392 protein-coding genes, 14 tRNA genes, 9 pseudogenes, 2 CRISPR repeat arrays, 1 riboswitch and 1 other annotated feature (2 of these 419 running past the window's edge) are annotated in these 452,255 nt (G+C 66.3%); of the genes and pseudogenes, 261 read left to right on the plus strand and 154 right to left on the minus strand.

The window, feature by feature from the left end:
* The 26 genes from NFH66_RS00805 to bluB form a co-directional block, all read left to right on the plus strand.
* Positions 1–835 carry the 3' portion of a nitrate reductase subunit alpha gene (locus NFH66_RS00805; RefSeq protein WP_349607556.1) on the plus strand. Its footprint begins 2,921 nt before the window's first position, so only the last 835 of its 3,756 coding nucleotides appear in the window; its start codon lies off the left edge, out of view; the stop codon is at positions 833–835.
* Positions 832–2,394, plus strand: a complete 1,563-nt coding sequence (gene narH / locus NFH66_RS00810) for a nitrate reductase subunit beta (RefSeq protein ID WP_349607558.1) — start codon at positions 832–834, stop codon at positions 2,392–2,394. Before NFH66_RS00805 ends, narH begins: the two co-directional genes overlap by 4 nt.
* Positions 2,387–3,169: a nitrate reductase molybdenum cofactor assembly chaperone gene (gene narJ, locus NFH66_RS00815; RefSeq protein ID WP_349607560.1), complete on the plus strand. Its 783-nt coding sequence runs from the start codon at positions 2,387–2,389 to the stop codon at positions 3,167–3,169. Before narH ends, narJ begins: the two co-directional genes overlap by 8 nt.
* Positions 3,170–3,181: 12 nt before the next feature.
* Positions 3,182–3,865, plus strand: a complete 684-nt coding sequence (gene narI / locus NFH66_RS00820) for a respiratory nitrate reductase subunit gamma (protein ID WP_023007072.1) — start codon at positions 3,182–3,184, stop codon at positions 3,863–3,865.
* 12 nt (positions 3,866–3,877) lie between these two features.
* Positions 3,878–4,696 carry a peptidylprolyl isomerase gene (locus tag NFH66_RS00825; RefSeq protein ID WP_349607562.1) on the plus strand — a complete coding sequence of 273 codons (819 nt, stop codon included), beginning with the start codon at positions 3,878–3,880 and terminating at the stop codon, positions 4,694–4,696.
* A gap of 104 nt (positions 4,697–4,800) precedes the next feature.
* The gene (moaB, locus tag NFH66_RS00830) at positions 4,801–5,394 is read left to right on the plus strand and encodes a molybdenum cofactor biosynthesis protein B (RefSeq protein WP_349607564.1); all 594 of its coding nucleotides are present in this window, start codon (positions 4,801–4,803) and stop codon (positions 5,392–5,394) included.
* On the plus strand, positions 5,391–6,641 hold the full coding sequence (locus tag NFH66_RS00835; RefSeq protein ID WP_349607566.1) for a molybdopterin molybdotransferase MoeA: 1,251 nt from the start codon (positions 5,391–5,393) through the stop codon (positions 6,639–6,641). The genes moaB and NFH66_RS00835 overlap by 4 nt, the downstream gene beginning before the upstream one ends.
* Positions 6,601–7,344, plus strand: coding sequence for a Crp/Fnr family transcriptional regulator (locus tag NFH66_RS00840; RefSeq protein ID WP_349607568.1), 744 nt, complete (start codon positions 6,601–6,603; stop codon positions 7,342–7,344). The genes NFH66_RS00835 and NFH66_RS00840 overlap by 41 nt, the downstream gene beginning before the upstream one ends.
* Positions 7,345–7,731: 387 nt before the next feature.
* A complete protein-coding gene (gene cobT / locus NFH66_RS00845) occupies positions 7,732–8,802 on the plus strand; it encodes a nicotinate-nucleotide--dimethylbenzimidazole phosphoribosyltransferase (RefSeq protein ID WP_349607570.1) in 1,071 nt (356 codons plus the stop codon).
* A 16-nt stretch (positions 8,803–8,818) separates the two neighbouring features.
* Positions 8,819–9,517, plus strand: a complete 699-nt coding sequence (locus NFH66_RS00850; RefSeq protein WP_349607572.1) for an adenosylcobinamide amidohydrolase — start codon at positions 8,819–8,821, stop codon at positions 9,515–9,517.
* Positions 9,514–10,623 carry a threonine-phosphate decarboxylase CobD gene (gene cobD, locus NFH66_RS00855; protein WP_349607574.1) on the plus strand — a complete coding sequence of 370 codons (1,110 nt, stop codon included), beginning with the start codon at positions 9,514–9,516 and terminating at the stop codon, positions 10,621–10,623. Before NFH66_RS00850 ends, cobD begins: the two co-directional genes overlap by 4 nt.
* Positions 10,620–11,177 (plus strand): bifunctional adenosylcobinamide kinase/adenosylcobinamide-phosphate guanylyltransferase, encoded by a 558-nt coding sequence (locus NFH66_RS00860; protein WP_349607576.1) that lies wholly within the window; start codon positions 10,620–10,622, stop codon positions 11,175–11,177. Before cobD ends, NFH66_RS00860 begins: the two co-directional genes overlap by 4 nt.
* Positions 11,174–11,932, plus strand: a complete 759-nt coding sequence (gene cobS / locus NFH66_RS00865) for an adenosylcobinamide-GDP ribazoletransferase (protein ID WP_349607578.1) — start codon at positions 11,174–11,176, stop codon at positions 11,930–11,932. The genes NFH66_RS00860 and cobS overlap by 4 nt, the downstream gene beginning before the upstream one ends.
* On the plus strand, positions 11,884–12,525 hold the full coding sequence (locus tag NFH66_RS00870; RefSeq protein ID WP_349607580.1) for a histidine phosphatase family protein: 642 nt from the start codon (positions 11,884–11,886) through the stop codon (positions 12,523–12,525). Before cobS ends, NFH66_RS00870 begins: the two co-directional genes overlap by 49 nt.
* The gene (locus NFH66_RS00875) at positions 12,477–12,902 is read left to right on the plus strand and encodes a bifunctional adenosylcobinamide kinase/adenosylcobinamide-phosphate guanylyltransferase (RefSeq protein WP_349607582.1); all 426 of its coding nucleotides are present in this window, start codon (positions 12,477–12,479) and stop codon (positions 12,900–12,902) included. The genes NFH66_RS00870 and NFH66_RS00875 overlap by 49 nt, the downstream gene beginning before the upstream one ends.
* Before the next feature lie 57 nt (positions 12,903–12,959).
* Positions 12,960–13,192: riboswitch (cobalamin riboswitch) on the plus strand.
* Positions 13,193–13,346: 154 nt separating this feature from the next.
* Entirely contained in the window at positions 13,347–15,170 is a 1,824-nt protein-coding gene (locus NFH66_RS00880) for a TonB-dependent receptor domain-containing protein (protein ID WP_349607584.1), read from the plus strand.
* Positions 15,171–15,184: 14 nt separating this feature from the next.
* Positions 15,185–19,570, plus strand: a complete 4,386-nt coding sequence (locus tag NFH66_RS00885) for a cobaltochelatase subunit CobN (RefSeq protein ID WP_349607586.1) — start codon at positions 15,185–15,187, stop codon at positions 19,568–19,570.
* Entirely contained in the window at positions 19,567–20,019 is a 453-nt protein-coding gene (locus NFH66_RS00890) for a MotA/TolQ/ExbB proton channel family protein (protein ID WP_349607588.1), read from the plus strand. Before NFH66_RS00885 ends, NFH66_RS00890 begins: the two co-directional genes overlap by 4 nt.
* Positions 20,016–20,312 (plus strand): hypothetical protein, encoded by a 297-nt coding sequence (locus NFH66_RS00895; protein ID WP_349607590.1) that lies wholly within the window; start codon positions 20,016–20,018, stop codon positions 20,310–20,312. The genes NFH66_RS00890 and NFH66_RS00895 overlap by 4 nt, the downstream gene beginning before the upstream one ends.
* Before the next feature lie 14 nt (positions 20,313–20,326).
* A complete protein-coding gene (locus NFH66_RS00900; protein WP_349607592.1) occupies positions 20,327–21,223 on the plus strand; it encodes a cobalamin-binding protein in 897 nt (298 codons plus the stop codon).
* Positions 21,210–22,214: a FecCD family ABC transporter permease gene (locus tag NFH66_RS00905; RefSeq protein WP_349607594.1), complete on the plus strand. Its 1,005-nt coding sequence runs from the start codon at positions 21,210–21,212 to the stop codon at positions 22,212–22,214. The genes NFH66_RS00900 and NFH66_RS00905 overlap by 14 nt, the downstream gene beginning before the upstream one ends.
* Before the next feature lie 100 nt (positions 22,215–22,314).
* Complete coding sequence (locus NFH66_RS00910; protein ID WP_349607596.1) at positions 22,315–23,082, plus strand: ABC transporter ATP-binding protein; 768 nt, start codon at positions 22,315–22,317, stop codon at positions 23,080–23,082.
* Position 23,083: 1 nt separating this feature from the next.
* Complete coding sequence (locus NFH66_RS00915) at positions 23,084–23,305, plus strand: hypothetical protein (RefSeq protein ID WP_349607598.1); 222 nt, start codon at positions 23,084–23,086, stop codon at positions 23,303–23,305.
* Positions 23,306–23,326: 21 nt separating this feature from the next.
* The gene (cobO, locus tag NFH66_RS00920) at positions 23,327–23,938 is read left to right on the plus strand and encodes a cob(I)yrinic acid a,c-diamide adenosyltransferase (protein WP_349607600.1); all 612 of its coding nucleotides are present in this window, start codon (positions 23,327–23,329) and stop codon (positions 23,936–23,938) included.
* A gap of 3 nt (positions 23,939–23,941) precedes the next feature.
* On the plus strand, positions 23,942–25,405 hold the full coding sequence (locus tag NFH66_RS00925) for a cobyric acid synthase (protein ID WP_349607602.1): 1,464 nt from the start codon (positions 23,942–23,944) through the stop codon (positions 25,403–25,405).
* 70 nt (positions 25,406–25,475) lie between these two features.
* The gene (gene bluB, locus NFH66_RS00930) at positions 25,476–26,027 is read left to right on the plus strand and encodes a 5,6-dimethylbenzimidazole synthase (RefSeq protein ID WP_349607604.1); all 552 of its coding nucleotides are present in this window, start codon (positions 25,476–25,478) and stop codon (positions 26,025–26,027) included.
* On the opposite strand, the pseudogene NFH66_RS00935 reads toward bluB, so the two are convergent.
* A pseudogene (locus tag NFH66_RS00935) lies at positions 26,024–26,647 on the minus strand (transposase); the annotation flags it as partial. The gene bluB and the pseudogene NFH66_RS00935 sit on opposite strands and share 4 nt — an antisense overlap.
* An 89-nt stretch (positions 26,648–26,736) precedes the next feature.
* Here NFH66_RS00935 and NFH66_RS00940 point away from each other — a divergent pair.
* The 4 genes from NFH66_RS00940 (at position 26,737) to NFH66_RS00955 (ending at position 32,980) form a co-directional block, all read left to right on the plus strand.
* Positions 26,737–27,828 (plus strand): IS5 family transposase, encoded by a 1,092-nt coding sequence (locus tag NFH66_RS00940; RefSeq protein ID WP_349607606.1) that lies wholly within the window; start codon positions 26,737–26,739, stop codon positions 27,826–27,828.
* Positions 27,829–28,105: 277 nt separating this feature from the next.
* The gene (locus tag NFH66_RS00945) at positions 28,106–29,824 is read left to right on the plus strand and encodes an NADH-ubiquinone oxidoreductase-F iron-sulfur binding region domain-containing protein (protein WP_349607608.1); all 1,719 of its coding nucleotides are present in this window, start codon (positions 28,106–28,108) and stop codon (positions 29,822–29,824) included.
* An 11-nt stretch (positions 29,825–29,835) separates the two neighbouring features.
* Positions 29,836–32,715, plus strand: coding sequence for a formate dehydrogenase subunit alpha (gene fdhF, locus NFH66_RS00950; RefSeq protein WP_349607610.1), 2,880 nt, complete (start codon positions 29,836–29,838; stop codon positions 32,713–32,715).
* A 4-nt stretch (positions 32,716–32,719) separates the two neighbouring features.
* A complete protein-coding gene (locus NFH66_RS00955; protein WP_349607612.1) occupies positions 32,720–32,980 on the plus strand; it encodes a hypothetical protein in 261 nt (86 codons plus the stop codon).
* A gap of 55 nt (positions 32,981–33,035) precedes the next feature.
* Here the strand turns inward: NFH66_RS00955 and gbca are convergent, their stop codons facing one another.
* Positions 33,036–34,322: a glycine betaine monooxygenase oxygenase subunit gene (gene gbca, locus NFH66_RS00960; protein ID WP_349607614.1), complete on the minus strand. Its 1,287-nt coding sequence runs from the start codon at positions 34,320–34,322 to the stop codon at positions 33,036–33,038.
* 327 nt (positions 34,323–34,649) lie between these two features.
* Between gbca and NFH66_RS00965 the strand changes: the two genes are divergently transcribed.
* From NFH66_RS00965 to NFH66_RS01010, 10 genes and pseudogenes are all read left to right on the plus strand, one after another.
* A protein-coding gene (locus NFH66_RS00965) for an IS3 family transposase (protein WP_502878658.1) occupies positions 34,650–35,881 on the plus strand; the annotation gives its coding sequence in 2 pieces (ribosomal slippage) (positions 34,650–34,917 and positions 34,917–35,881; 1,233 coding nt in all).
* Positions 35,882–35,953: 72 nt separating this feature from the next.
* Positions 35,954–36,850, plus strand: a pseudogene (gbcB, locus tag NFH66_RS00970) (glycine betaine monooxygenase reductase subunit); the annotation flags it as partial.
* A gap of 78 nt (positions 36,851–36,928) precedes the next feature.
* On the plus strand, positions 36,929–38,236 hold the full coding sequence (gene istA / locus NFH66_RS00975) for an IS21 family transposase (RefSeq protein WP_349607616.1): 1,308 nt from the start codon (positions 36,929–36,931) through the stop codon (positions 38,234–38,236).
* Complete coding sequence (gene istB, locus NFH66_RS00980) at positions 38,236–39,033, plus strand: IS21-like element helper ATPase IstB (protein ID WP_349607618.1); 798 nt, start codon at positions 38,236–38,238, stop codon at positions 39,031–39,033. The genes istA (NFH66_RS00975) and istB (NFH66_RS00980) overlap by 1 nt, the downstream gene beginning before the upstream one ends.
* 55 nt (positions 39,034–39,088) lie before the next feature.
* Positions 39,089–39,301: pseudogene (locus tag NFH66_RS00985) on the plus strand (2Fe-2S iron-sulfur cluster-binding protein); the annotation flags it as partial.
* Between the two features lie 349 nt (positions 39,302–39,650).
* Positions 39,651–40,538: a DMT family transporter gene (locus tag NFH66_RS00990; RefSeq protein WP_349607620.1), complete on the plus strand. Its 888-nt coding sequence runs from the start codon at positions 39,651–39,653 to the stop codon at positions 40,536–40,538.
* Between the two features lie 102 nt (positions 40,539–40,640).
* Positions 40,641–40,868 (plus strand): helix-turn-helix domain-containing protein, encoded by a 228-nt coding sequence (locus tag NFH66_RS00995; RefSeq protein ID WP_349607622.1) that lies wholly within the window; start codon positions 40,641–40,643, stop codon positions 40,866–40,868.
* Positions 40,869–41,101: 233 nt separating this feature from the next.
* Positions 41,102–42,310, plus strand: a complete 1,209-nt coding sequence (locus NFH66_RS01000; protein WP_349607624.1) for a M24 family metallopeptidase — start codon at positions 41,102–41,104, stop codon at positions 42,308–42,310.
* Between the two features lie 65 nt (positions 42,311–42,375).
* On the plus strand, positions 42,376–43,134 hold the full coding sequence (locus tag NFH66_RS01005) for a creatininase (protein ID WP_349607626.1): 759 nt from the start codon (positions 42,376–42,378) through the stop codon (positions 43,132–43,134).
* An 83-nt stretch (positions 43,135–43,217) separates the two neighbouring features.
* On the plus strand, positions 43,218–44,906 hold the full coding sequence (locus NFH66_RS01010; RefSeq protein WP_349607628.1) for a BCCT family transporter: 1,689 nt from the start codon (positions 43,218–43,220) through the stop codon (positions 44,904–44,906).
* Between the two features lie 136 nt (positions 44,907–45,042).
* Here NFH66_RS01010 and NFH66_RS01015 read toward each other — a convergent pair whose 3' ends face one another.
* Positions 45,043–45,906: a LysR family transcriptional regulator gene (locus tag NFH66_RS01015; RefSeq protein ID WP_349607630.1), complete on the minus strand. Its 864-nt coding sequence runs from the start codon at positions 45,904–45,906 to the stop codon at positions 45,043–45,045.
* 262 nt (positions 45,907–46,168) lie between these two features.
* On the opposite strand from NFH66_RS01015, the gene NFH66_RS01020 reads away from it, so the two are divergent.
* From NFH66_RS01020 to NFH66_RS01070, 11 genes are all read left to right on the plus strand, one after another.
* The gene (locus tag NFH66_RS01020) at positions 46,169–47,629 is read left to right on the plus strand and encodes a sodium:solute symporter family protein (protein WP_349607632.1); all 1,461 of its coding nucleotides are present in this window, start codon (positions 46,169–46,171) and stop codon (positions 47,627–47,629) included.
* 388 nt (positions 47,630–48,017) lie between these two features.
* On the plus strand, positions 48,018–49,532 hold the full coding sequence (nhaC, locus tag NFH66_RS01025) for a Na+/H+ antiporter NhaC (RefSeq protein WP_349607634.1): 1,515 nt from the start codon (positions 48,018–48,020) through the stop codon (positions 49,530–49,532).
* Between the two features lie 92 nt (positions 49,533–49,624).
* A complete protein-coding gene (locus NFH66_RS01030; RefSeq protein ID WP_349607636.1) occupies positions 49,625–50,668 on the plus strand; it encodes a GlxA family transcriptional regulator in 1,044 nt (347 codons plus the stop codon).
* A gap of 285 nt (positions 50,669–50,953) precedes the next feature.
* Positions 50,954–52,255, plus strand: coding sequence for a serine hydroxymethyltransferase (gene glyA, locus NFH66_RS01035; protein WP_349607638.1), 1,302 nt, complete (start codon positions 50,954–50,956; stop codon positions 52,253–52,255).
* Between the two features lie 50 nt (positions 52,256–52,305).
* Complete coding sequence (locus NFH66_RS01040) at positions 52,306–53,556, plus strand: sarcosine oxidase subunit beta family protein (protein WP_349607639.1); 1,251 nt, start codon at positions 52,306–52,308, stop codon at positions 53,554–53,556.
* Between the two features lie 12 nt (positions 53,557–53,568).
* Positions 53,569–53,943, plus strand: a complete 375-nt coding sequence (locus tag NFH66_RS01045; protein ID WP_349607641.1) for a sarcosine oxidase subunit delta — start codon at positions 53,569–53,571, stop codon at positions 53,941–53,943.
* Complete coding sequence (locus NFH66_RS01050) at positions 53,940–56,978, plus strand: sarcosine oxidase subunit alpha family protein (RefSeq protein WP_349607642.1); 3,039 nt, start codon at positions 53,940–53,942, stop codon at positions 56,976–56,978. Before NFH66_RS01045 ends, NFH66_RS01050 begins: the two co-directional genes overlap by 4 nt.
* On the plus strand, positions 56,971–57,621 hold the full coding sequence (locus tag NFH66_RS01055; RefSeq protein WP_349607644.1) for a sarcosine oxidase subunit gamma: 651 nt from the start codon (positions 56,971–56,973) through the stop codon (positions 57,619–57,621). Before NFH66_RS01050 ends, NFH66_RS01055 begins: the two co-directional genes overlap by 8 nt.
* 164 nt (positions 57,622–57,785) lie before the next feature.
* Positions 57,786–58,130, plus strand: a complete 345-nt coding sequence (locus NFH66_RS01060) for a cupin domain-containing protein (protein WP_349607645.1) — start codon at positions 57,786–57,788, stop codon at positions 58,128–58,130.
* Between the two features lie 65 nt (positions 58,131–58,195).
* Complete coding sequence (gene purU / locus NFH66_RS01065) at positions 58,196–59,062, plus strand: formyltetrahydrofolate deformylase (protein WP_349607647.1); 867 nt, start codon at positions 58,196–58,198, stop codon at positions 59,060–59,062.
* 99 nt (positions 59,063–59,161) lie between these two features.
* The gene (locus NFH66_RS01070; protein ID WP_349607648.1) at positions 59,162–60,541 is read left to right on the plus strand and encodes an L-serine ammonia-lyase; all 1,380 of its coding nucleotides are present in this window, start codon (positions 59,162–59,164) and stop codon (positions 60,539–60,541) included.
* Between the two features lie 33 nt (positions 60,542–60,574).
* Here the strand turns inward: NFH66_RS01070 and hglS are convergent, their stop codons facing one another.
* Positions 60,575–61,936: a 2-oxoadipate dioxygenase/decarboxylase HglS gene (hglS, locus tag NFH66_RS01075; RefSeq protein ID WP_349607650.1), complete on the minus strand. Its 1,362-nt coding sequence runs from the start codon at positions 61,934–61,936 to the stop codon at positions 60,575–60,577.
* A gap of 165 nt (positions 61,937–62,101) precedes the next feature.
* Positions 62,102–62,998 (minus strand): LysR family transcriptional regulator, encoded by an 897-nt coding sequence (locus tag NFH66_RS01080; protein WP_502878621.1) that lies wholly within the window; start codon positions 62,996–62,998, stop codon positions 62,102–62,104.
* Positions 62,999–63,241: 243 nt separating this feature from the next.
* On the opposite strand from NFH66_RS01080, the gene aptA reads away from it, so the two are divergent.
* Entirely contained in the window at positions 63,242–64,585 is a 1,344-nt protein-coding gene (gene aptA / locus NFH66_RS01085; RefSeq protein ID WP_349607653.1) for an omega-aminotransferase AptA, read from the plus strand.
* A 97-nt stretch (positions 64,586–64,682) separates the two neighbouring features.
* Here the strand turns inward: aptA and istB (NFH66_RS01090) are convergent, their stop codons facing one another.
* The 8 genes and pseudogenes from istB (NFH66_RS01090) to NFH66_RS01125 form a co-directional block, all read right to left on the minus strand.
* A complete protein-coding gene (gene istB / locus NFH66_RS01090) occupies positions 64,683–65,456 on the minus strand; it encodes an IS21-like element helper ATPase IstB (protein ID WP_349607654.1) in 774 nt (257 codons plus the stop codon).
* Complete coding sequence (locus tag NFH66_RS01095; protein WP_349607655.1) at positions 65,449–66,174, minus strand: Mu transposase domain-containing protein; 726 nt, start codon at positions 66,172–66,174, stop codon at positions 65,449–65,451. Before NFH66_RS01095 ends, istB (NFH66_RS01090) begins: the two co-directional genes overlap by 8 nt.
* Positions 66,175–66,926 (minus strand): IS5 family transposase gene (locus NFH66_RS01100; RefSeq protein WP_371317400.1). Its coding sequence is split into 2 segments (ribosomal slippage): positions 66,175–66,600 and positions 66,603–66,926, totalling 750 coding nucleotides; the frame shifts between segments, so codons are not numbered across the junction.
* 60 nt (positions 66,927–66,986) lie between these two features.
* A pseudogene (gene istA, locus NFH66_RS01105) lies at positions 66,987–67,805 on the minus strand (IS21 family transposase); the annotation flags it as partial.
* A 200-nt stretch (positions 67,806–68,005) separates the two neighbouring features.
* Positions 68,006–68,260: pseudogene (locus tag NFH66_RS01110) on the minus strand (phytanoyl-CoA dioxygenase family protein); the annotation flags it as partial.
* Positions 68,261–68,588: 328 nt separating this feature from the next.
* Positions 68,589–69,551: a 5-oxoprolinase subunit C family protein gene (locus tag NFH66_RS01115; RefSeq protein WP_349607658.1), complete on the minus strand. Its 963-nt coding sequence runs from the start codon at positions 69,549–69,551 to the stop codon at positions 68,589–68,591.
* Positions 69,548–70,273: a 5-oxoprolinase subunit PxpB gene (gene pxpB, locus NFH66_RS01120; protein ID WP_349607660.1), complete on the minus strand. Its 726-nt coding sequence runs from the start codon at positions 70,271–70,273 to the stop codon at positions 69,548–69,550. The genes NFH66_RS01115 and pxpB overlap by 4 nt, the downstream gene beginning before the upstream one ends.
* Positions 70,270–71,025 carry a 5-oxoprolinase subunit PxpA gene (locus NFH66_RS01125; protein ID WP_349607661.1) on the minus strand — a complete coding sequence of 252 codons (756 nt, stop codon included), beginning with the start codon at positions 71,023–71,025 and terminating at the stop codon, positions 70,270–70,272. The genes pxpB and NFH66_RS01125 overlap by 4 nt, the downstream gene beginning before the upstream one ends.
* Positions 71,026–71,350: 325 nt before the next feature.
* Here NFH66_RS01125 and NFH66_RS01130 point away from each other — a divergent pair, with 325 nt between their 5' ends.
* The 4 genes from NFH66_RS01130 to NFH66_RS01145 all read left to right on the plus strand — a co-directional run bounded on the left by NFH66_RS01130 (position 71,351) and on the right by NFH66_RS01145 (position 74,731).
* Complete coding sequence (locus NFH66_RS01130) at positions 71,351–72,250, plus strand: TRAP transporter substrate-binding protein (RefSeq protein WP_349607663.1); 900 nt, start codon at positions 71,351–71,353, stop codon at positions 72,248–72,250.
* 78 nt (positions 72,251–72,328) lie between these two features.
* Entirely contained in the window at positions 72,329–72,880 is a 552-nt protein-coding gene (locus NFH66_RS01135) for a TRAP transporter small permease (protein ID WP_349607665.1), read from the plus strand.
* Positions 72,881–72,896: 16 nt separating this feature from the next.
* The gene (locus NFH66_RS01140; RefSeq protein WP_349607667.1) at positions 72,897–74,192 is read left to right on the plus strand and encodes a TRAP transporter large permease; all 1,296 of its coding nucleotides are present in this window, start codon (positions 72,897–72,899) and stop codon (positions 74,190–74,192) included.
* A gap of 2 nt (positions 74,193–74,194) precedes the next feature.
* Entirely contained in the window at positions 74,195–74,731 is a 537-nt protein-coding gene (locus NFH66_RS01145) for a winged helix DNA-binding protein (RefSeq protein WP_349607669.1), read from the plus strand.
* Positions 74,732–74,923: 192 nt separating this feature from the next.
* On the opposite strand, the pseudogene NFH66_RS01150 reads toward NFH66_RS01145, so the two are convergent.
* From NFH66_RS01150 to NFH66_RS01185, 7 genes and pseudogenes are all read right to left on the minus strand, one after another.
* Positions 74,924–76,623: pseudogene (locus NFH66_RS01150) on the minus strand (L-lactate permease).
* Between the two features lie 113 nt (positions 76,624–76,736).
* Positions 76,737–78,848, minus strand: coding sequence for a dihydrolipoyl dehydrogenase (gene lpdA / locus NFH66_RS01155; protein WP_349607671.1), 2,112 nt, complete (start codon positions 78,846–78,848; stop codon positions 76,737–76,739).
* 12 nt (positions 78,849–78,860) lie between these two features.
* Entirely contained in the window at positions 78,861–80,147 is a 1,287-nt protein-coding gene (gene aceF / locus NFH66_RS01160; RefSeq protein ID WP_349607673.1) for a dihydrolipoyllysine-residue acetyltransferase, read from the minus strand.
* Between the two features lie 17 nt (positions 80,148–80,164).
* The gene (gene aceE, locus NFH66_RS01165; protein WP_349607675.1) at positions 80,165–82,828 is read right to left on the minus strand and encodes a pyruvate dehydrogenase (acetyl-transferring), homodimeric type; all 2,664 of its coding nucleotides are present in this window, start codon (positions 82,826–82,828) and stop codon (positions 80,165–80,167) included.
* A 221-nt stretch (positions 82,829–83,049) separates the two neighbouring features.
* Positions 83,050–83,730 carry a LutC/YkgG family protein gene (locus tag NFH66_RS01175; protein ID WP_349607677.1) on the minus strand — a complete coding sequence of 227 codons (681 nt, stop codon included), beginning with the start codon at positions 83,728–83,730 and terminating at the stop codon, positions 83,050–83,052.
* Entirely contained in the window at positions 83,730–85,181 is a 1,452-nt protein-coding gene (locus NFH66_RS01180; protein WP_349607679.1) for a LutB/LldF family L-lactate oxidation iron-sulfur protein, read from the minus strand. The genes NFH66_RS01175 and NFH66_RS01180 overlap by 1 nt, the downstream gene beginning before the upstream one ends.
* A complete protein-coding gene (locus tag NFH66_RS01185) occupies positions 85,178–85,933 on the minus strand; it encodes a (Fe-S)-binding protein (protein ID WP_349607681.1) in 756 nt (251 codons plus the stop codon). The genes NFH66_RS01180 and NFH66_RS01185 overlap by 4 nt, the downstream gene beginning before the upstream one ends.
* A gap of 310 nt (positions 85,934–86,243) precedes the next feature.
* Between NFH66_RS01185 and NFH66_RS01190 the strand changes: the two genes are divergently transcribed.
* Entirely contained in the window at positions 86,244–87,017 is a 774-nt protein-coding gene (locus NFH66_RS01190) for a GntR family transcriptional regulator (protein WP_349607683.1), read from the plus strand.
* A gap of 110 nt (positions 87,018–87,127) precedes the next feature.
* On the opposite strand, the gene sstT is transcribed toward NFH66_RS01190, so the two are convergent.
* The gene (sstT, locus tag NFH66_RS01195) at positions 87,128–88,351 is read right to left on the minus strand and encodes a serine/threonine transporter SstT (protein WP_349607685.1); all 1,224 of its coding nucleotides are present in this window, start codon (positions 88,349–88,351) and stop codon (positions 87,128–87,130) included.
* A gap of 123 nt (positions 88,352–88,474) precedes the next feature.
* Between sstT and NFH66_RS01200 the strand changes: the two genes are divergently transcribed.
* A complete protein-coding gene (locus tag NFH66_RS01200; RefSeq protein ID WP_349607687.1) occupies positions 88,475–89,794 on the plus strand; it encodes an IS1380 family transposase in 1,320 nt (439 codons plus the stop codon).
* Positions 89,795–89,869: 75 nt separating this feature from the next.
* On the opposite strand, the gene NFH66_RS01205 is transcribed toward NFH66_RS01200, so the two are convergent.
* The 6 genes from NFH66_RS01205 to NFH66_RS01230 all read right to left on the minus strand — a co-directional run bounded on the left by NFH66_RS01205 (position 89,870) and on the right by NFH66_RS01230 (position 95,818).
* Positions 89,870–90,334 carry a formate dehydrogenase subunit delta gene (locus NFH66_RS01205; protein WP_349607689.1) on the minus strand — a complete coding sequence of 155 codons (465 nt, stop codon included), beginning with the start codon at positions 90,332–90,334 and terminating at the stop codon, positions 89,870–89,872.
* Positions 90,328–91,689: an IS1380 family transposase gene (locus NFH66_RS01210; protein WP_349607691.1), complete on the minus strand. Its 1,362-nt coding sequence runs from the start codon at positions 91,687–91,689 to the stop codon at positions 90,328–90,330. The genes NFH66_RS01205 and NFH66_RS01210 overlap by 7 nt, the downstream gene beginning before the upstream one ends.
* A gap of 551 nt (positions 91,690–92,240) precedes the next feature.
* On the minus strand, positions 92,241–93,539 hold the full coding sequence (locus NFH66_RS01215) for a TRAP transporter large permease (RefSeq protein ID WP_349607693.1): 1,299 nt from the start codon (positions 93,537–93,539) through the stop codon (positions 92,241–92,243).
* A complete protein-coding gene (locus NFH66_RS01220) occupies positions 93,539–94,066 on the minus strand; it encodes a TRAP transporter small permease (protein ID WP_349607695.1) in 528 nt (175 codons plus the stop codon). Before NFH66_RS01220 ends, NFH66_RS01215 begins: the two co-directional genes overlap by 1 nt.
* A 68-nt stretch (positions 94,067–94,134) precedes the next feature.
* Positions 94,135–95,148 (minus strand): TRAP transporter substrate-binding protein DctP, encoded by a 1,014-nt coding sequence (gene dctP / locus NFH66_RS01225; RefSeq protein ID WP_349607697.1) that lies wholly within the window; start codon positions 95,146–95,148, stop codon positions 94,135–94,137.
* Between the two features lie 274 nt (positions 95,149–95,422).
* Positions 95,423–95,818, minus strand: coding sequence for a type 1 glutamine amidotransferase family protein (locus tag NFH66_RS01230; RefSeq protein WP_349607699.1), 396 nt, complete (start codon positions 95,816–95,818; stop codon positions 95,423–95,425).
* A 102-nt stretch (positions 95,819–95,920) separates the two neighbouring features.
* Here NFH66_RS01230 and istA (NFH66_RS01235) point away from each other — a divergent pair, with 102 nt between their 5' ends.
* Together istA (NFH66_RS01235) and istB (NFH66_RS01240) are read left to right on the plus strand one after the other, a co-directional pair.
* Entirely contained in the window at positions 95,921–97,444 is a 1,524-nt protein-coding gene (gene istA / locus NFH66_RS01235; RefSeq protein WP_502878622.1) for an IS21 family transposase, read from the plus strand.
* Complete coding sequence (istB, locus tag NFH66_RS01240; RefSeq protein WP_133483961.1) at positions 97,437–98,210, plus strand: IS21-like element helper ATPase IstB; 774 nt, start codon at positions 97,437–97,439, stop codon at positions 98,208–98,210. Before istA (NFH66_RS01235) ends, istB (NFH66_RS01240) begins: the two co-directional genes overlap by 8 nt.
* A gap of 37 nt (positions 98,211–98,247) precedes the next feature.
* On the opposite strand, the gene NFH66_RS01245 is transcribed toward istB (NFH66_RS01240), so the two are convergent.
* On the minus strand, positions 98,248–99,450 hold the full coding sequence (locus tag NFH66_RS01245) for an ISL3 family transposase (protein WP_349607353.1): 1,203 nt from the start codon (positions 99,448–99,450) through the stop codon (positions 98,248–98,250).
* Between the two features lie 187 nt (positions 99,451–99,637).
* On the opposite strand from NFH66_RS01245, the gene NFH66_RS01250 reads away from it, so the two are divergent.
* A complete protein-coding gene (locus tag NFH66_RS01250; protein ID WP_349607702.1) occupies positions 99,638–100,303 on the plus strand; it encodes a fumarylacetoacetate hydrolase family protein in 666 nt (221 codons plus the stop codon).
* Positions 100,304–100,370: 67 nt separating this feature from the next.
* On the opposite strand, the gene speA is transcribed toward NFH66_RS01250, so the two are convergent.
* From speA to NFH66_RS01265, 3 genes are all read right to left on the minus strand, one after another.
* The gene (gene speA, locus NFH66_RS01255) at positions 100,371–102,293 is read right to left on the minus strand and encodes a biosynthetic arginine decarboxylase (RefSeq protein WP_349607704.1); all 1,923 of its coding nucleotides are present in this window, start codon (positions 102,291–102,293) and stop codon (positions 100,371–100,373) included.
* Entirely contained in the window at positions 102,290–103,249 is a 960-nt protein-coding gene (locus NFH66_RS01260; protein WP_349607706.1) for a homoserine kinase, read from the minus strand. Before NFH66_RS01260 ends, speA begins: the two co-directional genes overlap by 4 nt.
* A gap of 75 nt (positions 103,250–103,324) precedes the next feature.
* Complete coding sequence (locus NFH66_RS01265; protein ID WP_349607708.1) at positions 103,325–103,618, minus strand: DUF2782 domain-containing protein; 294 nt, start codon at positions 103,616–103,618, stop codon at positions 103,325–103,327.
* A 157-nt stretch (positions 103,619–103,775) separates the two neighbouring features.
* On the opposite strand from NFH66_RS01265, the gene polA reads away from it, so the two are divergent.
* Positions 103,776–106,547 (plus strand): DNA polymerase I, encoded by a 2,772-nt coding sequence (gene polA / locus NFH66_RS01270; RefSeq protein ID WP_349607710.1) that lies wholly within the window; start codon positions 103,776–103,778, stop codon positions 106,545–106,547.
* Between the two features lie 62 nt (positions 106,548–106,609).
* On the opposite strand, the gene NFH66_RS01275 is transcribed toward polA, so the two are convergent.
* Positions 106,610–107,638, minus strand: coding sequence for a Fe(3+) ABC transporter substrate-binding protein (locus NFH66_RS01275; RefSeq protein ID WP_349611619.1), 1,029 nt, complete (start codon positions 107,636–107,638; stop codon positions 106,610–106,612).
* A 215-nt stretch (positions 107,639–107,853) separates the two neighbouring features.
* On the opposite strand from NFH66_RS01275, the gene NFH66_RS01280 reads away from it, so the two are divergent.
* Entirely contained in the window at positions 107,854–109,026 is a 1,173-nt protein-coding gene (locus NFH66_RS01280) for an ABC transporter ATP-binding protein (protein ID WP_349607712.1), read from the plus strand.
* On the opposite strand, the gene NFH66_RS01285 is transcribed toward NFH66_RS01280, so the two are convergent.
* The 4 genes from NFH66_RS01285 to dctP (NFH66_RS01300) form a co-directional block, all read right to left on the minus strand.
* Entirely contained in the window at positions 108,943–110,520 is a 1,578-nt protein-coding gene (locus NFH66_RS01285) for an ABC transporter permease (protein ID WP_349611621.1), read from the minus strand. The two genes, NFH66_RS01280 and NFH66_RS01285, sit on opposite strands and share 84 nt — an antisense overlap.
* A gap of 271 nt (positions 110,521–110,791) precedes the next feature.
* Positions 110,792–112,120, minus strand: a complete 1,329-nt coding sequence (locus tag NFH66_RS01290; RefSeq protein ID WP_349607714.1) for a TRAP transporter large permease — start codon at positions 112,118–112,120, stop codon at positions 110,792–110,794.
* Positions 112,117–112,620: a TRAP transporter small permease subunit gene (locus NFH66_RS01295; RefSeq protein ID WP_349607716.1), complete on the minus strand. Its 504-nt coding sequence runs from the start codon at positions 112,618–112,620 to the stop codon at positions 112,117–112,119. The genes NFH66_RS01290 and NFH66_RS01295 overlap by 4 nt, the downstream gene beginning before the upstream one ends.
* A 93-nt stretch (positions 112,621–112,713) precedes the next feature.
* Positions 112,714–113,823, minus strand: a complete 1,110-nt coding sequence (gene dctP, locus NFH66_RS01300; protein ID WP_349607718.1) for a TRAP transporter substrate-binding protein DctP — start codon at positions 113,821–113,823, stop codon at positions 112,714–112,716.
* Between the two features lie 360 nt (positions 113,824–114,183).
* Here dctP (NFH66_RS01300) and NFH66_RS01305 point away from each other — a divergent pair, with 360 nt between their 5' ends.
* Together NFH66_RS01305 and NFH66_RS01310 are read left to right on the plus strand one after the other, a co-directional pair.
* Positions 114,184–116,364, plus strand: coding sequence for a tRNA(Met) cytidine acetyltransferase TmcA (locus NFH66_RS01305; RefSeq protein WP_349607720.1), 2,181 nt, complete (start codon positions 114,184–114,186; stop codon positions 116,362–116,364).
* Positions 116,365–116,475: 111 nt separating this feature from the next.
* Positions 116,476–117,945 carry an aminoacyl-histidine dipeptidase gene (locus NFH66_RS01310; protein ID WP_349607722.1) on the plus strand — a complete coding sequence of 490 codons (1,470 nt, stop codon included), beginning with the start codon at positions 116,476–116,478 and terminating at the stop codon, positions 117,943–117,945.
* Between the two features lie 70 nt (positions 117,946–118,015).
* Here NFH66_RS01310 and NFH66_RS01315 read toward each other — a convergent pair whose 3' ends face one another.
* Positions 118,016–118,489 carry a Dps family protein gene (locus NFH66_RS01315; protein WP_349607724.1) on the minus strand — a complete coding sequence of 158 codons (474 nt, stop codon included), beginning with the start codon at positions 118,487–118,489 and terminating at the stop codon, positions 118,016–118,018.
* A gap of 190 nt (positions 118,490–118,679) precedes the next feature.
* Complete coding sequence (locus NFH66_RS01320; protein ID WP_349607726.1) at positions 118,680–119,162, minus strand: HIT family protein; 483 nt, start codon at positions 119,160–119,162, stop codon at positions 118,680–118,682.
* Positions 119,163–119,342: 180 nt separating this feature from the next.
* On the opposite strand from NFH66_RS01320, the gene NFH66_RS01325 reads away from it, so the two are divergent.
* The 3 genes from NFH66_RS01325 (at position 119,343) to NFH66_RS01335 (ending at position 120,709) form a co-directional block, all read left to right on the plus strand.
* Positions 119,343–120,089 (plus strand): sulfite exporter TauE/SafE family protein, encoded by a 747-nt coding sequence (locus NFH66_RS01325; RefSeq protein ID WP_349607728.1) that lies wholly within the window; start codon positions 119,343–119,345, stop codon positions 120,087–120,089.
* 67 nt (positions 120,090–120,156) lie between these two features.
* Positions 120,157–120,288: an entericidin A/B family lipoprotein gene (locus tag NFH66_RS01330; protein ID WP_349607730.1), complete on the plus strand. Its 132-nt coding sequence runs from the start codon at positions 120,157–120,159 to the stop codon at positions 120,286–120,288.
* 88 nt (positions 120,289–120,376) lie between these two features.
* Complete coding sequence (locus NFH66_RS01335) at positions 120,377–120,709, plus strand: I78 family peptidase inhibitor (protein WP_349607732.1); 333 nt, start codon at positions 120,377–120,379, stop codon at positions 120,707–120,709.
* On the opposite strand, the gene NFH66_RS01340 is transcribed toward NFH66_RS01335, so the two are convergent.
* The 7 genes from NFH66_RS01340 to NFH66_RS01370 all read right to left on the minus strand — a co-directional run bounded on the left by NFH66_RS01340 (position 120,706) and on the right by NFH66_RS01370 (position 127,847).
* On the minus strand, positions 120,706–121,215 hold the full coding sequence (locus NFH66_RS01340) for an acyl-CoA thioesterase (RefSeq protein ID WP_349607734.1): 510 nt from the start codon (positions 121,213–121,215) through the stop codon (positions 120,706–120,708). The two genes, NFH66_RS01335 and NFH66_RS01340, sit on opposite strands and share 4 nt — an antisense overlap.
* Before the next feature lie 84 nt (positions 121,216–121,299).
* Entirely contained in the window at positions 121,300–122,610 is a 1,311-nt protein-coding gene (locus NFH66_RS01345) for a short-chain fatty acid transporter (RefSeq protein ID WP_349607736.1), read from the minus strand.
* A gap of 71 nt (positions 122,611–122,681) precedes the next feature.
* Positions 122,682–124,052, minus strand: coding sequence for an MATE family efflux transporter (locus tag NFH66_RS01350; RefSeq protein ID WP_349607738.1), 1,371 nt, complete (start codon positions 124,050–124,052; stop codon positions 122,682–122,684).
* A gap of 116 nt (positions 124,053–124,168) precedes the next feature.
* Complete coding sequence (locus tag NFH66_RS01355) at positions 124,169–124,417, minus strand: YfhL family 4Fe-4S dicluster ferredoxin (RefSeq protein WP_349607740.1); 249 nt, start codon at positions 124,415–124,417, stop codon at positions 124,169–124,171.
* A 69-nt stretch (positions 124,418–124,486) separates the two neighbouring features.
* Positions 124,487–124,966: a pantetheine-phosphate adenylyltransferase gene (gene coaD / locus NFH66_RS01360; protein ID WP_349607742.1), complete on the minus strand. Its 480-nt coding sequence runs from the start codon at positions 124,964–124,966 to the stop codon at positions 124,487–124,489.
* Positions 124,967–124,971: 5 nt separating this feature from the next.
* Positions 124,972–126,852: a beta-ketoacyl synthase gene (locus NFH66_RS01365; protein ID WP_349611622.1), complete on the minus strand. Its 1,881-nt coding sequence runs from the start codon at positions 126,850–126,852 to the stop codon at positions 124,972–124,974.
* 137 nt (positions 126,853–126,989) lie between these two features.
* Positions 126,990–127,847, minus strand: a complete 858-nt coding sequence (locus NFH66_RS01370; RefSeq protein WP_349607744.1) for a Tim44 domain-containing protein — start codon at positions 127,845–127,847, stop codon at positions 126,990–126,992.
* A gap of 102 nt (positions 127,848–127,949) precedes the next feature.
* Between NFH66_RS01370 and NFH66_RS01375 the strand changes: the two genes are divergently transcribed.
* Positions 127,950–128,525, plus strand: coding sequence for an isochorismatase family protein (locus NFH66_RS01375; protein WP_349607746.1), 576 nt, complete (start codon positions 127,950–127,952; stop codon positions 128,523–128,525).
* Between the two features lie 63 nt (positions 128,526–128,588).
* Here the strand turns inward: NFH66_RS01375 and yaaA are convergent, their stop codons facing one another.
* Complete coding sequence (gene yaaA / locus NFH66_RS01380; RefSeq protein WP_349607748.1) at positions 128,589–129,368, minus strand: peroxide stress protein YaaA; 780 nt, start codon at positions 129,366–129,368, stop codon at positions 128,589–128,591.
* Positions 129,369–129,647: 279 nt separating this feature from the next.
* On the opposite strand from yaaA, the gene NFH66_RS01385 reads away from it, so the two are divergent.
* Complete coding sequence (locus NFH66_RS01385; protein WP_349607750.1) at positions 129,648–130,163, plus strand: tetratricopeptide repeat protein; 516 nt, start codon at positions 129,648–129,650, stop codon at positions 130,161–130,163.
* A gap of 63 nt (positions 130,164–130,226) precedes the next feature.
* Positions 130,227–130,727: a 3'-5' exonuclease gene (locus tag NFH66_RS01390; RefSeq protein WP_349607752.1), complete on the plus strand. Its 501-nt coding sequence runs from the start codon at positions 130,227–130,229 to the stop codon at positions 130,725–130,727.
* Between the two features lies 1 nt (position 130,728).
* Here NFH66_RS01390 and NFH66_RS01395 read toward each other — a convergent pair whose 3' ends face one another.
* The 8 genes from NFH66_RS01395 to NFH66_RS01430 form a co-directional block, all read right to left on the minus strand.
* Positions 130,729–131,277 carry an LOG family protein gene (locus NFH66_RS01395; protein WP_349607754.1) on the minus strand — a complete coding sequence of 183 codons (549 nt, stop codon included), beginning with the start codon at positions 131,275–131,277 and terminating at the stop codon, positions 130,729–130,731.
* Between the two features lie 114 nt (positions 131,278–131,391).
* On the minus strand, positions 131,392–131,514 hold the full coding sequence (locus tag NFH66_RS01400; RefSeq protein WP_349607756.1) for a hypothetical protein: 123 nt from the start codon (positions 131,512–131,514) through the stop codon (positions 131,392–131,394).
* Between the two features lie 57 nt (positions 131,515–131,571).
* A complete protein-coding gene (locus NFH66_RS01405; RefSeq protein WP_349607758.1) occupies positions 131,572–132,093 on the minus strand; it encodes a DUF501 domain-containing protein in 522 nt (173 codons plus the stop codon).
* Positions 132,074–132,391 (minus strand): hypothetical protein, encoded by a 318-nt coding sequence (locus NFH66_RS01410; RefSeq protein WP_349607760.1) that lies wholly within the window; start codon positions 132,389–132,391, stop codon positions 132,074–132,076. The genes NFH66_RS01405 and NFH66_RS01410 overlap by 20 nt, the downstream gene beginning before the upstream one ends.
* A 42-nt stretch (positions 132,392–132,433) precedes the next feature.
* Positions 132,434–132,919, minus strand: a complete 486-nt coding sequence (gene ybaK, locus NFH66_RS01415) for a Cys-tRNA(Pro) deacylase (RefSeq protein ID WP_349607762.1) — start codon at positions 132,917–132,919, stop codon at positions 132,434–132,436.
* Positions 132,916–133,323, minus strand: a complete 408-nt coding sequence (locus tag NFH66_RS01420; RefSeq protein ID WP_349607764.1) for an acyl-CoA thioesterase — start codon at positions 133,321–133,323, stop codon at positions 132,916–132,918. The genes ybaK and NFH66_RS01420 overlap by 4 nt, the downstream gene beginning before the upstream one ends.
* A 61-nt stretch (positions 133,324–133,384) precedes the next feature.
* Positions 133,385–134,224, minus strand: a complete 840-nt coding sequence (locus NFH66_RS01425) for a hypothetical protein (RefSeq protein WP_349607766.1) — start codon at positions 134,222–134,224, stop codon at positions 133,385–133,387.
* Positions 134,225–134,313: 89 nt separating this feature from the next.
* Positions 134,314–134,748, minus strand: coding sequence for a hypothetical protein (locus NFH66_RS01430; protein WP_349611624.1), 435 nt, complete (start codon positions 134,746–134,748; stop codon positions 134,314–134,316).
* 47 nt (positions 134,749–134,795) lie between these two features.
* Here NFH66_RS01430 and NFH66_RS01435 point away from each other — a divergent pair, with 47 nt between their 5' ends.
* Positions 134,796–135,959 (plus strand): MalY/PatB family protein, encoded by a 1,164-nt coding sequence (locus tag NFH66_RS01435; RefSeq protein WP_349607768.1) that lies wholly within the window; start codon positions 134,796–134,798, stop codon positions 135,957–135,959.
* A 139-nt stretch (positions 135,960–136,098) separates the two neighbouring features.
* On the opposite strand, the gene NFH66_RS01440 is transcribed toward NFH66_RS01435, so the two are convergent.
* On the minus strand, positions 136,099–137,046 hold the full coding sequence (locus NFH66_RS01440) for a tetratricopeptide repeat protein (RefSeq protein ID WP_349607770.1): 948 nt from the start codon (positions 137,044–137,046) through the stop codon (positions 136,099–136,101).
* A gap of 305 nt (positions 137,047–137,351) precedes the next feature.
* Here NFH66_RS01440 and cas1f point away from each other — a divergent pair, with 305 nt between their 5' ends.
* The 6 genes from cas1f (at position 137,352) to cas6f (ending at position 145,770) form a co-directional block, all read left to right on the plus strand.
* On the plus strand, positions 137,352–138,329 hold the full coding sequence (gene cas1f, locus NFH66_RS01445; RefSeq protein ID WP_349607772.1) for a type I-F CRISPR-associated endonuclease Cas1f: 978 nt from the start codon (positions 137,352–137,354) through the stop codon (positions 138,327–138,329).
* The gene (gene cas3f / locus NFH66_RS01450; protein ID WP_349607774.1) at positions 138,326–141,724 is read left to right on the plus strand and encodes a type I-F CRISPR-associated helicase Cas3f; all 3,399 of its coding nucleotides are present in this window, start codon (positions 138,326–138,328) and stop codon (positions 141,722–141,724) included. The genes cas1f and cas3f overlap by 4 nt, the downstream gene beginning before the upstream one ends.
* Before the next feature lie 170 nt (positions 141,725–141,894).
* Positions 141,895–143,187, plus strand: coding sequence for a type I-F CRISPR-associated protein Csy1 (gene csy1 / locus NFH66_RS01455; RefSeq protein WP_349607776.1), 1,293 nt, complete (start codon positions 141,895–141,897; stop codon positions 143,185–143,187).
* Positions 143,180–144,136 carry a type I-F CRISPR-associated protein Csy2 gene (gene csy2, locus NFH66_RS01460; RefSeq protein ID WP_349607778.1) on the plus strand — a complete coding sequence of 319 codons (957 nt, stop codon included), beginning with the start codon at positions 143,180–143,182 and terminating at the stop codon, positions 144,134–144,136. Before csy1 ends, csy2 begins: the two co-directional genes overlap by 8 nt.
* 26 nt (positions 144,137–144,162) lie before the next feature.
* Positions 144,163–145,197: a type I-F CRISPR-associated protein Csy3 gene (csy3, locus tag NFH66_RS01465; protein WP_349607780.1), complete on the plus strand. Its 1,035-nt coding sequence runs from the start codon at positions 144,163–144,165 to the stop codon at positions 145,195–145,197.
* A gap of 3 nt (positions 145,198–145,200) precedes the next feature.
* The gene (gene cas6f / locus NFH66_RS01470) at positions 145,201–145,770 is read left to right on the plus strand and encodes a type I-F CRISPR-associated endoribonuclease Cas6/Csy4 (protein ID WP_349607782.1); all 570 of its coding nucleotides are present in this window, start codon (positions 145,201–145,203) and stop codon (positions 145,768–145,770) included.
* 129 nt (positions 145,771–145,899) lie between these two features.
* A CRISPR array of direct repeats spans positions 145,900–150,069; the repeat unit is 28 nt; unit sequence GTTCGCTGCCGCCCAGGCAGCTCAGAAA.
* Between the two features lie 68 nt (positions 150,070–150,137).
* Here the strand turns inward: cas6f and istB (NFH66_RS01475) are convergent.
* The 4 genes from istB (NFH66_RS01475) to soxR all read right to left on the minus strand — a co-directional run bounded on the left by istB (NFH66_RS01475) (position 150,138) and on the right by soxR (position 155,520).
* Entirely contained in the window at positions 150,138–150,878 is a 741-nt protein-coding gene (gene istB / locus NFH66_RS01475) for an IS21-like element helper ATPase IstB (protein ID WP_349607784.1), read from the minus strand.
* Complete coding sequence (istA, locus tag NFH66_RS01480) at positions 150,865–152,388, minus strand: IS21 family transposase (protein ID WP_349607786.1); 1,524 nt, start codon at positions 152,386–152,388, stop codon at positions 150,865–150,867. The genes istB (NFH66_RS01475) and istA (NFH66_RS01480) overlap by 14 nt, the downstream gene beginning before the upstream one ends.
* Before the next feature lie 162 nt (positions 152,389–152,550).
* Positions 152,551–153,958: direct repeats of the CRISPR family, unit length 28 nt; unit sequence GTTCGCTGCCGCCCAGGCAGCTCAGAAA.
* A 284-nt stretch (positions 153,959–154,242) separates the two neighbouring features.
* Positions 154,243–154,994, minus strand: a protein-coding gene (locus NFH66_RS01485) for an IS5 family transposase (protein WP_371317400.1) whose coding sequence is annotated in 2 segments (ribosomal slippage) — positions 154,243–154,668 and positions 154,671–154,994 — 750 coding nt in all. Because the reading frame shifts where the segments join, the coding sequence is not laid out codon by codon here.
* A 64-nt stretch (positions 154,995–155,058) separates the two neighbouring features.
* Positions 155,059–155,520: a redox-sensitive transcriptional activator SoxR gene (soxR, locus tag NFH66_RS01490; RefSeq protein WP_349607788.1), complete on the minus strand. Its 462-nt coding sequence runs from the start codon at positions 155,518–155,520 to the stop codon at positions 155,059–155,061.
* Between the two features lie 196 nt (positions 155,521–155,716).
* Here soxR and NFH66_RS01495 point away from each other — a divergent pair, with 196 nt between their 5' ends.
* Positions 155,717–156,460 carry an SDR family NAD(P)-dependent oxidoreductase gene (locus tag NFH66_RS01495; protein ID WP_349607790.1) on the plus strand — a complete coding sequence of 248 codons (744 nt, stop codon included), beginning with the start codon at positions 155,717–155,719 and terminating at the stop codon, positions 156,458–156,460.
* 145 nt (positions 156,461–156,605) lie between these two features.
* Here the strand turns inward: NFH66_RS01495 and NFH66_RS01500 are convergent.
* Positions 156,606–156,682 (minus strand) — tRNA-Met (locus tag NFH66_RS01500).
* Between the two features lie 186 nt (positions 156,683–156,868).
* On the opposite strand from NFH66_RS01500, the gene phbB reads away from it, so the two are divergent.
* Positions 156,869–157,615 carry an acetoacetyl-CoA reductase gene (phbB, locus tag NFH66_RS01505; protein WP_349607792.1) on the plus strand — a complete coding sequence of 249 codons (747 nt, stop codon included), beginning with the start codon at positions 156,869–156,871 and terminating at the stop codon, positions 157,613–157,615.
* 75 nt (positions 157,616–157,690) lie between these two features.
* Here the strand turns inward: phbB and NFH66_RS01510 are convergent, their stop codons facing one another.
* Entirely contained in the window at positions 157,691–160,474 is a 2,784-nt protein-coding gene (locus tag NFH66_RS01510; RefSeq protein ID WP_349607794.1) for a DUF349 domain-containing protein, read from the minus strand.
* A 245-nt stretch (positions 160,475–160,719) separates the two neighbouring features.
* Between NFH66_RS01510 and minC the strand changes: the two genes are divergently transcribed.
* The 4 genes from minC (at position 160,720) to sbcB (ending at position 164,182) form a co-directional block, all read left to right on the plus strand.
* Positions 160,720–161,481, plus strand: a complete 762-nt coding sequence (minC, locus tag NFH66_RS01515) for a septum site-determining protein MinC (protein ID WP_349607796.1) — start codon at positions 160,720–160,722, stop codon at positions 161,479–161,481.
* Positions 161,482–161,536: 55 nt separating this feature from the next.
* Positions 161,537–162,355: a septum site-determining protein MinD gene (gene minD, locus NFH66_RS01520; protein ID WP_349607798.1), complete on the plus strand. Its 819-nt coding sequence runs from the start codon at positions 161,537–161,539 to the stop codon at positions 162,353–162,355.
* Positions 162,352–162,612, plus strand: a complete 261-nt coding sequence (gene minE / locus NFH66_RS01525) for a cell division topological specificity factor MinE (protein WP_349607800.1) — start codon at positions 162,352–162,354, stop codon at positions 162,610–162,612. Before minD ends, minE begins: the two co-directional genes overlap by 4 nt.
* A gap of 76 nt (positions 162,613–162,688) precedes the next feature.
* Positions 162,689–164,182: an exodeoxyribonuclease I gene (gene sbcB, locus NFH66_RS01530; RefSeq protein WP_349607802.1), complete on the plus strand. Its 1,494-nt coding sequence runs from the start codon at positions 162,689–162,691 to the stop codon at positions 164,180–164,182.
* A gap of 358 nt (positions 164,183–164,540) precedes the next feature.
* Here the strand turns inward: sbcB and NFH66_RS01535 are convergent, their stop codons facing one another.
* Positions 164,541–167,393: an insulinase family protein gene (locus NFH66_RS01535; protein WP_349607804.1), complete on the minus strand. Its 2,853-nt coding sequence runs from the start codon at positions 167,391–167,393 to the stop codon at positions 164,541–164,543.
* Complete coding sequence (locus tag NFH66_RS01540; RefSeq protein ID WP_349607806.1) at positions 167,390–168,079, minus strand: SOS response-associated peptidase; 690 nt, start codon at positions 168,077–168,079, stop codon at positions 167,390–167,392. Before NFH66_RS01540 ends, NFH66_RS01535 begins: the two co-directional genes overlap by 4 nt.
* A gap of 114 nt (positions 168,080–168,193) precedes the next feature.
* Here NFH66_RS01540 and NFH66_RS01545 point away from each other — a divergent pair, with 114 nt between their 5' ends.
* Positions 168,194–168,799: a TetR/AcrR family transcriptional regulator gene (locus NFH66_RS01545; protein WP_349607808.1), complete on the plus strand. Its 606-nt coding sequence runs from the start codon at positions 168,194–168,196 to the stop codon at positions 168,797–168,799.
* Positions 168,800–168,807: 8 nt separating this feature from the next.
* Positions 168,808–169,530 carry a 1-acyl-sn-glycerol-3-phosphate acyltransferase gene (locus NFH66_RS01550; protein WP_349607810.1) on the plus strand — a complete coding sequence of 241 codons (723 nt, stop codon included), beginning with the start codon at positions 168,808–168,810 and terminating at the stop codon, positions 169,528–169,530.
* Between the two features lie 23 nt (positions 169,531–169,553).
* Here NFH66_RS01550 and NFH66_RS01555 read toward each other — a convergent pair whose 3' ends face one another.
* Both NFH66_RS01555 and NFH66_RS01560 read right to left on the minus strand, forming a co-directional pair.
* Positions 169,554–170,825, minus strand: coding sequence for an HlyC/CorC family transporter (locus NFH66_RS01555; RefSeq protein ID WP_349607812.1), 1,272 nt, complete (start codon positions 170,823–170,825; stop codon positions 169,554–169,556).
* Between the two features lie 78 nt (positions 170,826–170,903).
* Positions 170,904–171,704, minus strand: a complete 801-nt coding sequence (locus NFH66_RS01560; protein WP_349607814.1) for a cytochrome C assembly family protein — start codon at positions 171,702–171,704, stop codon at positions 170,904–170,906.
* Positions 171,705–171,906: 202 nt separating this feature from the next.
* Between NFH66_RS01560 and ffh the strand changes: the two genes are divergently transcribed.
* From ffh to NFH66_RS01620, 12 genes are all read left to right on the plus strand, one after another.
* Entirely contained in the window at positions 171,907–173,313 is a 1,407-nt protein-coding gene (gene ffh / locus NFH66_RS01565; protein WP_349607816.1) for a signal recognition particle protein, read from the plus strand.
* Positions 173,314–173,435: 122 nt separating this feature from the next.
* Positions 173,436–173,684 (plus strand): 30S ribosomal protein S16, encoded by a 249-nt coding sequence (gene rpsP, locus NFH66_RS01570; protein WP_349607817.1) that lies wholly within the window; start codon positions 173,436–173,438, stop codon positions 173,682–173,684.
* Between the two features lie 37 nt (positions 173,685–173,721).
* Complete coding sequence (gene rimM / locus NFH66_RS01575) at positions 173,722–174,273, plus strand: ribosome maturation factor RimM (RefSeq protein WP_349607819.1); 552 nt, start codon at positions 173,722–173,724, stop codon at positions 174,271–174,273.
* A gap of 53 nt (positions 174,274–174,326) precedes the next feature.
* Positions 174,327–175,088, plus strand: a complete 762-nt coding sequence (gene trmD / locus NFH66_RS01580; RefSeq protein WP_349611625.1) for a tRNA (guanosine(37)-N1)-methyltransferase TrmD — start codon at positions 174,327–174,329, stop codon at positions 175,086–175,088.
* 153 nt (positions 175,089–175,241) lie between these two features.
* Positions 175,242–175,598: a 50S ribosomal protein L19 gene (rplS, locus tag NFH66_RS01585; RefSeq protein WP_349607821.1), complete on the plus strand. Its 357-nt coding sequence runs from the start codon at positions 175,242–175,244 to the stop codon at positions 175,596–175,598.
* A gap of 118 nt (positions 175,599–175,716) precedes the next feature.
* On the plus strand, positions 175,717–176,616 hold the full coding sequence (xerD, locus tag NFH66_RS01590; protein WP_349607822.1) for a site-specific tyrosine recombinase XerD: 900 nt from the start codon (positions 175,717–175,719) through the stop codon (positions 176,614–176,616).
* A gap of 3 nt (positions 176,617–176,619) precedes the next feature.
* Positions 176,620–177,369, plus strand: a complete 750-nt coding sequence (locus tag NFH66_RS01595; RefSeq protein ID WP_349607823.1) for a DsbC family protein — start codon at positions 176,620–176,622, stop codon at positions 177,367–177,369.
* Positions 177,370–177,417: 48 nt separating this feature from the next.
* Complete coding sequence (locus NFH66_RS01600; RefSeq protein WP_349607824.1) at positions 177,418–178,734, plus strand: homoserine dehydrogenase; 1,317 nt, start codon at positions 177,418–177,420, stop codon at positions 178,732–178,734.
* Positions 178,735–178,846: 112 nt separating this feature from the next.
* Positions 178,847–180,202, plus strand: coding sequence for an IS1182 family transposase (locus NFH66_RS01605; protein ID WP_349607825.1), 1,356 nt, complete (start codon positions 178,847–178,849; stop codon positions 180,200–180,202).
* Positions 180,203–180,529: 327 nt separating this feature from the next.
* On the plus strand, positions 180,530–181,918 hold the full coding sequence (gene thrC, locus NFH66_RS01610) for a threonine synthase (RefSeq protein WP_349607826.1): 1,389 nt from the start codon (positions 180,530–180,532) through the stop codon (positions 181,916–181,918).
* Between the two features lie 205 nt (positions 181,919–182,123).
* Positions 182,124–183,929: a single-stranded-DNA-specific exonuclease RecJ gene (locus tag NFH66_RS01615; RefSeq protein ID WP_349607827.1), complete on the plus strand. Its 1,806-nt coding sequence runs from the start codon at positions 182,124–182,126 to the stop codon at positions 183,927–183,929.
* A 66-nt stretch (positions 183,930–183,995) separates the two neighbouring features.
* On the plus strand, positions 183,996–184,613 hold the full coding sequence (locus NFH66_RS01620) for a YitT family protein (protein ID WP_349607828.1): 618 nt from the start codon (positions 183,996–183,998) through the stop codon (positions 184,611–184,613).
* Between the two features lie 83 nt (positions 184,614–184,696).
* Here the strand turns inward: NFH66_RS01620 and NFH66_RS01625 are convergent, their stop codons facing one another.
* Positions 184,697–187,447 carry a heavy metal translocating P-type ATPase gene (locus NFH66_RS01625; RefSeq protein WP_349607829.1) on the minus strand — a complete coding sequence of 917 codons (2,751 nt, stop codon included), beginning with the start codon at positions 187,445–187,447 and terminating at the stop codon, positions 184,697–184,699.
* The gene (locus NFH66_RS01630; RefSeq protein WP_349607830.1) at positions 187,444–187,884 is read right to left on the minus strand and encodes a MerR family transcriptional regulator; all 441 of its coding nucleotides are present in this window, start codon (positions 187,882–187,884) and stop codon (positions 187,444–187,446) included. The genes NFH66_RS01625 and NFH66_RS01630 overlap by 4 nt, the downstream gene beginning before the upstream one ends.
* A gap of 299 nt (positions 187,885–188,183) precedes the next feature.
* On the opposite strand from NFH66_RS01630, the gene NFH66_RS01635 reads away from it, so the two are divergent.
* The 4 genes from NFH66_RS01635 (at position 188,184) to NFH66_RS01650 (ending at position 193,165) form a co-directional block, all read left to right on the plus strand.
* Complete coding sequence (locus NFH66_RS01635) at positions 188,184–189,536, plus strand: OmpP1/FadL family transporter (protein ID WP_349607832.1); 1,353 nt, start codon at positions 188,184–188,186, stop codon at positions 189,534–189,536.
* Between the two features lie 200 nt (positions 189,537–189,736).
* Positions 189,737–190,835, plus strand: a protein-coding gene (gene prfB / locus NFH66_RS01640; protein ID WP_349607833.1) for a peptide chain release factor 2 whose coding sequence is annotated in 2 segments (ribosomal slippage) — positions 189,737–189,811 and positions 189,813–190,835 — 1,098 coding nt in all. Because the reading frame shifts where the segments join, the coding sequence is not laid out codon by codon here.
* Positions 190,836–190,994: 159 nt separating this feature from the next.
* Entirely contained in the window at positions 190,995–192,545 is a 1,551-nt protein-coding gene (lysS, locus tag NFH66_RS01645; RefSeq protein WP_349607834.1) for a lysine--tRNA ligase, read from the plus strand.
* Positions 192,546–192,778: 233 nt separating this feature from the next.
* The gene (locus NFH66_RS01650; RefSeq protein ID WP_349607835.1) at positions 192,779–193,165 is read left to right on the plus strand and encodes a hypothetical protein; all 387 of its coding nucleotides are present in this window, start codon (positions 192,779–192,781) and stop codon (positions 193,163–193,165) included.
* Between the two features lie 42 nt (positions 193,166–193,207).
* Here NFH66_RS01650 and NFH66_RS01655 read toward each other — a convergent pair whose 3' ends face one another.
* Positions 193,208–194,002 (minus strand): class I SAM-dependent methyltransferase, encoded by a 795-nt coding sequence (locus tag NFH66_RS01655; protein WP_349607837.1) that lies wholly within the window; start codon positions 194,000–194,002, stop codon positions 193,208–193,210.
* Between the two features lie 105 nt (positions 194,003–194,107).
* Here NFH66_RS01655 and NFH66_RS01660 point away from each other — a divergent pair, with 105 nt between their 5' ends.
* The 4 genes from NFH66_RS01660 to NFH66_RS01675 all read left to right on the plus strand — a co-directional run bounded on the left by NFH66_RS01660 (position 194,108) and on the right by NFH66_RS01675 (position 197,235).
* On the plus strand, positions 194,108–195,487 hold the full coding sequence (locus NFH66_RS01660; RefSeq protein WP_349607838.1) for an MFS transporter: 1,380 nt from the start codon (positions 194,108–194,110) through the stop codon (positions 195,485–195,487).
* Positions 195,488–195,573: 86 nt separating this feature from the next.
* Entirely contained in the window at positions 195,574–195,882 is a 309-nt protein-coding gene (locus tag NFH66_RS01665; protein ID WP_349607839.1) for a BolA family protein, read from the plus strand.
* The gene (locus tag NFH66_RS01670; RefSeq protein WP_349607841.1) at positions 195,879–196,700 is read left to right on the plus strand and encodes a hypothetical protein; all 822 of its coding nucleotides are present in this window, start codon (positions 195,879–195,881) and stop codon (positions 196,698–196,700) included. Before NFH66_RS01665 ends, NFH66_RS01670 begins: the two co-directional genes overlap by 4 nt.
* On the plus strand, positions 196,690–197,235 hold the full coding sequence (locus NFH66_RS01675) for a GNAT family N-acetyltransferase (RefSeq protein ID WP_349607842.1): 546 nt from the start codon (positions 196,690–196,692) through the stop codon (positions 197,233–197,235). Before NFH66_RS01670 ends, NFH66_RS01675 begins: the two co-directional genes overlap by 11 nt.
* Before the next feature lie 14 nt (positions 197,236–197,249).
* Here NFH66_RS01675 and NFH66_RS01680 read toward each other — a convergent pair whose 3' ends face one another.
* Positions 197,250–197,444, minus strand: a complete 195-nt coding sequence (locus NFH66_RS01680; protein ID WP_349607843.1) for a cell division protein ZapB — start codon at positions 197,442–197,444, stop codon at positions 197,250–197,252.
* 320 nt (positions 197,445–197,764) lie between these two features.
* Positions 197,765–198,415, minus strand: a complete 651-nt coding sequence (gene rsmD / locus NFH66_RS01685; RefSeq protein WP_349607844.1) for a 16S rRNA (guanine(966)-N(2))-methyltransferase RsmD — start codon at positions 198,413–198,415, stop codon at positions 197,765–197,767.
* Between the two features lie 90 nt (positions 198,416–198,505).
* Between rsmD and ftsY the strand changes: the two genes are divergently transcribed.
* The 4 genes from ftsY (at position 198,506) to rpoH (ending at position 202,486) form a co-directional block, all read left to right on the plus strand.
* Positions 198,506–199,870, plus strand: coding sequence for a signal recognition particle-docking protein FtsY (gene ftsY / locus NFH66_RS01690; protein WP_349607845.1), 1,365 nt, complete (start codon positions 198,506–198,508; stop codon positions 199,868–199,870).
* Complete coding sequence (ftsE, locus tag NFH66_RS01695) at positions 199,867–200,535, plus strand: cell division ATP-binding protein FtsE (RefSeq protein WP_349607846.1); 669 nt, start codon at positions 199,867–199,869, stop codon at positions 200,533–200,535. Before ftsY ends, ftsE begins: the two co-directional genes overlap by 4 nt.
* The gene (gene ftsX, locus NFH66_RS01700; protein ID WP_349607847.1) at positions 200,532–201,506 is read left to right on the plus strand and encodes a permease-like cell division protein FtsX; all 975 of its coding nucleotides are present in this window, start codon (positions 200,532–200,534) and stop codon (positions 201,504–201,506) included. The genes ftsE and ftsX overlap by 4 nt, the downstream gene beginning before the upstream one ends.
* Positions 201,507–201,619: 113 nt before the next feature.
* Positions 201,620–202,486, plus strand: a complete 867-nt coding sequence (rpoH, locus tag NFH66_RS01705) for an RNA polymerase sigma factor RpoH (protein WP_349607848.1) — start codon at positions 201,620–201,622, stop codon at positions 202,484–202,486.
* A 215-nt stretch (positions 202,487–202,701) separates the two neighbouring features.
* On the opposite strand, the gene slmA is transcribed toward rpoH, so the two are convergent.
* The 5 genes from slmA to coaBC form a co-directional block, all read right to left on the minus strand.
* On the minus strand, positions 202,702–203,313 hold the full coding sequence (gene slmA, locus NFH66_RS01710) for a nucleoid occlusion factor SlmA (protein ID WP_349607850.1): 612 nt from the start codon (positions 203,311–203,313) through the stop codon (positions 202,702–202,704).
* Positions 203,314–203,320: 7 nt separating this feature from the next.
* Positions 203,321–204,220 carry an acetylglutamate kinase gene (gene argB / locus NFH66_RS01715; protein ID WP_349607851.1) on the minus strand — a complete coding sequence of 300 codons (900 nt, stop codon included), beginning with the start codon at positions 204,218–204,220 and terminating at the stop codon, positions 203,321–203,323.
* Positions 204,221–204,416: 196 nt separating this feature from the next.
* Positions 204,417–205,808, minus strand: a complete 1,392-nt coding sequence (locus NFH66_RS01720) for a phosphomannomutase/phosphoglucomutase (protein ID WP_349607852.1) — start codon at positions 205,806–205,808, stop codon at positions 204,417–204,419.
* Between the two features lie 40 nt (positions 205,809–205,848).
* The gene (gene dut / locus NFH66_RS01725; protein WP_349607853.1) at positions 205,849–206,328 is read right to left on the minus strand and encodes a dUTP diphosphatase; all 480 of its coding nucleotides are present in this window, start codon (positions 206,326–206,328) and stop codon (positions 205,849–205,851) included.
* 42 nt (positions 206,329–206,370) lie between these two features.
* The gene (gene coaBC, locus NFH66_RS01730; protein WP_349607854.1) at positions 206,371–207,624 is read right to left on the minus strand and encodes a bifunctional phosphopantothenoylcysteine decarboxylase/phosphopantothenate--cysteine ligase CoaBC; all 1,254 of its coding nucleotides are present in this window, start codon (positions 207,622–207,624) and stop codon (positions 206,371–206,373) included.
* Between the two features lie 135 nt (positions 207,625–207,759).
* Between coaBC and radC the strand changes: the two genes are divergently transcribed.
* The 9 genes from radC (at position 207,760) to NFH66_RS01775 (ending at position 215,133) form a co-directional block, all read left to right on the plus strand.
* On the plus strand, positions 207,760–208,434 hold the full coding sequence (radC, locus tag NFH66_RS01735; RefSeq protein ID WP_349607856.1) for a RadC family protein: 675 nt from the start codon (positions 207,760–207,762) through the stop codon (positions 208,432–208,434).
* 295 nt (positions 208,435–208,729) lie between these two features.
* Entirely contained in the window at positions 208,730–208,966 is a 237-nt protein-coding gene (rpmB, locus tag NFH66_RS01740; protein ID WP_089683940.1) for a 50S ribosomal protein L28, read from the plus strand.
* 43 nt (positions 208,967–209,009) lie between these two features.
* Complete coding sequence (gene rpmG / locus NFH66_RS01745; protein ID WP_021819788.1) at positions 209,010–209,165, plus strand: 50S ribosomal protein L33; 156 nt, start codon at positions 209,010–209,012, stop codon at positions 209,163–209,165.
* A 103-nt stretch (positions 209,166–209,268) separates the two neighbouring features.
* Positions 209,269–210,099 carry a bifunctional DNA-formamidopyrimidine glycosylase/DNA-(apurinic or apyrimidinic site) lyase gene (gene mutM, locus NFH66_RS01750; RefSeq protein ID WP_349607857.1) on the plus strand — a complete coding sequence of 277 codons (831 nt, stop codon included), beginning with the start codon at positions 209,269–209,271 and terminating at the stop codon, positions 210,097–210,099.
* Between the two features lie 16 nt (positions 210,100–210,115).
* Positions 210,116–211,309, plus strand: coding sequence for a class I SAM-dependent rRNA methyltransferase (locus NFH66_RS01755; protein ID WP_349607858.1), 1,194 nt, complete (start codon positions 210,116–210,118; stop codon positions 211,307–211,309).
* A gap of 1 nt (position 211,310) precedes the next feature.
* Positions 211,311–211,631, plus strand: coding sequence for a putative signal transducing protein (locus NFH66_RS01760; protein WP_349607859.1), 321 nt, complete (start codon positions 211,311–211,313; stop codon positions 211,629–211,631).
* Positions 211,632–211,707: 76 nt separating this feature from the next.
* A complete protein-coding gene (trpS, locus tag NFH66_RS01765) occupies positions 211,708–212,733 on the plus strand; it encodes a tryptophan--tRNA ligase (RefSeq protein WP_349607861.1) in 1,026 nt (341 codons plus the stop codon).
* 242 nt (positions 212,734–212,975) lie between these two features.
* Positions 212,976–213,305: a hypothetical protein gene (locus NFH66_RS01770; protein ID WP_349607862.1), complete on the plus strand. Its 330-nt coding sequence runs from the start codon at positions 212,976–212,978 to the stop codon at positions 213,303–213,305.
* Between the two features lie 148 nt (positions 213,306–213,453).
* The gene (locus tag NFH66_RS01775; protein ID WP_349607863.1) at positions 213,454–215,133 is read left to right on the plus strand and encodes an NAD-dependent malic enzyme; all 1,680 of its coding nucleotides are present in this window, start codon (positions 213,454–213,456) and stop codon (positions 215,131–215,133) included.
* Positions 215,134–215,227: 94 nt separating this feature from the next.
* On the opposite strand, the gene acnA is transcribed toward NFH66_RS01775, so the two are convergent.
* Positions 215,228–217,999, minus strand: coding sequence for an aconitate hydratase AcnA (gene acnA, locus NFH66_RS01780; protein ID WP_349607865.1), 2,772 nt, complete (start codon positions 217,997–217,999; stop codon positions 215,228–215,230).
* A 185-nt stretch (positions 218,000–218,184) separates the two neighbouring features.
* Here acnA and NFH66_RS01785 point away from each other — a divergent pair, with 185 nt between their 5' ends.
* Positions 218,185–218,394, plus strand: coding sequence for a zinc ribbon domain-containing protein (locus NFH66_RS01785; RefSeq protein ID WP_349607867.1), 210 nt, complete (start codon positions 218,185–218,187; stop codon positions 218,392–218,394).
* A gap of 74 nt (positions 218,395–218,468) precedes the next feature.
* Positions 218,469–219,419 carry a thioredoxin-disulfide reductase gene (gene trxB / locus NFH66_RS01790; RefSeq protein WP_349607868.1) on the plus strand — a complete coding sequence of 317 codons (951 nt, stop codon included), beginning with the start codon at positions 218,469–218,471 and terminating at the stop codon, positions 219,417–219,419.
* A gap of 305 nt (positions 219,420–219,724) precedes the next feature.
* Here trxB and NFH66_RS01795 read toward each other — a convergent pair whose 3' ends face one another.
* Positions 219,725–219,970 (minus strand): SlyX family protein, encoded by a 246-nt coding sequence (locus NFH66_RS01795; protein ID WP_349607869.1) that lies wholly within the window; start codon positions 219,968–219,970, stop codon positions 219,725–219,727.
* 94 nt (positions 219,971–220,064) lie between these two features.
* Here NFH66_RS01795 and NFH66_RS01800 point away from each other — a divergent pair, with 94 nt between their 5' ends.
* Positions 220,065–220,535: a cold-shock protein gene (locus tag NFH66_RS01800; RefSeq protein WP_349607870.1), complete on the plus strand. Its 471-nt coding sequence runs from the start codon at positions 220,065–220,067 to the stop codon at positions 220,533–220,535.
* Between the two features lie 109 nt (positions 220,536–220,644).
* On the opposite strand, the gene NFH66_RS01805 is transcribed toward NFH66_RS01800, so the two are convergent.
* From NFH66_RS01805 to map, 7 genes are all read right to left on the minus strand, one after another.
* Positions 220,645–221,046: a hypothetical protein gene (locus NFH66_RS01805; protein ID WP_349607871.1), complete on the minus strand. Its 402-nt coding sequence runs from the start codon at positions 221,044–221,046 to the stop codon at positions 220,645–220,647.
* 7 nt (positions 221,047–221,053) lie between these two features.
* Complete coding sequence (gene dapE / locus NFH66_RS01810) at positions 221,054–222,226, minus strand: succinyl-diaminopimelate desuccinylase (RefSeq protein ID WP_349607872.1); 1,173 nt, start codon at positions 222,224–222,226, stop codon at positions 221,054–221,056.
* On the minus strand, positions 222,213–223,238 hold the full coding sequence (dapD, locus tag NFH66_RS01815; RefSeq protein ID WP_349607873.1) for a 2,3,4,5-tetrahydropyridine-2,6-dicarboxylate N-succinyltransferase: 1,026 nt from the start codon (positions 223,236–223,238) through the stop codon (positions 222,213–222,215). Before dapD ends, dapE begins: the two co-directional genes overlap by 14 nt.
* A gap of 45 nt (positions 223,239–223,283) precedes the next feature.
* On the minus strand, positions 223,284–223,628 hold the full coding sequence (locus tag NFH66_RS01820; RefSeq protein ID WP_349607875.1) for an arsenate reductase: 345 nt from the start codon (positions 223,626–223,628) through the stop codon (positions 223,284–223,286).
* On the minus strand, positions 223,628–224,908 hold the full coding sequence (dapC, locus tag NFH66_RS01825) for a succinyldiaminopimelate transaminase (RefSeq protein WP_349607877.1): 1,281 nt from the start codon (positions 224,906–224,908) through the stop codon (positions 223,628–223,630). The genes NFH66_RS01820 and dapC overlap by 1 nt, the downstream gene beginning before the upstream one ends.
* A 129-nt stretch (positions 224,909–225,037) precedes the next feature.
* A complete protein-coding gene (locus NFH66_RS01830; protein WP_349607879.1) occupies positions 225,038–227,719 on the minus strand; it encodes a [protein-PII] uridylyltransferase in 2,682 nt (893 codons plus the stop codon).
* 4 nt (positions 227,720–227,723) lie between these two features.
* Positions 227,724–228,515 (minus strand): type I methionyl aminopeptidase, encoded by a 792-nt coding sequence (map, locus tag NFH66_RS01835; RefSeq protein WP_349607881.1) that lies wholly within the window; start codon positions 228,513–228,515, stop codon positions 227,724–227,726.
* A gap of 317 nt (positions 228,516–228,832) precedes the next feature.
* Between map and rpsB the strand changes: the two genes are divergently transcribed.
* The 19 genes from rpsB to tilS all read left to right on the plus strand — a co-directional run bounded on the left by rpsB (position 228,833) and on the right by tilS (position 251,177).
* Positions 228,833–229,582 (plus strand): 30S ribosomal protein S2, encoded by a 750-nt coding sequence (gene rpsB, locus NFH66_RS01840; protein ID WP_349607882.1) that lies wholly within the window; start codon positions 228,833–228,835, stop codon positions 229,580–229,582.
* 162 nt (positions 229,583–229,744) lie between these two features.
* Entirely contained in the window at positions 229,745–230,614 is an 870-nt protein-coding gene (gene tsf, locus NFH66_RS01845; RefSeq protein ID WP_349607884.1) for a translation elongation factor Ts, read from the plus strand.
* A 113-nt stretch (positions 230,615–230,727) separates the two neighbouring features.
* On the plus strand, positions 230,728–231,489 hold the full coding sequence (pyrH, locus tag NFH66_RS01850; protein WP_349607886.1) for a UMP kinase: 762 nt from the start codon (positions 230,728–230,730) through the stop codon (positions 231,487–231,489).
* Positions 231,490–231,493: 4 nt separating this feature from the next.
* Positions 231,494–232,051: a ribosome recycling factor gene (gene frr / locus NFH66_RS01855; RefSeq protein ID WP_349607888.1), complete on the plus strand. Its 558-nt coding sequence runs from the start codon at positions 231,494–231,496 to the stop codon at positions 232,049–232,051.
* A gap of 59 nt (positions 232,052–232,110) precedes the next feature.
* The gene (gene uppS, locus NFH66_RS01860) at positions 232,111–232,899 is read left to right on the plus strand and encodes a polyprenyl diphosphate synthase (RefSeq protein ID WP_349607890.1); all 789 of its coding nucleotides are present in this window, start codon (positions 232,111–232,113) and stop codon (positions 232,897–232,899) included.
* Complete coding sequence (locus tag NFH66_RS01865) at positions 232,892–233,692, plus strand: phosphatidate cytidylyltransferase (RefSeq protein WP_349607892.1); 801 nt, start codon at positions 232,892–232,894, stop codon at positions 233,690–233,692. Before uppS ends, NFH66_RS01865 begins: the two co-directional genes overlap by 8 nt.
* Position 233,693: 1 nt before the next feature.
* Entirely contained in the window at positions 233,694–234,893 is a 1,200-nt protein-coding gene (gene ispC / locus NFH66_RS01870; protein WP_349607894.1) for a 1-deoxy-D-xylulose-5-phosphate reductoisomerase, read from the plus strand.
* A 51-nt stretch (positions 234,894–234,944) separates the two neighbouring features.
* Positions 234,945–236,303 carry an RIP metalloprotease RseP gene (gene rseP / locus NFH66_RS01875; protein ID WP_349607896.1) on the plus strand — a complete coding sequence of 453 codons (1,359 nt, stop codon included), beginning with the start codon at positions 234,945–234,947 and terminating at the stop codon, positions 236,301–236,303.
* Positions 236,304–236,392: 89 nt separating this feature from the next.
* Positions 236,393–238,741: an outer membrane protein assembly factor BamA gene (gene bamA / locus NFH66_RS01880; RefSeq protein ID WP_349607898.1), complete on the plus strand. Its 2,349-nt coding sequence runs from the start codon at positions 236,393–236,395 to the stop codon at positions 238,739–238,741.
* Positions 238,742–238,803: 62 nt separating this feature from the next.
* Complete coding sequence (locus NFH66_RS01885; protein ID WP_349607900.1) at positions 238,804–239,286, plus strand: OmpH/Skp family outer membrane protein; 483 nt, start codon at positions 238,804–238,806, stop codon at positions 239,284–239,286.
* 18 nt (positions 239,287–239,304) lie between these two features.
* Positions 239,305–240,342: a UDP-3-O-(3-hydroxymyristoyl)glucosamine N-acyltransferase gene (lpxD, locus tag NFH66_RS01890; RefSeq protein WP_349607902.1), complete on the plus strand. Its 1,038-nt coding sequence runs from the start codon at positions 239,305–239,307 to the stop codon at positions 240,340–240,342.
* A gap of 101 nt (positions 240,343–240,443) precedes the next feature.
* Positions 240,444–240,887 carry a 3-hydroxyacyl-ACP dehydratase FabZ gene (gene fabZ, locus NFH66_RS01895; protein ID WP_305797026.1) on the plus strand — a complete coding sequence of 148 codons (444 nt, stop codon included), beginning with the start codon at positions 240,444–240,446 and terminating at the stop codon, positions 240,885–240,887.
* Complete coding sequence (gene lpxA / locus NFH66_RS01900; protein WP_349607904.1) at positions 240,884–241,651, plus strand: acyl-ACP--UDP-N-acetylglucosamine O-acyltransferase; 768 nt, start codon at positions 240,884–240,886, stop codon at positions 241,649–241,651. Before fabZ ends, lpxA begins: the two co-directional genes overlap by 4 nt.
* Before the next feature lie 2 nt (positions 241,652–241,653).
* On the plus strand, positions 241,654–242,880 hold the full coding sequence (lpxB, locus tag NFH66_RS01905) for a lipid-A-disaccharide synthase (protein ID WP_502878623.1): 1,227 nt from the start codon (positions 241,654–241,656) through the stop codon (positions 242,878–242,880).
* Positions 242,877–243,503 (plus strand): ribonuclease HII, encoded by a 627-nt coding sequence (gene rnhB / locus NFH66_RS01910; protein WP_349607908.1) that lies wholly within the window; start codon positions 242,877–242,879, stop codon positions 243,501–243,503. The genes lpxB and rnhB overlap by 4 nt, the downstream gene beginning before the upstream one ends.
* 171 nt (positions 243,504–243,674) lie before the next feature.
* Positions 243,675–244,715: an IS110 family RNA-guided transposase gene (locus tag NFH66_RS01915; protein ID WP_023006782.1), complete on the plus strand. Its 1,041-nt coding sequence runs from the start codon at positions 243,675–243,677 to the stop codon at positions 244,713–244,715.
* A gap of 376 nt (positions 244,716–245,091) precedes the next feature.
* A complete protein-coding gene (dnaE, locus tag NFH66_RS01920) occupies positions 245,092–248,595 on the plus strand; it encodes a DNA polymerase III subunit alpha (RefSeq protein WP_349607911.1) in 3,504 nt (1,167 codons plus the stop codon).
* 189 nt (positions 248,596–248,784) lie between these two features.
* Entirely contained in the window at positions 248,785–249,738 is a 954-nt protein-coding gene (gene accA, locus NFH66_RS01925; protein WP_349607913.1) for an acetyl-CoA carboxylase carboxyl transferase subunit alpha, read from the plus strand.
* A 143-nt stretch (positions 249,739–249,881) separates the two neighbouring features.
* Entirely contained in the window at positions 249,882–251,177 is a 1,296-nt protein-coding gene (gene tilS / locus NFH66_RS01930; RefSeq protein ID WP_349607915.1) for a tRNA lysidine(34) synthetase TilS, read from the plus strand.
* 64 nt (positions 251,178–251,241) lie between these two features.
* Here tilS and ppx read toward each other — a convergent pair whose 3' ends face one another.
* Complete coding sequence (gene ppx / locus NFH66_RS01935; RefSeq protein ID WP_349607917.1) at positions 251,242–252,768, minus strand: exopolyphosphatase; 1,527 nt, start codon at positions 252,766–252,768, stop codon at positions 251,242–251,244.
* Positions 252,769–253,214: 446 nt separating this feature from the next.
* Here ppx and rho point away from each other — a divergent pair, with 446 nt between their 5' ends.
* The 9 genes from rho to NFH66_RS01980 all read left to right on the plus strand — a co-directional run bounded on the left by rho (position 253,215) and on the right by NFH66_RS01980 (position 262,376).
* A complete protein-coding gene (gene rho / locus NFH66_RS01940; protein WP_349607919.1) occupies positions 253,215–254,474 on the plus strand; it encodes a transcription termination factor Rho in 1,260 nt (419 codons plus the stop codon).
* Between the two features lie 109 nt (positions 254,475–254,583).
* A complete protein-coding gene (ubiD, locus tag NFH66_RS01945; protein WP_349607921.1) occupies positions 254,584–256,071 on the plus strand; it encodes a 4-hydroxy-3-polyprenylbenzoate decarboxylase in 1,488 nt (495 codons plus the stop codon).
* A gap of 33 nt (positions 256,072–256,104) precedes the next feature.
* The gene (locus tag NFH66_RS01950) at positions 256,105–256,884 is read left to right on the plus strand and encodes an NAD(P)H-flavin reductase (protein WP_349607923.1); all 780 of its coding nucleotides are present in this window, start codon (positions 256,105–256,107) and stop codon (positions 256,882–256,884) included.
* Positions 256,881–257,594 (plus strand): dihydromonapterin reductase, encoded by a 714-nt coding sequence (gene folM / locus NFH66_RS01955; RefSeq protein ID WP_349607925.1) that lies wholly within the window; start codon positions 256,881–256,883, stop codon positions 257,592–257,594. Before NFH66_RS01950 ends, folM begins: the two co-directional genes overlap by 4 nt.
* Positions 257,595–257,693: 99 nt before the next feature.
* The gene (locus tag NFH66_RS01960) at positions 257,694–257,822 is read left to right on the plus strand and encodes a hypothetical protein (RefSeq protein ID WP_349607927.1); all 129 of its coding nucleotides are present in this window, start codon (positions 257,694–257,696) and stop codon (positions 257,820–257,822) included.
* A gap of 68 nt (positions 257,823–257,890) precedes the next feature.
* The gene (locus NFH66_RS01965) at positions 257,891–258,019 is read left to right on the plus strand and encodes a hypothetical protein (RefSeq protein WP_349607929.1); all 129 of its coding nucleotides are present in this window, start codon (positions 257,891–257,893) and stop codon (positions 258,017–258,019) included.
* Positions 258,020–258,317: 298 nt separating this feature from the next.
* On the plus strand, positions 258,318–259,418 hold the full coding sequence (locus tag NFH66_RS01970) for a 3-deoxy-7-phosphoheptulonate synthase (RefSeq protein WP_349607931.1): 1,101 nt from the start codon (positions 258,318–258,320) through the stop codon (positions 259,416–259,418).
* 216 nt (positions 259,419–259,634) lie between these two features.
* Positions 259,635–260,147, plus strand: coding sequence for a DUF3087 family protein (locus NFH66_RS01975; protein ID WP_349607933.1), 513 nt, complete (start codon positions 259,635–259,637; stop codon positions 260,145–260,147).
* A gap of 114 nt (positions 260,148–260,261) precedes the next feature.
* Positions 260,262–262,376 (plus strand): PhoX family protein, encoded by a 2,115-nt coding sequence (locus NFH66_RS01980; RefSeq protein WP_349607935.1) that lies wholly within the window; start codon positions 260,262–260,264, stop codon positions 262,374–262,376.
* Positions 262,377–262,496: 120 nt separating this feature from the next.
* Here NFH66_RS01980 and ppk1 read toward each other — a convergent pair whose 3' ends face one another.
* A complete protein-coding gene (gene ppk1, locus NFH66_RS01985) occupies positions 262,497–264,710 on the minus strand; it encodes a polyphosphate kinase 1 (protein WP_349607937.1) in 2,214 nt (737 codons plus the stop codon).
* 45 nt (positions 264,711–264,755) lie between these two features.
* Complete coding sequence (gene hemB / locus NFH66_RS01990) at positions 264,756–265,763, minus strand: porphobilinogen synthase (protein ID WP_349607939.1); 1,008 nt, start codon at positions 265,761–265,763, stop codon at positions 264,756–264,758.
* A gap of 208 nt (positions 265,764–265,971) precedes the next feature.
* On the opposite strand from hemB, the gene elbB reads away from it, so the two are divergent.
* Positions 265,972–266,634: an isoprenoid biosynthesis glyoxalase ElbB gene (gene elbB / locus NFH66_RS01995; protein ID WP_349607941.1), complete on the plus strand. Its 663-nt coding sequence runs from the start codon at positions 265,972–265,974 to the stop codon at positions 266,632–266,634.
* 99 nt (positions 266,635–266,733) lie between these two features.
* Here the strand turns inward: elbB and tatC are convergent, their stop codons facing one another.
* The 13 genes from tatC to NFH66_RS02060 all read right to left on the minus strand — a co-directional run bounded on the left by tatC (position 266,734) and on the right by NFH66_RS02060 (position 279,404).
* The gene (gene tatC, locus NFH66_RS02000; RefSeq protein WP_349607943.1) at positions 266,734–267,501 is read right to left on the minus strand and encodes a twin-arginine translocase subunit TatC; all 768 of its coding nucleotides are present in this window, start codon (positions 267,499–267,501) and stop codon (positions 266,734–266,736) included.
* Positions 267,498–267,923 (minus strand): Sec-independent protein translocase protein TatB, encoded by a 426-nt coding sequence (gene tatB, locus NFH66_RS02005; protein ID WP_349607945.1) that lies wholly within the window; start codon positions 267,921–267,923, stop codon positions 267,498–267,500. The genes tatC and tatB overlap by 4 nt, the downstream gene beginning before the upstream one ends.
* 6 nt (positions 267,924–267,929) lie before the next feature.
* Positions 267,930–268,202, minus strand: a complete 273-nt coding sequence (tatA, locus tag NFH66_RS02010) for a Sec-independent protein translocase subunit TatA (protein ID WP_349607947.1) — start codon at positions 268,200–268,202, stop codon at positions 267,930–267,932.
* Between the two features lie 64 nt (positions 268,203–268,266).
* Positions 268,267–268,602 (minus strand): phosphoribosyl-ATP diphosphatase, encoded by a 336-nt coding sequence (locus NFH66_RS02015; protein WP_349607949.1) that lies wholly within the window; start codon positions 268,600–268,602, stop codon positions 268,267–268,269.
* A gap of 39 nt (positions 268,603–268,641) precedes the next feature.
* Complete coding sequence (gene ubiB, locus NFH66_RS02020) at positions 268,642–270,264, minus strand: ubiquinone biosynthesis regulatory protein kinase UbiB (protein ID WP_349611626.1); 1,623 nt, start codon at positions 270,262–270,264, stop codon at positions 268,642–268,644.
* On the minus strand, positions 270,264–270,902 hold the full coding sequence (locus tag NFH66_RS02025; protein ID WP_349607951.1) for a ubiquinone biosynthesis accessory factor UbiJ: 639 nt from the start codon (positions 270,900–270,902) through the stop codon (positions 270,264–270,266). The genes ubiB and NFH66_RS02025 overlap by 1 nt, the downstream gene beginning before the upstream one ends.
* A gap of 7 nt (positions 270,903–270,909) precedes the next feature.
* The gene (ubiE, locus tag NFH66_RS02030; RefSeq protein ID WP_161430083.1) at positions 270,910–271,677 is read right to left on the minus strand and encodes a bifunctional demethylmenaquinone methyltransferase/2-methoxy-6-polyprenyl-1,4-benzoquinol methylase UbiE; all 768 of its coding nucleotides are present in this window, start codon (positions 271,675–271,677) and stop codon (positions 270,910–270,912) included.
* Positions 271,678–271,770: 93 nt separating this feature from the next.
* Positions 271,771–272,154, minus strand: a complete 384-nt coding sequence (locus tag NFH66_RS02035; RefSeq protein WP_349607953.1) for a gamma-butyrobetaine hydroxylase family protein — start codon at positions 272,152–272,154, stop codon at positions 271,771–271,773.
* A 266-nt stretch (positions 272,155–272,420) separates the two neighbouring features.
* On the minus strand, positions 272,421–273,743 hold the full coding sequence (gene hslU, locus NFH66_RS02040; RefSeq protein WP_349607954.1) for an ATP-dependent protease ATPase subunit HslU: 1,323 nt from the start codon (positions 273,741–273,743) through the stop codon (positions 272,421–272,423).
* A 10-nt stretch (positions 273,744–273,753) separates the two neighbouring features.
* Positions 273,754–274,287, minus strand: a complete 534-nt coding sequence (gene hslV / locus NFH66_RS02045) for an ATP-dependent protease subunit HslV (protein WP_349607956.1) — start codon at positions 274,285–274,287, stop codon at positions 273,754–273,756.
* Between the two features lie 155 nt (positions 274,288–274,442).
* Positions 274,443–275,165, minus strand: coding sequence for an SPOR domain-containing protein (locus NFH66_RS02050; protein ID WP_349607958.1), 723 nt, complete (start codon positions 275,163–275,165; stop codon positions 274,443–274,445).
* Positions 275,166–275,168: 3 nt separating this feature from the next.
* On the minus strand, positions 275,169–276,854 hold the full coding sequence (gene argS, locus NFH66_RS02055) for an arginine--tRNA ligase (RefSeq protein ID WP_349607960.1): 1,686 nt from the start codon (positions 276,852–276,854) through the stop codon (positions 275,169–275,171).
* 150 nt (positions 276,855–277,004) lie between these two features.
* A complete protein-coding gene (locus tag NFH66_RS02060) occupies positions 277,005–279,404 on the minus strand; it encodes a primosomal protein N' (RefSeq protein WP_349607962.1) in 2,400 nt (799 codons plus the stop codon).
* A gap of 20 nt (positions 279,405–279,424) precedes the next feature.
* Here NFH66_RS02060 and rpmE point away from each other — a divergent pair, with 20 nt between their 5' ends.
* On the plus strand, positions 279,425–279,637 hold the full coding sequence (gene rpmE, locus NFH66_RS02065; protein ID WP_349607964.1) for a 50S ribosomal protein L31: 213 nt from the start codon (positions 279,425–279,427) through the stop codon (positions 279,635–279,637).
* Positions 279,638–279,823: 186 nt separating this feature from the next.
* The gene (locus NFH66_RS02070) at positions 279,824–281,092 is read left to right on the plus strand and encodes a malic enzyme-like NAD(P)-binding protein (protein ID WP_349607966.1); all 1,269 of its coding nucleotides are present in this window, start codon (positions 279,824–279,826) and stop codon (positions 281,090–281,092) included.
* A 90-nt stretch (positions 281,093–281,182) separates the two neighbouring features.
* Here the strand turns inward: NFH66_RS02070 and NFH66_RS02075 are convergent, their stop codons facing one another.
* A complete protein-coding gene (locus NFH66_RS02075) occupies positions 281,183–283,699 on the minus strand; it encodes a penicillin-binding protein 1A (protein WP_349607968.1) in 2,517 nt (838 codons plus the stop codon).
* A 260-nt stretch (positions 283,700–283,959) separates the two neighbouring features.
* On the opposite strand from NFH66_RS02075, the gene pilM reads away from it, so the two are divergent.
* The 12 genes from pilM (at position 283,960) to eno (ending at position 301,435) form a co-directional block, all read left to right on the plus strand.
* Complete coding sequence (gene pilM / locus NFH66_RS02080; RefSeq protein ID WP_349607970.1) at positions 283,960–285,021, plus strand: type IV pilus assembly protein PilM; 1,062 nt, start codon at positions 283,960–283,962, stop codon at positions 285,019–285,021.
* Positions 285,018–285,593: a PilN domain-containing protein gene (locus NFH66_RS02085; protein WP_349607972.1), complete on the plus strand. Its 576-nt coding sequence runs from the start codon at positions 285,018–285,020 to the stop codon at positions 285,591–285,593. Before pilM ends, NFH66_RS02085 begins: the two co-directional genes overlap by 4 nt.
* A gap of 41 nt (positions 285,594–285,634) precedes the next feature.
* Positions 285,635–286,252: a type IV pilus inner membrane component PilO gene (locus tag NFH66_RS02090; protein WP_349607974.1), complete on the plus strand. Its 618-nt coding sequence runs from the start codon at positions 285,635–285,637 to the stop codon at positions 286,250–286,252.
* Positions 286,253–286,254: 2 nt separating this feature from the next.
* Complete coding sequence (locus NFH66_RS02095; RefSeq protein ID WP_349607976.1) at positions 286,255–286,779, plus strand: pilus assembly protein PilP; 525 nt, start codon at positions 286,255–286,257, stop codon at positions 286,777–286,779.
* A gap of 50 nt (positions 286,780–286,829) precedes the next feature.
* Positions 286,830–288,998, plus strand: coding sequence for a type IV pilus secretin PilQ (locus tag NFH66_RS02100; RefSeq protein ID WP_349607978.1), 2,169 nt, complete (start codon positions 286,830–286,832; stop codon positions 288,996–288,998).
* Positions 288,998–289,540 (plus strand): shikimate kinase AroK, encoded by a 543-nt coding sequence (gene aroK / locus NFH66_RS02105; protein WP_349607980.1) that lies wholly within the window; start codon positions 288,998–289,000, stop codon positions 289,538–289,540. Before NFH66_RS02100 ends, aroK begins: the two co-directional genes overlap by 1 nt.
* A 3-nt stretch (positions 289,541–289,543) precedes the next feature.
* Positions 289,544–290,650 (plus strand): 3-dehydroquinate synthase, encoded by a 1,107-nt coding sequence (gene aroB, locus NFH66_RS02110; RefSeq protein ID WP_349607982.1) that lies wholly within the window; start codon positions 289,544–289,546, stop codon positions 290,648–290,650.
* A gap of 638 nt (positions 290,651–291,288) precedes the next feature.
* Positions 291,289–295,740 carry a glutamate synthase large subunit gene (gene gltB, locus NFH66_RS02115; RefSeq protein ID WP_349607984.1) on the plus strand — a complete coding sequence of 1,484 codons (4,452 nt, stop codon included), beginning with the start codon at positions 291,289–291,291 and terminating at the stop codon, positions 295,738–295,740.
* 95 nt (positions 295,741–295,835) lie between these two features.
* Entirely contained in the window at positions 295,836–297,254 is a 1,419-nt protein-coding gene (locus NFH66_RS02120) for a glutamate synthase small subunit GltD family protein (protein ID WP_023004832.1), read from the plus strand.
* Between the two features lie 284 nt (positions 297,255–297,538).
* The gene (pyrG, locus tag NFH66_RS02125) at positions 297,539–299,194 is read left to right on the plus strand and encodes a CTP synthase (protein ID WP_349607987.1); all 1,656 of its coding nucleotides are present in this window, start codon (positions 297,539–297,541) and stop codon (positions 299,192–299,194) included.
* 5 nt (positions 299,195–299,199) lie between these two features.
* Positions 299,200–300,051, plus strand: a complete 852-nt coding sequence (gene kdsA, locus NFH66_RS02130) for a 3-deoxy-8-phosphooctulonate synthase (protein ID WP_300270941.1) — start codon at positions 299,200–299,202, stop codon at positions 300,049–300,051.
* Positions 300,052–300,142: 91 nt separating this feature from the next.
* On the plus strand, positions 300,143–301,435 hold the full coding sequence (gene eno, locus NFH66_RS02135; RefSeq protein WP_300270939.1) for a phosphopyruvate hydratase: 1,293 nt from the start codon (positions 300,143–300,145) through the stop codon (positions 301,433–301,435).
* A 472-nt stretch (positions 301,436–301,907) separates the two neighbouring features.
* Here eno and fdxA read toward each other — a convergent pair whose 3' ends face one another.
* The gene (gene fdxA / locus NFH66_RS02140; protein ID WP_023007499.1) at positions 301,908–302,231 is read right to left on the minus strand and encodes a ferredoxin FdxA; all 324 of its coding nucleotides are present in this window, start codon (positions 302,229–302,231) and stop codon (positions 301,908–301,910) included.
* A 162-nt stretch (positions 302,232–302,393) separates the two neighbouring features.
* A complete protein-coding gene (gene mutS, locus NFH66_RS02145; RefSeq protein ID WP_349607990.1) occupies positions 302,394–304,973 on the minus strand; it encodes a DNA mismatch repair protein MutS in 2,580 nt (859 codons plus the stop codon).
* A 190-nt stretch (positions 304,974–305,163) separates the two neighbouring features.
* Between mutS and NFH66_RS02150 the strand changes: the two genes are divergently transcribed.
* From NFH66_RS02150 to NFH66_RS02190, 9 genes are all read left to right on the plus strand, one after another.
* Positions 305,164–305,676, plus strand: coding sequence for a CinA family protein (locus NFH66_RS02150; protein ID WP_349607992.1), 513 nt, complete (start codon positions 305,164–305,166; stop codon positions 305,674–305,676).
* Positions 305,677–305,783: 107 nt separating this feature from the next.
* Positions 305,784–306,851 (plus strand): recombinase RecA, encoded by a 1,068-nt coding sequence (gene recA, locus NFH66_RS02155; protein WP_349607994.1) that lies wholly within the window; start codon positions 305,784–305,786, stop codon positions 306,849–306,851.
* 3 nt (positions 306,852–306,854) lie between these two features.
* Complete coding sequence (locus NFH66_RS02160; RefSeq protein ID WP_349607996.1) at positions 306,855–307,343, plus strand: regulatory protein RecX; 489 nt, start codon at positions 306,855–306,857, stop codon at positions 307,341–307,343.
* Between the two features lie 223 nt (positions 307,344–307,566).
* Complete coding sequence (alaS, locus tag NFH66_RS02165; RefSeq protein ID WP_349607998.1) at positions 307,567–310,176, plus strand: alanine--tRNA ligase; 2,610 nt, start codon at positions 307,567–307,569, stop codon at positions 310,174–310,176.
* A 105-nt stretch (positions 310,177–310,281) separates the two neighbouring features.
* The gene (locus tag NFH66_RS02170) at positions 310,282–311,535 is read left to right on the plus strand and encodes an aspartate kinase (protein WP_161430109.1); all 1,254 of its coding nucleotides are present in this window, start codon (positions 310,282–310,284) and stop codon (positions 311,533–311,535) included.
* A gap of 206 nt (positions 311,536–311,741) precedes the next feature.
* On the plus strand, positions 311,742–311,939 hold the full coding sequence (gene csrA, locus NFH66_RS02175) for a carbon storage regulator CsrA (RefSeq protein ID WP_161430110.1): 198 nt from the start codon (positions 311,742–311,744) through the stop codon (positions 311,937–311,939).
* Between the two features lie 82 nt (positions 311,940–312,021).
* Positions 312,022–312,114, plus strand: a tRNA-Ser gene (locus NFH66_RS02180).
* A gap of 21 nt (positions 312,115–312,135) precedes the next feature.
* A tRNA-Arg gene (locus tag NFH66_RS02185) sits at positions 312,136–312,212 on the plus strand.
* A gap of 68 nt (positions 312,213–312,280) precedes the next feature.
* Positions 312,281–312,357: transfer RNA gene (locus tag NFH66_RS02190), tRNA-Arg, on the plus strand.
* 141 nt (positions 312,358–312,498) lie between these two features.
* Here the strand turns inward: NFH66_RS02190 and NFH66_RS02195 are convergent.
* The gene (locus tag NFH66_RS02195) at positions 312,499–313,476 is read right to left on the minus strand and encodes a tRNA dihydrouridine synthase (protein ID WP_349608000.1); all 978 of its coding nucleotides are present in this window, start codon (positions 313,474–313,476) and stop codon (positions 312,499–312,501) included.
* Positions 313,477–313,658: 182 nt separating this feature from the next.
* On the opposite strand from NFH66_RS02195, the gene NFH66_RS02200 reads away from it, so the two are divergent.
* Genes NFH66_RS02200 through NFH66_RS02210 form a run of 3 tightly spaced genes read left to right on the plus strand, consistent with a single transcriptional unit; the run spans position 313,659 to position 317,099 of the window.
* Positions 313,659–313,907: an OadG family protein gene (locus tag NFH66_RS02200; RefSeq protein WP_349608003.1), complete on the plus strand. Its 249-nt coding sequence runs from the start codon at positions 313,659–313,661 to the stop codon at positions 313,905–313,907.
* A 50-nt stretch (positions 313,908–313,957) separates the two neighbouring features.
* On the plus strand, positions 313,958–315,766 hold the full coding sequence (gene oadA, locus NFH66_RS02205; RefSeq protein WP_349608005.1) for a sodium-extruding oxaloacetate decarboxylase subunit alpha: 1,809 nt from the start codon (positions 313,958–313,960) through the stop codon (positions 315,764–315,766).
* Between the two features lie 10 nt (positions 315,767–315,776).
* A complete protein-coding gene (locus tag NFH66_RS02210; protein WP_349608007.1) occupies positions 315,777–317,099 on the plus strand; it encodes a sodium ion-translocating decarboxylase subunit beta in 1,323 nt (440 codons plus the stop codon).
* A gap of 73 nt (positions 317,100–317,172) precedes the next feature.
* Here the strand turns inward: NFH66_RS02210 and NFH66_RS02215 are convergent, their stop codons facing one another.
* Together NFH66_RS02215 and lexA are read right to left on the minus strand one after the other, a co-directional pair.
* On the minus strand, positions 317,173–317,793 hold the full coding sequence (locus tag NFH66_RS02215; RefSeq protein WP_349608009.1) for an IMPACT family protein: 621 nt from the start codon (positions 317,791–317,793) through the stop codon (positions 317,173–317,175).
* On the minus strand, positions 317,793–318,275 hold the full coding sequence (gene lexA, locus NFH66_RS02220) for a transcriptional repressor LexA (RefSeq protein WP_349608010.1): 483 nt from the start codon (positions 318,273–318,275) through the stop codon (positions 317,793–317,795). Before lexA ends, NFH66_RS02215 begins: the two co-directional genes overlap by 1 nt.
* Before the next feature lie 189 nt (positions 318,276–318,464).
* Between lexA and ccmA the strand changes: the two genes are divergently transcribed.
* From ccmA to NFH66_RS02290, 15 genes and pseudogenes are all read left to right on the plus strand, one after another.
* Complete coding sequence (gene ccmA / locus NFH66_RS02225; RefSeq protein ID WP_349608012.1) at positions 318,465–319,109, plus strand: cytochrome c biogenesis heme-transporting ATPase CcmA; 645 nt, start codon at positions 318,465–318,467, stop codon at positions 319,107–319,109.
* A gap of 7 nt (positions 319,110–319,116) precedes the next feature.
* Positions 319,117–319,845, plus strand: coding sequence for a heme exporter protein CcmB (gene ccmB / locus NFH66_RS02230; protein ID WP_349611627.1), 729 nt, complete (start codon positions 319,117–319,119; stop codon positions 319,843–319,845).
* 29 nt (positions 319,846–319,874) lie between these two features.
* Positions 319,875–320,615, plus strand: coding sequence for a heme ABC transporter permease (locus tag NFH66_RS02235; protein WP_349611628.1), 741 nt, complete (start codon positions 319,875–319,877; stop codon positions 320,613–320,615).
* Complete coding sequence (ccmD, locus tag NFH66_RS02240; protein WP_349608014.1) at positions 320,615–320,833, plus strand: heme exporter protein CcmD; 219 nt, start codon at positions 320,615–320,617, stop codon at positions 320,831–320,833. Before NFH66_RS02235 ends, ccmD begins: the two co-directional genes overlap by 1 nt.
* Positions 320,823–321,326: a cytochrome c maturation protein CcmE gene (gene ccmE / locus NFH66_RS02245; RefSeq protein ID WP_349608016.1), complete on the plus strand. Its 504-nt coding sequence runs from the start codon at positions 320,823–320,825 to the stop codon at positions 321,324–321,326. Before ccmD ends, ccmE begins: the two co-directional genes overlap by 11 nt.
* Before the next feature lie 14 nt (positions 321,327–321,340).
* The gene (locus tag NFH66_RS02250; protein WP_349608018.1) at positions 321,341–323,347 is read left to right on the plus strand and encodes a heme lyase CcmF/NrfE family subunit; all 2,007 of its coding nucleotides are present in this window, start codon (positions 321,341–321,343) and stop codon (positions 323,345–323,347) included.
* Complete coding sequence (locus NFH66_RS02255) at positions 323,344–323,877, plus strand: DsbE family thiol:disulfide interchange protein (RefSeq protein WP_349608020.1); 534 nt, start codon at positions 323,344–323,346, stop codon at positions 323,875–323,877. The genes NFH66_RS02250 and NFH66_RS02255 overlap by 4 nt, the downstream gene beginning before the upstream one ends.
* On the plus strand, positions 323,868–324,350 hold the full coding sequence (locus tag NFH66_RS02260; protein WP_349608022.1) for a cytochrome c-type biogenesis protein: 483 nt from the start codon (positions 323,868–323,870) through the stop codon (positions 324,348–324,350). The genes NFH66_RS02255 and NFH66_RS02260 overlap by 10 nt, the downstream gene beginning before the upstream one ends.
* Positions 324,347–325,588, plus strand: coding sequence for a c-type cytochrome biogenesis protein CcmI (ccmI, locus tag NFH66_RS02265; RefSeq protein WP_349608024.1), 1,242 nt, complete (start codon positions 324,347–324,349; stop codon positions 325,586–325,588). The genes NFH66_RS02260 and ccmI overlap by 4 nt, the downstream gene beginning before the upstream one ends.
* Positions 325,589–325,604: 16 nt before the next feature.
* Entirely contained in the window at positions 325,605–329,096 is a 3,492-nt protein-coding gene (gene smc, locus NFH66_RS02270) for a chromosome segregation protein SMC (protein ID WP_349608026.1), read from the plus strand.
* Positions 329,097–329,321: 225 nt separating this feature from the next.
* A complete protein-coding gene (gene zipA / locus NFH66_RS02275; protein ID WP_349608028.1) occupies positions 329,322–330,803 on the plus strand; it encodes a cell division protein ZipA in 1,482 nt (493 codons plus the stop codon).
* 81 nt (positions 330,804–330,884) lie between these two features.
* Positions 330,885–333,242 carry an NAD-dependent DNA ligase LigA gene (gene ligA / locus NFH66_RS02280; protein ID WP_349608030.1) on the plus strand — a complete coding sequence of 786 codons (2,358 nt, stop codon included), beginning with the start codon at positions 330,885–330,887 and terminating at the stop codon, positions 333,240–333,242.
* A gap of 19 nt (positions 333,243–333,261) precedes the next feature.
* Positions 333,262–333,372, plus strand: a pseudogene (locus NFH66_RS17705) (SWIM zinc finger family protein); the annotation flags it as partial.
* A 210-nt stretch (positions 333,373–333,582) separates the two neighbouring features.
* Positions 333,583–333,840: pseudogene (locus NFH66_RS02285) on the plus strand (BRCT domain-containing protein); the annotation flags it as partial.
* A complete protein-coding gene (locus NFH66_RS02290) occupies positions 333,837–334,106 on the plus strand; it encodes a YheU family protein (RefSeq protein ID WP_349608032.1) in 270 nt (89 codons plus the stop codon). The pseudogene NFH66_RS02285 and the gene NFH66_RS02290, both read left to right, overlap by 4 nt.
* Before the next feature lie 50 nt (positions 334,107–334,156).
* Here NFH66_RS02290 and mnmC read toward each other — a convergent pair whose 3' ends face one another.
* Positions 334,157–336,172: a bifunctional tRNA (5-methylaminomethyl-2-thiouridine)(34)-methyltransferase MnmC2/FAD-dependent 5-carboxymethylaminomethyl-2-thiouridine(34) oxidoreductase MnmC1 gene (gene mnmC / locus NFH66_RS02295; RefSeq protein ID WP_349608034.1), complete on the minus strand. Its 2,016-nt coding sequence runs from the start codon at positions 336,170–336,172 to the stop codon at positions 334,157–334,159.
* Positions 336,173–336,312: 140 nt separating this feature from the next.
* On the minus strand, positions 336,313–336,612 hold the full coding sequence (locus NFH66_RS02300; protein ID WP_349608036.1) for a YciI family protein: 300 nt from the start codon (positions 336,610–336,612) through the stop codon (positions 336,313–336,315).
* Positions 336,613–336,720: 108 nt separating this feature from the next.
* Here NFH66_RS02300 and NFH66_RS02305 point away from each other — a divergent pair, with 108 nt between their 5' ends.
* Together NFH66_RS02305 and NFH66_RS02310 are read left to right on the plus strand one after the other, a co-directional pair.
* The gene (locus NFH66_RS02305; RefSeq protein ID WP_349608038.1) at positions 336,721–337,626 is read left to right on the plus strand and encodes a PHP domain-containing protein; all 906 of its coding nucleotides are present in this window, start codon (positions 336,721–336,723) and stop codon (positions 337,624–337,626) included.
* A gap of 2 nt (positions 337,627–337,628) precedes the next feature.
* Positions 337,629–338,252, plus strand: coding sequence for an L-threonylcarbamoyladenylate synthase (locus NFH66_RS02310; RefSeq protein WP_349608040.1), 624 nt, complete (start codon positions 337,629–337,631; stop codon positions 338,250–338,252).
* A 17-nt stretch (positions 338,253–338,269) separates the two neighbouring features.
* Here the strand turns inward: NFH66_RS02310 and NFH66_RS02315 are convergent, their stop codons facing one another.
* Both NFH66_RS02315 and NFH66_RS02320 read right to left on the minus strand, forming a co-directional pair.
* Positions 338,270–339,181 (minus strand): ion transporter, encoded by a 912-nt coding sequence (locus NFH66_RS02315; protein ID WP_349608042.1) that lies wholly within the window; start codon positions 339,179–339,181, stop codon positions 338,270–338,272.
* Positions 339,178–340,080, minus strand: coding sequence for a CYTH domain-containing protein (locus NFH66_RS02320; protein ID WP_349608044.1), 903 nt, complete (start codon positions 340,078–340,080; stop codon positions 339,178–339,180). The genes NFH66_RS02315 and NFH66_RS02320 overlap by 4 nt, the downstream gene beginning before the upstream one ends.
* A gap of 113 nt (positions 340,081–340,193) precedes the next feature.
* Here NFH66_RS02320 and NFH66_RS02325 point away from each other — a divergent pair, with 113 nt between their 5' ends.
* From NFH66_RS02325 to glrR, 6 genes are all read left to right on the plus strand, one after another.
* Positions 340,194–340,874, plus strand: coding sequence for a TIGR00153 family protein (locus tag NFH66_RS02325; protein ID WP_349608046.1), 681 nt, complete (start codon positions 340,194–340,196; stop codon positions 340,872–340,874).
* 74 nt (positions 340,875–340,948) lie between these two features.
* Positions 340,949–342,214 (plus strand): inorganic phosphate transporter, encoded by a 1,266-nt coding sequence (locus tag NFH66_RS02330; RefSeq protein WP_349608048.1) that lies wholly within the window; start codon positions 340,949–340,951, stop codon positions 342,212–342,214.
* 257 nt (positions 342,215–342,471) lie between these two features.
* Positions 342,472–343,785: an amino-acid N-acetyltransferase gene (gene argA, locus NFH66_RS02335; protein ID WP_349608050.1), complete on the plus strand. Its 1,314-nt coding sequence runs from the start codon at positions 342,472–342,474 to the stop codon at positions 343,783–343,785.
* Between the two features lie 842 nt (positions 343,786–344,627).
* Positions 344,628–346,118, plus strand: coding sequence for a sensor histidine kinase (locus NFH66_RS02340; RefSeq protein ID WP_349608052.1), 1,491 nt, complete (start codon positions 344,628–344,630; stop codon positions 346,116–346,118).
* Between the two features lie 4 nt (positions 346,119–346,122).
* The gene (locus NFH66_RS02345; protein WP_349608054.1) at positions 346,123–346,698 is read left to right on the plus strand and encodes a hypothetical protein; all 576 of its coding nucleotides are present in this window, start codon (positions 346,123–346,125) and stop codon (positions 346,696–346,698) included.
* Positions 346,699–346,756: 58 nt separating this feature from the next.
* Positions 346,757–348,127 (plus strand): two-component system response regulator GlrR, encoded by a 1,371-nt coding sequence (glrR, locus tag NFH66_RS02350; protein WP_349611629.1) that lies wholly within the window; start codon positions 346,757–346,759, stop codon positions 348,125–348,127.
* A gap of 54 nt (positions 348,128–348,181) precedes the next feature.
* Here the strand turns inward: glrR and NFH66_RS02355 are convergent, their stop codons facing one another.
* The gene (locus NFH66_RS02355) at positions 348,182–348,838 is read right to left on the minus strand and encodes a peroxiredoxin (protein ID WP_349608056.1); all 657 of its coding nucleotides are present in this window, start codon (positions 348,836–348,838) and stop codon (positions 348,182–348,184) included.
* 121 nt (positions 348,839–348,959) lie between these two features.
* Positions 348,960–350,327 carry an exodeoxyribonuclease VII large subunit gene (gene xseA / locus NFH66_RS02360; RefSeq protein WP_349608059.1) on the minus strand — a complete coding sequence of 456 codons (1,368 nt, stop codon included), beginning with the start codon at positions 350,325–350,327 and terminating at the stop codon, positions 348,960–348,962.
* 137 nt (positions 350,328–350,464) lie between these two features.
* Between xseA and guaB the strand changes: the two genes are divergently transcribed.
* The 4 genes from guaB to NFH66_RS02380 all read left to right on the plus strand — a co-directional run bounded on the left by guaB (position 350,465) and on the right by NFH66_RS02380 (position 354,588).
* The gene (gene guaB, locus NFH66_RS02365) at positions 350,465–351,934 is read left to right on the plus strand and encodes an IMP dehydrogenase (RefSeq protein ID WP_349608061.1); all 1,470 of its coding nucleotides are present in this window, start codon (positions 350,465–350,467) and stop codon (positions 351,932–351,934) included.
* Positions 351,935–352,016: 82 nt separating this feature from the next.
* Positions 352,017–353,594 (plus strand): glutamine-hydrolyzing GMP synthase, encoded by a 1,578-nt coding sequence (gene guaA / locus NFH66_RS02370; RefSeq protein ID WP_349608063.1) that lies wholly within the window; start codon positions 352,017–352,019, stop codon positions 353,592–353,594.
* Between the two features lie 104 nt (positions 353,595–353,698).
* Positions 353,699–354,436: a zeta toxin family protein gene (locus tag NFH66_RS02375; protein ID WP_349608065.1), complete on the plus strand. Its 738-nt coding sequence runs from the start codon at positions 353,699–353,701 to the stop codon at positions 354,434–354,436.
* Positions 354,437–354,438: 2 nt separating this feature from the next.
* A complete protein-coding gene (locus tag NFH66_RS02380) occupies positions 354,439–354,588 on the plus strand; it encodes a hypothetical protein (RefSeq protein ID WP_349608067.1) in 150 nt (49 codons plus the stop codon).
* 289 nt (positions 354,589–354,877) lie between these two features.
* Here NFH66_RS02380 and NFH66_RS02385 read toward each other — a convergent pair whose 3' ends face one another.
* The gene (locus tag NFH66_RS02385; protein ID WP_349608069.1) at positions 354,878–355,381 is read right to left on the minus strand and encodes a dihydrofolate reductase family protein; all 504 of its coding nucleotides are present in this window, start codon (positions 355,379–355,381) and stop codon (positions 354,878–354,880) included.
* 104 nt (positions 355,382–355,485) lie between these two features.
* Here NFH66_RS02385 and istA (NFH66_RS02390) point away from each other — a divergent pair, with 104 nt between their 5' ends.
* Positions 355,486–356,793, plus strand: coding sequence for an IS21 family transposase (istA, locus tag NFH66_RS02390; protein WP_502878624.1), 1,308 nt, complete (start codon positions 355,486–355,488; stop codon positions 356,791–356,793).
* The gene (gene istB / locus NFH66_RS02395; protein WP_349607618.1) at positions 356,793–357,590 is read left to right on the plus strand and encodes an IS21-like element helper ATPase IstB; all 798 of its coding nucleotides are present in this window, start codon (positions 356,793–356,795) and stop codon (positions 357,588–357,590) included. The genes istA (NFH66_RS02390) and istB (NFH66_RS02395) overlap by 1 nt, the downstream gene beginning before the upstream one ends.
* A gap of 12 nt (positions 357,591–357,602) precedes the next feature.
* On the opposite strand, the gene NFH66_RS02400 is transcribed toward istB (NFH66_RS02395), so the two are convergent.
* The 3 genes from NFH66_RS02400 to istA (NFH66_RS02410) form a co-directional block, all read right to left on the minus strand.
* Positions 357,603–357,788, minus strand: a complete 186-nt coding sequence (locus NFH66_RS02400) for a hypothetical protein (RefSeq protein ID WP_349608071.1) — start codon at positions 357,786–357,788, stop codon at positions 357,603–357,605.
* A 101-nt stretch (positions 357,789–357,889) separates the two neighbouring features.
* A complete protein-coding gene (istB, locus tag NFH66_RS02405; protein WP_349608073.1) occupies positions 357,890–358,645 on the minus strand; it encodes an IS21-like element helper ATPase IstB in 756 nt (251 codons plus the stop codon).
* A gap of 16 nt (positions 358,646–358,661) precedes the next feature.
* Complete coding sequence (gene istA / locus NFH66_RS02410; protein WP_349608075.1) at positions 358,662–360,179, minus strand: IS21 family transposase; 1,518 nt, start codon at positions 360,177–360,179, stop codon at positions 358,662–358,664.
* 113 nt (positions 360,180–360,292) lie between these two features.
* On the opposite strand from istA (NFH66_RS02410), the gene NFH66_RS02415 reads away from it, so the two are divergent.
* A complete protein-coding gene (locus NFH66_RS02415; protein WP_349608077.1) occupies positions 360,293–361,411 on the plus strand; it encodes an ISAs1 family transposase in 1,119 nt (372 codons plus the stop codon).
* 365 nt (positions 361,412–361,776) lie between these two features.
* Here NFH66_RS02415 and NFH66_RS02420 read toward each other — a convergent pair whose 3' ends face one another.
* Genes NFH66_RS02420 through NFH66_RS02430 form a run of 3 tightly spaced genes read right to left on the minus strand, consistent with a single transcriptional unit; the run spans position 361,777 to position 363,830 of the window.
* The gene (locus tag NFH66_RS02420) at positions 361,777–363,159 is read right to left on the minus strand and encodes an MFS transporter (RefSeq protein WP_349608079.1); all 1,383 of its coding nucleotides are present in this window, start codon (positions 363,157–363,159) and stop codon (positions 361,777–361,779) included.
* Between the two features lie 5 nt (positions 363,160–363,164).
* Positions 363,165–363,566, minus strand: coding sequence for a (R)-mandelonitrile lyase (locus NFH66_RS02425; RefSeq protein ID WP_349608081.1), 402 nt, complete (start codon positions 363,564–363,566; stop codon positions 363,165–363,167).
* Between the two features lie 24 nt (positions 363,567–363,590).
* Positions 363,591–363,830 (minus strand): SDR family oxidoreductase, encoded by a 240-nt coding sequence (locus tag NFH66_RS02430; RefSeq protein WP_349608083.1) that lies wholly within the window; start codon positions 363,828–363,830, stop codon positions 363,591–363,593.
* Positions 363,831–364,053: 223 nt separating this feature from the next.
* Between NFH66_RS02430 and NFH66_RS02435 the strand changes: the two genes are divergently transcribed.
* A complete protein-coding gene (locus tag NFH66_RS02435; protein ID WP_349608085.1) occupies positions 364,054–365,373 on the plus strand; it encodes an IS1380 family transposase in 1,320 nt (439 codons plus the stop codon).
* A 335-nt stretch (positions 365,374–365,708) separates the two neighbouring features.
* Here the strand turns inward: NFH66_RS02435 and NFH66_RS02440 are convergent, their stop codons facing one another.
* The 3 genes and pseudogenes from NFH66_RS02440 to NFH66_RS02450 form a co-directional block, all read right to left on the minus strand.
* Entirely contained in the window at positions 365,709–366,746 is a 1,038-nt protein-coding gene (locus tag NFH66_RS02440) for an IS110 family RNA-guided transposase (protein ID WP_349608087.1), read from the minus strand.
* Between the two features lie 102 nt (positions 366,747–366,848).
* Positions 366,849–367,654, minus strand: a pseudogene (locus NFH66_RS02445) (IS3 family transposase); the annotation flags it as partial.
* Positions 367,260–367,376: a sequence feature (AL1L pseudoknot), on the minus strand. It overlaps the preceding pseudogene by 117 nt.
* Positions 367,655–367,771: 117 nt before the next feature.
* Entirely contained in the window at positions 367,772–368,605 is an 834-nt protein-coding gene (locus NFH66_RS02450; RefSeq protein ID WP_349608089.1) for an AraC family transcriptional regulator, read from the minus strand.
* A 107-nt stretch (positions 368,606–368,712) separates the two neighbouring features.
* On the opposite strand from NFH66_RS02450, the gene NFH66_RS02455 reads away from it, so the two are divergent.
* Positions 368,713–369,525: a sulfite exporter TauE/SafE family protein gene (locus tag NFH66_RS02455; protein ID WP_349611632.1), complete on the plus strand. Its 813-nt coding sequence runs from the start codon at positions 368,713–368,715 to the stop codon at positions 369,523–369,525.
* Positions 369,526–369,578: 53 nt separating this feature from the next.
* On the opposite strand, the gene istB (NFH66_RS02460) is transcribed toward NFH66_RS02455, so the two are convergent.
* Both istB (NFH66_RS02460) and NFH66_RS02465 read right to left on the minus strand, forming a co-directional pair.
* Positions 369,579–370,403: an IS21-like element helper ATPase IstB gene (istB, locus tag NFH66_RS02460; protein WP_349608091.1), complete on the minus strand. Its 825-nt coding sequence runs from the start codon at positions 370,401–370,403 to the stop codon at positions 369,579–369,581.
* A 215-nt stretch (positions 370,404–370,618) separates the two neighbouring features.
* Positions 370,619–371,452 (minus strand): AraC family transcriptional regulator, encoded by an 834-nt coding sequence (locus NFH66_RS02465; RefSeq protein ID WP_349608093.1) that lies wholly within the window; start codon positions 371,450–371,452, stop codon positions 370,619–370,621.
* A gap of 100 nt (positions 371,453–371,552) precedes the next feature.
* Here NFH66_RS02465 and NFH66_RS02470 point away from each other — a divergent pair, with 100 nt between their 5' ends.
* The 4 genes from NFH66_RS02470 (at position 371,553) to NFH66_RS02485 (ending at position 375,011) form a co-directional block, all read left to right on the plus strand.
* Complete coding sequence (locus NFH66_RS02470) at positions 371,553–372,104, plus strand: cytochrome P460 family protein (protein WP_349608095.1); 552 nt, start codon at positions 371,553–371,555, stop codon at positions 372,102–372,104.
* A 218-nt stretch (positions 372,105–372,322) separates the two neighbouring features.
* Positions 372,323–373,606, plus strand: a complete 1,284-nt coding sequence (locus NFH66_RS02475) for a dicarboxylate/amino acid:cation symporter (RefSeq protein WP_349608097.1) — start codon at positions 372,323–372,325, stop codon at positions 373,604–373,606.
* Complete coding sequence (locus NFH66_RS02480) at positions 373,603–374,511, plus strand: putative RNA methyltransferase (RefSeq protein ID WP_349608099.1); 909 nt, start codon at positions 373,603–373,605, stop codon at positions 374,509–374,511. The genes NFH66_RS02475 and NFH66_RS02480 overlap by 4 nt, the downstream gene beginning before the upstream one ends.
* Positions 374,508–375,011 carry a YchJ family protein gene (locus NFH66_RS02485; RefSeq protein WP_349608101.1) on the plus strand — a complete coding sequence of 168 codons (504 nt, stop codon included), beginning with the start codon at positions 374,508–374,510 and terminating at the stop codon, positions 375,009–375,011. Before NFH66_RS02480 ends, NFH66_RS02485 begins: the two co-directional genes overlap by 4 nt.
* Before the next feature lie 177 nt (positions 375,012–375,188).
* Here the strand turns inward: NFH66_RS02485 and NFH66_RS02490 are convergent, their stop codons facing one another.
* Positions 375,189–375,392 (minus strand): cold-shock protein, encoded by a 204-nt coding sequence (locus NFH66_RS02490; RefSeq protein ID WP_349608103.1) that lies wholly within the window; start codon positions 375,390–375,392, stop codon positions 375,189–375,191.
* Positions 375,393–375,695: 303 nt separating this feature from the next.
* On the opposite strand from NFH66_RS02490, the gene NFH66_RS02495 reads away from it, so the two are divergent.
* The 6 genes from NFH66_RS02495 to nadA all read left to right on the plus strand — a co-directional run bounded on the left by NFH66_RS02495 (position 375,696) and on the right by nadA (position 379,885).
* Complete coding sequence (locus tag NFH66_RS02495; RefSeq protein WP_502878625.1) at positions 375,696–376,619, plus strand: segregation and condensation protein A; 924 nt, start codon at positions 375,696–375,698, stop codon at positions 376,617–376,619.
* Positions 376,616–377,497, plus strand: a complete 882-nt coding sequence (gene scpB / locus NFH66_RS02500) for an SMC-Scp complex subunit ScpB (RefSeq protein ID WP_349608105.1) — start codon at positions 376,616–376,618, stop codon at positions 377,495–377,497. The genes NFH66_RS02495 and scpB overlap by 4 nt, the downstream gene beginning before the upstream one ends.
* Positions 377,494–378,345, plus strand: a complete 852-nt coding sequence (gene rluB, locus NFH66_RS02505; protein WP_349608107.1) for a 23S rRNA pseudouridine(2605) synthase RluB — start codon at positions 377,494–377,496, stop codon at positions 378,343–378,345. The genes scpB and rluB overlap by 4 nt, the downstream gene beginning before the upstream one ends.
* 76 nt (positions 378,346–378,421) lie before the next feature.
* Positions 378,422–378,497 (plus strand) — tRNA-Lys (locus NFH66_RS02510).
* A gap of 28 nt (positions 378,498–378,525) precedes the next feature.
* A tRNA-Lys gene (locus NFH66_RS02515) sits at positions 378,526–378,601 on the plus strand.
* A gap of 255 nt (positions 378,602–378,856) precedes the next feature.
* Complete coding sequence (gene nadA / locus NFH66_RS02520; RefSeq protein ID WP_502878626.1) at positions 378,857–379,885, plus strand: quinolinate synthase NadA; 1,029 nt, start codon at positions 378,857–378,859, stop codon at positions 379,883–379,885.
* Between the two features lie 174 nt (positions 379,886–380,059).
* Here nadA and NFH66_RS02525 read toward each other — a convergent pair whose 3' ends face one another.
* A complete protein-coding gene (locus NFH66_RS02525) occupies positions 380,060–381,526 on the minus strand; it encodes a M48 family metalloprotease (protein WP_349608112.1) in 1,467 nt (488 codons plus the stop codon).
* 132 nt (positions 381,527–381,658) lie between these two features.
* Between NFH66_RS02525 and NFH66_RS02530 the strand changes: the two genes are divergently transcribed.
* Together NFH66_RS02530 and NFH66_RS02535 are read left to right on the plus strand one after the other, a co-directional pair.
* Positions 381,659–381,907, plus strand: a complete 249-nt coding sequence (locus NFH66_RS02530) for a sulfurtransferase TusA family protein (protein WP_349608114.1) — start codon at positions 381,659–381,661, stop codon at positions 381,905–381,907.
* On the plus strand, positions 381,904–383,004 hold the full coding sequence (locus tag NFH66_RS02535; protein WP_349608116.1) for an AI-2E family transporter: 1,101 nt from the start codon (positions 381,904–381,906) through the stop codon (positions 383,002–383,004). Before NFH66_RS02530 ends, NFH66_RS02535 begins: the two co-directional genes overlap by 4 nt.
* 28 nt (positions 383,005–383,032) lie before the next feature.
* Here NFH66_RS02535 and NFH66_RS02540 read toward each other — a convergent pair whose 3' ends face one another.
* Positions 383,033–383,521 (minus strand): peroxiredoxin, encoded by a 489-nt coding sequence (locus tag NFH66_RS02540; RefSeq protein ID WP_349608118.1) that lies wholly within the window; start codon positions 383,519–383,521, stop codon positions 383,033–383,035.
* A gap of 220 nt (positions 383,522–383,741) precedes the next feature.
* On the opposite strand from NFH66_RS02540, the gene dapA reads away from it, so the two are divergent.
* Genes dapA through purC form a run of 4 tightly spaced genes read left to right on the plus strand, consistent with a single transcriptional unit; the run spans position 383,742 to position 387,197 of the window.
* Positions 383,742–384,626 (plus strand): 4-hydroxy-tetrahydrodipicolinate synthase, encoded by an 885-nt coding sequence (gene dapA, locus NFH66_RS02545; protein WP_349608120.1) that lies wholly within the window; start codon positions 383,742–383,744, stop codon positions 384,624–384,626.
* Between the two features lie 45 nt (positions 384,627–384,671).
* Positions 384,672–385,637, plus strand: coding sequence for a lipoprotein, NlpB (locus NFH66_RS02550; protein ID WP_349608122.1), 966 nt, complete (start codon positions 384,672–384,674; stop codon positions 385,635–385,637).
* Positions 385,637–386,443 carry an MBL fold metallo-hydrolase gene (locus tag NFH66_RS02555; RefSeq protein ID WP_349608124.1) on the plus strand — a complete coding sequence of 269 codons (807 nt, stop codon included), beginning with the start codon at positions 385,637–385,639 and terminating at the stop codon, positions 386,441–386,443. Before NFH66_RS02550 ends, NFH66_RS02555 begins: the two co-directional genes overlap by 1 nt.
* Before the next feature lie 40 nt (positions 386,444–386,483).
* A complete protein-coding gene (gene purC / locus NFH66_RS02560; RefSeq protein WP_349608126.1) occupies positions 386,484–387,197 on the plus strand; it encodes a phosphoribosylaminoimidazolesuccinocarboxamide synthase in 714 nt (237 codons plus the stop codon).
* Positions 387,198–387,230: 33 nt separating this feature from the next.
* Here the strand turns inward: purC and tsaA are convergent, their stop codons facing one another.
* A complete protein-coding gene (gene tsaA / locus NFH66_RS02565; protein ID WP_349608128.1) occupies positions 387,231–387,995 on the minus strand; it encodes a tRNA (N6-threonylcarbamoyladenosine(37)-N6)-methyltransferase TrmO in 765 nt (254 codons plus the stop codon).
* Positions 387,996–388,096: 101 nt separating this feature from the next.
* Here tsaA and NFH66_RS02570 point away from each other — a divergent pair, with 101 nt between their 5' ends.
* The gene (locus NFH66_RS02570) at positions 388,097–388,636 is read left to right on the plus strand and encodes a GNAT family N-acetyltransferase (protein ID WP_349608130.1); all 540 of its coding nucleotides are present in this window, start codon (positions 388,097–388,099) and stop codon (positions 388,634–388,636) included.
* Between the two features lie 20 nt (positions 388,637–388,656).
* Here the strand turns inward: NFH66_RS02570 and nadC are convergent, their stop codons facing one another.
* Complete coding sequence (gene nadC, locus NFH66_RS02575) at positions 388,657–389,517, minus strand: carboxylating nicotinate-nucleotide diphosphorylase (protein WP_349611635.1); 861 nt, start codon at positions 389,515–389,517, stop codon at positions 388,657–388,659.
* Between the two features lie 91 nt (positions 389,518–389,608).
* Here nadC and ampD point away from each other — a divergent pair, with 91 nt between their 5' ends.
* The 6 genes from ampD to NFH66_RS02605 all read left to right on the plus strand — a co-directional run bounded on the left by ampD (position 389,609) and on the right by NFH66_RS02605 (position 397,715).
* On the plus strand, positions 389,609–390,178 hold the full coding sequence (gene ampD / locus NFH66_RS02580) for a 1,6-anhydro-N-acetylmuramyl-L-alanine amidase AmpD (RefSeq protein WP_349608133.1): 570 nt from the start codon (positions 389,609–389,611) through the stop codon (positions 390,176–390,178).
* A gap of 348 nt (positions 390,179–390,526) precedes the next feature.
* Complete coding sequence (aceE, locus tag NFH66_RS02585; RefSeq protein WP_349608135.1) at positions 390,527–393,205, plus strand: pyruvate dehydrogenase (acetyl-transferring), homodimeric type; 2,679 nt, start codon at positions 390,527–390,529, stop codon at positions 393,203–393,205.
* A gap of 58 nt (positions 393,206–393,263) precedes the next feature.
* The gene (gene aceF, locus NFH66_RS02590; protein WP_349608137.1) at positions 393,264–395,228 is read left to right on the plus strand and encodes a pyruvate dehydrogenase complex dihydrolipoyllysine-residue acetyltransferase; all 1,965 of its coding nucleotides are present in this window, start codon (positions 393,264–393,266) and stop codon (positions 395,226–395,228) included.
* Between the two features lie 239 nt (positions 395,229–395,467).
* The gene (gene adk, locus NFH66_RS02595) at positions 395,468–396,124 is read left to right on the plus strand and encodes an adenylate kinase (protein ID WP_349608139.1); all 657 of its coding nucleotides are present in this window, start codon (positions 395,468–395,470) and stop codon (positions 396,122–396,124) included.
* 131 nt (positions 396,125–396,255) lie between these two features.
* A complete protein-coding gene (gene tsaB, locus NFH66_RS02600; protein WP_349608141.1) occupies positions 396,256–396,960 on the plus strand; it encodes a tRNA (adenosine(37)-N6)-threonylcarbamoyltransferase complex dimerization subunit type 1 TsaB in 705 nt (234 codons plus the stop codon).
* On the plus strand, positions 396,957–397,715 hold the full coding sequence (locus NFH66_RS02605) for a class I SAM-dependent methyltransferase (RefSeq protein ID WP_349611636.1): 759 nt from the start codon (positions 396,957–396,959) through the stop codon (positions 397,713–397,715). Before tsaB ends, NFH66_RS02605 begins: the two co-directional genes overlap by 4 nt.
* On the opposite strand, the gene plsB is transcribed toward NFH66_RS02605, so the two are convergent.
* Entirely contained in the window at positions 397,716–400,169 is a 2,454-nt protein-coding gene (gene plsB / locus NFH66_RS02610) for a glycerol-3-phosphate 1-O-acyltransferase PlsB (protein ID WP_502878627.1), read from the minus strand.
* Positions 400,170–400,285: 116 nt separating this feature from the next.
* Between plsB and NFH66_RS02615 the strand changes: the two genes are divergently transcribed.
* Complete coding sequence (locus NFH66_RS02615) at positions 400,286–401,407, plus strand: phospholipase D-like domain-containing protein (protein ID WP_349608145.1); 1,122 nt, start codon at positions 400,286–400,288, stop codon at positions 401,405–401,407.
* A gap of 134 nt (positions 401,408–401,541) precedes the next feature.
* Here the strand turns inward: NFH66_RS02615 and NFH66_RS02620 are convergent, their stop codons facing one another.
* Positions 401,542–402,189, minus strand: coding sequence for a YecA/YgfB family protein (locus NFH66_RS02620; RefSeq protein WP_349608147.1), 648 nt, complete (start codon positions 402,187–402,189; stop codon positions 401,542–401,544).
* 82 nt (positions 402,190–402,271) lie between these two features.
* On the opposite strand from NFH66_RS02620, the gene NFH66_RS02625 reads away from it, so the two are divergent.
* The 3 genes from NFH66_RS02625 to NFH66_RS02635 all read left to right on the plus strand — a co-directional run bounded on the left by NFH66_RS02625 (position 402,272) and on the right by NFH66_RS02635 (position 405,817).
* Positions 402,272–402,832 (plus strand): SprT family zinc-dependent metalloprotease, encoded by a 561-nt coding sequence (locus tag NFH66_RS02625; RefSeq protein ID WP_349608150.1) that lies wholly within the window; start codon positions 402,272–402,274, stop codon positions 402,830–402,832.
* A 162-nt stretch (positions 402,833–402,994) separates the two neighbouring features.
* Positions 402,995–404,947 (plus strand): acetate--CoA ligase, encoded by a 1,953-nt coding sequence (gene acs / locus NFH66_RS02630; protein ID WP_349608152.1) that lies wholly within the window; start codon positions 402,995–402,997, stop codon positions 404,945–404,947.
* A 207-nt stretch (positions 404,948–405,154) separates the two neighbouring features.
* On the plus strand, positions 405,155–405,817 hold the full coding sequence (locus tag NFH66_RS02635; protein WP_349608154.1) for a LuxR C-terminal-related transcriptional regulator: 663 nt from the start codon (positions 405,155–405,157) through the stop codon (positions 405,815–405,817).
* Positions 405,818–405,918: 101 nt separating this feature from the next.
* Here NFH66_RS02635 and NFH66_RS02640 read toward each other — a convergent pair whose 3' ends face one another.
* From NFH66_RS02640 to NFH66_RS02655, 4 genes are all read right to left on the minus strand, one after another.
* Complete coding sequence (locus NFH66_RS02640) at positions 405,919–409,863, minus strand: hybrid sensor histidine kinase/response regulator (protein ID WP_349608156.1); 3,945 nt, start codon at positions 409,861–409,863, stop codon at positions 405,919–405,921.
* Positions 409,864–409,929: 66 nt separating this feature from the next.
* Entirely contained in the window at positions 409,930–410,448 is a 519-nt protein-coding gene (locus NFH66_RS02645; protein ID WP_349608158.1) for a hypothetical protein, read from the minus strand.
* A gap of 113 nt (positions 410,449–410,561) precedes the next feature.
* Positions 410,562–412,358 (minus strand): sodium:solute symporter family protein, encoded by a 1,797-nt coding sequence (locus tag NFH66_RS02650; RefSeq protein WP_349608160.1) that lies wholly within the window; start codon positions 412,356–412,358, stop codon positions 410,562–410,564.
* 6 nt (positions 412,359–412,364) lie between these two features.
* Complete coding sequence (locus NFH66_RS02655) at positions 412,365–412,625, minus strand: DUF4212 domain-containing protein (protein WP_349608162.1); 261 nt, start codon at positions 412,623–412,625, stop codon at positions 412,365–412,367.
* Positions 412,626–413,161: 536 nt separating this feature from the next.
* On the opposite strand from NFH66_RS02655, the gene NFH66_RS02660 reads away from it, so the two are divergent.
* The 3 genes from NFH66_RS02660 (at position 413,162) to ttcA (ending at position 416,657) form a co-directional block, all read left to right on the plus strand.
* Positions 413,162–414,982, plus strand: coding sequence for a putative nucleotidyltransferase substrate binding domain-containing protein (locus NFH66_RS02660; RefSeq protein WP_349608164.1), 1,821 nt, complete (start codon positions 413,162–413,164; stop codon positions 414,980–414,982).
* Positions 414,983–415,016: 34 nt separating this feature from the next.
* Positions 415,017–415,643 (plus strand): 3'-5' exonuclease, encoded by a 627-nt coding sequence (locus NFH66_RS02665; RefSeq protein WP_349608166.1) that lies wholly within the window; start codon positions 415,017–415,019, stop codon positions 415,641–415,643.
* Positions 415,644–415,727: 84 nt separating this feature from the next.
* Positions 415,728–416,657, plus strand: coding sequence for a tRNA 2-thiocytidine(32) synthetase TtcA (ttcA, locus tag NFH66_RS02670; RefSeq protein ID WP_349608168.1), 930 nt, complete (start codon positions 415,728–415,730; stop codon positions 416,655–416,657).
* 227 nt (positions 416,658–416,884) lie between these two features.
* On the opposite strand, the gene fnr is transcribed toward ttcA, so the two are convergent.
* The 11 genes from fnr to ccoN form a co-directional block, all read right to left on the minus strand.
* Complete coding sequence (gene fnr / locus NFH66_RS02675) at positions 416,885–417,628, minus strand: fumarate/nitrate reduction transcriptional regulator Fnr (protein WP_349608170.1); 744 nt, start codon at positions 417,626–417,628, stop codon at positions 416,885–416,887.
* A 112-nt stretch (positions 417,629–417,740) separates the two neighbouring features.
* Entirely contained in the window at positions 417,741–419,081 is a 1,341-nt protein-coding gene (locus NFH66_RS02680; protein ID WP_349608172.1) for a radical SAM protein, read from the minus strand.
* A gap of 90 nt (positions 419,082–419,171) precedes the next feature.
* Positions 419,172–419,876: a sulfite exporter TauE/SafE family protein gene (locus NFH66_RS02685; protein WP_349608173.1), complete on the minus strand. Its 705-nt coding sequence runs from the start codon at positions 419,874–419,876 to the stop codon at positions 419,172–419,174.
* Complete coding sequence (gene ccoS, locus NFH66_RS02690; protein WP_349608174.1) at positions 419,876–420,103, minus strand: cbb3-type cytochrome oxidase assembly protein CcoS; 228 nt, start codon at positions 420,101–420,103, stop codon at positions 419,876–419,878. Before ccoS ends, NFH66_RS02685 begins: the two co-directional genes overlap by 1 nt.
* Positions 420,100–422,592 (minus strand): heavy metal translocating P-type ATPase, encoded by a 2,493-nt coding sequence (locus tag NFH66_RS02695; RefSeq protein ID WP_349608175.1) that lies wholly within the window; start codon positions 422,590–422,592, stop codon positions 420,100–420,102. Before NFH66_RS02695 ends, ccoS begins: the two co-directional genes overlap by 4 nt.
* Before the next feature lie 15 nt (positions 422,593–422,607).
* Positions 422,608–423,111 carry a FixH family protein gene (locus NFH66_RS02700; protein ID WP_349608177.1) on the minus strand — a complete coding sequence of 168 codons (504 nt, stop codon included), beginning with the start codon at positions 423,109–423,111 and terminating at the stop codon, positions 422,608–422,610.
* Position 423,112: 1 nt separating this feature from the next.
* A complete protein-coding gene (ccoG, locus tag NFH66_RS02705; RefSeq protein ID WP_349608179.1) occupies positions 423,113–424,552 on the minus strand; it encodes a cytochrome c oxidase accessory protein CcoG in 1,440 nt (479 codons plus the stop codon).
* 134 nt (positions 424,553–424,686) lie between these two features.
* Positions 424,687–425,616 carry a cytochrome-c oxidase, cbb3-type subunit III gene (gene ccoP / locus NFH66_RS02710; protein WP_349608181.1) on the minus strand — a complete coding sequence of 310 codons (930 nt, stop codon included), beginning with the start codon at positions 425,614–425,616 and terminating at the stop codon, positions 424,687–424,689.
* Positions 425,613–425,843 (minus strand): cbb3-type cytochrome oxidase subunit 3, encoded by a 231-nt coding sequence (locus tag NFH66_RS02715; protein WP_349608182.1) that lies wholly within the window; start codon positions 425,841–425,843, stop codon positions 425,613–425,615. The genes ccoP and NFH66_RS02715 overlap by 4 nt, the downstream gene beginning before the upstream one ends.
* A gap of 1 nt (position 425,844) precedes the next feature.
* Positions 425,845–426,450, minus strand: a complete 606-nt coding sequence (ccoO, locus tag NFH66_RS02720) for a cytochrome-c oxidase, cbb3-type subunit II (RefSeq protein ID WP_349608184.1) — start codon at positions 426,448–426,450, stop codon at positions 425,845–425,847.
* Positions 426,451–426,473: 23 nt separating this feature from the next.
* Entirely contained in the window at positions 426,474–427,898 is a 1,425-nt protein-coding gene (gene ccoN, locus NFH66_RS02725) for a cytochrome-c oxidase, cbb3-type subunit I (RefSeq protein WP_349608186.1), read from the minus strand.
* A gap of 165 nt (positions 427,899–428,063) precedes the next feature.
* Between ccoN and NFH66_RS02730 the strand changes: the two genes are divergently transcribed.
* From NFH66_RS02730 to NFH66_RS02775, 10 genes are all read left to right on the plus strand, one after another.
* Positions 428,064–428,807 carry an alpha/beta family hydrolase gene (locus tag NFH66_RS02730; RefSeq protein WP_349608188.1) on the plus strand — a complete coding sequence of 248 codons (744 nt, stop codon included), beginning with the start codon at positions 428,064–428,066 and terminating at the stop codon, positions 428,805–428,807.
* A gap of 89 nt (positions 428,808–428,896) precedes the next feature.
* Positions 428,897–428,972: transfer RNA gene (locus NFH66_RS02735), tRNA-Val, on the plus strand.
* A gap of 38 nt (positions 428,973–429,010) precedes the next feature.
* Positions 429,011–429,087, plus strand: a tRNA-Asp gene (locus tag NFH66_RS02740).
* Positions 429,088–429,116: 29 nt separating this feature from the next.
* Positions 429,117–429,193, plus strand: a tRNA-Asp gene (locus tag NFH66_RS02745).
* A 53-nt stretch (positions 429,194–429,246) separates the two neighbouring features.
* Positions 429,247–429,323, plus strand: a tRNA-Val gene (locus tag NFH66_RS02750).
* Between the two features lie 3 nt (positions 429,324–429,326).
* Positions 429,327–429,403: transfer RNA gene (locus NFH66_RS02755), tRNA-Asp, on the plus strand.
* A gap of 229 nt (positions 429,404–429,632) precedes the next feature.
* Positions 429,633–431,645 carry an oxidoreductase gene (locus NFH66_RS02760; protein WP_349608190.1) on the plus strand — a complete coding sequence of 671 codons (2,013 nt, stop codon included), beginning with the start codon at positions 429,633–429,635 and terminating at the stop codon, positions 431,643–431,645.
* Between the two features lie 235 nt (positions 431,646–431,880).
* On the plus strand, positions 431,881–433,803 hold the full coding sequence (locus tag NFH66_RS02765) for a PrkA family serine protein kinase (RefSeq protein WP_349608192.1): 1,923 nt from the start codon (positions 431,881–431,883) through the stop codon (positions 433,801–433,803).
* 50 nt (positions 433,804–433,853) lie between these two features.
* Positions 433,854–435,137, plus strand: a complete 1,284-nt coding sequence (locus NFH66_RS02770) for a YeaH/YhbH family protein (RefSeq protein ID WP_349608194.1) — start codon at positions 433,854–433,856, stop codon at positions 435,135–435,137.
* Between the two features lie 27 nt (positions 435,138–435,164).
* Complete coding sequence (locus tag NFH66_RS02775; protein WP_349608195.1) at positions 435,165–436,721, plus strand: SpoVR family protein; 1,557 nt, start codon at positions 435,165–435,167, stop codon at positions 436,719–436,721.
* Positions 436,722–436,810: 89 nt separating this feature from the next.
* Here the strand turns inward: NFH66_RS02775 and NFH66_RS02780 are convergent, their stop codons facing one another.
* Positions 436,811–437,125 carry a high-potential iron-sulfur protein gene (locus NFH66_RS02780; protein WP_349608196.1) on the minus strand — a complete coding sequence of 105 codons (315 nt, stop codon included), beginning with the start codon at positions 437,123–437,125 and terminating at the stop codon, positions 436,811–436,813.
* A 328-nt stretch (positions 437,126–437,453) separates the two neighbouring features.
* On the opposite strand from NFH66_RS02780, the gene NFH66_RS02785 reads away from it, so the two are divergent.
* Together NFH66_RS02785 and NFH66_RS02790 are read left to right on the plus strand one after the other, a co-directional pair.
* Positions 437,454–437,729, plus strand: a complete 276-nt coding sequence (locus NFH66_RS02785) for an Lrp/AsnC family transcriptional regulator (protein WP_349608197.1) — start codon at positions 437,454–437,456, stop codon at positions 437,727–437,729.
* A gap of 61 nt (positions 437,730–437,790) precedes the next feature.
* Positions 437,791–438,657, plus strand: coding sequence for a DNA/RNA non-specific endonuclease (locus tag NFH66_RS02790; RefSeq protein ID WP_349608198.1), 867 nt, complete (start codon positions 437,791–437,793; stop codon positions 438,655–438,657).
* An 88-nt stretch (positions 438,658–438,745) separates the two neighbouring features.
* Here the strand turns inward: NFH66_RS02790 and NFH66_RS02795 are convergent.
* The 3 genes from NFH66_RS02795 to NFH66_RS02805 form a co-directional block, all read right to left on the minus strand.
* Positions 438,746–438,832, minus strand: a tRNA-Leu gene (locus NFH66_RS02795).
* A 39-nt stretch (positions 438,833–438,871) separates the two neighbouring features.
* Positions 438,872–438,958, minus strand: a tRNA-Leu gene (locus NFH66_RS02800).
* 33 nt (positions 438,959–438,991) lie between these two features.
* Positions 438,992–439,078 (minus strand) — tRNA-Leu (locus NFH66_RS02805).
* A 222-nt stretch (positions 439,079–439,300) separates the two neighbouring features.
* On the opposite strand from NFH66_RS02805, the gene rnr reads away from it, so the two are divergent.
* From rnr to hemH, 10 genes are all read left to right on the plus strand, one after another.
* A complete protein-coding gene (gene rnr / locus NFH66_RS02810) occupies positions 439,301–441,745 on the plus strand; it encodes a ribonuclease R (RefSeq protein ID WP_349608199.1) in 2,445 nt (814 codons plus the stop codon).
* A gap of 53 nt (positions 441,746–441,798) precedes the next feature.
* Positions 441,799–442,623, plus strand: coding sequence for a 23S rRNA (guanosine(2251)-2'-O)-methyltransferase RlmB (rlmB, locus tag NFH66_RS02815; protein ID WP_349608201.1), 825 nt, complete (start codon positions 441,799–441,801; stop codon positions 442,621–442,623).
* Positions 442,624–442,793: 170 nt separating this feature from the next.
* Positions 442,794–443,177 (plus strand): 30S ribosomal protein S6, encoded by a 384-nt coding sequence (rpsF, locus tag NFH66_RS02820; RefSeq protein ID WP_349608202.1) that lies wholly within the window; start codon positions 442,794–442,796, stop codon positions 443,175–443,177.
* 33 nt (positions 443,178–443,210) lie between these two features.
* The gene (gene rpsR / locus NFH66_RS02825) at positions 443,211–443,438 is read left to right on the plus strand and encodes a 30S ribosomal protein S18 (protein ID WP_009097135.1); all 228 of its coding nucleotides are present in this window, start codon (positions 443,211–443,213) and stop codon (positions 443,436–443,438) included.
* A 12-nt stretch (positions 443,439–443,450) separates the two neighbouring features.
* Complete coding sequence (locus tag NFH66_RS02830) at positions 443,451–444,302, plus strand: hypothetical protein (protein ID WP_349608203.1); 852 nt, start codon at positions 443,451–443,453, stop codon at positions 444,300–444,302.
* Positions 444,303–444,317: 15 nt separating this feature from the next.
* Positions 444,318–444,764 carry a 50S ribosomal protein L9 gene (rplI, locus tag NFH66_RS02835; RefSeq protein ID WP_349608204.1) on the plus strand — a complete coding sequence of 149 codons (447 nt, stop codon included), beginning with the start codon at positions 444,318–444,320 and terminating at the stop codon, positions 444,762–444,764.
* Between the two features lie 131 nt (positions 444,765–444,895).
* On the plus strand, positions 444,896–447,529 hold the full coding sequence (locus NFH66_RS02840; protein ID WP_349611637.1) for a replicative DNA helicase: 2,634 nt from the start codon (positions 444,896–444,898) through the stop codon (positions 447,527–447,529).
* Positions 447,530–447,608: 79 nt separating this feature from the next.
* On the plus strand, positions 447,609–447,902 hold the full coding sequence (locus NFH66_RS02845) for a hypothetical protein (RefSeq protein WP_305795472.1): 294 nt from the start codon (positions 447,609–447,611) through the stop codon (positions 447,900–447,902).
* Positions 447,903–448,021: 119 nt separating this feature from the next.
* On the plus strand, positions 448,022–448,324 hold the full coding sequence (locus tag NFH66_RS02850) for a DUF6482 family protein (RefSeq protein WP_161431263.1): 303 nt from the start codon (positions 448,022–448,024) through the stop codon (positions 448,322–448,324).
* A gap of 389 nt (positions 448,325–448,713) precedes the next feature.
* Positions 448,714–449,802: a ferrochelatase gene (gene hemH / locus NFH66_RS02855; RefSeq protein WP_349608206.1), complete on the plus strand. Its 1,089-nt coding sequence runs from the start codon at positions 448,714–448,716 to the stop codon at positions 449,800–449,802.
* A gap of 56 nt (positions 449,803–449,858) precedes the next feature.
* Here hemH and NFH66_RS02860 read toward each other — a convergent pair whose 3' ends face one another.
* The 4 genes in view from NFH66_RS02860 to NFH66_RS02875 are tightly spaced (at most 11 nt apart) and all read right to left on the minus strand, a layout consistent with a single transcriptional unit that may run on beyond the window.
* Positions 449,859–450,248 carry a Na+/H+ antiporter subunit G gene (locus NFH66_RS02860; protein ID WP_349608207.1) on the minus strand — a complete coding sequence of 130 codons (390 nt, stop codon included), beginning with the start codon at positions 450,246–450,248 and terminating at the stop codon, positions 449,859–449,861.
* A gap of 11 nt (positions 450,249–450,259) precedes the next feature.
* Positions 450,260–450,529, minus strand: a complete 270-nt coding sequence (locus NFH66_RS02865) for a K+/H+ antiporter subunit F (RefSeq protein WP_349608209.1) — start codon at positions 450,527–450,529, stop codon at positions 450,260–450,262.
* Positions 450,523–451,020 (minus strand): Na+/H+ antiporter subunit E, encoded by a 498-nt coding sequence (locus NFH66_RS02870; protein ID WP_349608211.1) that lies wholly within the window; start codon positions 451,018–451,020, stop codon positions 450,523–450,525. The genes NFH66_RS02865 and NFH66_RS02870 overlap by 7 nt, the downstream gene beginning before the upstream one ends.
* Positions 451,017–452,255, minus strand: partial view of a monovalent cation/H+ antiporter subunit D gene (locus NFH66_RS02875; protein ID WP_349608213.1) — the 3' portion only. 270 nt of this gene lie beyond the right edge of the window; 1,239 of the gene's 1,509 nt are visible here — the last part of the coding sequence; its start codon lies off the right edge, out of view — the gene reads right to left on this strand; its stop codon occupies positions 451,017–451,019. Before NFH66_RS02875 ends, NFH66_RS02870 begins: the two co-directional genes overlap by 4 nt.

Below are 452,255 nucleotides of genomic sequence, written 5' to 3' on the forward strand. Positions count from 1 at the left end.
GGCGTGGGGCGCGCTCTCCAAGATCACCGGGCGCGACCATACCCACCTGGCGCACCCCAAGGAGGAGGAGAAGATCCGCTTCCGCGACATCGTCGCCCAGCCGCGCAAGATCATCTCCAGCCCCACCTGGTCCGGCCTCGAGGACGAGCATGTCTCCTACAACGCCGGCTACACCAACGTGCATGAGCTGATCCCGTGGCGCACCGTCAGCGGCCGCCAGCAGTTCTACCAGGACCACCCCTGGATGCGCGCCTTCGGCGAGAGCCTGCTTGTCTACCGTCCGCCCATTGATACCAAGGCGGCGGTGAGCGTGGCCGAGCCCAAGGGTAACGGTAACCCGGAGATCGCCCTGAACTGGATCACCCCGCACCAGAAGTGGGGCATCCACTCCACCTACTCGGACAACCTGCTGATGCAGACCCTGTCCCGTGGCGGACCGATCGTGTGGATGTCCGAAGACGATGCGAAGTCCATCGGCGTCGAGGACAACGACTGGATCGAGCTCTACAACGCCAACGGCGCCATCGCGGCGCGGGCGGTGGTCAGCCAGCGGGTCAAGAACGGCATGGCGATGATGTACCACGCCCAGGAGCGCATCCTGAACATGCCGGGCTCCGAGATGACCGGGACCCGCGGCGGCATCCACAACTCGGTGACGCGCGTCTGCCCCAAGCCGACCCACATGATCGGCGGCTACGCGCAGCTCTCCTACAGCTTCAACTACTACGGCACCGTCGGCTCCAACCGCGATGAGTTCGTCATCGTGCGCAAGATGAAGAAGATCGACTGGCTGGATGGCGAAGGCAACGACTACGAGCAGGAGGCCGTGAAATGAAGATTCGTTCCCAGGTAGGCATGGTCCTCAACCTCGACAAGTGCATCGGCTGCCACACCTGCTCGGTGACCTGCAAGAACGTCTGGACCAGCCGCGAGGGCGTCGAGTACGCCTGGTTCAACAACGTCGAGACCAAGCCCGGCATCGGCTATCCCAAGGAGTGGGAGAACCAGTCCAAGTGGAAGGGCGGCTGGATGCGTCGCAAGGATGGCAAGATCGAGCCGCGCATCGGCGGCAAGTGGCGGGTGCTGGCGAACATCTTCGCCAACCCCGACCTGCCGGAGATCGACGACTACTACGAGCCGTTCACCTTCGATTACGAGCACCTGCACAGCGCCAAGCAGGGCGAGCACCAGCCCACCGCGCGGCCGCGTTCGCTGATCTCCGGCGAGCGCATGAAAAAGATCGAATGGGGCCCGAACTGGGAGGAGATCCTCGGCACCGAGTTCGCCAAGCGTCGCAAGGACATGAACTTCGAGAAGGTGCAGGCCGACATCTACGGCCAGTTCGAGAACACCTTCATGATGTACCTGCCGCGCCTGTGCGAGCACTGCCTCAACCCGACCTGCGTGGCGAGCTGTCCCTCCGGCGCCATCTACAAGCGCGAGGAGGACGGCATCGTCCTGATCGACCAGGACAAGTGCCGCGGCTGGCGGATGTGCATCTCCGGCTGCCCCTACAAGAAGATCTACTACAACTGGAAGACCGGGAAGTCCGAGAAGTGCATTTTCTGCTATCCGCGCATCGAGGCCGGCCAGCCCACCGTCTGCTCCGAGACCTGCGTGGGCCGCATCCGCTACCTCGGCGTGTTGCTGTATGACGCCGACCGCATCGAGGAGGTGGCCAGCTCCCCGGACGTGCGCGACCTCTACCATCGTCAGCGCGAGATCTTCCTGGATCCGCACGACCCGGAGGTGATCGCCCAGGCGAAGAAGGACGGCATCACCGACAACGTGCTCAAGGCCGCCCAGGAGAGCCCGGTCTACAAGCTGGCCATGGACTGGGGGCTGGCGCTGCCGCTGCACCCCGAGTACCGCACCCTGCCGATGGTCTGGTACGTGCCGCCGCTGTCGCCGATCCAGTCCGCCGCCGAGGCCGGCAAGGTCGAGTTCGACGGCGTGATGCCCAAGATCGAGTCGCTGCGCATCCCGGTGAAGTACCTGGCCAACATGCTCACCGCCGGCGAGGAGGCGCCCGTGGTGCTGGCGCTCAAGCGCCTGATGGCGATGCGCCTCTACATGCGCGGCAAGCATGTGGAAGGCCAGGCCGACGCCTCGGTGCTGGAGGGCGTCGAGCTCACCGAGCAGCAGGTGGAGGACATGTACCGCTACCTGGCCATCGCCAACTACGAGGATCGCTTCGTGATCCCGACGAGCCACCGCGAGATGGCCACCGAGGCCTTCCCCGAGCGCGGCGGCTGCGGCTTCACCTTCGGTGACGGCTGCCACGGTGACAGCAGCCAGAGCCTGTTCGGCGGTCGCAAGACCACCACCACCCTGGTCAAGCCGGTGGAGACCTTCGACCCGCAGGCCCAGAGCGAGGAGGCCCGTCATGGCTGATGCCGCACAACAGTTGGAACCGGACGTCGGCATGCGCAGCCTGCGCGTGCTGGCCCGGCTGCTGGACTACCCCAGCGAGGCGCTCCAGGCCGCCGCCCCGGAGATGATCGAGATCCTCGACGCGGAGCGCCGCCTCTCGGCGGCGGTGCGCGGCGCCCTGATGGAGTGGTGCCAGCGGATCCTGGAGGCCGACATCATGGACCTGCAGGCGGAGTACGTGGCGCTCTTCGACCGCGGCCGCAACACCTCGCTGCTGCTCTTCGAGCACGTCCACGGCGAGTCCCGCGACCGCGGCCAGGCGATGGTCGACCTGATGGCCGAGTATCGCGCCGCGGGCTTCGAGCTGGATGCCCACGAGCTGCCGGACTACCTGCCGCTGTTCCTGGAGTACCTCTCCACCCGCGACGAGGCCGACATCGGCCGCTGGCTGGGCGAGATCCGCCACATCCTGGCGCTGCTCACCGCACGCCTCGAGGAGCGCGAGGCGGACCACGCCCTGGTGCCGCTGGCGTTGCTGGCGCTGATCGGCGCCGAGGAGGACGTCGCCCCCCTTCGCCAGACGGCGAAGGAGGAGGCACCCGACTACACCGCCGAGGCCCTGGACGAGGTGTGGGAGGAGGAGGCGGTGCGCTTCACCGCCGAGTCCGACCAGGACTGCGCCCTGCAGTCCGCCGAGGGGCGGCGGCTGGCCGAGCGCAAGCAGGCCGTGCCCAGCGACCCCGTCAAGATCATGCCCGGCAGCGGCCCGACCGACCGCACCGTGACCGATCGCTAAAGGAGACCCGTCATGTTTAGCGAATACCTGCAACACCTGATCTACGGCTACTACCCGTATCTTGCCGGCACGGTGTTCCTGGTCGGCAGCCTGCTGCGCTACGACCATGGCCAGTACACCTGGAAGACCGGCTCGAGCCAGATGCTCTCCTCGAAGAACATGCGCCTGGCCAGCAACCTCTTCCATATCGGCATCCTGGTGATCTTCTTCGGCCACCTGTTCGGCATGCTGACGCCGCACTGGGTCTACGCGCCCTTCCTGCATGCCGGCACCAAGCAGCTGCTGGCCATCGTGGTGGGCGGCATCGCCGGTGTCCTGTGCGTGATCGGCGGCGCCATGCTGCTGCATCGCCGCATCACCAACCCGCGGGTGCGCGCCTCCTCCAGCCTGATGGACACCGTGATCCTGGGCCTGATCGTCTTCCAGGCGGCGCTGGGCCTGGTCACCGTCATCTTCTCCCTGGGCCACCTGGACGGCGAGATGATGCTGACGCTCTCCAGCTGGGCGCAGTCCATCGTCTTCTTCAGCGGCGGCGCGGCGGACTACATGGCGGAGGTCTCCTGGATCTACAAGATCCATATCTTCGTCGGTCTGACCATCATCCTGCTGTTCCCCTTCTCGCGCCTGGTCCACGTGTGGAGCGTGCCCTTCGGCTACATCACGCGGCGCTACCAGGTCGTCCGCAAGCGGGGCTGAGGAGTCATCACCATGCAGAAAATCGATATCGAGATGATCCCGGGGGGCGCGAGCCCCCCTCCCATCCGGGTCGGCGAGGCCACGATCCCCGAGGCCGACATCGCCCAGGAGATGCAGTACCACCCGGCGGACAGCGCCGGCAGCGCCCAGCTCAAGGCCGCCCGTGCCCTGGTGGTGCGCGAGCTGCTGCGCCAGCGCGCCGCCGCCCTGGGCCTGGCGGAGGCGGGCGCCGACCTCGACGAGGATGACGCCGCCATCGCCACCCTGCTGGAGCAGGAGCTGGACGTGCCCGAGCCCTCCGAGGAGGACTGCCGGCGCTTCCACGCCGCCCATGCCGAGCGCTTCAGCGAGCCGACCCGCCTCAAGGTGCGCCATATCCTGCTGCCTGCGGCGCCGGACGACGCCGAGGCCCGGGACGCCGGCTACCGCCTGGGCGAGAAGCTCATCAAGCAGCTCGGCGAACACCCCGAGCGCTTCACCGAGTTCGCCCAGCGCCACTCCGCCTGCCCCTCCAAGGACGAGGGCGGCGAGCTCGGCTGGCTGGCCCCGGGGCAGACCGTGGCCGAGCTCGACGGCGCCCTGCAGCACCTCCCCGAGGGGCTGCACGACCGCCCGCTCGCCTCCCGCTACGGCTGGCACGTGGTCAGCATCGACGCCCGCCAGGAGGGGCGCGAGCTGCCCTACGAGCAGGTCGCCGAGCATGTCCGCCACAGCCTGCGCGAGCAGTCGACCCGCCGCTCCCTGCGCCACTACCTGCTGGCACTGCAGGCCGAGATTGGCGTCGAGGGGATCAGTCTCGACGACGAAAGTGGCAGCGCCCTGATGCAGTAGCCGGATGAAGGGGGCCGCCTGGCCCCCTTTTCGGTGTTCTCGCCTTTTCCTTTCCTCGCCATTCATGCACCGCTCGCCCGCCGGCGGGCGGTGAGGAGGACCCCATGGCTCACGTTCACGCCCATACCCCCTTCGCGCCCCTCGGTATCGCCGTGCTGACCGTCTCCGACACCCGCGGTTTCGACGAGGACGGCAGCGGCGACCTGCTCTCCGCGCGTCTCACCGAGGCCGGCCATGCCCTGGTCGAGCGACGCATCGTCCCCGACGACGTCTACCGCATCCGTGCGGTGGTCTCGAAGTGGGTCGTGCGCGACGACATCCAAGTGGTACTGGTCAACGGCGGCACCGGCTTCACCCTCCGCGATACCACCCCGGAGGCGCTGGCGCCGCTGTTCGACAAGGCCATCGACGGCTACGGCGAGTTGTTCCGCCAGCTCTCTTACCAGAGTATCGGCACCTCCACCGTGCAGTCCCGCGCCGTGGCCGGGTTGATCGACCGCACCCTGGTGTTCGCCATGCCCGGCTCGCCCAAGGCCTGCGCCACCGCCTGGGACGGCATCCTGGCCGAGCAGCTCGACGCCCGCACCCGCCCCTGCAACTTCGTGGCCATGGTGCTGCCCCAGGGCGCGCGCTGCGCCAGCCGCCAGCCCGCGACCTCGCCGCGCGAGGCGCAGGCCGGTGAGGAGGTCGACGCATGAACTGCGGCTGCGCGGAGGTCGTCACCCCCGGCCTGATCGACCTGTTCGCGGCGCGCGAGCGCATGGTCATGGCCGGCCGGCCGGTGGCAGGGTGCGAGCGGGTGGCGCTGGGCGACGGCGAGGGTCGGGTGCTGGCGGAGGCGGTCGAGGCCGCCCTGGACCTGCCCGGCGTCGACAACAGCGCCATGGACGGCTATGCCCTGCGCGTCGACGGGCTCGGCCCCGAGGGGCTGCCGGTGGTGCAGCGCATCCCCGCCGGTGCCGGCGTGCTGCACCTGCCGGAGGGCGGCTGCGCGCGCATCTTCACGGGTGCTCCGGTGCCGCTGGGCGCCGACGCCGTGGTGCCCCAGGAGAAGGTGCGCCTCGACGCCACGGGCCGTGTTCACGTCGACGGCGAGCTGCCGCGTGGCGCCAACATCCGCCGCCGGGGCGAGGAGAGCCGCGCCGGCACGCCGTTGCTGCCCGCCGGCACGCGCCTCGAGGCCGCCGCCATCGCACTGCTGGCCAGCCACGGCATCGCCGAGGTGACGGTGCACCGCCGGGTCCGGGTGGCGCTGTTCTCCACCGGCGACGAGCTGATCGAGCCGGGCGCGACCCGCGCGCCGGGCCAAGTCTTCGACAGCAACCGCGCCATGCTCAAGGCGCTGATGGGCCAGCCGGGCGTCGAGGTGCTGGACCTGGGGGTGGTTCTCGACGATCCCCTTGATCTGCATCAGGCCCTTGGCCGGGCCCGCGACGAGGCCGATCTGGTAGTCTGTAGCGGCGGCGTGTCGGTGGGCGAGGAGGATCACGTGCGCCCCGCCATCGAGCGGCTGGGCGGCATCGCCTTCCATGGCGTGGGCATCAAGCCCGGCAAGCCCTTCGCGCTGGGCTACCTGGGCGACTCGCTTGCCACCGGCATCCCGCTGATCGCCCTGCCCGGCAACCCGGTGGCCTCGCTGGTGGGCTGGCAGTTCCTGGCCCTGCCGCTGCTGCAGGGTCGCCAGGGCATGGTGCCCGCGGCACTCGAGCGCTTTGCGGTCACCGCCGGCTTCTCCCGGCGCGGCCCGCGCGGGCGCCGCGAGCTGCTGCGGGTGGTGATCGACTGGCAAACGGGCGAGCCGGTGGCGCGGCTGGCCGGCGGCCAGGGGTCGCACATGCTGAGTGCCGCCAGCCAGGCCCATGGCTACCTGCTGGTGGATGCCGATACCGATGTGGAGGAAGGCCATGTCTATGGATACTGCCCAGCCGCCCAGTTCGGCCGCTGACCTGCTGTTCAAGCCCCGCCAGCTGCGCGAGCTGGTGCGCGGGGTGCCTTGGCTGGGCGCGCTCTCCGACGACGAGGTCGAGGCGCTGCTGGAGGACTGCGAGCCGCGCACCCTGGCCAGCCGCGAGTGGCTGTTCCGCCAGGACACCCCGGCGCGCTGGCTGCATATCGTCATCAGCGGCGCGGTGCGCCTGGTGCGCAGCGCCGGCGACGGCCGCCTGGCCACCATCCGCTGCGTGGAGCGCGGCGGCACCCTGGGCGAGCTGAGCATGGTCTCCCGGGAGGGCATCTACCTCTACTCCTCCGAGGCGCTGCGCCGCACCCATGTGCTGTCGATCCCCGCCGAGCGCTGCCGCGAGGCCATGGACCGCCACCCCGAGTGCCGCGCCGAGTTCATGAGCCGCCTGGCCCTGGAGCTCACTGACCGCCTCGAGGATCTCGCCCTGCTCACCCAGGGGGATGCCATGTCGCGGCTGGTCAGCTACATCCTGCGCCAGCTGCCCGCCGGGCGCGGCAAGGAGCCCCGGGTAGTGCGCCTGACCATTCCCAAGCGTTGGCTGGCCGCCCAGCTGGCGATGACCCCGGAGACCCTCTCGCGGCTGCTGGCCAGGCTCCGCGACAGCGGCGCCATCAACATCGATCGCCAGCGGCTGGTGGTGCTCGATGAGCAGAAGATGCGCGACCTGATGATGACCGATGACTGATGGAACAGTGGCAGCTAGCTTATAAGATTTATGGTTCCGAGTGAGTTGTCCCCGTCGCCAATATTGGCGAGATCAGGGAGGGCGTTGCATGGTTGTCTTGCTACGCCAGGCGTGTGGCTGTTATCGAAATAAGTGTGCGTGTTTAGTGGCGCCTGGTGAGTTTTCGCAAGATGCCATCCTGTGTCTTTACGCGCCGATTCGGAAGTTGATTATACGCTGGCGGCCGGGGTGCTCCGTGTCCAACGTCCGAAGGAGGTCGAGGATGGCAGTCACGAATCTATCGGTCGCGTACGTATACGTCGGTAGCGCCCCAGTGACATTGATGTGCCGATAGCCTGTTATCATGGGCAGGAATTCGCCTGCCCATGCCCAGCTGGAAGCCCCGATATGCTCAATGAAGTCCTCGCCGCCTTGTGTCCGGCCGATCGCTCCATCGCCGCGACCGTTACCGCTCGCCTGGACAGCCTTACCAAGCCGGTGGGTAGCCTCGGCCGCCTGGAGTCCCTCGCCGTGACGCTGGCCACACAGACCGGCGAGGCTTTTCCGAGCGTGTCGCCGCCCGGCGTGCTGGTGTTCGCCGCCGACCACGGTGTGGTCGCCGAGGGGGTCTCCGCCTTTCCCCAGGATGTCACCGCACAAATGGTGGCAAACTTCGTGACCGGCGGCGCCGGCATCAATGTCTTCGCTCGTCAGATCGATGCCCGTCTCGAGGTGATCGACGTGGGGGTGGCAGCCGAGCTTGGTGGCGAAGGGGTGGTGGACGAGAAGGTGCGGCTGGGCACCGCCAACATGGCCGAGGCGGACGCCATGAGCCGCGCTGAGGCCGTGGCGGCCCTCGAGGCGGGCATGCGTGCCGCCGAGCGAGCCATTGACGCCGGATGTCGCTGTCTGATCGTAGGCGAGATGGGCATCGCCAATACTACCGCGAGCAGTGCACTGCTCGCGGCCTTCACCGATGTTCCGGTGGCCAGCCTGATCGGGCGGGGTGCCGGCATTGCCGAGAGCCGCCTGGCCCATAAGCAGGCGGTCATCGAGCGTGCCCTGATGGCGCGCGCCCCGGATCGCGATGATCCCCTCGACGTGCTCGCCAAGCTGGGAGGCCTGGAGATCGCGGCCATGGCCGGCGCCTACCTGGGCGGGGCGGCGCGCCGCGTGCCGCTGTTGGTCGATGGCTTCATCGCCACGGTGGCGGCGCTCGCTGCCTGCCGGCTCAGCCCCGCCGCGCGGGACTACCTGATCTTTGCTCACCTCTCTCACGAACCGGGGCATGTGCATGCGCTCGCCGCGCTCGATGCCCAGCCGCTGCTCGACCTGGGGCTGTGCCTGGGTGAGGGTACGGGGGCAGCGCTTGCCTTCCCGCTGCTGGAATCGGCCACGCGCATGCTCGCCGAGATGGCGACCTTCGACAGCGCCGGTATCACCGCCGGCAATGTCGGCAATGTCGATAGCGTCGGCTGAGAGTATGGCGCAGGCGATGACCGCAGCGAGGCGGCAAGGGCCCTACCTGGGCGAGCGTATCGTCCTCGAGGGCGATGCGCGGTGCCTGCATTTCCGCTCGGCGCGGCCGCTGCGCACGGTGAGCAGCGCCTTGGTCGGCGGCGGACTCGGTTGGGCGCGCCACTTCTGCAATTTCCACGTCAGCAAGGACTATGCCGGCCATGACCCCGTGGCAGACCTGCATGCCTGGCTGGCAGCGCGTGAGTTGGCTCCGGGGGAGAGCGTGGCCATGATGACCGCGGTGCGCCTGGCGGAGCTCACGGTGGTGGAGGCGCGTGTCTCCGGCATCTCGCTGACGGTGGCGGTGACCGCCGGGGTGGGCAATGCGGTGGACATCACCGCGCCGCTTGCCGGCGACCCGCGTCCGGTCGTTGGCACCATCAACACCCTGGTCTTCCTCGACGCCCATCTGACCGACGGTGCCCTGGTCAATGCCTGCCTCTCGGTGAGCGAAGCCAAGGTGCGTGCCCTGGCCGAGTGCGGCGTGCGCGACCCCCATACCGCCAGCCCGGCGACCGGCACCTCCACCGACTGCCTGGCCATAGCCGCCACCCAGCGAGGGGTGGCCACTCCCTATGCCGGCTCCGCCACGGGGCTGGGACGCGCCCTGGGCCGAGCGGTGTTCGAGGCGACCTGCCAGGCACTCGGGCCGGCGGGCCAAGAGGGATTGACATGACGCACGAGGCCGCCTGGCCCTCGCACGGTGGCCAGGGGGCGCCACTGTTGGCGCGCTTTGGCCTGCCGCCCGACCATCCGTTGCTCGACTTCAGCGCCAACTTGAATCCCCTGGGGCCGCCGGCCTGGGTGGCGGCCCGGCTGGCCGTCGCGGCCGAGGGCCTCGCCCGCTATCCCGCCCCCGACTACCGCCCGGCGCGTGAGGCGATCGCCCGTGAGGCGGGGGTGACCGCCGAGCAGGTGCTGCTGACCAACGGCGGCGCCGAGGCGATCTTCCTCACCGCCGCCGGGCATGCCGGCGGGCGGGCGGTGATCGTCCAGCCCACCTTTACGGAGTACGCCCGGGCCTGCCGCGCCTTCGGCCTGGCCGTCGCTAACCGCGTGCTCGCGGCGCCCGAATTCCGGCTCGACCCGGAGCGCCTGGCGGCGGCCTTGTCGCCCGGCTCGCTGCTGTTCCTGTGCCGACCCAACAACCCCACCGCCTCCCTGGTGCCGCGCGCGGCCATCGAACGCCTGCTGACCCTGGCGGCGTTGCGCGGCAGCCGGGTGGTGGTCGACGAGGCCTTCATCGACTTCGTCACGCCGCCCGAGGAGAGCCTGGCCCCGCTGCTGGCGCGTTTCGACAACCTCATCCTGCTGCGCTCCCTGACCAAGCTCTATGCGCTGCCGGGGCTGCGGGTGGGGTACCTGCTGGCGAGCGAACCCGTGGTGCGCCAACTGCAGGCGTGCCAGCCTCCCTGGAGCGTCAACCACCTGGCCGCCGACCTGGTGGCGCCGCTGCTGGCCGACGGCGCCTTCCTGGCTCGCACCCAGCAGTGGCTATCCAGCGAGCACCCACGGCTGCAGAGTGGCCTTGTCGCTGCGGGCCTCGAGGTGGTCCCGAGCCGCGCCAACTTCTTTCTGGTGCGGCCCGCCCTGGAGCCCCGGGCGGCGTCGGGGCAAGGGCATGGCGCGGCCCTCTTCGAGCGGTTGCTGCGCTCGGGTATCCTGGCCCGCCATACCCACGGCTTTCGCGGCCTCGATGGTGACTGGCTGCGCGTGGCGCTGCGCGATCGCGCCGCCAACGACCGCCTGCTCGCCGTCTTGAGCGAGGAGGATGCGCCGTGATCGTCTTCGTCAGTGGCGGGGCGCGCTCCGGCAAGAGTGGCGTCGCCGAGCGCCTGGCCCGGGAGTGCCGCCAGGCGCGTGGCGGGGCGCTCTACTACCTGGCCACGGCGACTGTTTCGGACGCCGAGATGGCGGCGCGTATCGCTCGCCACCGCCGCGACCGGGGAGACCAGTGGTTAACGCGGCAAGCGCCACTGGCGCTGGGCAGCGCGCTCGACGACATCGAGCCGGGGAGCAGCGTGCTGCTCGACTGCCTGACGATATGGGCCGGGCGGGCGCTTTTCGAGGCGCGCTATGACAACACCGCAGGCTTGGCCCAGCTCGAGTCGCTGCTGGCCGCGGCGCGGGCGTGGCCGCTGGACCTGGTGGTGGTCTCCAACGACGTGAACGAGGATGTCCCGCCCCAGGACGCCATGACCTGGCGCTACCTCGCCTTCCTGCAGCGCCTGCACCGCGTGTTGGCCCAGGAGGCCGATCGGGTCATCGAGGTGGTGGCCGGCGTAGCCATCGACTGGTCGGATGAAAGAACCTTGAAGAAGGAAGCAAGGCGATGAAGGAGGCGGGTTATGGCCTACTGCTGGCCTTCCAGTTCCTGACGCGGCTGCCGGTACCGGTGACCTGCCCCTGGTCACCGGCCACCAGTCGCTGGGCGTTGCGCGCTTACCCCTTGGTGGGGCTCGTGGTCGGCGTGCTGCTGGCCGGAACCGCCTCCCTGCTGGAAAGCCTGCTGCCGCCACCGCTGTTGGCGCTCGCGCTGCTCAGCCTGTGGGTGGCACTCTCCGGAGGATTGCACCTGGACGGCCTGATGGACGTGGCCGATGCCCTGGGCAGCAATGCGCCCCTGGCCCGGCGCTGGGAGATCATGAAGGACCCGCAGGTGGGCAGCTTCGGTATCCTGGCGCTGGTTTTCCTGCTGGCCTGGAAGGGCCTGATGCTGTGGGCGTTGCTCACCGCCGGGGCACCCCTGGGCGTGCTGGTGGCGGTGCCGGCGCTGGCCCGCTTCGGTGCCGTGGGACTGCTGCGCCTGGCGCCCTGCGCCCGCCGCGAGGGGTTGGCGTGGAGGTGGCGCCAGCATCTCGGTCCGTGCGATCTACCGCTGGCCCTGCTGGCACTGGTCCCGCTGTTCTGGCCCCTGGCCGGTTGGCCGTGGCTGCTCGTCGGCCTGCTGCCCTTTCTGTTCGGCTATGAGCGGGTCATGACGCGCAGCTTCAACGGCATCAATGGCGATATCGTGGGGGCTGCCATCGAGGGAGGAGAACTATGGCTGTTGCTGATCGCCTGGAGCTGGTGGTCGTTCGTCACGGGCTGACGGCCTGGAATATCGAGCGCCGCTACCAGGGGCAGCGTGACATTCCCCTGCTGCTGCCCGAGGGGCAGCCCGGCCTGGATCGGCTACGCGAGGCGCTACACGGCGAGTGCTTCGATGCCGTTTACGCCAGCGACCTGATGCGCTGCCGCCAGACCCTGGCGCATGCCTATCCGGGGCGGCACGCCGCGCCGATAGCGCGCTTTGACGCACGGCTTCGCGAGCTCGACTTTGGCGAGTACGAGGGCAAGCGCTACGCGGAGCTCCAGGCGTTGCCCGCCTACCGTGCCTGGATCGACAGCGTGGGCGAGCAGGCGCCTCCCGGCGGAGAATCCGCCCGTGCCCTGCGTCAGCGCCTGGGCGAGTGGCTGGGCGAGCTGTTCACCGACGTGGAGTCGCAGGCGCTCCAGCGGGTGCTGATCGTCACCCATGGCGGCGTGATCCGCGAGCTGCGCCGACGCTTCGAGGCGATCGATTTCTGGGAGGGCAGCGTGGGACAGGCCGAGGGCCGCCGGCTGACCTTCATGCAACGGGAGGGGAGGTGGCAATGCAGCTCTTCATCGGCGGTGCCTGCGCCGGCAAGCACGAGGCGGTAACCGAGCGTTTCCCTACCGCCTGTTGGCACCGGCTGGCGCCCGGCGCTCCGCTGGAGAGTTGGCGTGCGTCGATCACCGCTGCTCCCTTGGTGCTGACGGGGTGGACCACCTGGCTCGAGGGCGCCTTGGGCGCTGAGCCTGATGACGACCGGCTGCGTGAGCGGCTCGTCGCCACGCTCGATGCGCTGGTGGCGGTCGAACGCCGGGGTGGTCCGGTGGTGGTGCTGGTCCTGTCCGAAATAGGTCGCGGCATCGTGCCAATGGCGGCGTCGACGCGGCGCCTGCGCGACCTTGCCGGCTGGCTGGCGCAGGATGCCGCCGCGCGCGCCGAGAGCGTCTGCTACGTTCGTCATGGACTCGTCAAGCGATTGAAATAACAGGGCATGTCGTGTTCCGGTACGTCGGCGTCGTTGATCTTATGGGTTCGGATTGCTAGTTTATCGCCACTCTCAGGTGCCCTAGGCGCGCGCAGACGCGCCAGGGTGAAACGGGAAGTCGGTGCGCGGTGCTCTTGCCGAGAGTCCGCCAGTCCGACGCTGCCCCCGCAACGGTGATCGAGTTTAGGAACGCCCTATACCACTGTGCCGCTTGGCACGGGAAGGTGGCTTTCCGGGACGCTTTGCGTCCGCTCGTCAGCCCGGAGACCGGCCCGAGAGCGTAGGAAACATGGAACCCCGTGTTTCCCTTCATGCCGGGTTACGGTGGGTGACCACGAAGCGGGGTTGACGCTGTTGCTGTCGTTTTCCCTCCCTCGTTCCTTGCCGTCTCGGTGAATGCAGTACCAATGCTGTGCGGGTAGGCACGGCGAGCAAGGGACATTCATGAACACCACACGCAACGCTCCGCGGGGCCTGGCCGCCTTCGGCCTGGCGCTTATCCCCCTGGCCATCCAGGCTCAGGCCGAGACCGACAGCCGCGACACCGCCGTCGACCTCAACCCCCTGGTCATCACCGCCGCGCTGGCGCCGCGCACCGCCGACGAGACGCTCTCTTCCGTCACCCTGCTCGATGAGGCGACCCTGCGTCGCCAGGATCCCACCAGCCTGACCGACCTCTTCCGCGGTCAGCCGGGCGTGGATGTCATCTCCAATGGCAGCTTCGGCAAGAGCAGTAGCGTCTATATCCGCGGTACCGACAATAAATCAACGACGTTATTGATCGACGGTATCCGTCTGCGCTCGGCGACCGCGGGTGGTGCGGCGTGGTCATCCCTGGATCCGCGCATGTTCGAGCGCGCCGAGATCGTGCGCGGCCCGCGTGGCAGTCTCTATGGCGCCGATGCGATGGGCGGGGTGGTGCAGCTGTTTACGCCGGAAGGCGAGGGTGAGCCCGCACCGCGCATTTCCCTTGGCGGTGGCTCCTTCGATACCCAGCGTTATAGTGCCAGCCTTTCCGGTGCCGAGGGTGGCACGCGCTACCATTTCGCCGCCAGCCGCTTCGATACCGACGGCGAGCCGATACGCCGTGGCGGAGACGATATGGGCTACGACAACACCACGGCGCTGGCGCGCATGTCGCATACGTGGGATACCGGCGCGGAAGTCGGGTTACTGGCGTTGCGCGCGCGCGGCAGCAATGAATACGACGGTGGCGAGAATGACTTTGTCCAGCAGGTGACGGGCATCTATGGCGAACTGCCAATTAGCGGATACTGGCGTAGCCGCGTGACACTCAGCGAGGCGCGTGACGAATACGAGAGCATTGATGATTTTGGCTTCTCGATCATCGATACCCGTACCCAGGCCGCGCGCTGGCAGAATACCTTCGCCTTCGGCGCCCACGAACTGGTGGCCGGGGCGGAGTACAGCGAAGACAAGGTGTCCAGCACCAACGACTACGAGGTTGATAGCCGCGACAACGTTGCCGTCTTCGCGCAGGGCCTGTTCGATTTCTCTCCTTTCGCCTTGCAGACCAGCCTGCGCTATGACGACAACGAGGCCTATGGTGATGAGGTAACCGGCAGCTTGGCACTGGGCTATGACCTGGATACTCACCACACTCTGCGGGCAAGTTATGGCACTGCCTTTAGGGCGCCCACCTTCAATGATCTCTATTGGCCTGGCAGTGGCAACTCCGATCTCGATGCTGAAACCTCCGAAACGTTCGAGGTCGGCGCTCGTGGCCAGTACCGTGCCTGGTTCTGGGATGCGGCGCTTTATCAGACCGATATCGATGACATGATCGACTGGGCGCCGACAGAGAGCGGCCTGTGGGCTCCACAGAATATCAATGAGACGCGCCTCCGTGGTGCGGAGCTCGCGGCCGGTGCGGAGCTGGGCGACTGGACCCTGCAGGCCGCGCTCACCTATCTCGACCCGGAGGATCGCGGTGAGGGAGAGAGCCGCGGCAACGACCTGCCGCGCCGCGCCACTCAGAGCCTGCGCCTGGACGTTGATCGTGAGCTCGGCGACTGGTCCATGGGCGGCTCCTGGGTCGTCCAGAACCATCGCTACAATGACGCCGCCAACCAGGAGCGCCTGGCCGGCTTCGGCCTGCTCAACCTGCGCGCCGGCTGGGACTTCGCACCGCACTGGTCGGCGCGACTGACGGTCGACAACGCGCTCGACAAGGAGTACGAGACCGCTCGCGACTATATCAATGCCGGTCGCGCTGCCTTCCTCAGCGTGCACTTCGGGGCCCTGTGATGGCGCGGGGGGCGATGGCGCTGCTGCTCGCCCTGCTGCCGGTGCTGGCCTCGGCGGGCACGCTGGTCGGCGTCGTTTCGGAGCGCTCGGCCGCCGAGCTCGCCGCCGGTGCGGCGCGCTTCCTCGATGCTCACCCCGGGCATGAGGTGGTCCTGCGCACGCCGGAGCAGCTGGCCGAGGCGGACGATGCCGAGCTCGCCGCGCTCTTCGACGGCGCCGATGCGCTGCTGCTGGCGGCGGTGTTCGGCGACCAGGTGGGGCGCCTGGCGCGGCTGGTCGACAGCGCCGCCGCCCGGCGCGACTTCCCCATCCTCGCCATCAACGGCGACAGGCGCCTGACGCGCCTGTCGCGGCTGGGCGGTGTGCGCCTGCTGGCCGGGCTCGACGCCGCGACACTCGGCGAGCTGGTGGCAGGCCCTGCCCCCGACGTGGCGGCAGCCGAGCACCTGACGGCACAACTCGAGCGCTTCCCCACCCAGGCTGGGTGGCTGACCGGGCGTGCCTACTACCAGGGGCGTAGCCCCGAGCACCTCGATGGCCTGCTGCGCTGGCTGCTCGCCGCGGCCGGCCATGAGCTGGACGTGCCCGAGCCATCGCCGCGAGCGGCGATTCGCTACTATCGGCCATGGCTCCACGCCCGCCCGGGGGGCGGCGATGATGCGCCCACTACCGACCCCACCAGCCTGGGGCTGGGGGCCGGGCCGGTCGTGGCGATCCTCGACCTCGACAGCGGCGACCGCCCCGGCGACCGTGAGCTGCTCGAGGGTGCCTGTGAGGCACTCGAGGCGCACGCCATCCAGTGCGTGGCGGTGCTGGCGCGCTGGGGTGGGGCGACCCTGGCGGCGCTCGAGCGCCTGCCCGAGACGCTCGGCGAGGCGAGCCTGGCCGGGATCCTCAGCCTGCAGGACTTCACCCTGGGCGGGGGCGCGGGGCGGCGCGCGGCCAGTGAAGTGCTTGGCCAGCTCGACGTGCCGGTGATCAAGGGGGTGCGCCTGGCCGAGCGCAGCGAGGCACAGTGGCGACTCTCGCACGATGGCCTGCCGCGCGAGTCGGTGCACTACCAGCTGGCGATGCCGGAGCTGCAGGGCATCAGCCAGCCGATGGTCCTGGCGGTGGCCGCGCCGCGCGAGATCGATGAGCGCACCGGGGTGGCGTTGACGCTGTCGCGGCCACTCGAATCGCGCCTCGGCGCCGTCGCCGAGCGCTTCGCCCGCTGGCAGCGCCTGCGGGCGCTGGACAACGCCGACAAGAAGGTGGCGCTGATCTACTACAACCACCCGCCCGGACGGCAGAATGTCGGCGCCGACAACCTCGACGTACCGGCCTCGCTCTACGCGATGCTCACCCGGCTGCGCGAGGCCGGCTACCACACCGGCGAGCTGCCGGAGAGCCCGGAGGCACTGCACGCGATGATCCAGGCGCGCGGGGTCAATCTGCCGGAGGACCGCGGCGCCCTGGAGGGCATGGTCGGGCAGGTGCCGTCGCTGACCGCAGAGGCGTACCGCCGCTACTTCGCGACGCTGCCGGCGACCATCCGCGGCGAACTCGTGCAGGGCCCGCTGGGTTATCTGCACGCCCGCCTCGAGCGGGCCGATGCGCTGGGCGAACCGGAGCTGGTTCACGAGGTGCTGGAGCGCGTCGCCAAGGATCTGCTCCACCTCATCGAGCAGCATGACCACCCGGCCCGGGCCCGGGCGCTGGACCTGCTGGAGCAGTACGTCACGGGCTGGGAGAAGCACCTCGCCCATGCGGAGGAGAGCGAACTCGACACGCTCGAGGCGCTGCGCGATGGCCTGGTGGCCACCGGCATTCCCGGGCTCTCCGGCTGGGGCGAGCCGCCGGGGCGCTCGATGGTTATCGATGACGAGATGCTCTTCCCGGGGCTGCAGTTCGGCAACGTCTTCATCGGGCCGCAGCCGCCACGCGGCTGGGAGCTGGACGAGGAACTGCTGCACGCCAATACCACCTTCCCCCCGACCCACCAGTACCTGGGCTTCTACCACTGGCTGCGCGATCACTTCGCCGCCGATGCCCTGGTCTACGTGGGGCGTCACTCCACGCGCGAGTTCCTGCCGCGACGCCGGGCGGGACTGGCCGAGGACGACTATCCGGAGCTGCTAGGCGGCAACCTGCCGTTGATCTACCCGTACATCGTCGATGGCGTGGGCGAGGGCATCCAGGCCAAGCGACGTGCCCTGGGGGTGATGATCGGCCACCTGACCCCGCCGCTGGCTGCCACCGAGCTCTACGACGACCTGCTCGAGCTGCGCCAGCTGGTCGAGACCTTCGAGGTGGCGACCGACCCCGATGGCCCCACGCGGCGCCGCGCCGTGGTGATGTTGCGCGAACAGATCGAGGGCCTCGAGCTGACCGAGGCGTTCGAGCGCGAGATCGCCTCCGACCTGGGCTTGGCCGCCGAGGAGGTGAGCCTGGATGAGGTCGCCGCGGAGCTGCTGGTGCACGAAGCGGGGCACTACGTCACCGACATGCAGGAGCGCTTCATGCCGCTGGGGCTGCATGTGTTCGGCCGCGACTGGGACGCCGAGGCCGTCGATACCCTGCTCGACTCGATGGGAGGCGAGGGCGACGAGCGCGAGCGCCGGCGCGAGTGGGTCGAGGCCTCGCCGCGTCACGAGCGGGAGAGCCTCCTGGGCGCCCTGGAGGGGCGCTTCGTTCCCCCGGGGCCGGGCAACGACCCGCTGCGCACGCCGGAGGTGCTGCCCACCGGGCGCAACTTCCATGCGCTCTCCAGCGACCTGGTGCCGACCCGGGTGGCCTGGTCGCTGGGCAGCGAGATGGCGGCCACCGCCCGTGGGCGTGACGCCGAGGCGACGGAGGGGAGCGAGGCGCTGGTGCTGTGGGCCTCGGACACGGTGCGCGATGAGGGGGTGATGATCGCCTTCGGCCTCGACATGCTGGGCGTCAAGCCGCGCTGGAACTCGCGTGGCATCGTCCGGGGGCTCGAGCGCCTGTCGCTGGGGGAACCTGGCGATGCGGCTGATACGCCACGCACGGCGCGGCGCGATGTGCTGTTCACCACCTCGGGGCTGTTCCGCGATCTCTACGAGGACCAGCTGGTGTGGCTCGACCTCGCCGTGCGCCTGGCCCTCGATGGGGCGAGCGAGACCATCCGCAGCGCGCATCCGCAGCTCGCCGGGGCGCTGGCGGCGGCGCTCGCCCCGCTGCCCGAGGAGATGCGTGACCCGGGCGCCGAGGCGCTCGCCGACAACCGCGTCGCGGCGCGCTGGGTGGCCGATACCCGGGAGCTGCTAGCCCGCGGCGAGGCGGCCGCTGCGGCCGGGGAGCAGGCGGCGTGGCGGGTGTTCGGCACCGCCCCGGGCGCCTACGGCGCCGGCGTCAATCGCCTGGCGTCGCGCTCCAGTGCCTGGGAGGCGCGTGACCAGTTGGGCAGTGCATATCGCCGGCGCATGGGACATGTCTACGGCAAGGAGCAGGGCGGCGAGTCGGCTCACGCGGCCTTCGATGCCAACCTCGCCCGGGTCGGGCGCACCTACCTGGGGCGCGCCAGCCACCTCTACGGGCTGCTCGACAACGACGACGGCTTCGACTTCCAGGGTGGGCTCTCCAATGCCGTGGAGCAGTTGACCGGCACCCCGCCGGCCAACCGCGTGCTCACCCACGCCGACCCCGACAACCCGCGCGTCGAGAGCCTGGAGCGCGCGCTGCTCGGCGAGCTGCGCGCGCGCAACCTCAACCCCCAGTGGCTGCGCCCGCTGATGGAGCACGGCTACGCCGGGGCCCGCACCATGGGCAGCGACTTCCTCGACAACCTGTGGGGCTGGCAGGTGACGAGCCCGCAGGTGGTGCGCTCCTGGGTGTGGGACGAGGTCGATGCCGTCTACTTCCAGGACCGCCACGGCCTGGGGCTGGACGACTTCCTGGCCGCGGGGCACAACGTCCATGTCAAGACGCACATGCAGGCCACGGCGCTGCTCGCCGCCAAGCGCGGCTACTGGCAGGCCGATGCGGCGACCCTGGAACGGCTCACTGGCGAGTTCGCGGAGGCGGTGATCGAGCACGGCCTGCCGGGCAGCGGCCACGCCCACCCCGACCATCCGCTGCTGCCGTGGCTCGCCGAGCGCCTGGACGACGAGCGGCGCGAAGCCTTCACGGCGGTGATCGAGGCGGCGCGGCTCGCGAGACGCGAGCCCCAGGCCGCGCCGACCACCATCCGCGAGGTCACACCCCAGGCCGCACTGGCCGAGCAGCCGCCACCGGCGCCAGTGGCGCCAGTGGCGCCAGTGGTCGGTGCCGAGGCGGCGGAGGAGGAACTGGCGGCCGCCGCCGAGGGGGGCACGCCGTTACTGCCCTGGCTGCTCGCTCTCGCGGCGCTGCTGCTGCTGATGGGCGGCTTCGCTTACGGGAGACGCGCACGATGAACTTGGACCTGACCCACGCCACGCTGGACGTCATGGGCACCCTGGTGGAGTGGCTGCTGACGCCGGTCATCCTGGTGCTGCTGGCCCTGGTGGCGCTGTCGCTGTGGGAGGCGGGGCTCGCCATCGGCGAGCGCAGCGGCGGCATCCGGCGCCTGGTGGCGGCACGCCGTGGCGATCGGCTCGCGGCGCGAGCCCGTCGCGCCATCGACCGCGCCGACCTGCTGGCGCGCATCGGCCCCATGCTGGGCCTGATGGGCACCCTGATCCCGCTGGGGCCGGGGCTCGCCGCCTTGGGCAATGGCCAGCTCGACGTGTTGGCCCAGGCCGTCACCGTGGCCTTCAATACCACGGTGATGGGGCTGTTGATCGGCATCCTCGGCTTCCTGCTGGGACGGCTGCGGCGACGCTGGTACGACGCCGCCATGGCGCAACTGGAGGCAGCCCCATGAGCATTCCCGAGTATCGACGCAGCCGCTTCGACAATGCCGACGAGGAGCCCATGGGGCCGCTCGCCAACCTGGCCGACATCATGCTGGTGTTCGCCGTGGGGCTGATGGTGGCGTTGGCCGCCTCGCGTGACACGGGGTCGCGCGGCGGCGTGGAGCTCGAGGCCGGACGCGAGCTGCCCGAGCTGCCGGCGGGAATGGGGACATCCGGCAGCGGTTATGAAAGCGTGGGGCGCGTCTACCGCGACCCGCAGAGCGGCAAGCTGATCCTGGTCGACGAGCCGGGGCGCAGCTGATGGGGGAGAGCGGGATGACCTTCAGGGGGATGCGAGGTGCACTGGTGGTGGGGGCCGGGCTGCTGCTCGCCGGCGCCGAGCCGGCCCACGCGGAGGTGTGTGCCGTCGACGACCTCGACCGCGAGGTGTGCCTGGCGTCGCCGGCCGAGCGGATCGCCGTGCTCTCGCCGGGGGCGACCGAACTCGTCTATGCCGCCGGTGCCGGCGAGGCAGTCGTGGCGGTGGTCGACTACAGTGACTACCCCCCCGAGGCGCGCGAGGTGCCGTCGCTGGGTAGCCATACGCGCATCGACATGGAGCGCCTCGTCGCCCTGCGCCCGGAGCTGGTGATCGGCTGGGTGACCGGCAACCCCCCCGAGCAACTGGAAACGATCGAGACGCTCGGGGTGCCGGTGTTCTACCTCGAGCCGCATACCTTCGACGGCGTGGCCAGTGCCATCGAACGCTTGGGCACGCTGGCCGGCACCGCCGAGGTGGCGAGTCGCGAGGCCAGGCGCTTTCGTGACGGCATGGCCGAGATCCGCGAGCGCCATGCCGACAGGGCGCCGGTGCGCGTCTTCTACCAGGTGTGGGACGAACCGCTGATGACCATCAATGATGCGCACCTGATCGGCAAGGTGTTGACCGTCTGCGGTGGGATCAACGTCTTCGGCGACCTCGAGCGCCGGGTGCCGCGCATCGGCGATGCCTCGGTGCTCGATGCCGACCCCGAGGCGATCCTCGCCGGTGGCATGGGTGAGGCAAACCGCGGTTGGCTCACTCACTGGGAGCAGTACCCCAGCCTGACCGCCGTGGCGCGCGACAACCTGTTCTTCGTGCCGCGGTCACTGATCCAGCGCCCCACGCCGCGCCTGCTCGAGGGCAGCCGGCTGTTCTGCGAGAGACTGGAGGACGCCCGTGCACGCCGCTAGACACTCCTTGGCCGACGCCGGGAGGCGTGGGCGGGTTTTCCCGCTGGGCCTGCTGGCGCTGGCGGCGTTGGCCGCCCTGGCGCTGTCGCTGGCGGTGGGCAGCGTTACCGTCACTCCCGCCGAGCTCTGGGAGGTGGTGCTGGGCGGGGGCGATGCCCTGCCGCGCACCCTGGTGCTCGAGCTGCGCGTGCCGCGCACGCTCTCGGCCTTCGCCACCGGTGGCCTGCTGGCCCTGGCCGGGGCGCTGATGCAGGTGCTGCTGCGCAACCCCCTGGCGGACCCCTACGTGCTGGGGCTCTCCGGCGGGGCCGCGGTGGGGGCGCTGGCGGCCATGCTGGCCGGGTTGGGCGGCATGGTGATCTCGGGTTCGGCCTTCGCCGGGGCGCTGATCTCGACGCTGCTGGTCTTCGGCCTGGCCCACAGCACTGGCAGTTGGACGCCGGCGCGCCTGCTGCTCACCGGCGTGGTGGTGGCGGCCGGCTGGGGCGCGGTGGTCACGCTGATGCTGGCGGTGAGCCCCGCCGAGCGCCTGCCCGGCATGCTCTACTGGCTGATGGGCGATCTCTCCTACGCCCGCACGCCCGGCGTTCCGCTCGCCCTGCTGCTGGGGGTGTGCCTGCTTGCCATGCCGCTGGGGCGCAGCCTCAACGTGCTGGCCCGTGGGGCGCTGCAGGCCGCGGCCCTGGGGGTGGCGGTGCGTCCGCTGGAGTGGACGATCTACATTACGGCGAGCGGGCTCACCGCCATGGCGGTGACCACCGCCGGCAGCATCGGCTTCGTCGGCCTGGTGGTGCCGCACATGCTGCGCCTGGTGCTGGGCAACGACCAGCGCCTGATCCTGCCCGCCTGTGCCCTGGCCGGTGGCACCCTGCTGGTACTCGCCGACACCCTGGCGCGCACCATCATCGCCCCGGAGCAGCTGCCGGTGGGGGTGATCACCGCACTGCTCGGCGTGCCGACCTTCCTCTATCTGCTCTACCGGAGCCGCTGATGAACCGACTGTCGCTCCCGAACCCGAACCCGAGCCCGAAACAGTTGCCCGTCGGCGCTCCGCGCCTCTTGCCATGCTGCCAGTGCCGTGGGAGCCGCCGATGAGCCGACTCGAGGCGCGTGAGCTGGTGATCGAGGTGCCGGGTCGCCGCGACGGTCGGGCGCTGAACCTGGAGCTGGAGCCCGGGCAGGTGTGGGGCGTGCTGGGTCCCAACGGGGCCGGCAAGACCACCCTGCTGCATACCCTGACCGGGCTGCGCGTGCCGCGTCGCGGTGAGGTGCGCCTCGATGGGCGGCCGCTGGGCACGCTGCGTCGTCGCGAGGTGGCGAGACGCCTGGGTCTAGTGTTCCAGGAGCGCCATGATGGCTTCCCCGCCACGGTGCGCGAGACGGCGCTGATCGGCCGCCACCCCTGGCTCTCGCCATGGCAGATGGAGGGCGGCGAGGACCTGCGGCTGGCCGAGGCGGCGCTGGAGCGCCTGGATGTCGCCCACCTCGCCGAGCGGCTGGTGAACACGCTCTCCGGCGGCGAGCGCCAGCGCCTGGCCATCGCCACGCTGCTCACCCAGGCGCCGGCGATCTGGCTCGCCGACGAGCCCACCAACCATCTCGACCTGCACCACCAGACCGCGGTGATGGCGCTGCTCGCCGAGCAGGCCCGGGCCGGCAGTGCCGTGATGCTGTGCCTGCACGACCTCAACCTGGCCGCGCGCTGGTGCGACCAGGTGCTACTGCTCTATCCCGACGGCGAGGCGTGCTGGGGGCCGCGCGACACCATGCTGGTGCCGGATGCCCTGGAGCGCCTCTACGGCCAGCGCCTGGCCACCGCCGAGGTCGACGGTGCCCCCGTCTTCGTTCCCGTGAGGTGACATGCACGCTACCCCGATTCGCGGCGAGACCCCCGCCGCCAGACTGGCTGCCAACGCGTCGCTGCTGGACTCGCTTCGTGTCCACCCCGCCGCCGGCCAGCCGGTGCTGGCAGAGCCGGCTGGCCGCGACGGTGCGTGCGTGGCCTGCCACTTTCCCGGCCACTTCCCCGCGGCCCCCGCCCTGGTGGCCGCGCTCTTCCACGGTCGGACGCCGTGGCCCTGATAGCCTTCCTGGAGAAGCGACATGCGTGACAACGCCAAGACCCCCGAACGCCATGCCCAGCGCATGGCTGCCAAGCAGAAGATCATGCAGGAGCGGATCGCCCGCGCCGATCGCGAGCAGGGCGTGCTGCTGGTACTCACCGGCCCCGGCAAGGGCAAGAGCAGTTCCGGCTTCGGCATGCTGGCGCGCGCCCTTGGCCACGGCATGAAAGTGGGCGTCGTGCAGTTCATCAAGGGCAAGTTCGCCACCGGCGAGGAGGCCTTCTTCCGCCAGCAGCCGAACGTCGATTACCACGTGATGGGCGAGGGTTATACCTGGGACACCCAGGATCGCGACAAGGACGTTGCCAGCGCCGAAGCCGCCTGGGCCGTAGCGCGCCGCATGCTGGCCGACGAGAGCCTTGATCTGGTACTGCTCGATGAGCTCAATATCGCCCTTCGCTACGACTACCTGGACCTGGACAGCGTGCTCGACGACCTGCAGGCGCGTCCGGCGATGCAGCACGTGGTGGTGACCGGGCGCTATGCGCCGCGCGAGCTGATCGAGCTGGCCGATACCGTCACCGAGATGAAGGTGGTCAAGCACGCCTTCAAGGAGCAGGGGATCAAGGCGCAGAAGGGCGTGGAGCTCTAGGCCGTGGCGACGCTGATGGTGCAGGGCACCACCTCGGATGCCGGCAAGAGCACGGTGGTGGCGGCGCTGTGCCGCGCGCTGCACCGCCGTGGCGTGGCGGTGGCGCCGTTCAAGCCGCAGAACATGGCGCTCAACAGCGCGGTGACGGTGGATGGTGGCGAGATCGGCCGCTCCACGGCGCTGCAGGCGCTGGCGGCGGGTGTCGAGCCCCACAGCGACATGAACCCGATACTGCTCAAGCCGGAGAGCGACCGCGGCGCCCAGGTGATCCTGCGCGGGCAGGTGCACGGCCACATGGACGCGCTGGACTACCACGCCTACAAGCGCGAGGCGCGCGCCAGCGTGCTGGCCGCCTGGGAGGCGCTGTCGCGCCGTTACGATGTGATCATCGCCGAGGGGGCGGGCAGCCCGGCGGAGATCAACCTGCGCGAGAATGATATCGCCAATATGGGCTTCGCCGAGATGGTCGATTGTCCGGTGCTGCTGGTGGGCGACATCGACCGCGGCGGGGTCTTCGCCCAACTGGTCGGCACCCTGGCTCTGCTCAGCGACAGCGAGCGCTCGCGTACGCAGGGCTTCATCATCAACCGCTTCCGCGGCGACCTGGCCCTGCTCGAGCCGGGGCTCGAGTGGCTCGCCGCCCATACCGGCAAGCCGGTGCTCGGCACGCTGCCCTACCTGCATGGCCTGCTGCTCGACGCCGAGGACAGCATCGGCCGCGAGGGGCGAGAGGAGGGCGAGCCGGCACTGCGCGTCGTGGTACCGGCGCTGCCGCGCATCAGCAACCATAACGACCTCGATCCGCTGCGCCTGCATCCGCGCGTGGCGCTCACCTTCGTCGGCCCCAACCAGCCCATCCCGCCGGCCGACCTGATCGTCCTGCCGGGCAGCAAGAGCACCCGCGCCGACCTCGCCTGGTTGCGCAGCCAGGGCTGGGAGGCCGCCATTCGGCGCCACCTGCGCTACGGCGGTCGGGTGCTGGGCATCTGTGGCGGCTTCCAGATGCTCGGTACCACGGTTGACGACCCTGACGGCCTGGAGGGGCCGGCCGGCAGCACGCCGGGGCTGGGGCTGCTCGATCTCGAGACCCGCATGGTCGCGGGCAAGCAGCTGCGAAATGTCAGCGGCCGGCTGCTGCCGGAGGCAGTGCCCATCACCGGGTACGAGATCCACAACGGCGTGAGTGAGGGGGCGGCGCTGGCGCGCCCACTGGTCGCGCTCGACGGCGCTAACGGAGAGCGCCTGGATGGCGCCGTCAGCGACGATGGCCTGGTCATGGGCACCTACCTGCACGGCCTGTTCGATCGCCCCGAGGCTTGCACGGCGCTGCTGGCGCGCTGCGGCCTGGTCGGCGAGGCGAGTGCCGTGAACTATGCCGACCACCGGCAGAGGGAGCTCGACCGCCTGGCCGACACCCTCGAGGCGCACCTGGACACCAACCTATTGTGGCGGCTGGTCGGGAGCTGAGCCTTCTCACTCTGACTGGCGCGGCGACGTTTCACCCAAGGCTCCCAACCGGGAATCACGAGGTCCTACAATGAACAACACTGCTCAGCCGGGAATGCAGCAGAACCCCGATTTCAGTGTCGACGAGCGCGAGGCCGTCTACCGGGCGATCTTCACGCGCCGCGACGTGCGCGGTGAATTCCTTCCCGACCCGGTGCCCGACGAGGTCCTGGCACGGGTGCTGACGGCGGCCCATCACGCCCCGTCGGTGGGCTTCATGCAGCCCTGGGACTTCCTGGTGATCCGCTCTCCAGCGGTAAAGGCCCGGGTGCAGGCGCTCTACCGCCAGGCGAACGAGGAGGCGGCACAGATGTTCGAGGGCGAGAAGCAGTCGACCTATCGTCGCCTCAAGCTGGAGGGTATCGTCGAGGCGCCGGTCAACCTGTGCATCACCTGCGACCGCAAGCGTAACGGGCCGGTGGTGGTGGGACGCACCCATATCAAGACGATGGATATCTTCAGTGTCGTGTGTGCCGTGCAGAACCTGTGGTTGGCCGCGCGCGCAGAAGGGCTCGGCGTTGGCTGGGTCAGCATCTTCCACCCGGTAGTTGTCAAGGAATATGTCGCCTCTGAGGTCATTTAGGCTACCTGTTTTTCCGGTTCGACAACGGTGACCTGAAGCTCCCGCTCGGGGTTGAGCGACACGGTACCGATGGGCGTCCAGTTGCGCGTCTTACCGCTCCAACGGGCGGGGTTGGCCTCCCGGGCCGCCTGATTGATGGCATGGCGCTTGGCCAGCACCTCGGTATCCTCCCCAGCATGTCGTTGTGCCGGTGTCACCAGGCGGATCCCGCTGTGGCGATGCTCGTGGTTGTACCACTGCACGAAGCCGGCCACCCACTGGCGGGCGTCGTCGACGGTAGCGAACCCATCAACGGGGTAGCAAGGGCGGTACTTGCAGGTGCGAAACAGCGCCTCCGAGTAGGGGTTTTCATTGGAGACCCGCGGCCGACTGAACGATGGCGTGATGCCCAGCTCATGCAGCTTCTCCAGCAGCGTCGCGCCCTTGAAGGGGCTGCCGTTGTCCGCATGCAGCACCAACGGCCGATCGATGATCTGCTCGGCCAGCACCGCCCGCTCCAGCACGCTGCGAGAGTGATGGGCTGACTCGGCCAGGAACACCTCCCAGCCGGTGATCTTGCGGCTGAAGATGTCGATCATCATCACCAGGTAGTAGTACTGCCCCTTGATCGGGCCGCCTAGCAGCCTGTTGAAATTCGCCTACGGCCTGTCTGACTTTGCCGTGTAAGGTTTACGATATCGGCTCCAATCTGCCGGGAACCCCGATTTCCATGCGTGGCGCCGATATCACTCAGGAATCCTTGTTCACTGTCGCCAAGCTCGATGACTTCGTGCCAGCGACTCACCCCCTGCGCGCCATCCGCAAGCTGGCAGACACCGCTCAGCAGCGGATGAGCGCCCTGTTTGACACCTTGTATGCCGACACCGGTCGCGCCTCGATCGCCCCCGAGAAGCTGATGCGGGCGCAGTTGCTGCAGTTGTTCTACTCGCTGCGCAGCGAGCGGATGCTCATGGAGCAACTGGGCTACAACCTGCTGTTCCGCTGGTTCGTCGGCTTGGCCATCGATGATCCGGTGTGGGATCACTCGGTCTTCTCGAAGAACCGTGACCGTCTCAATGCCCAGGCCGTGGCCACCGAATTTCTGAGCGAGGTGGTGCGCCTGGCAGAGAAGCAGGGGCTGATCTCGGATGAGTACTTCTCGGTCGACGGCACATTGCTGCAAGCCTGGGCCTCTCAGAAGAGTTTCCGGCCCAAGGACGACTCTCCAGACGATCAAGGCCCCGGACCACGCAATGCCCCGCCGGACTTCAAGGGGCACAAGCGCAGCAACGACACCCACGCCTCGACCAGCGATCCGGATGCCCGGCTGTACCGAAAGAGCCACAACACCGGCGCGCAGCTGAGTTACATGGGGCATGTGCTGATGGAACACCGCAGTGGCCTGGTGCGCAGTGCTCATGTGACTCTGGCCGGTGGCCGTGGCGAACGCGAAGCCGCGCTGGCGATGCTGAGCAAGCTGGGTGGTCGCCGTCGCCGCACCTTGGCTGCGGACAAGGCCTACGACACGGCAGACTTCGTGGCCGCCTGTCGTGCCCTCGGCGTGACACCGCATGTGGCGCAGAACACCAATGGTCGGCGCAGCGCCATCGATGGCCGTACCACGCGCCACGCCGGCTATGGTCTGAGCCTGAAGATTCGCGCCTGGATCGAAACCCACTTCGGCTGGCTCAAGGCGGCGGCAGGCCTGCGCCAGGTGAAGCAACGCGGACTTGAGCGTGTCGACGCGCTGTTCCAGCTGGCCATGGCGGCAAGCAACCTGGTGCGCCTGCCGAAGCTGCTGGCTACAGGCTCAATGGCATGAGCGCGTTGACGGGGAAGGTGCGCCTGGAGCACGCCAAATCGGGCTATTTCCATCGATTGGCGCCCTAAACGGGAAGTAAACGAGCGCGACCGCTGCTGCCAGAAGCAGTGGACGTAATCATCGCGGCGAATTTCAACAGGCTGTTAAGGCCCCTCTTAGCCGATTGCGACATCGGCATGCCAGTGGCGGTACCGGTAGCGCCCCCCGACGTTGTCAGCCTCGGAGGGTGGTGCCAACATGCGATCAGCAGGCCGATGAAGAACTCAATGGGTGACCCATGACCGTCCAGACCGTGACCCCCAAGCGCCGCTTTCGCGGCAAGCCCCGAGGCCGTGAGCTCGACCCCGCCACGCTCGACTCGCTGCGGCGCCTGTTGGGTGACGAGCGCGAGGAACCCGAGCGCCGCCGGCGCGACTTGCTGATCGAGCATCTGCATGTCATCCAGGACGCCCGCGGGCACCTTTCGCTGGGCGACCTGCGCGCGCTGGCCGCCTACATGAACCTGCCCATGGCGGCGGTCTACGAGACTGCCACCTTCTATGCCCACTTCGACGTGGTCCACGACGACCAGGCCCCGCCGCCGGCGATCACCGTGCGCGTCTGCGACTCGCTGTCCTGCCAGTTGGCCGGCGCCGCCAGCCTCCAGGGCGCCCTCGAGGCCGGCGCCGACCCGTCGCGGGTCCGTGTGCTGCGAGCGCCCTGCATGGGCCGCTGCGACATGGCCCCGGTGGTCGAGGTGGGCCATCGCCATGTCAGCCGTGCCACCCAGGAGGCGGTGGAGGCGGTGGTGGATACCGGCCACTTCCACCCCGAGGCGATTCTCTGGCAGAAGCTCGAGGCCTACCGGGAAGCCGGCGGCTATCGCCTGCTGGCCGACTGCCGGGCCGGCAAGGTGAGCGTGGAGCGCCTGATGCAGACCCTGGAGGCCGCCAACCTGCGCGGCCTGGGCGGCGCCGGCTTCCCGACCTTCAAGAAGTGGGAGGTCGTGCGCGCCGAGGCGGGGCCGCGCTACTGCGCGATCAATGCCGACGAGGGCGAGCCCGGTACCTTCAAGGACCGCCACTACCTGGAGCGCGAGCCCCATCGCTTCCTGGAGGGCGCCCTGGTCAGCGCCTGGGCCGTGGAGGCCTGCGCGCTCTATATCTACCTGCGCGACGAGTATCCCGGCCTGCACCGGGTGCTCCACGAGGCGATCGCCGAACTGGAGGCCACCGGCCTGGTCGCGCCGGGCTATATCGTGATGCGGCGTGGCGCCGGGGCCTACATCTGTGGCGAGGAGTCGGCGATGATCGAATCGCTGGAGGGCAAGCCGGGCAAGCCCCGCCATCGCCCGCCCTTCGTTGCCCAGCGCGGGCTCTTCGACCGCCCGACCCTGGTCAACAACGTCGAGACCGTCACCTGGATCTCGACGATCTGGGCCCGTGGCGCGGCCTGGTTCGCCGACCAGGGGCGTCATGGGCGCAAGGGGCTGCGCAGCTTCTCGGTCTCCGGTCGCGTCAATCGGCCCGGCGTCCACCTGGCCCCGGCGGGCATCACCCTGAGCGAGCTGATCGAGGAGTACTGCGGCGGCATGGCCGACGGCCACCGCCTGGCGGCCTACCTGCCCGGCGGCGCCTCCGGCGGTATCCTGCCGGCCTCCAAGGCGGATATTCCCCTCGACTTCGATACGCTGCAGGCCGAGGGCTGTTTCATCGGCTCGGCGGCCATCATCGTGCTCTCCGACCAGGACGACCTGCGCGCCGTCGCCACCAACCTGCTGGCCTTCTTCGCCGACGAGTCCTGCGGCCAGTGCACGCCCTGCCGGGTGGGCACCGAGAAGATGCTGACCCTGCTCGAGGGTGACACCTGGCAGGCCGCAGACCTCGAGCGACTCTCGCGGGTGATGATGGACGCCTCCATCTGCGGCCTCGGCCAGGCCGCACCGAACCCGGTGCTGGGGCTGCTTCGAGACTTCCGCGACGAGCTCGCCGCACAGAACGTGATCGTGAAAGGGTAGGGAGAGACACCATGACGACCCACGCAGGCGTTAACGACGACTTTACCCTGACCCTGGATGGCGTGGACGTCAGCGCCCGGCCCGGGGAAACCCTCTGGCAGGTGGCCAAGCGGGCCGGCGAGACCATCCCGCACCTCTGCTTCAAGGACGCCCCCGGCTACCGGGCCGACGGCAATTGCCGGGCCTGCATGGTGGAGATCGAGGGCGAGCGCACCCTGGCCGCCAGCTGCCTGCGCGAGGCGCGTCCCGGCATGGTGGTCAAGAGCGCCTCCTCGGAGCGGGCCCGCACCGCCCGGGAGGGCGTGCTGGAGCTGCTGGTCGCCGACCAGCCGGACCGCGAGGCCGGCCCCGACCGCTCGAGCCACTTCTGGGACATGGCCGAGGCGCTTGCCATCGACGCCGACGCCGTGCGCCAGTGGCTGCCGCGGCGCGCGGAGCGCGAGGCGCCTACCGTCCATCATGTCCCCGAGCGGGCCGGCTCGCCGGTGCATGATCGCTCCCACTCGGCGATGGCCGTCAACCTCGACGCCTGCATCGAGTGCAACCTCTGCGTGCGGGCCTGCCGCGAGGTCCAGGTCAACGACGTCATCGGCCTGGCGCACCGTGGGGCGGCGTCGAAGATCGTCTTCGATTTCGACGACCCCATGGGCGACAGCACCTGTGTGGCCTGCGGCGAGTGTGTCCAGGCCTGTCCCACCGGGGCACTGATGCCGGCGACCCTGGTTGATGCGCAGGGTCGCGGCGACTCCGCCGTCGCCGACCGGCAGGTAGACTCCGTCTGCCCCTACTGCGGCGTGGGCTGCCAGCTCACCTATCACGTGAAGGATGACCGCATCCTCTTCGTCGAGGGCAAGGACGGTCCGGCCAATCAGGGGCGGCTATGCGTCAAGGGGCGCTTCGGGTTCGACTACCCCAACCATGCGGCGCGCCTGACCGTCCCGTTGATTCGCCGCGAGGGTGTCGCCAAGGGGCTCGACCCGGAATTCGATCCGGCCCAGCCGCTGACCCATTTTCGCGAGGCGAGCTGGGACGAGGCGCTGGACCTGGCCGCCCAGGGGCTCATCGACCTCAAGGCCGCTCATGGGCCCCAGGCGCTGGCCGGCTTTGGCAGCGCCAAGTGCTCCAATGAGGAGGCCTGGCTGTTCCAGAAGCTGGTGCGCACCGGCTTCGGCTCCAACAACGTCGACCACTGCACCCGGTTGTGTCACGCCAGCTCGGTGGCGGCGCTGATGGAGTGCATCGGCTCCGGCGCCGTGACCGCCTCGTTCATGCAGGCGGCCAACGCCGAGGTGGTGATCCTCACCGGCTGCAACCCGGCGGTGAACCATCCGGTGGCGGCGACCTTCTTCAAGCAGGCCGCCAAGCGCGGTACCAAGTTCCTGATTCTCGACCCGCGTGGCCAGGCGCTGGATGCCTATGCGCATCTCAGTGTGCGCTTCACGCCGGGGGCTGACGTCTCGCTGTTCAACGCGTTGCTCAACGTCATCATCAGTGAGGGCCTCTACGACGAGGCTTATATCGCCGAGCATACCGAAGGCTTCGCGGCGCTCAAGGCGCACGTCGCCGGGATGACCCCGGAGGCGATGGCCCCGGCCTGCGGCGTTGAGCCGGCCACCATCCGCGAGGTGGCCCGCCTCTATGCCACTGCCGAGCGGGCGATGATCTTCTGGGGCATGGGGATCTCCCAGCACACCCATGGCACCGACAACGCTCGCTGTCTGATCTCGCTGGCGCTGGCCTGTGGCCACACCGGCCGCCCCGGTACCGGCCTGCATCCGCTGCGCGGCCAGAACAACGTACAGGGCGCCTCCGACGCCGGCCTGATCCCCATGGTGCTGCCGGACTACCAGCCGGTGGGCGATAGCCAGCTGCGTGCCGCTTTCGAGGAGTTGTGGAACACGCCGCTCGACGACCAGCCGGGCCTGACCGTGGTGGAAATCGTGCACGCCATCCACGATGGCATCATCCGCGGCATGTATATCCAGGGCGAGAATCCGGCGATGTCCGACCCCGACCTGGAGCATGCCCGGGCGGCCCTGGGCAAGCTCGAGCACCTGGTGGTGCAGGACCTCTTCGTCACCGAGACGGCGCAGTTCGCCGACGTCATACTGCCGGCTTCCGCCTGGTCGGAGAAGGAGGGTAGCGTCACCAATACCAACCGCCAGGTGCAGCTGGGCCGCCAGGCCGTACCGCTGCCGGGCCAGGCCCGGCCCGACTGGTGGATCATCCAGGAGATCGCCCGGCGCTTCGGCCTGGCCTGGGACTATGGCCATCCCCGGGAGGTGTTCGCCGAGATGGCCCGCGGCATGCCCTCGCTCGATCACATCACCTGGGAGCGTCTCGAGCACGAACACTCGGTGACCTACCCTTGCCCATCGGACGACGCCCCGGGGGCGGACATCGTATTCAGCGAGTCCTTCCCCACCGCCAGCGGCCGGGCAACGTTCTCACCGACCCTGCCGCTACCGCCGGACGAGCCGGTCGACGCGGAGTATCCCACCGTGTTGACTACCGGTCGCCAGCTCGAGCACTGGCACACCGGCTCCATGACCCGCCGCACCCGCGTGCTCGACGCTCTCGAGCCGGGCGCGGTGGCGAGCCTCGCCCCCTCGGAGCTGCGTCGGCTGGGCGTGGCCCCTGGTGATCCAATCACCATCACCACGCGGCGCGGCAGCATCACCCTGGCGGCACGCGTCGACCCGGCGATGCAGGAAGGCATGGTCTTCGTGCCCTTCTGCTATGCCGAAGCGGCCGCCAATGTACTGACCAACCCGGCGCTGGACCCCTTCGGCAAGATCCCCGAGTTCAAGTATGCGGCGGCCCGGCTGTCACGAGCGGAGCCTGTCGACTCATCAGCGGCCGTCGATGGCGCTGAATCAGAGGGAGGGTAGAAAGATGATGATTGCGGATCTATTTGATAGTGAAGACTTCCGTCAGCGGCTGGTGGCGCTGGGAGTACGGATTCCTGACAACGCCTGTCCCGAGACCTGCGCGCGCATGGCGCGGCTGATGCACGAGCAGGTCGGCGTCGAGGGGCTGGCGGCGCTGGTGGCCGAGCTCGAAGGCCGGCGCGAGGTGATGCTGCCTTCCGTGCGCAACGCCCTGGAGCAGTTCCTTTGCCCCGTGGTCGATACCGGTGGCAGCGGGCGTCAGTGATTGCAGGTGAGGCGCGCAAAAGCACCCCTCGTCGCCACGGCGACGAGGGGGCTGTTCAGCCCTGCACCATCTGCAACGGCGGGGCGTTCTCCTTGAGGTTCTCCTGCAGCCGCTCGCTGTACCAGTCGATGAAGTCGATCACGCCGAACTCATAGGTCCCGGAGTAGGGGCCGGGCTCATAGGCTTTGGAGTTGATGCCGCGCTGGTTCTCCTCGGCGAGACGGCGATCCTGGTTATTGGTGGCATCCCACACCTTGCGCATCTGCTCGGGGTCGTAGTCCACGCCCTCCACGGCGTCCTTGTGCACCAGCCATTTGGTGGTGACCACGCTCTGCTGCGGGCCGAGCGGCATGACGCGAAACACCACGGCATGATCGCCCATGAAGTGGTTCCACGAGTTAGGCAGGTGCAGGATGCGTAGCGACCCCATGTCGGGACTCTCGAGACGCCCCATCAGCTTCTGGCAGGCGGCCTTGCCGTCTAGTGTCATGGACACGGTACCCTCACGCAGCGGGGTCCGCGTCAGACGATTCTGCTTGCCGAAGCGCTTGAGCTGCCAGGGCACCCGCTGGACCTCCCAATCGGCCTGCTTGTTGGCGACGAGGGCCTTGTAAGCCGGTGTGGCGCGCGGATCGTCGGTATCGTCGAACTCCTGCAGAGCGTTGAGCAACTCCGGGTGGGCGCCGTTGCAGTGGTAGCACTCGCGGTTGTTCTCGATGACCAGCTTCCAGTTGGCCTGCTCGACGATGGAGGACTCCACGGCCACCTTGACGTTGGCCATGTCGTAGGGCTCCAGGTAGTGCTCCAGGGTGGCCAGGAAGTCATCGATGGCAGGGGGAGCATCGGAGAGGCTGATGAAGATATAGCCGCCGGCGCTCTTCACCTGGATCGGCTTAAGGCCGTAGGCGGCGAGGTCGAAGTTCTCGCCCATGTCGCTGCCGGCAAACAGCAGACGGCCGTCGAGCTCATAGGTCCACTGATGGTAGGGGCAGACCAGCTTGGCGACCTTGCCCTTCTCGTGCAGGCACAGCCGTGAGCCGCGGTGGCGGCACACGTTATGGAAGCCGTGCACGGCGCCGTCGTTGCCGCGCACCAGGATCACCGGGTTGTCGCCCACGTCCAGGGTCATGTAGTTGCCCTTGGCGGGGATCTCGCAGGTCATGCCGGCGAACAGCCACTCCTTCTCGAAGATCTCCTGCATGTCCACTGCGAAGACCCGGGCGTCGTTGTAGAACGGCTGTGGCAGCGAGAAGTTGGGCCGTCGCTGGCGCAAGCTCTCGGCCACTTCGTGGCGCGCGGCGGCCAGTGGGTCGTCATGTGGAGCAGGGCAGAAGTTGGTCATGTCGGGGGTTCCTTATTGTTGGGTCGGTATGGTGCCGGCGGGAGCCAGACTATGGACGCATGCGGAGTGTGCGCCAGGCCGAATGGATGTCCATACCTGCGAGCGACACGCAATGGTGCCAATACGACGCCGCCGGAGAAGGGGATACAGGCCCTTGGCTCCAATGGATATCCTGATGTCGCAGATAGAACAGTCGGGCCTGCGGAAGAAGACGCAGAATGCCCATAGGCGGCGCTGGTAGCGATCGCCGACGCGCTATCTATAGTGGACCCTGAAAACAAGACACTGGTTTAAGATATGCCGAGGCCGATTTCGAAGGGACCAGAGATGTCGAAGCAGAAACGTAACACCCACTCGCCGGAGCTGAAGGCCAAGGTCGCCTTGGAGGCGGTCCGTGGCTTGAAGACGGCCAACGAAATCGCGCAGGAATTCGGGGTCCACCCTGTCCAGGTCGGCCAGTGGAAGAAGGCGCTGCTGGCTGACTCGGCCACCTTGTTCGACAAGAAGCGGGGTCCCAAGCCCAAGCCTGAATATCAGACCGACGAGAAGCTCTACGGGGAGATCGGCCGCCTGAAGATGGAGCTCGACTGGCTGAAAAAAAAGTCCGGGATCAACCTGCCATGATCCGCCGCAGCTGGATCGATGCGACCGACCAGGTGCCCCTGGCTCGACAGTGCGCGTTGGCAGACGTCGCCAGATCAACGGTTTATGCTCAGCGACAGCCGAAGGTGCCAGCGGATCTGAATATCGAGCTATGCCACGCGCTCGATGAGATCTACACGCGCTGGCCGTTCTATGGCAGCCGTCGGATGGTGGTGGAGCTGGGGCGGCGTGGCTTTCGGGTCAACCGCAAGCGTGTTCAGCGTCTAATGCGCCACATGGGGCTGGCAGGCATGGCGCCAGGCCCTATGACCAGCCAATCGCACCCAGACCACAAGGTCTATCCGTACCTGCTACGCGGCGTATCGGTCACACGCCCGAATCAGGTGTGGAGCACCGATGTCACATACATTCGGCTGGCACATGGCTTCGTGTATCTGGTGGCGATCATCGACTGGTACAGCCGCAAGGTGTTGAGCTGGCGGCTGAGCAATACCATGGACGCCGGCTTCTGCGTCGATGCTCTGGAAAGCGCTCTGCGGCTGCATGGCGCGCCGGAGATCTTCAACAGCGACCAGGGCTCTCAATTCACGAGCCAGGCCTTCACGGGAGTGCTCAAGGACGCGGGCGTCACCATCAGCATGGACGGCCGTGGCCGGGCGTTCGACAACATCTTCGTCGAGCGGCTATGGCGGACGGTCAAGTATGAAGACGTGTACCTGAAGGGCTATGCGAGCCTCGGCGAGCTGACCCTCGGTCTATCCGACTACTTCGCGTTCTACAACGTCCAGCGCCCTCACCAGTCGCTGGAGAACCAGACCCCGGACGACGTTTATCAGTCGGGCCTCGGGGGCGGCGCTTCCATTCCTGACCACTTCGGTCGTCAGAAGGATGCCGCACAGAACCAAAACACAGGGCAGCGCTGTGCAGCTGCAACCATGGCTGAGACGATAACTTAAACCCGTTCGTTTTCTGTCTTGACGATGGGGTCCACTTTAATCAGCCTTGCTCAACCCCCTGGCGAGACGACGATGACAATGAACTTCCTCAATCCGGTGACGACCCAGACCTGGACCAACGGCCGCCATCTGGTGCGCTGCGTCAAGGTGATTCAGGAGACCTGGGATGTGTGTACCTTCTGTTTCATGGCCGAACAGCCGGTGCTCTTCTTCTTCAAGCCGGGACAGTTCGTGACTCTGGAGCTGGAGATAGACGGTGAGCCGATCATGCGCTCCTACACGATCTCGAGCTCCCCTTCGGTGCCCTACAGCTTCTCGATCACTGTCAAGCGGGTGCCGGGCGGCAAGGTATCCAACTGGCTACACGACAACCTTTCCGTCGGTGACGAACTGGCGGTGCATGGCCCGGTGGGTAACTTCAACTCGATCGACTACCCGGCCGATAAAGTGCTGTTCCTTTCCGGGGGCGTGGGTATCACGCCGCTGATGTCGATGACTCGCTGGTTCTTCGACACCAATGCCAACGTCGACGTCGAGTTTATCCACAGTGCGCGCGCTCCCCGCGATGTCATCTACCATCGTGAGCTGGTGCACATGTTCTGCCGGATTCCCGAGTTCAAGCTGCATATCGTCTGCGAGAAGAAGGACGATGTGGGTGAGGCCTGGGCCGGCTATCGCGGGTATCTGACCCAGCCGATGCTGGAGCTCATGGCCCCTGACTTCCTCGAGCGCGAGATCTTCTGCTGCGGCCCCACGCCCTACATGAACGCGGTCAAGCGCATCCTGCGTGATAACGGCTTCGACATGAACCACTACCACGAGGAGTCTTTCGGCGCCACGCCGCTGGATGTGCGCGAGGAAGTGCTGGAGCTGGTCGAGCAAGCCGAGGCAGAAGCCGAGGAGCTCGACTATGCCGATATGCTCAGCGTCGAGTTCGCCAGTTCGGGCAAGAGCGTGCGTATCCAGCCTGTCAGGCGACACGTAAAACTGACCCCCAGGCGACACGGAAAATTGACCCCTCCGTGAGCTCATCAGGAGGGTCCGCCCATGAAGAAATCCGGATATAACGTTCCCCACACTCAGGTACGAGGGGAACCGATGCAGAGCCCAGAGGATGTCGCCGCCATGCTGCGCCTGAAGGCCTGTGGCTGGGGCACCAAGCGCATCGCCGACGAGCTCGGCATCAGCAGGAACACCGTCAAACGCTACCTGCGCCAGGGCGGCTGGGCACCCTACGCGAGCCCGCAGCGCAGCAAGTCGCTGGAAGGGCTGGAGGAATGGCTGAAGGCGCGCTTCCTGCAGCATGCCGGCAACGCCGCCGTGGTCCTGCAGGACCTGCAGCTAGAGCACGGCATCACGGTCAGCCTGCGCACGGTGGAACGCGCCTGCGCGCCGTTCCGCCAGGCACTGGCCGCCGAAGCCAAGGCCACGGTGAGGTTCGAGACGCCGCCCGGGAAGCAGCTGCAGATCGACTTTGGCAGCCGCCACATCACCATCAATGGGGAGTCGGTCAAGGTCTTCCTGTTTGTCGCCACCCTGGGCTACTCCCGCCGCCTCTACGTCCGTGCCTTCCGGCACGAGCGGCAGTCGGCGTGGTTCGCCGGCCTGGAGGGCGCCTTCCGCCACTTTGGCGGGGTGCCAGAGCAGGTGCTGCTGGATAACGCCCGGGCGCTGGTCGACCACCACAACGCGGCGACCCGCGAGGTCGTGTTCAACGAGCGGCTGGCAGCCTTTGCCCGTTACTGGGGGTTCCGGCCGGTGGCCTGTGCGCCGTACCGCGCCCGTACCAAGGGCAAGGACGAGCGAGGCGTTGGCTACGTGAAGCGTAATGCTATCGCCGGCCGGACCTTCGCCGCCTGGGCGGCGATGGAGACCCACCTGAGCTGGTGGATGCGCGAGATCGCCGACCAGCGGGTCCACGGCACCACCGGAGAGCTGCCGGCGGTGCGCTTCATCGCCGAACAGGCCAGCCTGCAGCCGCTCAAAGACAGGGCGCCCTTCGAGCAGGCCCGTGAACTGAGCCGCCGGGTACAGCGCGACGCCACCGTGGAGGTCGACACCAACCGCTACAGCGTGCCCTGGCGCCTGATCGGCGAACCCGTTCAGGTCAGCGTGACCGACGGCGAACTGCGGGTACATCACGCTGGCCGCGAGGTAGCCCGCCACCCGGAGCTGGGCGGGCGCCGCCAGGTGCGCTGCCTGTCGGAGCACCTGCAAGGCATCGTCGGCTACCGATCACCCAAGGCGGACACCGAGGAGGTCGTGGCGCCCAGCGAGATCGTGGCCACCTTGCCGCCGGCTGCGCTGCAGCGCGACCTGACCGAGTACGAAGCCGTGGTGGGAGGTGGCTGGTGATGACGACGCCGGAGACTGAGCGCCTGGACGCCATGCTGACGCGTCTCAAGCTGACCGCCATCCGCGAGCGGCTCGACACGCTGCTCGACGAAGCCGCACGCCGGGAACTGACCCTGCGCGAGACGCTGGCCTACCTGTGCGAGCAGGAGGTGGCCCACAAGGAGCAGCGGCGCATCCAGATGGGGCTGAGCATCGCCCGCTTCCCGTTCCTGCGCACTCTGGAAGGGTTCGATTTCAGCGCTCAGCCTGCCGTCGATCCCGGTCAGATCCGTGAGCTGGCCTGCGGACGCTGGATCGCCAACGGCGACGCCCTGCTGCTGCTCGGCCCGCCGGGCGTGGGCAAGAGCCACCTCGCCGTGGCACTGGGCCGGGAAGCGGTCAAGGCCGGCTACTCGGTGCTGTTCACCACCGCCACGGCACTGATCACCCAACTGGTCCAGGCCTATGCCAATGGCGCCCTGGAGGAGCGGCTGAGGCACTTCGCCAAGCCCAAGCTATTGATCATCGACGAGCTGGGCTACCTGCCGCTGGAACCCGGGGCGGCCAACCTGTTCTTCCAGTTGGTCACCCGGCGCTATGAACGCGGCAGTCTGCTGGTCACCAGCAACCGGGCGGTCAGCGAGTGGGGTGAGGTGTTCGGTGACGCCGTGGTCGCCACAGCGATCCTCGACCGGCTGCTTCATCACAGTCACGTCATCACCATCCGCGGTGACAGTTACCGACTGCGCGCCAAGCGCAAGGCCGGGCTGATCAAGCCCGATTCCATCCACCATGACGAGCAGGTCGTCAGAGGGTAAGGGGGTCAGATTTCACTGTCGCCAGGGGGTCACTTTCTGATGTCGCTTGACACAGCCGGGCGAGACGGTGCATGCCGCGGCGGCCAAGCTGGGGCTCCACATTCCCAAGGCGTGCGGTATGGGTATCTGCGGCACGTGCCGGGTTGGGCTCAAGTCGGGCGAAGTGGACATGGACCACAATGGCGGCATTACAGAGGAGGATCTTGCCGACGGCTATATCCTGTCTTGCTGTAGCAAGCCATTGGGCGATGTCGTGGTGGAGTACTGAGGCTTGTCTGGCCGGCCACCCGGGCCTCGTGCCCTGGTGGCCATTGCCGCGTCACCGAGGCCGCGTTCCACCACCCGCCGGGCCCTTCCGACAGGATCGCGTCGTCAGAGGCTTGGCCGCTGGCGGTCGGCTTCCTCCTCCAGCACCACTTTTTCCTGATCTCCTGCACCGCCTTCAGTTCCCGAAGGAGGTGGTTGCGAAACCTGCGTGCGTTTAGCGCGACCCAAGAATAAAACGGCCGGTGTTCCCGGGTTGCCTGGATTAGTTCGTGAGCTGCATGTGGAATGTCAAATAATGCATCTTCCAATACGCCAAATACTGGAGAGCTATCCAATAGCTTTGTCATGAGATGAATAATATCAATAGTCATGGTTACGGACTGCTTCTTTCGGCTGTCGGCGTGATTGTTCTGAGTCTGGACAGTCTGTTGGTGCGCCTGGTTGATGGCAGCGGCTGGGACGTCATCTTTTGGCGTGGAGCCCTTATGGGGTTATCGTTCGGCCTGTTGTGTTGTTATGGTAAACGACTAGAAACGCTGCGTGGAAAACTCGGTGTCTCACTGGTTTCTGGCATATTGCTGGGGTTGATATCCATTTTCTTCGTGCTTGCTGTCGTTCATACCAAGGTGGCGAACGTTGTTGTGATCCTCAGTGCGGCGCCTCTATTCTCTGCTATTTTCACGCGGTGCTTCCTGAAGGAGTCCGTGCCATTGCGCACATGGATCGTCATCATGTTTGCCATGCTCGGAATCGTGTGGGTATTTTATGGTTCACTGGAGGCGTGGGATGTGGCCGGAAATATCTACGCGCTTGCCTCGGCGGCATGCGTAGGGGGAAACCTGACCTTGCTCAGGCATCATCCGAAGCTGGATCGAATACCCCTCATTGCCCTAGGGGGAGGGCTATCGGCGCTGGTCGCTTTTCCAATGGCATCACCACTGGCGCTGGATCTGAAAAGCTATGGTGTTTTGGCAATGATGGGGCTCGTGCAAATGCCATTGGCCACAGTGCTGATCAATAATGCAACACGTTATCTGCCGTCGGCAGAAGTGGCGCTTTTCTATCTGCTGGAAGCCCTGCTAGGAACGCTTTGGGGGTGGTGGTTACTGAAGGAGTCCCCCCCGAGCGCTACGCTCTTCGGTGGTGGCGTTATTATCATAACGTTGTTGATCAACTCTTTTCTGGGGATGAATCGCTCGGTTGGAGTAGGCAGCCCTAGCCAAGTTAGAGCGGGATAGTCAATTGGCGAGGCCTCCCCAGTTGGCATTTTGCTGGCGAGGCCTTCTGTCTGGGCCACCTTGATAATGACTCCCTTGGATTCTGTACACCCTACGTGACAAATGCCAGGTGTGCTCGGGGCGTCGAGGCGCCACCTCGACACCACTCCGCGGAGCTGGTACCTCGGCCAGTGTCTGGAGCGTGCCCGGCACCTACTGATCGAGACCGACATGGAGGTACTCGCCATTGGTCTGGCCAGTGGCTTCTCCTCCGCATCCAGCTTTTCGCGGGCCTTCAGCGAGCGCTATGGCCACTCCCCGCGGGAGGCACGCCGGCAGGGCTCTCAATAGCAGTTCCTTGAAGCCTTTTCTTTTGTCAACCATCTGAATATAAAGCGTATTTCGCTCGCCAATGGGGGCATTTGCACTAGTCATTGGTGCAACGGAAGGTGTTTGGCCATAGTCATTCGTACCAGCAGTAACCCGTACAACATGGCAAGCGAGGGGCGTCCCGATACCGGCATCTGAGGCCGGAAACGCCTGGCTGGTATGACGATTCCGTTGACACGAGAGGAGATAACAACATGCAACTGCCGTCACTTATCGAGATTCCCAACGGCGAGAAAGTGGTACCGACGTTCTCCGATAACGAGATGAAGGGGCGCCTCGCTCGCCTGCGCGACTACATGGCGAAGAACGAGGTCGACGCTGTTGTGTTGACCTCCTATCACAACATCAACTACTTCAGTGACTTCGTCTACTGCAAGTTCGGCCGCGACTACGGCCTGGTGGTGACCCAGGACAGCTTCACCACCGTGACCGCCAACATCGACGGCGGTCAGCCTTATCGCCGCAATCGTCTGGGCGACAACATCGTCTACACCGACTGGCAGAAGGACAACTTCTTCAAGGCCGTCAAGCAGCTCTGCGAAGGCAAGCGTCGCGTTGGCGTCGAGTACGACCACATGACGCTGCAGAACAAGCAGAAGCTCCTCGATGCGCTGGGTGATGTCGAGCTGGTCGACGCCGGCGTGCCCACCATGCAGATGCGCATGGTCAAGTCCGACGAGGAGATCGCGCTGATTCGCCAGGGCGCTCGCATCGCCGACGTGGGCGGCGTTGCCGTGCGGGATGCCATCTACGCCGGCGTGCCGGAGTACGAGGTGTCGCTGGCCGGTCAGGCCGCCATGGTGCGCGAGATCGCCAAGACCTACCCCAACAGCGAGCTGATGGATACCTGGGTGTGGTTCCAGTCCGGTATCAACACCGACGGTGCCCACAACCCGGTGACCAGCCGCCGCGTGCAGCCCGGCGATATCCTCAGCCTGAACACCTTCCCGATGATCTCCGGCTACTACACCGCCCTGGAGCGCACCATGTTCCTCGGCCATGCCTCCGACGAGCACCTGCGTCTGTGGGAGGTGAACTGCGAGGTGCACCGCCGCGGTCAGGAGCTGATCAAGCCCGGCGTGCGTTGCTGTGACATCGCCCATGAGCTCAACGAGATCTTCGCCAAGCACGACCTGCTCAAGTACCGCACCTTCGGTTACGGCCACTCCTTCGGCACCCTGAGCCACTACTACGGCCGCGAGGCGGGCCTGGAGCTGCGTGAGGACATCGAGACAGTGATCGAGCCCAACATGGTGGTCTCCATGGAGCCGATGATCACCGTGCCGGAGGGCCTGCCGGGTGCCGGTGGCTACCGCGAGCACGATATCCTGGTGGTCAACGAGCATGGAGCCGACAATATCACCGGTTTCCCGTATGGCCCGGAGCACAATATCATCAAGTAATGTTTTAACGACAAAGGGGGAGCTCTGCTCCCCCTTCTTGACGATAGCGTGCGGGGAGAAATGAGATGAGCAGTGTCAAGATAGAGAACCTTGACTGGGTAACCTACAAGTCGCTGACGGAAAGTGGTCAGTGCAGAATCATCCTCCCGGTGGGGGCCATCGAGCAGCATGGGCCTCATATGTCGCTTAATCCCGATGTGCTGATTCCCAGCCATATTGGCGAGAAGGTGGCGGAAAGAAGCAAAAATATGCTGGTAGCGCCCGCCATCAGCTATGGATATAAGTCACAGGTAAAATCCGGGGGAGGCAACTTCTTTCCCGGCACAACCTGCGTGTCGGGCGCCTCGCTTGAGAACTATGTATTCGATGTGTTGCAGGCCTATGTCAACCATGGCAATCGCGAATTCATCCTGATCAATGGCCACTTCGAGAACTCCATGCACCTCTGTGAGGCCGCCGACAGGCTGGTCAACAAGTGCAAGGGCGAAGGCATTTCGATCAAGATCTATCTGCTCTCCTACTGGGACTTCATCAGCGAGGAGACCATCGAGAAGGTGTTCCCCGACGGCTTCACAGGCTGGGCCGTTGAGCATGGCGGTGTGCTGGAGACGTCGATCATGCTCAAGCTTCACCCTGAGCTCGTCGACATGTCGAAGGCTGTCGACGTGGAGCCGGCTACCTTCCCTCCCTACGATGTCTTTCCCCCCGACCCTTCCTGGGTAGCACCGTCCGGGACCCTGTCTTCTCCGCTCAATTCGACACCGGAGAAGGGAGAAATGATCCTCGAGGAGTGTATATCGGGAATCGTGTCGCACTTGAACTGATTCACTGTCATGGGCTCCGAATCACCCTCGGGGCCCTGAGATGTCAGGGATGATGCCAAGTACAATAATAGCGAGGTATCAAGATGTCAGATAAAGAACCGGTCACGGTCCCACGGTTCACGGGACGAGACCTCCCCCCCTTCGGGCGACTGGTCATCCAGTTTGCCCCGCCCATCGCCATCATTGCCCTGATCGTGATGGTGCTTCGCAATCCCGATGGCGTCGCCTCGGTCATCTTCGACCTGAGGACCTACGTCACGGGTGGTTTCACCTGGCTGTTCATCCTCTACTCACTGTTCGCCGTAGCGGTCTGCGGCTGGCTGGCGTTCAGCAAGGTGGGAAGCCGCGTCCGTCTGGGGGGGCCCAAGGCGAAGCCCGAATACAGCAACTTCGCCTGGTACTCGATGCTCTTCGCCTGTGGCCAGGGCATCGGCCTGATCTTCTGGTCGGTGGCCGAGCCGATCATGCTGCGTGACGAGAGCCCGGTCTTCCAGGCGATGGAAGGCAACGTGGCCGGCGGTGGCATCGTCTGGGCCTATTTCCACTGGGGCTTTACCGCCTGGGCCATGTACTGCGTCGTCGCGGTGTGTCTCGCCTACTCCCACCACAACCTGGGCAAGACCCTGACCTTCCGCGAGGCGACGGTGGACCTGCTGCCGCGCTGGGCGCGTGGTGGTGCCGGCGTGGTGGTGGAACTACTGGCGATCATGGCCACCATCCTGGGGCTCTCCACCTCCTTCGCCTTTGCCGCCATGCAGTTCACCGCGGGTCTCACCTCATTCACCGGCGTGACCTCTGGGCCGACCATCTGGCTGTTCGTCATCGTGGGCCTGGGTACCGCCGCGGCGATCTCGGCGTTCTTCGGCATCAGCAAGGGGATGCGCCTGATCAGCGAGACGAACTCCATCCTCAGCGTCGTGCTGGTGGTGGCCGCCTTCATCTTCGGCCCGACGCTGTTTATCATCTCCAACGTCACCCAGACCTTCGGCTCCTACTTCGCCAACTTCGTGCCCATGAGCTTCTGGACCGATGCGCCGAGCACGGCAGAGCCGCTGACCTCCTGGCAGCAGAGCTGGAACGGCTGGTGGACGGTGTTCATCTGGTGCTGGGTGATCGCCTTCTCGCCCTTCGTGGCCGGCTTTATCGCCCGCATCTCCCGAGGACGCACGCTGCGTGAATTCGTCATCGGCGTCACCGTGATCCCTTCCCTGATCGTCATGCTGTGGATCGGCGTTCTCGGCTCCGCGGCCATCTACTACGACGACAAGAGCGGGCGGGGCATCACCGATGCGGTGAATGCGGATGTCGCCAGCGGTCTCTTCGCGATGCTGGAATCCATCCCGGTGGTGGGCAGCCTGCTGCTGGTGGTGGCGACGGTGCTGGTGGCGACCTACTACGTGACATCCCTGGATGCCGGCACCTACGCCCTGGCGGACTTCGTTTCCGCACCGAAGCGTGCAGGCGCCTGGTTCCGCGTGGTCCTGGTGCTCAGCATCGGCGCGGTGGCGACGGTACTGCTCACCCTGGGGGGCAGCGGGGTGGTCGATACGGTTCAGACCGGAACCATCATCGGCGCCTTCCCCTTCTCCATCGTGATTATCCTGATGATCGTGAACACCATACGTCGCCTGCGCAGTCGCGACAGGGCGACCAGGGAGCTGGAGATGGTGGTCAACGACCCCGACCCCAATGTGGAACTCAAGGTCAGCGAGGAGGGGGATGTCCGAACGGTATCCGCCGGCAAAATGAAACCTGGGGCGTCGAGATCCTGACACCCGACTACCCATCACGCCTTTGAATAAGCTCGCTTGGCGATGGGGTGGTGGGTAGCCATTAGAGAAGGCAGGTGGCCCGATAGGCGATCGTTATCGCTGTCGGGCCATCTGTCTTCGACGGTTCTGGGGTGGGCTAGATATTGGCGATTCCCGTCCTCAGGAAATCGAGTACATGGCGGGACGCCACATTCAACTCCGGCTCCTTGTAGTAAAGGCCGATGCAGACGCGCTCCAGGTCCGGGAGCGAATCCGTGTTGACGGCATGCTTGAGGTGGTCGGGAATGACGGAACCAGCCATCGCGGTGATGCCAAGCCCCTCCTCCACGGCCGAGAAGATGCCCAGCAGACTGGTGCTGGTATACATGAAGCGATAGGGGTGTGCCTGCCTCTGTAGCGCCTCCTCCATGATCGAGCGATAGACACACCCCTGAGGGTAGGCAATCAGCGGGAGCGGACTATCGGCGCCGCTGACAAGATGATCCTCCCTGAAGACCCACTCGAGTTTTTCCAGGCGATAGTCGCGAGAATTCCTGCCTTCATTCTCCTTCTCTCGCTCCATGGCCATGGCGATATCGTAGTGTCCCTTCTGGTAGCGCTGGAGGATGACCTTGCTGATCTCGCAGTCGACCTCGACGATGATATTGGGATAGACGCGGGATAGTTTTCGTAGCGCCTTCGGCAGGAAGGCCAGTTCGAAGTCGTTGGGAATACCCAGGCGTACCTTGCCCGAGATATTTTCGCCTCTTACCCTGGCGATGACCCGGTCATTGATCTCCAGTATCTGCCTGGCTGCCTTGTAGAGATACTCCCCATCCTCGGTGAGCTCCAGGCTGGAACCTCTGAGAAAAATCTTGGTGCCAAGAATCTCCTCCAATTTCTTGATCTGAAGGCTGATCGCGGGTTGTGATCGACCCAGTAGCTCGCCGGCGCTGGTAAAGCCACCGAGATCCTTGATGGTGACGAAGGTCCTCAGCAGGTCGGTGGGTATATTAGTCATTGTTGGCCCATTTCGATATCTGATGTGTGTATTGAGTATACAAATTGGCGCCTTCCATGTACGGAAAATACCTTGAAGGTGCAAAAGCGAAAACACCACAACGCTGCTGCCACACCAACAACAAGAGGTACAAGCATATGGATTCCTGGGTGTTGACCACCTTCCTGATACTGACACTCTATATGCTGGTCCATGCCGGCGCCGCCTATCTGCGGAGAGAGCTGAAAAGAAAGTCCACCAATGGATCGGCGAGGCGGTAATCATGGATTCCTACAAGCTGTTCAACTGGGGACTTCTGTTTCTCACCTTCGGCCTGATGATCTACCTGGGCTTCCTCTCCTCCAGGATGATGAAGAAGGGCGATGAAGGAGGCTTTCTCGTCGCTGGACGTTCGCTGGGGGCCTTCGTCGGCGCCAGTACCATCGTTGCCACCGGCTTCAGCGGCTGGGGCTTCATGGGCTCACCAGGCGTCACCTATCAGTTTGGCGCCATCGAGGTACTGGGCAATTTCTTCTTTGCTCCAGCGATGATGATCGCCGTGCTGTATTTCGCGAGCTTCCTGCAGCGCAAGGCCATCGATATGGGCAGCAACACGATTCCCGAGTATATCGCCCAGATTCATGGTGGTGGCAATATGGGCCGGCTCGTACAAGGGGTTGCGGCGCTTATTACCATCCTGCTGCTGCTGGTGTTCCTGACCAGCCAGATCAAGGCCGTCGGCCTGCTGGGGGCGAGCTGGCTGGGCATCGACCTGACCCAGAGTGCCCTGCTGATGGTCGGCGTCATCATCCTCTACACCATGCTCGGCGGCCTTGCCGCGGTGGCCTGGACCGATACCGTGATGGTCTGCGGCATGTCGGTTGCCGCCGTCATCATCATCGTGCAGATCTTCACGTCGATAGATCTGGGCACCTGGGAGGCGTCCCTCAATGCCATCGACCCGGAGCTTCTGAATCCTACCACCGGGGCCCACTATGGCGACAGCCCGGCGACGGTGTTCCTGGTGTTGCCTTATGCCTTCCTGTTTGCCGCGGTCCTGCCGTTCATGGCGATACGCTTCCTGGCCTTCAAGCCGGACGTCAAGTTGCACAAGGCGGGCGTGTACGTGGCTATCCTGGGGGCCCTGCTGAGTCTGGTGCCACTCGTCGGCCTCTACGTGAGGGTGCAGATGCCGGATCTGGCCGATCCGGACAATGCCATGCCGATCTATCTCGAACACTTCATGCATCCGGCACTGCAGGGCTTTATCACCCTGTTTATCCTGTTTGCCATGAAGTCCACCGCGAACTCGCTACTACATACCGTGGCCTCGGCGACCTCCCATGACCTGCGGCTTGCCCTGTTCAAGGACCTTGTCCATAGCCAGCGGCTGGTGCTGTGGGTCAATCGCTTGGCCGTCGTGGCTCTGGGTGTCGTCGCCCTGCTGATGATGCTCTACGCGCCGCCCTTCATGCTCTCCTGGCTGGGGATCCTCGGTACCGGCACCCTGCTGGCCAGCATGATCGGACCGGTATTCATCTCCACCTTCTGGCAGGGCTCTGCCTGGGGCGCCCTGGTCGCTATGCTGGCTGGCTTCGGTACCAGCGGCTACATGATGCTGTTCGCCGATGTGGGCTGGCTGATCGGGCCGCTGACGGGCTGCGTGGTCTCCTCGATCTGCTACGTGGGGGTATCGCTGGTGACGCCCCGTATCCGGCTGAGTGGTTCGGCGGCTCGCGCCTAAGCCCGCCTGTCCCATGTCATGGCGGCGCCCGCAGATTCTGCGGGCCCCTCTGCCTGCAATGTCGATCTGCCCATTTCTCGCGCTATTTGCGCACTATCTTCGGCGTTATATCGTCGGAAATATGCAAATATGCCTTGAAGCCAGGCAGTGACCGGGTCGCCCCATTTTTGCATATAGACGAACTATAAAGCCCATAGTATTCTGCTACTAAAGGTTAACAAGATTGCTCAATGTCTTCTTCCGTAGAGGAGGTGACGGCTTCGTTATTGATTTGTGTCGCATATGTTCAATTAACTTGTCATTGCTTTGGATATTAATGAGTAGCGCGGCAGCCGTAGTAAGGCCTGATGCTGGCTGCCAACAAGAATAACCATCCGGAGAAGGCGAGATGCTAGACACAACCAAGCCCCGCATCGGGCTGCCATGGGCTCTTCTGCCCATTCTTTTGACCTTTATCGTGCTGGGTATCCAGCTATTTGTTTTTGATACCTTCACGCCGCATGTCCCCTTGATCCTGGGCATCGGGTTTGCTGCCCTGGTGGGCCGCTGGAACGGCTCTTCATGGAAGGATATGCAAGAGGGCATGCTGCACGTGGTCAGCGTGGGCCTTCCGGCCATAGGTATATTGATCCTTGTCGGGATGCTGACCGGCGTGTGGATCGCCAGCGGTACGGTGCCCACCCTTATCTACTTTGGTCTCGAGCTGATCAGCCCGCAGCTCTTCCTTGCGGCAGCGGCGTTGCTTTGTGCCGTCGTGTCGGTATCCCTCGGTACCTCCTGGGGTACCGTCGGCACTGTGGGTCTGGCGCTGATGGGGATCGGTGCGGGGTTTGAGATTCCGGTTTACTGGACCGCGGGTGCCGTGGTGTCGGGCGCCTTCTTCGGCGACAAGGTATCCCCCCTCTCGGATACCACCAACCTCGCACCTGCCGTCACCGGTGTGAATCTCTTCGATCATATTCGCAACCTGGTTCCAACCACCTTGCCCGCCATGTTGATCGCCCTGGTGATCTATCTTCTGGCAGGCTTCAGCTTGGTAGGTGACGAGTCGGCCTCTCTCGCCAGGATCGCTTCCATCAACAGCGGTTTGACTGAAAACTTCGTACTCTCCTGGTGGACGGTGCTGCCCGTCGTGCTGGTCATCAGCCTCGCCGTCATGCGTATGCCGGCGATACCGGTGCTGTTTACCGGTGTCTTGCTGGGTGGCCTGACGGCATGGGTTTTCCAGGATGCCGCGCTGAAGCAGCTCTTCGCCTATGCCTTTTCCGGCTATGAGATTGCCACAGGGGTCGCGGAGATAGATGGCCTGCTCAACCGCGGTGGTATTCAGTCCATGACCTGGGTGATCACCCTTTTGCTGATCGCGCTTTCCTTCGGCGGTGTTCTTGAGAGCACGGGGTCGATGCGGGCGATTCTTGATGCAGTCGTCAAGCGCATCAACAGCTTTGGCTCACTGCAAAGCTCGGCAATTGGCAGTTCCATGGTGACGAACGTCGTCGCCGGTGACCCCTACCTCTCAATTGCGCTTACAGGCCGCATGTTCGGACCGGCCTATCGCGGCATGGGCTATTCGATGCTCAATCTATCTCGTGCCACCGAAGAGGGCGGCACCCTGGTCTCCCCTCTGATACCGTGGAATGCTGGTGGTGCCGTGGTTATCACCTCGCTGGGGCTTGGCGTCTATAGCGGTAATCCCGTCGACCTTCTTTATATCCCTCTGGCTTTCGCATGCTGGCTCTCTCCGCTTATCGGCGTGCTCTATGGATGGACTGGATGGTTCTCGCCTCTGGCAAGTGATCAAGAGAAGCAGGCCTGGAGAGAGCAAGGCGAGGAGGTCATGGAGTTCGATACCTGGGGCGAAGATAGCGCGCGCTTTAATGCGGATGTTTATCGAGTCAACTAAGATCATTTCTGTGATAGCGAGGCCCGAGCTTCGATAGGGTATGCTGACAAGAAGGAATCGAATTCTCGGGCTATCGCACGGTGTCGCCAGACATGACCCTCAACCCCGCAACTCAAGGTGTTCCCCTCACCATCGGCTTCGTCCTGCTTCACCGTTTCACCCTGATGCCCTTCGCCGCCTTCGTCGACTGCCTTCGCCTGGCCGCCGACGAGGGCGACCGTAGTCGGCAGCTGCGCTGTCGCTGGACCTTCATGGCCAGCAACAGCGAGGCGGTGCTCTCCAGCAGCGGTGCGGCCATTTCGCCCTGTGAGCCTTTCAGCGACCCGAGAGAGTTCGACTATATCGTGGTCGTGGGGGGCGTTCAGGCGGAGGGCGACCGGCAGGATAGTGCTGCCCTGGCCTACCTGCGTGAGGCGGCCGGTGCCGGCGTTCCGTTGGTGGGGCTGTGTACCGGGGTGTTCGCGCTGATCCAGGCTGGCCTCATGAAGGGGCGGCGCTGCTGCGTCAGCTGGTATCACCATCGCGACATGGTCCAACGTTTTCCGGCCATCGAGCCGGTGGCCGACCGACTGTTCATCGATGACGGTGACCGGTTCACCTGCGCCGGCGGTGCCGCCGCGGCCGACCTGGCCGCCTATCTGATTGAGCGCCACCTAGGCAAGGCCTGGGCCATGAAGAGCCTGAATATCATGCTCCTCGACGAGGCCCGGGCCGGTACCCATCCTCAGCCTCAGCCGGTGGTGTTCGGCAAGATCGAGGACCGTCTGGTTCGCCGCGCCATCGCGGTGCTCGAACAGCATCTGGGGGAGGCGCTGTCGATGGAGGCGCTGGCCGAGCGGGTGGGCACCTCGCGCCGTAACCTGGAGCGGCGGTTTCGCGATACGCTTGGCGTCAGTCCGCTCAAGTTCTCCCGGGACCTGCGTCTGCGTTACGGCCTCTGGCTGCTGCACTACACCGGCAAGAGCATCACCGAAATCGGCGAGCGCTGCGGCTTTGCCGATACCGCCCACTTCTCGCGCCACTTCCGCACCGCCTTCGACGCGACGCCGTCGGAGATGCGCAAACGTGCCGTTGAGCCGGGCGGTGACCGGGTCGACCCCTTCTTTCTGCATATCGACGGCCGGCCCGTGCCTTGAGTCCTCGGCCACCCTCCAGGTTTTTCGCCTCCTCACGCTTTCAGTAAGCACGCCGCAGCCTGCCGTTTCCCGCCGCTCTAGTGGTGGCCAGCCTGCCTCGGCGTTCAGAAATCCTGTCGCATCCGTTCAATCCCTCCCCGTCGCAGTCGTCTTTAATCGAGTGGTATGCCAGACGCGCAGCGTGGTGGTTATCCACGCATAAGGATTTCAAATTTTTCCTTCTGATGGGTAGGCGATAGATTCGAGGTACACCCTGCCCGACATCGACAACAACAGGAGCAACTCATGAACCACGCCTCTCTCACCAGCTACGATTCCCAGATCGCCGCTGCCGTCGCCGACGAGGTGGCCCGCCAGGAGGCCCATGTCGAACTGATCGCCTCCGAGAACTATGCCAGCCGCGCGGTGATGGAGGCTCAGGGCTCCCAGCTGACCAACAAGTACGCCGAGGGGTATCCCGGCAAACGCTACTACGGCGGCTGCGAGCACGTCGACGTGGTGGAGCAGCTGGCCATCGACCGCGCCTGTGACCTGTTCGGGGCCGACTACGCCAACGTCCAGCCGCACTCCGGTGCCCAGGCCAATGCCGCGGCCTTCATGGCGATGGTCAATCCGGGCGACACCGTGCTGGGCATGAGCCTGGCCCACGGTGGCCACCTGACCCACGGGGCCGCGCCGAACTTCTCGGGCAAGCACTACCACGCCGTGCAGTACGGCCTGAACCCGGAGACCGGTGAGATCGACTACGAAGAGGTCGAGCGCCTGGCCAGGAGCCATAAGCCGAAGATGATCATCGCCGGCTTCTCGGCCTATGCGCGTGTCGTCGACTGGCGCCGCTTCCGCGCCATCGCCGACGAGGTGGGAGCCTGGCTGATGGTCGACATGGCCCACGTGGCCGGCCTGGTCGCCGCCGGCCACTACCCGAGCCCGATTCCCCACGCCCACGTGGTCACCACCACCACCCACAAGACCCTGCGCGGCCCGCGTGGTGGCCTGATCCTCTCTGCCTGCGGCGACGAGGCGCTCTACAAGAAGCTCAACGGTGCGGTCTTCCCGGGCCAGCAGGGCGGCCCGCTGATGCATGTCATCGCCGCCAAGGCGGTGGCCTTCAAGGAGGCCATGAGTCAGGAGTTCGTGCAGTACCAGCGGCGCGTCATCGACAATGCCCGCGCCATGGCCGGTGTGTTCCTGGAGCGCGGCTATGACGTCGTCTCCGGCGGTACCGACGACCACCTCTTCCTGGTCTCGCTGATCAAGCAGGGGGTCACCGGCAAGGACGCCGACGCAGCGCTGGGCCGTGCTCATATCACCGTCAACAAGAACGCCGTGCCCAATGACCCGCAGAGCCCCTTCGTCACCTCCGGCCTGCGCATCGGCACCCCGGCGGTCACCACCCGGGGCTTCGACGAGGCGGAGTGCAGCGACCTGGCAGGCTGGATCTGCGACATCCTCGATGTGCTGGCCGAGCAGGGCAACACCGACGCCGTGGAGGCCGAGGTGCGCGAGAAGGTCGCCGCGCTGTGCGCACGCCACCCGGTCTATGGCGACGCCGCCTCCGACGCTGTACGCGAAACCGCTACCGCCTGAACCCGTAAAGGATCGGCCCCGCTCGGCGGGGCCGGCCGAGGAGGAAGAACATGCAACGTTATTCAGGCTTTGGACTGGCCAAGCACGCGCTCAGCCACCACGAGAACTGGCAGCGCCAATGGCGTAACCCGACGCCCAAGAAACAGTACGACGTCATCGTCGTCGGCGGCGGCGGCCATGGCCTGGCCACCGCCTACTACCTGGCCAAGAACCACGGCATCACCAACGTGGCAGTGCTGGAGAAGGGCTGGCTGGGGGGCGGCAATACGGCGCGTAATACGACGATCGTGCGCTCCAACTATCTGTGGGACGAGGCGGCACGCCTCTATGATCACTCGCTGGATCTGTGGAAGGGGCTGTCCCAGGACCTCAACTACAACGTGATGTTCTCCCAGCGTGGCGTGATGAACCTGGGGCACACCCTGCAGGACATGCGTGACATCCAGCGCCGGGTGCATGCCAACCGGTTGAACGGTATCGATAGCGAAGTGATCTCCCCCGAGCAGATCAAGGAGATCGTGCCGATCATCGACACTTCCAAGCGCGCCCGCTACCCGATCCTCGGCGCCTCCTGGCAGAAGACCGCCGGTGTCGCACGTCACGATGCGGTGGCCTGGGGTTTCGCCCGGGCGGCGGATGCCCTGGGGGTGGATATCCTGCAGAACACCGAGGTCACCGGTTTCAAGATTCGCGATGGCCAGGTGTATGGCGTGCATACCAACCGCGGCGATATCGAATCCAAGACCATCGGCTGCGTCACGGCGGGCAACTCTGGCGTGGTGGCCAAGATGGCCGGCCTCACGCTGCCGCTGGAGTCTCATCCGCTGCAGGCGCTGGTCTCCGAGCCGCTCAAGCCGGTGCTCGACACCGTGGTGATGTCCAATCATGTGCATGGCTATATCAGCCAGTCCGACAAGGGTGACCTGGTCATCGGCGCCGGTATCAACGGCTACCTTGGCTACGGTCAGCGCGGCAGTTACACCACCGTGGAGCACACCCTGCAGGCCATCGTCGAGATGTTCCCGATCTTCTCGCGGGTGCGCATGAACCGTCAGTGGGGCGGCATCGTCGACACCTGTGCGGATGCCTGTCCGATCCTCTCCAAGACCAAGGTCAAGGGGCTGTTCTTCAACTGCGGCTGGGGCACCGGTGGTTTCAAGGCGACACCCGGCTCCGGGCATGTGTTCGCGGCGAGCCTCGCCAAGGGCGAGATGCACCCCATCGCCGCGCCGTTCTCCATCGATCGCTTCAATACCGGTGCCCTGATCGACGAACATGGCGCCGCCGGCGTCGCGCACTAAGGAGATAACAACATGTTCTATATCCATTGCCCTTATTGCGACGAATACCGCGACGAAGAGGAGTTCGCCCCCAAGGGCCAGGCGCATATCGCCCGTCCCGAGGACCCCGAGTCCTGCACCGACGAGCAGTGGGGGGCTTACCTGTTCTTCCGTGACAACCCGCGCGGCATCCACCACGAGCTGTGGGTGCACGCGATCGGCTGCCGCAAGTTCTTCAACATCACACGTAACTCGGCGAGCTACGAGATCCTCGAGACCTATCGAATGGGTGAGCAGCCTCGCTTCAGCGCCGAGCATCCCGAGGGCAAGTCCGCCGAAACAGTGGCGGCCGAAAAGGTTGCCGCCGAGGCGGGAATGGTCGCAGGTCAGGAAGGAGTCAAGGCATGAATCAGCCGAATCGTCTTCGCCAGGGTGGACGCATCGATCGTTCTCGCCGGCTGAGCTTCACCTTCAACGGCAAGCGCTATCAGGGCCATGCCGGTGACACCCTGGCCTCGGCACTGCTGGCCAATGGGGTGGATCTCGTCAACCGCAGCTTCAAGTACTCGCGTCCGCGCGGCATCGTCGCCGCCGGTGCCGAGGAGCCCAATGCGCTGGTCCAGTTGGGCAGCACCGAGGCGGCCCAGGTGCCCAACGTGCGGGCCACCCAGCAGGCGCTCTTCAACGGCTTGGTGGCGCGCAGCACCAACGGCTGGCCCAATGTCCAGCGCGACGCCATGAGCCTGGTCGGCAAGCTGGGCGGCCGCTTCATGCCACCTGGCTTCTACTACAAGACCTTCATGGCTCCGGCCTCCATGTGGATGACCTACGAGAAATATATCCGCAAGGGCGCGGGCCTGGGTCGCAGTCCGATGGAGAACGACCCCGACAGCTACGACCACCTCAACCAGCACTGCGACCTGCTGGTGGTCGGTGCCGGCCCCGCGGGCCTCGCCGCCGCACTGACCGCGGCGCGTGCCGGTGCTCGCGTGATCCTGTGCGATGAGCAGGAGGAGATGGGCGGCTCGCTGCTCGCCAGCCGCGAACTGCTCGACGACCAGCCTGCCGCCCAGTGGGCCGAGCGGGTGATCGGCGAGCTGGCCGAGAACGACAACGTCACCCTGCTGGCCCGCACCACGGCCAATGGCTACCATGACCACCACTTCGTGACCCTGCACGAGCGGCGTACCGAGCACCTCGGTGAGACCGCGCCGACGGTCGACGGCTACCGGCCCTCGCGCTCACGCATGCATCGGGTGCGGGCCGGCCAGGTGCTGCTCGCTACTGGCGCTCATGAGCGGCCGTTGGTCTATGGCAACAATGATGTGCCGGGCAACCTGGTGGCCGGCGCGGTCTCCACCTATATCCGCCGCTACGGCGTGGTGCCGGGCAACCGGCTGGTGCTCTCCGTCAGCAACGACCACGCCTACCGCGCCGCCCTGGACTGGAATGAGGCCGGCCGCGAGGTGGTGGCCATCGTCGACGCGCGCCGCAACCCGGACGGCGAGCTGGTCGAGCAGGCCCGGGCCCGCGGCATCCGCATCATCGAAGGCGCGGCCGTGATCGAGGCCCAGGGCGACAAGCGCGTCAGCGGTGCCCGTGTGGCGACCATCGATGCCGCGGCCTTCAAGGTCACCGGCCGGGCCGAGCTCCTGGCCTGCGACACCATCGCCAGCTCCGGCGGCTACAGCCCGGTGATCCACCTGGCCTCCCACACCGGTGCGCGGCCCACCTGGGACGACCAGATTCTCGGTTTCGTGCCCAGCCTGGTGAAGGGCGTGCACGCCGCCGGCAGCGCCCGTGGCGTGCATGACCTGGCCGAGGGCCTGGCCGATGGCGCGGCCAAGGCGTGCGAGGCGCTTGCCGCGCTGGGCAAGGCCGCCAGCGCCATCGAGCCGCCCCGGGTTGATGCCATCCGCGAAGGCCAGGCCTGTGCCCTCTATCAGGTGCCTCACGAGAAGCCGACCCTGCGGGCGCCCAAGCAGTTCGTCGACATGCAGAACGACGTCACCGCGGCGGGCATCGAGCTGGCCACCCGCGAGGGCTTCGAGTCCATCGAGCACGTCAAGCGCTACACCGCCATGGGCTTCGGCACCGACCAGGGCAAGCTGGGCAACATCAACGGCATGGCCATCGCCGCGCGCTGTCTCGGCAGGTCGATTCCCGAGGTGGGCACCACGGTGTTCCGGCCCAACTACACACCGGTCACCTTCGGCGCCATCGTCGGGCGTCACTGCCGTGAGCTGTTCGACCCCGAGCGCTACACCGCCCTGCATCAGTGGCATGTGGAGCATGGCGCCGAGTTCGAGGACGTCGGCCAGTGGAAGCGCCCCTGGTACTTCCCACGCAAGGTCAACGGCAAGCTCGAGACCATGGATGAAGCCGTGGCCCGCGAGAGCCTGGCGGTGCGTACCGGCGTCGGCATCCTTGATGCCTCCACCCTGGGCAAGATCGATATCCAGGGGCCGGATGCCCGGGAGTTCCTCGGTCGCGTCTATACCAACAAGTGGGCCAAGCTGGCACCGGGCCGGGTGCGCTACGGCCTGATGTGCAAGGACGACGGCATGCTGATGGACGACGGTACCACCAGCTGCCTGGGCGAGAACCACTTCCTGATGACCACCACCACCGGCGGCGCCGCCGGCGTGATGGAGTGGCTGGAGCTGTGGCACCAGACCGAGTGGCCGGAACTGCAGGTCTATTTCACCTCGGTCACCGACCACTGGGCGACCATGACCGTGACCGGCCCGGACGCACGCAAGCTGCTGTCCGAAGTGACCGACATAGATTTGGACAAGGAAAGTTTCAAGTTTATGGACTGGTGCAGCGGCAAGGTGGCCGATGTTCCGGCACGGGTGTTCCGCATCTCCTTCACCGGGGAGCTGGCCTACGAGATCAACGTGCAGGCCAACTACGCCATGCACGTCTGGAAGACCCTGTTCGAGCACGGCAAGAAGTACAACCTGACGCCCTATGGCACCGAGACCATGCACGTGCTGCGTGCCGAGAAGGGACTGATCATTGCCGGTCAGGATACCGACGGCTCGGTGACCCCCGAAGACCTGGGCATGGACTGGGCGATCGGCTACGACAAGCCGTTCTCCTGGATCGGCAAGCGCGCCCTGACGCGTCCGGACACGGCGCGCAAGGACCGCAAGCAGTTCGTGGGGCTCAAGCCCGTCGACCCGAAGGTGGTGCTGGAAGAGGGCGCTCATATCGTCGTCGACAAGGACCAGCCCATTCCCATGGACATGCTGGGTCATGTGACCTCGAGCTATTACAGCCCGAACCTGGAGAGCGGTTTTGCTCTGGCAGTGATCAAGGGCGGTCGGGACCGCATGGGCGAGAAGCTCTATGTGCCGATGCCGGACGGTCAGGCCCATGAGGTCGAGGTCGTCAGCCCCGTATTCATCGATCCCAAGGGAGAGCGTCAGCATGTCTGATATCACTTACGGCAAGGTTGCGACCTTCAATACCCATCCGGACGCCTCGATTCCCAAGGAGTCGCCGCTGTCCGTGGCATTCAACATGGGCAGCGTGCCCGCCGCGACATCCGCCAGCCGGATCCTGCTCAAGGAGCAGGCCTTCCTGGGCCATCTGATCCTGCGCGGTGGTGCCATCGTCCTCGATGAAGCCGTACGCCAGGTGCTGGGCATCAGCCTGCCCGGCCAGCCCCTGGGGTTGGCGCTGGATGCCAGCGGCGAGCGCTCGATCCAGTGGCTGTCGCCGGATGAGTGGCTGGTGATCGTGCCCGGTGGCGAGGAGCTCGACGTCGAGCAGCGGCTGCGCGACGCCCTGGGCGATGCCCACTATGCCATCGTCGATGTCAGTGGCGGCCAGACCCTGGTCTCCCTGGAGGGGGAAAAGGCCCGCGAGCTGCTGATGAAGTCGACCAACTACGATGTCCACCCGAGCAACTTCCCGGTGGGCAAGGCGGTCAGCGTGGTGTTCGGCAAGTCGAGCCTGATCCTGCGCCGTCCCAGCGAGGAGCGCTATGAGCTGGTGCTGCGCAGAAGCTTCGCCGACTACCTCTATCGCTGGATCCTGGACGCCGGCGCCGAGTATGGCATTGGTGTGCAGCGTTAGGAGCCGTGTGGTGAGCAAGGCCGCTTCTCGTTTGTTCTGCAGGGAGGCTCGTTCTGCAGGGAGGCTCGTTGTTCAAGCATGCTGCATCACGAGCCGAGGAGCGGCATAAGGGCATGTCTCCATGATGTGCAACAAGATCAACAATATCGCTTAAAGGAAGAACAATGACTGACAAGATCAAGGTACTGCGTGACGCACAGCCGGACGTGCTGCTGGATGCCAGCTCCTGGGAAAAGCTCTCTGGCGATCCTCATACCGTCAACCTCAACGCCTACGCGTCAGAGGACGGGACCAAGACCATGGGCACCTGGATCTGTACCCCGGGAAGATGGGCAGTGAACTACAACAAGTGGGAATACTGTGACTTCCGTGAAGGGTACTGCATCCTCACCCCGGAAAATGGCGAGCCGATTCACCTGAAGGCGGGTGACATCTTTATCGTCGAGCCCGGTTTCAAAGGCACCTGGGAAGTCGTCGAGACCGTTCGCAAGTATTTCGTGTTTGCCTGATCGCATGAGCGGCAATTGTCGCGCCGAGCCAGGCGCTCGGCGCGATAAACAGAGGAGAGAGGATGATGGGGCCCAAGAAAAGCAACTGGATTCTGGTGGCTCAATGTCCGAGCCGACTCGGCACCGTGGACGTGGTCACCCGCTTCCTCAAGGAGCGTCGCTGCTACATTACCGAGCAACACTCCTTCGATGATCGGCTGAGCGGATGCTTCTTTATCCGCACGGAGTTCAGGCCGGAGGAAGAAGAGTTTGAGGCCGCGAGCTTCGAGTCCGGCTTCGCCGAGCGTGCCGCCGAGTTTGGCATGACGTTCGAGCTGACACCGCCAGGCCGGCGGATGCCGGTGGTGATCATGGTCTCCAAGGCCGATCACTGCCTCAACGACCTGCTCTACCGCTACCGTATCGGCCAACTGCCCATCGATATTCGCGCCATCGTCTCCAACCATCCGGACCTGGCCCCTCTGGCGGAGTGGCACGGCATCCCCTACCACCACTTCCCGATCACGCCGGATACCAAGCCCGAGCAGGAGGCCCAGGTGTGGCGGGTGGTCGAGGAGACGGGGGCGGAACTGGTGATCCTCGCCCGCTACATGCAGGTGCTCTCGAGCGACATGTGCGAGAAGCTCAGCGGCCGCGCCATCAACATCCACCACTCACTGCTGCCCGGCTTCAAGGGCGCCAGACCCTATCACCAGGCCTATGAAAAGGGCGTCAAGCTGGTCGGAGCCACCGCTCACTACATCAACGACGACCTGGACGAGGGCCCGATCATCACCCAGGGCGTGGAGCCGGTGAGCCACGCCGACTACCCGGAAGACCTGGTGGCCAAGGGGCGCGACGTCGAGTGCCTGACCCTGGCCCACGCCGTGGCCCTGCATGTGGAGCGCCGTGTCTTCCTGCATGCCAGGCGCACCGTGGTCTTCGACCGCTAGGTATTTCTGCGAGTGCGTATTGCGTGGGAGGCCGGCTTTGCCGGGCGAATGGCGCCGTCAGGCGCCCATCGATGAATCCAATAACAAGGTCATTACATCATGCCAATCAGCGTCTTCGATCTGTTCAAGGTCGGCGTCGGGCCGTCCAGCTCGCACACCGTGGGCCCGATGCAGGCCGCCTGCAACTTTGTCGCCGAACTCGAGGCCAGGGAGCTGGTTGAGCACACCCGGCGCCTCGAGGTCGAGCTCTATGGTTCGCTCTCCGCCACCGGCATCGGCCATGGCACCGACCATGCGGTGATCATGGGCCTGATGGGCGAGCGACCCGACCAGATCGACCCGGATGTCATCGCCCCGCGGATCGAGGCCCTCAAGTCCTCGGGTACCCTGCATCTGGCCAGCCGCCATGATGTCGCCTTCGACTGGCAGCGCGACATGCGGCTGCTCGAGGAGAGCCTGCCCCAGCACCCCAACGCCATGCGGCTGCTCGCCTATGGCGACGGGGGCGAGCTCTACCGCAATACCTACTACTCGGTGGGTGGCGGCTTCGTCATCGATGAGGCCCAGTCTGCCGAGGGGGTGCTGGATACCGACCACACCGAGATCCCCTATGACTTCCAGACCGGCGACGAGCTGCTGCGCATGTGTCGCGACAGCGGCCTGCGCATCAGCGAGCTGATGCTGGAAAACGAGAAGGCGTGGCGCAGCGAGGCGGAGATCCGTGAGGGTCTGCTGACCATCTGGACGGCGATGCAGGCGTGCATCGAGAAGGGCATGGAAGCCGAGGGCGTGCTGCCCGGCGGGCTCAACGTCAAGCGTCGCGCCAGGAACCTGCACCAGCGGATGCTGGCCAGCAAGGACGACCACTCGCTGATCGCCTCCACCATGTCGGCCATGGACTGGGTCAACCTCTATGCGCTGGCGGTCAACGAGGAGAACGCCGCCGGCGGGCGCATGGTCACCGCGCCCACCAACGGCGCGGCGGGCATCATCCCGGCGGTGCTCCAGTACTACATGCAGTTCCGCCAGGGCGCCAATGAGCGCGACGTGGTGGACTTTCTGCTGGCCGCCGCCGCCGTGGGCATCCTGTGCAAGAAGAACGCCTCCATCTCAGGCGCCGAGGTGGGCTGCCAGGGCGAGGTGGGCTCGGCCTGCGCCATGGCTGCCGCCGGCCTCACCGAATTGATGGGTGGCAGCGTCGACCAGGTGGAGAACGCCGCCGAGATCGGCCTGGAACACAACCTGGGACTGACCTGCGACCCGGTGGGGGGCCTGGTGCAGGTGCCCTGCATCGAGCGCAACGCCATCGCCTCGGTGAAGGCGATCAACGCCGCCCAGATGGCCCTGCGCGGCGATGGTGAGCACTTCATCTCGCTGGACAAGGTGATCCGCACCATGCGCGATACCGGTGCGGATATGCAGGAGAAGTACAAGGAGACCTCGAAGGGTGGGCTCGCCGTCAGCGCCATCGAGTGCTGACTCTCCCACCGCCGTGCTGCCGGTGGGCCTGACTCAGGAGGCCAGCGCCTGCAGCACGGCGTCGCGGCTGGCGCGTTCCCGCTCGGCGTAGAGCGCCAGCTCGTCGGCCACCGGGGCGCCCAGTGCCGCCTCGAAGGCCGCGCGGTTGGCATTGCCGGCGTAGGCACCGTTATCCCCGCCACCCAGGTTGGACTGGAAGATGCCCGCCGCGCTGACCGGCAGGAAGTCCTCGTAGGTGATCGGCCGTGCGCTGACCAGTCCACGTTCGATCAGCGTCTCGAGGTCCGGTTCGGCGACCTTGTCCGCGGCACGACCGGCGTCGGTCAGGCGGTATTCGAAGAACGCCAGCCCCTGGCGGCGCAGCGCGCTCTCGTTGTCGGGGAAGTCGGCGAACACCTCCGCCAGTCGCTGCTGGTGAGTCGCGTTGTCGCCGCCGGTACTCCGCTCGCGGCTATGGGTCAGCAGGCGGTCGTAAAGCTCGCGGCCACGAGGCGTAAGCGCCACACCGCGCTGCTCGATCTCACCGAAGCGGGCGGTGTGCGTACCGGCCTGCTCCCCGGCGAAGCGAATCGTCTCCTCCAGCGCGGTAAAGCTGGTCTGACGCAGCAGGATCGGGCAGTCGCGGCGCGGCGGGCCCTCGATCACTGCCTTGGGGTTCATGCCGGCAGCCGGCATGCGCCGCTGGACCTCGTCGATATCCAGGGTGCGCGGCGTCAGGTGGTTGATATGTGGCCCGCGGAAGCAGACCACGTCGGCGATCAGTCGATGCTCGGCGTGCAGGGCCTCATAGGTGGCGAGATCCACGGTGGCATCGCGGTGCCAGCGGAAGGTCTCCAACGCCTCGGCGACAAAGCGCTCGGCCTGCTCGTCGCTGAGCCCGCCCTGGGCCTCGCTGAGGGCGATCAGCTCCCGTGCGCCGGGGGTGAAGATGTCACGTTCGGCCAGGATGGCCGCCGCTCGCTCGCGCAGCGCCTGACTCTCGATCAGCTCCAGGCGCAGCAGCGAGGTGAAGATGCGAAACGGGTTGCGCGAAAGGGCCGCATCATCGACCGGGCGAAAGGCCGTGGAGTGTACCGGCACCCCGGCCTCGGAGAGGTCGTAGTAGCCCACCGGGTGCATGCCCATCACCGCGAACAGGCGGCGTAGCATGCCAAGCTCCTCGGCGCTGCCGACACGGATGGCGCCGTGACGCTCGACATCGAGGCGCGCCAGCTCATCGGCCTCGGTCAGTCGTTCGGCCAGCGCCGGGTTCGCCTCCAGCGTCTCGCGGTTCACCTGCTCCACCAGCTCCAGCAGGGTGGTGTACTGCGGCACCTCGTCTTGATACATGGCCGACATGGCGGCGGCGAAGCGGTGACGGATCTCATCGGGGGAAATCAGGGATGCCTGGGTCATGGAGTCTGTCTCTCGGGTTGTGGATCAGGGGAGTCGGGCTGTGCGAGGTGTCTAGGGTAAGTGTCCATTCTTGCACTGGAAACGGAGGCTTTGAAGGTTCGCCATTTAAAGCCGACTACCACGTTCTTATCTGCCTGGACCCTGTGTTCAGCCACCCCAGCCCGGTTATCTCTGCACCAGCCTGATCAGCTCCTCGAGATAGCTCTCCAGCACGAGATTGGGCGGTGCGCCCTTGCGCGTAATGGCGCTGTAGTGGGTGCAGTAGCGCCACCTCTCGGGGCACAGGGCGCGCATGCGCCCCTCGCGGACCCAACCTTCCGCGTAATGGGTCGGCAGGTAGCCGATAAAGCGGCCGGAGAGGATCAGGAAGGCGATGCCTTCGCGGTCGCTGGCCGAGGCTGCCTCCTTCAGCGGCTCATGAACTTCCTTGATCTCGGGAGTCTGGGCGTAGGCGGGGACCACGGCATCGTGGTCGGCCAGAGCCGCCTCGTCGATACCTTCCACATCGAACAGTGCATGCTCATTGGAGCAGTAGAGACGCGACTCCTCGGCGTAGAGCGAAAGATAGTGAAGCCCCGGGAGCACCTTGAGATCGGGAATCACCCCGGTGTGGAGTCGGCCGTCGAGCACCGCGAGCTCGATATCGCTGGGGGGAATCATGCGGATATTGATGCGTACCTCGGGGCCGCGCTCCTTGAGTGCACTGAGCGCATCGGTGATATGCATCTCGGGCATTGTCACCAGGTTGTCGGTGATGCCGATGTTGAGCTCGCCCTTGAGCTGGGCATGCAGGCCGTTGACTCGGGTGCGAAAGCCTTCCACGGCGGCGAGCAACTGCAGGGTCGATTCATAGACCTCGGCGCCTTCGTCTGTCAGGGCGAAGCCACTGCGCCCGCGTTGGCAGAGACGCAGGCCTAGCCGTGTCTCCAGGTCGTTCATCGCCATGCTGATGGCGGCGCGGCTGATACCCAGTGCCACTTCGGCGGCAGAAAACCCTCCGCACTCCACCACCTTGCGGTAGATCCGCAGCAGGCGTAGATCGGTGTCTCCGAGCTGGCCCATGGGGGTATTCCTGCGCTGGGTCATCGCGCTCATCCTCTGGTGGTCGTGCTTCCGCGGCCGTGCGGTGGTGGTCATGCGGCTGGTGGAGTGTAAGTTAACCAATCGCTTGCATGAGATTAAATACCTTATAGTTTAACTAATGCAAACAGAGGGCTAGCTTGAACCCTGTACCTAGGTCGATGCCGGCCGCGACATCGCTCTCGATATCTGCCGCCGATACCTACAATAAGGGAGGCTAACGCCATGACCGCACAGCAGTTTCGCCACGCCGCCGGCTTGAGCGCCGAGCAACTGGATGCCTACTGGATGCCCTACACCGGCAACCGTCAGTTCAAGCGCGACCCGCGGATCATCGTCGGCGCCGAGGGTAGCTACCTGATCGATGCCGATGGCCGTCGGGTCTTCGATAGCCTTTCCGGACTATGGACCAGCGGTGCCGGTCACTCTCGCCCCGAGATTGCCGATGCCGTCAGCCGGCAGCTGCGCGAGCTGGACTACGCCCCGGCCTTCCAGTTTGGCCACCCCAAGGCCTTCGAGCTGGCCCATCGCCTGCGTGAGTTGACCCCGGCCGGGCTGGACCACGCCTTCTTTACCGGCTCCGGCTCCGAGAGCGCCGATACTTCCCTGAAGATCGCCCGTGCCTACTGGCGCAAGAAGGGCAAGCCCACCAAGACCAAGCTGATCGGCCGGGCCAAGGGCTATCACGGCGTCAACTTTGGAGGCATCAGCCTGGGCGGCATCGGCGCCAACCGCGCCCTGTTTGGCCAAGGCGTAGAGGCCGACCATCTGCCGCATACCCTGATGGCCGAGAACGCCTTTACCCGCGGCATGCCCGAGCGCGGTGCCGAGAAGGCGGAGGAGTTGCTGGAGCTGATCGCCCTGCATGATGCCTCCAATATCGCCGCGGTTATCGTCGAGCCGCTGGCCGGCTCCGCCGGGGTGCTTCCGCCGCCCAAGGGCTACCTGCAGCGCCTGCGTGAGATCTGCGATGCCAACGATATCCTGTTGATCTTCGACGAGGTGATCACCGGCTTCGGGCGCATGGGCGCCATGACCGGTGCCGACGCCTTCGGGGTGGTACCCGACATGATGAACTTCGCCAAGCAGCTCACCAATGGCGCGGTACCCATGGGCGGTGTAATGGTCACCGGCGAGATCTACAACACCTTCATGGAGCAGGGTGGCCCCGACTATATGCTCGAGCTGCCCCATGGCTACACCTACTCCGGCCATCCGGTGGCCTGCGCCGCGGCCATGGCCTCCCTGGATATTCTGGAACAGGAGAATCTTATCGAGCGGGTACGCCAGATGAGTCCTGTCTTCGAGGACGCCCTGCATAGCCTCAAGGGGACTCGCTATATCAGCGATATTCGCAATTACGGCCTCGCCGGTGCCCTGCAGATCGAGCACTACCCCGGCGAGCCGGCCCGCCGCCCCTTCGAGATCGCCATGAAGTGCTGGGAGAAGGGCTTCTATGTGCGTTATGGCGCCGACACGATTCAGCTGGGCCTGCCCTTTATCGTCGAGAAAGAGGAGATCGATCGGGTCGTCAATGTGCTTGGCGAGGTCATCGGCGAGCTGGATTGAGCCTTTTCCGCGACGGAATCTTTCCCACATATGCGACGTCAACTACTTTGGCCGCTTGGCGACAATTAAAATGGCCGGTTGGGTGGGGTAGTTGTCGTCAGTCCGACGACCCAGTTTTTCCTCCTTGTAATTGTCGTTGATAAGCACGCTTACGGTAGCTCTCCCCGCTCAGCTCCATCAGCGTGGCGTGGTGCACCAACCGGTCGATGGCGGCCACTGCCATCATGCTGTCGGGGAAGATACTGTCCCAGGCGCTGAACGGCTGGTTGGCGGTGATGATCAGGCTGGCCGACTCGTAGCGATGGGCGATCAGCTCGAACAGCACTGACGTCTCGGCCTCGCTGCGTTGGACGTAGCCGATATCGTCGATCACCAGCACGGCGTACTTGTCGAGCTTGATCAGGGCGTCGCTCAGGCGCAGTGCCTGCTTGGCAGCCTGGAGCTCCTGGACCAGGCTTGAGGCGGTGGCGTAGCGCACCCGGTAACCCTGGTCGACCAGCGTATGCCCGAGCCCGGCCGCCACGTGGCTCTTGCCGACGCCGGAGGGCCCAAACAGCAGCAGGTTGTGAGCCTGGTCGACCCACTGCGTGTCGCCGGCCAAGGCGCTCAGTTGCCGGCGCTGCTCGGCCGCGATGGCGTCGAACTCGAAGGACTCCAGCGTCTTGCCCACCGGCAGCCGGGCCTCCTTGAGGTGCCGGGCCAGCCGGCGTCGCTCACGCTCGGCCAGCTCGTGCTCGCATAGGGCGGCCAGTGTTTGTGGCAGGCTCCAGTTTTCGGCTCGGGCGCGGGTTTCCAGCTGGGGCCAGCAGGCGGCCATGGTGGGCAGGCGGAGCTGTCGCAGTAGCAGCGGCAGCGTCTGGGCATCAGGCATGGCAGCACACCTCTGTGGTCGGCACGCTGGGCACCAGATGGTTGTAGCTGGCGATGTCATGCTGAGTCACCTGGGGGAAAACCAGCGTGGCGCTCGGCGTGGCGGCGAAGCGGGCCTGGAGCTCGGCCAGCGTCGGGCTCTTCCCGCGCGCCAGGGCGCCCAGCCAGTAACTGGCGATCGCCTCGGCCTGGTCCTGCTCGGCGGCCAACGCCAGAGCGCCAACGATGCGCTTGCAGGCCTCGGCGACCGGCAAGGCGGCGGTCAGCCGGGCGTACAGCTCGCGCCAGTCCGCGCTCGGCAACAGTTCGTCGCGGAACGTCAGCCCCGCCAGCGCCCGGGGCTTGCGGACCAGCCAGCCGATCACATGGCGGTAGTCGATGACCCGCAGCCGGCCGCTTTCCGGCGTGGCATGCAGCCGCCTCAGCGTCAGCAACTCCTGCTGCGCGTGGTGCAGCACCAAGCGATCGTCGTAGAGGTGTACACGCAGCCGCTCGCCGATCAACCGGGACGGCACCGAGTAGAGCACCTTGCGCACCTGGATAGTGCTGGAGGTGGTGACGCGCACCGTCACCTCGCTGTAGTCGGTACCGGGCCGGCTGGGCAGTGGCTGCAGCGCGCCACGCTCGACGGTGATGCGGGCCGCGTTGCGGCGGTTGATCGCGGCGGCCACCTCATCGAGGAACGCCTGATAGTCATCGAGGCTAGGGAGCGTTAACAATTAGGCCAGCCATATGACGGCGGATACAAGGTTGAGTAGCGACTGGTAGTTTCTCGCCAGTCGCTCATAGCGTGTTGCCAGCCGCCTGAACTGCTTGATTTTCTGGAAGAACCTTTCTACCAGATTGCGATCCTTGTAACAGTGCCAATCTATCTCGGGGCATTCCAAGCGATTCTTTCTCGGCGGAATCACCGGCTCGGCGCCCACCGCTCGAATGATGTCCCTCAAAGCGGTGGAATCATACCCCTTGTCGCCAAGCACCGCCGCTGGAGAAAAGCCCGCCAGTAACGCTGGGGCGGCTCCGTACTCAGACGCTTGGCCCGGTGTGAGGATTAGCCGTACCGGGTTGCCGAGGGCATCGACCGCCGCGTGGATCTTGGTGCTCAATCCCCCACGCGATTTCCCCATGGCTTCGGTGCTCTGAGCCGTTTTTTTGCCGCCCCATGCTGATGAACTTTGACGATACTGCCATCTATCATCAGCTGCTCCATGTCGGGATCATCGGCTAATGTGTCGATAACCTGCTGCCAGACCCCCTTCTTAGACCACCGGTTATAGCGCATGTAGACAGTGTGCCAGCGACCGAAGGCGTCGGGCAGATCACGCCAGGGAGCGCCTGTCCGGGCGATCCACAGGACGGCTTCCACGAACAAGCGATTGTCCTTGGCCGTCACCCCGCGATCTGAAGCTTTGCCGGGGAGCATGTGCTCGATGCGCTCCCATTGGTCATCACGTAGCATTAGCCGAGGCATAGATCACCGAAAAATGCTGATATTCTAAATCAGCCCGATCTCCATCAGCAATTGTTAACGCAGCCTAGCGAAGTCCTGGGAGCCGCGCAGCGCCAGGCGCTGTTGCAGGCGCCGCTTGAAGTGGCCATGTGGCGACTCGATGCTGGCGTTTTCATGGCCGCGCCCTGGGTTATTACGGGTGGCCGTCATGCCGTAGTGAGCGCACAGGGCAGCATAACGCTCGGTGAGGTCGGCTTCCGCCTCCCGGCCGAGGTTGCGGAAGGCCGCCGACAAGCTGTCGGTGCGGTGCTCCGCGGGGACACCGCCAAGCCGCTCCAGCGCACGGGTCAGGCCTTCAGCCAGCGCCGGGTAGCTCTCGCCACCGAGCACCACCCGGACATAACACCAGCCGCTGTAGGCCAGGCGGAAGTGGTAGAGCCGGTGATCAAGCAGCTCCCCTGCCACGGTAATGACAATCCCCTTGAGCTCGGTGAAGTCGGAGAGGCCGCGCAGCCCGGGGCCATGGGTTTGCGGGAACATTACCTCTTTCTCCGGGCCGTGCGCGGCTCGCCAGCCCTTGACCCGGCGCTGCAGGGTTCGCAGCAGGCTGTCCGGGTACTGGCCGGGGTGCTGCTCCTGCAACCACTCCAGCAGGGTCAGTGCCTGCAAGCCCGGGGCGGCGGCCAGCTGGGGGACGAGCGTGGTCTCCCACACATCGGCGAAGGGGTCGGGCCGGGTTCGCCAGTGCCGTGATGCCGGCGGCTCGGAGGACTCGGCCCGGCGTTCGAGGCGGCGAGCGGTTCTGACGGAGAGGCCGGCCTTGGCGGCGGCGACCTCCTGAGTCTGGCCTTGTTGACGTTGCGACATATAGAGCGTGACCTGTTGGCTGGTGACCGCCATACCGGCTCCCTGGTGGGTCGGGACAAGCGGTCAAGCTTAGGGCAACCGGTCACAGTAGTTGTCGTCGGCCGGCCAGAGTAATTGTCGCTCTATATCTGGGTGTGCCGCGAGCGCGACAGGCGCACAGTTTAGCGCAGACGGCGACACACACCACACCGGAGCCGGCAGAGCGGCAGTACTATCGCAGATGGCGGCACCGCTCAAGGCTGTTCCGGTGACCACACCTCGTCGGGCTCATGGGCCAGGAAGCCGGGTCGACGCCGGCGCGCTGCGAAGGGCGCCACGCAGCGGTTGTCGCGGCGGTTGTAGACGAAAAAGGCGTTGCTGCGCGGGTCCGGCGACATGTTGGCGTTGGAGCCGTGCAGCACGTTGCAGTCGAACAGCAGCAGGCCGCCGGCGGCCCCGGTGGGCGCCTCGATACCGTGGCGCTCGACCAGGGCGGCCAACGCCTCGCGGCAGTTGAGCCAGGGCATGTCGAGGGGCTCCGCCAGGCGCGTGGGATAGGGGTCATCGCCCGGGCGCGGCGCACTCTTCATGCGGCTCTGCGGGTCCGGCGAATCGACAACGCCATGCTGGTAAACGCTCTCTTGCAGGGTACGCTCAGACGTCTTGACTGACATCCAATCACCTCCTGTGTATCCGTGATCAGTCTCAGCAAAACTCGTGATCCGACGGCAAGACAGCCGTGGGCGACCCCGGGAAGGAGCCGCATGGCATCATCTGGGGATGCCCCGGAAGTATTCAAGGGTCAGATCGCGATCGCGGTTCGCGGCCAGGAGCCGCTCAGTTACCCGAGGCGATCGCATCACCGACTGCTGCGCGAAAGCCTCGATAGGCAACCAAGGCACGTTCGTGAGTCGTGGTTGCCAGGCGCACCTCCTGCCCCGGCAGACACTGGGCCAAGCGCGAGGCTGCAAGCGGTGTCAGCGCCCCCAGCCGCGGATAACCTCCGATCGTCTGGCGATCATTGAGTAGCGCAATGGGCTGACCATCTGGTGGCACCTGTACGGCCCCAAGCCCGATACCCTCGGAGATAAGCGAGTCGATCCGGCATGTCAGCTTCGGCCCGGTGAGGCGCACCCCCATACGATCGGCACGATCATCGATTCGCCACGGCCGGTTGAAGGCGGCAAACAGGCTGTCACCAGTGAAATCCGCCACCTGGGCACCCGGCAGCAGCGCCAGGGTTGCCGATTGACTGTAGTCGGGCTTTTCCGGCTCGGGAGTCGCCCTCCCCTCGACTCGCCGGCTGGCATCGATGGTCACCGCCAGGCGATCACCCTCGGCGAGCTTGCCGCCGCGTCCATCGAAGCCGCCCAGCCCCTCACGCACCACACAGCTGACGCTGCCCAGCACCGGCTCGGCTTGAAAGCCACCGGCGACCGCCAAATAGGCACGCAAACCATTGCGCGGTGCGCCAAATACCAGGGTCTGACCTTCGCGCAGACTCACCGGCTGCCACAGCGGCAAGGGGCTTCCCTCAAGCGTGGCTCCCAGATCGGCACCGGCCACCGCGATTGTCAGGTCACGCTCGGCCACCAGCTTGAGACCGCCGAAGGTGATCTCAAGCACCGGGGTGCCCCAGACGTTACCCACCAGACGGTTGGCCCAGGCCCAGCCGTGCAGGTCGGCCGGCCCACCCTGGGTCACGCCAAGGCGGCGCACGCCGAACCGGCCGGCATCCTGCAGGAGGGCCAAGGGGCCAGCACGTTGGACACGCAACCCGATAACACGCTCATGACTCATTGGGACGCCTCCACGGGGGTAACATCACCGCCCTGTTGCTCGAAAGTTGCCCGATCCACCGGCACGAAACGCACGCGATCCCCCACTTTGAGCAGACTGAAGCCCTCACGATCTCTGTCGAAAAGGCGGGACGAGGTACGCCCCAACAGGTTCCAGCCGCCAGGCGTTACCGCCGGATATGCTGCTGTCTGCCGGCCGGCGATGGCCACGCTATTGACAGGCACCCTCTTACGCGGCGTATCCAGGCGTGGCACCTCGAGGCGCTCATCGAGCAGCCCCATGAAGGCGAAGCCCGGCGCGAAGCCCAGCGCGAAGACGCGATACTCCCGGCCGGCGTGGCAGTCAATCACCTCCTCCACGCTCATGCCGGCGTGTCGAGCGACCCGCTCGAGGTCAGGCCCGACGCTGGGGTCATACCAGGTGGGCAGCTCGTGAACCTCACCCGCGGCGGCCTCCTCCTCGGGCTCCAGATCCATCAGCAACCTCTCCAGCCTCTGCCGCGCCACCAGCGGAGAGAGCTTCAGCGGATCGAACACCACCAGCAGCGTGGTATAGGACGGCACCAGGTCAATCAACGCATCGCCGAAGTCGGCCTCGCAGCACCGCACCAGCGCGTCAAGCCAAACCAGGTTGGTTTCGTCGATACGATCGAAGAGCCTCACCATCCAGCCATCGAGGCCGGCAGACTCAATCCGCGGCAATCTATGGCAGCTATGGCTCATGAGTCACCTCCCAGGTTGCCAAGTGCCTGTCGTATCGCCCTCACCGCGGCGATCGATTCCGGATTGTCCCCATGGACACAGAGCGTGTCGGCGGCCAGTACCAGCTCACTGCCATCACTGGCGATTAGCGGCCTCCCCGTGGCAATACGCACCGCCTGGTCGACGATCACCTCAGGGTCATGGTGTACCGCACCCACCTCGCGGCGCGAGACAAGCCTACCCTCACCGTCGTAAGCGCGGTCGGCGAAGGCCTCGAACCACAGGGTGACGCCTTGCTCGGCGGCCAGCTCTCTTACCGCACCGGTATCCCGGATCGCCATGGTCATCAGCGGCAACGTTGGATCGAAGGCCAGAATTGCTTTCATCACCGCGGTCATGATCTCGGGATCGCGCGCCATGTCGTTGTAGAGGGCGCCGTGGGGCTTCACGTAGCTCACCGTGAGGCCCTCGGCGCGACACATCCCCGCCATGGCCCCCAGCTGGTAGAGCACCAGGTTCTCCACCTCTTCCGCCGAACAGGCCAGGGAGCGGCGGCCGAAGCCCACCATGTCCGGATAGGCAGGATGCGCGCCCACCCGGACCCCATGCTTGGCCGCCAGCCGCACGGTCATGCGGATCACGTCGGGATCCGAGGCATGAAAGCCACAGGCGACGTTGGCGAGGTCCACGTGGGGCATCACCTCGTGATCCATGCCCATCACCCAAGGGCCGAAGCTCTCCCCCATGTCGGCATTGAGCAGCAGTCGATTCATATTCTCACCTCAACCACAAAGATAAGTTATCAACAAATTACCAGCGTTTTAGAAACAAGACATCATACATTAGTCTATATTCCGTTGACTTAGTCTCTCGACCAGACCTAACCTCCTCTCGGAATCAACGCTACTATCACTTTAGGCAAAGGCTTCTCAGCCCACCTGCCGCCCCTCGTGGGAAGACTCAACGACAACTCTCAATCGACGAGGCACCTCAATGATCAACCGAATTTCTCTTAGCTCCGTTCCTCTTGCTGCCGCCACACTTGGTGCCAGCCTCGCGACGTTGAGCACTGGCGCCACCGCCGCCACCGAGTGGGACATGCCGACACCCTACGGCGACCGCACCTTCCACACCGTGAACATCCGCGAGTTCGCCGACGACGTGCGCGAGGCCACCGATGGTGAGCTGGACATCACCGTGCATTCCAACGGTTCGCTGATCGGCCACGCCGAGATCAAGAACTCGGTGCGCCGGGGCATCGTGCCCATGGGCGAGCTGATCATGTCGCGCCTGGCCAACGAGAATCCGATCTTCGAGGTGGACTCGGTGCCCTACCTGGCCGCCAGCTACGAGGAGGCCTGGGAGCTATGGGAGGCCTCGCGGGAGATCATCGCCGAGGAGCTCGAGCGGCAGGGCCTGCGCCTGCTGTTCGCCGTGCCGTGGCCACCCCAGGGCATCTACACCAACCAGGCGATCGAAAGCGGCGATGACCTCAGGAATCTGAGCATGCGCGCCTACAACACCGCCAGCGAGCGCATCGCCCAACTGGTCGGCGCGGTGCCCACCCAGGTCGAGGTCCCCGACATCCCCACCGCCTTCAGTACCGGGCGCGTCGACGCAATGATCACCTCGCCGGCCACCGGCGCCGATACCAAGGCGTGGGACTACCTGAGCCACTTCAACCACGCCCAGCTGTGGCTGCCCAAGAACATGATCATCGTCAGCGAGAAAGCCTTCTCACGTCTGGATGAGACCACCCAGGAGGCACTCCTCGACGCCGCCGCCGAGGCCGAGACCCGCGGCTGGGAGATGAGTCGCCAGGAGACCGACGACGCCATCGCGGTGCTCAAGGAGAACGGCATCGAGGTCAGCGAACCGAGCGAGGCACTGGCCGAGACGCTCCGTGAGGTGGGCGAGACCATGACCCAGGAGTGGGTCGAGCGTGCCGGTGAACAGGGTCAGGAGATCCTCGAGGCCTACCAAAGCGCGCGGGAGTAACCCCGACCCGACCGCCCCGGCCACTGGCCGGGGCGATCCCGAGCTTTCCACGGCCGAACTCCCCACGGGATGCCATCCATGACCTATCGACTACGCCCACTGTATAACCTAGGCGGCTATCTGGCCGCCGCCTGCCTGACCCTGATCTGCCTGTTGATTACCGCTCAGATCGTGGGCCGCATCATCGACCAGATCGCCACGGCCATCGGCGGCGAACGCATTGGCCTGGCGATTCCAGGGCTTTCCGATATCTCCGGTTTCTTGCTGGTCGGCGCCAGCTTCCTGGGCCTGGCCTACACCTTCGTGCATGGCGGCCATATCCGCGTGACCCTGCTGATCGGGCGGCTGGCCCCGGCGGCACGCGCCTGGGTCGAGGTCTTCTGCCTCGCCATTGCCCTGTCCCTGTGCCTCTACCTGGCCTGGAACCTCTACTGGCTGCTGGCCGACAGCATCGCCTTCAACGAGACCTCCTACGGCCTGGTCAGTATCCCGCTATGGATCCCTCAGTCGGCCATGATCACCGGCGTGGTGCTGTTCTGCCTGGTGCTGATCGAAAGCCTACTTCAAACGTTGATTGCTGCCGTGCGTGCGCCACACGCCTTCACCATCGACGACAGCGGCCACGAGTAAGCCTCGGAGAACCTCTATGCTTATTATGATGATTGTCCTCTTCGGGGCCCTTCTGCTGCTGCTCGGCAGCGGCGTCTGGGTAGGCTTCTCGCTACTCGCCCTGGGCTGGCTGGGCCTTTCCCAGTTCACCTCGATCCCCACCGGCGATGTCATGGCCTCGGATATCTGGGGCTCCAGCTACAGCTGGGAGCTGACCGCCCTGCCGATGTTCATCTGGATGGGCGAGATCCTGTTCCGCTCGCGCCTGGCCGATGACATGTTCACCGGCCTGTCGCCCTGGATGCAGCGCATCCCCGGCCGCCTGCTGCATACCAACGTGGTGGGCTGCGGACTGTTCGCCGCGGTCTCCGGCTCCTCGGCGGCCACCTGCGCCACCATGGGCAAGATGACCATTCCCGAACTGACCCGCCGCGGCTACGACGAGAGCCTGATCATCGGCACCCTGGCCGGCTCCGCCACCCTGGGGCTGCTGATTCCGCCGTCGATCATCCTGATCGTGTTCGGCGTGGCCACCGACCAGTCCATCTCGCGCCTGTTCATGGCCGGTATCCTGCCTGGCCTGATGCTGATCTCGCTGTTCGGCCTCTACCTGATGCTGTGGTCCTGGCGCTATCCGGATCGCGTCCCGCCCGCCGAGGAGAGCCTGCCACTGGCCGAGAAGCTGCGCCGCGCACGCCGCCTGATTCCCATGCTGGCGCTGATCGTCGGCGTCATCGGCTCCATCTACACCGGCCTGGCCTCCCCCACCGAGGCGGCCGCCGTGGGTGTCGTACTCTCGCTGATCCTGGCCCGCGTACAGGGCAACATGAACTGCACCACCTTCCGCGATGCCCTGCTCGGCGCGGTGCGTACCTCAACCATGATCGCCTTCATCCTGGCCGGTGCCTCCTTCCTCACTGCCGCCATGGGCTTCACCGGGCTGCCCAGCGATCTGGCCGCCTGGATTGCGACCCTCAACCTCTCGCCCTGGATGCTACTGGTGGCATTGACGATCTTCTTTATCCTGCTGGGCTGCTTCCTGGATGGCATCTCGGTGGTGGTACTGACCACCTCGATCATGTTGCCCATGGTGGAGGCGGCGGGCATCGACCTGATATGGTTCGGTATCTTCCTAGTAATCGTGGTGGAGATGTCGCAGATCACCCCGCCGGTAGGCTTCAATCTCTTCGTGCTGCAGGGCATGACGGGGCGCAACATCCTCTCCATCGCCTGGGCCGCCCTGCCCTTCTTCTTCCTGATGATGCTCGGCGTGGTGCTGATCAGCCTGTTCCCTGCGATCGTCACCTATCTACCCAGTGCCATGAGTAACTAGTGATGACAGCATCCACTACCGCATCTTCCAAGGGCCGCACCAGCGGCCCCATCGTTTCATCGGAGCACCTTTCCCATCAGGCACAAGAGCAGTCGGAGTTCGAATTCGGGCTGATCATTGCCTCTCATGCCTTCACGCGCTGGATGGTGCGCTGTATGACAGCGGCGGGCTATCCGGAGCTCGGACCTCTGGACGTGCTGGTGCTGCATAGCGTGAACCATCGCAAGCGTGCCAAGCGGCTTTCGGACATCTGCCTGGTCCTCAACGTCGAGGACAGCCATACCGTGACCTATGCACTCAAGAAGCTCACCAAGCTTCAGCTCGTCCAGGGCGAAAAGCATGGCAAGGAGACCTTCTTCAAGACCACCGCGGAAGGGCGCAGCACCTGCCAACGCTACGCCGAGATCCGCGAAGATTGTCTGATTGAGTCGCTATCCTCGTTGGGAATCGAGCATGAGGAAACCAGCCGTCTGGCCGGCATGCTGCGGGCGATGTCGGGGATCTACGACCAAGCCGCCCGGGCTGCCGCCTCGCTGTAGCAAGCTAGCTCCCCCACTACCTGGTTGCCAAAGTGCCGCCCATGACAGCCACATACCTCCTGGCCGAGCGGGTACCAACGGGTCACCAACGTACTTATTTCATGAGCCTATCAGCTCAGGAAAGCCGATCGAGAACGACACAGCCCCCACGGGCTGGCCGTGGGGGCTGTTTTGTCGCTCCAGTGGCTGCGATCAGCCCAAGCGCAGCAGCGGGTCGCTGATGCCCAGCACATAGAAGGCAACCAGCGCGATGCCCCCGCTGAAGATGAGGTAGTAGATCGTCGGCAGGATCGTCTTGCGGATGGTTTCGCCCTCGCGGCCGAGCAGGCCCACGGTGGCCGAGGCCGCCACCACGTTGTGGATGGCGATCATGTTGCCGGCGGCGGCCCCCACGGCCTGCAGCGCCACCATGAAGGCGGTGGAGATGCCGAGTTGCTGGGCGACGTTGAACTGGAAGTCGGCCAGCATCAGGTTGGAGACGGTATTGGAGCCGGCGATGAAGGCGCCGAGGGCACCCACGGCCGGGGCGAAGAACGGGTAGACATCGCCCACGCTGTTGGCCACCAGCTGTGCCATGGCCACCGGCATGGAGACCAGGTCGGCGGCGTTGACGCCGGAGTTGATCAGGATCCGCACCATGGGGATGGTGAAGATCAGCACGAAGCCGGCGCCGAAGATGGTGCGGGTGGATTCGCCGAAGGCGGCCTTGAGCTCACCCAGGCGCATGCGGTGGAGCAGGGCGGTAAGCAGCACCACCATCAGCAGGATGCCGCCGGGCAGGTAAAGCGGCTGGATGCTGCCGGAGACTCCTGCCTCGCCGAGGATATTGCTCCAGCCGAAGGCGAATGAGGTCAGCGCATTCTTGAACGGTTCGATGGTACGCGAGGCGACCAGGATCACGGCCAGCAACACGTAGGGGAGCCAGCCCATCAGGGTAGAGATCGGTGCCTTGCCGGTGACGTCGTCCAGCTTGATCTCGAGCTTGCCGATCCACTGGTCGGGCCAGGCGGAGGACTCGGGGAAGTCCCAGGTATCCTTGGGAATCAGGAAACCGCGGCGGGCCGCCGGCACGACGATGGCCAGGCCGACCATGGCGCCGATCATCGACGGGAATTCCGGTCCCAACAGCACGCGGCCAGCATGTAGGGGACCACGAAGCTGATGCCGGCGAAAATCGCGAAGGGCGCGATGGAGAGGCCTTCCTTCCAGGAGCGGTTGGTGCCGAAGAAGCGCACCATGATCACCACCATGATCAGCGGCATCAGGATGCCGACGATGCCGTGGATGACGGCCACCTCACCGGCGATCAGGCGGAAGTACTCCATCCAGGTGGCGCCGCCGGCCTCCAGGGTCTCGGTGATGCCAGCGCGGTCCAGGCCGCCGGAGACACCGACCACGATGGGGGTGCCGACCGCACCGAAGGAGACCGGGGTGGACTGGATCATCATGCCCACCACCACGGCGGCCAGCGCCGGGAAGCCCAGCGCCACCATCAGCGGTGCGGCGACGGCGGCGGGGGTGCCGAAGCCCGAGGCGCCCTCGATGAAGCAGCCGAACAGCCAGGCAACGATGATCGCCTGCACGCGGCGGTCAGGGCTGATGCCGGAGAAGCCGTTGCGGATCGCCTTGATGCCGCCGGAGTGCTTCAGGGTGTTGAGCAGCAGGATGGCACCGAAGATGATCCACAGGATCGAGACCGTGAGGATCAGGCCCTGCAGGGTGGAGGCCAGCACGCGGGTGGCGCTCATCTCCCAGGCGAACAGGCCGATGATGACGGTGACCACGAACACGATGGGCATGGCGGTCTTGGCCGCCATGCGCAGACCGATCAGCAGTACACCGGCAAGCACCAGGGGCACGAAGGCCAGCAGCGCGAGTATCGTATCATTCATAGAATGACCCTCTCGTTGTTAAGGGTGGATTGTTGGTGAGGAAACGTCTGGTGATGGCTAAGATTGGATAGCCGCACCCGCTAGAGCGGGGCGGCAGCCCAATACAAGTCACCCTAGCGCTTCTTCTGAGGTGGCAGATCGGTACAGACCCCTTCGAACAGTTCGGCGGCCATGCCGACCGATTCGCCCAGCGTCGGGTGGGGATGGATGGTCTTGCCGATGTCGATTGGGTCGCAGCCCATCTCGATGGCCAGGCACAGTTCGCCGATCAGGTCCCCCGCCTGGGTGCCGACGATGGCCCCGCCGATGATGCGGTGGGTGTCCTCGTCGAACAGCAGCTTGGTGAAACCCTCGTCGCGGCCGTTGGCGATGGCCCGACCGCTGGCCGCCCAGGGGAATACCGCCTTGCCGTACTTGATGCCTTCGGCCTTGCATTCGGTCTCGGTCTTGCCGGCCCAGGCGACTTCCGGGTCGGTATAGGCCACGGAGGGGATCTGGCGGGCGTCGAAGACGCTCTTCTGTCCGGCGGCGGCCTCGGCGGCGACATGCCCCTCGTGCACCGCCTTGTGGGCCAGCATCGGCTGGCCGATGATGTCGCCGATGGCGAAGATGTGCCCGACGTTGGTGCGCAACTGCTTGTCGACATTGATGAAGCCGCGCTCGTCGACCACCACGCCGGCGTTTTCGGCACCGATCTTGTTGCCGTTGGGGCTGCGCCCGACCGATTGCAGGATCATGTCGTAGACCTGCGGCTCGGCCGGGGCATTGTCGCCCTCGAAGCTGACCTTGAGGCCGCTCTTCTGGGCTTTCACGGCGGTGGTCCTGGTCTTGAGCATCACCTTGTCGAAGCGTGGCGTGTTGACCTTCTCCCAGACCTTGACCAGATCGCGGTCGGCGCCGGTCATCAGCCCGTCGAGCATCTCGACCACGTCGATGCGGGTGCCCAGGGTGGAGTAGACCGTGGCCATCTCCAGGCCGATGATGCCGCCGCCGATGACCAGCATGCGCTTGGGGATGGAGGTCAGTGCCAAGGCGCCGGTGGAATCGACCACCCGGGGGTCGTCGGGAATGAAGGGCAGTTTCACCGACTGCGAACCGGCGGCGATGATGCACTTGTCGAACTTCACCACCTGCTTCACGCCGGTCTGCTCCTGGCCGTCGCCGCTGGTCAGGGCGACTTCCAGGTGATGCGGGTCGAGGAATTTGCCGACCCCCCGCACCGTCTGTACCTTGCGTGCCTTGGCCATGCCGGCCAGCCCGCCGGTGAGCTTGCCGACGACCTTTTCCTTCCAGCCGCGCAGCTTGTCGAGATCGATCTTCGGCTTGCCGAAGGCGATGCCGTGATCGGCCATGCCATTGGCCGCGTCGGTGACCGCCGCGACATGCAGCAGCGCCTTGGAGGGGATGCAGCCGACGTTCAGGCACACCCCGCCGAGGCTGGCATAGCGCTCCACCAGCACGGTCTTCATCCCCAGGTCGGCGGCCCGGAAGGCGGCCGAGTAGCCGCCCGGCCCGGCGCCAAGCACCAGCATCTCGCATTCGAGGTCGGCCCCGCCGGTATGGGTGGCCGCCGCAGGCGCGGGCGTAGCCGCTTTCTTTTCGCCGGTTCCCCCGGCGGCTGAGGGTGGGGCGGCGGGGGACTTGCCTTCCGCTTCCAGCATCAGAATCACCGCTCCCTCCGAAACCTTGTCGCCGACCGCCACCAGCACGTCGGTGACCTTGCCGGCCTTGGGCGCGGGCACGTCCATCGAGGCCTTGTCGGACTCCACGGTGATCAGCGGGTCCTCGGCACGGATCGTATCGCCCGCGCGTACCAGCACTTCGATGATCGGCACATCGCTGAAATCGCCGATGTCCGGTACCCGAACCTCTTCCAGGCTGCCCCCGCCATAACCCCCGCCGGCATCGCCGGGCGCCGCCGAGCCCACCCCTGTTTCATGGACCGCCGGATGCGGGTCGTGGTCCGCCACCCGGGACCCGGTTTCGGCCGGTTCCAGCATCAGGATGGTCGAGCCCTCGGAGACCTTGTCCCCCTCCTTGACCTTGAGTTCTCCGACCGTACCCGACATCGGGGACGGCACGTCCATGGAGGCCTTGTCGGTCTCCAGGGTGATCAGCGGGGCTTCGATGTCGATCGCATCGCCCGGCTTGACCAGCACCTCGATGATCTCGACGTCCTTGAAGTCCCCGATGTCGGGCACCTTGACTTCGATTGCATTGGCCATGTCGTGGGCTCCTCACATGATGATGCGCCGCATGTCGGCGAGCAGGTTGGCGAAATGGACGTTGAAACGGGCTGCGGCGGCGCCGTCGATCACCCGGTGATCCCAGGAGAGCGACAGGGGCAGCACGAACCGCCACTCCGACTGCTTGCCGTCCGGTGAGACCTGCTTCCAGTAGGAGCGACACACGCCCATGATGGCCACTTCGGGGGCGTTGATGATCGGCGTGAAATAGAGCCCGCCGATCCCGCCCAGCGAGGAGATGGTGAAGCAGCCGCCCTGCATCTGATCGGGCTTGAGCTTGCCGTCGCGGGCCAGCTTGGCCAGCGCCCCCATTTCCTGGGCGATCTCGGCGACGCCCTTCTGGTCCGCATCGCGGATCACCGGCACCACCAGGCCGTTGGGCGTGTCGGCGGCAAAGCCGATGTGGTAGTACTGCTTGAGGATCAGGTTGTCGCCGTCCAGCGAGGCGTTGAACTCGGGGAACTGCTTCAAGGAGGCGACCGCGGCCTTGATCATGAACGCCAGCATGCTGACCTTGATGCCGGCTTTCTCGTTGGCCTTGTTGAACTGCACCCGGAAGGCTTCCAGGTCGGTGATGTCGGCCTCGTCGTGGTTGGTGACGTGGGGAATCTGCACCCAGTTGCGATGCAGGTTGGCACCGGAGATCTTCTTGATCCGCGACAGCGGCTGGGTCTCCACCGGGCCGAACTTGGTGAAGTCGACCTTGGGCCAGGGCAGCAGGTCCAGGCCTCCGCCGGCGGCTGGAGCGCCAGTTGAAGCGCTAGCCGCCGCCGGGGCGCCACCCTTGGCGAAGCTGCGTATGTCCTCCTGGGTGACCCGGCCCTTGAGGCCGGTCGGCGGCACTCGGGTCAGGTCCACCTCCAGTTCGCGGGCCAGGCGGCGAGCCGAGGGACTGGCGTGAACCCGGCTGAAATCCACGATCTGCCCGGTTGAGGGTGCGGCGGAAGGTGCGGCAGCGGGTGCGGCCGAGGGGGCTGGCGCCGCTTGCGGTGTCTTCGCTTCTTCCTCGGCGGGAGCGGGGGCAGGGGACGCCGATTCGCCTTCCGTCTCCAGCATCAGAATCGTCGACCCCTCTGAGACCGAGTCACCGAGCTTGACCTTGACCTCCTTGACGGTGCCGGCCTTGGGGGCGGGCACGTCCATGGAGGCCTTGTCGGACTCCACGGTGATCAGCGGGTCCTCGACCTGGATCTTGTCGCCGGCCTGGACGTGGATTTCGATGATCGGCACATCGGTGAAGTCGCCGATGTCGGGTACCTTGATGTCTTGTATAGCCACTTTTGTTTTCCTCCGACTCAGGCGTACAGGGGGTTGGGCTTTTCGGGGTCGATGCCGTATTTGGCGATGGCGTCCCGGACCTTGCCGCTCTTGAGCTTGCCCTCGTCGACCAGGGCTTGCAGCGCGGCCACGGTGACGTAATGACGATCCACCTCGAAGTGGCGGCGCAGGGCCTGGCGGCTGTCGGAGCGGCCGAAGCCGTCGGTGCCCAGCACCTCGTAACGCCGCGGCACGAAGGGTCGAATCTGTTCGGCGAACAGCCGGATGTAGTCGGTGGAGGCGATGACCGGTCCTTCGGTGCCTTCCAGGCACTGTTCGACATAGCTCTTGCGCGGTCTGTCCCCGGGATGCAGCCGGTTCCAGCGCTTGACGGCGTGGCCGTCGCGGGCCAGTTCATTGAAGCTCGGGCAACTCCAGACGTCGGCCGCCACGCCCCAGTCGTCGCGTAGCAGGTCCACCGCCGCAATCACTTCGTTGAGGATGCTGCCACAGCCCAGCAGCTGTACCCGCGGCCCCTTGCCCGCGGCCTTGCTGAAGGGGTACATGCCCTTGATGATGCCCTCTTCGGCGCCATCGGGAAGCGCTGGATGATGGTAATTCTCATTCAGTGTAGTGATGTAGTAGAAGACGTTCTCCTGGTCCTCGTACATGCGCTTGAGGCCGTCGCGCACGATCACCGCCACCTCGTAGTGGAAGGTGGGGTCATAGGCCATGCAGTTGGGGATGAACTGGGCGAACAGCTGGCTATGCCCGTCCTGGTGCTGCAAGCCCTCGCCATTCAGGGTGGTGCGCCCCGAGGTGCCGCCGATCAAAAAACCCCGCGCCAGCATGTCGCCGGCCGCCCAGGCCAGGTCGCCGATGCGCTGGAAGCCGAACATGGAGTAGTAGACGTAGAACGGGATCATGGTGACCCCGTGGTTGCTGTATGACGTGGCCGCCGCGATCCACGACGACATGGCCCCGTCCTCGTTGATGCCTTCCTGCAGGATCTGGCCTTTCTGGTCCTCCCGGTAGGGCATGATCTCCTCGGCGTCCATGGGCACGTACTTCTGCCCTTCGGGAGCGTAGATACCGATCTGCCGGAACATGCCTTCCATGCCGAAGGTGCGCGACTCGTCGGCGACGATCGGGGTCAGCCGCGGCCCCAGGGTCTTGTCCCGGGCCAGGGAGACCATGATGCGCACCAGGGCCATGGTGGTGGACATGGTGCGCTCGCCGGTGTCTGCCAGCACCTGCTTGAACATGTCCAGGGGCGGCGCCTCGAGCAGATCGCCGTTGCGTTGGCGCTGGGGGAGGTAGCCCCCCAGCGCCTTGCGCTGCTCGTGCAGGAACTGCATTTCGGCGCTGTCCTCCGGGGGCTTGAAGAACGCCGCCTGGGTGACCTGTTCGTCGCTGAGGGGCAGGTCGAAGCGCTGGTGGAAGTACCTGAGGTGATCCTCGCCCAGTTTCTTCTTCTGGTGAGTGATGTTCTGGCCCTCGCCGCCCTCGCCCATGCCGTAGCCCTTGACGGTCTTCATCAGCAGCACCGAGGGCTTGTCCGTGGTGTTGACCGCGGCGTGATAGGCCGCATAGACCTTCTGCGGGTCGTGGCCACCGCGGACCAGCTTGTAGTAGATGTCGTCGTCCGACAGGTGGGCGACCATTTCCTTGAGCTCCGGGTACTTGCCGAAGAAGTGCTCACGGATGTAGCCGCCGCCCTTGACCTTGAAGTTCTGATACTCGCCGTCGACGCACTCCTCCATGCGCTTGCGCAACAGCCCCTTGGCGTCCTTGGCCAGCAGTTCGTCCCAGCCCGACCCCCACAGGCACTTGATGACGTTCCATCCCGCGCCCCGGAAGTTGCCTTCCAGTTCCTGGACGATCTTGCTGTTGCCCCGCACCGGGCCGTCCAGACGCTGCAGATTGCAGTTGATCACGAAGATCAGATTGTCCAGCTTCTCCCGGTTGGCCAGGGCGATGGCACCCTGGGACTGGGGCTCGTCCATCTCGCCGTCGCCCAGAAACGCCCAGACCTTTCGACCTTCGGTGTCGGCAAGCCCCCGGTGCTGGAGATACTTCATGAAGCGTGCCTGATAGATGGCCATGATCGGCGCCAGACCCATGGAGACGGTGGAGACCTGCCAGAAGTCCGGCATCAGATAGGGGTGGGGATAGGAGGAGAGCCCCTTGCCGTCCACCTCCAGGCGGAAGTTCTCCAGCTGCTCCTCGGAGAGCCGTCCCTCCAGAAATGCCCGCGCGTAGATACCCGGCGCGCAATGGCCCTGTACGTAGATGATGTCACCCCCGTGGCTGTCGCTGGGGGCATGCCAGAAATGGTTGAAGCCCACCTCGTACATCACCGCCGAAGACGCGTAGCTGGCGATATGTCCCCCGGGTTCGGCGGGTTTCTTGTTGGCGCGCACCACCATGGCCATGGCGTTCCAGCGCAGATAGGCGGTCAGCCGCTGGAGCAACTCCGCGTCGCCGGGCAGCTTGGCCTCCTTGTGGGGCGGGATGGTGTTCACATAGGGCGTGCGGGTGGTGTCCGGCGGCTCGGCGCCGGCCCCGTAGGCTTCTTCCACCGCCTTGTGCAGCAGGTAGGTGGCCCGCTCGGGGCCCACCCGTTCCACCACCACGTCGACGGCTTCCTGCCACTCCCGGGTTTCTTGAGGATCGAAGTCGTTGTAGTTGTCGAAGGCCATGGAGCGTCTCCCTTGGTTGGGTCGGACTTGTTTTCTTCAGTATCCAGCGCATGTGTACGGCTCTCGGCGTCGCACGCAGCGGCTACGACGCCTGGCGACAGCGTGGCGGTGAGCCACCTCCGAGGCACCGCCAGCAAGCCGTCACCGACCAGCGTGTGGCTCAGTGAGGTGCCGGCGGCGCGGGCGATGATCGGAAAGCGCCGAGCCCGGCTCTGTCAGGCTCAGCGCGTGGCTTTAGGTGGTTCTCCGGCATGGCGTACGATGACCACCAGTTCGCGGGGGCCGTGCACGCCGTAGGCCAGGGTCTGCTCGATGTTGGCGGTCTTGCTGGGGCCGGAGATCAGCAGGGCGTTGGTGGGCATGCCGCCGGCCCAAGCGTGAGCCTCGACCACGTCGAAGAGAGTGTCCTCGACAGTGTCGGCGTCGAGCACCGCGATATGCAGCGGCGGCACCAGGCTGATCAGCCGAGGCTCGTCCGGCGTGGGCCACAGCCACAGGCTGCCGGTCTCGGCGATGGCGCCACGGGTCGAGGTCAGGCCGGCCTCCACGCGCTCGAACTGCTCGCGCTGCCACTGTTCGATATCGCGATCCACGCCGACCAGTTCCACGTCGACATCGGCCAGGGCGCTGCGCGCCTCGACAGCCACCGGGTGCTGCTTGCCCAGCGCCAGCCGACGCACGCCCTTGTCGGCGAGCACCCCGGCCAGCGCCTCGGTCCAGCGAGCCTGGTCGACATGGACCACCTCGCCGTGCACCGAGGTGATCCAGCGCTCAAAACGCGCCAGGCGCTCTTCCTGGCTCCAGCCACGGTTCGTCACCACGGCGAAGTCACACTCGGGGGCGGTCAGCGGACCGTCGGCCCGCTCGCGTAGGCGCTTGAGAATGGTGTCACGGGCACTCATCAGCGCTCCTCCTGGTGGGTCTTGCTCGACTGATGACGCTTGACCAGCGCATGCAGGGTGGTGCCGGCCGGCTTCGGTGCGGTGCGATAGTCGGTCCAGGGGCCGAGCCGCGCAGGCGTCAGCGCCCTGAGCTTGCCCGCCACCGAGGTGCCGGAACGCCAGACGGCGGGGTGGGTGGCCAGCCACTGGAAGCCCTTCCAGGCGGCGACCTCCTTGCGAGTGCGCTTGATGCCGGCGCCGGGCACGTTACCGCGCCCCTCGCCCACCGACTCCTTGCGCAGCCGCACCAGCAGGTCGGGGATCGGAATCTTCACCGGGCAGACCTCGCCACAGGCGCCGCACAGGCTGGAGGCGGTGGGCAGGTCCTTGGTCTCCTCCAGGCCCATCAGGTGGGGCGAGAGGATGCTGCCGATCGGGCCGGGGTAGGTGGTGCCGTAGGTGTGGCCGCCCACCCGGGTATAGACGGGGCAGTGGTTCATGCAGGCGCCGCAACGGATGCAGCGCAGGGTGTCGAGCAGCTCGTCGTCCTGGTAGATGTTCGACCGGCCATTGTCGACCAGCACCAGGTGGACCTCCTTCGGCCCGTCGTGCTCGCCTTCCTTGCGCGGCGAGCTGATCATGTTGAAGTAGGTGGTGACGTGCTGGCCGGTGGCGGAGCGGGTCAGCAGGGCGTAGAGGGGCGGCACGTCGCGCAGCTGTTCGACCACCTTCTCGATGCCGGTCACGGCGACGTGCACCGGCGGCACCGTGGTGGTCATGCGGCCGTTGCCCTCGTTCTCCACCAGGCAGAGGGTGCCGGTCTCGGCCACCGCGAAGTTGACCCCCGAGACCCCCACATCGGCAGCCATGAAGCGCTCGCGCAGCTGCTGCCGGGCCGCCGCGGTCATGTAGTCGACGTCGCGGGTGCGCTCGGTGCCGGTCTTGTCGTGCAGGATCTCGGAGATCTCATCGGTGTTGAGATGGATCGCCGGCATGATGATGTGCGAGGGAGTCTGCTGGTTGAGCTGCACCAGGTATTCGCCGAGATCGGACTCCAGTGCCTCGATGCCCGCCTCCTCCAGATGGGCGTTGAGGTGCATCTCCTCGGAGACCATCGACTTGCCCTTGATCACCGAGCGCGCCCCGTGGGACTCGCAGATCTCGCGGACGATACGGCACGCCTCTTCGCCATCCTCGGCCCAGTGCACGCGAATGCCGTTGGCCTCGCAGTTGGCCTCCAGCTGCTCGAGCAGGTCGGGCAGCCTGGCGAGCGCCCGCAGGCGGATATTGGCGCCCAGTTCGCGCAGGGTCTCGAGGTCCCAGTCATCGAAGCTGTCACGCCGCTTGGACATCAGGCCATCCATCGCCTTGCGGAAGTTGGCGCGGATCTGCGGATTGCCCAGGGCATCGTGGGCCTGACGATGGAATTCGCGCGGGGTGTAGGTCTCCACGCCGGGAGGCTGTCCGCTCATGAGGTCCTCCGCCACAGGTAACTGGCGATATGCTCGCCCTGGATCGGCTTGTTCAGCTTCTCGAAACGCCCGCCGATGTTCATCATGCAGCCGCAGTCGGAGGTCACGAAGCGCTTCGCCCCGCTGGCCTCGATGGCCTGGGTCTTGTCCTCCACCATGGCGGCGGAGACCTCGGGGTGACGCACCGCGAAGGTGCCACCGAAGCCGCAGCACTCGGCGGCCCGCGCCTGCTCTACCAGCTCGACCTGACCGAGCTTCGCCAGCAGCGCCGGCCCGGTCTCGGCAAGCCCCATCTCGCGGCGCGCACTGCAGGAGGTGTGCATGGCCACCTTCTCGGGCTCGCCGCGATCCTCCAGGTCCAGGTGGCAGACATGGATCAGGAACTCGGTCAGCTCGAAGACGCGCCCGGCCACCTCCTCGGCCTTCGCCTCGAGGTCGGTGTCGGCGAAGAGCTGGGGGTAGTGGGTGCGCATCATGCCGCCGCAGGAGCCCGAGGGCACCACGATCGGCCAGGGGTCGGGAAAGAGATCCAACTGGGCCGCCGCCACGGCACGCGCCTCCAGCTGATAGCCCGACGTGTAGGCCGGCTGGCCGCAACAGGTCTGGTCCTCGGGGAACAGCACCTCGATGCCCTCGCGCTCGAGCAGCCGGATGGCATCCATTCCGGCCTCGGGATAGAGGAGGTCGATCAGGCAGGTGCCGAAGAAGTAGACCTTGTCTGGTCTCGGCGGATAGAGCTTGACTGCGGTCATCGGCGATTCCTTCAACATCTGGCATATGTTGGCATCCTGGTAAAATGGTAAAACCAATTTACCCATTGGAGTTGGCGAACCTTAAGGAGGCCACGGCTACAGTGTCAAACGAGAGGCGGGTTTTTTCTCGCCATATTGCGCTAGACTTTGGTCTATCGACCGGCAAGGTCATTGCAAGCGCCTGAATTACTGGGGGTAATCGCATTCTCTCCGGAGTGGATTCGGAACAGGATATTGGTAATACCAATATCCTGGCGTAAGATAGCGCCACATAGACCCTCGATTCCCCAAGCACCGCCGGAGCCTCGCCATGGCCTACCCGCCCCTGCGCCAGCCTCGCCTGGCCGACGTGATCACTGAGCGTCTCGAAGCGATGATCCTCGAAGGCAGCCTCCAGCCCGGCCAGAAACTGCCCCCCGAGCGCGAGCTTGCCGAGCGCTTCAACGTCTCGCGCCCCTCGCTGCGCGAAGCCATCCAGAAACTCTCTGCCCGGGGCCTGCTGACCAGCCGCCAGGGGGGTGGCACCTATATCAGCGAAGAGCTCAACAGCGGCTACAGCGACCCGCTGCTGGAGATGCTCTCGCGCCACGGCGAATTCCACCTGGACCTGCTGGAGTTTCGCGATGCCATGGAGGGCATCTCGGCCTACTACGCCGCATTGCGCTCCACCCCCACCGACAAGGCACTCCTGATCAAGCGCTTCGAGGAACTTGAGGCGCGCTTCAAGGGCTGCGACCCGGTCGAAGAGGCCAAGGCAGATGCCGCCTTTCACCTGGCCATTGCCGAATCGGCTCACAATGTCCTGCTACTACACACTATCCGCGGTATTTTCCACCTACTGGAGAAGAGTATTGTCGACAGCCTGGCCCATTTGTTTGAGAAGCCCAAGTCACGTCCTTTGCTGATGCAACAGCACCGTGCTCTGCTCGATGCCATCCTTGATGGTCGGGCCGAGGATGCCCGCGCCCGATCTCACGAGCATCTGGTCTTTGTTGAGGAGAGCCTGCTTGAAGTCGAACGCGCCGAGACTCGAGCCCAGCGAGCCTTGCGCCGAGCACAAGTCATGCCCGCGACCACCCGCTGAGGCCCGCCATATCAATGCTTTCCCGCTGTTGGGGCTACCCCTGCTCTGGCTGATGGCACTCGTCGAAATTCAGGATTGTCAGGATACCCGCTGTCAGAGTGACCATTGCGTCAATTCTGACGGCTTTCCGCAGCGCGGCAAGCTGCTGCGGTGAACAGCACGTCGGTGGAGGAGTTGAGCGCCGTCTCGGTGGAGTCCTGGACCACGCTGATCACGAAGCCGATCGCCACCACCTGCATCGCCACGTCGGTGGAGATGCCGAACAGGCTGGCGGCCATGGGGATCAGCAGCAGCGAGCCGCCGGCCACGCCGGAGACCCCGCAGGCGGCCAGCGCCGAGACCACGCACAGCAGCAGCGCGGTGGGGAAGTCCACCGGGATGCCCAGGGTGTGGGCCGCGGCCAGGGTGATCACCGAGATGGTGATCGCCGCGCCCGCCATGTTGATGGTGGCGCCCAGCGGGATGGAGATGGCGTAGGTGTCGGGGTCGAGATCGAGCCTCTCGCACAGCGCCATGTTGACCGGGATATTGGCCGCCGAGCTGCGCGTGAAGAAGGCGGTGATGGCACTGCCACGCAGGCAGGTGAAGACCAGCGGGTAGGGGTTGCGGCGGGTCTGCCAGAAGACGATCAGCGGATTGGTGACCAGCGCCACGAACAGCATGCAGCCGACGATCACGCCCAGCAGCTGGCCATACTCGAGCAGCGCTCCCAGGCCGGCCTGGGCCAGGGTATTGGCGACCAGGCCGAAGATGCCCAGCGGGGCGAAGCGTATCACCACGCGCACGATGCCGGAGATGGCCTCGGAGAGGTCGTTGAGCGTGTCGCGGGTGGCCTCGCCGGCGTGGCGCAGCATCAGGCCTAGGCCGATGGCCCAGGCCAGGATGGCGATGAAGTTGGCCTCCATCAGCGCGGTAACCGGGTTGGCAACGGCATTGAGCAGCAGGTTGCGCAGGATCTCGATGATGCCGCCCGGCGGGTTGCCACTGACCTCGGGCATGTCCAGCGTCAGGGTGGTGGGGAAGGTGAAGCTGGCCAGCACGGCGACCAGTGCCGCCACCAGGGTGCCGACCACATAGAGAAGCAGCACGCCGCGAATATGAGTGGGCTGTCCCTTGCGATGCCCGGCGATGGCTGCCGCCACCAGCACGAACACCAGGATCGGGGCCACGGCCTTGAGGGCAGAGACGAACAGCTCGCCGAGCAGCGAGAACGAGGCGGCGAGGTCGGGCGACACGACGGCGAGCAGGATACCGCAGACGATGCCGATGGCGATCTGGGTGATCAGGCCCAGGCGCAGCAGCGGACGAAGCGGTGATAATAGGTAGGATTTCATTGTAAATCTCATTTTTTGAGTATTAGACAGCCCTAACCCGGATATTGCACCGGAAATGAAAAAGGCGGCTGAAAATCGGTTATAATTCAAGCTCCTACACAAGAACCAACCGCTTCAGCCGCCATGACAAAATGTACCACGCCCACCGCCACCTTTCCACGCTGCAAAGGCCGTCAGATCACCGCCAGCTTCGATGGCGGCGAGGTCACCTCTGACGGTGGCATCCTGCTGCTGCGGCAGCTCGACCGCGAGATGGGCCTGACCCGCGCTATCGCTCGCCGGCTGAGTGATGACCGCGATCCTCAACGCTGCCTGCATCGCACCGAAACCCTGGTCCGGCAGCGCGTTTTCGGCCTGGCGCTGGGCTATGAGGACTTCAATGACCACCAGGCCCTGCGTCACGACATCGCCTTGCAGACCGCCGTCGATACCGATGGCGTGCTGGCCAGCCAGTCCACCTTGTGTCGCTTCGAGCAGCAGGCCGATCGGGACTGGGCGGCTACCATCCACGAGGAGATGATCGAGCAGTTCATCCGCTCGTTCCGGCGGCCACCCAAGAAGCCGCTCTACCTCGACTTCGATGCCACCGACGATCGGGTGCATGGCCAGCAGCTCGGGCGGCACTTCAACGGCTACTACAACCACTACATCTTCCTGCCGCTGTTCGTGTTCTGTGGCGACCAGCTGCTGGTCAGCTACCTGCGTCCGGCCTCGCTGGATGCCGCTCACCACGCCGGTGCCATCCTCGCCCTGTTGGTCCGGCGGCTGCGCCAGGCGTGGCATGAGGTGAAGATTGTCTTCCGAGGCGACAGCGGCTTCTGCCGTCCACTGATCCTCAACTGGTGTGACCGCCACGGCGTCGATTACATCATCGGCCTCGCCGGCAACAAGCGCTTGGCCAAGCTGGCTCTGGACATCGACTACACGTCGGCTATCCGCTTCGAGAAGAGTTGGGAGAAGGAGCGTGTCTTCGGCTTCATCGAGTACGCTGCCAAGAGCTGGAAGGAGCGTCGACGAAAGGTCATCGTCAAGTCCGAGACCAGCCGGCGTGGCTTCAACACCCGCTATGTGGTCACCAGCCTGCGCGGCTGCAGCGCCGAGTGGCTCTATGACCACCGCTACTGTGCCCGGGGCGAGATGGAGAACCGCATCAAGGAGCAGCAGTTCCTGTTCTCCGACCGCACCAGCTGCCACGAATGGTGGCCCAACCAGTACCGACTGCTGCTGTCGGGGTTGGCCTACCTGCTGCTGGAGCGGCTACGCCGGATTTACCTCAGGCGCACCGCCTTCGCCCAGGCCCAGGTCAACACCCTCCGCCTGAAGCTGCTGAAGATCGGCGCTGTCATCACCCGCAACACGCGCACGATTCGGCTGATGTTGAGCAGCCAGTACCCGGAGCAGGACCTCTTCCTGAAGCTGGCCAACAAGCTGGTGCCCGGATAGCGCCGCGGCGTGCTGTCCCCGGCACAGAAAAGACATGGGGGTGGGGGGAGGTGCGCCCTGAGCACAGGAACTTGATCAAAAAGCAGCCAAACTCCACCTCAGATCCCTTTTATCCCCACCGAGCCTGGCATCTGGGGACTTCTGACTGACCCGGTGCAACATCCGGGCTAACTCGGTGCTGTCATTGCCCTGGCAGGCGATCAGGCTCTGCTTCATCGGCCGGGCCCAGAAGGCCTCCAGATGGTGGCGGATGGCCTCCACGGCTTGGGCCTCGTCACGACCACTATAGTGGACCCTGAAATCAACCTGATTCCGTAAAGCCAGCGCCGACACTTCCCCCATCACCGCCAGCGAGCATTTTTTGACCGCCGATTCCGTCTCAACCGCTGAACGCATCCCGGGGAGGACCAACCATGGCGACGCTGACCGACGAGAGCAGCCCATTTTGACAGGCATTTCTACCCGCCGGACACGGTGATACTGGCTGCCGGTGACCGTCAGCTCTCTGCGTGGTGCCTTTGTCCGACAGACGATCAGCATGGCGTGCCTCGGGGATAGCGCAGGCGGCTTCGCAAGGTGTTCAATACCGTCATGCGTCCGATGTCCTGCCCGAAGTCGAGGATGATCTGCCGCGCCTTGTGAATCACGAGCGCCGCACGATGCACCAGCTCTTGTAGCACGGTGCGGATCCGGCGCCGCTTGGCGGGATGGCGCACCGGGCTCAGCTCGCCGGTCATGCCCAGCTGCCCCATCAGCCGCAGGATGTTGTAGGCCAGCTGGGCGAGGTGCAGGATCAGATCGTTGGTGGCGAACTTGCCCGACGGCAGCCGCTCCAGGTCGAGATCGGTCTTGATCTCACTGTGGAATTGCTCGTGGGTGGCATGCGCCTGGTAGCGTTTGATCACCGCCTCCGGCGCCTCGTCCAGGCTGGTCCACCAGCCTTCCAACTCATAGTCCGGTTCGAGCAGCAACTGGCCATCGCGATCGGCGGTGCGCTCTACCAGGCGCATCACGCGTTGGACGACGTATTCGGTCTTGTTGTCGTCGTGGATCGAGACGGTCTGCGTCCACAGCGCCTGGCGCTTGCCAGGACGCAGCTCTTCCCAGTAGTCCGCCGCCACAGCCAACCAGGTATCCTGATCCGCCGTGGCCGAGCCGCGCGGGTTCCATTTGACGACATAGTCGAGCCGGCGCCCCTCGTCGGCAAAGACCTGGCGCTGCTGTTCGAGAAGCGCCAGGTGCGCCTGGCTGTCGAAGCCGCTGTCCTCGCGTAACAGGATCGGTTGCTTGGTCAGGCCTTGGGCGCGAGGCAGTACCCGCTCCAGGAAGGCGTTGCTCTCCTTCATGGTGTGCTGCTGGCCAGGCCGCAGTTCCAGACCCAGGCACCACCCTTCGTTGCCCAGATAGGCGGCGATCGGGGTGTAGCCATCGACCTTCTGGTAGGTCCGCGAGACGCCTTCCTTCTTCGAGTTGCTGTTGTCCATGACGAAGGTGTCGATGTCCAGGCAGACGTGCGTCGTCTCGGCGGTGATCGGTGCTTCGATCAGTGACAGCAGGGTCGTGGACCAGGTGGCGGTGTGCGCCTGCAGGTCGTTGGCGGCAAGTTTCTCCAGCCGCTGTCGCAGCGTCGCCGCGCTCGGCACCTTCTGCAGGGTCAGCAGTTGTTGGAGGGGCTTGTCGCGGCGGAAGTTCTCGACAGCGTCATAGTCGCTCATGCCCAGACACAGCAGGCCCAGGTAGCTCTTGACCACATCGCTGGTGCGCATGCCCAGCGTGGTGGGGAAGCGCCCGTCGATGCTGTCGACGCCAGCGATCTCGAAGCATTGCCCGATGATGGACAGCCCGGCGTGGCTGGTGAGGGTGCGGCGACTGGCGCGGAACTTGACGTTGGGCATGGCACTGTCTGGGTGAATGGCGATATTCGCTATATTGCCATGCAGTTCAGTAGGTTAGAAGCATTCTTGGGGGCCGGTCTCACGGGTTCAGGATCAAGACACTGGTTTAAGATATGCCGAGGCCGATTTCGAAGGGACCAGAGATGTCGAAACAGAAACGTAACACCCACTCACCGGAGCTGAAGGCCAAGGGCCATGGCCGCTTCCGGGGCAGTGGGCGATGATAGAGGCGGCAAAGGTGCTGCCAGGCTATACCCCCGGTCGCCGCGGGAAGGTCTCGGCGCCGTGAGGGGCACCCCAATGTCGGGATGAGTGTCGTTGCCTCTGATGCCCGGCTCTCATGAACTTACGATCACTTCATAAGCGGCACATGAGTTGAAGTTCATTCATCCGTTACATCATCGTTCACAGACTGAAGGATGTTAGTGCTGGCCCTCTCCGCCTTGACCGCTAAAAAACTTACGGCATAGCTATCGTAACGAGAGCTCCTTTACCCACCCGCTTTGGCTCCCCGGTCATGTAGGTTGTGTGAGGAGCTCCAAGTATCTTTTTTAGTTAATAAAACCAAGCTGACGCGGCAGAAAGAGAGAAAGCTCCGGCACGAAGGTGGTAATCAGCATCACCGGGATACCCACGAAGGCGATCAACTGCAGCGCCGGCGAGAAGGCCTTATGGATCGACACCCGTCCGATTCGGCAGGCCATGTAGAGGATTGGCGCCACCGGTGGGCTGTTGGCCCCGATCACCACCGAGCAGGCGACGATGGCGCCGAAGTGCACCGGGTGGACGCCGGTATCGACCATCAGCGGCAGGAACAGAGGCGCGACCACAACGGTGACAGAGACATCGTCGAGTAGGGCACCCGCCAGCACCAGGAACACGTTCACCGCAATCAGAATCAGCAGCGGGTTCTGGATCAGGGTGGTGATCAACTGGGTAAGGTCCTGCGGCACACGCTCGAAGGCCAGGATGCGGCCGATCATGAAGGAAAAGAGCAGGATCAGGATGATAGAGCCGGTGGTCTCCGCGGCGGCGATGATGCTTCGTGTGAAGTGCTGGAAGGACTGGTCGCGGTAGACCAGGAAGCCGATGACGATGGCCGCGAAGGCCGCCACGGCCGCCGCCTCGGTGGGTGTGAATACACCGCCGTAGATCCCACCAAGGATAATGAAGGGCAGGCTCAGTGCGGGCAACGCCCGCCAGGTGGCTCGGGCCTTGGAGGGCGCCTGGCCAGGCGGATGTGCCGTGCCGGCCACTTCCTGGAAGAGTCGGCCCGCCGCCAGGCGGTTGACCAGGATCAGTCCCAGGATCAGCAGCAGTGCTGGACCCACCGTGGCCGCGAACAGCGCCGCCACCGATTGTCGGGTCACCACGGCGAAGAGGATCATGGTGATCGATGGTGGAATCAGGATGCCCAGCAGAGACGAGATGCCGAGCAGTGCCGAGGAGTAGCCGCGAGGATAGCCACGTTGCTCCAGCGGGCCAATCATGATGGTACCGATGGAAGCCACCGCGGCGGTAGCGGTGCCAGCGATGGCACCGAACACACCGGATGCCAGGACCATGGAAGCGCCCATACCCCCACGCCGCTTGCCGACCAGTGTCTCGATGAAGGTCACCAGGCGGCTGGCGATGCCGCCACTCTGCATAAGGTAGCCGGTGAGCACGAACAGTGGCAGGGCGATCAGGATCACCGAATCCACCGAACGAAAGCCTTGCATCATCAGGGTATCGAGGTTGGCATCATAGGCCATGGCCAGGTAGGCCAGCACGCCGGCGAAGGACCAGGCGATGGGCACGCCAAGTCCCATGAGCACCAGCAGCAGCAGGATGGCGAATAAGCCTTCCATCAGGATTCCTCCCTGGTCAATCCATAGCTGTCGCGGGCGACTCGCAGATCGACGATTCCTACCCAGAGGTCGCGTATCGCGTAACAGCAACAACCCACGCTAGCAAGCATGATGGCCGCCTGGGAGATCCATAGCGGAATCGACAGTTCAGGAGTGTGCTGGGGGCGCTGCACGCCCCAGGCGAGCATGCGCTGGGACCAGTAGACGAAGCAGGCGCTGATAACCACGACGATCAGCGCCACCAGCACCCGGTGCAGTGCCTTGACTCGAGCGTCGCGCAGCTGCAGTTCAAGGAAGTCCACCACCAGGTGCTCATGGCGACGGCTCGCGATCATGGCCCCGGTCATGTAGAGCCACATGCCGGCCAACATAACCAGCTCAAGGGTGCCGACCAGTGACCAGCCAAAGACGTAGCGCGCCAGGATCAAGAAGAGCATTAGTCCCACGACAAGCAGACTCGTCACGACGGCAATGGCGTTGAGCAGCCAACCGATCTTCTCGTCCAGGGCCTTGAGGAAGGGTTGCATGGAAGGGCCCTCACAACAGGGGCGCCGGCACGTGAAGTGGGCCGGCGCAGGGGTTCAGGTACGCAGCATCACAGCGGCGTGGCGTTGGTTCGAATGGTGTCCATGATCTCGCTGCCCAGTTCCTCTTCCATGAGTGGCCAGACCTGCTCGCGGGCACGACGAGCAAAGTCCCGGAGGGTCTCCTCGGGCAGGGTGTGGTACTCCATGCCGTCTTCCTGAGCCTTGGCGATGTAGTACTCGTCACGCTCACGGGCGTCGACGAACTGCTGCTTCATAACCATCTGGGCCGCCTCGCTGACCACCTGCTGATGTGCTTCGCTCAGGCGCTCATAGCTGTCCATGTTCATGGTCAGGATGCCGGTCATGAAGAAGTGCTTGGTGTGGACGTAGTGATCCAAGGTGTCGCGGAAGTATTCATAGGGCCAGTAAATGACATTGCCCGCTTCGCCGTCGACCACACCGGTCTGGAGGGCGGTGTAGACCTCCCCCCAGTCGATGGCGGCGGTCTGGTAGCCTAGGGCTTGCATGGTCTGCGGCGCCGGGAAGACGGTCATGGTACGCACCGCCAGCCCCTCGGCACTCTCGATATCGAGCGCATACTGGCCGCGCGAAGCCACGCCGTTGAATCCCTCGGGCCAGGGGCCGAAGAACTTCAGGCCGATATCGGCGAAGACGTCGCCAAGCAATTCGTTGACCCAGCCTCCAGGGCTATAGGCCTCGATGGCCTCGTCCCAGGATAGTGTCATGTAGGGGGTATAGATGACGCCGATGCGCTTGTCGTAGGAGGTCATCGGCCAGCTGAGCATCATGTCGATGCCGCCGGCAACCAGGAGGTCGAAGACCTCCTGTTGCCCGCCCAGCTCGTTCTGGTAGTAGACCTCGACCGCGAGCTCGCCGTTCGACTTCTCTTCGATCAGCCGGCTCCATTCATCAAGGGTGTCGCCGGCTGGGGATCCTTGTGTGCCCGAGTCGGTGACCAGGCGAAGGGTCGCAGCTTCGGCTGCGAGCGAGGCGCCGGCGAGGAAGAGAGCGCCGGACATGGCGGTGATGGTGGCGAAAGCTCTCAGATACTTAGCTGTCATGACACGATCTCACGTTGTTTGTTTTATAGTGGGCAGAATTGGTTTACCTGCTCACAGGGCGCTCGGTCAAACCAGGACACAACCCTATCGCATCAAAAGAATTAATAAAAAATAGCGTTATTTTGATAAAAAAATCTATTCATATAAGTATAGCCAGTGAATAACACTGCATATTTACCAAAGCCTAGGGTGCCGGCGACTGCCATCTATCTGACATGGTGTCGCCGTTGCGCTCGTGGATGTCGCTTCAAGGACCTGAACTCAAGCCATAAGCTCAACGTCGACGGCATCCAGGGTTCCTGAGTATTTCCCCCGGAACACCTGCGCCAATGCCTGATAGTCGAGCCATGTCCCAGGCGGTCATCCTGCTTCCTGGCAACCTTGCACAGATGTCATACCCCCTGAATTTCAGCACGCCTCCGACGACCACCAGATAGTCGAACTCGGCGGGATCCCGGAACCGCTCGCAGGGAGAGATGGCGGCACCGCTGCTGGAAAGCACCGACTCGCTGGCGCTGCTCATGAAGGTCCAGTGGCAGCGCACCTGACGGCTACGATCCCCCACATCGGCCGCCAGGCGCAGGCAGTCGACGAAGGCGGCGAAGGGGAGTAGCGTGAAGCGGTGCAACAGCACGAAACCGACCGAGAGGGGCTCTTCGGTCCGACACACGCTCCTGGTATAGAGCGACAATTACTCTGGCCGGCCGACGACAACTACTGTGACCGGTTGCCCTAAGCTTGACCGCTTGTCCCGACCCACCAGGGAGCCGGTATGGCGGTCACCAGCCAACAGGTCACGCTCTATATGTCGCAACGTCAACAAGGCCAGACCCAGGAGGTCGCCGCCGCCAAGGCCGGCCTCTCCGTTAGAACCGCTCGCCGCCTCGAACGCCGGGCCGAGTCCTCCGAGCCGCAGGCATCACGACACTGGCGAACCCGGCCCGACCCCTTCGCTGAGGTGTGGGAGACCGCACTCGTCCCCCAGCTGGCCGCCACCCCGGGCTTGCAAGCACTGACCCTGCTGGAGTGGTTGCAGGAGCAGCACCCCGGCCAGTACCCGGACAGCCTGCTGCGAACCCTGCAGCGCCGGGTCAAGGGCTGGCGAGCCGCGCACGGCCCGGAGAAAGAGGTAATGTTCCCGCAAACCCATGGCCCCGGGCTGCGCGGCCTCTCCGACTTCACCGAACTCAAGGGGATTGTCATTACCGTGGCAGGGGAGCTGCTTGATCACCGGCTCTACCACTTCCGCCTGGCCTACAGCGGCTGGTGTTATGTCCGGGTGGTGCTCGGTGGCGAGAGCTACCCGGCGCTGGCTGAAGGCCTGACCCGTGCGCTGGAGCGCCTTGGCGGTGTCCCCGCGGAGCACCGCACCGACAGCTTGTCGGCGGCCTTCCGCAACCTCGGCCGGGAGGCGGAAGCCGACCTCACCGAGCGTTATGCTGCCCTGTGCGCTCACTACGGCATGACGGCCACCCGCAACAACCCGGGGCGCGGCCATGAAAACGCCAGCATCGAGTCGCCGCATGGTCACTTCAAGCGGCGCCTGCAGCAGCGCCTGGCGCTGCGTGGCTCCCAGGACTTCGCCAGCCTCGATGACTATCAGGCGTTCCTCGATGAGGTGGCCGCCGCGATCAACCGCCGCAACGCGGCCCGCATCACCGTCGAGCGTGGCGCGCTGCAGCCACTGCCCAGCCGGCCCGGTACCGACTACAGCGAGGTGACGGTGCGCGTCACCACCTCCAGCACTATCCAGGTGCGCAAGGTGCTCTACTCGGTGCCGTCCCGGCTGATCGGCGAGAACCTGCGGGTGCACCTTTACGATGATCGCTTGGTGCTGCATCACGCACAGCAAGCATTGCTGACGCTGAGGCGGCTGCATGCCACGCCGGAAAGCGGCCGGTTGCGGGTCATCGATTACCGCCATGTGATCGGCTGGCTGGTCCGCAAGCCCCGGGCGCTGGCGGGGCTGACGTTCCGCGACGACCTGTTGCCGAGTGCGGAGTGGCGCGAGCTGTACGCCCGGCTGACCGCCGCCTTGCCGGTCGCCGAGGCCTGCAAGCGCATCGTTGGCGCTCTGGCGTTGGCCGCCGAGCAGGACCAGGCCGAGGCGATCGCCAGTTACTGGCTGGGCGCCCTGGCGCGCGGGAAGAGCCCGACGCTGGCCGAGCTCCAGGCCCGCTTCGCCGCCACGCCGAGCGCCACGCTGGTTTTCCCCCAGGTGACTCAGCATGACATCGCCAGCTACAACCATCTGGTGCCCAGCGTGCCGACCACAGAGGTGGGCTGCCATGCCTGATGCCCAGACGCTGCCGCTGCTACTGCGACAGCTCCGCCTGCCCACCATGGCCGCCTGCTGGCCCCAGCTGGAAACCCGCGCCCGAGCCGAAAACTGGAGCCTGCCACAAACACTGGCCGCCCTATGCGAGCACGAGCTGGCCGAGCGTGAGCGACGCCGGCTGGCCCGGCACCTCAAGGAGGCCCGGCTGCCGGTGGGCAAGACGCTGGAGTCCTTCGAGTTCGACGCCATCGCGGCCGAGCAGCGCCGGCAACTGAGCGCCTTGGCCGGCGACACGCAGTGGGTCGACCAGGCTCACAACCTGCTGCTGTTTGGGCCCTCCGGCGTCGGCAAGAGCCACGTGGCGGCCGGGCTCGGGCATACGCTGGTCGACCAGGGTTACCGGGTGCGCTACGCCACCGCCTCAAGCCTGGTCCAGGAGCTCCAGGCTGCCAAGCAGGCACTGCGCCTGAGCGACGCCCTGATCAAGCTCGACAAGTACGCCGTGCTGGTGATCGACGATATCGGCTACGTCCAACGCAGCGAGGCCGAGACGTCAGTGCTGTTCGAGCTGATCGCCCATCGCTACGAGTCGGCCAGCCTGATCATCACCGCCAACCAGCCGTTCAGCGCCTGGGACAGTATCTTCCCCGACAGCATGATGGCCGTGGCCGCCATCGACCGGTTGGTGCACCACGCCACGCTGATGGAGCTGAGCGGGGAAAGCTACCGTAAGCGTGCTTATCAACGTCAATTACAAGGAGGAAAAGCTGGGTCGTCGGACTGACGACAACTACCCCACCCAACCGGCCATTTTAATTGGTTCATCGCATTTTGCCGGGAAACGCGGCACGGATCTTCAGGAAGAAGTACGCCGTGTCGCGGTACCCGTAGGCCATCCGCTTGATGACCTTGATTCGGTTGTTCATACCTTCCAGCACGCTGGTGTTTAGCCGGTGGCGAGCACTGGATACGATGCCATCCAAGTAGGGCTCCAGCTTCTTGGTGAAGCGCACCAAGGCGTCGATACCGCTGCTCAACGCCATACCGGCCCACTCTTGCCAACCGCTGCGTGCCGTCGCCTCGTCCTCGGCAAACCACAGTGTCTTGAGCTGGTCTTTGAGCAGATACACCTTGGTCAGTGAGGCATTGGCGGCCAGCAGTTCCTCCAGCTTCACCGCTTGCTCAGGCTTGAGGTTGTCTTGATTGCGCAGCAGCAGCCAGCGGCTGCCCTTGATCACCTTGCGGGCCGCCTTGTCGTCGCGCAGCTGATTGGCCTGATCGACGCGCACCCGGTCCATCACTTCACGCCCGTACTTGGCCACGACATGGAAGCGGTCGTAGACCACCTCGGCGTTAGGGCACTGGTCCTTCACTTCGAGATCGAAAGACGCGTTCATGTCCATGGCGACGGCCTCGATCTGCTGTCGCGCATCACCCAACCATTCGAAGAACGGGCGGATCGCCTCCCGGGAGCGACCTTCGCCGATCCACACCACCTGCTGGGTGTCGGCACACGCAATCACCGTGGCGTAGCGGTGCCCCTTGTGGAGGGCGAACTCGTCCATCATCAGGCGACGCAGCCGCGTCGGGTCCGGCGCCGGCAGGTCACGCTGTAGGCGCTGCTTATCGATGGCCTTGACGGTATGCCAGTGCAGGCCGACCAAGTCGGCGACATGCCGGATCGGCAGCAACTCGACCAGACGCTCCACCCACTGGCGCAGCGTGGTGGTCACCGGTGAACGACCCGGCAACCAGTCAATGCGCTCGCGTGTCGGGCCGCAGACGGGGCAGCGCAGGCGACGTACCGGCACCTCCAGCTCCACCCGGTAGATCAGCAACGGCGCCTCTCGGACGCGACGGTGATGCACGTCATGGACGAGAAAGCAGGCATGGTCACAGCCGCTGCAGACTGGCGGGATCAGGTCATCAGGCGCCAACTGGAGCCGTAGTGTTTGCTCATCCAGGAATTCGTGATGGGCGACGGTGAAACCTTTCCAGAACAGGCAGAGCGGGGTAGCATCCATGGCAACGGCGGTATCCGTAGGCTGGGGTTTGTGGTGAACATCAGTTTACTCGGATTTACCGCCGTTTCTCTATCCCGCCTCTGCCTAAGGTTGCTTCGCTTTCACGCCAGTCTGCGAAGAACCTTTTAATTGTCGCCAAGCGGCCAAAGTAGTTGACGTCGCATACCCAGATAAGGAGAAAATTTCCATGCGCTTTGTCCCACGCTTCACCGACGGCCAGGCCTATCCCGAGCGGCTCGGCAAGATCGTCTGCGTCGGCCGCAACTACGCCGACCATGCCCGAGAGCTCGACAATCCGGTGCCCAGCGAGCCGCTGCTGTTCATCAAGCCGGCGACCGCTGCCGTGATGCTGGAGGCGCCGGTCGAAGCGCCCTTCGACCGGGGCGAGGTGCACTACGAGACCGAGCTGGCGCTGCTGATCGGAGAGGAGCTTACCTACGTCACCGCCGACGAGGCGGAGCGTGCGGTGGTGGGCATCGGGTTGGCCCTGGACCTGACCCTGCGTGATGTCCAGTCACGGCTCAAGGAGAAGGGGCACCCCTGGGAGATCGCCAAGGCCTTTGATGGCGCCTGCCCGTTGTCGAACTTCCTGCCGCTCTCCCAGGTGCCCAACTGGAGCGCGCTCTCCTTTACCCTGGAGGTGGACGGCGAGAGGCGCCAGCATGGTGAAGGCGCCGACATGCTCTTTCCCGTGCCGACCCTGCTGGCCGAGATGAGTCGCCACTTCACCCTGCAGCCGGGCGATGTGGTGCTTACCGGCACGCCCGCAGGGGTCGGCCCGCTGGAGCGCGGCAGCGAGCTGCGCTTCACCCTGACCGGCGGCCTGGAGGTGACCACCCGCGTGGTGGAGTAGTGTTAGTCAGTAGGCCCCCCTCTTCGATCTGTCCCCGGCGCCTTCTCGCTCTGCTCTTTTGGCGCAGTCACTCGAGGTAGGTATAGCCCGCCAGGCCCTCGGAGAGGTCGTCAAGGAAGCGCTCCTGCTCGGCCAATTCCAGGCCGCTGGCGGCGAGCTGCTCGGCCAGGTGGCGGCGCAGCACCTCGGCGTCGAAGTTGACGTAGCTCAGCACGTCGGCCACTCGGTCGCCCTGCTGGATATGGCTCAGGGTCCAGCTGCCGTCGTCGTTGAGGGTGGCGTCCACCGAGTCGGTATCGCCGAACAGGTTGTGCAGGTCGCCGAGGATCTCCTGATAGGCGCCCACCATGAAGAAGCCCAGCAGCTTCTCGTCGCCTTCTTGCCACTCCGGCAGGGGTAGGGTGGTCTCCACGCCCTGGCCGTCCACGTAGCCATCGATGCGGCCATCGCTGTCGCAGGTGATGTCCTGGATGACGCCGCGGCGTACCGGCTCCTGGTCGAGGCCGGAGAGCGGCATCACCGGGAAGATCTGCTGGATGCCCCAGACGTCGGGCACCGACTGGAACAGCGAGAAGTTGACGAATAGCTTGTCGGCGAGCTTCTCGGCCAGTTCGTCGTTGATCTCGCGATGCACCCGGTTACGGGTGTCGAGCCGGGCACGCAGCCGGGCGCAGGCGGCGAAATAGACGGCCTCGCCCTCGGCGCGAGCGGTGATATTGGTCAGCCCCATCACGAAGCGCTCATGCAGGTCGCCCATGGCCTGCACCAGGTCGTGCCAGGCCTCCACCAGGCCGCGCTGGTCGGGTGAGGCGCCGAGCAGGTCGTGGACCCGCCACAACTCGTCCAACTGGGGGTCGCCCTCGACCCGGCGCGCAGGAGCGGCTTCGCTGACCCGCTCCTCCCCGATCACATTACTGATCAGGACCGCATGGTGCGCGGTCAGCGCCCGGCCCGACTCGCTGATCAGGTGCGGTTGCGGCAGACCGTGCTCCTGGCAGGCCAGGCGGAAGGCGTAGACCACGTTACGGGCGTACTCGAGCATCGAGTAGTTGGCCGAGCAGAAGCTGCGCGAACGGGTCCCCTCGTAGTCGACCCCCAGTCCCCCGCCCACGTCCACAGTGTCCACCGGAGCGCCCAGCTCGATCAGGCTTTGATAGAAACGCGCGCACTCGCGCAGGCCGCGCTGGATGTCACGGATATTGGCGATCTGGGAGCCCAGGTGGAAGTGCACCAACTGCAGGCTGGCCAGGGCATCGGCCTCGCGCAGCTGCTCCACCACCGCCAGGATCTGGCTGGCGGTGAGGCCGAACTTGGATTTCTCGCCGCCGGTGTTCTGCCAGCGCCCGCGGCCCACGCTGGCCAGGCGGGCACGCAGGCCGATGCGCGGCGTGACGCCGAGCGCGGCGGCCTCCTCGAGGATCAGCGGCAGCTCGGAGAGCTTCTCCACCACCAGGTAGACGCGGTGGCCGAGCTTCTCGCCCATCAGCGCCAGGCGCACGTATTCGCGATCCTTGTAGCCGTTGCAGACGATCAGCGAGGGGCCGTCGCCGGAGAGTGCCAGCACGGCGAGCAGTTCGGGCTTGCTGCCGGCTTCCAGGCCCACCCGGTCGCGACCGCGTTCGGGGGTGGCAAGGATCTCTTCCACCACCCGGCGCTGCTGGTTGACCTTGATGGGGTAGACCGCGGTGTAGCCACCGCCGAAGTTCTCTTCGGCCATGGCGGTGTCGAAGGCGTGACAGAGCTGCTCGACCCGATCGTGGAGGATGTCGATGAAGCGCACCAGCACCGGCAGGCGCAGGCCGGCGGCCTTGAGCTCGACCACCAGGTCATCCAGCGGCAGGGCGGGGCCCTCGGTCTCGCTGCCCAGGGGGCGTACCAGGGCGTGGCCGGAGTCATCCACGTCGAAGTAACCGCTGCCCCACTGGTCGATATTCCAGACGCGTCGCGCGCGCCGCGCCGGGCTTCCGGTACTGGCCATGGGTCGACTCATGAATCTGCCTCCGGCAGGGGCAGCGCAGCGTGATCGATGCGCGCCTTGAGGATGGTGCGGAACCGCTCGGGGTCATGGGGGGTGAGGTCGTGGGCCGGTGGGTCCACGTAGATCACCAGCAGGCGTGAGAGCCAGTAGCGCAGCGCGGTCATGCGCAGCATCATCGGCCAGACGTCGCGCTCGGCGGCGGTCAGCGGGCGGTGTGCCTGGTAGGCGGCGAGGATGGCGTCGTGGCGTTCGGCGTTCAGGCGGCCGTCGGCATCGCTGGCCCAGTCGTTGATGACGATGGCCAGGTCGAACAGCAGGTCGCCGGTGCAGCCGTTGTAGAAATCGATGATGCCGCCCAGGCGCTCGCCCTCGAACAGGGTATTGTCGCGGAACAGATCGCCGTGTAACGCGCCTTGTGGCAGCTCGACAACGTTGTTGAAGATATCCTCATAGGTCTCCACCTCATCCTTCATCAGCGTCTGGTCAGCCGCGGAGAGATAGCCATGTACCTTGGGGTGAAGAGCCACCAGCCAATGGAGATCGCGAGGATTGGGACGATGGCCGGTGAAGTGTTGCGAGATGGCGTGCAGGCGTCCCAGTACGCTACCCAGCTCATGGCACTGGGCCAGATTCGGTTCGAGCGGGTGCTTGCCGGGCAGCCTCGGGAACAGCAGTGCCGGCTTGCCAGCCAGGTTATGCAGGGCCACGCCCTCACGGTCGTGCAGGGGGCCGGGCACCGGCAGGCGATGCTCGTCGAGATAGTCGAGCAGGTCGACGAAGAACGGCAGCTCCTCGTGTTCCCCCTGCTCGAACAGGGTCAGCACCAGCTCGCGCTGGTCAGTGGTGACGAAGAAGGTGCTGTTCTCGGTGCCGGCGGGAACGCCCTCCAGGGAGACCAGTGAGCCGGCGTCGAAGCGGCTCAGGAAGGCCTCGACCTGGGACTCGGTCAGCGGTGTGAATACGGCCATGTGTCTCTCACCCGGGAATGCCAAGCCGCCTATTGTAGCGACTTGCGAGTGTGATGCACGCGTCGTCTACTTTGTTCAGAAGGTCTTCAGCACCCATTCGGGCACGGCGATGCGGTCACCCTCCTGGCGTTCGAAGTTGCCGTCGCCGTCGTGGTCGACAAGGTAGTAGGAGGGGCCGGCAGAGGGGCGGATCTCGATGGCGTAGAGCTCGCCGTTGACGCGGTACTCGTGGATGGTGCGCTCCTCCTCCTGGCGGATGGTGATGTCCGGGGCCAGCGCCTCGTCGGACTGAGCCAGGGCCGGCAGGGCGGCAGTGAGGGAGAGCCCCACGGCCAGCAGCAGGGCGGTAAGCGAGCGAAGGACGTTCATGGTGACCTCCATGCCGCCAGGGGCGGTGAGATGATGTGCCTGTCCCCCAGTGTAAGGTGTCGTCGCCTTCGCGCCCACTGGTCGCGGCAAAACGGCCGCGCTATGCGTATCATGGTTGACCAGAATCACTCTCCGCTCAGCTTCAATGGATGCCTCCATGGCCGATACTCCCATCGTTCTCGTCGACGGTTCCTCCTACCTGTACCGCGCCTTCCACGCCCTGCCGCCGCTGACCACCTCCGAGGGCCTGCCCACCGGGGCGATCAAGGGCGTGCTCAACATGCTCAAGCGGTTGATCAAGGACTACCCCGACAGCCCAATGGCGGTGGTCTTCGATGCGCCGGGCAAGACCTTTCGCGACGAGCTGTTCGAGGAGTACAAGTCCCACCGGCCGCCGATGCCGGATGACCTGCGTGACCAGGTGCAGCCGCTGCACGACTGCGTAAGGGCGCTGGGCCTGCCGCTGCTGTGCATCGCGGGGGTCGAGGCCGATGACGTGATCGGCACCCTGGCCCGCCAGGCGACCGAGGCGGGCCGCGATGCGGTGATCTCCACCGGTGACAAGGACATGGCCCAGCTGGTCAATGCGCATATCACGCTGGTCAACACCATGAAGGACGAGACCCTCGACGTGGAGGGGGTGAAGGAGAAGTTCGGGCTGCCGCCCGAGATGATCATCGATTTCCTGGCGTTGATGGGAGACAAGGTGGACAACATCCCCGGGGTGCCGGGGGTGGGCGAGAAGACGGCGCTCGGCCTGTTGCAGGGCATGGCGGGCGGGCTCGATGCCATCTATGCTGACCTGGAGAGGGTCAAGGCGCTGGGATTCCGTGGCGCCAAGACGCTGCCCAAGAAGCTCGAGGAGCACCGCGACCAGGCCTTCCTCTCCTACCAGCTGGCCACGATCAAGACCGACTGCGAGCTGCCGGTGGGGCTCGACGACCTGGATATCGCCCATCCCGACCGCGAGGCGCTGCTCGAGCTCTATCGCCGGCTGGAGTTCCGGGCCTGGCTCGCCGAGCTGCTCGAGGGCAGGGACGAGGGGGGTGATGACGTCGCCGGTGGCGGCGCGGTTGCGGATGCGGATGCCGCCGAGGCGAGGGCGCCCGCCGGTGCCGCCGCCCGGGAGGATCATGTGATCCTGGAGCAGGCCGAGCTGGACGGCTGGCTCGAGCGACTGAAGGCGAGCGATGCCTTCTGCTTCGACCTGGAGACCACCAGCCTGAACTACATGGAGGCGCAGATCGTCGGCGTGGGGCTGGCGCTGGCGGCGGGGGAAGCCGCCTATATCCCGTTGGCCCACGACTACCTGGACGCCCCTGGGCAGCTCGACCGCGACGCCGTGCTCGCCGCCCTCAAGCCGCTGTTCGAGGACGCGACCAAGACCAAGATCGGCCAGAACCTCAAGTACGATATCTCGGTGCTGGCCGGCGCCGGCATCCGGGTCGCCGGTCCGCTTCAGGACACCATGCTGGAGTCCTATGTGCTCGACTCCACCGCCACCCGCCACGACATGGACTCACTGGCGCTGAAGTACCTGGGCGAGAGGACCACCTCCTTCGAGGAGGTCGCCGGCAAGGGGGCCAAGCAGCTCACCTTCAACCAGGTGGCCCTGGAGCAGGCCGTGCCCTACGCCTGCGAGGATGTCGATATCACCCTGCGCCTGCACCGCGAACTGCGCCCACGGCTGGATAAGGAGGGACGCCTGGCCGAGGTGCTGGAGGAGATCGAACTGCCGCTGATCCCGGTGCTCTCGCGGATGGAGCTGACCGGTGTGGCCCTGGACCCGCAGCGCCTGCACGAGCAGAGCCGAGAACTCGAGGTGAGGATCAACGAGCTGCAGGCGCGCGCCCACGAGCTGGCCGGCCGCGAGTTCAACCTGGGCTCGCCCAAGCAGCTCGGCCAGATCCTGTTCGAGGAGCAGCAGATCCCGGTGATCAAGAAGACCCCCAAGGGGGCGCCCTCCACCGCCGAGGCGGTGCTCGAGGAGCTGGCGCTGGACTACCCGCTGCCCAAGGTGATCATGGAGCACCGCGGCCTGGCCAAGCTCAAGTCCACCTATACCGACAAGCTGCCGCGGCTGGTCAACAAGGCAACTGGCAGGCTGCACACCAGCTATCACCAGGCGGTCACGGCGACCGGGCGGCTCTCCTCCAGCGACCCCAACCTGCAGAATATCCCCATCCGCACGGAAGAGGGCCGCAAGATCCGCCAGGCCTTCATCGCCCGGCCCGGCTATCGCATCGTCGCCGCCGACTACTCCCAGATCGAGCTGCGCATCATGGCCCACCTCTCCGAGGACAAGGGGCTGCTCGAGGCCTTCGCCGAGGGGCGCGACATCCACGCCGCCACCGCGGCCGAGGTGTTCGGGGTGGCGCTCGACAAGGTCTCGGGGGACCAGCGGCGCAGCGCCAAGGCGATCAACTTCGGCCTGATCTACGGCATGAGCGCCTGGGGGCTGTCGCGGCAGCTGCATATCGAGCGCAACCAGGCCCAGACTTGGATCGAGCGCTATTTCGATCGTTATCCTGGGGTGGCTCGCTATATGGAGCGCATCCGTACCCAGGCCGCCGAGGATGGCTTCGTCGAGACGGTATTCGGCCGGCGCCTCTACCTGCCGGAGATCCGCTCCCAGAACCGTGCCCGCCGCCAAGGCGCCGAGCGCACCGCCATCAACGCCCCCATGCAGGGCACCGCCGCGGACATCATCAAGCGCGCCATGATCGAGGTGGCCGCCTGGCTGGAAGAGGGCGAGATGGATGCCTGGATGGTGATGCAGGTCCACGACGAGTTGGTGTTCGAGGTGGCGGAAGGGCAGGTGGAGCGGTTCATCGAGCAGGTCAAGGCGCGCATGCAGGGCGCCGCCGAGCTCGAGGTGCCGCTGATCGTCGAGGCCGAGTCGGGGGCCAACTGGGACGAGGCCCACTGACCATCAAAAAAACGCCACCGCGGCTGCGGTGGCGTTTCGGGTTGAGGCGAGGGCCGAAAGGCTTAGCGCCAGCCGACGCGATCGAAGATCTTGATGGCCTCGGGGTTGTTCTCGCCCAGCTTGCTGATGTTCAGGCTGTCCTTCTTGAAGTTGCCCCAGGACTCCAGCACCGGGTTCTTCTTCACGCCCGCCACCACCGGGAACTCGTAGTTGCCGTTGGCGAAGATCTCCTGGGCGGTGTCGGAGGCCAGGAACTCGAGGAAGCGCACGGCATTCTCGTGGTTGGGAGCCCCTTCGACCACACCGGCGCCGCCGACGTTGATATGGGTGCCGCCATCGTCCTGGTTGGGGAAGATCACGCCGACCCGGCGGGCGGCCTCGCGGTCCGCTTCATCGTCGGAGTGCAGCAGGCGCACGTAGTAGTAGTGGTTGGCCACCGCCAGGTCGCACTCGCCGTTGGCCACGGCCTTGATCTGGTCGGTGTCGCCACCCGCGGGGTCGCGGGCCATGTTGGCCACCACGCCCTGGGCCCACTCCTCGGCACCCTCGGCGCCGTGATGCTCGATCAGCGAGGCGAGCAGCGACTGGTTGTAGATATTGTTCGAGGAGCGGATGCACACCTCACCCTCGAATCTCGGGTCGGCGAGTTCCTTGTAGCTGCCGATCTGGCTCGGGTCGAAGCTCTCGCGGTCGTAGAAGATGGCGCGGGCACGCTGGCTGAAGCCGAACCACAACCCCTCGGGATGACGCATGGCCTCCGGCAGGCGCTCGTTGAGCACCGCGGAGTCGACAGCCTGGAAGATGCCCTCCTGCTCGGCGCGCCACAGGCGGCCGGCGTCCACCGTGATCATCACGTCGGCGGGGCTGGCCACGCCCTCACGGGTGATGCGCTCGATCAGCTGATCCGAGTCGCCTTCCAGCAGGTTGACCTCGATGCCGGTCTCCTCGGTGAAGGCCTGGTAGAGCGCCGCGTCGGAGTCGTAGTGGCGCGCCGAGTAGATGTTCAACTCATCGGCGGAGGCGATGCTGGCGAAGGCGGAGCCGGCCAGCGCGACGGCGATGGGAGCGGCGAGACGAGCGTGCTTGATCATCATGACTTCGATGGCTCCTGATGGAGTGGAATGATAATACGTTGCATTACTGGTGCGCCTATTGAAGCCCCGCATATCGGCGACGTCAAGTGCTCAGGGGGAGATTTCTTGCGCTGAAGCAGGTAATTCGTTGAATGCGAGTCGCTTTCAAACGCATTAGCGCTCACGATCGGTTATGATGAGGGCAACTCCACCGACACGACGTCGAGGGCCCCATGAACCAGAAACTCCAGCAACCGCTCTCCTCCGCTGCACCGGCACTATCGATGCAGGGCATCCACCATGCCTTCGGCAGGCACGAGGTGGTGAAGGGCATCGACCTTGAAGTGCTGCCGGGCGAGGTCGTCTGCCTGCTGGGCCCCTCGGGCTGTGGCAAGACCACCCTGCTGCGCATCGCCGCAGGCCTCGAGACCCTGCAGCAGGGGCGAGTGGCCCTCGAAGGCAAGGAGGTGGCACGCTGCGGTGGGCATCATCTGCCGCCCGAAAAGCGCAGCGTCGGCCTGGCCTTTCAGGACTCCGCGCTCTTCCCGCACCTCTCGGTGCTGGAAAATGTCACCTTCGGGCTCAAGCACCTGCCGGTGGCGGCGCGCCGCCAGCGCGCCCTGGCACTGCTCGAACAACTGGGCATGGCGGCCCACGCCGAGAGCTATCCGCACATGCTCTCCGGCGGGCAGCAGCAACGTGTGGCCCTGGCCCGAGCCCTGGCGCCCGAGCCGGACCTGATGCTGCTCGACGAGCCCTTCTCCAGTCTCGATGCGCGACTGCGCGACCAGATCCGTGATGACACCCTGCACGTGCTCAAGAAGGTCGGGGCCGCCACCCTGCTGGTGACCCACGACCCGGAAGAGGCGATGTTCATGGCCGACCGCATCGCTCTGATGCGTGACGGTCATATCGTTCAGGTCGGTACGCCACGGGAGCTTTACTGCAACCCCAGCGATCCCTTCGTGGTGACCTTCTTCGGGGAGGTGAACGAACTCTCTGGAGTGGTGCGCGACGGCAAGGTACTGACGCCGGTGGGTATCGTGGATGCCGGCTGGCTGGCCGAGGGCACCACTGCACGGGTACTGGTGCGGCCGGAGGCGCTGCAGGTGGCGCGGTTGGACGCGCCGGCCGAAGCGCACAGTCACAGCCATATCGTCATGGCCAAGCTGCTGGGGCGCAGCAGCCTGCTGCATATCTGTGCTCATGACTCTGACGGCGATGAAGCCCATATCCATGCGCGGGTGCCGGGTGTCTTCCTGCCCGCCGAGGGCCAGCCCGTCACCCTGCGGCTGGACCCCTCCCAGGTATTTGTCTTTCCCTCACTTCCCGCCGGGGCGCGAGCGGCGCATGGCCAGGCTGAGCAGAATCACCGGGACTATGCCTACCACCACGATGGCCAGTGAGGCCGTCGAGGCCTCGGCGAGTCGCTCGTCGGCCGCCAGGCTGTGAGCGCGTACCGCCAGGGTATCGAAGTTGAAGGGGCGCAGGATGATGGTTGCCGGCAGCTCCTTCATCACATCCACGAAGACCAGAATGCAGGCCGCCAGCAGGCTGCCACGCATGATCGGGGTGTGCACCCGCTTGAGGGTACCGGTCGCGGTCTGACCCAGGGTGCGTGAGGCGGCGTCCATGCTCGGGGTCACCTTGCCCAGGCTCGCCTCCACGGCATTGAACGACACCGCCAGGAAACGCACCACGTAGGCGTAGATCAGGATGAATGCCGAGCCACTGAAGATCAGCCCGATCACCTCGCCACGCTGCTCGAGCAACCAGGTGTTGATGGTGTTGTCCAGCCAGGCGAAGGGGATCAGGATGCCCACCGCCACCACCGAGCCCGGAATCGCATAACCCATGGCCGAGATCCGCGTGGCGGTGCGCGTCAGCCGCGTATCGTTGAGGCGCACCCCGTAGCTGAGCACCATCGCCAGGGTTACCGCGATCAGTGCGGCGATGGTTGCCAGCACCAGGCTGTTGCGGGCATAGCCGATGAAGGCGGTGCCGAACAGCGAATCGCCCTGTGCGATGGCCAGCGCGGCGAGGATGCCGCTGGGAATCAGGAACCCCCCCAGGATCGGCAGCAGGCAGGCCAGGAAGGCGCCCGCCGAGGCCCAGCCACCGAGCCGGTACTCCGGCAACTGCTGATAGCGGCTGGAGGTGTGGAAGTAGCGCCGCTTGCCCCGCGACCAGCGTTCCAGCAGCACCAGGGCGATCACGAAGGCCAGCAGGCAGGCGGCCAGCTGGGCGGCGGCGACCTGCTCGCCGAGGCCGAACCAGGTGCGGTAGATGCCGGTGGTGAAGGTGTCCACGCCGAAGTACTGCACCGCACCGAATTCGTTCAGGGTCTCCATTAGTACCAGCGATACGCCGCCCACCAGGGCAGGGCGCGACAGCGGTATGGCCACGCTGCAAAACAGCTGCCAAGGCCCTCGCCCCAGGGTGCGTCCCACATCCAGCATGCACACCGACTGCTCCATGAAGGAGGCGCGGGCCAGCAGGTAGACATAAGGGTAGAGCACCAGGGAGATCAGCGTCGCCGCCCCGCCCAGCGAACGGACCTCGGGAAACCAGTAGTCGCCGAAGCGCCAGCCGAACAGCTCGCGCAGCCACCCCTGCAGGGGGCCCGAGAACTGCAGGAAGTCGGTGTAGGCGTAGGCGATCACGTAGGTGGGCACGGCCAGTGGCAGCAGCAGCGCCCACTCGAACAGCCGCCTGCCCGGGAAGCGGCACATCACCACCAGCCAGGCGGTGCCGGTGCCGATCACCAGGGTGCCGAGCCCCACTGTGACCACCAGGAACAGGGTGTTGATCAGGTAGCGCGGCAGCACCGTGCTGGCCAGATGCTGCCAGACGCCACCGGAGGGCATCAGGATGTGCGCCAGCACCGCCAGTACCGGCATTGCCACGATCAGGGCGACCCAGAGCAGCAGAGCGGTCCAGGGGGTGAAAGAGGGAATCGCCCGGCGCGACAGGGCGGGCAGGTCACCGCTGGAGGGTCGAGACAAGGGAAGGCTCCTGGCAGGCGCGGAAAGGCAAATGCGAGACGTTGACGACGGCAAATGGTATCAGTTGCGCCCGGTCGCTGCAGCCAACTTCGGCTGACCGGTGTCAACACGACGACGCCCGCCGTCATATGGCGGCGGGCGTCGAGTCGCGGACTGCTCGGAGGGGTCAGTAGCCGAGCAGCATCGCCGGCAGGCCGGTGATCAGCACCGGGAAGAAGGCCATCAGCACGCAGGCCAGCACGATCAGCGCCACGAAGGGAATGACCGCACGATAGAGGTCGATGATCTCCACCCCGGGCGGCGCCACCCCCTTGAGGTAGAAGAGTGCATAGCCGAACGGCGGTGTCAGGAAGGAGGTCTGCAGTACCACGGCGACCATCACCACGAACCACAGCATGTCCACGCCCATGCTGTCGACGATGGGCAGCATGATCGGGAAGCTGAGCAGCACGATGCCGGTCCAGTCCAGGAACATGCCCAGGATGAACACCAGGAACAGCATCAGGATCAGCGCCCCGACGGTGCCGCCGGGCATCGCCGTCACCACCTCATGGATCACGTCCATGCCGCCGCCGATGGAGAACACGCCGGTGAAGGCGGTCGCCCCCACCACCACCAGCATCACCATGGTGGTGGTCTTGCTGGCCTCGATCAGGGTGCGATAGCAGGTCGAGGCCTTGCGGTCGCCGAAGATCAGGAACAGCAGGAAGGCGATGAAGACCCCGATGGCCGAGGCCTCGGTGGCGGTGGCGATGCCCAGGAACAGCGAGCCCAGCACGCCGAGGATCAGCGACATGGGCGGCAGCACATACTTGCCGAGCATGATCAGCAGCTCGCCGGTCGAGGTCTCGGCGCGCTCCGCGGCCGGCACGGCGGGGCCATAGCTGGGCTTGATGAAGCAGATGATCAGCACGTAGAGCGCGTACATGGTGCCCAGCATCACCCCTGGCACCAAGGCACCGGCGAACAGCGCGCCCACCGAGACCGGCGAGTAACTGGCCATCAGGATCAACATGATGCTGGGCGGGATCAGGATGCCCAGGCAGCCGCTGGCCATGATCACCCCGGTGCTCAGCTCCTTGTTGTAGGAGTACTTGAGCATCGGCACCAGGGCGATCATGCCCATCACCGCGATGGAGGCACCGACGATGCCGGTGGTGGCGGCCAGCAGCACCGATACGATGACCACGGTGAGCGCCAGGCCGCCGCGCAGGTTGGCCAGCAGCAGGCGCATGGTGTCGAACATCTTCTCGGTGACACCGGAGTCATTGAGAAAGCGTGCCATCAGCACGAACAGGGGGATGGCCACCAGGACATAGTTGTCCATGGAATTGCCGTAGATGTTGTTGATCAGGATGCCGAGGGTCTTGGCGCCGGGACCGAGCCAGGCGCCGAGCACGGCGACGCCGCCCAGCACGAAGGCCAGCGGATGGCCCATGAACAGGCCGACCAACAGGCCGCTGAACATGAACAGGGTGAGCATCTCGGGGCTCATGCGGCGGCCTCCTTGCGCAGTTCGCCGAAGGCGCGGATGACGATGGCGATGGCCTGCAGCAGCAGCAGCACGGCGGCCACCACGATCACGCCCTTCACCGGGTAGACCGGGATGGACATCATGCCGTAGGTGGTCTCGCCGCGGCTGAAGGAGCGCTCGAAGAAGGCCCAGCCGAAGGTCAGCAGCATCCAGATGAAGGGCACGAAGAAGAGCAGGTAGCCGAGCAGTTCCAGGGTGGCCTGCTTGCGGCGGGAGAGCAGGCGCTTGAGGACGTCGACCTCGACGTGGGCATGATGGCGCAGGCCGAAGGCGGCCATCAGCATGAAATGGGCGCCGAACAGCATCTTGGTGACATCGAAGGCCCAGTCGCTGGGGCGGCCGATGAAGAAGCGGGCGGCGATATCATAGATCACGATCAGCGTGATCACGGCAAGCAGCGGGGCGATCAGGCGGCCGAACCCCTCGTTGAGGGCATCGATGGCCCTGGCAATGGCGTTCATGGTGAGGCTCTCGGAAACAGGCAAGTCAGACGAAAGGCGGCGCCAGGGGCGCCGCAGGGAAGCCGGGTCCCGAGGGCCCGGCGGTTTTCCCGGTTACTGGTTCATGCAGGCCTCGAGCTCTTCCAGGGACGGCAGGTTGTCCATGGTGCGGCTCATGTTGAAGGGCACGGTCACGTCACGCCAGTTGGCGTAGTGCTCCAGGTAGCTGACCATGGAGTGGTAGACCTTGGCGTGCATCGGATCCTCGCAGGCACCCTGCAGGATGACCTCGTTGGTGACCTCCTGGATGCGTGCCAGGTCCTCATCGGACAGATGGTTGATCGTCATGCCTTCGTCCTTGAACTTGACGGTGGCATCGGTGGAGCCTCGCTCGGACCAGGCCAGCGACCAGGCCATGGTGGCCTCGGCGGCGATCTTCAGCTTCTCCTGGGTCTCCTCCGAGAGGGCGTCCCAGGCGTCCTTGTTGATCATCACGCCGAACACGCTGGCGGACTGGTGCCAGCCCGGGGTGGACCAGTAGTCGGCGACCTCGCCGAAACCGGCCTTGTAGTCGACCCCCGGGGTGGAGAACTCACCGGCGTCGATCACGCCGCGCTCGATGGCCTGGTAGACCTCGCCGCCGGCCAGGGTGACCTGGGAACCACCGAGCTTCTCGAGCACGCGGCCCTGGTCGCGGCCGGAGAGACGCAGACGCTTGCCCTCGAGGTCGGCGATGCTCTCGATGGGGGTGCCGCCCATGAAGCCGGACTCGTTGTTGGTGATCCCGTAGGGCAGGTAGACCATGTCGTATTCGCCATAGACTTCCTGATACAGCTCGAAGCCTCCCCACTGGTTGATCCAGTTGAGGTAGTCGACACCGTTGAACAGGCTGGTGGTGGTGGCCAGCGGCGAGAATGCCGGGCTCAGGCCTGCCCAGTAGCCGGGCCAGTCGGCGGCGGCCTCGATGGCGCCGGTCTGGGTCGCGTCGAATACTTCACTGCCGGGCATCAGGGTGCCACCGGCGCGGAAATCGATGGTCAACTCGTCGCCAGCTAGCTTGTTGACCAGCTCTACCCAGTGGCGGTCCATCTGGATCAGGTCCAGGTTGTCCGGCCAGGTGGAGGTCATGGTCCACTCTTCCTGGGCTTGGGCAGTGGTGCTCAGCGTGGCCAGGGCCACGCCGGCGGCCAGGCCAGTGAGTGTGAAGGTGCGTAGTGCTTTCATGTTCTTCTCCCTTCGGTTCTGAGCAGGCGGCGGCGCTGATCGGTGCCCGCCGAATAATGTCGGGTTGCGGCAGCCGTTGCATGTCGCATTGGCAGATCCGCAACTACGGCCCCAAGCTAGCATGCTATTGACGCGCGCGACGATCGCGTTGCCATGACGGCGCCGGCTCCCGGCGGTAGGGTGACGATACCGGTGACAGGGTCGTGCGGGCGCGCGGAATTGAAGAAAAAGTGCTTTCTTATCAGCTAATTGAATTAGGTTTACGTTTACGTCAAGGTTGCGTTGCGGGTGATTTTCAGCGTTGAATGCCGCATCGTCATAAGACCAAAGTGCTAGCGGCGCGATGCCAGGAGTGGGGCGATGACCCGCACAGGGGGAGCAGTAGCGAGGGGGCGGAGCGAGGCGGTACGCGCGCTGCTGGCCCATGCCAGGCGACTCGGTCGCCGTCGCTGGCGGGGGCTTGTGTGGCTGCAGGGGACGCCGCAGGCGTGTCGCGGGGCCGCCGGCGCGCTGTGGCTGGCCGGCGCCTGGCGCTCCCCCCTCTGGGTAGCGCCCGAGGCGCCTGGGCAGGTCGAGTGCGCGCACTGGCTGGCGCCCGCCCGGGCTCGCACCCGCCTGGGGGGCGAGCATGATCTGCTGGTGGTCGACGCCGTCTCCTGCGGGGCTGGCCTCGATCCCGACGCGGTCGCCGCCCTGGCCGGCACACTGCGTGCTGGGGGCCTGCTGGTGCTGATGACCCCGCCCGACTGGGGCGCGCGCCCCGACGCCGACTACGCCCGCCTGGCCGAGCACCCCTGGCGCCCCGAGGCGCTCACCAGCCGCTACCTGGCCAGGCTGGCGCGGCTGCTCTCGGCCGCCGGCGAGGTGATTCGCTGGCGCACCGGGCAGCTGCCACGCCTGCCCAGGCTGCCCGTCCGCGAGGCGGCCCCCGGGGGAGCGGTGGCCGACAGTGACTGCCTGACCGACGACCAGGCCCGGGCGGTGGCGCGGCTGGGCCGCCTGCGTCGCCGTCGCCCCCTGGTGATCACCGCCGACCGCGGCCGCGGCAAGAGCGCCGCCCTGGGGATCGCCTGCGCCCGCTGGCTCGCCGCCGGCGAGCCCGAGGTGCTGGTCACCGCCCCGCGCCCGGCGGCAGTGGAGCGCCTCTTCGAGCGGCTGGCGGCGCTCTGTCCCCACGGCGAACGGCGGGGTGGTGCCTTCGTCACCGGGCGCGGCACGGTACGCTTCGTGGCACCCGATGCACTGGCCGAACTCACCCGGACCGGCGATGCTGGCGGTGCCGGCCGGCTGCTGCTGGTGGACGAGGCGGCGGCGATCCCCGCCGGGTTGCTCGGCGAGTGGCTCGATGCCTTCCCGCGGATTGCCTTCGCGACCACCGTGCACGGCTACGAGGGCTCCGGCCGCGGCTTCGCTTTGCGCTTTCGCGAGCGCCTCGAGCGCGTCACCCCGGAGTGGCGCGGCCTGCACCTGGCCGCCCCGATCCGCTGGGCGGCCGATGACCCACTGGAACCGCTGCTCCATCGCCTGCTGATGCTGGATGCCGAACCACCGGCGCCCTCGGTTCGGGCCAGTGGCGACCCGCGGCGGCTGTCCCGGGAGGCCCTGGCCGCCGATGAGCCACGCCTGCGCGCCCTGTTTGGCCTGCTGGTGCAGGCCCACTACCGCACTACGCCGAGCGACCTGCGCCTGCTGTTGGACGGTCCGGGCCTCTCGATAACGGCCCTGGAGGCGGGGGGGGCGCCCCTGTCGGTGGCACTCACCACCGACGAGGGGGGCTTCGATGCGGCACTCGCCGAGCGCGTGGCCCGCGGCGAGCGCCGCCCGCGTGGTCACCTGATGGCCCAGTCCCTGGCTGCCCACGCCGGCGCCAGGGAGGCGCTGACCGGTCGCCTGCGCCGGGTGGTGCGCATCGCCGTGGCCCCCGAGTTCCGTCGCGAGGGGCTGGGCCAGGCGTTGATCGAGGCGGAGCTTGCCCGGGCGCACGCCGACGGCTGCGACCTGCTTGGCGCCAGTTTCGGTGCCGAGCCGGGGCTGGTCGCCTTCTGGCGGCGCCTGGGGTTTCGCGTGGTGCGCCTGGGCCTGAGCCGGGAGACCGCCACCGGCGAGCACGCCCTGATGGTGGCGCGGGCCACCGGCGAGGACGGCGAGCGCCTGCTGACGGCGCTGACCGCCCGCTTCCAGCGCGCGCTGCCGGGCCTGCTCGCCTTCGAGCTGCGCGACCTGGCGCCGGAAGTCGCCGCCGCACTGCTGGCGGAGGGCGATGCCCCGGCCCCGGCCGACGACGATCGCCGCGATGCCGAGGATGTGGCCGCCGGCCACCGCGAGCCGGGGCTGGCGCGGCCGGCGCTGCAGGCGCTGGTGCGTCACGCCCTGGCCCGCGGCGTGCTTCCCGACGATGCCGACCTGGCGCTGCTGGTGGCCTGGAGCTTCCAGGGCCTCGCCAGCGAGGCCCTGGCTCGGCGCCTCGGCGTATCGGGTCGACGCCAGGCCACCGCTCGGCTGCGCCAGGCGGTAGGGGGGCTGTTGCAGGAGTTGGCATGACTCTCAGCGAAGGTCTGCCGGCGGAAAAGCTCTGAGCACTCGAAACTGGCCACCGCTTCCCCTGCCGCAGCGGGCTGAGTAAGGTAGACCGGTCAATCAGGAAGGATCCCCATGAACGAACATCTCGACCGGCTCGCGCCGCAGCCGCTGTGGCGCCACTTCCGCACCCTCTGCGAGACCCCGCGTCCCTCCGGCCACGAGGCCGCCCTGGCGGCTCGCCTCGAAGCCTGGGCCGACGCCCAGGGGCTGGCGCATGCGCGTGATGCCTTCGGCAACCTGCTGATCCGCAAGCCCGCGACCCCGGGCCGCGAGGACGCCCCGGGGGTGATCTTCCAGGGCCACCTCGACATGGTGCCCCAGGCCAACAGTGATCACCCCCACGACTTCACCCGCGACCCCATCGAGACCCGCCTCGGCGACGACGGCTGGCTGCGCGCCAGCGGTACCACCCTGGGCGCCGACAACGGCCTCGGCGTGGCCGCCGCCCTGGCGATCCTCGAGGCCGACGATCTCGAACACGGCCCGCTGGAGGCGCTCTTCACCCTGGAGGAGGAGTCCGGCATGGGCGGGGCGCTCAACCTCGACGAGGAGTGGCTCACCGGGCGCTACCTGCTCAACCTCGACTCCGAGGATCGCGGTGAGGTGTTCATCGGCTGCGCCGGCGGCACCGACGTGGTGGTGGAGGCTCAGTTGCCGACCGCGGCCATGGCCGACGGCGAGGTAGCACTGCGCCTCTCGTTGACCGGCCTGCGCGGCGGCCACTCGGGGATCGATATCCACAAGGGACTAGGCAACGCCAACCGCTTGCTGGTCCGCGCCCTGCGTGCCCTGGAGCGCTTCGATGCGCGCCTGGCGAGCTATCAGGGTGGCACCCTGCGCAATGCGCTGACGCGGGAGGCCTTCGCCGTGGTGGCGCTGCCCGAAGAGGAGCGCGAGGCCGCCGTGGCCGAAGTGGTGGCCCTCGAGGCCACCCTGCGCGACGAGTTGGCCGGTGTCGATGACGCCCTGGCCCTGACCCTGGATGCCTGCGAGGTACCCGCCGACGAGCCACTCACCGCCCAGGCGACCCACCTGCTGCTGGCGGCCCTGCACGCCGCGCCCTGCGGCGTGGAGCGCATGAGTCAGGAGGTGCCCGGTGTGGTGGAGACCTCCAACAACCTCGGCGTGGTCAGCCTCGCCCGGGGGCGCTTCCAGCTCGGCGCGCTGGTGCGTTCGCTGCGCGACAGCGCCACCCGGGACCTGGCCGACCGCCTGCGCGCCCTGTTCGAGCTGATCGGCGCCCGGGTGCGCATCGAGAACGGCTACCCGGGCTGGACCCCACAGCCGGGCAGCGAGCTGCTGTCGCGTTTCCAGCGCGTGCATCGCGAGCGGTTGGGCAGCGACCCGGCGGTCAAGGTGATCCATGCCGGGCTGGAGTGCGGGATTCTCGGCGGCAAGTATCCTGAACTGGAGATGATCTCCTTCGGGCCGCTGATTCGCGGCGCTCACTCGCCGGACGAGCGGGTCGAGGTCGCCTCGGTGGAGGAGTTCTGGACGCTGCTGTGCGCCCTGGTGGAGGACCTGGCCCGCCCCGCGGCCTGAATGCCGGGCGCCAGAAACGACGCCGCCGGGCTTAGGGCCCGGCGGCGTCATGAGAGTAGTCCGTTTCGGATCAGGCCAGGTAGCTGGCCAGCATCCATACGGTCTTCTCCTGCTCGCGGATATAGTCGCCCGCCTGGGCGGCGGTGCCCTCGTCGTCGGCATCCGAGGCCAGCGAGAGGATCTCGCGCTGCAGCTCGATCAACACCTGGTAGCCCGCCAGCACGCCCTCGACACAGGCCTTGCCGTCCGAGACGCTCTTGTCCTCCTTGATACGCGAGATCTCCACGTAGTCGCTGTAGGCGTGCAGGGGCTGGTGACCCAGGGTGAGGATGCGCTCGGCGACCTCGTCGACCTTGGTCAGCAGGTCGGTATAGAGCTCCTCGAACTTCTCGTGCAGCTGGAAGAACTGCGGACCCTTCACATTCCAGTGGTAGCCGCGCACGTTCATGTAGAAGACCTGGTAGTTGGCCAGCAGCTCGTTGAGCCTCTCGGCCAGCTGGCTGGTGCTGCCCGTGTGCAGGCCGATACGGTTGGTGTCGCTCATGCGAATGTCTCCTTGGTCGCGTGGGTATCCATGTTGACCGTGCCGCCACCCGGCGGCCAGCGAAATCTGGCCATCGGGATCATAGCCGTGCTGCATGACATCTTGGCGCGCGAGGCCGATTTCAAGTGCCTGGCATCCCCGCTGGCGCCGGATAGCCCCGCTGGCGCTGGATAGCCCCGCTGGCGTGCGATCAGCGGCCGGCTTGCGGGGCCGAAAGCGGCTGGGTAGACGCCGCTTCGGGGGCCGCCTCGGCGCGCAGGTCCAGTCCCTCGAGCATCGCCAGCACGCGGTCACGCATGGCGGCCAGGGCGTCGAGATCGTAGGGCGTCGCCTCGCCCTGGCCCCACACCGGTCCCGGCCAGGCCGCATCCCCCTCGCGGCGCAGCACCAGGTGCAGGTGCAGCTGGGGCACCATGTTGCCCAGGCTCGCCACGTTGAGCTTGTTGGCCCCCATCAGCGTCTTGAAGGCGCGGCCGATCCGGCCCGCCTCCCGCCACAGCTGCTGCTGCTGTGCCTCACTCAGCTCGAAGAGCTCGCTGACCCCGTGTTGCCGGGGGATCAGCAGCAGCCAGGGGAAGCGGGTATCGTTCATCAACCGCAGCTGGCACAGCGGCAGTTCGGTGACCGGGTAGCTGTCTTCCACCAGGCGGGGGTCAGGCTCGAAGTGGTCCATCAGGGCTCTCCGGGGTAATCAACGACGGTATCGCCTGCCTGGCATCATGCCACAGAAGCGCTGGCATAGAACTGCTGGCATAGAACTGCTGGCATAGAACCGCTGGCTAGAGCCGCCGGGAGTTTTCCCCGGCTGCCCGGGCGGCTAAGCTGTGCAGCCCGACCCCGAAAGGATGCTCCCATGACCCTGCTCGAGGCGCTGGCCCTGCTGCTGATCGGTACGCTGGCCGGCTTCATCAACGTGCTCTCCGCTGGCGGCTCCATGCTCACCTTGCCGCTGCTGATGTTCCTGGGGCTGCCGCCCCAGGAGGCCAACGGCACCAACCGCGTCTCCATCGCGTTGCAGAGCGTCTCGGCGGTCTACAACTTCTTCCGCGCAGGGGCGCGCCATGTGGGCCTCTCGCTGCGCCTCTCGGTGCCGGCAGTGGTGGGCTCGCTGGTCGGGGCCTGGATGGCCCTGCGCACTGGCGATGCCCTGTTCGAGGCGATCCTGATCGTGGTGATGGCGGGCTCGGCGTTGCTGATGCTGCTGCCCCAGCCGCGCCTGGACACCCGCCCGCTGACCCCCGAGCGGCTGACGCCGGCGGTCTACCTGGCGATGTTCGCCATCGGCCTCTATGGCGGCTTCATCCAGGTAGGGGTGGGCATCCTGTTCATCGTGGTGCTGTATCGCATGCTGAAGATTGACCTGGCCCAGGTAAATGTCTTCAAGGTGCTGATTGTGCTGGTCTATACTCTGCCGGCGCTGGCGCTCTTCCTGGTCAACGACCAGGTGCGCTGGGGCTATGGCCTGCTGCTGGCGGCGGGCAGCATGACCGGGGCCTGGCTGGCGGTGAAGGTCAACGTCAGCCCGCGCGGGGCCTTCGTGGTCAAGTGGCTCACCGTGGCGGTGATCGCGGCGATCATCCTGCGCTTGCTGCTCGGATAGGGCAGCGCTTGCCGGTAGCTGCTAAATTACCTCGTGCAACACTCCCAACCCGCAAGGAGGTAGCCCCATGAAACGAACACTGGCGATGCTGATGGCGACCCTGTTCGCCGTTTCGCTGCTCTCCGGCTGCAACACCATCCGTGGTGCCGGCCAGGATATCGAGCGGGGCGGCGAAGCGGTCCAGGACGCCGCGTCCTGAGCCGGATAGCGGCAGGGCGAGCGCCAGTGCGGCCAGGCCGCGCCGGCGCTGCCTTTCTTTCATTTCGTGATGACAGGGAGCACAAGGCATGAGGGAGAGATGCTGGTACCCGTTGGGGCTCGGCCTGGCGCTGCTGCTGGCGGGCTGCGCTGGGCCGAACACGGCGCCGGGCCCGGAGCCTGAGCGGGCCCCGCCGCCGCCTCGGGTGGCGGACGGTGACGCCTGCGGTGCCGAGCGCGTCCAGGACCACATCGGGCGTGCCCATGACGCGGCGCTGGGCGAGGCCATCCGCGCCGAGAGCGGGGCGGCGAGCATGCGCGTGGTGCGCCCCGGTGAGGCGGTGACTCTCGACTACCGGGCGGATCGCCTCAACGTGCGTCTCGACGCGGATGGCATCATCGCCGAGATCGTCTGCGGCTAAGGCTCCTCGGCGCCGTGCTCGGCCTGGGTGCGGCGCTCCTCCTCCTCGGCCTGCTTGCGCAGCTTCTTGCGCAACGCGGCCTTCTCGAAGCGCAGCTTCTGCATTTTTGTCTCCAGCGCCAGCGGCGGTACCGGGGCCGGCTTGCCGTCGCCGTCTACCGCCACCATGGTCAGGTAGCAGCTGTTGGTGTGGCGGATCAGCTTGTGCTGGATGTCCTCGGCCACCACCTTGATGCCGATCTCCATGGAGGAGCGTCCGACATGGTTGACGCAGGCCAGGAAGGTGACCAGTTCGCCGACGTGGATCGGCTGCTTGAACAGTACCTGGTCCACCGAGAGGGTGACCACGTAGTGTCCCGAGTAGCGGCTAGCGCAGGCGTAGGCGACCTCGTCGAGCTTCTTGAGGATGGCGCCGCCGTGCACCTTGCCGCTGAAGTTGGCCATGTCCGGGGTCATCAGCACGGTCATCGAGAGCTCATGCTGGCCGGGCAGGGGGTGGGCGTCCATGGGTGGTCTCCTCGTAGGTTATCCACAGCATAACGCCTTGCCCCAGCCTGGGGACAAGGCGTTTCACCTGGGGGGGAACGGGCGTCAGAACCAGGTCAGGCCGATCGAGATCAGCACCCCGGTGATGAACAGCTGGATCAGGCAGAAGCCCATGATGTCCTTGGCCTTGAGGCCGGCGATACCCAACACCGGCAGCGCCCAGAAGGGCTGCAGCAGGTTGGTCCAGGCGTCACCCCAGGCCACGGCCATGGCCACCCGCGGGATCTCCACGCCGAGCGCTTGGGCGGCGGGCAGCATCACCGGTGCCTGCACCGCCCACTGGCCGCCGCCGGAGGGCACGAACAGGTTGACGATGCCGGCGCTGATGAAGGTCCAGAAGGGCAGGGTCGTTTCGGTAGCGAAGGAGACCAGCGCGCCCGACATGGTTGCCGCCAGGCCCGACTGGATCATGATCGCCATGATCCCGGCGTAGAAGGGGAACTGGATGACGATGCCGGCGCCGCCCTTGATCGCCTCCTGCAGGCTGGTCAGCAGGCTGCGCGGGGTGCGGTGCAGCACGATGGCCAGGAACAGGAACAGGAAGTTGACCACGTTGAGGTTCAGCCCGCCGCCGCGCAGGAAGAAGTGGTCGACCAGGAAGATCAGGCCGGGGATGCCCACCAGCCAGGCCAGCACCACGCTGTTCTCCATGCGCTCGGCGGGGCGGGTGATGCGCACCTGCTGCTCCTCGTCATCGCCCAGCAGCTTGGGGTCGACGAAGACGCTCTCGTTCTCGTCGGGGAGCATCATGCGGTTGACCAGCGGCACGGCGATGAACAGCATCACCACGATGGCCAGGTTGAAGAAGGCGAAGATGGTGGAGCCGGTGCCGATCACGCCGATCTGGTCGGCGCTGAAGTGGCCGTCGGTGGCGATGGTCAGCGGCACCGAGCCGGCCAGGCCGCCGTGCCAGACGATAAAGCCGGAGTAGGCGCTGGCCACCAGCAGGCGGTAGTCGACGCGCACCAGGCGAGCCAGCTCCTTGGCGAACAGCGCGCCCACTACCAGGCCGAAGCCCCAGTTGATCCAGCTGGCCGCGAGTGACACATAGGTGACCAGCAGGATGGCACCGCCGGGCCCCTTGGCCAGGGCGGCCAGGCGCTGCAGCAGCTTCTTGACGGGCGGGGAGCTGGCCAGCATGAAGCCGGTGACCAGCACCAGCAGCATCTGCATCGAGAAGGTCAGCAGGTTCCAGAAACCGTCGCCCCACATGCGCATCACCGCCAGCGGCGTCTGGCGTTCCACGGCGATGGCGGCCACTGCGGCGATGATGGTCAGCAGCAGCACGAAGATGTAGGGGTCGGGCAGATAGCGATCGACCAGCTTCACCGCTGGTCTCGAGAGAGCCTTGAGCATGGCGTTCCCTTTATGTTGTGAGTGTTATGGGTAGTTCAGTATAGAAACTAGCGCAGCGTCAGTATCTTGCGTCATATCGCTGCCAACGGTCCAGGCCTGTCACACCAGTCGCTGCGGCGCCGCTGGCGGTAGTAGGCGATCAGCGTCACCGAGCGCACCAGGGTGAAGAGGGTGAAGGCCAGCCACAGCCCGTGGTTGGTGAGTGAATCCGGCAGTAGCGCCTGGCCGAGCCACCAGGCGGGCAGGTAGGCGGCGAGCCCGGCGAAGATGCTGTTGCGCATCTCGCGGATCGCCGTGGCGCCGATGAAGACGCCGTCCAGCAGATAGCTCCACACCGCGATCAGCGGCATGGCGATCATCCACGGCAGGTAACTGGCGGCGGTGTCACGCACTTCCGGCAGGCCGGTGAGCAGGGCGATCAGCGCCTCGCCGCCCAGGGCGAAGGCCAGGGAGGCGAGGCCGGCGGTGGCCAGCGAGAACCAGGCCGCGCCACGCACCGTCTGGGCGAACTCCGCCCAGCGCCTGGCGCCTACCGAGCGTCCGGTAAGGGCCTCGGTGGCATGGGCGAAGCCGTCCAGGGCGTAGCTGGTGAGCATGATGAACTGCAGCAGCACGGCATTGGCCGCGAGCACGGTGTCGCCCTGGGCGGCGCCCCGGGAGGTGAAGAAGGCCATCACGAAGAGCAGCCCCAGGGTGCGCACGAAGAGGTTGGCGTTGACCGAGAAGAGCTCGGCGTAGGCGGCCAGTGCCAGCAGCCGATGGCGCAGGAAACGGCCCGCCAGGAGCCTGAACTGGCGAGAGACCAGCCACAGGCCGAAGGCGAGGGCGGTGTAGTCGGCGATCACCGTGGCCCAGGCCACGCCGTCGCTGGTCATGCCCAGTCCGACCACGAACAGCAGGTCGAGGGCGATATTGACGCCATTGGTGAGCACCAGGATCGCCAGGGTCACCCGCGCGTTCTGCTGGCCCAGGAACCAGCCCAGGATGGCGTAGTTGGCGAGCACCGCCGGCGCCGAGAGGATGCGGATCTCGGCATACTCGGCGGCCAGCGCCGTGGCCACCTCGCTGCCGTCGAGCAGCCACAGCCCCAGCGCGATCAGCGGCCGCGACAGCAGGATCAGCGCCGCACCGATGCCCGCCGCCAGCAGCAGCGACTGGCCGAGCAGGTTGCGCACATCCGTGTCGCTCTCGCGCCCCACCGCCTGGGAGGTGAGCCCGGTGGTGCCCATGCGCAGGAAGCCGAAGCCCCAGTAGAGGAAGCTGAACAGGGTGGCGCCCAGGGTCACCGCGGCCAGGTAGCGGGAGTCCGGCAGGTGGCCGACCACGGCGGTATCCACCAGCCCCAGCAGCGGCACGGTGATATTGGAGAGGATGATCGGCCAGGCCAGCGTCAGGATGCGCCGGCGCACGGACGCAGGGGACGAGGAATCCGAGCGGCTCACGAGGGTCTCCCGAGGCATGCGAGCCGCGCAGCATGGCCGGCGGCGGGGCATAACGCAACCGCCCCGCTTCAAGAAGCGGGGCGGCGTGGCGTGCTGGCGAGCCGATCAGCCGGCCGTCAGGCGGCGGTGATGCGCTGGTACTTGGCCATCAGCTCCTCGCGGCTCTCCTCGCGCTGCGGATCGAGGGGGATGCAGTCCACCGGGCAGACCTGCTGGCACTGCGGCTCGTCGTAGTGGCCGACGCATTCGGTGCACAGCTCCGGGTCGATGACATAGATCTCCTCCCCAGGCGAGATGGCGCCGTTGGGGCATTCGGGTTCGCATACATCGCAGTTGATGCACTCGTCGGTGATCATCAGGGCCATGGGGGTACCTCGCGGAAGTCGCTGGCCGCGGTCATCGGGATCTGCTCGGTGCAATCCCGAGCCTTGCGCTCAGGTATTGTAAAGGCTCTTCAGCGTTGCGGCGACCCTGGGATGGACATGTTGCGATACATCGCCGCCCAGCTTGGCGATCTCGCGAACCAGGGTGGAGGAGATATAGGAGTTCTCCACCGCCGGGGTGAGGAAGACGGTCTCGAGCTCCGGCATCTGGGCGCGATTCATATTGGCCAGCTGCAGCTCGTACTCGAAGTCGGAGACGGCACGCAGGCCGCGCAGCAGGACGCGCGCGCCCTGCTGCTGCATGAATTCGGTCATCAGCCCCGAGAAGCCGACCACCTCGATGTTGTCGAGCCCGGCGGTGACCTCCCGAGCCAGGGCGATGCGCGTATCGATATCCAGTGCGGGGCCCTTGCCGGGGCTCGTGGCGATGGCCACCACCACCTTGTCGAAGAGTCGCGAGGCGCGCTCGATCAGGTCGAAGTGGCCATTGGTGATGGGGTCGAAAGTGCCGGGGTATACCGCGGTGTTCATCGCCGTCACTCCTCGAGTCGCCCGAAGGGGTTGTTCACTGCCAGGGAGACCGGGCGGGCATAGCCGGGGATCTGGAGCTCGGTATCGCTGAGCGTGAGCTCAGGGCCTTCCAGCACACCTTCGCCGAAGCGGTAACGGGGCGCGAAGCGCCCCTGGTCGGCCTGCTGGCGGTAGGCGGCGGCGGCCTCGCGGGTCGCCTCGCGACGCACCTGCCAGGCGGCCACGGCAGCCTCGCCGTGGCGCTGCACCAGCAGGCGCTCGGTGACGTCCGGGGAGAGCAGCACGCCGGTGGCGTTGTTGCCGCCGAAGCCCTTGGCGTTGATGAAGGCGGCGTCCGCGGCGAAGGGCATGGCGTCGCGTGAGAGCCGCAACCGCTCGGCGTGGACGTCGTCGGCCACGGCGTCCAGGGTGGGGATGCCGGGCAGCAGGCCGTGGGCGAAGCTGCCCAGGGCGCTGGTCAGCTGGTCGCCGGCGGCGCTGCCCTGGGAGTGGCCGACGAAGGACTTCACCGCCACCACCGGCCACGCCTCGATGCCGTAGGCCCGCGCCACCAGGTCGAAGACGTGGGATTCGGTCACCCGGTTCTTGGGCGTGCTGGTGCCGTGGGCCTGGACGAAGGTGCGCCGGCGCAGGGCCTGCTCGCCGAGCATCTCGCGCACCAGCGATGCGGCCTTGCCCAGGGTGATGTAGTTGCCGATTCCCGGCGCGGAGATCGAACGCTTCCAGCCATCGGCATTGACGAACACGTCCGGCACGCTGCCCAGGATCTCGGCGCCCACCTCCAGGGCCAGGGCGTCATCCATCAGCATCACGAACTGGCTGGACTCGGCGATGGTGAAGCCGCAGTTGCGGGCGAAGGGGCGGCAGGCGCGCTGATAGTCGGCGTCGGTCAACAGCTGCAGCGCATCCAGGGCGCGCAGGCTATCGTCGTCGGCGAGTGCCCCCATGGTGCGGAAGCCTTCGATGATCTCCGGGGTGACCGGGGCATCGGCGGTGCCCACCATCACCACGCGGCGGCGTCCGGCGCGGAGGTCGTCGACCCCCAGGCGCAGGTTGTAGAGGAAACTGGCGCAGGCGCCCATCGCCGCGCCGGTGCCGCCCACGCTGCCCAGCACGTAGGCGTTGAGGAAGTCGGCGGGCATCTGGCCGTAGCCCAGCGGCATCTGCTTGGAGGTGGCGCGCTTGCCGGAGACGAAGCTCTTGAGCAGGCCGCCCCAGCCTTCGTCATCGAGCTGGCCGATGGAGTTGCCGGCGTAGACGGCGACCTCGTCGGGGTCGAGACGGTCGCGCAGAGCGTCCCAGTCGAGACCGCTGTCACCCAGGCAATCGCTGGCGGCGAAGATGGCCATGGAGAGCCCGCGCGGGTGGTGTACGCTGCGGTAGAGCTGGCTGGGCTCGAAGCCACTGGGCAGTTGGCCGGCGGCACGCACTTGGGCGGGGCGGTGCTCGGGGAGCATCACGTCCATCTCCCCGGCGGGCACCGTCACCTCGAGCAGCTTGCGATCGAGTTCGCGCACTTGCCAGGTGGCCGGCAGGTCCTGGGGCAGCTGGCGACGCTGGATGCGGAAGGTCAGGGGAGCGTCCAGCGCCAGGCTGGCCCGACGATTGGCAGGCAGGCCCTCGGCGTTGAAGCGCGGGTCCTCGATGCGGCGGATCAGGGTATGGTCGAGGACTTGCTGGCGGGTCTGCTCGACGATGGCGTCGGGGTCCAGGGTATGCCCCTCGGCGTTCTGCCAGCTGCCGTCCTCCTGGCCGCTGGCCAGGCGCATCATGGCGGCCAGGCCGAGCAGGGTGCGGGCCTGGTCCTCCGTGGGCAGGGCGTCGAGCACGGTGCGGCGAAATGCCTGGTGGCCCGAGGTTCTGCCGGCAGGGTTCACGCCGCCCATGCCTACGATCACCGGTAAGTGTGACAAGCCGGATTCCTCGTTGTGCTGTTGGTGTCTACGAGTACGTTATTGAGCGTGGATCATAGCACCCGGCCAGCAGCGGCGTCATGCGGCCGCCCGGGTTGGGCGGCCTGGTGTCAGCCGTTCTGTTCGATGCCCTGCACGTACCAGGGGGCGCCATCGCGCAGCTCGCGCATCAGGTGCCAGGTCTCGTTGAACTCGTTGTGCTCGCCGTTCTCGTCGAGGATGCCGTGGAAGACCACCGTGGCCTCGGCCTGCTGGCCCACTTCCTGGACCATCCCCAGTTCGGCGAACAGGCGCACCACCTCGGTGCGGTTGTTCGCCGGGTGACGGGCACGCTCCTCGCGCAGCAAGTTGTAGAGCTCCGGGGTGACGTACTCCTGGATACCGGCGAAGTCGTTGTTGTCCCAGGCGCGCTGCAGGGTCATGAAGTGCTCCTTGGCACCGGCCAGGAAGCGTTCCCGGTCGAACCACTCGGGCTCGCCGGCGAAGGCGCCACCGGCTGGAGCAGCACTGGCTGGAGCAGCGCTGGCCTGGAAGGGCTGGGCCGTGGCTCCGCCGCGCGTCTCCTCGGCGCCTGGTGCGGGGCCTCCCGCCACCGCCGGCCGCCGGCGCGCCAGTAGCCGGAAGAGCAGGAAGGCGATGCCGGCCACCACCAGGATATCCATCAGCCTCAGTTCATCGAAGGCGCCGCCGAAGAACAGTGCGGCAAGCAGCCCGCCGGCGAGCAGGCCGCCCAGCATGCCGGGCATGCGCGAGCCGGCGCGGCCCTGGGTGGCGCGGGTGCCGGTGGCCTGATTCTGGGTTGCGGCAGGCTGTTGCTGCACGCTGCGTGATTGGGTGCCGAAGCTCTTGCCGCCACCCAGGCGGCGCGCCTCGGCGTCCTGCAGGGCAGGGCCCAGGGTGAAGAGGCCGGCTACCAGCATGATCATGAGGTGGCGCAGCAGGGAGGTGTGAGCGAATCGTGAGGTCATGGGGGTGTCGTCACCTTGTAGGAGATGAGAGTCGAGTCAGACCATTCTAGCGGCTATTCTTGGGGCTTCCATGATAAACGCACAACAAGGGGAGCGAGCGCCATGCGCTTGACACGAGAAGAGAGCCTGCTGCTGATCGTCGACCTGCAGGCGGGCCTGCTGCCGGTGATCGAGCACGGCGACCAGGCGGTCAACGAGGCGGCCTGGCTGGGCGGCCTGGCCGAGTCCATCGAGGTGCCGGTCTGGATCACCGAGCAGTATCCCGAGGGACTGGGGGGCAGCGAGCCGCGGCTGCTCGAGGCGCTGCCGGGGCACCGGCGATGGCAGAAGCTGACCTTCGACGCCTGCGCCAACGCCGAGTTCGCCGCGGCCCTGGCGGAGAGCGGCCGGCGCCAGGTGGTGCTGTGCGGCAGCGAGGCGCATATCTGCGTGATGCAGACCGGCCTCGGCCTGTTGGCGGCGGGCTACGAGGTCTACTGGCTGACCGAGGCCTGCGCCAGCCGCCGCGCCGGCGAGGCGCGCCTGGCCCGGGAGCGCATGGTCCAGGCCGGCGCGGTGGCGGTGAGTGCCGACATGGTGGCCTACGAGTGGCTGCATCGCTGCGACGACGAGCGCTTCAAGCAGGCCCACCGCCGCTTCCTCAAGGCACGCGCCTCGCGGCCGCTGGTGTTTGTGTAGTCTGGGAAAGCGTGTTGTCAGCGACTTGGTGAGAGGCGCCGGGACAGCCTCGATTGGGCCAGCTCAGGCGGCACCTTCGGAGCGGGTAAACACCAGGGTGTCGCCCTCGCTCATGGCGGCGTTGTAGGCGTAGCCGGCCACGTCGAAGTCCTTGAGGCCCTCGGGGTCGTCCAGGCGCTGGCGGATCATCCAGGCCGCCATCAGGCCACGGGCCTTCTTGGCGTAGAAGCTGATGATCTTGAGCTTGCCGTTCTTCTCGTCCTTGAACACCGGGGTGATCACGCGTGCCGTGAGCGCCTTCGCATCGATCGCCTTGAAGTATTCGTTGGAGGCGAGGTTGACCAGCACCGGGCTGCCGCTCTGCGCCACGGCGCGGTCGAGTTCGGCGGTGAGAGTCGCGCGCCAGAAGGCGTAGAGGTCCTTGCCCGCGGGGTTCTCGAGCCGGGTGCCCATCTCGAGGCGGTAGGGCTGGATCAGGTCCAGCGGGCGCAGCAGGCCGTAGAGGCCGGAGAGTATGCGCAGGTGCGCCTGGGCGAAGGCGTTGTCATCGTCGCCGAAGGTGTCGGCCGCAAGCCCCACGTAGACGTCGCCCTGGAAGGCCTGGACGGCGGGCTTGGCGTTCTCCGGGGTGAAGGGCGTGTGCCACTCGCCGTAGCGGGCGGCATTGAGGGCCGCGAGCTTGTCGCTGATGCCCATCAGGTCGCTGAGCCGCTGGGGTGAATAGTCGCGCAGGATCTCGATCAGTTCGCGGCTACGCTCGAGGAAGTCCGGCTGGGTGTAGTGGGCCGTGGTGGCCGGGGTCTCGAAGTCCAGCGTCTTGGCGGGCGAGATCACGCTCAGCATGGGGCGCTCCTGAATCCGGTGGGGGTCGGGTCGAGTATACCAAGGGCGCCCCGCCTGAGGGGCTATCGAGGCGATAGCCGGTGGGCGCGGCGAGGGCGCTCAGGGGGCCGGGTTGGTGTCGCGGCGATACCGCTCCTTCCGGGGTTGAGTCCCCGCGGGGGCGGGCGTATGCTGGCCGGCCGTTATGCCCCGTGGACCGGGGTGGGCCAGATGACAGACGCCGCGCACAGGGTGGTGCCGGCTGTCTTTTTCTTGCGATACAGGATTCGGTGGAAGGCCATGACACAGGCATCATCACTGTTCACCCGGCTCGAGTACCGCCTGGCGGAGCAGCTCTTCCATACCCGCTGGCTGCCTCGCTCGCCGCGCACCCAGCGTTTGACCATGCACCTCTTTCAGCGCTGTGCCGACGCCGGTCATCCGGCGGCGCTCTCCACCTATGGGCATATGCTGTTCCATCGTGGCCTGTCGCCCCAGGACAAGGCCCGCGGCGCCCGTTACGTGCTCGAGGCGGCCCATGCCGGCGACTCCCGTGCCCAGTACCAGGCCGGGCAGATCTACGAGAATGGCTGTGCCCTCTATCCGCGTCGTGACGACCGCGCCGTGACCTGGTATGCCCGCGCCGGCGAGGCGGGCCACCCGCTGGCCGCCCAGCGCCTGGCGCGGGCCTACCGCGAAGGCCAGCTGGGCCTCGCGGTGGACGCCGAGCGCGCCGCCCACTGGCAGTGCCTGGCCGACCGTGCCGCTGGATTCGGCGAGCCGCTGGACAGCGTGGAAGACGAGACGCGACACTAGCCTGCGAGGCGCCGTTCCGACGGCGCCCTTCCTTTCGTGGCTGCCTCGAGGATCCTGCCCGCCGTGACGCTACCGACCCTGCTCGATATCGAAGCGTCTGGATTCGGGCGCGGCAGCTATCCCATCGAAGTGGGGCTGGCCCGCGCCGATGGCAGCAGCTGCGCCTTCCTGATCCAGCCCCTGCCCGAGTGGACCCACTGGGATCCCAAGGCCGAGCTGCTCCACGGGATCAGCCGGGCCCGCCTTCGGCGTGAAGGGCGCCCGGTGCGCCAGGTGGCGCAGTGGCTCAACGACGAGCTCGGCGAAGTGAAGATCTGCTACAGCGACAGCTGGGGTTACGACAACACCTGGCTGTCGCTGCTCTTCCATCACGCCGGCATGCTGCCGGCCTTCCGCCTGGAGGCCTTGCGCAAGCTGCTCGGCGAGGGGCAGCTGGCGCTGTGGACGCCTACCAAGGAGGCGCTGATCGAGGAGCTGGGTATCCACCGGCATCGCGCCGGCGAGGATGCCCGGCTGCTGCAGCTTACCTACCAGCGTACCCGCGAGCTGGCCGGCGAGGCGTGACTCAGCGCGCCAGCCGGGCTTCCAGCATATCCAGCAGCTCGAGGGGAGTGCTGGCGTCGAACAGCTCGGCGCGGGTGCGGGCATTGAGGAAGCCCTGTTCCACGGTGTTGTCGAGGAAGGCCAGCAGGGGCGAGTAGAAGCCCACGCTGTCGAGCACGCCGATGGGCTTGTCGTGGAGCCCGAGATAGTGCCAGGTCCAGGCCTCGAAGAACTCCTCCAGGGTGCCGATCCCCCCGGGCAGCATGATGAAGGCGTCGGCATGGGCTGCCATGCTGGCCTTGCGCTCGTGCATGTTGCGCACATGGATCAGTTGGGTCAGGCCGCGGTGGGCCTGCTCACGCTCCACCAGGTGATCGGGCATCACTCCGATCACCTCGCCGCCGGCCTCCAGGACGGCATCGGCCAGGGCCCCCATCATCCCGATGCGTGCGCCCCCATAGACCAGGGTATGGCCGCGGCGCGCCAGCGCCTCGCCCAGCCTTCGGGCGTCGGCCAGGTACTGCGGGTCACGGCCCTCCCGTGAACCCAGGAAGATGCAGAATCTCGGCATGCTCTTCTCCTTGGCAAGAGTATCCATCCTGGCGCGCCCTGCGTGGCGTCGCCAGCGTGAACCATAACGCCGAGGGGCGCCACCAGGCGCCCCTCCAGATCGCGTAGCCGTGCCTCAGCGGGCGGCGTCGGCGTCGCGCTTCATGGCCTCGCGCAGCAGCTTGACGCCGACCACGAAGATGCCAAGCATGCTGATGATCAGGGCGAGGCTGGCAATGACATGAGTATCGACGTACATCGGGGGGCTCCTTGTTGAGCATCTTATGGTCAGGGGGTAGAGGGTGCGCGGGGTGCTTCAGGGCAGACAGTCGGCGACGCCGTACTCGGCGTCCATCCAGCGGCCGATGACGTTGTTGCCGCATAGATGGTGGGCGTACTGGGTGTGCAGGCAGCGCACCTGGTCCCAGTTGGCGATGCCACCGATGCCGCGCTCGGTGAGCACGCCATCATAGCCGAGCCGGATTACCTCAGCCTTTTGTGTCTCGCTCATGTGTCCCCAACGCGCGGCGACATAGTCACGGTGGCTGGCATGGTAGGCGGCGAGCCACTCGGGCTCCTCCTGCAGGCGGGTCTCGAGCCGCTTGATGGCGCCGTCGGCTTCGATGCGCGAGATCACCACCTTGAGCCGCTCGGAGCTCAGCCAGTAGAGGGTCGGGAAGGGCTTGCCAGCGACGATCGGCGCCATGCGCAGCACCAGCGGGGTGCCCTCGCCATCGGTGGCGGCCACGGCCTCTATGCCGCGGGGCGCGCGGCCGAGCTGCTCGGTGATGATCGCCAGCTGGCGGGGATCAGGCGGGTTATCGGTCTGGATCACCATCGTCGGGGCCCTGTAGAAACTTGTTTGACTCGCCGACGGCCAGGAAGAAGGCGCGATTGAGCTGGTCGGGGGTGGGCACGTAGTACCACTCCCGCTCGCAGTATTCCGCGGCCCGCGCTATCAGCACGTCATGGAGTCGATTGAACGGCGCATCATAATCGTAGGGGTCGGCGCCGAACAAGCGGATATGGGGGTAGTCCGCGAAGCGCTCGACGAAATAGCGCAGCAGTTGCGCCTCCATGGCGCGGTGGCGCTCGGTATCCTCCGGATCCAGCCACAGGGTGTAGCGGATGGCCATGGTGGGCTCCTGTGCAGGGTTATCTCTGTTGGCGGACCTCCTCTACGACCAGTCCCCGGCGCCTCTGGACAGTGTAGCCAGGCGTCCGCCGGTGAGCCTGAGCAGGTCGGCAGGTGCCAGGCGGATCTCGAGGCCGCGGCGTCCGCCGCTGACATGGATCGTCGGTTGACCCTCGGCACTGGCGTCGAGGAAGGTGGCCAGGCGGCGCTTCTGGCCCAACGGGCTGATGCCCCCCACCACGTAGCCGGTGGCGCGCTGGGCCTCGTCGGCCTCGGCCATATGGGCCTTGCGGGCGCCGGCGGCACGCGCCAGGGCCTTGAGGTCGAGCTTGCGCGATACTGGCACGATGGCCACCACCAGGCGGTCGTCATCGAGCCGGGCCAGCAGCGTCTTGAACACCTCATCGGCGGAGAGCCCCAGTACCCGGGCGGCCTCCTCGCCGTAGGCGGGGCTGCGCGGGTCATGGTCATACTCGGCCAGGGCGAAGTCGACCCCGGCCTTCTCCAACTGCTTGACGGCGGGGGTCATGCGTCGACGGGCTCCTCCTGGAGATGGGATTCCAGCGCCTCGCGCAGCTCGCCCACGATGGGGATGGCCTGCTTGGCGTCGTGGTCGAAGTGCACCATCACGGTGTGGCCCAGGTTGGTGAGCTTGCCGCCCTGGCGTGCCTCCTGGCTGACGGTGAAGGAGCTGTTGCCGAGCCGCGAGACATAGGTGCGGATCTCGATCTCCTCGCCATACTGCAGCTCGGCGCGATAGTCGACCTCCATGCGGGCCATGATCAGCCGCCACTTGCGTGGGTCCAGGTCCGGGGTGAAGAGCCGGAAGAGGTCGTTGCGGGCCAGCTCGAACCAGGCCGGCAGGCGGGTGTTGTTGACGTGGCCCAGGGCGTCGGTGTCGTAAAAGGCGGGCTCGACGGTGCGAACGAACATCTGGCGTTTCCTTGTGGTTATCGCTCTAGGATGACTAGCTTTGCCCCGAGCAAGCGTTCGGTCAAGTATCGCGGGAAGGTCTGCCTCTGCCCCGGTGTTCCGCGCGTCGGTTGCCCAGCCAGGCCTGGAGGCGGGTCCAGGCGACGAGCCACAGGGTGGCCACGGCGAACCCGGCCAGGGTGCCCAGTGCCAGGCCCAGGGTGGGGTAGGCGAAGGAGACGCACAGCGCATAGCTGAGCAGCGAGCCGAGCCCCATCGGGTAGTGCTTGATCACCGTGGCCACCGGATCGGGACCGTGGGTCAGGTGCAGGATCACCAGGAAGGGATACATGGTGACCGGGAAGGCGGCCATCACCCCGGCCCAGGCCGCCGGCAGCACATGGGCCAGGCCGGTGATCACGAAGATGATCACGGCGGCAAGCAGGGCGCGTACGACCAGGGCGGCCCAGGAGAAGCGTCCGGTGGGGCGGGCTATGCTCTCCGGCACGCGGCGGTAGAGCCAGGTGAACAGTGCAATGGCGGCCAGGGTGGTGAGGGTGCCGGTGAGGCGGTCGAACTCCACCCGGGTCAGCACCAGGCTGACCGCCAGGAAGGCGGCCAGCCCGGCGGCGGTGCCGGCCACTACGCCGGGCAGCCCCGGGCGGCGCCCGGCCAGCAGGTAGCCGCCGCCCAGCGCCAGGGTGGCGGTGAAACCGGCCAGGGTATGTACGGCGCTCGTGGCGGCGAAGCCCGGCGAGAGCTCCAGGCCGATGAAGAACAGGGCGATGGCGGTGCCCAGCGGATAGCCCGCCAGCAGCCCCGCCATCCGCGGGCTGACACGCACGGCGATGGCACCGAGGCCCAGCACCATGCCGATCGATACCGCAAGCTTGGCCAACTGCCAGCTCAGGGGAACTTCCATTCTGTTTTCCTTAGCCTTATTTGGCGGTAGTTGTCATGGAGTGTGTCGCGCCATTCGTCGAAGGCTGGGCCACCAAGCCCGGTGGGCTCCTAGATCAGGCGCAGCCCCTGGCGGTCGCGCCAGGCGGCGGGCAGGGCGTCTGCCAGGGACTCGCACAGATGGGGTGGCAGCGCCGACCGGGCCGTCTCCAGGGAATCGAAGTCACGGTTGCGTAGCCAGCAGTAAGCCCAGGCGCAGGCCTCGTCGGCATCGCGGGGGCATGGCCGGGCCGGCATCTGCACCAGCAGGAAGGTGGCGGTCCGCGCGGCCCACAGCGGGATCTCGTCGCCGTTCAGCGCCTCGCTCCAGGCCGTCAGGGTAGCGGCATCGGGAGTGGCGTCCGGCTGGCCGATCCGTACCACCCGGGCGGTCTCGGCGAGCAGCAGGGCCAGATGCTGCGGGGTATCCTGGCCCAGGTCGCGCCACTGGGCCAGCAGTCGCGGCATGCCGCGGCGTACCTTGGCATAGAAGTCGTCCTGGGGCATGGTCGAGGTCATGGGTTTTCCTGGCCGTCGATAAAAGGAGTGAGCGCATGGTGTTCGATTTTGCCACGCCAGTGGAGCGTCGGCACCCGTCCGGTAGCTGGCCATCGCAGAAGTGGCATCACTACGGCGACAAGGTACTGCCGCTCTGGGTGGCCGACATGGATTTCGTATCGCCGCCGGCGGTGCTGGAGGCGCTGCATGCCCGGGTCGAGCACGGCGTCTTCGGCTACGGCCTGGTGCCCGACTCGCTGCGCGAGACAGTGTGCGCCTGGAGTGCGCAACACTATGGTTGGGCCATCGAGCCGGAGTGGCAGCAGTGGCTGCCCGGGGTGGTGCCGGCGCTGCACCTGGCCAGCATGGCGCTGACCGAGCCGGGCGACGGGGTGCTGACGGTGACGCCCATCTATCCGCCCTTCCTCAAGGTGGCCGAACGTACTGGGCGCACGCCTCAGCAGGCGTGTATGCGCGAGCCTGCGGCGCCGGGCGAGACCTGGTGCCTCGATCTCGAGGCGCTGGAGGCGGCGATCACCCCGCGCACCCGGTTGCTGCTGTGGTGTCATCCCCACAATCCCACCGGGCGGGTCTGGGAGCGCGACGAACTGGCCGGCCTGGCCGAGCTGGTGGAGCGCCATGACCTCTACGTGGTCTCCGATGAACTGCACTGCGACCTGCTGCTGGAGGAGGGCGCCAGTCACGTGCCGCTGGCGGCGGCCTTCCCGGCGCTGGCCGAGCGCACCATCACGCTGTGGGCGCCCTCCAAGACCTTCAATCTGGCCGGGCTGACCACCGCCTGTGCGGTGATCCCCGACCCCGAGCTGCGACGGCGCTTCGCGGCGGCGGCCAAGGGGCTGGTGCCGGACGGCAACGTGCTGGGGCTGGCGGCGGCCGAGGCCGCCTACGGACAGGGGGAAGCCTGGCGGCAGGCACTGCTCGAGGTGCTGCGCGACCACCGCCGCCGCCTGGTGGAACGGGTGGCACACTGGCCGGGAGTCGGCATGGCGCCGCCGCAGTCCACCTACCTGGCCTGGCTCGACCTGCGTAAAGCGGGGCTTGGCGAGTCACCTCAGCGAGCATTGCTGGAGCGCGCCGGGGTGGCGCTCTCCGATGGCGCCGACTTCGGCCACCCGGGCTTTGTTCGGCTCAACTTCGGTACCACCGCCACCCAACTGGACGCGGCCCTCGCCCGGCTGGATAAGGTCTTGAAAGCGTGAAGAGCGTCGCTTCGCTCCTGGAAGCTTGAAGCTGGAAGTAACTTCAACCCCGATCTCATAAGTTGAGTAGCGGCATTTCTTCCAGCTTATGGCTTACAGCTCCGGGCGAAGCCCGGTTGGAAGCCGGGCCTCAGTAAACTCAGTAAAGCATCGTAAACAGCTTGCGACGGTAGCTGACCGTGAGCGGGTGGTCGGCGCCCAGGGCATCGAAGACCCGCAGCAGTGTCTTGCGTGCGGCATCGTCGCCATAGGCACGGTCGGCCTTCATCAGCGCCAAGAGCCCCTCGAGGCCCGGTTCATAGTCGCCGTCGGCCACCCGGCGCAGGGCCCGCAGGTATTGCGCTTCGCTGTCGTCGCGCTCGCCCAGGGCGGCCAGCTCCTCGGCGGAGGGGGCCTCCTCGCCGAACTCGATGCTGGCACGCACCCCGCGGGCCGGGGCGGCATCACGCTCCTCCGGCGGCAGGTTGTCGAGCACGCTGCGGGCTTCCTCGCCGCGCCCCTCGGCCACCAGGGTGCGGGCCAGCTCCACCTGATAGGCGATGTGGTCCGGGTATTGTTGCACCAGCTCCTGGTAGATGGCGCGGGCACCGGCGGCATCCCCGGCGGCGAGTGCCTCGGCGGCCTGCTCCTCGGGGCTCGCCGGGACATTTTCCGGCGCCGGGAAGTAACGTCCCAGCCACTCGCGGATCTCCTTCTCGGGCAGCGCGCCCTGAAAGTGGTCGACCAGGCCGCCCTGGCTGACCAGCTTGACATCGGGTACCGAGCGCACGCCCAACTGGGCGGCGATCTCCTGGTTCTCGTCGATGTTGAGCTTGGCCAGGAGGAAGGCGCCCTGGTATTCGCGGGCCAGCTTCTCCAGCACCGGCATCAGGTTCTTGCAGGGGCCGCACCAGGGGGCCCAGCAATCGAGCAGGACCGGCACCTGCATGGAGAGCTCCAGCACCTGCTGGATGTTGCTGGCGTCGACGTCGATGATGACCTCGGGGGCCTCGCCCGCCTCCGGCTGGGAAGGTTGCTGCTGGGCTTCCTGCGGGACGCTGGTATCGGCGGTGAGCGGCTCACCGGTACGCGGATCGACGATAGACATGGTTGGGCTTCCCGAAAACGAATGGATTTACCCACGAGATGCGGGTGAAGGCAGGCGGATTCAAGGGGCGGTGGCGGGCAAGACGCGCCGACTCCCCCTGCCGGCTACGCGGCCCGACGCCGATGATGCCCCGACCCGAGCCTAGATGACCCGTCAGGAGGGGCGAAGGGTGGGGTGCAGTTCAAGGTCCAGCATGACGGAAATCAGCACCGGGATGAAGAGTATGCTGGATCGATGCCCAGTAGGTGGCAAAGCGAGCTTAGGGGTGCTTAGCTGTAATCGCCAACTGGGTAAAAGGGGCTGTCATGGACGATCTCTCTCCGTCTGACCTCAAGACGATTCTGCACTCCAAGCGGGCCAACCTTTACTACCTTCAGCACTGTCGGGTGCTCGTCAACGGCGGCCGGGTCGAGTACGTCACCGATGAGGGACGCCAGTCGAAGTACTGGAACATCCCCATCGCCAATACCACGTCTATTTTGTTGGGCACTGGTACCTCCATTACTCAGGCGGCGATGCGCGAACTCGCCAAGGCCGGGGTGCTGGTCGGCTTCTGCGGCGGGGGCGGTACGCCGCTGTTCGCCGCCAACGAAGTCGATGTGGACGTCGCCTGGCTCACGCCCCAGAGCGAATACCGTCCCACCGAGTACCTGCAGCACTGGGTACGCTTCTGGTTCGATGACGAAAAGCGCCTGGAGGCCGCGCGGCGCTTTCAGCAGGCGCGGTTGTCACGTATCCAGCGGCAGTGGCTCGATAGCCGTCCCTTGAAGGACGCCGGCTTTGTGATCTCACCGGATCGCCTGACCGCCGTGCTGGCGCAGCACGATCAGGCCATCGCCCAGGCGCCTAGTACCGTGGACCTCTTGACCATGGAAGCTCGGCTGACCAAGACGCTGTTCAAGCTAGCCGCCCAGGCTGTGGGCTATGGCGACTTTACCCGCGCCAAGCGCGCCACTGGCACCGATCCGGCCAACCGCTTTCTCGATCACGGCAACTACCTGGCCTATGGTCTCGGCGCCACGGCGACCTGGGTGCTGGGTATTCCGCACGGCCTGGCGGTACTGCATGGCAAGACGCGGCGTGGTGGACTGGTCTTCGATGTGGCCGACCTGGTCAAGGACGCGGTGATTTTGCCCCAGGCGTTTCTCTCCGCCATGCACGGTGACGAGGAGCAAGCGTTCCGCCAGGCCTGCATTGAACAGCTGACCCGTACCGAAGCCCTCGACTTCATGATCGACACCCTGAAAGCGGTCGCTACCGAGCTGGGGGGCGACGCACCATGAACGTGCTGATCGTCTCCCAGTGCAACAAGAATGCCCTCAAGGAAACCCGTCGGATTCTCGACCAGTTCGCCGAGCGGCGCGGCGAGCGTACCTGGCAGACCTCGATCACCCAGGCGGGGCTGGACACCCTGCGCAGGCTGCTGAGAAAAACCGCACGCAAGAACAGCGCCGTGGCCTGTCACTGGATCCGTGGCCACGACCATAGTGAGCTGATGTGGATCGTCGGCGATGCCAGCCGCTTCAACCTGCAGGGTGCCACGCCCACCAACACGACGCGGCGCAATATCCTGCGTACCGAGGACGAGGATGACTGGCATAGCGGCGAGGACATCAAGCTGCTGGCGAGCCTGGCGGCTTTGCTGCACGACCTGGGCAAGGCCTCCAAAGCGTTTCAACAGCGGCTGATCGGTAAGCGTCAGGGCCGTAATCTCTATCGCCACGAGTGGCTATCGCTGCGGCTGTTCCAGGCGTTTGTCGGCGGCGACGATGATGCCGGCTGGCTCCGGCGTCTGATCGAGCCCCCGGCGGACTTCGTTGCCAGTTGGACGCGCCACCTGCAGTGCGACGGACTCGGTGCCGAGAGTGCCATGCCCTTCCAGCGGCTTCCACCACTGGCCCAGGCGGTTGGCTGGCTGCTGCTTAGCCACCACCGCTTGCCATTGAAGCCCGGTGATAACCCCGAACGGCTGGGTGGCCGGCTGAGCGGGCTGACTGCTGAAGCGCTGAATGATCTTCCCGGTCTGCTGACCCATCAGTGGAACGAAGCGTGTCTGGAAGCTGACCCCACGCAGCTGAAGCCCTACTGGCGGCTGGCCGGGGAGCTGCCGGTGGCCACAGCCAAGTGGCGGCGGCAGGCAGCGCAAGTGGCGGAAGGGCTTCTCAAGCGCTTGCCACACTACGACGAGCCGCTGCTGGACAACGGCTATGTGATGCATCTGGCGCGGCTGTGCCTAATGCTGGCAGATCACTATTACTCCAGTCTCCATGACTCAACGCACGCGGACTGGGTGCAGGGTGATGCGAGTTACCCGCTATTCGCCAATACTCAACGCAAAACCGGCATGCCCAGTCAGAAGCTCGATGCCCATCTGCTGGGTGTGGCGCGATTTGCCAAGGAAAATGCCCGCCACCTCGCCACCCTGAACGACCAACTGCCCCGACTGGCGCGCCACAAGGGCTTTCGCAAGCGCAGTGAAAGCCAGCGTTTTCGCTGGCAGGACCGCGCTTTCGACTTGGCGGAAGGGCTGCGGGCCGCCTCTCGAAAGCAAGGGTTCTTCGGCATTAATATGGCTTCCACCGGCTGCGGCAAGACGCTGGCCAACGGCCGTATTCTCTATGCCCTGGCCGACCCCGAGAAGGGGGCGCGTTTTTCGATCGCTCTTGGGCTGCGCACCCTGACCCTGCAGACTGGGCGCGACTATCGCCACCAGATGCACCTGGGCGAGGATGAGCTAGCGATTCGCGTCGGTGGCAGTGCTAGCCGTGCGTTATTTGAGCACCATGAGGCACAGGCAGAGCGGACCGGTTCGGCGTCAACTCAGGATCTGCTTTCCGATGACTCTCATGTGCTGTTCGAGGGCAACTTCTCCGAGCACCCCATCCTCCGGCGTGTGGCGCACGATCCCGCGGTCAAGAGTCTGCTTGCCGCGCCCATTCTCACTTGCACCGTGGATCATCTAATGCCCGCCACCGAAAGTACCCGGGGCGGTGGGCAGATCGCGCCCATGCTGCGGCTGATGACGTCCGACCTGGTGCTCGACGAAATCGACGATTTCGATATCAGCGACTTGCCGGCACTCACGCGGCTGGTGAACTGGGCGGGACTGCTGGGATCGCGGGTGTTGCTCTCTTCCGCCACGCTGCCCCCGGCGTTGGTGGCAGGGCTGTTCGAGGCCTACCAGGCAGGGCGTACCGTCTACCAGCGCAATCGAGGGGAGGTCGGCCAGCGAGCCCCGGCGGTGTGCTGCGCCTGGTTCGATGAAAATGCCACGCTCGACGCGTCGTGCAGCGAGCGCGCCGATTTTGAAGCCGCGCACCGCCAGTTTGTGCTCAAGCGACACCAGAGACTGGCCAAGGACGCAGTGCGTCGCCGGGCCAGAGTGGCAGAGTGGAAGCCTCAATCTCGGCAGTCGGACGCCCTTCACCAAGAGCTGGCGGAGCATTTGCGCGGCTACGCACTGGAACTGCACTGTCAAAACGGCACTGCGCTGGAGAGTGGCAAGCGGGTTTCCTTCGGCCTGATTCGTATGGCCAATATAGATCCCCTGGTGGCGGTCGCCCAGGTGCTCTACCGGCTGGGTGCCCCGGAAAACGTCCAGATTCACCTGTGCGTGTATCACTCTCAGTATCCGCTACTGATGCGCTCGGCCATCGAGCGTCAGCTGGACCGTGTTCTGCAGCGCAAGTCGCCAGCAGCCATATTTTCGCTGCCGGAGGTTCGGCGATGCCTGGAGGTCTCTGACGCGAAGGAGCAACTGTTTATCGTCCTGGGCTCACCGGTCACCGAAGTGGGGCGCGACCATGACTACGACTGGGCGATCGTTGAGCCGTCATCCATGCGCTCACTGATTCAACTGGCCGGCCGGGTGCGTCGCCACCGCCCAGATCCTTGGGAAACTCCCAATATCCTGCTGCTCAACCGCAACCTGAAAGCCCTCGAACACCCCGATGGCCGCCGACCGGTGTTTACCCGACCCGGCTTCGAGACCGACGCGTACCGGCTGCAAAGCCATGCGCTAATAGACGTGCTGATGCCGGAGCAGCGCGATGTGATCGACGCCCGCCCACGTATCCTTCCCCGCGAGCCGCTGGCGCCTCACCACAACCTGGTCGATCTGGAGCATGCACGCCTTGAGGCAACGATGGTCGTGCCCGACGTGGCCGATACTCAGGCCATGCCGGTGCTGGGCGAGGATGAGTTGGCGAAGCTTTCCAAGCGCAAGCGCCAGCAATATCTGGCGGCCAGGGAGGCACCCGCGCCGGCTCCCAAACTGGGGGCCTATAGCTGGTTCGTGATGCCCCGCCTGACGCTGACCGGGGTGATGAGCCAGTGGCGGCCGTTTCGTGACAGCACGGGCCAAGAAGATGAACTGGTGCTGTTACCGGACGAAAGTGGTGAGCAGACCTGCCTGCATCGCGTTCACAAGGAGCGCCCCCGAGACCCGGAGCTGCTGGTGCCCTGCGAGACCAGCCTGCAGCGCATCGAGCTGCAGTATGGCCCGCGCATTCAAACCTGGGGGCCAACGGACTATCTCACGACGCTGGCCGGACTGGCCGAAGCCCAGGGTATAGAGCTGGAGCGCTGTGCCCGGAAGTTTGGTCGGCTGACGTTGCGCGAGTTGGACGACGATGAGCAGTGGAAGTTTCACCCGGCGCTTGGGTTTTCGCGATTGTAAAGCCGACCCTAGTGGGCCGGCTCCCTGCCTGTCCGGCAGCACGTTGTTCCCAAAACAGGAAACGATAATTTTCTGAGCTGCCTGGCGGCAGAGCTACAGGTTAGCTATCTTACAGCTTAAGCGCGATAAAATCCCTAAAACCCTAAACATAAAACTATAATGGTGAAGAAATGCATGAGGCACTAAGCAGGGACGAAATTCATCAGACAATACAGGCGTTTATAGCGGAGCGATTGGCCGGGAAGCTGGAAAAGCTGGCGACAGACGATCCTAAGCGCGAATCGCTTACCGAGCAGTTTACGTTCGAAAACTGGGTTGGCGATGCTGCCCGCCGGGTCAGTCAGCTGCAGGTGGTTACCCATGCACTGAAGGCCACACACCCAGATGCCAAGGGCTCCAGTCGCTATGTGGAGCCCGCCACGTTGCCTGAGATTCCTCTGGTTGGCAGCCATTTGCTGTCCAGTGACTTCAGCGGCGATGTGGTGGGCAACGCCGCCGCACTGGATGTGTATAAGTTTCTCAAGCTCCAGCATCAAGGCAAGTCGCTGCTAGAGCTAGCGCTTGAGAGGGATGGCTCATTCAGCGCGGCACTGAGCAATAATCCCGAGCAGGCCAAGGAGTGGGTCGAGGCCTTTGCCAGTATTACTCAGCCTAAGGGAAACGAAGCCTCGCACTCATTGGCCAAGCAGCTGTACTGGGTGGTTGGAGATGACCCCACTGATGATGCGGACTTTCATCTGCTGGCACCGCTTTACGCTACTTCGCTTGCACATCAGGTATTCCAGCGCATCAACGCTGATCGCTTCGGTGAGGCTGCCAAGGAAGCTCGCCAGGCGCGACGTAACAGCAAGCCGTCTGATAAGGGATACCGCGACTATCCCAACCTGGCTGTGCAGAAACTGGGGGGCACAAAGCCGCAGAATATTTCCCAGCTCAACAGTGAGCGAGGTGGCAACAACTACTTGTTGGCTTCCCTGCCACCCAAGTGGAAAAGCCAGGGCATCAAGCCGCCTTTGCACACCGAGACCATCTTCAAGCGCTTTGGTCGCCGGCGCGAGGCGCGCTGGCTGGCCAGCGATCTACTTCGGTTTCTTCAAACCAATCCGCCCGACAATCGTTATACCCGTGACCAGGTGGATGGCTATGTCGCCGCGTTGATTGATGAGCTGGTGTTGTTCGCCAGCGAGTTCCAGGTACTGGAGCCGGGCTGGTCGGCGGACTCGGCATGTCGACTGCCGCTGGAGCAGCAGCTATGGCTCGACCCCTGGCGCGGCGAAGAAGACGCTGAGTTTGCCCAACAACGTGAGCAGGGCGAATGGCCCGGGGCCATTCGTGCGGCCTTCGCCCGCTGGCTCAATGCCTGGTTGAAACCGCTGGGCGTAGGCGATGACGAGCACCGCGAGTGGCAGGCACGCTTGCGGCGTCAGCTGGATATTCTGCAAGAGGAGTTGCTTCATGGGTAATGCTGAGCCAAAGGCGTTGCTGGTGTTGCCGCACCTGCACATCCAGAACGCCAATGCGATTTCCAGCCCACTGACCTGGGGATTTCCCGCCATGAGCGCCTTTGTCGGCTTTATGCACGCACTGGAGCGCCGGCTACCTGAATCCCTGGACTTGCAGTTCAACGCTATGGGTGTGATCTGCCACGACTACGAGACCCAGACCCAGCCGGGCTATGTAAAGTCCTTTCACTTGACCCGCAACCCGGTGGGTAAGGATGGCAAAACCGCCGCCATTGTCGAGGAAGGGCGCATGCATCTTGACGTGTCCCTGGTGCTCGGTGTGGACGGCAAGAGCATTAACGATGTCGATGCCGCGCAGGCCGTGATGGACATCGTCGCCGGTATGCGTATTGCCGGCGGCAGCATAATGCCGTCGTTGCCCGGACGGCGGCGCTATCAGCCGGAGTTAAAGGTGCTGGGTGATGATCCTGATGATAGGCAGAAAGCGTTTCGCCAGCTCAAGCGCCGCTGGTTGCCGGGCTTCGCTTTGGTGCTGCGTGACGACCTGCTGCAGGAGCACCACCAGGAACGGCAACATGCCCAGCCGGACACCACCTTACTGGATAGCTGGCTGGACCTGTCGCGCCTGAACTGGGAGTGCCACCAGACCATCACCGAGGATGAAAACGGCAAGGAGGCGACCGAGGTCGAGTGGCGGGTGCGCAAAAAGCCAGGCTGGCTGGTACCGCTACCCGTGGGCTACGGTGCGCTGACTGACGTTTTCGAGGCGGGAGAGGTCGCCAGTGCTCGAGATGACAGCACGCCCTTTTGCTTCGTCGAAAGCCTGTACTCCATCGGGCAGTGGCGTAGCCCGCATCACCTGAAGGCACCCCGCGACCTGCTCTGGTACGTAGACAACAACCTGAAACAAGGCCTGTATCGCCTGAATAACGACTATCAAGCGCACTGAGCGCGCCTAACGCAAGGAGCTTTGTCATGGCCAAGAACGAGTCACTCAAAACTGCCTCCGTCCTCGCCTTCGAGCGCAAGCTCGACCCGTCCGACGCGCTGATGTATGCCGTTGACTGGGAGCAGCGCGGCAGTGCTGAGGCACAACCCATTGCTATCCGTGAAAAGTCGGTGCGCGGCACGATCTCCAATCGATTGAAGGCCAAGGACCAAGATCCCGCCAAGCTGGATGCTGCTATCGAAAATCCCAATCTGCAGACCGTGGACGTCGCCACGCTGCCGCATGATGCCGACACGCTAATGACACGCTTTACCCTGCGTGTGCTGGGTGGTGCCGGTAAGCCATCGGCCTGCAATAACGCCGATTATCAGGCCAAGCTCAGTGCCACGGTGAAAGGCTATATCGCTTCCCATGGCTTTACTGAGTTGGCAAAGCGCTATGCGCACAATCTGGCCAACGGGCGCTTTCTCTGGCGCAACCGCATGGGTGCCGAGGCGGTTGAGGTGCATATCCGGCTGCTCGAGAAGGGAAGTGCCGTCAGCGAGTGGACCTTTGATGCCCTGGCGCTTTCCCTGCGCGATCTAACGCCGACCGGTGCTGCCAAGGCTGATCTGGAAGCGCTGGCCGGCCATATCAGCAATGGCCTAAGCGGTGAGCGCTATGTGCTGCTTGAGGTGGTGGCGTATGCCCGGGTCGGTGCCGGTCAGGAAATCTTTCCGTCGCAGGAGCTGATTCTGGATCGTGGCCGTGGTGACAAAAGCAAGACGCTCTATCAAGTCGATGGGGTTGCCGGCATCCACTCCCAGAAGCTGGGTAACGCCATTCGAACCATCGATACCTGGTATCTGCAGGAAGAAGAGGGTGACCTTGGCCCGATCGCGGTCGAGCCCTATGGTTCAGTGACCACTGAGGGTAAGGCCTATCGTCAGCCGAAACAGAAGATGGACTTCTACAACTTGCTCGATAACTGGTTGCTCAAGGATCAGGAGCCTGCTGTCGAACAACAGCACTTCGTCATGGCGACCCTGATTCGCGGTGGCGTCTTTGGCGATGCGGGGTGAGTCATGGATCACTATCTCGACATTCATTTACGACCCGACCCGGATTTCTCGCCTGCGTTGTTGATGGGAGCGCTCTACAGCAAGCTGCACCGGGCCCTTGTTGATTTAGAAGCCGATGATATCGGCGTTAGTTTTCCAGATCACAAGCTGGGCGTGCGCGCCCGCTCACCGGGCGACCGGCTGCGGCTGCATGGTCGGGGGACTCGGCTTGAGCAGCTGATGGCGAATGCGTGGCTCACCGGCATGCGTGACCATGTGGTGCAGCAGACCATTCAAGATGTGCCGGCTGAAACTCGTTACCGAGTGGTTCGACGCCGACAGTTCAACACAGGGAGTCCTAGTAGGGCGAAGCGCTATGCCCAGCGGCACGGCATAGCAATCGAGGAGGCGCAGCGTCTGATGCAGGCACCGGCCGAGCGGCAGATCACCTTGCCGTTCGTGCAGGTCAGCAGCCGCTCCAGCGGACAGCGCTTCGCGTTATTCATCGAGCATGGGCAACCACAGTCGCAGCCCGTCGCTGGTCGGTTCAACCACTACGGGCTCAGCAGTGAAGCCACAGTGCCCTGGTTTTGACCCTTTTTTTGACTCTTAATAAAGGGTCTTGAAAATCAATTGATTAACAACGCCTCCCCAAAAAGGGAGGCGTTCCTCTATCAGACCGTTGCTCTTTAACAATCAATCGCTTACTTTGGATTTGCTGTAGTTCGCTGCCGCCCAGGCAGCTCAGAAAATCAGCGTGTGCTCGCGCCGCTTGCGCTTGAGGTTCGCTGCCGCCCAGGCAGCTCAGAAACTGCCCCGCTTGCAGGTAGCGGTCGGCGTATTGGTTCGCTGCCGCCCAGGCAGCTCAGAAAGATGGCCTCCAGCGCCTGGCCGACCTGGCGGAGTTCGCTGCCGCCCAGGCAGCTCAGAAAAGTCCAGAAAGTCGGCCCTGGCCACTTCGAATGTTCGCTGCCGCCCAGGCAGCTCAGAAAACTATTCCATGCCTCGCGATGCGGGGCTTTTTGTTCGCTGCCGCCCAGGCAGCTCAGAAATATGTGGATCGCTTTGATGACCGTCTGGAGCAGTTCGCTGCCGCCCAGGCAGCTCAGAAAACACCCAGCGCGGCCACGAGCTGGAACCCATGGTTCGCTGCCGCCCAGGCAGCTCAGAAAACCACCGATGACCTCGCCGCAGTCTGGAAGGAGTTCGCTGCCGCCCAGGCAGCTCAGAAAACAGCGAGGCCACCTTCAAGCGGCTGGTTGCCGTTCGCTGCCGCCCAGGCAGCTCAGAAAAGTTCGCCGGCGCCATGGCGGACCAGATGGATGTTCGCTGCCGCCCAGGCAGCTCAGAAAGACCCGCGCCGGCCACCGCCGTAGCGCCCCCAGTTCGCTGCCGCCCAGGCAGCTCAGAAAAGATGCGCCTTGCAGGCCGCCAGGCCCTGGGTGTTCGCTGCCGCCCAGGCAGCTCAGAAAAACCTGCAGGCGCTGTTCAAGGCCTACAACGCGTTCGCTGCCGCCCAGGCAGCTCAGAAAAAGCTGCTGACCCGCACCGGCGTCATGGTGGGGTTCGCTGCCGCCCAGGCAGCTCAGAAATTCGTGTTGCGCGTGGTAGGCGACTCCATGCTGTTCGCTGCCGCCCAGGCAGCTCAGAAAAGGCAACGAACCGATCCAGACCCGCAGGGGCAGTTCGCTGCCGCCCAGGCAGCTCAGAAAAGGACCAGCTGAAGCAGCGCCAGCCGGACATCGTTCGCTGCCGCCCAGGCAGCTCAGAAAATGCTGACCGGCATGGGGGCGCGGGACCAGCCGTTCGCTGCCGCCCAGGCAGCTCAGAAAAGCCCACGCTCCCAGCAGGCCCGCTGCCAGGTGTTCGCTGCCGCCCAGGCAGCTCAGAAAATGGGTCAGCTCCCACCAGCCCACCGCCTGGCGTTCGCTGCCGCCCAGGCAGCTCAGAAAAGGCCTACCAGGTACGCCTCGCCGGTGTCGGCGTTCGCTGCCGCCCAGGCAGCTCAGAAAATCATGGGCCGCAAGCTGCTCGCCGATAAGTAGTTCGCTGCCGCCCAGGCAGCTCAGAAAAGTAGAGGTGGCGCGCGGTGATGCGCGGCGAGGTTCGCTGCCGCCCAGGCAGCTCAGAAATCGACGAGTACTTCTGGATCCACCGCTTCCAGGTTCGCTGCCGCCCAGGCAGCTCAGAAAATCGTTCGCCAGCAGGCGCTCGACCGCATCATGTTCGCTGCCGCCCAGGCAGCTCAGAAAAGCCTCGATGCCCGCGGCTACGAGTGCGTCTCGTTCGCTGCCGCCCAGGCAGCTCAGAAAATCAGGTAGGCGCGAAAGGTGTTGCGGGCGCGGTTCGCTGCCGCCCAGGCAGCTCAGAAAAGTACTTCGAACCGCTGGGCCTCACCTCGAGGGTTCGCTGCCGCCCAGGCAGCTCAGAAAATCGCCGCACAGGCCACCACCCTGGCGGCCAAGTTCGCTGCCGCCCAGGCAGCTCAGAAAATCGAGCCGACACTATTGCACGCCCACCAATGGTTCGCTGCCGCCCAGGCAGCTCAGAAAAGCCACTCGAGCAGGCGGTCGACGCTGGCGCCGTTCGCTGCCGCCCAGGCAGCTCAGAAAACTCCCAGAACGAAGGCGCCCCGGCCATCCATGTTCGCTGCCGCCCAGGCAGCTCAGAAAACCCCTTGCGAACTACGCCGTTGGTTTCAAGCGTTCGCTGCCGCCCAGGCAGCTCAGAAAAGAAAACCGTTGATGGCATCCTCTTTGCGCAGGTTCGCTGCCGCCCAGGCAGCTCAGAAATGCGCGAAGCCGAGCAAGAGCCCGTAGACCTTGTTCGCTGCCGCCCAGGCAGCTCAGAAATCGACGAACATGCGAATCAGCTCACCGCGAAAGTTCGCTGCCGCCCAGGCAGCTCAGAAAATTCCATGCGCGCGCGCTTCACGGCCTGCTGCGTTCGCTGCCGCCCAGGCAGCTCAGAAATCCGCTTGCCACCTTGCTTTCACCCACGGGCTGTTCGCTGCCGCCCAGGCAGCTCAGAAAAACAGCCAGAGCAAGGAGTCCCACGCGGATCGGTTCGCTGCCGCCCAGGCAGCTCAGAAAGACGAGAAAGCCCTCAGCATCAGAATAGGCATGTTCGCTGCCGCCCAGGCAGCTCAGAAAAACAGCCAGAGCAAGGAGTCCCACGCGGATCGGTTCGCTGCCGCCCAGGCAGCTCAGAAAGACGAGAAAGCCCTCAGCATCAGAATAGGCATGTTCGCTGCCGCCCAGGCAGCTCAGAAAAGTCATTGGGGACTGGAGAACTGGGGTCAGCAGTTCGCTGCCGCCCAGGCAGCTCAGAAAGGTTGTTGATGACGCGGTTGAGGGCACCCTTGGTTCGCTGCCGCCCAGGCAGCTCAGAAACAGACCCAGGCCGCCCGCGTCGGCACCGCCCAGTTCGCTGCCGCCCAGGCAGCTCAGAAAACCGTCACCGCACAGGCAGCCGAGCGCATGATGTTCGCTGCCGCCCAGGCAGCTCAGAAAATGCGGCTATTTCGACGGACTGTTGTGGGGGCGTTCGCTGCCGCCCAGGCAGCTCAGAAATTGGAGTTATCGTGAAGCGCTCCAGTGAGCTTGTTCGCTGCCGCCCAGGCAGCTCAGAAACAGCCACGCCAGCCCCAGCGGTGCAACTCGACGTTCGCTGCCGCCCAGGCAGCTCAGAAATGATCGAAGATGGATTGGCCGGCGACCATGCCGTTCGCTGCCGCCCAGGCAGCTCAGAAAATCAAGCTGCTGCGTGCCGTGGCGCGCCGTGAAGTTCGCTGCCGCCCAGGCAGCTCAGAAAACTTCCACGCGCAGCTCGCGGGCCCACTTCTTGTTCGCTGCCGCCCAGGCAGCTCAGAAAAGTTCAAGGTCACCGGCAACAAGACCGACGTGGTTCGCTGCCGCCCAGGCAGCTCAGAAATCACGGACGACATCATCGTCAAGGAGGCCCTGGTTCGCTGCCGCCCAGGCAGCTCAGAAATGGATGATCTCAGGCGTGATGATCGGGTTGCCGTTCGCTGCCGCCCAGGCAGCTCAGAAAACGCGCGGCACCGTCTTGAAGTCGATACCCATGTTCGCTGCCGCCCAGGCAGCTCAGAAAAGGGCATGAGCCGCGAGGCCATCGATTCCATCGTTCGCTGCCGCCCAGGCAGCTCAGAAAGAGAGCCTGATGCAGTTCGTGCAGGCGGTGCCGTTCGCTGCCGCCCAGGCAGCTCAGAAATATCAGGCAATTATGTGGGGCCAGCATAATGCGTTCGCTGCCGCCCAGGCAGCTCAGAAAACTGCGATCACGCTCACAGCATAACGCATCGTGTTCGCTGCCGCCCAGGCAGCTCAGAAACGGTGCGGAACTTCCTGCATGGCCTGCCGGCCGTTCGCTGCCGCCCAGGCAGCTCAGAAATGCAGGTGCTGCTCGAGCACCCGCTGGCACGCGTTCGCTGCCGCCCAGGCAGCTCAGAAAACCAGGCCTGACCACCACCACGACGAGGAGCAGTTCGCTGCCGCCCAGGCAGCTCAGAAATCGAGGCCGTGCGCATGGCGTTCGGCGCCCCGGTTCGCTGCCGCCCAGGCAGCTCAGAAAAGGCCGCGCCGCTGCTCAACCTCGGCCGCAACGTTCGCTGCCGCCCAGGCAGCTCAGAAAACACTTCAGCATCCACGGCGCCTCGGCGGCGAGTTCGCTGCCGCCCAGGCAGCTCAGAAAATGTCGGCCACCGGGCCGATGATGTTCTCGACGTTCGCTGCCGCCCAGGCAGCTCAGAAATGGACGATCTCGAAGCGCTCCAGGTCGGAAAGGTTCGCTGCCGCCCAGGCAGCTCAGAAAATGCTGCAGAAGCTGGGTCAGCAGCATGGCCTGTTCGCTGCCGCCCAGGCAGCTCAGAAATTCACCAGTGTCAATGGCCATCAGAAGTGACCCACCAGTGGCCAACAAAATTGACCCACCCGTGATCGTCAACTGAGCGTCTTCTGCTTCAGCCGGTAGCTCTCCCCGCCGAGCAGGTAGAGGTGCGAGTGGTGGATGATCCGGTCGACGATCGGCACCGCCACGTTGTCGTCGTGGAAGAACTCGCCCCAGCTGGTGAAGTCCTTGTTGGTGGTGATGATCAGTGACCGGTGCTCGTAGAACCGGTTGATCAGCTGGAACAGCGCGTAGCGCGCCTGCCGGCTCATCGGCAGGTAGCCCAGCTCGTCGATCACCAGGGCGTCGACCTTGGCGAGCTTATGCAGCGTCTTCTTCAGCTCGCCCTTCATCTCCGCTAGCTCCAGCTCCTCGACCAGGTCCAGGGCGTTGCGGAACAGCACCCGGTAGCCGGCCTCGATGGCCTTCTGGCCGATACCGATGCTTAGATGAGTCTTGCCCACCCCTGGCGGGCCGATGAACACCAGATTCTCGCGGTTATCGAGGAAGGCGAAGTCCAGCAGGGCGTTGATCTGGCGCTTGGTGATGGTGGTCTGGTGCCGGTAGTCGAACCCCTCCAGCCGCTTGTCGCTGGGGAAGCCGGCTTGGCGCCGGTAGAGGTCAATGCGCTTCGCCTCGCGGGTCTGGCGCTCGTGCTCGACCAGCATGTCGGCAAAGGCCAGGTAGGAGACCTCGTTAGCCTCGGCCTGGGCCAGCAGCGCGGTGAGGCCGCCGGCGATGGCGCCCAGGCGCAGGCTGCGGTAGCGCCCGACGGTCAGCTCAAGCTGCCCCATGGGTCACCTCCTGCTGGCCGCTGGAGTGGCCAAGCCGGCCGTACTGAGCCAGCTCCGCCGGCGTCGTGTGAGGTCCGGCGGGGGCGTCACCGTCGTGATCCCAGCCGCGCGCCTTGGCGAGTCGGGCCGCCGCCAACCGTTCCTTGAGGCCAACGGCCGTGAGGCGTTCCCGGGTGACCCAGTCGGCGATCAGCGTCAGGTCCAGCTCAGGCTCGGCCTCCAGCACCTGCCGGGCACCACGCAACTGGTCCTTGTAGTGATACGGCACACTCTGGCGCAGCTTGTCACACAACTGACGACCCAGCGTTCTGCCGAGGTGGCGGGCAATGGCCTGCTCCAGGTCGGCCTCCTGCTGGCGGTGATCGCGGTAGTGGTTCTCGTTGCGCGAGGTGTGCCCTTTGCCCAGATGCAGGGCATGGATAGCGATCTCCTCGCCGCTCTCCAGGTCGTGGATCGCCAGGCGGTCGTCCGTTTCCCGGACCCCGACGCGGCCCTGCTGGTAGGCCATCGGCACCGAGTACTTGTTGGCCTTCCAGGCGACCAGCCCGGTCTTGTCGACTCGGCGCGGGGCCAGGCCGTCGTCTTCGCGGCCCACGCAGGCTGGCGTCAGGTAGGGGCGCAGATGGCGCCGCTCCTCGGCGTCGCACAGCGCTCTCGGCTGCTGGCCGGTGGTGCCGTGAGTGCGCACGTTGGCGACGTCGTCGAGCCACTGCCGCACGTAAGCGCGCAGGTCGGCCTCGTCGCGGAACACCTCGCCATAGAAGGCATCCTGCTTGGTGTACTTCACCCCGGCCTCGACCTTGCCCTTGCTCTCCGGATCGTAGCCGCAGCAGGCGCGGATCCGGAAGCCGGCGGTGGTGGCGTACTCGTGGAAGCGCTGGTTCACCTCCAGCTCGCGGAACTGCTCGCTGATCACCACCATCTTGGTCTGGTCGTAGACACACTCCTCGGGCAGGCCACCAAAGTAGCGAAACGCCTCGTCATGCAGGCGGATGAAGGTGACGGTATCGAGCGGCGACAGGCTGACGCCGACATAGGTCAGACGCGAGTAGGAGAGCACGAACACCACGAAGTACAGGGGGCGCGGCTCGCCGCCGATCATCACCTCGCGCAGCTCGCCCGGATCCACCTGGCACTGCACCCCCGGCACCATGTCGAGCACTGGCTCGTAGTAGCGCCGCTGCCGGCTGGCCACCGTGCTCTTCACCTGCTGCACGTAGCGCCGCAGGGTGCGCTCCGAGACCGCCAGCTCGCCGACCTTCTCGCGCAACTTGCGGGCGACCTTGACGCTGCTCAGCCGGGGGAAGGTGCGCAGCAGGTAGACGATGTAGTCGCGGTGGGCGTCGAGCTTCTTCTCGCGCTCGCGGTTCGACTGCGCCGCCTCGATGGTGGCCTCGTCCTGACGCAGGTACTTGCGGACGGTGTTGCGGGAGATGCCCAGCTCCTGGCCGATGGCACGGATCGACAGGCCCTGTCCGTCATCATGTAACGCTTTGATCTTGTGAATCATTCCCCAGTCCTTCACATCTCCGTCCCGACCCTTGGCTGAGCCGACACGGTAGGTGGATGGTGGCAGCGCTGCCACCTCGGGGGTGGGTCAGAAGCGTTGGCCGGTACTGGGTCACTTTACTTGGCCATTAACAACCAGCCGCCGCAAGTGCGGCTGGAGCTAGTTCGCTGCCGCCCAGGCAGCTCAGAAACGAGTTTGCTGGCGATGACCGGATACGACACGGTTCGCTGCCGCCCAGGCAGCTCAGAAATGTTCCGCCTGGAGCTGGCGCTGCGCGCCGAGGTTCGCTGCCGCCCAGGCAGCTCAGAAAGCCCGGGGCGGAGGAGCTGACCCTGGGCCTACGTTCGCTGCCGCCCAGGCAGCTCAGAAAAGGATGAAGACGGCGACAGCCTGTTCGTGGCCGTTCGCTGCCGCCCAGGCAGCTCAGAAATCGAGGCGCTTGACCGGCTGGAGCGTGATGATGTTCGCTGCCGCCCAGGCAGCTCAGAAATGACGGGCAAGACCTCACCGACGAAGCCCTGCGTTCGCTGCCGCCCAGGCAGCTCAGAAATCGTCCAGCCCTGTGAGCTGGTCAGCGTGCTCGTTCGCTGCCGCCCAGGCAGCTCAGAAAGCAGCGACAATGACGACAAGCGCTCATTCCCTGTTCGCTGCCGCCCAGGCAGCTCAGAAATGTTGCCGATCAGCTCCACCCAGGTGGAGACCGTTCGCTGCCGCCCAGGCAGCTCAGAAAGACGAGAACCGCTACCACCCGGTGCGGAACTTGTTCGCTGCCGCCCAGGCAGCTCAGAAATTCAAACGCTCCTGGTTGCAGCGCCAGGGGGTGTTCGCTGCCGCCCAGGCAGCTCAGAAATCCATGACGAGGCCGACCAGGGCGATCGGCACGTTCGCTGCCGCCCAGGCAGCTCAGAAAATCAGCGCCGCCGCTTTGCCATTGCCGTTGGAGTTCGCTGCCGCCCAGGCAGCTCAGAAAAGCAGCGCCGTGGCCAAGATGATGCGTATCATGTTCGCTGCCGCCCAGGCAGCTCAGAAATGAGCCACGGCTCGGGCTTGATCCACTGTGTAGTTCGCTGCCGCCCAGGCAGCTCAGAAAATTTATGGCCGGTATCCGACACCTTGCGGATCGTTCGCTGCCGCCCAGGCAGCTCAGAAAAGACCCTGGCGCTTGATGGCTATCGCCACCGCGTTCGCTGCCGCCCAGGCAGCTCAGAAATTTCTCGTCTACGAGCCCAAGCGCCGGGAGATGTTCGCTGCCGCCCAGGCAGCTCAGAAAAGGGAGGAGGGGGTGTCCTATCACCGCCTGCTGTTCGCTGCCGCCCAGGCAGCTCAGAAAATCAGCGCCCGCATCGGCGGCACGGTCAAGGCGTTCGCTGCCGCCCAGGCAGCTCAGAAATCCAGCCAGGCGAGATCCCCGTGCAGGCGGTCGTTCGCTGCCGCCCAGGCAGCTCAGAAATTTCCGGCAGTGGCGGTAACCTTCGGCGAAGCGTTCGCTGCCGCCCAGGCAGCTCAGAAAAGCGTCCAAAATCGCTCACGATGCGCCGGAACGTTCGCTGCCGCCCAGGCAGCTCAGAAATTCGCCAGCGCCTGGCGCTGCGCATCGGCGGTGGCGAGTGGAGCGCCCTGGCGGCCAGCACGACCTCGAAGGTTATCATCGCCATGATCCTGCTGGTGGTGCTGATGCCGCTGATCTCCCGCGTCCTGCGCCTGAAGAAGGACAAGGCCTCGGCCGCATGATCCCCGGCCGGTGATGGCCCGACACGACAAGACAAGAGAGCGCGGCGACCATGGTCCTGCGCTCTTTTTTGGTGCCCTCTGATCGCCCTTTTGTCCGTTGCCCCTGCTAGGGAGCGTTAACAATTAGGCCAGCCATATGACGGCGGATACAAGGTTGAGTAGCGACTGGTAGTTTCTCGCCAGTCGCTCATAGCGTGTTGCCAGCCGCCTGAACTGCTTGATTTTCTGGAAGAACCTTTCTACCAGATTGCGATCCTTGTAACAGTGCCAATCTATCTCGGGGCATTCCAAGCGATTCTTTCTCGGCGGAATCACCGGCTCGGCGCCCACCGCTCGAATGATGTCCCTCAAAGCGGTGGAATCATACCCCTTGTCGCCAAGCACCGCCGCTGGAGAAAAGCCCGCCAGTAACGCTGGGGCGGCTCCGTACTCAGACGCTTGGCCCGGTGTGAGGATTAGCCGTACCGGGTTGCCGAGGGCATCGACCGCCGCGTGGATCTTGGTGCTCAATCCCCCACGCGATTTCCCCATGGCTTCGGTGCTCTGAGCCGTTTTTTTGCCGCCCCATGCTGATGAACTTTGACGATACTGCCATCTATCATCAGCTGCTCCATGTCGGGATCATCGGCTAATGTGTCGATAACCTGCTGCCAGACCCCCTTCTTAGACCACCGGTTATAGCGCATGTAGACAGTGTGCCAGCGACCGAAGGCGTCGGGCAGATCACGCCAGGGAGCGCCTGTCCGGGCGATCCACAGGACGGCTTCCACGAACAAGCGATTGTCCTTGGCCGTCACCCCGCGATCTGAAGCTTTGCCGGGGAGCATGTGCTCGATGCGCTCCCATTGGTCATCACGTAGCATTAGCCGAGGCATAGATCACCGAAAAATGCTGATATTCTAAATCAGCCCGATCTCCATCAGCAATTGTTAACGCAGCCTAGTCCCGCGTAAGGATCCGCGGGCCCGCGCCTTGCTGGCCGAGGGTATCGTCGGGATTGCGCAGCGGGCAGTCGGTCAGCGACAGGCAGCCGCAGCCGATGCAGCGGTCCAGCTCGTCGCGCAACCGCGTCAGGGTCTGGATGCGCTCGTTGAGGCTCTCCTTCCAGTGCGTCGAGATGGTCTGCCACTCATCCGCGGTGAGTTTCGATCCCGACTGGACGCCGTTCAGCGTTTCGCCGATCTCCTCCAGCGACATGCCCACGCTCTGCGCCACGCGAATGATGGCCACGTAGCGCAGCACGGTGGCGGGATACTGGCGGTGGTTGCCGGCGCTGCGGGTGGAGCGGATGAGCCCCTTGGTCTCGTAGAAGTGCAGCGTGGAGACCGGCACGCCGCTGCGCCTGGCCACCTGGCCGACGCTCAGTACCCGGCTGCCGTCGCTGGGCTTGTCCATCGCCATGTCATCATCCTCGAGTCGACTTGAGGTGTCATGGTAAGGCCTACGGTGCGCCGGGCAAGCCGCCCCCTCTTGACCTCAACTCAGCTTGAGGAATTACAGTCATCCGGCATCGACGCGCTCGCCGCAGGAGGTTCCGCGGCGAGCCTTCATCTCAGCGAGGCAATCAGGAGGCAGAATGAAGACAACAGGAGGCAGCATGGCCAGACGCAATGCACTGATCACCGGCGGTGCCAGGGGCATCGGCGCGGCATCCGCCAGGGCCCTGGCGGCCGACGGCTACCGGGTCTTCATCAACTACGTGAACAGCGCCGACGCCGCCGAGCGGCTGGCCGAGACCATCCGCGAGGGCGGCGGCGAGGCGCACGCGCTGCAGGCCGACGTGCGCGACGACGCCCAGCTTGAGGCCATGTTCGGGGAGATCACGCAGCACCATGGCGGTGTCGACGTGCTGGTTTCGAACGCCAACATGAGCTTCGTGCCCAAGCCTTTCATGGAGCAGAGCTGGGAGGAGTTCTCGCAGAAGCTCAACGACGAGATGCACGCCGCCTACCAGTCGGCCCGGCTCGCGGCCGAGAGCATGAGGGCCAAGGGCTTCGGCCGCCTGGTGTTCATCTCCAGCACCCTCTCCGAGGCCCCTGCGCCCCGCTTTATCGCCCACGGCAGCGCCAAGGGCGCGCTGGACAGCTTCACTAAATACCTGGCGCAGGAGCTCGGCCCCTACGGCATCACCGCCAACATAGTCGCGCCGGGCCTGGTGGACACCGACGCCACCAAGGACGCGCCCTCCGAGTTCAAGGAGATGATCCGCACCCACACGCCGATGCAGAAGATCGCCACCCCGGACGACGTGGCCAATACCGTACGCTACCTGGCAAGCGAAGCCAGTGGCCACATCACCGGCACTTACAACCCGGTGTGCGGCGGCGCCTATATGAGCTGAGCGATACGCTGGTGACGGGACACAAAAGCGACAACGGGGTCCGTGCGGGCCCCGGTTTTTCTGGTGCGCCATGCTTGCGCGCCCAAGAAAACGCGTCAAAGAAAAGAGGCCGATCAGTCATTAACTGATCGGCCTCTCTAGATATTGGTAGCGGGGACCGGATTTGAACCGATGACCTTCGGGTTATGAGCCCGACGAGCTACCAGACTGCTCCACCCCGCATCAACGTGAGGCGCATTTTACACGGGATTCACCTTTAGTCAAGGTTTGCCTCAAACGCTCGTCCATCACGCCCCCCTGGGCCATACTGACCTTGGCTTGTCATCAAGATGACAGCTTGTTCAAGAACAATGTGCCGTTCGGCCGGTAGGGCCGGAGCACAGTGTCATCATCATCAGGGAGGTATACATGGCCAATTCATCACGCGTCGCTTGGGTCACGGGTGGTACTGGCGGCATCGGTAGTGCAATCTGCCGCGCACTGGCCGCTGAGGGCTACAAGGTCGTGGCTGGCTATCACAACCCGGAGAAGGCCAAGGCTTGGCTCGAGGAGCAGAAGGCGGCCGGCTTCGACAATATCGATATTGCCGGGGTCGACCTGGTCGATTACGACGCCTGCGTCAATGGCGTCAAGGAGATCGAGGAGAAGCACGGACCGATCGCCGTGTTGGTCAACTGTGCCGGTATCACCCGTGATGGCACCATGAAGAAGATGAGCCCCGCGCAGTGGCACGAGGTCATCGATACCAACCTGAACAGCGTTTTCAACGCCTGTCGCAGCGTGATCGAGAGCATGCTCGATCAGCAGTATGGCCGGATCATCAACATATCGTCGATCAATGGCCGCAAGGGTCAGTTCGGTCAGGTGAACTACGCCGCCGCCAAGGCGGGGATGCACGGCCTGACCATGTCCCTGGCCCAGGAAACTGCTTCCAAGAGCATTACCGTCAACACCGTGTCGCCGGGCTATATCGCCACCGACATGATCATGAAGATTCCCGAGAAGGTGCGCGAGTCGATCCGTGAAACCATCCCGGTGAAGCGCTACGGCAAACCCGAGGAGATCGGTCGCCTGGTGGCTTACCTGGCCGACGAGGAGTCCGGCTTCATCACCGGCGCCAATATCGATATCAACGGCGGCCAGTTCATGGGCTGACGCGGGTTGTCTCCTGCCTTGCGGCAGGTCGACGCCACACAGGAGCGCGAGGGAAACCTCGCGCTCCTGCGTCGTTCAGGGGGGGGGCAGGCGCGACAGCCGCTCCAGCATATGGTCCAGTTCTCCGACTTCGCGCTCCCAGAGCGCCGGTGGCACGGGGCCGATGGCCAGCAGTTCGGCGAGCACGCCGCGTACCTCCTCGGCCCGGGACGGCACGCGCCCCAGGTTGTCGTTGAGGCGTTCGACCTGTATCGCCAGGCGCAGTGGTTCGTCGCGTTGACTGACGCTGCCCACGGCCAGTAACGAGAGGTGCACCCTCACGCGAGCGAGGCGCTCCTCGACGGTGTCGGTCGAGATGCTCTCCTGGCGGGCGGCATTGCGCCGAGCGTGGGCGCGGCCCATGTCGTCACCCAGGGTGAGTGTCTTCGGCAGTGCCACCACCCGCGCCTCGTCGCCCTCGAGTCGTGCGGCGTCTGCCGCAAGGTGTTCCTCGAGCAGTGGGCGCACGGCCTGCCACTTTTCCACCTGTTCGGCCACTGCCAGGCGCTCCAGTCGCTCACGGCGGGCTCGCACGATGCCGGACCAGCGCCGCCGCATGCCCTCGCTGCGGCGTCCACCGGGAAGCGGCTCCAGCGCGGCGGCCTCGTCGATGGCCCTGGCCAGCAGCGCCGCATCGGCCGGCCGGGTGGGTTGCCAGCCATCCAGGCGATCGATGAGCGCCTGCATGGCGTCCGTTCGCTCCCTGGCGCGGCGAGCGTGGTCGTCCCGAATCGCTTCGCGGCTGGCGAAGATGGTGTCGCACAGGCTGCGGAACTCGCGCCATAGTGCCTGCTCCTCGCCCTTGGGGGCGCGGCCCAGTTCTCGCCAGCGACGCTGCAGTGCCTTGGCCTGCTCGGCGCGCTTGGTCGCCGGGCTCTCACTCCCTGATAACAGGCGGGCTTCCTCGATCAGTTCGCGCTTGGCCTCGGCGATCTCCCGGGCGCGCTGGTCGATCAGCGCCTGGAGGCGGTGACGGATGGTGCCGAAGCGCCGGCCGATGGCTTCTGCCTGGTCGCGCGGGACCGGCGAAGCCCGGCGCCATTGGTCGCGAGCGCGGTCGCGGATCTCGCGAAGTGCGTCGGGGTCGGCTTGCTGCGCGGGGTGGCCGAGGAGTGTCTCGAGCTGTTCGCACAGGGCGATACGCGTCGCCAGGTTGTTGTCGCGCTCGGCGTCGAGGCCGGCCCGCCAGGCAGCCAGGCGTTCGTGAATGCGGTCCGAGGCGGCGCGGAAGCGTGCCGACTGTTCGCGGTTGGCGGCGGCATCGCCCAGTGACTTCCACTCCTTGACCAGTTGGCGGTGGCGGCGGTCCAGGGCTCCCTCCATGCTGGCCTCGTCGCCGGCCAGGGCTTCGATGCCGGCGACCAGCTGTTCGCGCTTGGGGCCGGCCACGAATCCTCGCCAGTCGCGCAGCTCGGCCAGCCTGGCGCCGAGGCGCTTGAAGCGTGCCTCCTGGGAGCGGAAGCGGGCGGCGTCGGTGTGCTCGGCAAGTTGGCGCAGGCGCTGGTGAAGGCGGCTGGCCGGCTTGAAGGCGCCGCGCTCCAGCAGACGCTCGAGCTCGTCGAGCTGCTCCTTGAAATGCTCGATGGGCACCTCGTCGGCCGCCGGCGTGGGCGCGGGGCGGTGCTCGAGTCGCTGGCGTGCCCTGAGCAGCAGGGGCGTGGGCGCCAGGCCGCCGGGCCAGTCGATCGCCGTGACCAACCCGCCCAGGCGCTCCTTGTCGTCATCCTCGAGGGCCCGCTCCAGTTCACTGGCGCGCTGCGTGAGGCGCACCCAGGCGCCGCCGATCTCCTCGAAGCGGCTCAGGGCGGCGTCATAACGCTGGCGCAGGGTTCCATCGGTGACATGGTGGTCGGCGAGCTCCTGCCAGCGGTGGGCCAGCAGTCGCTTCTGGGCGCGCAGGCTGTCGATATCCTGGGCCCCCAGCGTCTCGCTGCGCTCGAGTGCCTCGAGGCTCTCCTCCAGCGCCTCCACCAGGCTTTCGCTGGCCTGCCGGGCATCCTCGCGGTGCCGGTGGGCGGCGGCATTGGCGCGTTGCTGCGCCTCGTGATCCTCGACCACCTTGCGACAGCGCAGGCAGGCGCCATGATAGCGGCGCTCCAGGCTTGCGTCGGGCATATCCTCGAGTTGCTGCCATTCGCGCATCAGGTGACGCAGGCGCCCGGCATAGAGCGGCTCCCAGGGGGCGGCGGCGTGACGCTCCAGGCCCTGTACCAGCGCTTCACGACGCTCCCGAGCGGCGGCCAGCTCGGCGGCGTCGGCGCGGCGGCGGTTGAGGCGCTCGCGGGCCTGGCGCAGTACCTGGCGGTCGCGCTTCGCCTCGCGCACCAGCCGCGACAGTCCAGCATCGCTGTCGACCCTGGCCGCCGCGGCATGCCGCACCGCGGCGATGCCGTTGTCACAGGCTTGTCGCACCAGGGCCGCTTCGTCCTGGATGCGTTCGATTGCCGCCAGGCGCAACTGCTGGTTGTCGCCCCCGAGTGCGATCATCTCGAGCAGCGCGGTATCACTGAGCCGACCGACCATGGCGACCCGAGCGGAGAGCTCCAGCTGGCCCTCCTTGCCGCAGATCAGTGTCGTCAGGCGCTGCTCCAGTTCCGGCGAACGCCGCTCTTCGTCGAGCAGGGCGATCAGCCTCTCGGGGTCCTCGAGCCGCGCGAGCGCCGCAGTGCGCACGGCCGGGTCGGGGTCCGCTGCCAGTCGCTCCAGGGCGTGACGTTGTTCGCCGTGGGCGGGGTCGAGGCGTGCGATGGCCTGGCGGCGCACGCCAGGGTCGGAGTGCTGCCAACGGGGGGCGAAGAGGCGGCGGAAGAGTCCAGACATTGGGCATCCTGGCGAGGGCGGCGCCGCGCGGTGGGCCGCGCGGCCCGAAGCGTTGTTGGTACATTATAAAGGGACTATCTAAGCACGCGCCGCGCCTGGGGAAAAGGCCGTGCCGCGGGGTGCCTGTGGCCAGTCGGCGACACTGACAGCGGCGCGTCGGCGGGCGTATGATGGAGAAGTTGCAGGGGAGCAGGGAGTCGCTTAGCTTTGACTCTACCCTCACCATCCCGACCTGGAGTTCGGCAATGAGTCTCAAACTGGACAGGGAGCGCATGGCCTTCACCTTCAAGGGGGGCATGCTGCCGATGACGGTCATGGAACTGGCCAGCGCCGACCCCGAGCGGATCCGCGAGCAGCTCGCCGGCAAGCTCAGCCAGTCGCCGGCCTTCTTCCAGCATACCCCCGTGGTGCTGAGCGTGGAGAAGCTCGACGAGCCTCACCTCGCGCTGGAGCGCATCTGCGCGGTGTGCCGTGCCCACAAGTTGCTGCCGGTGGCGGTGCGTGGCGGTGCCGACCCGGTCAAGCAGTCGGCTTGGGCCCTGGGCCTGGGCTGGTTCCCGCCCCATGAGGGAGGCCGTGGCCGTGCGCTGGAGAGCGTCGCCGTGGGCGAGCCGGAGGCCACGCCGGACGCGGGCGAGGGTGCCGAGGCCGAGCTCGAGACGCCCCCCGGGGTGACCAGCGGCGGGCGTATCTTCCGCGGCACCGTGCGCTCCGGACAGCAGATCACCTCGCCCAGTGGTGACCTGGTGGTAGTCGGTGCGGTCAATGCCGGCGCCGAGGTGCTCGCCGCGGGCAGCGTGCACGTCTACGGCGCGCTGCGCGGTCGCGCCCTGGCCGGGATCCACGGTGATCCCCAGGCCAGCATCTTTTGCCGTGAACTCCATGCCGAGCTGCTCTCGGTGGCCGGCAATTACAAGCGCCTCGAGGACATCGACCGCCGGTTGCTGGGTACCCCGGTGCAGGTGCGCCTCGACGGGGATCAGCTGGGCATTACTTCGCTCGCCTGAGCGGCATGCCCCTCGATGGTCCGATCCATTTCAACGACACGACAGGAAGCGACTCTTGGCCAAGATCATCGTTGTGACCTCCGGCAAGGGAGGCGTCGGCAAGACAACCAGTGCGGCAGCCATTGCCACTGGCCTGGCACTTCGCGGCAACAAGACCGTGGTCATCGACTTCGACGTCGGGCTGCGTAACCTGGACCTGATCATGGGCTGCGAGCGCCGCGTGGTCTACGACCTGGTGAACGTCATCCAGGGTGAGGCGGGGTTGAGCCAGGCGCTGATCCGCGACAAGCGCGTGGACAACCTGCATATCCTCCCGGCCTCCCAGACCCGCGACAAGGATGCCCTGAGCCTGGAAGGGGTCGAGAAGGTGCTCGATACCCTGAGCAAGGACTTCGACTACATCCTCTGCGACTCCCCTGCTGGCATCGAGCGTGGTGCCCAACTGGCCATGTACTTCGCCGACGAGGCGATCGTGGTCACCAATCCCGAGGTCTCCTCGGTGCGTGACTCCGACCGCATCCTCGGTCTGCTGGCCTCCAAGACTCGGCGTGCCGAGCGCGGTGAGGATGAGATCAAGCAACACCTGCTGATCACCCGTTACAACGCCATGCGGGTCGACACCGGCGACATGCTCAACCTCGAGGATATCCGTGAGATCCTGGCCATCGACCTGATCGGCCTGATCCCGGAGTCCGAGGCGGTGCTGCGGGCGTCCAACCAGGGGGTGCCGGTGACCCATGACAACGATAGCGATGCTGGCCAGGCCTACGTCGATACCGTGTCGCGTCTGCTCGGCGAGGAGGTGCCCCTGCGCTTCCACGAGTACCAGAAGAAGAGCCTGCTGAGCCGCATGTTCGGAGGAGGTCGTCGTTGAAACTGCTTGAATTCCTGAAGCGAGAGCGCAAGAAGTCCGCGTCGGTCGCCAAGGAGCGGCTGCAGATCATCGTGGCGCACCAGCGTAGCCAGCGTGGGCAGCCTGATTATATGCCGATGCTCGAGCGCGAACTGCTGGAGGTGATCCGTCGCTACGTCCAGGTGGACGATAATGCCATCAACATCAGTCTCGACAGCGAAGACAATTGCTCGGTGCTGGAGCTCAACGTGACCCTGCCCAAGAGCTCGCCGGGCTGAGCCTGGCGGGCTGAGCGAGTCGCGGGGCTGTGCTAGGCTGTGGCCTCCATGCTGAATTGCCGGAGAGACCTTGCCCATGGCGCCGCCTGACGCCCCGCAGACCTTCCTATGGCACGACTACGAGACCTTCGGTGCCGATCCGCGGCGCGACCGACCTTCGCAGTTCGCCGCGATCCGAACCGATGCCGAGTTCAACGAGATCGGCGAGCCTGTCACCTGGTATTGCCGCCCGGCAGACGATTTCCTGCCCCACCCCCAGGCCTGTCTGGTCACCGGCATCACGCCGCAGCAGGCGCGGCGGCGCGGGCTGCCCGAGGCGCAGTTTGCGGGACAGATCGAGGCGCTGATGAGCGTGCCGGGCACCTGCTCGGTGGGTTACAACAGCGTGCGCTTCGACGACGAAGTCAGCCGTCACCTCTTCTACCGTAACCTCCTGGACCCCTATGCCCGGGAGTGGCAGAACGGCAACTCCCGCTGGGACTTGATCGACGTGGTGCGGGCTTTTCACGCCCTGCGCCCGGAGGGGCTCGAGTGGCCGCGTCGGGAGGATGGTGCCCCCAGCTTTAGGCTCGAGGATCTCACCGCCGCCAACGGCATCGAGCACGCCGGCGCCCACGATGCCCTGGCCGATGTGCGTGCCACCATCGCCCTGGCTCGGCGCCTGCGCGAGGCCAATGCCAAGCTCTTCGATCTACTGTTGAGCCGGCGCGGCAAGCGGGCGGTGGGCAAGCTGCTCGATGTTCCCGGGCGCAAGCCGCTGCTGCATATCTCGCGGCGCTACCCTGCCAGCCGCGGCTGCGCCGCGCTGGTGGTGCCGCTGGCCGAGCACCCTACCAACCCCAACGGGGTGGTCGTCTATGACCTCTCGGTGGATCCGGCGCCGCTGTTCGAGCTCTCCGCCGAGCAGATCCGCCAGCGGGTCTTCGTCAGCAACGACGATCTGGCCGAGGGTGTCGAGCGCATCCCGCTCAAGGTGATCCATATCAACAAGTGCCCGGTACTCTTCGCGGCCGGGGCTCTCAAGGACGTGGCGGGCGAGCGCAAGGGGCAGTACGGCGATATCGTCGAGCGCCTGGGGCTGGACATGGCCACCTGCCGCGATCACTGGAGGCGCCTCTCGGGCCACCCCGAGGTAGCTGCCCGGGCCGCCGAGGTGTTCGCCGAACCGCCGCCGGAAGGGCCCCGGGATCCCGATGTCATGCTCTATTCGGGCGGTTTCTTCTCGCCGGCGGATCGCCAGCAGATGCAGCGGGTGCGCGACATGGCCCCCTGGGACCTGGTGGGCGCTAGCTTCGCCTTTCAGGATCCGCGCCTGGAGGAGATGCTGTTCCGCTACCGGGCGCGCAGCTTCCCGGAGACCCTGGAGGGCGAGGAGCTCGCCCAATGGGAGGCCTACCGCTGGGCGCGCATGAATGACGCCGAGGTGGCCAGCCTGACCCTCAAGGGCTTCGCCCGGGAGATTGAGCGGCTTAACCAGATCGAGCTCTCCGACCGTGACCGCCAGGTCCTCGAGGAGCTGGTGATGCATGTCGAGGCGATCCTGCCGCCCCAGGCGTTCGAGGCGGGCTGAGATCTCATGAGGGCTGAGCCTGGGGTCCCCCACGAATGATGTCACGATATCGGCATATTCGAAGGTGTTGGTGCCTCATGCGAGCACGGTGCCGCGCCCTTGGGGTCTGACCCCGCTGCTGCGTGTTGCGCCAACACTCTGATATGACTGAGCAATCAACAACCTGGGGGTCAGACCCCAAGGGCTGCGAGACCCCAAGGGCTGCGCCGAGCTCTCGGATATCCGCCAAGAATATGCAGCCTATTGATTTATAAGGATCATTTCTGGAAATGCCTCAGGGGTGAGCCGTCAGCTTCTCACTCCTCACCCCTCACCCCTCACCCCTCACCCCTCACCCCTCACCCCTCACCCCTCTCTCTTACTCTTCACTCTCGGGTAGCGGTGCCAGATGCGCGGTCAGCGCCAGCACATCGTCGGGCTCGTCGCCTGGGTCGAAGGCGATCCGTAGCACGGGGCCGGCTCGCAGATCCGACCAGGCCTCGCGCAGCTGGTCGGGGGTGAGGGTCCGCACGCGCTCGGCGAGGCGCTCGCGGCGATCGAAGTCGGTATCGCCATAGGCCAGCGCCCGCCACAGGCGGTCGGTGCGGCCGGACAGGCTGGTATCGCGCCGGGTCAGCTCGGCGTGAACCGCCTGGCGATAGGGCGCGAGGGTGGCCTCGTCCAGGGTCTCAAGGGTGGTGCCGAACTCCTCCAGGAAGCGCTCCACGTGCTCGTCGATCGACTCGCTGTCGGTCTCCGGTGACTGCACCATCAGGGCGAGCCCCGGGGCGTCCAGCATCGGCGAGTAGCTGGCGTTGACCACGTAGCCGAGTTGCTGCTCGGTGCGCAGGCGCTGGTAGAAGGGGGTGTCGATGAGCTGGCCGAGTACCGCGAGCCGCGCCTGGCTCTCCAGGGAGCGGTCCGGACCCTGCAGATAGCGCAGCAGGATCGACTCCTCGCGGCTGGTGTGCGGGGTCAGGGTGGGCAGGTCCGTGGTGGCATCCAGCGGTACCAGCTCGGAAATCGCGTCGGCCGCGAGGCTCGGCGCCAGGGCGTCGGCCACTCGGCGGGCGCTGGCCGCGGCCTCCTCGGCGCCGAGGTTGCCCACCGCCATGGCTTCCAGGTGCAGCTCGCCGAGGAAAGTATCGCGGAAGTCGCGAAGATCGGCGCTGGTCAGGCCCTGGCTGGCGTCGAGGAGTGCGGCGCTTGGCCACTGGGGCCGCACCAGCGCCTCGCTGAGGGTGCGGCTGGCCTGGCGGTACAGCGGGTCTTGTGGGGCATTGCGCCACTCCCGCTGCAGGCGGTAGCGCACCCGCTCGAAGGTGGCCGGCGCGATCTCGCCGTGCTGCAGGTGTTCGATCACTCGCTCCATCACCACGTCCTGGCGATCGCGCCAGCCGGAGAAGGCCAGGGTGATGCCCCGAGCGTGGGCGTAGGCAGCGACTCCCTGGCCGGCCAGTCGTGCCGGGTAGAGCGCCTCGTTGAGGCTGTCTTCCAGCCAGCCGGCCAGCAGTCGGGTCAGCACCGCCGCGCGGGGTGCCTTGGCGGCGCGCGGGTGTTGCAGGCTGAAGCGCCACTCCGCCTTGGGTGTGTCGAAGCTGGCGTCGGCCATGTGCCAGAAGGCGAAGGCGGGCTCGTCGATCCGTTGCCTGGGTCGCTCGTCCTGGGCGTCGAGCAGCACGAGATCCTCGGCGATATAGGGGTTGGGCTCGGGCAGCGCCAGGCCGTCGAGCGGCGTGGCGGCGGCCTGGGTGTCGTCGCGCCAGGGGGCGTTGAACCATGGCGAGGTCTGCTCGCCCTCGACGTCCGGGGCACTGTAGAGGCGGATCAGGTTGTCGGGGGTGAGGGCGGCCAGGTAGTCGCGGGTACGCTCACGGTCGAAACCGTCCATGCGGTAGTCGGCGTACTGCACGTCCTCCACCGGGAAGCGCGCCAGGTTCATGGCCAGGCGCATGGCGTCCTGCAGGGGCGAGCCGTGCTGCTGGAACTGGAAGCTCTGCTCGGCCAGGCGCGCCTGCTGCCCATAGCGCCATGCCTCGGGGCCGGCCTCGCGGAGCATCCCGATGGCGGCGAACAGGCTGGCCTCGATGGCATCGCGCTGCCGGGCGCCCTCCGGGGTCAGGCTGAGGCTGACGGTGAACAGGGCGTGCCGGCCATCGCCCCGGGAGACGCCGGCGGAGAGGCCGTCGGCCCAGCCCGCCTCGCGCAGGGCGGCGAGCAGGCTGCCCTCGCCCTCATGCCCCAGCAGATGGGCGATCAGGTCGGCGGGCTTGTGGCGGTATTCGGCGATGGGGTCGGGCACCGGGAAGAAGAAGCGCAACTGGCGGCTGTCGCGTAGCGACTGCACGGCGACCCGCCTGGGGAGTGCCTCCGGCAGGGCCAGTGGGGTGGCGATCTCGGGGCGTGCAAGGCCGTGGTCGGGCACCAGGGCGAAGCGCTCGGCGACCAGCGTCTCCAGCTCGTCCAGGGGCTGGGGGGCGACCACCGCCAGGTGCATGACGTTGGCATCGTAGTGCGACTCGTAGAAGTCGATGACCCGCTGGCGCAGGCTCGGTTCGTCCCCGGGGCGATCGGCCAGGGTCTCGCGGCTGCCCACCGAGAAGCCGGTAAAGGGGTGTTCCGGATTCAGCAGGCGGTCGAGCACGTCGTTCTCTCGCCGCCCTTCGTCGCGGATACGAGCCATGTACTCGGAGTGCACAACGTTGCGCTCGCTCTCCAGGCGGTCGGCGTTGAATAGCGGGGCGATGAAGAACTGGCTGAAGCGGTCCAGGGCGCCTGCGAGGGCGTCGGGTTCGATATCGAAGAAGTAGTTGGTGTCCTGGGGCGCGGTGAAGGCGTTATGGCTGCCGCCGTGGCGGGTCAGGTAGCCCTGATAGGCGTCCGCCTCGGGATAGGGCTCGGTGCCCAGGAACAGCATGTGCTCGAGGAAGTGGGCGAGGCCGGCCAGGTCCTGGGGGTCCTGGGCGCTGCCCACCGAGACATTGAGGGATGCCGCCGCCTTGTCGGCCTCGGGGTCGCTGACCAGCAGGGCGGTGAGGCCGTTTTCCAGGGTCACGACGCGATAGCCGCGCTCATCGTGGGGGCTGACGCGAGGAGGGGTGGCATCGGACGCTTCCTTGGCACTCTCGGCTCGGGCCGGGTCGGCGAGTACCGGCACGGTGAGTAGCTGCAGGCATAGCAAGCAGAGGGTCAGCAGCCGCGCAAGCGGTGCGATGGTCTGGGCGCGGGTCATTGTCTCTCCAGGGGGGACTGGTGGCGAAGCATGGGGCCAACCGGATGGGCGCAGGCTGCCTCCTGATTCGCCGGACTGTTCACACGTCTTGATACCGGGAAAGCGCCGAGGAGTTCCCGCGGCGCCGGGGTCAGCATGGCCTGGGCCGCCTCGGCCGGCGCCTGCGGGTCCAGCCAGCGCGGTGCGTCGGCGGGGGAGATGGCCGCCGGCAGGCGGTCGCTCAGGGGGGCCAGCAGGGTATTGGTCGGCACCGTGATCAGTGCCAGGGAGTCGGTATGCTCGGCCAGGCTGGTGTGGAAGCGACACCAGATCGCGGCCAGCAGTAGCGGACCACGATCCACCCGGGTGACCAGGAAGGGCTGCTTGGCGCGGGGCTGGGGTTTCCATACATAGATGCCGGTGGCCGGCACCAGGCAGCGCCGGGCCAGGAAGGCCTCGCGAAACATGCGGCGCGAGGAGAGGGACTCGGCGCGGGCGCAATGGGGCGCGTGGTCCAGTACCGTAAGCCAGGGTGGCGTCAGTCCCCAGAACAGGCGTCCCAGACGCATGCGCCCAGCCTCCAGGCGGATGCCCGAGAGCATGCGGCGGGGCGCCAGGTTGGCACTGCTCACCTGGGGCATGTCCATCGCCAGGTCGGGCAGCAACTGGCTGAAGTCGATCGGTGCGATATGCAGTCGGCCGGCCATGGGAGCTCCGGAGCGGGGCGCATCAGGGTAACATAGCTATCGAAAACGGTGTTCGATGTGCGCTATCCTTGGGGTCCTTCATGCCACTGCCCGCTCCGGCTCGCGAGGAACTCGATGGCTCGTCCCAGACAGCATGCTCCCGAGGCGCTTCATGCCCAGGTCATGGCGGCGTGCGATGCCTGGTTGCAGGACAATCCAGTACATAGCCTGTCGCTGCGCGCCCTGGCGCGCGAGGTAGGGTGCGCGCCCAGCACCCTGCTCAAGCTCTATGGCAGCTTTCATAACCTGCTGCAGCACGTCAATATCGAAACCCTTGGTCACCTGCGCGAGGTGATCGAGCCGCTGACCAGCCAGGCAGCGCCGGAGGAGCGGCTGCGCGCCCTGGCCCGCGCCTACTGGCAGTTTGCCCAGCGCGAGGCCTACCGTTGGCAGCTGCTGTTCGACTTCCCGCTGGCCCAGGAGGGCGAACTGGATCAGCGTCAGACCGAGATGATCGAGGCGCTCTTCCGGCGCGTCGAGACCACCCTCAAGGAGTATCAGCCGGCCCTCGATGACCTCGAGGCACGCCGCCTTGGACGCACCCTGTGGGGCAGCGTGCATGGCCTGGTCTTGCTGGGTCTCAACGAGCGCCTGGGCTACTGGCAGGGCCAGCAGCTGGAGGTGGGTGAATTGCTCGACCAACTGCTCGGAACCCTCCTGGCCGGCCTGAGGGCCAGGTAGGTATCGCGATGACAGCGTTGCTCTGGCCCCTGGTCGCCTGTGTGGTGCTATGGCTCGTCTGGCGGCTTGTGCAGGCGCCGCGTCCTGCGGTACGCCTGCTGGTCTATCTGTTGGTCCGCCTGATCTACCGGCTGCGCCTGGTGGGGATCGAGCATCTGCCCAGGCGCGGGGCGGCCCTGGTGGTATGCAACCACGTCAGCTTCATGGATGCGCTGGTGATGGGAGGGGCCAGCCCGCGACCGTTGCGCTTCCTGATGGACAAGCCGATCTATGATTCGCCCTGGCTCAACTGGCTGTTCCGCCTGGTGGGGGCGATTCCCGTGGAGTCCGAACGGCGCGACCCGGGTAACCTGCGCCGCGCGTTGGGGGAGGTGAGCCGTGCCCTGCGCGATGGCGAGGTGGTGATGCTGTTTCCCGAGGGGCGCCTGACCTCGGATGGCGAGGTGCAAGAGTTTCGCCGTGGCCTGGAGCTGATTCTTGCGCGCGATCCGGTGCCGGTGATCCCGGCGGGGCTCTCCGGGTTGTGGGGGTCATGGACGTCCCGTTGTCACGGGCCCGCCCTGAGCCGGTTGCCGCGTCGCTTCCGCGCGCGGGTGATGCTGCGGCTCGGCGAGCCGCTATCGCCTGGCATGGCCACTCGGCGCCAGCTGGAGGGGAGGGTGCGCGAGCTCAAGTGCGCCGGCGATGTCTGGACCCAGCCGGCGGTCGAGCAGCAGGTCCAGCGCCACTGAGGCGTGGTGTCCCGCTGCCCGGTTTAGCGCCGCCGCGGTGCCGGCCAGCAGCGGGCTTCGGTGATCAGGTTGTCGCGCACCTCCTGGATCTCCATGCGTATGCCGCCCACCTGCAGCGAGACCGGGCCCTCAGGAAACGCCTCCAGGTGTTCGAGGATCAGGCCGTTGAGCGTCTTGGGGCCGTCGGTGGGCAACTGCCAGCCCAGTGACTTGTTGATGTCGCGGATGTTGGCGGTGCCTTCGATCACCACGCTGCCATCTTCCTGGCGGTGGATCTCCTCCTCCATCCCCGCTACATCGGTGGTGAACTCGCCGACGATCTCCTCGAGGATATCCTCCAGCGTCACCAGTCCCTCCACGTCGCCATACTCGTCCACCACGATGCCGATGCGGCGCTTCTGCTTCTGGAAGTTGAGCAGCTGGGTGTGCAGCGGGGTGGACTCGGGGATGAAGTAGGGCTCCCGGGCCTCCTGCACGATGGCGGCCTTGGTGACCTCGGCACGGGAGAGGAAGCGTGCCGCGTTGCGCAGATGCAGCATGCCGATGATGTTGTTGGTGTCACCCTTGTAGACCGGGAGCCGAGTATGCTGGCTGGTGCGGATCTGGGCGAGGATCTCCTCGAGGTCGTCGTCGAGGTTGATGCCGACGACCTCGTGCCGCGGCACCATGATGTCGTTCACGGTGACGTTCTCGAGGTCGAGGATGGAGAGCAGCATCGTCTGGTGGCGTTGGGGAATCAGGGTACCCGCTTCATGGACCACGGTGCGTAGCTCATCGCGGGTGAGGTTGTCGCCGTCGCCATCGATGCTGCGCACGCCGATCAGCCGCAGCAGGCCATTGGAGATCACATTGACCAGCCATACCAGCGGATAGAGCAGCTTGAGCAGTGGCTCGAGCACCAGTGAGGCGGGGAAGGCGATGCGCTCCGGCTTCACCGCCGCATAGGTCTTGGGAGTGACCTCGGCAAAGATCAGGATGGTGATGGTCAGGACGGCGGTGGCCACGGCGGGGCCGGTGACGTCGCCGAGGAAGTGAATGGCGATGATGGTGGCGATGGACGCCGCCAGGTTGTTGACGAAGTTGTTGCCGATCAGGATCACGCCGATCAGTCGATCGGGGCGCGAGAGCAGCCGGGCGACTCGCTGGGCGCGCGCCTCGCCGCTGTTGACCCGGTGGCTGAGGCGGTAGCGGTTGATGGACATCATGCCGGTCTCGGAGCTCGAGAAGAAGGCGGACAGGCAGACAAGCAGGAGCAGCAGGCCGAACAGCAACCCCAGTGGGAAGTCGTCGCTCAAGTCGAAGGATCCTCGGTCGCGGGTCAGGCTCGATTTGAAGGGAGGTGGGCGCGCGGTGTCAAGGCGCTGGAAGGCCGCTCAGCCGCGGCCGAGCAGCACTTCCAGCACGAAGCGGCTGCCGAAGTAGGCCACCAGCAGTACCGCACAGCCGCCCAGGGTCCAACGCACGGCACGCATGCCGCGCCAGCCCAGGCAGTGATGGCTGAACAGCAGGATCGCGAAGATCACCCAGGCGGCCAGCGAGAGGATGGTCTTGTGGGCCAGGTGCTGGGCGAACATGTTGTCGAGGAACACGAAGCCGCTGAGGATCGACAGGGTCAGCAGCCCCATGCCGGCCCAGATCAGTTCGAAGAGCAGGCGCTCCATGGAGGTCAGCGGAGGCAGGGCCTGGACGATGCCGCGGATATGGTGGTGGCGCAGGGCGTGGTTCTGCAGGCCCAGCAGTACCGCCTGTACGGCGGCGATGGCGAGTATCGCGAACCCCAGTAGGGAGCTGATGGCATGGAGTGCCACGCCGGGCGGCAGGTCATCGGAGTGCGGTGCCGCCGGTACCGTGGCGGCGAGCAGCAGCGCGACGCCCGCCAGCGGCAGGATGCCCGTTGCGGCACCCAGCACCGGCTTGAACAGGCTGATGCCCAGCAGCAGGGATACCGCCATGGCGCTGATCAGCACCATGCTGGCGTAGAGCCCCGGCAGCACCTGGGTGTCGTGGCCGAATAAGCCGATGACCAGCGGCAGATGACACAGCAAGCCAAGCAGCGCCAGGCCGCGCACCAGCATCGGCCGCGGCGCGACCCGGCGCGCCAGGGTCAGCCCCTGCCAGGAGGCGGCGGCGGTATAGAGGAGGAAGGCCAATACGGCCAGGGCGAGCGCCTGCATGGGTTGCGATCCGTGCGCTTGTGGAAGTGAACAGCAGTCGGGTGACTGGCGTGCAGCTACTATACCCAATCCCCTGCCTGCCGCACAGGTCGTGGACAGCGACATCTCGACTCGGGGTGTTGGGCAGCGCGCATGGAGACTCGCAGCCACAGTGCGTATAATCGCCCGCAACCTTCAGGCCATCGCACATGTGGAGAGGCCAATGTTCCAGAATCTCAGCGAGCGTCTGTCGCAGACGCTCAAGTCGATCAAGGGTCAGGCGCGCCTGACCGAAGACAACGTCAAGGAGACCCTGCGCGAGGTGCGCCGGGCCCTGCTCGAGGCCGATGTCGCCTTGCCGGTGGTCAAGGACTTCATCGAGCGGGTGCGCGAGCGTGCCGTGGGCCAGGAGGTCTCGAAGAGCCTCTCGCCCGGCCAGCAGTTCGTCAAGATCGTCCAGCAGGAGCTCGAGGCGACCATGGGCGAGGCCAACGAGGGCCTGACGCTCAAGGGCTCGCCGGCGGTGGTGCTGATGGCCGGCCTGCAGGGCGCGGGCAAGACGACCTCGGTGGCCAAGCTGGCGCGCTACCTGCGCGAGCGCGAGAAGAAGAAGGTGCTGGTGGTCTCCGCCGACGTCTATCGCCCGGCGGCCATCGATCAGCTCGAGACCCTGGCGAAGGAGGTCGAGGTCGACTTCTTCCCGTCGCGCTCCGACCAGAAGCCTGTCGATATTGCCGAGGCGGCGATCAGGCACGCCAAGATCCAGTTCCATGATGTGGTGCTGGTCGATACCGCCGGTCGCCTGGCCATCGACGAGGCGATGATGGCCGAGATCCAGGCGCTGCACCAAGCCGTCTCGCCCCAGGAGACGCTGTTCGTCGTCGATGCCATGACCGGCCAGGACGCCGCCAGCACGGCCAAGGCCTTCCACGAGGCGTTGCCGCTGACCGGCGTGATCCTGACCAAGGCCGACGGCGATGCCCGCGGCGGCGCGGCGCTCTCGGTGCGCCATATCACCGGCAAGCCGATCAAGTTCATGGGGGTGGGTGAGAAGGTCGACGCCCTGGAGCCCTTCCATCCGGACCGCGTCGCCTCGCGGATCCTCGGCATGGGCGACGTGCTGTCGCTGATCGAGGAAGCCGAACGCACCGTCGACAAGGGCAAGGCCGAGAAGCTGGCCAGGAAGGTCAAGAAGGGTCAGGGGTTCGACCTCGAGGACTTCCGCGACCAGCTGCAGCAGCTCAAGAAGATGGGTGGCATGGGCGGCCTGCTCGGCAAGCTGCCTGGCATGGGGCAGATGGCCGAGCTGGCCCAGGGCCCCGGGCCCGAGAAGGAGATGGGCAAGCTCGAGGCGCTGATCAACTCCATGACGCCCCAGGAGCGCCGCAAGCCTGAGATCATCAATGGCTCGCGCAAGCGGCGCATCGCCGCCGGCGCCGGCCTGCAGGTGCCCGACCTCAACCGCCTGCTCAAGCAGCACAAGCAGATGCAGAAGGTGATGAAGAAGGCGGGCAAGAAGGGCGGCATGCAGAACATGATGCGAGGCATGTCCGGCATGATGGGCGGCGGCCCGGGAGGCATGGGCGGAATGGGCGGAATGGGAGGTCCGGGCGGGAAGCCCTGGCGTTAAGCCCGAAAGAGGTTCCCAAACGGGGCTGTTTTCCGTAGAATGCTGCGTCTTCACTGGCAGGACCGCGAATGGCGCGGTCATCGTCGTGACCGAATCCAACTCAACCGAGGACTGACTAGGCCATGGTTACCATTCGTCTGGCTCGTGGTGGCGCTAAGAAGCGTCCCTTCTACCACCTGACCGTTACCGATTCCCGCAACGCCCGCGACGGCCGCTTCATCGAGCGTCTCGGCTTCTTCAACCCGGTCGCCCGCGGCCAGGAAGAGCGTCTGCGCATCGATCTCGACCGTGTCGCCCACTGGCAGAGCCAGGGTGCCCAGCTTTCCGGCCGCGTGGTCGAGCTGGTCAAGGAAGCTCGCAAGCAGGCCTGAGCCTGATGCGATGGTTATCTCGGTGCCGAGGTCGTCGATGAGCGAATTCGCCAAGGCTCAGCCCGCCGACGATCATGTGGTGCTGGGAAAGCTGACCAGCCCCTATGGTGTGAAGGGCTGGCTCAGGGTGTACTCGTACACCAGCCCCATGGAGGGCATTCTCGACTACTCCGAGTGGGTCGTGCGTGAGGGCGAGACGCTCAAGCGTCGTCGCCTTATACAGGGGCGTCGCCACGGCAAGAGCCTGGTGGCCCGGCTCGAGGGCTGCGACACCCGCGAGGCCGCCGAAGCGCTGGCCGGTGCGGAGATCGTGATGCCCAAGGCCGAGCTGCCCGAACTGAGCAGCGACGACTTCTACTGGCACGAACTGGAAGGCCTGCGGGTCGTGACTCGTGACGGCAGTGTGCTGGGCCGCATCGACCACCTCTTCGAGACCGGCGCCAACGACGTCATGGTCGTGAAGGGAGGGCTCGAGGCGGACGCCATCGACGCCCGCGAGCGACTCCTGCCGTTCCTGCCCGAAGAGGTGATCCTCGAGGTCGACCTCGAGGGCGGCGTGATGATCGTCGACTGGGACCCGGAATTTTGACGGGAACCGGTTCGATGTTGACCGATTCGGCGGCCCCCGAGCGGATGGCCGATATGTGGATCGGCGTCGTCTCGCTGTTTCCGGAGATGTTCGAGGCGATCACCCGCCATGGCGTCACCGGCCGGGCAGTGGAGAAGGGGCGCATCGCGCTGGAGTTCTGGAATCCGCGTGACTACGCCACCGACCGGCATCGCACCGTGGATGACCGCCCCTACGGCGGCGGCCCGGGGATGTTGATGAAGGTCGATACCCTGCGCGCGGCGATCCACGCCGCCAGGGCCAGGGCCGAGCAGGCCACCGGGCAGCGCCCCAGGGTGGTCTATCTGTCGCCCCAGGGGCGGCGGCTCGACCAGGCCGGCGTGCAGGAACTGGCCGCCGGGCCGCCGCTGGTGGTGGTGGCCGGGCGTTATGAAGGCATCGATGAGCGCGTGGTGGAGAGCGACATCGATGAAGAGTGGTCGATCGGCGACTACGTGCTGAGTGGCGGTGAGCTGCCGGCCATGGTGCTGATCGATGCCGCGGCAAGGCTGGTGCCCGGGGTGCTGGGTCATCAGGATTCCGCGGTCGAGGACTCCTTCAACGACGGGCTGCTGGACTGCCCGCACTATACCCGCCCGGAGGCGATCGATGGGCGGCAGGTGCCGGAAGTCCTGCTCAGTGGCCATCATGGCGCCATCCGGCGCTGGCGACTGAAGCAGTCCCTGGGGCGTACCTGGCAGCGGCGCCCCGACCTGCTGGAAGGCAGGGAGCTGAGCAAGGAGCAGCGTGAATTGCTCCAGGAGTACCTCGAAGAACACGCACTGCTCGCCAGGTAGGGCAGGGCGGAGGTGCGGGAACTCCCGAGTCGCCGAACTCGTGGCCCGTGTCACCCATTATCTCCCGCGCTCTCGGGTTCGTTCGAGCGCCGGGATCACGATTCACCGGCAAGCCAAGCGACCGCTGAATCAGGTTATCAAGGAGTCATTGTCATGAGCAGCAAGAACAAGGTGATCCAGGCGCTCGAAGCCGAGCAGATGAGCAAGGAAGTGCCGGCCTTCGCCCCGGGCGACACCGTCATCGTCCAGGTCAAGGTCAAGGAAGGCAGCCGTGAGCGCCTCCAGGCCTTCGAAGGTGTGGTGATCGGTAAGCGTAACCGTGGCCTGAACTCCGCCTTCACCGTGCGCAAGATCTCCCACGGCGTCGGCGTCGAGCGTACCTTCCAGACCTACAGCCCGCTGGTCGACTCCATCGAGGTCAAGCGTCGCGGTGACGTGCGCCAGGCCAAGCTGTACTACCTCCGCGAGCGCAGCGGCAAGTCCGCCCGCATCAAGGAAAAGCTGGCCTGAGGCCGAGCCCTCGGAGCCCACGAGCCGAGGCCGTGCCCCGGCTCGACCGGGAAACCCCGTCACCGCTTGCGCGGGGCGGGGTTTCCTTTTGCCCGAGGCCTGCCAGCCGGAGCCTGCCATGAGTGCGCCAGACGAGAGAGCCACCATCGATGCCTTCCTCGACGCCCTGTGGCTCGAGCAGGGGGTGAGCGAGCATACGCTGGTTGCCTACCGCCGCGACCTGGTCGCCTGGGCGGCGCGTCTCGCCGAGGGTGGCGAGACTCTGGTCACGCCGGCTCCCGCGAGCCTGCCAATCTGGCTCGATGAGCGGCGTGCGGCCGGCTACCGACTGCGCAGCAACGCCCGACTGCTCTCCAGCCTGCGTCGCTTCTACCGCTGGGCGCTGGAGACGGGGCGCATCGAGCGCGACCCACTGGCCGAGGTTCGCCTGCCGCGGGTGCGGCCCAGCCTGCCGGAGACCTTGGAGGAGGACGAGGTGGAGAGGCTGATCGCCGCGCCGGATGTGACCACCGACCTGGGGCTGCGCGACCGCACCATGCTGGAGGTGCTCTACGGGGCGGGGTTGCGCGTCTCGGAGCTGGTGGGGCTGACCACCGATGCCGTGAATCTGCGCCAGGGGGTGGTCAGGGTGCGTGGCAAGGGCGGCAAGGACCGCCTGGTGCCGCTGGGTGAAGAGGCCGTGGAGTGGGTCTCGCGCTATCAGCGCACCGCCCGCGGGGCGCTGATGCGCGACGCCACCCGGCCCGCACTCTTCCCGGGGCGTGACGATCAGCCGCTGACCCGGCAGGCCTTCTGGTACCGGATCAAGCACCACGCCAGGGTCGCCGGCATCGAGCGCTCGCTGTCGCCGCATACCCTGCGCCACGCCTTTGCCACCCACCTGTTGAATCATGGCGCCAATCTGCGTGTCGTACAGATGCTGCTCGGTCACAGTGACCTCTCTACCACCCAGATCTATACCCATGTGGCCCAGGCGCGCCTGGAGCGCCTGCATGCCGATCACCACCCACGAGGATGAATCATGACAACCCTTTCCCGGACCATTCTGCTCGGCCTGCTGGCCGCGCCGCTGGCGGCCCTGTTTTCGGCACCGGCCCTCGCCCAGCAGGAAGGGGCCGAGCGGCTCGCCGAGCGGCTCTCGGTCAATGGCCAGTCGATGCCGGTGCAGAGCGTGCGTGAGGCACCGATGGATGGCCTCTTCGAGGTGCGCCTGAAGACCGGCGAGCGCTTCTACAGCGACGCCGATGGCGAGCACTTCCTGGTGGGGGACCTCTACCGCAACGGCGAGCGGGGCCTGGTCAACCTGACCGAGGAGGGCCGCAACACCGAGCGTGCGGCGCGGCTGGAGCAGGTGCCGGAGTCGGAGCGGGTCATCTTCCGTGGGCCGCAGAGCCGTGCCAAGGTGATGGTGTTCACCGATACCACCTGCCCTTACTGCCAGCAGCTCCACGAGGAGGTACCTCGGCTCAACGAGCTGGGCATCGAGGTGCACTACCTGGCCTTCCCGCGCAGCGGCATGAATGCCCAGGGCGCGCGCACCATGCAGCAGGTGTGGTGTGCCGACAACCCCGCCGAGGCGATGAGTGCCGCCAAGCGCGGCGATTCGCTTTCGGCCCCCGCAGACTGCGACAATCCGGTCGAGTCGCAGTATCATCTGGGGCTGGAACTGGGCGTCCAGGGGACGCCTGCCATCGTGCTGCCGGACGGTCGCCTGGTGCCGGGCTACGTGCCAGCCGAGCGACTGGCCGCCATGCTGGGGCTCGAGGAATAAGCCGCACGCCATACAACCAACTCGGAAGACGCGAGCAGGAGCAAGACATTGAAACCGGTGAGAGTAGGAATCTGTGGGCTGGGGACCGTCGGCGGCGGAACCTTCAACGTGCTGACGCGCAACGCCGATGACATTGCCCGGCGGGCCGGGCGACCGATTGCCATCGAGCAGGTCGCCTATCGCACCCCCAACCCCGAGTGTGATCTTACCGGCATCAACACCACTGCCGATGTCTTCGAGGTGGCCACCAACCCCGACATCGACGTGCTGGTGGAGCTGATCGGTGGCTACGACGTGGCCCGGGAGCTGGTGCTTGCCGCCATTGAGAACGGCAAGCATGTGGTCACCGCCAACAAGGCGCTGATTGCCGTGCACGGCAACGAGATTTTCGCGGCCGCTCACGCCAAGGGCGTGATCGTGGCCTTCGAGGCCGCCGTGGCCGGTGGTGTTCCGGTGATCAAGTCGCTGCGCGAGGGCCTGGGCGCCAACCGCATCGAGTGGGTCGCCGGCATCATCAACGGCACCGGCAACTATATCCTCACCCACATGCGCGACGAGGGTCGCGCCTTCGAGGATGTGCTGGCCGAGGCCCAGGCCCTGGGCTACGCCGAAGCCGATCCGACCTTCGACGTCGAGGGCATCGACGCCGCCCACAAGCTGACCATCCTCGCCTCCATCGCCTACGGCGTGCCGCTGCAGTTCGAGAAGGCCTATACCGAGGGCATCTCCCGGGTCACCGCCGAGGACGTGGAGCAGGCCGACAACCTGGGCTATGTGATCAAGCATCTGGGTATCTCCAAGCGCACCGAGCAGGGCCTGGAGCTGCGCGTGCACCCCACGCTGATCCCCAAGGAGCGGCTGCTGGCCAATGTGCATGGCGTCAAGAACGCCATCGCCGTGATGGGCGACGCCGTGGGGCCGACCCTCTACTACGGCGCCGGCGCCGGCGCCGAACCCACCGCCTCCGCGGTGGTGGCCGACCTGCTCGACGTGGCCCGCGACATCACCACCGATCACCACTATCGGGTGCCCTACCTGGCCTTCAGCGGCATCAGCGAGGACGTCAGCCAGCTGCCGATCATGCCCATGGAGGAGATCACCACCGCCTACTACCTGCGGCTGCTGGCGGTGGACCGCCCCGGCGTGCTGGCGCGGGTGGCCACCATCCTCTCCGAGCAGGGCATCTCCATCGAGGCACTGATCCAGAAGGAGGCCACCGAGGGGGAGCTGGTGCCGATCATCCTGATGACCCATCGCACCCGCGAGCAGCACATGAACGAGGCGATCCGCCAGATCGAGTCCATGGCCGATATCGCCGGCCCGGTCACCCGGATTCGCGTCGAGTCCCTGGACGAGCAGGAATGACCGGGCTTCGCCCGGAGCTGTAAGCCCCAAGTCAACTGCCTAGCAGCCTGTCGGACTTTCCGTTGCACCGTGAGATACTGACCACCGTCATCGCCGAGCTGAGAAGATCGCCATGAGCCGCTTCATCCCTGTGGATCGCCAGACCGATTACCTGCTGCCGCCTTCGGTAGACGAGTGGTTGCCCGATGGTCACCTGGCGCGGTTCGTTGTCGATGTTGTCGAACAACTGAACCTCTCGACGTTGACCCGGCGTTACATGGGGCGGGGTTCCAAGGCACATCACCCGGCGGTGCTACTGAGCCTGCTGATCTACGGCTACGCCACCGGGGTGGTCTCCAGCCGCAAGATCGAGCGTGCCACCTATGACTCGGTGGCGTTCCGCTACCTGGCCGCCAATACCCATCCCGACCATGACACGCTGGCCACCTTTCGCCGCCGCTTTCTGCCGGAACTGGAACAGTTGTTCGTACAGGTGCTGCTGCTGGCCCGCGAGATGAAGCTGCTCAAGCTTGGCACCATCGCCCTGGACGGCACCAAGCTCAAGGCCAACGCCAGCAAGCACAAGGCGTTGTCGTATGGCCATGCCAAGAAGCTGGAGGCACAGTTCAGGGCAGAGGTGAAAGCGCTGACCGAGCGGGCCGAGTCGGCGGACAAGGAGGACGCGGCCGACGGCATGGATATCCCCGCCGAGATTGCCCGCCGTGAAGCCCGCCTGGCGGCCATCGCTGAGGCGAAGGCCAAGATCGAGGCGCGCGCCGAGGAGCGGGACGCCACCGAGCAAGCCGCCTATCAGGAAAAGGTGGCGCGGCGGGAGGCGCAGCGCAAGGCCGGCAAGAAGCCCCGTGGGCGTGACCCCGAACCGCCCACTGGTGGCCCGCGTGACAAGGATCAGATCAATTTCACCGACCCGCAGTCGCGCATCATGCCGGTCACCGGCAAGGGGTTTGATCAGTGCTACAACGCCCAAGCCGCGGTTGATACCGAGAGTCTGCTGGTGACCCATGTCCACGTCACGCAGGCGACCAATGACAAGCAGCAAGTCATGCCGCTACTGACGGCCTGGCAAGGTTACCCGGAAACGCTGGGAAAACCTGACCACCTGCTGGGTGATACCGGCTACTTCAGTGCCAGCAATATCCAGGCCTGCCATGACCATGGTATCGAACCGCTGTTGGCGATGAAGCGAGACGTCCATCACCTTCCGGTCTTTGAACGTTTCGCCGCGGATCCGCCTGCCCCGGAGAGCGAGGACCCCGTCGAACAGATGGCACACCGCTTGAAGACGCAGGCGGGCCGAGCGCTCTACGCATTGCGCAAACATACCGTGGAGCCGGTCTTCGGGATCATCAAACACGTGATGGGGTTCCGGCAGTTCTCGCTACGCGGACTGGATAAGGTCAGCGGCGAGTGGCGATTGGCCACCATGGCGTGGAATATCAAGCGGATGCACCGGTTGACGGCGGGCTGAGGGCTCGCCGCGCCCAACCGGCCAGCAGGCAAGGCGTCAGAACCGCCTTGCAGAAGCTGAGGGGCAGGTTAAGAGCCACACAACAGCACCAACACCAACACCAACACAGGGGGGGGTGAAGAACCCACGCCTCAGCTCATCCATTAACCTCAAGTCCGACAGACTGCTAGAGCAATTGCGACTGTCTGCAGCGAGGAGCGCCGGGGACAAGCCGAAGAGGAGGTCCTATGCCAGGGATGGCATCGGTAGCGCCCAAGGATGGGTTCACAGCGCCTCCTCGCAGGCTTGTCGCCGGAATCGGCTCCGAGCGAGCAAAGGAACAGAATGATGCGCTATATCAGTACCCGCGGGCAGGCGCCCGCGCTCTCCTTCGAGGAGGTCGTGCTCACCGGCATGGCCAGCGACGGCGGTCTCTACGTGCCGGAAGAGGTCCCGACGCTCTCCCATGATGACCTCGCCGCCATGGCCGGGCTCTCCTATGCCGAGATCGCCTTCCGGGTGATGAAGCCCTTCATCAACGGCGAGATCGACGACGAGACGTTCCGCGGCATCGTCGAGGAGGCCTACGCCACCTTCAGCCACGACGCCGTGGTGCCGCTCAACCAGCTCGACGCCAACCACTTCCTGCTCGAGCTGTTCCATGGCCCGACCCTGGCCTTCAAGGACGTGGCGCTGCAGCTGCTCGGCCGCATCCTCGACCACTTCCTGATGAAGCGCGGCGAGCGGGCGGTGATCATGGGGGCGACCTCCGGCGACACCGGCTCGGCCGCCATCGAGGGCTGCCGCCACTGCGACAACCTCGACATCTTCATCCTCCACCCCCACAACCGGGTCTCGGAGGTGCAGCGCCGCCAGATGACCACGGTGCTGGCCGACAACGTCTTCAATGTTGCCATCGAGGGCAACTTCGACGACGCCCAGGCGATGGTCAAGGCGAGCTTCGCCGACCAGTCGTTCCTGAACGGCACCCGGCTGGTGGCGGTCAACTCCATCAACTGGGCGCGCATCATGGCCCAGATCGTCTACTACGTGGCCTCCGCCGTGGCGCTGGGCGCGCCGCAGCGCGAGGTGAGTTTCTGCGTGCCCTCGGCCAACTTCGGCAACGTCTTCGCCGGCTACATGGCCTACCGCATGGGGCTGCCGGTGGAGCGCTTCGTGATCGCCACCAACGCCAACGACATCCTGCACCGCACCCTGGCCGCCAACGACTTCTCCAAGCAGGAGCTCAAGGCGACTCTGGCGCCCTCCATGGATATCGTGGTGTCGTCCAACTTCGAGCGGCTGCTGTTCGAGGCCTACGAGCGTGACGGCGCCGCCGTGGCCGAGCTGCTCGAGCGTTTCCAGGCCGAGCCGACCGCCCTGGCGGATGCGCCCCTGGCCAGGCTGCGTGAGAAGTTCGCCAGCCATAGCGTGGATGACGCCACCATCCTCGAGGTGATCCGCGAGGCGCACCACCGCACCCAGGAGATCCTCGACCCGCACACCGCCACCGGCTACCGCGCCGCCGAGCGCGAGCGGGGCGACGCGGCTGTGCCGATGATCACGCTCGCCACCGCCCACCCGGCCAAGTTCGCCGAAGCGGTGGTCAAGGCGGGCTTCCCGGGTGTGCCGCTGCCGCCGCACATGGACGACCTGCTGGAGCGCGAGGAGCGCTACAGTGTGCTGCCCGCCGAGCTCTCCGCGGTGCAGCAGTTCGTGGCCGAGAACCGCCGCTAAGGCCCAAAGCCGGAAGCTAGAGCTGGAAGTGAAATAGCGAGGGGCGCCGGGGGCAGGTCTGGAGGGGGTCTTTTTCCAGGGAAGGAAAAAGTAGCTTACAGGGAGGTATTCACAGCGCCCCCGAACAGGCCTGTCGCCGGATCAGCCCCGAGCGGGCTGCTACCTCTGCGTTCTCAACTGCCAGCATTACCTGCAGGAGTCAGGCTTGAACGCCGCAAGCGATCCCATCGATCTGATTGAGCGCCTGAGGCCACGCATCCTGCCGCGGCCCCGGGATGCTGCCCTGTATGCCCGCGCCCAGCGCGAGGGGCTCTCCGAGCTCCAGGCCCGGGTGCTGGCCGGGCGCCTGGCGGGCTATCAGGGCGAGCTCGCGCCGCTGGTCTCGCCCAGCCTGCGCCACCTGGCCCACCCGGAACGGCTCGCCGACGGGCGTCGCGCCGCCGAGCGCATCGCCCAGGCGGTGGTGGATGGCGAGCATATCGGCATCCTCACCGACTACGACGTCGACGGCATCACCTCCCATGTGGTGATCCGGCGCACCCTGCACGAGCTGTTCGGCGTGCCGGAGGCGAGGCTGCACAGCCTGATCGGCCACCGCATTCACGACGGCTACGGCATCAGCCTGCCGCTGGTGGAGCGCACCCTGGCGCTGTCGCCGCGGCCGAGCCTGGTGATCACCGCCGACTGCGGCAGCTCCGATGAGTCGCGCATCGCGCGGCTGGCCGCCGAGGGCATCGACGTGGTGGTCAGCGACCACCACGCCCTGCCGGTGGAGGGGCCGCCGCCCTCCGCCCATGCCGTGGTCAACCCGACCCGGGGCGACTGCGATTACCCCGACCCGACCATCGCCGGCTGCATGGTGGCCTGGCTTACGATGTCGCTGAGTCGCTCGGTGCTGATCGAGTGGGGCGTGCTGGCCGCGGACACACCGAAGCTCTCGCCCTGGCTCTCCTATGTGGCGCTGGGCACCGTGGCGGACTGCGTCTCCCTGGGTGGCAGCCCCGCCAACCGCGCGGTGGTGACCCATGGCCTGGCCCTGATCAACCGCATGGAGGCGGCCTGTTGGCGTGCCATGGCCCAACGCCTGGGCCCCGACAGCGTGCCCTTCGACGCCGAGACCCTGGGCTTCCAGATGGGGCCGCGGATCAACGCCCGCTCGCGGCTCGATGACCCCTACGCGGCACTGCACTTCATGCTGGCCGCCGATGACGCCACGGCGGTGCGGCACCTGGAGACGCTGGATCAGGACAACCAGTCACGCAAGGCGATCGAGGCGGACATGGCCGAGGAGGCGAGGGCGCTGGCGATGCCGGCGCTGATCGCCGATGAGCCGGCCGTGGTGGTCTTTCTCGAGGGCGGCCACCCCGGCGTGCAGGGGATCGTCGCCTCCCGGCTGGTGCAGGCCTACGGGCGCCCGGCGCTGGTGCTGACCCCCGCCGCGGCACCGGGCATGCTCACCGGCTCCGGGCGTTCCATCGAGGCGCTCCACCTGCGTGACGCCCTGCAGCGCACCTTCGCCCTGGCGCCGGAGGCGCTGCCGCGCTTCGGCGGCCACCGCGGGGCGGCCGGGGTCGGCGTGCCCGTCGAGCATCTCGATGCCTTCAAGGCCGCCTTCCTGCAGGCGGTGGCCGAGCAGTTGGGCGAGGCCAAGCTCTACCCACGAATCCTCACCGACGGCGACCTGGCCCCCGAGCAGTTGAACCTTGCGACCCTCGAGGAGCTTCAGGGGCTGGGCCCCTATGGGCGCGAGTTTGACTCGCCGCTCTTCCAGGGCGATTTTAGCGTCGAGCGCCTGCGTCCCGTGGGGGCCGACGGCACCCACCTGATGCTGGAGCTCTCCCTGGGCGCGGCGACCCACCGGGCGATCTGGTTTCGCGCGCTGACCCCGGGGGAGGTGCCCGCCTTCGGCGTGGGCGATCGGCTGCGTTGCGCCTACAAGCTCAACCGCAACCGCTGGCGAGGAAGGGAGAGCCTGCAACTGATGGTCGAGCACGCCGAAGCGACGGCCTGAGCTCTCCTGCCGCCGTCGCGACGAGCGATCGAGCACACCCCGGACAGACGAGACAAGGAGTCAGGCATGGACCCGCAGGAGCTGCCCAAGGACCCTCACTCCCTCTGGGAGGACGGCATGGCGATGCTGGTGGGCACGCTGTTCGTGGCGCTGGGCGTGACCCTCTACACCCAGGCCACGCTGCTTACCGGCAGCACCGCCGGTATGGCCTTCCTGCTGCAGTACGCCAGCGGCTGGCCCTTCGGCGCCTGGTTCTTCCTGATCAACGTGCCGTTCTACTGGCTGGCCATCAGGCGCATGGGCTGGTCCTTCACCCTGCGCACCTTCGCCGCCATCGGGCTGGTCTCGCTGTTCTCGGAGCTGACCGGGCGCTGGATCGACATCGCCGGCCTGGCGCCGCTCTACGGGGCGCTGATGGGTGGCTGCCTGATCGGCATCGGCATGCTGATCCTGTTCCGCCACCGCGCCAGCCTCGGCGGGGTGAACATCCTGGTGCTCTACCTGCAGGACCGCTTCGGGCTGCGCGCCGGCTATGTGCAGCTGGCCATCGACGGCGCCATCATGCTGGCCGGCCTGGCATTGCTGCCGGCCGACCGGGTGGGGCTCTCGGTGCTGGGTGCGGTGGCGCTCAACCTGATCATCGCCCTGAACCACAAGCCCGGGCGCTACATGGGGGTGAGCTGAGCGCCGCCACGCTCAGCGCTTGCCCCAGAACCACCAGGCGATCAGGCCGATCAGGGCGAGGCCGGCCAGGTTGACGATCCAGCTCATGGGCGTGCCTCCTCGGGGGTGTCGGATGACGGTTCGGCGCCGCCGGCCTCGCCAGAGGGGCGGAACAGGCGCAGGCGGTTGGCGTTGCTGACCACGGTGATCGAGGAGAGCGACATCGCCGCCCCGGCGATCATCGGCGACAGCAGGGTGCCGGTGAGCGGATAGAGCACGCCGGCGGCGATGGGGATGCCCAGCACGTTGTAGCCGAAGGCGCCCACCAGGTTCTGCTTGATGTTGGAGAGCGTCGCCCGGCTGACCTCGATGGCCGCGGCCACGCCGTGCAGCGAGCCGCGCACCAGGGTGATGCCGGCACTCTCGATGGCCACGTCGGTGCCCTGGCCGATGGCGAACCCGACGTCGGCCCGGGCCAGCGCCGGAGCGTCGTTGATGCCGTCGCCGACCATGCCGACCACCTCGCCTTCGCCCTGCAGGCGCTCGATCTCGGCGTGCTTGTCCTCGGGGAGGAGCCCCGCACGGAAGTCATCGATGCCCACCTCCCGGGCGATGGCGCCGGCGGTGTGCTCGTTGTCGCCGGTCAGCATCACCACCCGGAGGCCGTCGGCCTGCAGGCGCTTCACCGCCGCCACGGTGTCGTGGCGCAGCGGGTCGCTGATCCCGAACAGCGCGGCCAGTGTGCCCTCCACGGCCAGGTAGACCACGGTGCGCGCCTGCTTCTCCAGCTCGGCGCCGCGCTCGCGCCCTGACGAGAGGTCGACGCCGGCCTCCTCCAGCAGGCGGGCGTTGCCCAGCAGCAGCGCGCGACCGTCGCGCGTCTCGGCCTTCACCCCGCCGCCGGTCACGCTGTCGAAGTCATGGATCTCGGCGGGCGCGGCGCCGGCCTCTTCGGCGTATGCCATCAAGGCCGCCGCCAGCGGGTGCTCGGAGCCGCGCTCCAGGGCCGCCACCAGGCCGAGGCGCTCCTGCTCGTCGCCATCCAGCACCTCGGCCTCGGTGACCCGTGGCTTGCCCTCGGTGAGGGTACCGGTCTTGTCGACCACCAGGGTGGTGAGGCGGCTGGCGGTCTGCAGGGCGTCGCCGCTTCTCACCAGCACGCCGTGCTCGGCGGCCTTGCCGACCCCGATCATGGTGGAGATCGGGGTGGCCAGGCCCAGGGCACAGGGACAGGCGATGATCAGCACCGTGGTGGCGGTGACCAGCATGTGCAGCACCCGCGGCTCGGGGCCAAGGTTGTACCAGACCAGGGCGGTGAGCACGGCGATGATCATCACCGAGGGCACGAAGATGCTCGAGATTCGGTCGGCAAGCTGGCCGATGGGCGGCCGCGAGTTCTGGGCGCTGGCCACCTGCTCGGTGATGCGGCCAAGGCGGGTGTCGGCGCCGACCCGGGTGGCCCGGTAGACCAGCGAGCCCTTGCCGTTGACGGTGCCGGCGCTCACCTCGTCGCCCTCGGCCTTGGCCACCGGTAGCGGCTCGCCGGTGAGCATGGACTCGTCGATATGGCTCTGGCCCTCGGTCACCTCGCCATCCACCGGCAGGCGCTCCCCGGGGCGCACGCGGATCAGGTCTTCCGTGCGCACCGCGTCGATCTCCACCTCGCGCTCCTCGCCATCGCGGATCACCCGGGCGGTGCGGCTCTGCAGGTCGAGCAGGCGCTTGAGGGCGTCGCTGGTGCGGCCCCGGGCACGCAGTTCCAGGGCGTTGCCCAGCAGCACCAGGCCGATGATCATCGACGAGGCCTCGAAGTAGATGCCGCGGGCCATCTCGGGCAGCCAGGGGGCGAAGGCCACCACCGCCATGGAGTACGCCCAGGCGGTGCCGGTGCCCATGGCGATCAGGGTGTCCATGTTGGCCTGGTGGTGGCGGAAGTTCTTCCAGGCGTTGACGAAGAAGTGGCGACCGGGGAAGGCCATCACCGCGAGCGTCAGCGCCCCGATCACCAGCCAGAAGAGCCGGCCGGCGCCTTCCGGGTGGGGGTGGTAGACGAACATGCCCACCATCAGCGGCACGGCCAGCGCCAGTGACCAGGCGCTGCCGCGCAGCAGGCGGCGATACTCGTGCCGCTCGCGCTCGGCCCGGGCCGCCTCGGCCTGGCGCAGGTCGTGGATCGGCTCGGCGCCGTAGCCGACCCCCTCCACCGCCTCGATCAGCGCCTTCTCGTCGGCGCTGCCCTGCACCTGGGCGGTGTGGGTCCCGAAGTTGACCGTGGCCGAGACCACCCCCGGGGTGCGCTCCAGCGCCTGCTGGACGCTCTTCACGCAGCTGGCGCAGGTCATGCCGCCGATGGCGAGGCGCCGCGTGGTGGCGCGCTGGTCGGACTCCCGGGGTGCCGGCTCGGCCTTGGAGGGCGACTCGGCCGTGGTGGGGCCGGATGCCGGTTCGGGCTCCTCGCCCGGCGGATAGCCGGCCTCGGCCAGCAGGCGGTCCAGCATCTCGTCATCCAGCCGGGTGGTCACGGCAAGTCGCTTCTCGGCGGGCTCGCCGACCACCTCGGCCTGAGGGTCCTCGGCCTGGATCGCCTCGCGCATGCGCTTCACGCAGCCCTGGCAGTTCATGCCGGGCACGCGGCGCTCATGGCGCAGCGGACGATCCGCCGGTGGATAGCCGGCCTGCTGGAGGGCGCGGTCGAGGCGCGCGTCGTCGAGGGTGGAGGTGACGGTCAGGCGCTTCGCGCCCGGCTCGCCGACCACCTCGGCGTCCGGATCCTCGGCCTGGATCGCCTCGCGCATGCGCTTCACACAGCCCTGGCAGTTCATGCCGGGTACCTGGCGTTCGCGGGTGGCGTTCATGGCGTCTCCTTGTCGGAAGCGTCGGCGTGGAGCGGTTCGGGGAAGCTCTCGATCAGCCGGCACAGGCTGTGGCCGTCCGGGGTGCCGTCGGGCATCTTGGCCCAGGCGTCCAGCGCTCGCTCCATGCGCTCGGCCAGGGCCTGCAGCTCGGCGATGCGCTCGCGGATCTGCGGCAGTCGGCTGGCCAGCAGGTCGCGCACCATCGGGCAGGGGGAGTCGCCGTGATCGGCGTGGTCGAGGATGTCACGGATCTCGGCCACGCCGAAGCCAAGGGTGCGGGCGCGCTGGATAAAGCGCAGCCGCTCCAGGTCCTGTGGCGTAAACAGCTGGTAGCCGTTGTCGGGGTGGCGCTCGGGATGCAGCAGCCCCTCGCGTACATAGTGGCGCACGGTCTCGGCGGTGACGCCGGCGCTCTTCGCCAGTTCGCTGACCTTCATGGTGGTGTCTCTCGGGAGTGGCATGCCTACAGTGTAAAACCCTTGGGTTACCCAAGGGTCAAGGCGCTCATCTGTTGACGGAGTGTGTCGTCGCGCCACCGGGTCGCTATCCGCTAACCCCATGAAAGTTCATGAATTCAAACAATCGTGCGACCAAAGTATTAGGATTTTCAGCATTAAAACGCTCGTTTGGGGTTGAAACGCTCGTTCGCATACGAGAAAAGGGGAGGGCACGCGCCTGCCTCGTCGCGAGGCCATATCGGCGCCAAGGTCACAACAGCACCGCAAGGGATGGATTCATGAAGAACAAGTTCAATCGCCTGACCCTCGCCGCCGCCGTGGCGGCCGCCGCCTTTGCCGGACAGGTTCACGCCGGCGGTTACCAGCTTAATGAGCAGAGCGTCAGCGGCCAGGGCTACGGCCACGCCGGGCGCAGCTCGAACGTCAACGACGCTACCATCGTGTTCGGCAACCCGGCGGGAATGTCGTTCCTGGATCGTGCCCAGCTCTCGGCCGGTGCCACCTATCTGGTTGTCAATAACGACATCAGTGATGTTACCGCTACTCGTAACGTCGACTCCGGCCTCCTTGGAGGCGGCATGCCAAATGGTGTCCAGGTGCCGGTCGGAGAGATTCCCGGTGGTAATGAGGGCGATATGGTGGGTAACAAGGCGGTGCCCTTCGCCTTCTATGCGCACCCGGTCAATGACAGGTTGGCCTTTGGTTTCGGGGTCTACGCCCCCTTTGGCTCGAAGACCGACTATGAAGATGACTTCCAGGGGCGTTACTTCGGCAACTATACCGAAGTCACGGTCGTCAGCGCGCAGCCAACGGTCTCCTATCGCTTCAATGATCAGTGGTCGGTCGGTGCCGGCATCACCTACAACCAGGTGGAAGGTGAGCTGCGTCGCCAGATCCCTACTGGAGCGAGCTATGATCCCGCGGGCGATGTCGATGCACGCGTCGACGGTGACGACGAGGCCTGGGGGTATAACCTGGGCGTTATCTATCGGCCGGTGCCGGAGACCACCCTGGGGCTGACCTATCGCTCCGAAGTCGAATATGAGCTTGAGGGTGACTTCAAGGCCATCGACCCGATGGGCAATGTCGTCAGGTCTGACAACGCTTCTCTCGACCTGACGACCCCCGAAACCGTCAACTTCTCCGTGACTCAGCAGATGACCGACAGGCTCAAGTTGATGTTCGGCGCCTCCTGGTCGCGCTGGAGCAAGTTCCAGCAGATTCGCGTCACCGGCGATACGATAGAGGAAATCACTAATGAGACCCAAAATTACAGTAATGCCTGGGCCTTCGCAGTGGGTGGCGAGTATCAGCTGAACCCGCAGTGGGTGCTGCGGGCCGGCTTGACGCTGGACGATACGCCGAGCAATGACCAGCGCCGCAGCGTGCGTATTCCCTCCGATGATCGTCGCATCTTCTCACTGGGCGCTGGTTGGACACCGACCGACACACTGACCATTGATTTCGCGTACTCCTACCTTACCGAGCATGCTACTCGCATCGAGCAGACCCGTGCCGACCACCTGGCAAGTCCCGCGACCGGTGGTGTGCCGGTTGGGGGCGCCACCTACGCTGCCGACTACAAGAACGAGGCCCATGGCTTCGGTGCCCAGCTGACCTACCGCTTCTGAGCGGAGCCCGCCAGGCGTGACCAGGGAGCCCGGCCTCGACCGGGCTCCCCGTATCTGGGGAGGTGCCACGGCCGGTGGATGGGTGCGGCCCGCCGCGGCTTTCGCTACAATGGCGCTCTTTTCCGTGCCAACGCGGCGCCGGTCTCTCGCCTGCGCCGCGTTGGCCGTATGTCCACCGCAGATTCAGGCGAGACGCCCCCATGCTGGAAACCAACCCGATTCATAACCTCATCAAGGACCTGTCTGAGCGGACAGACGTCCTGAGGGGGTATCTTTGACTATGCCGAGAAGAAGGATCGGCTAGAGGAAGTCACCCGCGAACTCGAGGACCCCAACGTCTGGAACGATCCGGACTACGCCCAGAAGCTCGGCAAGGAGCGGGCCACCCTGGAGCTTATTGTCGAGACCATCGACGAGCTGGACCAGGGCCTGGGCGATAGTCGCGACCTGCTGGAACTGGCCGAGATGGAGGAGGATCAGGCCACGGCCGACGAGGTCCAGAAGGAGCTCGACGGCATGAAGGCGAGCCTCGAGAAGCTCGAGTTCCGGCGCATGTTCTCCGGCGAGATGGATGCCAACAACGCCTACCTGGATATCCAGTCGGGTTCTGGCGGCACCGAGGCCCAGGACTGGGCCAATATGCTGCTGCGCATGTACCTGCGCTGGGCCGAGCATCACGGCTTCAAGGCCGAGATCACCGAGCTCTCCGCCGGCGAGGTGGCAGGCATCAAGTCGGCCACCGTGCACATCCAGGGCGACCACGCCTTCGGCTGGCTGCGCACCGAGACCGGCGTGCACCGCCTGGTGCGCAAGAGCCCGTTCGATTCCGGCGGCCGCCGCCACACCTCCTTCTGCTCGGTGTTCCTGTCACCGGAGATCGACGACAGCTTCGAGGTCGAGATCAATCCCTCGGACCTGCGTGTCGACACCTACCGCTCCAGCGGCGCTGGCGGCCAGCACGTCAACACCACCGACTCGGCGGTGCGTATCACCCACGAGCCCACCGGCATCGTGGTGGCCTGTCAGAGCCAGCGTAGCCAGCATGCCAACCGCGACTTCGCCATGAAGCAGCTCAAGGCGAGGCTGTGGGAGCACGAGATGGAGAAGCGCAACGCCGCCAAGCAGGAAGCCGAGGACTCCAAGTCCGATATCGGCTGGGGCAGCCAGATCCGCTCCTATGTGCTGGATGACCAGCGCATCAAGGACCTGCGTACCGGCGTGCAGACCAGCAACTGCGACAAGGTGCTGGATGGCGACCTGGATCAGTTTATCGTCGCCAGTCTCAAACAGGGTCTATAGCCTGCTGCGCCTGTCGACGCGACACCGCCCCTCTGCTCGAGATGTCCATCGATCCGAGTCGATGCCGCTCTCGGCACAGGGGCGGCTTGTATCGGCGACGCTTGCACGGCTCTAGATGCGTCTCAGCTTTCGTATTCGAGATTTCCAACAGGTAGCGATATGGCCAACGAGAGTCCCTCAGCGGAAAGCCCGCAGAACGAAGAGAACCGCTTGATCGCCGAGCGCCGCGCCAAGCTGGCGGCACGCCGTGAACGGGCCGCCGCCCAGGGCGAGAGCGCCTTTCCCAACGACTTCCGCCGCGACAGCCATGCCGCCGAGCTGATCGAGGAGTTGGGCGACAAGGAGAAGGAGGAGCTGGAGGCGCTGAGCCGCCAGGCCGCCGTGGCCGGGCGCATCATGCGCAAGCGCGGCCCCTTCATCGTCATCCAGGATGTCTCGGGCCAGATCCAGCTCTACGTCGACAAGAAGGGCCTACCTGCCGATCTGCTCGAGGAGATCAAGAGCTGGGACATCGGCGACCTGGTGGCCGCCCGCGGTCCGGTGCACAAGTCCGGCAAGGGTGACCTCTACGTGATGATGGTGGAGGCGCGGCTGCTCACCAAGAGCCTGCGACCGCTGCCCGACAAGTTCCATGGCCTCACCGACATGGAGGCACGCTACCGCCAGCGCTACGTGGACCTGATCATGAACCCCGACTCGCGTCAGGTGTTCGAGACCCGCGCCGGAGTGATCAGCGCCATGCGCCGTTTCTTCGAGGCGCGCGGCTTCATGGAGGTCGAGACCCCCATGCTGCAGGCGATTCCCGGTGGCGCCACGGCGCGTCCCTTCATCACCCACCATAATGCGCTGGACCAGGACATGTACCTGCGCATCGCGCCTGAGCTCTACCTCAAGCGCCTGGTGGTGGGCGGCTTCGAGAAGGTCTTCGAGATCAATCGTAACTTCCGCAACGAGGGGCTCTCCACGCGCCACAACCCCGAGTTCACCATGATCGAGTTCTACCAGGCCTACGCGGATTACCACGACCTGATGGATCTCACCGAGGAGATGCTGCGTACCCTGACTCGGGAGGTGCTGGGCAGCACCACCGTGGTCAACACCGTGCGCAACCGCGATGGCGAGGTGCTGGAGCAGTTCGAGTACGACTTCGGCCAGCCGCTGCGTCGCTTGAGCGTGTTCGATTCGATCCTCGAGTACAACCCGGATATCCACGCCGAGGCACTGGCCGATGAGGCCGCGGCGCGACAGATCGCCGAGCGTCTGGATATCGACGTCAAGGATGGCTGGGGCCTGGGCAAGGTCCAGATCGAGATCTTCGAGAAGACCGTGGAGCATCGCCTCCAGCAGCCCACCTTCATCACCGAGTACCCCACCGAGGTGAGCCCGCTGGCGCGGCGCAAGGACTCCAACCCCTTCGTCACCGAGCGCTTCGAGTTCTTCGTTGGCGGTCGCGAGATCGCCAACGGCTTCTCGGAGCTCAACGACGCCGAGGATCAGGCCGAGCGCTTCCGCGAGCAGGTGGCGGAGAAGGAGGCCGGCGACGACGAGGCGATGTATTTCGACGCCGACTATGTGCGCGCGCTGGAGTATGGCCTGCCACCCACCGCCGGCGAGGGCATCGGCATCGATCGCCTGGTGATGCTGCTCACCGACAGCGCCTCGATCCGCGACGTGCTGCTGTTCCCGGCCATGCGGCCCGAGGTGGAGTGACATTGGCGTCGATGGCGGAAGCGCTCGGGGCTGATCCGGGGGCAGGCCCTTCGGGGTCAGACCCCGGCGGTGGATATCGCCGATCGAGCAGCGCACGATGATAGGTCTGGCGGCCTGGCCGGGGTCTGACCCCAGGGGGCCATGCCACCAGCCTTCGGTAAGTACGGGAAGCATTGGTAAACACTGCAGACAGCGCCCATAATGGCGGTCGTTTCGACGTCGAGGAGACCGTGATGAAACTGCTCAATCGCTCTGCCCTGAGCTTACGCCCGACCCAGCACTTCGTGGACTGGATCAACGGGCTCGAGCCCACCATGGACGGGGACGACCTGACCCTGGCCGACGTCGAACGCGAAAGCACCGTCTACCTGATCCCGGAGATGGACACCCCGGAGGCCCTGCAGGAGTTCGTGCGCGAACGCTATCTCGAGATCCTCGAGACCGAACTGCGCGCCTGGGAGGAAGACGAGCGGCAGTGGCCCGAGACTCTCGACTGGCCGCTGTTCCAGCGCTTCCTGCAGCTCGAGCACAGCTATCTGGCCATCGACCTCGACAACGAGGCGGCACTGGAGATCTCCGAGATCGACGACAGCCTGCTGCTGGAGACCGATCAGGACTGATCCTGGGCGGCCTCGCGCCCCGGCAACCCGCTCGACAAGCGTTCAGCTGCCGGGGCTCTCCCAGCCCAGCATCGCCCAGCGCATCGGCGCGCCTCCCCGGCGGCCACGCCCGGGGTCCCGCGCATACCAGGCCGCGAGTCGTGAGGCCTCCTCGCTGCTCAGCTCACCCAGTATTCGGGTGGCACGCTGCACGAAGGCTTCGGCACTTTCCGCACCGGCCAGCCGGCTGGGGGTCTCGATATAGTCCAGGGTGGCGTATATGCCGCGGGCGTGGAGCAGGTTGAGCGCATAGATATGGTCGGGCAGGCCGATGCCCGGTCGCTCTAGGAGAGCATCGATCTCGGGGTCGAGGAAGTGGCCCCCGGCCAGCTGGGTCATGTAGACGCGACGACTGGCGTGGGCGTTGAGCTTGGCCAGGGCGTCGTCGAGATCATCGACGAGGCCGGCCCTCGAGGCGACCACGATGTCGCAGCGGGGCACGTCGTCCCAGGGCTCCTCCCAGGCGCGACGGATCGCGGTCACGTTGTCGGCACCGAGCTTGCCGGCGCGGTGCATCAACTGCTCGAGCATGGCCGGGCTGTGATCGAGTCCGTAGACATGCTCCATCCGGTCGCACAGCAACAAGCCGATGGTTCCCGGGCCACAGCCGACGTCGAGTAGGGTGTGGCAGTCGGTCAGGTCAAGCCGCGACACGAAGGCGTTCGCGTAGCTGCCGCCCAGGGGCTTCGCGCCAAGGTCGGCGGCCCGGGCATCCCAGGCGCTGACCGGTTTCGGCTTACGCCCCGAGGCGTCAAGGTGTTGGCGGTAGCGGTCGGCGAAGTCGATATCGCTGAGCATGGCGGGCTCCCTTGAGGTAATCGTTCAAGCCTAGCGCTACTGCGGCCAGACGAGTGTGATGCGCATCAACTCATTCGACATGGACCCCAAGGAAGGGCACATACCGTGAGCCGACTCTTCGAGACGCGCCCCGGCGACGATGGCCTGCCGGGCCCCGAGCGGCGGCTGGCCGTGCTGGCGCTGATCCTGGGAACCCTGATGGCGGTGGTGGACACCACCATGGTCAATATCGCGCTGCCCTCCATCGCCACTGGCCTCGAGGTCGCCGACGCCCGAGTGGTGTGGGTCACCAACCTCTTCCAGGTCAGCTGTGCCGCCTTCCTGCTGGTATTCGCCGCCCTCAGCGAACTGCTCAGCCGGCGCCGCCTCTACGTGGCGGGCGTGGCGGTGTTCACCCTGGCCGCCCTGGGCTGCGCGCTATCGACAAGCCTTGAGTCGCTGCTGGTATTCCGCGCCCTGCAGGGGTTGGGCGCGGCGGCGACGCTCTCCATCGGTCCCTCGATCTACCGGCAGATCTTTCCCACGCGGCTGCTGGGCAGCGCCCTGGGGCTTTCCGCCATGGTGGTGGCCGGCGGCTATGCCGCCGGCCCGGCCATCGGTGGGCTGCTGCTTTCGGTGGTCGACTGGCCTTGGCTGTTCGCCCTCCACCTGCCGCTGGGCGCGGTGGCGGTGGTGCTGGCCTGGCGGGCGCTGCCCCGCGAATCGGCACGCCCCGGTGGCTTCGACTGGCAGGGGGCGCTGCTCTCGATCGCCATGCTCGGGGGCTTCTTCGTCGCCATGGACGGGCTCGGCCACGGCATGTCGGTCGCGGTGCTGGCGGCGTGGCTGGGCAGTAGCCTGGTGGCGGCGCTGCTGTTTCTGCGTCGCCAGCGGCGGGCTACCCATCCGCTGTTGCCGCTGGCGATCTTCGCCGAGCGGCGCTTCAGCCTGGCGCTGGCCACCCAGGGCAGTGCCTTCGTGGGCCAGGGGCTCGCCTTCGTGGCACTCTCCTTCCTGTTCCAGAAACAGATGGACTTCTCGCCTCTCGAGACCGCCTGGTTGTTCACCCCCTGGCCGCTGGCGATCATGTTGGTGGGGCCGCTGGCGGGGCGGCTGGCGGATCGGCTCAACCCCACCCTGCTGGCCTCGCTGGGCCTCGCCCTGCTGATGGTTGGCCTGGCCGCGCTGGCCCGCCTCGATACCGAGGCCGGGGTGGTCGAGGTGCTATGGCGCATGGCGTTGTGCGGGGTGGGCTTCGGGCTTTTCCAGCCACCCAACAATCGGGAGCTGATGGGCAGCGTGTCCGTGGCGCGCAGCGCCAACACCTCCGGCGCCATGAGCACCTCGCGCACCGTGGCGCAGTCGCTGGGGGTGGCCCTGGTGGGTGCCTTCCTGGCCGCCGGGGTCGCGGTGCAGGCCACGCTGTGGCTGGGCGCCCTGACGACCCTGGCCGCCTTGCTGTTCAGCCTGTCGAGGGTCTCGCTCGCCGCCGCTCGGCGCGAGTAGCGGGCGCACGCGGGGAGCCATCGCATCGTTCGCGCCGCCGATAGCGGGTACAATGGGGCTTCACTTCACCACTCCGGGAAGCCGCCATGAGCGTCCAGTCAAGCATCGAAGAGAAGCTCAAGACCCTCGAGCCCGCCTTTCTGCAGGTGGAGAACGAGAGCCATCGGCACGCCGTGCCGCCCAACTCCGAGACCCACTTCAAGGTCACCCTGGTCAGCGGCCGCTTCCACGGGCTGATGCCGGTCAAGCGCCACCAGCAGCTCTACTCCCTGCTGGCCGATGAGCTGGCCGGCCCGGTGCATGCCCTTGCCCTGCACCTCTACACGCCGCAGGAGTGGGAGGCCAGCGGCCAGGCGCGCCCCGACTCCCCCGACTGCCGGGGCGGCGGTCGGTGATCAGCGAGCCGCAGCGCCTCCAGTACCTGGAGGCGATGGGGTTGACCGGGTGGGCGGCGCGCTACGCGCTGCCCAACGCCCGGCCGACCCCGGCCTGCGAGTGGGAGGTGCTGGCGGCCCCCGTCGCCGCGCCTCCCGGCGAGCGTCTGCATGCGCTGCTCGACGAGGCCCGGGAGCAGCCTGCCGCCCCCCGCTCGGAGGCCCCTGCCCAGGAGCGGGTCGCGCGCGCCCCGCGACCGGGCAAGGCGCGCGCGGCCCTGCTGGGGGAGACGCCGCGCCCGGAAGCGCCCGATAACGCTGCCGAGGAGGCCGCCGGTCCGGTGGCACGCTCCGCCGGGGAGGCGCTGCGCTTCGCCTTCCAGATCGCTTGTCTGGAGGGTCGCTGGCTGATAGTGCTGACAGGCGAGCAGGCCCCGGGGCGGCCCCAGCTGATGTTGCTCGCCAACCTGTTGCGTGCCGCGGGGGTCGAGTCACCACTGCCGGTCTTCCAGGACTTTCGCTGGCCGCTGCAGGAGGGGCTGCCGGTACATGAGCCTCTGGAGGAGGCCCGCGAGGGCTTGAAGGCCTTCATCGCGGGAACCCGCCGGCGTGGCTGGGCGCCGCAACGGCTATTGGTGTTCGGTCAGGAGGACGCCCTGGGCCGGGTGCTGTCGCTTGCGGATGGGCATTGCCCGGTGCTGGACCTTCCCGCCTGGCAGGGGCCGGCCCTGGCCGAGCTGGCCGGCAGTGCTGAGGCCAAGCGCGCGATGCTGCCGCAGCTGCTTGAGCTGGGCAAGGCATGGCGAGACGCCGTGGCGAAGGCGCCGGATGAGTGTTAGTTCGCAGGGCGGGAAAGCGGTACGCCTGTCCGTGGCCGATCTGTCTGCCGTGGTGGCGCTGGAGGCGGCCCACAACTGGCCCATGAGCGGCTCCGAGGCGCAGTTGAGGATCGCGCTTGCCGATCCCGCCACGGCGCTCTTCGGGGTTGCGGTCGGCTCGACCCTGGAGGCCTATGCCTCGGTGGTCCGGCTGCCCTTCGAGGCGGAGCTCCAGGCGATCCTGGTGGATGCGTCCCGCCGGGGTAAGGGGCTTGGTCGGCGGCTGCTCGGCGTGGTGGTCGACCAGGCCCGCGAGTGGGGCAGCGAACGCCTGCTGCTGGAGGTGCGGGCGGGCAATGCCTCGGCGATTGCCCTCTATCGCGCGGTAGGCTTTCGCGAGGACGGCATTCGCCGCGGTTACTATCCGCCACTGCCCTGTCCGCCACTGCCCTGTCCGCCACGGCCCAGTGAGGCTTTGCATGCCCCGGAAATGCCGCCGCGGCGGACCGGGGCGGTCAGGGAAGATGCGCTGCTGATGTCGCTGGCGCTGGGGTGAGTCGCCGCGGCGTCTTAGCCCTGGCCGTCGCCATCCAGCTCGTCAAGCTTGCCCAGCACGGCGGTCAGGCGGCGCTCCCACTCCTCGCGCTCCTGCTTCAGGCGGCTGTTTTCCTCGCGCAGCTCTTCGGCTTCCATCTTCAGCAGCTCCAGAGCCTCCACGGCGCTGGTGACCTTCTGTTCGAGCCGGTTGAAGAGTTCGATGCTCATCCTGTTCTCCTGAGGTGTCTTCCGGGTGGTCCTTGTGGCCGAGCCGGGGCCCGTGGCGGGCGATCCAGGCCAGCAGCGTAACGCCGAGCCCCTGGCTCAGCAAGCGTCGTCTTGCCGCGACGCTCAAGGCTGTTCTGGCGACAGGCCCTCGAGGGGGCGCTACGCGTATTTCCCTGTAGGCTACCTCGGCCCTGCAGCGCTCTTGCGTCCCGCTCCGCTTGCAGGTCCGGTACTGGCCATCCTTGGCCAGCCCGTTCGGAGCGTTGCTCCTCACCCCTGGTCCTCGGACCCCCTCTCTGGCCTATCCCCAGCGCCTTTCGCTAGCTTGGCTGTGGAGTTGCCACTCGCTGGTAGAGCCGCCCATGGCTGTCGCCGGCGCGGATCTCGCGATGCAGCTGCCAGCCGGCCGGGACCCGTGGGTCGAGCCCGCTCTCGGTCTCCAGATAGATGAAGGCACCGGCCGCGAGCCAGCCCGCCTCCAGGGCGGCGCAGCAGGGCTCGGCCAGCCCCTGGCGGAAGGGCGGGTCGAGGAAGACCAGGGTGGCGGGGAGGGGGGCATTGCCCAGGAAGGTGATGACATCGGCATCGAACACCCGTCCGCGCGCGGTTGCCTCCAGGGTGGCGAGGTTCTCGGTGAGCTGGGCGGCGACCCGGGCGTCGCGCTCCACGAAGGTGGCCTCTCGGGCGCCGCGCGAGAGGGCTTCCAGGCCGAGGGAGCCGCTGCCGGCGAAGAGGTCCAGCACCCGGGCGCCGGGCAGGGCGGCGGTGAGCCAGTTGAACAGCGTCTCGCGGACCCGGTCGGGCGTGGGGCGCAGGCCGGGACTGTCGAGTACCGGCAGCAGTCGGCGGCGGTAGTCGCCGCCGATGATGCGCAGTCGGCCGGCACGCCGGCGACCGGTCTCCTTGGCACCGCGCTGGCTGGCGGTGGCGGGCTTGCCTGAGCGGCGTGAGTGTGGGGGGCGTCGAGTCATGGCGAGGATTGTAGCGGGCGGCTTGTCCACAGTCATGGTGGGCAGTGGTAGGATGTGGCGATTCGTTCATCCGCGAGGCTGATTCTGTCCATGTTCGGTTTTTTCAAGCGCAAGAAGAAGCAGGAGCAAGAGGCGACCCACCAGGAGCAGGCGCTTCAGGAGGAGGCGGTCGAATCCGTCGAGGAGGGGGAGGCCACCGAACCGGAGCCGCGTCCGGTGCCGACGGCTTCCGAGGAGGCGCGTGATTCGGCCCCCGAGCCCGAACCTGTATCGGAGCCAGAGCCGGAGCCTGAAACTGAGCCCGAGCCCGAGCCCGAGCCCGAGCCCGAGCCCGAGCCCGAGCCCGAGCCTGAAACTGAGCCCGAGCCCGAGCCTGAAACTGAGCCCGAGCCCGAGCCTGAAGCTGAGCCCGAGCCTGAAGCTGAGCCCGAGCCTGAAGCTGAGCCCGAGCCTGAAGCTGAGCCCGAGCCGCCCTTGGCGGCGCTGCAGGAGAAGCCCGTCGCCGGCGAGAAGAAGGGCTGGTTCGCGCGCATCCGCTCAGGCCTCGGCAAGACCCGCGCCAACCTGACCGACGGCCTGGCCGACCTGTTCCTGGGTCGGAAGCAGATCGATGACGACCTGATGGAGGATCTCGAGACCCAACTGCTGATGGCGGACGTGGGGATCGAGGCCACTACCGAGATCATCGACCGCCTCACCGGGCGTGTTTCCCGCAAGGAGCTCAAGGATAGTGAGGCGCTCTATCGCGCCCTGCAGGAGGAGCTGGCCGCCATGCTCGAGCCGGTGAGCCACCCCCTGACGCTACCGTCCAAGAGCGAGGGGCCCTTCGTGATCCTGGTGGTGGGTGTCAACGGCGTGGGCAAGACGACCACCATTGGCAAGCTGACCCAGCGCTTCCAGCGTGAGGGGCGCAGCGTGATGCTGGCCGCCGGCGATACCTTCCGTGCCGCCGCGGTGGAGCAGCTCAAGGTATGGGGCGAGCGCAATGAGGTGCCGGTGATCGCCCAGCACACCGGCGCCGACAGTGCTTCGGTGGTCTATGATGCCGTGGCGGCCGCCAAGGCGCGGGGCATCGATGTGCTGATCGCCGACACCGCCGGGCGCCTGCACAACAAGGCGCACCTGATGGAGGAGCTCAAGAAGGTCCACCGGGTGATAGGCAAGCTCGACGCTAGCGCACCCCACGAGGTGATGCTGGTGCTCGACGCCGGCACCGGCCAGAACGCCCTCACCCAGGCCAGCACCTTCCACGAGGCGGTGCCGATCACGGGAGTGACGCTGACCAAGCTCGATGGCACCGCCAAGGGTGGCATCATCTTCGCCCTGGCCAAGCAGCTGGGCATACCGATCCGCTTCATCGGGGTCGGGGAGTCCCTGGACGACCTGCGTCCCTTCGTGGCCGGCGAGTTCGTCGATGCCCTCTTCGACCGCAAGGGAGACGACGCCCAGGGATGATCGTCTTCGAGCACGTCGGCAAGCGCTACGGCGGGCGCTTCGAGGCCCTCGCCAACCTCGATTTCCGCGTGCGGCGTGGCGAGATGCTGTTCCTGACCGGCCACTCCGGGGCCGGCAAGAGCTCGCTGCTGCGATTGATCATGCGCCTTGAGCGTCCCTCCCGGGGGCGCATCCTGGTCGCCGGCCATGATATCGACCGCCTCCACCCCAGTCAGGTGCCTTTCTATCGTCGCCAGATCGGCGTGGTGTTCCAGGACCACCAACTGCTCTACGACCGTTCCATCTTCCACAACGTGGCGCTGCCGTTGGCGATCCAGGGTGTCGAGCCGCGCGAGTCGGCGCGGCGGGTGCGAGCGGCACTGGACAAGGTGGGGCTGCTGCATCGCGAGAAGGCACTGCCCATCGAGCTCTCCGGCGGCGAACAGCAGCGTGTCGGGATCGCCCGCGCGGTGGTCAACAAGCCGGCCCTGCTGCTCGCCGATGAGCCCACCGGCAACCTCGATCCGCAGCTCTCCGCCGATATCATGGCGTTGTTCGAGGACTTCAACCGGATCGGCACCACGGTGATGATCGCCAGCCACGACCTGGCGCTGATCGCCCGACTTCGCCATCGCACCCTGTGCCTGCGCGAGGGTCGCCTGGTAGGCGACCAGGAGGCCGCATGAGCCGATCTCCCGCCCCGTCTCCCCGCGGCGCACGCACCCATCGCCTGCGCTCCGCCAGTCGCTTCCGGGGCTGGTTGCGCCACCACCGGGCCATGGCGCTGGATAGCGCCCGGCGGCTGTTGCGCACTCCCATCGGCAGCCTGGTGACCATGCTCGCCATTGCCATCGCCCTGGTGCTGCCGGCGGCGCTGTGGCTGAGCCTGGACAGCGCTCGGCTGCTCGACGCCGAGCTCACCGAAAGCGCCACCCTGACCGCCTACCTGGCCCCGGGGGTTGACGATGGCGAGGCGGGGCGTATCCAGGAGGCCCTGGGGGCGCAGCCCGGCGTGGCCCGCACCCGGCTGATCACCGCCGCCGAGGGCATGGCGGAGTTCCAGCAGGCGCTAGGGCTTACGGATGCCCTGGAGCGCCTCGACGACAACCCCCTGCCGGCCAGCGTGGTGGTGACCCCCGAGGCGCCCGCGCCGGATGCCGTGCGCGAACTGGCCGAGGCGCTGGAGGCGGTGTCGGGAGTGGAGGAGGTGCGCCTGGACCTGGCCTGGATCGAACGCTTGCGCAGCCTGGCCGAGCTGGGGCAGCGCGTGGCCCTGGCGCTGGCCGTGCTGTTCGGTGGGGGGGTGCTGCTGGTGGTGGGCAATACCATCCGCCTGGCGGTGGAGAGCCGCCGCAAGGAGATCGAAGTGGTCACCCTGATCGGTGCCACCCATGGTTTCGTGCGCCGCCCCTTCCTCTACAGCGGAGCCTGGTATGGCCTGGGTGGCGGCCTGCTGGCCTGGGCGTTGCTGACCCTCGGCGGGGAGTGGCTGGCGGCGCCGGTCGCGGCGCTGGCGGCCAGCTACGGCGCCAGTTTCAGCCTGCCAAGGCTGGGGGGGAGTGGTTCCGCCATCCTGGTCGGCTGTAGTATACTACTGGGCTGGTTGGGAGCCTGGATCGCGGTCAGTCGCCACCTCGCCGAGGTGAAGCCGCGCTGAGGCCAGGCCCCGAGATGCCGCGTCGACGATGTTACGGAACTCTATGCTCTTTCAGGCGTCTGAGGAGCCGCATCTCACGACACATATGGGCTGATTGAGGAGACATCCTGCACATGAGCAACAGTCTTCTTCCGGTGGGCCAACTCTCGCCGGGGCACGACCTCAACGGGTATATCCGGGCGGTAAGTGGCATTCCCATGCTCTCCTCCGACGAGGAGCGTGAGCTGGCCTTCCGGCTGCATGACGAGGGCGATCTGGAGGCGGCACGCCGCCTGGTGCTGTCGCACCTGCGTTTCGTCGTGCATATCGCCCGCAGCTACTCCGGCTATGGCCTGCCCCAGGCAGACCTGATCCAGGAGGGCAACGTCGGCCTGATGAAGGCGGTCAAGCGCTTCGACCCGAACCAGGGCGTGCGGCTGGTCTCCTTCGCCGTGCACTGGATCAAGGCCGAAATCCACGAGTTCGTGCTGCGTAACTGGCGTATCGTGAAGATCGCCACCACCAAGGCCCAGCGCAAGCTGTTCTTCAACCTGCGCAGCGCCAAGAAGCGCCTGGCCTGGCTCAACAGCGATGAGGTCGAGGCGATCGCCAAAGACCTCGACGTCAAGCCCGAGGTGGTGCGCGAGATGGAGGGCAGGCTCTCCTCCCACGACGCCGGCTTCGACGCGGCTCCCGGCGAGGACGACGAGAGCAGCTGGCAGGCGCCGGTGCACTACCTGGATGACGCCTCCGCCGATCCGGCCACCCTGCTCGAGGCGAGTGACTGGGAAGGCGACTCCACCCGACGGCTGCAGCTGGCAATGGAGGCCCTCGACGAGCGCTCCCGGGACATCCTGCAGCGCCGCTGGCTCAGCGAGCCCAAGGCGACTCTGCACGAGCTGGCCGATGTCTACGGCGTTTCCGCCGAGCGCATCCGCCAGCTCGAGAAGAACGCCATGAAGAAGATCAAGCAGCAGATCGGCGACGCCCTGGTGGCATGATCCACGGCAGGGCGCCTGGTGTCTGGCGTGGGCGGCTGGGCCCGCCATGAAGTACCGAGGAGCAAGCTGCAAGGGAACCCCTTGGCTTGCTCCTTCTGGTTCAGGCTAGCCTGACTTGCTCCTTGCTCCTTGCTCCTTGCTCCTTGCTCCTTGCTCCTTGCTCCTTGCTCCTTGCTCCTTGCTCCTTGCTCCTTGCTCCTTGCTCCTTGCTCCTGTCAGGCCGGCTGCGGGCTCTCCCTGAGCAACTGCGCCGAGAGCAGCCCCCACTGCGCTTCCCAATGTTCCGTAGGGCGGCGACGGAAGTCGCTCCTCACGTACTGGCTGATGCGTCCCTCGGCGGTGGCCAGCAGCAGGTTGGCGGCGGCGGAGGCGGGCAGGCTGGGGCGGCGACCCTCGCGCAGCTCCGCTTCGCGCAGGACCTGCCTGAGCTGGGTCTCGAGGCGCTCGAAGAGCTGGTGGATGCGCGTCCGCAGGCGCGCGGTCTCGCCGGTGAGCACGCCGCCGTCGAGCAGCCGCGAGAGACCCGGGTTCTTCTCGGCGAAGCCCAGCAGCAGGGTCAGCAGTGCCGCGCAGCGTGGCAGCGCCAAGTGCTCCTCTTCCAGGATGCGCCCGATACGGGCGAACAGGGTCTCCTCGATGAACTCGATGAGCCCCTCGAACATGCGTGCCTTGCTGGGGAAGTGGCGATAGAGGGCGGCTTCGGTGACGCCGACCTGCTTCGCCAGGGCAGATACGGTGATGCGCTTGCCGCTGTCCTCTTCCAGCATCAGGGCCAGCGCCTGCAGGATCTGCTCGCGGCGGCTGGGGATGGGAGTTGCCTGCGTCATGTGGTGATCAACCCTCATCGGTGATCAGGGTGCCGACACCGGAGTTGGTGAAGATCTCCAGCAGGGTGGCGTGGGGCACTCGGCCGTCGATGATATGAGCGCTCTTCACGCCGCCCTTCACCGCCTCCAGCGCACAGCGGATCTTCGGCAGCATGCCGCCGTGGATGGTGCCGTCACTGATCAGCGCATCCACCTGGGCGGTGTTCAGGCCGGTGACCACCTCGCCGGAGCCATCCATCAGGCCGGCCACGTTAGTCAGCAGCATCAGCTTTTCGGCGCCGAGGGCCTCGGCGACCTTGCCGGCCACCAGGTCGGCGTTGATGTTGTAGCTGTGCCCCGTCGCGTCGACGCCGATGGGGGCGATCACCGGGATGAAGTCGCGCTCGGCGAGCATCTCGATCAGGTCGGTGGAGACATGCTCCACCTCGCCCACATGGCCGATGTCGATGATCTCCGGCGCGGTCATCTCCGGACTCTGGTGCTCCACCTTGAGCTGGCGGGCACGGATCTGGGCGCCGTCCTTGCCGGTCAGGCCGATGGCCTTGCCGCCGCACTGGTTGATCAGGTTGACGATGCCCTTGTTGACCAGGCCACCCAGCACCATCTCCACCACATCCATGGTCTCGGCATCGGTGACGCGCATGCCGTTGACGAAGCGTGACTCGATGTTGAGCTTCTTCAGCAGCTCGCCGATCTGCGGGCCGCCGCCGTGGACCACCACCGGATTGATGCCGACCTCCTTCATCAGCACCATGTCGCGGGCGAACGAGTCGATCAGGGTGTCTTCGGTCATGGCGTTGCCGCCGTACTTCACTACCACGGTCTTGCCGGAGAAGCGCTGGATATAGGGCAGTGCCTCGGAGAGCACCTCCACTACCAGGCGCGGGTCGTGGGTCTGTTCGGTCATGTCACTCCCTTCTCTATGCTGGTGGCCGCTGCATCCGCGGCAGATATTCTCGGGAGGAGTTGCCTGGTGGCGAGCCCTTCGGGGTCAGGCTCCGGTCAAGCCACCAGGTCCATCCTTGTGTGTTTCACCCGCGGTGTCGACGCCGCCGGGGTCCGGCCCCGAAGGCGTGACCCCGAAGGCGTGTGGCGGCAGCGGCTCAGAGCGCCACGTCCAGCTCGGGGGCCACCAGGGTCAGGGCCTCGGCGAAGCGCGCCTTGATACGCTCGAGCGCTGCCTCGCTCTTGCCCTCGAAGCGCAGTACCAGCACCGGTGTGGTGTTGGACGCGCGGCACAGGCCCCAGCCGTCCGGGTAGTCGACGCGGATGCCGTCCAGGGTGGTCTTCACCCCCTCCTCGCCGAAGTTACCCTCGCGGGCCAGGCGCGCCACCAGGTCGAACTTGGTCTCGTCGGTGACGGTGACGTTGATCTCCGGGGTGCCCTTGTCCTGGGGGTAGCGGTCGAAGAAGGTGTCGGCGTCCTGGTCCTGGCGGGAGAGGATCTCCAGCAGGCGCGCGGCACCGTAGAGGCCGTCGTCGAAGCCGTACCAGCGCTCCTTGAAGAAGATGTGTCCGCTCATCTCGCCGGCTAGCAGGGCGCCGGTCTCCTTCATGCGCGCCTTGATCAGGGAGTGACCGGTGCGCCACATTTCGGGCTCGCCGCCGGCCTCATCGATCACCCGGGCCAGGTTGCCGGTGCACTTGACGTCGAAGATCACTTTCGCGTTCGGGTTGCGCTCCAGCATGTCCTCGGCGAAGGCCATCATCAGGTGGTCCGGGTAGATCATCCGGCCGGCGGGGGTGATCACCCCCAGGCGGTCGCCGTCGCCGTCGAAGGCCAGGCCGATATCGGCGCCGCTCTCCTGCACCACGCGGATCAGGTCCTGGAGGTTCTCGGGCTTGCCCGGGTCGGGGTGGTGGTTGGGGAAGGTGCCGTCGACCTCGGCGAACAGCGGCAGCGTCTCGGCGCCGAGCGTCTCGATAAGCCGGGGGCCCAGTTCGCCGGCCACGCCGTTGCCGCAGTCCACCACCGCCTTCAACGGGCGGGCCAGGCGAACGTCGGCCAGTATCCTGGCCAGGTAGGCCTCGCGCACGTCGGCCTCGCGCACGCTGCCCTGGCCCTTGACCAGGTCGCCCGTGGCGATGCGGGTGTGCAGGGCGGTGATCGCCTCGCCGGAGAGGGTCTCGCCGGCGAGCACGATCTTGAAGCCGTTGTAGTCGGGCGGGTTGTGGCTGCCGGTGACCATCACGCCGGAGGCGGTGCCCTCGAGCACGTGGGTGGCGAAGTAGAGCACCGGCGTGGGCACCATGCCGATATCGATGACGTTGCGGCCGGCGGCGGTCAGGCCGCGCATCAGGGCGGCCTTGAGTCGTTCGCCGGAGAGCCGGCCGTCGCGGGCCACCACCACGGTGGACTCGCCCCGGGCGGCGGCCTCGCTGCCGATGGCGCGGCCGATCGCCTCGACGGCGGGCTCGGTGAGGGTGTCGTCGACGATGCCGCGGATATCGTAGGCGCGGAAGATGGAGGCGGGAACGGGCTGGGTGTCTGTCATGGGTGTCCTTTTCCTGTAAGTCGCATCGCGTGGTCCGTCATCAGTGACGGCCGGAGCTGCCGAAGCCGCCGCTGCCACGCGGGGTGGCGTCGAAGTCGTCCACCACGTCGAGCTCGGCCTGCACCACCGGCACCAGCACATACTGGGCCAGGCGTTCGAAGGGTGCGAGGGTGAAGTCGGCCTGGCCGCGGTTCCACACCGAGATCATCAGCTCGCCCTGGTAGTCCGAGTCGATCAGCCCCACCAGGTTGCCGAGCACGATGCCGTGCTTGTGGCCCAGGCCCGAGCGGGGCAGGATCAGTCCGGCGAGGCCTGGGTCGGCGATATGGATGGCCAGGCCCGTGCGTACCAGTTCGCACTGGCCGGGAGCCAGGGTCAGCGGGGCGTCGAGCAGGGCGCGCAGGTCCATGCCGGCGGAGCCCTGGGTGGCATAATGAGGCAGATGGCGAGGCAGGTGGTCGCGCAGGCGCTCATCGAGGAGCTTCACGGCCAGGCGCGGCTTGGCATCGGGTCGGGGCATCGGCGGTTCCTGGTTCTTCGTCGGAGAGTGCGGGCGCTGGGTTCAGCGGGCGGTGCGCGCGGCGAGGCAGGCCAGGGCGCGGCTCATCACCGCCTGGGCCATCTCGTGCTTCGGCTGGGGCGCAAGCTGCTCCTGCTCCTCGCCTGCGTTGCCACGCCACAGCATCAGGGCGGCGTTATGGTCGCTGCCGAAGCCGAGCCCTTCCTGGGAGACGTCGTTGGCGACGATCATGTCGAGCCCCTTGCGGGCCAGCTTGTCCCGGGCATAGGCCGCGACGTCGCGGGTCTCGGCGGCGAAGCCGACCACCAGCGGACGCTGCGACTCGGGCAGGGCGGCCACCGAGGCGATGATGTCGGGGTTCTTGACCAGGTGCAGCGTCATGCCGGCCTCGCCATCGACCTTCTTGATCTTGTGCTCCGCGGCCGTCTCGGCGCGGTAGTCGGCCACCGCGGCGCAGCCGATGAAGAGGTCGCTCAGCGGGGCGAGCCGCGTGACGGCCTCATGCATCTCGAGGGCCGTCTCTATCTCGATCCGCTCCACGCCTGCCGGGCAGGGCAGGGCGACCGGGCCGCTGATCAGCTTGACCCGGGCGCCCAGCGCCGCGGCGGCTTCGGCCAGGGCGTAGCCCATCTTGCCGGAGCTGTGGTTGGAGAGGTAACGCACCGGGTCCAGTGGCTCCCGGGTGGGGCCGGCGGTGATGGTGATGGTCAGCCCGGCGGCAGGCGAGCCGGCCGGCGCGGCATCATCGGATGGCAGCGCGGCCAGTATCGCCTCGGGCTCCAGCATGCGCCCGGGACCGGTATCGCCGCAGGCCTGGTCGCCACTGTCGGGTCCCAGCAGGCGCCAGCCGTCCGCGGCGAGACGGCTGGCATTGCGCTGCGTCGCCGGATGGCGCCACATGGCCTGGTTCATGGCCGGAGCCATCACCTTCTCGGCGTCGCTGGCCAGGCACAGGGTGGTGAGCAGGTCGTCGGCCATGCCGGCGGCCAGGCGCGCCATCAGGTCGGCGGTGGCCGGGGCGATGAGGATGGTGTCGGCCCAGCGTGCCAGCTCGATATGGCCCATTCCGGCCTCTGCCTCGGGGTCGAGCAGAGAGGTGCGTACCGGCTCGCCGGTGAGCGCCTGCAGGGTCAGCGGGGTAATGAAGGCCTGGGCGCCCTGGGTCATGACGACGCGCACTTCGCAGCCTGCCTGCTTGAGCAGGCGGGCGAGCAGGGCGCTCTTGTAAGCGGCGATGCCGGCGCTGATACCGAGCAGTACGCGTCGGCCTGTGGTGGGTCCGGATGACGATGACATGGGCGTGTTCCAGGGCGCTGTTGTCAGCCGCCTACCTTACCATCGGTGTCCGACCTTGCGTAGCCGGTTGGATCTTGCCGGCGAGTGGCTACACTGAGGGCAGGCGGCGTGTGGGAGAAGAGTGGGAGGCGAAACATGTCGATCCGGGACTGGCCGGAGGGGGAGCGCCCCAGGGAGAAGCTGCTGGCGCTGGGAGCGGAGGTGCTCTCGGACGCGGAGCTGCTGGCGATCTTCCTGCGGGTGGGTGTTCGGGGCCGTTCGGCGGTGGACCTGGCGCGTGACCTGCTGCTGGAGTTCGGTGGCCTGCGCCAGCTGCTGGAGGCCAGCCGTGAACGCTTCTGTGCGGCGCGAGGCATGGGCGATGCCAAGTACGTGCAGCTCCAGGCGACCCTCGAGCTGTCGAGGCGCCATCTGGCCAGCCAGCTGGCCCGGGGCGAGGCCCTCACCTCGCCGACCTTGGTGCGCGCCTATCTGGCCAGCCAACTGCGCCACCTGGGCCATGAGGAGTTCGCTGCCCTCTTCCTCGATACCCAGCACCGGGTGATCCGCTATGAGTCCCTGTTTCGCGGCACCCTGGACAGCGCCTCGGTCTACCCGCGCGAGGTAGCACGGCGGGCCCTGGAGCTGGGTGCCGGGGCGTTGATCCTCGCCCACAACCACCCCTCGGGGGTGGCCGAGCCCAGTGACGCCGACCGGCGCATCACCGAGCGCCTGCGCGAGGCCCTGGGGCTGTTCGAGATCCGCGTGCTCGACCACTTCGTGGTGGGGGATGGCGAGGTCGTCTCCTTCGCCGAGCGGGGGTGGCTGTAGGGCATGACGCGGGGTGCCACTTCCTCTATAATGCTGCCTCGGCTGTGCCTGGCCCCGGAAAATCGGGGGTCGCCTGCCAAGCGCCTGCCCTCCGTCAGTCGCCTTTCGCGTCGCACTCGCCGTCGCGGGGCACGTCATGCCCTTGTGCTCCGGGGTTGTCCGGCGAGGCGGTCTCTGGTATAAAGTGCAGCCTTTGAATTCCCTTGGGTCAAATATCACGGGATCTCCCGGTTTGCCCGACAGGTTTTGAACACAACAGGTGATTGAACACCTGGCCAGTGGTTGGAGGCTCCCAATGTCCAAAGTATGTCAGGTTACCGGCAAGCGCCCGGTGACTGGTAACAACGTTTCACACTCCCAGCGCAAGACTCGCCGCCGGTTCCTGCCGAACCTGCACTCCCACCGTTTCTGGGTGGAGTCCGAGAACCGCTTCGTCAAGCTGCGCGTCTCTTCCAAGGGCATGCGCATCATCGACAAGAAGGGTATCGAGGCGGTGCTCAGCGATATCCGCAAGCGCGGCGAAGCCGTCTAAGCGATTCGCTTTCTAGCGATTCATTCAAGGGGAGCAAGCAATCATGCGTGACAAGATCAGAATGGTGTCCAGCGCCGGTACCGGCCATTTCTACACCACCGACAAGAACAAGCGGAACACTCCGGACAAGCTGGAGATGAAGAAGTTTGATCCGGTCGTCCGTAAGCACGTGATGTACAAGGAAGCCAAGATCAAGTAAGCCTTGATCCGTTTCCGCAGGTGTTCAAGCCTGTTGATCTGAACCCGGCTGAGCCCTCAGCCGGGTTCAGGCGTTTCTGAGGCCGCCGCAGAGACTGCCGTCGATGCCCGAACTTCCCGAAGTCGAGACCACCCGCCGCGGCATCGCCCCCCATATCGAGGGGCGCGAGATCGGCGAGGTGATCGTGCGCCAGTCCCGTCTGCGCGTGCCGGTGCCTGGTGACCTGGCCGAGCGCCTGGTGGGCGCGCGCATCGGCACCCTGGCCCGACGTGCCAAGTATCTGCTGCTGCCCCTCTCCGGGGGAGACGCCGCCGAAGGCACCCTGCTGTGGCATCTGGGCATGTCCGGCAGCCTGCGCATCGCGCGCCTCGGCGAGTTGCCGAAGAAGCATGATCACCTCGACCTGGTGCTCGATGGCAGTGCCATCCTGCGCTACCACGACCCGCGCCGCTTCGGCTTCGTCGACTGGCTGGCCGGCAGCCGGGAGCAGGATCCGCGGCTGGCCCGGCTGGGGCCTGAGCCGCTCTCGGAGGCCTTCGACGGCGAGCGTCTCTACCGACTCTCCCGGGGGCGCCGCGTGGCGGTCAAGCCCTTCCTGATGGACAACGCCGTGGTGGTGGGGGTGGGCAATATCTACGCCTCCGAGGCGCTGTTCATGGCTGGCATCGACCCGCGCCGCGGCGCCGGGCGCATTTCCGCCGAGCGCTATGCCCGCCTGGCCGCCGCCGCGAAGGAGGTGCTGGCCGCGGCCATTACCCAGGGCGGCACCACCCTGCGTGACTTCGTCGGTGGCACCGGCGAGCCGGGCTACTTCAAGCAGCGCCTCAATGTCTATGGCCGCCACGGCGAGCCTTGTCGCCGCTGCGGCGCCGAGTTGCGCCACATTACCCTCGGGCAACGGGCCAGCGTCTACTGCCCGCACTGCCAGACCTGATTCCCCGGAGAGACCCATGACCCTATCCTCGCTACGCCTGAAGAAGAACGCCGACCGCCGCCTCAAGGCTGGCCACCTATGGCTCTACTCCAACGAGATCGACACCCATGCCACCCCGCTCAAGGGCCTGGAGGCCGGCCAGCAGGTGGTGGTGGAGGCCGGCAACGGCAAGGCCATGGGCGTGGCCTACGTCAACCCCAACTCGCTGATCTGTGCGCGGCTGGTCTCCCGGGATCCCCAGCAGGGCCTCGACCGCTCGCTGCTGGTGCACCGTCTCAACCAGGCCCTGGCGCTGCGCCAGCGGCTGTTCGCCGCGCCTTACTACCGACTGGTCCACGGCGAGGGCGACCTGCTGCCGGGCCTGGTGATCGATCGCTTCGGCGACACCCTGGTGGTGCAGCTCAATACCGCCGGCATGCAGGCGGTGCTGCCCGAGCTGCTCGACGCCCTGGACAAGGTGCTCTCGCCCACCACCGTGGTGCTGCGTAACGATACCTCGGGGCGCCGCCAGGAGGGGCTCGAGCGCGGCGTGGAGGTGGTCAAGGGCGAAGTGGGTGGCCCCGTGCTGCTGGAGGAGAACGGCGTGCGCTTCGCCGCCCCGGTGCTCGACGGCCAGAAGACGGGCTGGTTCTATGACCACCGGGTCAACCGCGCCTGGCTCAACCAGTTCGTCGCCGGCAAGCGGGTGCTGGACCTGTTCAGCTATGTGGGTGGCTGGGGCGTGCAGGCCGCGGCCCACGGCGCCAGTGAGGTGCTCTGCGTGGATGCCTCCGCCCCGGCGCTCGAGCGGGTCGCCGAGAATGCCGCGCTCAATGGCCTTCAGGAGCGGGTGGCGGTAGGCGAGGGCGATGCCTTCGAGGCCCTGGCGGCCCTCAAGGCGGAGGGCGAGCAGTTCGACGTGGTGATCCTTGACCCGCCCGCCTTCATCAAGAAGCGCAAGGATATCCCCAACGGCGAGCGTGCCTACGGCAAGCTCAACCGCGAGGCGATGCGTCTGTTGGGACGAGACGGCCTGCTGCTCTCCGCGTCCTGCTCCATGCACCTGGCGCCGGAGCGCCTGGTGGATGTGGTGCGCGGTGCGGTGCGCCACCAGGATCGCCATGGCCAGATCCTCTTCCAGGGCCACCAGGGGCCGGATCACCCGGTGCACCCGGCGATTCCCGAGACCAGCTACCTCAAGGCCCTGGGCGTGCGCGTCTTCAGGGACTGACATGGCGGGTGCAGCGGTGCGGGTCTTCGCCCACAGCAATGCGCTGCTGGTCGGCCATGTGCGCAACCTGCTGGAGGCGGCGGGGATTCCCGCCGAGCTGCGCAACATGACACTGGGCGGCGGCGCCGGTGAGCTGCCGCCTGGCGAGTGCGAGCCCGAGGTGTGGGTGAAGCCTCACAATCACGAGCGTGCCGAGGCGCTGCTCCGCGATGCGCTGTCCGGCAAGAGCGAGGCGCCGGCCTGGCGCTGCCCGGGCTGCGGCGAGGCGCTGGAGGGCGTCTTCGATGCCTGCTGGCGCTGTGGGGCACTGCGTCCCGACTGATGCCGCCGCGGTCGCCTTGACCGGGGTCCCGCGTTACCATAGCGGCCATTTACGAACCGCAGAGTCCGCTTTCCCCATGAGTGTAGCTTCCGAGAAGACCCGTGTTCTCACCGGCATCACCACCACCGGTACCCCCCACCTGGGCAACTACGTCGGGGCCATCAAGCCCGCCATCGAGGCGAGCCAGGATCCCAACGTGCAGTCCTACTTCTTCCTCGCCGACCTGCATGCGCTGATCAAGTGCCAGGATCCGCAGCGGGTGCAGGAGTCACGCCTGGAGATCGCCGCCACCTGGCTGGCGCTGGGCCTGGATACCGATAACGCCATCTTCTATCGCCAGTCGGATATCCCCGAGATCCCCGAGCTGACCTGGATGCTCTCCTGCGTCTGCGCCAAGGGGTTGATGAACCGTGCCCACGCCTACAAGGCGGCGGTGGCGGAGAACGAGGCCGTCGGCAATCAGGATCCGGACAAGGGCATCACCATGGGCCTGTTCGGGTACCCGGTGCTGATGGCCGCCGACATCCTGATGTTCAACGCCAACAAGGTGCCGGTGGGGCGTGACCAGATCCAGCACATCGAGATGGCCCGAGACATTGCCGGGCGCTTCAACCACCTCTACAAGGGACAGTTCTTCACCCTTCCCGAGGCGACGGTGGACGAGAAGGTGGAGGTGCTGGGTGGCCTCGACGGGCGCAAGATGTCCAAGAGCTACAACAACACCATCCCGCTGTTCGTCTCCGAGAAGAAGCTGCAGAAGCTGGTGCGCAAGATCAAGACCAACTCCCTGGAGCCCGGCGAGCCCAAGGACCCCGCTACCTGCACCCTGTTCCAGATCTACTCCGCCTTCGCCAGCGCCGAGGAGACCGCGACCATGCGCGACGAGTACGCGGGCGGCATCGGCTGGGGCGAGGCCAAGAATCGCGTCTTCGAATACCTCAACGAGCACCTGCGCGAGCCCCGCAACCGTTATCAGGCGCTGTTGGAGGACCCGGGGCATATTGAGCAGGTGCTGCTGAAGGGGGCCGAGCGGGCCCGTGCCGAGGCCGCCCCGCTGATGGAGCGCCTGCGCCAGGCGGCGGGGCTGGGGCGCTTCGTCTGAGGCACGCCCAGTCGGACGGAGAGGCCGGCCTTGGCGGCGGCGACCTCCTGGGTCTGGCCTTGTTGACGTTGCGACATATAGAGCGTGACCTGTTGGCTGGTGACCGCCATACCGGCTCCCTGGTGGGTCGGGACAAGCGGTCAAGCTTAGGGCAACCGGTCACAGTAGTTGTCGTCGGCCGGCCAGAGTAATTGTCGCTCTATACCGTGGCCGGTGTGCCACGCTCATGAAAGGAGCCGTTGATGTCGATTCAACGCTGGGTGTTGTCTCTCTTCCTTATCCTGTTCGCGGTGACCGCACAGGCGCGTGACTACTATGTCGATATCACCAATGATACCGGCTATACGATCTACTACCTCTATGTCAGCCCCGGGAAGTCGACCTCCTGGGAGGAGGATGTGCTGGGTGATGAGGTCATGCTCGATGGTGCCTCGCGTCGGGTCACGCTGACGGGGTACAAGAGCCCTATCTTCGACATCAAGCTGGTCGATTCGGATGGTGACTCCTACACCTTCTGGGATGTCGACGTGTCGCGTCGCGATCTGGTGGTAACACTCGGCGATCTCGACTGAGGCCCAGGTCCGCCACCAGGGATTATCAGCCCGGCATCGAGCGCCCCGGCCACGGCCGGGGCGCGGTCGTATTGGGCGTGGTAGAGTACTCCAGAGGGCACCGGCAGAGCGCCCACGGCCCGTTCCCGTCAACCGATCGAGAGCTGAGATGACCACCGAAGCCAAGCGCCCCCTGTATATTCCCTATGCCGGTCCGCCGCTGCTGGAGATGCCGCTGCTCAACAAGGGCAGCGCCTTCAGTCAGGAGGAGCGCATCGAGTTCAACCTGATCGGCCTGTTGCCGCAGTGTGTGGAGACCATCGAGGAGCAACTGGAGCGGGCCTACCGCCAATACCGGCAGTGTCAGACCGAGCTCGACAAGCATATCTACCTGCGTGCCATCCAGGACGACAACGAGACTCTCTATTATCGACTGGTCTCGGAGCACCTCGAGGAGATGCTGCCGATCATCTATACGCCCACGGTGGGCAAGGCGTGTCAGGAGTTCTCCAATATCTACCGCAATCACCGCGGCCTGTTCATCAGCTATCCCGATCGTGAGCGCCTGGATGACATCCTGCGCTCCTCCACCAAGGAGAAGGTCAAGGTGATCGTGGTCACCGACGGTGAGCGCATCCTCGGCCTGGGGGACCAGGGCATCGGGGGCATGGGCATCCCCATCGGCAAGCTGGCGCTGTATACCGCCTGTGGCGGCATCAGCCCGGCCTATACCCAGCCGATCATGCTCGACGTGGGCACCAATAACCAGGCGCTGCTCGACGACCCTATGTACATGGGCTGGCGCCATCCGCGTATCTCCCAGGAGGAGTACGACGCCTTCATCGACGCGTTTATCGCTGCGGTGAAGCGGCGCTGGCCGGGGGTGCTGTTGCAGTTCGAGGACTTTGCCCAGGCCAATGCCGTACCGTTGCTGACGCGCTACCGTGATGAGCTGTGCTGCTTCAACGATGATGTCCAGGGGACCGCCGCGGTGGTGGTAGGCACCCTGATGGCGGCCTGCAAGGCCCGTGGTGAGGGGATCACCCAGCAGCGTGTGGTGTTCGTGGGAGCGGGCTCCGCCGGTTGCGGCATCGCCGAGCAGGTGGTGGTGGCCATGCAGGCGGAGGGGCTCTCCGAACGGGAGGCTCGCGACCGTATCTACATGGTCGACCGCGAGGGGCTGGTCACCGACGACCAGGACTGGTTGCGCGATTTCCAGAGCCGCCTGGCCCACGGTGCGGCCCTTACCGAGGGCTGGAGTGGCCAGGACCTGGTCGAGACGGTGCGACAGGTCAAGCCGACGGTGCTGATCGGGGTATGCGGGCGGCCGAGCATCTTCACCGAGGAGGTGGTGCGTACCATGCACGCCGGCTGCGAGACGCCGGTCATCATGCCACTCTCCAACCCCACCTCCCAGGCTGAGGCGTTGCCCGAGGATGTGATTCGCTGGACCGATGGGGCAGCGCTGGTCGCGACCGGTAGTCCCTTCGCCCCGGTGGAGTACGAGGGGCGCACCATTCCCATCGCCCAGTGCAACAATGCCTATATCTTCCCGGGAATCGGCCTTGGGGTGATCGCCGCCGAGGCTCGGCGAGTGACCGACGACATGTTGATGGCCGCCTCTCGAGCGCTGGCGCGCGAGGCGCCTATCGTCAAGGAGGGCAAGGGCGCGCTGCTGCCACCGCTGAGCACGATTCGCGAGCTCTCCAAGGCGATCGCCTTCGATGTGGCCGGCCAGGCCCAGGGCGAGGGCATGGCGCTGAAGACCAACGGTATCAAGCTGCGCGAGGCCATCGAGCGCAACAGCTGGACGCCGGAGTATCGGCGCTATCGTCGCCGCTCATTCTGACGCTTCGCCTGGAACGATATAAGGCCCTGCTGGATAACCCAGCAGGGCCTTCTGAGCTTCGTTTCACCTGGTGATGCTCAAGGCTATTTCGGCGTCAGGCAGCGCCGATCATCTTGCGCAGCACATAGTGCAGGATGCCGCCGTGGCGGTAGTACTCCAGCTCGTTGGCAGTATCGATGCGGCACAGCGCCTCGATCGTCTTCTCGTCCTTGTCGCTCTTGACGGTGACCTTGACCCGGCCGCCCGGGGTGAGCTCGGAGAGCCCCACGATGGAGATCCGCTCGTCGCCGGTGAGGCCGAGCGTCGTGCGGCTCTCGCCCTCGGGGAACTGCAGCGGCACCACCCCCATGCCGATCAGGTTGGAGCGGTGGATACGCTCGTAGGACTCGGCCAGTACCGCCCTTACGCCGAGCAGGCGGGTGCCCTTGGCGGCCCAGTCGCGGCTGGAGCCGGTGCCGTACTCCTTGCCGGCCACCACCACCAGCGGCGTGCCCTCCTGTTGGTAGCGCATGGCAGCGTCATAGATCGCCATCTGCTCGCCTGAGGGAACATGTCGGGTCTCGCCGCCGACCACGCCATCGAGCATCTCGTTCTTGATGCGCACGTTGGCGAAGGTGCCGCGCATCATGATCTCGTGGTTGCCGCGCCGCGAGCCGTAGGAGTTGAAGTCCACCGGCTTGACCCCGCGCTCCTGCAGGTAGCGACCGGCGGGGCTGTCGGGCTTGATGGCACCGGCCGGCGAGATATGGTCGGTGGTCACCGAGTCGCCCAGCATGGCCAGGATGTGGGCCCCCTTGACGTCCTCGATGGCGTCGGGCTCGCGGCCCATTCCCTCGAAGAAGGGTGGGTGCTGGATGTAGGTCGAGTCGTCGGACCACTGGTAGACCTTGCTCTGAGGGACCTCGATGGCCTTCCACACCTCGTCGCCGTCGAACACCTCGGCATACTCCTTGCGGAACATCTCGGTGTTGACCTGCTCCACGGCCTCGGCGATCTCCGCCTGGCTGGGCCAGATGTCCTTGAGGTAGACCGGCTCACCGTCCTTGCCGGTACCCATGGGCTCGCGCGTGAGGTCGAGCTGGACGTTGCCGGCCAGGGCATAGGCCACCACCAGGGGCGGGGAGGCCAGCCAGTTGGTCTTGCTTAGCGGATGGATGCGGCCTTCGAAGTTGCGGTTGCCGGAGAGCACCGAGGCCACGGTGAGGTCGCCTTCCTCGATGGCCTTCTCGATGGGCTCGGCCAGGGGCCCGGAGTTGCCGATGCAGGTCGTGCAGCCGTAGCCGACCAGGTTGAAGCCCAGGGCATCGAGGTCATCCTGCACGCCGGCGGCGGCCAGGTACTCGGTGACCACCTTGGAGCCCGGGGCGAGCGAGGTCTTCACCCACGGCTTGGTGGAAAGCCCCTTCTCGCGGGCCTTGCGGGCCAGCAGGCCGGCGGCCATCATCACGCTGGGGTTGGAGGTGTTGGTGCAGGAGGTGATGGCGGCAATCACCACGTCGCCCGGGTCGAGCTTGAACTGCTCGCCGTCGAGGGCGACGTCCTGGCTGTCGGCATGTTCGAAGCTGCGCTCGACGCCCACCGCGGTCTGCCCGCCTTCGGAAAACAGGCGGCCCTTCTCGACGGAGGCGGCCTGCTTGACCCCCGGCGTGGTGACCCTGCTCTCCGTGTCATCCTCGAGCAGCGCCTTGAAGGTCGACGTCATGTTGGAGAGGGCCACGCGATCCTGGGGGCGCTTGGGGCCGGCCAGGCTGGCCTCGACCTCGCTCATGTCCAGTGCCAGGGTATCGCTGAACACCGGCTCCTCGCCGGGCTCGCGCCACAGCCCCTGGGCCTTGCTGTAGGCCTCCACCAGTGCCAGTTGAGCGGCATCGCGGCCGGTGAGGCGCATGTAGGTCAGCGTCTCGTCGTCCACCGGGAAGAAGCCGCAGGTGGCACCGTATTCCGGCGCCATGTTGGCGATGGTGGCGCGGTCGGCCAGGGGCAGGTCCTTGAGGCCGTTACCGTAGAACTCGACGAACTTGCCCACCACGCCGTGGTTGCGCAGCATCTGGGTCACGGTGAGCACCAGGTCGGTGGCGGTGATTCCCTCGCGCAGCTTGCCGCTGAGCTTGAAGCCCACCACCTCGGGAATCAGCATGGAGACCGGCTGGCCGAGCATGGCGGCTTCGGCCTCGATGCCGCCCACGCCCCAGCCCAGCACGCCCAGGCCGTTGATCATGGTGGTGTGGGAGTCGGTGCCCACCAGGGTGTCCGGGTAGGCCAGGGTCTGGCCGTCCTGCATCCTGGTCCAGACGGTCTTGCCCAGGTACTCGAGGTTGACCTGGTGGCAGATGCCGGTGCCCGGGGGCACCACGCGGAAGTTGTCGAAGGCCTCCTGGCCCCAGCGCAGGAACTCGTAGCGTTCGCGGTTGCGCTCCATCTCGATGGCCACGTTGTCCTTGAACGCCGAGGGGTTGCCGAACTTGTCGACCATCACCGAGTGGTCGATGACCAGGTCGACCGGCGACAGCGGGTTGATGCGTGCCGGGTCCTCTCCCAGGCTCTCCACGGCGGCACGCATGGAGGCGAGGTCGACCACCCCGGGAACGCCGGTGAAGTCCTGCATCAGCACCCGGGCCGGGCGGTAGCCGATCTCGCGATCGGAGTGGCCCTGCTGCTGCCAGTCGACCAGCGCCTGCATGTCCTCGCGGGAGACGCTCGCGTCATCTGCGAAGCGCAGCTGGTTCTCCAGCAGGATCTTGAGGGTCTTGGGTAGCCGGTCGATGTTCCCCAGCGCCTCGGCGGCCTTCGACAGGCTGTAATAGTGGTAGGTGTTGCCCGAAGCCGTGAGGGTCTGCAGGGTGCTGGGCTTGGGATCAGTGCTCATCGAACTCCTCCTCGTCCGGAGAGTGAACGAACCTTCCAGGTCGTACCAGTGTACATGGTCATGATAGGCAGCCTTTTCAATGGCTGCCCGGCGGGCTCACTTGAAACACCAGGCGTTCGTCGCCATCTCGAGGGGCATGGTCTTCACGTTCTTGATGACGGGCCGGCGACGCCCGGGGAGCCAGGATGCATGAACAGGAGCTGATCCCGCGGCGGGTGCACTGCCCCTACTGCGATGCCCCCTTCGACCTGCTGCTGGATGTTTCCCAGGGCAGCCAGTTGACCTGGGAGGATTGCCATGTCTGCTGCGCGCCGATCCAGGTGCGCATCGACGCCGACCCCGGCGATCCCGAGTCGCTGGCCGTGAGTCTGGGGCGTGACGACGAGGTGCTCTAGTCGGCCGGCTTCGATGCGCCGCGGCTGCTACAATGGCGCCACCTTTATGAACGCTATAGCCACGAGGTTTCTCCATGAGCGATGCGCGTCACGAACGCCTGATCATTCTCGGTTCCGGCCCGGCGGGCTACACCGCCGCTGTCTACGCGGCCCGTGCCAACCTCAAGCCGCTGCTGATCACCGGCATGCAGGCCGGCGGTCAGCTGACCACCACCACCGACGTGGACAACTGGCCCGGCGACGACGGCGGTGTACAGGGTCCTGAGCTGATGGAGCGCATGCAGCGCCACGCCGAGCGCTTCGATACCGAGGTGCTGTTCGACCATATCCATGAGGTGGAGCTGCGCGAGCGGCCCTTTACCCTGCAGGGCGACAACGGCACCTACACCTGCGATGCCCTGGTCATCGCCACCGGGGCCAGCGCCCGCTACCTGGGCCTGGAGTCGGAGCAGGCGTTCATGGGACAGGGCGTGTCGGCCTGCGCCACCTGCGATGGCTTCTTCTATCGCAACCAGGAGGTGGTCGTGGTGGGCGGCGGCAACACCGCGGTGGAGGAGGCGCTCTACCTGTCCAATATCGCCTCCAAGGTGACCCTGGTGCATCGTCGCGACAGCCTGCGCTCCGAGAAGATCCTCCAGGACAAGCTCTTCCAGAAGGCCGAGGAGGGCAAGGTGGTGCTGGAGTGGAACCACACCCTGGACGAGGTGCTGGGCGACAACACCGGAGTGACCGGCGTGCGCCTGAAGTCCACGGCGACCGGCGAGACAAAGGAGATCGCCGCGCCGGGCGTGTTCATCGCCATCGGCCATAGCCCCAACACCGGCATCTTCGAGGGGCAGCTCGAAATGAGCGGGGGTTATATCCGGGTCAAGTCGGGCCTCGACGGCAACGCCACCGCGACCAGCGTGCCGGGCGTGTTTGCCGCCGGCGATGTCATGGACCATGTCTACCGCCAGGCGATTACCTCTGCTGGCAGCGGCTGCATGGCCGCCCTGGATGCCGAGCGTTACCTGGACGAGGTGTAACCCTCCCATCCGGAAAAGCGCCGAGTGTCAACGTCACTGAGGTGAGCGGCGCCGGGGACAGTCCGTAGAGGAGGTCCTACGCCAGGGGTGAGGAGCACTGCTCCGAACGGGCTGGCCATGGATGGCCAGCACCGGTCCTGCAAGCGTAGCAGGACGCGAGAGCGAAGCAGGGCGTCGGTAGCGCCCAGGGAGGGGTTCACAGCGCCTCCTCGGAGGAGTGTCGCCGGGTAAGCCGCGGTTCAGTTCCGCGCAGGCCAGGCGGATAGTTGGGCCTGATTGATGATCAGGCCCAACTCCACAGAGTGTCAGTAATGGGGCGGCAGCTCGTCCTCGGGGCGAGGTTGCGCCGCGTCACCCTCCTGCAGCGCCCGCTGCTGCTCGCGGATCTTCTGCTGCATCAGTGCATTGATGCGCTCCAGCCTGGTCAGGCGCGTCTCCTGGGCGGCGACGGCCTGGTCCAGGGTGTCCAGCCAGTGCTCCTGATAGGCGATACGGCTCTCCAGCGCCTCCAGGCGCTCGTTCAGGGCGTCGGACGCCTGTATTGTGCTCATGCTAGAATCCTGTTGCTGCGCGTCACCGTTCACCGTGGCGCCTTCCCGTGGTTGTCAATATCGTTCATTACCAACAAGAGAGTCATTCGAGTCCATGAATCGCAAGGTCATGTTTCGCTGTAGTCTGGTCAGCCTGTTGCTCGCCGCTCCGGCACCGTTGCTGATCGCCCTGTTTATCCACCTGGCCGGCGGCGTTCTGTCGGAGGCGCTGTTCGAGAGCCTGCAGGTCGGCGGTACCGCCGTGCTCTATGCCGCCGTCGCTCTGGCGGTGTTTCTGCTGCTGTTGCTGGCTACCCTGTCGGTCGGCGCCTTCGCCCCCCGGCGGGGCGGTAAGGTCGAGGCGGTGGTCGAGGATGACGACCGTGAGCTCGGCGAGGTGAAGTGGTTCAACGTCAATAAGGGGTACGGCTTCATCACCCGTGACAGCGGTGAGGATGTCTTCGTCCACTTCCGCGCCATCCGTGGCCGCGGCCACCGTACCCTGGCCGAGGGCCAGAAGGTACGTTATCACGTCGTGGCCAACGATAAGGGGCTGCAGGCCGATGACGTTACCGTGATTACCTAGCCGCGCGGCCACGCCGGCGGCGCTCTGTCCGTCGGCGTGGTCCGCATCACGCCGGCCCTTTTGCCCGATACGACATCGCCCCGCCTGTGCGGGGCGATGTCGTTTGCGGTTACTGGCCGGAGTCGGGCCAGTGGATCTCCTCCGCGTGGCCGTCGGGGAGCACTCGCAGGAAGCGGTCCGGCTCGTCGCCGGGCTGCCAGCCGCCCAGCGAGCAGCGCACCTCGCCACCCAGGTGCCTGGCGGCGGCGCGGGCGCAGGCCGCGTCGTCAGGCCAGGGAGTCTCTGCGCTGTCGAACCACAGGCTGGCGAAGCCGTCGGCGGCGCGCTCCACCAGCAGCACCGGGATCGCATGCTCCCCCAGGTGGCCGCGAGTACGCCACTTGCCCTTGCCCGCGGGGGTCAGGGGCTCGGCGCCGATGGCCGCCTTCAGCCACTCGTTCAGTGACTCCATGGGGGCCCTGGAGAGATAGATCTCGATATCGGGGTAGCGGGGTTCGCTGTCAGCTGTCATGGAAGCCTCAGGGTCGGGCGCTGCCGTTGATGAACAGGTGCTTCATGACCGCCTCGTAGATGCGGCTCAGCTCGTCCAGGTCGGCGGCGCGTATCCGCTCGTTGACCTGGTGGATGGTGGCGTTGAGGGGGCCGAGCTCCACCACCTGGCTGCCCAGGGTGGCGATAAAGCGCCCATCGGAGGTGCCGCCGCTGGTGGAGAGCTCCGGCGTCTGGCCGGTGACCTCCTCGACCCCGCGCACCGCCGCCTCCACGAGTTCACCCTCGGCGGTGAGAAAGGGCTCGCCGTTGAGGGTCCAGTCCAGCTCATAGTCGAGGCCGTGGGCATCGAGGATCGCCTCGGTGCGCGCCCGGAGTTCCTCGTGGGTCACCTCGGTGGAGAAGCGGAAGTTGAACACTACCTCCACCTCGCCGGGGATGACGTTGGTGGCGCCGGTGCCCGAGCGGAAGTTGGAGACCTGGAAGCTGGTAGCGGGGAAGAAGTCGTTGCCGGCGTCCCAGTGCTCCCGGGTCAGCGCATCCAGCGCGGGCAGCGCCTGGTGGATGGGGTTGCGCGCCAGGTGGGGATAGGCCACGTGGCCCTGCACGCCCTTGACATGCAGCACGCCGCCCAGCGAGCCGCGGCGCCCGTTCTTGATCACGTCGCCCAGCCGGGAAGTGGAGGAGGGCTCGCCGACGATACAGTAGTCGAGGCGCTCATGGCGCTCGCGCAGGTGTTCCACCACGGCGCGGGTGCCGTCCATCGCGGGCCCCTCCTCATCGGAGGTGATCAGGAACCCCAGGCGGCCGTGGTGGTCGGGATGGTCTGCCACGAAGCGCTCCACCGCGGTGATCATCGCCGCCAGGCTGCCCTTCATGTCGGCGGCGCCACGCCCCCGGAGCATGCCGTCGTCGTCGATGCAGGGCTCGAAGGGCGGGAACTCCCAGCGGGTATGGGGACCGCTGGGTACCACGTCGGTATGTCCGGCGAAGGCCAGCAGCGGGCCGTGGTGGCCGCGGGTGGCCCAGAAGTTCTCGACGTCGCCGAAGGGCAAGCGTTCGATATGGAAACCGAGCGCCGCGAGGCGCTCGATCATCAACTCCTGACACTCCAGGTCGTCCGGCGTCACCGAGGGGCGCGCCAGCAGCTCGAAAGCGAGCCGCAGGGTAGGCGAGAGACCGGCGCGATCAGTTGTGGGCATGCAGCGCCTCGTTGAGCGCGATGGCGCTCTTGTTGGTCAGGCACTCGATGCGGCCGTTCCGGGAGTTGCGGCGCAGCAGCAGGTCGTCCTGGTTGGCGAGTTCGCGGGCGGCCACGGTCTTGACCTCCTGGCCCTGGTCGTCGAGCAGGGTGACCTTGGCGCCGGCGGTGATATAGAGGCCCGCCTCCACGGTGCAGCGGTCGCCCAGCGGGATGCCGATACCGGCGTTGGCGCCGATCAGGCAGCCTTCGCCGACCTTGATCACGATGTTGCCGCCGCCGGAGAGGGTGCCCATGGTGGAGCAGCCGCCGCCGAGGTCCGAGCCCTTGCCCACCATCACGCCGGCGGAGATGCGGCCCTCGATCATGCCGGGGCCCTCGGTTCCTGCATTGAAGTTGACGAAGCCCTCATGCATCACGGTGGTGCCTTCGCCCAGATAGGCGCCCAGACGCACTCGGGCGGTATCGCCGATACGCACGCCGGCGGGCACCACGTAGTCGGTCATCTTGGGGAACTTGTCGACGCAATCCACCGAGAGCGGGCGGCCCTCGAGGCGAGCCTTGAGGCGGCGAGCGGGCAGCTCCTGGACGTCGATGGCGCCTTCACTGGTCCAGGCGATATTGCGCAGCAGGCCGAACATGCCGGTGAGGTCGAGGCCGTGGGGCTTGACCAGGCGGTGGGAGAGCAGGTGCAGCTTGAGATAGACCTCCGGGGCGCTCTGGGGAGGCAGGTCCTCGGCGATGAACATCGCCAACAGCGGACGTGTCGCGCCGGCGAAGGCCTCGGCCAGTTCCGCCTGCTCGGGGTGGCCGGCGGCCTTCAGCGCGCCGGCCAATTCGGCGCACTGCTCGGGCAGGAAGCTCACCGCGGCGTTGCCCGCCGGCACGTCCAGTACCCGCTTGACCGCCTCGATGAGGCCTTCGTCGGGGTTCAACAGCGGCGCCGGGTAGTAGATCTCCAGCCAGTCGCCCTGGGTGTTCTGGGTGCCGGTTCCGAGTGCAAAGCTCAGCATATCGAGAATCCTTGTAGAGTCGAGTCGTGTGTTCAGAGGGGGCGCTTAGCCCTGAAGGTCGTCGTAGTCGCCGTCGCGATAGCCCACGCGGATATCATCGCCGGTATCCAGCAGGGGGCGCTTGAGCAGGGTGGGGTGGGCGAGCAGCAGCTCGCGGGCGCTGTTGGCATCCACCTCCCGCTTCTCCTCGTCGGACAGGTTGCGCCAGGTGGTGCTGCGCTTGTTGAGTGCCGTCAGCACCGGCACCCTGTCGAGGATATGCTCGAGCAGCGGCGCGGAGAGGCCATCCTCGCGCAGGTCATGGAACTGGTAGGGAACGCCGGAGCCATCCATCGCCTTGCGGGCGCGGCGACAGGTGTCGCAGTTCTTGATGCCATACAGGGTGAACATCACAGCCTCCTCTCGATGAAGTCGCGGATGCGGCGTGCCGCCTCGGCAGTGGCCTGGGCCTCGGCCACCAGCGCCAGGCGCACCCGGCCGCGGCCGGGGTTGGTGGCGCGCGAGCCGTCGCGGCCCGTCCCGTCGTCGGTAGCGGGGCGACCCACCCTGTCGTCGCTGGCGGGACGACCCATCCTGTCGTCGGTAGCGGGACGACCCATATAGCTGCCGGGCAGCACGCTTACGTTGGCATGGCGCAGCAGTTCCCGGGAGAAGCCCTCATCGTCGCCGCCGGGCACCGCCGGCCACAGGTAGAAGCTCGCGACGGGGACAGGAAACTCCATCACCGGACCGAGGATCTCGGTCACCGTGGCGAACTTCTCGCGATAGGCGTCGCGGTTGGCGCGTACATGGGCCTCGTCGTTCCAGGCGGCAACCGAGGCGTGCTGCACCGGCAGGGCCATGGCGCAGCCGTGATAGGTGCGGTAGCGCCGGAAGGGGGCGATCAGCGCGGCGTCGCCGGCCACGAAGCCCGAGCGCAGCCCCGGCAGGTTGGAGCGCTTGGAGAGCGAATGGAAGACCAGGCAGCGGCGGTAATCGTGGCGGCCCAGGCGTGCGCAGGCCTCGAGCAGCCCCGGCGGCGGGGCGGCCTCGTCGAGGTAGAGCTCCGAGTAGCATTCGTCCGAGGCGATGATGAAGTCATGCTCGTCGGCGAGCTCGAGCAGCCGCGTGAACTCCGCGAAGGGCGTCACCGCACCGGTGGGGTTGCCCGGCGAGCACAGGAAGACGATCTGCACCTGGCGCCAGGTGTCGGCGGACACGGCGTCGAGGTCGGGGCGAAAGCCGTTTTCGGCGCGGCAGTCGAGATAGAGCGGCTCGCCGCCGGCGAGCAGGGTCGCCCCTTCGTAGATCTGGTAGAAGGGGTTGGGCATGGCCACCCTGGCCGGGCGCGTGCGGTCCAGTGCCGCCTGGACGAAGGCGAAGATCGCCTCGCGGGTGCCGTTGACCGGCAGCACCTGGGTCTCGGGGTCGAGGCCCGTGAGGCCGAAGCGCCGCGTGGCCCAGCCGGCGATCGCCTCGCGCAGCACCGGGAGCCCGGCGGTGGCCGGGTAGCGGGCGAAGTCGGCCTGGTGGGCGTGCAGCGCCTCGAGGGCCGCGGCGAAGGGGGCGTGCTGGGGCTCGCCGATGGTCAGCGGGATGTGCGTGAGCCCCGCGGGGGGCGTCACGTCGGCCCTGAGGGCGGCGAGCCGCTCGAAGGGGTAGGGCTTGAGGGCGTCGAGATCGGGGTTCATGGGCGTCCAGGCGCGCCTCGTTGGCCGTGGCCTCGGGCGTCGTCGTTGTGATGGATCGTGGTCGGAAGGGGCTTGATTATAGGGAAGGCCGCAGAAGGCCTCAAACGCGAGGCTGTTGCCGTCTCGTGCCTACCCTGAGACATCCAGCACCTCCACCAGCCGCTCGCGCAGGCGCGCCTGGCGTTCGGGGTCGGTGAGGGGGTGACCGGCCTTGTCGGTGATGAAGAAGACGTCCTCCACCTTCTCGCCCAGGGTGGCGATCTTGGCCGCGGAGAGGGCGATGTCCTGCTCCATGAAGATGCGGCCGACCCGGGCCAGCAGCCCGGGGCGGTCCGGGGCGATCAGCTCCAGCAAGGTGCGCTCGTTGGCCGGGTCCTGCTCGATGACCACCTCGGTGGGCACCCTGAAGTGCCTGAGCTGGCGCGGGGTGTGGCGGGTGACGATCTGCGGGTAGTCGTCGGGGTCGTCGAGCTCTTCCACCAGGTGGGCGCGGATCTCCTCGAGGCGCTCGGGCTCGCGGATGGGGGCGTCCTGGTCATCGAGCACGATGAAGGTGTTGAGCGTCCAGTCGTTGCTGGAGGTGGCGATGCGCGCATCGTGGATGGAGAGGCCGAGCTGGTCCAGGGCCGCGGCGGTGGCGGCGAACAGGTCGTCCACCGAGCGGGTGTGGATAAAGACCTTGGTGCCGCCTTCCGCCATGCCCTCGGCCGGGGCGCTGAGCAGGATCAACGGCAGCTGGCTGTCGGCGTGGCCGAGGATGCCCTGGGTCTGCCAGGCGATCTCGCTGGGTGCATACTGCAGGAAGTAGTCCTCACCCAGTGACTCCCACAGCCGCTGCACCTGGTCCATGTCGGCACCCACCGCGGCGAGCAACGCGAGCGCCTCGTCGCGGGTCTCGTTGACCCAGTCGTTGCGCTCCAGCGGGTTCTCCAGGCCGCGACGCAGGGCGCGCTTGGTCTCGCCGTGCAACTGGCGCAGCAGCGAGGCACGCCAGCCGTTCCACAGGGTGGGATTGGTGGCGTTGATGTCGGCCACGGTCAGCACATAGAGGTAGTCGAGGCGGGTCTCGTCGCCCACCAGGCGGGCGAAGTCGGCGATCACGTCGGGGTCGGTGATGTCGCGCTTCTGGGCCACCATGGACATGGTCAGGTGGTGCTCCACCAGCCAGCTCACCAGGCGGGTGTCGCGGGGCGAGAGGCCGTGGCGCTCGGCGAAGCCTTCCACGTCGCGGGCACCGAGGATCGAGTGGTCGCCACCGCGCCCCTTGCCGATATCGTGGTAGAGCCCGGCGATCCACAGCAGTTCCAGCTTGGGCAGCTGGTGGATGACGTTGGCGGCCACCGGGAAGGTCTCGCGAGCCTCGGGCTTGCGGAAGCCGTGGATAAACTTCAGCAGATGCAGGGTATGGGCGTCCACGGTGTAGATATGGAAGAGGTCGTGCTGCATCAACCCCACGGCGCGGCCGAACTCCGGCAGGTACTTGCCCAGTACCCCGTAGCGGTTCATGCGCCGCAGCTGGCGTGCCACGTTGCCGCCGGAGCGCAGCAGTTCCATGAACAGGCTCTGGTGGCGCACGTCGTCGCGGTAGAGGTCATCGATCAGGTGGCGATGGTCGCGGATCTGGCGGATGGTGTCGGCGCGCACCCCCTCGATCCTGGGGTGCTCGGCCATCAGCAGGAAGAGCTCGAGAAGTGCCGAGGGGCGATCACGAAAGACGGTGCGCGAGCGCGCCTGGATGAAACCATCCTTGATCTCGAAGCGTTCGTTGAGGGGCTCCACCGGCAGGGCCTCGCCGGCGTGGAGGATCGCCTCGTCGAAGTGCTGCAGCAGCATGTCGTTGAGGCCGGCCAGGGCCGTTACATGGCGATAGTAGCGATTCATGAACTGCTCGACGGCGAGGCGTTCCGGGGTGTCGCGGAAGCCGAACAGTTCGGCGATGGTGCGCTGATGGTCGAAGAGCAGGCGGTCCTCGGCGCGACCGGTGAGCATGTGCAGGGCGTAGCGTACCTGCCACAGGAAGGCCTGGCCCTGGCTGAGGATGCGCAACTCGGCGTCATTCATGAAGCCCGTGGCGACCAGGTCCTCGTAGCGTTCGCTGCCGAAGTGCCGCTTGGCCACCCAGCCGATCATCTGGATGTCGCGCAGCCCCCCGGGGGCGCTCTTGATGTTGGGCTCGAGGTGGTATTCGGAGTTGTTGTGTCGGTAGTGGCGGTTGATCTGCTCCTGCCACTTGGCCTCGAAGAAGCGGTCTGCCGGCCACACTCGCTCCGCTGACAGGCGTGCCTTCATTGCCTGGCGCAGGCGCTCGGGGCCGGCGACGGTGCGGCTCTCCAGCAGGTTGGTGATCACCGTGACGTCGGCGCAGGACTCGCGTTCGCAGTCGGCCAGCGAGCGCACGCTGTGGCCGATCTCCAGGCCGATGTCCCACAGGAAGGTGATGAAGGCCGCCAGCGCCTCCCGGTAGGGGGCGTCGTCGTCCTGCTCGAGCAGCAGCAGCAGGTCGACGTCGGAGTGTGGGTGAAGCTCGCCGCGGCCATAGCCGCCCACGGCGAGCAGTGCCACGCCCTCGTCGGGCCAGGCGTGTTGCTCCCAGGCCACCGCCAGCAGTCGGTCGAGGCACCAGGCGCGACCGTGGACCAGGTCGCGGATATCGGCGCCGGCGCGGAAGCGCTCGTCGAGGCGCGCCTGGATCTCCCGCAGCGCCGCCTTGAAGGGGGCGATGGGCGAGCGGCTGCCGGAGAACTCCTCGCGAAAGCCGTCGACATCGAACAGCGTCTCGTCCGGCATGAAGCGGTAGTGGTGGAGCAGCATTGGCTCAGTGCTCGAGGAAGGAGAGGTCTTCGTCGCTGCGTGCGGTCAGCACCTCGATGCCCGTCTCGGTGACCAGCAGGGTGTGCTCCCACTGGGCGGAGAGGCTGCGGTCGCGGGTCACCGCGGTCCAGCCGTCGCGCAGCACCTTGGTGCGGTAGCCGCCCACGTTGATCATCGGTTCGACGGTCAGGCACATGCCGGCGGCCAGCTCGATGTCGGCCTCCGGCGCGTAGCCGTCGTAGTGCAGCACCTGGGGGTCCTCGTGGAAGTTGGCGCCGATGCCGTGGCCGCAGAAGTCGCGCACCACCGAGTAGCCGCTGGCCTCGGCGTGCTGCTGGATGGCGCGGGCAAGCTCGGAGAGGCGCACGCCCGGGCGCATCAGCGCCATGCTCTTGTAGAGGCACTCCTGGGTGATCCGGCACAGGCGTTCACCCTGGATGGTCTCGCCGATCACGAACATCACGCTGGAATCGCCATGGTAGCCGTCGGCGGTCTTCACGGTGATGTCCAGGTTCATGATGTCGCCGTTCTTCAGCTTCTTGGCGTCATCGGGAATGCCGTGGCACACCACATGGTTGATCGAGGTGCACACCGACTTGGGAAAGCCATGGTAGTCGAGCGGGGCGGGGGTGGAGCCCAGCTCGTCGACGATGAAGTCATGGCACCGCCGGTCGATCTCGCCGGTGGAGATGCCGGCCTTGATGTAGGGGGCGATCATCTCGATCACGCGGGCGGCCTGACGGCCCGCCTCGCGCATCTTCTCGATCTCGTCGGGCGTCTTGATGGGTACGTTCATGAGGTCTCGGATTCGGGGGTGGGGTGTCCGCGCCTATTCCGCGGCAGGCGCGTGGACGACTTCATCTCGGCACCATTCCATGGTATAAAGCTGCGCGCCTTCCTGCAATCGCCGAGCCTGTCGGCGGCGTCGCTTGCGACCCCCGGGTCGCGAAGTCGGGCCGGGAGTCCACGATAGCGAGGGCGTCAATCAACATAACGCCTTGAAAACACACATGCACCGGCACATGGTCCCGGGTGCTGTCGCGCCTCTCACGAGCGCGGCGGTCGGATCCATGGGGTGCATGGAGGCCTAACCCGATATTTCAGGAGTCATCCATGGCACACGTCAACATGCGTGACCTGCTCAAGGCAGGTGCTCACTTCGGTCACCAGACCAAGTACTGGAACCCGAAGATGAGCAAGTTCATCTTCGGCGCCCGCAACAAGATCCACATCATCAACCTCGAGCACACCCTGCCGGCCCTCAATGAGGCGATCGACGTGGTCGAGAAGATGGCGGCGGCCAACAACAAGATCCTGTTCGTCGGCACCAAGCGCAGCGCGAGCAAGATCATCAAGGAAGAGGCCAACCGCGTCGGCCAGCCGTTCGTCAACCACCGCTGGCTCGGCGGTATGCTGACCAACTACAAGACCATCCGCGTTTCCATCAAGCGCCTGCGCGACCTCGAGACCATGCACGAGGACGGCACCTTCGAGAAGCTGACCAAGAAGGAAGTGCTGATGGCGACCCGCGAGCAGGAAAAGCTCGAGCGCTCCGTGGGTGGTATCAAGGAGATGGGTGGCCTGCCCGACGCCCTGTTCGTGATCGATGTCGATCATGAGCGCATCGCCATCAACGAGGCGAACAAGCTGGGCATTCCGGTTATCGGTGTGGTGGATACCAACTCCGATCCGGACGGTGTCGACTACGTGATCCCCGGCAACGATGACTCCATCCGCGCCATCCAGATCTACGTCAAGGCCATCGCCGATGCCTGCGCGCGTGCCAAGGAAGGTCGTCCCGACGAGTTCGTCGAGGTGACCGAAGAGCCCGCCGCCCAGGAAAGCGACAGCGCCGCCGAGTGATCGTGGCCCGTCTGATCGGCGGCTGTGCACGGCCTGTCATGCCGCTGCCATCAATGCCGGTTAGACGAGAAGGGGGCCGCGGCCCCCTTTCTTCTCCGAATTTTCCGGACTCTCTCCCATGAGGGGCCGGCCCACTTCCCGAGATATTCAGAGGTGACACCCATGGCAGCTATCAGCGCCTCCCAGGTCAAGGAACTGCGCGAGCGTACCGGGCTCGGCATGATGGAGTGCAAGAAGGCCCTCACCGAGACCGGTGGTGACATTGAGCAGGCCATCGAGAACCTGCGCAAGAACTCCGGCCTCAAGGCCGCCAAGAAGGCCGGTCGTACCGCCGCCGAAGGCGTCGTGGTGGCCCGCGTGGCCGATGACGGCAGCTACGGCGTGATGGTCGAGATCAACTCCGAGACCGACTTCGTTGCCCGTGACGAGAACTTCACGGCCTTCGCCGAGAAGGTCGCCGAGGCCTTCTTCGCGGCCAAGAGCGAGGATGTCGCCGCCGTCATGGCCGGCGATCTGGAAACCGCCCGCGAGCAGCTGGTGCAGAAGATCGGCGAGAATATCGGCGTGCGTCGCAGCGTGGTGGTCGAGGCCGGCGCCGGCAACCTGGTTGGTGCCTACGTCCACGGTGGCCGCATCGGCGTGCTGACCGAGCTCACGGGTGGCAATGCCGAGGTGGCCAAGGATGTCGCCATGCACGTCGCCGCCATCAATCCGGCCGTGGCGCGTCCCGAGGACATGCCGCAGGCGCAGCTGGACACCGAGAAGGCGATCATCCTGGCCCAGCCCGACATGGCCGGCAAGCCCGAGCAGATCGCCGAGAAGATGGTCCAGGGCCGCCTCAAGAAGTACCTGGCCGAGAACAGCCTGACCGAGCAGCCCTTCGTCAAGAACCCGGACCAGTCCGTGGCCGAGTTCGTCAAGGCGGCCGGTGGCGAGGTGGTCGGCTTCACGCGCTTCGAAGTGGGCGAGGGCATCGAGAAGGAAGAGGTCGACTTCGCCAAGGAAGTGATGGAACAGGCCAAGCGCAGCTGAGGCTTCACGTTCCGCTAGAATGATGGCGTGCGCGCGAGCGCACGCCTTCGCGTATCCGGCCGGTCGATCCGGTCGCCCCGTCATGCCACCGTTGATGCCCAGGAGATGATGCGATGTCCACACCCGACTACGTCGAAGCGCCCGCCAAGCCACGCACTCAGAAGTCGAAGTACAAGCGGATCCTGCTCAAGCTCTCCGGCGAGGCGCTGACCGGCGATGCCGAGTTCGGCATCGACCCCAAGGTACTCGACCGCATGGCCCTGGAGATCGGGCAGCTGGTCGGCATCGGCGTCCAGGTGGGCATCGTCGTCGGCGGCGGCAACCTGTTCCGCGGCGCCGCTCTGCACGAGGCCGGCATGGAGCGGGTCACCGGTGATCACATGGGCATGCTGGCCACGGTGATGAACGCCCTGGCCATGCGCGACGCCCTGGAGCGCTCCAATATCCGCTCGCGGGTGATGTCGGCGATTCCCATGAGTGGCGTGGTGGAGCACTATGATCGGCGGACCGCCATCCGCTACCTGACCTCCGGTGATGTGGTGCTGTTCTCCGCCGGCACCGGCAATCCCTTCTTTACCACCGATTCCGCGGCCTGTCTGCGTGGCATCGAGATCGATGCCGACGTGGTCGTCAAGGCCACCAAGGTGGACGGGGTCTACGACAAGGATCCGGTCAAGTATCCGGAAGCGGTCAAGTATGACCGGCTCAGCTACGACGACGCGCTGGCCCAGAAGCTCGGCGTCATGGATTTGACCGCCATCTGTCTGGTGCGGGACCATGACATGCCGGTACGCGTCTTCAACATGAACAAGCCCGGCGCCCTGCTCAACCTGGTGGTGGGCGGCGAGGAAGGCACGCTGATAGACAGAGGCTGATATCGTGATCAATGACATCAAGAAGGACGCAGAGAGCCGTATGAAGAAGAGCGTCGAGGCGCTCCACGGCAACCTGAACAAGATTCGTACCGGGCGTGCCCACTCCAGCATCCTGGATGCGGTGACCGTCGAGTACTACGGCAGCCAGGTCCCGCTGAACCAGGTGGCCAACATCAATACCGAGGATGCCCGTACCCTCTCGGTGGTGCCCTGGGAGCAGAACATGGTGCCCAAGGTCGAGAAGGCGATCATGACCTCGGACCTGGGCCTGAACCCCTCGACCGCCGGCAACAACATCCGCGTGCCGCTGCCGATGCTGACCGAGGAGACCCGTAAGGGCTATATCAAGCAGGCGCGTCACGAGGCCGAGAGCTCCCGGGTCGCGGTGCGCAACGTGCGTCGCGATGCCAACGGCGATATCAAGGCCCTGCTCAAGGAGAAGGAGATCAGCGAGGACGAGCAGCGCCAGGCCGAGGAGGCGATCCAGAAGCTGACCGACAAGTACATCGCCGAGATCGACAAGACTCTGGAGTCCAAGGAACACGATCTGATGCAGGTCTGAGGACTTTCGCCCGGCCCGCTCGCGGCCGGGCGGCAGCGACACACCCGAAGCGAGACCCCATGACGTCAACGCATCCCCCCGACGCCGGCTCCGATGCCGGCGCTTCTGCCGCCACCGAGGCCGGTCTGCCGCGCCACGTGGCGATCATCATGGATGGCAACAACCGCTGGGCCAAGGCCCGCGGCCTCTCCGGCGTGCGTGGCCATCACGCCGGCGTCGAGGCGGTGCGTGCCACCATCCGCCGCGCCGCCGAGCGCGGCGTCGAGGTCCTGACCCTATTCGCCTTCTCCAGCGAGAACTGGAAGCGGCCCAGGGCCGAGGTGAGTGCGCTGATGGAGCTATTCCTGCTGGCGCTCAAGCGCGAGGTGAACAAGCTCCACGCCAACGGCATTCGCCTCTCCGTGATCGGCGATCGCAGCGGCTTCTCCGCGGCGATCCAGGCACATATCGCCCGGGCCGAGGCGAAGACGCGTGACAACACCCGCCTGCACCTGGTGATCGCCGCCAACTACGGCGGGCAGTGGGATCTGGCCCGCGCGGCGCGGCGCCTGGGCGAGCGGGTCGCCGCAGGCGAGCTGGCGCCGGCCGATATCGACGAGCGCGCCTTCGCCGGCCAGCTGAGCCTGGCCGGCGTGGCGCCGGTGGACCTGTGCGTCCGCACCAGCGGCGAGCAGCGTATCTCCAACTTCGTGCTCTGGGAGCTGGCCTACGCCGAGCTCCACTTCACCCAGTGCCTGTGGCCCGACTTCGATGCCGATGCCTTCGATGCGGCGCTGGAGGACTTCCGGCGTCGCAAGCGGCGCTTCGGCATGACCGATGACCAAATCGACGAGGCCCAGGGTGCTTAGACAGCGCATTATCACCGCGGCTTGGCTGGCACCGCTGATGCTGGCCGGCCTGTTCGGCCTCAACGGCGGCGCCTTCGCGCTCTTCACCGCGGCCATCGTGCTGCTGGGTGGCTGGGAGTGGACCAACCTGGCCGGCATCGAGGGGCGCGGTCGGCGCCTGGCGCTGGTCGCAGGCCTCGGCCTGGCCATGGCACTGCTGTGGGTCGGCGGCGGCATTCAGGCCGCCTGGCCGCTATGGCTGGGCCTGGTCGGCTGGGGGCTCAACCTCTTCTGGGTCACCCATTACCCCGCGCGCACGGCGCAGTGGTCGTCACCCGCCCGGCGCCTGGCCATGGGCCTGTGGGTGTTGTTGCCCGCCTGGGTGGGGCTCAATGTCCTGCGCGAGACCGGCGGCATCTGGCTGCTCTTCGTGCTGCTGCTGGTGTGGAGCGCCGACATCGGTGCCTACTTCGCCGGCCGCGCCTTCGGGCGGCAGAAGCTGGCGCCGCGGGTGAGTCCCGGCAAGAGTTGGGAGGGCGTGCTCGGCGGCATGGCGGCCACGCTGGCCCTGGCCCTGGTGTTCGCCATCGGCCAGGGGCTGGCGGCGGTCGACGCCGCCTTGCTGGTGCTGACCACCCTGGCGGTGACCCTGGTCTCGGTGCTCGGCGACCTGCTCGAGAGCATGCTCAAGCGCCACCGGGGCATCAAGGATTCCAGCAACCTGCTGCCGGGCCATGGCGGGGTACTCGACCGCATCGATAGCCTGACCGCGGCGCTGCCGCTGTTCGCCCTGCTCGCGCCGGGGGTGGTCTAGCATGGCGAGCGATACGGCTGCGCGACGCCTGGGGGTCACCGTGCTGGGTGCCACCGGCTCCATCGGCACCAGTACCCTGGATGTGATCGCGCGCCACCCCGAGCGCTACCGTGTCCATGCCCTTACCGCCCACCGCTCTCGCGAACCCTTGCTGGCGCTGTGCCGACGCCACCGCCCGGCGCTGGCGGTGCTCGAGCATGAGGCCGATGCCGCCTGGTTGCGCGAGCGCCTGGTCGAGGCCGGCATCGCCACCGAGGTGTACAGCGGGAGCGAGGCGCTGATGGAGGTGGCCGAGGCCGCCGAGGCCGAGGTGGTCATGTCGGCCATCGTCGGGGCCGCCGGCCTGCTGCCGACGCTCGCGGCGGTGCGAGCCGGCAAGCGGGTTCTGCTGGCCAACAAGGAGGCCCTGGTGATGTCCGGGGCCCTGTTCATGGAGGCCGTGACGCGCCACGGTGCGACCCTGCTGCCGATCGACTCCGAACATAACGCCATCTACCAGTGTCTACCCGTGGAGCATCGCGGCGGGCTCTCGCGCCATGGGGTGACCCAACTGCTGCTGACTGCCTCCGGCGGCCCCTTCCGAGGCTGGTCGGCCGAGGCGCTGGCCGGTGTCACGCCAGCCCAGGCCTGCGCCCACCCCAACTGGAGCATGGGGCAGAAGATCTCGGTGGACAGCGCCACCCTGATGAACAAGGGGCTCGAGCTGATCGAGGCGTGCTGGCTGTTCGATGCCCGTCCCGACCAGGTTCAGGTGGTGGTGCACCCGCAGAGCGTGATCCACTCCATGGCCGCCTACAGCGACGGCTCGGTGATCGCCCAGCTCGGCAATCCCGACATGCGCACGCCGATCGCCTATGGGCTGGCCTGGCCCGAGCGCATCGATGCTGGCGTCCAGTCGTTGGACCTGTTCTCGGTGGCGCGCCTGGACTTCGAGCCGCCCGACGAGGTCGCCTTTCCCTGCCTGGGCCTGGCGCGGGACGCCATGGCGGCCGGCGGCACGGCGCCGGCGGTACTCAACGCCGCCAACGAGGTGGCGGTGGCGGCGTTCCTGGCTGGGCGGCTGCCCTTTACCGGTATCGCCGAGCTGGTGGCGCGGGTGCGTGATGCCGAGCCGGTACGGCCGGCCGCTGAGATCGAAGCGGTCCTCGAGGCCGATGCCCTGGCGCGGCGCAGCGCCGAGATCTTTCTGGCACGCCTGTGAGGCGAGGCCGCTTGTTCACGAGGTTAACCATGCTGTCAGGAGGAGAGTGACGTGGGCGTGATCCAGAATATCCTGGCCGTGATCGTGGTACTGGGCCTGCTGATCACCTTCCACGAGTTCGGCCACTTCTGGGTGGCCCGGCGTTGCGGGGTGAAGGTATTGCGCTTCTCGGTGGGCTTCGGCACGCCGATCTGGGCGCGGCGAGACCGCCACGGCACCGAGTTCGCCATCGCCGCCATCCCGCTGGGCGGTTACGTCAAGATGCTCGACGAGCGTGAGGGAGAGGTGCCACCCGCGGAGCTCGAGCACGCCTTCAATCGCAAGAATGTCTGGCAGCGCATCGCCATCGTCGCCGCCGGCCCCCTGGCCAATTTCCTGCTCGCCCTGGTGGCCTACTGGGCGCTGTTCGTGGTGGGCACCGCGACGGTGGCGCCGGTGATCGGGGAGGTGACGCCGGATTCGCCCGCCGCGCGGGGTGGCCTGGAAGCCGGACGCGAGATCACCGCGGTGCAGGGCGAGGCGGTGCGCTCCTGGGACGAAATCAACCTCAAGCTGGTGGCGGCCATCGGTGAGCCCGAGGCGCTCTCCATCGCCACCCGCGGGGCGCTCGGAGAGGTGCCGCGGGAGCACCGTGTGCCGGTGAGCGACTGGCTGGTGCGCCAGGATCCTCCGCAGCCGCTGCCAACCCTCGGCGTGGCCCCCTGGCGACCGCCGATGCCGGCGGTACTGGGCCAGGTGATGGAGGGCGAAGCCGCTGCCGAGGCGGGGCTGGTGCCCGGCGACGAGATCCTCTCCGTGGCGGGCGAGCCGGTGGCAGATTGGGGCGCGTTCGTCGATATCGTGCGTGCCAGCCCGGGGGAGAGCCTGGAATTCGAGGTGCGCCGCGACGGCGAGACGCAGACCCTCGCGGTGACGCCCCGCGAGAACACCCTCGAGGAGGGTGTCACCATCGGTTACATCGGTGCGGGGGGGGCGCCGGTGGAGTGGCCCGAAGAGTACCGCCGCGAGATCCGCTACGGCCCGGTGGCCGCGGTGGGCGAGGCATTCGCGCGCACCGGCGAGATGATCACGCTGACTTTCGATGCGGTGCGCAAGATGCTGGTCGGGATGATCTCGCCCTCCAACCTCTCGGGACCGATCACCATCGCCCAGATCTCCGGCGACTCGGCGCGCGCCGGCCTGGAGAGCTTCGTCGGCTTCCTGGCCTACCTGTCGATCAGCCTGGGGGTGCTCAACCTGCTGCCGATTCCAGTGCTCGATGGTGGCCACCTGCTCTACTATGCCATGGAGGTGGTACGCGGTCGGCCGGTCTCGGAGCGCACCCAGGCCATCGGCCTACGCATCGGCCTGGCACTGGTGGGGACCCTGATGCTGATGGCGATCTATTTCGACCTGATGCGACTCTGGTAGGCCCTCCCTCGCCTTGTCAGTGGGGCGCACAAATGTATAAGGTGCCTGTCTGGACAGGTTTGGCAGATCAACGCGAGCGAATCGACTGCATGAAAATCAAGACCATCGGACTGGCGGCACTGCTGCTTGCCGGGGCCAGCGTGGCCCAGGCGGAATCTTTCGACGTTGCCGACATTCGGGTGGAGGGCCTGCAGCGCATCTCTGCCGCCTCCGTCTTCAACGCCTTTCCTGTCACCGCCCGGGATCGCGTCGACGAGCGCGAACTCGCCGAGGCGGCCCGCGAACTCTTCGCCACCGGCCTGTTCGAGGATGTCAGTCTGGCCCGCGAGGGCGACGTGTTGATCATCCAGGTGGTCGAGCGCCCCACCATCAGTCGCCTCAATATCGACGGCAACCGTCAGCTCGATGAAGGCCAACTGCGCCAGGGGCTGCGCGAGGCCGGCCTCGAGGAGGGCCAGGTGCTGCAGCTCTCCACCCTGGAGGAGATCGAGCGCGAGCTCGAGGGCGTCTATCAGGCCCAGGGGCGCTACAGCGCCAGCATCGAGACCAGCGTGCGCGAGATCGACGAGGGTCGTGTCCAGGTCGATATCGATATCGATGAGGGGGCCGTGGCCAAGATCCGCCAGATCAACATCGTCGGCAACGAGGCGTTCGATGATGAGACGCTGCGTGAGGTGTTCGAGCTGAACGACCGCCCGGGCCGCATCTTCGGCTGGTTCTCCAAGGACCAGTACTCCCGCGAGGCCCTGGCCGGCGATCTCGAGCGTCTGCGCTCCTTCTACCTGGATCGCGGCTACGTCAACTTCAATGTCGAGTCGACCCAGGTCTCGATCAGTCCCGACAAGTCCGAGATCTTCGTCACCATCAACATCAACGAGGGCGGCGAGTATCGGCTTGGCGACGTGCGCTTCGTGGGCGACCTGACGATCAGCGAGCGCGAGGCGCGTGAGCTGCTGAAGGTCACCCCGGGCGAGACCTTCTCGCGCAGCGACGTCACCGCCTCCACCGAGGCGCTGCGTGCCCGCCTGGGTGCCGACGGCTTCGCCTTCGCCAGCGTCGACGGCATCCCCGAGACCGGCGCCGATGGCGAGACCGTCGACCTGGTATTCCGGGTCGACCCGGGCCGCCGTGCCTATGTGCGGCGCATCGAGTTCGTCGGCAACACCACCACCATGGACGAGGTGCTGCGTCGCGAGATGATCCAGATGGAGGGGGCGCCGGCCTCCACCGAGGCGATCAGCCGGTCCCAGCAGCGCCTGGAGCGCCTGGGCTTCTTCAAGCAGGTCGAGGTGGAGACCCAGCCGGTGGCCGGCGAGCCGGACAAGCTCGATGTCACCTACAACGTCGAGGAGCAGCCCTCCGGCTCGATCTCCGCCAGCATCGGCTTCTCGCAGAGCGCCGGCGTCATCTACGGGGTGGGCCTTTCCCAGAGCAACTTCCTGGGCACCGGCAACCGGGTGAACATCGGCGCCCAGCGCAGCGATACCTTCACCAGCCTCAACTTCGGCTTCACCGACCCCTACTGGACCATGGACGGGATCTCCCGGGGCTATAACCTCTACTATCGCGAGTCCGATTACGAGGACTCCGATATCTCCACCTACTCCACCGACGCCTACGGTGCGGGGATCAACTTCGGTTATCCGATCAACGAGCTCACGCGCCTGAACTTCGGTACCGCGGTGGAAGACCTGACCATCAAGACCTACAACGACACGGCGTCGGAGATCAAGCGTTACGTCGACGAGCAGGGCGCCGATGCCCAGGCCCTGAAGCTGACCGCCAGCTGGACCCGCAACAACCTCAACCGCGGCATCATGCCCACCGACGGCAGCTATCAGCGCCTGTCGCTGGAGACCGCGGTGCCGGGCAGCGACGCCGAGTATGCCAAGCTGCGCGCCCAGGCGCGCCAGCTCTTCGCGCTGGACGACAACCACAGCTGGGCGCTGAAGTTCAGCGGCGAGCTGGGCTATGCCGATACCCTGGGCGGCAGCGATCCCTATCCGTTCTACGAAAACTTCTATGCCGGCGGCCTGGGCTCGGTGCGCGGCTTCACCGGCAATACCCTCGGTGAGCCCACCACCCCCTCGGGCAACTCCACTCGCGACCGCACCCTGGGCGGTAACGTGCTGGTACAGGGCAGCGCCGAGCTGATCTTCCCGACGCCCTTCGTGGGCGACCAGCGCACGGTGCAGAGCTCGCTGTTCATCGACGGCGGCAACACCTTCCTCTCCGACTGCTATCCGGTGCTGGACGCCGATGCGCCGGCTAGTTGCAACTCGGGGGTTGACCTCGGTGACCTGCGCTACAGCGTCGGCCTGGGACTCTCCTGGCTGACCCCGGTGGGCCCGCTGACCTTCAGCGTCGCCGAGCCGCTCAACGACGAAAGCGGTGACGATACCCAGTTCTTCCAGTTCTCACTCGGCCAGACCTTCTGACCGGGAATCGATAACCCAGACCCTCGGCCGCCGCCGTCGGTGTCCGCAACCGGAGCCCTACCATGCGCAAGTTGACCGCCGCCTTCGCCTTTCTGATGATGACCGCCATCGCGCTGCCGGCGCTGGCCGCCGATGTGGCGGTGCTGGATTGGCGTCGTGCGCTGATGGAGACCGATGCGGCCCAGAGCTCCTTGAGCGAGCTGGAGAGCCGGGTCGGCAGCCAGCAGCAGCAGGCCCAGGCCCTCGAGCAGGAGCTCAACCAGCTCCAGCAGCGTGCCAGCAGCCTCAGCGACAGCGAGCGCCAGCAGGCCAACCAGAAGGTGGCCGAGCTCAATCGCCTGATGGGCGAGGTCGTGCAGGCCCGCCAGGAGTCCGAGCAGGCCCTGCTGCAGCGCGCCGAACCCAAGCTGCAGCAGGCGGTGGAACAGATCATCGCCCGTCACAGCATCCAGGTGCTGGTGGAGCCCCAGGGCGTGCTGCACGCCGAGCGTGACCTGCAGGACGTCACCGCCGAGGTGACCGAGATCCTCAACTCCATGCTGTGACCGCGGCGGGCCCTCACCATGACGCGAAGCACTATTCCCAAGATGACCCTGGGTGATCTGGCCGAACGGCTGGGGGCTCGCCTGGTCGGCGATGCCGAGCGCCGGGTCGGTGGCCTGGCCACCCTGAGCGAGGCCGGGCCGGACCAGGTGACCTTCCTGGCCAACCGGGCCTACCTCAAGGAGCTGCCCGGCACCCGAGCCGCGGCGGTGCTGCTGCATCCCCAGCACGCCGAGGCCTGCCCGGTGGACCGGCTCGAGCTCGACAACCCCTACCTGGGCTACGCCGCGGCCTCGCGGCTATTCGATTCCCTGGCGAGTCGTGAGCCGGCCGGTATCCACCCCTCGGCGGTGGTGGATCCCACGGCGACCCTGGGGGCACGGGTCGAGGTGGGTGCCAATGCGGTGGTCGAGGCCGGTGCCCGGTTGGGCGATGACGTCAGCATCGGGGCCGGCTCGGTGGTCGGCGCCGATACCACCATCGGTGCCGGGTCGCGCCTGCATGCCAACGTTACCGTCTACCATGGCGTGGTGATCGGCGCGCGGGTGATCCTGCACAGTGGCTGCGTGGTCGGCGGCGACGGCTTCGGCTTCGCCCACGACGGCAGTCGCTGGCACAAGATCGCCCAGCTCGGCGGCGTGGTGTTGGGCGACGACGTCGAGGTCGGCAGCTGCTCGAGCATCGATCGCGGTGCCCTGGGGGATACCCTGATCGGCGATGATGTCAAGATCGACAGCCAGGTGCAGATCGCCCATAACGTGCAGATCGGCGAACACAGCGCCCTGGCCGGGTGCGTGGGCATCGCCGGCTCGACGAAGGTGGGGCGGCACTGCATGCTGGGCGGCGGCGTGGGCCTGGCTGGCCACCTGACCCTCTGCGATGGCGTACAGGTGACCGGCATGAGCCTGGTCACCAACTCCATCCACGAGCCGGGCGTCTACTCCTCGGGCACCGGGGCCATGGCCAATGCCCAGTGGCGCAAGAACGCGGTGCGCTTCAAGCAGTTGGACGACATGGCCAAGCGACTCGCTAGTCTCGAGCGGGCGCGCGGTGCTTGAGGGCGTTGCGGGGGGCGCTATAATCCCTCGCCAGGCCGGCATGGTCGCCGACTCTCGCCTGCCGTGATGGCAGGCATTCCGAGACTTCAGAGGTTGTGACGATGGTAATGGACATCAACGAGATCCGTGAGTATCTGCCCCACCGCTATCCTTTCCTGCTGGTGGACCGGGTCACCGAGCTGGCCCTGGGCGAGACCATCGTTGCCTACAAGAATGTCAGCATCAACGAACCCTTCTTCAATGGCCACTTTCCTCACCACCCGATCATGCCCGGTGTGCTGGTGATCGAGGCGCTGGCCCAGGCCTGTGGCATCCTCGGCTTCAAGACCGTCAACAAGCTGCCCGCCGACGGCTATGTCTACTACCTGGTGGGCAGCGATAACGTGCGCTTCAAGCGCCCGGTCATGCCCGGCGACCGGCTCGACCTGCGCGCCGACGTGATGCGCGAGAAGCGGGGCATCTGGAAGTTTGCCTGCAAGGCCAGCGTGGCCGGCGAGCTGGCCTGCGAAGCCGAGATCATCTGCGCCGAGAGGAAGGTCGCTTGATTCATCCCACCGCCCTCATCGACCCCGCCGCGCGGTTGGCCGGCGACGTGGAGGTCGGCCCCTTCACGGTGGTCGGCCCCGACGTGGAGATCGGCCCCGGATCGCGTATCGGTCCCCACGTGGTGATCAAGGGGCCGACGGTGCTCGGTGCCCGCACGCGTATCTTCCAGTTCGCCTCGGTGGGCGAGGACTGCCAGGACAAGAAGTATAGCGGCGAGCCGACCCGCCTGGTGATGGGCGATGACAACGTGGTCCGCGAAGGGGTCACCCTGCACCGCGGCACCGTCCAGGATCGTGGCGAGACCACCATCGGCTCGCGCAACCTGTTCATGGCCTATGTCCATGTGGGTCACGATTGCGTGATCGGCAACGACTGCATCCTCGCCAACCAGGTGACCCTGGCGGGGCACGTCAAGGTGGGGGACTTCGCCATTCTCGGCGGGCTCTCCGCCGTGCACCAGTTCTGCCACTTCGGCACCCATGCCATGGCTGGCGGCGGCTCCATCATCACCAAGGACACCCCCGCCTACGTGATGATCAATGGCAACCCCGCCCAGGTTCACGGCCTCAACCTGGTGGGGCTCAAGCGCCGCGGCTTCTCGCGCGACGCCCTCAAGGCGCTGGGCGAGGCCTACAAGCTGGTCTATCGCCAGGGACTCACCGTCGAGCAGGCGCTCGCCGAGATTCGCCGGCGCTTCCCGCTTGACGAGACCGAGGCGTTCGCCGAGTCCATCGAGGCCTCGACCCGCGGCATCATTCGCTAGCCATGTCCGCTGACGAGCCAGCCGTCGTGCAGCGCATCTACCTGGTGGCCGGCGAGCTCTCCGGGGATATCCTCGGCGCCGGCCTGATGCGGGCCCTCAAGGCGCGCCATCCCGGGGTCGCGTTCCGCGGCATCGGTGGTCCGCGCATGATCGAGGAGGGCATCGACAGCCGCTTCCCGCTGGAGACCCTCTCGGTGATGGGGCTGGTCGAGGTGCTCAAGCACCTGCCCCGGCTGATCGGCGTGCGCCGCGAGCTCAGGCGCGATGCCCTGGCCTGGCGGCCCGATATCATGATCGGCATCGACGCCCCCGACTTCAATCTCGGCCTGGAGCGGCAACTGCGCGAGGCCGGGCTGACCACCGCCCACTACGTCAGCCCCTCGGTGTGGGCGTGGCGCCAGGGGCGGGTCAAGGGCATCAGTCGCTCCGTCGATGCCATGCTCACCTTCCTGCCCTTCGAGGCCGCCTTCTACGCGCGTCACCGTGTTCCCGTGGCCTTCGTCGGCCACCCGCTGGCCGATGAGTTACCGCTTGAGAACGATCGTGCCGCCGCCCGCGCCGAACTGGGCCTGCCCGAAGCGGGCGAAGTGCTCGCCGTGCTGCCCGGCTCCCGGGCCGGCGAGATCCGCTTCCTGGGCGAGGCCTTCCTCGCCGCCGCCGAGCGGCTGTGCGCCGTGCGCCCGGGACTCTCGGTGGTGATCCCCGCGGCCACGCCGGAACGGCGCGGCGAACTCGAGGCGCTGCTCGCTGCCTGCCCCGCCCTTGCCGAGCGCTTGACCCTGCTCGACGGCCGGGCCCGGGAGGTCATGGTGGCAAGCGATGCCGTGCTGCTCGCCTCGGGAACCGCGGCGCTGGAGGCGATGCTCTGTCATCGCTCCATGCTGGTCGCCTACCGCATGGCGCCGGCCACTCACTGGCTGGCGAAGCGGTTGGTGAAGACCGAATGGATCTCGTTGCCCAACCTGATCGCCCGCGAGAGCCTGGTGCCGGAGCTGATTCAGGAGGCGGCGAGCCCCGAGGCGATCGCCGAACGTCTCGGCGAGATGCTTGACGACGTCGCCGGTCGGGCATCCCTGGAGGCGCGCTTCGCCCGGATGCATGCCGGCCTGCAGCGTGATGCCAGCCGCCGCGCCGCCGAGGCGATCGAGGCGTTGGTGGCGGGTCGTCCGCTGCCGGCCAGCGTCGCGCCCGAACGGGGCGCCGAGAGGGGCGGGGAGATCGCCTCGTGACGCCGGGGAAGGGCAGGGACCGTGAACTGCCGCCGCTGGTGGTCGACTACACCGGCGAGCGGCTCGCCGGTGTCGACGAGGTGGGGCGTGGCCCGCTGGTGGGCAGCGTGGTGGCCGCCGCGGTGATCCTCGACCCGACGTGCCCGATCCCGGGGCTCGGTGACTCCAAGACGCTGAGCGCCAGGCGCCGCGAGCTCCTGGACGGGGAGATTCGTGCCAAGGCACTGGCCTTCGCCGTGGCCGAGGCCTCCCCCGGCGAGGTGGACGAGCTCAATATCTTCCACGCCACCCATCTCGCCATGCGCCGCGCCATCGATGCCCTGGCCCCGGCGGCCGAGTACCTGCTGGTGGACGGCAATCGCCTGCCCGGGCATCATGTTCCCGGCCAGGCAGTGGTCAAGGGCGACGCCCGCCATGCGGCCATCGCCGCGGCCTCGATACTCGCCAAGGTGGCCCGGGATGCCCAGATGCTGGCCCTCGATGCCCGACACCCCGACTACGGCTTCGCCCGCCACAAGGGCTACCCGACCCGCGAGCACCTGGCCGCCCTGGAGCGCCTGGGGCCACTGCCGGAGCACCGCCGCTCCTTCGGCCCGGTCAAGCGCCAGCTGGCGCTGTTCTAGGCCTTTCAAGCAACACCACGAGAGGCGCCGGGAGCAGGTCGTAGAGGAGGTCCTATGCCATGGATGGCATCGGTAGCAATGGGATGGAGTCCTCCCCACCCTATATCGGCGTCGTTGCGCCACACTGGTGGGCGAGAACACCAACCAGCCTGAGGGTGAGGAGAACTCGTCATGAACATTACCCGTGTCGGCGTCGATATCGCAAAGTCTGTTTTTCATGTCCACGGCGTCGATCGCCATGATCAGGTGCAGTGGCAAGGTAAGTACACCCGCGAAAAATGGCTGAATGCGGTCAGCAAGCGGGTGCCGGCGGGAGCCGAGATCGGCATGGAAGCCTGTGCCTCGTCTCACTTCTGGGCGCGGGCCCTGCAGGCGCGGGGCTATCGCGTCAAGTTGATCGCCGCACAGTTCGTGACGCCCTACGTGAAGAGCAACAAGAATGACCGGGTCGACGCCGAAGCGATCTGTGAAGCCATGGGGCGGCCCAGTATGCGCTTCGTGGCCGTCAAGAGCGTCGCTCAGCAGGATACCCAGGCGGCACACCGCATTCGTGAAGAGCTGGTACGGCAGCGCACGGCCAAGGCCAACCAGATACGCGGGCTGGTGGGGGAGTATGGCCTGGTCGCTCCGGTGGGTATCGGTCAGTTGCGTGCCGCCCTGCCTCGCTGGCTGGAAGCGGCAGACAACGGGCTGACGGATGCCTTTCGTGTCCTGCTTGCCGGCCTTGCCGAGGATCTGCGCCACCTGGATGAGCGCATCGCGACGGTCACGGCAAGCCTCGAGCGACAGGCCAAGACCGACCCCGTGGCCAAGCGGCTGATGACGCTGCAGGGTATCGGTCCACTGACCGCCACCGCGCTGGCCGGCGCCCTCGGCGATGGCAAGAGCTTTCGGCGCGGGCGAGATTTTGCCGCCTCGCTCGGCTTGACGCCGCGACAGCACAGCACCGGGGGGCGAGACCGCCTGCTGGGCATCAGCAAACGCGGCGACAGTTACCTGCGCAAGCTACTGGTGCATGGCGCGCGCTCGGTGCTCCGGCATGTGGGCACCAAGGACGACGGCCTGAGCCAGTGGGTCAGGCACCTGGCCGAGCACAAGCATGCCAATGTGGCGGTCGTCGCACTGGCCAACAAGACGGCACGGATCGCCTGGGCGGTAACCCGCCATGAGACGGCCTATGATGCGTCGCTGGCGTCGCGGCTGTCGGCATGAAAAACGATTGGATTTAGCACGTTAGTGTAATATTGAGCATCGTCCACCACGATTGCTGAGCATGCTGCAGGATGGCGAACAGGTCGAACCGACGTCAGACAACCCCTTCTGGACGCTGAGCCTTTTGAGCTCGAGGTAGCGATTGGGAGCTGACGTGCGGATAGCCCATCAAGGTCCGATGCTCATCAGAGCATCATTAACGAGACCGGATATACGTGTGCAGTCGTACCTACCGACCATCGTGCCTCGTGCTTGCAAACGGGGAGGACTCCATATACGCCCAGGGAGGGGTTCACAGCGCCTCCTCATCGACCTGCTGCCGGGATTAGCCTCGAGCTTCCTGTATTGACTATTCACCGCCAAGCCCGAGCCCCCTATGACCACGCCCTTTGTTCATCTCCGCGTCCATACCGAATACTCCCTGGTCGACGGCCTGCTGCGTCTCAAGCCGCTGGTCAAGCAGGCGGCCGGGCTGGGCATGCCGGCGCTGGCCATCACCGATGAGGCCAACCTCTTCGGCCTGGTCAAGTTCTACAAGGCGGCCCAGGGCGCGGGGCTCAAGCCGATCATCGGCGCCGACCTGTGGCTGACCAACCCCCAGGATGAGGCGCACCCCTATCGCGTGACCCTGCTGGCCATGAGCGAGGTGGGCTATCGGCACCTGACCGAGCTGATCTCACGGGGCTGGATGGAGGGGCAGCATCAGGGCCAGGCACTGCTGCGGCGCGACTGGGTGCTGGAGCGCAGCGAGGGACTGATCGCGCTCTCCGGCGGGCGCGACGGCGAGGTGGGGCGCCACCTGCTCGGCGACCATCCCGATGCGGCCCGGGAGATCCTGGCGCAGTGGAATGCCGCCTTCCCCGGGCGCTTCTACCTGGAGCTGACCCGTACCGGTCGCCCCCAGGAGGAGGAGTGCCTGCACCTCTCGGTGGAACTGGCCGCCGAGAGCGGCACCCCGGTGGTGGCCACCAACGATGTGCGCTTCCTCGAGAAGGAGGATTTCTGGGCCCACGAGACCCGCGTGGCCATCGGCGAGGGCAAGGCGCTGGACGACCGGCGTCGCGAGAAGAAGTATACCGAGGAGCAGTATCTCAAGAGCCCCGAGGAGATGGCGGCGCTGTTCGCCGATGTCCCCGAGGCGTTGACCAACAGCGTGATGATCGCCGCACGCTGTAGCGTCGAGGTGCGCCTGGGCGAGATCTTCCTGCCCGAGTTCGAGATTCCCGAGGGCCTGACCCGGGACGAATACTTCCGCAAGGTCTCCCACGACGGCCTCAACGAGCGCCTGGACTTTCTCTACCCGGCCGCGCAGTACCCCCGGGATGGCGCCGAGTACGCCGAGATCGACACTCGCTATCGCCAACGCCTCGATTTCGAGCTCGATATCATCATCCAGATGGGCTTCCCCGGCTACTTCCTGATCGTGATGGACTTCATCCAGTGGGCCAAGGACAACGACGTGCCGGTGGGGCCCGGCCGTGGCTCCGGTGCCGGCTCGCTGGTCGCCTATGCCCAGAAGATCACCGACCTCGACCCCATCGGCTACGACCTGCTGTTCGAGCGCTTCCTCAACCCCGAGCGAGTCTCGATGCCCGACTTCGACGTCGACTTCTGCATGGAGAAGCGCGACCGGGTGATCGACTATGTGGCCGATCGCTACGGGCGTGACGCGGTGTCCCAGATCGTCACCTTCGGCACCATGGCGGCCAAGGCGGTGGTGCGCGATGTCGCCCGTGCCCAGGGCAAGCCCTATTCGCTTGGCGACAAGCTCTCCAAGCTGATCCCCTTCGAGGTGGGCATGACGCTCGGCAAGGCGCTCCAGGCGGAGCCGGCGCTCAAGGAGTTCCTCGACAACGACGAGGAGGCCGCCGAGATCTGGGAGATGGCCGAGAAGCTCGAGGGCATCACCCGCGGCACCGGCAAGCATGCCGGCGGCGTGGTGATCGCGCCTACCAAGCTCACCGACTTCTCGCCGCTGCTCTGCGATGAGGAGGGCAACGGCCTGGTGGTACAGTTCGACAAGAACGACATCGAGGACGCCGGCCTGGTCAAGTTCGACTTCCTGGGCCTGCGCACCCTGACCATCATCGACTGGGCGCTGGAGATGGTCGACAAGGTGCGCGCTGTCGAGGGGCAGGCGCCGCTGGACATCGACGCCATCCCGCTGGACGACAAGCCGACCTTCGAGATGCTCAAGCGCGCCGAGACCACGGCGGTATTCCAGCTCGAATCCCGCGGCATGAAGGAGCTGATCAAGCGCCTGCTGCCCGACTCCCTGGAGGACATGATCGCCCTGGTGGCGCTGTTCCGCCCCGGCCCCCTGCAGTCGGGCATGGTCGACGACTTCATCAACCGCAAGCATGGCCGGGCGGAGATCTCCTACCCCCACCCGGACTACCAGCACGAGCTGCTCAAGCCGGTGCTCGAGCCTACCTACGGCATCATCCTCTACCAGGAGCAGGTGATGCAGATTGCCCAGGTGATGGCCGGCTACAGCCTGGGCCAGGCCGACATGCTGCGTCGCGCCATGGGCAAGAAGAAGCCCGAGGAGATGGCCAAGCAGCGCGCCGGCTTCCTGGAAGGGTGTGAAGCCAACGGTATCGACAAGGATCTTGCCGGCAACATCTTCGATCTGGTGGAAAAGTTTGCGGGCTACGGCTTCAACAAGTCGCACTCGGCGGCCTACGGGCTGGTCTCCTACCAGACGGCCTGGCTCAAGGCGCACTACCCGGGGCCCTTCATGGCGGCGGTGATGTCCACCGAGATGGACAACCTCGACAAGGTGGTGCCGCTGATCGAGGAGTGTCGCAACCTCGGCCTCACGGTGACCCCGCCCGACGTCAACGTCGGCCGCTACAAGTTCAGCGTCGACGACCAGGCCCGTGTCGTCTACGGCCTGGGGGCGATTCGCGGCGTGGGCGAAGGCCCCATCGGTGCCATCGTCGAGGCCCGCGAGGCGGACGGCCCCTTCGCGGACCTGTTCGACTTCTGCCGTCGGATCGACCCCAGGCGCATGAACAAGCGCACCCTGGAGGCGCTGATTCGTTCCGGCGCCCTGGACTCCCTGGGGCCCAATCGTGCCGTGCTCAGTGCGGCCCTGGACGACGCCCTCAAGGCCGCCGCCCAGAACCAGGCCAACCAGAACCTGGGCATGATCGACATGTTCGGCGAGGCCTTCTCCGACGCCCCCGGCGAGAGCGAGGTCTACGCCGAGTATCTGCGGGCCCGCGAGTGGAGCGACAAGGAGCGCCTGGCCGGCGAGAAGGAGACCCTGGGGCTCTACCTCACCGGTCACCCCATCGACGAGTACGAGAAGGAGCTCGAGCGCTTCGTCTCCACGCGCATCGCCGACCTCAAGCCGTCCCGGGAGCCCCAGCGGGTGGCCGGCCTGGTGGTGGGGATGAGGACCATGAAGTCGAAGCGTGGCGACACCATGGCCTTCCTCACCCTGGATGATCGCACCGGGCGCATCGAGGCGTCGCTGTTCGGCGAGCTCTTCGACCAGCTGCGTGGCCAGCTGGAGACCGATCAGGTGCTGATCGTCGAGGGCGAGGTCGCAAGCGACGATTACTCCGGGGGGCTGCGCCTGCGTGGCAAGGAGGTCACCCCCATGGTCGCGGCACGCACCCGCTACGGGCAGGCGGTGGAGCTCTCCCTGGACGGGGCGGCGGTCAATGGTCGCCTGGTCGACTCGCTGCGCGAGAGCCTGGAGCCGCACCGGAACACCGAGGGGTTGCCGGTGCGGCTGCGCTACCGCAACGCCGAGGCCACCGGTTGGCTGGAACTGGCCGAGGAGTGGAAGGTGGCCCCTACCGATGAGCTGCTGATCGGCCTGCGCGAGGTGCAGGGCCAGGACGGGGTGCGACTCAAGTACCGCTGATACAGGGCGACGCCGGGCTCGCAGCTTTTCCGGCGAGGGGCGCCGGGTTAGCCCTGAGCCATGCTGGCGCCCGCTCGCTGCTGCCTTGCGCCTTGCGTTGAGGGTGCGATAATGCCCCACACTCTTTTTCATGCCGTCCTGGACCCCAGCTGGTCGGTCGGTGGCAGACGATGACAAGGCGGCTTGCTCATGAATCCCAACTATCTCGACTTCGAACAGCCTATCGCCGAGCTCCAGGCCAAGATCGAGGAGCTGCGGCTGGTCAGCAACGACAGCCAGGTCAATCTCAGTGACGAGATCGGTCGTCTCGAGGAGAAGAGCCGCAAGCTCACCGAGTCGATCTTCAAGGACCTTACCCCCTGGCAGGTCTCGCAGCTCTCCCGGCACCCCCAGCGTCCCTACACCCTGGACTATCTGGAGCATGTCTTCGGCGACTTCGACGAGCTCCACGGTGATCGGCACTTCGCCGATGACGCCGCCATCGTCGGCGGCGTGGCACGCCTCGACGATCGCCCGGTGATGGTGATCGGCCACCAGAAGGGGCGCGATGTCCATGAGAAGGTGCGCCGCAACTTCGGTATGCCGCGTCCCGAGGGCTACCGCAAGGCGTGCCGGCTGATGGAGATGGCCGAGCGTTTTGCCATGCCGGTCCTCACCTTCATCGACACGCCCGGGGCCTACCCCGGCATCGATGCCGAGGAGCGTGGCCAGTCCGAGGCGATCGCCTACAACCTGGCGGTGATGTCGCGCCTGCGTACCCCGATCCTGGCCACCGTGGTGGGCGAGGGCGGCTCCGGCGGGGCGTTGGCCATCGGTGTCTGCGACGAGCTGGCCATGCTGCAGTACTCCACCTACTCGGTGATCTCCCCCGAGGGGTGCGCCTCCATCCTGTGGAAGAGTGCCGAGAAGGCCTCCGACGCCGCCCAGGCCATGGGCATCACCGCCGAGCGCCTCAAGGAGCTGGGGCTGGTCGACACCCTGATCCCCGAGCCTCTGGGCGGAGCCCATCGCCAGCCGGTGACCACTGCCGAGCGGGTCAAGGAGGCGCTCTTGGGCAGCCTCGAGCGTCTCGATGCCATGGACACTGACACGCTGCTGGAGCGCCGCTACCAGAAACTGATGAGCTATGGCGCACCTGTTTAAGAGATGGCTGGGGAGCCTCTATGGGGTCAGACCCCAGCCAAATCGACCTATCTGGCCTGGTGCACGTTACCAGCGGAATCGACCCTGCCGGGGTCTGACCCCATAGGGCCGGCCTCGGTGACTCCCTTGCCAGGGGGCTTGCCATGTCCCTGCAATCCCTGATCGACGACGCCCTGGCCCAGACGCCGCCGGGGCGTTGTGTATGGATCGCCCTCTCCGCTGGCCTCGACTCCACCCTGCTGCTGACCCTCGCCGCCGACGCCTGCCAGCGCTTCCCCCGCCCGCTGCGTGCCATTCACGTCCACCACGGTTTGCAGGCCGCTGCCGACGCCTTCGAGGCGCACTGCCAGGCCCTCTGCCGGCGCCTGGGAGTGGCGCTGACCATCGAGCGCGTCAGCGTCGACCCGTCCGCTGGCCAGGGGCTGGAAGGCGCCGCCCGGGAGGCCCGCTATGCCGCTTTCGCCCGCCGGGTGGCCCCGGGAGAGACCCTGTGGCTGGCCCAGCACCGCGATGATCAGGCCGAGACCCTGCTGCTTGCTGCCCTGCGCGGGAGTGGCGTGCGTGGCCTGGGGGGCATGCCGATGGAGCGTGACTGGCGGCGGCGCCGTCTGCAGCGACCGCTGCTGGGCATCTCCCGGGCGTCCCTCGAAGCCGAGGCGGCGCGCCGCGGCCTCGCCTGGACGGAGGACCCCAGCAACGCCGAGTGTGACCAGGATCGCAACTATCTGCGCCATGCGATCCTGCCGCGGCTCGGCGAGCGCTGGCCCCATGCCGCCGGGTCGCTGGCGCGCAGCGCGGCGCTGTGTGCCGAGGCCGATGGCCTGCTGGCGGAATTGGCGGGGATCGACCTGGAGGGCCTGGGGGGGGATCCGGGGCGCCTGTCCCGTGACGGGCTGTCCCGGCTCTCGGCGGCGCGTCGTCGGTTGCTGGTACGCCACTGCTGTGGGCGGCTGGGCCTGGCGCTGCCGCCGGCGCGCCGACTGGAGAGCCTGCTCGCCCAGTTGGGCGCCCGGGAGGATGCCGAGACCCGGGTGGCATGGCCCGGTGGCGAGGCGCGGGTGTGGCGAGGGCATCTCTACCTGCTGGCGCCGCTGCCGATAGCACCGACCGGATGGTGGGTCGCCTGGGACGGACGCGGGCCCCTCGCCACGCCCTTCGGCGGCTGTCGGGTCTCGCTGGCGGGCCCGACGGGCGTGGAGGGGCGCCTATGGGCGATGCCACGGCGCGGCGGCGAGCGACTGTGCCTGGCCGGGCGTGGTCATCGCGACCTCAAGCGGCTGCTTCAGGAGCTGGGGGTGCCGCCCTGGGTGCGCGGGCGACTGGTGGTGATCCACGAGGGGGACACGCCGGTGGCGCTGCTCGACCCTGCCGTGGGGCAGTGGCTGGCGTTCGCCGCGGGCTGGCGAGGGGAGGGCGAGGCGCCCGGGGGCGCGGGCTAGCCGAGGCCGCGCACGCGGCGCGTGCCAACCACTGGCGCGAGGCGCCCGGGGGCGTGGGCTAGCCTCAGCGCCCCAGCAGCAGGTTGAAGCCGGCGGCCTGCTGGTAGGCGGCCTCCTGTTCCAGGTCGTTGAGCAGCAGCGCCGGGGCGCCGTCGCTGCCTGGGTCCAGCGCGAGGTCATCGCCCCTGGCCGAGAGCCGCGGTGCCTCGGGGGGCTGCTCGGGCCGCGAGTGGTTGAAGATCACCGCCAGGCGCAGCAGGCGTGCCAGCCGGGCATGGGAGTCACGATCGAAGGCCGGCAGTGCCTGCCACTCCTTGAGCGGGAACTTACGGCGATGGGCGCGTACCAGGAAGGCCATCAGGCGCTGCTCGGGTCGCGAGAAACCGGTCAGGTCGGAGTGTTCCAGCAGATAGGCGCCGTGGCGGTGGAACTGGCTATGGGAGATGGCCAGGCCGATCTCGTGCAGACGCGCCGCCCATTCGAGGAAGCGTGCCTGGACATCGCTCAGAGCCCACTCATCCCTGACCTGGTCGAACAGCGCCCGGGCCGTGGTCGCCACGTTGTCGGCCTGGCGCGCGTCCACCTGATAGCTGCGGCTGAGGCTGTCGAGGGCCTTGAGCCGGCTGTCTTCGGCGCTGTTGCGCCCCACCAGATCGTAGAGCACGCCCTCGCGCAGGGCGCCGTCGGAATAGCGCATATGCTCGAGCTCGAAGGCCTCGAAGATGGCGCCAAGAATCGCCATCCCGGCGGGGAAGACCCGCGCACGGTCGGGCTTGAGCCCCTCCATGGAGACCTTGTCCAGGCGCTTGGCCTTGATCAGTCGGTGGCGCAGCTCGACCAGCCCCTCGCGGGTTATCACCCCTTCCTGGGCGGCGCCACTGGCCGCCAGCACCGCGGCGGCAGCCTTGATGGTGCCGCTGGAACCCACCGGGTCGCGCCAGCCAAGTTCCCGATAGGGGCGGCGGATGTTGGCCAGCTCCGAGAGGGCGGCGAGCTCGGCCCGGCGCATGCGCTTCTCGCTGATTTCGCCGTCCGCGAAGAAGCGCCGGCTGAAGGAGACGCAGCCCATGCGCAGGCTCTCCAGCGCCAGGGGTTCGAAGCGTTCGCCGATGATGAACTCGGTGGAGCCGCCGCCGATGTCGACGATCAGCCGCCGTCCCTGCTCGGCCAGGGCGTGGGCCGCCCCCAGGTAGATCAGGCGCGCCTCCTCGCGGCCGGCGATGATCTCGATGCGGTGGCCCAGCTCCGCCTCGGCGCGCTCGATGAAGGCCTCGCTGTTGGCCGCCTCGCGCAGGGCGTTGGTACCCACCACCCGCAGGTGGTCGGGGGTGACGCCCTCGAGGAAGGGGGCGAAGCGCGCCAGGCAGCCCAGCGCACGCTCCATGGTGGCGTCGTCCAGGCAACCCTCGTCGTCGAGGCCGGCGGCGAGCTGCACCTTCTCGCCCAGGCGGGCGACCACCTGCAGGCGGTCGTCCTGGTAGTTGGCGACCAACAGGTGGAAGCTGTTGGAGCCCAGATCGATGGCGGCCAGTCGGCGAGGGGCGCTGGTGGCTTCCTGGGTGGCGATGGCCGGGTCCTGTGGCGAGATCATGGGGCTTCCTGTGGCGGGTCTGGAAAAAGGGTGCGGCCAAGTCGCGTCTCTGTCAATCGTCGCTGACGGCAGGGCTTGCGTTCATCGGCGGGCTTGTCTAGTATCGAAGCGTTCGCCTGTTCCGAATGCTTTCCGACCGAACCAGCGATCCCGTCTCGGTCATTTCCAAGTCGTCAGACAGCCCACTGTATCAGCCCGTGTTCCCGGCCTTATGGCTCCGAACCGCTGATCAGGCGAAACGAACCTGCTTCCTCGCTCTCGATATCGGTCCGGTGGCCCGGCAACCCTTGTGTGGTCTCCCGCCCATGGCCATTCGATGCATCACGACCAGAGGTGGCCTGTCCGGGCTCTGAACGCATCCGCAGGGCGCCTTCGTCTCGCCTCCTGTCGCTTTTCCTCACGGCGCATGCCGCCCGGCTTACCAAGAGCAACGTCTGAACACACCGATGAATCTTACCGAACTCAAGCAAAAGCCCGTGCCGGAACTGCTGGAGATGGCCCGCGAGATGGGCATCGACAACCTCGCACGTTCCCGCAAGCAGGACATCATCTTCGCCATCCTCAAGAAGCACGCCAAGAGCGGCGAGCCGATCTACGGCGATGGCGTCCTCGAGATCCTGCAGGATGGTTTCGGCTTCCTGCGCAGTGCCGACAGCTCCTATCTGGCCGGGCCCGACGATATCTATGTGTCGCCGTCGCAGATCCGCCGCTTCAACCTGCGCAAGGGTGACTCCATCTCGGGCAAGATCCGTCCGCCCAAGGAGGGGGAGCGCTATTTCGCCCTGCTCAAGGTCAGCGAGATCAACTTCGATCGGCCGGAGAACGCCAAGCACAAGATCCTGTTCGAGAACCTCACGCCGCTGTTCCCCCAGGAGCGGCTGCGCATGGAGATCGGCAACGGCTCCACCGAGGACCTCACGGCGCGGATCATCGACCTGGTGGCGCCCATCGGCAAGGGCCAGCGTGGCCTGCTGGTCTCACCGCCCAAGGCCGGTAAGACCCTGATGCTGCAGAACATCGCCACCTCGATTACCCGCAACAATCCCGAGTGCCACCTGATCGTGCTGCTGATCGACGAGCGCCCGGAGGAGGTCACCGAGATGTCGCGCACGGTGCGCGGCGAGGTGGTGGCCTCGACCTTCGACGAGCCGCCGGCGCGCCATGTGCAGGTTGCCGAGATGGTCATCGAGAAGGCCAAGCGGCTGGTCGAGCACAAGAAGGACGTGGTGATCCTGCTCGACTCCATCACCCGCCTGGCGCGCGCCTACAATACCGTGGTGCCGAGCTCCGGCAAGGTTCTCACCGGCGGCGTCGACGCCCATGCCCTGGAGAAGCCCAAGCGCTTCTTCGGTGCGGCGCGCAATATCGAGGAGGGCGGTAGCCTGACCATCATCGCCACGGCGCTGGTCGACACCGGCTCCAAGATGGACGAGGTGATCTTCGAGGAGTTCAAGGGCACCGGCAACATGGAGGCCCACCTCGACCGCAAGCTGGCCGAGCGTCGCGTCTATCCGGCGATCAATATCCGCCGCTCCGGCACCCGCCGCGAGGACCTGCTCGCCTCCGAGGACGAGATGCAGCGCATGTGGATCCTGCGCAAGCTGCTCAACCCCATGGAGGATACCGCGGCCACCGAGTTCCTGATCGACCGCCTCAAGGATACCAAGACCAATATCGAGTTCTTCGAGGCCATGAAGCGCCGCTGATCTCGCTCCCGCGCGACCGGGGGCGAAAAGCTGTGCAAGTGTTGTACGGGAATGGGAGGGGCAGCATGCTATGCTGCCCCTCTTGTCATTCTGGAGCCGGGACATCCGCATGAAGTATCAGGACCTTCGCGATTTCATCGCGGCGCTCGAGGAGCAGGGCGAGCTCCAGCGCATCACCGCCGAGGTTGACCCCTACCTCGAGATCACCGAGATCTGCGACCGCACCCTGCGTGCCGGGGGGCCGGCGCTGTTGTTCGAGAACGTCAAGGGCCACACCATGCCGCTGCTCGGCAACCTCTTCGGCACGCCGAAGCGGGTGGCCATGGGCATGGGCCAGGAGTCCGTCGAGGCGCTGCGCGAGGTGGGGGAGCTGCTCGCCTTCCTCAAGGAGCCCGAGCCACCCAAGGGCTTGCGTGACGCCTGGGACAAGCTGCCGATCTTCAAGCAGGTGATGAGCATGGGGCCGAAGCGGGTGCGCTCGGCCCCGGTGCAGGCGCTGGTCTACGCAGACGACGAGGTCGACCTCGACCGCCTGCCGATCCAGCACTGCTGGCCCGGCGATGCCGCGCCGCTGGTCACCTGGCCGCTGGTGATCACCCGGGGGCCCCACAAGAAGCGCCAGAACCTGGGGATCTATCGCCAGCAGAAGCTTGGCAGGAACCGCCTGATCATGCGCTGGCTCTCCCATCGTGGCGGGGCGCTGGACTTCCAGGAGTTCCAGCAGGCCCATCCCGGCGAGCCCTTCCCGGTGGCGGTGGCGCTGGGCGCCGACCCGGCCACCATCCTCGGCGCCGTGACCCCGGTGCCGGACTCGCTCTCCGAGTACGCCTTCGCCGGGCTGCTGCGCGGCTCGCGCACCGAGCTGGTCAAGTGTGGCCATGCCGACCTGGAGGTTCCGGCGTCAGCGGAGATCATTCTGGAGGGCTTCATCTACCCGGGCGACATGGCGCCGGAGGGGCCCTACGGCGACCATACCGGCTACTACAACGAGGTCGACCATTTCCCGGTGTTCACGGTGACGCGCATGACCATGCGCGAGAACGCCATCTACCACTCCACCTACACCGGCCGGCCGCCCGACGAGCCGGCGATCCTGGGGCTGGCGCTCAACGAGGTGTTCGTGCCGATCCTGCGTCGCCAGTTCCCGGAGATCGTCGACTTCTACCTGCCCCCCGAGGGCTGCTCCTACCGCATGGCGGTGGTGACCATGAAGAAGCAGTATCCGGGCCACGCCAAGCGGGTGATGATGGGGGTGTGGAGCTTCCTGCGCCAGTTCATGTACACCAAGTTCGTGGTGGTGCTCGACGATGACGTCGACGCCCGCGACTGGAAGGACGTGATCTGGGCCATCACCACCCGCGTGGACCCCGCACGGGACACCGTGATGGTGGAGAACACCCCCATCGACTACCTGGATTTCGCCTCGCCGGTTTCCGGCCTGGGCTCCAAGATGGGCCTGGATGCCACCAGCAAGTGGCCCGGCGAGACCGACCGCGAGTGGGGCGTGCCCATCGTCATGGACGAGGCCGTCAAGGCCCGCGTCAGCGAGCGCTGGCACGAGCTGGGCATCGATCTCCCCGACAGTATGAGCCCCTGACAATATGACCCCTGACAAGCGTACGAGGCATTCATGACGCCAAGGACCCTGACCTTTCTGGTCACCGAGGTCGAGGACCTCACCCCCGACGTCTTCCGCGTCCGGCTCGAGGGCCGCGCCGAGGCCGTGGCCCACGCTCCCGGCCAGTACCTGGAGCTCAAGCTCGCCGAGGACGTCTGGGTACCCTTCTCCATCGCCAATGCCCACGCCGGCGATGGCGAGATCGAGCTGCATATCCAGCACTGGCCGGAGCGCGACAACTCCGCCCGCTTGCGCGAGAGGGTCAAGGTGGCCAATCGCCTGACCCTGCGCCTGCCCAGCGGCGACTGCGTGCTGGACCCGGACAGCCGACGCCCGCTGCTGCTGATCGCCGCCGGCACCGGCTTCGCCCAGATGAAGGCGCTCGTGGAGGGCGCACTTGCGGCCGATCCCGCACGCGAGATCGCCCTGTGGTGGGCCGCACGCGAGGCGCGCGACCTCTACCTGGAGCGCCTGCCCCGGGAGTGGGCCGAGTCTCATGCCAACGTCATCTTCCATCCGGTGACCGAGGTGGCCCCGGAGCTGCCCTGGGCCGGCGAGCGGGTGGCGGGCCATCGCGGCCGCATCGACCAGGCCCTGGCCGCAGGGCTCGACGATGTCTCCGGCCATGACGTCTACCTCTCCGGCTCGCCGGGCATGGTCTACGCCTGCGTGGACGTGCTCGCCTCCCTGGGCCTCGCGCCCTCGCGGGTCTTCTCGGATGTCTTCGCCTATGCGCCGCGCGACCCCATCGTGCCCACCGTCGGCAGCCTGCGGCGCGAGGCCGACGCATGAGTGCCTCGCCGATCCTGATCACCGGCGGCGCCCAGCGCCTGGGGCGCCACTGTGCCGAGCAACTGGTCAATGACGGCCATCCGGTGATCATCAGCTACCGCCGCGAGCGTCCCGAGCTCGAGGCGCTGCGCGAGCGAGGCATCATCACCCTGCAGGCGGACTTTGCCAGCGAGGAGGGCATCCTCGACTTCCTCGCGCGTCTCAAGGCCGAGACGCGCTCGCTGCGCGCCATCGTGCACAACGCCAGCGACTGGGCGCCCGACTCCACCGGCCCCGAGGCGGGCGCCACCTTCGAGCGGCTGTTCCGGATCCATATGCTGGCGCCCTACCTGATCAACCTGCACGCCCGCGAACTGCTCGCGGCGTGCAGCGAGCCCCAGCGCGATATCGTGCACATGACCGACTACGTGGTGCAGAAGGGCTCCAGGAAGCACGCCGCCTACGCCGCCAGCAAGGCCGGGCTCGACAACCTGACGCTGTCGTTCGCCGCGCTGTACGCCCCCGACATTCAGGTCAACGCCATCGCCCCGGCGTTGATCATGCTCAATGAGGGTGACGACGAGGCCTATGCCGAGAAGGCCCGGGCCAAGTCGGCGATGCAGAAGGTCCCCGGCCCCGGGGTGATCTACCAGACCCTGCGCTACCTGCTCGACAACCGCTACGTCACCGGCGCCACCCTGCCGGTGGACGGCGGGCGCCACCTGGCATAGCACAGCCTGCGACTTTCGGCACCGTGCCGAGGCACGCCAACTTCGCTAGAATAGGCGCCACCCCATACCCCAACCCTGACGCAAGCGAAGGAGCGACATATGGCGGGACACGACGAGAACTTCCGCGACAGCAGCGGCCTGCTTTCCATCATCATGGGCCTGATCGCGTTGGTGGCCCTGAGCTGCCTGCCGGCCACCATCGGCTGGTATCAGCTGTTTGCCGGCTGAGCCGCATGGCGGGCCTTGCCAGCCATGCCGCAATGCGGCAGGATAAAGCGAATGCTCAGGAGAACCCCATGATCGCAGCCGTCACCCCGCGCCTCCCCCAACACGCCGTCATCGGCCGTGGGGCGTCGTCGTGCGTGGCCGCGAGCGGCTTCTGGTATGGCTATTTTATGACCGGTGTGCCGGCGGCCATGTCCTGAGTGAAAGACGCGACATCGCCGGAGGCGCACCCACCAGGGCCGCCTCCACCAGAACCCCCGGACGGCAGCCCCGCCCGGGGGTTCTGCGTTTCAGGGCACTGCATGACACAACAGACATCGAGGAGAGAGACCATGACCGCATCCATCGCCATTCGCCAGAACCGGGACCGCATGGGCTATTACAGCTACTGGCGATTTAGCGAGCTGCGGTCGGTCCACTCCGCCACGTCCGACCGTAGCGAGATCGGTGGCACCCGACAGACACGATGTATGACCGCTACCCGGAGTTGATGACACCATGAACGCTACCCTCGCCGCCGCCCACCTGAACGAATCATCGCGCGCTGCCGCCACCCCGGCCGCCAATCCGCTCGCCAATCCGGCCGCCAATCCGCCCCGGGCGTTGCCCACGCCTGGCGAGCTGTGCCGCGAGTTGCCGCTTTCCGCCGACTCGGTGCGCCGGGTCGACGACCAGCGTCGCGCCGTGCATGACATCCTTGCCGGTCGCGATGACCGCCTATTGGTGGTGGTCGGTCCCTGCTCCATCCACGCCCCCGAGGCGGCACTGGAGTACGCCCACCGGCTGGCGGAGCTGGCCGCCAGGGTGGATGATCGCCTGCTGCCGGTGATGCGGGTCTATGTGGAGAAGCCGCGCACCACTGTGGGCTGGAAGGGGCTCGCCTACGATCCCGACCTGGACGGCAGCGGCGACATGGCGCGTGGCCTCGAGGTCTCGCGTCGGTTGATGCGCGAGGTGGTCGCCCTGGGATTGCCGGTGGCGACCGAACTGCTGCAACCGATGCTGGCGCCCTATCTCGAGGACCTGCTCGCCTGGGTGGCGATCGGCGCCCGCACCACCGAGTCCCAGCTGCACAGAGAGCTGGCCAGCGGCCTCTCGGCGGCGGTGGGCTTCAAGAATGCTACCGGCGGCGACATCGGTGTGGCCCTGGATGCCATGCGCGCCGCCGCCCACCCCCACAGCCACTTCGGCATGGACGCCGAGGGGCGGCCGGTGATCCGCGATACCGCCGGCAACCCGCACACCCAACTGGTGCTGCGTGGCGGTCATGGCGAGCCCAACTACCAGGCGCCCCACGTACGTGCGGCGCGTCGGGCGCTGGAGGAGGCGGGCCTCTCACCGCGGCTGATGGTCGACTGCAGCCACGCCAATGCGCGCAAGGACCACCGCCGCCAGAGTGAGGTGCTGCTCGACGTGCTGGCCCAGCGCCAGGCCGGCGAGACGGCGATCGCCGGCCTGATGCTGGAGAGCCACCTTCATGAGGGTAGGCAGGCACTGGAGCCGGGGCGGCTGCGCCACGGGGTCTCGGTCACCGACGCCTGCATCGGCTGGGAGACCACCGAACACCTGCTGCTCTCCGCCGCCGAGCGGCTGCGCTGACAGCGCCTCTTAGCGAGGAGCGCCGGGGGAAGGCCGAAGAGGAGGTCCGAGGACCAAGGATGGCCGAGGTAGCGTACAGGGACGTATTCACAGCGCCTCCTCGCAGGCCTTTACCCGGGTTAGCCCGAGCGATTTCGGTTATAGCGTCTGCTGTACCGTGGTTAAAGATCCCGGGATAATGCCCACGATCGTTGATTCGCCATCCAGGAGAGCGTCATGCCGTTCCAGTTCGAGGAACACGACCCCGAGACCTACCGCCGCAAGGGGCGCTTCATCAGCCTGGCCATGGCCGGTCAGCTGGCCGTCTTCGGGCTGGTGTTCGCCCAACTGCTGCAGGCCGCCTTCGACGGCGGGTTCTGGCTCAACGTGCTGGGCGTGGTGCTGGGCCTGGTGGCCACCAGCCTGGTGTTCGCCGTGTTGCGTGAGCGACCCTGGATGGCCGAGGTGCGCTATGTTTGGCAGCTCAAGCACCACCTCTCCCGGGTCAGCGGCTACCTGCCGGCCCTGCGGCGTGCCGTGGAGGAGGGCAATGACACCGCCCTGGACCTCCTCGCCTTCTACCACCAGGGCATGGTGCAGCTCGCCGAGCTCAATGGGCGCACCCTGGACGACGATGCCGAGGCCGTCGCCCAACGCATGAAGGTGCGCCTGGCCCGGGAGGCGCGCGGCCTGCCCGAGCGGGTCGATGGCTTCGACCCCCACGACCTGGCGGCCTTCCGCAGGGGATAAGCCTCCCGGCCAAGCGTCTGCCCGCCGCTTCATCGGTCTGTCACCTTGTTCGCCTAGCCTGACCTCGTCCTGGAGGCGTCCCCACGCCTCCTTCCCGTCGACGAGGAGTTCCCCATGAGCAAGGAAATCGAGGATCATCGCGACCTCAACCCGGGTACCAACGAGCCTTTCGCCTCCGTTCTCGACCGCCATGTCTCCCGGCGCAGCGTGATGCGCGGTGGCCTGGGGCTGGCGGCCGCCTCGATGCTGGGCTTCGGCGGTGCCGCCCAGGCGCTGGCCGCGAGCACCCAGCACGAGAAGACGCCACTGCGCCTGGCCTTCGAGTCGATCGCCGGCTCACGCAGCGATGCCGTGGTGGTGCCGCCGGGTTACACCGCCCAGGTGCTGGTGCCCTGGGGCACGCCGCTGTCGGGCGAGGCAGCGGAGTGGAGCGCCGACTTGGCCATGACGCCCGAGCGCCAGGCACAAAGCGTGGGCATGCACCATGACGGCATGCACGGCTTCCCGCTGGAGGAGGCGAGCGCCTCGCGCCGCTTCGTGCTGGCGCTCAACAACGAGTACATCGACCAGCAGGCGCTGTGGGCGCCCCAGGGCGGCCCCACCAACGCCGAGGAGGGCGCGCGCCCCGCCGAGGAGTCGCGCACCGAGATCAACGCCCACGGCGTGACCCTGGTGGAGGTGAAGCGGGACGACGACGGTCGCTGGACGCATGTACCGGGCTCCCCCTACAACCACCGCTTCACCAGCGCGACCGAGATGGAACTGGCCGGCCCGGTCGCCGGCAGCGACTACGTCAGGACCCGGTTCTCGCCGGAGGGGCGCCTCACCCGCGGCACCAACAACAACTGCGGCAACGGCTTCACCCCCTGGGGCACCTACCTGGCCTGCGAGGAGAACTGGCCCAACATCTTCGTCAACACCGGCGAGCGTTTCGCCGACGACGCCCGCATCGGGATTCCCACCCAGCGTGGCCGCTACGGTTGGGAGACCTCGGCGGGGGATCCCAGCGAGGAGAATGACGAGTTCGCTCGCTTCGACATCACCCCGCGCGGTGCCGATGCCGGCGAGGATTACCGCAACGAGGCGCGCACCTTCGGCTACCAGGTGGAGATCGACCCCTACGATGGCAGCCGCCGTGCCGTGAAGCGCACCGCCCTTGGCCGCTTCCGCCACGAGGGGTGCTGGCTCGGCAAGCTCGAGCCGGGCCAGCCGGTGGTCTTCTACTCCGGCCACGATGCCCGCAACGAGTACATCTACAAGTTCGTCTCCGCCGCGGCCTGGGACCCGGCCGATGCCAACCGCCCCGGTGCGACCTATGATCGCCTGGCGATCGGCGCCAAGTATCTGGACGAGGGAACCCTCTACGCCGCCCGCTTCGATGCCGACGGCAGCGGCGCGTGGCTGCCGCTGACGCCGCAGGCGAAGAGTCGTGAGGGGCGCCCGCTTCACGAGGCCCTGGGGCTGGCCGCCGATGACCAGGCCGGCATCCTCATCCATACCTGCGATGCCGCCGACCTGATGGGCGCCACGCCCATGGACCGTCCCGAGTGGGCCAGCGTCGACCCCGCCTCCGGCGAGGTCTATATCACCCTGACCAACAACAGCCAGCGCACCGAGGCGGGCAGCGAGGCGACCTATACCAACGAGGGGGGCGCCATCGATGAGCTCGGAGTGGGCTTTGCCACCGCACCAATCAACGAAGCCAACCCACGCCCCGACAACGGCGCCGGGCATATCATCCGCTGGCGTGAAGGCAGCGACGAAATGCGTTTCGCCTGGGAGGTCTTCGTCTTCGGCGCCGCCGCCACCGACGGCGACAACCGCTCGGGCCTGACCGAGGCCAATCAGTTCGCCAGCCCCGATGGCCTGTGGTTTGACGATCGTGGCGATGGCCAGGGCATCCTGTGGATCCAGACCGATAACGGCTACGACGGCGTCGCCGAGCACACCAACGACCAGTTGCTGGCCGTGGTGCCGGGTGCCCTGGAGGGGGGCGTGGTCACGCCCGAGACCCAGCAGCACCTCAAGCGCTTCGCGGTGGGCCCCAATGGCTGCGAGGTCACCGGGATCTTCGCCACGCCGGACAAGACCGCGCTGTTCATCAACATCCAGCATCCGGGCAACTGGCCGGCCTCCGAGGATGCCTCCGAACAGACCAAGGGCAAGGTGCGTCCGCGGGCGTCCACCGTGGTGATCCAGCGCCAGGATGGTGGCCAGATCGCCGTCTGACCCGGCTTCGCCGGGAGCTGTAAGCCGTAAGCCTTAAGCTGTAAGAAAACCCGCCCCGGCAGACTGGCTGCCGGGGCGGTTGCGTTTATGCTGTCTTCGAGCTTCGAGCGAAGCCCGGGCTCAGGCCTTGGCGGCGTAGGCGTAGAGCAGCGTCTCTTGGGCACTGATCGGTGCGGCCTCGCCGGGGCTCTGCTTGATATAGCTGCCGTCGGACTGCAGCAGCCAGCTCTGGCAGTTGTCCACCAGGTAGGTCTCCAGGTCCTTGCGCACCCGGGCCGCCAGCTTCTTGTCCAGCAGCGGGAAGCAGGTCTCTACCCGGTGGAACATGTTGCGGGTCATGAAGTCGGCGCTGGAGGCCCACACCTCCGGCTTGCCGGCGTTGTGGAAGTAGAAGACCCGGGTGTGCTCCAGGAAGCGCCCGACGATCGAACGGACCCGGATGTTCTCCGATATCCCGGGGACTCCGGGACGCAGGCAACACTGGCCGCGGATGATCAAGTCGCACTCCACGCCGGCCTGGGACGCACGGTAGAGCGCCTGGATCAGCTTCGGCTCGGTCAGCGAGTTGCACTTGACGATCAGGTGGGCGCGCTTGCCCTTGCGGGCCTCCACCGCCTCGCGCTCGATCATCGTCACGAACCCTTCGTGCAGGGTGAAGGGCGCATGCAGCAGCGTCTCGATGCGCCGCGCCCGACCCATGCCGGAGAGCTGCTGGAACACCTGGTGAATGTCCTCGCAGAGGGAGGGGTTGGCGGTGAGCAGACTGTAGTCGGTATAGAGCCGGGCGGTCTTGGAGTGGTAGTTGCCGGTGCCGAGGTGCGCATAGTGACGCAGCTTGTCCTTCTCGCGGCGCACGATATGCATCATCTTGGCATGGGTCTTGTAGGCCATCACGCCGTAGATGACGATGGCGCCGGCCTCCTGCAGTCGCGAGGCCAGCGACAGGTTGTCGGCCTCGTCGAAGCGCGCGCGCAGCTCGATCACCACCGTGACCTCCTTGCCACCTCGCGCCGCCTCCACCAGCGAATTGACGATGGGTGAATCGGCGCCGGTGCGGTAGAGGGTCTGCTTGATGGCCAGCACGCCTGGGTCCCGGGCGGCCTCGGACAGCAGGTCCTCGACCGGCGAGAAGGACTGGAAGGGATGATGCAGCAGCACGTCGCCGGCGGCGATGGTGTCGAACAGGCTGCTTCCCTTGCCGAGGTTCTTCGGGAAGCCCGGGGTGAAGGGGCGGTAGAACATGTCGGGCAGTTCGACGTCACCGATCAGGGACAGCATGCGGGTCAGGTTCACCGGACCGTTGATCCGGTAGAGGTCCTCCTCCTCCAGCTCGAACTGCTTGAGCAGGAAGGTAGTGAGCTCCTCCGGACAGGTATCGACCACCTCCAGGCGCACACCGCTGCCGTAGCGGCGCGCCAGCAGCTCGCCGCGCAGCGCCGACGCCAGGTCGGAGACCTCCTCCGGGTCCACCGCCATGTCGGCGTTGCGGGTCAGACGGAACTGGTAGCAGCCGCGCACCGTCATGCCCGGGAACAGCTCCTCGGCGTGGGCATGGATCATCGAGGAGAGGAACACGGCCTCCTTGAAGCCCTCGTCACACAGCTCCGGGGGCATCGCGATCACCCGGGGCAGCGAGCGCGGTGCGGGTAGGATCGCCAGGCCGCCTTCGCGGCCGAAGGCGTCCTTGCCCTCGAGCTGGACGATGAAGTTGAGGCTCTTGTTGACCAGCCGCGGGAAGGGGTGGGAGGGATCCAGTCCGATGGGGCTGATCACCGGCATGATCTCCCTCTCGAAGTAGTCGCGAACCCAGGCGTGCTGGGCCTTGGTCCAGTCGCTGCGCCGCCGGAAGCGCAGCTTCTTCTCCAGCAGCGCCGGCAGCAGCACCTCGTTGAGGATCTGGTACTGGCGTTCGATCTGCTCGTGGGCGATCGCCGAGATCTCGCCGAGCACTGCCCGCGGCGAGCGGCCGTCGGCCCCGGTGCTGGCATCGCCCAGGGCCACCTGATGCTTGAGTCCGGCGACCCGGATCTCGAAGAACTCGTCCAGGTTCGACGAGAAAATCAGCAGGAACATCAGCCGGTTGAGCAGGGGGTGCGACTCGTCCAGGGCCTGCTCCAGGACCCGGATATTGAACTGCAGGTGGGAGAGTTCGCGGTTGAAGTAAAGAGACGGGTCGCTCAGGTCCGCATCGTCATGGGGCCTGGCCTTGGGCTTGATGCCGGCGCGGGTCTGGTTGAGGCGCGGGGTCGGAATATCGCCCCCGCTCTCCTCGGCGCTCGGGCCGCTCAGTTGAGGTGACAAGGCGGGGACTTGCTCGGGGCTGCGGTCTTCCATGGTCTTCTCTCTGTTTCCTGGAAGGGCGTGCCGTCCCCTCCCTGGCTATTGGGTGAGCAGTCGTGCTGCCCGCTTGGCAAAATAGGTCAGCACGCCGTCGGCGCCAGCGCGCTTGAAGCAAAGCAGCGATTCCAATATCACGCCATCGGCATCCAGCCAGCCGTTCTCGAAGGCCGCCATGTGCATGGCGTACTCGCCGCTGACCTGATACGCATAAGTGGGCGCCTTGAATTCGTCCTTGACCCGGCGAACCACGTCCAGGTAAGGCATGCCGGGCTTGATCATCACCATGTCGGCGCCCTCGGCCAGGTCCATGGCGACCTCGTGCAGGGCCTCGTTGCCGTTGGCCGGATCCATCTGGTAGGTGCTCTTGTCCGCCTTGCCCAGATTGGTCGCCGAGCCCACCGCATCGCGGAAGGGGCCGTAGTAGCGCGATGCGTACTTGGCGCTGTAGGCCATGATGCGGGTGTTGACCAGCTGTTCCTGTTCCAGCACCCGGCGGATCTCGCCGATGCGGCCATCCATCATGTCCGAGGGGGCCACCACATCGGCACCGGCCTCGGCGTGGGAGAGCGCCTGCTTGAGCAGGGTCTCCACGGTGCGGTCATTCTGCACATAGCCCTGCTCGTCGATGATGCCGTCCTGGCCGTGGCTGGTGTATGGGTCCAGTGCCACGTCGGTGATGATGCCGAGCTCGGGCAGGGCCTCCTTGAGAGCCCGCACGCTGCGCTGCACCAGGCCGTTCGCGTTGTAGGACTCCTCGGCCAGCTCGCTCTTCAGCGAGGTGTCCACCACCGGGAACAGCGCGATGGCGGGGATGCCCAGCTCGACGGCCTCGCGGGCCTCCTCGATCAGCAGGTCCAGCGACAGACGCTCGACCCCCGGCATGGAGGGCACCGCCTCGCGCTGCTCCTCGCCCTCCATCACGAAGACCGGCCAGATCAGGTCGGCCGGGGTCAGCACGTTCTCGCACATCAGTCGGCGCGAGAAGGCGTCACGGCGCATGCGGCGCATGCGGGTGGCGGGGAATTGGCGTGGGGTCGTGCAGCTCAAGGTCGTCTCTCCGGCTCTGGCGCCGCCGATTGCAGTCTGGCGGCCTTTGATGACAATAATGTGACAGCGTTGTGTTGGCTGTCCCCGAGTATATCAGTGTGGCATTGCGCCGAAAGGCTCACCTTGTCGCACTCGTGGGATCGCTCTAGAGTGTGGAGCTCGTTAACAGGTCCTGCCGTCGGCAGGCGAACCCTGCAAGGAGATAGGCATGAGCAAACAGGTGGCGGTGATCCTTTCGGGCTGCGGGGTCTTCGATGGCTCCGAGATCTACGAAACCACCCTGACCCTGCTGCGGCTCGACCAGTTGGGCCTCGGCTATCGCTGCTTCGCGCCGGATATCACCCAGCACCATGTCATCGACCACCGCAGCGGTGAGGTGGCCGACGGTGAGGTGCGCAACGTGCTCAGCGAGGCGGCTCGGCTGGCGCGCGGAGAGATCCAGCCCCTGGCAGAGCTGGTGGCGGACGACTTCGATGCGGTGATCCTGCCCGGCGGGTTCGGCGCCGCCAAGAACCTCTCGAGCTTCGCCGAGGATGGCGCCGAGATGCAGGTGCTCGATGAGCTCAAGGAGGCGCTGGAGGGCTTTCACGAGGCGCGCAAGCCCATCGGCATGATGTGCATCAGCCCGGTGATGGTGCCGCGCCTGCTGGGCGAGGGCATTGCCGTCACCATCGGCCAGGATCCCGGTGTTTCCGGGGCCATCAGCGCCATGGGGGGGCTGCACCGCAGCTGCGGGGTGGAGGAGATCGTGGTCGACTTCGAGCATCGCGTGGTGACCACGCCTGCCTATATGCTCGCCACCCGCATCAGCGAAGCCGCCACCGGCATCTTCAAGCTGGTCGATCGGGTCGATGAGCTGATGGATCTCTGACCCGGCTTCGCCGGGAGCTGTAAGCCGTAAGCTTTAAGTAAAACCCCCAGAGCATTGAGTTGAGGCCTGGGGGTTTTCTTATGGCTTACAGCTTACAGCTTAGGAGTCGTCTTCCGCCTCGTGCCGCTCCTTCTTGCGGCGGGCGAAGCGGCCGAACAGCAGGCCAACCTCGTAGAGCAGGTACATGGGGATCGCCAGCAGGCTCTGGGAGATCACGTCCGGCGGGGTGAGCAGCATGCCCACCACGAAGCAGCCGAGCACCACGTAGGGACGCTTCTTCGACAGGCTCTCCACCGTGGTGGCGCCCGAGGCGATCAGCAGGAAGGTGGCGATGGGAATCTCGAAGGCCACACCGAAGGCGAAGAACAGCTTCAGCACGAAGTTGAGGTAGGCGTTGATGTCGGTCATCACCGTCACGTTCTCCGGCCCGGTCTGGGTGAAGAACTCGAACAGCAGCGGGAAGACCACATAGTAGGCAAAGGCCGCACCGGCGTAGAACAGCATCACGCTGGAGGCCAGGATGGGGATGGCCAGCGCCTTCTCGTTGTCGTACAGGCCCGGGGCCACGAAGGCCCATGCCTGGTGCAGCACGTAGGGCACGGCGATGAACACCGCCGTGACCAGGGTCAGCTTGAAGGGCGCCAGGAAGGGCGATGCCACCTCGGTGGCGATCATCTGCGAGCCTTCGGGCAGCAGCGCCATCAGCGGCTGGGCCACGAAGGTATAGATGTCGTTGGCGAAGGCGTAGAGGCCGAGGAAGATCACCAGCACCGCCACGACGGCGTGCAGTAGACGCGAGCGCAGCTCTATCAGGTGCTCGATCAGCGGGGCCTGGTGCTGTTCCGGGCCGTCACCGGGGTTGCTCATCGTTCGGGGGCGTCCTTGTCGACGGGGGAGGGCTCGGGTGCGGCGCCAGGCGGCGTGTCAGCCCCCTCTCGGGCGCGTGACAGGGCCTCATCCAGGCGCTGCTCCGGCGTTGCCACGGGCACATCCTGGCCGCGCTTGTCGGCCTCGTGGGAGCCGCGCTCGGGCTCGGCGATGCCTTCGACGCCACGCTTCACCTGGTTGATGCTGTCGTCCAGCTTCTTCTGCTGCTCGTCGAGCTTCTGGCGCAGCTCTTCGGCCTCCAGTTGCGCGCTGATCTCGCGCTGCATGCCAGAGACGGTTCGCTTGATCTTGCCGATCCACAGGCCCAGGGTGCGCGCCGCCTTGGGCAGCCGCTCCGGGCCGAGCACCAGCAGGCCTACCACGCCGAACAGCAGGAGTTCGAGAAAGCCGATATCGAACATGGCGGGTTACTTGCGCTCTTCTTGTTCCTCGGGCTTTCGCTCGGCCTGTACGTCGTAGGTGTTGGTCTCATCCTTGTGGTCGACGCGGGCCTGGGCTTGCGCTTCGGTTTCCTCTTCCGCGGCCTTGTCGCCCTTCTCGTCCTCGTTCATCGCCTTCTTGAAGCCCTTCACGGCGCCACCCAGGTCGGTGCCGACGTTGCGCAGCTTCTTGGTGCCGAAGATCAGGATGATGATGCCGAGTACGATCAGCAGTTGCCAGATACTGATACCACCTAACATGAGTGCTTCCTCTGATTGGAGTTCCCGGTCACCCGGAACGGCCAGTGCTGTTGTGTCCAGCGGACTAGGATTGGCGTGCAGCCTTCTCGTCATGGCCAGAGATGCCGAAGCGGCGCCCCAGCTCGTCGAGCACCGCTCCATGCTCGAGCCCGAGATGCGACAGCATCACCAGGCTATGAAACCACAGGTCGGCCGTTTCGGCGATCAACGCTTGGCGCTCGGAGTCGCCACCGGCCTCGGCGTCCTTCGCCGCGAGCAGGGTCTCGGTCGCTTCCTCGCCGACCTTCTCGAGTATCTTGTTCAAGCCCTTGTGATGCAAGGCAGCAACGTAGGAGTCGGCCGGATCGGCCGCGCGGCGTTGATCCAGGACAACCTGCAGTCGCTCGAGAATATCGCTCATCGTTGACGTCTCCGTGAAAGGGGCGAGCGTGAAACGTGGTCAGTGCCAGGCCAGCAGCGCCAGGCCGAGGACCGCGGCGGCCAGCGCCGGCCAGGGCTGCCCGCCGGCCCACTCGGCCAGCGGCTGCCAGGCCACGGCCAGTGCTACCAGCAGCAGCCCCAGGCGTAGCCGGCGGTGGCGGCGGCCCTGGTGCGCCAGTTGGCGCTGGATGCCGCCGAGTGCATCGCCCTGGTGGCGGCGCTGGCGCTTCTCCCGCTCGGCCTGGGACAGCACCTGGTGGACCAGGGATGGCAGTTCGGGTAGCTGGTGGCTGAGCTCCGGGGCCTGACGCTTGAGCGAGGCCCAAAAACCCTTCACGCCGGCGCGCTCTTCCATCCAGCGCTCCAGGTAAGGCTTGGCGGTCTTCCACAGGTCGAGCTCCGGATAGAGCTGGCGCCCCAGGCCCTCGATGTTGAGCAGGGTCTTCTGCAGCAGCACCAGTTGCGGCTGCACCTTCATGTCGAAGCGTCGAGCCGTCTGGAACAGGCCCAGCAGCACCTGGCCGAAGGAGATGTCCTTGAGCGGCTTCTCGAGGATTGGCTCGCACACGGTGCGGACCGCGGCGGCGAACTCGTTGGCCCGGGTATGCTCGCCGACCCAGCCCGACTCGATATGCAGCGCCGCCACCTCGTAGTAGTCCTGGTGGAAGAAGGCCAGCAGGTTGCGGGCCAGGTAGTCCTGGTCCTCGCGGGTCAGGCTGCCGACGATGCCGCAGTCGATGGCGATGTACTGGGGGTCGTGGGGGTGCTTGCGGGAGACGAAGATGTTGCCCGGGTGCATGTCGGCATGGAAGAAGTTGTCACGGAACACCTGGGTGAAGAAGATCTCCACGCCACGTTCGGCGAGCTTCTTGAGGTCGGTGTCTTGGGCCTTGAGGGCGGCAAGATCGGCCACCGGCACGCCGTAGATGCGCTCCTGGACCATCACCCGGTGACGGGTCAGCTCCCAGTGGATGGCCGGCACATAGAGGTGGGTGGAGTCCCTGAAGTTGCGCTTGAGCTGGGAGGTGTTGGCCGCCTCCTTGTGCAGGTCGAGCTCGTCGAACAGGGTCGTCTCGTAGTCGCGCACCACCTCCACCGGGCGCAGCCGGCGTGCCTCGGGCACGATGGTCAGCAGGCGGGCGAAGCGGTAGAGCAGGGCCATGTCCTGGCGCATCACCCGGTCGATGCCCGGCCGGATGATCTTGACCACGACCTCCTCGCCGCCGTGCAGCCTGGCGGCGTGAACCTGGGCGATGGAGGCCGAGGCCAGGGGTTCGGCGTCGAAGGAAGCGAAGGCCTCGGCCACCGGCAGGCCCAGCTCCGCCTCGACCACGTCGCGCGCCTCGCTGCCGGGAAAGGGGGGGACCTGGTCCTGTAGGCGCTTGAGCTCGTCGGCCACATCCTCGGGCAGCAGGTCGCGGCGGGTGGAGAGCACCTGGCCGAACTTGACGAAGATGGGGCCCAGCGACTCCAGCGCCAGGCGCAGGCGCTCGCCCCGGGAGCGCTCGCCGATGGGCACCAGGCGCAGCGGCGAGAGCCTGAACAGGACGCGCAGCGGCCAGGGCAGGCGCTCGAGGGGCAGCAGGGTGTCGAGGCGGTAGCGGGTGATCACCCAGAGGATGCGCAGCAGACGCAGCAGGATCATGGCGTCACCCTGTCCGCCAGGCGCCGGTGCAGGCGGGCGAGGCGCGCCTCGAGGCGGTCGGAGGCCACTTCCAGCTCGGTCAGGTGGTCACGCAGCACCTCGAGCTGGGGGCGGCCCGGCAGCAAACGGGCCTCCTCGACCAGGTATTCGGAGAGGTCGGCACAGAACTCCTCGCGGGTGCGCAGACCGAAGCGGCCCAGGCGACGCAGTCCCTCGGCCAGGCTGTGGGCGGGGATATCGCCGAGCCAGCGGGCCAGCTCGCCCTCCCAGTCCAGGTCGAGGTCGAGCAGCAGGTCGCGGGTCGCCTCCAGCAGCGGGATGCGGCCGCGAACCGCCAGCCGCCCCTGGAACATCAGCCGCTCCATCGAGGCGCCGCCGAGCAGGGCGCCGAGGGTCTCGGCGTCCAGCTCGACCACGGCATCGTAGGCCGCCTCGTCGGTATCATCGGGGCGCAGCAGGTCGAGGCCGCCGCCATGGAAGTGGATGGCCAGTGCCAGCTCGGGCTGCTCGAGGCGCAGCAACAGCTGCTGGCCGGCCAGCCGGGCCAGGCGCGAGGGGGCAGCCGGGTCGCGGGCCAGCAGGCCGTTCAGGGTCCTCTCGGCAGCGGCGAGCAGCAGGGTCGGTGTCAACGCCATGCCCACCTCAGAGTTTGATACCGCGGTGCAGGGCGACGATGCCCCCGGTCATGTTGGTGTACTCGACCCGCTCCAGGCCGGCCGCCTCCATCATCCCCTTGAGCGTCTCCTGGTCGGGGTGCATACGAATCGACTCGGCCAGGTAGCGGTAGCTGTCGGCATCGCTGGCCACCACCTGGCCGATGCGCGGCAGCAGGCGGAAGGAGTACTCATCGTAGGCCTTGGTCAGCAGGGGGTTGCCCGGCTTGGAGAACTCCAGCACCAGCAGGCGGCCACCCGGCTTGAGCACCCGGGCCATGGAGCGCAGCGCGGCATCCTTGTCGGTGACATTGCGCAGGCCGAAGGCGATGGTGATGCAGTCGAAGGTGTTATCCGGGAAGGGCAGGCACTCGGCATTGGCCTGGACATACTCGACATTGCCGCCCACTCCGTGGTCGAGCAGCTTGTCACGACCGACGCGCAGCATCGACTCGTTGATATCGGCCAATACCACACGGCCGCGGGGGCCCACCAGGCGCGAGAACTTCAGCGTCAGGTCGCCGGTGCCGCCGGCGATATCGAGCACACTGTGGCCGGGGCGAACCCCGGCGCGCTCGATGGTCAGCCGCTTCCACAGGCGGTGGATGCCGAACGACATCAGGTCGTTCATGACGTCGTAGCGGGCCGCCACGGAGTGGAATACATCGGCTACCCGGGAGGCCTTCTCCTCGAGGGGCACTTCCTGATAGCCGAAATCGGTGGTCTGCTTGTCCCTGGAGCTGGGGTTGGCGCTCATGCGATGGGGCTCCCGAATCGCTGCATGGGAGAGGTCAAGGCCTCGGATGGGCGCCATTGTAGCCTCCCGCGGCGGCGATTGTCTTGACGCGGGTTACAGCTGCTTGATTTCTATGCCCAGCGGCTCGCGGCTGGCGCCGGCCGCCGCCAGGCGCTCCAGGTACGTGGCCCAGTTGGCTTCGCGATTGTCGATCAGCCACTTGAAGTAGTCCCAGCTGAACAGGCCGCTGTCGTGGCCGTCATCGAAGTGCAGCTTGAGGGCGTAGCGACCGGTGGGGGTGATGTCCTTGAGGCCGACGAACTTCTTGCCTACCTGCAGGGTCTCCTGGCCGCGGCCGTGGCCGCGCACCTCGGCTGAGGGGGAGAAGACTCGCAGGTATTCGATGGCGAGGCGGTAGCTCTGGCCATCGGCATAGCCGAGCTCCAGCTCGCGGGCCTGCTTGTGGTAGTGCACCTTGGTAGGAATTGGGGCTGGCATGGTTGGCGTCCGGATCTGGGCATTAGGGGACGCGGCTGACCCGGTGACAGGCCTTCGCGGAGGCGCTGTGAACCCCTCCCTGGGTGCTACCGATGCCCTGCTTCGCTCTCGCGTCCTGCTTCGCTTGCAGGACCGGTGCTGGCCATCCATGGCCAGCCCGTTCGAAGCAGGGCTTCTCACCCCAGGCAAGGACCTCCGCTACGGCCTGTCCCCGGCGCCGCGGGCAGCCGCTGGTGGCATACTGTGCCCCGCGGCGTGCCGCTTGGTTACAGGATATACCGCGACAGGTCCTCATCCATCGCCAGCTCGCCGAGCTGCGAGTCGACGTAGGCGGCATCGATGGTCAGCGGTGTGCCGATGTCGCTGCCCCGGAACGAGGCCTCCTCCAGCAGGCGCTCCATCACGGTGTGCAGGCGGCGCGCGCCGATGTTCTCGGTGCCCTCGTTGACCCGCCAGGCGATCTCGGCGATGCGCTCGATGCCGTCGTCGGTGAACGCCACCTCCAGGCCCTCGGTGGCCAGCAGCGCCTGGTACTGCTTGGTCAGCGCGGCGGAAGGCTCGGTGAGGATGCGCTTGAAGTCGTCCGGGGTCAGGGCGTTGAGCTCGACGCGGATCGGCAGGCGACCCTGCAGCTCGGGAATCAGGTCCGAGGGGCGCGACAGGTGGAAGGCACCGGAGGCGATGAACAGCACATGGTCGGTCTTCACCATGCCGTACTTGGTGGAGACCGTGGAGCCCTCGATCAGCGGCAGCAGGTCGCGCTGCACGCCCTCGCGGGAGACCTCGCCACCGCTGGACTGGCCACCGCCCTTGCAGACCTTGTCGATCTCGTCGAGGAAGACGATGCCGTTCTGTTCCACCGACTCGATGGCGCGGGCCTTGATCTCCTCCTCGTTGACCAGCTTGCTGGCCTCCTCGTCACGCAGCAGGGCGAAGGCGTCCTTGACCGCCACCCGGCGGCTCTCGGTCTTCTGCTTGCCCAGGCCGGAGAACAGGCTCTGCAGCTGGCTGGTCATCTCTTCCATGCCCGGCGGGGTCATGATGTCGACGTTGGGCCCCTGCTGGGAGACCTCGATATCGATCTCCTTGTCGTCGAGCTGTCCTTCGCGCAGCTTCTTGCGGAAGATCTGGCGCGTGGAGCTATCCTGGCGTGGCTCGTCCTCCTGGCCGCGGGGCGGTGGCAGCAAGGCATCGAGGATACGCTCCTCGGCGGCATCCTCGGCGCGATGGCCGACCTCCTCCTTGGCCTGCTCGCGAACCAGCTTGATGGCGGCCTCGGTAAGGTCGCGCACGATCGACTCGACGTCGCGGCCGACATAGCCCACCTCGGTGAACTTGGTGGCCTCGACCTTGATGAAGGGCGCGCGGGCCAGCTTGGCCAGGCGGCGAGCGATCTCGGTCTTGCCGACGCCGGTGGGGCCGATCATCAGGATGTTCTTGGGCGTCACTTCCTGGCGCATGTCACCCTCGAGCTGCATGCGCCGCCAGCGGTTGCGCAGGGCGATGGCGACGGCGCGCTTGGCGTCCTGTTGACCGATGATGTACTGGTCCAGGGCGTGGACGATCTCGCGGGGGGTCATCTGGGTCATGGTATCGGCCTTAGCTCGCCTTGGCAGGCAGCTCCTCGAGGGTGACATTGTGGTTGGTGAACACGCAGATATCGCCGGCGATCGCCAGCGATTTCTCGGTGATCTCCCGGGCCGAGAGGTCGCTGTTCTGGAGCAGGGCGCGGGCCGCTGCCAGGGCATAGTTGCCGCCTGAGCCGATGGCGATGATGCCGCCCTCGGGCTCCAGCACATCGCCGTTGCCGGTGATGATCAGCGAGGCGTCCTTGTTGGCGACGGCGAGCAGCGCCTCCAGGCGGCGCAGGGCACGGTCGGTGCGCCACTCCTTGGCCAGCTCCACGGCGGCCTTGACCAGGTTGCCCTGATACTTCTCCAGCTGTGCCTCGAAGCGCTCGAAGAGGGTGAAGGCGTCGGCGGTACCGCCGGCGAAACCGGCCAGCACCTCGCCGCGATAGAGGCGGCGCACCTTGCTGGCGTTGCCCTTCATCACGGTGTTGCCCAGCGATACCTGGCCGTCGCCGGCCAGTGCGACATGGTCACCGCGGCGCACGGATACGATCGTGGTCATGGAGGGGACTCCTTGGGGGAGCGGATGAACGGCTCCCGATGACTTTCGGCGCCGCGGGATGGCCGGGGCGCCGTGACGAATCTGTCTGGAAGGAGTAGGTGCGGGCAGGCGATCCGGAATTCAACCGGTAATGTGCAGCGCGGCGAGGCGCGGGCTCAATTGTTGAGCTGGATCAGCAGCGGCTCGATGCCCTGGGTGACCATCAGGTCCTGGGCCCGGGACAGCTCGCGGCGGTCCTCGTAGGGACCCACCTGGACGCGGTGCCAGGTCTCGCCACCCCCGGCCTTCACCTCGCTGACCTGGGCCAGCAGGCCGAAGTCGCGCAGCCGGCTGCGCAACTGCTGGGCATCGCCGGGGGCGCGGAAGGAGGCGGCCTGCAGCATGTAGCGTTGCCCCGAGGCGCTGGTGGCCGCCGCGGCCTGTTGCCGGACGGGCTCGCGGGCCTGGCGGTCGTTGGATAAGTTGGCCGCGATCACCTCGGCGATGGGGTCGTCGCTCGCCGCCGCCTCCTCCGGCGGGGGCGGGGGCGGCGGTGTCGCCGTGGAGGCGGGCATCTTCCCGCCCGGGGCGATCACCTCGGACTCCGGCAGCAGGGTGTAGAACTCGAAGGTCGGCATCGGCGGTTCACTGGGCTCCGCCGCTGGCGCCGGCTCGTTCTCCGGCGGAGCGCTGCGCGGCAACACCATCGCCAGCGGCGAGTCCTCGACCTGCCAGGGCGCCACTCCGTGCTGGTGCTGGGAGAGCAGGAAGCCGGACACCAGGCCGGCCAGGCCCCACACCCAGCCGGGCAGGCGCCATTCGCGGCGCGTCTTGCTGCTGGGTTGGCGCCGGCTATTGGTGGCGCCGCGCTTCCTGGGGGGCTGCTTGCGAGTCGCCATGGCTTACATCTCCTCCGGGGCGCCGACTCCCATCAGCTCCAGGCCGTTGCGCAGCACCTGGCGTGTGGCCAGGCCCAGTGCCAGGCGGGCGTTGCGCAGGTCGTCGTCCTCGACCATCACCTTCACCGCGTTGTAGCAGGTGTGGAAGTCGGCGGACAGGTCGAGCAGGTACTGGGCGATCTGCTGGGGCTCCCGGGCGGCGGCGGCATGCGCCACCGTCTCGGGGAAGCGGGCCAGGCGGTTCATCAACGCCTTCTCCTGGTCCTCTTCGAGGCGTCCCAGGCTGGCCATGGCCAGGGCATGGTCGAAGGGCCGGCCATCGTTGTGGGCCCGGCGCGCGACGCTGCATACCCTGGCGTGGGCATACTGCACGTAGTAGACCGGGTTGTCGTTGGACTGCGAACGCGCCAGGTCGATATCGAAGGTGAGCTGGGAGTCCGCCCGGCGCGCGGCCAGGAAGAAGCGCGTGGCGTCGCGACCCACCTCGTCGATCAGGTCGCGCACGGTGACGTAGCTGCCGGCGCGCTTGGAGAGCTTCACCTCCACGCCGGAGCGGGTGACCATCACCATCTGGTGCAGCACGTAATCGGGCCAGCCCTGGGGAATATCCGCCTCCAGGGCCTGCAGGCCGGCGCGCACCCGGGTCACGGTGGAGTGGTGGTCGGCGCCCTGCTCGTTGACCACGGTAGTGAAGCCGCGCTGCCACTTGTCGAGGTGGTAGGCCACGTCGGGCAAGAAGTAGGTGTACTGCCCGTCGGACTTGCGCATCACACGATCCTTGTCGTCGCCAAAGTCGGTGGTGCGCAGCCACAGGGCGCCGTCCTGCTCGTAGGTGTGGCCCTTCTCGATCAGCCGCTCGACGGTCGCCTCCACCTTGCCATCGCGGTAGAGCGAGGACTCCAGGAAATAGACGTCGAAGTGCACCCCGAAGGCCTTGAGGTCGAGGTCCTGCTCGCGGCGCAGGTAGGCCACGGCGAACTCCTGGATCGCCGCCAGGTCGTCCGGGTCGCCGCTGGCGGTGACATGGCGGTCGTCGGCGTGGACGGTCTCGCCATCGAGGTAGGCATTAGCCACATCGATGATATAGCCGCCGCGATAGCCGTCCGCCGGCCAGCCCGCGTCATCGGGTCCGAACCCCTTGGCCCGGGCCTGCACCGAGAGCGCCAGGTTGCTGATCTGCGCACCGGCATCGTTGTAGTAGAACTCGCGGGTCACGTCGAAGCCGGTCGCTTCCAGCAGGCGACAGATGCAGTCGCCGATGGCCGCTCCGCGGCCGTGGCCGACGTGCAAGGGGCCGGTGGGGTTGGCGGAGACGAACTCCACCTGCACCTTGTGGCCCTGGCCGATGAGGCTGCGGCCAAAGGTGTCGCCGGCGTCGAGCACCTGACGGACCACCTGGGCGGCGGCGTCGGTGGCGGCGAAGAAGTTGACGAAGCCGGGGCCGGCGATCTCCACCTTCTGTACCGCCTCGCTCTCGGGCAGCGCGCCGATCAGCGCCTCGGCCAGCTCGCGGGGCTTGCGGCCGGCGGGCTTGGCCAGCATCAGGGCCAGGTTGGTGGCGTAGTCGCCATGGGCCTTGTCCCTGGTGGGATCGACCTTGATGGTCGGAGCGAGGTCGGCGGGCAGCACGCCCTGCTGCCGTAGGGCGTCGAGTGCGTCCTCGAGCAGCGCAACGATGGTCTCTTTCATGGGGCGTCGGATGTCCTGTGGCGTCGGGCCGAGCGGCCGATGAACCGGCGGTGAAAAGGCGCTCGGCCCGGCGTGGGCATGGAAACGGAGCCCTGAACGGGCATGGCCGGCCATTATCGGCAATTGTGGGGCGGCTTTAAAGGGCGGGGGTCAGCTTAGCGTCTGCGGGTCGATATCCAGCGACCAGCGCACCCGGCGCGCCTCGGGGGTGGCTTCCAGCCAGGCGGTGAGCCAGGCGCTCGCCTCATGCAGGGCGCTGCGCCTATCGGCGCTCAGCATCAGCTGCAGATGATAGCGTCCCTGGCGCCGCTCCATGGGCGCCGGCACCGGGCCCAGGCAGTCCACTGCAAGCTCACGCTCGGCCAGCCAGCCGCGCAGGCCGGCGGCGGCTCGGCTGGCCAGTGTGCCAGCGGCTTCCTCCTTGGCGCTCTCCAGGCGCAGCAGGGCCAGGAAGCGGAAGGGCGGCAGGGCGGCGGCGCGGCGCTCCTCCAGCAGGCGGTCGGCCAGCGCCGCGTAGCCGCGCTCAGCGAGCAGGCGCAGGTGGGGGTCGTCGGGGTGCAGCGTCTGTACCAGCACCCGGCCGGGGTGGGCGGCGCGCCCGGCCCGGCCGGCCACCTGTACCAGCAGCTGGGCGCCCTGCTCCAGGGCGCGGAAGTCGCTGGCGTAGAGGCCGGCGTCGGCATTGACCACCACCACCAGGGTGACGTGGGGCAGGTGGTGCCCCTTGGCCAGCATCTGGGTGCCCACCAGCAGGCAGGGCTCGCCCCGGCGCACCTCGGCGAGGACCGCCTCGAAGGCGTCGCGACGACGGGTGCTGTCGCGGTCGATGCGGTGCACCGGCACCTTGGGGAAGCGCTCGGCGAGGGTTTCCTCGGTGCGTTCGGTGCCGCTGCCCAGGGGGCGCAGGTCGATGCTGCCGCACTCGGGGCAGCTCTCCGGCAGGGCGCGCCGGCGGTCGCAGTGGTGGCAGGCCAGCAGCGGCGGCTGGCGGTGCAGGGTCATGCGGGCGTCGCACGCGTCGCACTCGGCCAGCCAGCCACAGGCATGGCAGGCCAGCGTCGGGGCGAAACCACGGCGATTGATGAACACCAGCACCTGGTGGCCGGCCTCGAGGGTCTCCGCGATCGCTTCCAGCGCTGGCGGCGCCAGGCCGCCCAGGCGCGGGCGTCCGCGCAGGTCGAGCAGCTCCAGGCCGGCGGGGGCATGGCGGGTGGCGCGGCGGGTCAGCGGCAGGTGGCGCCATTCGCCGCGGCGCGCCCGGGCCAGGCTCTCCAGCGAGGGCGTGGCGCTGCCCAGCAGCAGCGGGATGTGGTGGTGGTGGGCCCGGGCCACGGCGAGGTCCCGGGCGTGGTAGCGCAACCCGTCCTGCTGCTTGTAGGAGCCGTCATGCTCCTCATCGACGATGATCGCTCCGGGCTGGGCGAGGGGGGTGAAGATCGCCGAGCGCGTGCCGATCACGATGGGGGCCCGGCCGCTGGCGGCGGCCTCCCAGGCATCCAGGCGCTCGTGGTCGGTGAGCCCCGAATGCAGCGCCACCACCGGCACCCGGAAGCGCTTGCGGAAGCGTGCCAGGGTCTGCGGGGTGAGGCCGATCTCCGGCACCAGCACCAGCGCCTGGCGGCCGCGTCCCACCACCGCCTCGATCAGTTGCAGGTAGACCTCGGTCTTGCCGCTGCCGGTGACCCCCTCCAGCAGGCAGGGGTGGTAGGCATCGAGCCGTTCATGCAGGGCCGAGAGGGCGTGGGCCTGCTCGCGGTTGAGCGGTAGTGCGGGGTCGGCCAGCAGCTGGTCGGCGGCGGGCTGGGGCGCGGCGGTGAGGGGCTCTGCGTGGCGCTCGACGAGCCCCTTGGCGGCCAGCGCCTTGAGCTGGTCGCGGCTGAAGGCCTGGGCGAGGATCGCCTGGCTGGCCAGGCCGTGGGGGTGCTGGCGCAGCATCTCCAGCAGCGCCGCCTGGCGCGGCGCGCGGGGCAGGGCATCACGGCCGGTGGCATGCCCCGCGGGGGTGAGGGCCCAGCGTTCCCGGGTACGGGCGGCCAGTGCGCGCCCCTGGCGCAGCAGTACGGGCAGCGCCTGGTGCAGGGTGTCGCCCAGCGGGTGCTGGTAGTAACGGGCGGTGAACCGGCATAGCCACAGCCAGTCTTCCGGCAGCGGGGCGTCGTCCAGGCAGGCCAGCACCGGCTTGAGGTCGGCCAGCGGCAGCTCGCCCTGGTCGCGGCACTCCACCACGATGCCGACCACCTCGCGGCGTCCGAAGGGCGCTCGGACACGCAGGCCCGGCCGCCAGCCGCAGGCGGGTGTCTCGCGGGTGGGACGATAGTCGAAGAGGCGGTGCAGCGGCGAGGGGATGGCGACGCGCAGCACGCGCGGGACGGGCGATTCGGGCAATTGGCCTCCGGCGGCGGCTCTGGTAGAATACGGCGCTCCCCAATGCCTGGTCGGCGTTTCGGGGGTTCCGGTGAATTTCCACGATGGCTCGGCAACCGACAGCGCGTTGCGAGCCGGTGATAGACAACCGTATGCGGTGCCTGGCAACGGATCAGGTGGCGGCATACAGCGTAACGAGGCTCAAGATGAAACAAGGTATCCACCCCGAATACAAGGCGATCAAGGCGACCTGCTCCTGCGGTGCCACTTTCGAGGTCGGCTCCACTGCCGGTCACGACCTGGATCTGGACGTCTGTTCCCAGTGTCACCCCTTCTATACCGGCAAGCAGAAGCAGGCGACCACCGGTGGCCGTGTCGAGCGCTTCAACAAGCGCTTCGGCGCCGCGCTCAAGCGCTGATCGCGGTTGCGGCACTACGCCGTGCGTGACAAGAACCCGCCCCTTGGGCGGGTTCTTGCGTATCTGGCCGGAATAATGTCGACAATGGCGCCCATGAGCGCCAATCGGCCACCATGCATGGTGCTGTAAAGATATGGAAACTTTTTCTATACTCTGGATTACGACTTTACCCAAGCGGACACAAGCATGACTGATGCAAGACAGGCAGCGCTGGACTATCACGCCAAGCCCATTCCCGGGAAGCTCTCCATCGAGCTCACCAAGCCCACCGCCACCGCCAGGGATCTGGCCTTGGCCTATAGCCCCGGCGTGGCCGAGCCGGTACGCGAGATCGCCCGCGATCCCGAGAACGCCTATCGCTACACCGGCAAGGGTAACCTGGTAGCGGTGATCTCCGATGGCACTGCCATCCTCGGCCTGGGTAACCTGGGGCCGCTGGCCAGCAAGCCGGTCATGGAAGGCAAGGGTGTCCTGTTCAAGCGCTTCGCTGGCATCAACTCCGTCGATATCGAGGTCAACGCCGAGAGCCCCCAGGCCTTCATCGATACCGTGGCGCGCATTGCCGATACCTGGGGCGGCATCAATCTCGAGGACATCAAGGCCCCCGAGTGCTTCGAGATCGAGCAGGCGCTCATCGAGCAGTGCAGCATCCCGGTGTTCCACGACGACCAGCACGGCACCGCCATCGTGACCACGGCGGGCACGCTCAACGCCCTGTCCATCGCCGGGAAGTCGGTCGAGGAGGCCAAGATCGTCTGCCTCGGCGCCGGCTCTGCCGCCATCGCCTGCATGAAGCTGCTGGTCAGCTGTGGCGCACGTGCCGAGAACATCTTCATGCTTGACCGCAAGGGGGTGATCCATAGCGGGCGTGAGGATCTCAACCAGTACAAGGCGATGTTCGCCGTGGAGACCGACAAGCGTACCCTGGGCGACGCCATCGAGGGCGCCGACGTGTTCCTGGGCCTGTCCGGTCCCAACCTGCTCTCACCCGAGCAGCTCAAGAAGATGGCGCCCAACCCGGTGGTGTTCGCCTGCTCCAACCCCGATCCGGAAATTCATCCGCGGCTCGCCCATGAGACCCGCGACGATGTGATCATGGCCACCGGGCGTTCGGACTATCCCAACCAGGTCAACAACGTGCTGTGCTTCCCGTTCATCTTCCGTGGCGCCCTGGACGTGCGTGCCACGCGCATCAACGAGGAGATGAAGGTGGCCGCGGTGCATGCCCTCAAGGACCTGGCCCGGGAGCCGGTGCCCAGCGAGGTGCTCGAGGCCTACGAGATGGAAAGCATGAGCTTCGGCCGTGACTACATCATCCCCACGCCGGTCGACGTGCGCCTGCTGGACCGCGTGGCCTCCGCGGTGGCCCAGGCCGCCGTGGACTCCGGGGTGGCACGCAAGCCCTACCCCTCCCACTATCCGCTCAAGACCATCGACGACGTCTACGGCGGCTGACGCCGAGCGCCAAGCACGCCGGATAGAACGAGATCGGGGCCCAACTGGGCCCCGATCTCGTTATGGTGCTGCCTCCTGGCGGATCGCCGCCTAGAAGATCGCCTCATAGGCCCCCGTTCCCTGGGACCCGCTGCGCTGTTCCACTTCGTGCTCCACGCGGCGCGGCTGGGTGCCGGGCAGGTGGTCAGGGTGGAAGATCTCGCTGATGCCCCCGCTCGACAGGCGCCTGCCGGTGTCGGGGTCGACCCGGGCGGTGACGAGGCCGGTGGGCGGTTCGGGCATCGCCGGGGGCTGTCCCTCCAGGGCCTCGCCCATGAAGGCCATCCAGATCGGCAGCGCGGCGCTGGCGCCGTACTCGGCGGTGGTGGTGTTGTCGTCCTTGCCCAGCCAGACCGTGGCCACCAGGTTGCTGTTGAAGCCGGCGAACCAGGTGTCGCGCTGGCCGTTGGTGGTGCCGGTCTTGCCGACGATATCCGCGCGGCCCAGCTCCAGGGCGCGGCGCCCGGTGCCGTTCTCGATCACGTCGCGCAGCATGTCACGCAGGATGTAGAGGTTGATGGGGTCCACCACCCGGGCGGCGACCGGGTAGCGTTTGCCATCGAGCGTGACCTGCTCCTGCCCCGGGGCACAGTCGCGACAGGCGACGGCGGGCATGGCCTCTTCCACCACCGTCTCGCCCTTGGCGACGCGCTCGACGAACCATGGGGAGACCTTGAAGCCGCCGTTGGCCAGCACCGCATAGGCGCCGGTCATCTCCAGTGGCGTCAGGCTGGCGCTGCCCAGTGCCAGGGAGAGGCCGTGGGGCAGGCGCGCCTCCTCGAAGCCGAAGCCTTCGAGGAACTGGATGGTCTCGTTCAGGCCCACCTCGCGCAGCACGCGGATGGTGACCAGGTTGCGCGAGCGGGCCAGGGCGTTGCGCAGGCGCATGGGGCCCAGGAAGTCGCCGCTGGAGTTGACCGGGCGCCACAGCTCGTTGCTGCCGTCGTTGATCACCACCGGGGCATCATTGACCACGCTGGCGGCGTTCATCGTGCCGCTCTCGAGCGCCGCCAGGTAGATGAAGGGCTTGAAGATCGAGCCCGACTGGCGCTGGGCCTGCACGGCGCGGTTGAACTTGCTGGCGTTGAAGTCGAAGCCGCCCTGCAGGGCGAGGATGGCCCCGGTCTCGGGGTCCATCACCACCAGCGAGCCCTCGGCGTCGGGACGCTGGGCCAGGCGCAGGTTGCCGTCCTCACGCGCCATGACGCGCACCAGGTCGCCGCGGCCGGCGATCTCGGCCGCCGAACCGGGCTCCGGGCCGCGGTACCGGGCGTTGCGGTACTCGCGAGCCCAGGAGAGGCCATCCCACTCGATGGTGTGCACCTCGCCGTCGCGCATCAGTACGCGCATCTGGCGACCTTCGCTCGCCACCACAATGGCCGGATGGAGTAGGCCGTAGCGCGGGGTGCGCTCGAGTACCTGAACCCAGTTGCTGACGTCGCCGTCGATGCCATCGACCCTAGTCTCGCTGCGCTCGGCAGCGCGCCGGGCGGTCTCCAGCACCTCGGGGGATTCGTCGAGCTCCTCCTCGAGGCCGCTGCGCTCGGTGCGATCCTGCGCCTCGGCGAGGCTCTGGGGCACCTCCTCCTCCTCTGGGCCACGCCAGCCGTGGCGGGTGTCGTAGTCGATCAGGCCGCGGGCCAGGGCACGACGCGCCATGGGCTGGAGCTCGCTGTCCAGGGTGGTGGTGATGTTGTAGCCGCCGGTATAGGCCTCGCTCTCGCCGAAACGGTCCACGGCATACTGGCGGGCCATCTCGGCGACATAGTCGGCATCCACCTCGGCCTGGGCCACGTGGCGCTCGGCGGTGATCGGCGCCTGCACGGCCTCGTCATAGGTGGCCTGGTCGATATGCCCTAGCTCGCGCATGCGGAACAGGATCCAGTTGCGGCGGATCAGTGCGCGCTCCGGGTTGGTCAGCGGGTTGAAGTTGGAGGGCGCCTTGGGCAGGCCGGCGATCATCGCCTTTTCGGCCAGGGTCAGCTCGGAGAGGGGGCGGTCGTAGTAGATCTCGGCGGCAGCGGCGATGCCGTAGGCGCGGTGGCCGAGGAAGATCTTGTTGACATAGAGCTCGAGGATCTCCTCCTTGCTCAGCACCTGCTCCATCTGCAGGGCCAGCAGGATCTCGCGGATCTTGCGGGTAAAGGTGCGGTCCAGGGTCAGCAGGTAGTTGCGCGCCACCTGCATGGTGATGGTGGAGCCGCCGGACTGGATCTCGCCGCCGCTGGCGACCAGCTCCCCCGCCGCCCGCATCAGGCCCAGGGGGTCGACGCCGCGATGCTCGTAGAAGCGGTCATCCTCGGCGGCCAGCAGCGCCTGGATGAACTCCTCGGGGATCTCGGCATGATCGATCGGCAGGCGGCGCTCCTCGCCGTATTCTCCGATCAGCTTGCCATCCCGGGTATAGATGCGCAGCGGTGAGTGCAGCTCGAAGTCCTGGAGCTGGCGCACGTCAGGCAGCCCGGGAGCGAAATAGAGGGCGGCGCCCACCACGCCGAGCCCGGCCGCGGCGATCAGCGAGACGGTGAGCCAGGCCAGGGAGAAGAGCAGGGTTCTGATAAACGTCATGAAGTGGCGGTGTCCATGTAGGGAACTGGAGCGGTTGTGAAGCGATGACGAGAGCGCCGGTTGCGAGGCCATTATAGGAACCCGGGGCGGTGGCCACCAGCGGTTAGGGTACCAGCCCAAGGTTTACCGTGTGGCCAATGGCTAGATCATGTAACCTCAAGCTGCAGGATGGGAACAACAATTGAGACCTGTCACCATGTTCAAGGTGGGCACTATGCCAAAACGGGCAAGCCGCGAGACTTAGCAGGGGCAGGACAGAGATGCGATTGATGGCATCCAGCAAGGGGTTGATCGGCGTCGACATTACCTCGGCTACGGTCAAGCTTATGGAACTCAGGCGAGCTGGCGCCACTTATCAGGTGGAGAGCTATGCCGTCAGGCCGCTGCGCGAAGGTGCGGTCGTCGAGCGACGTATCCATGATATGGGGGAGGTGGTAGATGCCCTTTCCCGCGCCGTCCAGCAGGCCAAGCCTCATACACGCAAGGCAGTGGTGGCGGTGCCTACAAGTGCGGCGATCACCAAGACCCTCACTTTGCCGGCGTCGCTCAGCGACGAAGAGATTGAATACCGGATTCAGGTCGATTCAGACAAGCACATTCCCTTTCCGTTCAGCGAGGTCGCCTTCGACTTCCAACGCCTGGGGCTCAACGCCCGCTACGCCGACCAGCAGGACGTGCTTCTGGTGGCCTGCCGGCAGCAGGATGTTAACCAGCGTACAGAAGCTCTTTTCAAAGCTGGTCTTAGTCCAGCGGCCGTTGACGTTGAAACTTTCGCTTTAGAACGCTCTTTTTCTGTTATTCAAAAACAGTTGCCTACTGACCTTCAGGACAATGAAACCATTGCGCTAGTGGATGTGGGTGCAACAATGAATACATTCCATGTTTTCCGATCAGGTCGAATTGTATATAGCAGAGATACACTTTTCGGGGGGAAGCAGCTAACTGAAGAAATTAAGAGCAGGTATGGTTTGAGTGTTGAGGAGGCTGGGCTTGCCAAAAAAAGAGGTGGGTTGCCAGACGATTATAAAAAAATGTTGCTGGACCCATTTGTAGATACCATTGCTCAGCAAGTAGGTCGATCTTTGCAGTTGTTTTACACAGCGGCAAGGAAGAGTGATATTCGCTATGTCTTTCTTGCCGGTGGTTCAAGTCTTGTTCCAGGGCTGGCTAATAGAATTTCTGAAGAGTGTAGTGCCAAGGTTTTGATGGCAAATCCTATGCTTAATATGGAAGTTGTTGGAAGAATAGATCTCGAAACTCTCTCGGCAGATGCCCCTGCTATGCTGACATCATGTGGCTTGGCAATGAGGTCAGTCTCTTGATTATCGAGATTAACTTACTTCCTTGGCGCGAGGAAAAGCGTGAAAAGAGAAGAAAGCTGTTTTATTTCTCTTTGGCGATTTCTCTTCTGGTTGGTGCTGGGTGTTCATATTGTTTATCTCTTTTTTATGAGCATGAGAGTGAAGTTCAGGCTAATCGAAATGAGTATGTTGGCAAAATGAGTAGTCAGCTTGACTCGGCTATTCGTGAAGTTGGTGAGATTGAGGGAGTTAGAGACGAGATATTGTCGCAGCTGGAGGTTTTTAGCTCGCTTCAAGAAGGTCGTTTTCAGACTGTTTCTGTTATGAGTGAGTTGACATCAACTCTTGTTGATGGTGTTTATTATACATCTATGTCGCGCCGAGGAGATAATGTTGAGCTGATGGGTAGGGCTGAAAATAATCGCCAAGTTTCGGACCAGCTTAGAAGTCTATCTTCTTCTGAGTATTTTGGTGAGCCATTGCTATCAGAAGTCGAGGGCGCTGAAAATGGGGATGAGAGGCTTTTTAATCTCGAGGTTTCTCAGCGTTATCCTAATGGTTTTGCTAAAAAAGAAAACATTGATACGTTCTGACTACGTTCTGACTAGTAGTGCAAGCGAATAGGGGTGGGTCGGTGAGTCTCAAAACAGAATTCATTCGCCTTCGTGAAGTTGATTGGCGTGAGTTGGATATAAAAGAAGCTGGCTCCTGGCCTTTGGTTCTCCAGCTGTTTTGCTGTTTCCTTGCCTTCGTTCTACCCTTCTCGGCTGTGTATTTTTATTATGTTAGTCCTGAAAAGGAAAGCTTGATTGTTGCGAGAAATTTAGAGGAAAAGTTGATAACCGAGTACCGTGTTAAAGCTGCCAAGGTGGCGAATTTAGAAATCATGAATGAGCAAATGGGGGTCTTGGAAGTACGCATTGAAGAGTTACGTGAAATGCTTCCAACTGGTGCTGAGGTGCCTTCTTTACTCGATAGTATTAGTGAGGCTGCTATTGATAATAAGCTTGAAATCGATTATTTGAGGTTGCGCTCTTCTCAAGCTCTCGAGCATTATATAGAGCGTCCCTTCGATATTCAAGTTAGAGGCGGATATCATCAGATTGCAAATTTTCTATCTGATGTTGCAAGTATGCCACGGATAGTGACCATGCATGAGCTTGTGATGGCGCCTGATGACGAAGGTTTTCTGGTCCTGAGTCTCTTAGCAAAAACTTACAGTTACCGAGAGCAGCAGGGAAGCGAGGATTAGTGATGGTTTTTATTCTTTTTTTTAGATCTCTGCTTGCTCTTTTATTTATTTTTTTAGTGGGGTGTTCTGACCCAGATATCGCTGAGCTTGATAGACGTCTTTCTGAAATTCGCAATGATCCCGGCCCGGCACCTGAATTAGAAATCCCGGATTTTTCTGAAGAAACTGGTATCGTTTATGAGCTTAGCGAGCTGCGCAGTCCATTTCAATCTGAAAAGTCAGAGCCTGATCAAAATCTTCCAGGACCGGGTGCGGAACTTCCGGACGATGAAAGGCCTAAAGGGGTTTTGGAAAAATTTGACCTAAGTGAGCTTGAGTTGGTGGGTACTCTCAATCTTGCTGGTAAGCCTTTCGCTTTAATCAAGGAGCCTGGAGGGGAAGTCCATCGAGTTGAGGTGGGTGACTACTTAGGTCAGGATAATGGGCGTATTACGGCAATCGAGACATCTTCGGTATTGCTTGTTGAGCGCATCTTAGAGCAAGGTATCTGGGTCGAGCGTCAACGAGACCTAACTCTGGGTTCATGATCATCACAGGCTTGGTTGTTTTCAAGGCTGCGTCAGGAGAGAGAGTAACCATGCGATCACTCATCATCAAGCGTGCAGCCGCGGTGCTCGTTTTGCTGGCGGTCTCTGGGGTGGCCCTGGCGGCCTCCACGCTTCAGGGTCTCGACTTCCGTCAGGGCCCCAGTGGCGAGCTCGAGGTGGACCTCGACTTCGCCGGGGCGGTGCCCGAGGTGCGCGGCTACCGCATCGACGACCCGGCGCGGCTCACCATCGACCTGATGGAGGCCGACAATGGCCTGCCCGAGCGTCGCTACTCCCTGGGCATCGGTGGCGTGCAGCAGGTCACCGCCCTGGAGGCCGGCTCCCGCACCCGGCTGGTGTTCGACCTCGAGGGTCCGCTGCCCTACAACACCCGCCAGCAGGGCGATCGCCTGCGCCTGGCCATCGGCGGCGGTGCCGCCGACACCGGGGTGGCCACCACCGCCACCCCCTCGACCGTGGCCACCGGCGCGTCCACGACTGAGCCGGCCCCGCGCCAACCCGCGAGCACCGGCCCTAGCGTCGAGGACATCGACTTCCGCCGTGGCAGCGACGGTGCCGGGCGGCTGATCGTCACCTTCGACCGCGCCGGCGTCGACGCCCGGGTGCGCGAGAGCGGCCGTAACCGCATCACCGCCGAACTGATGGACGTCGATCTGCCGCGCTCCCTGGATCAGGTCTACGACGTCAGCGACTTCGGCACCCCCCTGCAGCGCATCACCCCGCGGGTGGGGCGCAACGGCGTGACCCTCGATATCCAGGGCAGCGGCGACTACGCCATGGTCTCCACCCAGAGCGGCCGCCAGCTGACTATCGAGGCCCAGCCGGTGACGCGCCAGGAACAGGAGCGGCGGGTGCGCGAGCAGTTCCCCTATACCGGCGAGCGCATCACCCTCAACTTCCAGGACATCGAGGTGCGCTCGGTGCTGGCGATCATCGCCGACTTCACCGGGCTCAACCTGGTGGCTAGCGACAGCGTGCAGGGCCGCGTGACCCTGAACCTCCAGGACGTGCCCTGGGACCAGGCGCTGGATCTGGTGCTCAAGAGCCACGGCCTGGCCAGTCGCCAGGAGGGCAACGTGATCGTGGTGGCGCCCGCCGCCGAGCTCGCCCAACGTGAGCAGCTCGAGCTGCAGACCCGCGAGCAGCTGGAGACTCTGGCGCCGCTGGAGTCAGAATACATCCAGCTCAACTATGCCAAGGCAGAAAACATCGCCTCGCTTATCCGTGGTGGAGAAGGAGGGTTTGGCCTGCTGACAGAACGGGGGAGGGTCGCAGTCGATCCAAGAACCAACACGTTGTTGCTCCAGGATACGGCGGAGCAGATCGCAACGATCATAGATACACTTGAGCGTCTCGATATTGCCGTACGTCAGGTACAGATAGAAGCACGAATCGTCATCGCAAGTGATAGTGCAACACGTGAACTTGGAGTTAACTGGGGTCTTTCCAGTAATCGATCTGGTGATGGATTCCGTGCAGATGGAGCATCAACAGGGCGCTTTTTTTCGCAAGAAGGCGTGCAGGGTGGGCGTAGATATTCGAGTGGCGTGCCACTTCCAGATGAAGACGGTGTTATCGAATACGAGGACAATGTTTTTCAGCGTGGTGGATTGACAGTAGACTTGGGGAATCCGGCAAGAGCTCTTTCAAGTTTTTCATTTGGATATTTGTCAGGTGATATTCTCTTAGATTTGGAGCTCAGGGCTCTCGAGAGTGAGGGTAAGAGCTACACTATTTCGCAGCCTCGAGTTATTACTGCTAATCAACAGTCTGCTGTTATCAAGCAAGGTCAAGAGCGAGCTTACCGTGAGACGGCTGCCAGCGGTGCTTCAGCATTGGAGTTTAAGGAGGCTGTTTTGTCACTAGAAGTCACGCCACAGATTACCCCGGATAACAGGATAATGATGGATTTATTGATCACCAATGATTCGTTTGGTGAGTCTGATATCCCGGGGGGTGAGCCGCCCATTAATAAGAGCGAAATACAGACTCAGGTGCTGGTCGACAATGGAGAGACTGTAGTTTTGGGTGGCATCCTGCAGACCGAAGAGCTCAATAGCCTAGCCAAGACCCCATTCCTCGGTGACCTGCCGGTGCTGGGGCGTCTATTCCGCTATACCGAACAGAGCAACGAGAAGGTAGAATTGCTTGTATTCATTACCCCTAGAATCCTGGATGAAGGCGTGGCACTTCGCTGATGCTGGAACTACCCAACCTGATACTGATCGGCCCCATGGGGGCCGGTAAGAGTACCATCGGCCGCCTCCTGGCGGCCGAGCTTGCTCGTGACTTCCTCGACACCGACCACGAGATACAGACGCGCTGCGGCGCCGATATCCCCTGGATCTTCGATGTGGAGGGGGAGGCGGGCTTCCGCGACCGCGAGACCCAGATGATCGACGAACTGACCCGCCGCGAGGGCGTGGTGATCGCCACCGGCGGCGGCGCGGTGCTGCGCGAGGAGAACCGCCGCCTGCTGCGCGAACGGGGCACCGTCATCTACCTCTTCACCACCGTGGAGCAGCAGCTCAAGCGCACCGCCAAGGACCGCAACCGGCCGCTGCTGCAGCGCCCCGACAAGGAGGCGGTGCTGCGCGAGATGTTCGGCGTGCGCGACCCGCTCTACCGCGCCACCGCCGATCTCACCGTGCGCACCGATCGCCGCGGCCCGCGCTCGGTGGTCAACGATGTCGTCCGCCGCGTGACGCGGCTGGTCGACCCCCTGCAAGCCAAGGCCTGAACCATGACCCAGACCCCATCCGTCCCGCACACCCTCGAGGTGGCGCTGGGCAGCCGCAGCTACCCCATCCATATCGGTCCCGGCCTGCTCGGCGAGCCTGGTGTCCTGGCGCCCTGGCTGGCCGGTCGCCAGGTGATGATCGTCACCAACGAGGCGGTGGCACCGCTCTACCTCGAACGCTGTCGCAAGGCCCTGCCGGACGACGTGGAGCTGCGCGAGCTGGTGCTGCCCGACGGCGAGGCCACCAAGAACCTCGCGCATGTCTCACGCATCTGGGATGCCCTGCTCGAGGCCGGCTTCAACCGCCGCTGCACCCTGGTGGCCCTGGGCGGCGGGGTGATCGGCGACATGGTGGGCTTTGCTGCGGCCTGCTACCAGCGCGGCGTGGCCTTCATCCAGGTGCCCACCACCCTGCTGGCCCAGGTGGACTCCTCGGTGGGCGGCAAGACCGGGGTCAACCACCCGCTGGGCAAGAACATGATCGGCGCCTTCTGGCAGCCCCGGGCGGTGCTGATCGATACCGATACCCTGGCCACACTGCCGCCCCGCGAGCTCTCGGCGGGTCTGGCCGAGGTGATCAAGTATGGCCTGATTCGCGATGCGGAATTCCTCGCCTGGCTGGAGCAGGCACTGCCGGCGCTGCGCGACCTGGCACCCGAGGCCCTGGCGCGTGCCATCCAGCGCAGCTGTGCGCTCAAGGCAGAGATCGTCGCCGAGGACGAGACCGAGCAGGGCGTGCGTGCGCTGCTCAACCTGGGCCACACCTTCGGCCACGCCATCGAGGCGCATCAGGGCTATGGCAACTGGCTGCATGGCGAGGCGGTGGGCACCGGCATGCTGATGGCCGCCGAGCTCTCGGCGCGCCTGGGCTGGCTCACCACGGATGACGTCGAGCGGGTACGGGCCATCCTGCGGGCCGCGGGCCTGCCGCTGGAGGCCCCGGCCGAGATGGGTGTCGACGATTTCCTGTCGCGCATGCGCCTCGACAAGAAGAACGTCGACAGCCGCCTGCGCCTGGTGCTGCTGCACGCCCTGGGCGATGCCTGCGTGGATGACGCCACGCCCCCGAAGACCCTCCAGGCCCTGCTCGAGCAGTTCCCCCGCGGCTGAGTCCAGGGGCATCGCTTTCCATTAGCTGTCCCCGTTGGATCTTGCACATAGCAAGAGGCGCCGGGGATAGGCCGAAGAGGGGGTCCGAGGACCAGGGACGGCTGAGGTAGCGCCCAGGGAGGGGTTCACAGCGCCCCCTCGCAGGCCTGTCCCCGGAAAAGCCTCGAGCGGTGCGGCGACCTGTGTCGCTCCACTCTCTCCATTGCTTCATTCGATCTTCACGCCCGCGCCATCTCGGCGCGGGCGTTCGTCGTCTATGCTCCTGATAACAGTGCCGGCAGCGACCATGAATCGCTCGATTGGCATGCCTCATGCGCTATCAGCATGGGGTCTTTGGTAAAAATGCGACTAAAGTCTAGGGCGCTTCCTCAATCGTTTGTTTTGCGTTTATGTGTGATGCAAGTCATTGAGCGGCGGAGTTTTTTGTTTGATGGGTCGTTGGCAACTGTCGGATTTATCGATGATTTCTGCATTCCGGTGGGTGCCATCCCATTGCGCTGCAGCGCAGGCGCTGGCTATGCTGGAAGGCCTTTTGCCAAGCAGGTGGGCGCGGAATTTGCGCCGGCTACGTGAAATAAAAAACCTAAAAATATATCACGAAGTTCCTGTCAAGAAAACCACTTTTCCGAGGCGCGCCAATGAACAGAGGTCTACACCAGCCCGGCGAGTTCCGCGACAACTGCGGGTTCGGCCTGATCGCTCACATGGAGGGCCGCGCCAGCCACGAGCTGCTGCGCACCGCCATCGAATCCCTGACCTGCATGACCCATCGCGGCGGCATCGCCGCCGACGGCAAGACCGGTGACGGCTGCGGCCTGCTGCTGCAGCTGCCGGATGCCTTTATGCGCCAGGTTGCACAGGAAGCCCTCAAGGTCGAACTGGGCGAGCGCTACGCGGTGGGGGCGGTGTTCCTGCCCGACGACGATGCTCGAGCCGCCCACGCCGCGGAGGTGCTCGAGGGCGAGCTGCGCGCCCGGGGCCTGGTGATCCGTGGCTGGCGCGAGGTGCCGGTGGATGCCTCGGTGTGCGGCCCCATGGCCCTCGAGTGCCTGCCGCGCATCCGCCACCTCTTCGTGGAGCCGGGCAAGAACGGCAGTGCCGAGACCTTCGAGGTCGACCTCTTCATGGCCCGCCGCCACGCCGAGCAGGCGCTGCGCGACGAGCAGGAGTTCTACGTCTGCTCGCTCTCCGAGAAGGTGCTCTCCTACAAGGGCCTGGTGATGCCGGTAGACCTGCCGGCCTTCTACCACGACCTCGGCGACGCGCGCCTGGAGACCGCCATCTGCGTCTTCCACCAGCGCTTCTCCACCAACACCGCGCCGCGCTGGCCGCTGGCCCAGCCGTTCCGCCTGCTGGCCCATAACGGCGAGATCAACACCATCGAGGCCAACCGCGGCTGGGCCAACTCGCGCAAGGAGAACTTCGTCTGTGAGCGGCTGCCCGACATCGCCGAGCTCGACGACATCGTCAACACCACCGGTTCCGACTCCTCCAGCATGGACAACATGCTCGAGGTGCTGCTGATGGGCGGCATGGAGCTGCATCGCGCGGTGCGCATGATGGTGCCGCCGGCGTGGCAGAACGTCGAGCTGATGGACGCCGAGCTGCGTGCCTTCTACGAGTACAACTCCATGCATGTGGAGCCCTGGGACGGCCCCGCCGGGGTGGTGATGACCGACGGCCGCCAGGCGCTGTGCATGCTCGACCGCAACGGCCTGCGCCCGGCGCGCTGGGTGATCACCAAGAACGGCTTCATCACCCTGGCCTCCGAGATCGGCACCTACGCCTACCGGCCCGAGGACGTGGTGGCCAAGGGCCGCGTGGGGCCGGGTCAGGTGCTCGCCGTGGACACCGAGACCGGCGAGGTGCTGCACACCGACGATATCGATGCCCGCCTCAAGGCCGCCTATCCCTACAAGCGCTGGCTGAAGCAGGAGGCGCAGTACCTGGAGTCGGCGCTCACCGAGCTTGCCAGCTTCCACAACATGGACGCCGATGCCCTGGCGGTGGCCCAGAAGATGTTCCAGGTCAGCTTCGAGGAGCGCGACCTGCTGCTGCGTCCGCTGGGCGAGAGCGGTCAGGAGGCGGTGGGCTCCATGGGCGACGACACCCCCATGGCGGTGCTCTCCGCCAAGCCTCGGCTGCTCAGCGACTACTTCCGCCAGAAGTTCGCCCAGGTCACCAACCCGGCGATCGATCCGCTGCGCGAGGCGATCGTGATGTCGCTGGAGACCTGCATCGGCGCCGAGCGCAACGTCTTCAAGGCGACCCCGGAGCATGCCCACCGCATCATCCTGACCACGCCGATCCTCTCGCCGCGCAAGTTCACCGCCCTGGTGGAGCAGGAGGACCCGGCCTACGCCAGCCAGCGGCTGCGCATGGCCTACGACCCCGAACGCCACGGCCTGCAGGCGGCCCTGCGCGAGCTCTGCCGCGAGGCCGAGCAGGCGGTGCAGGATGGCAAGGTGATCCTGGTGCTCTCCGACGCCGACCTCGAGAAGGGCGAGCTGCCGATCCATGCCGCCCTGGCGGTGGGCGCCGTGCACCACCACCTGGGCCGGCTGGCGCTGCGCCCGCGCTGCAACATCGTGGTGGAGACCGGCTACGCCCGCGATGCCCACCAGATGGCGGTGCTGTTCGGCGTCGGCGCCACCGCGGTCTTCCCGTGGCTCGCCTACCAGGTGATGGCCGACATGCACCGCACCGGCGAGCTGGTCGGCAACCCCGCCGACGCCCGCGAGAACTACCGCAAGGGGCTGCAGAAGGGGCTGTTCAAGATCCTCTCCAAGATGGGCATCTCGACGCTGGCCTCCTACCGCGGCTCCATGCTCTTCGAGGCGGTGGGCCTCGACGACGAGGTGATGGCGCTGTGCTTCCCGGGCATGGCCTCGCGCATCCAGGGCAGCGGCTTCGCCGAGCTGCAGCTGCAGCAGGAGCTGCTCGCCCGCGACGCCTGGATCCCGCGCAAGGGCATCAGCCAGGGTGGCCTGTTCAAGTACGTGCATGGCCACGAGTACCACGCCTTCAACCCCGACGTGGTCAAGTCGCTGCAGGAGGCGGTGCAGGAGGGCAGCTACGCCAAGTGGAAGCGCTTCGCGGCGCTGGTCAACGAGCGCGCTCCCGCCACCCTGCGCGATCTGCTGCGCCTGAGGCCGGCCGCAGAGTCCTTGCCCCTCGAGGAGGTGGAGTCGGTCGCAGACCTGCTGCCGCGCTTCGACAGTGCCGGCATGTCGCTGGGGGCGCTGTCGCCGGAGGCCCACGAGGCACTGGCCCAGGCCATGAACGAATCGGGGGGGCGCTCCAATTCCGGCGAGGGCGGCGAGGATGCCGCGCGCTACGGCACCATCCGTTCCTCCAGGATCAAGCAGATCGCCTCGGGGCGCTTCGGCGTCACCCCGGCCTATCTGGTCAATGCCGAGGTGCTGCAGATCAAGGTGGCCCAGGGGGCCAAGCCCGGCGAGGGCGGCCAGCTGCCCGGCGGCAAGGTCAACGCACTGATCGCCCGACTGCGCTACGCAGTGCCAGGCGTGACCCTGATCTCGCCGCCGCCGCATCATGATATCTACTCCATCGAGGACCTGGCGCAGCTGATCTTCGACCTCAAGCAGGTCAACCCCGACGCCCAGGTCTCGGTGAAGCTGGTCTCCGAGCCCGGCATCGGCACCATCGCCACCGGCGTGGCCAAGGCCTACGCCGACCTGATCACCGTCTCCGGCTACGACGGCGGCACCGCGGCGAGCCCCATCACCTCCATCAAGCATGCCGGCTCCCCCTGGGAGCTGGGCCTGCCCGAGGTGCACCAGGCGCTGCGCATCAACGGCCTGCGCGACAAGATTCGCCTGCAGACCGACGGCGGCCTGAAGACCGGCCTCGACGTGGTCAAGGCGGCGATCCTCGGCGCCGAGAGCTTCGGCTTCGGTACCGCGCCGATGGTGGCGCTGGGCTGCAAGTACCTGCGCATCTGCCACCTCAACAACTGCGCCACCGGCGTGGCCACCCAGCACGACTACCTGCGTGGCGAGCACTTCCGCGGCACCGTGGACATGGTCAAGCACTACTTCCGCTTTATCGCCGAGGAGGTGCGCGAGCTGATGGCGATGCTCGGCGTGCGCCAGCTCACCGACCTGATCGGCCGCACCGACCTGCTCGAGGCGATCGAGGGGGTGACCGCCTCCCAGCGCAAGCTCGACCTCACCCCGCTGCTCGGCAACGACCACGTGCCGGCGGACGCCCCGCAGTTCTGCCGGGTGAGCCGCAACGTGCCCCACGATCCGGGCGCCAAGAATCAGGAGGTGCTGGAGGCGCTCAAGGACGCCATCGAGCAGAGGAGCGGCGGCGAGTTCGCCTTTACCATCACCAACTGCGACCGCTCCGTGGGCGCGCTGACCTCCGGCGCCATCGCCAAGCGCTATGGGGAGGCGGGCCTCGAGGACGCCCCGGTCACCGCCCGCTTCACCGGCGTGGCCGGCCAGAGCTTCGGGGTGTGGAATGCCCGCGGCCTGCACCTCTACCTGGAGGGCGATGCCAACGACTACGTCGGCAAGGGCATGAACGGCGGCAAGGTGGTGATCACCCCGCCCAAGGGCAGCCGTTTCGAGAGCCATCGCACGGCCATCGTCGGCAATACCTGCCTCTATGGCGCCACCGGCGGCAGGCTGTTCGCCGCGGGCACCGCCGGAGAGCGCTTCGGGGTGCGCAACTCCGGCGCCCACGCGGTGATCGAGGGCGCCGGCGACCACTGCTGCGAGTATATGACCGGCGGCCTGGTGGCCGTGCTCGGCGAGACCGGGGTCAACTTCGGCGCGGGCATGACCGGCGGCTTCGCCTATGTGCTCGACGAGGACCGCACCTTCGTCGACAAGTACAACCACGAGCTGGTGGAGATCCACCGGGTCAATACCGAGGCCATGGAAGCCTATCGTCGCCACCTGCGCGAGGTGATCGAGGAGTTCGTCGCCGAGACCGGCTCGGCCCGCGGCCGCGCCATCCTCGAGGACTTCAGCGACTTCACCCGCCACTTCTGGCTGGTGAAGCCCAAGGCGGCGAGCCTGAACAGCCTGTTGGCCCAATCCCGGCGTCAGCCGGAATAAGCGGCGGCGACAGCCGAAACCGCGCCACTGACAACAGGTGATGCGCCCCGCCGGGCACCGGCGGGGCAGCCGACAGGACTTCCAGGAGAGACAAGATGGCAAACCGTCTGAGCAACGACTTCCAGTTCATCGACGTGGGTCGCCAGGACCCCGAGAAACGCGACGCCCGCACCCGCTCGCGGGAGTTCGCCGAGATCTACGAGCCCTTCAAGCCCCAGGAGGCGGCCAGCCAGTCGCATCGTTGCCTGCACTGCGGCAACCCCTACTGCGAGTGGAAGTGCCCGGTGCACAACTACATTCCCAACTGGCTGCAGCTGGTCAGCGAGGGCAACATCCTCGAGGCGGTGGAGCTGTGCCACCGGACCAACTCGCTGCCCGAGGTGTGTGGCCGGGTGTGCCCCCAGGACCGCCTCTGCGAGGGCGCCTGTACCCTCAACGACGGCTTCGGCGCCGTCACCATCGGCTCGGTGGAGAAGTACATCACCGACACCGCCTTCGCCATGGGCTGGCGCCCGGACATGTCCCAGGTGAGCTGGACCGACAAGCGGGTGGCGGTGGTCGGCGCCGGCCCGGCGGGACTGGGCTGTGCCGACATCCTGGTGCGCAATGGCGTCAAGCCGGTGGTGTTCGACCGCAACCCCGAGATCGGCGGCCTGCTCACCTTCGGCATCCCTGAATTCAAGCTCGAGAAGAATGTCATGGAGCGCCGCCGCGCGGTGTTCGAGGAGATGGGGGTGGAGTTCCGCCTCGGCGTCGAGATCGGCCGCGACATCACCTTCGACAGCCTGCTCGAGGAGTACGACGCGGTGTTCCTGGGTATGGGTACCTACAAGTACATGGAGGGCGGCTTCCCCGGCGAGAACCTGCCCGGCGTCTACAAGGCCCTGGACTTCCTGATCGCCAACGTTAACCACTGCCTGGGCTTCGAGAAGGACCCGGGGGAGTACATCTCCTTCAAGGGCCAGCGGGTGGTGGTGCTGGGCGGCGGCGACACCGCCATGGACTGCAACCGCACCTCGATCCGCCAGGGCGCCACCAGCGTCACCTGCGCCTACCGCCGCGACGAGGAGAACATGCCCGGCTCACGCAAGGAGGTGGCCAACGCCCGCGAGGAGGGCGTGGAGTTCCTCTTCAACCGCCAGCCCGTCGCCGTGGTGGGCGAGGGCAAGGTCGAGGGGGTCAAGGTGGTGCGCACCCGCATGGGCGAGCCCGACGAGAACGGCCGTCGCCGCCCCGAGGTGGTGCCGGGCTCCGAGGAGGTGATCCCCGCCGACGCCGTGGTCATCGCCTTCGGCTTCCAGCCCGACCCGCCCGAGTGGTTCGCGACGGCGGGGGTCGAGGTCGACGAGCGTGACCGGGTCAAGGCCGCCGAGCAGAGCGAGTTCGCCTTCCAGACCAGCCACGAGAAAATCTTCGCCGGTGGCGACATGGTGCGCGGCTCGGACCTAGTGGTCACCGCCATCTACGAGGGGCGCCAGGCCGCCGAGGGCATCCTGGACTACCTGGGGGTGTAAGGCTGGCTTTAAGCCGGTGTGAAGTGGCAAGGAGCGAGGGGCGCTGGGGGCAAGCCGAAGAGGAGGTCCTATGCCAGGGATGGCATCGGTAGCGTACAGGGAGGTATTCACAGCGCCTCCTCGTAGGCTTGCCGCCAGATCAGCCCCGAGTGGGCTCTGATGACATGTCGGGCACACGGTGCTATAGCCCGAAATTGAGACCAAGGTCGCCCTCTGCTATCCTGTCGACCCATCCTGGCGCGGCTTCCTGCCGGGCCTACCGATCACGTTTCGACAGGTTCCTCATGACACGATATATCTTCGTGACCGGCGGCGTTGTGTCCTCTCTCGGCAAGGGCATCGCGTCGGCCTCGCTGGCGGCGATTCTCGAGGCGCGCGGCCTCAAGGTCACCATGCTCAAGCTCGACCCGTACATCAACGTGGACCCGGGCACCATGAGCCCCTTCCAGCACGGCGAGGTGTTCGTCACCGAGGATGGCGCCGAGACCGACCTGGACCTTGGGCACTACGAGCGTTTCATCCGCACCAAGATGACCCAGGGCAACAACTTCACCACCGGCCGGGTCTACGAGCACGTGCTGCGCAAGGAGCGCCGCGGCGACTACCTGGGCGGCACCGTGCAGGTGATCCCCCATATCACCGACGAGATCAAGCGCCGCGTCTACGAGGGCGGCGAGGGCTTCGACGTGGCCCTGGTGGAGATCGGTGGCACCGTGGGCGACATCGAGTCGCTGCCCTTCCTGGAGTCGATCCGCCAGATCAGAAGCGAGCTGGGCGCCAGCCGGGCGATCTTCATGCACCTCACCCTGGTGCCCTACATCAAGACCGCCGGCGAGACCAAGACCAAGCCGACCCAGCACAGCGTCAAGGAGCTGCGCTCCATCGGTATCCAGCCGGACATCCTGATCTGCCGCAGCGAGGTGGAGCTGGAGGAGACCGAGCGGCGCAAGATCGCGCTGTTCACCAATGTCGAGGAGCGCGCGGTCATCCCGCTCCAGGATGCCGACACCATCTACCGCATCCCGTTGATGCTCCATGAGCACGGCCTGGACGAGATCGTCTGCGACAAGCTACGCCTCACCGCCGACGAGGCCGACCTCTCCGAGTGGGTCAAGGTGCTCGACGCCAAGCTCAACCCGCTCAAGTCGATCAACATCGCCATGGTCGGCAAGTACATGGAGCTGCTCGACGCCTACAAGTCTCTCAACGAGGCGCTGATCCACGCCGGCATCCAGACCCGGGTGAAGGTCAACGTCGACTACATCGACTCCGAGGACATCGAGCGTCACGGCACCGAGCGCCTGGCCGGCAAGGACGCCATCCTGGTGCCCGGCGGCTTCGGCGAGCGAGGCGCCGAGGGCAAGATCGCCACGGCCCGCTTCGCCCGCGAGAACGGCATCCCCTATCTCGGCATCTGCCTCGGCATGCAGGTGGCGGTGATCGAGTTCGCCCGCCACGTGGCCGGCTGGGAGGACGCCAACTCCACCGAGTTCACCCACGATACCCTGCACCCGGTGGTAGGCCTGATCACCGAGTGGCTCTCCCCCGAGGGCAAGGTCGAGCTGCGCGACGCGGCCTCCGACCTCGGCGGCACCATGCGCCTGGGGGGCCAGGTGTGCCAGCTCAAGGCCGGCAGCAAGGCCCGCGAGGCCTACGGGGCCGACGAGATCGTCGAGCGCCACCGCCACCGCTTCGAGGTCAACGAGCAGTTCGTCGAGCAGCTCGAGCAGGCCGGCCTTGTGGTCTCCGGCAAGAGCGTCGACAACTCCCTGGTGGAGGTCGTGGAGCTGCCCGACCATCCCTGGTACGTCGCCTGCCAGTTCCACCCGGAGTTCACCTCCACGCCGCGTGACGGCCATCCGCTGTTCACCGGCTTCGTCAACGCCGCGCTGGAGCACAAGGCGGCACGGACCCGCGCCCAGTCCTCCCACCAGGAGTGATGCCGATGAGCGCCCCCGAACGTACCCTCGAGATTGCCGGCCTGAAGGCCGGCAATTCGTTGCCGCTGATGCTGTTCGGCGGCATGAACGTGCTGGAGTCCCGCGGGCTGGCCCTGGAGGTCGCCGAGACCTACGTCGAAGTCACCGGCAGGCTCGGCATGCCCTACGTCTTCAAGGCCAGCTTCGACAAGGCCAACCGCAGCTCCATCCACTCCTTCCGCGGCCCCGGCCTCGAGAAGGGGCTCGAGATCCTGGCCGAGGTGAAGGCGCGCTTCGGCGTGCCGATCCTCACCGACGTCCATGAGCCCTGGCAGGCCGAACCGGCCGCCGAGGTGGCCGACGTCATCCAGTTGCCGGCCTTCCTGGCCCGCCAGACCGACCTCGTCGTGGCCATGGCGAAGACCGGGGCGGTGATCAACGTCAAGAAGCCGCAGTTCCTGGCACCCCACGAGATGCGCCATATCGTGCGCAAGTGCGAGGAGGCCGGCAACGACCGGGTAATCCTCTGCGAACGCGGCTCGAGCTTCGGCTACAACAACCTGGTGGTGGACATGCTCGGCTTCGGCGAGATGAAGGCCACCGGCCTGCCGGTGTTCTTCGACGTCACCCACTCGCTGCAGCGCCCCGGCGGGCGCGCCGACAGCGCCGACGGCCGTCGCGCTCAGGTCGCCGAGCTGGCCCGCGCCGGGGTCGCCGTGGGCCTGGCGGGGCTCTTCCTGGAGGCGCATCCCGACCCCGACAGCGCCAAGTGCGATGGCCCCTGCGCGCTGCCGCTGGACCGCCTCGAGCCCTTCCTGGCGCAGCTCAAGGCCATCGACGAGCTGGTCAAGGGGTTCCCCGCCCTGGATATCGAATAACCCGGCTACCCAGGCAGCACCGGCAAGCCGAGAGAGCACGGCGGTTTCCCATCGACGCCATCAACGCTGACATCATGAAAGGACGACAAAGATGACCAAGATTGTCGATATTCGCGCCCTCGAGGTGCTCGACTCCCGCGGCAACCCCACCGTCCAGGCCGAGGTACGCCTGGAGAGCGGTGCCGTGGGCGTGGCCTGTGCCCCCAGCGGTGCCTCCACCGGCTCCCGCGAGGCGCTGGAGCTGCGCGACGGCGACAAGGCCCGCTACCTGGGCAAGGGCGTGCTGAAGGCGGTGGAAGCCGTCAACGGCGCCATCCGCGAGGCCCTCGTCGGCATGGACGCCCGCGACCAGCGCGGCCTCGACGACGCCATGCTGGCCCTCGACGGCACCGACAACAAGGCCAAGCTCGGCGCCAATGCCATCCTGGCGGTGTCGCTGGCCGCCGCCAAGGCCGCCGCCAACGCCAAGGGCGTGCCCCTCTACGCGCATATCGCCGAGCTCTACGGCCAGCCGGGCCAGTATCTGATGCCGGTGCCGATGATGAATATCCTCAACGGTGGCGAGCATGCCGACAACAACGTCGACATCCAGGAGTTCATGGTCCAGCCGGTGGGCGCGGCGAGCTTCCGCGAGGGCCTGCGCATGGGCGCCGAGATCTTCCATGCCCTGAAGAAGGTGCTCGCCGGCCGCGGCCTCTCCACCTCGGTGGGCGACGAGGGCGGCTTCGCCCCCAACCTGGCCTCAAACGCCGAGGCCCTGGCGGTGATCCAGCAGGCCGTCGAGGACGCCGGCTACGCGCTGGGCCGCGACGTGACCCTGGCACTGGACTGCGCCTCCTCCGAGTTCTTCAAGGACGGCCGCTACGACCTGGCCGGCGAGGGCAAGGCCTTCGACGCCGCCGGCTTCGTCGACTACCTGGCCGAGCTGTGTGACCAGTACCCCATCGTCTCCATCGAGGATGGCATGGACGAATCCGACTGGGAGGGCTGGAAGGCGCTGACCGACCGGCTGGGTGACAAGGTGCAGCTGGTGGGCGACGACCTCTTCGTCACCAACACCCGCATCCTCAAGCGCGGCATCGACGAGAAGATCGGCAACTCCATCCTGATCAAGTTCAACCAGATCGGCTCGCTCTCCGAGACCCTGGACGCCATCCGCATGGCCCAGGATGCCGGCTTCACCGCGGTGATCTCCCACCGCTCCGGCGAGACCGAGGACACCACCATCGCCGACCTCGCCGTGGGGACCAGCGCCGGCCAGATCAAGACCGGCTCGCTGTGCCGCAGCGACCGCGTGGCCAAGTACAACCGCCTGCTGGTGATCGAGCAGGAGCTTGGCGATGGCGTGGGCTATCCCGGCCTCGCGGCGATCAAGGGACAGTAACCTCATGTAGGAAATCGCTGACAAAAAAGCGGCGATTTTGTCGTCACTTCCGCGCAGAGGCCGGCATCATGGGTGCCGGCCTCTTTTTTATCCTGTTGAAATGTAATGGTTATTAGCTTGTTTTCATGGCGAGGGCGAGAGGAGGTGCCGTGCGGGACCGCTTGTGCGGGGGCCCGGCTCTGTCAGAATATGAAACAGGACAAGGGGGCATGGCACGGCGCCTCCGGCAGGATGCAACGGGATGCCGAGTGATGCGCCAGGTGCGGCAGGAAGCTGCTTCCGGGCAGGGAGGTCATCACGGGAGTACGGGTGGAAGGAGCCGCCCATGGAATCGCACGGAGCGGGCGGCCCTTGGGCCGCCTGTTTTCCTGCAGGTGTTCTCCTTCCTTCTGCCCGGTGGTAGGGCAGAAGCGACAGCGCCGACCGTCGAGAGACGGTCGGCGCTGTCGTTGGTGAGCGCGGTGAAGTAGGCTCAGCGCTCCAGTTGCTCGAGCTTGCCGGGCTTGCCGTCCCACTCCTCGGCGTCGGGCAGCGGATCCTTCTTCTCGCTGATATTGGGCCACACCTCGGCCAGCTCGGCGTTGATCTCGATGAACGGCTCCTGGCCATCGGGCAGCTCATCCTCCGAGAAGATCGCTTCGGCGGGGCACTCCGGCTCGCACAGGGCGCAGTCGATGCACTCGTCGGGGTGGATCACCAGGAAGTTGGGTCCCTCGTAGAAGCAGTCCACCGGACACACCTCGACACAGTCGGTGTACTTGCACTTGATGCAGTTTTCAGTGACGACGAATGTCATGCCGCTCTTTCCTCCCTCATGGCCCGGTTCGCTGCCGTGGCGGCTCCCGACCGATATGAATGGTAAAAGGTAATAAAAACCAGCTTTCTTATTCTAAGGAGCCAGGATATTTGTCCATTCTAGTCGCCGCCGCCAGGCCGCCGCAAGCGAGGGAGCTGCCTCTTACAGTGTCTCCTGCCAGCGGTAGAGCAGCGCCAGCGCCTGGCGAGGGGTGAGGTCGTCGAGGCCGAGGCCGGAGAGCTCTTCCACCAGCGGATGCGGCGTGCTGGCGAAGAGGTCGTTCTGCAGCGGCGTCGTTGCGGCGCCGCCAGCGGCGCTGGTCGAGCGGCTGCCCTGGTCGACCTCCTGCTGCTCGAGCTGGGCGAGCTTCTCCCGGGCCCGGGCGATCACGCCCTGGGGCACGCCGGCCAACTGGGCCACCTGCAGGCCGTAGCTCTGGCTGGCCGGCCCTTCCTCTACCCGGTGCATGAAGACGATGCCATCCCGGTGTTCCGCCGCGGTGAGGTGGACGTTGGCGACGCCACCCGCCTGCTCGGCCAGGGCCGTCATCTCGAAGTAGTGGGTGGCGAACAGGGTGAAGGCGCGGGTGCGGGTCAGGTGCTCGGCGCTGGCCCAGGCCAGCGACAGGCCATCGAAGGTGCTGGTGCCGCGGCCGATCTCGTCCATCAGCACCAGGCTTTCGTCGGTGGCGTTGTGCAGGATGCTGGCGGTCTCGGTCATCTCCACCATGAAGGTGGAGCGCCCGCCGGCCAGGTCATCCGAAGAGCCGATACGGGTGAAGATGCGGTCCACGGGGCCGATCTCCGCCGCGTCCGCGGGCACGAAGCTGCCGGTGTGGGCGAGCAGCACGATCAGCGCGGCCTGGCGCATGTAGGTGGACTTGCCGCCCATGTTGGGGCCGGTGATCACCAGCATGCGGCGGTCGTCGCCCATCATCAGGTCGTTGGGCACGAAGGGGGTGTCGGAGACCCGCTCCACCACCGGGTGGCGGCCGCCCTGGATGGCGATGCCCGGGGTCTCGGCCAGGTGCGGGCGCACGAGCTCCAGGCCCCGGGCGCGCTCGGCGAAGGCGCACAGCACGTCCAGTGCCGCCAGGGCCCGGGCGCTGGCCTGGAGGGCGTCGAGCTCGGCGTTGAGGGTGTCGAGCAGCCCCTCGTAGAGCAGCTTCTCCCGGGCCAGGGCGCGCGACTTCGCCGACAGTGCCTTATCCTCGAATTCCTTGAGCTCGGGAATGATGAAGCGTTCGGCGTTCTTCAGGGTCTGGCGGCGAATATAGTCCGCCGGGACCTCCTTGGCCTGGGCGCGGGGGATCTCGATGTAGTAGCCATGGACACGGTTGTAGCCCACCTTGAGGCCGGGCAGGCCGGTACGCTCGCGCTCGCGGGTCTCCAGCTTCACCAGGTAGCCACCGGCGTGCTCGGCCAGGCCACGGTGCTCGTCGAGCTCGGCATCGAAGCCCTCGGCGAGCACCCCGCCGTCGCGGATCACCACCGGCGGGTTCTCCACCAGGGCGCGATTCAGGGTGGTGGCGAGCTCGGGGTAGGGGTGGATATGTCGTTTCAGCTCGTCCAGGGCGGAACCATTGGGGTAGTCGGCGAGCCGGGCCTCGAGGTCGGGCAGGGCGTTGAAGGCGTCGCGCAGGCGGGCGAGGTCTCGGGGCCTGGCGCTGTAGAGGGCCACCCGGGCCAGGATGCGTTCCACGTCGCCGATCGCCTTGAGCGACTCGCGCAGCACCTCGAAGCCGTCCGTCTCCAGCAGCAGTGTCACGGCGGCCTGGCGGGCCTGGACACGCTCGCGGTCACGCAGCGGGCGGTTGAGCCAGCGCTTGAGCAGCCGTGAGCCCATGGCGGTGGCGGTGGTGTCGAGCACGCTGGCCAGGGTGTTGTCGCCGCTGCCGCCCAGGTTCACGTCGATCTCCAGGTTGCGACGGCTGGCGGCATCGATGACCACGGCGTCGTCGCGGCTCTCCACGCCGATGGCGGTGACATGGGGCAGGCGCGAGCGCTGGGTGTCCCGGGCGTACTCCACCAGCACGCCGGCGGCGGTGATGGCGGCCTCGAGATGGGCACAGCCGAAGCCGCGCAGGTCCTGGACGCCGAACTGGTCGCACAGCAGGCGGGCCGCGCTCTCCGGGTCGAACAGCCAGTCGCCCTGGCGGCGCAGCCCGCGGCGCCCCTCCAGGGCCGGCGGCAGGTCGAGGCTCTCCGCCACCAGCAGCTCGGCCGGGTCGAGGCGCTGGAGCTCGGCGAGCATCTCGCCCTCGCCCTCCACCTCCAGCACGCTGAAGCGCCCGCTGGAGAGCTCCAGCCAGGCCAGGCCGATGCGCTCGCCGGCGGCATGCACGGCCACCAGCAGGTTGTCGCGGCGGGCGTCGAGCAGCGCCTCGTCGTAGAGGGTGCCGGGTGTGACGATGCGCACCACGCGGCGCTCCACCGGCCCCTTGCTGGCGGCGGGGTCGCCGACCTGCTCGCAGATCGCCACCGATTCGCCGGCGGCCACCAGGCGGGCCAGATAGCCTTCGGCGCTGTGGTAGGGCACGCCGGCCATGGGGATCGGCTTGCCGGCAGACTGGCCGCGCTGGGTCAGGGTGATGTCGAGCAGGGCGGCGGCACGCCTGGCGTCGTCGAAGAACAGCTCGTAGAAGTCGCCCATGCGGTAGAAGAGCAGCACGTCGGGATGCTCGCGCTTGATCTTCAGGTACTGGGCCATCATCGGCGTATGCTGGGTGCTGGCCTGGGACATGGCGATTGCTGGGCTCCTGGTTTTGTAGATGGCTTTGTAGATGATCTTGTAGATGGTCTCGTTGAGCGGTCGTCAGATGCGCACGCGAAGAAACAGCTGCGCCTGCATCCCCTCGGCAAAGGCAGTATTCTACGCAGATGCCCTTGCCTCGTCAGGCACGCCTTCGATCCACCGTGCAGGAGCCTTCGCCATGTCCCACTCTGCCGCTAGCCTCGCCAACCTCGACCTGGCCACCCTGGCCGAGCGCCTGGGTCGGCTGTGCCGAGACAAGGGAGTGACCATCACCTGCGCCGAGTCCTGCACCGGCGGTGGGGTGGCCAGCGCCATCACGTCGGTGGCCGGCAGCTCCGACTACTTCGAGACCGGCTACGTCACCTACTCCAACGCGGCCAAGACACGCCTGCTGGGCGTAGGGGAGGCGCTGCTCGGCGAGCATGGCGCGGTAAGCCGCGAGGTGGTGGAGGCGATGGTCACCGGCGCCTGCCGCGACAGCGGTGCCGACCTCGGCGTGGCGATCAGCGGCGTGGCCGGCCCCGGTGGTGGCAGTGCCGACAAGCCGGTGGGTAGCGTGTGGCTGGCCTGGGGGGATGCCGAGCGCGCCGAGGGCGAGTGCCATCGCTACCCTGGCGATCGCCGGGCGGTGCGCGAGCAGGCGGTCCGCACGGCGCTGGTCGGCATGGTGCGCCGTCTCGAGGCGCGCTGAGAACGCCGCACGCGAGGGGACAATTTCTGCTGGCCGAGCGCGCTATTTTTCCCCATACTACTGGTCAGTCATACAGTATATAGAGACTCAGATTGAGGAGGCCCGTGATGGCTCAGGTAGACAACCGTTCCAAGGCGCTGGAAGCCGCCCTTTCCCAGATCGACCGCCAGTTCGGCAAGGGCACCGTGATGCGCCTGGGCGACGCTCCGCGCGTGGTGATGCCCTCGGTCTCAACCGGCTCGCTGGGCCTGGATATCGCGCTGGGCATCGGTGGCCTGCCGCTGGGCCGGGTGGTCGAGATCTTCGGCCCCGAGTCCTCGGGCAAGACCACCCTGACCCTGTCGGTGATCGCCCAGGCCCAGAAGCAGGGCAAGACCTGTGCCTTCATCGACGCCGAGCACGCCCTGGACCCGAGCTATGCCGAGAAGCTCGGCGTCAACCTGGACGACCTGCTGGTCTCCCAGCCCGACACCGGCGAGCAGGCCCTGGAGATCTGCGACATGCTGGTGCGTTCTGGCGGCGTCGACGTGATCATCATCGACTCGGTGGCGGCGTTGACCCCGCGTGCCGAGATCGAGGGCGAGATGGGCGACTCCCACGTCGGCCTGCAGGCGCGCCTGATGTCCCAGGCCCTGCGCAAGATCACCGGCAACATCAAGAACGCCAACTGCATGGTGGTCTTCATCAACCAGATCCGCATGAAGATCGGTGTGATGTTCGGCAGCCCCGAGACCACCACCGGTGGCAACGCCCTGAAGTTCTACTCCAGCGTGCGCCTGGATATCCGCCGCACCGGCTCGGTGAAGCAGGGCGACGAGGTGACCGGCAACGAGACCCGCGTCAAGGTGGTCAAGAACAAGGTCGCACCGCCGTTCCGCCAGGCCGAATTCCAGATCCTCTACGGCAAGGGGATCTACCATGCGGGCGAGGTGGTCGACCTGGGTGTGCAGTGCAAGCTGATCGACAAGGCCGGTGCCTGGTACAGCTACCAGGGCAACAAGATCGGCCAGGGCAAGGCCAACGCCGCGCAGTTCCTCGAGGACAACCCGGCGGTGATGGAGGAGATCGAGAGCCAGATTCGCGCGCAGCTGCTCGCGCCGGTGGAGCCCAAGAAGGAGGAGGTCGAGGAGGCCGTGCTGCCGGCCGGTGGCGAGCAGGGCGACGACCTGCTGTAGGCCATGCTCGAGCGGACTCCGAGTGATTCCACGCCCCGCGATGATGCCGTCCGGTTGCTGGCCCGGCGCGAGTACTCGCGCGCCGAACTGGTCGAGCGCCTGGCGGCGAAGGGGCATGCGGCCGACAGCATCGCCGGGTGTCTCGACGACCTCGCCGAGCGGGGGCTGCAATCCGACGCCCGCTTCGCCGAAAGCTTCCTGCGTTCGCGAATCTTCCGCGGCCAGGGGCCCGTGAGAATTCGCCTGGAGATGGAGCGGCGCGGCCTCGGCCGTGAGACGGTCCATGAGGCCTTCGTCGCGAGTGAGCAGGCCGGCGAGGCCGACTGGTACGCTCTGGCCTGTGCAGCGCTCGTGCGTCGCTTCACGGCTCCCGGCGACACTCCCCGCGAGCGCGCCCGCCGCGAGCGCTTTCTGGCCGGGCGCGGCTTCGACTTCGACCAGGTGCGCCACGCCCTGGCTCACGCCTGGGATGATCTCTCCGCCGCGCCCTAGTCCGGGCCCGTCCCCAGGGCCATCGTAGTTCCAGAAACCAAGGGGCGCTGGGGGCAAGCCCCCCCCTTCAGTCCCTTGACAACTGCGCTATAATATCTCCCTTTGCGAACGCCCCGGGTGGCCCCCCGCGGCGCCGCGATGCGCCATGTTCACGCGCCTCGTGGCGCCCGTATCGAGCCAGCGTCGCCCGCCGGGTCACCCCGTTCATCGCCACGGATACCCCATGAAAAGCGCAGACATCAGACAGGCCTTTCTGAGTTACTTCGAGGAGCACGGCCACACCGTCGTGCCCTCCAGCTCCCTGGTTCCCGGCAACGACCCGACCCTGCTGTTCACCAACGCGGGCATGGTGCCCTTCAAGGATGTCTTCCTGGGCCGCGACCCGCGCCCCTATGTGCGTGCCACCTCGGCCCAGCGCTGCGTGCGCGCCGGGGGCAAGCACAACGACCTCGACAACGTCGGCTATACCGCGCGTCACCACACCTTCTTCGAGATGCTGGGCAACTTCAGCTTCGGCGACTACTTCAAGCGCGATGCCATCCGCTTCGCCTGGGAGTTCCTCACCGGCACCCTGGGGCTGCCGAAGGAGAAGCTGTGGGTCACCGTGCATGTCAGCGACGACGAGGCCGAGCGCATCTGGAAGGAGGAGGTCGGCATCGACCCCGAGCGCTTCTCGAAGCTCGACGAGGACAACTTCTGGCAGATGGGCGACACCGGACCCTGCGGGCCGAGTTCCGAGATTTTCTATGACCACGGTCCCGAGGTGTGGGGTGGCCCGCCCGGGAGCCCCGAGGAAGACGGCGACCGCTACATCGAGATCTGGAACCTGGTGTTCATGCAGTTCGACCGTGACGCCGAGGGCACCATGCATCCGCTGCCCAAGCCCTCCATCGATACCGGCATGGGGCTGGAGCGCATCGCCGCGGTGATGCAGGGCGTGCACTCCAACTACGAGATCGACCTGTTCCAGAACCTGCTGGAGTCGGCGGCGCGCCATACCGGCCACGCCGATACCCGCGCACCCTCGCTGCGGGTGATCGCCGACCATATCCGCTCCTGCGCCTTCCTGGTCGCCGATGGTGTGCTGCCCTCCAACGAGGGGCGCGGCTATGTGCTGCGCCGAATCATCCGTCGTGCCATCCGCCACGGCCACAAGCTGGGCGCCCAGGGCAACTTCTTCCACAAGCTGGTGGGGGCGCTGGACGCCGAGATGGGCGATGCCTATCCCGAGCTTCGCCAGGCGCGCCACCAGATCGAGCGCGTGCTGCTCAAGGAGGAGGAGCAGTTCGCCCGCACCCTGGAGCACGGCATGGGCCTGCTCGAGGAGGCCCTGGCCGCCCTCGACGGCGAGGTGCTGCCCGGCGAGACGGTGTTCAAGCTCTACGACACCTACGGCTTCCCCTTCGACCTGACGGCCGACGTCTGCCGCGAGCGCGGCGTGACCCTCGACGAGATCGGCTTCGAGCGCGCGCTGGAGGCCCAGCGCGAACGCGCCCGAGCGGCGAGCCAGTTCGGTGCCGACTACGGCGCCGCCCTGGAGCTGGAAGGCGAGACCGACTTCACCGGTTACGAGCGCCTCGAGGATCGCGCCACCGTCACTGCCCTGGCCGACTGCGAGGGCAACGCCCTGGAACGGCTCGTGCCGGAGCACAAGGCTGTGGTGGTGCTCGACCGGACCCCCTTCTACGGCGAGTCCGGCGGCCAGGTGGGCGACACCGGCTACCTGCATCTCGATGGCGGTGGCCGCTTCCTGGTGGAGGAGACCCAGAAGCAGGGCGGCCACCACCTGCACCACGGCGTGCTGCTCGAGGGTGAGCTGGCGCTGGGCGACGCGGTGCGTCCCCAGGTGGATGCCGGCCTGCGCGCCGCCACGGTGCGCAACCACTCCGCCACCCACCTGATGCACAAGGCGCTGCGCCTGGTGCTGGGTGACCATGTGGCCCAGAAGGGTTCCCTGGTGACCCCGGAGCGGCTGCGCTTCGACTTCAGCCACTTCGAGCCGATGACCGCCGAGCAGCTCGCCGAGGTGGAGCGCCTGGTCAACGAGCAGGTCCTGGCCAATGCACCGACCCACATCGAGCAGATGACCCTGGATGAGGCCAAGGCCAAGGGGGCGGCGGCGCTCTTCGAGGCCAAGTACGCCGACAGCGTGCGGGTGCTGACCATCGGTGCCGACGACTTCTCCATCGAGCTGTGCGGCGGCACCCATGTGGCGCGCAGCGGCGATATCGGCTGCTTCCATATCGTCAGCGAGCAGGGCATCGCCTCCGGCGTGCGCCGCATCGAGGCGATCACCGGCGAAGGCGCGCTGGCCTGGTTCCATGAGCAGGAGGCCAGGCTCAACCGTGTCGGCGAGCGCTTGAAGGCCAAGCCCGAGCAGGTCGAGGAGCGCGTGGAGTCGCTGGTGGAGCGCAACCGCACCCTGGAGAAGGAGCTCGAGCGGCTCAAGGCCAAGCTGGCCAGCGCGGCCGGCAGCGACCTGGTCGCCGAGGCTCGCGAGATCAAGGGGGTCAAGGTGCTGGCCAGGTCGCTGGAGGGCGTCTCTGGCAAGGAGCTGCGCGGCATGCTCGACCAGCTCAAGAACAAGCTGGGTTCCGGCATCATCGTGCTGGGCGTGGGCGACGAGGCGGCCGGCAAGGTCAGCCTGATCGCCGGCGTCACCGATGACCTCACCTCGCGCGTCAAGGCCGGCGAGCTGGTCAATCACGTGGCCGGCCGGGTAGGCGGTAAGGGTGGCGGTCGCGCCGACATGGCCCAGGCCGGCGGCAGCGACGTGGCAGCCCTGCCGGCGGCCCTGGAGGGCGTTGCCGCCTGGGTCGAGGAGCGCCTTTAGCAGGATTCGAGGGGGCCGGTAGCCGCGAGGCGCCGGCCCTGCTTGTAGAGACACCTTTCACTCACCCGGGCCTAGCTGCCCGACATACGAGGGGAAATTTCACCGATGGCACTATACGTACAGAAGTTCGGCGGCACTTCGGTGGGCTCCGTGGAGCGCATCAAGGCCGTGGCCGAGAAGGTCAAGGGCTTCCGCGACAATGGCCACCAGGTCGTCGTGGTAGTCTCCGCCATGAGCGGCGAGACCAACCGACTGATCGGCATGGCCAACGAGATCAACGATGAGCCGACCCCGCGCGAGATGGACATGCTGGTCTCCACCGGCGAGCAGGTGACGATCTCGCTGCTGGCCATGGCGCTGCACAAGCTGGGCGTGCCGGCGACCTCCTATACCGGCTCCCAGGTGGGCATCCAGACCGACAGTGCCCACACCAAGGCGCGCATCCAGCGTATCGAGACCGATGAGCTGCAGTCCGACCTGGACGACGGCCAGGTGGTGGTGGTCGCTGGTTTCCAGGGGGTCGACGAGGAGGGAAATATCACTACCCTCGGTCGCGGCGGCTCCGATACCACTGGCGTGGCCCTGGCTGCGGCGCTGAAGGCCGACGAGTGCCAGATCTATACCGACGTCGATGGCGTCTACACCACCGATCCCCGGGTGTGCAGCAAGGCCCAGCGCCTCGAGAGCATCACCGTCGAGGAGATGCTGGAGCTGGCCAGCCTGGGCTCCAAGGTGCTGCAGATTCGCGCCGTCGAATTCGCCGGCAAGTACAATGTGCCGCTGCGCGTGCTGTCCAGCTTCGAGGACGGCCCCGGCACCCTGATCGTTGCAGACTCTGACCAAGACGAGGACACCATGGAAGAACCGCTGATCTCCGGTATCGCCTTCACCGCCAACGAGGCCAAGCTGACCCTGCTCAATACCCCCGACGTGCCGGGCGTGGCCTCGCGCATCCTCGGCCCCATCGCCGACGCCAACATCGAAGTCGACATGATCGTGCAGAACGTGGCGCCGGCCGGCGACTACACCGACTTCACCTTCACCGTGGCCAAGGGTGACTACAAGCAGACCCTCAAGATCCTCAACGAGCAGGTGCTGCCGGACCTGGGCGAGGGTGAGGTCAAGGGTGATGACAACATCGCCAAGGTCTCGCTGGTGGGCGTCGGCATGCGCTCCCACGCTGGGGTGGCCTCGAAGATGTTCCGCGTGCTCTCCGAGGAGAACATCAACATCCGCATGGTCTCCACCTCCGAAATCAAGATCTCGGTGGTGATCGATGAGAAGCAGATGGAGCTGGCCGTGCGCGCCCTGCACAAGGCCTTCGGCCTCGACAAGGCCGATATCGAGAGCGAGGAATAAGCCGACCCGTGGCGGCAGATTACCTTCTACGCTGGTAGAAAGGCCCGCCGCGTCCTGCGGCGGGGCTTCCCTTCAACGGGCGGCCCGTGTTTGATGGGCCGCCGTGTTGGTCACGGAGGACGTTCTGCCACATACTGAGGCGGCGTGGTACTGCCGGCCAACATCCCGTTGCCAGCCAGAGAACAAGTCTGAGAAGGAGATCAGCCATGCTCATCCTGACCCGCCGTGTCGGCGAGACCCTGATGATAGGTGACGACATCACCGTGACGGTGCTGGGCGTAAAAGGCAACCAGGTCCGTATCGGGGTGAATGCGCCGAAGGATGTGGCAGTTCATCGCGAGGAGATCTATCAGCGCATTCAGCGCGAGAAGAGTGACGAGGAAGGTTCTGGTCACGAAGAGTAGCGGTCAGGACTGCAGACAAAAAAGCCGTGGGGGCGCTGGACAAACCCCTTCGGAAACGGTAAGATATGCGCCGTGTCGTTAGGGAGAGGTGGCCGAGTGGCTGAAGGCGCTCCCCTGCTAAGGGAGTAAGGGGTTTATAGCCTCTTCGAGGGTTCGAATCCCTCCCTCTCCGCCACGGCGACATCGTGAAGCATCAGCGCCCGTAGCTCAGCTGGATAGAGTACCTGACTACGAATCAGGGGGTCGGAGGTTCGAATCCTCCCGGGCGCGCCAGCGTTACACGCGCGGTAGCTGATCAAGCGCAGCAGGTGATGGCGGTCACCATGACAACACCGCACATTGCGCCCGTAGCTCAGCTGGATAGAGTACCTGACTACGAATCAGGGGGTCGGAGGTTCGAATCCTCCCGGGCGCGCCAGATCTTGACCCGTCCTCACCCGAGGGCGGGTCTTCTGTTTTATTTTGATGTTTTCTCGCTAGCCGGACCGGTCGCGCCCAGGATGGGCCCCGGATCCGCGATCGTTTGGGGCGCCGTTGCATTGCGACGTGCGCCTCTTTTTTATATGGCTGCCGCGCTGACCGGCGCCTGAAGGGGCTCGGTCGCCGGGGTGTCGGCTCGGAGGCCTGCCAGCAGCTCATCCAGCGCGGTGATGCGCTTGAGGCGCTGGAAGCGCCGGGCCGCCTCGGCGTCTGCCTGGCGCATATGGTTGAGCCACTGCTTGACCAGGGAGGTGACGACGCGTTCGGGCAGCGCTCGGCGCTGCAGGCTGGCGAATTCGGCAAGGATCGCCGCCCGTGCCGCCCAGGGCGTGGGCGGCAGTCGCTCGCCGCTGTGCTGCCAGTGGCGGATGCGCGCCGCCAGCCAGGGGTCGGCCAGCGCCCCGCGGCCGAGCATGACATCGCGGCAGCCGGAGAGGGTGCGGGCCTTCCAGTAGTCCTCGAGGGTCCAGATGTCGCCGTTGGCGATCACCGGGATGGTCAGGTCGCGTCGAATGCGGCCGATCCACTCCCAGTGGGCCGGTGGGCGGTAGCCCTCTTCCCGGGTGCGGCCATGCACCACCAGGTGGCGGGCACCCCCTGCCTGGGCAGCGCGCCCACAGGCCAGTGCCAGGCGTCGATCGGCGAAGCCCAGGCGGATCTTGGCGGTCACTGGAATGTGTTGCCCCACCGTCTCATGCACGGCAGCGACCACGGCATGCACGCGCCGCGGGTCGCGCAGCAGCGAGGCGCCGCCATCGTGGCGGTTGACCAGCTTGGCCGGGCAGCCGAAGTTGAGATCGACACCGGTGGCGCCTAGGCGCAGTGCCTGGGCGGCGTTGGCCGCCAGGGCCTCGGGATCGGAGCCGAGAAGCTGTAGCTGAACCGGTACGCCGGCCGGAGTCGTCATGCGAGCGCCCTGGAGCTCGGGGCAGTGCTTGTGGAAGACGCGCGGTGGCAGTCGGGCATCTACCACGCGGACGAACTCGGTGACCGCCCAGTCGAAGCCCGGCTGCCGGGTCAGCAGGTCCCGGGTGTGGGCGTCGATAACGCCCTCCATGGGGGCCAGGCCGACCCTGCCCGGTACATCTTGTAGTAAATTAACAACGCCGACTTCCACCACAGCACCATTGCAATCTGATCAGAGTGTGGCAGGTTATAGCATCGAAAATTTTGCGCAAGCCGCCATGTCTCGCACCGTTGAGGCGCATGGAGGTACATGTTCAACAGGAGAGGCGCGCGATGCAGGACATGCAGCTGCTGGAAGAGGGGATCTCCCTGATGGCCCTTGGCATGGGCTTTGTTTTTGTTTTTCTTACCTTGCTAGTCATCGTCACCACCCTGATGTCCAAGATCATCGGTCGCTTCTTCCCGGAGCCCGTGGCGCCTCCGGTGCCGGCACGCGGTCGTGGTGCCGCTCCCCAGGACGATGACGTCATGGTGGCCATCAGTGCCGCGGTGCATCACTATCGCCGCCGACACCGCCGCTGAACCCCGCCTGCCTCCCTTCTCCCTACATCCACTACCTCAAGGTCAAACCCATGACTGACAACGCTCGCCCGCTGGGCATCACCGATGTGGTCCTGCGTGACGCCCACCAGTCGCTGTTCGCCACCCGCATGCGCCTCGACGACATGCTGCCCATCGCCGAGAAGCTCGACCGCGTCGGCTTCTGGTCGCTGGAGTCCTGGGGCGGGGCCACCTTCGACGCCTGTATCCGCTACCTCGGCGAGGATCCGTGGGAGCGGATACGGGCGTTGAAGGCCGCCATGCCCAACACCCCCCAGCAGATGCTGCTGCGCGGCCAGAACCTGCTCGGCTACCGTCACTACGCCGACGATGTGGTGGACCGCTTCGTGGAGCGGGCGAAGACCAACGGTGTCGATGTCTTCCGCGTCTTCGATGCCATGAACGACCCGCGTAACCTGGAGCGCGCCATCCAGGCGGTGCGCAAGGTCGAGGGGCATGCCCAGGGCACGCTCTCCTATACCGTGAGCCCGGTGCATACCCTGGATGGCTGGGTCGAGCTCGGCAAGACCATCGCTGCCATGGGTGCCGACTCGCTCTGCATCAAGGATATGGCCGGCCTGCTCAAGCCCTACGACGCCTATGAACTGGTCTCCAGGCTCAAGAAGGCCGTGGATATCCCCATCCACATGCAGTGCCACGCCACTACCGGCCTGTCCACCGCCACCGCCCTCAAGGCCGCCGAGGCGGGCATCGACAACGTCGACACCGCCATCTCCTCGATGTCCATGACCTATGGCCACAGCCCCACCGAGTCGGTGGTGGCCATCCTCCAGGGCACCGAGCGCGATACCGGCCTCGACCTCGAGCTGCTCGAGGAGATCGCCGCCTACTTCCGCGAGGTGCGCAAGAAGTATGCCGCCTTCGAGGGCTCGCTGAAGGGCATCGACTCGCGCATCCTGATTGCCCAGGTGCCGGGCGGCATGCTCACCAACATGGAGGGCCAGCTCAAGGAGCAGGGCGCCGGCGACAAGCTCGACGACGTGCTTAAAGAAATTCCCAATGTACGGGAAGATCTGGGCTTTATCCCGCTGGTCACCCCGACCTCGCAGATCGTCGGCACCCAGGCGGTGATGAACGTGATGATGGGTAGCCGCTACACGTCGATCTCCAAGGAGGTCCAGGCGCTGCTCAAGGGCGAGTACGGTGCCGCCCCGGCACCGTTCAACAAGGAGTTGCAGGCGCGCGTGCTGGAGGGGGGCGAGCCGATCACCTGCCGTCCGGCCGACAACCTCAGCCCCGAGATGGAGCGGCTGACCGCCGAGCTCAAGAAGAAGGCCAAGGCCGACGGCATCCGCCTGGCCGAGGGGGAGCGCGAGATCGACGACGTGCTCACCTATGCGCTCTTCCCGCAGATCGGCCTGAAGTTCCTCAACAACCGCGACAACCCCGACGCCTTCGAGCCGGCGCCCCAGGCGCCCGAGGCCGGCGCCAGCCTGCCCGCGAAAGCAGAGGCCAGGGCACCGGCGACTCAGGGCACGGCGCCGGCTGGCCCCGAGACCTATACCGTCAAGGTCAACGGCAAGGCCTACGTGGTGGAGGTCGCCGAGGGCGGTGAAATCGGCCAGGTTGCCGAGAGCGGTGAGGCCGACAGCGCCCCCGCCGCCCCCAGCGGCGAGGCGATCAGCGCACCGCTGGCCGGCAACATCTTCAAGGTCAACGTGCGCGAGGGGGACCGCGTCGCCGAGGGGGACGTGGTGATCATCCTCGAGGCGATGAAGATGGAGACCGAGGTGCGTGCCGCAAGCGCCGGTACCGTCACTTCTGTCAACGTCAGCGAGGGCGACAGCGTCGCCGTCGGTGACGTGCTGATCGAGCTCTAAGGGCCCCGTCATGGAGAAACTACTGACACTCTGGTACGGCTCGGGGATCTATAACCTGACGCCGGGCCAGGCCGTGATGATCCTGGTCGGCATGTTGCTGCTCTATCTGGCCATCGCCAAGAAGTTCGAGCCGCTGCTGCTGGTGCCCATCGGCTTCGGCGGTATCCTGGCCAATATCCCCGAGGCGGGCCTGGCGCTGTCGGCGCTGGACCAGGCCATCGAGGTGGCCAAGCCGGCGGTGCTGCAGCAACTCGGCGCGGCCCTGGGCGTGACCCTCGACCCCCTGATGAATGCCGAGGCGTGGCGCGAGGCGCTCAAGGGCGTGGCCCACGACGGAGCCGCGCCGGATGAGCTGCGCGCCGCGCGCGATATCGCGGTGGGCGTCGGCTATGGCGACGGCATGCTCTACAGTTTCTACAGGGTCGCTATCGCCTCCGGTATCGCCCCGCTGATCATCTTCATGGGGGTGGGGGCGATGACCGACTTCGGGCCGCTGCTGGCCAATCCGCGCACGCTGTTCCTGGGGGCGGCCGCGCAGTTCGGCATCTTCGCGACGCTGTTCGGTGCGGTGGGTCTCTCCGCGCTGGGGGTGATGGACTTCTCGCTCAACCAGGCCGCCGCCATCGGCATCATCGGCGGTGCCGACGGTCCCACTTCGATCTACGTGTCGAGCGTGCTGGCACCCGAGCTGCTGGGGGCGATCGCCGTGGCCGCCTACGCCTACATGGCGTTGGTGCCGCTGATCCAGCCGCCGATCATGAGGCTCCTGACCAGCCAGAAGGAGCGCGAGATCACCATGACCCAGCTGCGGCCGGTGTCGAAGCGCGAGAAGATCGTCTTCCCCATCGCCATCCTGCTGCTGGTGGCCTTCTTCCTGCCAGATGCCGCGCCGCTGCTGGGGATGTTCTGCTTCGGCAACCTGATGCGCGAGTGCGGGGTGGTCGAGCGGCTGAGCGATACGGCACAGAATGCGCTGATCAATATCGTCACCATCATCCTGGGGCTCTCGGTGGGATCCAAGCTGATGGCCGATAGCTTCCTGGCCGTGGAGACCCTGGGGATCCTGGCGCTGGGCATCGTGGCCTTCGGCATCGGCACCGCGGCCGGGGTGCTGATGGCCAAGTTGATCAACGTGGTGAGCCAGATTCCGATCAATCCGCTGATCGGCTCGGCGGGGGTCTCGGCGGTGCCGATGGCGGCCAGGGTCTCCAACAAGGTGGGGCTGGAGGCCAATCCGCACAACTTCCTGCTGATGCACGCCATGGGCCCCAACGTGGCCGGGGTGATCGGCTCGGCGGTGGCCGCCGGGGTGATGATCAAGTACCTCGGCTGAACCGTGGCGAGCCTGCCGCCCGCCATCCACACAAGAGGCGCCCATGGGCGCCTCTTGCGTTTCCGGGGGCTCGCTACTCTTCCTCGATGACCTCGAGGTTGCCGCGCAGCCGCGATGCCAGGGCGGTCAGGTCGACCTCGGTGTCGCTTGGCCAGCCGACGGTGAGCCTGACGCCGTCGGCGTCGTAGTTGGCCGCGTCCACCGGGACATGGCGCTCGGTGAGCCAGGCGCGCGCCTCCGCCTCGCCGGCGAAGTCGAGGCGCAGGTGCAGCATGATGCGCTCGATGACCTCGCGCCGCGGAAGGCCCTCCAGCGCCCGGGAGACCGCCTGGGCGTAGGCGCGGGCGAGGCCGCCGGTGCCGAGCTTGGTGCCGCCGAAGTAGCGGGTCACCACGCAGCCCACCTGGCCGAGCCCGGAGCCTTCCAGCACCTGGAACATGGGGCGACCGGCAGTGCCGCCGGGCTCGCCGTCGTCGGAGAAGCCAATGGCCGCCTGCTCGCCGGGCGGCCCGGCGATGAAGGCGCTGCAGTGGTGGCTGGCGCCGGGGTGGCGCTCGCGGGCGGCCGACAGCAGTGCCTCGAAGGCGGCCACGTCGGGGGCATGGCAGAGCCAGGCAATGAAGCGGCTGCGTTCGACGTCGGTCTCGGTTTCTCGCCACTCTCCCGGCGGCAGGTCGGGTACCGGGTAGCGCATCAGGCGGCCAGCTCGCCCTGGCGCACCACGCCCATCACCATGCCCAATACCTGGATGTCGCTGTTCTTGAGGAAGATGGGCGCCATCTGCTGGTTGGCGGGTTGCAGGCGTACGCCGGACTTCTCGATGTAGAGCTTCTTCAGGGTGACCTCCCGGTTGTTGATCATCACCACTGCGGTCTCGCCGTTCTCGGCGCTCTCGCACTGTTCGATGATGATCACATCTCCATCGAAGATGTTGCAATCGATCATGGAGTCGCCCCGCACGCGCAAGGCATAGGTGTTGCGACGCACCATGCGCCGGGGGACGCGGATATGGCTGACGCTGGGGCAGGCTTCGATGGGCATCCCTGCCGAGACGCTGCCCAGCAGCGGAACCCCGACCATGTCCTGCGCATCGCCGGGCATGGGGCAGGGCGCCCAGGCCTCGGCGAGACGCAGGTTGGGGCGACGGATCAGAAACCGCGTGGTGGCCTCAAGCATGAGATATTTCCTGTTGAAACATACAGTGCCATGGAAGCATAGCAGGGGCGCCGGATCTGGCAAGGCGACCAATCGACGGTGTGCTTGATACACGTCAACCGCGACCCTCTGACGCGCTGCGCTTCTCTGGCGGGAGAAGGCCTTTCCGTGTAGAGTCTCGAGCCAAATTACCCCATGTCGGAGTGTGTCTTGACCCTGCGCCTGCAAGCCCGAAAGCTGGCCTGTGAACGGGATGATCGGTGGCTATTCGAGGAACTCGACCTGGATATCCGCGGCGGTGAGATCGTGCGCGTCGAAGGCCCCAATGGCAGCGGCAAGACCACCCTGCTCAAGATCCTCTCCGGACAGCTCGCCGACTACCACGGCGAGCTGTTCTGGAACGAGCAGCCGATGCGCCGGGCGCGCCAGGCCTTCCTCGAGAACCTGCTCTATCTGGGCCACTCACCCGGGGTCAAGGCGGCGCTGACGCCATTGGAGAACCTGGCCTGGTATCAGGCGCTGGCCGGCGAGCCACCCGCGGAGTCCGCGCGCCTGGCGGCACTCGCATCGGTAGGGCTGGCGGGCTTCGAGGACGTGCCGGCCGGGCAGCTTTCGGCCGGGCAGCAGCGCCGGGTGGCGCTGGCTCGCCTGGAGTTGACGCCGCGGCCGCTGTGGGTGCTCGATGAACCCTTTACCGCCATCGACCGTGACGGGGTCGCCGCGCTGGAGGATCGTCTGGTGGCCCACGCCCGTGCGGGGGGCTGTGTGCTGGTGACGACTCACCACGAACTCAAGGCGTCGGATGAGCTGCGGCATATCCGTCTCGGCCGGGGAGGGCAAGATGCCGAGCGTTGACACGCGCATGGGCGGTAGTGATGGCGAAGGCCGGCAGGCCGCTGCCGGGGAACCTCGCGGCGGGCTGGCGGTCGCAATCTGGGCGACGCTGAAGCGCGACCTGACGCTGCTGATGCGTCGGCGTAGCGAGGTGCTCAATCCCCTGGTGTTCTTTGCCCTGGTGATCACCCTGTTCCCGATTGGCATCTCGCCGGACCCGGAATTGCTGGCCACCATCGCCCCCGGGCTGCTGTGGGTGGCGGCGCTGCTGGCGGCGCTGCTCTCCCTGGACAGCCTGTTTCGGGGTGACTACGAGGATGGCTCCCTGGAGCAGCTGTTGCTGACCCCCCAGCCCCTGCCGATGCTGGGGCTGGCCAAGGTGGCGGTGCACTGGCTGCTGACCGGCCTGCCGCTGGCGCTGATGGCCCCGGTGCTGGGCATCATGCTGGCGCTGCCGGCGGGCAGCTACCTGATCCTGGCATTCTCCCTGGCGCTGGGTACCGCCAGCCTCAGCCTGATCGGTGCCATCGGTGCGGCGCTCACCGTGGGGCTGTCACGCGGCGGGGTCCTGCTGTCGCTGCTGGTACTGCCGCTTTATATCCCGGTGCTGATCTTCGGTGCCGGCGCGGTGCAGGCCGCGATCATGGGCGATGGCGCCACGGCGCACCTGGCGATCCTGGGGGCGCTGCTGGCCGTGTCACTGATGCTGGCCCCCTGGGCGATCGCGGCAGCGTTGCGCATCAGCATCAACGGTTGAACGTTCAAGCGAGAGATCCAATGGGCAAGATCTGGTCCTTCATTCACAAGCTTGGCTCGCCCAAGTGGTTCTACGATATCAGCGCACGCTTGATGCCATGGTTCTGGGGCGCGGCGGCGGTCCTGATCCTGGTGGGCAGTGTCTGGGGACTGGCCTTCGCCCCGGCGGACTATCAGCAGGGCAACAGCTTTCGCATTATCTACGTGCACGTGCCGGCGGCCTTCCTGGCCCAGTCGATCTTCGTCAGCATGGCGGTGGCGGGCCTGATCTTCATGGTCTGGAAGATCAAGATCGCCGATATGGCCGCGGCGATGATGGCGCCACTGGGGGCCACCATGACCTTCATTTCACTGTTCTCGGGGGCGGTGTGGGGCGTACCCACCTGGGGGACCTGGTGGATGTGGGATGCGCGCCTGACCTCGATGCTGATCCTGTTGTTCCTCTATCTGGGCGTGATCGCGCTGCGCGGCGCCTTTTCCAGCCGCGACAGCGGCTCGCGGGCCGCCTCGGTGCTGGCGATGGTTGGGGTGATCAACATCCCCATCATCAAGTACTCGGTGGACTGGTGGTACACCCTGCACCAGCCGGCCACCTTCAGCGTCACCTCGCGACCGGCCATGCCCATGGAGATGTGGGCGCCGCTGCTGATCATGGTGCTGGGCTTCTACTGTTTCTTCATCGCCGTCACCCTGCTGCGCACGCGGAGCGAGATCCTGCGCCGCGAGTCGAACAAGCGCTGGGTGCGCGAACTTGCCGGGGAGCTGAACTGATGGCCTTCGACTCCTTCCAGGACTTCCTCGCCATGGGGGGGCATGCCCCCTATGTATGGGCCTGCTGGGGCGTGACCGGTGCGCTGCTGATAAGCATCGTGGTGCACGCCCGGGCGGAACGCCGCCAGCTGCTGCGCCAGCTTCGGCGCCGCCAACGCCGCCAGCCCACGACGCACCAGACTTCTCATCACACGGGTGGACAACGCCATGAGGCCTAAACGCAAGCAGAAGCTCTATCTGTCCCTGGGGCTGATCGCGCTGGCGGCAATCGCCGTGGGGCTGACCCTCTACGCCCTGCGCAGCAACATCAACCTGTTCTTCAGCCCGGTGCAGATCGCCGCCGGCGATGCTCCCTTCGAACGCCAGATCCGTGCCGGGGGCATGGTCAAGGAGGGCACCGTGGCCCGCGATCCGGAGAGCCTCGATGTGGCATTCGTGGTCACCGACTATGTCGATGATCTCGAGGTGCGCTACAGCGGCATTCTCCCCGACCTGTTCCGCGAGGGGCAGGGCGTGGTGGTGGTCGGCGAGCTGCAGTCCGAAGGCTGGCTGCGTGCCGACCAGGTGCTGGCTCGCCACGACGAGAACTACATGCCTCCCGAGGTGGCCCAGGCCCTGGAGGATGCCGGCTACTCGCCGGAGGACTACCAGGCCAAGGCCGCCGAAGTGGCTGAGCGGATGGAAGCCCAGCAGCAAGGCGCCAGCCAGTAACGAGCGGAGAACCCATGCAGATCCTGATGATTCCCGAGATCGGCCACTACGCCCTGGTGATCGCCATGCTGATGGCCGCCGTGCAGGGTGTGCTGCCACTGGCCGGTGCGGTCACCCGCCGCCCGCTGTGGATGGCCTACGCCCGGCCCATGGCGGCCGGGCAGTTGCTGTTCGTGGGCATCGCCTACGCCTGCCTGACGACCAGCTACATGCTGGACGACTTCAGCGTTGCCAACGTGGCCAACAACTCCAACTCCATGCTGCCCTGGTACTACAAGGTCAGTGCCGTGTGGGGCAACCATGAGGGCTCGGTGCTGCTCTGGAGCCTGCTGCTGGCCGGCTGGGGCTACTTCGCCTCGCGCTTCTCCGGTGAGCTGCCCCGCGACATGGTGGCCCGTGTGCTGGGCGTGCTGGGGCTGGTGGGCACGGGCTTCCTGGCCTTCGTGCTGGTCACCTCCAACCCCTTCGAGCGCCTGCTGCCCAACGTGCCGGGCGACGGTGCCGACCTCAACCCGCTGCTCCAGGACATCGGCCTGATCATGCATCCGCCGATGCTCTACATGGGCTATGTGGGCTTCTCGGTCGTCTTCGCCTTCGCCATCGCCGCCCTGCTGGGCGGTCGTCTGGATGCGGCCTGGGCCCGCTGGGCGCGCCCCTGGACCAACCTGGCCTGGGCCTTCCTCACCGTGGGTATCGCCCTGGGCAGCTGGTGGGCCTACTACGAGTTGGGCTGGGGCGGCTGGTGGTTCTGGGACCCCGTCGAGAACGCCTCGCTGCTGCCCTGGCTGACCGGCACGGCGCTGATGCACTCCCTGGCGGTGACCGAGAAGCGCGGTGCCTTCAAGAGCTGGACCCTGCTGCTGGCGATCTTTACCTTCTCGCTGTCGCTGCTGGGCACCTTCCTGGTGCGCTCCGGGGTGCTCACCTCGGTGCATGCCTTCGCCAACGACCCCTCACGCGGCCAGTTCATCCTGATGCTGCTGGGCATCACTGTGGGCCTGTCGCTGCTGGTGTTCGCGTTGCGGGCGCCGCGGGTCGGCCACAAGGTCGGCTTCACCTGGCTCTCTCGCGATGCCCTGCTGCTGATCAACAACATCCTGCTGGTGATCATGACGATCACCGTGCTGATGGGCACCGTCTACCCGCTGCTGCTCGATGCCCTGGATCTGGGCAAGATCAGCGTTGGCCCTCCCTACTTCAATGCGTTGTTCGTGCCACTCACCCTGCTCCTCGCCCTGTTCATGGGGCTCGGCCAGGTGGCGCGCTGGAAGCAGACGCCAGTGAGCCTGCTGGTCAGCCGGCTGTGGCTGGCCGCCGTGGGTGCCGTGGTGCTGGGGGCAGCGCTGCCGCTGCTGTTCGCCGAGCGCTGGAGCCCGGCGGTGGCGCTGGGCCTGGTCGCGGCGCTGTGGATCGTGCTGCCGATGGTGCGCGACCTGTTCGAGAAGGCCCGCAACGCCAGCTCCGTGGGTGCCGGGCTCAAGAAGTTGTCGCTGGCCTACTGGGGCATGCAGCTCGGCCACCTGGGCGTGGCGGTGACCATCGTCGGCGTGGCGGTGGTCTCCAATTACAGCATCGAGCAGAACGTGCGCATGGCACCGGGCGACAGCGTCGAGGTGGCGGGCTACACCTTCACCATGAACGAGCTATCCCGCCGCCAGGGGGCCAACTTCCTGGCCGATCGGGCGAACATCTCGGTTCGGCAGGGTGACAGCGGCCGCAGCTTCACCATGAACCCCGAGAAGCGTCTCTACCTGGCGACGCGCATGCCGATGTCCCAGGTGGCGCTGCGCCCCGGCTTCCTGCGAGACCTCTACGTGGCCATGGGCGAAGACCTGGGGGACGGCAGCTGGGCGCTGCGGGTGCAGTACAAGCCCTTCGTGCGCTGGCTGTGGCTGGGTGGCCTGTTGATGGCCTTCGGCGGGGTGCTGGCGGTGGTCGACAAGCGCTACCGGCGCCTGGCCACTGCGCCTGACCCCGAGAGTCGGACAGCCTCCGCGGCGGGCCGGGAGGTCAGCGCATGAACCGTCGGTTGATCCTGCTGCTGCCGCTTGCCGGTTTCCTGGCGCTGGCGGTATTCCTCTATCAGGGCCTGTCGCTGAACCCCTTCCATCGCGAGTCGGCCCTGATGGCGCGCGAGTTCCCCGAGTTCGACCTGGCGACCCTCAAGGAGCCCGAGCGGCGGGTCGGCCGTGACCTGCTGACCACCGGCGAGCTGACCCTGGTCAACGTCTGGGGCGAGTGGTGTCCCGAGTGCAAGCGCGAGATGCCGCAGCTGCTCGATCTCGCCGAGCGACACGGCATCCGCCTGGTCGGTATCAGCTGGAAGGATACCCGGGAGAAGGCGCTGGGCTTCCTGGAGGAGTTCGGCGACCCCTTCGAGGTCAATCTCTTCGACCCCGACAACGAGCTGGCCTTCGAGCTCGGCGTGTATGGCGCGCCGGAGACCTTCCTGGTGGATGGTGACGGAGTGATTCGCTACCACCACACCGGCTACATCGCGCCCAACGATGTCAGCGAGACGATTCTTCCGGAGGTGGAACAATGGCGCTGATGCGACGTCCGCGAGGCCTGGTCATGGCTCTCGCCCTGCTGTTGATCGCCGGCCTGGTCCAGGCCGCCGCCATCGAGGTGCGCGAGTTCGATGACCCGGTACTCGAGAAGCGCTACCACGACATCACCGCCTCCCTGCGTTGCCCGACCTGCCAGAACCAGGCGATCAACGACTCCGACGCGCCGGTCTCCGGTGACATGCGCGACCGCGTCTACCAGCTGTTGCTGGACGGGCGTGCGGATATCGAGATCCGCAACCATATGGTGGAGCGCTTCGGCGACTACGTGCTCTATAACCCGCGCCTCGAGGGGCGCACCTACCTGCTGTGGGGGCTGCCCGCGGTGCTGGGCCTGCTGGGCCTGGTGCTGGTTGGCCTGCTGGTGCGCGCCCGTCGCAATGCCTCCAACAGGGAGCTCTCCGCCGAGGAGCGTGCTCGCCTGGATGCCCTGATCAAACGCGAGAGAACCGAATGACCCTGCTGTGGATCGCCTTCGCCCTACTGCTGCTGCCGGCCCTGTGGCTGCTGGTGGCACCGCTCAAGCGAGCCCGCGCGGTGCACGACGCCCAGCGTGACCATGAGATCAACGACCGCTCCGCGGACCAGAACGTGGCCATCTACCAGCGCCGCCTGGCCTCCCTGGAGGCCGCCTTCGAGCGGGGTGATATCGATCGGGCCAGTTTCGAAGAGGACCGCCTGACGCTCGAGCGCGGCCTGCTCGAGGATACCGAGCGTCTCAAGCGTGCCCCGCTCAAGGCCTTCACCTCCGGGCGCCTGGCGGTGCCGCTGGTGATGCTGGCGCTGGTGGCGGCCAGCGTGCTCTGGTATCAGCGCGAGGGCGCCGAGGACGACCTGGCCCTGCTCGCCGTGCAGGAGGACGTGATGGCCCACCCGGAGGGATCGGCGCAGATGCTGTTGGAGCGCCTCGAGGAGCAGGCCGCCCGCCAGCCGGACAACCCCAACGTGTGGGGCATGCTGTTTCCCCTCTATCGTGACGGCGGCCAAGGGGACAAGGCCATCGATGCCCTGGAGCGACTGATCGAACTCGAGGGCCGCGAACCCGCGCTGCTGGCGCAACTGGCACAGATCGAATTCTTCGTCGCCGGCCGTCGACTGACCGAGCGCGTGCAGTCGCTGGTCGACGAGACCCTGGAGATGAACTCCAGCGAACCCACGGTGCTGGGCCTGTTGGGCATCGAGGCCTTCGACCGCGGCGCCTACCAGGAGGCCATCGACAACTGGCGGCGGGCCATCGCCGGCATGAACGACCCCGCTTCCGGCGAGGTCCTGCGCGAGGGTATTCGTATCGCCCAGCAGCGCCTGGGGCAGCCACCCGAAGGCGACATGGCGGCGCCCCAGGGGCCCGGCATCCGCGCCCGGGTCAGCCTGGCCGAGGCGCTCGCCGGACGTCTCGACGACGGGACACCGGTGTTCGTGGTCGCCCGGGACATGAATGGCGAATTGCCACCGCTGGCGGTGGCGCGCCTGACGGTAGGCGACCTGCCTGCCGATCTGGTGCTCGATGGCCGCCACGCCATGTCGCCCCAGGCCAGCCTCGCCCAGGTGGAGCAGGCGCGCCTGGTGGTGCGGGTCTCGTCCAGCGGGCAGGCCCAGCCCCAGCCTGGCGACATGTACGGCCAGCGCGGCAGCGTGGTCGTGGGCGATACCACGGGCGAGCCGGTCGAGGTGGTGATCGATAGCGTGGTCGAGTGAACGCTGTGGACGCCCGATGCGCCTGACCTCGATACGCCTGGTAGGTTTCAAGTCCTTCGTCGATCCGGTGACGGTGCCCTTCGACAGCAACATGACCGCCATCGTCGGGCCCAACGGCTGCGGCAAGTCCAACATCATCGACGCCGTGCGCTGGGTGATGGGGGAGTCGTCGGCCAAGACCCTGCGCGGCGAGTCCATGGCCGACGTCATCTTCAACGGCTCCACCGGGCGCAAGCCGGTGGGGCAGGCCGCCATCGAGCTGCGCTTCGACAACCGCGACGGTGCCATGGGCGGGCTGTATGCCCAGTACGCCGAGATCGCGGTCAAGCGCCAGGTCACCCGGGACGGCCAATCCAGCTACTTCTTCAACGGCCAGAAGTGCCGCCGCCGTGATATCGCCGACCTTTTCCTGGGAACCGGGCTCGGCCCGCGCTCCTACGCCATCATCGGCCAGGGCATGATCTCGCGGCTGATCGAGGCGCGCCCCGACGAACTGCGTGCCACCCTCGAGGAGGCCGCGGGTATCTCCAAGTACAAGGAGCGGCGCCGCGAGACCGAGAACCGCATGCGGCGTACCCAGGAGAACCTGGAGCGCCTGGAGGATATTCGCGAGGAGCTCGGCAAGCAGCTCGAGCGACTGCGGCGCCAGGCGGAGGCGGCGCGCCGCTATCAGCAGCTCAAGAGCGATGAGCACCGCGTCAAGGGCGAGCTGGCCCTGCTGCGGGCCCGTGCACTGCGTGCCACTCAGGGTGAGGAGGAGGGGCGCGTCGCTGGGCTCGAGACCGCGGTGGAGCGCGAGGTGCTCGGGCTACGCCAGTGCGAGACCCGCCTGGAGGAGGCGCGCGCCGACCACGACCGCCTGGCCACCGAGCTCGATGCCGAGCAGTCGCGCTTCTTCGAGACCACCATCGCCATCGCCCGCCTGGAGCAGGACCTGGAGCATGGCCGCTCCCGCGATGCCCAACTGGCCCGGGATCTCGAGACGGCACGCCGCGAGCTCGCCGATCTCCGGCGTCTCGGCGAGGACGACGGGGAGCGCCTGGTCGGCCTCGATGATCGCCTGGCGACCCTGGTGCCCGAGCGCGAAGCGCTCGCCGAGCGTCTCGAGGAGTTGGAGGCCACCCTGGAAGAGGCCGAGCCCGAGGCGGAAGAGGCCGACGCCGCCTGGGAGGCGTTCAGCGAACACTGGCGCGCGACCAGCCGTGAAGCCGAGCGCAGCCAGGATCGCCTGCGCGAGCTGGAGTCGCGCCTGGAGCGGCTCGATGCCGATCTCGCCCGGCGCCGCCATCAGCAGCAGGAGTTGCCCGACCTGCAGGAGTTGACCGCGCAGCGCGGCGAGCTCGCCGAACGGCTGGCCGAGATCGAGCTCGAGCGCGAGGCTCTGGAGGATCGCCGGGATGCCCTTTCCCGGTCCCGGGAGGCGGCCCGAGAGACGGTCCGCAGCGCCGAGGCCGGTCGCGAGGACGAGCGCCAGGCACGCAGCGAACTGGCCGGGGAGCTGGCCTCGCTCGAGGCGTTGATCGAGGCGGGACTGGCCGACCACGATGAGGCCCTGGACACCCATCTCGCCAAGCACGGGCTCGCCGAGGCCCCGCGCCTCGGTGAATGCCTGGCGGTGACCCCCGGCTGGGAAGAGGTCGTCTCCTGGGTGCTGGCTCCCTGGCTGCGCGCGCGGGTGGTGCCCCTCGACGGTCGCCTCGAGGCCCTGGCGGCCTCGCCGGGGGAGCTGGGGTTGGTCGCGGCGAGCGAATCCGTAGCGCCCCCCGACAGCCTGGCCGCCCGGGTGGCGGGCGCCGGTGCCGCCGGCCAATGGCTGGCGGCGGTGCGCTGCGTGGAGAGTCGCGATGAGGCCTGGTCGCGTCGCCAGGAACTGGCGCCTGGCGAGAGCCTGATCACCGCCGATGGCCTGTGGCTGGGGCATGGCTGGGCGCGCCGGCGGGGCAGCGGCGACGGACCGGACGCGCTGCTGGTCAGCCGGCGTCGCCAGGCCGAGGTGCGCGAGCGGCTCGACGGCGTCGAGGCTCGCCTGGCTGCGCATGAGGCGAGCCTGGCCGCGGCCCAGGAGGTGGCGGAGCGTGCCGATACGGACCTCGAGGCGAGCCGGCAGGTCGAGCGCGACCTCGATCGTCGTCACCAGCAGCTCGCCGTTCAGGACAGCGGCCTGGCCAGCCGGCTGGAGCACCTGCAGGGGCGCGCCGCCGAGCTGAACGAGGAGCTTGCCGGCCTCGCTGAGTCTCGCGAGGAAGCGCGCCTGGCCATCGATGAGGTGCGCGAGCAGTGGCAAGCCGCCATGGTGCGCCTGGAGGAGGGCGCCGAGCGCCGTGAGCGCCTGGAGCGCGAGCGCCAGGCTGCCCGTGAACGGCTGGCCCAGCTGCGCGGCCAGCAGCGCCCGCTGGCGGAGCAGTTGCAGCGCATGGCCCTGGAGCAGGAGCGCCTGGCCGCCGAGCGGGCCGGCCTCGCCGAGCAGCAGGGGCGCGCCGGCGAGGCACACGAGCGCCTGGAGGGCCGTCTCGGGGAGCTCGAGGAGGAGCGCGAGCTGCTGCGTGAGCCGCAGGAGGAGAGCCGCGAGCGCCTCGAGGAGCTCCTCGACCGGCGCGAGCGCGAAGAGCGCAGCCTCAATGCGGTGCGTGCCCGGGCCGCGGAACTGGTCGAGCGACTGCGCGAGGACGAGCAGGCTCGCCAGGGTCACGAGCGTGCGCTGGAGGGCATCCGCGAGCGTCTGCAGGAGTCGCGCATGCAGGTCCAGGCGCTGCGTCTCAAGGCCGAGGGCCAGGATGAACAGCTGCGGGAGCTGGGCCACGACGAGCAGGCCCTGGGAGAGTCGCTCGACCCCAACGCCACCGAGTCGGCCTGGCAGACCCGCCTCGAGAAGCTCGGCGAGCGTATCCGCCGCCTGGGTGCCATCAACCTGGCGGCCATCGAGGAGTACGACCAACAGGCCGAGCGCCGTGACTACCTGGAGGCCCAGCACGCCGAGCTGAGCGAGGCGCTGGAGACACTCGATCGGGCGATTCGCCGCATCGACCAGGAAACCCGCAGTCGATTCCGGGACACCTTCGAGCGAGTCAATACGGGTCTGCAGGCACTTTTTCCGCGAGTCTTCGGTGGTGGAACCGCGTGGTTGACGCTGACCGGCGACGATTTGCTGGAGACCGGGGTCGCCATCATGGCGCGACCGCCGGGCAAGAAGAACAGCACCATTCATCTGCTGTCGGGGGGCGAAAAGGCGCTGACAGCCCTGTCGCTGGTATTCGCCATCTTCCAGCTCAACCCGGCACCCTTCTGCATGCTCGACGAGGTGGACGCTCCTCTGGATGATGCCAATGTGGGACGCTACGCCAGGCTGGTGAAGGAGATGTCCGAGAGCGTTCAGTTCATCTACATCACCCACAACAAGATCGCCATGGAAGCGGGCGAGAGGTTGATGGGGGTGACGATGCAGGAGCCGGGTGTCTCGCGGCTGGTGGCGGTGGATGTCGAAGAGGCCGCGGCACTCGCCGAGGCCTGAACGCTTGAATGAAAGCCCGAAAAGGGGTAACAAGGAAGCATCACATGTTGCAATGCATGGAAGCAGGGGGATCATCGAAGGGCGATTGCGAAGGGCAGGTTCGGCTTGGCGTGGAAAATCGCCGATGCTTGACAAATAAAAACAGTGGCCCTTTTTTCGGCAATCGCGCTATGCTGGTGACGGACAACCATCTGGCATGGCGCCCTAGCGAAAGGCTGACGACCCATGGAACTTAGAGAGTGGCTGATCATCCTGGGGTTGGCGCTGGTGACCCTCATCGTGGTGGATGGAGTGCGTCGCCTGCAGCGTCAACGACGTATTCCCCGCCTCGATGAGGTGGCGGAAGACGCCCACGGCACCGACCCCGACGAAGAGGCCCGCAAGGCCGAAATCAACTGGGAACTGCCCAACGGAGGGGCGCGAGTCGTCAGGCCCGCCGATTACAGCCGTGTGCAACCCAAACCCAAGCTCGAGCGCCAGGAGCATCCTGGTCCATCGCGTGTGCTTTCCAGCTGGAAGTCTTCCGCCCCCCGGCAGGAGGTGCATGAGGCGGTAGCCGCCGAGCCGCTGGCGGCTCGGGTTGCCGCCGATACCGATGCAGCCCCCATGCCGTCGGCCGACAGGTCGGAAGTGGCGGCGTCACATGACGCTGTGCGCGGCGCGGCCAAGAGCGAGCCCGTGGCGGACGTACGGCAGCATGATGACAGCGAGACGGAAGCGCGTCGCGAGCCGACCCTGGCCGGCCTCGACGAGAGCGTGCCGCCCGTCGCCGCATCCGCGGAGCCGGCGGTCGATAACGGCGCCGAGCCACTGGCCGCCGATCCCCGGGATCACGAGGATGTCGACGACGACGAGCGCTACCGCCTGGTCGACTTCGATGGTGTCGGTGACTCCCTGAAGAGCGGCTCGAAGCGCATGGGCGCCTCGGTCCAGCGCTTCGGGGCTTCGCTGCAGAAGAGCCTGGCCGAGCGGCGTGAACATAAGCGCCTGGAGAAGGCGCGTCGCGAGGAAGAGAAGGCGCGCCGGGCGGCCGAGGAGGCAGAGCGTCGGCGGCAGGCCGACGTCGCCATCAACGAGCACGACGGCGATCCGCTCTTCGCGCCCTCTCGCCCGGCGTCCGCCGAGGCCAACGCGACGCAGGCCCCCGAGGAGGCCGTCCTGGAGGCGTCCCGTCACAGCGACAAGGTGCGCGTCCATCCGGTGCTCGAGAAGGCGCTGCGGCATGACGTGAGCGCGGAGCATGCCCGCCTGACCCTCAGCGAGGCCGAGGAGATCATCGTCATCTCGGTGATGGCCCGGGATGACGAGGGCTTCTCCGGCACGGCTCTGCTCGATCTGATGCTGGCCTGTGGCCTGCGCTATGACCGCGAAATGGGCGTCTTCCACCGCTTCGAGACCGAAGATCCCGAGAGCCGTCTGCAGTTCTCCATGGTCAATGGGGTCAAGCCCGGGACCTTCCCCATCGAGGCGATCGATGATTTCCGCACGCCGGGGATCACCCTGCTGATGCCGCTGCCGGGCGCCGAGGACTGCGCTGCCGCCTTCGAGGCGATGGTCGAGACCGCCATGGTCATCGTGCGGCATATGGGTGGTGAGCTGAAGGACGAGCACCAGAGCGTGATGACCGCCCAGACGGTCGAGTTCGCCCGCCAGCGCGTGCAGGAGTTCGTGCGCCGCAATCGGCTGCATCGCTACCAGGTGAACTGATAGCTATAAGCTATAAGCTGGAAGATAACCCCCGTGGGGCAACCTCACGGGGGTTATTCATTTAACAGAGACCTCTGATACATGCCACCACCCGACTTGAAGATCCGCAAAGACATCGAGCGCCTGCGCACCGAGCTCGACGATGCCAACTATCGCTACTATGTGCTTGAAGAGCCGCGCATGACTGACGCTGAATACGATCGTCGGCTGCGTTGCTTGCAGGAGATCGAGACTGAGTATCCTGAGCTAGTTAGACCGGACTCACCCACTCAGCGCGTGGGCGCTCCTCCCGCCGAAGGCTTCCGCGAGGTCCAGCATGCGGTCCCTATGTTGTCGCTTAGTAATGCCTTTAATGAGGAGGAGTTGATGGCATTCGCTAAGAGAGTTTCTGGAAGTACAAGCCTGGAAGTCGAAAATATTCCATTTTGTTGCGAGCCTAAGTTTGATGGTGTCGCAGTATCTTTGGTTTATAGGAAAGGGTTGTTGGAGCAGGGGGCAACTCGCGGCGATGGTCGGTTTGGTGAGGATATAACATCCAATTTACGTACTCTTCGCTCCATTCCATTAAGGTTGCGAGGAGAGGGATGGCCTGATCTATTAGAGGTTCGTGGTGAAGTCGTGATCAGTCATGAGGGTTTTGAAGAACTTAATTCACATGCTCGAGAGGAAGGCAGTAGGGTGTTTGCGAATCCTCGGAATGCTGCTTCTGGGAGCTTGAGACAACTTGATCCTAAAGTGGCTAATACTCGCCCCTTGGAACTTTATTCTTATCAGCTGGTTAACCGGGGGAGCGATAATATAGGTGTGTCATGTCATAGTGAACAGATGGGTATGCTTAGAGGTTGGGGGTTTAGGGTAAGTCGAGAGTTGCAAGTAGTTGTTGGGATGTCGAACGTTATTGATTACTGTCGAAAGCTCGGGGGAAAGCGTGACAGCCTCGGTTATGATATCGATGGTGTTGTTATCAAGGTCGATGAACTTCGGCTGCAACGTGACCTAGGCTTCGTTGCCCGTGCACCGCGCTGGGCCATCGCCTTCAAGTTTCCTGCTCAGGAAGAGACCACCCGACTTAATGACGTGGAGTTCCAGGTGGGCCGCACCGGCGCCATCACCCCAGTGGCACGCCTTGAACCGGTCACGGTGGCGGGTGTGACCGTCTCCAATGCCACCCTGCACAACGCGGACGAAATAAAGCGACTAAAAATTAGAAAAGGTGATAAGGTAATTGTTCGTCGTGCAGGAGATGTTATTCCACAGATTGTTGGAGTGGCTGAGTCAGCAGGAGGGGAAGAGATTGTCTTTCCTAAGTCGTGCCCTGAGTGTGGATCTCACGTAGAGCGGTCTGTTATTTATATTAGGCTGAAGAACAAAGCGGTTGAAAAGCCTGGAAGTATATATCGTTGTGTAGGTCGCCTCGTATGTCCTGCTCAGCTAAAAGAGGCTCTAAAGCACTATGTGTCAAGGAATGCGCTTGATGTAGAGGGTGTTGGTGATAAGCTGATTGACAGGCTTGTGAATGAAGGGAGAATTAAGAGTCCGGTAGATTTGTATTCCATTGATGAAGGTTATCTAGCCTCCCTCGAAGGCTATGGTACAGTTTCTGCGAAAAATATTGTTTCTTCGATCAATGCATCAAAAAATGCTCCTCTAGATCGGTTTTTGTTTGCGTTGGGGATTTCAGGTGTTGGCTTTGAGACAGCTAGAGCAATTGTGCGTGCTCTCGGCAGCCTCAGTAGGATACGAATCGCATACCCTGAAGTTATGAGGTTGATACCTGATATTGGTAGAACTGTCGCAGAAGGTGTTTATGATTTCTTCTCTGATGAGCATAACCTTTCTGTTCTGGATGGTTTGATTGAACAGGGGGTGCCTGAGCCTGTTGATTATGGTCTGGGTAGAGATTTTGTGAAAAACACTAGCATGCCGGCTATTATTTCTTTTATGGAAATTGACGGGGTTGGGAATAAGCTTGCTAATGATGTGGCACTTGTTTGTCCGACACTGAGAGATTTCTTTTCAGCAGCAGAAAGTGGTGTGCTAACTAAAGAGGTCAAGGTGTCAAAGAAGGCTATGGTTGGGATAAAACAAAAGCTCTCAGACGATAGCGTGAAAAATAAATTTTTAAATATTGAAAATCAGCTTTTCGAGTTTGGCTGCCATTGGACACAGCACGTCCGGCTTGAAGAGGAAAAAGAGCTTCCATTCTCAGGGCAAGTGTGGGTGGTTACGGGTGTCCTGCCGAATATGACTCGTGACGAAGCTGCAGGTTATCTTGAAAAGTATGGGGCAAAAGTCACGAAGAGTGTTTCTAAGAACACAAGCTACTTGTTATGCGGAGATGGCCCTGGGTCAAAGAGAGATAAAGCAGATGAATTGGGTGTAACCATCGTCACAGAGGAAGAAATGGTTTCAATGGCTGCCGGGGGAAGTAATGCATGAGGTTTCTAAAGCACCTTATATGGGGCGTGAGATTTATTATGTCAGGGTTTTGAGGAAAGGCGGGAATCTTTTAGTTTCTTGTAGCTGCCCCGCCTATAGTCTAGGTTCGCATAGGCCATGCAAGCACTTGATTTCTGTCGCGACTGGTGAAGTGGCGTGCAGTCAGCCAAGTGATGATTTGCTCAATTTTATTGAGTTAATAAATAGTCTTGGGTTGGCTGAAAGAATATTGATGAAAGATTTAAGTGTGTGTTTGAGGGGGGGTGAGAAAGGTCGTAAATCCGTAAAGAGTGAATCTTTGCTTCGTAAGAAAAATAACAAAAACACTGGCGGTGGTGGGGGTGGGGCATGGGTTATAACAGGAACTTTAGAATCCATGTCCCGCGATGTGGCTACTCAGCGCCTTGAGGCATTAGGAGTAAGAGTCGCTGGAAGTGTTTCAAGTAAAACCGCAATGCTGGTGGCCGGTGAGGCCGCCGGCAGCAAGCTGGAGAAGGCGCTGCAGCTGGGGGTGCCGGTGCTGGACGAGACGGCCTTCCTGGCGCGCCTGGCCGCCTGGGAGGCCGGCGAGGGCGCCGACGCGGAGGGCGAGGCATGAGTGGCGATCGCTTTATCGAGGTACCCCACCGCATGCTGCCGGGCGAGACCCTGGAGGCGCTGCTCGAGGCCTTCGTCACCCGCCAGGGCTACGACACCACCGATACCGGCGAGGGCATGCGCGGCTGGGTCGCCGAGCTCAAGCGCCAGCTCGAGCGCGGCGAGCTGATCATCGCCCATGACCTGCGTACCGAGACCACCGAGGTGATGACCCTCGCCCAGTGGCGCGCCTTCGGGCGTGACCTGGCCGACGACGAGGAGGGGTAGCGCCTCCCCCGTGGGTCTGACCCGAGGGGGCCTACTGGTCACTCCGAAGGTCAGTTTCCTCTGATCAGGTCGCGGATCAGCCGCCGCCCGGGATGCAGGTGGTCCACCAAGGGCTGCTCCAGGGGTAGCGGCTCGTCGCAGATGCGTGAGGCGAGCAGCTCGGCGCACAGCGGGGCGCTGGCCATGCCGCGTGAGCCGTGGGCGGTGCTGATCCAGAGGCCCGCATGGTGGCGTCCGGGCTTCTCGGGGATGCGCGACGCGTCCTTGGCGAGTACCGCGTAGTCTTCACGCCAGGCGTCGGCGTCGGGTAGCGGACCACAGTAGGGTGTCTTGTCGGGGCTGGCCGCCCGCACGCCGACCAGCGCGGTGAGCTGCTCGGGGGAGAGGTCGGCGCCGGCGTCGCGCAGGGCGGCGACGAAGTGGGGCAGGCCGCGTTCCAGCTCCTTCACGTTGGCCTGGTGATCGGCATCCCGTGGGGTCCTGTCGCTATCGCCGGGGCCGAAGGTGGCGCCGAAGTTGAGCATGCCGTCTGCCGCCGGGGGTACATAGCCGCCGGCGCAGACCACGCGGCCCAGCTCGGGAGCGCCTGGGGGGAGCCTGAGCTGGCTGAGCTGGCCGCGAACCGGTTGCAGCGGCAGCGAGGCGCTCTGGGCGAAGGCCACGGATTCCATGGCGCCGGCGATGATGACCTGATCGGCCACGATGGCCTCGCCGTCGCGCATCTCCAGCATCCAGCCGTCATCCTGGCGGCGCAGTGTCGCTACCTCTCCACGGTGGAAGGTAATGCCTGGTGTTTCGGCCAGGCGCACGCAGAGTTCCATGGGCCTGACCCAGGCGGCGTCGGGATAGTCCAGTGCCGGTGAGTCGATCCTGGCGCCGGCGACGGCGCTGGCCGCCTCGGCATCCAGCCCCCGTACCACGCTCTCGGGCAGGGGGTGGTTGGCCAGGAAGCGCGCCTGGCGCGACTGCTCCCTCTCGCTGCTGGCCAGTTGCAGCACACCCGTCGCCCGCCACAGCTCCCGCCGCGGGTCGACCCATGCCAGCCAGCGGCGGCTGTGCAGGAAACCGGCCAGGTAGGTCCGGCTCTGCCGGTTGGTGTCGGCGGCGAGCTTGACGTAGAGGGCGCCCTGCAGGTGGGTGGTCCCGAGTTCGGCACGCGCGAAGCGGTCGATCAAGGTAACGGCGATACCGCGCCGGGCCAGGGCGGCGGCGGCGCTGGCACCGGCGATGCCGGCACCGATGACCGTGACATGGCGTGGTGGACGAGGCGCCGGCGGGGTGAGCCAGGGGGTCTGTCGCCGGCGCACATCGCTGGGTGGCGCGGCGATCTCGCCACATAGCATCTCGCGCTTGCGTCCGAAGCCCGGGGCCTTGCGCCAGGTGAAACCGGCCGCCGCGAGGCCGCGCTTGACCACGCCAGCGCAGCTGAAAGTGGCGAAGGTAGCACCCGGTCGTGAGCGGGCCGCCATGGCGTCGAAGAGTTCGGGCCGCCACATCTCGGGGTTCTTCGCGGGCGCGAAGCCGTCCAGGAACCAGGCGTCGACCCGGCCGTCGAGCAGCGCCAGGCGTTCGGTGGCGTCGCCCAGGTGCAGGTCGAGGGTGACCCGCGCGTCGAGCCATAGCCGATGCACGCCGGCCACCGGCTCGGGCCATTGCGCCACGAGCGACTCGCTGCGCTCGGCCAGGTCGGGCCAGGCGGCCAGTGCCCGGGCCAGGTCCTCGCGGCTGAGCGGAAACTTCTCGGTCGAGACCAGGTGCAGCCGGGCCCCCGGTGCGGCATGGGCGTCGAAGCAGGCCCAGGCGCAGAGCATATTGAGTCCGGTGCCGAAGCCAGTCTCGCCGACCACGAAGGGGCGTGGCTCCCGCCACTCCCGGAAGCGTTCCGCCAGGCGATTGCCGGTGACGAAGACGTGTTCGGTCTCGGCGCGACCGTCATGCCGGGAGAAATAGACGTCGTCGAAGGCGGGGGAGTGGGGAGCGGTCTCGCCGCTGGCAGCGTGGCGCCAATCGAGGCGGGCGGTGTCCAGGGCGGCGAGGGGCGGCAGGCCATCGGGGGCGGCGGTCAAGGGGAGCTCCGGAAGCGTTCAAAATTTGATCGATCGCGCCGCGGGGCCGGGGCCAGGGGGCTGGCGGCAGGCATCCGCGGCGTTTCAACAGTGTTATCCACAGCCTCTGTGCAAAACCGGCTGTTGATAAGCCGGGCTGTTCAGGGGAGGGCCTTCTTGAAGGGCTTCACCGTGGCCCCGGCGTAGACGCCGGCGATCATGTAGGGGTCGGCCTCTGCCCAGGCCTGGGCCGCCTTGAGGCTGTCGAATTCTGCGACTACCAGGCTACCGGAAAAGCCAGCCTCGCCCGGGTCCTCGCTGTCGATCGCCGGGTGGGGGCCGGCGAGTACCAGGCGCCCCTCGTCGCGTAGCGCCTCGAGGCGTGCCAGGTGGTCGGGGCGGGCGGCCAGGCGGCGTTCCAGGCTGTTGTTCACATCCTCGCTGATGATGGCGTAGAGCATGGGGTGGCTTTCTCCTGTGGAGGGCTGGGTCGGGGCGGGCGCCATTGACCGGCATCGGCCAGGCGCGCACCATGGTAGGCCATTCTGACAAAGTCGCCGGTCGGCGTCATGCCAATGCCTCCACTTCCCGTTCGCTTCGAGGGCGACCCTGAGCCCCTCCGCATCGATCTGCATATGCACTCCACCGCCTCGGATGGTGCCCTGCCGCCCGCGGAGGTCGTGGCCCTTTGCGCCGCGCGCGGCCTGACCCATATGGCGCTGACCGACCACGACACCCTGGAGGGGGTGGCGGAGGCGGCGGCCGCCGCCAGGCGCGAGGGACTTGTCCTGATCGCTGGCACCGAACTCTCTACCCAGTGGCGCGGCATCGGCATCCATGTGGTGGGGCTGCTGCCCGACGGCGCCCGGGGCCCGCTGGTCGAGGGGCTGGCGGCCCAGGCCGAGGCCCGCGAGAAGCGCGCCTGGACCATCGCCTCCCGCATGGAAAAGATCGGCCTCGCCGATGCCCTGGCCAGGGCCCGGGAGCAGGCCGGCAGCGAACGCCCCCTGGGCCGCCCCGACTTCGCCCGGGCGCTGGTCGCGGCGGGGCTGGTCCCCGATGTGGCGACCGCCTTCAAGAAGTATCTGGGCGACGGCAAGCCCGGTGACGTCAAGGCGCTGTGGCCGGAGATCGGCGAGGCGGTGGGCTGGATTGTCGATGCCGGGGGCGTGGCAGTGCTCGCCCATCCCCTTCGCTATTCCCTGACGCGACGCAAGCGTGGGCTGCTACTCGACGACTTCACCGCCGCCGGCGGCCAGGCCGCCGAGCTGGTCAGCGGCTTCCAGAATGCCGACGTGACACGTGACCTGGCGCGCCAGCTCCAGGAGCGTGATCTCTACGCCTCCCTGGGCAGCGACTTCCACTTTCCCGGTGGCCACCTGGCGCCGGGCAGCATGAGCCCCGTGCCTCGTACCGCCACGCCGCCGGTATGGACCCACCCGCGGCTGGCGCCGCGACTCACCTCAGGAGCGTGACCATGAGCCAGTTCTTCCAGATTCACCCCGAGAACCCGCAGAAGCGCCTGATCGACCAGGCCATCGGGATCATTCGTGCGGGTGGCGTGGTGGCCTACCCCACCGACTCCGGCTACGCCCTGGGTTGTTCCCTGGGCGAGAAGAAGGCGATCGACAAGATCAAGAGGCTGCGCTCTCTGGATGACAAGCACAACTTCACCCTGGTGTGTTCCGACCTCTCGGAGATCGGCACCTACGCCAAGGTGGACAATGCCGTCTTCCGCCTGCTCAAGGCCCACACCCCCGGGGCCTACACCTTCATCCTCAACGCCACCACCGAGGTGCCGCGGCTACTGCTGCATCCCAAGCGGCGCTCCATCGGCGTGCGCGTACCCGATCACGCCATCACCCATGCCCTGCTGGCGGCCCTCGGTGAGCCGCTGATGAGCGTGACCCTGATTCCGGTGGATGAGGAGCTGCCGATGACCGATGCCGAGGAGATCCGCGAGCGCTTCGGAGCCCACCTCGACCTGATCATCGATGGCGGCGCCTGCCACCTCGAGCCCACCAGCGTGGTGGACCTGCGTGAGCTGCCGCCGGTGATCCTGCGCGAGGGCCGCGGCGACGTCGCTCCCTTCCGCGAGTAGCCCTCGCCCGAGAGCGGCTAGGCGTCGTTGCCCTTGCCGCCATGCTCTTCCCACCAGGCCTCCTGCTCTTCCTCGGAGAGCTGCGGGTCGGGGGTATCCTCATCCAGCCAGGTGCCGCACAGCAGGCAGTACTTGGCGCGCTGCTCGTGGCGGTCGTGGCCGCATCCCGGGCAGGCCTCGTCGGAGTAGCGATCGGCGCGAATCGAGCGAATCACCTCGGCCGAGAAGACCCCGGTGGGCACGGCAATGATCGAGTAGCCGATCAGCATCACCAGCACCGAGATCGCCTGGCCCAGCGGGGTCACCGGCACGATGTCGCCGAAGCCCACCGTGGTCAGGGTGACGATCGCCCAGTAGATCGCCGTGGGGATACTGGTGAAGCCGGCTTCGGCGGGCTCGATCAGGTAGACGATCGAGGCGAAGATCGAGACCAGCATGAAGACGGTGAACAGGAACAGGAAGATCTGGTGGCTGCTGCGCTTCAGTGCCCCGATCAGCAGGCGTCCTTCGCCGACGAACTCCATCAGCCGCAGCACCCGGAAGATGCGCAGGGTGCGCAGCAGGCGCACCATCACCAGGGTCTGGGCCCCGGGCACGATCAGCGTCAGCCAGGTGGGCAGAATGGCGATCAGGTCGACCAGGCCGTAGAAACTCTTGAGGTACTGAAGCGGCCGCTCCAGGCAGTACAGGCGTGCCGCCAGTTCCACGGTGAAGGCGATGGTGAACCCCCACTCCAGCCAGAAGAACAGGGTGCCGTAGTCGGCCCGCAGGCTGCCGATGCTCTCCAGCATCACCACCAGCACGCTGGCCAGTATGGCCACGATCAGGGCGATATCGAAGCCCTTGGCCAGTGGGGTGTCGGACTCGAAGATGACCTGGAAGACCCGAGTGCGCAGGCCTTCGCCGGCGGCTTTGGGTGGGTGGTTCACGGGCGCCATCCTTGTGGAGAGGGGTGAGGGCTTCGGGCCAGGGGCGAGACGCCGTCGAGGCGCCGCGACAGGTGCAGCAGGCGGCGACCCAGGGGCGGCGTCAGCCAGGCGTCGTCGTCGAGGGCCGCCGCCACGGCGAGAGCGTCGTCACGCGCGTCAGCGTCGCCCTGGGAGGCCAGGTGCTGGAAGGCCTCACGCGCCGCTTCACGCCAGCCGCCAGCGCCGCTGTCGGCGTAGGCGTCCAGCGCCACCACGGCACGCTGCAGCCAGGCCGCGGGCGAGTCGGCGGCGGAGAGTTGCCACTCGCCGGCCAGCAGGGCACTGCCGCGAGCCGCCTTGCTGGTGTCCGAGGGGCGTAGTGCCACGCGCTCTGCCAGCGCCTCCGCCAGCGACCATAGCGCCGCCGGGTCGCCGGACTTGAGCTCCAGCTCCAGTTCGCGGATCGTCACGCGGCGCCCCCCCGCGGTGATCTCTCCCTCGTCCAGGGCCAGCTCGATACGCGCGCCCTGGTGTGTAAGCTCCCGGGTTTCGCGACGGAAGTCCGTGGTGAAGCGTGGCTCCAGCCGCTCCAGCACATCGCGGCCCAGCGCGGCCGGCACCAGCCCCGCAAGGCCGGCCAGGTCGAGCCCGGGACCCGGCACCTGCCACTCCCACTCGCCGCGCCGCGACAGGCCGCCGCCGCCGTCGCCGCGGGTCTTCAGCGTCTGCAGCAGCCGGTCATCGAGGCGGCGCAGGCGCAGCGCCATGCGCGCCGTTTCCAGCTCCCCAGTGGGGGTGTCGAAGTAGGTGTTGCCGAGGCAGGCGATCCCCGGCGTGACGTCGACGAGTAGGGGGTGGTGGCGCAGGGCGTCGGGGCCTTCGGGGCCCAGGGCGAGCTTCAATTCGATCTCTTGACTCATGCGTCGGCAGCCTCGATCAGGTGGGGAGTTTGCAAATCATATGAATAATTCATGACGATGACGGCAGGGGTCACTATACTGTCGCCGCCATTTTCAAGGTTTCGAGATGCCCCATGGTGACATCCAATCCCTTCTCCGCGATGTTCGGTCGTTCGCCATTCGAGCCGTTGCTGGCCCATATCGTCAAGACGAGCGAATGCGCCGACCAGCTGCTGCCATTCTTCGAGGCGACCCTCGAGGGTGACTGGGAGTCGGCCGCGGCCCACCGCGAAACGGTGACGCGCCTCGAGCACGAGGCCGATGAGCTCAAGACCAAGCTGCGCCTCAACCTTCCCAACACCATGTTCCTGCCGGTGTCGCGCTCCGACCTGCTCGACCTGATCAGTGTCCAGGACAAGATCGCCAACAAGGTTCGCGATATCACCGGCATCATGCTGGGCAGGCGCATGCAGGTGCCCGAGGAACTGGCCCAGCCGATGCGTGACTACATGCATACCGCCGTGGCCTGCGTGGCCCAGGCTCGCCACGCACTGGAGGAGCTCAGGGACCTGCTCGACTCCGGTTTCGGTCGCAACGTCAGCGACGTGATGCAGAAGCTGATCCGTGAGCTGGACCGCCTGGAGCATCAGGCCGATGCCCAGCAGATCGCCATCCGCCGTCAGCTGTTCGGCCTTGAGGATCGCTTGCCCCCGGTCGATGTGATGTTCCTCTACACGATCATCGACTGGGTCGGTCAGCTCTCCGACCGCGCCGAGCGTGTGGGCAGTCGCCTGCAGATCATGACCGCCAATTGAGTGCCGCGGCCCCGGCAGTGCCGGGGCCGTTGCGAGCACGCTAACAAACGACCGCAACGAGGGGACGCATCCTCATGTCGATCATTGCGCAGCATGGCGAGGTCTTCATCATCCTGGCCTGCCTATTCGGCTTCTTCATGGCCTGGGGGGTGGGGGCCAACGACGTCGCCAACGCCATGGGCACCTCGGTGGGCTCACGCGCCATCACCATCAAGCAGGCGATCATCATCGCCGTGATCTTCGAGTTCCTCGGTGCCTGGCTGGCCGGCGGCGAGGTCACCAACACCATTCGCAAGGGGATCATCGACCCCGAGCTGCTCCAGCAGGATCCGCAGTTGCTGGTCTACGGCATGTTGGCGGCGCTGCTGGCGGCCGCCACCTGGCTGCTGGTCGCCTCCATGAAGGGCTGGCCGGTCTCCACCACCCACTCCATCGTCGGCGCCATCGTCGGCTTCTCGGTGGCGGGCCTCGGCACCGCCGCGGTGGACTGGGGCGGGGTGGGCAAGATCGCCGCCAGCTGGATCATCTCGCCGGTACTCGCCGGTAGCATCTCCTTCACCCTGTTCAAGTCGGTGCAACACCTGATCTTCGAGGCCAAGGACCCCTTCGCTGCGGCCAAGCGCTATGTGCCCATGTACGTTTTCCTGGTCGGCTTCGCGGTGACCATGGTGACCCTGACCAAGGGCCTCAAGCATGTCGGGCTGGACCTCGGCTTCGGCGCCAGCCTGCTGCTCTCGATCCTCGCCGGCCTGCTGGTCGCGGCCCTGGGAGGGCTGATGGAGCGGAGAGTGCAGGCCAGCAACCGCAAGACCGACCAGTTCGGCTTCAGTGGGGTCGAGCGGGTGTTCGGCGTACTGATGATCTTCACCGCTTGCGCCATGGCCTTCGCCCACGGCTCCAATGACGTGGCCAACGCCGTGGGCCCGCTGGCGGCGGTGATCAGCGTGGTGAAGAGCGGCGGCGAGATCGAGGCCGCGGCCTTGGTGCCCTGGTGGGTGCTGGTACTGGGTGGAGGCGGCATCGTCGTCGGCCTGGTCACCTACGGCCGCAAGGTGATCGCGACGGTGGGGACCGGCATTACCGAGCTGACGCCCAGCCGTGGCTTCGCCGCCACCCTGGCCGCCGCGGTCACCGTGGTGCTGGCCTCGGGCACGGGCCTGCCGATCTCCACTACCCATACCCTGGTGGGGGCCGTGCTGGGTGTGGGCCTGGCCCGCGGCATGGCGGCGTTGAACCTGCGCGTGATTGGCACCATCGCCATGTCGTGGCTGATCACCCTGCCCGCCGGTGCGGGCCTGGCGATCCTGTTTTTCTTCACCTTCAAGGGCATGTTCGGCTGAAGGAAAACGATTTACTGCTGCGCTCGACATCCTGGCCGCCGGCGCTGCTCGCCGTCCTCATGTAGCGGGCTACACTCCGGCGGCTGCGCTGCGGCGGCGGTCAGCCTGACGTCGCTCGCGACGTAAATCGAAATTCCTTCAGTGGGTATTTCTTGCCAATCGGCGGTACCACGGTGGTGGTGCCGCCATTTTCGTCGCTCTGCTATAGTCGAGGCTCCCTCGGCTCCTTTCGTTCACCCGCTGCCGGAGAGCGGCTCTTGGATACACGTTTCCCCTTCGTCGACTGGTTTCGCAACACCTCGCCCTACATCAACGCTCACCGGGGGCGAACCTTCGTCATCCTGATCGAGGGGGAGGCGATGGCGCGCGGTCGCGGCGAGCAGCTGGTACAGGACCTGGCCCTGCTGCATACCCTGGGGGTAAGGTTGGTGGTGGTGTTCGGCATTCGCCCCCAGGTGCGACAAGCGCTGGATGCCGCGGGGATCACGCCGGGACAGCACCAGGGGCGCTGGGTCGCCGACGGTGCGGTCATGGCCTGCATCGAGCGGGTTGCCGCCGAGCAGCGGCTGTGGCTGGAGGCGCGCTTCTCGCTGGGACTGCCCAACACGCCCATGCATGGCGTCGAGCTCACCGCGGCCTCCGGCAACCTGGTGATGGCCAAGCCACTGGGGGTCCGCGAGGGGGTCGATTTCGATCACAGCGGCGAGGTGCGTCGGGTGCGTACCCAGGCCATCGAGGGGCTGCTGGAGAAGGGGACGCTGGTGGTGCTGCCGCCGCTGGGCTTCTCCAGTACCGGCGAGGTGTTCGACCTCGACGCCTCCGACGTGGCCCAGCATGCCGCCATGGCGCTGTCGGCCGACAAGCTGATCCTGCTCGGCGAAGCCAGCGGCCTGTTCGACGCCAGCGGCCAGCTGCAGCGCCAGCTGACCCCCGCCGAGGCGGGGCCGCTGCTGGCCCAGGCGGCCCCCGGCAGCGAGCTGGCGCGCCACCTGGAGGCCGCCTGCCAGGCGGCCCGTCACGGCGTGGCGCGCACCCACCTGCTCTCCTGGCATGACCATGACGCCCTGCTCGGTGAGCTCTTCACCCGCGACGGGGTCGGCACCATGATCACCCAGCACCGCTACGAGCAGCTGCGCCCGGCGGAGCTGGCGGATATCGGTGGTCTGCTGGAGCTGCTCGAGCCCCTGGAGCGGCGTGGCATGCTGGTACCACGCTCCTGGGAGCGGCTCGAGCACCAGGTCGAGGACTACGTGGTGATCGAGCGTGACGGCATGATTATCGGCTGTGCGGCCCTGCACCGTTTCGACGATGCCGAGATGGGCGAGCTGGCCTGCGTGGCGGTTCACGACGACTACCGCGGCGGTGCCCGGGGAGAGCTGCTGCTCGCCGAGCTCGAACGCCGCGCCCGACGCCAGGGACTGACGGCGCTGTTCGCCTTGACCACCCACACCACACACTGGTTCTTCGAGCACGGCTTTCGCCTGGCCGACCTCGAGGCGCTGCCGCCGCTGCGCCGGGACACCTACAACCACGCCCGCAAGTCCAAGGTGCTGGTCAAGCCGCTGGACTGAGCCGGGGTGTCGCCGCATGGCGCCATCAGGGGTTCCGCTGTCTCCATTTGGAGACTCTTCAACTAGCTGAAAATAAAGGGCTTATATAAAGCTGCTCCCTCGCCGTCGCCACCTGGCGACGGAACCCTCGCCTCGACGCCTTCCGTTACCCACGTCTTGCCATTTTACGAGGCCGAATTTTTTGCAATTCATTGAAATGAAATGGTTTTTAATTTTCTGGCACGGCGATCGCAATACACTTGGTGAGCAACGGGAGCGGTTCATTACGGCTCGAACCGTTTCGATCGTCCAGGGGGCGGAACCACACTGCCCTGTGCCTCGTCACCTGGCGATCAGCGTTTGCTCCTAGCGATGTGTGACTTAGGTTGCGATGAGACGGGTACCGACACGCTCAAGGACGCGTACCCTACGGGCAAGGATGCCCTGGCATGGATGCCTCTCCCCCTGGCGGGGGATCGAATCGCGCAGTGGCGCCACGGCTCGACGCGGTTGACTCGGGCGACACTGCCAGAAACGGAGCAGGACGGTGGGCCGCGCAATGACTCGCCGTCCGCATGAGGAAGGTCAGCCCCTGGTGGCAGATGGCCGACTCATGGCTTCGAGGGCCCTCCCCGGCCCATTTGGAAGGGTGAACGATGGATGGACCAGGCCGCCAGCGGTGATCCTTTCAGACCCTTCAGTTCCCTGCGTACTTGGGCCGGCCTTGCCGGCCCTTTTTTTTCGCCGTCCGGGCTCGGGCGAAGGGCACGGCTCCCGAGCAAACTCTGGTATCCTGAAGGTCCGACATGATGGCAGCCTCACCCACCGCCCCGCCCCTCGGCCTCCTGCAAAGAACGCTGGACATGACCACTCGAGCCGCCCGTCGCTGGCGCCCCCGTTCCCTGCTGCAGCTGGTGTTGATCGCCTTCCTGGTGGTGATGCTGCCGCTGGCCGTGCTGATGTTCCAGGCCGCCCAGGCGCTCTCCGAGCTCTCCCGGCTGGCCGATGTCAGCGCCCGCCAGGCGGTGGAGGAGACCCGCCGTGCCCGGACCCTGGGCGCCCTGGCCTTGGAGATGGAGCGCAGAGCTCGCCAGTATGCCGTGCTCGAGCAACCGAGCCTGCTGGAGATCTACAGCGAGCGCCTGGCGGAGTATCGCGAGCTGTTGGGGCTGCAGCAGGCTCGGTTGCTCCCCGAGGACCCCGACGTGGCGGCACAGGCGCGCCAGCTCGATGCGTTGGCTGCGTTGCCGGGGCTGCCCCTGGAGGCGTTCCGGGAGAGGCTCACCGAGTTTCCCGAGTTCGCCCGGCGCACCGAGGCGATCCGCCAGGCCACCAATCGGCGCATCGACGCCCGGATCGATTCAATCCGCGGACGCGCCCAGGGCGTCCAGGTCCGGCTGTGGTGGCAGACCGGTGCGCTGGTCTCCGCCAGTTTGGTGATGATGCTGTTGTTCTCGTGGCTGATAATCCGCCCGGTGCGCCAGCTGGAGCGCCGCATCCTGCGGATCGGCAGCGGCGCCCGCGATGAGCCGCCGCGCCCGGTGCAGGGGCCGGCGGAGTTGATCAAGCTGGATGAGCGCCTGGACTGGCTCGCCTCGCGGCTCGCCGAGCTGGAGGCCGAGAAGCAGCAGTTCCTGCGCCACATGTCCCACGAGCTCAAGACCCCGCTGGCCAGCGTGCGTGAAGGCTCGGCGCTGCTCGCCGACGGGGTGGTCGGCGAGCTGACCCCTCAGCAGCTGGAGATCCTCGAGCTGATCGATGGCAGCGGCCGCGAGCTGCAGCGGCTGATCGAGCAACTGCTCGACTACAACCTGCTGCAGCAGAGTCGGCGCGTGGAGGTCGAACGGCTCGACGTTGCCACCCTGGTGCGCGAGGTGCTGGCCAAGCACCGCCTGGCGCTGTCCAACAAGGGGATGCGCGTCGAGTGCTTCGACGGCCCGGTGACGTGGGTGTTGGACCGCACCGCGACCGGCCATATCCTCGACAACCTGGTGTCCAACGCCATTGCCTACGGTGCCGATGGTGGTGAGCTGGAGATTCGTGCTCGCCAGCGCCGCGACAGCTTGGAGCTGGAGGTGGCCAACAGCGGTGAGCCCATCGCCGAGGTCGATCGTCCGCGCCTGTTCGAGGCGTTCTACCAGGGGCGCACCCGACGCAAGGGGCCGCTCAAGGGCTCGGGCATCGGCCTCTCGGTGGCGGCGGACTGCGCACGCCTCCAGGAGGGAGAGCTGGCGCTGGTGGTGGACCCGCGCCTGGCGGTCTGCTTCCGCCTCACGCTGCCGCAGGCCGCCCTGCCCAGGGATGACCATAACCGCACGCCTGCCCGGATGGCAGGCCAGGATGCAAGGAGCTGATGCCATGACCCTTCGCCCTCTGCTGGTCGCCATGCTGGCCGTCTGGCTGGCCGGCTGTGAGCTGCTGCCGGCGGTTCCCTTCGAGCTGCCCTCCGGCCGCACCACCTCCGAAACGGCCGCCGCGGCCAATGGCTGCCGTGCCGAGCTGCCGAGCTTCGCCGACGATGATTGCCTGCTGCCGGAGTGGGTGGCCTTCGGGCTGGCCTCCCAGCGCGGTGATCGTGCCTGGCGCGAGGCGATGCTCACGCGCCTGGAAGGGGCGGCCGCTGAGCGTCGCCTGGCCCGCGCCGTGGCACTCTCCTGGGGCAGCCAGGGCCAGTGGGATCACGCCTCGGAGCTCTACAAGGCCGACCTCTCGGCCGCGCCGGTGGCTCTGCAGCCGCTGCTGCGCTACTGGCTCAACGAGCTGGAGGGGCGGCGTGCCATGGCCGGACGGCTGAGTGCCGCCCAGTCGGCCCAGGCCCAGAGCGAGGCCCTCAGCGCCTCGCTGAAGGAGGAGAATGCCGACCTGGAGAAGAAGCTCGAGGCACTGACCGCCATCGAGCGCAGCATCAACCTGCGACAGCAGACCGAAGAGTGATGGAGGCCCCGACGTGAAGACCCTGCCCCCCCTGCAAGCCCGCGCGAAATCGACCCGGATGGCGGCCGCCGGGAGCGCTGGTCGTCGGCAGCCTGCGCATATCCTGCTGGTGGATGACGATGTCAGCCTGCTCAAGCTGCTGGGCATGCGCCTGGAGAGCCGAGGCTACCGGCTGACCACCGCCGAGAGCGGTCGCGAGGCGCTGCGCGCGCTGGAGGTCGATCGCCCCGACCTGGTGCTTACCGACCTGCGCATGGACGAGATGGATGGCTTGACCCTGTTCCGGGAGGTGCAGCGAGAGGCGCCGGGACTGCCGGTAATCCTGCTCACCGCCCACGGCTCGATTCCCGACGCGGTCGCCGCTACCCGCGAGGGGGTGTTCAGCTTCCTCACCAAGCCGGTGGATCGCGATGAGCTGTTCGCGGCCATCGAGGAGGCGCTGGCCCAGGCTCCGGGGGTCACCCCCGAGGGCGACGAGGCGTGGCGTGCCGGGATCATCACCCACAGCCCCGAGATGGAGCGATTGCTGGAACAGGCGCGCATGGTGGCGGCCTCCGATGTCAGCGTGCTGGTCACCGGCCCCTCTGGCTCCGGCAAGGAGTTGATGGCCAAGGCCATTCATCGTGCCAGCCGTCGCGCCGACAAGCCCTTCGTGGCGATCAACTGTGGTGCACTGCCGGAACAACTGCTGGAGAGCGAACTCTTCGGGCATGCCAAGGGCGCCTTTACCGGGGCGGTCAGCGAACACCGCGGGCTCTTCCAGGCGGCCGATGGCGGCACCCTGTTCCTCGACGAGATCGGCGACATGCCGTTGTCGCTGCAGGTCAAGCTACTGCGTGCCCTGCAGGAGCGCCAGATCCGCCCGCTGGGCTCCACCACTCAGGTGCCGGTAGACGTGCGGGTCATCTCCGCGACCCATCGCGACCTCGATCGCGCCATGGCCGAAGGCGAGTTCCGCGAGGATCTCTACTACCGCCTCAACGTGGTCAATCTGCGCCTCCCCCCGCTCAAGGAGCGGGCCGAGGATGTGCCGCTGCTGGCCAAGCACCTGGTGGCCCAGGCGGCCGAGCGCCACAAGCCCTTCGTCAAGGGCTTCTCGCCGGAGGCGTTGAAGCTGCTCGCCGCGAGTGCCTGGCCGGGCAATGTCCGTCAACTGGTCAATGTGGTGGAGCAGTGCGTGGCGCTGACCGGAACGGCGATCATTCCCGAGGCGCTGGTGGCCCAGGCCCTGGCCGCCGAGGAGCAGGCCCTGCCCACCTTCAACGACGCCCGGGCGGCCTTCGAGCGGCGCTACCTGATCAAGGTGCTCAAGCTCACCGATGGCAACGTTACCCAGGCCGCGCGTATCGCCGGGCGCAACCGCACCGACTTCTACAAGCTGCTGGCGCGTCACGACCTGGAGCCCGCAAGCTTCAAGCCCGGCCGTTAAGGCACCAACGCAAGCCCCCGCCAGGGGGCGGGGGCTCGGGGTCTGCCAGGTCGCTTACTTCTGCGGCAGCTTGGCCCGGCGCAGATAGGGGAAGACGGTCTCGAACTCGCCGAACTTGGCCTTGGCATCCTCATCCGAGACGCTGGTGGGGATGATCACATCCTGGCCCAGGTTCCAGTCGGCCGGGGTGGCCACGTTCTCGCCGCTGGCGGTCTGCAGGGCGTCCAGGGCACGCAGAACCTCGGCGAAGTTGCGGCCGACGTTCATCGGGTAGGTCATCGAGAGCTTGAGCTGCTTGTCCGGACCGATGATGAACACCGAGCGTACGGTGGCGCTGTCCGCCGGGGTGCGGCCGTCCGGGAGATAGGCGTCGGCTGGCAGCATGTCGAACAGCTTGGCGACCTTGAGGTCCTCGTCGGCGATGATCGGGAAGCCGACATCGCAGCTGGCGAAGCTGGCAATATCCTTGACCCAGCCCTTGTGCTCCTCGACACCGTCCACCGAAATGCCGATCACCTTGGTGCCACGCTGCTTCCACTCCTCGTCGAGCTTGGCCACCGCGCCGAACTCGGTGGTGCACACCGGGGTGAAGTCCTTGGGGTGAGAGAACAGGATCGCCCAGTTGCCGTCGATCCAGTCGTGGAAGCGGATCGGACCCTGGCTGGTATCGGCCTCGAAGTCCGGAACAACGTCATTGATGCGCAGAGACATGGTGGTACTCCCTGTTGCGTGGTGATGGGTTCCCGCCGGCGACGGGAACGTGGTGATGAGCATCGACCAAACGGCATCTGGTCGGCCGCGTCAAGACTTCTTGTGACTAAGCTTAAACCTATCAGTTCGATTGCACCCCGGCCCGTGGTGTGGTGTCGCGGCGCAGCACCTGGAGGACCAGGCGCCCATCGCCCAGGCGGGCGGCCAGGCGGTCTCCGGGAGCGGTGTCGTCGGCACGGCGCACCACGTAGCCTTGCGCGTCCTGAAGGATCGCGTAGCCGCGGCCGAGCACCGCCAGTGGGCTGACTGCCTGCAGCTCCCGTACCACCCCGGCCAGCCGTTCGCGATGGCGCGCCAGTTCCCGTGGCGCGGCGGTGGTCAGGCGCTGGCTTGCTGCCGCGAGCCGGCGGTCGGCCAGCGCCAGCTGGCGGCCGGGGGGATGGGCCGCCAGGCGGCGCGCCAATTGCGCCTGGCGCCGCTGCGCCTCGGCCAGGCGTGCCTGGATGGAGCGTGCCAGCCGCCCGCTGAGCTGCGCCAGCGCCTGGCGCTGGCGCTCCAGCCCATCGCCGGGGTGGCGCAGCCGTGCACGCAGGTGATCCAGGTGCTGGCCCTCGGCGTCGAGGCGTGCCTGAACGGCTCGTCGCAGGCGAGCCTCCAGCGCCTCGAGGCGCTGGGCCAGCTCTCGGCCGTCCGGCACCAGGCGTTCCGCGGCCGCGGAGGGGGTGGGTGAGCGCACGTCGGCGGCAAAGTCGGCGAGGGTCATGTCTACCTCATGGCCCACCGCCGACATCACCGGCAGCCGCGAATGGAAGATCGCCCGGGCCAGGTGCTCGTCGTTGAAGGCCCACAGGTCCTCCAGGCTGCCCCCGCCACGGGTGATCAGGATCGCATCGCGGCTCGGGTCCAGGCTCGACTGGCGATTGAGCAGACCCAGTGCCGAGATCATCGTCGGCACCGCCTCGCGGCCCTGCACCGCTACCGGGATCAGCGTCACATTGACCATGGGCCAGCGTGCGGCGAGCACCGCCAGCACGTCGCGGATCGCCGCGCCGCTGGGCGAGGTGATCACCAGTAGGTGGCGCGGCGGGCAGGGCAGGGGGCGGGCGTTGGCGAACACGCCCTCGTCGGCGAGCCGGGCCTTGAGGCGTTCGAAGGCCGCCAGCAGCTCGCCCACGCCGGCGGCCTGCACCGCTTCCGCGATCAGCTGGTAGTCGCCCCTGGGTTCGAAGATCGACAGCCGCCCGCGCACCTTGACCCGATCGCCGTCGCGCATGGGGGCACCCACGAAGCGCGCACGGCTGCGGAACAGGGCGCCGCGCAGCTGGGCCTGATCATCCTTGAGGGTGAAGTAGACATGGCCGGAGCTCGGTCGCGACACCCCCGAGAGTTCGCCCTCGACCCAGACCTCGCCGAAGCGCCCCTCCAGCAGCAGGCGGGCGCTGCGGTTGAGTTCGCTGACCGAGAGGGGCGGGGTATCGGGGAGGGGCATGGCGTCGGCTCGGTGGGGATCGGAGACTCAGGGTAGCATGACGTTTCGCTGGACCGTGACGAGACCCACCCTCGGCCGTTATAATGGTTGATTAACTTCAGCTGCCTCTTCCCACCAGCTCACTGGGTGTTGCCACTATGCTACGTATGGCCCAAGAAGCCCTGACGTTCGATGACGTCCTCCTCGTGCCCGGTTACTCCGATGTCCTGCCCAAGGACGTCAGCCTGCGGACTCGCCTGACTCGCGACCTCTACCTCAATATCCCGCTGGTCTCCGCGGCCATGGATACCGTGACGGAAGCCCGCCTGGCCATCGCCATGGCCCAGGAGGGGGGCATCGGCATCATCCACAAGAGCATGACCATTGCCCACCAGGCCGCCGAGGTGCGCAAGGTCAAGAAGCACGAGAGCGTGATCGTCAAGGACCCCGTCACCGTAAGCCCCAAGGCCAAGCTCGAGGACCTGCTGGCCATGGCCGAAGAGCACGGCTTCTCCGGCTTCCCGGTGGTGGAGGGCGAAACCCTGGTGGGCATCGTCACCGAGCGTGACATGCGCTTCCAGCCCAACCATGGCGACAGCGTGGCCGACATCATGACCACCGCCGAGAAGCTTGTCACCGTGCCGGTGGGTACCACCCTCGACGTCATCAAGGGCAAGATGCAGGAGCACCGCGTCGAGAAGATGCTGGTGGTGGATGACGCCTTCCGCCTGCGCGGCCTGGTCACCTTCCAGGACATCGAGAAGGCCCGTACCTTCCCGCTCGCCGCCAAGGACGCCGACGGCCGCCTGCTGGTCGGCGCCGCCGTGGGCACCGGCCCCGAGACGCCGGACCGCATCGCCGCCCTGGCCGAGGCCGGCGTCGATGTGGTGGTGATCGACACCGCCCACGGCCACTCCAAGGGTGTGATCGATCGGGTGCGCTGGGCCAAGGAGAACTTCCCGCAGATCCAGGTGATCGGTGGCAACATCGCCACCGCCGAGGCGGCCAAGGACCTCGCCGAGGCCGGTGCCGATGCCGTCAAGGTGGGTATCGGCCCCGGTTCCATCTGCACCACGCGCATCGTCGCCGGTGTGGGCGTGCCGCAGATCACCGCCGTCTGCAACGTGGCCGCGGCCCTCGAGCCCTTCGATATTCCGCTGATCGCCGACGGTGGCGTGCGCTTCTCCGGTGACCTGGCCAAGGCCGTGGTTGCCGGGGCCAGCGCGGTGATGGTCGGTGGCCTGCTGGCCGGTACCGAAGAGGCTCCCGGCGAGATCGAGCTCTACCAGGGGCGTACCTACAAGGCCTACCGCGGCATGGGCTCCATGGGTGCCATGTCTCAGACCCAGGGCAGCGCCGACCGCTATTTCCAGGACAAGAATGCCGGTGCCGAGAAGCTGGTGCCGGAAGGCATCGAGGGCCGGGTGCCCTACAAGGGCATGATGGGTGCCATCGTCCACCAGTTGATGGGCGGCCTGCGCGCCTCCATGGGCTATACCGGCTGCCGCGATATCCAGGAGATGCGCACCAAGCCGCAGTTCGTGCAGATCACCAGCGCCGGCTTCGCCGAGTCCCATGTGCATGATGTGCAAATTACCAAAGAAGCCCCCAACTACCGGGCCGGGTGATTCCGACCTCAGTACGACCGCGGCGGGGGCAACCCCGCCGCTCGCTTTTGGATCCGGCCTGCCGCCACACCGAGACGTTCCCATGACCGATATTCACGCCCATAAGATCCTGATCCTCGACTTCGGCTCCCAGTACACCCAACTGATTGCCCGCCGCGTGCGCGAGATCGGCGTCTACTCCGAGGTTCGTGCCTTCGACATCAGCGAGGCCGAGATTCGCGAGTACGCCCCCAACGGCATCATCCTCGCCGGCGGCCCCGAGTCGGTCACCGAGCTGGATTCGCCCCGCGCCCCGCAGTGCGTGTTCGAGATGGGCCTGCCGGTGCTCGGCATCTGCTACGGCATGCAGACCATGGCCGAGCAACTCGGCGGCCAGGTGGCCGGATCGAACGTGCGTGAGTTCGGCTACGCCCAGATCCGCCTCGATGCCGAGACCGCGCTGTTCAAGGACATCTCGGACCACATCGACCACGCGACCGGCAAGAGCCTGCTCGACGTCTGGATGAGCCACGGCGACAAGGTGGCCGAGGTGCCCGCCGAGTTCACCGTGACGGCCTCCACCCCGAGCTGCCCGATCGCCGCCATGAGCTGGGAGGAGAAGCGCTTCTTCGGCGTGCAGTTCCACCCCGAGGTGACCCACACCCTGCAGGGCCAGCGCATCCTCGAGCACTTCGTGCTCGACATCTGCGGCAGCGAGCGCAACTGGACCCCGGCGCAGATCATCGAGGACCAGATCAGTCGGGTGCGCGAGCAGGTGGGTAACCGCCACGTGCTGCTCGGCCTCTCCGGCGGCGTCGACTCCTCCGTGGTCGCCGCCCTGCTGCACAAGGCCATCGGTGACCAGTTGACCTGCGTGTTCGTCGACAACGGCCTGCTGCGCAAGGCCGAGGGCGACCAGGTGATGGAGACCTTCGCCAAGCACATGGGCGTGAAGGTGATCCGCGTCGATGCCGAGGCGCTGTTCCTCGGCAAGCTCGAGGGCGTCGACGAGCCCGAGGCCAAGCGCAAGATCATCGGCAACACCTTCATCGACGTGTTCGATGCCGAGGCCGCCAAGATCGAGGGCGTCGACTTCCTGGCCCAGGGCACCATCTACCCCGACGTGATCGAGTCTGCCGCCGCCAAGACCGGCAAGGCGCACGTGATCAAGTCGCACCACAACGTGGGCGGCCTGCCCGAGACCATGAAGCTCAAGCTCGTCGAGCCGCTGCGCGAGCTGTTCAAGGACGAGGTGCGCAAGCTCGGCGTCGAGCTCGGCCTGCCCTACGACATGGTCTACCGTCACCCCTTCCCGGGGCCCGGCCTGGGCGTGCGCATCCTCGGCGAGGTGAAGAAGGAGTACGCCGACATCCTGCGCGAGGCCGACGCCATCTTCATCGAGGAGCTGCACAACGCCGGCTGGTACCACAAGACCAGCCAGGCCTTCGCCGTCTTCCTGCCGGTGAAGACCGTCGGCGTGGTCGGCGACGGCCGCCGCTACGAGTGGGTCATCGCCCTGCGCGCCGTGGAGACCATCGACTTCATGACCGCCCGCTGGGCGCACCTGCCCTACGAGCTGCTGGAGAAGGTCTCCAACCGCATCATCAACGAGATCAGCGGCGTCTCCCGCGTGACCTACGACGTGAGCAGCAAGCCGCCCGCTACCATCGAGTGGGAGTGATCGAAGCGCTGCCGGACATTAGCCGGTAGTTTTCGCGAGGCCACTCGAGACATCGGGTGGCCTTTTCATTGGCTCGTCCTGAGCCGCTTGATGCGGAGTTAGCGATGGTCAGCGACGAAGAGATCACGGCCGAGGCGCTGGCGTTTGCCAAGCGGCACAGGCAGCGAATAGCTCGGGAGCGGACGGATAGGGAGCGCTACGTCCCCGAAGCGCAACCCGTCTCGATCTTCATGGCGGGCTCGCCTGGGGCGGGCAAGACCGAGATATCCAAGGAGTATGTGGTAGCCCTCGGTGAGCTCCGAGAAGAAGGCATGGATGGCCTGGGCAACATACTACGGATCGACCCCGACGACCTGAGAGAAGAGCTGCCGGGCTACACCGGTGACAATTCTTGGCTGTTCCAGAGGGCCGTGTCGATCCTGGTGGAACGGATTCACGACCTGATGCTGAAGCAGCGACAGTCGTTCATCCTCGATGGGACGCTTGCCAGTCTCGACGTGGCACGGAAGAACATCGAACGCTCGCTCCGGAAAGGCAGGGATGTACAGATATTCTTTGTATATCAGAATCCTAAGCTCGCTTGGCAGTTCGTGTGCAGTCGTGAAGAGGTCGAAGGTCGAAATATTCCGCTCGATGGTTTCATTCGCCAGTTCCTGGGCGTTCAGGACGTATTGCGGTGGATCAAGCAGGAGTACGGCGATCGGGTGATGCTGGACATGATCATCAAGGACAACGATGGCACGAATCAGCAGTGGGAGACGGACATCGACTCGATTGATGACTACCTGCCCGAGCGCTACACTCGTGAACAGCTGGAACGCCTGCTCGTAGGTGAGGATTGAGCATGAAAGAACACGTCGCCAAGTCGACCCCCTTGACCCATTTTGCGCGCCACGCGTCCGCGGAACAGAAGCAGGCGGTGCGTAGCAAGGTGATCAACAACGCCATTGCCCGCCAGAAGCGTGTCCTCGATCAGGCCAAGGAGCAGCGCTGACGGTGATCGTTGCGCGAGCCTTGAGATGAACAGCATCGGAACCCGCCACAAGGCGGATTCTTTTTTGCGCGGCGCGTGGCCCCATGGCAACCCCACACCTTCCGATGCGGCTAGCGGTTGCCCGTATCTAGCCTCAAGCTTCCATATCCTCGGAGGTGATGGCCGGACTCTGAGTCATGGCTCTGTGGACCAGCCAGGCCTTCGCGGTCTTCCTGCCGGTAGTCGTCGACAGGCCACTCGAGAAGCCGGGTGGCCTTTCCTTCGTCTCGTCAAGAGGCACTTCACTCGATCACGATGTTTCCTGTTTTTTAACCGAATAGCGCAGCCAGACCACGCCATCGTTGAGCGCTTCCACGCCGAGTAGCTTGAAGGCCACCGGGCTGACCTGGCTGTAGGGTTCCTGTGCCTTGAAAAAACGCGGCTGGTTGGCATCGCCATCGGCAATGGGGGCAAGCACCATGCTGACTTCATCCACCAGCCCCTGCTGTACGAAGGACCAGTTGATGGCCCCGCCGCCGCCAATGGCCAGGCGCTTGATGCCCAACTGGTAGAGCTTGTCCAGCATGACGGCGTAGTCGATCTGTTTCTTGCCGGCAATGATGTAAGAAATGTGCCGGCGGCGCAGGAAATCCTTGTAGCCGTTGCTGGCGGCCTCGGTCAGCACCTCCAGCACATGGGCTTTGACGTCACCCCAGGTAAAGCTGTTCAGCGGCCAGGCCAACTCGCCACGGGCATCGATGGACACATAGAACATGGGAGCATCGGTGTCGACGATAAAATCCCCGGCGGGCACCTCGGCGGCATTGGGGTCGATATCCTGTCAGGCGACACGTAAAACTGACCCCCAGGCGACACGGAAAATTGACCCCTCCGTGAGCTCATCAGGAGGGTCCGCCCATGAAGAAATCCGGATATAACGTTCCCCACACTCAGGTACGAGGGGAACCGATGCAGAGCCCAGAGGATGTCGCCGCCATGCTGCGCCTGAAGGCCTGTGGCTGGGGCACCAAGCGCATCGCCGACGAGCTCGGCATCAGCAGGAACACCGTCAAACGCTACCTGCGCCAGGGCGGCTGGGCACCCTACGCGAGCCCGCAGCGCAGCAAGTCGCTGGAAGGGCTGGAGGAATGGCTGAAGGCGCGCTTCCTGCAGCATGCCGGCAACGCCGCCGTGGTCCTGCAGGACCTGCAGCTAGAGCACGGCATCACGGTCAGCCTGCGCACGGTGGAACGCGCCTGCGCGCCGTTCCGCCAGGCACTGGCCGCCGAAGCCAAGGCCACGGTGAGGTTCGAGACGCCGCCCGGGAAGCAGCTGCAGATCGACTTTGGCAGCCGCCACATCACCATCAATGGGGAGTCGGTCAAGGTCTTCCTGTTTGTCGCCACCCTGGGCTACTCCCGCCGCCTCTACGTCCGTGCCTTCCGGCACGAGCGGCAGTCGGCGTGGTTCGCCGGCCTGGAGGGCGCCTTCCGCCACTTTGGCGGGGTGCCAGAGCAGGTGCTGCTGGATAACGCCCGGGCGCTGGTCGACCACCACAACGCGGCGACCCGCGAAGTCGTGTTCAACGAGCGGCTGGCGGCCTTTGCCCGCTACTGGGGGTTCCGGCCGGTGGCCTGTGCGCCGTACCGTGCCCGCACCAAGGGCAAGGACGAGCGTGGCGTCGGCTACGTGAAGCGTAACGCCATCGCCGGCCGGACCTTCGCCACCTGGGCGGCGCTGGAGGCCCACCTGAGCTGGTGGATGCGCGAGATCGCCGACCAGCGGGTGCATGGCACCACCGGCGAGCTGCCGGCGGTGCGCTTCATCGCCGAACAGGCCAGCCTGCAACCGCTCAACGATCGGGCGCCCTTCGAGCAGGCCCGGGAGCTGAACCGGCGGGTTCAGCGCGACGCCACCGTGGAGGTCGACACCAACCGCTACAGCGTGCCCTGGCGCCTGGTCGGTGAGCCTGTCCAGGTCAGCGTGACCGACGGCGAACTGCGGGTGCACCACGCCGGCCGCGAGGTGGCCCGCCACCCGGAGCTGGGCGGGCGCCGCCAGGTGCGCTGCCTGCCGGAGCATCTGCAGGGCATCGTCGGCTACCGATCACCCAAGGCGGACACCGAGGAGGTCGTGGCGTCCAGCGAGATCGTGACCACCTTGCCGCCGGCCGCGCTGCAGCGCGACCTGACCGAGTACGAAGCCGTGGTGGGAGGTGGCTGGTGATGACGACGCCGGAGACTGAGCGCCTGGACGCCATGCTGACGCGTCTCAAGCTGACCGCCATCCGCGAGCGGCTCGACACGCTGCTCGACGAAGCCGCACGCCGGGAGCTGACCCTGCGCGAGACGCTGGCCTACCTGTGCGAGCAGGAGGTGGCCCATAAGGAGCAGCGGCGCATCCAGATGGGGCTGAGCATCGCCCGCTTCCCGTTCCTGCGCACTCTGGAAGGGTTCGACTTCAGCGCCCAGCCTGCCGTCGACCCCGGTCAGATCCGTGAGCTGGCCTGCGGGCGCTGGATCGCCAACGGCGACGCCCTGCTGCTGCTCGGCCCGCCGGGCGTGGGCAAAAGCCATCTCGCCGTGGCACTGGGCCGGGAGGCGGTCAAGGCTGGCTACTCCGTGCTGTTCACCACCGCCACGGCACTGATCACCCAACTGGTCCAGGCCTATGCCAATGGCGCCCTGGAGGAGCGGCTGAGGCACTTCGCCAAGCCCAAGCTATTGATCATCGACGAGCTGGGCTACCTGCCGCTGGAACCCGGGGCGGCCAACCTGTTCTTCCAGTTGGTCACCCGGCGCTATGAACGCGGCAGTCTGCTGGTCACCAGCAACCGGGCGGTCAGCGAGTGGGGTGAGGTGTTCGGTGACGCCGTGGTCGCCACAGCGATCCTCGACCGGCTGCTTCATCACAGTCACGTCATCACCATCCGCGGTGACAGTTACCGACTGCGCGCCAAGCGCAAGGCCGGGCTGATCAAGCCCGATTCCATCCACCATGACGAGCAGGTCGTCAGAGGGTAAGGGGGTCAGATTTCACTGTCGCCAGGGGGTCACTTTCTGATGTCGCTTGACAATATCCGGTTTCTGGTAGTGGGTAATGTTGTCTTCGGTGGCTGTTTTACCGTTCAGATACGCGTTCAGGTTCAGAACCTGCTTTTCGGGCGTCCAGCCGATATCCTTGTAACACTCACTGGCAGCGCGGAATTCCGGCAGATCCATGCTGTTGATGCGTATTCCGACGAACGTGACCGGTCATTCCGGGGATCGTGACCGATCTGCTCACTCCTCTCTCGCTGGCTCTGGTTTTGTAAGCTGACCGGTCACGATGGGTCAACTTCTGCCGCTTGCGGGGCGGCGCTCTTGCGCATCGATTCTCCTCTGAGTGTCAGGCGGTGGGCGCTGTGCAGCAGCCGGTCCAGGATGGCGTCGGCCACCGTCGCCGCGCCGATGTAGTCGTGCCAGTGCTCGATGGGCAGCTGGCTGGCGATCAGCGTCGAACCCCGGCCGTGCCGGTCCTCGATCACCTCCATCAGGTCCTGGCGCTGCGGGGCGGTCATCTTCTGCATGCCCCAGTCGTCGAGGATCAGCAGGTCGGTCTTCTGCAGCTGGCCCATCAGCCGGGCGTAGGAGCCGTCGCCCTGGGCGATGCGCAGCTGCTCGAACAGGCGCGGCACCCGCAGGTAACGCACCGAGTAACCCTGCCGGCAGGCCTGGTTGCCCAGCGCGCAGGCCAGCCAGGTCTTGCCGCACCCGGTGGGGCCGGTGATGCACAGGTTGAGGGACTGGCCGATCCACTCGCCGGTGGCCAGCGGCGCCATGCGGCCCCGCTCCAGGCCGCGAGGGTGGCGGTAGTCGATGTCCTCGACGCAGGCCGTCACGCGCAGCTTGGCGGTCTTCAGCAACCGGTCGAGGCGGCGGTTATCGCGATGCAGGACCTCTCGGTCGAGCAGCATGCCCAGGCGATCCTCGAACGGCAGGTCGTAGGTGTCCGGCTGGGTGAGCTGGTGGGCCAGTGCGTCATACATGCCGGTCAGCTTGAGGCGGCGCAGGGTGTCGAGCAGGGGCTGGGTCATCATCGGTCGTCTCCTCGGATCAGTGGTAGTACTCGGCACCGCGCACGTTGGTGTGGGGCGGCAAGTCATCGAGCGCCTCGGGGAGCGTCAGCATCGGCTGCTGATCTAGCCCCTGCTTGAGGATCGAGGCGATGCTGCTGTAGCGGGTGGTGGGGATCGCCAGGGCATGCGCGCAGGCCTGCTCCAGCCGGGCCTTGCCGTAGCGCCGGCTGAGCTGCAACAGGCCCAGGCAGGCACGGTAGCCATGCTCGGGATGGGGGCGGTCCTGCAGCTGTCGCTGGGTCATTTCCAGGGTGGCGACGCCGATGTCCTTCGCCCAGTCCAGGAAGCGGCTTGGCGACCAGTCGCGGTGGGCCTGGTGACGCTTGGGCATGTGCTCGGCCAGGGTCGAGAAACGTCCCGGGGCGTGGCGCGGGTGCGCCGCCACCCGCTGCCCTTTGTGGAACACCTCCACCATGGCGTGGGTCAGGCGCACCTCCAGCACCTGGCCGACCAGGCTGTGAGGGACGCTGTAGAAGTGTTTGTCGAGGTCGAGGTGGTAGTCGATGCCGGGCCTGGCCTTGCGCCACTCGGCGTACTCGTAGGGCGTCTCCGGCAGCGGGCGCAGCACCGGCCGGTCGATGGCCGCGAACAAATCGCGCCGGCTCTCCTCGCGGCCCTGGAAGGGTCGGCGGTTGAGATCCTCCAGCAGCTCGCGGATGGCCTGGTTCAGCGAGGCCAGCGTGAAGAAGGTGTGGTGGCGCAGTCGGGCCAGGATCCAGCGCTCCACCAACAGCACCGCGGCCTCCGCCTTGGCCTTGTCCTTGGGTTTGTAAGGCCGCGCCGGCAGCACCGCGACCTGGTAGTGCTGGGCCATCTCGGCGTAGGTCGCGTTGAGCTGGCTCTCGTAGCGACATGCCCGCGTCACGGCGCTCTTCAGGTTGTCGGGCACCAGTAGCTCGGGGACACCGCCCAGGAACTGGAAGGCGCGCTGGTGAGAGGCGATCCAGTCGGGCAGCGCCTGGCTCCAGGTGGCCTCGGCGTAGGTGTAGCTGGAGGCGCCCAGCACGGCAACGAACACCTGGGCCCGTCGCTCCTCGCCGGTGGCCTGGTTGATGATCGGCACGGTCGGGCCGCAGTAGTCGATGAACAGCTTCTCGCCGGCGCGGTGGACCTGACGCATGCTGCGCCGCTGGCGGTCCCGCCAGGCGCGGTAATGATCGCAGAACCGACTGTAGCGGTAGGCCTTGTCGCCGTGGACCTCGACGTACTCGGCCCACAGCAGCTGCAGGGTGACGCCCTTGCGCTTGAGCGCCTGGTGGACCTGGAAGTAGTCCGGCGCCGAGAAGCGCATCGGCGGCGATTTGGCCGGGAACAGCCGCGCCTCCAGCGCCGCCTCGTCGGTGCCGTCGGGCAACGGCCAGCGGATGCCGGCCACCTGGGCCAGGCTGACGTACTTGCTGACCACGCCCTTGGAGAGGCCGCAGGCCCGCGCAATCTTCTCGTGGCTGAGGCCGGCGTCGTACTTGAGGCGCAACACCTCGGTGATGGTTCGCATGGGAATCCTCGGCAGGGAAAACGCATGAAAAACCGCTCTACGACGGGCTTCGTAGCGCTTTACCAGTAGGAGCTAATGTGGTCATCTAACGGCTTTTGCTCATGGATGACCCGATGCTGACACCGTCCCTTATGCACCATTTATCGATCGTTCCCGACTTCCGCCAGGCTTGGAAAGTGCAGCATCAGCTGTCGGATATCCTGTTTCTGACGGTGTGTGCGGTGATCTGTGGTGCCGAAGGTTGGGACGAAATCGAGGATTTTGGCCACGCAAAGCTCGATTTTCTTCGCCAGTACGGCAATTTTGAGGCCGGCGTGCCCAGCCATGACACCCTGGCCAGGGTGATGGCCCTGGTGAATGCCGAGCAGCTGCAAAGCGCGTTTGCCGAGTGGATGAAGGCCTGTCACGACGTAACCGAAGGAGCGGTGGTAGCCATCGATGGCAAGACGTTGCGTGGGTCGTACTGCCGAGGGAAGGGCAAAGGGGCGATACACATGGTCAGTGCCTTCAGTGCGGCAAATGGTGTGGTGCTGGGCCAGGTCAAGACGGCCGAGAAATCCAACGAGATCACGGCGATTCCCGAGCTGCTCAAGCTTCTCAATCTGCAAGGCTGTCTGGTGACGATCGATGCTATGGGCTGCCAAAAGAAGATCGCCACTCAGGTGCTGCAGAAGGGCGCCGATTACCTGCTGTCGGTGAAGGAAAATCAGCCAGCCCTAGCGGATGCCTTCGAGGCGGCGTTTCCCATGGCCAAGGTGGTCAACTTCGAAGGGGATGCCTATGTCACGGACGAGAAGAACCGAGGGCGGCAAGAGACCAGATACCATATTGTCAGCAAGGTTACTGAAGAATTTCAGGAGCTTAGCTATGAATGGCCAGGCCTGAAAACGGTGGGCGTGGTGATGAGTTTCCGCCAGGAAGGCGATGAGGTGCCAGAAGCCCCGATGATCCGTTACTACATCAGCTCTGCGGAGCTGAGCGCCAAGAAGCTCGCCGAAGCGGCTCGCCAGCATTGGTTCGTGGAAAATAAGCTTCACTGGTCATTGGACGTCGCTCTCCGCGAGGACGCCTGCAAAATTCACCGAGGACAGGCGGCGGAAAACCTCGCCAGGATCCGGCATATCGCGCTGAATTACCTGAAAGGGGAGACCCGTTTCAAAGGCGGCATCCGGCGAAAACAGAAGAAAGCGGCGCTGGATGAGACCTACCTGGCGGACATTCTTGCGGTGTAGGATTTTTCATGCGTTTTCCCTGGAATCCTCGGTGCTGGCATGTCCACCTCCAGGGCAAAGACAAAAGGAGGGGTATGCCGTAAAAGTCCGAATCATTCCAGCGAGTTAGGTGAGATTCCGGGAACGTGACCGAGGATTCCGACATCGTGACCGCGGATTCCGGGAAAGAGGCCGAAATCGGTCACGATGAAATGGAATGGCCGGTCACGTTGGCCCGGAATGGTCGGTCACGATAGATCGGAACGGGCGGTCACGATGGCCCGGAATACGCACTGTTGATGCCGCCGTCGATGGAGGTATGGGTATGAATGATGATGTAAGGGCGATTCATGGATAGTTCTCCCTGGTAAGTGAGAATGAATTCTTCATTCGGCTTGCGGGCGCGGGGGTGGCTGCAAGCGCAGGCTGATAACAGCGGTAATCAATGCCACCACCGCCGCCAGCACCAGGCTGAACCGCAGCCCACTAATGAAACTGGAGGACTGCGCCAGCAAGGCACCGAACACGGCTACCGCCAGTGCGCCGCCTACCTGGCGGCTGGTATTGAACACGCCGCTGGCAGTGCCGGTTAAGGCGTTGGGTACGCTGCTGAGCAGTACTGCCGTGATCGGTGGTGCAATTAACGGCCCGGCCAGACCGACCAGAAACATCAACGCCGATGCCACCCAGATCGGGGCCGACATGGGTAACCCGGCAATGGCCAGCAGGCCTCCGGCCATGCACAGCAAGCCGGTGGTGATCAGCTTGCGGGCACTGAAGCGTTGTACCAACCGTGAGGTGAACGGGGTGAGCATCAGCCCGATCAGCATCATGGGCAGAAAGGCAACGCCGGTGGCTGCTGCTGTCAATCCTCGCTCCTGCTGAAAATACAGGCTCATGACGAACGGCAGCCCGAAGTAACCCACCATGAAGGTGAACCCCACCACCATGGAGATGCGGGCATTGCGGGCCTGCAATACCGCAGGCGGTATCATCGGGCTGGCTCCGCGCCGTTGCAGCAGGATAAAGAGCGCAAACATCAATACCGCAACCGTGAGCGATAGCAGCGCCAGAACCGGGTGGCTGTCATGGCTGCCGATATCAATGGCACCGTATATCAGGCAGCCCATGGCTATCATCGCGGTGAGTTGGCCCCAGCCATCAAAGGGTGCAACGCGTGTTAATGAAGGGGCCGAGTGCCTCAGAAACCACAGGGTTACCAGGCCCACCGGCAGGTTGACCAGAAAAATCCAGCGCCAGTCCAGGGGGACCAGTAGGCCACCGATCACCGGGCCGGAAGTTGACGCTACCGCCCCGCCCATGGCCCACAAGGCAATTGCATGTACCTGTTTGACCGGGTCGGCATAGGCTTGGCGGATGAGCGCCATGGACGACGGCATCATCACCGCCGCTCCCACGCCTTGGGCAAAACGCGCGGCAATCAGGCTGCCCAGGTTCGGTGCCAGCCCACAGGCCAGTGACGCCAGCACAAAGACACCCACACCCAGCCCGAAGGAACGCTTGGCCCCCAGGCGGTCAGTCAGCGCCCCGGCGGACAGCAGCAAGGCGGCAAACGCCAGGGTGTAGCCATCCACCACCCATTGCAGGCCGGTGATATTGGCGCCCAGCTCATGCCCCAGGGTCGGCAGGGCCACGTTGACCACCACCGCGTCCAGGGTGATCACGAAGAACCCCAGCAAGGCCGCAATCAGGGTGGCCTGAGCCGTGCTCTTCGACACAGCAGGGGCGGGCGATGCGGCGACACTCACCGGTATCAGTCTCCCTGGTATTGCGCGTCGGTGACCGCTTCCAGCCACTCCACGTTCTTGCCGTCCAGCATTTCGGTCACGGCGATGTGGCTCATGGCGGTGTCGCTGGTGGCGCCATGCCAGTGCTTGTGGCCCGGCGGGCACCAGATGGTGTCACCGGCATTCACTTCTACCCGTTCACCGTGTTCACACTGGGTCCAGCCCTTGCCAGCCGTCACGATCAATAACTGCCCGAGGGGGTGGGTGTGCCAGTGGGTGCGAGCGCCGGGCTCGAAGGTCACCAGTCCCGCGGTTACCCGCGAAGGTTCTTCCGCCTGCAGGTGAATCGGATCGATGCGGACACGACCGGTAAACCAGTCGGCTGGCCCTTCGGCGGAAGGGCGGGAACCGTTCTTGTGGTGAATCATGGCGGCTCTCCTTATTGCCTGCGCTTACCAGGGTTGATTGGCCGGACCGACGGTGAATTCATTCACAGTGGTATCGTCGGGCAGGTCCATGGCGAAGGCCACCACATCGGCAATGCGCTCCGGGGCAATGCCGTAGGTCTCGTACAGCCCTTCCATCTGCTCCCGGGAGCCCTGGTCGGTTATGGTAGTGAGCAGCTCGGTGTTGATGGCCGCCGGGTACAGGGTGGCAGTGCGAATATTGGTGCCTTCCAGCGCAGATTCCATACGCAGCACTTCCATGAAGTCGTATATGGAGTCCTCCCCGTTTGCCAGCATGAGGCGCGATGGTCGATAGGTACGACTGCACACGTATATCCGGTCTCGTAAATGACGCCAATGGCATCGGACCCTGATGGGCTATCCTGGATATTGCATCAGACATGAAAAAGGCGGCTGAAAATCGGTTATGATTCAAGGGCCTAATCCAGAATCAACCGCTACAGCCGCCATGACAAAATGTACCACGCCGTCCACTTCCTTTCCACGCTGCAAAGGCCGTCAGGTCATCGCCCGTTTCGATGGCGGTGATGTCACCTCCGACGGCGGTATCCTGCTGCTGCGGCAGCTCGATCGCGAGATGGGCCTGACCCGCGCCGTCGCTCGCCGGCTCAGCGACGAGCGCGACCCGCAGCGCTGCCTGCATCGCACCGAAACCCTGGTCCGGCAGCGCGTTTTCGGCCTGGCGCTGGGCTATGAGGATCTCAATGACCACCAGGCCCTGCGTCACGACATCGCCTTGCAGACCGCAGTCGATACCGATGGCGTGCTGGCCAGCCAGTCCACCTTGTGTCGCTTCGAGCAGCAGGCCGATCGAGACTGGGCGGTTACCATCCACGAGGAGATGATCGAGCAGTTCATCCGCTCGTTCCGGCGGCCACCCAAGAAGCCGCTCTACCTCGACTTCGATGCCACCGACGATCGGGTGCATGGCCAGCAGCTCGGGCGGCACTTCAACGGCTACTACAACCACTACATCTTCCTGCCGCTGTTCGTGTTCTGTGGCGACCAGCTGCTGGTCAGCTACCTTCGTCCGGCCTCGCTGGATGCCGCTCACCACGCCGGTGCCATCCTCGCCCTGTTGGTCCGGCGGCTGCGCCAGGCGTGGCATGAGGTGAAGATTGTCTTCCGAGGCGACAGCGGCTTCTGCCGTCCGCTGATTCTCAACTGGTGCGACCGCCACGGCGTCGATTACATCATCGGCCTCGCCGGCAACAAGCGCTTGGCCAAGCTGGCTCTGGACATCGACTACACGTCGGCTATCCGCTTCGAGAAGAGTTGGGAGAAGGAGCGTGTCTTCGGCTTCATCGAGTACGCTGCCAAGAGCTGGAAGGAGCGTCGACGAAAGGTCATCGTCAAGTCCGAGACCAGCCGGCGTGGCTTCAACACCCGCTATGTGGTCACCAGCCTGCGCGGCTGCAGCGCCGAGTGGCTCTATGACCACCGCTACTGTGCCCGGGGCGAGATGGAGAACCGCATCAAGGAGCAGCAGTTCCTGTTCTCCGACCGCACCAGCTGCCACGAATGGTGGCCCAACCAGTACCGACTGCTGCTGTCGGGGTTGGCCTACCTGCTGCTGGAGCGGCTACGCCGGATTTACCTCAGGCGCACCGCCTTCGCCCAGGCCCAGGTCAACACCCTCCGCCTGAAGCTGCTGAAGATCGGCGCTGTCATCACCCGCAACACGCGCACGATTCGGCTGATGTTGAGCAGCCAGTACCCGGAGCAGGACCTCTTCCTGAAGCTGGCCAACAAGCTGGTGCCCGGATAGCGCCGCGGCGTGCTGTCCCCGGCACAGAAAACACATGGGGGTTGGGGGCAGTGCGTCCTGAGCGCAGAAAATTGATCAATAAATAGCCAATCTCAAGCCCGTAGCGCCATCGTCTTCACCGAGCCTGAGATCTGGGAGCGTCTGGTCGGCCCGGTGCAACATCCGGGCTATCCGCACGTCAGCTCCCATTCGCTTACACGAGCTTTATGGCTCAGCGCTCCAGAGGGGTTTTCTGACGTCGGTTCGACCTGTTCGCCATCTAGCAGCATGCTCAGCAATCGTGGTGGTGGATCACCTCTTCGAACAAAATCATGAAATACAGAGTGTTACTGTTTTTACGCAGCCTGCGAAGCCAAGGCGGGATCGTAGGCTACATCCCGGTGCGTTATCGCCCAGGCGATACGTGCCGTCTTGTTGGCGAGTGCGACGATGGCGACATTGACATGCTTCCGTTCGGACAGCCGCCGAACCCAGTCGCTCAACCCATCGTCCTTGCCCTCGGCATGACGGAGAACGGCTCGGGCACCGTGCACCAACAACTTGCGAAGATAGCTGTCGCCCCGTTTGCTGATGCCCAGCAGACGATCTCGTCCGCCGGTGCTGTGCTGACGCGGTGTCAGGCCCAGCGAGGCGGCAAAGTCCCGGCCGCGGCGAAATGCCTGGCCATCCCCAAGGGCGCCGGATAGCGCGCTTGCCGTCAGCGGGCCGACACCCCGCAATGTCATCAAGCGCTTCGCCACCGGGTCAGTCTGCACCTGATGTTCGATACTTGCCGTGACCGTCTCAATGCGGTCATCCAGGTGACGGAGATCCTCGGCAAGTCCAGCCAGCAGCACACGGAAGGCATCGGTCAGGCCATTCTCGGCATCTTCCAGCCAACGGGGCAGCGCCGCCCGAAGCTTGCCGATACCGACAGGCGCCACTATTCCGTATTCGCCGACCAGGCCGCGGATTTGATTGGCCTTGGCCGTCCGTTGATGAACCAGCTCTTCACGGATCCGATGAGCTGCCTGGACATCCTGCTGGCCAACGGTCTTGACTGCGACGAAACGCATGTTGGGACGACCCATGGCCTCACAGATGGCCTCGGCATCGACCCGATCATTCTTGTTGCTCTTGACGTAGGGCTTGACGAACTGAGCGGCGATCAGCTTGACGTGATAACCGCGCGCCTGCAGCTCACGCGCCCAGTGGTGGGCGGAGGCACACGCCTCCATACCGATCTCGGCACCGACAGGGACGCGATTGGCAATGGCGTCCAGCCACTTGTCCCGTGAGTACTTGCCACGCCACTGCACCTGGTCATGGCGATCCACGCCGTGGACGTGAAAAACTGACTTTGCGATATCGACGCCGACCCGACTAATGTTCATGTGGAGTTCTCCTCATCCTCAAGCTGGCCAGTGATGCACTCACCCACCAGTGTGGCGCAACGACGCCGGAGTAGGTGGGGAGGACTCCATCCCATTGCTTACGATGATCCGGCGGGCAAAGACATCGATGACGAAGGCGACATAGACAAAGTCCTGCCAGGTGGCGACATAGGTAAAATCCGACACCCACAGTGCATTCGGCTGAGCCGGCTGAAACTGCCGCCGCACCAGGTCCGCCGGAGAGGCCTTGTTGGGATCTGGCACCGTAGTACGAACCGACTTGCCTCTCACCACGCCTTGCAGCCCCATACGGCGCATCAGGCGCTCGACGGTGCAGCGAGCGGTGGGGATCGCTTCTCGGTGTAATTGGCGCCAGACCTTGCGGATGCCATAGACACCGAAGTTCTCGTCCCAGACCCACTGGATCTCGCCGCTCAGCCAACGATCACGCTGGATGCGGGGTGGCACGCGATCAGGCTGGGCGTCACGGGCCTTGTGCTCGTAGTAGGTCGACGGGGCGATCGGCAGGACACGGCAGATCGGCTCGACCCCGTATGACTCCCGGTGATCATCGATGAACTCGATCATCACTTGCCGCGGCGGTCGAGCTCCGCCTGGGCAAAATACGCGGAGGCCTTGCGCAGGATCTCGTTGGCCTGCTTCAACTCGCGGTTCTCACGCTCCAGCGCCTTGATCCGCTCACGCTCGGACGTCGTAGTGCCTTCACGGCGCCCCGCATCACGCTCGGCCTGCCGGACCCAGCTACGTAGCGTCTCCGGTGTACAGCCGATCTTGGGGGCAATGGCGCCGATGGCGGCCCACTGGGAGGGGTAATCGGCCTCGTGGTCAAAGTCCATGCGGACGGCCCGCTGGCGGACCTCAGGGGCATATCGTTTGGAAGTGCTCATGGCTCCATCCTCTCAAGGTTTGGAGCCTCCGGGAATCCCGGTACGGTTCAGGTTGGTTATCTGGCTTTTTCAAAGCCGTATGCGCGTAGCGAGTGGATCGAATGACGGCGAGTGTTTTTAGCAAGTGGATGGCAAGCCAGCCAATGTCTGCGAATCATGTTTGGGTAGCTCCTTCCCTTGGCGGGTAGCCGCGCGAACAAAGGCGGTAGGGGATTGACCGAGCACCTTGCGAAACATGCTGGAGAAGGCTCCCGGACTGTCGTAGCCGAGTTCCAGCGCGGTTCGGGTAACGGAGCTACCGGATAGCAGTTTGGGGAGGGCGGCCATCAGGCAGGCCTGCTGGCGCCATACCGCGAATGACATGCCGGTCTGTTGACGGAACAGGCGATTGAAGGCGCGCTGGCTGCGATGCAGTTGCCGCGCCCAGTCCTCGGGCAGGCTGCGGATATGCGCCTGGCCGAGAAACTCCTTGCACAAGCTGGCCAGTTGAGGATCCCGGGGCAGAGGAGCAAACAGCGGCAGTGCCGGCGCCAGTTGCAGTTCGTACAGCAGGAGTTGGGCGAGGGCACCATCGCGGCCGCTCTCGTCATAGAGCGCGGGCATGTTGGCGGAGGCCAGCAACAGGTGATGCAGGAGCGGCGTCACGACCAGCACCTCGCAGGTGGGTGAGTAACGTGGAACCGCGAGCGGCTCGATATACAGGCTGCGGGTGCTGACGCCGTTCATCCGCACCCGGTGGCGCTTGCCTGCAGGCAACCAGACACCGCTATAGGGCGGGACCATCCAGGTGCCGTCATCGGTATCGACTTCCATCAAGCCCGTCATGCCATAGAGAAACTGGGCGCGGCGATGGGTATGAAAGTCGAGCAGGGTGCCGGGGCTGTAGTCGGTGCCGATGGCCACGATGGGCCGGGCCACATGGTCCACCTCCGCCAGAGGGATATTGAGCATTTGTCCTCAGAGTGGCCGAAATACAACGATTATTGGCCAACTGGCGAATGTCGGCCACCCCTTATCGGAATATCGTTCCTGTCGTTGAGTTCACCAGGAGAGTTCCGGTGTATGGCGTATTGCTTCTCTGCGGCGGGTTGGCTGGGGTTACCACCGTATTGTTCGGTTTCGGTGGCGGTTTCGTCGTCGTTCCCTTGATGTATACCTTGCTGATTGCCGTCCATGGGCCGGATAGCGCGGCTGGTCTGGCGGCCATGCATATCGCGGTGGCTACCTCGACCGCACTGATGATCTTCGCGGCTTCTTTGTCGACATGGCGTCACCATCGGCGACGGACCGTGCAATGGCACCTGGTGCGCCCGCTGGTCGGCTATATCGCCATCGGTGCCGTGCTCGGCGCGACCGCGGCAGTGTCGTTGAGTGGGGGCTGGGTACGCTGGGTGTTCATCGGCTATCTGGGGCTCACGATTGCGGATGCCATCCTGAGGCCCGGTTTCCTGCATCAGGTGGGTGGTGATGTGCGTCCCCTGGGTCGCTTGGTGACAGCGATGACCGGTACCTTCATCGGCACTGTGGCCGCGTTTTTGGGTGTTGGCGGGAGTGTGATGACCGTGCCGCTGATGCGCCGCAGAGGTGCCAGCATGACGGCGGCCACGGCGATGGCCAGTCCGTTGTCGTTGCCCATGGCGGTGAGTGGCACCGCGACTTATGTGTTGCTGCCAGCTAGCGATACCACTCTGGGCGCCTGGTATACGGGGTATGTGGACCTGCGGGCCTTGCTAGCGCTGGCGGTGGGGTCATGGCTTGGTATCCGCCTGGCGTCGCTATGGATCGGGCGAATTCCCGATCGTATTCATACTTGGGTTTACCTATTACTGCTGACGGTAGTGCTGGTGGTGATGGTCATCATGCACGATTGAATGTCAAGCGACATCAGAAACTGACCCCCTGGCGACAGTGAAATCTGACCCCCTTACCTGACGACCTGCTCGTGATGGTGGTTGGTATCGGGCTTGATCAGCCCGGCCTTGCGCTTGGCACGCAGTCGGTAACTGTCACCGCGGATGGTGATGACGTGACTGTGATGCAGCAGTCGGACGAGAATGGCCGTGGCCACCACGGCGTCACCGAACACCTCACCCCACTCGCTGACCGCCCGGTTGCTGGTGACCAGCAGGCTGCCACGTTCGTAACGCCGGGTGACCAACTGGAAGAACAGGTTGGCCGCACCCGGCTCCAGCGGCAGGTAGCCCAGCTCGTCGATGATCAATAGCTTGGGCTTGGCGAAGTGCCTCAGCCGCTCCTCCAGGGCGCCATTGGCATAGGCCTGGACCAGTTGGGTGATCAGTGCCGTGGCGGTGGTGAACAGCACGGAGTAGCCAGCCTTGACCGCCTCCCGGCCCAGTGCCACGGCGAGGTGGCTCTTGCCCACGCCCGGCGGGCCGAGCAGCAGCAGGGCATCGCCGTTGGCGATCCAGCGTCCGCAGGCCAGTTCACGGATCTGACCGGGATCGACGGCAGGCTGGGCGCTGAAGTCGAACCCTTCCAGGGTGCGCAGCTGACTGGCCAGCGAGTGGCGGATACGCAGCGGGTGGCGCGGATCGACCAGGTTGTCCTCCAGCGCCTCGATCACGCCGCTGCTGTCGAGGGCTTCACGCAGCAGCAGAGCGCCGCTGTCGCTGGTGGTGCGATGGCCGCTCAGCTCAACACGGACAGAGCCGTTGCACGAGGGCGACCAGGTCGTTAGGGTTTCACCCATGGCGAGTGGTCCTCTTGAGTCGTGTTCTGGCAGGAACATCCTGATTCTACAAGAGAAAACCACTCGCCATCTTCGTTTTCAGGCCGGCCTCATGAATAAGCCGGGGTCATGGCAACACCGTACCTGATGGGTCACGTGTTGCGCTTGGTCATTGAGACCGCCGGATTGATAAAAATTAAGCCGCCACTGTCTTCCGTCACTATGAGAAGCTAGACAATAGCCTGCGCAGCTCTGGAGGGGGCACTTGGGGTCGTTCATTCGACGCCTGCTTGGGCGTCGGCCCGGCGCCATTCCCGCGGCGAGCAGCCGGCATGCCGGCGGAACATCTTGGCCAGCGCCGAGGGGCTGCTGTAGCCTACCCGGCCGGCGATGGCGTCCAACGGCACGCCGGTCCGCAGTAGGCTCTTGGCAAGCCCCAGCCGGTACTGGGCCAGGTATTCGGCGGGGGGCTGGCCGAGGGTGTCGCGAAACTGGCTGGCGAAGCGCGCCCGGGACATGCCCGCTTCGCTGGCCAGCCCGTTCAGTGTCCAGTCGGCCTGCGGCCGGTCGTGCAGGGCGATCAGCGCCTTGACCAGCTTGGGATGGGCCATCCCCGCCAGCAGCCCCGACTCCACCTCGCCGGCATCCATCAGATAGCGCAGCAACTGGATCACCAGCAGCTCACACAGTCGATCCAGGGCAGCCTGTCGGCCGCAGCGCTCCTCCCGCATCTCTGCCTGCATCAGCGCCAGTAGGCCGGCCATGCCGCTCAGCCGATCCAGGGGCGTCACCAGCATCGAGGGCAGGGCGCGATAGATTGGGCAGATGTTGCCGGCGCCGAAGCGGAAAGAACCGCACAGCGTCTCCGCGCCTTCCGGCCCCGGCCCGAGGTGGTGCGCATCGCCGGCGGCCAGCAGGATCAGCACCGGGGCGCCGAAGCGGCGTGGCGGGCCGTCCGCCAGCGTCAGGTCCATGGTGCCGCGGGTCAGGATATGCAGAAAACCGGTGCCTTCCTGCGGGGGGTGGCGCGCGCTGTAGCACAGCGGGCCGGCGTTGAGCACGCTGGCGGCAAGATGGAAGTGGTCGAGCAGGGCGGCGAGTCGGTCCATCTTGAGACTCCTGGACACATATTGAAGACTCCTGGAATCCAATCGTCCAGCGTGCCGCCTAGACTGTCAATCGCCGGCACCCGAACAGGAGGAACGGACCATGACAACAACCAATGCCCTTGGCCTGGCGGCACTTCTGGCCCTGACTAGCCTTCCCGTCCTCGCTGCCGACCTGGCGACGACGACCTATAGCGAACACGTGGACGGCGAGGGCGGTATCTCGCTCCCGGCAGGGGTCCGGGACCACTGGGTTCACCTGGGGTCCTGGGTGGTCAACGACACCGAGGCCCCCGGGGCCGGCTTCCATGATGTCTATACCCAGCCCGAGGCCGCGCGGGCCTACCAGGAGAGCGGCGAGTTCGCCGATGGCACGGTCCTGGTCAAGGAGATTCGCAGCATCGAGGCCGGTGAAAAGACCACCGGACCCGCGCTGTGGGCCGGCGAACCGCAGATCTGGTTCGTGATGGTCAAGGACACCCAGGGGCGCTTCGACAGTCCCCACTGGGGCGAAGGCTGGGGCTGGGCGCTGTTCAAGGCCGAGGCGCCGGAGCAGAACGTGTCCGAGAGCTTTGAGGGTACCTGCAAGGGCTGCCACGTGCCGGCGCAGCAGGCCGATTGGGTCTTCGTCGAGGGCTACCCGACGCTGCGCTGAGCGGTGGGAGCGGCCCTGTGCCAGGGCATGAGCACGAAGAAGCCGTCGAGGATCGATTCGCCCTCGGCGAGCCGTTCATGGCGCTCCATGAGTGCCACGTCGCCAGCGACTTCGCACACAGGACGCAGGACGTTATAAGCTCTTAACCTTCCGGTTGTTGCACACCGAGCGCCGTGGGCCTAAGGTCCGCGGCGCCTATCGTTTCCCAAGAGGTCAAGATGTCTACTCTTCTGTCCCCCCTGTGGCACGGCTATCGCGATGCCTCGCTGATCCTGCGCGTGAGCCTCGCCCTGGTGCTGGGCGTGGTGGTCGGCCTGGTCGGCGGGCCCACGGTGGCCGAATGGCTGGCCCCGCTGGGCGAGCTGCTGATGCGGCTGTTGAAGTTCATCATCCTGCCCATCGTGCTGTTCACCCTGATGGCCGGCATCAACCAGGGGCGGGCCGGCAGCCTCGGGCGAATCGGCCGCAAGGTGTTCTTCTACTACCTGGCCACCTCGGCGCTGGCCATCGCCGTGGGCCTGGCCGTGGCGACCCTGCTGTCGCCGGGGGAGGGCATGTCCCTCGAGGGGGCTGGCTCGGTCTCGGTGCCCGACAACCCCGGCATCCTCTCGGTGATCCTCGGCGTCGTGCCCAACAACATCGTCGCCGCCTTCGCCGAGCAGGACCTGCTCGGTATCATCTTCGTCGCGCTGGTGTTCGGCCTCGCCGTGGCGAAGCTGCGCCAGTCCGAGTCCCAGGCGGCGCTTGGCGAGAGGCTCTATGACCTGATCGAGGCGCTCAACGCCGCCACGCTCAAGGTGATGGACGGCATCCTGCATGTGGTGCCGGTCGGGGTCTTCGCCATCGTGGTCGGTACCGTCGCCGACCAGGGTCTGGCGACCCTGCTCTCGCTGGGCGACATGGTGGTGGTGCTCTACCTGGCGTTGGGCGTGCACTTGCTGGTCTATATCGGCCTGCTGCGCGGCTTCGGTGTGCCGGTGCGGGCCTTCTTCCGCGAGGCGCGCACGCCCATGGCCACCGCCTTCGCCACCCAGAGCAGCTCCGGCACCCTGCCGCTGACCCTCAACGCCGCGAGCCGCCTGGGCCTGCCGAAAAGCCTCTACGGCTTCAGCCTGCCGCTGGGCGCGACGCTCAACATGGACGGGGCGGCGATCCGCATCGCCATCTCGGCGGTGTTCGCCGCCAACGTGATGGGCGCGCCGCTGGACTGGTCGAGCATGCTGCAGATCGTGGTGGTGGGCACGCTGATCTCGGTGGGCACCGCCGGGGTACCGGGCGCCGGCATCGTGATGATCGCCACGGTGTTCTCCCAGGTCGGCCTGCCCATCGAGGCCGTGGCGCTGCTCACCGCCATCGATGCGTTGGTCGGCATGGGCTGCACGGCGCTCAATGTCACCGGCGACCTGGTCGGCACCGCGGTGATCGGCCGTAGCGAGGGCGAGCGCATCGAGGCCCGCGTCGCCCCGCAGGCGGCCGCCGCCGGCCAGGGCGACGCCTCATGAGCAGCATCCCCTTCGCGGCACTGGCCTGTCCGCTCGACGGTGAGGCGCTAGAGCGCCACGATGGCGCCTGGCGCTGCGCCGCCGGGCACAGCTTCGATATCGCCCGGCAGGGCTACGTGCACCTGCTGCCGGTGCAGCAGAAGCGCTCCAAGGATCCCGGCGACAGCAAGGCGATGGTCGCGGCGCGCCAGCGCTTCCTCGAGGCCGGCCACTATCGGCCGCTGGCCGAGGCGGTCGGCCGCGCGGTGCTGGCCGGGGCGGGGAGCGAGCCGCTGAGCTGCCTCGACGCCGGCTGCGGCGAGGGCTACTACCTGCGCGAGCTCGCCCGCACCTGTGATGAGCGGTGTGATGACGAGAGTCGCGACGCGGCGAGCGAGGCGCCGTCGCTCTCGCTGCTGGGCCTGGATATCTCCAAGTGGGCGGTGCTCGCGGCCGCCCGCCAGGGCAAGCAGGCGGGGGTGTCGGCGAGCTGGGTGGTAGGCAGTAACGCCCATCTGCCGGTGCAGACGGGTGCGCTCGACCGGCTGCTCTGCCTGTTCGGCTTCCCGGTGGCCGCGGAGTTCGCCCGGGTGATGAGACCCGGCGGGGTGCTGCTGATGGCCGAGGCGGGGCCGGATCACCTGCGTGAACTGCGCGAGATCATCTACCCCCGGCTGAAGCCCGAGCGAGCCGCAGAGCCCGCCGCGCCGGCGGGCTTCGCGCGCCTCGATACCGAGACCCTGCGCTATCCCCTCGCGCTCGACGGCGCCGCCTCCATCGCCGACCTGCTGGCGATGACGCCGCACCTCTATCGCGCCAGCGTCGAGGGCCGGGAACGGGCGGCGGTGCTCGACGCCCTCAGCGTCACCGTGGAGGTGCGCCTGACGCGCTACGTGCGCCAAGGTGCCGAGGAGCCGGCGGCGTGACGCCCGCCGCGGATCGGACCTCCCTCGAGGCCGCCCTGGCCTCTCGGCCTGGGGCCTGCCCCTGCGGCAGCGGCAGCGGCCGAGCGCTCGCCGACTGCTGCGGGCGCTACCATGCCGGCGAGCCGGCACCGACCCCAGAGGCGCTGATGCGCTCACGCTATAGCGCCTTCGTGCTGCGCTTGACCGACTACCTGATGGCGACCTGGCACCCGAGCACCCGGCCACAGACTATCGACTCGGACCCTGTGACCGTCTGGAAGCGCCTCGAGGTTCTCGAGAGCGGAGAGAAGGGGGAGCGGGGCAGGGTGCATTTTCGTGCCACCTTCCGCGAGGGGCGTCGCTGGGCGGTGCTCGAGGAGTGCTCGCGGTTCGTGCTTGAGGCGGGGCGTTGGTTCTACGTCGATGGCAACCCCGGCCTGCACCGGCTCAAGCCCGGCCGCAACGCGCCCTGTCCCTGCGGCAGCGGGCGCAAGTTCAAGGCCTGCTGTGGGCAGTCATGAGCGGGTGGTTCTTCGCTAGCGTTGCGCAGTCGAGGCTCAGTGAGGTGCCGGCGCTGGGGGTGGCCCATTGGCTGGTAGGCAGGAGTGGCCGCGGGGCGGGCAGCAACGAAGCAGGGCCCGCCGAAGCGAGCCCTGTTTTTACGAACCCTGAGGCTCGTCAGCGTTTCTGATCGCGGATCAAAGCGGCTTGATGTTAGAGGCCTGGAGGCCCTTCTTGCCCTGAGTCACGTCAAAGGAGACGCTTTGACCTTCCTGCAGGGACTTGAAGCCATCAGCCTGAATCTCGGAGAAGTGGGCGAAGACATCATCACCGCCGTCGGACGGAGAGATGAAGCCGAAGCCTTTGGAGTCGTTGAACCACTTCACGGTACCAGTTGCCATGTTAAATCCTTTCGCGCTTAGCGCCTTGCAAAGTTCCTGGTGTCACCCAGATGTCATAGCGGGTAAAACAAGAATGATCATACAGGCGGTCGAAAGAATTCGAATGCTGCTGAAACCATGCTGCTTGCCAACCTACTGGCGCTAAGGTCTCATTCCTGGCGGTTCGGGTCAAAGGATTTCGTGATTTATTTTTCAGGGTGGCCGTCGCCGGAGGGGGCTCCGGCGGCTCGATCGCGCTGTCTCCACGGGCACGCTCTTGCTAGACTTCGCCGTTGATTCTGCGTCCCGGGAGAGGCACGCCGCGTGAGCGCTACCCCCGATACCGCCAGCCTCGAACAGACCGCTGCCGGCGCCGGCCATGCCGGGGTGCTGGGCAGGTTGTTCGATGAGCCGATTACCGAGCTCCCGGAGGATCTCTATATTCCACCGGAAGCGTTGCGCGTGTTCCTCGAAGCCTTCGAGGGACCGCTCGACCTGCTGCTCTACCTGATTCGTCGCCAGAATCTGGATATCCTGGCCATCGACGTGGCCGCCATCACTCGCCAGTACATCGAGTATGTGGAGCTGATGAAGGCCATGGAGATCGAACTGGCCGGGGAGTATCTGTTGATGGCGGCGATGCTGGCCGAGATCAAGTCGCGCACCCTGCTGCCGCGCCCGCCGAAGGAGGGGGGCGATGAGGAGGAGGACCCACGCGCCGAGCTTATTCGTCGCCTGCAGGAGTATGAGCGGTTGAAGAGCGCCGCCGAGTCGCTAGCCGAGCTGCCCCGCCTGGGGCGCGACTGGTTCCCGGCCCGGGCGGCGTTGCCAGCGCTGGAGAGCCGGGTGATCCACCCCGATGTGGAGCTGGACCAGTTGCTGGGCGCGCTGGCGGGTATCCTGCGCCGCGCCGAGCTCAACCAGACCCACCAGGTCAGTCGCGAGACGCTCTCGACCCGCGAGCGCATGCTGGCGATCATGGCACGGCTCGAGGATGGGCGCTTCGTGCCCTTCGAGGCCCTGTTCTCCATGGAGGAGGGGCGCGCCGGGGTGGTGGTCACCTTCATGGCGATCCTCGAGCTGGCCAAGGAGGCGATGATCGAGATCGTGCAGAACGCGCCCCTGTCGCCGCTGCATGTGCGTGCCCGGGCGGCCACGGCGGAGGGTGGTGACCTGGATGACCTGGATGACCTGGAGGGCGAGGGAGAGGGCGCCTTCGAGGATGATGATGGAGAGAGGGCACCATGACCGCCATGGAGTTTCCCGATGCTCTGGACGAGATCCTCGAAGCGGCGTTGCTGGCCGCCGGCGAGCCACTGGACCTGGAGCGCATGGCGGCGCTGTTTGACGATCACGAGCGGCCGCCGCGGCGGGCCCTGCGTGAGGCGCTGGAGCGCCTGGGGGTGCGCCACGAGCGAGGGGCGCTGGAGCTGATCGAGACCGCCTCGGGCTATCAGTTGCGCATCCGGCCGCGACTTTCGCCCTGGGTGTCGCGGTTGTGGGACGAGCGGCCCCCGCGTTACTCCCGGGCACTGCTCGAGACCCTGGCGCTGATCGCCTACCGCCAGCCGGTCACCCGCGGGGACATCGAGGAGGTGCGTGGGGTCACGGTGAGCGGCTCGATCATGCGTACCTTGCTGGAGCGCGGCTGGATCCGCGTGGTGGGGCATCGCGACGTGCCGGGGCGACCGGCGGTCTACGCCACTACACGCGGTTTCCTCGATGACTTCGGCCTCAAGACCCTCGACGAACTGCCCCCCATGCATGAGTTGAAGGAGTTCGAGGAGCCGGAGGCGGTCAAGGCGCTTGAGGAGGAGGGCCCGCCGCCGGGCCAGGCCGAGATCCTCGCCCAGGCGGATGCGGCCTCGGCGGAGGATGACGAGAAGGAGGGGGCCGACGAGGCGTCCGCTAACGCTACACTACTCGAGGAAGCGCCGGCCGAGCCCGGTGCTCCCCATACGACGGCCGGGAGGGCCGACGCAGACCACGCCGGGACGGCGTCCGAGCGGACAGGGCTGAGCTTCGCCGATCTCGAGGCTCGTCTGTCCGAACGTGCCCGGGGCCGCGTCGACGATGACGCTGCCCCGGGTGCGGAATCCACACCCAGTGAGAACGACGATTCATGAGTAATACCAGCGAAAAACTGCAGAAGGTCTTGGCCCGCGCCGGGCTCGGCTCGCGCCGCGAGATGGAGACCGCCATCGCTGCCGGGAGGGTCCAGGTCAACGGCCAGGTGGCGACCCTGGGCGATCGTGTCGAGACCCGCGACAGGGTGCTCTTCGATAACCGCCCGGTGACCCTGCGCGCCGCCGAGGAAGTGCCGCGGCGGGTGATCATGTACAACAAGCCCGAGGGCGAATTGTGCACCCGCAAGGACCCCGAAGGGCGCCGCACCGTATTCGACCGCCTGCCGCGCCTCAAGGGTGAGCGCTGGATCGCCATCGGACGCCTCGACATCAATACCAGCGGCTTGCTGCTGTTCACCACCGATGGGGAGCTGGCCAACCGCCTGATGCACCCCTCCACCCAGGTGGAGCGGGAATATGCGGTGCGGGTGATGGGTGAGGTGACCCGTGAGCAGGTGGTGGCCATGGTCGAGGGCGTGATGCTCGAGGACGGGCCAGCGCGCTTCACCGACGTCCAGGAGTTCGGCGGCGAGGGCATCAATACCTGGTTCCACGTGGTGATCATGGAGGGGCGTAATCGCGAGGTGCGCCGGCTCTGGGAGTCCCAGGGGCTCACCGTCAGTCGCCTCAAACGGGTACGCTACGGCAACATCTTCCTGGACAAGCGGGCCAAGGCCGGCGAGTGGGTGGAGCTCTCCCAGGAGGAGGTCGACGACCTGGCCGAGCTGGCGGAGCTGCCGGCGCGCAAGGTGCCCGAGCTGACGCCTGACGAGAAGAATCGCTGGAGCCGCGACAAGCACAAGCGCAAGCCAGTGCAGGCGATGCGCAAGCCCAAGCCCCGGCGTTAATCGCCTGAGGCGGCAGAAGACAAAAAAATCCTTGCCAGACCGTGGGGACGCCAGTATTATCTGCCCCCGTTCGGAAGGGTCGTTAGCTCAGTTGGTAGAGCAGTTGGCTTTTAACCAATTGGTCGTAGGTTCGAATCCTACACGACCCACCACTCCGGACTCTGGCTTGCTTGCAAGCTCGGGTCGTTAGCTCAGTTGGTAGAGCAGTTGGCTTTTAACCAATTGGTCGTAGGTTCGAATCCTACACGACCCACCAATTCGGACGCCCCGGTCTCCTTGAGATCGGGGCGTCTTGCTGTGGTCGCCTTGCGGGCCGGGCGATTGCGCCGAGGTGGCGATTTCTTGACCGGGAGTGGCCAATTGCCGGGCGTTGTGGGCTAGAATGGCGGTAAGAGCCGGCAGGCGAGAGACGCGGCCAGGCTCGTTGGCGCATCACACCACGCGGAGTGCGTGGTGGTGGTGCTCCCGTAATACGCAGGGGGAGCCCCTGCCAGTCACAGTGGTAGACACGATGGCGACCATGACTTCCCGTGCCCAGGTGCGCGAGCACCTGACCCGCACTTACTGCCCCACCCGTATTCCCGCCGAGGACGAGGCGCGCGTCGAGGAGATCAAGCGGCTCCTCGAGGCCCACAATGCCGTCCTGGTGGCCCATTACTACACCGACGATGCCATCCAGCAGCTCGCCGAGGAGACCGGCGGCTGCGTAGCCGATTCTCTGGAGATGGCCCGCTTCGGCGCCCGCCATCCGGCCGATACCCTGGTGGTGGCCGGGGTGCGTTTCATGGGCGAGACCGCCAAGATCCTCTCGCCGGAGAAGCGGGTGCTGATGCCGACCCTGGAGGCGACCTGCTCGCTGGACCTGGGCTGTCCGGCGGACGAGTTTGCCGCCTTCTGCGACCAGCACCCCGACCGCACGGTGGTGGTCTACGCCAACACCTCGGCGGCGGTGAAGGCGCGTGCCGACTGGGTGGTGACCTCCTCGATCGCTGTGGATGTGATCGAGCACCTCCAGGCGCGTGGCGAGAAGGTCCTGTGGGCCCCGGACAAGCACCTGGGCGGCTACATCCAGAAACAGACCGGCGCCGACATGCTGCTCTGGGACGGTGCCTGCATCGTTCACGAGGAGTTCAAGGCCCAGGGAATCGAGGATCTCAAGGCGCTCTATCCCGAGGCCGCGGTGCTGGTGCATCCGGAGTCTCCGGCGGCGGTGGTGGGGCTGGCCGACGTGGCGGGCTCCACCTCCCAACTGATCCAGGCCGCCAGGGAGCTGCCCAACGACAAGCTGATCGTGGCCACCGACCGTGGCATCTTCTTCAAGATGCAGCAGGCGGTGCCGGAGAAGACGCTGTTCGAGGCGCCCACCGCCGGCAATGGTGCCACCTGCAGGAGCTGCGCCCACTGTCCGTGGATGGCGATGAATGCCCTGGACAACCTGGCCGATGCCCTGCGCCACGGCCACGGCGAGATCCATGTCGATGCCGAGTTGCGCCAGGCGGCGCTCAAGCCCCTGGAGCGGATGCTCAACTTCCAGAAGTAAGCGCCGAGCTACAGGCGCCGAGTGACAGGAAGCCCCGAAGGCCAAGGCCTCCGGGGTTTTCTTTTGCCGCGGGCGTTTTCATGCTGCGGACTTGCAGCTTGCAGCTTGCAGCTTGCAGCTTGCAGCTTGCAGCTTGCAGCTTGCAGCTTGCAGCTTGCAGCTTGCAGCTTGCAGCTACTGAAACTCCTCCAGCGTCTCCCGGTAGCCGAGAAACGCCTCGTAGCGCTGTTCGATGCGCGCGGTGGCGGCGCTGTTGCCCTCACGTTCGGCCACCCGGCGGGCCACGCCCAGCTGGCGGATGGCATCGGTGATGCGCCCGGTGAGTTGCTGGTGTTCGGCGCGGGCCAGGTGACCCAGGGCCTCGCGGTCGCTGCGCCCTGCGGCCTCGCCCAGCAGCGCAAACACGCGATGATCCTCGGGGCGCCGCTCGGCCAGCTCACGCAGCAGTCGCCACGCGTCGTCGGCATCGCGCTGGAGCTGCGCCTCGGCGAGGATGAGGGTGGTCGGCACATGCCCTGGCACCAGGCGCAATAGGCGCCGGCTGCGCTCGATGGCGTCATCGGTGCGCCCGCCCTTGAAGGCCACCTCGGCCGCCGAGGCCGGGATCAGGGTGAGGTCGGGCAACTCACGGGCCAGGGTGTCGAGCCGCCGCAGCGCTGCCGTGGTATCGCCACGTTCGGCGAGTGCCAGTGCGTCGAGATAGTGCCTGGCCTCCTGGGGCGCTTCGCTCTGGGCCAGTCGCGTGATGGCCTGGTCGGGGTCTCGCGGGTGGATCGCCAATAGTGCCCGGGCGCGCACCAGGTGATACTGCAGGTCCTCACGGTCACCCTGCGCCGCGAACCGGGCGGCGCGCGAGGCGGTATCGCTGATGCGCGACTCGGTGAGTGGGTGGGTGAGCAGGAACTCCGGGGGTGTGCCTCCTTGCAGGCTGGCCAGCCGCTGCATTGCCCGGAACATCGAGGCCATGGCTTCGGGGTCGTAGCCGGCCTCGGCCATGACCTGCAGGCCCACGCGGTCGGCCTCCTGCTCGTAGCGCCGCGAGTAGGCCAGCTGGTCCTGGATGAAGGCGGCCTGGGAGCCCATGGCGACGCCGATGCCGGCATCGCCTCCGCCGGCGGCGGCGATCAGCATGCCGGCCAGCATGGCAGCCATGGTGGGGACCTGGGTCTGTTCGGCACGGGCCCGGCCGCGGGTGTAGTGGCGCTGGGCGAGGTGGCCGAGCTCGTGGGCCAGCACCGAGACCAGCTCCGCCTCCTTTTGGGCGAAGGCAAACAGCCCAGCGTTGACGCCGATCACGCCGCCCGGTACCGCGAAGGCATTGAGGCGGTGGCTGTCGACCAGGGTCACGACCAACTCGTTGCCGCCGAGGCCGCTGTGCGGGGCCAGCCGCGCCACCAGCGATTCGACATAGGCCTGGGCGAAGGGGTCCTGCCACTCCGGGGCGCGGGCACGGAACTGGCGCAGCCAGGCGCGGCCCAGGCGGTACTCCTCGCCATCGGCGGCACGGCTGCCGGGGGATGACAGGCTGGGCAGGCCGGCGTCGCTCTCCCAGGCGGGCTCGGTCCACTGACCGGCTGCAGGCAGGGCCAGGGACAGGCCCATCATCAGGGCGAAAACGCGGGGGAGATGACGCGACAACATGGACAAGCTCTCCTTCGGGCGAGGCGGGCCCACTCTCTGACATTGATTCGCCCCGCAAAGTGCCTTTAAATCCCTAGAGTTCCCGCTGCCGGCACGTCGGCGGCGTCATTCTGCATTCTTCCGGGAGTCTCCATGTCTCTGCAACCCGACCAAGTGCTCGATGTCTGTGGACTGCCGTGCCCGCTCCCCCTGCTCAAGGCCAAGCAGGCGCTCTCCAGGCTCGAGGTCGGTCAGCTTCTCGAGGTCAGGGCCACCGATGCCGGCTCCTGGCGGGACTTCGCCAGCTATATCGAGCAGAGCGTCCACGAGATGCCGGCCCGGGAGGAGCGTGGCAGGGTCTACCTCTACTGGATCCGCAAGGGCGGGGAGCGCGCCACATGACGCTGCGGGCGGTGCTAAAGGGTTGGGTCGACCACTACCTCTCCGACGAGGAGGCCGTGATCCTGCTGGTGGTGCTGGTGCTGGGCTTCGCCGTGGTGATCTTCCTGGGGCGCATGCTGGCCCCCTTCCTCACCGCGTTGGTGATCGCCTTCCTGCTGCAGGGGGCGGTGAACTGGTTGGAGCGGCGACACGTGCCGCACCTGCTGGCGGTGATCCTGGTGTTCCTGGGCTTCATGGGCTTGCTGCTGGCGCTGGCCTTCATCCTGATGCCGTTGATCTGGAACCAGTTGGTGACCCTGGTGCAGGAGGCACCGCGGATGTTCGCCAGTGGCCAGCAGTTGCTCGACGGCCTGCAGGCGCGCTACCCGCAGCTGATTACCCCGGACCAGATCCAGAACTGGATCGCCACCGCCGGGCGCGAGCTGACCCAGCTGGGGCAGCGCGCCCTGACGCTGTCCCTGGCTTCGCTGGGCAATGTCCTGGGGTTGATCATCTACCTGGTGCTGGTGCCGATCCTGGTGTTCTTCCTGCTCAAGGATCGCGAGCGGCTGGTGGACTTCATCCTTTCGCTGCTGCCCCGCAAGCGGACCCTGATGACCCGCATCTGGCACGAGATGGACAGCCAGATCGCCAACTATGTGCGCGGCAAGTTCATCGAGATCATGATCGTGGGCACCGTGGCCTTCGTCACCTTCGCCTTCTTCGGGCTGCCCTATACCGCCCTGCTCTCGGTGATGGTGGGGTTCTCGGTGCTGGTGCCCTATATCGGGGCGGCAGTGGCCACCCTGCCGGTGGCCGCGGTGGCCGGCTTCCACTTCGGCATGACCGACGAGTTCCTCTATGTGCTGGTCGCCTACGGGGTCATCCAGGCGCTGGACGGCAACGTGCTGGTACCGGTCCTGTTCTCCGAGGCGGTCAACCTGCACCCGGTATCGATCATCGTGGCGGTGCTGTTCTTCGGCGGGATCTGGGGCTTCTGGGGGATCTTCTTCGCGATTCCCCTGGCGACCCTGCTCAAGGCGCTGGTCTATGCCTGGCCGAGGGGGATCAAGCGCCGCCGGCAGGATGAGAGTGGCGAGGTAGTGGCGGAGAAGTGAGGGCCGCCGCTGGCGGCCCGGTCGGGTATCAGTCGGTGGCGAGGCTGCCGCCGTCGAGGGCCTGGGCGGCCTCCAGGACCTCCTGGGCGTGGCCCTTGACCTTTACGCCGCGCCACTCCCGGGCCAGCCTGCCCTCGCTGTCGATCAGGAAGGTGCTGCGCTCGATGCCCAGGTGCTCCTTGCCATACAGCTTCTTGAGCTTGATGACGTCGAACAGCCGGCACACGCTCTCGTCCTTGTCGGAGATGAGGTCGAAGTTGAACGCCTGCTTGGCCTTGAAGTTCTCCTGGGCACGGATGCCATCCCGGGAGACGCCGAGAATCACGGTGTTGGCGGCGTCGAAGTCCGCCTTGCGGTCACGGAAGTCGCCGCCCTCGGTGGTACAGCCGGGGGTGCTGGCCTTGGGGTAGAAGTAGACCACCACCTGGCGGCCCTCGAGTTCGGAGAGGGTGACGCTCGCGTCACCGGTGGCGTGGGCGGTGAAGTCGGGAACCGTCTGGCCGATGCTGACACTCATGGGAGTCTCCTGGGTGAGAGTGGCGAGGCGTCGATTACACGCAACCGTCGCCCACCTGTCAAAGTGGTCCGCGGAAAGTGGTGCCGCCGCTGTACAGGCTCAGGCCGCCTGAGTACCATTTGTTTCCTGGGGCGCTGTGTCGCCCTGTTTTCGCTCCGGTGCGGCCGGGGCGCCGTGCGGCAATCGAACCGGCAGCAGTAGAACCGAGAGGATAGAGAGGATGGTCACGGGAAGCATCGTCGCCTTGGCGACGCCGATGAAGGTCAATGGCGATATCGATTGGGAGGCGCTGCGTCGCCTGGTGAACTTCCATCTCGACCATGGTACCGATGGTATCGTTGCCGCCGGCACCACCGGCGAGCCCACCACCATGTCCTTCGCCGAGCACTTCGATGTGATTCGTGCCGTGGTGGAAGAGGTCAACGGCCGCATCCCGGTGATCGCCGGCACCGGCGCCAACGCCACCTCCGAGGCGGTGGAGCTGGCGCGCTACGCCAGCGAGGTAGGGGCGGACTACTGCCTGTCGGTCTGCCCCTACTACAACAAGCCGACCCAGGAGGGGCTCTATCGCCACTTCAAGGCGGTGGCCGAGGGCAGCGAACTGCCGGTGATCCTCTATAACGTGCCCGGTCGTACCTGCTCCGACCTCTACAACGAGACGGTGCTGCGCCTCGCCGAGGTGGACAACATCGTCGGTCTCAAGGATGCCACCGGCAACCTGGAGCGCGCCGAGGACCTGATCGGTCGCCTCAAGGGTAGCGGCTTCATGCTCTACTCGGGTGACGACGGCACCGCCTGCGACTTCATGCTGATGGGCGGCCATGGCGATATCTCGGTGACCGCCAATGTCGCGCCCCAGGCCATGCACGACCTGTGTGCGGCCGCGGTGAACGGCGACGTCGAGCGTGCCCACCAGCTCAACACCCGGCTGATGCCGCTGCATACCAACCTAGGCATCGAATCCAACCCGATTCCCGTCAAGTGGGCGCTGCATCGCATGGGGCTGATCGAGCCGGGCATACGCCTGCCGCTTACCTGGCTCTCGGAGAAGTACCACTCCACCATCAGCGAAGCCCTGCAACTGGCCGGGCTGATCGACGACTGATCGGCGCCGTGCCGGACCCTGGAGAATTGGATGCAAGGTAGACCCATGAACTCAGCGCTGAAATGGCTGCCGCTGGCGGCGCTTGTCGCCCTGGCCGGCTGTGCCCGTGACGACGGCTATTACCACGATCGCAATATCGACTACGCCGATGCCCGCCAGGCGGTGCCCCTGGTGTTGCCCGAGGGGCGCGATTCCCAGCGCTACCGCGACGTCATGCCGGTGCCCGACGTCGCCGGCGGCTTTCACGCCGGCGGCGATGGCTTCGAGGCGCCAGCACCGCAGCCCCTGGGCGCCGGGCGTATCGAGCGCGACTTCGTCGAGCCGCGCCGCGTGGGTGGCGATGCCTGGCTGGTAGTGGCGGCCGCTCCGGAGAGTGTCTGGCCACAGTTGGAGGGCTTTGCCCGCAGCCGTGGCCTGGGCGTGGTCGAGAGCGACAGCTCCCGCGGAGTGCTCGAGACCCAGCAGGGGCGTCTGAGTGTCCGCCAGGGGCTGCGCGCCGGTGACAGCGAAGTGCGTTGTGACCAGTCCGGTCGCCCGGTGGGTGCCTGCCTGGAGGCCCTGGAGCAGTATCTCGGCGCCCGCAGCGCCGCGGCGTCCGGCAGCGCCTCATTGCAGGCCCAGCGGCTGGCCGGCAATGAGCGTCTGCGGCTGACGCAGGTGGGTGGGGAGTGGGTGGTCGAGGTGCCGCTGGACATCGAGCGCACCTGGGCCGAGCTGGAGTATCAGCTGCGCCGGGACTTCACCATCGAGGAGCGACGCCAACTGCTCGATAGCGATGCTGCCGACTTCGCGTTTTTGATCAGTTACATGACGGTGACCGAGCGCAACCGCAACCCGCTGCAGATCGTCTTCAGCCCCGACGTGCGCAAGATGCATCAGCAGCTGCGCCTGGTGCTGGAGAGCGAAGGAGCCCAGCGCACCTTGCTGCGCGCCGAGAACGCCAGCGAACGTGACTTCAGCGCCGAGGACCGACGTGAGCTGCTCGAGCGGGTGACGGGCCTGCTGCGCTGATGATGGTCGCCCGCAAGAGCGCCGCCTCGCTCGCCGGGCGGCTGCGTTTCGCCTCCCTGGGCAGCGGCAGCAAGGGCAACGCCACCCTGGTCAGCGACGGTGAGACCCACCTGCTGGTGGATTGCGGCTTCACGTTGCGCGAGGCCGAACGCCGGCTGGCCCGGCTGGGCATGCACCCGCGTCAGCTCGACGCCCTGCTGGTGACCCACGAGCACGGTGACCATATCCGCGGGGTGGGGCCCCTGGCGCGGCGCTACGGGGTGCCGGTGTGGCTGACCCCGGGTACCTGGGCCTCCGGGCGCCTTGGGGAGCTGCCCGAGCGCCACTGGATCACTCCCCAGGCGCGGTTTGCCGTGAAGGGCCTCTGCATCGACCCGGTAACCGTGCCCCATGATGCTCGCGAGCCGGTGCAGTTCCGTATCCAGGGCGGCGGCGGTCGCCAACTGGGGCTGCTCACCGATCTCGGGCACCCCACCGAGCATGTCGTTCAGGCCTTCGCCGGCTGTGATGCCTTGGTGCTGGAGTGCAATCATGACGTGAGTATGCTCGCCGAGGGCCCCTATCCACCGCGACTCAAGCGCCGGGTAGGTGGCGACTGGGGGCATCTGGCCAATGCCCAGGCAGCGGCGCTGCTGGCCAGGCTCGGCCTCGACCGGCTGCAGCGCATCGCCTGTTCACACCTGTCGGAACACAACAACCGCCCCGAGCTGGCGCTGGAGGCCCTGGTGCCGCTGCTCGATGGTGACGACTCGCGGCTGTTGGTGGCCTGCCAGGACGACGGCCTGGCATGGCAGGCCATCGCCTGAGCCTGCAACCTTCCACCTGACCAAGCCTCCGGAGGCTTCCATGGAAAAGCGTCAAGAACTCTACGCCGGCAAGGCCAAGTCGGTCTTTGCCACCGATGACCCCGATCGCGTGATACTGCAATTCCGCGACGATACCAGCGCCTTCGATGGCGAGCGCATGGAGTCGCTGGCCCGCAAGGGGATGGTCAACAACCGCTTCAATGCCTTCATCATGGAGAAGCTCGCCGAGGCGGGGGTGCCGACCCACTTCGAGAAGCGCCTCTCCGACACCGAGAGCCTGGTCAAGGCGCTGGAGATGATCCCGGTGGAGTGCGTGGTGCGCAACCTCGCCGCCGGCGGCCTGGTCAAGCGCCTGGGCGTCACCGAGGGGCAGGAGCTCACGCCTCCCACCTTCGAGCTGTTCCTCAAGAACGACGCGCTGCATGACCCCATGATCAACGAGTCGCTGGCCGAGACCTTCGGCTGGGCGACGCCTGCGCAGTTGGCCGAGATGAAGGCGCTGACCTTCCGGGTCAATGTGGTACTCAAGCAGCTGTTCGCCGATGGCGGTCTGCTGCTGGTGGACTACAAGCTCGAGTTCGGCCTGTTCAAGGGGCAGATCGTGCTGGGCGACGAGTTCTCGCCGGACGGTTGCCGGCTGTGGGACGCCGAGACGCGCAACAAGATGGACAAGGATCGCTTCCGCCAGGGCCTCGGTGGCGTGATCGAGGCCTACGAGGAAGTCGGCCGCCGCATCGGTGTCGACTTCGACTGACGCCGCCGTGCCGAACCCGTCTCACGAAGGGCCCTATCCCATAGGGCCCTTCGCTATTTCTGCCGGGACGATATCCACCACCTCCAGGGTGGTAGTGCCGTCGGCGGTCGCCACGGCCTGAAAGCGCACGTCCAGGTCGCGCAGGCGCACGCCGTAGCGGCGTGCCTCGCCGCCGTTTCGATAGGCCGGCCGGGGGTCCTGGCTCAGCACTTCCTCGATCAAGGCGCGCAGCGAGGCGCCGTCCTCCCGCCTGGCCAGCGCCGTCTCGGCCGCGCGGGTGAAGTGCACCGCCAGCCTGTCTGGGGCCTCGGGGGCGAAGCCCGCGCGGGCCTCGGGCCTGGCCTCGGCCCAGGGCAGGTAGGGCTTGATATCGAGCACCGGGGTGCCGCTCACCAGGTCGGCGCCGGCGAGTTGCAGCCTGACACCGCGGCGGGTGTCGATCCCGAGCAGTTCGACCAGCGACAGCCCCAGACGGTTGGGGCGGTGAGTGCTGCGGCTGGCGAAGACCCCGATCTGGCGGTTGCCTCCCAGGCGTGGCGGCCGCACCAGCGGTGACCAGCCCTCGGGCCCGGCTCGTTCAGGGCTGAGGTGGAAGAGGAAGGTGAGCCACAGATGGCTGAACGCCTCCAGCCCGCGCACTGCCAGCGGGTCGTCGTAGGGAGGCAGTAGCCGGAGCGTGGCGCGGGCCGACGGCGCCAGGCCGGGCTGACGAGGCACGCCAAACTTGTCGGGGAAGTCGCTCTCAATGACGCCGAGCGGCGACAGGGTGACGTCGGGGAGGGGGGCAGGATCGTTCATGGCCAGCATTATGCCTGGCCCCCGGCGGGGCGGCGACCACAGTTGGCCTGCCGGCTGGCGTTGTGTAGTCTTTCGGCAACATCCAGCGTCGCGAGATTTTCATGAACGAGACTGTAGCAGCGTCGGGCGATGCGCCCCCGCGTCGCCGTGGTCCGCGGATTCGCTATCGCGAGGCCCTGGCGCGAGACGCCGGTGATCAGGCCGAGGTCTTCCACCATGCCGTGATGCAGGGCGCCGCGGCGCACTACACTCGGGAGCAGCGTGAGGCCTGGGCCTCGGCACTGCCACGAGATGCCAGCGCCTGGGCGGCGCGCCAGGCCCTCTACACCACCCTGGTGGCGGATTGTGATGGTCGCTGCGTGGGCTTCCTCGAGCTGGAACCCCACAGTGGGCGTATCGTGACGCTCTATGTCTGGCCGTCCCTGGCGCGGCGCGGCATCGGGGCGACGCTGCTGGTCCATGCCGAGCGCTTGCTGATCGAGCGGGGGCTGGGCCGTGCCAGCATCGAGGCGAGCCTGATGCTGGCCGAGGGCCTCGTGCGCCGCGGCTGGCGTGACCTGGGCGAGGAGTGGGTTGAGCGCGGTGGGGAGCGGCTGTCGCGCCACCGCCTGGAGCGGTCGCTGGTGGCGCTGGAAACCTGAAGGCACCTCCCCGCTGGCGCTCAGTCCAGCAGGCGCATGGAGAGGTCGACCGCCTTGAGGTCCTTGGTCAGGGCGCCGCTGGAGATGCAGTCGACGCCGGTCTCGGCGATGGCGCGCAGGGTGCTCGCGTCGACATTGCCGGAGGCCTCCAGCGTCGCCCGGCCGGCGGTGCGGAGTACCGCCTCGCGCATCTCGTCGAGGCTGAAGTTGTCGAGCATGATCACGTCGGCACCGGCCGCCAGTGCCTGCTCCAGCTCGTCGAAGGTCTCCACTTCCACCTCTACCGGCAGGTCGCTGGCGATGCGCCGTGCCTCATGGACCGCCGCCTGGATGCCGCCGCAGGCCGCGATATGGTTCTCCTTGATCAGGAAGGCATCCCATAGCCCGATGCGGTGATTGTGGCCCCCGCCGCAGGCCACCGCGTACTTCTGGGCCAGGCGCAGGCCGGGCAGGGTCTTGCGGGTATCCAGCAGGCGCACGCCGGTGTCGCCGAGCAGCTCGACGTAGTGGCGGGTTCGGGTGGCGGTGGCGGAGAGGGTCTGCAGCAGGTTGAGTGCCGCGCGTTCGCCGGTGAGCAGGCTGCGCGCCGACCCCTCCAGTTCGAGAAAGCACTGGCCGGCGTCCAGGGCGTCACCGTCGGCGGCCTGCCAATGCAGCACCACCGAGGCATCGAGGCGCCGGAATAGCTCGTCGACCCAGGCCACGCCGCACAGTACGCAGGCCTCTCGGGTGATGACTCGTGCCCGGGCGAGCTGCTCGGTGGGGATCAGCCGCGCGGTGATGTCGCCGGGGCCGATGTCCTCGGCCAGTAGGCGAGCGGCGGCATCGCGGATCTCTTCGACGAGCTTGGTGTGGTAGGGCTGGCTGTCCTGGTAGTCCATGCGGGTCACTCGCGAGGTTGACGTGGGGTGGCCGGGGTGATCGAGGGCGTCCATTATAGGGAATCCACACCGGTCACGTCAGGGGAGACGCATGGCAATCGAACAGGGTTGGTTGGCTTCGGCGCGGCGGGTGCCATCCCCCAACTGCGATGAGCGGCCGCAAGGCGAGGTGTCGCTGCTGGTGCTGCACTCCATCAGCTTGCCACCCGGGGAGTTCGGCGGAGAGCATATCGAGAGACTGTTCACCAATCGCCTGGATCCCGACGCTCATCCCTTCTTCGCTTCCATCCGGGAGCTGCGTGTCTCGGCCCACCTGCTGATTCGCCGCGATGGCGAGTGCGTGCAGTTCGTGCCGTTCCAGCGCCGCGCCTGGCACGCCGGGCGCTCGTGCTGGCGCGACGGCGATCGCTGGCGCCATGCCCTCAATGACTTCGCCATCGGCATCGAGCTGGAGGGCAACGAGGTCTCGGCCTACTCCAGCGCACAGTATGAATGCCTGGCCGGGGTGACCCTCGACCTCTTCGCCGCTTATCCGGCGCTGGACCCGTTGCGAGTCACCGGCCACGCACGGGTAGCGCCACTGCGCAAGAGCGATCCGGGGCCCGCCTTCGACTGGGCCTACTATCGCCAGCGGCTTGCCGGCCGCGAGTGCGTCGAATGAGCCTCCTTGGGAGCCCTCCCCCTGAGCCGCATCAGCAGCAAGGGGGGAGAGTAGTCAAACGGTAGTTTAGCTACATCTCCTTGACCTTCGTCGAGTTTCCCACCTGAGGTGCCGCTAACCCGTTGTGTTGCGGTGCGGTGAGGATTATGTGGAAATCCATTCCATGTAAACTTGCTTTGGCAGGAGGCGAGGTATACGGTATCTTTTGCACAGAAACGACGGTTTTTTTGGGTCGTGACGTAATAAAATTACACAGTAACCGGGGTGCGTTGTCTCTCTGAGGAGAGGGCACCCTGTTTTCCGCGCGCAGCGGGCACGCAACATCCATCGTCATTCGGAGAGACGTCTATGAGTCTGGAGGCAAGAGAGGATCTCGATCCGGTCGAGACCGCGGAGTGGCTGGAATCCCTCGAATCGGTCCTGGATCATGAGGGCGAGGAGCGTGCCCGGCACCTGCTCACGCGCCTGGCCGACCGCCTGCGGCGCGACGGGACGCAGCCCCCCTTCTCGGCGACCACGCCGCACCGCAACACCATTCCGGTGCATCGTGAGGCACCGATGCCGGGCGATCTCTTCATGGAGCGCAAGATCCGCTCGATGATCCGCTGGAACATGGCGGCGATGGTCACCCGGGCCAACCGCAAGCACAAGGGCATCGGCGGCCACCTGGCCAGCTACATGTCCAGTGCGACACTCTATGAAGTGGGCTTCAACCACTTCTTCCGGGCCGCCAACGGCGATTTCATGGGTGACCTGGTGTTCATCCAGGGGCACAGCTCCCCGGGCATCTATGCCCGCGCCTTCCTCGAGGGGCGGCTGACCGAGGAGCAGATGGACAACTATCGCCAGGAGGTCGATGGCAATGGTCTGTCGTCCTACCCGCACCCCTGGTTGATGCCCGATTTCTGGCAGCTGCCCACCGTGTCCATGGGCCTTGGCCCGATCATGGCCATCTACCAGGCCCACGTGATGAAGTACCTCGACCAGCGCGGCCTGAAGCCGATGCAGGATCGCAAGATCTGGTGCTTCATGGGCGACGGCGAGTGTGACGAGCCGGAGTCCCTGGGGGCCATCCACCTGGCCAGCCGCGAACAGCTCGACAACCTGATCTTCGTGGTCAACTGCAACCTGCAGCGCCTCGATGGCCCGGTACGCGGCAACTCGCGCATCATGGACGAGCTCGAGGGGGTCTTTCGTGGCGCCGGCTGGAACGTGCTCAAGGTGGTCTGGGGCCGCCTGTGGGATCCGCTCTTCGAGAAGGACAAGAAGGGCATCCTGCAGAAGGTCATGGACGAGACCGTCGATGGCGAGTATCAGAACTACAAGGCCAACGGCGGCGCCTATACCCGGGAGAACTTCTTCGGCAAGTACCCCGAGACCGCCGAGATGGTCAAGGACTTGTCCGACGAGGATATCTGGAAGCTCAACCGCGGCGGTCACGACCCGTTCAAGGTCTATGCGGCCTATCACCAGGCGGTGAATCACGCCAACGGCCGACCCACCGTGGTGCTGGCGCACACCGTCAAGGGCTATGGCCTGGGTGCCGACGGTGGCGAGGCCGATAACGAGGCCCACCAGGTCAAGTCCATCGACGACCCGGAGGTGCTCAAGCGCTTCCGCGACCGCTTCGGCATCCCGGTTTCCGACGAAGCGATCGAGCATGAGATCCCCTACTACAAGCCGGCCGACGACACCCCGGAGATGCGCTACATGCACCTCCAGCGTGAACGCCTCGGTGGCTACCTGCCGGCACGCCAGCACGACTTCGAGCCGCTGGATATCCCTGGCCTGGACGACAAGGTCTTCGCCAGCCAGCTGGGTGGCTCGAAGGGGCGCGAGGTGTCTACCACCATGACCTTCGTGCGGATTCTCAATGGGCTGGTGAAGGACAAGTCGTTCGGCAAGCAGGTGGTGCCGATTGTGCCCGACGAGGCCCGCACCTTCGGCATGGAGGGCATGTTCCGCCAGCTGGGCATCTACAGCCCCGGTGGCCAGAAGTATGAGCCCATGGACAAGGGCCAGCTGATGTTCTATCGCGAGGACAAGGCCGGTCAGGTCCTCGAGGAGGGCATCAACGAGGCGGGCGCCATGTCCTCGTGGATCGCCGCGGCCACCTCCTACGCCAACCATGGCCTGCCGCTGCTGCCGTTCTATATCTACTACTCGATGTTCGGCTTCCAGCGCATCGGCGACCTGGCCTGGGCCGCTGGTGACCTGCAGGCGCGTGGCTTCCTGGTGGGCGGTACCGCCGGGCGCACCACGCTCAACGGCGAGGGCCTGCAGCACCAGGATGGTCACAGCCACCTGCAGGCGTCGATGATTCCCAACTGCCGTAGCTACGACCCGACCTACGCCCACGAAGTGGCGGTGATCGTGCAGAGTGGCCTGAAGCGGATGTTCGTCGACAAGGAGCCCTGCTTCTACTACCTGACGGTCATGAACGAGAACTACGAGCAGCCCGAGCTCGAGGAGGTGCCTGCCGAGGAGATCATCAAGGGCATGTACCTGCTGCGCGAGACTCAGGGCGACAAGGCCCGCGTGCAGTTGATGGGCTCCGGCACCATCCTGCGCGAGGTCGAGGCCGCCGCCGAACTGCTGCGTGATGAGTGGGGCGTGGGCGCCGACATCTGGAGCGTGACCAGCTTCAACGAGCTGCGTCGCGAGGCACTGGCCCTGGACCGCGAGGCGTTCCTCAATCCGGAGGCCGAGCCGGGCAAGCCGCACGTCACCCGTTGCCTGGAAGGGCGTCAGGGGCCGGCCATCGCCTCGACCGACTACATGCGCCTGTTCGCCGACCAGGTGCGTGCCTGGGTGCCCACCGACTACCACGTGCTGGGAACCGACGGCTTCGGCCGCTCCGATACCCGCGAGAAGCTGCGTGAGTTCTTCGAGGTCGACCGTCACTTCGTGGTGGTGGCCGCACTCAAGGCGCTGGCCGAGCGCGGCGAACTCGACCGCAAGGTGATCGGCGAGGCGCTGAAGAAGTACGACATCGATCCGGCCAAGCCGAATCCGCTGACCGACTGATCCGGTGGGGCGGGCGGATGCCTGCCCCTTCCAGGCACGATTTGGAAGGAGCGCGACCTTGAGTAGCGAAATCATCAAAGTACCGGACATCGGCGGCGATACCGATGTGGAGATCATCGAGATCGCGGTGTCGGTAGGCGACGTCATCGAGGCCGAGGACACCCTGATCACCCTCGAGTCCGACAAGGCCAGCATGGACGTGCCTTCGCCCAAGGGCGGCAAGGTGGCCAGGGTGCTGGTGAAGGAGGGCGATACCGTCTCCGAGGGTGACGCTATCGTCGAGCTGGAAATCGAAGGCGGTGACGCCGCCGAGCCGGCTTCCGGCCACGCCGAGGCGCAGGCCGCGCCGGCACCCGAGACGGCACCGGAGCCCAGCGCCGAGAAGCCAGCGGCGAAGACCGGCGGTGGCAAGCGCAGCGTGGAGATCACCGTGCCCGACCTGGGGGGCGACAGCGACGTCGAGGTGATCGAAGTGGGAGTGGCCGAGGGCGACGAGATCGAGCTCGAGGCGCCGCTGATTACCCTGGAGTCCGACAAGGCCAGCATGGACGTGCCCAGCCCCTATGCCGGCAAGCTGCTCTCCCTGACCGTCAAGGAGGGCGATACCGTCTCCGAGGGCGATGTCATCGGCACCATGGAGGTCATCGACGAGGGTGGCGAGGTGGCAAAGGCCGAGGCGCCCGCGGCGAGCATGCCGGCACCGGCCGCCGAGCCGGAGCCCGCCCCGCAGGCCGGCGGCGAGCCTCGGCGCCAGGAGGTTCGCGTCCCGGACCTGGGCGGTGCCAGCGACGTCCCGATCATCGAGGTGGCCGTGGCCGTGGGCGACGAGCTCGAGGAGGAGGCGCCGCTGATCACCCTGGAGTCCGACAAGGCCTCCATGGACGTGCCGAGCCCCCATGCGGGTCGCCTGGTCGAGCTGAAGGTCAAGGAGGGCGACAGCGTCTCCGAGGGTGATCTGATCGCTATCATCGAGACCGCAGGCGCCGCCGCCCCCGCCGCCAAGGCCCCTGCTGCGCCCAAGGCCGCCGCGCCTGCGCCGACCCCGGCGGGCACGCCGAGCCCGGAGGCACAGATGGCGGCCCACAAGCCTCGCGAGGGCAAGCTGGTCCACGCCGGCCCCGCGGTGCGCATGCTGGCCCGCGAGCTGGGCGTCGACCTGGGATTGGTCACGCCCAGCGGCCCGAAGGAGCGTGTCCTGAAGGAGGATGTCCACGCCTACGTCAAGCAGGTGATGGCCAGCCAGGGCAAGGCCGGGACAGCTGCCGCAGCTCCCGCGGCGGTTGGCTCGGGCATTCCGCCGATTCCGGACCAGGACTTCAGCCAGTTCGGCGAGGTGGAAGAGAAGCCCATGGGGCGCCTGATGAAGATGGGTGCCACTAACCTCCATCGCAGCTGGGTCAACCTGCCCCACGTCACCCAGTTCGACGAGGCGGACATCACCGAGCTGGAGGCCTTCCGCAAGTCCATGAAGGCCGAGGCGGAGGCTCAGGGCGCCAAGCTCACACCGCTGCCCTTCCTGATCAAGGCGTGTGCCTTCGCGCTGCGCCAGTACCCGCAGTTCAATGTCAGCCTGAAGAGCGATGGCGAGACGGTGGTGCACAAGAAGTACGTGCATATCGGCATCGCCGTGGACACCCCGGACGGCCTGATGGTGCCGGTGATCCGCAATGCCGACCGGAAGTCGCTGATTGACCTGGCCAAGGAGTCGGTGGAGCTGGCCAAGAAGGCGCAGTCGAAGAAGCTGAAGCGCGAGGAGATGACCGGTGGCTGCTTCACCATCTCCAGCCTGGGCTCCATCGGCGGCACCGCCTTCACGCCGATCGTCAACGCCCCGGAGGTGGCCATCCTCGGCGTTTCCAAGGCGTCGATGAAGCCGGTGTGGGATGGCGCCGCCTTCCAGCCGCGGCTGATGATGCCGCTGTGCCTCTCCTATGACCACCGGGCCGTCAACGGCGCCGATGCGGCACGCTTCACTGCGTTGCTGGGTCAACTGCTGACCGATATTCGTCGGCTGCTGCTGTAGGGCGCGGACTCGAGTCCGCTACACGACGGCGCCTGCGGGCGCCGTCGTCATTTTCGGGCCCGTTACGGTTGGCAAGACCAAAGTGCTATTCGGCTGGAGGCCATTGAAATGCAAAGTGCTTTTATGCAGAGGAGGGGCGCCGGGAGGGGCGGGTGCTTGTGCTGGTCGTGGGCCGCGGTTATCGTTCCCCCAAGAAAATTCTTCATAGCTGACAACCACTTGACCACGAGGACTCTAACATGCGTTTGATCCTGTTGGGCGCCCCCGGTGCCGGCAAGGGCACCCAGGCCCAGTTCATCTGCGAGCGCTTCAACATTCCGCAGATTTCCACCGGTGACATGCTGCGTACCGCCGTCAAGGAGGGGAGTGAGCTGGGCGTCAAGGTCAAGGAGATCATGAACAGCGGCGGCCTGGTGTCCGACGATATCATCATCGCCCTGGTCAAGGAGCGTATCGCCCAGCCCGACTGCGCCAACGGCTTCCTGTTCGACGGCTTCCCGCGCACCATTCCCCAGGCCGACGCCATGAAGGAGGCCCGGGTGAAGCTCGACCATGTGCTGGAGATCGCCGTGGATGATGAGGAGATCGTCAGCCGACTGGCCGGGCGTCGCGTGCATCCGGGCTCCGGGCGTGTCTATCACGTCGACCATAATCCGCCGCAGGAGGCGGGCAAGGACGACGTCACCGGCGAGGCGCTGATCCAGCGCGACGACGATCGTGAGTCCACCGTGCGCAACCGCCTGGCGGTCTATCACGAGCAGACCGCACCGCTGGTCGACTACTACCAGGCCTGGGCCGAGCAGGATGCCGAGAGCGCGCCTGCCTACCACCGCGTCGAGGGCATCGGCAGCGTCGACGATATCAAGGCCCAGGTGCTCAAGGCCCTGGAGGGCTGATCGAGCCCTGTCCCCGGCGCCCCTCGAAGTTACGACAGCGCTTCCACTCGGATGGCCCGCTTATGCGGGCCATCGTCGTTATGGGCCCGGCCGCGTATAATGGCGGCCCGTTTTCCCGAGAGGGTGACCCCATGTCGATCCTGCTGGCCCTGGATGCCTCCTCGAGCGCCTGCTCCGCCGCCCTGCTGCGGCGGCGCCCCGGCGCCGATGATGAACTGCTCTCCCGCTTCGCCCTGACTCCCCGCGAGCATACCCGGCGGCTGCTGCCCATGGTCGACGAGGTACTCGCCGAGGCCGGGGTGGCCCCCGCCGAGCTCGATGCCGTGGCCTATGGCCGCGGCCCGGGCTCCTTCACCGGGCTGCGCATCGCCGCGGGTGCCGCCCAGGGGCTCGCCTACGGCCTCGACCGGCCGCTGATCGGGGTCTCCACCCTGGCGGCCCTGGCCCTGGGAGCCCATCGTCGCCACCATTTCCGCCGGCTGGTCACCGCCCTCGATGCGCGCATGGGCGAGATCTACGTGGCTGCCTGGCAGTGCCGCGATGGCCTGCCGGAGCCGCTGCTCGATGAGGCGGTCATGGCGCCGGAGCGTCTACGCCTGCCCAATGGCCACGCTGACCACGATTGGGTCGGGGTGGGCTCGGGATGGGGCTTGTGGGAGCGGATGCCGGCCGGGGTACAGGCGGCGCTGGGGCAGCGTCTGCCCGAGGTGGAGGCGGACGCCGCCGACATGGCGCTGCTCGCCATGCATGAGCTGGAGAGCGGCGGCGGGCTACCGGCGCACCTCGCCCAGCCGGTCTACCTGCGCAACGAGGTGGCGTGGAAGAAGGCAAGATGAGTGTCCCGGTGGCGGTTCAGGGGGAGGCGCTGGCGGCGCTGGCCGAGCGGCTCGGGCTGCCCTTCGCCCAGGCGGCCGAGCTCTGCCTGGCGCGGCAGGAGGGGCGCCTGGTGCTGGCCGGTGACGCCAGGCGCTACGGCCACCCTCTGGTGGTGGAGTTCGCCAGCGGCAGGGCGGCCCATCGTCGTCGCTTCGGTGGTGGTCGCGGGCAGCTCATCGCCCGTGCCTGCGGCTTCTCCCCGGGGGTGACGCCTTGCGTGGTGGACGCCACCGCAGGCCTGGGCCGCGACGCCTTCGTGCTGGCGAGCCTGGGGGCTTCGGTACTGCTGGTGGAGCGCGTGGCGGCGATCTTCGCCCTGCTCGAGGACGGCCTGGCCAGGGCGCTGGCCGATGCCGACACCGCCGAGATCGCCGCACGCATGCATCTGGTCCAGGGCGATGCCGGCCGTGATCTCGATGCCTTGGTGGCCGAGGCGGGCTTTTCTCCCCAGGTGATCCATCTGGATCCGATGTTTCCCCACCGCGAGAAGTCGGCACTGGTCAAGAAGGAGATGCGCCTGTTCCGGACCCTCGCCGGCGACGATGCGGACGCCCCGCGGCTGCTGGAGGCGGCGCTGGATGTCGCCACCCACCGGGTGGTGGTCAAGCGGCCGAGGAAGGCGCCGCCGATCGAGGGGCCCGCCCCGCGCCATGTCATCGAGGGCAAGACCAGCCGTTATGACCTCTATGTGCATCGCAGCCTGAAGGCCGGCTGATCAGTCACCGCGCAGGGTGATCAGCTGCAGCCGGTGGCGCAATGCCGGGTCGAACAGGCGGTGCGCGCGCCTGGCCGCCTCGCGCAGCCGGTCATCGAACACCAGCAGGCCCTCGGGGTCGCGCCACAGCCAGCCCTCCAGCGCCAGGCTCTCCACCAGCCGGTCGAAGAGCCGTGCGTCGAAGAACTCGGGGGAGTCGAGTCCCGAGAGCAGTGCCAGGCGTTCGGCGAGCAGTCGACTGTGCCCGGCCAGCGCTTCGGCGGTGAGGCGCCCCGGTCCCGCGTTGATCAACACCGTAAGCAGCAGGTAGCCACGCTCCAGCGACGGCTGCATTACCCTCCCCAGCAGGTCGAGGCTTTCGCCGGCCTCCAGGCGGTCGTCGGGGCGTTGCCAGGCATCATCGCCGTCCGGTGTCACCAGCTCCAGCTCGACCAGAGTGTCGAGCGTCGCCGCCAGTGCCTCGCGCAAGACAGGCGGCGGGGCGACCATCAGCTCCCGCGCGAGAATCGGCCAGCCGGGGGCCAGCAGGGCCTCCAGTTCATCCAGTTGCCGCCGCGGCTGGTGGCGGAAGGCGAAGGCGGTGAGCCCGGCCAGGGCCAAGAGGTGCAGGACGTTGTTGCGGTACCAACCCAGCCGGCTGGACTGGTCGGCATCGGCGAGCAGGATATCGCCCAGTGGTTGCTCGCGGCGCTGGATCATGCCCAGCGCCAGGGCATGGGCGATCCACTCGGCTGGAGTTCCCTCCGGGAGGCTCGGCCGCTCGCTGCCTGGCAGGCGCCGCTGCAGTGCTGCGAGGAGCGCCAGTTGGCGTTCCATCAGGCGCTCCTCGATGGCGTGGTGGGGGGTGGCCAGCAACACCAGGGCGATCAGGTTGACCGGGTTGAGGGCGGCGGCGGCATTGATGCGCCGGCACAGCGTCTCGCCCAGTCGCGGCACCAGCTCGCCCAGCCACGCCGGGCGCTCCTCGGCACAGCGTCGCCAGCCCCGGCCCAGCGTCTCGTCCAGGTAGTCGGCCACCGCCAGCGGCTCGCCGACGTTGACGGTGACCCGGCCGAAGGGCTGGCGCAACTTGCCCAGCACCCGCAGCAGCGACAGCGGAGTCTCCTTGCGCTTCTTGCCGCCGCGCAGTTCGCGCTGGTAGCTGGAGCCCTCGATCACCCGCTCGTAGCCGATATAGACCGGTACAAAGGCCAGCGGCTGCGTCTGGCCGGCGGCGTGGCTGCGCAGGAAGGAGCGCAGCGTCATGACCAGCATGCCGGGGCGCGCCGGCAGCATGCGGCCGCTGCGTGAGCGGCCGCCCTCCATGAAGTACTCCAGCGGGTGTCCGCGTGCGATGAGGCGATGCAGGTACTCGTTGAAGACCGCCGCGTAGAGGCGGTTGTCGCGGAAGCTACGGCGCAGGAAGAAGGCGCCGCCGCGGCGCAGCAGCGGGCCTATCAGCGGCATGTCCAGGTTGCGGCCGGCGGCGATATGCGGCGGCATCAGGCCCTCCTGATAGAGCACATAGGAGAGCAGCAGGTAGTCGACATGGCTGCGGTGGCAGGGCACGTAGACCAGGGTGTGGTCCTCGGCCAGCGGCTTGATGGCCTCCAGGCCACGCACGTCGACGCCGTCATAGAGCCGGTTCCACAAGCGCCGCAGCAGGCCATCCATGAAGCGCAGCACCGGGTAGGTCATGTTGGAGGCGATCTCGTGGCCGTAGCGGCGTGCACGCCGCTCCAGGCGTGGCCGCGCCTGCCGGCCCTCGCCGGCCAGCGCGTCGATCACCCGGCCGACCTCGGGGCTCGACGCTACCCCCTCGATCAGCGTGCGGCGATGGGAGAGGTCCGGGCCCAGCACCCGGGTGCGCGTGCGACGGAAGTGCACGCGCAGCAGGCGTGCCGCCTTGCGGTTGGTGAGCGCCGGGTCACGGCCGTCACACAGCTGGCGTAGCCTCAGCGGGGCGCCGAAGTGCACCTCCACATTGCGCCGGTTGACCAGCACCGAGAGGGCGCGGCGCAGGCGGCCGGTCAACTGCCAGGTGTCCGCGGCGACCATCCGCCAGAAGCCGAAGCGCTTGCCAGGTGCGCGCCCCCAGAAGATGCTGACCGGTACCAGCTGCACCTCGAGCGCCGGGTCGGCCTCGAGGCGCTCGATCAGCGCCTGGAAGGGCGGCGGGTTGCGCGCGCCGCGACGCCTCCCGCGTGGCCGCGGCAGGGCCAGGCTGCCGGGGAATTTCCGTCCGGCGAGGCGCCATGGCCGGTCGGCGGCCGGCAGGGCGTAGCGGGATGTCAGCGCGCCGAGCAGCCGGGCATCGCTCCAGGCGGTGCGAGGCAGGATATAGACCACCGGCAGCTCCGGGACGATCCCCAGGTCACCGGGAGGGGGTTCGATCAGGCGCGGCTGAACCCAGGCGGCGATCACGCGGGTCATGACCGCGCGCAGGGGAGTGGTAAGGGTGTGCAGCAAGGCCATCCGTTTGCCCCGGGTGCAGGAAAGGGAGAGGAAAGGCCAGTATAGTCGTCGGGAGACGCCGGGTCAGTGGTGACCCGCAGCGACGGGCATGTGACGAAGCGGACAGGGATGCAGCGATGCACGGGATCTGGCGAGATGGCAATGACTTCGAGCTGCTCCCCGAGGCGAGCCGCTTCCTGCCGGCGATGTTCGAGGCCATCGAGCAGGCGCGGACGTCGATCCTGATCGAGCTCTACCTGATGGAGACGGGGCGGCTGGCGTCGGCGCTGATCGACGCCCTGGTCAGGAGCGTCGAGCGTGGCGTGACGGTGCTGCTGCTGCTCGATGGCTATGGCGCCATGGGCCTGTCGAGGCACGATCGCGAGCGGCTGGAAGCGGGCGGCGTGGCCCTGCGCTTCTTCAACCCGCTGGGGCTCCACTCCCTGGCGCGCAACCTGACCCGAGACCATCGCAAGCTGGTGGTGGTCGATGGCCACATCGCTTTCACCGGCGGCTTTGGTGCCGTGGATGAGTTTCTCGATGCCTGGTACGAGGTGGCGGTGCGCATCCGGGGGCCGGTGGTGGCCGACTGGATGCGGTTGTTCAGCCGCCTGTGGGACTCCCCGCTGACCCGTGGCTCCGGGCCCGCGGGACTGGTTCGCGGACTCTCCACCGCGACCCGCGCGGTGGATGGCTACCGCGGCATGCGTGGCCGGGCGATCTGGGGGCAGGGGTACCGCTACCAGGCAATCCGCCATTCGCTGCATGGTCATGTGGAGCGCGCGCGCCGCCGCATCTGGATCTGCACCCCCTACTTTGCCCCCACCTTCAGCCTGCGTCTACGCCTGGCGAGGGCGGCACGGCGGGGCGTCGAGGTGCGCCTGCTGCTGCCCGGGGAGCAGCACGACCACCCCGGCGTGCGCTATGCCGGGCAGCGCTTCTACGGACGCCTGCTCAGGGCGGGGGTGCGTATCTACGAGTTCCAGCCGACCTTCATACACGCCAAGGTTTCGCTGGCCGACGACTGGGTCAGTCTCGGCTCCTGCAACTTCGACCACTGGAGCCTGCACTGGAACCTGGAGGCCAATCAGGAGGTCGAGGATCGCCGCTTCGCCGACGAGGTGGCCGCGCTGTTCGAGCGCAACTTCGTGGCCAGCCAGGAGATGGATCACGAGGCCTGGGTTCGCCGGCCGCGCTGGCAGCGCGTCAAGGAGTGGCTGTTCGGTATCCTGGACGGGATGCTGACCCGCCTCAAATAGCCCGGCTTCGCCGGGAGCTATAAGCTTTAAGCTGTAAGAAAACCCCTTCGCCGCCAGGCTTGGCGTTGACATTCTGGCTTACGGCTTACGGCTTACGGCTTACGGCTTACGGCTTACGGCTTACGGCTTACGGCTTACGGCTTACGGCCCTTCCTGCCACCGGCGGGCTGCTTGCGGCGTGGAGTGGGCTTGGGGGTCTCCGGCGGCACCCGATAGTGCAGGTAGAGGTCGAGCACCAGCTCGGGGAGCTGCCTCACCAGCCCTTCGAGACGCGCGCCATCGGCGACGAACTCCGCCATGTCTGGCTCCTCATCGAACAGGCCCGAGAGCGCCATGAAGGGCAGCAGCAGGGCGGCGGTGGCCTCCTCGTCCTCCTCGAACCAGGCCGCCTCGTCGAGGAAGACGCCCTCCATGAAGCCGGCGCACCAGTCGCCGATGGGTGTCTCCTCCGGGACAAGGCCATCCAGGGTCGGTTCGAAGGGCAGCTCCGGCAGCAGGCCCTGCTCCAGGGCAGCGATGGCGTTATGGCGCAGTCGTTCCAGCAGGCCGAGGATGACCTCGCGCTCACCGTCGTCGCTGAAGTCAGGCTCCCCCTGGAACAGCTCCGCCACCCAGGCCGCCGGCGGTACCTCCCGAGGACTGACGGCCAGGGCGACCAGGAAGCCGTGGGTGCCGATCAGGTCCAAGGCATCCTCGGGAACCCGCTCCGAGGCCAGGAAGTCGTCGAGGTGGTCGAGCTGGTCATCGTCGAGCAGGGGTTCGGGTTGCGGGGTATCGGTCATTGAGACTCTCTCACGCTGGTTGACGGACTCACGCGGGTAACGGGGCTTTACGCCTGCGGGGCCAGGCGCCATTCTAGCACCCATGAACCGTGCCGCGTTGCCCCACCCCGACCCTGAAACATTGGCCTCCCTGGCTGACTCTGATCTCGCGCGAGCCCTCGAGGAGCGGGTCGCAGCGGCTTGGGGGCTGTGCCGCGAGGTACATCCCCATCTGCCCATGCCCCGGGTGTGGCTCGACCTGCGCGGTCGGAGTGCGGGGCAGGCGCACTTCGGGCGCGGCGGGCTGCGCTTCAATCCGGTGCTGTATGCCGAGAATCGGGTCGACTTTCTAGTCGAGGTGGTGCCCCACGAGATGGCCCACTGGCTGGTCCACCATCTCGAGGACGGCCCCCAGGCGCGCCCCCACGGCCGCGAATGGCAGACCGTGATGCGCCGGCTTTTTGGGCTCGAGCCGCGCACGACCCACCGCTTCGATACCGGCCGTGCCAGCCCGGCGCCTCATCGCTACGTCTGCGGCTGCCGCGAACACGACTTTACTCCGCGCCGGCATGCGCTGGCGCGCCAGGGACGGCGCTATCGCTGTCGTCATTGCGCTCAGACGTTGGTCTATCGTGGCCAGAAAGTGTCTGAGAAACAGAAATAACCTGCTGATATTAAAGGTTTTAATTTTTCTACCAAGGTCTAAATGGAAGGTGGTCTCGAGACCTATATGCTGGCAGTGCTTTTCCTGGAGCCGGCACGGCCCATCCGTTTTGGATTGGAGACTGTTTGACCGACTCTCTTTCTGATCAAGAGGTCTGATTGTATGACGGAGCTGCACAAGAACATTTATCCGGTTCCCGAAGCGCTGGCGAAGAGTGCTTGGATAGACAAGGCTAAGTATGAATCGCTCTATCGTCAGTCGGTCGAGGATCCGGAGGGTTTTTGGAAGGAGCAGGCCAAGCGCCTCGACTGGATCAAGGCGCCGACCAAGATCAAGAATACCTCCTTTGATACCCATAACGTCGACATTCGTTGGTTCGAGGATGGAACGCTCAACGCCAGTGCCAACTGCCTGGATCGCCACCTGGAGACGCGTGGCGATCAGGCTGCCATCATCTGGGAGGGTGATGATCCCAACGAGTCTGCCCACATCAGCTACCGTGAGTTGCATGAGCGCACCTGCCGGCTGGCCAATGCACTCAAGGAGCTGGGGATCAACAAGGGCGATGTGGTCACGCTCTACATGCCGATGATTCCCGAGGCGGCCGTGGCCATGCTGGCCTGTGCGCGTATCGGGGCGATTCACTCGGTAGTATTCGGCGGGTTTTCGCCAGATGCCGTCGCCCAGCGGGTGATTGGTGCACAATCCAAGCTGGTGATCACCGCCGACGAGTCGGTGCGCGGCGGCAAGCAGGTGCCGCTCAAGGACAACGTCGACGCGGCCCTGACCCGTGAAGGCACCGAGGTGTGCGAGAAGGTGCTGGTGGTCAAGCGCACCGGCGGCGAGATCGAGTGGAACGAAGGGCGCGACCTGTGGTTCCACGAGCAGGTCGACGGCCAGTCCAGCGACTGCCCCGCCGAGGAGATGAGCGCCGAGGATCCGCTGTTCATCCTCTACACCTCCGGATCCACCGGTGCCCCCAAGGGCATGAAGCACACCACTGGCGGTTATCTGGTGCATGTTGCCATGACCCATCAGCAGGTCTTCGACTATCACGACGGTGATATCTACTGGTGCACCGCCGATGTGGGCTGGGTCACCGGCCACAGCTATATCGTCTATGGGCCGCTGGCCAATGGTGGTACCACCGTGATGTTCGAGGGTGTGCCCAGTTATCCGACGCCTGGCCGCATGGGCGAGGTCGTCGACAAGCACGGTGTCAACATCCTCTACACGGCGCCCACCGCCATTCGCGCCCTGCGTGCCCACGGTGATGACGTCATGGCTTCCAGCACCAGGGAGAGTCTGCGTCTGCTTGGTTCGGTAGGTGAGCCGATCAACCCCGAGGCCTGGGAGTGGTATTACCGCGTAATCGGCAACTCCAGGTGTCCCATCGTCGACACCTGGTGGCAGACCGAAAATGGCGGCATTCTGCTGTCACCGCTGCCCGGTGCCACCGACCTCAAGCCCGGCTCCGCCACGCTACCGTTGTTCGGTGTTCAGCCGGGTATCGTCGATAACGACGGTAACCTCCTGGAAGGCGAAGCCGAGGGCAACCTGGTGATCCTCGACGCCTGGCCGGGTATTGCACGCTCCATTTGGGGCGACCATGAGCGCTTCATTCAGACCTACTTCTCGACCTATCCAGGCATGTACTTCACCGGTGATGGTTGCCGCCGCGACGAGGACGGTTACTACTGGATCACCGGTCGCGTCGACGACGTCATCAACGTCTCGGGCCATCGCATGGGTACCTCCGAGATCGAATCGGCGCTGGTGGCCCATGATGCAGTGGCCGAAGCGGCCGTGGTGGGCTTCCCCCACGACATCAAGGGCCAGGGCATCTACATCTACGTGACCCTCAGCGACGGTCACGAGCCGAGCGATGAACTTAAGAAGGAGCTCGTCAAGTGGGTTCGCACCGAGATCGGTCCCATCGCGTCTCCCGACGTCATTCAGTGGGCCGCCGACCTGCCCAAGACCCGCTCCGGCAAGATCATGCGCCGCATCCTGCGCAAGATCGCCGCCAACGAGACGGAGGGGCTGGGTGACACCAGCACCCTGGCGGATCCATCCGTGGTGGATGATCTGATCGAGCACCGCGCCAACCGCTGAGGCGTCGCGGCGAGCCCATCTCGTCACTGATCGCGCCTGTCGAGCCGGCCCCACGGGGCCGGCTTCTTTTCAGCGATCGCGAAAGTTGTCGACAATGTGCCGTGATGCTTGGGAATCGTCTCTGCCATGGGGTAACATGCGACTCAACGAAGAAGAGCCCGTGTGGCGGTCATCGATCGGCTGCCAGAAGGAACCGGAGGAGAATCCATGGCCTTTGCCCAGAAATTCATCGTCGCCGATGACCATCCGCTGTTCCGCGCAGCCCTGACCCAGGCACTGCGTCAACTGGCGCCCCAGGCCGAGATCGTCGAGTCCGACACGATGGAGGCCACCGCTGAAGTGGTGACTCGCCACCCCGACGCGGACCTGATCCTGCTCGACCTGCACATGCCTGGCGCCCACGGCTTCTCGGGCCTGATTCAGCTGCGCGGTCAGACCCCGGACATCCCGGTGGCAGTGGTCTCGGGCAGCGATGAGCCGCATGTGGTGCGCCGGGCAATCGACTACGGTGCCTCCGGCTTCATCCCCAAGTCCTCCTCGCTGCAGTTGATCGCCGAGGCGGTGGGCGAAATCCTCGAGGGGGAGGTGTGGCTGCCGGCGGAGCTCGCCATCTCGATCGGCGATGCCGACGAGGAGGAGACCCGGTTTGCCGAGGCGATCGCCTCCCTGACCCCCCAGCAGTTCAGGGTGCTCAACATGCTGACCGAGGGGCTGCTCAACAAGCAGATCGCCTACGAGCTCAGCGTCTCCGAGGCGACCATCAAGGCCCACGTCACCGCCATCCTGCGCAAGCTCGGCGTGCACTCCCGTACCCAGGCGGTGATCGCCGCCCAGAGGCTCGAGGTCGAACCGCCCAAGGTGCAGTCGTAGCGCCGCGCTGCAAGCGCCAAGGCGCAAGCTTCAAGGAAGTGCCAGAAACCCACCGTTTGGTGGGTTTTTGCGTTCAAGGCTGTGGTTCAGTGCGCCTTGGCCTACTGCGCCGCGCGGCTGGCCTGCAGGGTGCGGGTCAGCAACGCGCGCAGGGCGGCGGGGCGCACCGGCTTGAGCAGTAACTGATAGCCCGAGCGCTTGATCTCCTCGGCCACCTCTTCGGTACGGTCGGCGGTGATCACGATGCCGGGCACGGCGCCCTGCAGCCGCTCGGCGAGGGCCTCCAGGGCCATGAGCCCGGTCACCTCGTTGTCCAGGTGGTAGTCGGCCAGTATCGCGTCGGGGTCGCCGTCCAGGTGGCGCAGCACCGACTTGGCACCGCCGATGGAGGTGGCGGTGAATACCTCGCAGCCCCAGCCGGAGAGCATCGCCTTCATGCCCTCGAGGATCAGCGTCTCGTTGTCGATGCAGAGGATGCGTGTGCCGGCCAGCTTGTTGCCGGCGCGGCGTGGCAAGGCCGCCTCCTCGGCCTGCTGGGTCGGCGTCTGGGCGGCAACGACCGGCACGCTGACCGCGAACATGGTGCCCCAGCCTTCCCGAGAGCGCACCGTGATGGGGTGGTCCAGCACCCGGCTCATGCGGTCGGCGATGGAGAGTCCCAGCCCCAGTCCCTTCTCGCTCTCCTTGTGGCGCGAGGCCTGGTCGAGGCGGCGGAATTCCTGGAAGATCTCCACCTGCTTGGATTCGGGAATCCCGGGGCCGGAGTCCCACACCTGGATGGAGAGGCGGCCCTCTTGTCGGCGACAGCCCAGCAGCACCCGGCCCTCCTGGGTGTAGCGAATGGCATTCGACAGGAAGTTCTGCACGATGCGACGCAGCATCTGGGGGTCGCTGTCGACCCAGGCGGCGGTCGGTACCACCATCAGGTCGAGGCCGCGGTTCTCGGCCATCACCTCGAATTCGGCACGCAGCGGACGGATGATATCGGCCAGCGCGAAGTGGTTGCGCCGGGGGGTGAGGGCGCCGGCATCCAGCTTGGAGATGTCGAGCAGGGTGCCCAGCAGTTCTTCGGCGGCCTGCAGCGAGCCGTCGATATGGCCGATGGTGCGCTTCATGTCGCTGGCATCCATCTCCTGGGAGAGCGCCGAGGTGAACAGCCGGGCGGCGTTGAGCGGCTGCAGCAGGTCGTGGCTGGCGGCGGCCAGGAAGCGGGTCTTGGAGGCGTTGGCATCCTCGGCCAGCTGCTTGGCCTGGCGCAGTGCCTGCTCCGCCTCGGCGCGCACTCGGTTCTCCTGGCGTAGCGCCGCGTTGGCCTCGGAGAGCGCCTGGGTGCGTTCCCGGACGCGCTCCTCCAGGGTCTCGTTGGTCTCCTTCAGGGCGATCTCCGCCTGGCGTCGCTCGGTGATGTCCTGGTAGAGGGCGAAGAAGCCGAGTATCGCGCCGCTGTCGCCAAAGTGGGGAGTGTAGGTCACCAGCATGTAGCGTCGCCCCTCGGAGAGCCGGATCGAGACCTCGAAGCTGACCCGTTCGCCGGACAGGGCGCGCTCGATCCACTGCTCCCGCTCCAGGGCCATCTCGGGCGAGATGACCTCCTGGACGCGCTTGCCGATCACCGCGTTGCGATCGATGCCGAAGGCCTGTTCATAGGCGCGGTTGGTGAAGAGGTAGCGGCAATCCTTGTCGAAATAGGCGATCAGCGCGGGGACGTTGTCCGTATAGATACGGATGTTGTTCTCCGAGCGGATCAGTGCCTCCTCGATGCGCTTCTGCTGGGTGATGTCCTGATAGGTGTAGACGAAGCCGCCGCCCGGCATGGGGTTGCCCTGGACCTCGAGCACGCTGCCGTCCTGGCGGTAGCGAACGTAGCGGTGGGGCTGTCCCTCGCGGATGTTGTCGAGCAGCAGCTGGACGTGCTCCTCGGGGTCGCCGGGGCCGTACTCGCCGTTGTGGGCGTTGTAGCGGAAGATCTTGTCGATCGGGGCGCCGACCCGGATCAGGTGGTCGGGGAAGCGAAACAGCTCCAGGTAGCGCTGGTTCCATACCACCAGCCGCAGGTTCTGGTCGACCACGCTGATGCCCTGGTTGATGTTCTCGATGGTGGCCTGGAGCAGGGCGCGGTTGAACTCGAGTACCTGGGAGGCCTCGTCGACGATGGAAATGACGTCGGAGATGCCGATGCCGCGTCCCTGCAGCGCCGAATTGACCACGATGCGTGCCGAGGAGGCGCCGAGCACCGAGGCCAGGAAGCGCTCGGTGAACTGGATGATGTCGATGGAGGCGCGGGTGCCATCCTCCAGCGGCTTGCCGCTGCGCCGCGCGTAGTCGTCGAAGGCGCGGTTCACCTGTTGGGCACCCAGGAAGCGCTCGCACAGTACCTTGAGGTCGCCCACGGTGGTGGCGCCGGTCCAGGGGCGGTTCACCGAGGTCTGGCGGGTCTCGACGCTGTCGACGAACAGCGAGGCCTGGATGCGCTCCACCACCCGTTGGGAGGTGACCTGCGAGACGAAGATATAGCAGAACAGGTTGACCCCCAATGACAGCATCACGCCGTGGGTGAAGCCGTCGCCGACGTTGAGGCCGAACAGCGAGGTGGGCGAGAGCCAGGCCACGCCGAGCGGGCCGCCGGCCAGCCAGTCGGCGGGCAACACGTCCGCGCCGATCATCGCCGGTATCAGCAGGCTGTAGGCCCAGATGGCGAAGCCGGCGTTCATGCCGACGATCACCCCCAGACGATTGCCGCGCTTCCAGTAGAGCCCACCGATCAGCGCCGGGGCGAACTGGCCGGCGGCGGCGAAGGACAGCATGCCGATGGAGGCAAGTGAGGTGAACTCGCCGATCAACTGGTAGAAGCCGTAGGCCATGGCCAGCACCGCGCCGATGGTGATGCGCCGCGCGCGCAGCACCAGGCGGCCGTAGTCGCGGGCCTTGGTGTCGAACCAGCGTAGCCGGAACAGCGCCGGGATCACGATCTCGTTGGAGATCATGATCGATACCGCCACGGCGGCGACGATCACCATGCCAGTGGCCGCCGAGAAGCCGCCGATGAAGGTCAGCAGCGTCAGCCAGACGTTGTCGGCCGCCATCGGCAGGGCGAGCACGTAGGTGTCGGGCTCGATGCGGCTCTCGGAGAAGACGGTCAGGCCGGCCGCGGCGATGGGGATGACGAAGAACGCGAAGGCCAGCAAGTAGAGCGGGAACAGCCAGCGTGCGGTGCGGGCATCGTCGCGGTGGGTGTTCTCCACCACCGCCACATGGAACTGGCGCGGCAGGCAGAGGATCGCCAGCATGGCCAGCAGGGTCTGGGCCCAGAAGCTCTGGCCGAAATCCTGGTCGGCCAGCTGTTGCTGCAGTTCCAGCTGGGTCTCGGCGCGTGCCAGCAGGTCACCCAGCCCGTCAAACATGCCCCAGGTGACGTAGGCCCCCAACGCCATGAAGGCGAGCAGCTTGACCAGCGACTCGAAGGCCACGGCGTGGATCAGCCCCTCGTGGTGCTCGGTGGCATCGGTGTGGCGGGTGCCGAAGAGGATGGCGAAGACGGCCATCACCAGCGCCACGTAGAAGGCGGTGTCGGCGAACAGCGGTGCGCGGGTGATGTCGCTGTCGGCGGTCAGCACACTGAAGGAGGTGGCCACCGCCTTCAGCTGCAGGGCGATGTAGGGCAGGGTGCCGACCAGTGCCACCAGGCTGGCGAAGGCGGCCAGCGACTGGGTCTTGCCGTAGCGCGAGGCGATGAAGTCGGCGATGGAGGTGACGTTCTGGTGCTTGGCGACCCGGGTCATCTTGGCCAGGACCGGCCAGAACAGCAGGAAAGTGAGAATCGGGCCCACATAGATGCTGGCGAATGACCAGCCGCCGCTGGCGGCCTGGCCCACCGCACCATGGAATGTCCAGGAGGTGCAGTAGATGGCCAGTGCCAGGCTGTAGATGACCGGCCGTCGCTGGCTGGCACCGTGGCGTCGAGCATGGCGATCGCCACGCCAGGCGATGCCGAACAGCACGGCGATGTAGAGCAGCGATGCGGCGACCAGCAGCCAGCCTGAGAACATGAGCTTCCTCCCCCGGTGTCGCCGCCTATTCTAGGGCAATGGCGCGCCAGAGGGCAGGCACATGGCTCAGTCGGTCTCTTCGCAGACCGCGCGGTAGAGCGGGGCCTCCTCCGTCAGGCGGCGCATGGCACCCAGTTGCACCTGGCGCTCTTCTCCCTCAAGCGGCAGGGTCTCGCGGGTGGCGCAGTTCATCAGCCAGGTCTGGTGGCTGACGCTGTCCTGGGCCTGCTTCTCGAAGCGGTAGAGCAGGAATTCGACGCGTTTCTCGCCTTCCTGCCACTGCGTTGCCATGCCTTGCTTGTCGACCACGCTGAAGGCGGTGGTCATGGGGAAGAGGTAGGTCCAGGGGCGCCAGAACATGGCGTCCTGTTCGGCCTGAACGACGCGGGCGCTTTCCGGCAGTAGCGAGCGCTTGTGCTCGTACCAGCTGTACTCCGCCTGGATCTGGTAAGCGAGCATTCCCAGGCCGCCCAGGGCGGGGATGATCCAGCGCGGCAGGCGCTTGCCACTGACCTTGCGCAGCAGCAGGCCGATGCCCGCCGCCCCGAGACCGGCAAAGATCGCCCCAATCAAGTGCCAAATCATGGTTCACCTTTTTCAAAGAGATCGGGCTTCCCTTGGGAAGCCCGATCGGTTGGGGTTGGCTGGCCCGGCGAGCCGGGCCAGGGGGTCATTATGACCCAGAAGGTAGCGAGGCGTTAGTGGCTGCTGGCGGCACCAGCGCCCTTGGGATAGCGGACGCTCTCCACCAGGTCCTGGATCTCCTGCGGGGGCTCTTCGGTGGCGGTGGACACCAGGTAGGCCACCGTGAAGTTGCAGATCGCACCCACCGCGCCGAAGGAGAGCGGCGAGATGCCCAGGATCCAGTTGTCCGGAGTATTGGGCAGCATGTTGGTGTCGGGAATGAAGAACCAGCCCAGGTAGGTGAAGATGTAGAGCAGGGTGGCGACCAGGCCGGTCAGCATGCCCGCCACGGCGCCCTTGTTGTTCACTCGCTTGGAGAAGATCCCCATCATCAGCGCCGGGAACAGCGAGGCGCCGGCGATACCGAAGGCGAGTGCCACCGTCTGGGCGGCGAAGCCCGGCGGGTTGAGGCCCAGGTAGGTTGCCAGCAGGATGGCGCCCGCCATGGAGATCCGAGCGGCCAGCATCTCGCCCTTCTCGGTGATCTTCGGGTTGATCATGGTCTTGATCAGGTCGTGGCTGATCGCCGAGGAGATGGCCAGCAGCAGGCCCGCGGCGGTAGAGAGTGCGGCGGCGATACCACCGGCGGCGATCAGGCCGATGACCCACGGGGGCAGGTTGGCGATCTCGGGGTTGGCGAGTACCAGGATGTCGTTGTTGACGGTCAGTTCGCTACCTTCCCAGCCGTGAGAGGCCGCGGTCTCGGCGAACTCGGGATTGCTATCGTTGTAGAACTGGATGCGACCGTCGTTGTTCTTGTCCTCGAAGTTGATCAGGCCGGTCTCTTCCCAGGTACGGATCCAGCCCGGGCGATCTTCGTAGAGAATCGGGCGGTTCAGCTCATCGCTGTAGTCTTCCACCTCGCCGGCCATTTCCGGGTAGACGGTGGTCATCAGGTTGAGGCGCGCCATGGAGCCCACGGCGGGAGCGGTCAGGTAGAGCAGGGCGATGAACACCAGCGCCCAGCCGGCCGACCAGCGCGCATCGGCGACCTTGGGCACGGTGAAGAAGCGGATGATGACGTGGGGCAGGCCCGCGGTACCGACCATCAGCGACAGGGTGAACAGCACCATGTTGAGCTTGTTGTCGACGTCGGCGGTGTAGTCGCGGAAGCCCAGCGCGTTGACCACGCTATCGAGCTTGGCCAGCAGCGGTACGCCGGACTCGGCGTGGGTGCTGAACATGCCGAACATGGGGATCGGGTTGCCGGTCAGCTGCAGGGCGATGAACACCGCCGGGATGGTGTAGGCGATGATCAGCACCACATACTGGGCCACCTGGGTGTAGGTGATGCCCTTCATGCCGCCGAAGACCGCATACAGGAACACGATGAAGGCCGCGATCCAGATGCCCCAGGTGTTGGAGACCTCGAGGAAGCGCGAGAAGGCCACGCCGGCGCCGGTCATCTGGCCGATGACGTAGGTCACCGAGGCGACGATCAGGCAGACGACGGCCACCAGGCGCGCGGTATTGCTGTAGAAGCGCTCACCGATGAAGTCCGGCACCGTGAACTTGCCGAACTTGCGCAGGTAGGGAGCCAGCAGCATGGCCAGGATGACGTAGCCGCCGGTCCAGCCCATCAGGAAGGTGGAGTTGGCGTAGCCCCCGGAAGCCAGCAGGCCGGCCATGGAGATGAACGACGCGGCGGACATCCAGTCGGCGGCGGTGGCCATGCCGTTGGTGACCGGATGGACACCGCCGCCCGCCACATAGAAGTCCTTGGTCGAGCCCGCCCGGGCCCAGATCGCAATGCCGATGTAGAGGGCAAACGAGGCCCCTACGAACAGCAGGTTGATGGCAAATTGACTCATGCTGTCTTACTCCCCGAGTCCGAATTTCTTGTCGAGTTGGTTCATTCGCCAGGCGTAGAAGAAGATCAGGCAAATGAATGTCAGGATCGAACCCTGCTGGGCGAACCAGAAGCCCAGGTCGGTACCGCCTACCGGGATGCCGGCGAGTAGCGGCCGAAACAGGATGGCGCAGCCGTAGGAGACGAAGGCCCAGACGACCAGGCAGCCTGTAATCAGGCGCACGTTGGCCTTCCAGTACTCGGTTGAGTCGACTTTCTCTTCTGCCATGTCGTGTTCTCCACTTGTTGTTGAGCTAGGGAACTTGTGCAGTCGTTGGTTGAGGATCACCAGGGCAATCGCACGCCCCCGGCCACGAGGCGCATTGGTGTCGTGCGATTGCCCTGCATGATGCAGGTGGATAGTGGTCAATGAGGGGCGAAAATGAATCCCAGACTTTCGTATCATGAGAATAAAGTCATTCAACGATTTTTATAAAAAACACATATATTACAGTTATTTGTATTGATGTATTTCGTGAAATGACGAGAGGCTGGGGGGCGGGATAGAACCATGGTATATCCCGCGCTCCTTGGACCTTTGTCTAGGCTGAAAGGGCGGGATGGGACATTGGTCTAAACGGCGGCCGGTCGATACGTTGGTCTAGCTTATCGGCGAGGTGTCGTGGTTGTTATGCTCCGGGTAAGTACCGATGTGTCTTCGGCTTCATCGACAGCCGATCACGCCTGCGGAAATCAATAACAACGCCTCCGCCGATCGACCCCCCTTGAGTCATCGCTGCGGTGGAGGAGCCGTGAGGTCATGCCATGGTCGATCTCGATCTTTCCCAGCCGCCGTTCATGCTGCTCGACGACGCCGGTCGTGAGCGCGTGCGTCAGGGTGTCGACCTGGCCTACTTCGACCGCGACGAGATCATCCTCGAGGCGGGACAGCCCGGCGAGTACGTGTTCCTGATCCACAAGGGCGAGGTGGCCGAGATCGATACCACCCAGCCGGCGGCCCGGGACCGCCTAGGTCATTACACCCGGGGTGACCTGTTCGGTGCCATCAGCATCCTCAACGGCAAGAGCCGCTATCGTTTCCGCGCCGAGCAGGAGAGCCTCTGCTACCTGCTGCCCAAGGCGCTGTTTCTCGAGCTTTGCGACGACTACCCGCCGTTCGCCGAGTTCTTCCGCCAGACGTTGGCCCACAAGGCCCGCCTGCTCACCGAGCAGCGCGCCGAGGGCGGGGTGACCATGGCCGGCTTCATGCTCGCGACGGTGGACGAATGCATGCGCGAGCCGCTGGTGGTGCCCGCCGCCACGACCATCGCCGGGGCCGTGGCCACCATCAACGAGAGGCGCGCCGATTCGCTGCTGGTGGCGCGTGACGGCGGCCACGGGATGGTGACCAAGACCGATCTGCTCAATGCCCTGGTGGTGGACGAGCGTGGCCGCGACTGCCCGCTGGAGGGGCTGGGGCGGGCCGAGCTGATCACGGTGACACCGGGCCAGTACCTGTTCGAGGCGCTGGTGGTCATGACCCGCCACAAGGTAGAGCGGGTGGTGGTGGTGAAGGGGAAGACGCCGGTGGGGGTGGTGGAGCTGACCGACGTACTCAGCTACTTCTCCAGCCGCAGCTATGTGGTCAGCCTGCAGGTGGAGCAGGCGGAGAGCCTCGAGGCACTGGCCGCTGCCAGTCGCCGCACGCCTGAGCTGGTCAGTGCGCTGATGGCCCAGGGGGTCAAGCTGCGCTTCGCCATGGGGCTGCTCGCGGCCCTCAACGGGCGCATCATCAACAAGGCCTGGGGCTTCCTGGTGGATGAGCGCTACCACGGCGACAGTTGCCTGATGGTGATGGGCAGCGAGGGGCGCGGCGAGCAGATTCTCAAGACCGACCAGGACAATGGCCTGATCCTGTCCGATGACCTGGAGTGGCCCGACTGCGCCGAGCAGATGCAGCGCCTGACCGAGACCCTGATCGAGCTGGGCTATCCGCCCTGTCCCGGCCATATCATGGTCTCCAACCCCGAATGGGTGGGCACGGTCAGCCAGTGGCAACGGCGCATCGCCCGCTGGATCGAGGCCCGTGACGGCGACAGCCTGATGAAGCTGGCGATCATGCTCGACTCCCATGCGGTAGCGGGCAACCCGGCACTGCTCGACCGCGTGCGTGATGATCTCTTCGCCCAGTGTGCCGGCAACGAACTGCTGCTTTCCTACTTCGCCCGCACCATCCTGCGCTTCTCCACGCCGCTGACCCTGTTTGGCTCGCTCAAGCGGCCCCAGCACGGCATCGACATCAAGAAGGGGGGCATCTTCCCCATCGTCCACGGCGTGCGGGTGATGGCCCTGGAGCGCGGCATCCGGCCCACCTCGACCCTGGAGCGCCTGGAGACCCTGGCCGCCGCCGGCCGCCTGGAGCCACGCTTCGCCGAGGACCTGGCCGAGGCGCTGTCGCTGTTCACCGAGTTGCGCCTCAAGCAGCAGCTGGCCCGGCGCGAGGACGATGACGAGAGCGGTAACCCCGACCGGGTCGTGGTCCAGGAGCTCTCGTCGCTGGAGCGTGACCTGTTGCGCGAGGCGCTGCATATCGTCAAGGACTTCAAGCAGCGACTCTCGCACCGCTTCCACCTGGAGTACTCATGAACCGACGGAGCGACAACGACACAAGGAGACCGTCATGCTCAAGACCCTGAGGCGTGTCGCCGACCAGCGACGCCATGCCAACGGCGAGTACGCCTGGCTGTTTCACCCCTATACCGGGGACGAGATGGTGGTGATCGACACCGAGACCACCGGCCTGGATACCCGCACTGCCGAGCTGGTGTCGATTGCTGCGGTGCGGGTGCGTGGTGACCGCATCCTGACCAGCGACTCCCTGGACCTGCGCCTGAGGCGCCCCGATTCGCTGACCGGCGACTCCATTCGTATCCACGGCCTGCGCGGCATGGATCTCGATAACGGCGAGAGCCTCGACGTGGCCCTGGAGCGGCTGCTCGACTTCGTCGGCAATCGCCCGCTGGTGGGCTGGCACCTGGGGTTCGACCTGGCGATCCTGAACCGCGAGCTGCGCCCGCGCTTCGGCTTCGAGCTGCCCAACGCCACCGTGGACGTGGCCCAGCTGTGGCGCCGCCGGCTGCGTCGCCGCCACCCGCAGATCGACAGCCGGCCGCGTTTCGAGGCTGTGGCCGAGCGACTGGGCGTGCCGGTGATGGGGCGTCACACCGCCCTGGGCGACGCCGTCACCACCGCGCTGATGTTCCTGCGCCTGGAGCGGGGCCATGACACCGGCGACCAGTTGGCCTGAGGGCTATCGGCATCGCCTGGGGGCGCCGCCGATGGTAGGATGGCGCCCTCCCCATTTCCGCCCGCACTGGCAGCGCCAAGACCCATGCAAGACGCCGTGACCTTCGACCCCCGCGCCCTCGCTTCCGCTATCCAGGAAAGCGCCCCGCAAGAGCCCGCCATCCAGGAAGACACCGAGGCCCTCGATGCCCGGGCAAGGCGCGAGTTCAACAAATTGCACAAGCGCCTGCGACGCCAGGTGGGCAATGCGATCATCGACTACGGGATGATCCATGAGGGGGATCGGGTGATGGTCTGCCTCTCCGGGGGCAAGGATAGCTACACCCTGCTCGAGATCCTGCGCAGCCTACAGCGCAACGCCCCGGTGGCGTTCTCGCTGGTGGCGGTCAACCTCGACCAGAAGCAGCCCGGCTTCCCTGAGCACGTGCTGCCCGAGTACCTGGAAGGCACCGGCGTCGAGTACCATATCCTCGAGCGTGACACCTACTCGGTGGTCAAGGAGAAGACGCCCGAGGGCAAGACCACCTGCGCGCTCTGCTCGCGGCTGCGGCGGGGCTCCCTGTACGGTTTCGCCGAGGAGATCGGGGCCACCAAGATCGCCTTGGGCCATCACCGCGAGGATATCCTCGAGACGCTGTTCCTCAACATGTTCTTCGGTGGCAGCCTCAAGGCGATGCCGCCCAAGCTGCTCTCCGACGATGGTCGCAATATCGTCATCCGCCCGCTGGCCTACTGCCGCGAGGAGGATATCGCCGAGTTCGCCCGGCAGATGGCCTTTCCGATCATTCCCTGCAACTTGTGTGGCTCCCAACCCAACCTGCAGCGCCAGGTCGTCAAGGAAATGCTGGCCGAGTGGGAGGCGAAGCATCCCGGGCGCCTGGAGAGCATGTTCAAGGCGGTGACCAACGTCGCCCCCTCGCAGCTGGCCGATCGCGACCTGTTCGACTTCGCCGGGCTGGAGGAGAAGCAGGCCAGGATGCAGGCCAGCCGGATCGATATCCAGCAAGAGCTGTAAACCCGGCTTCGCCGGGAGCGGTAAGCTATAAGCTTTACGCTGTAAGAACAACTCTTTGCCGCTAGGCTTGGCGTCGATACCCTGGCTTACGGCTTACGGCTTACGGCTTACGGCTTACGGCTTACGGCTTACGGCTTACGGCTTACGGCTTACGGCTTACGGCTTACGGCTTACGGCTTACGGCTTACGGCTTACGGCTTACGGCTTACGGCTTACGGCTTACGCCGTTAGTGCGCCCCCTCCTCCTCGGCCAGGCGGGTGAGCGCCGGCAGGTCGAGGATATTGACCTCGCGGCCGGAGACGGCCACCACGCCCTGGGTCTGGAAGCGGCCGAGGATGCGGCTCACCGTCTCCACCGCCAGGCCCAGGTAGTTGCCGATATCGGCCCGGGACATGGAGAGACGGAAGCTGTAGGGAGAGTAGCCGCGGCGGCGGAAGCGCTCGGAGAGGCTGGTGAAGAAGCTGGCCAGGCGCTGGTCCGCGGTCTTGCGTGACAGCAGGCGCATCATGCGGCGGTCGGCACGCAGCTCCTTGCTCATGCTGCGGTAGAGCTGACCGCGCAACTCCGGCAACGACTCCGAGAGGTGGTCGAGGCGATCGAAGGGGATTTCGCAGACGGTGGTGGTCTCCAGTGCTACCACGGTGCCCGGGTAGTGCTGCTCGTCGATGCCGTCGAGGCCCACCAGCTCGCTGGGCAGGTAGAAATTGGTCAGCTGGTCCTCGCCGCTGCCCTCGGTGGTCACCTGCTTGAGGCTACCCGAGCGAACCGCGAAGACGCTGGTGAAGGGGCTGTCCTGGCGGAACAGCGCCTCGCCCTTCTTGAGTGGTGCGCGGCGCCGGATGATGGCGTCGAACTGGTCCATGTCCTCCACCTCCAGCGCCAGAGGCAGGCAGAGCGAGCTCAGGCTGCAGGTCTGACAGCGCGTCTCCTGTAGCACCGAGCGCCGTCGGCCGGTGAGGGTGTCCGCCATGGCCCTATCCTTCTTGATCGTGGTCATGGGCCCATTATGGAGCAAAGCGAGGGCAGGGCAAACCACCCTGGGCAGGGTGATGGAGAACGTTGCCATCCCGGGGGGGGGGGCGTCAGGGGCCAGGCGGGGGGGCGAGTGCCTCGAGGATGCGGGGCAGTCGCCAGTGCCCCTCGGCGGTCAGCGCCACCCGGCCGGCAGCAAGATCGACAAGCCCCTCGCTACATAGTGCTTCGAGGTCGGTGCCCGTCGACAGCACGGCAGGGTCGACAGAACGGCCGCAGAGCAGGGCTTCGAGGATCGCCCGGTGATGCTGCTGGTCGGGCGTCAGGCGGATACCGCGTGCGGTGGGCAGGCGGCTGGCATCCAGGGCCCCCTCGTAGCTCGCCAGGGTGTCGGTGTTGCGAACCCAGAGCTCACCGATGCGGCTGGTGGCGCCCAGGCCGAGCCCCAGGAGGTCACCTGCGGTGTCCTGGGTGAAGCCCAACGGGCCGTGCCCCAGGGTGCCGCTGGCCCGCGACTGGGCCAGGCGGTCGTCGCGACGTGCGAAGAGGCCGAGGCCGATATGCACGTAGCCGGATGCCTCCAGGTGGGCACGTGCCACGGCCAGCAGCTGGCGCCGCGTCGCCGCGTCGGGTAGCCAGTCGCGATGAATGGCGCGCTGGGCCAGGTGGCGCTCCGGGCGGTGGTTGTAACGGTGGAGGCGGATGCGTGCCGGGGCCATGCCGAGCACCTGCTCGAGGGTATCGGCGAGGGCTTGCGGGGTCTGGAAGGGCAGGCCGAGCATCAGCGACAGGGTCAGTTCCCGGAAGCCCAGTCGGTCGGCCTCATCGACCAGCGCCTCGGTCAGTGCCCGGGGCTGGATGCGGTTGATCGCCCGCTGTACCCGGGGGTCGAGCTCATGCACGCCCAGGCTGAGGCGATTGAAGCCCAGCGCCTGGAGGTGGCGCAGGGTGAGCATGTCGGCCTCGCGGGGGTCGAGTTCGATGCTGAAGTCGCGCTCCCGGGCAGCGGAGAGCCCCAGGCGGGCGTCCAGGCGATCGAAGAGGTCGCTCATCTGGTCCAGGGTGAGGAATGTCGGCGTCCCGCCGCCCCAGTGCAGGCGTGACACCGGGGGCAGTCCGCTTAGCCGGCGCCGGGCCAGCACCATCTCGCGGTCGAGTCGCGTCAGGTAGGGTTCCGCCTGGCGACTGTCGTGGGAGGGCACGCACAGGCTGGCGCAGAAGCGGCAGGCATGACGGCAGAAGGGCAGGCGCACCCTTACCGCGAGGGAGGCATCGGCCGGGCGCTCGGCGAGGGCCGCCTCCAGCGCGGGAGCAGCGACGCCCGGGTGATAGTGGTGGGGCGCGGGATAGGCGACCTCGGTGGCCGATACCAGATCGCCCGCGCCGGGCAGCGGCTCTCGAGGCGGGCTCGAGGCCCCTTGGGGGGCAGTGCGCTTGGCGTGAACGGACATGGGCGACTCCGGGTCGTGGACATACTCCCCATGCTAGGGTGCCGCGGCCAGGCAAGCGTTGAGCTGTGTCAATCCCGCGTGGAATAGTCGTCAGCCGAGAGGCGCTCCGCCTCCCGGGAGCAGTTGCCACAGCTGCCAGAGAGCGAAGGCGATGATCAATAGCGCGGCGATGCTGCGGGTGGCACGGTGGCGAATCAGGCCGGCCAGCTGGCGGGCGGCGAGCCCGGTGGCCAGCAGTGCCGGCAGGGTGCCGAGGCCGAAGGCGCCCATCAGCAGTGCGCCCCGCAGCGGGTCGGCCATGGCCAGGCTCCAGGCCAGCATCGAGTAGACCAGCCCGCAGGGCAGCCAGCCCCACACCGCGCCCAGCGCCACGGCCTGGGGAATCCTGACCACCGGCATCAGCCGGCGCCCGAACGGCTCCAGGTGGCGCCACAGGCGCCGTCCAACGGTTTCGATCCCGAGCAGCCCCTTCCACCAGTCGGCGATATACAGGGCCATCAGGATCAGCATCAGTGCGGCGAGCCCCTGCAGGATCAGGCGCGCGGGAGCGGTCAGCGAGAGCAGGGTGCCGAGTGACGCCGCCAGGGCGCCCGCCACCATGTAGCTGGTGATGCGGCCCAGGTTGTAGCCCAGCAGCAGGCCGGAGAGACGGGCGGATGAGCGCATGCTGGGGGGCACGGCGAAGGAGAGCGCGCTCATGATGCCGCCGCACATGCCGATGCAGTGGGCACCGCCCAGCAGGCCGAAGACGACGGCCGCGGCGAAGGGCGGCAGGTCGAGCCCGGTAGGATCCATCAGCGCACCTCGTCGTCCGGACGGCGGTCCGGCGGCGTCGGGGCGTCGACGTCTTCGGTGGGGGGCAGCTCGGAGGGGCGGTCGTTCGCGTCGTCGTCGAAGAGGATACGGTAGGCCGGCCCCTCGAGGTCCTCGAACTGGTCGTGCTTCACCGCCCAGAAAAAGGCCCAGACGGCCAGGCCGAGCAGGGTCAGAGACAGTGGAATCAGCAGGTAGAGAATGCTCACGGACTCACCTCCGAGGGCGCGCCGGCCGGTGCCGCTGGCGCTGGCGTGTCGGCGAGACGGCTGTGGAAGCGGTTGAGGCGCAGGGCGTTGCCGACCACCACCAGGGAGCTGGCCGACATGCCGATGGCGGCCAGCCAGGGCGGCACGATGCCGATGGCGGCGAGTGGCATGGCCGAGGCGTTGTAGATCACCGACCATAGCATGTTCTGGCGCATCACCCGACGGGTGGCGCGGCACAGTTCCACCGCCTCGGCGATGCGTGAGAGGCGTGGGCTGAGCAGGATGGCGTCGGCGCTGGTGCGGGCCAGGTCGGTGGCGCCATTCATGGCGATGGCCACGTCGGCCCCGGCCAGGACCGGCACGTCGTTGATGCCGTCGCCGACCATGGCGACCTTCTCGCCGCCGGCCTGGCGCTCGCGGATGCGCGCAAGCTTGCGCTCCGGGCTGGCGCCGCCCTCCCAGGTCGTGATGCCCAGCCGCCGGGCCAGGCCCTCGGCGGCCTCGGGGGTGTCGCCGGAGAGCAGTTCCACGGCCAGGCCCAGTGCCTGCAGCATGGCCACCGTCTCGGCGGCATCCTCGCGCACCTGGTCCTGGAGGCGAAACCAGCAGCGCGGCTCGCCCGCCTCGGCGAGCAGCAGCCACTGGCCCTCCCCGGGGGGCTCCTGGGAGGCCTCGGGGGCGGCGAAGTCCGCGCGGCCCAGTCGCCAGGCGCGACCGTCCAGCCGCCCCTCGAGACCCTTGCCCGGGCGATTGGTGATCTGCTCGGCGCGCCGGTCGATATCGCGGTAGGGGTGGAAGGCGCGCGCGATGGGGTGTTCGGAGCGTGCCTCCAGGGCGGCGGCCAGGGCGCGGGCCGAGGCCGCATCGAGCCCGCCCAGCGGACGCGTCTCCACCAGGCTCATGCGGCCGGTGGTCAGGGTGCCGGTCTTGTCGAGGATCACCCGGTCGACCTGGGAGAGGGCCTCGATGGCATCGGCGCGGGTGACTAGTACCCCGCGTCGGCGCAGCTGGCCATGGCCGGCGGTGAGCGCGGTGGGTGTCGCCAGGGCCAGGGCGCAGGGGCAGGTCACCACCAGTACCGAGAGGGTGACCCACAGCACGCGTGACGGGTCGATGAACCACCAGACGATGGCCACACCCAGGGCCACGAACAGCAGCCGCAGCACGAACAGGTGGGCCATGCGCGCGGCCATCTGGGCCAGGCGCGGGCGGCTTTCGAAGGCGCGGTCGGTGAGGTCGACGATGCCGGAGACCCGGGCGTCGCGGCCGGCATGCGTCACGCGCACCACCAGTGGACTCTCGATGTTGTGGCTGCCGCCGGTGACGGTGTCGCCGACGCGGCGGATCACGGGCAGGTACTCGCCGGTGAGCATCGACTCGTCGAGGCTCGATTCGCCCTCCTCGATCACGCCGTCGGCGGGCACGGTGTGGCCGGGCTTGACCAGTACCCGGTCGCCGGCGGAGAGCTCGCCGGCGGGCAGGATTCTCTCCTCGCCCGCGTCGGTCAGGCGGATCGCCGAGGGGGGCAGGGCGCCGGCCAGGGCGTTGCCGGTATGGCCGCTGCGGCGCCGGGCGCGGGCCTCCACATAGCGCCCGAAGAGCAGGAAGAAGGTGAACATCGCCACCGAGTCGAAGTAGACCTCTCCCATACCGCTGATCACCGCATAGCCGCTGGCCAGATAGGCGCCGCCGATGGCGATGGAGACCGGCACGTCCATGCCCAGCACCCGGGTGCGCAGGTCGCGCAGCGCGTTGCGGAAGAACGGCAACGCGGAGAAGAACACCACCGGGGTGGCCAGGGCGAAGGAGAGCCAGTGGAACAGGGCGAGGAAGTCCTCGCTGATCTCCCCGGGGCCGGCCACGTAGATGGGAATCGAGAACATCATCACCTGGGCCATGCCCACCGCGGCGACGATCAGGCGGCGCACGGTCATGCGCTCCTCGCGCTGCAGTCGCGCCTGGGCCTCGTCGGGCTCCCAGGGCTGAGCCTGGTAGCCGATGGCAGCCATCTCGGCGAGGATCCGCGACAGCGTGACCCGGCTCGGGTCCCAGCTGACGCGTACCCTGTGGTGGGTGAGGTTGACCGCGCTTGCGGCGATGCCCTCGAGGCCATTGAGCCGGTGCTCGATCAGCCAGGCGCAAGCGGCACAGGTGATGCCGTCCACCGCCAGGGTGGCGTGGACGCGGCCGCTGTCGTCCCCCTCGGGATGCACGAACTGGCACTGCAGCCCGGGATCGTCGAATACCGCCCAGGTCTCGGCCCGGGCGGCGTCGCGATCATCGGGGCGCTCCGGCAGCTCGGTGCGGAAGCGGTAGTAGCTGGCCAGCCCGCCATCCACGATGGCGTGGGCCACCGCCTCGCAGCCGGGACAGCACAGCGGATGGCGGGTGTCGTCCAGGGTGATCGACCAGGGTGCCCTGGCGGGCACCGGGTTGCCGCAGTGATAGCAGGGCGTGTCGCGGGAGGTCTCGGAGGTATCGCTCGTCATGTTGCAGATACCGGGCTAGAGGCCCGGTTCCAGGGTTGCCTCGTTGTCGCTGGGAAAGCTCGCCTCGCCGGTCAGCCGCCACTCGGCTCCCTCCCCGGCCTCGGGCTGCAGTTGCAGGTACCAGCGGTGGCGCAGGGGCTCATCCAGGGTGGTGACGTAGCGCCCCTCGCGCACGTGCTCGAGGGTCAGCTCGCGGTCGAAGTCGCTGTCGGTGGGGAAGATCAGTGCCAGGTGCAACCGTTGTGGCTGGCGCGGGCCGGACAGGTCGACGACCACGTCCCCGGTGCGGTTGTCGACCCGCAGGCGGGCCGCGAGCCCCAGCTCCAGGGCGTGCTCCTGCTTGGCCAACTGCTCGTTGATGGCCAGGCCGCGCTCGTAGTAGTCGCCCCCCACCGAGCCATCGTAGAAGCGGATCGATAGCGCCAGGTAGACCAGGCTGAAGGTGATCGATGAGAGCAGCAGTCCGATCAGGAACCAGGGCCAGAACTGCTTGTACCAGGGCTTGATGTCGTCGCTCATCTTATCTCCGCAGGTCGCCGAGGAAGCGTGCCTCGCGCTCCAGGCTGATGTCAGGGGACTGTTCGGCGGTCAGTCGCAGGGTGATGGCGTGGCTCGGCTGCTCGATGGCCGCGGCCGGGGCGGTGAGGGTGACCACCCGTTGGCGGGAGTCGCTGGCCGGGACCTGGATGCGATCGATGTCCAGTGTCAGCCCCGGCAGGCCGGAGGCCTCCAGGCGGTACACATGGGCCTCTCCATCCATGTTGCGCACGGTGATGGCATAGCTGTTGCTGATGCCGCCGTCGGCGGTGGTCTGGAACAGCCGGTTGCGGTCTCGCTCGACGTCGAAGGAGAGCGGTGTGCGGTCGCCCACTGACCAGGCGAAGAGCCCGATCATCACCAGCAGGGCGGCGAGATAGCCCATCAGGCGCGGGCGCAGGATATGGGTCGGCTTGCCCTCCAGGGCGTTCTCGGTGGTGTAGCGGATCAAGCCCCGGGGATAGCCCATCTTGTCCATCACGCTGTCGCAGGCGTCGATGCAGGCCGCACAGGTGATGCACTCGTACTGCAGGCCGTCGCGGATGTCGATGCCGGTGGGGCAGACCTGCACGCAGAGGTCACAATCGATGCAGTCACCGTGGCCTGCCGCCTGGGCCTGCTGATGAGAGAGATTCTTCTTGCGACGACCGCGGGGCTCGCCTCGCGCGCTGTCGTAGGAGACGATCAGGGTGTCGCGGTCGAACATCACCGACTGGAAGCGGGCGTAGGGGCACATGTAGATGCACACCTGCTCACGCAGCCAGCCGGCATTGAGGTAGGTGAAGACCAGGAAGAAGCCGACCCAGAAGTAGGACCAGCCATGGGCCTCCAGGGTGGGTAGCTCCATCACCAGATCACGGATGGGGGTGAAGTAGCCGACGAAGGTGATGCCGGTGGCCAGGGCAATGAGCAGCCAGATGGCGTGCTTGGCCCCCTTGCGCCACAGCTTGTCGGCGTTCATGGGCTGCTTGTCGAGCTTGATGCGACGGTTGCGCGAGCCCTCCAGGCGGTGCTCGACCCAGATGTAAAGGAAGGTCCAGACGCTCTGTGGGCAGGTATAGCCGCACCAGACGCGACCGGCAAATACGGTGATGAAGAACAGCCCGAAGGCGCAGATGATCAGCAGCCAGGAGAGCAGCATGAACTCCTGCGGGTAGAAGGTGGCCGAGAAGATATGGAACTCGCGACCGGGCAGGTTGAACCAGATGGCGGGGCGACCGCCCCAGGGCACCCAGGGCAGCAGAAAGAAGGCCAACATCAGCGCCCAGTTGGCACTGCGGCGAATCTTCTGGAATAGGCCCTTGATCTCGCGCACATAGATATGGCGCCGGCGGGTATACATCTCCTGGGTGACGGCTTCCTGGGGCGTATGGTGCTGCACGGATTGCGGGGTGACATCGCGAGTAGGGATCTTGTCGCTCATGGCTGGCTCACGGCAGGAAGGTGGGGCCCGGGTTGCTTCGGGGCATGATAGGGCTATTGTATCGATGCGTCGCACAAACGAGAAAGGGTGCGACCTGAGGTCGCACCCTTCCAGGCTTACCAGAGTGGAGTGTCTCAGTCCTGGTCGCGCAGGCTGTAGACATAGGCAGCCACCAGATGCACGCGCTCCTCGCCGATATAGGCGGCCTGGGCCGGCATATGACCGTTGCGGCCATTACGCAGGGTCTGGCGCACCGAGTCAGCGACGCTCTGGCCGGGCTGCTGATAGAGCCAGATATTGTTGGTCAGGTTAGGCGCGCCGAGTGCCTGGTTGCCGGTGCCGTCGGGCATATGACAGGCGGCACACACCGAGGCGAAGGTCGCCGCACCACTCTCGGCGCGTTCGGCATCATGCTCGTTGCCGGAGAGCGCGAGGACGTGCTGGGTAACGTTCTCGATGTTCTGCTCGCCCAGCTGCTGCCAGGAGGGCATCAGACCGTTACGGCCGTTGTTGAGGGTCGCCAGGATATTCTCCGGCTCGCCGCCATACAGCCAGTCGTCGTCGGTCAGGTCGGGGAAGCCGTAGCCGCCCTGAGCGCCCGAGCCGTGACATACCGCGCAGTTGTTGAGGTAGATACGCTCGGCGACCTGCATCGCCTCCCCATCCTGGGCCAGCTCGGGAATCGGCACCTCCTGGTACTGGGCGAAGATCGGTGTAAAGCGCTCCTCGGCTCGCGCCACTTCCTGCTCCCACTGCCCCTCCTGGCTCCAGCCCAGCAGGCCGGCAAAGTTGCCCAGGCCCGGATAGAGCACCAGGTAACCCAGCGCGAAGATCACGGTGCCGAGGTAGAGCTGGAACCACCAGCGCGGCAGCGGATTGTCGTACTCCTCGATGCCGTCGGCGGCATGGCCGGTGGTGTCGACATTGCCTTGGGCATCGGGGGTCTTGTCGGTCTTGCGGTTGGCATAGAGCAGCCAGAAGGCAATACCGATGGAGCCCAGCGTGATGACGATGATCCAGGCGCTCCAGAACCCGGAAAGGGAGTCACCCCAGAGATTATTCATGTGTTCCTGTCTCCCTTGCGCTTGCAAGACTCGTTCTTGCGGGAATCGGCCCCGTCAGGCGAGGCGCTTGTGTCACGGTTCGGTTGCTGGTCATCGTCGGCGAAGGGCAGGTTGGCCGCTTCGTCGAAGTCCGGCTTGCGCCGCTTCGAGTAGGCCCACACCGTAATGCCGATGAAGACCACGATCAGAGTGCCGGTGACGATGCCGCTGACGGTGCCGCTATCCATGTCATTGGTCCTTGAGGACGGTGCCCAGCTGTTGCAGATAGGCGATCAGAGCGGTGATCTCCTGCTCGCCACGCACCTCGCCGGTGGCGTTTTCGATCTGTTCGTCGGTGTAGGGCACGCCAAGGGCGCGTAGGGCACGCATCTTCTTGGGCGTAGCCTCGCCGTCGACGGTGTTCTCGAACAGCCATGGGTAGGCGGGCATCACCGACTCGGGCACCACATCACGCGGGTTGTACATATGCGCGCGGTGCCAGTCGTCGCTGTAGCGGCCGCCCACGCGGGCGAGGTCGGGCCCGGTGCGCTTGGAGCCCCACAGGAAGTTGTGGTCGTAGACCGTTTCGCCGGCCACGGTGTAGGGCCCATAGCGCTCGGTCTCGGCGCGGAAGGGGCGCACCATCTGCGAGTGGCAGCCGACACACCCCTCGCGGCGATAGATATCGCGCCCCTCGAGCTCCAGGGCGGTCAGCGGCTTGAGCCCCTCTACCGGCTGCGTGGTCTGCTTCTGGAAGAACAGTGGCACCACCTCGGCCAGGCCGCCGAAGCTGATTACCACCAGAATCAGCACGGCGAGCAGGCCGACGTTCTTTTCGACGATCTCGTGTCTCATTGGAAGTCTCGTTCCCTATAGGCTCAGGCGGTCTGGGGAAGCGGCTGACGGGCCTCTTCGCCGCGCTTGATGGTCCGGGTGACGTTATAGGCCATGATCAGCATGCCGGTGACCCAGCACAAGCCGCCGATCAGACGCACGATGTAACCGGGTCCGCTGGCTTCGACGGACTCGACGAAGGTGTACATCAGGGTGCCGTCCGGGTTGATCGCACGCCACATCAGGCCCTGGAGGATGCCGTTGACCCACATGGAGGCGATGTAGAGCACGGTGCCGATGGTCGCCAGCCAGAAGTGCACGGCGATCAGGTTGACCGAGTACATCTCGGTGCGGCCGAACAGGCGCGGGATCAGGTGGTACATGGAGCCGATGGTGATCATCGCCACCCAGCCCAGGGCGCCGGCGTGGACGTGACCGATGGTCCAGTCGGTGTAGTGGGAGAGGGCGTTGACGGTTTTCACCGCCATCATCGGTCCCTCGAAGGTGGACATGCCGTAGAAGGAGAGGGCGACCACCAGGAAGCGCAGGGTCGGGTCGGTGCGCAGCTTATGCCAGGCACCGGAGAGCGTCATCATGCCGTTGATCATGCCACCCCAGGAGGGTGCCAGCAGGATGATCGACAGCACCATGCCCAGTGACTGGGTCCAGTTGGGCAGAGCGGTATAGTGCAGATGGTGCGGGCCGGCCCACATGTAGACCATGATCAGCGCCCAGAAGTGGACGATGGAGAGGCGATAGGAGTAGACCGGACGCTCGGCCTGCTTCGGCACGAAGTAGTACATCATGCCCAGGAAGCCGGCGGTCAGGAAGAAGCCCACCGCGTTGTGGCCGTACCACCACTGCACCATGGCATCGATAGCGCCGGCGTAGAGGGAGGTGGAGTACCAGGCGGTGACCGGAATCGCCGCGTTGTTGACGATATGCAGCACGGCGATGGTGAGGATGAACGCAGCATAGAACCAGTTGGCCACATAGATATGCGACACCTTGCGGCGCTTGACGGTCATCAGGAAGACGATCGCATAGGCGATCCAGACCACCGCCAGCAGGATATTGATCGGCCACTCCAGCTCGGCGTACTCCTTGGTGGTGGTGTAGCCCAGCGGCAGGGTCGCCACGGCGAGCAGGATCACCGCCTGGTAGCCCCAGAAGGTGAAGGCGGCGAGCCGGTCGGAGAACAGGCGCACCTGGCAGGTGCGTTGCACCACGTAGTAGGAGGTGGCAATCAGTGCCGAGCCGCCGAAGGCGAAGATCACGGCGTTGGTATGCAGCGGGCGCAGGCGGCCGAAGCTGGTCCAGGGTAGATCGAGATTCAGTTGCGGCCAGACCAGCTGGGCGGCGAGGATGACACCGAGTGTCATGCCCACGATGCCCCAGACCACGGTCATGATCGCGAACTGCCGAACTACCTTGTAGTTGTAGGTCGGGTGTTCAAATGCTGTGCTCATGTCGGGTTCCCATCGAACGCGGTAGGAGATTAAAGCTGCGTCAGTCTGTCACAGACGCGGCCTCCCTGAGGATGATGCAGATCAATTCGCGTGAGATTCTACCCCAGCCGAGCCATATCCTGAACACGCCTATCGGCGTAATCGTAGAACTCGCAAGGAGATATCTTGTCGCATCATTCCGATCAGCATGATGAGCCCATTACCCCGGCCGAGTGTCGTGCGCGCCTGCTGAGGGGCGAACATGGCCGCTGGTGGTTGCCCGAAGGGCCCCTCGAAGTCCGCGGCGAGGCGGCGGTTGGTCGACTGCTGATTGCCCATGGCGCGGGGGCGGGCCAGGATTCCACGTTCCTGCAACGGCTGCGTGCCGGCCTGGCCGAAGGCGGCGTCCAGACCCTGGCCATCGAGTTCGCTTATCTCCAGCAGATGCGCCGTGAGGGGCGCCGGCGCCCCCCGCCGCGTGTCGATCGCCTGGTCGAGGAGATGGTGGCCTGGTGCGACCTTCTGTCACACCCTCGGTTGCCTCCCCTGTGGCTGGGCGGCAAGTCCATGGGCGGGCGAGTGGCCAGTCTTCTCGCCGCCCGCGACGGCGCCCCGGGCCTGGTTCTGTGCGGCTACCCCTTCCATCCGCCCGCCAAGCCCGAACGGCTGCGGCTCGATCACTGGCCGCGGCTCGCCTGCCCCACGCTGGTGGTCCAGGGCACTCGCGACCCCTTCGGCACCCGTGATGAGGTGGCGAGTTACGCGTTGCCCGGGAGTGTGCGGCTGCACTGGCTGGAGGATGGCGATCATGATTGGCAGCCGCGTCGTGCCAGCGGCAGGAGTCAGGTACAGCTGATCGATGAGGGGTGCGCCGCCATTGTTGCTTGCATGGCCGCCCAGGCCAGCGGCCATGCGTGGCCAAGTGAGTGAATCCGCTGGTGAATGCGGTATCGACGCCGGGTGACAAAAAGCATTGACTTTGGAGGCCGCCCCTGTAGAATGCAGCGCCACATGACCGGGGGTGGTTAGCTCAGCTGGGAGAGCACCAGCCTTACAAGCTGGGGGTCACAGGTTCGAACCCTGTACCACCCACCACTGCTCAGGCAGTCCCGATCATGTAGGTAGCACGCAGCGGACCGGTAGTTCAGTTGGTTAGAATGCCGGCCTGTCACGCCGGAGGTCGCGGGTTCGAGTCCCGTCCGGTCCGCCAACGTGTTTCCGATCAGTCAGCCCTGTTGCGGACCGGTAGTTCAGTTGGTTAGAATGCCGGCCTGTCACGCCGGAGGTCGCGGGTTCGAGTCCCGTCCGGTCCGCCATCAAGGCCTGGCAGCTTGCTTGAGAAAGTGCAGTATCCAAAGTGCGATAACGTGGGTGATTAGCTCAGTTGGTTAGAGCACCAGCCTCACATGCTGGGGGTCACTGGTTCGAATCCGGTATCACCCACCACGCGGACCGGTAGTTCAGTTGGTTAGAATGCCGGCCTGTCACGCCGGAGGTCGCGGGTTCGAGTCCCGTCCGGTCCGCCATCGTCGCCACGAATTCTTGAAGCCCCGAGCCCATTCGCTCGGGGCTTCTTCGTATGCGCCGGATTGCACGGTACCCGACGGCCCTCCCGCGCCGATCGCCCGCCATCTCATTTTCCCTCGTCTCCCCCCCCCGCCCCGCGGCAGCCGCTTTGCACCTGCGCGTCAGCTATCATACAGTTGTTTGATTCGGCCCGATGACAACTTCCCCGATAATGACCGGAGCGCCGCCATGACCGCCTACCCGCACCTGTTTCGCCCCCTAGTGCTTGGCCACCTGACCCTGCCCAACCGGGTGCTGATGGGCTCCATGCACACCAACCTGGAGGAGGTGCCGGGTGGCTTCGAACGCCTGGCGGCCTTCTACACCGAGCGCGCCCGGGAGGGGGTCGGGCTGATCGTCACCGGGGGCATCGCCCCCAACCCTGAGGGGGCGGTGTTCCAGGGGGCGGCGACCCTGGAGCGTGAGGCACAGCTGGGCGATCACCGTCGGCTGGTAGAGGCGGTGCATGGCGAGGGCGGCAGGATCTGCATGCAGATCCTGCATGCCGGGCGCTACGCCTACACGCCGGAGCTGGTGGCACCCTCGGCGATCCAGGCGCCCATCAATCCCTTCTCCCCCCGGGCGCTCGCCGCCGCTGAGGTGGAGCGCCAGATCGAGGACTATGTGCGCTGTGCCGCGCTTGCCAGGCGGGCCGGCTACGATGGCGTGGAGGTGATGGGGTCGGAAGGCTACTTGATCAATCAGTTCATCTGCCGACGCACCAATCATCGCGACGATGAGTGGGGAGGCGTTTTCGAGAACCGGATCCGTTTCCCGTTGGAGATCGTGCGACGCATCCGCGAGACGGTTGGCGACGACTTCCTGGTGATCTTCCGCCTCTCCATGATCGACCTGGTGGAGGAGGGTAGTTCCCATGATGAGGTGGTGGCCCTGGCCAGGGCGCTCGAGGCGGCCGGCGCCGACGCGCTCAACACCGGCATCGGCTGGCATGAGGCCCGGGTGCCCACCATCGTCACCAGCGTGCCCCGGGCGGCCTTCACCGAGGTGACCCGGCGGCTTAAGGGGGAGGTCTCCCTGCCGCTGATCGCCACCAATCGCATCAATATGCCCGAGGTCGCCGAACGGGTGCTGGCCGAGGGGCATGCCGACATGGTCAGCATGGCGCGGCCCTTCCTCGCCGACCCGGCCTGGGTCAGCAAGGCCGCGGCGGGGCGCAGCGACGAGATCAACACCTGCATTGCCTGTAACCAGGCCTGCCTCGACCATACCTTCGCCGGCAAGCTCACTTCCTGCCTGGTCAACCCGCGCGCCGGTCACGAGACCGAGCTGGTCATCGAGCCGGCGCAAGCGCCGCGCCGCATCGCCGTGGTGGGCGGCGGGCCGGCGGGCCTGGCCGCGGCGCTGACCGCGGCCAGGCGCGGCCACCTGGTGACCCTCTTCGAGAGGGAGGAGGCGCTCGGCGGCCAGTTCCGCTATGCCCTCCAGATCCCTGGAAAGGAGGAGTTCGCCGAGACCCTGCGCTACTTCCGGGTAATGCTCGACAAGCACGGCGTCGAGGTGCGGCTCAACCATGCCGCGGATGTGGCGACGCTGGCCGGCTTCGATGGCGTGGTGTTGGCCAGCGGGGTGCGCCCGCGCCGGCTCGCGCTTCCCGGCAGCGATCACCCCAAGGTGTTGGGCTACCCCGAGGCTATCCAGTATCCCGAGCGGGTGGGGCCCCGGGTGGCGATCATCGGCGCGGGGGGCATCGGCTTCGATGTCGCCGAGCGGCTGACCCAGGTCGGCCAGCCGTCGCTGGACGCCGAGGCCTGGTGCGCGGAGTGGGGCGTAGACCTCGCCGTCGCCTCTTCGGGTGGGCTCAAGGCGCCGCGTCATCCCCGGGCGGCGCGTCGGGTCTACCTGCTGCAGCGCAAGTCCAGCAAGCCCGGGAAGGGGCTCGGCAAGACCACCGGCTGGGTGCATCGGGCATCGCTCCGGCAGCGTGGCGTGGAGGCGCTGGCCGGCTGCGAGTACCTGCATATCGATGATGCCGGACTGCATGTCCGGCATGCTGGCCAGCCGCGCCTGCTGGAGGTCGATACGGTGGTGGTCTGTGCTGGCCAGGAGTCGGTGCGCGAGCTCCACGCACCGCTGTGCGAGGCCGGCGTGGCCGTGCACCTGGTCGGGGGTGCCCTGGAGCCCGGCGAGCTCGACGCCAAGCGTGCCATCGACCAGGGTACCCGGGTGGCCGCCATGCTCTGAGCGTTGCCTGGTCGTCCTCTTGCGGGCCTGCCAGCGTCGTGATGGCAGGCCCGCTGCGTTGAATGCCGTGTCCCCGGCGGTGTCGAACCATGAGTCCGTAGCGGGCTCATAGGGATACAGACAAGCGTTGACAGGATGTCAGTCGATAGTGTGCCGGGCTGACCTACGCTGAAGGTGACCCTGTTCTCGTGCGCCCGCCGGCCGGCGCCGAGCCATCGGGCTTAAGGAGACATCGATGAGCATCTTCGACCATGTGCAGAACCGTTTCGCCCGTGTCCAGCAGGAGGAGATGAGCCTGCAGGAGTATCTGGAGCTGTGTCGCGACGAGCCGTTGGCCTATGCATCGGCCGCCGAGCGCATACTTCAGGCGATCGGCGAGCCTGAGGTCATCGACACGGCCAAGGATCCGCGGCTGTCACGCATCTTCTCCAACAAGGTGATCCGCCGCTACCCGGCCTTTGCCGAGTTCTACGGCATGGAAGAGGCGATCGAGCAGATCGTCGCCTATTTCCGCCATGCCGCCCAGGGGCTGGAGGAGCGCAAGCAGATCCTCTACCTGCTGGGGCCGGTGGGCGGCGGCAAGTCATCCCTGGCCGAGCGCCTCAAGCTGCTGATGGAGAAGGTGCCCTTCTATGCCATCAAGGATTCGCCGGTCTACGAGTCGCCGCTGGGCCTGTTCTCGCCGGAGGAGGATGGCGAGCTGCTGGAGAAGGAGTACGGGGTCCCCCGCCGCTATCTGAAGAGCGTGATGTCGCCCTGGGCGGCCAAGCGCCTCAAGGAGTACGGCGGCGACATCAGCCAGTTCCGGGTGGTGCGTCTCTACCCCTCGCGACTCAACCAGATCGCCATCTCCAAGACCGAGCCCGGCGACGAGAACAACCAGGACATCTCCTCGCTGGTGGGCAAGGTGGATATCCGCCAGCTCGAGCTCTACTCCCAGGACGACCCCGACGCCTACAGCTTCTCCGGCGGCCTGTGTCGAGCCAACCAGGGGTTGATGGAGTTCGTCGAGATGTTCAAGGCGCCGATCAAGGTGCTGCATCCGCTGCTGACGGCGACCCAGGAGGGCAACTACAACCCCACCGAGGGCATGGGGGCGATCCCCTTCGAGGGCGTCGTGCTGGCCCACTCCAACGAGAGCGAGTGGCAGACCTTCCGCAACAACCGCAACAACGAGGCCTTCCTGGACCGGGTCTATATGGTCAAGGTGCCTTACTGCCTGCGGGTCTCCGAGGAGATCAATATCTACAGGAAGCTGCTGGAGCACTCGTCGCTGTCCCGGGCGCCCTGCGCCCCGGATACCCTGCGCATGCTCGCCCAGTTCTCGGTGCTCTCGCGGCTCAAGGAGCCGGAGAACTCCAGCATCTACTCCAAGATGCGGGTCTACGACGGCGAGAACCTCAAGGACACCGACCCCAAGGCCAAGTCGATCCAGGAGTACCGCGACGCCGCCGGGGTCGATGAGGGTATGGATGGGCTCTCCACCCGCTTCGCCTTCAAGATCCTCTCCAAGGTGTTCAACTTCGACAGCCACGAGGTGGCCGCCAACCCGGTGCACCTGCTTTACGTGCTGGAGCAGCGCCTGGAGCAGGAACAGCTGCCCCGGGAGACCTTCGAGCGCTACCTGCGCTTCATCAAGGAGTACCTGGCGCCGCGCTATGTCGACTTCATCGGCAAGGAGATCCAGACCGCCTACCTGGAGTCCTACTCCGAGTACGGCCAGAACATCTTCGACCGCTACGTCACCTACGCCGACTTCTGGATCCAGGACCAGGAGTACCGCGACCCCGAGACCGGCGAGTTCCTCGACCGCCAGGCCCTCAACGAGGAGCTGGAGAAGATCGAGAAGCCGGCTGGTATCTCCAACCCCAAGGATTTTCGTCACGAGGTGGTCAACTTCGTGCTGCGGGCGCGTGCCCAGAACAACGGCATGAACCCCAGCTGGCAGTCCTACGAGAAGCTGCGCGGGGTGATCGAGCACAAGATGTTCGCCAACACCGAAGAGCTGCTGCCGGTGATCTCCTTCAATGCCAAGGCTTCCAGCGCCGATCAGAAGAAGCATGAGGACTTCGTGGCGCGCATGGTGGAGCGCGGCTACACCGAGAAGCAGGTGCGTCTGCTCTCCGAGTGGTACCTGCGGGTGCGCAAGTCACAGTAGCCCGACACCGCGCCGTGGCGGCAGGACTCCCGGCGCGCAGGAGAGTTGCCATGAGCTACTTTATCGATCGGCGGGCGAATGCCAAGCACAAGAGCGCGGTCAACCGGCAGCGCTTCCTCGACCGCTACCGTACCCATATCAAGCGTTCGGTCGAGGAGGCGGTCAATCGTCGCTCGATCACCGACATGGAGCGTGGCGAGAAGGTCTCGATTCCCGCCCGCGATATCTCGGAGCCGGTGTTCCAGCACGGCTCGGGCGGCAGGCGACGCATCGTCGCGCCGGGCAACAAGGAGTTCGTCGAGGGTGATCGCCTGCGCCGTCCGGGGGGGGGCGGCGGCGGCGGCGCGGGGGAGGGGAGCGCCTCCAACCAGGGCGAGGGGGTCGACGAGTTCGCCTTCACCCTCTCCCGGGAGGAGTTCCTCGACTTCGTCTTCGATGGCCTGGAGCTGCCCCACCTGGAGCGCAAGAACCTGGTGGACCTCGACGAGGTGCGTCCGGTGCGTGCCGGGGTCTCCCGGGAGGGGGTGCCGGCGCGGATCAATATCGTGCGCTCCATGCGCGAGGCACATGCCCGTCGCATCGCCATGCGTGCCCCCATCCGCCGCGCCCTGCGCGAGGCCTGCGAGGCGCTGGAGGCCGAGGAGCGCAAGGACCCCGTGCTGCGCAATCCGGCGCGTATCAATGAGCTCAGGGCCGAGGTGGAGCGTCTCGAGAAGCGTCTCGAGGCGGTGCCCTTCATCGACACCTACGACCTGCGCTACAACCGCCTGGTCAATCAGCCTCAGCCCTCCAGCAAGGCGGTGATGTTCTGTGTGATGGACGTCTCCGGGTCCATGACCCAGGCCCACAAGGATATCGCCAAGCGCTTCTTCCTGTTGCTCTACCTGTTTCTCGAGCGTAATTACGAGAAAGTCGAGCTGGTCTTCGTGCGCCACCACACCGCCGCCAGGGAGGTCGACGAGGAGGAGTTCTTCTACTCCCGGGAGACCGGCGGCACCATCGTCTCCAGCGCCCTGTCGCTGGTCGACGAGATCATCACCGAGCGCTACCCCCCGCGCCAGTGGAACCTCTACGTGGCCCAGGCCTCGGATGGCGACAACTGGGACGACGATTCGGTGGCCTGCCGCGATCTGCTGACCCGCAAGCTTATGCCGCGGCTGCAGTACTTCACCTACGTGGAGATCACCCCTCACGCCCACCAGGCGCTGTGGGAAGAGTACGAGAGCGTGGCCGCCGAGTTTCCGGCGCGCTTCGCCATGCGCCAGATCGTCGAGAGCGGCGATATCTATCCGGTGTTCCGCGAGCTGTTCAAGCGCCGCGCCGTTGGCGGCTGAGGGCCGGACAGCGGCCGAGGAGGCAAGATGACCCGACGCAAGCCAATCGCCACAGGATCGGACTGGAACTTCGAGGTGCTTGCCGAGTTCGAGAGGGAGATCGCGCGGCTGGCGGACGAGTATCGCCTGGATACCTATCCCAATCAGATCGAAGTGATCACCTCCGAGCAGATGATGGATGCCTACGCCAGCGTCGGCATGCCGGTGGGGTATCACCACTGGTCCTTCGGCAAGCAGTTTCTGGCCGTGGAGCAGGCCTATCGGCGTGGCCAGATGGGTCTGGCCTACGAACTGGTGATCAACTCCGATCCCTGCATCGCCTATCTGATGGAGGAGAACACCCTGATGATGCAGGTGCTGGTCATGGCCCACGCCAGCTATGGCCACAACTCCTTCTTCAAGGGTAACTACCTGTTCCGTACCTGGACCGACGCCGGCTCGATCATCGACTACCTGGTGTTCGCCCGCAAGTACATCGCCGAGTGCGAGGAGCGCCACGGCGTCAGCGCCGTGGAACAGCTGCTGGATGCCTGCCACGCCCTGCAGAATTACGGCGTCGATCGCTACAAGCGCCCCTCGCCGATCTCCGCCAAGGAGGAGGAGCGCCGCCAGAAGGAGCGCGAGGAACACCTGCAGGCCCAGGTCAACATGCTGTGGCGCACCATTCCGGAGCCGCTGCACGAGGATGCGTTGCCAGGCATCAGCGACGCAGAGGATCCGCTCGGCCTGCACTTGGGGGGGCGCTACCCGCCGGAGCCCCAGGAGAACCTGCTCTATTTCATCGAGAAGAATGCGCCGCTGCTGGCGCCGTGGCAGCGCGAGGTGGTGCGCATCGTGCGCAAGCTGGCGCAGTACTTCTATCCGCAGCGCCAGACCCAGGTGATGAACGAGGGGTGGGCGACCTTCTGGCACTACACCCTGATGAACCGGCTCTATGAGGAGGGGGCGGTGGATGAGGGGCTGATGCTGGAGTTCCTCCAGTCCCACACGGCGGTGGTGCAGCAGCCCCCCTTCGATAGCCCCTGGTACAACGGCATCAACCCCTATGCGCTGGGTTTTGCCATCTTCAGCGACCTGCGGCGCCTCTGTGAGGCGCCCACCGAGGAGGACTACCTCTGGCTTCCCGATGCCGCCGGCAGCGCCTGGCGCGAGACCCTGGAGTTCGCCATGAGGAACTTCAAGGATGAGTCCTTCATCCAGCAGTTCCTGTCGCCCAAGGTGATCCGTGACCTCAAGCTGTTCATGTTGCTCGATGACGATCAGGAGGAGATGCTGGAGGTGACGGCGATCCATGATGAGCGTGGCTACCGGCGCATCCGCGAGGCGCTGGCGGCTCATTATGCGCTATCCGTGCGTGAGCCCAATATCCAGGTCTACTCGGCGGATATCCGTGGCGACCGCTCGTTGACCCTGCGTCATGTGCAGGACGATCGTCGCCCGCTGGCGCGCAGTGTCTATCCGGTGATCCGCTACCTGCATCAGCTGTGGGGCTTCCCGGTACGCCTGGAGTCGATCCAGGGCGAGCATGTGGTGCGGCGCTACCAGTGGCCGCTGCCGGACGAAGAGGAGGCCGAGCACGCCTGACGCGGTGCGCCCTCATCCCTGACGACAGGACCCGCGCCGGGGCGCGGGTCCTCGCAATAGCCGAGTGGCGGCCGGGGGCCGCCCGGGCATCAGCTCTGGGCGGTCCAGGACTGGCACCAGCCCGCCGGCTCGACGCTGTTCTGGGGGAAGAGCTGGCAGCCCTGGCTATCGGCCTGGAAGAACATGCAGTTGTCGCAGCGCTCTCCCTTCGCGTAGGCCGGGTGGTCGGCGGCCTCGGCGGCGTCCTTGACGTAGTTGAGGGCCTGCGTCTGCTCGTTGGCGGGGTCCAGCGGCGGCAGGTCCTGGGCGAAGGCGCTTTTGGACAGGATGCCGGCACCCAGCGGCAGGGCCGCCATGCCCAGCAGGCTGTTACGCATAAAATCACGACGGCTGTGGTTAGCCATGGAATCTCCTTGTTGTCTCGTTGTCAGGTCGGGTACTTGCCCACTCTCTTCGGGTGGTGCTTTGGGGGTGATGCTTTGGGGGGTGGTGCTCCACCCTAATCGCTCCGACAGTCGGCTGCCGGTCGAGTTCGTCAGTTCATGGTAGTCAAGGTGGCTCGTACATGCGATCGCGTGACCGCGGCGCCTTGTCGCAGCCTCGATTGGTGCCAGGCGAGGAGTGATGCTTCCCGGCCCCCGGCACTGATATACTCGCGGCCAGATCCCGGGCAGCCGTCGACGACTGCTCGCCGCCCACTCCGCCCTCGGGGCGCAAGCTGGAGAGAGTCCGATGCAGAATGCCGTGATCCTGATCAATGCCGAGAAGGGGCAGGTCAAGTCGGTGGCCGAGCGCCTGGCCGATGTGGAGGGGATCAGCGAGGTCTACTCCACCTGTGGTCGCTATGACCTGGTCGCCATCGCCCGCACGCGTGACTTCGAGAGCTTGGCGGAGCTGGTCACCGAGCGCCTCAATGCGGTGGAGGGCATCCGCGACACCGAGACCCTCAATGCCATGCAGGTCCACTCTCGCCACGACCTGGAGACCATGTTCTCGCTGGGCTGGTAGCCTCACCTGGCCGCTCGCCGCCAGCGGCCCTTTCATCTTCTGACCGGAAAGCCATTCACGGATGAGTCCTCGACGTTCCTTCCTGTTGCGCCGTGGCCGCCCGCTGCGGCGTTTCGCCATCAGTCTGCTGTTCGTGGCCGTGGGTACCGGCCTGTGGCATTTCCAGGCGCGCGAGTTGCGTGACTCCCTGGTGTGGATGGGGGTGCCGGTGTGGCAGCAGGTGTCGCCCACCAGCTTCCACCGGGTGCTGAGTAACGACGGCTTCCTGGTGGGCTGGTCGGACGTGCGGGTCAATCCGCTATGGGTCAGCTATCGGCTCCAGGCGGTGGAGGATCCCCGCTCCGGGCCGCGTCCCGGGTTTCGCCGCGACTGGCGGGCGCTATGGCCGATCGATCCTGAGAGCTATTTCGGTAGCGGCTATGACCGCGGCCATCTCGCGCCTAACTATGCCATCGCGGCGGTCCACGGCAGCCGGGCCCAGCGCGACACCTTCCTGATGAGCAACATGTCGCCCCAGCGACCCGAGCTCAATCGCCGGCTCTGGCAGCGGCTCGAGGAGGCGGTGATGGATCACTTCGTGCCGCGCTTCGGCGCCGTGCAGGTCATCACCGGGCCGGTGTTCCCCGCGCGCTTCCTCGACAACGTCTTCAACCGAGTCGGCCTGGTAGAGGTCCCCGAGGCCTTCTACAAGATCATCGTGGTGCCCGCCGAGCGTCCCCTGGCGCTGGCCTTCCTGATGCCCCAGGGGGTGCGGGGCGACGAGCCGCTGGACGACTTCCTGGTGAGCATCGACGAGATAGAGGCACGCACCGGGCTCGACTTCTTTCCCAATCTGCCGATGCCGGCCGCCGAGGTGCTGGAGGGGCGGGTGAGTGCCCGGGGGTGGGGGCTGGAGGAGGTGGCGCATCGCCCCGGGCGCTTCGAGTAGGGCGTGTTGAACGAGCACAAAAAAACCGCGATCCCTGTCGCGGTTTCCTGTGAGCATCGTCTGGTCCAGCCTGCATGACGCTTTAGAGTGGTGCCCAGGAGAGGACTTGAACCTCCACATCCGTAAGGATACTAGCACCTGAAGCTAGCGCGTCTACCAATTCCGCCACCTGGGCGCATCATGCATCTCGTCGTGTTCGCGTCTCCCGGAGGAGTGGTGCCCAGGAGAGGACTTGAACCTCCACGTCCGTAAGGACACTAGCACCTGAAGCTAGCGCGTCTACCAATTCCGCCACCTGGGCGTACACGAGCGAGTCGAACTGTAAAAAGAGCGATGGTGCCCAGAAGAGGACTTGAACCTCCACGTCCGTAAGGACACTAGCACCTGAAGCTAGCGCGTCTACCAATTCCGCCATCTGGGCAGGCGACGCGTATGGTACCCGAATTCCAGGGCTTTGCAAGGGGCGGGAGGGCGGCGAGGTGATTTTTTCCCTCATCGGGCGGCTCGCCAAGGTTGGGTGGCCGGGCCCGCGGCGCTATACTGCGCCCATGATCAATGACTCCCCAAGCAAGACCCCGTTCCCGCGGCGCTCGAGCGCCTCCTTACACATGTCGTCCCCGACCCTGCCAAGGATGCACAGCGCATGACCCACTGGACGCTCAGCGACGATCCGCACGCGGAACGTGAAGCCCACAAGTATGACAAGCCCGCCCCCAGTCGTGAATATCTCCTCGCGCGCCTGGAAGACATCGGCAAGCCGATCACCCACGAGAAGATGAGCCAGCAGCTTGGCCTCGAGGATGAGGAGTTGCAGGAGGCGGTGCGACGTCGGTTGGCGGCCATGGAGCGCGATGGCCAGGTGCTGCGCAATCGTGCGCAAGCCTACGCGCTGATCGACAAGCTCGACCTGATCAAGGGCAAGGTGCTTGGTCACCGCGACGGCTTCGGCTTCGTGCTGCGTGACGACGGCAAGAAGCCCGACCTGATACTGCCGCCGCGGCAGATGCGCCGGGTCTTCCACGGCGACCAGGTGCTGGTGCGCGTCAGCGGACGCGATCGGCGCGGTCGCGACGAGGCCACCATCGCCGAGGTGCTGGCACGCAATACCCAGTTCATCGTCGGTGTCTACCGCGAGAATACCCCCGAGTTCGGCGTGTTGATTCCCGAGAATCCGCGCATCACCCAGGAGGTGATCATCCCGCACAGCGCCTGCGGCGGGGCGCAGGATGGTCAGGTGGTTTCGGCGCATATCGTCAAGCAGCCCGAGACCCGGGTGCAGCCGGTCGGTGAGGTGGTCGAGGTGCTGGGTGAGCGGATGGATCCCGGCATGGAGATCGATATCGCCATTCGCAGCTACGAGATTCCCGCCGAGTTTCCGCCGGAGGTCCATGACCAGATCGCCAGCATGTCCGCCGAGGTTGCCGAGGAGGACAAGCAGAATCGCATCGACCTGCGTGACGTGCCGCTGGTGACCATCGATGACGAGACCGCCAAGGACTTCGATGATGCCGTGTGCGCCTGGAAGACCAAGTCCGGTAGCTGGAAGCTGCTGGTGGCCATCGCCGATGTCTCCCATTATGTACGCCCAGGCAGTGCCCTGGACCAGGAGGCGATTCGCCGCGGCAACTCGGTCTACTTCCCGGGGCAGGTGGTGCCGATGTTGCCGGAGCTGCTCTCCAACGGAGTCTGTTCGCTAAACCCGGCCGTCGATCGCCTGGCACTGGTCTGCGAGATGAATATCTCCCAGAGCGGCGCCATCAGCCGTTACCGCTTCTACGAGGCGGTGTTCCAGTCCCATGCGCGCCTGACCTACAACAAGGTGGCGGCGATCCTTGACGATGAGGGGCAGGAGGGTGAGGCCCTGCGCGAGGAGTACCGCGAACTGGTGCCGTCGCTGAAGAACCTGCATGCCCTCTATCGGCTGCTGCGCGAGGCTCGGGTCGAGCGGGGCGCCATCGATTTCGAGACCACCGAGACGGCCATCGTCTTCAACGACGAGCGCAAGATCGAGAAGATCGTGCCGCGCTCGCGTAACGATGCCCACAAGATCATCGAGGAGTGCATGCTGGCGGCCAACGTGGCCACGGCGCGCTTCCTCGACAAGCATGACCTGCCGGCCCTCTATCGTATCCACGAGCAGCCCTCGCCGGAGCGTCTCGACAAGCTGCGCCTGTTCCTCGGCGAGCTGGGCCTGACCCTGGGTGGCGGCGATGACCCGAGTCCTCAGGACTACCGCGACCTGGCCGAGGCCATCAAGGATCGCCCCGATACCGATGTCATCCAGACGGTGATGCTGCGCTCCATGAGCCGGGCGATCTACTCACCCCAGAACGACGGTCATTTCGGTCTGGCCTATCCGGCCTATGCCCACTTCACCTCGCCGATCCGCCGCTATCCGGACCTTATCGTGCACCGCGCCATTCGCTCGGTGATCCGCGGGCCGCGCCAGACCAACACGGTGCTGCGCGCGGAGGGGGCGGTGGTGGAACCGCCCAGCAAGTGGGCCCCCTATACCTTCGAGCGGATGCTCGAGCTCGGCGAGCACTGCTCGATGACCGAGCGCCGCGCCGACGACGCCACCCGCGACGTGGAGGACTGGCTCAAGTGCGAGTTCATGTCCGACAAGCTCGGCGAGGTCTACGAGGGCTCCATCGCCTCGGTGACCCAGTTCGGCATCTTCGTGAGGCTCGATGAGGTCTATGTCGAGGGGCTGGTGCATGTCACGTCGCTGCCTTCGGACTACTACCACTACGAGCCTGAGAAGCACCGTCTCAAGGGCGAGCGCAGCGGCATGAGCTATCGTCTCGGCGACGGTGTCACCGTGCAGGTGGCTCGCGTCGACCTGGATGATCGCAAGATCGATTTCGCCCTGGCCGATGACCAGCCGCGTCCCCAGCGGACGCCGCGCCGTCGCCGGGCGCTAGACGATGCCCCCGCCAAGGGGCGCGCCGGCGCCGGCGGCAAGCCGCCCAAGGCCGAAGCCTCGCCTGGCGACCCCTCCTCCGGCAAGGGGGGCGAGTCCACCAGGAGCGACAAGCCCGATGGCCGCAAGCGCAGCGGCAACCGTCGGCGCCGCGCGCGGCGCTGAATCCCGTGGCGGGCCTCAAGGCCCGCCGTGTGACCCGCAATGAAGCGAGAACCATGAAGCACAAGCGATCTCAGCGGCCTGCCACTGGCAAGCCGGCGATGCCAGGTGGCCTGGAGGCGGTATTCGGTGTCCATGCCGTGCGTGCGCTGATCGAGCGTGGCGAAACGCCCCGCGAGCTGTGGGTGCAGGAGGGCGGTGCGGGGGCGCGCCTCTCCGAGCTGGTGGAGGCCGCCCGCCGTGGTGGTGCCCGCATCCAGTCGCGCCCGCGTGACGAGCTCGACCGCCTGGCGCAGGGGGCCGCCCACCAGGGGCTCGTGGCCTTCGCCACGCCGCTGGCGTTCGAGGCCGAGAATGCGCTGTGGTTCCGCCTGGAGGCATGGCCCCATGCGACGCCTCCGCTGCTGCTGGTGCTCGATGGCATCACCGATGTGCACAACTTCGGCGCCTGCCTGCGCAGCGCCGATGCCGCCGGGGTGCACGGGGTGATCGTGCCCAAGGACAAGGCCGCACCGCTCAATGCCACGGTGCGCAAGGTGGCCTGTGGTGCCGCCGAGAGTGTGCCGGTCTATCAGGTCACCAACCTCTCCCGTGCCCTGGCCAGGCTCAAGTCGCTCGGTGTCTGGGTCACCGGTACCGCGGGTGAGGCCGAGTCGCTGCTCTTCGAGGTTGACCTCACCGGTCCCACGGCGCTGGTGATGGGGGCCGAAGGCAAGGGCATGCGCCGCCTGACCCGCGAGGCCTGTGACCAGTTGGTCAAGTTGCCCATGGCCGGCAGCGTCTCCAGTCTCAACGTTTCTGTGGCCACCGGCATCAGCCTCTTCGAGGCGGTTCGTCAACGCCACCCGGCTTCGCCGGGAGCTGTAAGCCATAAGCCATAAGCTGGACGAAACCCCGGTCCGGCCTCGAGCTTGTGCTTTTTGCACGCACTCTTTAGAATGCTTGCGCCCGTTCGTCCCTCGAGCGGGCGTTCGTGTTTCTTCTATCACCTCCTTGCTTCCCCGGAGCGCCGAGACCTCCAGAGGAAGCTGCCAAACCGCAAGGAGAACCCATGCGTCATTACGAAATCGTGTTCATGGTCCACCCGGACCAGAGCGAGCAGGTTCCGGCCATGGTCGAGCGCTACACCAGCCTCGTCACCGAGAACGGCGGCACCGTGCATCGCCTGGAGGATTGGGGCCGTCGTCACCTGGCCTACCCGATCAACAAGATCCACAAGGCTCACTACGTGTTGATGAACGTCGAGTGCAGCGGCGAGACCCTCGACGAGATCGAGAACATCTTCCGCTTCAACGACGCCATCATTCGCAGCCTGGTGGTGCGCTGCAATGAAGCGATCACCGAGGCTTCGCCGATGATGAAGCCGGCGGAAGAGAAGCGTGCACGTCGCGACGAGAAGCCCCGCGACGAGAAGCCCCGCGCCGAGTCCGCCTGATCACCCCCATCGCACGTCTGAAGGAGTCTTCACATGGCACGCTTTTTCCGTCGCCGCAAGTTCTGCCGTTTCACCGCCGAGGGCGTGAAGCAGATCGATTACAAGGATCTGGACACCCTCAAGGCCTACATCACCGAGACCGGCAAGATCGTCCCCAGCCGCATCACCGGTACCAAGGCCCGCTATCAGCGCCAGCTGGCGACCGCCATCAAGCGTTCGCGCTACCTGGCACTGCTCCCCTACTCCGATAGCCACCAGTAAGCCAGCGGCAAGATGCTGACGATTGCCCGCTGGATGATGCGCGGTACGCCCCACGCCGCCGGCGGGGCCGCCGTTGCTGCCCTGGTTCCCTGGCTGTTCTGGCTGGGGGCCGCCATCGCGGCCCTGGTCACCCTGCGCCGGGGGCTCTCTCCGGCGTTGCCGGTGATCGTGGCTGCCGCCGTGCCTGCGGGCTGGTGGTGGGTGCAGGGGGATGTGATCCCGCTCTCCAGCGTGCTGCTGGTGACCCTGATGGCGGTGGTGCTGCGTGCGCGGCTGCGCTGGAGCGAGGCGCTGATCGTCGGCGCCCTGGCCGGTGCCGTGATGATCCAGCTGGGTATCTTCCTGCCCCCCGGGGGCACCGGGGAGATGCTCGACCAGCTGCGCCAGGCCTCGCCCGAGGTGGAGCGCCTGCTCAGCGAGCTGGGCAGTCAGGGGCTCGATACCGAGCAGCTGGCAGGGTTGCTGATCGGCGGGGTCACCGGGCTCATCGTGCTGGTTGCCGCCGTGGCCTGCCTGGCCCTGGCGCGCAGCTGGCAGGCGGGGCTCTACAACCCCGGCGGCTTCCGCGAGGAGTTCCACGCCCTGCGCCTGGCGCCGCGTGAGCTCGTCGTGCTGGCCGTACTCGGGGGGATCGGCGCGGTGCTCGGGCTGCCCGGCCTGGGCATGTTGCTGTGGGTCCCGCTGCTGGTCGCCGGCATCGCCCTGGTGCATGGTTTTATCGGACTGAAAGGGATGAACGGGCTGTGGCTGGTCGCCTTCTACCTGCTGCTGATCACCACCTGGCCCATGATTCTGATCGTGCTGCTGCTGGCCGTCATCGACGTCTTCGCGAATGTTCGCGGGCGCCTGGTCAGCCGCAACTGACAAGAGGTTTACGAGATGGAAGTCATTCTGCTCGACAATATTGGCAAGCTGGGCGGCCTGGGTGACCAGGTCACCGTCAAGCCCGGTTACGGCCGCAACTACCTGGTGCCCTACGGTCTCGCCGTGCCGGCCACCAAGGACAACATCGAAGCCTTCGAGGCCCAGCGTGCCGAGCTCGAGGCCCAGGCCGCCGAGCGCAAGGCCGAGGCCGAGGCGCGTGCTGCCCAGCTCAACGAGATCGAGCTCTCCCTGGTCGCCAAGTCCGGCGACGAAGGCAAGCTGTTCGGCTCCATCGGGCCCCGCGACCTGGCCGATGCCATCGCCTCGGTCGGTATCGATGTGGCCAAGAGCGAAGTGCGCATGCCGGAAGGTCCGATCCGCGCCACCGGCGAGTACGACATTGCGCTGCGCCTGCATGCCGAGGTCGAAGCCACCGTGCGCGTGGTGGTAGTGGCCGAGTAAGTCCTGACGGTCGCTGGTGACGAGGGGCGCGAGGAGAGATTCTCGCGCCCCTCGTCGCGTTTTTATTGTGTCCGTCTGGGGTAGAATGGCGCCCCTCGCAATTCCCAGGGTGAACCATCGCCATGTCAGAAATGCTCGAGCACGACCAGGAAACCGCCGCCCTCAAGGTGCCGCCCCACTCGTTGGAGGCGGAGCAGTCGGTGCTGGGCGGACTGATGCTCGACAACCAGGCCTGGGACAACGTCGCCGACCGCCTGGTGTCCGACGACTTCTATCGCTACGAACACCGCTTGATCTTCAATGTCATGGCCGAGCTGGCCGAGTCGGCGCGGCCGTTGGACGTGGTGACCCTCTCCGAGGCGCTGGAGGGGCGCGACCAGCTCGATACCGTGGGCGGCCTGGCCACACTCGCCGAACTCGCTCGCAACACCCCTTCCGCCAGCAATATCCGCGCCTACGCCGATATCGTCCGCGAGCGTGCCACCCTGCGCAAGCTGATCCGTGCCGCCAGCCAGATCGCCGATGGCGCCTTCAGCCCCCAGGGGCGGCCGGCGGATGAGCTGGTCGATGAGGCCGAGCGGCTGGTGTTCCAGATCAGCGAGGAGCGCCCCAAGTCGGGTGGCCCCATCGGCATGAGCGACCTGCTCGCCAAGGCGGTGGACCGCATCGACGAGCTGTTCAACATGAAAGGCGAGATGACCGGCCTCTCCACCGGCTTCCGCGACCTGGACGAGATGACCTCGGGCCTGCAGCCCTCGGACCTGGTGATCATCGCCGGGAGGCCCTCCATGGGCAAGACCACCTTCGCCATGAACCTCGTGGAACACGCGGTTATCTCCAGCGAGAAGCCGGTGATGGTGTTCTCGATGGAGATGCCCGCCGATGCCCTGATGCTGCGCATGCTGTCGTCACTGGGGCGCATCGACCAGACCCGGATGCGCACCGGTCAACTGGAAGACGAGGACTGGCCCCGGCTGACCTCGGCGGTGAACCTGCTCAAGGACAAGCAGCTATTCATCGATGACACCGCGGCGCTTTCGCCCAACGAGATGCGCTCGCGGATCCGTCGCCTGGTGCGTGAGCACGGTAATGTCGGGCTGGTGATGATCGACTACCTGCAGCTGATGCAGATCCCCGGCTTCTCCGAGAACCGCACCGGCGAGATCTCCGAGATTTCTCGCTCACTCAAGGGGCTGGCCAAGGAGTTCGGCTGCCCGGTGGTGGCGCTCTCCCAGCTCAACCGCTCCCTCGAGCAGCGCCCCAACAAGCGCCCGGTGATGTCGGACCTGCGTGAGTGTGTGACCGGAGACACACTTGTCATGCTGACGGATGGCACGCGCCGGCCTATTGCGGAGCTGGTGGGCCAGTCGCCGAGGCTGTGGTCGGTCAATGCCGCTGGGCGACTCGAGCCCGCGGCAAGTGACAAGGTGTGGTCGGTAGGGCGTCGTCCCGTATGGCGAGTCCGTCTAGCCAGCGGGCGCACTCTTCGCTGCACCGCCGAACATCGGTTGCGGGCCTGGGATGGTTGGAGAAAGCTGGCAGAGCTCGGAGTGGGAGATCGCCTCGCCCTGTCCAACCACCTGCCGGCACCCGCTTCTCCGGAGCGCTGGTCCGAGGAGGCGCTGATTCTGCTGGCCCACCTGGTGGGAGATGGTAGTTACGTATCGGGCCAACCACTGCGCTATACCACCGCGAGCGAGGCCAACAGTACCGCGGTCACCGAGGCTGCCGAGGCGCTGGGCTCCCGGGTGAGTCGTCACGCGGGCCGTGGCAGCTGGCACCAGCTGGTGATTGCCGGCAACGGTAATCGCTGGCACCCGGCAGGGGTCGGGAAGTGGTTGAAGGAGCTAGGCATCTTCGGACAGCGCTCGCGTGAGAAGCGTCTGCCAGATGGCATCTTCCGTCTCGATCAGGAACAGTTGGCGCTCTTCCTCCGTCATCTGTGGGCGACAGATGGCAGTATCACCCTGAGTTCGCAGGGAAGAGGGCGCATCTATTTCAGCACCGCGAGCCGTGGCCTGATCGATGATGTGGCGGCGTTGTTGATGCGCTTCGGCATCCTTGCCAGGATCAAGCATAGCGTTGCGGGAAGCGGCGTCGGCTGGTTCACCGCGGATGTCTCGGGGACCGTGCAGCAGCGTCGTTTCCTGGAGTGCATCGGTGCCTTCGGCGAGCAGCAGCCTCGCGCTGCCGAACTGCTGGCTCGCCTGGTCGATATTGTTCCCAATACCAATGTCGATACCCTGCCCAGGGAGGCCTTTCAGCAGGTCAAGGCTCTTATGGCGGCGCGTGGCGTTAGTCAGCGCGAGATGGCCCGCCTGCGCGGGACGGCCTATGGAGGAACCTCGCACTTTCGCTTCGACCCCTCCCGCACCACCCTGGCAAGCTATGCCGATTTGCTGGGAGACGGGGCACTGCGGGCGCGCGCGACGGATGATCTCTTCTGGGATCGTATTGTCGAGATTGTGGCCGAGGGGGAAGAGGAGGTCTTCGATCTGACGGTGCCAGGCAATGCCTGCTGGCTGGCTGATGGCATCGTCACTCATAACTCTGGCGCCATCGAGCAGGACGCAGACGTGATCGCCTTCGTCTACCGCGACGAGGTCTATAATCCTGACAACCCCGACAATCAGGGGCTCGCCGAGTTGATCATCGGCAAGCAGCGTAATGGCCCCATCGGCACGGTACACATGGCATTTATCGGCCGCTATACCCGCTTCGAGGACCTGGCGCCTGACAGCTATGGGGACGGTTTCGGCGAGTGAGTGCGAGCGTCGTGGGTTGAGCCCGGGCGAGGGCCCCGTATAATGCCCTCCCCTCGAACGAGTACAGGAAGGAGGCAGCATGGCAGGCGGATTTCAGCGCGGCAATCGACGCCGCACCCCCAAGCTGGAGGCGCGCGGCGAGCTCCAGTCTGTAGAGCGGGAAGGCCCGTTCAAGGAGTGGTTGGGCATGCCCGACCTCTACCGCTACCAGCTGGTGGTGGAGGGCGAGACCTACAGCTACCAGACCGAGGACGCCGAGTTGCCGGTGGCAGTCGGGGACCGTGTGGTGTTCCGCTACAAGGAGACCAAGGCCGGCAAGTGGGTCGACCGTAACTCCCTGGGCAAGGCCATCGATCCCTCAGATTATCAATAGCTTGTGGAACTCTCCCGGGGTGACAGGGTCACACTTTTGACATGCAGTCGTCACCATGGTGTCATCCTTCGGCGCCAGTCTGTGAGGGCATGCAACTACAAGACACCCAGGAGGGATCCATGGATTTTCACGACCTCAAGGCCTTCGCGGCCCATCATGACAACTACGAGATTCGCGTCATCGGCCATGCCGGCAGTCGCTTCTATCAGGTTGAGCTAGAGGATATCGAGGGGCAGCGTCATATGCTGACCCGTCAGGGCAAACCGGTGCTCTTCCGCGCCCTGGACGACGTCTATGTGGAGCTCAAGCGTGCCGGCATTCACCGCGCCTACCTGGTGCAGCAGGTGCCTCATGATGAGGTGATCGGCCGCGCCACTCACTACCAGGACCCGCTGACCTCACGCATGCCGCTGGTCTTCTGAGCATCGCTCCGGCGCTATGGCCGGACCTCCTTCCGTCGACCGCTACCCGGCGAACGATTCACCGCCGCTCCTTCCGGCCAGCGCCCTAGACGCCCCCGGCGGCGGGCAGGCCATCGATATCCCGCGTCCATCGCGCCTGCGACCCCGGGCAGGCTGCTCGGCCACGCCAGGTCAGCCATGCTAGGTCAGCCAGGTCAGCCAGGTCAGCCAGGTCAGCCAGGTCAGCCACGCCAGGCGTCGATAGCCGAGCACCCGGGCCGCGGGATGGGCTGATCCTGAGTTGTACAAATTAACCTGATAGTACAACGCCATCCCGCTGCGAGCGAGGAGGCTGGTACACTAGCCTCTCTTCAAGACGCGCCCTCGCATCGACTCAAGGAGCCTCGCCCATGACCACCCCGACCCAGGACCCGGCCCGCCCCGAGATGGCCCGGCCCGGCGAGGGCCGCCTGGCCCACGCCCCGGCCGACCATCCCCTCGTCCCACGCGCCCGTGTCGGGGTGGTGCTGGTCAACCTGGGCACCCCGGACGCCACCGACTACTGGTCCATGCGTCGTTACCTGAGCGAGTTCCTCTCCGATAAGCGGGTGGTGGACTATCCGAGCTGGAAGTGGCAGCCGCTGCTGCAGTTGATCATCCTCTCGCGGCGGCCCTTCAAGTCTGGCGAGGCCTACCGCGGTATCTGGAACACCGAGCAGGATGAGAGTCCGCTGTTGACCATCACCCGGAACCAGACCCGCAAGGTGGCCGAGGGGCTCGCGGCGCGCTACGGCGACCTGGTGATGGTCGACTTCGCCATGCGCTACGGTAACCCCTCCACCGACAGCGTGCTCAAGCGCCTGCAGGCGGCGGGCTGCGAGCGGATCCTGTTCTTCCCGCTCTATCCCCAGTACGCCTCGCCGACCACCGCCACCGCCAACGATCACGCCTTCCGCACCCTGATGAGGCTCAAGTGGCAGCCGGCGATCCGCACCGTGCCCGCCTACTTCGAGCAGCCACTCTATATCGAGGCGCTGGCCAGTTCGGTGCGCGAGGCGTATGACGCCGCCGAGACGCCACCGGAGGTGCTGGTGGCCTCCTATCATGGCGTGCCCAAGCGGTTCTTGATGGAAGGCGATCCTTATTACTGTCAGTGCCAGAAGACCACGCGACTGCTGCGCGAGCGGCTCGGCTGGGAGGAGGAGCAGATCCAGACCGCCTTCCAGTCCCAGTTCGGCCCCGAGGAGTGGGTGGGGCCGGCCACCGTTGCGCATGTCGCCGAGCTGGCACGCCAGGGCAGGAAGCATATCGCCGTGGTATCGCCGGCGTTCTCGGCCGACTGCGTGGAGACCCTGGAGGAGATCCAGGAGGAGATTCGCGATGCCTTCCTCGAGGCCGGCGGCGAGACCTTCACCTACGTGCCCTGTCTCAATGACCGCGAGGATCATGTTGCCGCGCTGCTCGCCATCATCGATAACGAGCTGGGCGGCTGGGTGTAGTCGTCGTGGCCGGAAGTCGGAACGCATCGGGCCCGCCAATGGCGGGCCCGATGCGCTCAGCCGTGGCCGCGATCCGGGTGCGGTACCGGCTTCTTGCCAACCTCCTCCGGGCGCAGCTCGATCGGCCGCCCTGTGGTCTTCTCCGCATGCTTGAGCTTCAGGTGCAGGCCGGTCTTGGCCAGCAGGTGGGCGCTGACCGGGGCGGTGATGAACAAAAACAGCGTGATCAGCATCTCCTGGATATCGGGCTTGCCCTCGGTGACCCAGAAGTAGAGCATCGAGGCGGCCAGTATGCAGCCGATCCCCAGGGTGGTGGCCTTGGTGGGGCCGTGCAGGCGCATGTAGAAGTCGCGCAGGTGCGCCATGCCCAGTGAGCCGATAAAGACGAAGGCGCCGCCGGCGATCAGCAGCAGCGAGATGGCCCCCTCCAGAATCACGTACAGCATCGTGGCGTCTCCTATTCGATGATGTCGCCGCGCAGCAGGTACTTGCATACCGCCACGGTGCTGATGAAGCCGAGCATGGCGATCAGCAGCGCCGCCTCGAAGTAGGTCTTGGTGTTGAGCCACAGGCCCAGCAGCACGATCAGCGCGATGGAATTGATGTACATGGTATCCAGCGCCAGCAGGCGGTCGGGCATGTCGGGCCCGATGGTCAGGCGATAGACGTTGAGCGACAGCGCCGCCACCACCAGCGCCAGGCAGATCCATAGCGCGATATCTAGCATTCGTAGATCTCCTTCAGGGGGCGCTCGTAGCGCTCGCGGATGGTGGCAATCAGCGCCTCGTCGTCGTCCACGTCCAGGGCGTGGATCAGCAACGACTTGCCGTCCAGGCGCAGGTTGGCCGACACCGTGCCCGGCGTCAGGCTGATGGTGTTGGCCAGCAGGGTGATGGTGAAGCGATCCTCCAGCATCAGCGGATACTCCAGGAAGTGAGGCCGCAGGCGTCGCCAGGGATTGATGATCAGCCAGGCCACCTGGACGTTGGCGATCACGATATCGCCGAGTACGCGCAGCGCAAAGCGCAGCATCAGCCCGGGTTTCTGGATGCGGGGCTGGGCGTCCCAGAAGCGGTGGGTCACCAGCGGGATCGCCACCGCCAGGGCACCGCCCAGCAGGATATGGCCGAAGGCGATGCTGCGTACCATCAGCAGCCAGACGACCAGCAGCAGGAGCGACAGCAGCGGGGTGGGCAGCCAGGGGCGAGGCGTGATCATGGGGCGTCTCCCTCGGTGGACAGCAGGGCGCGGGTCACCGCCTCGGGGCGTGCCAGCTGCTCGGCGGTGGCGTCGGTGTAGTCGGCGAGGGGCCCGGCGAGGATGACCAGCAGCGGCGAGGCACCGATCAGCCAGCCCACGCCGAACCACTGGCGGGTTGGCAGGCGCTGGCCGTCCGCCTCGCCGCTGCTGCGCCAGAACAGCGTCGAGCCGGCCCGGGAGAGGGCGACGATGGCGGCCAGCCCCGAGAGCAGCAGGATCGGCCATAGCCAGGCGCGCTGGCCGCCCTCGGCGGTGACCAGCAGCAGCGCCTTGCCGATCGCCCCGGAGAGCGGCGGCATGCCGGCCACCGCCACCGCGCCGGCGAAGAACAGCAGTGCCAGCCAGCGCCCCTGGCGCAGCGGCCGGCCCTTGACGATGCGGGTGCCCGCCTTGCCGCGCTGGGCGCCGATCATCTCGGCCAGCAGGAAGAGGCCGCCGGTGACCAGGGTGGTGTGGATCAGGTAGTAGAGCAGGGCGGAGATCGCCGCCGGGGTGCCGATGCCGATGCCCGCCAGCAGGGTGCCCACCGAGACCAGCACCAGATAGGCCACCAGCAGGCGCAGGTCGCGCGCCGCCAGGGTGCCGGCGCCGGCGGCCACCAGGGTGGCCAGGGCGAACCACCACACCCAGCCCTGCTCCAGGTCGGCCAGGGGACCGGCGCCCTCGCCGAACACCAGGGAGTAGACCCGCAGGATGGCGTAGATGCCGACCTTGGTCATGATGGCGAACAGCGCGGCCACCGGCGCCGGCGCCGCCGCGTAGGCCCTGGGCAGCCAGAAGTAGAGTGGCAGGATGGCGGCCTTGAGGCCGAACACCACCAGCAGCATCAGGCCGCCGGCCACCACCAGCCCCTCGCGCTCGGCGGGAAGCCCGGCGAGGCGCGTGGCCATGTCGGCCATGTTGAGGGTGCCGGTGGCGCCGTAGAGGATGCCCACGCTGATCAAGAACAGCGACGAGCCCGCCAGGTTGAGCACCACGTAGTGGACCCCGGCCATGATGCGGTTGCGGCCGCCGCCGTGCAGCAGCAGGGCGTAGGAGGCGAGCAGCAGGACCTCGAAGAACACGAAGAGGTTGAACAGGTCGCCGGTGAGAAAGGCGCCGTTGAGGCCCATCAGCTGCCACTGGAAGAGGCCGTGGAAGTTGCTGCCACGCTCGTCGTCGCCGGCGCAGGCGAACACCACCGCGCCCAGGGC

This window comes from Halomonas sp. H10-9-1, from assembly GCF_040147005.1.
Taxonomy (GTDB): Bacteria; Pseudomonadota; Gammaproteobacteria; order Pseudomonadales; family Halomonadaceae; genus Halomonas.

What these genes read in the sequence shown, in the direction of transcription:
- NFH66_RS01340 (WP_349607734.1), bottom strand. Translation starts at nt 121,215, where the DNA reads ATGGACGCCCACCCCCTGCCCGGCCAGCATGAGCTCTCGATGACCGTG.
- NFH66_RS00890 (WP_349607588.1), top strand. Translation starts at nt 19,567, where the DNA reads ATGAACTTGGACCTGACCCACGCCACGCTGGACGTCATGGGCACCCTG.
- recA (WP_349607994.1), top strand. Translation starts at nt 305,784, where the DNA reads ATGGCTCAGGTAGACAACCGTTCCAAGGCGCTGGAAGCCGCCCTTTCC.
- NFH66_RS00915 (WP_349607598.1), top strand. Translation starts at nt 23,084, where the DNA reads ATGCACGCTACCCCGATTCGCGGCGAGACCCCCGCCGCCAGACTGGCT.
- fabZ (WP_305797026.1), top strand. Translation starts at nt 240,444, where the DNA reads ATGGTAATGGACATCAACGAGATCCGTGAGTATCTGCCCCACCGCTAT.
- NFH66_RS02375 (WP_349608065.1), top strand. Translation starts at nt 353,699, where the DNA reads ATGGTCAGCGACGAAGAGATCACGGCCGAGGCGCTGGCGTTTGCCAAG.
- ccoN (WP_349608186.1), bottom strand. Translation starts at nt 427,898, where the DNA reads ATGAGCACAGCATTTGAACACCCGACCTACAACTACAAGGTAGTTCGG.
- dapC (WP_349607877.1), bottom strand. Translation starts at nt 224,908, where the DNA reads ATGAACCCCGATCTCGACGCCCTCAAGCCCTACCCCTTCGAGCGGCTC.
- lpdA (WP_349607671.1), bottom strand. Translation starts at nt 78,848, where the DNA reads ATGGCCAATGCAATCGAAGTCAAGGTGCCCGACATCGGGGACTTCAAG.
- rpoH (WP_349607848.1), top strand. Translation starts at nt 201,620, where the DNA reads ATGAGCAACAGTCTTCTTCCGGTGGGCCAACTCTCGCCGGGGCACGAC.
- NFH66_RS02330 (WP_349608048.1), top strand. Translation starts at nt 340,949, where the DNA reads ATGTCGATCATTGCGCAGCATGGCGAGGTCTTCATCATCCTGGCCTGC.
- purC (WP_349608126.1), top strand. Translation starts at nt 386,484, where the DNA reads ATGGAAAAGCGTCAAGAACTCTACGCCGGCAAGGCCAAGTCGGTCTTT.
- NFH66_RS02680 (WP_349608172.1), bottom strand. Translation starts at nt 419,081, where the DNA reads ATGTCCGTTCACGCCAAGCGCACTGCCCCCCAAGGGGCCTCGAGCCCG.
- NFH66_RS01140 (WP_349607667.1), top strand. Translation starts at nt 72,897, where the DNA reads ATGCTTATTATGATGATTGTCCTCTTCGGGGCCCTTCTGCTGCTGCTC.
- NFH66_RS01320 (WP_349607726.1), bottom strand. Translation starts at nt 119,162, where the DNA reads ATGGACCACTTCGAGCCTGACCCCCGCCTGGTGGAAGACAGCTACCCG.
- slmA (WP_349607850.1), bottom strand. Translation starts at nt 203,313, where the DNA reads ATGACGCAGGCAACTCCCATCCCCAGCCGCCGCGAGCAGATCCTGCAG.
- NFH66_RS01280 (WP_349607712.1), top strand. Translation starts at nt 107,854, where the DNA reads ATGAACCAGAAACTCCAGCAACCGCTCTCCTCCGCTGCACCGGCACTA.
- ubiD (WP_349607921.1), top strand. Translation starts at nt 254,584, where the DNA reads ATGAAGTATCAGGACCTTCGCGATTTCATCGCGGCGCTCGAGGAGCAG.
- NFH66_RS01010 (WP_349607628.1), top strand. Translation starts at nt 43,218, where the DNA reads ATGTCAGATAAAGAACCGGTCACGGTCCCACGGTTCACGGGACGAGAC.
- lysS (WP_349607834.1), top strand. Translation starts at nt 190,995, where the DNA reads ATGGCCAACGAGAGTCCCTCAGCGGAAAGCCCGCAGAACGAAGAGAAC.
- hemH (WP_349608206.1), top strand. Translation starts at nt 448,714, where the DNA reads ATGACCACCCCGACCCAGGACCCGGCCCGCCCCGAGATGGCCCGGCCC.
- NFH66_RS02695 (WP_349608175.1), bottom strand. Translation starts at nt 422,592, where the DNA reads ATGACGAGCGATACCTCCGAGACCTCCCGCGACACGCCCTGCTATCAC.
- gbca (WP_349607614.1), bottom strand. Translation starts at nt 34,322, where the DNA reads ATGACCAACTTCTGCCCTGCTCCACATGACGACCCACTGGCCGCCGCG.
- cobO (WP_349607600.1), top strand. Translation starts at nt 23,327, where the DNA reads ATGCGTGACAACGCCAAGACCCCCGAACGCCATGCCCAGCGCATGGCT.
- NFH66_RS01000 (WP_349607624.1), top strand. Translation starts at nt 41,102, where the DNA reads ATGCAACTGCCGTCACTTATCGAGATTCCCAACGGCGAGAAAGTGGTA.
- oadA (WP_349608005.1), top strand. Translation starts at nt 313,958, where the DNA reads ATGACTGACAACGCTCGCCCGCTGGGCATCACCGATGTGGTCCTGCGT.
- tsaA (WP_349608128.1), bottom strand. Translation starts at nt 387,995, where the DNA reads ATGAACGATCCTGCCCCCCTCCCCGACGTCACCCTGTCGCCGCTCGGC.
- rlmB (WP_349608201.1), top strand. Translation starts at nt 441,799, where the DNA reads ATGAAGCACAAGCGATCTCAGCGGCCTGCCACTGGCAAGCCGGCGATG.
- nhaC (WP_349607634.1), top strand. Translation starts at nt 48,018, where the DNA reads ATGCTAGACACAACCAAGCCCCGCATCGGGCTGCCATGGGCTCTTCTG.
- NFH66_RS02345 (WP_349608054.1), top strand. Translation starts at nt 346,123, where the DNA reads ATGACCCTTCGCCCTCTGCTGGTCGCCATGCTGGCCGTCTGGCTGGCC.
- NFH66_RS01220 (WP_349607695.1), bottom strand. Translation starts at nt 94,066, where the DNA reads ATGCAACCCTTCCTCAAGGCCCTGGACGAGAAGATCGGTTGGCTGCTC.
- NFH66_RS02570 (WP_349608130.1), top strand. Translation starts at nt 388,097, where the DNA reads ATGAACGAGACTGTAGCAGCGTCGGGCGATGCGCCCCCGCGTCGCCGT.
- NFH66_RS01395 (WP_349607754.1), bottom strand. Translation starts at nt 131,277, where the DNA reads ATGCCGAGATTCTGCATCTTCCTGGGTTCACGGGAGGGCCGTGACCCG.
- NFH66_RS01310 (WP_349607722.1), top strand. Translation starts at nt 116,476, where the DNA reads ATGAACGAACATCTCGACCGGCTCGCGCCGCAGCCGCTGTGGCGCCAC.
- aceE (WP_349607675.1), bottom strand. Translation starts at nt 82,828, where the DNA reads ATGGCCTTCGACAACTACAACGACTTCGATCCTCAAGAAACCCGGGAG.
- csy2 (WP_349607778.1), top strand. Translation starts at nt 143,180, where the DNA reads ATGGGTAATGCTGAGCCAAAGGCGTTGCTGGTGTTGCCGCACCTGCAC.
- NFH66_RS01190 (WP_349607683.1), top strand. Translation starts at nt 86,244, where the DNA reads ATGGCCTACCCGCCCCTGCGCCAGCCTCGCCTGGCCGACGTGATCACT.
- folM (WP_349607925.1), top strand. Translation starts at nt 256,881, where the DNA reads ATGAGTGCCTCGCCGATCCTGATCACCGGCGGCGCCCAGCGCCTGGGG.
- hglS (WP_349607650.1), bottom strand. Translation starts at nt 61,936, where the DNA reads ATGACCCAGGCATCCCTGATTTCCCCCGATGAGATCCGTCACCGCTTC.
- NFH66_RS02260 (WP_349608022.1), top strand. Translation starts at nt 323,868, where the DNA reads ATGGCGCTGATGCGACGTCCGCGAGGCCTGGTCATGGCTCTCGCCCTG.
- NFH66_RS01635 (WP_349607832.1), top strand. Translation starts at nt 188,184, where the DNA reads ATGAAGAACAAGTTCAATCGCCTGACCCTCGCCGCCGCCGTGGCGGCC.
- guaB (WP_349608061.1), top strand. Translation starts at nt 350,465, where the DNA reads ATGCTACGTATGGCCCAAGAAGCCCTGACGTTCGATGACGTCCTCCTC.
- dapE (WP_349607872.1), bottom strand. Translation starts at nt 222,226, where the DNA reads ATGCCCACAACTGATCGCGCCGGTCTCTCGCCTACCCTGCGGCTCGCT.
- NFH66_RS01080 (WP_502878621.1), bottom strand. Translation starts at nt 62,998, where the DNA reads ATGGGCCAGCTCGGAGACACCGATCTACGCCTGCTGCGGATCTACCGC.
- NFH66_RS01655 (WP_349607837.1), bottom strand. Translation starts at nt 194,002, where the DNA reads ATGCTCAGCGATATCGACTTCGCCGACCGCTACCGCCAACACCTTGAC.
- NFH66_RS02060 (WP_349607962.1), bottom strand. Translation starts at nt 279,404, where the DNA reads ATGCCGCCACCTGATCCGTTGCCAGGCACCGCATACGGTTGTCTATCA.
- elbB (WP_349607941.1), top strand. Translation starts at nt 265,972, where the DNA reads ATGAGCAAACAGGTGGCGGTGATCCTTTCGGGCTGCGGGGTCTTCGAT.
- NFH66_RS02070 (WP_349607966.1), top strand. Translation starts at nt 279,824, where the DNA reads ATGACTGATGCAAGACAGGCAGCGCTGGACTATCACGCCAAGCCCATT.
- NFH66_RS01440 (WP_349607770.1), bottom strand. Translation starts at nt 137,046, where the DNA reads ATGTCTATCGTCGATCCGCGTACCGGTGAGCCGCTCACCGCCGATACC.
- NFH66_RS01970 (WP_349607931.1), top strand. Translation starts at nt 258,318, where the DNA reads ATGAACGCTACCCTCGCCGCCGCCCACCTGAACGAATCATCGCGCGCT.
- NFH66_RS01020 (WP_349607632.1), top strand. Translation starts at nt 46,169, where the DNA reads ATGGATTCCTACAAGCTGTTCAACTGGGGACTTCTGTTTCTCACCTTC.
- dctP (WP_349607718.1), bottom strand. Translation starts at nt 113,823, where the DNA reads ATGAAAGCACTACGCACCTTCACACTCACTGGCCTGGCCGCCGGCGTG.
- NFH66_RS01550 (WP_349607810.1), top strand. Translation starts at nt 168,808, where the DNA reads ATGACAGCGTTGCTCTGGCCCCTGGTCGCCTGTGTGGTGCTATGGCTC.
- NFH66_RS02760 (WP_349608190.1), top strand. Translation starts at nt 429,633, where the DNA reads ATGACCGCCTACCCGCACCTGTTTCGCCCCCTAGTGCTTGGCCACCTG.
- NFH66_RS01510 (WP_349607794.1), bottom strand. Translation starts at nt 160,474, where the DNA reads ATGTCTGGACTCTTCCGCCGCCTCTTCGCCCCCCGTTGGCAGCACTCC.
- NFH66_RS01545 (WP_349607808.1), top strand. Translation starts at nt 168,194, where the DNA reads ATGGCTCGTCCCAGACAGCATGCTCCCGAGGCGCTTCATGCCCAGGTC.
- NFH66_RS01410 (WP_349607760.1), bottom strand. Translation starts at nt 132,391, where the DNA reads ATGGCCATCCGCTACACCCTGTGGCTGGATCCGGAGGATACCGAGCGC.
- NFH66_RS01295 (WP_349607716.1), bottom strand. Translation starts at nt 112,620, where the DNA reads ATGAACGCCATTGCCAGGGCCATCGATGCCCTCAACGAGGGGTTCGGC.
- NFH66_RS02700 (WP_349608177.1), bottom strand. Translation starts at nt 423,111, where the DNA reads ATGAGCGACGACATCAAGCCCTGGTACAAGCAGTTCTGGCCCTGGTTC.
- argB (WP_349607851.1), bottom strand. Translation starts at nt 204,220, where the DNA reads ATGACCGAACAGACCCACGACCCGCGCCTGGTAGTGGAGGTGCTCTCC.
- NFH66_RS02425 (WP_349608081.1), bottom strand. Translation starts at nt 363,566, where the DNA reads ATGATTCACCACAAGAACGGTTCCCGCCCTTCCGCCGAAGGGCCAGCC.
- rplI (WP_349608204.1), top strand. Translation starts at nt 444,318, where the DNA reads ATGGAAGTCATTCTGCTCGACAATATTGGCAAGCTGGGCGGCCTGGGT.
- dctP (WP_349607697.1), bottom strand. Translation starts at nt 95,148, where the DNA reads ATGACAGCTAAGTATCTGAGAGCTTTCGCCACCATCACCGCCATGTCC.
- cobD (WP_349607574.1), top strand. Translation starts at nt 9,514, where the DNA reads ATGACGCACGAGGCCGCCTGGCCCTCGCACGGTGGCCAGGGGGCGCCA.
- pxpB (WP_349607660.1), bottom strand. Translation starts at nt 70,273, where the DNA reads ATGAGCCATAGCTGCCATAGATTGCCGCGGATTGAGTCTGCCGGCCTC.
- hslU (WP_349607954.1), bottom strand. Translation starts at nt 273,743, where the DNA reads ATGACCCAGATGACCCCCCGCGAGATCGTCCACGCCCTGGACCAGTAC.
- NFH66_RS01070 (WP_349607648.1), top strand. Translation starts at nt 59,162, where the DNA reads ATGCCAATCAGCGTCTTCGATCTGTTCAAGGTCGGCGTCGGGCCGTCC.
- istA (WP_349607616.1), top strand. Translation starts at nt 36,929, where the DNA reads ATGAAGAAATCCGGATATAACGTTCCCCACACTCAGGTACGAGGGGAA.
- NFH66_RS02665 (WP_349608166.1), top strand. Translation starts at nt 415,017, where the DNA reads ATGCTCAAGACCCTGAGGCGTGTCGCCGACCAGCGACGCCATGCCAAC.
- accA (WP_349607913.1), top strand. Translation starts at nt 248,785, where the DNA reads ATGAATCCCAACTATCTCGACTTCGAACAGCCTATCGCCGAGCTCCAG.
- speA (WP_349607704.1), bottom strand. Translation starts at nt 102,293, where the DNA reads ATGAGTCGACCCATGGCCAGTACCGGAAGCCCGGCGCGGCGCGCGCGA.
- NFH66_RS01285 (WP_349611621.1), bottom strand. Translation starts at nt 110,520, where the DNA reads ATGCCGGTACTGGCGGTGCTGGCGCACATCCTGATGCCCTCCGGTGGC.
- trpS (WP_349607861.1), top strand. Translation starts at nt 211,708, where the DNA reads ATGAGTGTAGCTTCCGAGAAGACCCGTGTTCTCACCGGCATCACCACC.
- NFH66_RS02550 (WP_349608122.1), top strand. Translation starts at nt 384,672, where the DNA reads ATGAACTCAGCGCTGAAATGGCTGCCGCTGGCGGCGCTTGTCGCCCTG.
- pyrG (WP_349607987.1), top strand. Translation starts at nt 297,539, where the DNA reads ATGACACGATATATCTTCGTGACCGGCGGCGTTGTGTCCTCTCTCGGC.
- NFH66_RS01665 (WP_349607839.1), top strand. Translation starts at nt 195,574, where the DNA reads ATGAGCGTCCAGTCAAGCATCGAAGAGAAGCTCAAGACCCTCGAGCCC.
- NFH66_RS01785 (WP_349607867.1), top strand. Translation starts at nt 218,185, where the DNA reads ATGCATGAACAGGAGCTGATCCCGCGGCGGGTGCACTGCCCCTACTGC.
- NFH66_RS00840 (WP_349607568.1), top strand. Translation starts at nt 6,601, where the DNA reads ATGTCTATGGATACTGCCCAGCCGCCCAGTTCGGCCGCTGACCTGCTG.
- rpsP (WP_349607817.1), top strand. Translation starts at nt 173,436, where the DNA reads ATGGTTACCATTCGTCTGGCTCGTGGTGGCGCTAAGAAGCGTCCCTTC.
- sstT (WP_349607685.1), bottom strand. Translation starts at nt 88,351, where the DNA reads ATGAAATCCTACCTATTATCACCGCTTCGTCCGCTGCTGCGCCTGGGC.
- NFH66_RS02780 (WP_349608196.1), bottom strand. Translation starts at nt 437,125, where the DNA reads ATGGCTAACCACAGCCGTCGTGATTTTATGCGTAACAGCCTGCTGGGC.
- tatC (WP_349607943.1), bottom strand. Translation starts at nt 267,501, where the DNA reads ATGAGCAACCCCGGTGACGGCCCGGAACAGCACCAGGCCCCGCTGATC.
- NFH66_RS01405 (WP_349607758.1), bottom strand. Translation starts at nt 132,093, where the DNA reads ATGGTGATCCAGACCGATAACCCGCCTGATCCCCGCCAGCTGGCGATC.
- istB (WP_133483961.1), top strand. Translation starts at nt 97,437, where the DNA reads ATGCCTGATGCCCAGACGCTGCCGCTGCTACTGCGACAGCTCCGCCTG.
- ccoO (WP_349608184.1), bottom strand. Translation starts at nt 426,450, where the DNA reads ATGAGACACGAGATCGTCGAAAAGAACGTCGGCCTGCTCGCCGTGCTG.
- NFH66_RS01980 (WP_349607935.1), top strand. Translation starts at nt 260,262, where the DNA reads ATGAGCAAGGAAATCGAGGATCATCGCGACCTCAACCCGGGTACCAAC.
- NFH66_RS01315 (WP_349607724.1), bottom strand. Translation starts at nt 118,489, where the DNA reads ATGAGCGACACCAACCGTATCGGCCTGCACACGGGCAGCACCAGCCAG.
- NFH66_RS01595 (WP_349607823.1), top strand. Translation starts at nt 176,620, where the DNA reads ATGACAACCCTTTCCCGGACCATTCTGCTCGGCCTGCTGGCCGCGCCG.
- adk (WP_349608139.1), top strand. Translation starts at nt 395,468, where the DNA reads ATGCGTTTGATCCTGTTGGGCGCCCCCGGTGCCGGCAAGGGCACCCAG.
- NFH66_RS00945 (WP_349607608.1), top strand. Translation starts at nt 28,106, where the DNA reads ATGACCGTCCAGACCGTGACCCCCAAGCGCCGCTTTCGCGGCAAGCCC.
- ttcA (WP_349608168.1), top strand. Translation starts at nt 415,728, where the DNA reads ATGCAAGACGCCGTGACCTTCGACCCCCGCGCCCTCGCTTCCGCTATC.
- dapD (WP_349607873.1), bottom strand. Translation starts at nt 223,238, where the DNA reads ATGCTGAGCTTTGCACTCGGAACCGGCACCCAGAACACCCAGGGCGAC.
- ftsX (WP_349607847.1), top strand. Translation starts at nt 200,532, where the DNA reads ATGAGCCGATCTCCCGCCCCGTCTCCCCGCGGCGCACGCACCCATCGC.
- NFH66_RS01385 (WP_349607750.1), top strand. Translation starts at nt 129,648, where the DNA reads ATGACACAGGCATCATCACTGTTCACCCGGCTCGAGTACCGCCTGGCG.
- NFH66_RS01365 (WP_349611622.1), bottom strand. Translation starts at nt 126,852, where the DNA reads ATGGGCGGCGTGAACCCTGCCGGCAGAACCTCGGGCCACCAGGCATTT.
- fdhF (WP_349607610.1), top strand. Translation starts at nt 29,836, where the DNA reads ATGACGACCCACGCAGGCGTTAACGACGACTTTACCCTGACCCTGGAT.
- NFH66_RS01400 (WP_349607756.1), bottom strand. Translation starts at nt 131,514, where the DNA reads ATGTACGTCGATACTCATGTCATTGCCAGCCTCGCCCTGATCATCAGC.
- NFH66_RS02530 (WP_349608114.1), top strand. Translation starts at nt 381,659, where the DNA reads ATGTCTCTGCAACCCGACCAAGTGCTCGATGTCTGTGGACTGCCGTGC.
- NFH66_RS01210 (WP_349607691.1), bottom strand. Translation starts at nt 91,689, where the DNA reads ATGCCCAACGTCAAGTTCCGCGCCAGTCGCCGCACCCTCACCAGCCAC.
- NFH66_RS01495 (WP_349607790.1), top strand. Translation starts at nt 155,717, where the DNA reads ATGGCCAGACGCAATGCACTGATCACCGGCGGTGCCAGGGGCATCGGC.
- NFH66_RS02025 (WP_349607951.1), bottom strand. Translation starts at nt 270,902, where the DNA reads ATGGCGTTGACACCGACCCTGCTGCTCGCCGCTGCCGAGAGGACCCTG.
- NFH66_RS02325 (WP_349608046.1), top strand. Translation starts at nt 340,194, where the DNA reads ATGGTGACATCCAATCCCTTCTCCGCGATGTTCGGTCGTTCGCCATTC.
- NFH66_RS01200 (WP_349607687.1), top strand. Translation starts at nt 88,475, where the DNA reads ATGACAAAATGTACCACGCCCACCGCCACCTTTCCACGCTGCAAAGGC.
- ispC (WP_349607894.1), top strand. Translation starts at nt 233,694, where the DNA reads ATGGCGAGCGATACGGCTGCGCGACGCCTGGGGGTCACCGTGCTGGGT.
- glyA (WP_349607638.1), top strand. Translation starts at nt 50,954, where the DNA reads ATGAACCACGCCTCTCTCACCAGCTACGATTCCCAGATCGCCGCTGCC.
- NFH66_RS01335 (WP_349607732.1), top strand. Translation starts at nt 120,377, where the DNA reads ATGAGGGAGAGATGCTGGTACCCGTTGGGGCTCGGCCTGGCGCTGCTG.
- gltB (WP_349607984.1), top strand. Translation starts at nt 291,289, where the DNA reads ATGAACAGAGGTCTACACCAGCCCGGCGAGTTCCGCGACAACTGCGGG.
- csy3 (WP_349607780.1), top strand. Translation starts at nt 144,163, where the DNA reads ATGGCCAAGAACGAGTCACTCAAAACTGCCTCCGTCCTCGCCTTCGAG.
- NFH66_RS01185 (WP_349607681.1), bottom strand. Translation starts at nt 85,933, where the DNA reads ATGACCGCAGTCAAGCTCTATCCGCCGAGACCAGACAAGGTCTACTTC.
- istA (WP_349607786.1), bottom strand. Translation starts at nt 152,388, where the DNA reads ATGATTCACAAGATCAAAGCGTTACATGATGACGGACAGGGCCTGTCG.
- ccmB (WP_349611627.1), top strand. Translation starts at nt 319,117, where the DNA reads ATGGGCGGTAGTGATGGCGAAGGCCGGCAGGCCGCTGCCGGGGAACCT.
- mutS (WP_349607990.1), bottom strand. Translation starts at nt 304,973, where the DNA reads ATGTCCCAGGCCAGCACCCAGCATACGCCGATGATGGCCCAGTACCTG.
- tsf (WP_349607884.1), top strand. Translation starts at nt 229,745, where the DNA reads ATGGCAGCTATCAGCGCCTCCCAGGTCAAGGAACTGCGCGAGCGTACC.
- NFH66_RS02865 (WP_349608209.1), bottom strand. Translation starts at nt 450,529, where the DNA reads ATGCTAGATATCGCGCTATGGATCTGCCTGGCGCTGGTGGTGGCGGCG.
- NFH66_RS00995 (WP_349607622.1), top strand. Translation starts at nt 40,641, where the DNA reads ATGCCAGGTGTGCTCGGGGCGTCGAGGCGCCACCTCGACACCACTCCG.
- NFH66_RS01030 (WP_349607636.1), top strand. Translation starts at nt 49,625, where the DNA reads ATGACCCTCAACCCCGCAACTCAAGGTGTTCCCCTCACCATCGGCTTC.
- acs (WP_349608152.1), top strand. Translation starts at nt 402,995, where the DNA reads ATGACGGAGCTGCACAAGAACATTTATCCGGTTCCCGAAGCGCTGGCG.
- NFH66_RS01425 (WP_349607766.1), bottom strand. Translation starts at nt 134,224, where the DNA reads ATGGAAGTTCCCCTGAGCTGGCAGTTGGCCAAGCTTGCGGTATCGATC.
- NFH66_RS00955 (WP_349607612.1), top strand. Translation starts at nt 32,720, where the DNA reads ATGATGATTGCGGATCTATTTGATAGTGAAGACTTCCGTCAGCGGCTG.
- narH (WP_349607558.1), top strand. Translation starts at nt 832, where the DNA reads ATGAAGATTCGTTCCCAGGTAGGCATGGTCCTCAACCTCGACAAGTGC.
- rplS (WP_349607821.1), top strand. Translation starts at nt 175,242, where the DNA reads ATGAGCAGCAAGAACAAGGTGATCCAGGCGCTCGAAGCCGAGCAGATG.
- soxR (WP_349607788.1), bottom strand. Translation starts at nt 155,520, where the DNA reads ATGGCGATGGACAAGCCCAGCGACGGCAGCCGGGTACTGAGCGTCGGC.
- NFH66_RS01680 (WP_349607843.1), bottom strand. Translation starts at nt 197,444, where the DNA reads ATGAGCATCGAACTCTTCAACCGGCTCGAACAGAAGGTCACCAGCGCC.
- NFH66_RS00850 (WP_349607572.1), top strand. Translation starts at nt 8,819, where the DNA reads ATGACCGCAGCGAGGCGGCAAGGGCCCTACCTGGGCGAGCGTATCGTC.
- NFH66_RS02210 (WP_349608007.1), top strand. Translation starts at nt 315,777, where the DNA reads ATGGAGAAACTACTGACACTCTGGTACGGCTCGGGGATCTATAACCTG.
- argS (WP_349607960.1), bottom strand. Translation starts at nt 276,854, where the DNA reads ATGAAAGAGACCATCGTTGCGCTGCTCGAGGACGCACTCGACGCCCTA.
- sbcB (WP_349607802.1), top strand. Translation starts at nt 162,689, where the DNA reads ATGGCGCCGCCTGACGCCCCGCAGACCTTCCTATGGCACGACTACGAG.
- tatB (WP_349607945.1), bottom strand. Translation starts at nt 267,923, where the DNA reads ATGTTCGATATCGGCTTTCTCGAACTCCTGCTGTTCGGCGTGGTAGGC.
- csy1 (WP_349607776.1), top strand. Translation starts at nt 141,895, where the DNA reads ATGCATGAGGCACTAAGCAGGGACGAAATTCATCAGACAATACAGGCG.
- NFH66_RS02290 (WP_349608032.1), top strand. Translation starts at nt 333,837, where the DNA reads ATGAGTGGCGATCGCTTTATCGAGGTACCCCACCGCATGCTGCCGGGC.
- NFH66_RS02615 (WP_349608145.1), top strand. Translation starts at nt 400,286, where the DNA reads ATGCACGGGATCTGGCGAGATGGCAATGACTTCGAGCTGCTCCCCGAG.
- NFH66_RS01795 (WP_349607869.1), bottom strand. Translation starts at nt 219,970, where the DNA reads ATGAGCACAATACAGGCGTCCGACGCCCTGAACGAGCGCCTGGAGGCG.
- ftsE (WP_349607846.1), top strand. Translation starts at nt 199,867, where the DNA reads ATGATCGTCTTCGAGCACGTCGGCAAGCGCTACGGCGGGCGCTTCGAG.
- coaD (WP_349607742.1), bottom strand. Translation starts at nt 124,966, where the DNA reads ATGAACACCGCGGTATACCCCGGCACTTTCGACCCCATCACCAATGGC.
- NFH66_RS01180 (WP_349607679.1), bottom strand. Translation starts at nt 85,181, where the DNA reads ATGAGCGGACAGCCTCCCGGCGTGGAGACCTACACCCCGCGCGAATTC.
- NFH66_RS02465 (WP_349608093.1), bottom strand. Translation starts at nt 371,452, where the DNA reads ATGGACCGACTCGCCGCCCTGCTCGACCACTTCCATCTTGCCGCCAGC.
- NFH66_RS01245 (WP_349607353.1), bottom strand. Translation starts at nt 99,450, where the DNA reads ATGGATGCTACCCCGCTCTGCCTGTTCTGGAAAGGTTTCACCGTCGCC.
- NFH66_RS01775 (WP_349607863.1), top strand. Translation starts at nt 213,454, where the DNA reads ATGACCACCGAAGCCAAGCGCCCCCTGTATATTCCCTATGCCGGTCCG.
- ubiE (WP_161430083.1), bottom strand. Translation starts at nt 271,677, where the DNA reads ATGAGCGCCAACCCCAGCTCCAGGGACAAGCAGACCACCGATTTCGGC.
- bamA (WP_349607898.1), top strand. Translation starts at nt 236,393, where the DNA reads ATGAAAATCAAGACCATCGGACTGGCGGCACTGCTGCTTGCCGGGGCC.
- istB (WP_349607618.1), top strand. Translation starts at nt 356,793, where the DNA reads ATGACGACGCCGGAGACTGAGCGCCTGGACGCCATGCTGACGCGTCTC.
- dut (WP_349607853.1), bottom strand. Translation starts at nt 206,328, where the DNA reads ATGCCCCGACCCGATGCCAAGCCGCGCCTGGCCGTGAAGCTCCTCGAT.
- NFH66_RS01050 (WP_349607642.1), top strand. Translation starts at nt 53,940, where the DNA reads ATGAATCAGCCGAATCGTCTTCGCCAGGGTGGACGCATCGATCGTTCT.
- xerD (WP_349607822.1), top strand. Translation starts at nt 175,717, where the DNA reads ATGAGTGCGCCAGACGAGAGAGCCACCATCGATGCCTTCCTCGACGCC.
- NFH66_RS00910 (WP_349607596.1), top strand. Translation starts at nt 22,315, where the DNA reads ATGAGCCGACTCGAGGCGCGTGAGCTGGTGATCGAGGTGCCGGGTCGC.
- ccoP (WP_349608181.1), bottom strand. Translation starts at nt 425,616, where the DNA reads ATGAATAATCTCTGGGGTGACTCCCTTTCCGGGTTCTGGAGCGCCTGG.
- NFH66_RS02605 (WP_349611636.1), top strand. Translation starts at nt 396,957, where the DNA reads ATGAGTGTCCCGGTGGCGGTTCAGGGGGAGGCGCTGGCGGCGCTGGCC.
- NFH66_RS02625 (WP_349608150.1), top strand. Translation starts at nt 402,272, where the DNA reads ATGAACCGTGCCGCGTTGCCCCACCCCGACCCTGAAACATTGGCCTCC.
- NFH66_RS01605 (WP_349607825.1), top strand. Translation starts at nt 178,847, where the DNA reads ATGAGCCGCTTCATCCCTGTGGATCGCCAGACCGATTACCTGCTGCCG.
- NFH66_RS02340 (WP_349608052.1), top strand. Translation starts at nt 344,628, where the DNA reads ATGACCACTCGAGCCGCCCGTCGCTGGCGCCCCCGTTCCCTGCTGCAG.
- rpmG (WP_021819788.1), top strand. Translation starts at nt 209,010, where the DNA reads ATGCGTGACAAGATCAGAATGGTGTCCAGCGCCGGTACCGGCCATTTC.
- cas1f (WP_349607772.1), top strand. Translation starts at nt 137,352, where the DNA reads ATGGACGATCTCTCTCCGTCTGACCTCAAGACGATTCTGCACTCCAAG.
- NFH66_RS02840 (WP_349611637.1), top strand. Translation starts at nt 444,896, where the DNA reads ATGCTCGAGCACGACCAGGAAACCGCCGCCCTCAAGGTGCCGCCCCAC.
- NFH66_RS01370 (WP_349607744.1), bottom strand. Translation starts at nt 127,847, where the DNA reads ATGACCTCACGATTCGCTCACACCTCCCTGCTGCGCCACCTCATGATC.
- rpmE (WP_349607964.1), top strand. Translation starts at nt 279,425, where the DNA reads ATGAAACAAGGTATCCACCCCGAATACAAGGCGATCAAGGCGACCTGC.
- NFH66_RS02790 (WP_349608198.1), top strand. Translation starts at nt 437,791, where the DNA reads ATGAGTCCTCGACGTTCCTTCCTGTTGCGCCGTGGCCGCCCGCTGCGG.
- NFH66_RS01215 (WP_349607693.1), bottom strand. Translation starts at nt 93,539, where the DNA reads ATGGAAGGCTTATTCGCCATCCTGCTGCTGCTGGTGCTCATGGGACTT.
- NFH66_RS01805 (WP_349607871.1), bottom strand. Translation starts at nt 221,046, where the DNA reads ATGACAGCTGACAGCGAACCCCGCTACCCCGATATCGAGATCTATCTC.
- NFH66_RS01330 (WP_349607730.1), top strand. Translation starts at nt 120,157, where the DNA reads ATGAAACGAACACTGGCGATGCTGATGGCGACCCTGTTCGCCGTTTCG.
- NFH66_RS02785 (WP_349608197.1), top strand. Translation starts at nt 437,454, where the DNA reads ATGCAGAATGCCGTGATCCTGATCAATGCCGAGAAGGGGCAGGTCAAG.
- NFH66_RS01040 (WP_349607639.1), top strand. Translation starts at nt 52,306, where the DNA reads ATGCAACGTTATTCAGGCTTTGGACTGGCCAAGCACGCGCTCAGCCAC.
- tatA (WP_349607947.1), bottom strand. Translation starts at nt 268,202, where the DNA reads ATGTTAGGTGGTATCAGTATCTGGCAACTGCTGATCGTACTCGGCATC.
- rpsF (WP_349608202.1), top strand. Translation starts at nt 442,794, where the DNA reads ATGCGTCATTACGAAATCGTGTTCATGGTCCACCCGGACCAGAGCGAG.
- NFH66_RS00870 (WP_349607580.1), top strand. Translation starts at nt 11,884, where the DNA reads ATGGCTGTTGCTGATCGCCTGGAGCTGGTGGTCGTTCGTCACGGGCTG.
- plsB (WP_502878627.1), bottom strand. Translation starts at nt 400,169, where the DNA reads ATGGCCTTGCTGCACACCCTTACCACTCCCCTGCGCGCGGTCATGACC.
- NFH66_RS02450 (WP_349608089.1), bottom strand. Translation starts at nt 368,605, where the DNA reads ATGCTCAATATCCCTCTGGCGGAGGTGGACCATGTGGCCCGGCCCATC.
- NFH66_RS02430 (WP_349608083.1), bottom strand. Translation starts at nt 363,830, where the DNA reads ATGGAATCTGCGCTGGAAGGCACCAATATTCGCACTGCCACCCTGTAC.
- istB (WP_349607784.1), bottom strand. Translation starts at nt 150,878, where the DNA reads ATGGGGCAGCTTGAGCTGACCGTCGGGCGCTACCGCAGCCTGCGCCTG.
- NFH66_RS01770 (WP_349607862.1), top strand. Translation starts at nt 212,976, where the DNA reads ATGTCGATTCAACGCTGGGTGTTGTCTCTCTTCCTTATCCTGTTCGCG.
- ppk1 (WP_349607937.1), bottom strand. Translation starts at nt 264,710, where the DNA reads ATGGAAGACCGCAGCCCCGAGCAAGTCCCCGCCTTGTCACCTCAACTG.
- NFH66_RS00990 (WP_349607620.1), top strand. Translation starts at nt 39,651, where the DNA reads ATGAATAATATCAATAGTCATGGTTACGGACTGCTTCTTTCGGCTGTC.
- NFH66_RS01290 (WP_349607714.1), bottom strand. Translation starts at nt 112,120, where the DNA reads ATGAGCCCCGAGATGCTCACCCTGTTCATGTTCAGCGGCCTGTTGGTC.
- dnaE (WP_349607911.1), top strand. Translation starts at nt 245,092, where the DNA reads ATGACCACGCCCTTTGTTCATCTCCGCGTCCATACCGAATACTCCCTG.
- NFH66_RS00940 (WP_349607606.1), top strand. Translation starts at nt 26,737, where the DNA reads ATGCGTGGCGCCGATATCACTCAGGAATCCTTGTTCACTGTCGCCAAG.
- cobT (WP_349607570.1), top strand. Translation starts at nt 7,732, where the DNA reads ATGCTCAATGAAGTCCTCGCCGCCTTGTGTCCGGCCGATCGCTCCATC.
- scpB (WP_349608105.1), top strand. Translation starts at nt 376,616, where the DNA reads ATGACCGCCATGGAGTTTCCCGATGCTCTGGACGAGATCCTCGAAGCG.
- zipA (WP_349608028.1), top strand. Translation starts at nt 329,322, where the DNA reads ATGGAACTTAGAGAGTGGCTGATCATCCTGGGGTTGGCGCTGGTGACC.
- lpxD (WP_349607902.1), top strand. Translation starts at nt 239,305, where the DNA reads ATGACGCGAAGCACTATTCCCAAGATGACCCTGGGTGATCTGGCCGAA.
- csrA (WP_161430110.1), top strand. Translation starts at nt 311,742, where the DNA reads ATGCTCATCCTGACCCGCCGTGTCGGCGAGACCCTGATGATAGGTGAC.
- NFH66_RS01620 (WP_349607828.1), top strand. Translation starts at nt 183,996, where the DNA reads ATGGACCCGCAGGAGCTGCCCAAGGACCCTCACTCCCTCTGGGAGGAC.
- NFH66_RS01975 (WP_349607933.1), top strand. Translation starts at nt 259,635, where the DNA reads ATGCCGTTCCAGTTCGAGGAACACGACCCCGAGACCTACCGCCGCAAG.
- NFH66_RS02440 (WP_349608087.1), bottom strand. Translation starts at nt 366,746, where the DNA reads ATGAACATTAGTCGGGTCGGCGTCGATATCGCAAAGTCAGTTTTTCAC.
- tsaB (WP_349608141.1), top strand. Translation starts at nt 396,256, where the DNA reads ATGTCGATCCTGCTGGCCCTGGATGCCTCCTCGAGCGCCTGCTCCGCC.
- NFH66_RS02310 (WP_349608040.1), top strand. Translation starts at nt 337,629, where the DNA reads ATGAGCCAGTTCTTCCAGATTCACCCCGAGAACCCGCAGAAGCGCCTG.
- NFH66_RS01820 (WP_349607875.1), bottom strand. Translation starts at nt 223,628, where the DNA reads ATGTTCACCCTGTATGGCATCAAGAACTGCGACACCTGTCGCCGCGCC.
- NFH66_RS02660 (WP_349608164.1), top strand. Translation starts at nt 413,162, where the DNA reads ATGGTCGATCTCGATCTTTCCCAGCCGCCGTTCATGCTGCTCGACGAC.
- NFH66_RS02535 (WP_349608116.1), top strand. Translation starts at nt 381,904, where the DNA reads ATGACGCTGCGGGCGGTGCTAAAGGGTTGGGTCGACCACTACCTCTCC.
- narJ (WP_349607560.1), top strand. Translation starts at nt 2,387, where the DNA reads ATGGCTGATGCCGCACAACAGTTGGAACCGGACGTCGGCATGCGCAGC.
- NFH66_RS01720 (WP_349607852.1), bottom strand. Translation starts at nt 205,808, where the DNA reads ATGACAGACACCCAGCCCGTTCCCGCCTCCATCTTCCGCGCCTACGAT.
- NFH66_RS01355 (WP_349607740.1), bottom strand. Translation starts at nt 124,417, where the DNA reads ATGGCCCTGATGATCACCGACGAGTGCATCAACTGCGATGTATGCGAA.
- smc (WP_349608026.1), top strand. Translation starts at nt 325,605, where the DNA reads ATGCGCCTGACCTCGATACGCCTGGTAGGTTTCAAGTCCTTCGTCGAT.
- NFH66_RS01915 (WP_023006782.1), top strand. Translation starts at nt 243,675, where the DNA reads ATGAACATTACCCGTGTCGGCGTCGATATCGCAAAGTCTGTTTTTCAT.
- ccmD (WP_349608014.1), top strand. Translation starts at nt 320,615, where the DNA reads ATGGCCTTCGACTCCTTCCAGGACTTCCTCGCCATGGGGGGGCATGCC.
- cas3f (WP_349607774.1), top strand. Translation starts at nt 138,326, where the DNA reads ATGAACGTGCTGATCGTCTCCCAGTGCAACAAGAATGCCCTCAAGGAA.
- NFH66_RS02195 (WP_349608000.1), bottom strand. Translation starts at nt 313,476, where the DNA reads ATGGAGGGCGTTATCGACGCCCACACCCGGGACCTGCTGACCCGGCAG.
- fnr (WP_349608170.1), bottom strand. Translation starts at nt 417,628, where the DNA reads ATGGCGGACACCCTCACCGGCCGACGGCGCTCGGTGCTACAGGAGACG.
- guaA (WP_349608063.1), top strand. Translation starts at nt 352,017, where the DNA reads ATGACCGATATTCACGCCCATAAGATCCTGATCCTCGACTTCGGCTCC.
- coaBC (WP_349607854.1), bottom strand. Translation starts at nt 207,624, where the DNA reads ATGTCATCGTCATCCGGACCCACCACAGGCCGACGCGTACTGCTCGGT.
- ccoG (WP_349608179.1), bottom strand. Translation starts at nt 424,552, where the DNA reads ATGAGCGACAAGATCCCTACTCGCGATGTCACCCCGCAATCCGTGCAG.
- NFH66_RS02435 (WP_349608085.1), top strand. Translation starts at nt 364,054, where the DNA reads ATGACAAAATGTACCACGCCGTCCACTTCCTTTCCACGCTGCAAAGGC.
- cas6f (WP_349607782.1), top strand. Translation starts at nt 145,201, where the DNA reads ATGGATCACTATCTCGACATTCATTTACGACCCGACCCGGATTTCTCG.
- NFH66_RS02120 (WP_023004832.1), top strand. Translation starts at nt 295,836, where the DNA reads ATGGCAAACCGTCTGAGCAACGACTTCCAGTTCATCGACGTGGGTCGC.
- NFH66_RS02620 (WP_349608147.1), bottom strand. Translation starts at nt 402,189, where the DNA reads ATGACCGATACCCCGCAACCCGAACCCCTGCTCGACGATGACCAGCTC.
- istB (WP_349608073.1), bottom strand. Translation starts at nt 358,645, where the DNA reads ATGATGACCCAGCCCCTGCTCGACACCCTGCGCCGCCTCAAGCTGACC.
- cobS (WP_349607578.1), top strand. Translation starts at nt 11,174, where the DNA reads ATGAAGGAGGCGGGTTATGGCCTACTGCTGGCCTTCCAGTTCCTGACG.
- NFH66_RS01045 (WP_349607641.1), top strand. Translation starts at nt 53,569, where the DNA reads ATGTTCTATATCCATTGCCCTTATTGCGACGAATACCGCGACGAAGAG.
- purU (WP_349607647.1), top strand. Translation starts at nt 58,196, where the DNA reads ATGGGGCCCAAGAAAAGCAACTGGATTCTGGTGGCTCAATGTCCGAGC.
- NFH66_RS01675 (WP_349607842.1), top strand. Translation starts at nt 196,690, where the DNA reads ATGAGTGTTAGTTCGCAGGGCGGGAAAGCGGTACGCCTGTCCGTGGCC.
- NFH66_RS02765 (WP_349608192.1), top strand. Translation starts at nt 431,881, where the DNA reads ATGAGCATCTTCGACCATGTGCAGAACCGTTTCGCCCGTGTCCAGCAG.
- NFH66_RS01965 (WP_349607929.1), top strand. Translation starts at nt 257,891, where the DNA reads ATGATCGCAGCCGTCACCCCGCGCCTCCCCCAACACGCCGTCATCGGC.
- NFH66_RS02170 (WP_161430109.1), top strand. Translation starts at nt 310,282, where the DNA reads ATGGCACTATACGTACAGAAGTTCGGCGGCACTTCGGTGGGCTCCGTG.
- aptA (WP_349607653.1), top strand. Translation starts at nt 63,242, where the DNA reads ATGACCGCACAGCAGTTTCGCCACGCCGCCGGCTTGAGCGCCGAGCAA.
- ligA (WP_349608030.1), top strand. Translation starts at nt 330,885, where the DNA reads ATGCCACCACCCGACTTGAAGATCCGCAAAGACATCGAGCGCCTGCGC.
- NFH66_RS02015 (WP_349607949.1), bottom strand. Translation starts at nt 268,602, where the DNA reads ATGAGCGATATTCTCGAGCGACTGCAGGTTGTCCTGGATCAACGCCGC.
- narI (WP_023007072.1), top strand. Translation starts at nt 3,182, where the DNA reads ATGTTTAGCGAATACCTGCAACACCTGATCTACGGCTACTACCCGTAT.
- bluB (WP_349607604.1), top strand. Translation starts at nt 25,476, where the DNA reads ATGAACAACACTGCTCAGCCGGGAATGCAGCAGAACCCCGATTTCAGT.
- tilS (WP_349607915.1), top strand. Translation starts at nt 249,882, where the DNA reads ATGTCCCTGCAATCCCTGATCGACGACGCCCTGGCCCAGACGCCGCCG.
- polA (WP_349607710.1), top strand. Translation starts at nt 103,776, where the DNA reads ATGGCCGATACTCCCATCGTTCTCGTCGACGGTTCCTCCTACCTGTAC.
- NFH66_RS02650 (WP_349608160.1), bottom strand. Translation starts at nt 412,358, where the DNA reads ATGAGTCAATTTGCCATCAACCTGCTGTTCGTAGGGGCCTCGTTTGCC.
- NFH66_RS01950 (WP_349607923.1), top strand. Translation starts at nt 256,105, where the DNA reads ATGACGCCAAGGACCCTGACCTTTCTGGTCACCGAGGTCGAGGACCTC.
- NFH66_RS01055 (WP_349607644.1), top strand. Translation starts at nt 56,971, where the DNA reads ATGTCTGATATCACTTACGGCAAGGTTGCGACCTTCAATACCCATCCG.
- NFH66_RS01630 (WP_349607830.1), bottom strand. Translation starts at nt 187,884, where the DNA reads ATGAAGGTCAGCGAACTGGCGAAGAGCGCCGGCGTCACCGCCGAGACC.
- NFH66_RS02415 (WP_349608077.1), top strand. Translation starts at nt 360,293, where the DNA reads ATGCTGACACCGTCCCTTATGCACCATTTATCGATCGTTCCCGACTTC.
- NFH66_RS00895 (WP_349607590.1), top strand. Translation starts at nt 20,016, where the DNA reads ATGAGCATTCCCGAGTATCGACGCAGCCGCTTCGACAATGCCGACGAG.
- rpmB (WP_089683940.1), top strand. Translation starts at nt 208,730, where the DNA reads ATGTCCAAAGTATGTCAGGTTACCGGCAAGCGCCCGGTGACTGGTAAC.
- NFH66_RS02775 (WP_349608195.1), top strand. Translation starts at nt 435,165, where the DNA reads ATGACCCGACGCAAGCCAATCGCCACAGGATCGGACTGGAACTTCGAG.
- NFH66_RS00875 (WP_349607582.1), top strand. Translation starts at nt 12,477, where the DNA reads ATGCAGCTCTTCATCGGCGGTGCCTGCGCCGGCAAGCACGAGGCGGTA.
- NFH66_RS01135 (WP_349607665.1), top strand. Translation starts at nt 72,329, where the DNA reads ATGACCTATCGACTACGCCCACTGTATAACCTAGGCGGCTATCTGGCC.
- kdsA (WP_300270941.1), top strand. Translation starts at nt 299,200, where the DNA reads ATGAGCGCCCCCGAACGTACCCTCGAGATTGCCGGCCTGAAGGCCGGC.
- istB (WP_349607618.1), top strand. Translation starts at nt 38,236, where the DNA reads ATGACGACGCCGGAGACTGAGCGCCTGGACGCCATGCTGACGCGTCTC.
- NFH66_RS02870 (WP_349608211.1), bottom strand. Translation starts at nt 451,020, where the DNA reads ATGATCACGCCTCGCCCCTGGCTGCCCACCCCGCTGCTGTCGCTCCTG.
- NFH66_RS00825 (WP_349607562.1), top strand. Translation starts at nt 3,878, where the DNA reads ATGCAGAAAATCGATATCGAGATGATCCCGGGGGGCGCGAGCCCCCCT.
- NFH66_RS01015 (WP_349607630.1), bottom strand. Translation starts at nt 45,906, where the DNA reads ATGACTAATATACCCACCGACCTGCTGAGGACCTTCGTCACCATCAAG.
- rho (WP_349607919.1), top strand. Translation starts at nt 253,215, where the DNA reads ATGAATCTTACCGAACTCAAGCAAAAGCCCGTGCCGGAACTGCTGGAG.
- NFH66_RS02400 (WP_349608071.1), bottom strand. Translation starts at nt 357,788, where the DNA reads ATGGATCTGCCGGAATTCCGCGCTGCCAGTGAGTGTTACAAGGATATC.
- uppS (WP_349607890.1), top strand. Translation starts at nt 232,111, where the DNA reads ATGACGTCAACGCATCCCCCCGACGCCGGCTCCGATGCCGGCGCTTCT.
- NFH66_RS02035 (WP_349607953.1), bottom strand. Translation starts at nt 272,154, where the DNA reads ATGCCAGCCCCAATTCCTACCAAGGTGCACTACCACAAGCAGGCCCGC.
- NFH66_RS02850 (WP_161431263.1), top strand. Translation starts at nt 448,022, where the DNA reads ATGGATTTTCACGACCTCAAGGCCTTCGCGGCCCATCATGACAACTAC.
- aroB (WP_349607982.1), top strand. Translation starts at nt 289,544, where the DNA reads ATGACCCAGACCCCATCCGTCCCGCACACCCTCGAGGTGGCGCTGGGC.
- trmD (WP_349611625.1), top strand. Translation starts at nt 174,327, where the DNA reads ATGTGGATCGGCGTCGTCTCGCTGTTTCCGGAGATGTTCGAGGCGATC.
- NFH66_RS01885 (WP_349607900.1), top strand. Translation starts at nt 238,804, where the DNA reads ATGCGCAAGTTGACCGCCGCCTTCGCCTTTCTGATGATGACCGCCATC.
- ftsY (WP_349607845.1), top strand. Translation starts at nt 198,506, where the DNA reads ATGTTCGGTTTTTTCAAGCGCAAGAAGAAGCAGGAGCAAGAGGCGACC.
- ccmI (WP_349608024.1), top strand. Translation starts at nt 324,347, where the DNA reads ATGACCCTGCTGTGGATCGCCTTCGCCCTACTGCTGCTGCCGGCCCTG.
- NFH66_RS01830 (WP_349607879.1), bottom strand. Translation starts at nt 227,719, where the DNA reads ATGCTGCTCCACCACTACCGCTTCATGCCGGACGAGACGCTGTTCGAT.
- NFH66_RS02255 (WP_349608020.1), top strand. Translation starts at nt 323,344, where the DNA reads ATGAACCGTCGGTTGATCCTGCTGCTGCCGCTTGCCGGTTTCCTGGCG.
- NFH66_RS01435 (WP_349607768.1), top strand. Translation starts at nt 134,796, where the DNA reads ATGGTGTTCGATTTTGCCACGCCAGTGGAGCGTCGGCACCCGTCCGGT.
- mutM (WP_349607857.1), top strand. Translation starts at nt 209,269, where the DNA reads ATGCCCGAACTTCCCGAAGTCGAGACCACCCGCCGCGGCATCGCCCCC.
- NFH66_RS02095 (WP_349607976.1), top strand. Translation starts at nt 286,255, where the DNA reads ATGGTTTTTATTCTTTTTTTTAGATCTCTGCTTGCTCTTTTATTTATT.
- NFH66_RS01430 (WP_349611624.1), bottom strand. Translation starts at nt 134,748, where the DNA reads ATGCCCCAGGACGACTTCTATGCCAAGGTACGCCGCGGCATGCCGCGA.
- NFH66_RS01145 (WP_349607669.1), top strand. Translation starts at nt 74,195, where the DNA reads ATGACAGCATCCACTACCGCATCTTCCAAGGGCCGCACCAGCGGCCCC.
- NFH66_RS01420 (WP_349607764.1), bottom strand. Translation starts at nt 133,323, where the DNA reads ATGTTCGTTCGCACCGTCGAGCCCGCCTTTTACGACACCGACGCCCTG.
- pilM (WP_349607970.1), top strand. Translation starts at nt 283,960, where the DNA reads ATGCGATTGATGGCATCCAGCAAGGGGTTGATCGGCGTCGACATTACC.
- dapA (WP_349608120.1), top strand. Translation starts at nt 383,742, where the DNA reads ATGGTCACGGGAAGCATCGTCGCCTTGGCGACGCCGATGAAGGTCAAT.
- phbB (WP_349607792.1), top strand. Translation starts at nt 156,869, where the DNA reads ATGGCCAATTCATCACGCGTCGCTTGGGTCACGGGTGGTACTGGCGGC.
- NFH66_RS02715 (WP_349608182.1), bottom strand. Translation starts at nt 425,843, where the DNA reads ATGGATAGCGGCACCGTCAGCGGCATCGTCACCGGCACTCTGATCGTG.
- NFH66_RS02635 (WP_349608154.1), top strand. Translation starts at nt 405,155, where the DNA reads ATGGCCTTTGCCCAGAAATTCATCGTCGCCGATGACCATCCGCTGTTC.
- NFH66_RS00835 (WP_349607566.1), top strand. Translation starts at nt 5,391, where the DNA reads ATGAACTGCGGCTGCGCGGAGGTCGTCACCCCCGGCCTGATCGACCTG.
- NFH66_RS02050 (WP_349607958.1), bottom strand. Translation starts at nt 275,165, where the DNA reads ATGGCGACTCGCAAGCAGCCCCCCAGGAAGCGCGGCGCCACCAATAGC.
- NFH66_RS02200 (WP_349608003.1), top strand. Translation starts at nt 313,659, where the DNA reads ATGCAGGACATGCAGCTGCTGGAAGAGGGGATCTCCCTGATGGCCCTT.
- NFH66_RS01130 (WP_349607663.1), top strand. Translation starts at nt 71,351, where the DNA reads ATGCCGACACCCTACGGCGACCGCACCTTCCACACCGTGAACATCCGC.
- map (WP_349607881.1), bottom strand. Translation starts at nt 228,515, where the DNA reads ATGAACGTACCCATCAAGACGCCCGACGAGATCGAGAAGATGCGCGAG.
- thrC (WP_349607826.1), top strand. Translation starts at nt 180,530, where the DNA reads ATGCGCTATATCAGTACCCGCGGGCAGGCGCCCGCGCTCTCCTTCGAG.
- NFH66_RS00880 (WP_349607584.1), top strand. Translation starts at nt 13,347, where the DNA reads ATGAACACCACACGCAACGCTCCGCGGGGCCTGGCCGCCTTCGGCCTG.
- pyrH (WP_349607886.1), top strand. Translation starts at nt 230,728, where the DNA reads ATGTCCACACCCGACTACGTCGAAGCGCCCGCCAAGCCACGCACTCAG.
- NFH66_RS01625 (WP_349607829.1), bottom strand. Translation starts at nt 187,447, where the DNA reads ATGAACGCCACCCGCGAACGCCAGGTACCCGGCATGAACTGCCAGGGC.
- NFH66_RS01275 (WP_349611619.1), bottom strand. Translation starts at nt 107,638, where the DNA reads ATGATCAAGCACGCTCGTCTCGCCGCTCCCATCGCCGTCGCGCTGGCC.
- istB (WP_349608091.1), bottom strand. Translation starts at nt 370,403, where the DNA reads ATGTTCCTGCCAGAACACGACTCAAGAGGACCACTCGCCATGGGTGAA.
- NFH66_RS01205 (WP_349607689.1), bottom strand. Translation starts at nt 90,334, where the DNA reads ATGCTGATCGTCTGTCGGACAAAGGCACCACGCAGAGAGCTGACGGTC.
- istB (WP_349607654.1), bottom strand. Translation starts at nt 65,456, where the DNA reads ATGCCTGATGCCCAGACGCTGCCGCTGCTACTGCGACAGCTCCGCCTG.
- yaaA (WP_349607748.1), bottom strand. Translation starts at nt 129,368, where the DNA reads ATGCTGAGCGTGATCTCGCCCGCCAAGACGCTGGACTTCGAGACCCCG.
- glrR (WP_349611629.1), top strand. Translation starts at nt 346,757, where the DNA reads ATGGCGGCCGCCGGGAGCGCTGGTCGTCGGCAGCCTGCGCATATCCTG.
- NFH66_RS02525 (WP_349608112.1), bottom strand. Translation starts at nt 381,526, where the DNA reads ATGTTGTCGCGTCATCTCCCCCGCGTTTTCGCCCTGATGATGGGCCTG.
- fdxA (WP_023007499.1), bottom strand. Translation starts at nt 302,231, where the DNA reads ATGACATTCGTCGTCACTGAAAACTGCATCAAGTGCAAGTACACCGAC.
- NFH66_RS02215 (WP_349608009.1), bottom strand. Translation starts at nt 317,793, where the DNA reads ATGCGCTACCCGGTACCCGACCTGCCGCCGGGAGAGTGGCGAGAAACC.
- NFH66_RS02770 (WP_349608194.1), top strand. Translation starts at nt 433,854, where the DNA reads ATGAGCTACTTTATCGATCGGCGGGCGAATGCCAAGCACAAGAGCGCG.
- NFH66_RS01125 (WP_349607661.1), bottom strand. Translation starts at nt 71,025, where the DNA reads ATGAATCGACTGCTGCTCAATGCCGACATGGGGGAGAGCTTCGGCCCT.
- NFH66_RS02100 (WP_349607978.1), top strand. Translation starts at nt 286,830, where the DNA reads ATGCGATCACTCATCATCAAGCGTGCAGCCGCGGTGCTCGTTTTGCTG.
- nadA (WP_502878626.1), top strand. Translation starts at nt 378,857, where the DNA reads ATGGCGACCATGACTTCCCGTGCCCAGGTGCGCGAGCACCTGACCCGC.
- NFH66_RS00885 (WP_349607586.1), top strand. Translation starts at nt 15,185, where the DNA reads ATGGCGCTGCTGCTCGCCCTGCTGCCGGTGCTGGCCTCGGCGGGCACG.
- minC (WP_349607796.1), top strand. Translation starts at nt 160,720, where the DNA reads ATGAGTCTCAAACTGGACAGGGAGCGCATGGCCTTCACCTTCAAGGGG.
- NFH66_RS01800 (WP_349607870.1), top strand. Translation starts at nt 220,065, where the DNA reads ATGAATCGCAAGGTCATGTTTCGCTGTAGTCTGGTCAGCCTGTTGCTC.
- moaB (WP_349607564.1), top strand. Translation starts at nt 4,801, where the DNA reads ATGGCTCACGTTCACGCCCATACCCCCTTCGCGCCCCTCGGTATCGCC.
- rpsR (WP_009097135.1), top strand. Translation starts at nt 443,211, where the DNA reads ATGGCACGCTTTTTCCGTCGCCGCAAGTTCTGCCGTTTCACCGCCGAG.
- rpsB (WP_349607882.1), top strand. Translation starts at nt 228,833, where the DNA reads ATGGCACACGTCAACATGCGTGACCTGCTCAAGGCAGGTGCTCACTTC.
- NFH66_RS02380 (WP_349608067.1), top strand. Translation starts at nt 354,439, where the DNA reads ATGAAAGAACACGTCGCCAAGTCGACCCCCTTGACCCATTTTGCGCGC.
- NFH66_RS01260 (WP_349607706.1), bottom strand. Translation starts at nt 103,249, where the DNA reads ATGGCCGTATTCACACCGCTGACCGAGTCCCAGGTCGAGGCCTTCCTG.
- rimM (WP_349607819.1), top strand. Translation starts at nt 173,722, where the DNA reads ATGAGCGAATTCGCCAAGGCTCAGCCCGCCGACGATCATGTGGTGCTG.
- NFH66_RS02555 (WP_349608124.1), top strand. Translation starts at nt 385,637, where the DNA reads ATGATGGTCGCCCGCAAGAGCGCCGCCTCGCTCGCCGGGCGGCTGCGT.
- NFH66_RS02845 (WP_305795472.1), top strand. Translation starts at nt 447,609, where the DNA reads ATGGCAGGCGGATTTCAGCGCGGCAATCGACGCCGCACCCCCAAGCTG.
- NFH66_RS00900 (WP_349607592.1), top strand. Translation starts at nt 20,327, where the DNA reads ATGACCTTCAGGGGGATGCGAGGTGCACTGGTGGTGGGGGCCGGGCTG.
- NFH66_RS02830 (WP_349608203.1), top strand. Translation starts at nt 443,451, where the DNA reads ATGCTGACGATTGCCCGCTGGATGATGCGCGGTACGCCCCACGCCGCC.
- NFH66_RS01650 (WP_349607835.1), top strand. Translation starts at nt 192,779, where the DNA reads ATGAAACTGCTCAATCGCTCTGCCCTGAGCTTACGCCCGACCCAGCAC.
- NFH66_RS01305 (WP_349607720.1), top strand. Translation starts at nt 114,184, where the DNA reads ATGACCCGCACAGGGGGAGCAGTAGCGAGGGGGCGGAGCGAGGCGGTA.
- ampD (WP_349608133.1), top strand. Translation starts at nt 389,609, where the DNA reads ATGGCAATCGAACAGGGTTGGTTGGCTTCGGCGCGGCGGGTGCCATCC.
- lpxB (WP_502878623.1), top strand. Translation starts at nt 241,654, where the DNA reads ATGTCCGCTGACGAGCCAGCCGTCGTGCAGCGCATCTACCTGGTGGCC.
- NFH66_RS02480 (WP_349608099.1), top strand. Translation starts at nt 373,603, where the DNA reads ATGAGCAGCATCCCCTTCGCGGCACTGGCCTGTCCGCTCGACGGTGAG.
- radC (WP_349607856.1), top strand. Translation starts at nt 207,760, where the DNA reads ATGTCGATCCGGGACTGGCCGGAGGGGGAGCGCCCCAGGGAGAAGCTG.
- ppx (WP_349607917.1), bottom strand. Translation starts at nt 252,768, where the DNA reads ATGATCTCGCCACAGGACCCGGCCATCGCCACCCAGGAAGCCACCAGC.
- NFH66_RS02470 (WP_349608095.1), top strand. Translation starts at nt 371,553, where the DNA reads ATGACAACAACCAATGCCCTTGGCCTGGCGGCACTTCTGGCCCTGACT.
- NFH66_RS02075 (WP_349607968.1), bottom strand. Translation starts at nt 283,699, where the DNA reads ATGACGTTTATCAGAACCCTGCTCTTCTCCCTGGCCTGGCTCACCGTC.
- istA (WP_502878624.1), top strand. Translation starts at nt 355,486, where the DNA reads ATGAAGAAATCCGGATATAACGTTCCCCACACTCAGGTACGAGGGGAA.
- NFH66_RS01060 (WP_349607645.1), top strand. Translation starts at nt 57,786, where the DNA reads ATGACTGACAAGATCAAGGTACTGCGTGACGCACAGCCGGACGTGCTG.
- NFH66_RS02160 (WP_349607996.1), top strand. Translation starts at nt 306,855, where the DNA reads ATGCTCGAGCGGACTCCGAGTGATTCCACGCCCCGCGATGATGCCGTC.
- NFH66_RS01540 (WP_349607806.1), bottom strand. Translation starts at nt 168,079, where the DNA reads ATGGCCGGCCGACTGCATATCGCACCGATCGACTTCAGCCAGTTGCTG.
- NFH66_RS01760 (WP_349607859.1), top strand. Translation starts at nt 211,311, where the DNA reads ATGGCGGGTGCAGCGGTGCGGGTCTTCGCCCACAGCAATGCGCTGCTG.
- NFH66_RS01560 (WP_349607814.1), bottom strand. Translation starts at nt 171,704, where the DNA reads ATGCAGGCGCTCGCCCTGGCCGTATTGGCCTTCCTCCTCTATACCGCC.
- NFH66_RS02300 (WP_349608036.1), bottom strand. Translation starts at nt 336,612, where the DNA reads ATGCTCTACGCCATCATCAGCGAGGATGTGAACAACAGCCTGGAACGC.
- nadC (WP_349611635.1), bottom strand. Translation starts at nt 389,517, where the DNA reads ATGGACTACCAGGACAGCCAGCCCTACCACACCAAGCTCGTCGAAGAG.
- istA (WP_349608075.1), bottom strand. Translation starts at nt 360,179, where the DNA reads ATGCGAACCATCACCGAGGTGTTGCGCCTCAAGTACGACGCCGGCCTC.
- NFH66_RS02685 (WP_349608173.1), bottom strand. Translation starts at nt 419,876, where the DNA reads ATGGATCCTACCGGGCTCGACCTGCCGCCCTTCGCCGCGGCCGTCGTC.
- ybaK (WP_349607762.1), bottom strand. Translation starts at nt 132,919, where the DNA reads ATGACCCCCGCCGTCAAGCAGTTGGAGAAGGCCGGGGTCGACTTCGCC.
- NFH66_RS02540 (WP_349608118.1), bottom strand. Translation starts at nt 383,521, where the DNA reads ATGAGTGTCAGCATCGGCCAGACGGTTCCCGACTTCACCGCCCACGCC.
- NFH66_RS01325 (WP_349607728.1), top strand. Translation starts at nt 119,343, where the DNA reads ATGACCCTGCTCGAGGCGCTGGCCCTGCTGCTGATCGGTACGCTGGCC.
- rluB (WP_349608107.1), top strand. Translation starts at nt 377,494, where the DNA reads ATGAGTAATACCAGCGAAAAACTGCAGAAGGTCTTGGCCCGCGCCGGG.
- NFH66_RS01175 (WP_349607677.1), bottom strand. Translation starts at nt 83,730, where the DNA reads ATGAGTGCCCGTGACACCATTCTCAAGCGCCTACGCGAGCGGGCCGAC.
- NFH66_RS01345 (WP_349607736.1), bottom strand. Translation starts at nt 122,610, where the DNA reads ATGCTCAAGGCTCTCTCGAGACCAGCGGTGAAGCTGGTCGATCGCTAT.
- aroK (WP_349607980.1), top strand. Translation starts at nt 288,998, where the DNA reads ATGCTGGAACTACCCAACCTGATACTGATCGGCCCCATGGGGGCCGGT.
- NFH66_RS01005 (WP_349607626.1), top strand. Translation starts at nt 42,376, where the DNA reads ATGAGCAGTGTCAAGATAGAGAACCTTGACTGGGTAACCTACAAGTCG.
- lexA (WP_349608010.1), bottom strand. Translation starts at nt 318,275, where the DNA reads ATGCTTGAGGCCACCACGCGGTTTCTGATCCGTCGCCCCAACCTGCGT.
- NFH66_RS02150 (WP_349607992.1), top strand. Translation starts at nt 305,164, where the DNA reads ATGTCCCACTCTGCCGCTAGCCTCGCCAACCTCGACCTGGCCACCCTG.
- istA (WP_502878622.1), top strand. Translation starts at nt 95,921, where the DNA reads ATGGCGGTCACCAGCCAACAGGTCACGCTCTATATGTCGCAACGTCAA.
- NFH66_RS01115 (WP_349607658.1), bottom strand. Translation starts at nt 69,551, where the DNA reads ATGAGTCATGAGCGTGTTATCGGGTTGCGTGTCCAACGTGCTGGCCCC.
- NFH66_RS02305 (WP_349608038.1), top strand. Translation starts at nt 336,721, where the DNA reads ATGCCAATGCCTCCACTTCCCGTTCGCTTCGAGGGCGACCCTGAGCCC.
- alaS (WP_349607998.1), top strand. Translation starts at nt 307,567, where the DNA reads ATGAAAAGCGCAGACATCAGACAGGCCTTTCTGAGTTACTTCGAGGAG.
- NFH66_RS01755 (WP_349607858.1), top strand. Translation starts at nt 210,116, where the DNA reads ATGACCCTATCCTCGCTACGCCTGAAGAAGAACGCCGACCGCCGCCTC.
- ffh (WP_349607816.1), top strand. Translation starts at nt 171,907, where the DNA reads ATGTTCCAGAATCTCAGCGAGCGTCTGTCGCAGACGCTCAAGTCGATC.
- NFH66_RS01375 (WP_349607746.1), top strand. Translation starts at nt 127,950, where the DNA reads ATGCGCTTGACACGAGAAGAGAGCCTGCTGCTGATCGTCGACCTGCAG.
- NFH66_RS01250 (WP_349607702.1), top strand. Translation starts at nt 99,638, where the DNA reads ATGCGCTTTGTCCCACGCTTCACCGACGGCCAGGCCTATCCCGAGCGG.
- hslV (WP_349607956.1), bottom strand. Translation starts at nt 274,287, where the DNA reads ATGACCACGATCGTATCCGTGCGCCGCGGTGACCATGTCGCACTGGCC.
- NFH66_RS02655 (WP_349608162.1), bottom strand. Translation starts at nt 412,625, where the DNA reads ATGGCAGAAGAGAAAGTCGACTCAACCGAGTACTGGAAGGCCAACGTG.
- NFH66_RS02645 (WP_349608158.1), bottom strand. Translation starts at nt 410,448, where the DNA reads ATGATTTGGCACTTGATTGGGGCGATCTTTGCCGGTCTCGGGGCGGCG.
- NFH66_RS02490 (WP_349608103.1), bottom strand. Translation starts at nt 375,392, where the DNA reads ATGGCAACTGGTACCGTGAAGTGGTTCAACGACTCCAAAGGCTTCGGC.
- NFH66_RS01265 (WP_349607708.1), bottom strand. Translation starts at nt 103,618, where the DNA reads ATGAACGTCCTTCGCTCGCTTACCGCCCTGCTGCTGGCCGTGGGGCTC.
- NFH66_RS02640 (WP_349608156.1), bottom strand. Translation starts at nt 409,863, where the DNA reads ATGTTCTCAGGCTGGCTGCTGGTCGCCGCATCGCTGCTCTACATCGCC.
- xseA (WP_349608059.1), bottom strand. Translation starts at nt 350,327, where the DNA reads ATGCCCCTCCCCGATACCCCGCCCCTCTCGGTCAGCGAACTCAACCGC.
- rsmD (WP_349607844.1), bottom strand. Translation starts at nt 198,415, where the DNA reads ATGACTCGACGCCCCCCACACTCACGCCGCTCAGGCAAGCCCGCCACC.
- NFH66_RS01535 (WP_349607804.1), bottom strand. Translation starts at nt 167,393, where the DNA reads ATGACCCGCGCCCAGACCATCGCACCGCTTGCGCGGCTGCTGACCCTC.
- acnA (WP_349607865.1), bottom strand. Translation starts at nt 217,999, where the DNA reads ATGAGCACTGATCCCAAGCCCAGCACCCTGCAGACCCTCACGGCTTCG.
- trxB (WP_349607868.1), top strand. Translation starts at nt 218,469, where the DNA reads ATGAGCGATGCGCGTCACGAACGCCTGATCATTCTCGGTTCCGGCCCG.
- rnr (WP_349608199.1), top strand. Translation starts at nt 439,301, where the DNA reads ATGACCCACTGGACGCTCAGCGACGATCCGCACGCGGAACGTGAAGCC.
- NFH66_RS01960 (WP_349607927.1), top strand. Translation starts at nt 257,694, where the DNA reads ATGGCGGGACACGACGAGAACTTCCGCGACAGCAGCGGCCTGCTTTCC.
- eno (WP_300270939.1), top strand. Translation starts at nt 300,143, where the DNA reads ATGACCAAGATTGTCGATATTCGCGCCCTCGAGGTGCTCGACTCCCGC.
- NFH66_RS02355 (WP_349608056.1), bottom strand. Translation starts at nt 348,838, where the DNA reads ATGTCTCTGCGCATCAATGACGTTGTTCCGGACTTCGAGGCCGATACC.
- NFH66_RS02860 (WP_349608207.1), bottom strand. Translation starts at nt 450,248, where the DNA reads ATGCTGTACGTGATTCTGGAGGGGGCCATCTCGCTGCTGCTGATCGCC.
- NFH66_RS02250 (WP_349608018.1), top strand. Translation starts at nt 321,341, where the DNA reads ATGCAGATCCTGATGATTCCCGAGATCGGCCACTACGCCCTGGTGATC.
- ccmE (WP_349608016.1), top strand. Translation starts at nt 320,823, where the DNA reads ATGAGGCCTAAACGCAAGCAGAAGCTCTATCTGTCCCTGGGGCTGATC.
- aceE (WP_349608135.1), top strand. Translation starts at nt 390,527, where the DNA reads ATGAGTCTGGAGGCAAGAGAGGATCTCGATCCGGTCGAGACCGCGGAG.
- NFH66_RS02475 (WP_349608097.1), top strand. Translation starts at nt 372,323, where the DNA reads ATGTCTACTCTTCTGTCCCCCCTGTGGCACGGCTATCGCGATGCCTCG.
- NFH66_RS02320 (WP_349608044.1), bottom strand. Translation starts at nt 340,080, where the DNA reads ATGAGTCAAGAGATCGAATTGAAGCTCGCCCTGGGCCCCGAAGGCCCC.